The following is a 442,005-nucleotide window of genomic DNA, read 5'->3' as shown; positions in this document are numbered from 1 at the left end:
GCAATGGCGCGCATCGGCGGTACGGCCAATCAGTTCGGCTTGGCGGCGGAGGAAGCCGCAGCGCTTGCCGATGCCTTTATTGCTTTGGGCAAACCGCCCGAAGTGGCGGCTACCGCCATCAATGCACTGTTGCAAAAGCTGCAAACCGCGCAGACGCAAGGGGCAGGATTCCAAGATGCACTTAAAAGTATAGGTTTGAGTGCGGATGAGATGGCCGCCAATATCGCCGCCAATCCGCAACAGGCATTAACCGGCTTTTTGAGCAAGTTGCAGGATTTGGACAAACAGAGCCGCGCCCTGGTGCTGTCGAAACTGTTCGGCACGGAATACAGCGACGATATTGCCCTTTTGGTCGGCTCGCTCGGCGAGTATGAAAAGGCCTTGGCCTTGGTCGGTGATAAAAGCAAAGTGGCCGGTGCCATGCAGGAAGAGCTGGCTAACGTGATGGGTACGACGGAAGCCCAAATCAACCGTGCCAAAGCAGCATTTTCGGTGGCGGCGGCAGAAATCGGCAGCGCGCTGCTGCCCGCGATTACGACAGCCGCCGAAGCTGCCGCCTCTGTTGCGGGCGGCGTGGCTAAAGTTGCCCAAGAATTTCCTGTTCTCACCCAGTTGGCCGCGCTGTATGCCGGTGCACGTTTGGCGGTGCAAGCCTATGAAACCGCCGTGCGACTGACGGGCGGCTCGTCGGCGGCATCGTTTGCCAAACAACAGGTCAGCATTAACGGTGTGCGCACATCTTTACAGTCGGCTACACAGGCCGCGCGTGAATTGACGGTGCAGCTGACGGCGGCAAACGGAGCCGGCATGGGCAAGGTCAAAGGCTCGATTGCGACTTTGGGCGGTACGCTGAAATCGGTGGCAGCCAATGCAGGGGCATTGTGGGCAGCATTTGAGACAGGCCGCTCAATTGGAGACGGCCTTTACAAAAACAGCGAGATTGTGCGCAGCTTCGGAGATGAATTGGCGCGTATCCCGGCGATTATCGATTCGCTTTGGACAACGGGCGGGCTGGAAAAATACAACGAAAATTTCAAAACATCGGCTCAATCCGCCCGTGAATTGGCCGCAGCAGGGGAAGAGCTGGCCAAACAGAATGCGCTGAAAAAAGAAAAAGCCGAACAGGCCGCAGCCGCAGAAGCTGCCGCCATCAAAGCCCTGCAAGCCGAATACCGGCAATCGGCATCAGAAGCCGCCGCGCTGGAAACCACGCTCAATGCCTTGCGCGCCGGTGGCCGTGAAAACACCGCCATGTATGCCGAATTTGCCGTGCAGCTTGGAGTTGCCCGAGAAAAAATGGCTGCTTTGAAAGCCGAACTTGACGCTAAAAACGCCAAAATCAGTGTGGATACGGGCGATTTGGCACGCGCCACCGCCGCGCTGGAAGAATTGGGCTTGAGCACGCAGCAAGTTACCACCGGCATGAGCGATAACGCCAATAAAGCCTTGGACAGTTTCAGTCTGGCCGCACGGCAGTTCGGTAATGATGCCGACCAGATGGGGCGGCTGTTTCAGGCGGCCTTGTCCAAAATGGACAGCCCTGAGGCAGTGGAAGCACTTAAAGGCCGTCTGAACGAGGTCGGTAAAGAAGCAGGCCTGACCGCTGAAGAAATCGAAAAAATCGGCGATGCCGCCCCAAAAGCCGCCGGCAAAGTATCCGAAGCCTTCGCCAAAATCGGCGTGGATGTCGATTCCGTCACCACCGGCATCAGCAGCAAGGCCAAACAGGCGTTTGCGGATTTTCAGACGGCCTCGAAAACGGCGGCGCAGCACGGTATCGACGGTGCCAACCTGATCCGCGCGTCGTTCGAGCAGATGATGGGCAAGCTGGAAAGCCGCCAAGAATTTGAAGCATTCCGCGCCCAATTGGAGGCCAACGGCCAAACGGCCAAACTGACCCAAGACCAAATCGCGCGCCTTAATGAGGCGGCGGCAAAAGGTGCGGGTGCGGCCAAAACGGCTTATGACCAGCTTGGCGGCAGTATTAAGGCGGCCGGAGACCCTGCTACGCTTAACCAAATCGCGAAACAGGCGCAGGCGGCTTTTGAGAGCGGCTCAATCAGCGCGGCGCAATACGACCGAGTGATTGAACAGGTCAACGCGCGCGCGCAGGAATTGGCGCAAAACACGGCCAAAGGCGGCGACCAAGCCGTGCAGGCACACCAAAAAGCCGCCGAATCCGCGCGGCAGCGCGAATCCGCCGAACGCCGTGCGGCCAATGCCGTCGGGGAATCAGCCAAGGCAACAGAAAAAGCGTCGGCAGCCGTTACCGACTACGGCTACCGAATGAGCCAAACCCACGGCTATGTCAAGCTGACGACCGAGGAGATGGAAAAGCTTAACCGTGCATTTTCGGGCGTTAAATTCGGCGCGGCCGCTGATTTGGTAACAGCCCAAGTTAAAGATTGGACCGAAAAAATAGCCAACGCCAACGCGGCGATGGAGCGGTTAAACCAATCAACATCAGCCGGCATGGTCAATAATGCCGACCTACAGCGTGCCATCACTGCGACCAATGCGGCGGCGGACAAATTGGGCGAGGTCAAATTAAGCCGATTCCGCGCGGCCATTGAAGATGCCCGCGCCCGAATGCAGGCCTTAAGGCAAGAAGCCAGCGATGCTACCGCGTCTTTGCAGGCACAGCTTGACGAACTGAACGGCAATGCCGAAGCGACTTATGCGTATCAGCACCAAAAGCAGCTTGCTGATTTGCAGGCGAAATTGGCCGAGGCGCAACGGTTCCAGCAGGCCGAAGTGGCGGCGGAATATCAAAAGCAAATCAAGTTGCTCGAGCAGATTTACCAAAAACAAAAAAGCAACCGCCAAGCCGAGCGGGTGCAAGCCCAATCGGTTAGCACGCCCGTCTATTCAGGCGGCGGCAACAGCAATTCCGGTGCGAGTGCCGATGTGTTGCGCCAAATCGGCACAGGCGGGTCAATATCGACTTGGGCCGTCTGAGCAGCGTGCTCAAAGAGCGCGATCAGGCTGTGGTCGACAGTATGTTTAAGCAGCTTGAGGACGGTTTAAAGCGCAGTACCTGATTTCAGACTGCCGCCAAGCCGTAAAGTGCAGCCATGCCCCGCCCAATCAGGCGGGGCTTTTGTTTTAATCAGGTATTAACCACGAAAGGCCGTCTGAAATGGCAAACGATGTTTGGATTCTGAAACGCAACGATACCAATGAACGGATTGAGCTGCCGCAGGATATACGCTGGCGTGATGAGTTTGAGTGGTCGAAAGTGGCGCAAGCCGCGCCGCAGCGGACTTTGTCGGGCGGTTTGATTATCCAGCAAGGAGTCAAGCTCAACGGCAGACCGATTACGCTGTCCGGCTCGTGGGTATGGCACACACTGGGCACGGTGCGCCGGCTACGCGAATGGTCTGATACACCCGAACTGGAGATGACGCTTAGCCATTACGACGGACGCGAATTTAATGTCGTGTTCCGCCTGCACGATTCCGCGCTCGGCAATGTCGAGCCTGTACGTTATGCCACGCCTGAAGCGGGCAGCGAACGCTACACCGCCGAAATCTTATTAATGACTTTTTAAACAGGCTTTAAACCATGAATAAAACCACCCGCCTTACCCAGCAGGATTTGCAGATTTACCCGAGCCAGCGCATGACCGACACGCCGGACGGCGGCGGCCTGATGACGGGGACGCCCCTGACCGGTGCCGATAATGAGATTTTTCCGCCGGTGTCGGATGTTGACCGCACAATGGGCAGCTTTGACGCGCGTCTGCTCTACCCTGCCGTGTTGCGCAACGATGCCGAGCCGCTTTACGGCGGCCATTTCATCATCAGCGAGCCGCCGAAATCGCCGAATGTGTCGTTTTTGGCGTTTAAAGCGCGCAATTACGGCGAAGAGCGGCAGGACATCATGCCGCGCATCGAAGCCTACAGCGTGCCGACGGTCGAAAGCCGCATGACCATGATGGGGCGGCATTTGTCCGGCGTGCGCCTGATTCAGGCCTACCAGCGCGTCGAAGCCCCGCTGCCGAAGGTCGGCGAGCGTTATTGCCTTGAATTTACCGATACCCGAAATTCCGCCGCCGCGCGGCGTTACGAGTATTTCCGTATCCAGAATTTGGAGTCGGAAATCCGCACGTTTGAAATCCCGTTGCCAAACGGAGAAACCAAAGAAATCCGGCGTCGCGTGGTTAAAATGGAAATTACCAATCCGCTGGTCAACGATTATGAGGGCGTAAACTACCCGGTCGAGGGATATGCTAACGCCCCCGTTAAGATTTTGGAAACTCAGGTTGCCGATTCGGCCAGCTATTACGGTGTCAAACCCGTATCCGCGCCGCTGAAAAAAGGCGACGCCGCGCTGACCGTGTCCGGCATTTACGAAAAACTGGTGCCGACATCAACAGTTGAAACCGCCATCGCCGACCAATATCCGGTGCCGTCTGAAATGTGGATACCATCCGCGCCCGTGGGCGTGGTGTTTGCGGGATACCATAACGGCGGTAATCTGTATTTCCCGCAGCCGGTTTTGCCGGGCAGCATCGCATGGGGCAATTTTAAAGACAATGCTGCCGGCCTGCTTTCGGACGGCCGCAACAGCTACTCCGTCGATTACCATCGCGGTGTGATTGAAAACCTGCCGTCCGGCCGCTACACCATCAGCGGCCAATTCGGTGCCAAGTCGTCAGCCGCCCGTTACTCTACCTATGTCGAAGTCAAAGAGACCAACCAAGGCACAGCATGGGCACCGCTGCTCAAGCCGCTGCCCGCCCCGGGCGCATTGGCCGTGTCGTTTATGGCTTTGGGCGTGTGGTACACCCTGAAAGATTTTGGTGACGGTATTATCCGTGACGAGGCCAACACACAGGTCGGCACGGTGTCGTATGTGTCCGGCTCGGTGATTCTTAATCTGCCCGCCATGCCCGATGTCGGCAGTAAAATCGTATTCCAATGGGGCGGCGACGGTTTTCAGACCTTTGACGGCAAGGCCGCGGGGTCGGTGATGGTCGGCACGCCAAGCGGCGGCGACGGCGTGTACGACATCGGACAAGCCGTCAAGCCCGGCACCGTGCGCCTGAGTTGGACGGACGGTGGAGCCAAAACCGCCCGGGACAACGGCGCAGGCGGCATAACAGGTGACATCACCGGCACCATCGACTATGCGTCGGGTGTGATTAAAACGACCGTGGTGCGAGCGGGAAACATCGGCATCGCCCGCGAAGAGTACACGGCAGCAGATGCAAAAGGCGAAGCCCAATGGAAGAAGGGCAACTTGGTGTTAGACATCGGCCGTACCGCGCCGGGCAGTTTTATGGCGGTGTTGTCGGGGAGCCTAAATGTAAAGGTGATCTACATTAAATATCTGATTGACTCTTCCAGTCGCTTTCGTTTTCGTTATGGCGACCGCCGGATTGTCGAAAGTAACTATACCGCCAGGTCTTTTAATTTGGTGATTTCTGACAACGGCTCGGGTGGCCTGCTTTTGGACGGTAACCTGTTGAGTGGCGGCAGCATTGACTATTCAAGCGGCGCAGTAAGAATTCCGGCTGCATCGCTAGATTTGAAGGTGTATGATTCACGGCAAGGCTATGTGGATCCGGGTGAAGGTTTTTCCCGGGTCAGAATAAGTGAGATAGCCGACCGCGAAGTAAGGGTCACGCCCAACGGCAAAATCGTTTGGGTCAAAAAAGAATCTTCCGCCGCCGAGTCCAAATCGGGCAGCGTGCGCGGCTCTTTGGTGTTGGATGCGCTCAAAGGCGGCTATGCCAACGATACTGCGGTATTTGACACATGGCGGTTTTCAGACGGCAAAACCGACATCGTCGAGCGCGGCGGCGTGCTGTATAAAAATTGGGATACCGCATCCGGCAGCGGCCAGATGGTCGGCAACATGGATGATCACGGTAAAGTCGACTTGACCGATGATGCCGTTGACGGCGGCAGCCTCAAAATCACGGCAGGCATTGTAAAGCGGCCTGAAACACTCATGTACAGCTATTCCGGCCGCACGGATTCTGCTCCGGTCAAGCCGGAGAGCTTTACGGTGTATGCAGGTGATTCCGTGGCCAAATCCGATGCCGACGGCAATATTACCGGCGCATTCAACGGCACTATTGATTATGAGACAGGTTTCTACAGCGTCGAATCCGCCGACGGCTTTTATCCGTCGACCATGCGTTACAACGCCGTCACCCAAGACAATCTGCCCTTGGATTCATCGATTATCGGCATCGACTCAGTGCGGCTGCCGTCAGACGGGCGCGTGCCGATTTACCGCAAAGGCGACATGATTGTCATCGGCAGCCATCTCAAGCAGGATTTGGGCGGGTCGTTTACCGGCGGACAGCAAATCACGCTTAACCGCCAAAACATCGACCGCCTGTGTCTGCTGGACGCCGACGGCAAACACGTCCTGGCCGAAAAATACAGCATGGATTTAAAAACGGGCGAGCTGACTTTTTCCGAGCCGCTGGATTTGTCGCAATACGCCATGCCCCTGACCGCATCAATGGCATGGGAAGAAGAAAACCGCATCACCGGTGTGGATATTTCAGGCCGTCTGAAACTGCAATTCGCCCTGTCGCGCGATTACCCGCAGGAAAACACCTACGTTTCCAGCGCGCTCATCGGCGGCGATTTGCTGGTGCGCGCCACCGAGCCTTTCAGCCAGCGGGCGTGGGACAACGTATGGGCGGATGCTATGCGCGGCGAAGAGATTTTGGCCAAACTCAACGTCAAAGACTACCCGTTTAAACTGACCAGCAACGGCGCGGTTACCGAGCGTTGGCTGATACAGTTTACCGGCGAGAGCCAATACCGGCTCTACGGCGAGCAGTTGGGCTTGGTGTTGGCATCGGACACGCTGACCGGATTGGCACCCGCCAATCCGGCCACCGGCAAACCGTATTTCCGCCTGCCAGCCGCGGCATTCGGCGGCGGCTGGGAGCGCGGCAACTGCATCCGGTTCAACACATTCGGCACGCCGCTGCCCGTATGGGTATTGCGCAGCGTCCACCCCAGCCCCGACAAGCAGGCCGGGCGCGACGGTTTCACCGCCTGTCTGCGCGGCAATACGGTGGCCGGGTAAGGCCGTCTGAAAGCCGCAGGCTTCTGCGAAGCTGAAGACAAACTGCCGCCAAGCCGCAAAGTGCATCCGTGCAAGCCCCGGTTTCCGGGGCTTTTCTGCATAATGAGTGCATATGTTTTTTTAGGGATTCAACCATGTTTAATACTACCCGCACGCCCGTAAAATTATATAAGTGGGATGACCCGGGTGCGCCTCAGGTCAGCTATACCCAAGGCTCAATTAAAACCGTTTTAAAAGCGTGCTTGATTAGCGGTTACGGCGATGGAGACAACCGTAAAGAGCCGTTAGGGTGGAAAATCAGCTTTGAGGAGGATTATAAAGCTGTTTTCGCGCCGAAGGATGACGAGGCGGAAGGCTGGGCGCTGTCAGCGGATGATTCTTGGCGGGGCAATACCGGCAACCAGACCGACTCAGGAGCGCGTTGTCGGATTATTTTAAACCCGACATCAATTTCAAACGGTGAAATTGTCAATTCCGAGGCCTGGTGTGGTTTTAGTTATTCGTCATTTAAAGGTTCCGGTAAGTGGTGGCTTGTTGGCAATGGCAGAGCATTTGTTTTGGTTACCTCTGATTCATCGTCGTCTAGAGAATGCGGCTTTCTTTATTTTGGCTTATTCCCGTCGGTTGCTGATCGGCAGTCCGGTAATTTGTGTTTGGGTTTTGTGGGCGGGTTTGGGTCAGCTGCTTATACCGGCGGGAGTTTGCATATCCAATATGCGCGCAGCTATGACTATTTATCGGGGGCAGGAGGAAGGATAGTTTCTAAAGCTAACGGTTATTATTCTGTTAAATACCCTAACCCGGCTACCGGCGGGTTTTGTGCCGACGACTGCTATCTGTTGGAGACTGCCAACTCATTGAACATGCTTGCCGGCTCTTTACCCGGCTGTATGATGATTTTCGAGGATATGCCTACGTCAAACGAAGTGCCGTTTGGCAAGATTTTTAAGGATCTTGACGGCAGCGGTGACCAATACCTTTATTGCAGAGTTAATGGCCGGGGCATGCTGGTCAACCTTAATGCGTGGGAAATGTGATGGCCGACCTGTTTTTCCGCAGCCGCCCGGTATTTTATTACAGGCAATTGAGTTATCAAAACCATTTGTTGCAAAGTAACTGTTTTTTAAGGTCGGCACACCATAAATACGGCGGCAAGGGCTGCATCGCCGGCGAAGCAGACGGCATCGTCACCGTCGACGGCCAACCCGCGTCACGCCGCATCTACCTGTTTGCCCTACCCGCGATGGAATGCATCGCCGACACATGGAGCAAGCCTGACGGCAGTTACCGTTTTGACCGTCTCAACACCGATAAAGAGTACATGATGGTTGCGCGCGACTACAAAAAACAATACGAGCCGGTGAGCTACGACTACATTAAGCCGTATGTAGATTCAGACGGCTGAGAGGCCGTCTGAAATGTCCGACCCTAAAAAATACACCGCCAATGCCATACCGCTGCCGTTTGCGCAGCGGATTGACGGGCGGTCTGAAGCCAACCGCCTGCCGTTGCCTTTCAGACGGCCTTTGGGCTATGCCGGTGATGACACGCCGCCCCATGATACGGGGCAGCAGCCGGATAACCCTTTGCCGCAGCCCAAGCCTGACGACGGTTATGCGCGTGTGTCTCAAGGATGGGGATTTGTGCAGCACGCGGTCGGGTCGGCAGCGGTTTGCCGGGGTGCCGGTTATACCCATGCCGCTTTGCGGCTGCCTTTTCAGACGGCGTGGGATGCCGCGTCGGATGTGTCGGTGTGTTTAGAGCCGTTTACCGACGCTTTGGCCGATGTGCGCCGTGATACCGCCGCACATTACAGGCCGTCTGAAAAACTCGGCGGCTGCGGCCATGTGCAAACCGGCGGTATTGCCGATTTGAGACGCTGTGAGCAACCGCACACAAGCGGCAGCGCGGTTCGGGCAAACGGCAATCATGACGACACGTCGGCGGTTTCCGGCCTGTTTGTCGATACCTGCACGCAACCCCGTACCAGTGCGAGCGGTGCAGTGGGCTTGTGTTTGGATTCGGACTTGCACGCGGCGCAGGATTTGGCGGCCTGTCTGCACCCCCGATACCAACCGGCCTTAAGCGTGCCGTGCGAATACTACGAGATTCCGCTCGAGCCGGAACCGGACAACACCGAAAAGACCTATATCTGCGGCATCCGTCCGCCGTCCAACCGCATGGCATTGCGGTTTCAGCGGCGCAAAATCGCCCACGCCGCCCACGCCATACCGTTGCCGTTTGCCTGTTTTGACCAATCGGCCACCCCGATTTTAAAAGGCTACATCATGCAAAACACCGTTTCCGCCGCCGTTGACGGCCGGCCGCTCAATCTCTTGTCGGCTTCCTTTACCTGCGACACCGGCGGCTACTGCTGGCAGGGCAGCGTGACCCTGCCGCCTGATGATTTCGTGCGGCTCAATATCGACGGACGCGCCAAAGGCAGCCCGGCCTTAATCAGTTGCCGCATTAATGGCGATAATTTTGTTTTCATGGCCGAGGATTACAGCGACAACCGACAGTTCGGCCAAAAATCCTACACCGTTACCGGGCGCAGCCAAACGGCCCTGCTGGGCGACGACTACGCGGCAAAAGGCGACGGCACTTACCGCAACCCGATTTATGCGGCGCAAATCGCCAACGGGCAGCTTAAGTTCGGCAGCGTCAAGCTGGACGGCTGGGGCATCGCCGATTGGCTGATTCCTGCCGATGTGTATTCCGTGACGGACAAAACGCCGATGGCCGTGCTGCAGGAGCTGGCGGCCGCTGCAGGCGGTTTTGTCGAGAGTGACCGAGCCGAAGCCGTGGTACGGCTCAAACCGAAATGGCCTAAGGCTGCGTGGGAGATTGATTCTGCCGCCCCTGATGTCGCCGTGCCGTCCAGCGTGATTATCAAAATCAGCGGCCGGCGCAGCGTGTCGGAAAAAGCCAACGGCGTATTCGTTTGGGCAAACCATGACAAAGGTGTGGGCGGCGACATTTACCGCAGCGGCAGCGGCCGCGAGCCGCGCGCATCGGCTTTGAGCGGCGCGCTCTACACCGACCAAGCCGTGTTGACTGCCGCCGGTATCACCGCCTTGAGTGCCACGGGAATCCATAAAAAAGAGACGGTGACGCTGCCGGTATCCGACAAGTACGCCATCCCTTTGGCCGCGCTGGGGCAGATTTGGCAAATCCAAGAGCCGGTCGGCATGTGGCAAGGCGTGGTTACCGGCGTAACGCTGGACGTATCCGTTGCCGACGATGCGCCGGTGGTGACGCAAACCTTGAGCATAGACCGTTATTTGGACGATTAAACCGTTTCAGACGGCCTTTAAAGATTTTTGACGTATGAATAACTATCAAAGATTAAGCAGCATTTTAAGCCGTCAGCAGCAAGGCGTTGCCCAAATCACCGGCGACTTGGGTGGCGGCGCATGGGCGGCGCGCTCGCAGGGCGGCAGTAATTTGGTGCTGAGCGGTCAGGCGGCAATCGGCAATAAAGTGTTTTACGACATTAAGACCAACAAAATCTTGAGCCAAGCCCCGGATTTGCGGTTGATTGAGTTGGGAGTGTGACATGACAAAAAATCCCGAATTGAGGTTCAAGCGCGGCGAAACGGTGGAAATTACCGTTTTATTCGATATTTTGGATGATTACGGCATTTCGTCGCTGACAGGCGTGACCGCCGTTGCCCAATTGCGGCGCAAACACGGCGGTGATACCGTGGCGGATTTTGACGTATCCGTCTACCCCGAAACACCGCGCGTTTTACTGACTTTGACTGCCGGTGTCTGCGCCGCACTCGATGCCGGCCAATATGTGACCGATGTGATGTTCACCCGCCTTTCAGACGGCCTGACCCAATACAGCGGCGACATTGCCGTCAACATTATCAAGAGTACCAGCCATGCTGACTGATTTTAAAGTATACCGCGGCAACATCGAACATGCCGGCCATCGATACGATGACGATTTATACCGCGTGTGGCTCGCGCAGCCCGGCAACCGCGACAAGTCGTTTGACGATTTTACCGAGTGGCTCGCACAAAGCAAAAGCAGCCAAGAAGCCCCTGATTTCGTCGCCCGATTTATTCTTGCCCTCAACTGATTTAGGAAAAAAAATGAAACTGATTGACCGTATTAACCAGTTTATCGATGCCGCCGGAGCCGCCATTAAAGGCATCCGCACCGACATCGGCCAAAAAACCAACTTGCAAACCAGCGACAAAAACAGCTTGGTCGGGGCCATCAATGAGCTTAAAAGCATGGTTGACAACAATCAGGCCGGCGGCGCATTGATTGACGACGTATCGGCAGCATCAGCCACAACCGTATATTCCAGCCAAAAAACCGAGCAATTGATTGCCGCCGAAGGCCAAAACATCCGCAATCAAATCTTAGACGGCGCAGATACCGCTTACGATACGCTAAAAGAAATCGGTGATTACATTAAAGAAGACAAAAGCGGCGCGGCAACGATGGCCGAGCAAATCGGCAAACGTCTGCGCATCGATGAGGCGCAGGAATTGACGGCCGAGCAAAAAAACGCCGTCGAAACCACCCTTAACTTAGGCGATACCGATACCGACTTCGCCGCACGATTTAAGGCAGCCCTAAAATGACCTTGGAAGAGCGAATCGAAGCATTGTCTATAGCGGTGGCAGAAGAGTTAAACAGCCGCAAGGAGCAAGCCGCACCACTCAATATCCAAAGAGGACGTGTGGTGTTCAATGATGCCGTTCTGAAAAACGATTTATCAGGATGGACAGGCTTACTTAATGGCGCAATTGCCAATTCATCTGTTTATAACATCAGATTTAAAAAGCCTTTTAAAAAAGTGCCGGTAGTGACCCTTGCCCAGCAACGCACAGATACGCCAAGCTGGCGATTTATTGAGATAGTCACCGTGACCGAAGAGATGTTCAGCATCCGCTGCAACTACTGGGGCAATAACTTGATATTGCATTGGATGGCAATGGAAGAAGAGACGGCATAGCAGAAAATAGATTTACCAGAACGGAATTTAAATAATGTCATGTTCAACAGGTTCCCCCGCCCGAAAAAATCTCAAATGAAATGCGGTGTATGAATTGTAACAAGCTGCTGGCTAAAGGATGTGGCTGTGTACAAATCAAATGTCCGCGTTGCAAAACATTCAATCAATTTAAATAAGCCTTTGAGCTTTGTCTTCGAGTGCCGCGAGCACCGGAGATTAAAAAGTGACTAAAGTTTGGAATCAAGCCCCGATCCCTTTTGTTGGACAGAAACGGTTTTTTCTACAATTATTTAAAGAGTCTTTGAAACAAATTCCTGATGATGGTGCGGGGTGGGTGATTGTCGACGTATTCGGCGGCAGCGGCCTATTGGCACATACCGCCAAACGCAATAAACCCGCAGCGCGAGTCATCTATAATGACTTCGATGGGTATGCCGAAAGATTAAATAATATCCCTGATTACAACCGCCTATTGGCAGAGATTCAGGCACTTACAAAAGACGTGCCAAGAGAAGTGAGATTGCCGCAGGATGTGGAAGCGGCAGTAAAATCGGCCATCCGTAATTTCGACGGTGCAATTGATGTCAGGGTGTTATCATCATGGCTGCTTTTTAGTACCAAACAGGCAGTTGATATTGCGCAATTATTGGGCTGGGAATTTTATAACAAGGTGCGCAAAACCCCGTTTAATACGTGTGATGGTTATTTGGACGGGTTGGAAATTGTTTCTGAGGACTACGAAAATCTCATGCACCATTATCAGCATGGCGAGAATATCTTATTTGTACTTGATCCGCCTTATGTGGGCACGGAGCAATTTGCCTACAAGAACGAGAAATATTTCAATATGGTCGCATTTCTGAAGCTAATCCACCTGACACGTCCGCCTTTCATCTTATTCAGCAGCAATCGGAGTGAGATTTGTGAGTATCTTGACTATTTAAAAGAGTACGAACCGCAGGCTTGGAGTAAGTTTGCAGATGCACAAATACATAAGTTACCTGTCAAGATGGCTAAGGGGGTTTCTTATGAGGATAATATGGTGGTTAAATTTTAGATTTTGCGTTTTTTTGTCATGGATAAACTACAGGGAAGCTATGACAAAAAAACGCAAAACTATGACAAAACGCGCGCTACCTTACAGTTGCGTTAATTGTCAACAGACTTTAGTGTCCTGTTTTTATTTTAATTAACTATATTTGTATCGTTAGTTGAAAAACGAATGAATGATCAATCATAAAAAATGCCGTCTGAAAATTTTCAGACGGCCTCTTAATAAGCATTTATTCTTGTTCGGTGCCAACCACATCGGCAGGGCGTGGGGCGCGGGTATCATTGCTTTTTTCTTTATGCTTCAACACCGCCCGATCCAATTTATCCATTAATACGTCAATCGCGGCGTACATGTCTTGTTCTACCGCTTCGACGTGCAAATCTTTACCGGCCAAGTGCAAATCGGCTTCGGCTTTTTGATTCACTTTTTCAACCGACAGGGTAATGGTCACGGAAATCACATTGGCGGCATGGCGGTTGATGCGTTCCAATTTTTCAGACACATAGTTTTTAATCGCTTCGGTAACATCAAAATTCAGACCGGTAATTTTCGGGTTCATAATAAAACTCCTTCGGTGAGTAAATCCGCCAACGTGACGGGCATAAAAATCTTGTGTTCAGCCGATAAGCTTGCGCTTGTGCGCAGGCGGAATACCGAGTGACTCCCTGTATTTGGCGACAGTGCGGCGGGCAATTTCAACGCCTTGCTGTTTTAAGAGCTGCACCAAGGCTTCATCGGAATGAGGTTTGTGCGCGTTTTCGCTGTCAACCAATTGCTTGAGCATGGCTTTAACCGCACCTTGGCTGACGCCTTCGTTGTCGCTGTCGGTACTGATTGCTTGTGTGAAGAAATAGCGTAACGCAAATAAACCGCGTGGGCAAGCTAAATATTTTTGATTGGCGGCTCTTGAAATGGTTGATTCGGCCAGCTCCAATTCGGCGGCGGCATCTTTGAGCAGCATGGGTACCAAGCCGATTTCGCCGAAGATGAAAAAATCTTCTTGCCGCTCAACGATGTATTCGGCCAAGCGGATAACCGTGCTTTTGCGCAATTCCAAGCTGTCTATTTTTTGGCGCGCTTCTTGGAGCTTTTCTTTCCATTCGGGCGATGCGTCTCCGATGTCTTGCAGCAGCTCGGCATATTCGCGGTTGATTTGGATTTTAGGCCAAGCCGCTTCGTTGCCGCTGACTTTCCAGCCATCAGCCGTTTCTCTGACCCATACGTCGGGTTGAATGTAGGCGGTCGGCTCGGCAGAAGCGAAACCGTAGGCGGGGTAGGGGTTGAGTGATGCAATCAAATCCAAGGCCGTCTGAATGGATTCGGGCGTGGATTCGGGATACATTTTTTGGAAACGCTGAATATTTTGCTGGCGGTTTTTGCCCAGCTGTTCAAATGAGCTTTGTATCAGATGGCCGGCCAGTTGGCGTTCGGGTGAAGGGGCTGGCGCATCAGTTGCAGCATAAGGGATTCGGTAATGTCTGCGGCGGCGACACCCGGCGGGTCGAAGGTTTGCAGGATGTCGAGCGCGTTTTGCAAATCGTCTTCATCCAGCATCCAGTCCAGCGGCGTATGGTCGATGACTTCCGATAGGCTGTCGGAAAAGTAGCCTTGATCGTCAAGAAAATCAATCAGAATGTGGACGTGGGCGGCTTCGGTTTGGGAAAGAGGGTGTTCGCACACTTGTGCATGCAGATAAGCATTGAAATCTTCTTCTTCGGCGACATTGAGCCAAGCATCTTCGGCATCGTCGCCGCCGATTTGGTTGCTGCGCGGTAGGGCTGCGGAAAGGCTGTTGTTGAGCTCGGCATCGCTGAATTCATCAGATTCGGGGCGTTCGAGTAAGGGGTTTTCCTGCAGCCAGTCTTCTACTTCGCGCTCGATGTCTTGGTTGGACATCTGCAATACGCGCAAGGCTTGTTGCAGCCTTTGGTTGAGCTGCTGGGTTTGCTTGAGTTTTAAGCCGAAATTGGGATTCATAGGATAAGTAAGTTGCGTTTTTCGTTTATTTTTTTAGTGCCGGCCATGTTGCCGCGTGCGTTTACGGGGAAACATGAAAGGCCGTCTGAAATAAGTTACCACAAAATGAGCGTGGTTACTATTTTTCAGACGGCCTCTTTTCATATTTATCAATAAAAGGCGGGTTTCAGGGTATCAGTATTTGAAATTTTCGCCCAAATACACAGCACGTACTTTTTCGTCATTGACCAAGTCGTCCGGGTTGCCTGAAGCCAATACCGTGCCTTCGCTGATGATGTAGGCGCGGTCACAAATACTTAAGGTTTCGCGCACGTTGTGGTCGGTAATCAATACGCCGATGCCGCGCGATTTGAGGAATTCGATGATTTTTTGAATATCGATGACCGCCAAAGGATCGACACCGGCGAAGGGTTCGTCCAGCAGAATAAAACGCGGTTTCATTGCTAAGACGCGGGCGATTTCCACGCGGCGTCGTTCACCGCCCGATAACGATGGTGCCGGGTTGTGGCGAAGACGCTCGATGTTCAAATCGGCCAACAGTTTGTCGATTTCGCCGTCGATGCCGCTTTTGTCTTTCAGGCTGATTTCTAAAATGGCGCGGATGTTTTGTTCGACGGTCATTTTGCGGAAAATCGAGGCTTCTTGAGGCAGATAGCCTACGCCCAAGCGCGCACGTTCATGAATCGGCAGGTGGCGCAATTCTTGGCCGTCGAGCGTGACGCTGCCGCCATCGGCAGCAATCAGGCCGACAATCATGTAGAAGCTGGTGGTTTTGCCCGCGCCGTTGGGGCCGAGCAGGCCGACCACTTCGCCGCTTTCGATTTCCAGCGAAAAATCTTCCACAACTTGGCGTTTTTTGAAACTTTTTTGCAGGCCTTGGGCGACAAGGCGGCTGGCTGGTGCAGTCATAATCTGTTCTTTAAGCGGAATCAAGGTTGGATAGGCCGTCTGAAAGCTTGGTTTAACAAAAGGTTCAGACGGCCTCAGTTTATTGTTTGGTCGAAGTCGGCTGAATCACCACGCTCACGCGGCCGGATTTGGCCGGTGATTTCACACCGGCCTGTTTCGAGCCGCCGTGAATGGTATAGACTTCGGTGCGCATATTGTAGGTAATCACCGCGCCTTGGGCGACATCCCCACCGCGTTGCACTTTGGCATTGCCGGTAAGCGTCACCAAGCCGGTAGCCGAGGCGTATTCGACTTGGTTGCCTTGGCCGTTGACCGTGCCTTTGTTGCCGTCAAGCTGCTGGCTGAAATGCACGGGCGAGCCGTTGGCTTTCATCAATTGTTCGCCTTTGTCGTTACGCGAAACGGTAACGTTGGCGGCATTGATATTCAGCGTGCCTTGTTTGATGATGACGTTGCCGCTGAAGGTGGTAGTCTGTTTGGCTTGGTCGAGCGAGCCTTGATCGGCTTCGATCTGAATCGGTTGGCGGCTGTCGCTTTGCAGCGCGAAAGCAGGCGCACTGATCATCAGGGCGGACAATGCGGCGGCTTTAAAGATTTTTAGCATCATAAATCGTGGCTTTCACTTTTGATGGGAAATTGAGTAAACCTTTGGTGTGGTCGTAAGTCATGCCGACAGAAGAGCCGTGGGATTGACCGTAGGTAAATTCAACCGGATGCTCGGTTTGGGCAAACTGGATCCGGGTGTCGACATGAATAAATTCGGTTTTGACCGTGCCGGCAGGATGGGTGGCATCGGCCGGTTTGGTCAGCAATACTTCTTTTTGGAACACGGCAACACGCGTATCGGTGTTATATAGGCCTTCTTTGCCTTTCACTTGGTAAGCGGGCTTGCCTTGCTGATGTACGTCAAGCTTAGGGGAACGGAAATGCACGTCTTTGCTGTTGGGCAATTGGAACGCTTCGGTAGCGGTGAAATGCTCTTGCAAATTACCTTGCTCATCAAAACGTTTGCCTTCCATACCGCCCATCCAATATTGCGGCTCATCGGGATTGAGTTGTACTTCTTCCGTTTGAATCTCGCTGATACGGCCGAGCCAAGCCGACAGGCCGCCGAGCACGACAGCCAGAATCAAAGGAAAAGCGAGACCGTAGTGCCATCTTATTTTCATTTGATATACTCGTTCAAAGCAGGCTGCAACGTGCCTTGCGTCTGCATAATCAAATCGCATACTTCGCGCACCGCGCCTTTGCCGGCGGGGCGTCGGGTGATGTAGGCCGCATGTTCCCGTGTAAACCAATGCGCTTCGGGCACGGCTACCGGCAATCCGCAGCGTACCATCACCGGCAAATCAACCACATCGTCGCCGACAAATGCGCATTCGTGTTCCGCCACACCCGCTTGTTCCCGTAATTGCGCATAGGCCGCACGCTTATCGTGAATGCCTTTGAAATAATGGGCAATGCCCAATTGCTGCACGCGGATGCTGACCGATGGCGCATCGCGGCCGGTAATAATGGCCGTCTGAACGCCGCTGGCTGCCAGCATTTTGATGCCGTGGCCGTCTAGCGTGTGGAAAGATTTGATTTCTTCGCCGGTGTCGCGGATGTAGATATGGCCGTCGGTCAACACGCCGTCCACGTCTAAAATCAACAATTTAATGGCGGCGGCGCGCTGTTGCAATTCGGGGGATAAGCTCTGCATGGCGGGTTCCTTGTTCAGACGGCCTATTCTAGCATAAAGGCCGTCTGAAACGTTTCGGGTAGAATAAACGGTGCGTAAAGTTTTGCAGCCTTACACAATACGCGCCATCAGTAAATCATGCATATTGAGCGCGCCGGTTAACAGACCGTCTGAATCGGTGACTAAGAGGCCATTGACATGGTTTTCCTGCATGTGTTTCAAGGCTTCGGTAGCAAGTTTGTCGGCGGCGATGGTTTTCGGTTTGGTGTGCATGATGTCGTCGACGGTTAAGCCTTTGAAATCATCACGTTGTTGGAACAGGCGGCGCAAGTCGCCATCGGTAAACACGCCTTTCAGACGGCCTTCGTGATCGGTTACGGCCAACATGCCCAAGCCTTTTTCGCTCATGTGTACAATCGCGTCTTTGAGCAAGGTGCCGCATACCACTGCAGGCAGTTTGCCGCCGCCGTGCATGATGTCGGCCACGCGCAGCAACAGGCGTTTGCCCAAGCTGCCGGCCGGATGGCTGAGGGCGAAATCATCGGGCGTGAACGCGCGCGCTTTCAGCAACACAATCGCCAGCGCATCGCCCAGCGCCATCACGGCGGTGGTGCTGGAAGTCGGCGCCAAACCGAGCGGGCAGGCTTCTTTGGAAACCGAAGCCGTGATGTGGATGTCGGCATGGCGTGCCATGGTCGAAGTCGGGCGGGCGGTGATGCAGATTAAGGTCACGTTTTTGCGTTTCAAGGCCGGAATAATCGCCGCAATTTCATCGCTTTCGCCCGAGTTTGACACCGCCATCACCACGTCGCCATCGACAATCATGCCCAAATCGCCGTGTGCCGCTTCGGCGGGATGCACGAAAAAAGCCGGTGTGCCGGTGGAAGCCATGGTAGCAGCCATTTTGCGGGCGATGTGACCCGATTTACCCATGCCCATAATCACCACGCGGCCTTGGCAATGCAGCAAGGCCTCGGCGGCCTGAACAAAATGTTCGTCCAACTCATTGGCGATTTCGTGCAAGGCTTCCGCTTCGATATGCAGCACATCGCGCGCCCAAGGTAAGTAAGATTCGGTCGTTGTCATCATTATGTCCGTCAAAGTGTGATACTGTTCAAAGGCTGGAAATCAAGGTATAGTGAAAATCCATCGGTTTGACAATTTATCGTGATAGTGAATGGTCTTAAAGCCGGACGGCGTTGGCTTGCCTTACCTTACCGTACCAAATTGTATGGTCTGCGGTGCGTCCTTGTCCTGCACCATTCAGCCTCATTCACTATGCCAACAATATACAAGACTAAACCCGCTCAACAAAAAGGATTCAGAGATGACTATTTTATCGGACGTTAAAGCATTAGGCCAACAAATCTGGTTGGACAACTTATCCCGATCGCTGGTGCAAAGCGGCAAATTGGCCGAAATGGCCAAGCAAGGCGTGTGCGGCGTGACTTCCAATCCGGCGATTTTCCAAAAAGCCTTTGCCGGCGACGCGTTGTATGCCGATGAAGCAGCCGCTTTGAAAGCACAAGATTTGAGCCCGAAAGAGCGCTACGAGACCTTGGCAATTGCCGATGTTCAGGCGGCTTGCGATGTGTTGCTGGCCGAACACGAATCTACCGGCGGCAAAACCGGTTTCGTCAGCTTGGAAGTCGCGCCGGAATTGGCTAAAGATGCTGCCGGTACTGTGGCCGAAGTCAAACGCTTACACGATGCCATTGGCCGTAAAAACGTGATGATTAAAGTGCCGGCCACCGATGCCGGCGTTGAAGCGTTGGCACAATTGGTTTCAGACGGCCTGTCGATTAACCTGACCTTGCTGTTTTCCCGCGCGCAAACCCTGAAAGCCTATGCCGCTTATCAGCGCGGTATTGCCAAGCGTGTGGCTGCCGGTTTGCCTGTTGACCACATCCAAGTGGTGGCCAGCTTCTTTATTTCGCGCGTGGATGCTGCTTTGGATGCAACCTTACCAGAACATTTGAAAGGCAAAACCGCCATTGCCTTGGCCAAAGCCGCTTACCAAGATTGGGAACAGTTTTTCAGCAGTGCCGAATTTGCCGAATTGGCCGCCAAAGGTGCCAACCGCGTGCAATTATTGTGGGCCTCGACCGGCGTGAAAAATCCCGACTATCCGGATACCTTATATGTTGACAGCCTGATTGGAGCGCACACCGTCAATACCGTACCGGACGCCACGCTCAAAGCTTTTGTCGATCATGGTGTCGCCAAAGCCACGCTGACCGACAACACCGATGAAGCCTTGGCGCAACTGGCCGAAGCAGAAAAACTCGGCATCGATTTGGAAGCTTTGGCAACCCGTTTGCAGGAAGACGGCTTGAAGCAGTTTGAAGAAGCTTTTGATAAACTTTTGGCGCCGTTGGCTTAAAGTTTGATCAGAATAGATTGAGCCGTCTGAAAAAATAATTTTCAGACGGCCTGAGACCTTTGCAAAACCCTTGTTAAACCTCACACAAAGCAACCATAATTACCAAGTAATTCCAATACTTCCCAAACACCCTAAAATCCTCTAAATTCCCTTTAAGCCGGATTTAGAGGATTTTCTACATGGGCAGCTTCTTCAAACTGCCGAAACCATGGTTGGCAAGAACCTTAACTGCTTTCGCTTACTCAAAGTTCAGCTCATTACCGGCCGGCAACCCATTGCCGGTTATCCCGAACAGCAAAAAGGCCGCTATGCCCGTCATAACGGCGGCCGTCCCGCCTATTCATTGCTGTCCGTGTTTAAAGCCGTCTTAATCGGCCAATGGCACAGCCTGTCCGCCCCCGAACTCGAACACAGCCTCATTACCCGTACCGACTTTTACCTCTTCTGCGGTTTTGACGAACCCGACACCCCCGGCCACAGCACACTTTGCCGTTACCGCAACTGGCCGGTACAAAACAATCTACTTGCCTAATTACTGGATTTGATTAACCGACAATTAACCGGCAAAGGCTTAAAAGTCCAAAATGCCAAAGCAGCCGTCATTGACGCCGCCATTATCCAAACAGCCGGCGGCAAACAGCGGCGGGCGATTGAAACCGGTGAAAACGGTGTGGTTTCAGAAAACACCCCCGGCAAAGACAAAGCTGCCCGCCGGATAAAGAAGGACGGCAAGTTCAAACTCGGCTGCAAACAGCATACCCGTACCGGCCATGAAGGCTGTATCGAGAAACTGCACATCAGACCGGCCAACGAACATGAATGCAACCACTTTGAACCGTTGCTTCAAGAAATTGACGAAGGTACCAAGGTTTATGCCGACAAAGGATATGACAGCAAAGCCAATCGAGCCTTACTGCAACATAAAGGGCTTTCAGACGGCATTATGCGTAAGGCGCACCGGGGCCATCCGTTAACAGAGGACGATAAGGCAAGAAATAAGCAATTGTCGAAAACGCGCTATGGGTGGAACAAAGCTTTGGTACGTTGCACCGTAAATTCCGCTACCACCGTGCGGCATTATTTTGGTTTGTTGAAGGTGGCTGCGCAAAGTCATTTGAAGGCGGTTTGGTATCAACCTGCCGAAAGCGGCCAACAGGCTTGTGTGTCTGCTGCTGCGTGAAAAGGGGGAAATATGCCCGAAAATAGGGAATTATAGGTAATGATGGGATATTTGATGTTAAAAAAGCTTGCTTAGTAACCTAAGTAAGCTTTTTTGTGATGGGCAGGGTTTTGCAAAGGTCTCAGGCCGTCTGAATATTCAGACGGCCTCAATTGCTTCATCCGATTATTGACGGATACGGGCAGGGGTTTGTACCACTTCGCGGATAATCACTTCACGGACAGGCTCTTTTTCTTTAGATCCGCAACCTTCTGGATTAAAGAAGAATGATTGTGCATTTTTGTCTTTATCAAACAAAATTTTGTATTGGCATGTTTTGTGTTCGCCGTTTTCACGGTAGTTAAACAAGTAATCCCACTCGCGCACACCATACAAACCTTCTTGATGATGCGGGCGGCCAATCAGGTTGTAGATTTGGTCTTTGTTCATGCCGGCTTCGATTTGGCGCACATTGTCCCAATTCGGCCAAGAGCCGTCTTGAGTACCATTATGACGGAAAGTGGTCTTGGCAGGATCAGGCCATACCGGATTATCGGTGGTGCCTTCTTTAGTCACATTGCTCAAGTTACCGCAGGCAGCCAAAGCCAAAGCGGCGATTACAGGTAATGCAATTACTGATAATTTCATGATTTTTCCTTTATGTGTTCTGTTAACAAGCCGTCTGAAGCGACGGTCTCAGGTTTTACCATTGATAGCCTACGCTGCCGCCCCAGTTCACATCTTTCCGGGTGTTCACGCCGACACCGGCTTTGATAGACCATTTGTTGTTATCAGAATTACGCGCGTAACCGATGGCCAAGGCTTGTTGGTCACGGAAGCCGCCCACCGCCGCAGAAACCAAGCTTTTACCGGCTTCGTTAGGACGTTGAAGGAATGCCAGCGCAGTTGCACCTGCGATACCGGCACGCAAATCATCTTCCATATCGTCCATACGGTTATTAAGGTTATTGATAGCCAAAGCATTTCCATTAGAACGGCTAGCAACTTGGTACAACTGGCTACCATTAATCGCATCAGTACTGTCTGCCGTAATACGGCCTGCGGCAACGTTAGTGATCGTGCGCTCAGAACCTTCCGAGCCTACGCTTACGGTAGCAACTGGGGAAGTACCTGCAAAACCGCTGTAGGTCACACCATTAACAGTAGCCTCAGTTGTGCCAACTGCAGCCTCAGTAGTAGAAAGCGCACCCAAAGCTACTGATAAATCTTCTGTAGCAGAAGCGCCACGGCCTAAGGCAACCGAAGCACCGCCTGCAGCATTTGAACTCATACCAGAAGCCACACTGCCCAAACCAGCAGCATCGGCATTCGCGCCTGTAGCAACAGAAGAAATACCGCTAGCCTTTGCATTTGGACCAACCGCTACAGCTGCACCTGCACTTGCATTTGCCTTAGTACCCAAAGCAATCGCATTTCCGTTGGTGGCTGCCGACCCTAAACCTAAAGCTGTCGCACCAGTAGCACTTGCGTTAGCATTAACACCAACGGCTGTCGCTGAACCGCCGGTAGACAACGCTCCAGTACCCACTGCCGTCGCACCAATAGCACTTGCGCTCGACTTGGCACCCAATGAGATAGCATGGTAACCGTTTGCTTTAGCTTGCTCACCAAATGCCGTAGATGAAGTATCTGTTGACACAGCATTAGCACCAATAGCAATAGATGATCCGCCTTTAGCATTTGCGCTTGAACCAATGGCTAAGGCACTCAATCCTTCAGAAACCGTATTCACTCCGATTGCTACCGAATAATCACCAGAAACCGAGGCCGAATTATTTGTTACAGAACGAGGCTGGATATTGATATAGTTAGCCGCATCTGCTGCAGAGGCATTCGTTGAGAATACACCTGCTGCAGAGGCATTCGTTGAGAATACACCTGCTGCAAACAAAAGTGACACCAAATGCTTCATTTTAGTAGTGTGTTTCATAATTATCTCCCTGATAAAAACACTGAAAAAATACACCTAAATATATTTATTTAGAATATGCCATTGACAAATTCAGGTTTTTTTATCTAAAATAGATACTGAAAATCCCAATTTCAAAGATATATGAGGGTATATTAACTATAAAAATTAAATTAATTTAGCACAACATGCCTTCAAACTTAATTTTCATTCATTACTTATTATAGATAGTCTCCTTCAGTCATCTTTATTTTATTTTTAAATCAATAACTATATTGATTTAAAAATTATTAATTATTTACGCAATTATCCCCTAGGTGCCATCGTCACCCCCTTAACAAAAAAATTTTCTTTACTTGCCCGAAATATAACAAATATTGATGTATTGTATTAATATTAAACTAAATATTACTATTCAAATCAAATAAATCATACTATATTTTTAGATAAATTTATTAAATTAATACATTTATTCAATATGAACATTTATTTTATATAGATAAGTTCTCTCCAATCGATTCAATTTTCCATCTGCCACTCTCAAACCAAAGTCGTGAAACTGTTGCATTTTCGACACTTTTATATAAAGTTGACTGTGAATCAATGAGTTTTAATATTCCGGTAATTGCCATACCGTGCGATACAAGCAAGACTTTGCCATGAACAGGTGACTTTTGACACAAAATATCCACGCCTTGTTTTAAGCGGCCCATAAATTGGGCTTCATTTTCGGCCAAGCCTAAGGGGTCTAATTCGCTAACAGTTTCGGCCAGCATGTGATGCGTGCCGGTTCGGTAGGCTTCGAACCATGTTTCTATTGATGAGAAGCCTCGATGCTGTGCAATCAGGCCATGCACGTTTTGCACCAAGTCACCTTCAAAACCACCAAAACAATATTCACGTACTTCCTCAATCACACTCAAAGGCAAATCCGCTTGGCCTTTGGCTTCTAAAATGATTTTTGCGGTATCTGCCGCGCGGGGGCTGATGCTGCAAAATGCAGCATCAAAGTCGACCTTACCTTGTAATGCTCGCCCTAATGCGCGAGCGGCTTCTTTGCCTTCCGCCAGTAAGGGAGAATCACTCCAACCTTGCAAACGGCCGACTTTATTGAAAACGGTTTTGCCGTGACGCACCAAATATACTTCCAAAGCCATATTTTATCCTTTCATCCCGTTGCCTATTTTCAGAAGGGTTCTAGCCGTCTGAAATAAAAAAACCCTGCTTAATAAAGCAGGGTTTTATGATAAATCGTTTACGCGCCGTTTTTCAAAATTTTTCGAATAGCGGCCAGTTGACGGCGGCTGACGGCAAGCGGTTTTTCAACGTCGAGCACGCGGGCGCCCCATGTGGCATTGTTTTCATCTTCTTCATCATCCAAACGAATCAGACAATCCAAGGTATGGCGGAACACCAAGGCGTTTCGGTGAATACGGATGACTTTTTCCCCCAGCAATTCTTCCCAATACACCAAAGTTTTCGGTAGCTCGTAGCTTTGGCCGTCTCCGGTAAACAAAAATACGGTTTTGTGTTCGGCCAACAAATAGCGTACTTGCTGCCATGGGATTTCCACCATACGGTTGCGGTTGAATACTTTGAAATGGGTGAAATCGTCTGCTTTTTCCTGATATTTTTCGCTCACCCGCTCTAAAGCAGTTTGTAAGCGCGACATTTTAATCGGTTTGAGCAGATAATCCACCGCAGCCAACTCAAAGGCGCGCAAAGCATGCTCTTCATAAGCTGTGGTGAAAATCACTTCCGGCTGACGTTTGGCCACGCGTTTGATGCGTTCGACCAATTCCAAACCGGTGATTTCCGGCAAACCGATATCGGCGAATACAATGTCCGCTTCATGTACGCTCAACCAATCCAATGCAGGCTGCGCATGATGAAATATTTTCAGCAGCACAACATTGCATTCTTCTAACAAAACCCGTAAGCGCTCAGCGGCTAGCACTTCATCTTCTACAATAATAGCACTTGGCATATTCTGGCATTCTTTTTATTTTAATGGTTAACAATATTACAGACGGTCTGGCAATCAAGCCCGAAAGAATCTGAGTCTGAGTAGTAATGAAAAAATATACTTTTTTGATTACTACGATCCATGATTGAATAGCCCGGCGTAAGTCCCAACCATTCAAACCCAGTTTGGATTAACCCGCAATATTAAAGGATTTCAGTTTTAAAAACATATATTCTTCAAATTACTTACAAACTTTAATAAAAACGAAGTAACCAAAAGTCGGAATTGTCGCATATATGCCAACTCATTCGGTGCATATTGCTTGCTTCGGCACTCGGCTGATTTGCCAATGCAACACCGCCCAATCGAGCAAATCGCGCGGACGGTCGATTTGTGGCGCAGGTGGCAGATTCAGATAAGCCGAAACCTGCCGTAATAATAGTTCGGCTTGTGAGCCATCCAGCGCAGGCGCTAGCGTTTGCTTAGACCATTTCTGCCCCGATTGGTTCACCAAAAGCGGCAGATGCGCATAGCCCGGCCGACTAAACCCAAGAGAATATTGTAAAAAAATTTGTCTCGGCGTGGAAACCAGCAAATCCTGCCCACGCACAATATGGGTGATGCCCTGCTCGGCATCGTCAACCACCACCGCCAATTGATACGCCCAAAAACCATCTGCACGCAGCAGCACAAAATCGCCGATGTCACTCGCCAGATTCTGCGCATAATGCCCGACAAGCATATCGTCAAAGCCGATGATTCTGTCCGGCACACGAATACGCCACGCCGGCGGTTTGCCGTTTTCAGACGGCCTATGGTCAGCCACACGGCAGCGGCCGTTGTACACAAAACCATCCGCCCCATACTTGCAGCGGCCTGCCAATCCTTGCGGCTGCAATAACACGGATACACCAAGCCCTTGTCTTTCAGACGGCCTAAGGCATCTTCGTATAAATGATGGCGGCGGCTTTGGTAGGCGACTTCGCCGTCCCATTCAAAACCAAAGGCTTCCAGCGTGTGCAAAATATGGTCGGCGGCACCGGCCATCTCGCGCGGCGGATCCAAATCTTCCATGCGAACCAGCCACTTGCCGTTGTGCGCGCGGGCATCAGCATACGAAGCCAACGCAGTCAGCAGTGATCCGATGTGCAACAAACCCGTCGGACTGGGGGAAAAACGTCCTACATACATAACGCGAACCGTTCCATCTGATGATTGACCAAACCACTTTCAAGCCGAATATTTCAGACAGCCTCAAGCATGTTCAAAAGCCATATTATAAGTCAAGCAATGCTATAATGCCGTCTGAAAAAACTCTAAAGCACCCACCATGCAAGCCGATTTTAACCGCCCCATATTGGCCATCGACACCAGCACTTCCTATCTTTCGCTCGCCCTGCGCCACCGCGATCAAGCCCATGTGTATCATAAAGCGGTCGGCACCAAGCAATCCGAGTTGATTTTGCCGCAGATCGGCGCATTGTTTGCTAAAGCTGGCATAGGCGCAGCCGATTTGGGAGCCATTGTGTATGCACAAGGACCGGGCGCGTTCACCGGCTTGCGTATCGGCACCGGCGTGGCGCAAGGTTTGGCGGCTCCATTTACCACGCCCTTAATCGGAATACCGTGTTTGGATGCCGTGGCCTACCAGCGCCCCAACCAAGCTTGCGTGCTGGCGGCCACCGATGCGCGCATGGGTGAAGTGTTTTACGCTTGGTTCGACACCGTCAACCACCGCCGCTTGAGCGACTACCAAGTCGGCAAAGCCGCAGAAATCACTGCGCCCGACGGCATGACGTGCTCAGACGGTATCGGTAATGCGTTTGCATTAGCCGACAAACCGCCGTTCGACGGCGAAACCGATATGCCGACCGCCGCCGATTATCTGAACTTAGCCGCTACCGGCCGCTATCCGGCCACTGATGCGGCAGAGGCGGAATTGCTGTATGTACGCAATAAAATTGCCCTGACCGCAAAAGAGCAAGCCGAACGAAAAGGCCAAGCATGATTCGCCCGGCAACTTCAGCAGATTGTGCTACTTTGGCAAAAATTGATGCGGTGAGCAACCCGTCGCCATGGTCGGTCAAACAATTTGAATCAGCCATCGAAAGCCGCACGGAAACGGTTTTAGTGAGTGAAACCAACGGCTGTCTCAGCGGCTTTATCGCGTGGCAAAGTGTGTGCGACGAATCCGAATTGCATCTGGTTGCCACCGCGCCCGACTTCCGCCGCCAAGGCATTGCCGCCGCCTTATTGGCGCAATGGTTTCAGACGGCCTCAACGCAACACATCACGCGTTTGTTTTTGGAAGTGCGTGAAAGCAATGAAGCGGCGCAAATGCTTTACCGCAAATACGGTTTTGCCGAATGCGGCCGCCGCCGAGATTATTATTCCCTGCACGATGACCGCCGCGAAGATGCGGTGCTGATGGACAAGGCCGTCTGAAACGACAGCATATTTTGAAACGATTCCTATGTTAAGCAGCCGTTATTTACATTTGCACGAAGCACTGGGATTGGGGCCGATGTGGCTCAATCAGCAAGCGGCAGTCAGGCCGTCTGAAACAATCGGCGGCAACCTGCCTTCTGCGCCTAATACCCGACCACAAGCGGCTGCGCAACCGATTGCAGAAGCCGTACGCTCGCTCTCGCCTGCCGCCCATCATGCCCGCTTGGCTGCGGCGGCGTTGGTAAACGAAAAGAAAAATGCGCCGATAGTGCCATCTGCTGCCACATCCGCGCAACTGCGCACCCATGTAGAAAACCCTGCGGCTCAAGAAAACCAAATCCCGGATGCAGACGGCTTGCCCCCCTTGCAGATTGATGTCAAACCATCTGAAATCATGGTTGTCAGCATTTGCCCTTCTACGGAAGACAGCACAGCCAACCAGCTGTTTAGTGGCAGTGTAGGCGTGTTGCTCGACAATATGCTGGCAGCGATTGACTTACAGCCGCAACAAGCACACAAAACCTGCTGGGTCAAATCCGCCCCCATCAGCAATGCCAATCCGAGCGAGGCCCAAATCGAGGCCGCCGTCGACGAATTGGCGAAAGAACTGGCGCAATCGCAAGCTAAGGCTGTGTTGTTTCTGGGGCAGATTTTTGAACACGAAAACCAGCGCACACGCATGCAAGCCGTGTGTGGCAAGCGGCCTTATTTTGTGATTCCCCATCCTGCACGGCTATTGCGCCAGACCCACTTAAAAGCGCAGGCATGGGCAGAACTGAAAAAACTCAAACGCTTATTACACGCTTAAATAACAGTCGTTTAAAATAGAAATAAGACAAATCGACATCGACCGCCGTGTACACCCAGTACATAAGGTAGCCGGCAACGTTGTATCATTTTTTATTTTAATTTATTTTAAACGACCATATAAAAAGGCCGCCTGAACATTCAGACGGCCTTTTCTATCACCAAAACGCTTGTATTTGCGTATTCTTTTGTTTATTTGTTTGCGGCGTCAGCCATGTTTTGCGCCACGTTGGTCGCGCTCACAGTCAAACCTGACATACCGATTAATGAAGCGGCGGCCAATTTGATCAATTCTTTCATGTTTGTTTCCTTTCCTAGTGTCATCCTGTCGCATGTTTGAGTGACGGCAGGGAATCTTCTTTTCTTGTTGAGTGTTGTTTGTGGGGTTTATTACGGTGAAGCGGGTACATTTTCGTTCGTATGAATGTTTAAAATATCATTATTTTTTAGCAGCACTCGCCAAATTGCGGGCAACGATGGCAGCAGAAGCAGTCACACCGGCCATGCCGATTAAAGACGCAGCAGCTAAAGTCATCAAGTGTTTCATGTAATTTATTTCCTTAATTTGATTTAAATGTGTTGTTTAACAACATTTCGTACTTCGACAAAGCAGTACAGCTTGCCGACAGAACGAATCATACCGCTTTAATTGTTAGAATTATCAATTTTTTTGTAAATAAATAATCTTAAAATAACGATTTAAGTTAAATTTTGCAATTAAATATTTATTTTTGAAAATGACACCGATGTCTGCTTTAATGACACCGATGTCTTTATTACAGCACCGTTACAAACCGGATTTTGGATGGGAATTTATACTGCTTAAATCGTTGCATTTATGTATCACTTTTTGCGATAAAAATAATTTTCTATTTAATTTCAAAAATATAATCTTATAAAAATTACAATATAAATCGTGTAATTTAGCAAAAATCAATAACATTGATTGGCTTTTGCTAAGTATATAGTTAATCCAAGTAACACAATATTCTATTTATCGGATTAAAAATGGCGCATGATATTAAATTATAAAATAAAGCATTCTGTTATTATGAACAATGGCAAAATATCAGCAGAATTGCCTAAGCTTACCCAACCTCTAGAAATACACTTTGAGACCTTTGCAAAACCCTTGTTAAACCTCACACAAAGCAACCATAATTACCAAGTAATTCCAATACTTCCCAAACACCCTAAAATCCTCTAAATTCCCTTTAAGCCGGATTTAGAGGATTTTCTACATGGGCAGCTTCTTCAAACTGCCGAAACCATGGTTGGCAAGAACCTTAACTGCTTTCGCTTACTCAAAGTTCAGCTCATTACCGGCCGGCAACCCATTGCCGGTTATCCCGAACAGCAAAAAGGCCGCTATGCCCGTCATAACGGCGGCCGTCCCGCCTATTCATTGCTGTCCGTGTTTAAAGCCGTCTTAATCGGCCAATGGCACAGCCTGTCCGCCCCCGAACTCGAACACAGCCTCATTACCCGTACCGACTTTTACCTCTTCTGCGGTTTTGACGAACCCGACACCCCGGCCACAGCACACTTTGCCGTTACCGCAACTGGCCGGTACAAAACAATCTACTTGCCTAATTACTGGATTTGATTAACCGACAATTAACCGGCAAAGGCTTAAAAGTCCAAAATGCCAAAGCAGCCGTCATTGACGCCGCCATTATCCAAACAGCCGGCGGCAAACAGCGGCGGGCGATTGAAACCGGTGAAAACGGTGTGGTTTCAGAAAACACCCCCGGCAAAGACAAAGCTGCCCGCCGGATAAAGAAGGACGGCAAGTTCAAACTCGGCTGCAAACAGCATACCCGTACCGGCCATGAAGGCTGTATCGAGAAACTGCACATCAGACCGGCCAACGAACATGAATGCAACCACTTTGAACCGTTGCTTCAAGAAATTGACGAAGGTACCAAGGTTTATGCCGACAAAGGATATGACAGCAAAGCCAATCGAGCCTTACTGCAACATAAAGGGCTTTCAGACGGCATTATGCGTAAGGCGCACCGGGGCCATCCGTTAACAGAGGACGATAAGGCAAGAAATAAGCAATTGTCGAAAACGCGCTATGGGTGGAACAAAGCTTTGGTACGTTGCACCGTAAATTCCGCTACCACCGTGCGGCATTATTTTGGTTTGTTGAAGGTGGCTGCGCAAAGTCATTTGAAGGCGGTTTGGTATCAACCTGCCGAAAGCGGCCAACAGGCTTGTGTGTCTGCTGCTGCGTGAAAAGGGGGAAATATGCCCGAAAATAGGGAATTATAGGTAATGATGGGATATTTGATGTTAAAAAAGCTTGCTTAGTAACCTAAGTAAGCTTTTTTGTGATGGGCAGGGTTTTGCAAAGGTCTCGGCCTTATTTATCATTCATCAACATTAACAAACAGCCGTTTCCGACGATTCAGAAACGGCTGTTTCAATCTGGTAGGCACGATCGGATTCGAACCAACGACCCCCACCATGTCAAGGTGGTGCTCTAACCAACTGAGCTACGTGCCTGTGATGAAAAGTGAATTATAGGTGTGGCCGCTGATTTTGACAAGGCCGAGACCTTTGCAAAATCCCCATCTTCGGCACATTTTTTCGTTATGCGCTGCGCTAACTTCGAACTGTACTCAAATCCGGAGTTTTGCAAAGGTTTCAGACCGTTTGAACAGTTCAGACGGCCTCAAATCATTAATCATTGTCCTGCACAATATGCAGTGATTCCGGGCGGTTTTCAAAACGGTTGAGCAAATCGGTAAACAACACCGGCGATTGCGCGTGTTCGCGCATCAAGGCTTCTGCCCTTGCGCTTTGGCGGCTGCACACCGCGCGCAGGATAGCGTGGTGCTGCAAGTGGGCGTAGAGTAGGCGTTTTTTCTCGCGCGGCATTTCGCGCCGGTCGATGACCAGCGATTGAATCGATGAAAACGGCAGGCTTTCAATTTTCGCTAAAGCCATGCGAATCACCGGATTTTGCGAAGCCTCAATCACCGCGTCGTGAAACAATACATTGAATTTTTGATAGATTTCCACTTCTTCAATACTGAATACTTCACGCTCGAACACTGCATCCAATTCGGCCAAACCCTGCTCGAGCAGGGCAACGGTTTCAGACGGCATACCGTGTTCCGCCGCCTGACGTGCCGCCAGACCTTCCAATGTGCCGCGCACTTCCAACGCGTTCAGAAAATCGGCCGAGGTGATTTTACGGGCAGTATAGCCCCGTTTGGGCAAGCGTTCGACCAAGCCTTCCTGCTCCAGAATCTGCAAAGCCATGCGCACCGGCAAGCGCGACACGCCGAGTTTTTCCGCAGTCGGAATCTCGGTAATGCGCTCGCCCGGCTTGAGTTCGCCATCGGCAATCATCTCACGCAAACGCACCAGAACCTGATGGTTGTGTTCCATAATATTTCCTTTTTCAGACGGCCTGAGATGTAGAAAATCCCCATTTTTGGCATATTTCTTCGTTATACGCTGCTCGAAAGCTTGTTTATCTAAATGAATATGTCTGTGCTACTCTAACTTCGGACTGTACTTCAAATCCGAGGGGTAAAGGTCTCGGCCTGATTATCCGGCAGCAGCCATTGCAGCAAGCTTCGGCTGACGGTTTGCGGTGTTTCAAAAGGTGCCATATGGCCGGCTTGCGGGAATACGGCCAATTCGGCATGCGGTGCAATTTCCTGCATGGCGGTGTGCTGCGTGACCGGGCTCCACGCGTCGAGCTCGCCAACACCCAGCAACAACGGACAGCGGATTCCGCACAATACCGAAGCCGCATCAGGGCGGTGGATCAGCGCATGAATTTGCTTGGCAAAATCTTCAGGGGTAAAACGCAATACCATCTGCGCCAACGGCTGCATTATGTCAGGCTGCGTGCGGTGATCTTCGGCCAGCATCGGCATCAGCCAATGCTCAATTAAGTATGGCATGCCGTTTTCTTCGGCAGCTTTTACCAAGGCCGCGCGCGCCCATGGAATGTCCGGCGAGAATAAACGAATCCGAACCCTGCGCCAAAACGTGTTCTGCCATCGCAGTCAAATTGTCAAAGCCCTGAAAGCTGAACGTTTCTACATCAAAATAGGGTGCAAGGGCAGCGGCTGGGTTGCCAAACCGTAGCGTCACACAATAAGCCGCATAATAAATAGATTTTTTTCTTCATGATGAGTATCCATTAAATAGGCCGTCTGAAAGGCCGAAACGAAACGGTGATAAAACTGTTTCGTTTGCTGTTTTCAGACGGCCTGAGCGAGACGCAATTATATCAAACCGGCTTGAGTTTTCTTATTTTTAATACGGCCAAAATTGCCAAGGCAAATACCACCGCATTCAGGTAAAACAAGCCCACCGGCTGCCAACCGGCATCGAGAAGGATGCCGATAATCATCGGCGATACAATGCTGCCGGCACGGCCGAGTGTGATGGCCGTGCCGACACCGCGGGCGCGGTTGGCAGATTCGTACAGCGTCGGTGCCACGGCGTACAAACCGGCCACCGAGCCGTTGGCAAAGCTGCCGAGAAAAAACGCCAAGGCCATGGCCAAAGTGAGCTGCGACAGGCTTTGGGCGAAGGTAAGCGTCAGCAGTGCGGTGAGCAGCAGGAATACGGCATGCACGGTTTTGATGTTGAAACGTGTGCCCAAGAAGCCGATTAATACTGCGCCGAACATCGAGCCGATATCCATCCAAATGCCGGCGCTGATGCCTTGTTCGGCAGTCATGCCCGCACCGGTCAGCAGCTTCGGTGTCCAACTCAAAATGCAGTAAAACGCAAACATTACCAGGAAAAACGCCGCCCAAATCATCAGCGTCGGCATGGTTTTGCCCTCGCCAAACAGGCTGCCGAAGCCGGAAGGAGCTTGTCGGCTCAATTGAGGTTTGGGCGGTAAAGTCTCAAGGCGCGGCAAACTGAGCTTGGCAGTGAGTTTTTGCGCTTTGGCTAATGCGGCTTTGGGCTGTTGCGACAGCAGAAATTCCAATGATTCGGGCAGGCGCAGCAACACCACAAAAATGAAGGTGGTAGAAAGCAGGCCGCCGAACAGGAAAACCGATTGCCAGCCGTAAGTTTTGATTAGATACATCGACACCAAACCACCGCCGGTTGCGCCGATTCCGTAGCCCGCTGATTGCAGGCTGATGGTCAGGCTGCGCCATTTGGCAGATGAGAATTCGCTGGTTAACACGTTGCTGCTGGCTAAGATGCCGCCGATACCTAAGCCGGTGATAAAGCGCAAAATGCCCAGTTCTAAAGCGCAAAATGCCCAGTTCTAAAGCGGAAGTGCTGAAGCTGCTTAAGATTATGCCGACTGATACCACCACCAGCGACAATAAAATCGCCGGCTTGCGGCCGAATTTGTCGGCTTGCGGCGCCAGCGTAAGCGAGCCGGCGGCCATGCCGAATAAGCCTGAGCTGAGCAGGCCGATTTCCGAGCCCGACAGCCCCATTCTTTGGCAACCGCCGAGGCGGTAAATGCCATCACCAAGACATCAAAACCGTCGATGATGTTGAGACAGATGCAGATGGTAACCACCGACCATTGAAAAGCATTCATGGGCTTTTGATCGATTTGCTGCTTGAGTGTTGCGGTATTCATGGTTTCTCTCCGCAAGAAAATATTGTTTTTTTGTGTCGGATTCAAAGGCTTGTCACCGGTGAGTCCGATGAAAAAACAATAGCTAAATTGGATACAAAAATCAATGACTTTTTCATGATATTGCTTTTAAAATAATATTGATAAAATTAAGTCAATGATTTTATTTAATTTAAAAATTAAAATTTTAAATTAAATGTTAAGCCTAAAATTTTTTGGATACAATTTTGTTGACAGCTCTTGCACTTGTCGATTAAATTTTTCTCAACGAGAAACAGCAGGCCGTCTGAATATTTCAGACAGCCTGCCATAAACCAATAAAAACCACAAAACTCAAGAGACAAAGGAGCAACTCATGACCACCGCCCCTACTTTTATCCGCAATGCCTGGTATGTTGCCGCACGCAGCGAAGAAGTCGGCGATAAGCCGCTGGGTCGTACCATCTGCAATGAAAAAATCGTTTTGTTCCGCGGCAAAGACGGTATTGCCGCTGTGGAAGACTTTTGCCCGCACCGTGGCGCTCCGTTGTCGTTAGGCTTTGTGCGCGACGGCAATTTGGTGTGCGGCTATCACGGCTTGGCGCTTGACTGCAAAGGCAAACCGCAAGCCATGCCTATGCAGCGAGTACAAGGTTTCCCGTGTATCCGCGCATATGCCGTGGTTGAAAAATACGGTTTTATCTGGTTTTGGGCGGGCGAAAAAGAGAGCGCCGACGAATCATTGCTGCCTTATTTGGAATGGGCGGAAAGCGACGAATGGGCGTATGGCGGCCTGTATCACATCAAAGCCGATTACCGGCTGATGATCGATAACTTGATGGATTTGACTCATGAAACCTATGTTCACGCCAGCAGTATTGGTCAGAAAGAAATCGATGAAACCCCGCTGAAAACTACCGTAAAAGGCGATGTGGTGACGCTTGAGCGCAATATGGAAAACATTTACGCGCCGCGCCTTTCTGGCAATCGTGTATGCGTTCCAAAGGTTTGGACGAAACGCAATTGGTCGACCGATGGCAGCGCTGCCATTTCCATCTGCCGAGCAACGTGCACATCGAAGTGGGCGTGGCCAAAGCAGGGCACGGCGGTTATCATGCGCCGGAAGAGCGTAAAGTATCCAGCATTGTGGTCGATTTCATCACGCCCGAAACCGATAACTCGCATTGGTATTTCTTGGGGTATGGCGCGCCATTTCGATGTGCAAGACGAAGAAACCACGCGCCAAATCCGTGAAGGCCAAGGCAAGATTTTCAGTGAAGATTTGGAAATGCTGGAGAAACAGCAGCAAAACCTGAGCGGACAGCCCGAGCGCCGCTTATTGATGCTGAACATCGATTCCGGCGGCGTGCAAGCGCGTAAAATCATCGACAAAAAAATCCAAGCTGAACAAGCGGGCCAAACCAGCGGAGCCGAATCATGAAAGTGTATGTGGCCGAAGTGCGCAGTTACGGCAGCAAAGTCAAGCTGATAACCTTGAAGCCCGAAGCAGGTGGCAGCCTGCCGGATTACACCGCCGGCGCACACATCGACCTGAATCTCGGCAACGGCCTTGTCCGCCAGTATTCGCTTTGCCAATACCCGATGACGGATAACCAATACCGCATCGCTGTGTTGCGCGACGAAACCTCACGCGGCGGCTCGCAGTACATCCACGAGCAGATTCAAGTTGGCGATACGATCGAGATTAGCAAACCGCGCAACCTGTTCCCCTTGGCTGAAAACCAACAGCGCGCCTTGCTGTTTGCCGGCGGCATCGGTATTACGCCGCTGATGGCCATGTTTGATGCCTTGTTGCAACAGAGCATAGACGTGAAGCTGTATTACTTCTGCCGCGACGAAGCCGACGCTATTTTTGCCGAACGCCTGCAACAGGCCGACGTGGCCGACAAAGTCGAGCTGGTGTTCCAAAGCCCGCGTACCTCGCCCGAGCTGTTGCAACGCATGGTCGAAGCGCCGGCAGAAGGCCTGCATCTTTACACCTGTGGCCCATTAGGTTTTATGGACGCTGTGTTTCAGACGGTCTCAGAAAAAGGCTGGCCGTCTGAAAACCTGCACCGCGAATTATTCCAAGCCGCTCCTTTGGACGAATCGGCAAACCGCCCGTTTCAAATTCAGATCGCCAGCGACGGTGCAGTCATTGATGTCCCCGCCGACAAAAGCATCACACAAGTCTTGGAAGAAGCAGGCTATTTCGTGCCCGTTTCTTGTGAAGAAGGTATTTGTGGCACCTGCCTGACCAAGCTGATCGAAGGAAAAGCCCTACACCGCGACCAGTTCCTCACTGAAGAAGAACGCGCCGAAGGCAAAATCTTCACACCGTGTTGTTCCCGCGCGCGTTCGGAGCGCTTGGTTTTGGATTTGTGAGCGTATTGTGTTGAAGTAGTGGTCGGATGATAAAAGGCCGTCTGAAAGATTAATCTTTCAGACGGCCTTTTATCATCCGACCACTACCTTATTTTTTCAGACGGCCATGTAATTCCTGTACGCTGTACACACCCAAGTGATCGCGGCTTTTAGCGCCTTCGCTCATGGCTTCGCCACCGGCGATGGTGGTGTATTGCGGCACGCGTTGGGTCAGGGAGGTGCGGCGGATGCTGTGGCTGTCGGCAACCGATTGCGGATCGCTGGCCACGGTGTTCACCACCAAGGCGATTTCGCCGTTTTTGATGGCGTCAACGATGTGCGGACGGCCTTCCAGCACTTTGTTCACCACGCCGACTTCAATGCCTTGTTCTTTCAAGTAGGCTGCGGTGCCGCGTGTGGCGATGATTTCGTAGCCCAAGGCTTGGAAGTTTTCTGCGGTTTTGGTCAGCAGCGGTTTGTCTTCGTCGCGCACGGCCAAGAAGACTTTGCCGCTGTCCGGTAAGCGTTCGCCTGCGCCCTGCTGCGCTTTGTAGTAGGCTTCGCCGAAGCTCGCGCCCACGCCCATCACTTCGCCAGTTGAGCGCATTTCAGGGCCTAAGATGGTGTCCACACCGGGGAATTTGATGAAGGGGAAGACGGCTTCTTTGACGGCGTAGAAGTCGGGAATCACTTCTTTTTCAACACCTTGCTCTTTCAGCGAAATACCTGCCATGGCGCGCGCGCCGACTTTGGCGAGCGGCACGGAAGTGGCTTTGGAAACGAACGGCACGGTACGCGAGGCGCGCGGGTTCACTTCCAAGACGAACACCACGCCGTCCTGCACGGCGAACTGTACGTTCATCAGACCGACTACGTTCAGCGCGTAGGCCATGGCTTTGGTTTGGCGGCGGATTTCGTCTTGAATGTCTTGGCTCAACGAATAAGGCGGCAATGAGCAGCCTGAGTCGCCCGAATGGATGCCGGCCTGTTCAACGTGCTGCATGATGCCGCCGATGACGACATTGATGCCGTCTGAAACGCAGTCCACGTCTACTTCAATCGCGTTGTTCAGGAAGAAGTCGAGCAGTACGGGGCTGTCTTCGGAAACCTGTACGGCTTCGCGCATATAGGTTTTCAATTGTTCTTGGGTATGCACCACCTGCATGGCGCGGCCGCCCAATACGTAAGACGGGCGTACCACCAGCGGATAGCCGATTTCTTCCGCTAAAACAAGGGCTTCTTCTTCGTTGCGTGCGGTGCGGTTCGGCGGTTGGCGCAGGCCGAGCTCGTTGAGCACTTTTTGGAAGCGTTCGCGGTCTTCGGCGGCATCAATGCTGTCGGCGGATGTGCCGATGATGTTTACGCCGTTTTCCACCAAGGCATTGGCCAGTTTCAGCGGGGTTTGGCCGCCGTAATGCACAATCACGCCCCACGGGTTTTCTTTGCGCACGATTTCCAACACGTCTTCCAAAGTCAGCGGCTCAAAATACAGGCGGTCGGAAGTGTCAAAATCGGTGGAAACTGTTTCGGGGTTACAGTTGACCATGATGGTTTCAAAACCCGATTCGCGCAGCGACAGAGCGGCGTGTACGCAGCAGTAGTCAAACTCAATACCTTGGCCGATGCGGTTCGGGCCGCCGCCGAGAATCATCACTTTTTTGCGGCCACTCGGGCGCGCTTCGCATTCTTCTTCGTAAGTCGAATACAGGTAAGCGGTGTCGGTGGCAAATTCGGCCGCGCAGGTGTCGACACGTTTGTACACCGGATGCAGGTTCAAGGCATAGCGGTGTTCGCGCACTTCTTTTTCGCTGATGTTTAATAATTGCGCCAAGCGTTTGTCGGAGAAGCCTTTGCGTTTCAGACGGCGTAGGGCGGCGTAGTCCAAATCAGCCAAACGGCCGTCTGAAACTTTTTGCTCTTCTTGCACCAAGTTTTCGATTTGAGCCAAGAACCAAGGGTCGATGGCGCAGATTTCGTGGATTTCGGCGATGGTGAAACCGGCGCGGAAGGCATCGGCCACAAACAGCATACGTTCAGAGCCGGGATTTGCCAATTCGCGGCGGATTTCCGATTTGTCGGCCGAGCGCGGATTAAAACCGCACAAACCCGTTTCCAGGCCGCGCAAGGCTTTTTGGAACGATTCTTGAATGGTGCGCCCCATCGCCATCACTTCGCCTACGGATTTCATCTGCGTGGTCAGGCGGTCGTCGGCGGCGGGGAATTTTTCAAAGGCAAAGCGCGGGATTTTGGTAATCACATAGTCGATTGACGGCTCAAACGATGCAGGCGTGCGGCCGCCGGTGATGTCGTTTTGCAATTCGTCCAAAGTAAAGCCTACGGCCAATTTCGCCGCTACTTTGGCAATCGGGAAGCCGGTGGCCTTAGAAGCCAATGCAGACGAACGCGATACGCGCGGGTTCATCTCAATCACAATCATTTCGCCGTTTTTAGGATTGATGGCGAATTGAACGTTGGAGCCGCCGGTGTCCACGCCGATTTCGCGCAACACCGCCAAAGAGGCATTACGCATGATTTGGTATTCTTTGTCGGTCAGCGTTTGCGCAGGGGCAACGGTGATGGAGTCGCCGGTGTGCACGCCCATCGGGTCGAAGTTTTCAATCGAACAGATGATGATGCAGTTGTCGTTTTTGTCGCGCACCACTTCCATTTCGTACTCTTTCCAGCCGAGTACCGATTGCTCAATCAGCAGTTCATGCGTGGGCGAAGCGTCAAAACCGCGTTCGCAAATCGCCAGAAATTCGTCTTTATTGTAGGCAATGCCGCCACCCGAACCGCCCATGGTGAAAGACGGGCGGATTAGGGTGGGGAAGCCGACTTGTTCTTGCGCCGCAAGGGCTTCGTTCATGGTGTGGCAGACAAACGATTTCGGGCAATGCAAACCGATTTTCGCCATTGCTTCTTTAAAGCGGCCGCGGTCTTCGGCTTTGTCGATGGCATCTTCGGTTGCACCAATCAATTCGACATTGTATTTCGCCAGCACACCGTTGCGCGCCAAATCCAGCGCACAGTTCAGCGCCGTTTGGCCGCCCATGGTCGGCAATACCGCGTCAGGGCGCTCTTTGGCGATGATTTTTTCCACCGTCTGCCAAGTAATCGGCTCAATGTAGGTCACATCGGCCATATCGGGGTCGGTCATGATGGTGGCCGGATTCGAGTTCACCAGAATGACTTTATAGCCTTCTTCGCGCAAGGCTTTACAGGCTTGAGCGCCCGAATAGTCAAATTCGCAGGCTTGGCCGATGACAATCGGGCCGGCGCCGATGATTAAGATGGATTTTAGGTCGGTACGTTTGGGCATAGTGGGTCTTTCTTTTCTTAAGTTGATTTTTTATGTGGGTAATGTTTTTCAGGCTGCCTGAAAACAGGTTAGGACTAAAACGCGATTTATATACATGAACCGGTGGCGCAACCATACATCATGATGAATGGGAAAAATCCGATAATCAGCATATTGCCAACCGGTGCGGGCTGTTTATCTTTAACGTTGATTTGTATGGGTAACGGGTGGGATAGGGTATATTTGTTATCCAAAGGGGAAGTGCCACTAAAATAGCGTAAATCCAATACGTATCCATCTTTTGCATAAAAGCGGACATATATTTTATCAGGGGCTTCTTCTTGTGCTTGGTAGTGTTGATGCAAATCTGCTAATTCTTTGGGATTGAGCAATGATTTATTCAGGAAAATCCAATATTGAATTTCAGCTTTTGGAAAACCATATGCAGTGTTGTCTGTATATGCTTGCAGGGAGCTGCCTGTAATTTTTGATTGGTATTTTTGAGTAAAGGCCGCAAACTTTTCTTGTTCTGATTTTAATGCTTTATTTTGAAACATGAATTTTTTCCCCTGCCGGGTTTCAAGACTTATTGATCCTGATGATATTTCCGCTTTTTGTATCCACTCGGTATGGGTTTTCGTATTGATAGCTGTACAAGCACAAAGTATCAATGAGGGAATAAACGTAAAAAGGTACTTCATTACAGCAGCCTCCTTTATTTCATGAGTTGAGCGCAGGTTGGGTCATGACCCAACAATTTCTTCAATTCAAGGTTTCGTTGGGTTAGGCAAGCCAACCTACGGTGTTGCTGAAGTTTCAAAGGCCGTCTGAAAAAACATTGGATTTCTGCGTAGGTTGGGTCATGATCCAACAATTTCTTAAAATTCAACGGTCTTGTTGGGTTTGACAACCCAATCTACCTTTACTCCCCAAGATTTCCTTCAATTTCCGCGCCGTTGCCCCCAATCTTTCGGCAAGATCCCGTTTGCCACATACCGGTGAAACGACGAATACGGACAATCTGCAACGCGTGTTACATATCCGTGTTTGACGGATTGAAATGAATATAATCAATATGTGTATTCAAATCGCGCTCATCACGGATTTCGTGTTTTCAATAATGCCGCTGCCAAATACCGCGTTCGTTTTTGCGGAGGCGCGACGGGAGGCGGTTTCGGTTTTCGGCATGGCTTGCGGAAATCTGGCTTTGATTAAACGCAGCCTTACCGGGCAGCCGCTGTCGTTTTCAGGCAGCCTGACAATAAATGCAGGTGTTCGGGTAAAACGCATACGGCAATGATTTCAAAAGGATGCCGTTTTTTTAACCGCATGAAATGCCTGTCTTAATTCGTCAATATGCCGCACAAGCGTACCTTGTTTCGTGTCTTGCAGGGCAAGGGTGAAGAAACAGCCGCCTCTGGTAAAGGCGCGGCGGTATCGCATGGCGGTTCCTGTGTTTCATTTGCTTGGGTGTTTTGAATTTGAGATTCAATGCGCCACAAATCATTACTTTAAATTCAGCCCAATCATTTTTGTTGGGTTTGGCAACCCAACCTACGGTGTTGTCCTTGATATTCAAAAGCAAGGCCGTCTGAAATTTCAAACATCCAGCTTCAAATCCCCATCCTTAATCCAGCCTTTTTTGCGCATAAACGCGGCGATGATGAGCGTTAAAACCGCAGGTAGTACAAAATGCAGCAGCACAATTCCCAGCCAAACGGTCGGGGCGTTGCCCATGGCGTTGATGGTGCCGGCTTGGCCGACTAAGCCGCTGGTGCCCATACCCGCGCCGCCGGGGATGTTGCTCATTTGAAAGCCGACGGTGGCGACAGGGCCTAAAATTGCGCCGCTGAGTGTGGGCGGAATCCAAATCAGCGGGTTTTTCACGATATTCGGCATTTGCAGCATACTGGTGCCCAAGCCTTGGCTGAGTAAGCCAGACCAGCGGTTTTCTTTAAAACCCATCACGGCGAAACCGACCATTTGCGCGCAGCAGCCGACGGTGGCTGCGCCTGCCGCCAGGCCGCTGAGTGACAGGGAGATGGCAATGGCGGCGCTGGAAATGGGCAGGGTCAGAATCATGCCCATCAACACCGCGACAACCATGCCCATCAGCACAGGCTGCAATTCGACTGCCCACATAATCAGCGCGCCGGTTTGGGCCATGGCGGTGGCGATAAGGGGCCGACAAATTGGGAGGCGGCTATGCCGCTGATTAAGGTAGCGGCGGGGGTAGCGATGATGTCAACCGGTGTGGTTTTGCTCACCAGTTTGCCGGTTTCGGTGCCGATGGCAACTGCGATAAAGCAGCCGGCAGGCCCGCCCAGTGCCGCACCGGCCAAGCCGATGATGGTGCCGGAGAATAAGACCAGCGGCGGGGCTTTCAGGGCATAGGCCACACCCACGCCGATGGCCGCCCCATACCGGCTTGCGCTTGGCCGCCGATTTCAACCAGCCAAGGCAGGTTTGTCCAGCCGCCGACGGTTTTTAAAATCAGGCCGATAATCAGCGAGCCGAACAGGCCGAGCGCCATGAAGTTCAGCGCGTCAATACCGTAGCGGCGCAAGCTGAATTCGATGTCTTTTTGTGCGAGCAGGGATTTGATGTTCGTTTCTCCTCTTGATGAACATGCCGTCTGAAGCAATAGGGGCTTTTCAGACGGCCTTTGAATATGCGTGAAGCCGCCATCAGAATGGTTTTAATATTTATTTTGAGGTGGGGTTGTTATTTTTCAGACGGCCTTTTTTTATCCCATTTAGAGGCCGTCTGAACACGCAGCTTTACGCTTTAGCCGTTTTCAAGCTGTCGATAAATTTATCAAACAGATAAGCCACATCATGCGGGCCCGGGCCGGCTTCAGGGTGGCCTTGGAAGCTGAATGCCGCTTGGTCGGTCAATTCAATGCCTTGCAGCGAGCCGTCAAACAATGAGCGGTGGGTCACTTTCACATTTTCAGGCAGCGTGTCTGCGTCCACTTCGAAACCGTGGTTTTGGCTGGTGATCATCACGCGGCCGTTTTCCAGGTTTTGCACCGGATGGTTGGCGCCGTGGTGGCCGAACGGCATTTTGCGGGTTTTGCCACCCACTGCCAAGCCCAATAATTGGTGACCCAAGCAAATACCGAATACCGGTTTTTTACTGGTCAAAATCTCTTGGGTTGCTTTGATGGCGTAGTCGCAAGGCTCAGGGTCGCCCGGGCCGTTGGATAAGAACACGCCGTCGGGATTCATGGCCAACACATCTGCCGCAGGGGTTTGCGCCGGAACGACCGTCAGGCGGCAGCCGCGTTCAGCCAGCATGCGCAGGATATTGGTTTTCACGCCGAAATCATAAACAACCACATGGTAAGGCTGTTTTTCTGGGGTGGCAAAACCTTGACCCAGCTTCCATTCACCTTCCGTCCATTCGTAGGTTTCGGCACAGGTCACTTCTTTAGCCAAATCCTTCCCCACCATGCTGCCGAACGCAGCAATCAATTCTTGCGCTTTTTCTTCGGTGGCGTCCGTGCCGGTCAAGATTGCACCGGCTTGCGCACCTTTATCACGCAAAATGCGGGTCAGGCGGCGGGTATCGATGTCGGCGATGGCAACGGTTTGGTTGCGTACCAAATACTCTTGCAGGCTTTCGGCGGCACGGAAATTGCTGTGTAAAAGCGGCAGGTCGCGGATAATCAGGCCGGCGGCGTAAACGGTGCGGCTTTCCGTATCTTCGCCGTTCGCGCCCGTGTTGCCGATGTGCGGATAGGTGAGGGTAACGATTTGTTTGCAGTAAGACGGGTCGGTCAGGATTTCCTGATAGCCGGTCATGGAAGTGTTGAACACGACTTCGCCCGAAGTCGAACCGTGATAACCGATTGATGTGCCGCGGAAAACGCTGCCGTCGGCGAGAACCAAAAGTGCCGGAGTCGTCATGATGGATTCCTGTCTTGCTGAGATTGAAATGTTTGATATGAGGCCGTCTGAAAAGTTACGTCTTTTCAGACGGCCTTCGTTTTAGGACGGTATTTGCCCGCGCTGCAAGTTTAAATATGTTTTTTCAGACTGCCTGGACGAATAACCGTATATTCGCCGCCGTCAAAATGCGGTTAAAAAAAAACACGCTGCGCAATGGGGAACATGCGTTACGTGCTTTTTCAGGCATTTCCGTTTATGCCGTAGAAGCAATGTATTCTAAGCGAAAACGCCGTTGCGTTCAAGCCTAAAAAAGGGCGGATGACGGAAAAAAGGATAAACGGCCGTTTCGTTTCCCGCACACAAATGCCATGAAAATAATGAAAAGAATCAACGGAGCAAATTCTAATGTTTGCCCAACCCGAAAAAGCGGCAGGGTGGGTATTCATACCCACCACAATCCCTTTAAAAACCATCGGCTGCCATAAATCCAAAAATTGTGCGTGCAGCGGGTGTCCAGTCCAGCCCGCGGCATTTTGAGTTTTCAGACGGCCTTTGAAATTTTGGCAACGCCGCAGGTTGGGTTGCCAAACCCAACAAAACCGTGAAATTTAAGAAATCGCTGGGTCACGCCCCAACCTACGTAAAAATTCCACGTTTTCAGACGGCCTTTCAAATAGAACGTACGGTCACGTTTTGCTTGGGGTAAAGTTAACCATATCTGCTAGTCTGAAAAAGGCATGATTGTTTCATTTTTGTCATAAGTCAAGCCAAATCAACAGGAACACTCATGGGATGTAATTTAAATATGCTAAAATCAACGCATTTTCTAACAAAAACGATATTGTTAAAACTATCGTTCATAAGGCCGACACATTATGAAAACAAACGATAAACCGATTTTGATCAAGCAGCGTATCATCAGCCGCTGCGTATTGTCTGCATTGGCGTTGCTGGGTGCTGCGGATGCGGCGGCAAATAAGCAGTTTGCCGATGTGCCTTTGTATCTGCAGAACGAGAGAAAAAGCAGCAGCGTGGCCGTTAAGCCGAACGTGATGTTGCTGATTGACGATTCGGGCAGTATGAGGGAGCGGGTTCCGGATGCGGGGCGCAGCCGTTTGCAAGTTACCAAAAGCGCACTTAATGCCGTATTGGACAAATATACCGATTCGGTCAACTGGGGATTTCAAACGCTGAACAACTCGTCCGATATGAGCGGATATACCGATAATCACGAAACGGTCAAACAGCATGTCGGCCGTTTGGTGGCTAAAGGCGGTACGCCGACCACGCGCCGCTATTACGAGGTATCCAAGCTGATGCGCGGGCAAACGCAGTACCGTTGTCAGAAAAACTATATTGTCCTGATGTCCGACGGTGATGCCAACTTGAGTTGCGACTGGAATTCGCGGGTAAACCGCGCTCCGGATTTCGAATCTGACCGTGCGCTTTATGTGCCACATACCCCTTTCGCTTATCCGAAAGATGAGGATGATGAGGGTTATTTCGGGCTGCCGCAGGAGGCAGGATATTGTGCGCGTGATCAGGGAGGGCCTTATGATACTTTTTGGGATCAGAATAATGGTTTGCGCTTTTTCAGCCATAAATTGCTTGCCAAGGATTTTAAAACCTTGGGGTTGGATAAAGCCGGTAAAAGCTGGAATGGCGATGCCGCCGACCCTAAAGACAGCAGCGGCAAAAGCCGGTATGAAAAGCAGTTGATTGAAACCTTTACCGTCGGCTTCGGCAGCGGAATCAGTGAGCGCGGCAAGACGTACTTGGAGCACGGTGCGGCGACTTCTTTGAACGGGGGGTATTTTAATGCGACTGATTCAGATGGTTTGGTCAGCGCCTTCAGTAAAATCTTTGCCAACATTGAAGCCGACAATGCACCGGTTGCCATAGAGGGTGCCGGCAGCACTGCGCCCGCACTTACCAATCCCGGCCAGTCGACATCGGCAGGCGTGGTGGAGGTTGACAGCGGTACTTGGAGCAGCCGTCTGAAATTTTACCAAATCAATCCCAACGGCTCGGTCAATACCGCAGTATTCGGAGAACCTTCGTTTGGTAACCGCCAAACCATTCTGAACGACGGACAAAAAAATTATTTTATCGGCAGTCTCACGGATAAAGACAAAACCAATACCGATTTCGGTATCGGCGGCGGTACGCCGGCCGATCAGTTGGAGTGGAAAAAAGTACTGTTGGAATGGACGGCGCGACGCGGCGACGACAATAGTTTGAAAAATACCGCCATTGCCAATAACTACAGCCAGCCTTACCGCGTGCGCGAAACAGTGCGCCGGAATTTGGGCGATATTCTCGACAGTTCGCTGCATACCGTCGGCGATCAAGTCAACGGCCGTAACGAATTTTTGGTAACGGCGGCCAACGACGGCATGGTTCATCTTTTCCGCAGTCAAAATAGCAGCACGAATCCGTATGATTTGAAAATCAGCTATATTCCGGCGGGTATGGATCGCGACGACGATGCAGGCAATGCTACAACAATGGGCAAATACCTGAAAGATGTGGCGCATGAGAAATACGGAAAGGAAATTCCGCACCGCTATATGGTCAACGGCGGTATCGTCGTGCGCCGCACTGCCAAATCTTCCGACAGTAGCAAAACCGGCCAACGTTCTTTCCTGTTCGGCGCGATGGGTCAGGGCGGCCGTGGTGCATATGCGCTGAACATTGGCGGCGTGGATCGTTCTGATAATTCGAAGGTAGGCTTGGACGGTACTTCTGTTTTGTACAGCGTTCCGCTGTTTGAAACTGCAAAAGGTGCAGGCAATACATTGGGTTATACCGTCGGCACGCCGCAAATCGGCCGTATCTCGGTTGCGCGTCCGGACGGTGCTGTCAGTCTGACTGAAAATGTACGCTACGCAGGCTTTTTGTCCAGCGGCTACCGCGTAAAAGGCGAGGTTGAAGGCAAAACTAATGAAACCGCGCTGTATGTTTACGATATGTTGGGTCAGGAGGCCGACAGCGGCAAAACAGGCGGTACGGCGGCAGGTTCGTTGATCCGCAAAATCGAAGTTTCAGACGGCATAGGCGGCTTGTCCGCTCCAACTTTGGTCGATACCGACTTTGACGGCGTGGTTGATGCGGCCTATGCGGGCGATTACGGCGGCAATATGTACCGCTTTGATTTGCGCGGGGAAAAACCGGCCGATTGGAAAGTTGCACGCATTTATGCCGGCGATGCCAAGCAGCCGGTTACTGCCGCACCTGCCGTATCCCGCCGTTCCCGCAATAAATATGTAGTGATTTTCGGTACGGGAAGCGATATTTACCAAGATGACCGCAATAATACCGACCAACAGGCTGTTTACGGTATTTTTGACGATTTGAATGCCGAAGCTGTTGCTGCAAATTCTGCTGACTTGTTGTTGCAGACTTTAAGTTCCGGCAAGGTCAGCATTCCCGATCCTGAGGATAAAGCGAAAACGATCGAAACCGATGCCTATACCTTAAGCAGCAATAAGATGCCGGAAGGTAAAAAAGGCTGGAAAATTGATTTGTCCGCAGGCGGCGAGCGCGTAGTGGTCAAGCCGACAATGATTTTGCGTACCGCTGTAATTACGGCGCGAAAATATAAAACCGAGACTACTAAAGTCTCGAATAACGGGGATCCGTGTATTCCTGAAACGACAGAAACAGCTACGGCCAGCTCGACCATGCTTTTGGGCGTCAATGCCGAAACGGGCGGGCAGCCGGACAAGCGCAGCGGTTATGTACGGTTTATTAAAGATAATCAGGCCGGCAAGGATTATTCTTACGCAGGCTTGCGCCAGCCGGGCATTATCAGCTTCACGTTTATGGATTCGACCAAGCGGAATGATTCGCCTGTAACGCGTGACGGTGACAGCGGCGGTTCCGGTACCGATCAGCCGTTGAAAGCCGCGGATACTGAAGTGCCGAACAATAAATGTTTCAGCCGGGAAGCAGTCCGTGTGTTGTTGACGAATAAAGGAAGTAGCTTTGATGTCGACGGCCGAATCTGCGGTATCCGCCGTCTGTCATGGCGTGAAATCTTCTTCTAAATTAAAGTAGCAATAACTGAAAGGCCGTCTGAAAGGTTTGCAAAAATTTTTCAGACGGCTTTTTAATGTGATGAAGCGCTTATTGAAAATTGAGAGTGGTGGTTCAACCTTTAATCATGCAATTGAGCGGCGTGTAAGGTGTTTTCCAAAAGAGTGGCAATCGTCATAGGGCCGACGCCGCCGGGTACAGGGGTAATCATGGCTGCACGTTCTTTTGCGACATCAAATTCCACATCGCCGCACAAGCTGCCGTCTTCCAGACGGTTGATACCCACGTCAATTACTACGGCACCCGGTTTTACCCATTCGCCTTTGACAAAGTTCGGAATGCCCACGCCCACCACCAAAATATCGGCTTGTGCCACTTCGTCGGCCAGGTTTTCCGTTGCGCTGTGGCAGACGGTAACGGTTGCGCGTGCCAGCAGCAATTCCAAAGCCTGCGGTCTGCCGACGATGTTGGATGCACCGACAATCACGGCTTTTTTTCCTTTTGGATTAATGCGATAGGATTCAAGAAGCGTCATCACGCCTTTAGGAGTACACGGGCGCATCAGCGGCATTTTTACGGCTAAACGGCCGACGTTGTAAGGGTGGAAGCCGTCTACGTCTTTATGCGGCAAAATGCGCTCCAATACAGCTTGGCTGTCGATGTGTTTCGGCAAAGGCAGTTGCACCAAAATGCCGTCCACTTCAGGATTAGCGTTTAATTCGTCCACCAGTTTCAGTAATTGGTCTTGCGCGGCTTCGGCAGGTAATTCGTAAGATAAAGAAGCAATGCCTGATTTTTGACAGGCAGTTTTTTTGTTGCGCACATAAACCGCGCTGGCGGGGTCGTCGCCGACCAAAACTACGGCCAGACAAGGTGTACGCAAGCCGGCTGCTGTGCGTTGTCCGACTGCTTGGGCGACTGCCGCCAAGCGCTGTTGGGAAACTTCTTTACCGTTAATTAATTGAGCAGTCATGTTTACTCTCTCGTTGCCAGGGAAGGGATAAAATGGAAAATCGGGTAATTATCTCATTTTTAAGCCCCTTTTTGCATTATTTATCTTCAATTTTATGGTGATTATTTTTCAGACGGCCTGAATATTTACAGGAGGTAAAATAATGGTGACAGGAATTAAATTTTAAATAAAAATAATCAGATAAATGAAATTTTAAAAAAATGTTAACCGTAAAGGTTGACGTTATTTTCGAAAATCAGTATAGTCTGACACTTCCAGTCGGGGCGTAGCGCAGCCTGGTTAGCGCATCTGCTTTGGGAGCAGAGGGTCGTGAGTTCGAATCCCACCGCCCCGACCACACCAGTTTTCAGCACGTAACGGCATGAGCGCCCGTAGCTCAACCGGATAGAGCACCGACCTTCTAAGTCGGGGGTTACAGGTTCGATTCCTGTCGGGCGTGCCAAAAAGTTTACGGTGGCTATAGCTCAGTTGGTAGAGCCCCGGATTGTGATTCCGGTTGTCGTGGGTTCGAGCCCCATTAGCCACCCCATCTATATCGGGGCGTAGCGCAGCCTGGTTAGCGCATCTGCTTTGGGAGCAGAGGGTCGTGAGTTCGAATCCCACCGCCCCGACCAAAAATAAAAAAACCTGCCTTTAAAAGGCAGGTTTTTTTATTTGTCACATTAAATTCACAAAAGCACACGTAAAAGGCCGTCTGAAAGCTTTTCAGACGGCCTTTTGCTTTGCCTTTTCACGGCGCTTCGGTATTATAGCCTTAATCTGAATGAAACGATGGAATGCATTATGTCCGAATGGCCTTTACCTGATTTTGAGCAAAAAATCTGCCCGCCTGAGGCGCTTGTCGAACGCTTGGCTGCTTTGCCGCGCCCGCTGGTGTTTACCAACGGCTGTTTTGATATTTTGCACCGCGGCCATGTTACCTATTTAGCGCAGGCACGCGCAACCGGTGCGGCCATGATTTTGGCCTTAAACACTGATGGTTCCGTGCGCCGTCAAGGCAAGGGTGACGACCGCCCGATTAATCCTTTAGAAAATCGTGCGGCGGTAGCGGCAGCGTTGGCCAGCGTAGACGTGGTGACGTGGTTTGATGACGATATGCCGGCTGCTTTGATTGAGTTGGTTAAGCCGGATATTTTGGTTAAAGGCGGGGATTGGACGGTAGACAAAATCGTCGGTTCGCAAGAAACGTTGGCGCGTGGCGGCAAGGTGTATTCGATTCCGTTTTTGCACCAAACGTCCACCACGCAAACACTGGCGAAAATCCGTGCCGCAGAGGTAGCCGGTAAATGAGCAGCATGAAGCCTCAGCATTGGCAGGTATTGGCGGCGCTTTCAGACGGCTTGCGGCAGCATGTGTCGCAATTGAGCCGTTTGGCCGGTGTGAAGCCGCAACAACTCAACGGATTTTGGCAGCAAATGCCGCCGCATATTCGCGGTTTGTTGCGCCAACACGACGGGCAATGGCGACTGGTACGGCGTTTGGCGGTGTTTGAAGCCGAAGCTTTGCAACGTTTGGCACAGGTTTATGGTTTTCAGACGGCCTTAAAGCACGAATGCGTTTCCAGCAATGATGAAATATTGGCTTTGGCGCGCGAATCGGCACAAAAAGCACACAAAGCTTTGTGTGTGGCGCATTTTCAAAGTAAAGGACGCGGGCGTCAGGGGCGCAGTTGGCAGCATCGTTTGGGTGAATGCTTGATGTTCAGTTTCGGCTGGGCATTTGAGAAGCCGCAGCACGAATTAAGTGCGTTGGCCTTGGTTGCGGCGTTGGCCTGTCACCGTGCTTTGGCAAAATTAGGATTGAACACGGAAATCAAATGGCCGAATGATTTGGTGGTCGGGCGAGATAAGCTCGGCGGCATTCTCATCGAAACCGTGCGAAACGGCGGGCAAACGGTTGCAGTGGTCGGTATCGGTGTGAACTTTGTGTTGCCCAAAGAAGTAGAAAACGCCGCTTCGGTACAGGCTTTGTTTCAGACAGCCTCACAGCGCGGTGCGACGGTTAACCAATTGATGAGCGCCTTGCTGGCTGAATTAAACAGGGCGTTCGAAGCCTTTGCGCAAAGCGGTTTCAATACAATGTTGGGCGAATATCAGGCCGCTAACCGCGACCACAACCGTTCTGTCATATTGTTGCGGGACGGCGTGGCGGTGTATGAAGGTACGGTATCGGGTGTAAACGAGCAGGGCGCGTTGCGTTTGGCTACCGACACAGGTGAAAAAACCATCGTCAGTGGCGAAATCAGTTTGCGGCCGAATGATAATCCGCTGCCGCAAACCATTGTGCGCAACGAACGCTATCTGCTGCTTGACGGTGGCAACAGCCAACTGAAATGGGCATGGGTGGAAAACGGCGCGTTCAGCGAAGTGAGCCGCGCGCCTTACCGCGATTTGAGCCGCTTGGGTGAAGAATGGCGCGAGCGTTCAGACGGCCTGGTGAAAGTGGTGGGATGCGCAGTGTGTGGCGAAACCAAAAAAGCCTTGGTCGCGGAGCAATTGTCCCGGTCGATCGAATGGCTGCCGTCAATGGTGCAGGCCTTGGGTGTGCGCAATCATTACCGCAATCCGGCTGAACATGGTTCCGACCGTTGGTTCAATGCCTTGGGCAGCCGCCGTTTCAGTCAAAACGCCTGCGTGGTGGTAAGCTGCGGCACAGCAGTCACCACCGATGCGCTGACTGACGACAATCACTATCTCGGCGGCACGATTATGCCCGGCTTTCATCTCATGAAAGAAGCGATGGCGCTGAAAACCGCCAATCTCAACCGCCCTATCGGTAAGGTCTATCCTTTCCCGACGACCACATCCAATGCTTTGGCCAGCGGCATGATGGATGCGGTGTGCGGTGCACTGATAATGATGCACGGCCGTCTGAAACAAAAAGCCGGCTCGGAAAAAAAAGTTGACGTCATCATCACCGGTGGCGGTGCGGCCAAAGTAGTGCAGGCCTTACCGGAAGCTTTTGTTTTGGACAATACAGTCAAAATTGTAGATAATCTCGTCATTTACGGCTTACTCAACTGGATAGAACAAAAATGAAATGGTTATTCGCTGTGTTGGTCGCGCTTAATATCATCGTATTCGGGGAATGGTGGCGCACCGCATGACAGAAAAACAGCCTGAGGCAGCCAAGGCGCCGCTGGAAGGCGGAACACACGAATTGGCACGTCCGGCTTCTTTGGAGCCGCAACCTGTTGCGCCGTCTGAAAACAGCGCGCCGGAGTGGGTTAGCGTGCCGGAAAACAATGCCGATATTCCGGAGCCTGAATCGGAAGAAGCCATTGCCGCACGCAAACAAAAAGAGCGGGAAGAAAAGCTGGCTAAAGAGAAAAAGGCACGTGAAGAAAAAGCCAAGCGTGAAAAAGAAGCGCAGCAAAAAGGTGCAGATTCTCAACTGGCAATGCAGGCCAATGTCGAACAGGGTGATAACTCATCGCGTCAATGCGTTGCTACCGCCAGCGTTTCCATGGATGAAGACGATTATCATCGCATCAAAGGCCTGTTGACCCGTTGGCCGCATGCCGCCAGCCGCAGCGTGGAAAAACGTTCGGCCAAAAAAGGCGAAAATGCGGTGAATAAAACCTTCCGCGTGTTGCTGCCGTCCGACGGCGATGCCGTGACGCAGCTGGAAAACTTAAACAGCAAAGGCTTTACCGGTGTGGTGTACAACGGTGAAATCAGCGTCGGTGTGGCCCGCAGCCGTTCTTCTGCACAAATCCTGATTTCACGCTTGGCCGGTGCCGGTTTCGGTGGCGCGCGTATTTGGGAACAGGAAGAAAAAGGTAGCACACCTAACGGCACTTTGAGCGTCTCGCGCATGACCGTAACCTTTATGGCGGTTAACGAACGTGATGCACAAGATATCCGCAATGTGGTAGGGCGCTACGGTAATCTTAATGTGAGAGCCTGTCGTTAGTTAAATAATGCAAGGCCGTCTGAAAAATGTGTGAGGTTTTCAGACGGCTTGGGACTTTTGCAAAACTCCCTGAAAAGCCACGGCACCAAGAATCGACGTCATTCCCGCGCAGGCGGGAATCCATGTTTGAACATGGCAAACTATTGAATAAAATAAGTTTCTGAAATTTTAAGATGGATCCCGATTCCGCCTTTGCGGAAATGACGGCTGTTTAGTTTTTTATTGATGGTTCATGAGGTTTTGCGAAGGCTCCGGCCTTTTTATTTCATGTACTTATCAAACAGCAAACCCGTTGTCCAGACAACGGGTTTGCTGTTTTCGGTTTTGAGTATCTGATAAAGGGAACAGTCAATATGTCGTATACGCACACTCCGTAAAGACATCGGCAAGGGAGATTGGCCGACGAACAAAGTTTAAGGAAAAATTAATAAGGGTTCATTCTGTCGTTTAATGGCTCGGTGCAGGACGCTGCCGAGTGAGTTTTATTATACTATAATAATAACTATTATCAATAACAAAGTGTGTTTGCTAGGAAATTTTTTATTAAATAATTGAATTATATAGAAATAAAATTTTGTGTCTCAGATATTCAAACATAAAAACAGACATAGCAGCAAACAATCAACATGCCCAAGCCTGTGCAAATACCGTATAATTCCACACCACTCTTTTGATTAAACTTTTCTGAAAAGGCCGTCTGAAAACCATGCAGCAAACCTATTTTCAAGTACAACGTGATTTGCTTGAAGCCAATCAACTTTCACCAGAATTGTTGGCCAAAAGCCTGAGCCTAATCGGCGCGCATCATGTCGATTATGCCGATATTTACTGTCAGCGCACGGCCTATGAAAGCTGGCATTTGGAAGAAGGCATGGTGAAATCGGGCAGTTTTCAGATTGACCAAGGCGTTGGCGTGCGTGCCGTATCGGGCGATAAAACAGCCTTTGCCTATGCCGACAGTCTCAACATCGATTCGATTAACCGATCAGCCCAAGCCGTGCGCGTAATTGGGGCGGCGGGGAGCGGGCAAAGCATTAAAGTGCCTGGCGCGGTGTACGGCAAACCCGTCCATGCCGTGATTGACCCGATTGCCAGTTTGGATTCGGCAGCCAAAGTAGCTTTGTTGAACAAAGTCGAAGCCTTAGCCAAGGCTGCCGATCCGCGTATTGTGCAAGTGATGGCGGGTTTGACCTGCGAACACGACATGATTTATCTCGCGCGTTTAGACGGCAAACACGCCGCCGACATCCGCCCCATGGTGCGTCTGAATGTGAGCGTGATTGCTAAGCAGGGCGACCGTCGCGAGCAGGGCGGTTCGGGGGCGGCGGCCGTTACGATTTGGCTTGTTTTGATGAACAATTGGTGCAAAAGTTTGTTGATTCCGCCGTGAAACAAGCTCTGACCAATCTCGAATCGCGTCCTGCACCTGCCGGTGAAATGACCGTGGTTTTGGGCAACGGTTGGCCGGGCGTGTTGTTGCACGAAGCCGTCGGTCATGGCTTGGAAGGCGATTTTAACCGCAAAGAAACCAGCGTGTTTACCGGCCGCATCGGTGACCAAGTAGCAGCCAAAGGCGTAACCGTAGTTGACCAAGGCGACATTGCCGAGCGCCGAGGCTCGTTGAATATCGACGACGAAGGCAACGAAACCCGCCGCACCGTGTTGATCGAAGACGGTATTTTGGTCGGCTACATGCAAGACGAAACCAACGCGCGCCTGATGGGTGTACCGGCCACCGGCAACGGACGCCGTGAAAGTTACGCCTCCGCCCCTATGCCGCGCATGACCAACACCTTTATGGAAAACGGCGCCTACGACCCGCAAGAAATCATCGCATCGGTGGATAAAGGCATTTACGCTGTCAATTTCGGCGGCGGGCAAGTTGACATCACCAGCGGCAAATTCGTGTTTTCCGCATCCGAAGCGTGGTGGGTTGAAAACGGCAAGCTGCAATATCCGGTCAAAGGTGCGACCATCATCGGCAGCGGTTCGGAAGTGCTGAAACACGTTTCCATGGCCGGCAACGATACCGCGCTCGACAGCGGCGTGGGCGTGTGCGGCAAAGACGGCCAAAGCGTACCCGTCGGCGTAGGACAACCGACCTTGCGTATTGATGCGGGGCTGACCGTTGGGGAAGTGAAATTTAAGTGATAGGCCGTCTGAAATTAAACTTTTCAGACGGCCTTTATATTTACCAAAAAATACATTTTCAGACGGCTGGTAACGGTTTTTCTGTTACGATGAAGACACGTTGTAAAAAGTATTTTCATTCGAATAAGGAGAAAACCATGAGTACGGATACCCCAACCAATCAAGCCAGCACTTTCGATGTGTCTTCGGCTGCCGAAATGGAAGCCCTGGAGCGTGAATTGGTGATTGAAGATTCAGTAGACAGCGTGGTACGTTATGCCGAAGAACCGTTGTCTGACGAAGAAATCGAAGCGCGTAAATTGGATGAAGAAGAGATTGTGCCGGATTCCGGTCCGATCGGCGGCTTGGAAATCAAAGCCGACGAATAACCATCAAATGAAAACACCGGCCGTCTGAAACTGTTTCAGACGGCCTTTTCTTTGGGCTTCGTGTTAAAATGCCGTCTGAATGATTAGCCATTGAAGAAATAATAATGAATCAACAGATCCAACACGCATTAGGGCAGCTTAATCGGCTGATTTTGGGGAAAGAATTGGTTTTGCAGCAATTGATGGCCGCAGTTTTGGCAGGTGGGCATGTGCTGCTGGAAGATGTACCGGGCGTGGGCAAAACCACTTTGTCGCAAGGCGCGGCGACAGTATTGGGTTTGCGTTACCAACGCGTGCAGTTTACCAACGACATGCTGCCCTCGGATTTGCTGGGCGTGAATATTTTTCGTCCGAATGAAGACAGATTCGAGTTTCATCCGGGCCCGGTGTTTCATGAGTTTTTGCTGGCCGACGAAATCAACCGTGCATCACCGAAGCTGCAATCGGCTTTGTTGGAAGCGATGGAAGAGCGGCAGGTGTCGGTGGACGGCAAAACCTATACGCTGCCCAAGCCCTTTATTGTGATGGCCACGCAAAACCCGACTGAGCAGCTCGGCACGTTTCCATTGCCCGAATCGCAGCTCGACCGCTTTATGATGCGTTTGAGTATGGGCTACCCGGCCGCGGAAGCGGAAAAGCAGCTTTATTTTCAAGGCAGCAGTCGTAATTTGATGACGCAGTTGCAAGCAGTGTGCGACGCGCAGACTTTACAGCAATGGCAGCAGGCGGCGGCGAAGGTGCAGTTTTCGCCAGCAGCAGCGGATTATGTGTTCCGCTTGGTGCAGGCCACGCGCCAGTCCGGCCGTTTTGTGATGGGACTCAGCCCGCGCGCCGGTTTGGCGGTGGTGAATGCGGCCAAAGCGTGGGCATTTATGCAGGGCAGAAACCATGTGTTGCCTGACGACATTAAGGCGGTATGGGTGGCCGTGGCGAATCACCGCGTCAAACCGGTGCAGCAGGGTTTGACTTCTTCCCGAATCTTAAGCGATTTACTTAATCATGTGGCCGTCTGAACAGCACCCGCCGGTGCTGCCCGATGAAGCAGCGGCTTGGCGCAACCTGCGCATCCGTCCGACACGATTGGGGCTGGGCTTGGCGGTAATGGTGGCCTTGCTGTGGCTGGTGGGATTGAATTATCAGGCCAACTTGGCTTATGTGGCCGCGTTTTGGCTGTTTGGTTTTATTGTTATCGGCACGATGCAAAATGTGCAACAATTGCTCGGGTTGCGGTTGGTGTGGCTGATGCCGTCTGAAATCTTTGTCGGTGCCCCGACCGTGCTGACCTTACAGGTTGAAGGTAAAGTGCGCCGTCGTTGGCTGTGGGTGCAGGCAGATAATCAGGAGCGCCGGCAGGAATGGCGGGTTTCAGACGGCCAACCGAATGTGGAATTGCCACTGGAGGCGCATCTGCGTGGCTATGTGTTTCTGCCTGAGTGGCATATTACCAGCGCCGCGCCTTTCGGGATTTGCACGGTAGAAGCGGTGTGGCAGGGGCTGAGCGACAAAGTGGCTTTTCCCGCACCGGTGGCGCATGACGTGCCGTCTGCGTTTCATGCCGACGAAGTCCGCGAAGCCCGTGCCGTGTTTGCCCAAAGCAGCGACGATTTGTCGCATTTGCAGGTGCACGCCGACGGCACATCTTTGCAGCACGTCGCCTGGAAAGCCTATGCCAAAACCGGCCAACTGCTCGACAAACGTTTTGAAGCGCAAGACCAAAGCAGCAGCAGCCACATCATTTCCTACCGGGATTACCCGCAAGGGGCGAGCGTGGACGCATTGGCCGGCTGGTTGTGTTTCCGCGTATTGCAAGCCGAACGAAACGGCGCACGCTATGAATTGGAATTGCCCGATCAAAATATTGTGCCGCAAAAAGGGCAGCGAGAGATGAGTTTGACTGCGTTGGCGCTGTGGTAAATCACAAACTAAAAGGTCTCAGGTGTAGAAAACCCTAGCGTTGTTTACACTTTTGCTTTTTTGCTTGAAGATCCATTTTGGGATTTTTGAGTGTTGTCAAGAATGCCGAAAGGCACGGCAACGCCGCATGGTTCTTGATAATGCTCAACAATCCTAAAACAATCATTTAGGCAGAAAATAAAAGCTGTTTTGCATAAAAAGTGTAAACAACCCGACAATTTCCTACATCTCAGGCCGTCTGAAGTCAGTGAACTGCACCCCAAAAGTCGGACACCCCCGCCAACTTTAAAAGGTGCAGTTTTCTTATGTCCAAATATAACCTACACTTCAAATACCGAGCCGTACTCCATTACCACCAAGTGCACAGCCGACAGCGCACCGCAGAGCACTTCAACGTCTCACGCACCCACCTGCGCCGTTGGACAGCCGCCTGTCGGCAAGGCGGTATCGCCGCACGCCAACACCCACAGGCTGCCGCTATGAAGGCCAAACGCAAAAACCCGTTTATCGCCGACAAACCCGGCCACGAAAAACCCGGGCGGAACTGATTGAAGAGTGACGTTACATGAGGGCGGGGAACGACTGCCTAAAGCACATGAAAGCCCTCAACGAAAAGAACGCCGCCAAAGCTGCGAAACCGTTCAAACGTTGGGGGCGGAACACCCGCTGAAATATCTGCCGCACAGTGCCGGCATTCCCAAAAGCAGCTATATCGGCAAAGCCGGTCCCGATGCAGCGGCCAAAACCGCCGTGGGTGAAGTCTGTCACCGACGCAAAGGCCGCAAAATGGTGGCGCACATGTTGGATCAAGCATTTTGCCGGGATCTTTGCAAAACCCTGCCATAATCAAAAAGACTTACTTAGGTTGCTAAGTAAGTTTTTTCCAATATTAAATATTCTGTAGTTCTCTATCATTGCCTACTTTTCTAGATGATCGGCAATAGGGTGTCGGTCGATAATGAAGTGGATTTTAAGCAACGGGAACCGGTCAATATGTTTGGCAATCATGGTTTCGGCAGTTTGTTTGAAAAAGCTGCTCATGAAGAAAATCCTCTAAATTCGGCTTATAGGATTTAGAGGATTTTAGGGAGTTTGGGCAGTATGACGTTATTTGGTAACTATGGTTCTTCGTGTGAGTTTTAAGAAGGGTTTTGCATAGGTCTCGGGCCTTGTTTTTATTGCGATTCTTGGCTTGGATTATCCGGTAAATAGACATCAAAACGTGTGCTTTTGCCCGAATATTGATAGGCCGGTTTTTCGCTGTTGAGAAATCCGCCCAAGCGTGGGCGTTTGACCACGATGCGTTTTTTGGCCACGGCGCGGGCGGTATTGAGCAGGGCGGCTTCGTCTTGTGTGGTGCCGACTAAACCGTGGAAATAGGCCATTTCTTTTTTGACGGCAGCAGATTTTTGCCGTTCGGGATACATCGGGTCGAGATAAACCACATCAGGACGGCCGATTTCTTGCGCCAACTGTGGCATCAGCGTGGACATATCTACGAAATGCAGTGTGATGCGTTGTGCGATTTCAGCGGTGTTATGGTGTTGTAAGGCGCGGTTGAGCCCGTCGTGCAACAGGCAGGCAACGGCGGGATGCTGTTCGAAGGTGCGGATGGTTAAGCCCAAAGAAGCCAGCACAAAGCTGTCGCGCCCCAAGCCGCCGGTACCGTCCCAGACGGCGGGTTTGCTGGTGTGGTTCACTGCTTTGGCGATGAGTTCGCCTCCGCCTTTGGTGCGGCGGTATTGAGCGGCGCCGCCAACAAAATCGACTTGTACGCGGCCTTTTTCTCCGGCGCGGCACAGGCTGATGCCGTCTGAATCGGCGTAGAGATATTCGATGTTGTCGGGCAGTTGGCGGACGATGGTCAGGCCGAAGGTGTGTGCCAGCTCGCAGGCGGAAGCTTGGGCGGATTCGGCAAGGTAAATGCAAGTCATGTGTATCAGACGGCCTTTTTCATATAAAGACCGTCTGAAAGCTTTTCAGACGGCCTAAGGTGGATTTAGACGGCCTGATCAACATCAAGGCCGTCTGAATGTTAGTTAATGTTCAAACGCTCCATGCGGTAGCGCATTGAACGGAAGCTGATGCCCAACAGTTTGGCTGCCTGGGTTCGGTTGTAGCGGGTTTGCACCAAAGCGTTTTGGATGATGTCGCGCTCGATTTGGTCAAGATAATCTTGAATCTGCATGGTACGCGGGTCAAATGGCGGTAACGGTTCGTGATTTAATGGTGCTTCCGACACGGAATCGCTAATGTCTTTTAAAGAAAGACTGTGATGCCCGCGCGGCTCTTCATCGGCAGGGATGTTATGGATTTGCAAATCATCCAGTTGGATGATGGTGCCGATGGTGAGTGCCACGGCGCGCTCGAGAATATTTTCCAATTCGCGGAAGTTGCCCGGATAGCTGTAATGCAGCAGCGCTTCTTGCGCTTTGGAGCTGAGCTTGTAGGTTTGGTTGCCGTGGCGGTGTTTGTAGAGCAAATAGAGAATCAGCGCGCCCAAATCTTCACGCATTTCCCGCAACGGCGGCATATGCAGCGACACCACGTTCAAGCGGTAATACAAGTCTTGGCGGAACGCGCCGCTTTCAACCAGCGCTTCAAGGTTTTTATGGGTGGCGCAGACAATGCGCACGTCCACAAAAATTTCGCGGGCATCGCCAATACGGCGTACGGCTTTTTCCTGAATGGCCCGTAAGAGTTTTACCTGCATGGCCAAAGGCAGGTCGGCCACTTCGTCGAGAAAAAGTGTGCCGCCGTCGGCATGTTGGAAAAAGCCCAAGCGGTCTTGATCCGCGCCGGTAAAGCTGCCTTTTTTATAACCGAAAAATTCGCTTTCCATCAGGTTTTCGGGAATCGCACCGCAGTTTACCGCAATAAAGGGTTTGTCGGCACGATCAGACAATTCGTGTATGGTGCGTGCGGCCTGTTCCTTACCGGTACCTGATTCGCCGGCAATGTACACCGGCACTTCGCTGCGGGCAAGCCGACGGATTAAATGGCGCACTTCAACCATTTGCGGCGAAGTACCCAGTAGGCGCGGCATATCGGCTTCGCCGCCCAGTTGCGGTGCTTCTTCCAATAGCGTGGATTCAACGCTGGAAAAACGCTCTTTCATAGAACGCAGGCTGTCGGGCACGGAAATCGGCTTGTTCAAATCACGCGATACCGGTTTGGCAGCAGACTGTGCTTGGCGGGTGGTCATCGCAGCAGGCGGTTTATTCAAAGCGGCCGTCACAGGCGCAGGGGTAGGTTTAACCGGTTGCGGTGTAGGCGGTACTTCGGCATTGTCGGCTACCGTCACCGCCGATTTCACCAGCGAACGCAGTTGCGACAGGGTAATCGGTTTTTGCAGATAATCGAACGCACCCGCTTTCAGGGCTTCAACTGCCTGATCGGCATTTCCGTAGGCGGTAATCACGGCCACAGGCGTGTCAAGCATCAATTCGTCGATGTATTGCACTACTTCCAAACCCGAACCGTCGGGCATACGCATGTCGGTCAATACCAGCGAATAATCGTTGTTGTCGAGTTTGTCTTTGGCTTGTTCGACACCTTCTGCGGTCTCCACACGCAGTCCCATTTTCATCAGTGTCATTTCCATCAGGTCGCGGATGTCGGCTTCGTCATCGACAACTAAAACGGGATCTTGCAGCTTACTCATTGCTGTCCTTCGGTAAAATCAGTTCAAAACCGTTCATTTCAGGGTGATAGTGCAGCTGGCCCAAATTGGCATGCGCCAATTCGCGGGCAACGTATAAACCCAAACCGGTGCCTTGTTTTTCGGTGGTGTAAAACGGCTCGAACAAATGGTTGCGCACTTCCGGTGCGACGCCCTTGCCGTTGTCGGCTACCACAATAGAGATGTGCATGCGGCCACTCGGACGGATTAACACGGTGATGGCATTTTCGTCCTGGCGGCTGTGGCGCCAAGCGTTGTTACACAGGTTCCACATAATTTGCTGCAAATGCATGGGGTCGGACAAGACGGTTAAGTTGGAGCCTTCCATGTTCATGCGCAAACAGCCGATGGCGGCGGGATTGTTTAAAGTAAATTCCTGCTTGAAACCGAGCCAGAATTTCATCAGGTGAATCGGTTCGCGACTGATGTTGTCGCGCTTGTTGAGCAGGGAAATGTCTTCCAGCATTTTGTCGATGCGCTGGATATTGCTGTCGATGATGCCGTAGAGTTTGGCCTTTACCGGATCAATGTCTTCATCATCTTGCAGTAAATCGCTGGCGTGGCGAATGGCCGACATCGGGTTGCGGATTTCGTGCGCCAGATTGGCGGTGAGCTGACCCAATGACGTTAATTTGGTCGACATCGCTTCGGCCGCTACTTCACGCAAAGAGCGTACATACAGCATCAGCAATTCGGTTTGCTCCTGAATCAGGGGCACGGCACGAACATGCATGGCGTGTTGGAAAATGTGAATGTCGGTTTCAAAGGCTTTGTCGGGCTGGTATTGCCAACGCGACACCAATTCGCCGAACACAAATTCCTGCTGGTCGACCGCCAGGCTCGGGAAGTAGTTTTTGGCTTGTTTGTTGAACAGCCAAACGCGTTGGCCGGCATCAATCACAATCACTGCTTCTTGCACGCGGTTCAATACCAATCGATTCAAGCCACTGATACGCCGGTAGGCAAGTTGGTGTTTGCTGGCCGATTCGGTGGCTTGTTCAAGGTATTTGGCGGCAAACGCGGTCAACATGGCGACCAGATAGCCGGCACCAATCAATATGATACAGCTCAGGACGCTTTGGTTTTTCCATTCCGGCGGTGAGAAACGGATGCCGCCGTCTAAAAACAGCAAAATCACAAACAAAAGTGAGGCATAACCGGCATAAAGCATGGGGTAATGGCCGTAGCTCAGCAGGCAGGACGTAGCGATAAACGGCAGCACCAAAATGGCAAAGCCCGAATCAATTCCACCGGCGATATACACCAAAATAATCATCATGGAAATATCGACTACCGCACTGGCATTGGGTAAATCGAGCGATTGCCATTGCCAATCCGGTCGGAATACCGACAGCAAAATCAAAAAGGAATACAACGCGGCCCAGCTGTAAAATTCGATGGTCGGAAATGCCACGTTTTCCAAATTGATGCTGCTGTATGTCCCCAAGACTTGGAAAACCAGTAGCGACAACACGATTACTATCCGGGCCACATTAATCAGCCCGGGGATGCGTTCGCTTAAATTGTCCAATTCCTGATTACTGAATTTTGTCATGTTCAGTACACCTTAAGATACTGTTATTTTTATTAATCATTAGAATGAATGATTCGGCAGCCTGTCGTATGACTGCCGAATTTGCTGTTCCCAATCAATCAGGAACCGTCTGTGTTGCCCTAGAATATCACGATTTGGCATCAAGAGTGATGACATCGGACAAATTATGCCGGGATTATAGGGAACCTGAGCTGAATAATTGTTTCAGACGGCCTGAAAGCGGTAAAGGTTTGCCTTTTTTGCCGCGTTTGCCGCTGATGCCGGCAAGTAGGATGCGTTCTTTATGTGCCGCCCTGCGTCTGCCTTCGCTTTCAGCGTGGATTTCCGGCGTAGAGATGACGGCGATGTGGGCCAGTTGCTCTTTCTCTCCCAAGCTGATGAGTTGGAGGCCGCGGCCTTTAGCCATGACTTTGAGCTCGTTCAACGTAAAGGCCAAGGCTTTGCTTTCTTCCCATAAAGACGTTTGGCACTCGGTCACGGCCACCACTTTGCAATCCGGATTAATCAGCGACGAGGCATATACCGGCACCGGCGGCAATACTGTTTCGCCCGCTTCCACGCTCATCACCACTTTGCCCGCTTTCATGCGGCCGATCATATCGCCGAGTTTGGCGATAAAGCCGTAACCGCCGCTGTTGCTCAGCAGATAATGCTGATCCGGCAGACCGGTGAGCATGGCGACCACTTCGGCACCGTTTTGTACATCAACCAAAGAAGCCACCGGTACACCGTCGCCGCGTCCGCCCGGGATTTCCGATGCATCCAGCGTGTAGGTACGGCCTTGCGAATCAAGCACCACCACCGGCCACACGGTACGGCTTTCTAAGGTTTGTTTCAAACCGTCGCCTTCTTTGAACGTGGTTTGCGCCAAATCCAAATTGTGGCCGACACGGCTGCGTATCCAGCCTTTTTTCGACAAAATCAATGTCACCGGCTCATCAGCAGTAGTTTGCGTCAGCGTGGCACGGCCGGCTTCTTCAACCAGAGTGCGGCGTTCGTCACCGAATTGTTTCATATCGGTCTGCATTTCTTTGATGATGAGTTTTTTCTTTTCGTTTTCATCGCCGAGCAGCAGATTCAGACGGCCTTCTTCTTCGCGCAGTTCGGCCAGTTCTTTTTCTAACTTAAAGCCTTCCAAACGCGCCAGTTGGCGCAGTCGGATTTCGAGAATATCTTCCGCTTGGATTTCGCTCAAATCAAACGCCGCCATCAAATCGGCTTTCGGTTCGTCCGATTCGCGAATCACCCGAATCACTTCGTCAATGCTTAAGAAAACTTTCAGACGGCCTTCGAGAATGTGCAGGCGTTTTTCGACTTGGGTCAGGCGGAATTTCAGACGGCGTGTTACTGTCATCACGCGGAATTTCAACCATTCCTGCAGGATGGTTTTCAGGTTTTTTTGCGCAGGGCGGTTGTCCAAGCCCATCATCACCAAGTTGACCAACACATTGCCTTCTAAAGACGTTTGCGCCATCAGCGTGTTCATAAACGCCTCCGGTTCGAGGCGGCTGGATTTCGGCTCGAGCACCAAGCGTACGGGATGCTCGCCGTCGGATTCGTCGCGCACTTTTTCAATCAAATCCAGCATCAGCTTTTTGGTGTTGAGCTGGTCTTGGTTGAGCTGTTTTTTACCGGCTTTCGGTTTCGGATTGGTTTGCTCTTCGATTTCGGCAAGAATCTTGGCAGTGTTGGCATTAGGCGGCAACTCGGTCACAATCGCCCGCCATTGGCCGCGCGCCAGTTTTTCGATTTCATAACGCGCACGCACGCGCACGCTGCCTTTGCCGCTTTCGTAAATCTGCTGCAAATCGGCGGCAGGGGTGATGATTTGGCCGCCGCCGGCAAAGTCAGGCGCGGGAATGTAGCCCATCAAATCGGCGGTTTCCAGCGAAGGTTTCTTCAGCAGGGCAATCGCCGCTTTGGTGACTTCGGTGAGGTTGTGCGACGGGATTTCAGTCGCCATGCCCACGGCAATACCGCTGGCACCGTTGAGCAACACCATCGGCAATCGGGCAGGCAGGTGGACAGGTTCGTTGAATGCGCCGTCGTAGTTGGGGACAAAATCGACTGTACCTTGATTGATTTCGTTTAATAACAATTCTGCAATCGGTGTCAAACGCGCCTCGGTGTAACGCATGGCCGCCGCACCGTCACCGTCGCGGGAGCCGAAGTTGCCGATGCCGTCAATCAGCGGATAACGAAGCGTGAAATCCTGCGCCATGCGCACCATCGCTTCATACGCCGAGCTGTCGCCGTGCGGGTGGTATTTACCCAAAATCTCGCCGACCACGCGCGCCGATTTCACCGGTTTCGCCCCTGCGGTCAAACCCATGTCGCGCATGGCATAAAGAATGCGGCGCTGTACCGGCTTCTGGCCGTCTGAAACTTCCGGCAGCGCACGGCCTTTGACCACGCTCATGGCATATTCCAAATACGCGCGTTCGGCATATTGGCCGAGAATCAGATGGTCGGATTGGATAGGGGAAACAGGGATTTGCTCGTTCATGGTACGACTAAATAAGAGTGGAATTCAAGCACCGTATTGTAAAGCAAAACCACGTTTCTTGCTTAAGTTTGAAAAGGCCGAGACCTTTGCAAAATTCCCATCTTTGACACATTTCTTCGTTATGCGCCCGAAAGCCTGCCTGTCTAAGTGATATGTCTGTGTTTTCCGTGCTGCTCTAACTTTGAACTGCACTCAGATCCGGAGGTGTTGAAAAGGTTTCAGGCCGTTTGGAAGGGTAGTCGGTTTCAGACGGCCTGACTGAATATTGCCACGCAGTGATTACGGTTTTGTGATGTCTCCTAACTGCAGGATATGAACTGGTTTGCCCCAAAATTGCACTAGAGCCTGTTGACAATTGGCCGGCGAAGCAGTTTTTTGAGGCAAAAACCGCGTATGCAAAGCAAAAAGCGCAGCAAGGTTGGACACCTTGCGGGCATTTTTAACGCGGCAGACGGGGATTTTTGACCAAAAACACTGCCGTTGCGTTAATTGTCAACAGACCCTAGGCTTTTTCAATTACATCACACTACATTTCGATAAATGACAGCGCTCTATGGAGATTCGATTAAACGTTCAACGCGGATTTATTATGTGATCGGCCACCCGATTCCGCAGGTGAAATCACCGGATTTGGTTGCCTAATCCTTTCAAAAAAAGGTTTGAATGCGGTGTCCGTGCATGCAGCATCTGACCGGCCGGCCACATTTTTTTACGCGGTGAAAGCCATGCAAAATGCCGGCAGCTTGATGATTACTGTGCCGCACAAAATCACGTTTGCCGGTTTGTGTGGCGAATTATCCGACTAGGCGCGTTTCTTACACACCACCAACTGCGTGCACCATGAAGGCAGTAAATGGGCCGGCGATATGATTCGATGGTCGGGTACGGTAGAGGCTTTACAGCGCAACGGCACGCAACTGCAGGGTAAAAAAGCGATTTGTCCGGCATGGGGCGGGTACGGTCATTGCCCATACGATTATTGACGGCCGGTGTCAGAAAACCGGCCATTGTGGAAATGGGCACCGCCCGCCGAGACGGTTTGATTGAGCGTTTAACCAGCTTGGGCTTAGGCAGGTCTATACCGGAACCACCGACCCGAGCGGCTTCGATATTGTGGTCAGTAACCATGCCGATGGGTATGCGCGAAGGCGGCAAGCTGTTGTTTGACGGAGATTAAGATGGCGGCGGAGATGTTTGTCGGTGATGTGGTCGCGACACCGGCATTGGCTGCATGGATTGCCCGCGTGCAAAAAGTCGGCTGCCCAAACGTCCACCGGTATGGACATGTTTGAAAGAGTGCGCGATTCGATGGTGGATTTTTGCTGGCGAAATGATTTCAGACGGCCTTTGTATTGCACCAAACATGTAAAAATTTCCATAAATTTCAACAAATTCAACCTGATTTATTGTGTATCTGCATAATGATTTTTGTGGTGGCGCTGATTAAGATAGCATAAAACACCAAACCATAACGGAACACGACCATGAACACCACCGAACAAAAACCATTATTTATCAAAGTCCATCCCGATGATAATGTCGCCATTATCGTGAACAGCAACGGCTTGCCTGCGGGCACGCAGTTTTCAGACGGCCTCGCATTGGTTGAGCATGTGCCGCAAGGACATAAAGCGGCTTTGGTTGATATTCCGAAAGACGGCCAAATCGTACGCTATGGCGAAATCATCGGCTATGCAGTGGAAGATTTGCCGCGTGGGGCATGGATTGACGAATCGAAAGTGGCGCTGCCTAAAGCCCCGCCTTTGGATACCCTGCCGCTGGCGACCCGTCCTGTACCGAAATTAGCCCCGCTGGAAGGTTATACATTTGAAGGCTACCGCAATAAAGACGGCAGCGTCGGTACCAAAAATTTATTGGGCATTACCACCAGCGTGCATTGCGTGGCCGGTGTGGTCGGTTATGTGGTGAAACTGATTGAGCAGCATTTGTTGCCGAAATATCCGAAAGTTGACGGTGTGGTCGGTTTGAACCATTTATACGGCTGCGGCGTGGCGATTAATGCCCCGGCGGCAGTGGTGCCGATCCGTACGATTCACAACATCGCGCTAAACCCGAATTTTGGCGGCGAAATCATGGTCATCGGTTTGGGGTGCGAAAAGCTGCAACCTAACCGCCTGTTGGAACAAGCCGAGGGCACGATTCCGATTAAAGTCGACGGCGACAGCACCAGTGTCACCAGTTTGCAGGACGAGCAATTCGTCGGCTTCAAGGCCATGGTCGATTCGATTATGGCCACCGCAGAAAAACATTTGCAGAAACTGAATGCGCGCCAACGCGAAACCTGCCCGGCTTCCGATTTGGTGGTGGGCATGCAGTGCGGCGGCAGCGATGCATTCTCCGGTGTTACCGCTAACCCTGCGGTGGGCTATGCTTCCGATTTGCTGGTGCGTTGCGGCGCGACGGTGATGTTCTCCGAAGTGACCGAAGTGCGCGATGCGATTCACCTGCTCACACCGCGCGCGGCAGACGAACAGATCGGCCGCCGGCTGCTCGAAGAAATGAAGTGGTATGACGATTATCTCAATGCCGGACAAACCGACCGCAGCGCCAACCCCTCGCCGGGTAACAAAAAAGGCGGCTTGGCCAACGTGGTGGAAAAAGCTTTGGGTTCGATTGCCAAATCAGGCACTTCGGCGATTGTCGAAGTGTTGTCGCCCGGGCAACGCCCCACCAAAAAAGGCCTGATTTTCGCCGCCACCCCGGCCAGCGATTTTGTGTGCGGCACGCAGCAATTGGCTTCGGGCATCACCGTGCAGGTGTTCACCACCGGTCGCGGCACGCCTTACGGCTTGGCTGCCGTGCCGGTGATTAAAGTCGCCACGCGCACCGATTTGGCCGACCGCTGGTTTGACCTGACGGACATCAACGCCGGCCGCATTGCCACCGGTGAAGCTACCATCGAAGAAACCGGCTGGGAAATTTTCCACTACATTCTCGACATCGCCAGCGGCCGCAAGCAGACATGGTCCGACCAATGGGGTCTGCATAATGCGCTGTCGGTGTTTAACCCGGCACCGGTAACCTGATTTTCGCCCCTTCGTCTTCTCCGGATTCTTCTTGCGGAATAACTGTGTCTATGACATTTTTCACCAAGACTTAAGGCCGTCTGAATTTCAGACGGCCTCTTTCTATTGGAATGCTGCGCCGTCGGATGTAAGTCGAAATAAGGTTTTCCGCCGTCCGGTCCGGCGTTGTTGACAAAAGCTTGGCGCAACATTATAAGCATGGAAAAGGCAGCGTTTCTGCATCCGTCCGTTGTTAAAACCAAATAAGAAGAACATATATGTCTGCATTCGAAATCCATCCCATCAGTGAAACGGCTGTGTGCTGTGCTTTGCCGCCGCCCGCCTCTTTGGACAACCAGCGTCGTTTGTGGGCATTGGCCGGCATCCTGACCGATTGGCCGCAAGTGGCCGAAACCGTCACCGGCATGAACAATCTCACTGTGTTTGCCCGGCCCGATGCCGCACTTGAAGAATTGGCGGCGGAACTGTCGCGCGTTTGGCCACAGGCCGTGGCGGCGCAATACCAAGGCCGCCACGTCGACATCCCCGTGGTTTACGGCGGCGAATACGGTGTGGATTTGGCGGCAGTAGCGGCGTTTCACGGTGTCAGCGTGGCTGAAGTGGTACGCCGTCATACCGAGCCGGTTTACACGGTTTTCATGATGGGTTTCCAGCCCGGTTTCCCCTATTTGGGCGGTTTACCCGAACACCTGCATACTCCGCGCCATGCGGTGCCGCGTACGCAGGTTCCGGCCGGCTCGGTCGGCATCGGCGGCAGTCAGACCGGGGTGTATCCGTTTACCTCCCCCGGCGGCTGGCAGCTGATCGGCCACACCGACACACCGCTTTTTCAGACGGCCTCTTACCCGCCGACTCTGTTGCAGGCGGGTGATACCGTGCGTTTTGTGGCAGAAAGGATTGAACCGTGATTGATATTCAAGAAGTGGCCGCCTTGGCGCATATTCAGGATTTGGGGCGTTACGGACAGCGCCGTTTCGGTATCGGCCACGCCGGCGCGATGGATACGCAGGCATTGCAGGCGGGCAACATCCTGCTGGGCAATACGCCCGGTGCGGCGGCAATCGAAGTGGTGCTTGGCGGCTTGAGCGTGCGTTTTGGCCGCGATACGCCGTTTTGCATCACCGGTGCCGTTTATGAGGCCGAACTCGACGGCGAACCGGTCTACTCTTATTGGCGGCACACTGCCGAGGCGGGACAGACGCTGCGTCTGAAGCGGGCGGTACAGGGTATGTACGGTTATCTTTGCGTGGCCGGCGGTATTGACGTACCCGAAGTGATGGGTTCGCGCAGCACCGATTTAAAGGCTGCATTCGGCGGTTTGGAAGGTCGGGCGCTGCGTTCGGGCGATGCCTTGCCGCAAGGCACGGGGGAACATTATCTGAGCCGCATCGGCATTGCCCCGCTGTTTTCAGACGGCATCATCCACGCCTTGCCCTCATCAGAATACCATTTGTTCGACCGTGCTTCCCGCACGGCTTTTTGGGATACTTTGTGGCGGCTGCAAAGCGACAGCAACCGCATGGGCTACCGTTTTTCCGGTGCCGAACTGGGTTTGGCCGAGCCTGTGGAAATGCTGTCGCACGCCGTGACTGCCGGTACCGTGCAAGTGCCGCCGGGCGGACGGCCCATTGTGTTGGCCGCCGACTGTCAAACTACCGGCGGCTATCCGAAAATCGCCTGTGTGGCGGCCGCCGATTTGGGCAAGCTGGTGCAGACACGCTTCGGCAGCACGGTCAGGTTCCGTATGACCGACACGGCACATGCCCGGCGGCTGCAACGCAAAAACCAAGCCTATCTCAACCACATTAAAAGGATAGCCGATGAAAACCGTTGATTTGAATGCCGATTTAGCCGAAGGCTGCGGCATCGATCGCGATTTGATGCAGCGCGTCAGTTCCGCCAACATTGCTTGCGCTGTCCATGCCGGCGATGCGGTGGAAATGTACCGCGCCCTGACATGGGCAAAACAATACGGCGTGCGCATTGGCGCGCATCCCGCATTTCCTGACCGTGAAAACTTCGGCCGCCGCAACATGAATATGCCGTCTGAACACCTGCGCGCGCACCTGCTGTACCAACTCGGTTCGCTACAGGCTTTGTGTGATGCGGCAGGCGTAGCAATGAGCTACGTCAAGCCGCACGGTGCGCTCTACAACCAAGCCGCCGCCGATGAGCAACTGGCCTCCTTGATTGCCGGCACGGTGCGTGCCTTCAATCCCGAATTGAAACTGATGGCCTTGTCCGGCAGCCTGTTGCTGCAAGCCGGCGGGGCCGCAGGTCTGGGGGTGGTTTCCGAAGTGTTCGCCGACCGCCGCTATCTGGCCGACGGTTCGCTCGTGCCGCGCAGCCGCTCCGACGCTCAAGTCGGCAGCGACGGCGAAGCCGTAGCACAAGTGCTGCGCATGGTGGGGAAAGGCGAAGTGGAAAGCACGGACGGTACCATCGTAAAAGTGCGTGCTGACAGCATCTGCCTGCATGGCGACGGTACGCACGCGCTTGAGTTTGCCGATAAAATCCGTGCGGCTTTACAGGCAAAAGGAATAGGTATCAAGGCCGTCTGAACATTTATTCAATGGATTTTCAGACGAATTGTTTTTGCAAACGTGACAACAAAACAAAAGGAGAAACAGACATGTCTTCCGACAACCGCCGCAATGCAATGCTCGGTGCGGCCTTTTTAATGGCCACGTCCGCCATAGGCCCGGGCTTTCTCACCCAAACCGCCACCTTTACGCAGAGTCTGTCGGCCAGCTTCGGCTTTGTGATTTTGGTTTCGATTATGCTCGACATCGGTGCGCAATTGAACATTTGGCGGATTATCGCCGTGTCGGAACAGCGCGCGCAAGACATTGCCAACCGAGTGTTTCCCGGGGCGGGCTATTTTTTGGCCGCGCTGGTTGTGATGGGCGGCTTAGCTTTCAATATCGGCAACGTCGGCGGAGCGGGCTTGGGTTTGAACATTATCACGGGTTGGCCGGTGGAGACCGGCGCGGTAATCAGCGGCTTGATTGCCGTCGGGGTGTTTCTGTTCCGCGAGGCGGGCAAGGTGATGGACAGATTCGCTCAAGCCATGGGCTTCGTCATGATTGCGCTCACTCTGTATGTGGCCTGGAAAGCCTCGCCGCCGTTGGGCGAAGCGGCCGTGCGTACCTTTGTGCCGGAAAAACTCGATGCGGTGGCGGTTGTGACGCTGGTAGGCGGTACGGTTGGCGGCTATATCACCTTTGCAGGGGCGCACCGCCTGCTGGATGCGGGTATCAAAGGCAAAGAAGCCTTGCCGGAAGTCAACCGCAGCTCGATATCTGCGGTTTTGATCGCATCCGTCATGCGCGTGGTGCTGTTTCTCGCCGTGTTGGGCGTGGTGTCGCAAGGCGTTGCGCTCGATCCGAAAAATCCGGCGGCCACGCCGTTTGAACATGTCGCGGGCAATATCGGCCTGATGATTTTCGGTGTGGTGATTTGGGCGGCTTCGATTACTTCGGTAATAGGTGCGGCTTATACGTCGGTGTCGTTTATTTCCAGCTTCAGCCCTAAAATCGAACGCCATAAAAACAAGTGGATCATCACCTTTATCGCACTCTCCACTTTGGTGTTGGCAGCCATCGGCCGCCCGGCGCAGGTGCTGGTGTTCGTTGGTACGCTCAACGGGTTGGTTTTGCCGATTTCACTGGGTTTGATTTTGCTGGCGGCCTACCGCAAAGATATCATCGGCGATTACCGCCACCCGAAATGGATGACGGTATGCGGCTTGGCGGTAGTGGCTGCCATGGCAGTATTGGGCGGTATGACCTTGGTAAAATACATCGGCGGCTTATTGGCTTAAACGAAAATATTAACGTAAACAGGCTGTCTGAATTTCAGACGGCCTTCTTTTATTGGGGTATTGCTTGCAATGAAGCAGTTAATGTAGTTAATAATGAGAAGAAATATTTGAGGCAGTCTGAAAGCAAGCATAAGGTTTCAGACGGCCTCAAGCCATCTGCTCACTGATACCGTTTAGCGGCTTTTTTTACTTTGCGGAACCAGTGTTTTTGTGTGGATTTGTTGGCAGGTTCTCCCGCGTACAGCCAGTGTTCGTAACGCGCCAGCAACGATTCGACGGCAGGGTCATCCGCTTGGTTGCGGCGTAAAATCTCACGCAGTTCGGCGGGCGTGACGGCTAAAACCGTTTTATCGTCTTCGCCCAGAATGGCGCGTTTGAGCAGCATGAAACCGTCTTGCAGTTCGTCACGACGGCGGTTTTTCAGCCACCAGCGCAATAAAGGCAATAGTGCGAACGCAAGGGCAAGCGGCATGAACAGCAACAGGCTTTTCAAATTAAAGCCGCCCAAACCCAGCTTTTCAAACAGATTGTTTTGGCGGGTTTGATCGTAGTTCACCACCCATTGCTGGAAATAGAATTGGCCGGCATCGCGCCATTTGCCGAATACATGATCGCGCGGCAGTAATGATTGCTCGCTTTGCGGCAGCGCTTGGCTGATGCCTTGCTCGGTGCGCACGCTGGAGACGGCAGTGGTGGGATCGACGCGCAGCCACACTTGTTCGCTCGGCAGCCACACTTCCGTCCATGCGTGGGCATCTTTAGAGCGGATTTGCCAGAATCCGGCTTGCTCGTTGAATTCCGCCCCCAGATAGCCGGTGACAATCCTTGCCGGCAAACCGGCCGCCCGCATGATCACGGCGAAGCTTTGGGCGTAATGTTCGCAAAAACCTTGTTTGGTCTGGAATAAAAATTCATCGACCACATGCCCATTGCTTAACAAGGGAGGTTGCAGTGTGTAGCTGAAGCCTTGGCGGCGGAAATGATTCAGCGTGTTTCGGATAAATTCACGTTCGGTTAATGCGTTTTCGGCTAATTTTTTCGCGAGGTTTAAGGTTTGCAGGTTGCCGGCGGGTAAGCGGGTGTAGCGGCGGTATTCGGCTTCGTTTAAAACGTGCGGCAGGGTGTCGCTCAAAGCGGCTTGCAGGTGCAGGCGGCGCAAACCTTCGCGGCTGCGTTCGGCGCGCAAGGTGTTGCCTAAACGCTGTGCCAAACCTTGCGGCGGCGTGCCGACAGGGTGATCCAAGGCCGGTAAGGCGCCGTTTTGGTCGCGGATAATCATTTGGTAATCAATGCGCCGGCCATCTGAAACGTTTTGTGCACTGTCTTGGGCAAACCCCGGTACCGCCTGCCATGTGCGGCCGTTGAAGTCGTCCATAATGATGGCGCGCCAGTAAAGATTTTTCGGCTCGACAGTAAGGCCGTCTGAAAAAATCACGTTGGCCACCCATTCGTTGCTTTGCACCAAATTGCTGATGCTGCCCGGCTGCATGCTATCGGAAAGGCCGGTTGATGCCTGTTTGTCGCGTTTTTGCGGAATGCCCCATAAGGGCTCGTTCAAACGCGGCACGCTGACGAACAATACTGCTGTCAGCGGCAGAGTCAGCAACAATGCCATGCCGCTCCAACGCCACGATTCGCGCAGGTCCAAGCCGCACAACACGGCGAAACACGTGCTGACGGCAAACAAAGCGGCCAGCAGCCACAAGCCGACTGCCAAACTTTGGTTGAGCAGCACAGACGAGCCGATCAGAAACAGCATGGCCAGCAGTAACACATGCCAGTCGCGCCGTGAGGTGCTCTCAAAAGCCTTGAGCGTGACCATCAGCAGCAGGAAAGCGATGCCGCCTTCCCGCCCGAACACTGTGCCCAGTTGCGCCCACACCAAACCACCAGCCGCTGCCACCACCATAATCAGCAGCGGCGCAGGCAGTTTGCCGATGTTGAGATGCAGCAACACGCCGCGAAAAACAAGCAGGGCAATAAATAAAAGGGTAATGGTGGGAGGCAGGGAAAACATCATCGGCAGCGCGGCAAACAGCAAAGTGGCCAGAATCACAATGGCCGAGCGCGGTGGCGGCTGGAGCGACAGAAAAGCAGGTGCGGCAGGAAGCATGGTAATGTGTGGTGATGTTGTGATGATTTAGCGCGTTATTTTACCTGTGTTTTGCATTGCGTTGTCATGAAATAACAAGGCCGTCTGAAAACCACTTGCTGTGCAAGCTTTTCAGACGGCCTTTCAGTAGAGATTTGGCGAGCCAACGGTTTAGCGTTGCTTCAGTTGGAAAATGACTTTTTCGCTTTCACAGCAGAAGTTGAAGGTCATCATCAATTTGAAACCTTCTTCCACGCCGCCGATGTCGCTGATGATTTCGCAAGGATCGCTTTCAACCGAGCGCGCCAATTCGGTGTAATAGCCTTCCGCTTCGCGGGCGAGTTGTTCGGTTTCGTAAATTTGGACGATTTCAAAGCTGCAATCATTATTGTTAAAAACAGTGCCGACTTCTACAGAGCAATCCGGGCATTTGCCCACGCCATTTTCTTCGGTTTCAAAAGGTTTGGCTGATTTGTCCATGCTGATTCTCCTTTGTGGATTAGAAATTTCAGTATAAACCTGAAAAAGGCCGTCTGAAAGCGGTTCGGACGGCCTTTTCACTTTATTAACATTTATACGGAAAATTGATTAAAATATGATAAGAAACAAGTGCCAAACGGCTTTTATCATTCTAACGGTTGCGGCAAGGCCGTCTGAAAGATTCATGTTTGGTGAATCGGGCTGAACAAATCATCAACGTTTGCGCACAAATCAGCAAAACGGGGGCAAATTATGTTATAAATAAAGCTTCAAAATCCCCCTAAACAAATGGAGCAATAAGAATGGAATTGGTATTTATCCGCCACGGACAAAGCGAATGGAATGCGAAAAACCTGTTTACAGGCTGGCGCGACGTGAAATTGAGCGAGCAGGGTTTGGCCGAAGCCGCCGCTGCCGGTCAAAAGCTGAAAGAAAAAGGCTATGAATTCGACATCGCCTTCACTTCTGTGCTGACCCGCGCCATCAAAACCTGCAACATCGTGTTGGAAGAAAGCGACCAGCTGTTTGTGCCGCAAATTAAAACCTGGCGTTTGAACGAGCGCCACTACGGTCAATTGCAAGGTTTGGACAAAAAACAAACTGCTGAAAAATACGGCGACGAGCAAGTGCACATCTGGCGCCGCAGCTACGATATTTTGCCGCCATTGTTGGACAAAAACGACGAATTTTCCGCGCATAACGACCGCCGTTATGCGCACTTGCCGGCTGATGTGGTGCCGGACGGTGAAAACCTGAAAGTGACGCTGGAGCGCGTATTGCCGTTCTGGGAAGACCAAATCGCACCGGCCATTTTGAGCGGCAAACGCGTATTGGTGGCGGCACACGGCAACTCACTGCGCGCCTTGGCCAAGCACATCGAAGGTATTTCCGACGACGACATCATGGCTTTGGAAATCCCGACCGGTCAGCCGCTGGTGTATAAATTGGATGACAATTTGAAAGTGCTTGAGAAATTCTACCTGTAAGGGTTTTGAATTTGGCTGCCGGATGAACAGGCTGTCTGAAAACGATGATTTGGTTTTCAGACGGCCTGTTTTTATTGGAACTTGGTAGCGGATTCCCGGCCGGCTTTCTTCACGGTAATACCGGCCGCTTTTCCGTCAGATAACGCCAATAGCGCTGCGGCATCATTTGCCGGTGTTGGCGCAGGTTGATGCGTGAAGTGATGGTGGCGCTTTTGAAATAACGTTGCCACAACTTCTGATAATGCCGTTCGCGCTCGGATGGGACGGCGTGTTCGCCGGGAGTATCCAAATCTCGGATTTGATGCACTGCGGTTTTGTCGAAATACACGCCGTAGCCGCGACCGACATCGAAAATCAGCCATTGCTGGTCAGCGTAGCGGTTGCGGAAAAAACGCGTAATCAGCGGCAAGATATCAAATTGCGGCTCGATGCGGGCGATATAAATCGGTTCGGGTTCGCTCTGCACATGATATTCTTCAAAACGGACAAATGCTTCCATGTGGTGCTTTTCGCGCCCGACGGTTTTTACCCATTGCGCCCACTGCATCACGTCGGGATGGCCGTAATCGCTGAAAATGTTGGGGCGGTCGGGTTGCGCCAAGGCCAACCGGACGATGCGCAGGAAGGTGTCGGGCATGTCTTTGTCGTTGATGAGAAAACCGTAAAGCAGTGTTTGGATACCGCGTCTGCCCAATTGCCGCTGCAAACGCTCGAGCACACGCGCGGCATGTTCGGCGCAACTGGTCACCGATACGGTGTGGCCGAACAAATCGGTATCGTTGGGGTCGGCAGTGATGTGCACGCAATCGGGCGGATATTTGCCCGCATACACTGTAAACACCGCGCTGAGCAGGCCGTCGAAGCTGCCGTCGTAAAGTAAGGTGTATTGGTCGGGTGTGGTCATGATTTTATGCCGAAAGAGGCCGAGGCCTTTGCAAAATCCCTATTTTGGGCCGATTTCTTCGTTGTGCGCTGATGGAAAGCTTGCCTGTCTTCATGATATGTCTTTGCTTGCTGTGCTGCGGCAACTTTGAACGGCACGCACAGCCAGGGTTTTGCAAAGGTCTCAGGCCGTCTGAAAGCTTATGGCAAAGCAGTATATGGCTTTCAGACGGCCTGTTGTCGTTTATCCAAACAAATCCCCTTGCACCGCGTCGCTTTGCATGAATTTGGAACGCGTCTGCTGCAACAGTAAATTGGGCAGGTTCGGGCTGTCGATTAAGGAAGCGTAGCGGTTGGGTTCGGGCAAAGTGATGAAATAACGTGCGCGGTTGAGGGCAATGCCCATTTTCACCAACTGCGCCCATGTCAATATGCGGAAGCGGCGCGCCTGCACAATGCGTTTGGCCGATTTCACACCGATACCGGGTACGCGCAAAATCATTTCCAGCGGCGCATGCTGCAAGGCCACCGGGAAATAGGCACGGTGGCGCAGCGCCCATGCCAGTTTCGGATCGAAATTCAAATCGAGAAACGGCTGGTCGCGGTCAAGAATTTCATGCTCGGCAAAGCCGTAAAAGCGCATCAGCCAATCGGCCTGATACAGGCGGTTTTCCCGCCGCATCGGAACTTGCGCCGATAAAGGCGGCAGGCGGCTGTCTTCCAGCACCGGCACATAGCCCGAGTAATACACGCGTTTGAGGCCGTAGTTTTGATAAAACCGGCAGGCGGCGTGAATGATTTGGCGGTCGTTTTCACCGCTGGCACCAATGATAAGCTGCGTACTTTGCCCCGCCGGTGCGAATTTCGGTGTCGATTTGATGGTTTTGCGGCTATCGGCGGTAGCGGTGATTTCGTTTTTGACAAACAGCATGGGCCGGGTAATGTCGGTGTGTTTTTTCTCGGGGGCGAGCCGCCCCAAGCCTGAAACGGTGGGGATCTCCATGTTGATGCTCAAGCGGTCGGCATAGTGGCCGGCTTCCTGTAGCATTTCGTCGGAGGCTTTGGGAATGGCCTTGAGGTGGATATAGCCGTTGAATCGGTGTTCGGTACGCAGTTTTTTGGCAATACGCACCAAGCGTTCCATGGTGAAATCGGCGTTTTTGAAAATCCCCGAACTCAGAAAAAGCCCTTCGATATAATTGCGCCGGTAAAAACTGATGGTTAAATCAACCACTTCTTCAACCGTAAACGCGGCACGCGGCACGTCATTGCTGCGGCGCGACACGCAATAAGCGCAATCATAGATGCAATGGTTGGTCAGCAGGATTTTTAAAAGCGATACGCAGCGGCCATCTTCGGTAAAGCTGTGGCAAATTCCGGCGCGTGACGAGTTGCCCAAGCCGCCGTTGTTTTTGCGCGAACCTCCGCTGGATGAACAAGAAACATCATATTTGGCCGCGTCCGCCAAAATCGCCAGTTTGCGGTTGATTTTATCGTAATCCATATTAAAACTAAAAAAAATATTATTTTAGGATTATAAATTATAATTTTTAATTAGTCTTGTAAGATTTTCCTTAGTTGAAACAGATAAAAAAGGCCGTCTGAACAATGTGTTTCAGACGGCCTCACTATTGATATAGCCGCCTGTTATCAAAATAATGGGTATTGCCAGCTCCCTGATGTACTCGGCGTATCGGGCGGTCGCTTTCGCCTTGTCTTATTTCTATTTCAGACGGTTATATTATTAAAGCAGGAAAATCGTCGCTAAACCTAAGAAAATCAGGAAGCCGCCCGAGTCAGTGACGGCGGTAATCAGTACCGAGCTGCCGAGCGCCGGATCGCGGCCGGCTTTGTCGAGTACCACCGGAATCAACACGCCCACGGTGGCGGCCAAGAGCAGGTTTAAAGTCATGGCAGCGACCATCACCAAGCCTATGCCCAAACTGTCGTACAGTACCCAAGAAATCAAGCCCATGACGCTGCCCCACAACACGCCGTTGACCAAGGCCACGCCGACTTCTTTTTTCAGCAGTTTGCTCGCTTGAATACCGGTAATCTGGCCGACCGCCATCGCGCGCACAATCATGGTAATGGTTTGGTTGCCCGAGTTGCCGCCGATGCCGGCTACAATCGGCATTAAGGCGGCCAAAGCGACGATTTTTTCGATGCTGCCTTCAAACGCGCCAATCACGCGGCTGGCGAGAAAGGCGGTACACAGGTTGATGGCAAGCCACATCCAGCGGTTTTTCACCGAATCCAAAATCGGCGCAAACAAGTCTTCTTCTTCCTGCAAACCGGCCATGTTCAACATGTCGGCTTCGGATTCTTCACGGATGACGTCGACGATTTCGTCAATGGTGATACGGCCGATGAGCTTTTTGTTTTCATCAATTACGGGCGCAGTCACCAAGTCGTAGCGCTCGAACGCTTGCGCGGCTTCTTCAACGTTGTCGTCAGGACGGAAGCGCACCACATCGGTGGCCATCACGTTTTCCACCAATTCTTCCGGGTCGGCCACCAGCAGGCTGCGGATAGGCAGTACCCCTTTGAGAATATCGTTTTCATCGACCACGAAGATTTTGTCGGTATGGTCGGGCAGGCTTTCAAAACGGCGGAGGTAGCGCAGTACCACTTCACAAGCTACATCGGCGCGGATGCTCACCAGTTCGAAGTCCATAATAGCGCCGACTTGGTCGTCTTCATACGACATCGCCGCCTGAACCTGCGCGCGCTCTTCTTCGTCACGCGTTTGCAGGGCTTCATAAACCACTTGGTGCGGCAAATCGTCGGCCAGTTCGGCCAATTCGTCGGCATCCAAATCATCGATGGCGGCGAGCAGCTCGTCTTTATCCATCGATTCAATCAGGGTTTCGCGGACGGAATCGGATACTTCCAGCAAAACTTCGCCGTCGTCTTCCGGCGCAACCAACAGCCAAACAATGTTACGTTCGCGCTGCGGCAGCGATTCGAGTACGTCGGCAACGTCTGCAGGGTGCAATTCGCTCAGTAAGACGGTCAGTTCGGTGAGCTTGACGCGCAGGGCTTCGTCTTCAATCGGTGTGCCGGCTTCGATTTGCGGGAAGGCGGGTTCGAGAATTTCACACAGCGCGTGGATGTGGTCGAAATCGGCGGCAATGCGTCCGACATCGCTTTCGGCAGGCTCGGCGGCTTCGTGGATTTTGTGTTCTGGTTCGTGGCTCATAAATGCTCCGCCCGCCGTGCGGTGGAACATTCGGCGGGATTAATGGGGGCGTTGCGGATGGTGTCTTCAGTCAATAAACTACTGGGAAGATCCATGACGGGTAAGTCTGCGTGAGACAAGAGTGATAAACGGGGCGTATTCTACACTTTTTTGAGGAGGTTTACTATTCTTTACACCACAGGCCGTCTGAATATATTTAAGACGGCCTGAAACCTTTGCAAAACCTCATGAACCATCAAGAAAAAACAAAACAGCCGTCATTCCCGCGCAGGCGGGAATCCATCTCAACGTTTAGGAACCTTATTTTATTCAATAGCTTGCCATGCTCAAAAATGGATTCCCGCCTGCGCGGGAATGACGTCGGTTCTTGGTGCCGTGGCTTTTCAGGGAGTTTTGCAAAGGTCTCGGCCTGTGATTTTATTTCACCGAAATGACTGTTTGATGAAGGATTTTGATGGTGGTTAATCGTCTGCAATTCTATGATTTACTGCGGTGTAGGAAATTGTCGGGTTGTTTACACTTTTTATGCAAAACAGCTTTTATTTTCTGCCTAAATGATTGTTTTAGGATTGTTGAGCATTATCAAGAACCATGCGGCGTTGCCGTGCCTTTCGGCATTCTTGACAACACTCGAAAATCCCAAAATGGGTCTTCAAGCAAAAAAGCAAAAGTGTAAACAACGCTAGGGTTTTCTACGCACACACACAGGCCGTCTGAAACAAAATATTTCAGACGGCCTACCTGTTCAACATCAACCTATTTCATTTCCAATACGCTCAAGCCGGATAAATCGGCAAAGCTGCGGTCGCGCACAATTTGGCAGAAGTTGTCGACATAGCTTTTGTTTGCATCTTCTGTGCGCATGGCGGCGTACAGTTCGCTGCGCAGGCCGTCTGAAGTGATTTTGCATGAGGTGATGTAGCCTTTTTCCAAATACGGCATCACTGTCCAATAAGGCAGGGCGGCAATACCGCGGCGGCTGGCGACTAATTGGATGATGGCGATGGTGAGTTCGCTGTGACGGCGCGGCGGATTCACGCCTTTCGGGTTTAATACTTTTTTTACCAAATCCAACATGTCGTCTGGAACGGGATAGGTAATCAGCGTTTCGTCGGCAAAGTCTTCGGCTTCCCAAATATTTTTATGCGCCAGAGGGTGGTCTTTGGCGCAAATGCCGACCATTTCATAAGAAAACAGCGGGAAATAAGTGATGTCCGTTTGCGGCTCGGCTTCGGAAACAATCGCGACATCGGCACGGTGTTGCAGCAGTAAGCCGACCGGATCGACGTGGAAACCGGACACAATATCCAATTCGACTTGCGGCCATAACGGGCGAAATTCGCCCATTGCCGGCATCAGCCAGTCGAAACAGGTATGGCATTCCACCGCCACACGCAATTCGCCCGCTTCCCCTTCGATAATTTGAGCCAAATCGCGTTCGGCAGTGGCCACCTGCGGTAATAAATTGCGTGCCAGTTGCAGCAGACGTTCCCCTGCCGGTGTAAAGCGCAAGGGGTGGATTTGCGCTCGAACAAGGGGGTGCCGTAATAGTTTTCCAAAGCCCGGATTTGGTGCGACAAGGCCGATTGCGTCAGGAAAACGCGTTTGGCCGCCAAGGAAACGCTGCCGGTTTCTTCCAATGCCAGCAGGGTTTTTAAATGTCGCAGTTCAATAATGGAATCCATGAGTTTTCCGTTCAGACGGCCTGTGCTTGTGAAGCGTGAATATTAAAATAATTCATGTTGATGTGTAAACGATTAATAATCAGATGTGTGAATAAGAACGGTTATTTTATTTAGTGTAATGATAGAAAAACACGGGAGGTTTTCAGATAAAATGCGTTACATTTAAAAATGCGAGCAAAGGAAGACGATATGGCGACACGTCAGGAAGTATTGGATTGGTGCCGAGAAAATTTGCAAGTCAATCTGTTTAAAGACTATGCCCCAACGGTTTGCAGGTAGAGGGCGTGAAAAAGTCAACAAAATCGTAACATCGGTTACCGCCAGTAAAGCAGCGATTGATTTTGCCGTCGAACAAGGTGCGGATATGTTGCTGGTGCATCACGGCATGTTTTGGAAAAGCGAGCCGCTGACCATTACCGGCTGGAAAAAAGAGCGTATCGAAACATTATTGCAACACCAAATCAATATGGTTGGCTATCACCTGCCTTTGGATGCGCATCCAGAGTGGGGCAACAATGCGCAATTGGCGGCTTTATTGGATTGGGAATCGGATTACCAATGCGGTGATCAAAACCTATTAAATGTAGGCCGCCTGAAAACAGTGCAAACCTTGCAGCAACTTTCAGAGGGTATGGCCGATAAATTGCAGCGCCAGCCGGTTGTCGTGGGCGACATGAAGCGTGAAATCAAACGCATTGCCTGGTGTACCGGCGGTGCGCAAGGCTTTTTTCAGACGGCCATTGACGAAGGTGTCGATGCTTATGTCACCGGTGAAATTTCCGAAGCGCAATACCACTTGGCCAACGAATGCGGTGTAGCGTTTATCGGTGCAGGCCATCACGCGACTGAGCGTTACGGTGTGCAGGCGCTGGCTAAGGCGATTCAAGATGTATTTCAGGTAGAAATATATCGTTTCGACGAACAAAATCCTGCTTGAATATTGAGAAATATCACAAAATCTTTACCTTATTTTAAATAATGCTTTGAGTATTACAACAAACTAGGTAGAATTACACTGTTTAATGGCTCGGTATTCCCAAAATTCTTAGGACGACTGAATAATGGATAATCAAGAAATCAATAATGGCCGCCGCCGTTTCCTGACGCTCGCAACCTGCGGCGCAGGAGGGGTAGCTGCCTTAGGTGTGGCAACGCCTTTCGTAGCAAGCTTTTTCCCTTCGGAAAAAGCCAAAGCCGCCGGTGCTGCTATCGAAGTGGATGTCAGCAAAATCGAAGCTGGCCAAATGATGACTGCCGAATGGCAGGGCAAACCGATTTGGATTGTCAACCGCACAGAACAGCAGTTGAAAGACCTGAAAACGTTGGATGGCCAAATGGCCGACCCGAATTCAGATGCAGAACAACAGCCTGAATACGCGAAAAACGAAACCCGTTCGATTAAACCGAATATTTTGGTTGCCATCGGTATCTGTACCCACTTGGGCTGCTCTCCGACCTACCGCCCTGATATTGCGCCGGCTGATTTGGGTGCGGATTGGAAAGGCGGTTTCTTCTGCCCTTGCCACGGTTCGAAATTCGATATTGCAGGCCGTGTGTACAAAGGTGTTCCTGCACCGACCAACTTGGTGGTACCGCCTTATAAATATCTGAGCGATACAACCGTCTTGGTAGGCGAAGACTAATAATAAGGAACTGAAACTATGGCAAACCAAACCAATGACAAAGCAAAAGCATTGTTAGGCTGGGTAGACGCTCGCTTTCCGCTGACTAAAATGTGGAATGAGCATTTGGCTCAGTATTATGCTCCTAAAAACTTCAATTTCTGGTATTACTTCGGTTCGTTGGCCTTGTTGGTGCTGGTGATTCAAATCGTCAGCGGCATTTTTCTGACCATGAACTACAAACCGGACGGCAACTTGAATGCCTACCATCTGCCTGCGGCCTTTACCGCGGTAGAATACATTATGCGCGACGTATCTGGCGGCTGGATTATCCGCTACATGCACTCTACCGGCGCATCATTCTTCTTTATCGTCGTTTACCTGCATATGTTCCGTGGCTTGGTATACGGTTCGTACAAAAAACCGCGCGAATTGGTTTGGGTATTCGGATCACTGATTTTCTTGGCCTTGATGGCAGAAGCCTTTATGGGTTATCTGTTGCCTTGGGGACAGATGTCGTTCTGGGGGCGCAGGTAATTATCAATCTGTTTGCCGCTATTCCGGTCATCGGTCCTGACTTGTCTACTTGGATTCGCGGTGACTTTAACGTATCTGACGTAACATTGAACCGTTTCTTTGCCTTGCACGTGATTGCCGTACCCTTGGTATTGATCGGCTTGGTAGTGGCGCACGTGATTGCCTTGCACGAAGTGGGTTCAAACAACCCTGACGGCGTAGAAATCAAGAAACTGAAAGATGAAAACGGCGTACCTTTAGACGGTATTCCTTTCCATCCTTACTACACTGTGAAAGACATTTTGGGCGTAGTGGTATTCCTGATTGTATTCTGTGCCGTGATGTTCTTCGCACCTGAAGGCGGCGGTTACTTCTTGGAAAAACCAAACTTTGACGCAGCCAATCCGCTGAAAACACCTGCGCACATTGCACCGGTATGGTACTTCACACCGTTCTACGCGATTTTGCGAGCCGTACCATCATTCTTGGGTACACAGGTTTGGGGTGTGATTGCGATGGGTGCGGCCGTGGTATTGATTGCCCTGCTGCCTTGGTTGGATAAAGGCGAAGTGAAATCTATCCGCTACCGTGGTCCGTTATTCAAAATCGCCGTGGTATTGTTTGTGATTTCATTCATCGGCTTGGGTATTTTGGGTGCATTGGTAGCGACCGATACCCGTACTTTGGTGGCGCGTATCTTGTCGGTTGTTTATTTCGCCTTCTTCTTGGGCATGCCGTTCTACACCAAATTGGATAAAGACAAACCGGTTCCTGAACGCGTGACCATGAGCACGACCAAACAGAAAGTTATGTTCTTCGTTTACGTAGCGATTACCCTGATTGGCTCGTATCTGTTTGCAGTGAATATCTAATGAGGGCAGCGAAAATGAAACAAACACTTAAAAACTGGTTTGCTGCCTTATTGTTGGCAGTGCCGATGAGTGCGGCGATGGCTGCCGGCGATCAGGTTTACGAAAAAGTCGACATCGATTTACGTGACCAAGTGAGCCTGCAGCGCGGTGCGCAGATTTTCACCAACTACTGCTTGTCTTGCCACTCAGCGACCGGCATGCGTTTCAACCGTTTGAAAGACATCGGTTTGACTGATGATGAAATCAAGAAAAACCTGATGTTCACTACCGATAACGTAGGTGAGGTAATGTTGTCTGCCATGCAGCCGAAAGATGCGGAAAAATGGTTTGGCGCAGCACCACCGGATTTGACGCTGATTGCCCGCTCGCGTGGTGCAGATTACCTGTATGCCTATATGCGCGGCTTCTACAAAGATCCGACCCGTCCTAACGGCTGGAACAACACCGTATTCGACAAAGTCGGCATGCCGCATCCTTTGTGGGAACAACAAGGCGTAAAAGCGGTTGAGTTGGACGACAAAGGCCAACCGATTTGGGTTGAAAACGAGCATGGCGTGAAAGAACCGAAACTCTACTGGGAGTCTACCGGTTTGCATTCCCGTCGCTTGCCAAACGGTAAAGTCATCGAAAAAGAGTATGACGATTATGCCCGCGATTTGGTGAATTTCATGGTCTACATGGGTGAACCGGCGCAATTGCAACGCCACCGTACCGGCTATATCGTGATGATTTTCTTACTGGCAGTAATGTTGCCGTTGGCGTATTTCTTGAAGAAAGAATTCTGGAAAGACGTTCACTAAGAAGCATGCGGCAAAAAAGCAAGCCCTCCGGCTTGCTTTTTTTGTATTTACGGAATCATAAATTTTGAAAAATATTTAATAAAAATAAAGCATTAGATCTATTTCCTAGCTTTAGATTACGCAGTCGTATATAATCAAGCCATTAACTTTATATATAGGCCGTCTGAAAAGGCGGTACGGAATAGGAGCCAAACGCTATGATGACTTTATATTCAGGCATTACTTGCCCGTTTAGTCAGCGCTGCCGTTTCGTGTTGTACGAAAAAGGCATGGATTTTGAAATCAAAGACGTCGATATTTTTAACAAACCGGAAGATTTGGCGGTCATGAATCCGTATAACCAAGTACCGGTATTGGTCGAGCGTGATTTGATTTTGTATGAATCAAACATCATCAACGAATACATTGACGAGCGTTTTCCGCATCCGCAATTGATGCCGGGCGATCCAGTGATGCGTGGTCGTGGCCGTTTGGTTTTGCATCGTATGGAAAAAGAGCTGTTTAGCTTGGTTCAGACTTTGGAAAATGCTGACTCTACCAATAAAGAACAAGCTAAAGCACGTGAAGCCATCGGTAATGGTTTGACCTTGTTGGCACCGGCGTTCTCAAAAAACAAATACATTTTGGGCGATGAATTTTCGATGATTGATGTTGCTTTGTCACCGTTATTGTGGCGTTTGGATTATTATGACATCAAGTTGGGTAAAAGCGCTGCGCCACTTCTGAAATATGCCGAGCGTATTTTCCAGCGCGAAGCCTTTATTGAAGCCTTGACGCCGGCTGAAAAAGCCATGCGCCGTTGATTGCTGATCTTAAGGAGGGGAGATGACTGCCAGTACCAAACCTTATTTAATCCGTGCTTTATATGAATGGTGTTTGGATAACAACCAAACACCTCATATCGTTGCGTGGGTGAATGAACATACGCGTGTGCCGATGCAATATGTGCGCGAAAACGAAATTGTTTTAAACATCGGTCAAACTGCCAGCCATAATTTGAACATCGATAACGAATGGGTTAATTTCTCAGCCCGTTTCAGTGGTGTGGCGCACGATATTTGGATTCCGGTCGGGCATATTGTCAGTATTTTCGGTAGAGAAAGCGGTGAAGGTATGGGCTTTGAAGTTGAGCCTTATGCACCTGATGAAGCCAATAAAGCCAATAAAGCAGTAGAGCAGAAACCTGCTGTTGACGCCGGAGCAGAATCTAAACCGAAAAAAGGTTTGAAGTTGGTCAAATAAAAGTCTTCCTAAAAAAACGAAAAAGCCGTCTGAAGTTTCAGACGGCCTTTAAATAAGCAAAAGAGCAAGGTGTTTTAACCGCTGCTCTTTTTGTCTGTGTATCTTACAGATTACCCAAAATAATACGCAATACGCGACGTAACGGTTCGGCCGCACCCCACAATAATTGGTCGCCAACGGTAAATGCACTGATGTATTCGCCGCCCATGTCCAGTTTGCGGATACGGCCGACCGGTACGGTTAGTGTGCCGGTTACAGCGGCAGGGGTCAGATCGTTCATGCTGGCTTCTTTTTGATTCGGCACCACTTTCACCCAATCATTGGCTTCGGCTAAAATGCGTTCGATTTCTTCTACCGGTAAATCTTTTTTCAACTTCAGCGTAATGGCTTGGCTGTGGCAACGCATAGAGCCGATGCGCACGCACAGACCGTCGATTACGATGGGTTGCTCATTACCCAAAATCTTGTTGGTTTCCACGCTGCCTTTCCATTCTTCTTTGGATTGACCGTTGCCTAAGTCGGCATCAATCCACGGTATCAGGCTGCCGGCCAAAGGAACGCCGAAGTTGGCTTTCGGGTAGTCTTCGCTGCGCAGGAAGTCCGAAACTTTGCGGTCGATATCCAGAATGGCGCTGGAAGGATCGGCCAACTCATCGGCCACTTGCGCTTTGATGGCGCCCATGCCTTCAATCAATTCGCGCATGTTTTTTGCACCGGCACCGGAAGCGGCTTGGTAGGTCATGCTGGTGGCCCATTCGACTAAATCGTTTTGGAACAAGCCGCCCAATGCCATCAGCATCAGGGAAACGGTGCAGTTGCCGCCAATATAGTTTTTCACGCCGTTATTCAGGCCGTCATCAATGACTTTGCGGTTGACCGGATCTAAGACGATAATAGCATCATCGGCCATGCGCAAAGAAGAGGCTGCATCGATCCAGTAGCCGTTCCAGCCGTTATCGCGCAATGGTTGGAAAACCGCTTTGGTGTAATCACCGCCTTGGCAGGTTACAATGATGTCCATTTTGGCCAGTTCGGCCACATCATTGGCATTCAGCAGGGTTTTGGCTGCTTGGCCGAAATCAGGGGCGGTGCCGCCGGCGTTGGACGTTGTGAAGAAATACGCTTCAGGAATGTGGGCGAAATCGTTTTCTTCTTTCATGCGCTGCATCAATACTGAGCCTACCATGCCGCGCCAACCAACGAAACCTACTTTCATTCTGTGCTCCTTGAGGGAAATCGTTAACAAAATTCTGAAATGAGTAAAGTAAGTGTTTTAACGCCGTCTGAAAAAAATGTAAAGGTTTTTATTGAATTTTTTTTGCAAATGCGCAAATAATATGTGTTTGAATCTCATCAAAAGGTAAACGTATGAATGATATGAATTTGATGCTGTCTGAAATGACCGAGCCGCAATTTGAAGTGGATTTGGCGCCGCCGATGAAGCGGATAGGGGCGGTAATAATTAATAGCGTGTTAAATATTGCTGCATATATTCCACTGATTATTTCGGTATTGGCCGGCGAGAGCGGCTATTTGCAACGTGTCAGTGCGTCTAAAGAAATGACCTTGCCCGAAATCAACATGACTTGGCTGATGATTGGTATTGCCGTATTGGTAGTCTATGGTGCGGTACAGATTTATTTTATGAGTAAAGATGGCCAATCATTAGGCAAAAAAATGTTGGGTATTCGGGTGTTGAAAACCAATGGCAGCAATCCCGGCTTTTTCGGCACAGTATTTATGCGCGAAGTGGCCTATTACTTTTTATTGGGTTTGGCTGCGGGGGTTATCGCGTATGTCGCACAATCGATTACCGGTAATCCAGATATGTTTGATTTATTGAGTAATTTGATACAACTTGCTGCTTACGTGGCGTGTGTGGTGATGTTGTTTAAAGTGAAAAGCGATCGCCGCACCTTGCAGGATTATTTGGCCAATACAGTGGTGGTAGAATTGCCGAAGCGTTGAGCCATAAGGCCGTCTGAACGTTTCAGACGGCCTTATGACATGGGTGAGGATAAAATATGTTAGGCGCGGTCATTGGCGATATTGTCGGTTCGCCGTTTGAATTTAGTCCTTATAAACACACTGATTTTGAACTATTTGGTGTCGAAGCTGATTTTACTGATGATACAGTATGCACTGTGGCTGTTGCCGATTGGGTGAATCAAGGTTGTCCGGATAATTTGGCAGCCATTTTGCAAAGCTGGTGCCGTCGTTACCCTAATCCGAAAGGTGCATACGGCGGACAGTTTCATGAATGGATTTTCCAGGAAAACCTGCAGCCGTATGGTAGTTGGGATAATGGCTCGGCCATGCGCGTTTCGGCGGCGGGATGGGCATTTGATGATTTGGTAGGGGTTTTAATTATGCCGAACGCTCTGCCATTGTTACGCACAATCATCCTGAAGGTATTAAAGGTGCGCAAGCTGTGGCTGCGGCGATTTATTGGGCGAGAGAAGGGAGGGATAAGGCGTTTATTCGCACTCAGATTTGTGAGCGGTTTGGTTATGATTTGAATCGGACATGTGATAATATCCGTCCGAATTATCAGTTTGACGCAAGTTGCATGAACACTGGTGCCGGAAGCAGTGATTGCATTTTTGGATAGTGAAGGCTTTGAACATGCGCTGCGCTTGGTGGTGTCATTGGGTGGCGACAGCGATACTTTGGCTGCCATTACGGGCAGCATTGCTGAAGCGTATTATCAGCGGCTTCCATCGGAGATTGTTGAGAAAGCTTTGGTAAAATTACCGGATGAGATGAAAGAAGTATTATTCAAAATCAAGAAATAAAACCGCCCGAAGAGTCCTACTAACCTCTAATCAGATGAAAAAATTTTAATCAAACGGCCAATTAAAAAAGCTCTTGCATTAAGCAAGAGCTTTTTTTAAATCTGGTGGAGGTAAGCGGGATCGAACCGCTGACCTCTTGCATGCCATGCAAGCGCTCTACCAACTGAGCTATACCCCCTTGGGAAAACGAGTTGAAATCTGATTTCAACTCGTTCAAATATGGTGGCGAATCAGGGATTCGAACCCCGGACACAAGGATTATGATTCCTCTGCTCTAACCGACTGAGCTAATTCGCCGTTTCGTGAATTAGCTATTATATGTTTTTTTGAATAATTGACAAGGGTTAGTTATTAAAAATTTCCTTAAATATTGATTTTAAATGGTAAAAAAATATTTTGAATATCAAAAACCAAGTTTATAGGCCGTCTGAAAAGATTGTTCAGGCAGCCTGTGAGATTCTTTATAACTTATGACTGATGTCACCAAATTGAAAGCCTTGCCAGTCGATATCAATGTTTTTGCCAAAGGCAATTACTTTGAATAGCTCACCCATTTCGTGTTGATTGAGTAATTTTTGTACCGCCGCCGCTTCGCGCAAATAGGCCGCAGAACCGACATCGCCGGCAGCCGCCAATAAGTCGGTGATGCCCAGATTGAGCAAAAAATTTGCTTGTGTGGTGTAACCGATAAAATCCAGTTTGGCATCGGTGGCGGCTTGTGCGATGTCGGTAAAGTTGACGTGGGCGGTCAGGTCAGTCAGACCGATGTGGAAAAATGGGTCGTGAATGGTGTGGTGGCGGTAATGGCCGATGAGGGTGCCGTCGTTGCGTTGCGGATGGTAATACTGTTGCGCATCAAAGCCGTAGTCGATCCAAATCATTGCGCCACGTGCTAATTTTTGCGAAAGCGTAGCGATGAATGCATATTGCGCAGGATGTATTTCACTGGTGTAGCCTTCAATAGTGGGCATGTAGGCTTCGCTGGCTTGGATTAATGTTTGAGATGACAGGGGCTTGAAAGTTTGTATGAATTGCTGGTTTTCTATGCTGACGCCGACTTGGTGAAATGTACCTGCTTGGTAGTGAATGCGTTCGATCGGCATGGCATCGAGCACTTCATTCCCCAAAATGATGCCGTCGAAGGTATCGGGTAAAACGATAAGGTGGATAACTTTTGCGCTCAATTCAGGGTTAAGTTGCTGATCTAGCCAAGTGCGTTGGCGTTGTGCCAATTCGGCAGACAATTCAATGATGTAGTAGTGCTTTAGGTTGCCTGAAAGCTGTGTCAGCAGTTCAGCAGCCAACCGGCCTGTACCTGCACCAAATTCGTAAATGTTGCCGGCAGTTTGCGGTAAAAGTGCGTTGAGTTGGCGAGCAAGTGTCTGGGCAAATAGGGGGAAAGTGTCGGTGCAGTAATGAAATCGCCAGAACCACCAATCTTATGACTTCCTCCGGTGTAGTAGCCGAATTCGGGATGATAAAGCGCGAGTTCCATGAAACGGGAGAATGGCAACCAATTGTCATGGGCGATAATTTCGTGACGAATGTGTTGGCAGAGTTGCCGGCTTGACTGCTTCGCTTCGTCAGATGGCTGGGGATATGTGGCTTCATGACTGTTAGATAATGTAAAAATTCAGAATTTGCTGCGACATTATAGCTTGAATGAATAAGTCTCGAAATACCGGTTTTAAATACAATATCTTGTGTTTACTTTATATTTAAACACAAGATATTGTATTTTTTTGTAATTTGTGTGTGTGAGTAAGGGATTGGGGTAATGGTACTTTATCTTTATATCTTTGTATCTTAATGGATTTTTTTTGTAATGTAGCTCTATTTTTGAGCAGGAGCTGATTTGACCGAACTATGAAAATTTCTTATAGTGTAGGTTAGTGGGGCAAGGTGGGCAAAAATGTCAGAATTCCCCAAATTTTGATTAACCAGCGAGAGGGTGGTAGAAGCGTGTTTGGCGGTTCTCATGAATTGAGCATAGACAGTAAAGGGCGGTTGGCCATTCCGGCTAAATTCCGCGACCTTTTATCGCGCCAATACACGCCTTCACTGGTGGTAACGCTTGATTCCCGTCAAAAGTTGCTGCTCTATCCTGAAGCTGAGTGGGCACGTGTTTCGGCGCAATTGCTGGGCATGAAAGTGGCAGGCAATCCCGTTTTGCAGCGTTATCAGAATTTGTTGCTACATAATGCGGAAACGCTGGAATGGGACGGCTCTGGCCGTATTCTGATTTCTGCCAACTTGCGCAAACGTGTCGATTTCGATAAAGAAGTTACCTTAGTAGGCCGCGCCAACCGTTTGGAACTGTGGGGCCGCCACCATTGGGAAGAGGAGATCAATCAGGCTTTGGATATCGACCCTGATGAGTTAGCCTTCCAATTGAGTCAAACGGATTTGCAACTGTGAGTAAAGCTGAAGATTATCAACATATTACCGTGCTGCTGCATGAGGCCGTAGATGGTTTGAATATCCGTGAAGATGGCGTATACGTTGACGGTACGTTTGGTAGGGGAGGGCATTCCCGCCTGATTTTATCGAAGCTGGGTGCGGCAGGGCGCTTGGTGGTGTTTGATAAAGATCCACAAGCGATTGCAGTAGCCAATCAATTAGCCGATCAGGACAAACGGGTCAGCGTGGTGCATGATGGTTTTGCGACTTTTCAGACGGCATTGAATCAATTGGGTATAGAAAAGATTGACGGTGCTTTGTTTGACTTGGGTATTTCATCGCCGCAGATTGATGAGGGCGAACGCGGTTTTAGCTTTCGTTTCGATGCGCCTTTAGACATGCGTATGGATCCGACTCGCGGCATGTCGGCGGCAGAATGGCTGGCCGTGGCGAGTGAGCAAGAATTACATGAGGTGATAAAAAATTATGGTGAAGAGCGGTTTAGTCGCCAGATCGCGCGTGCCATTGTTGCAGCGCGGCAAGAAGCGCCCATCGATACAACCCGCAAGCTGGCGCAGCTCGTGGCGCAAAACGTCCATACTCACGAGCGCGGACAAGACCCCGCAACACGCACCTTCCAAGCAGTTCGCATCTTTATTAACCGTGAACTCGAAGAAGTAGAAGCCGTATTGCCGCAAGTGGTAGGCCGTCTGAGCGAAGGTGGCCGCTTGGCGGTGATTGCATTTCATTCCTTGGAAGACCGTATTGTGAAGCAGTTTATGAAAAAGCATTCACAACATGTGCCATTGCCGCGCTGGGCAGCAGTAAAAGAATCTGATTTGCCGCAACCGCCTTTGGTGTTGGTGGGTAAAGCCATCAAACCCGGCGAGACGGAAACATCGGCCAATCCGCGCGCCAGAAGCGCAGTATTGCGGCTGGCAGAGCGTACGGCAGGTAGTTTTACTGCCGAATAATCAATATACGGTTTGTCAGGCCGTCTGAAGGTCAGGTGCTCGGTTGAAATGAATAAATTAAACGCATTATTATTAGTGGCTGTTTTTGCGACGGGTATAGCGGTAGTTACCGTGCAAAATCAGTCGCGTCTACACTTTATTGCCTTGGATAAGGCGCAAAAGCAGCAAATCAAACTGGATCAAGACTATGCCCGCTTGAAATTGGAGCAGGCGCGTTTGGCCAATCATAAATTGATTAAAGTGGCTGCGGAAAAGCAGAACCTGCAGCCGCCGACTTCACGCAATACCGTGATGGTTGAGCGTCGTAAATAATAAACTTCTGCACTTTGAAATAATAAAACGATAGAAAACGTCCATGCGGTCATGTCGCGCAGGTATTCACCACGAGAAGTTTACAATGTTAATTAAGAATGAATATAAACCGCAGATGATTCACAAGCCGGTCAAGACTAAAAGAGCCATCACCAGTGATGTGCGTATTTGGACGGTCTTGGGGGTGATTGTCGGTGCATTTGCCATTTTGTTGGGGCGGGGGTGTATTTACAGACAACGCAACACGAATTCTTGAAAAGCCAGGGTGACCAACGTTTTGTGCGCACCCTGACACTGCCTGCATCGCGTGGCATGATCACCGACCGCAACGGCGCGACCTTGGCTTTAAGTGCGCCGACTGAATCTTTGTATGCGATACCATCAAGTATTGATGAACTGCCGAGTGCTGATCAAATGGCGCAATTGTCGGCTATTTTGGAGATGCCGGTTGAAACCATTCATGAGCGTTTAGGCCGTAAAGACCGTGATTTCGTGTATTTGAAACGACAATTGAGTCAAGAAACGGCAGATACCATCACCGCTTTGGGTATAAAGGGTTTGGGCTTTCAAAAAGAGTTGAAGCGCCATTATCCGATGGGTAATTTGTTTGCCCACGTCATCGGTTTCACCAATATCGACGGTAAAGGCCAGGAAGGTTTGGAATTGTCGCGTGAAGACAGCTTGCGCGGTGAGGCGGGTGCCAAAGTTGTATTGCGCGACAATAAAGGTAATATTGTTGATAGCTTGGATTCGCCACGCAACAGTGAGCCAAAAAATGGTCAGGACATGGTGTTGTCTTTGGATCAGCGTATCCAAACCTTGGCTTATGAAGAATTGAATAAAGCCGTGGCTTACCATCAGGCCAAAGCGGGTACTGTGGTGGTGTTGGACGCGCAAACCGGCGAGATTTTAGCCTTGGTCAACAGCCCGGCTTATGACCCGAACATACCGGGTAAGGCAAACAGCGAGCAGCGCCGTAACCGGGCGGTAACCGATATGATTGAGCCGGGCTCGGCCATGAAGCCGTTTACTATTGCTAAGGCTTTAGATGCGGGTAAAACCACACCTAATAAAGTATTCGATACCATGCCTTACCGTATTGGTAATGCAACTGTGCGCGATACCCATGTTTATCCGAAATTAGATGTGCGCGGCATCATGCAGAAATCTTCTAACGTCGGCACCAGTAAACTGTCGAAGATGTTTAAGCCGAAAGAAATGTATGATTTCTATCATGAATTGGGCGTAGGCGTGCGCATGTATTCGGGTTTTCCGGGTGAAACTGCCGGTTTGTTGCGCAGCTGGCGCAAATGGCAGCCGATTGAGCAAGCCACCATGTCTTTCGGTTATGGTTTGCAATTGAGCCTGTTGCAGCTGGCGCGCGCGTACACTACCTTGACCCACGACGGTATTTTGTTGCCGGTAAGTTTCGAAAAACAAGCTGTTGCGCCTAAAGGTAAACGCGTGATCAAGGCCGAAACCGCGCGACAAGTGCGCGAAATGATGGTATCGGTAACAGAAGAGGGGGGACCGGTACAGCCGGTGCAGTAGACGGTTTTGATGTCGGTGCCAAAACCGGTACGGCGCGTAAATTGGTCGGCGGCCGTTATGTCGACAACAAACACGTTGCCACCTTTATCGGTTTTGCTCCTGCTAAAAATCCGCGCGTGATTGTGGCGGTAACGGTGGATGAGCCGACCAAAAACGGTTATTACGGCGGTGTTGTGGCAGGTCCGGTATTTAAAGAAGTGATGGGCGGCAGCTTGAATATTTTAGGTGTATCGCCAACCAAACCACTGAGCGCATTGAAGCCGAAAGAAAAAGCATCCTCTTAATTTTTAAGTAGTAAAGAGAATATTATGTTCAGCGAGTTAATTCCATTGGCTGAAACCGACTTACCTGCTCTGCTGTGTGAAAACGCAGCAGGGCGTTTGTTGCATTCAGACAGCCGTCAAATCAAGGCCGGCGATATTTTTGTTGCCTGTCAAGGCGAATATACCGATGGACGCAGCTATATTCCGGCGGCCATTGCCAACGGCGCGGCATTCGTGTTTTGGGACGATGACGGCCGTTTTGTCTGGAATCCTGAGTGGTATGTACCCAATCAGGGTATTAAAGACTTGAAGCATCGCGCCGGCATTTTGGCGGCCGAAGTGTACGGCAACGTTTCAGACGGCTTCAGCGTATGGGGTGTAACCGGCACCAACGGAAAAACCTCCATTACCCAATGGCTGGCTCAAGCCGCTGATTTATTAGGTGAAAAATGTGCCATTATCGGTACGGTCGGCAACGGCTTTTGGGGCAAGCTTGAAGCAACCAGCCATACGACCCCCGATCCGGTAACCGTGCAAACCCTGTTGCATAAATTCAAACAACAAGGCGCTACTGTGGCAGCGATGGAAGTGTCCAGCCACGGATTAGACCAATTCCGTGTCAACGGTGTGCCGTTTAAGACGGCCATTTTCACCAATCTGACGCGCGACCATCTTGACTATCACGGCACCATGGAAGCGTACGGCGGCATCAAAGCCCGTCTTTTTTACTGGCATGGTTTGAAACACGCCGTGATTAATACCGATGATGAATACGGCGCTGCTTTGGTCGGCCGTCTGAAACAAGATAAGTCCGAATTGGCCGTATATGGTTATGGTTTTCATGCCGATGCCGATATCCGCATTGTTGAATTTCAAGCATCTTCAGACGGCATGACCGTGGTGTTTGATACGCCATGGGGCAAAGGCGAATGCAACGGCAGCTTGCTTGGCCGATTTAACGCGCAGAATTTAGCGGCATGTGTCGGATTATTATGCGCCAACGGTTATCCGCTGGATAAAGTATTGCAGGTCTTGGCACAAATCCGCCCAGCTACCGGCCGCATGGATTGTATCATGAACAGTGGTAAACCTTTGGTTGTGGTCGATTATGCACACACACCTGATGCACTGGAAAAAGCCTTGTCCACCTTGCAGGAAATCAAACCGAACGATGGCGCATTATGGTGCGTTTTCGGCTGCGGCGGCAACCGCGACCGCGGTAAACGCCCGTTGATGGGTGCGGCGGCGGTGGCAGGTGCGGATAAAGTGGTCGTGACCAGCGACAATCCGCGCATGGAGCAGCCGCAAGACATCATCAACGATATTTTGTCTGCAGTATGCCATCCTGAAAAAGTGGAGGTCGACCGTAAAGCGGCAATCGAATATACCGTAGTCCGTGCGGCGGCAAACGACATCATTTTAATTGCCGGAAAAGGCCATGAAACCTATCAGGATATACAGGGCGTGAAGCATCATTTTTCAGATTTTGAAATTGCTCAAGCTGCGTTGGCCAAGCGCTGATAAAGAAAGAATACACCGTGAAATACATCATCGGCCTGTACATAGTTGCCCTATCGGCATTGGCTGCCTGTGGCGAAAAAACGGCGGAGAAACCGGCTGCCCAAGCAGAAAATAGCAGCGGCGAAGTGTTTAAATTCAATAAAACCAGTCACAGCGTCAACCCGCAATACACTTTATACGGCTTGCGCCACTTGGTGATGAACAACCGCACCTATGCCAAAAAATACGCCAAAAAACACCCTGAACAATGGGCGGCAGGCGAAGAACATTTCCGTCGCGCTGAAAATGCCTTCCAAACCGACCAAGTAGAAGCAGCCGATGAAGCCTTCCGTTCGGCGATGGAGCAATATCAGGTGATTTTGAAAGCAGAAAAAGTCCAAGGTTGATTCAGACAGCCTTGATGATGCAATAGGCCGTCTGAATAAGAAAGAAAATTTATGCCCCACACACTTCAACGCGCTTTTTTGATGGGTGCTGCTTTCGTTTTATTATTTGGTTGCAGCAGCGGAAAATTGCCGCGCCCCCACGCCGAAATAGCTTATCTGCGCGCACAAACGCCGCCGACTACCGGCAGCTTGATGAATCCGATCAAAGGCCAACGCTTCAGCGATACATGGCAGGCCGCGCGCAGCCATGGCCGCCGACATGAAGGCGTGGACATTTTCGCTAAGAAAAATACCAAAATCCGAAGCACGACCGACGGGGTGGTGACCAAAATCGGTAAGAACAAACTCGGTGGCAAAGTCATCGGCATTCAAGGTCCCGGCGCGTGGCATTATTATGCCCACTTGAATAAGTTTGCCAACATCAAACTCAATCAGCGCGTGAAAGCAGGGCAAACCATCGGTTACGTCGGCGACACGGGCAACGCCAAAAGCACGCAGCCGCATCTGCATTACGGCGTTTATCTGCCAAGCGGTGCGATTAATCCTTATCCCTTGATTAATCAGAATAAGTAAGTAGAATTATCTGCCCTAAAAAATGCCCCGATAGATTCATTTACGTACAACACAGCCATTTTTTCAGACGGCCCAGGCTGTTTGATAAGCCGTCTGAAAAACAAAAGCAACTAAAGAAACCATGAAACCTTTAGATTCACACTTCATCTGCCAAGCCCTCAACCTGCCCATGCCGTCTGAAAATCAGCCGGTGCAGCGTATTGTGACCGACAGCCGCGATATTCAAAGCGGCGATGTGTTTTTTGCGCTTGCGGGCGAACATTTCGACGCGCATGATTTTGTCGGTGATGTGTTGGAACGTGGTGCGGTGGCAGTGGTGGTGTCACGTGAAGATTGCGTGTGGCTGGAAGGTGCATTGAAGGTAGAAGATACCTTGGCAGCCTTGCAAACTTTGGCCAAAGCGTGGCGTGATAACGTGGATCCGTTTGTGTTCGGCGTGACCGGCTCGAGCGGCAAAACCACGGTGAAAGAAATGTTGGCCGGTGTGTTGCGCCATCAGTTCGGTGATAAAGCCGTGTTGGCCACCGCAGGCAATTTCAACAACCACATCGGCTTACCGCTGACGCTGTTGAAATTAAATGAGAAACACCGCTATGCCGTGATTGAAATGGGCATGAACCATTTCGGCGAATTAGCGCTGTTGACCCGAATCGCCCAGCCCGATGTGGCGCTGGTAAACAATGCCTTGCGTGCGCACGTCGGTTGCGGTTTTGACGGCGTGGGGACATTGCCAAAGCCAAAAGCGAAATTTACGAAGGCTTGGCTTCAGACGGCCTCGCATTGATTCCGTGTGAAGGTGCCAATATCGATACCTTCAAAGCCGCCACAGGTCGTCTGAAAACGCAAACTTTCGGTGCGCAAAGCGGCGATGTACACGCCGAAAATATCGTGTTGAAACCTTTATCTTGCGAATTTGATTTGGTGTGCGGCGGCGAGCGTGCGGCGGTGGTGTTGCCGGTGCCGGGTAAACACAATGTCAGCAATGCTTGTGCGGCAGCCGCTTTGGCGCACGCAGCGGGTTTGAGCCTGCAACAGATTTCAGACGGCCTCAAACATTTCAGCAACATTAAAGGCCGCCTGCAAATCAAACAAGGCATTAAAGGCGCAACCCTGATTGACGATACCTACAACGCCAATCCCGACAGCATGAAAGCCGCGCTGGACGTATTAGCCGCCCTGCCTGCCCCACGCGTGTTTGTGATGGGCGATATGGGCGAGTTGGGCGAAGACAAAGCCGCCGCCATGCACGCCGAAGTTGGTGCGTATGCGCGTGACAAAGGCATTGAGTTTGCCTATTTTGTCGGCGACGACAGCGTGGAAGCAGCGGAAACCTTTGGTGCCGACGGCTTGTGGTTTGCCGCTAAAGACCCGCTGATTCAAGTGATGAGCCACGATTTGCCGCCAAACGCGCATGTGCTGGTGAAGGGCTCGCGCTTTATGAAAATGGAAGAAGTGGTGGGGGCTTTGCTGGTCGATGCTGTTTGAAAGGATAGATTGAAAAAAGCCATACAATTGTATGGCTTGGATTTAGAAATTTAAGATTTCATATTTTCAAACTTAATAACATCACGATTTTCTGAGAGTGTACGCAGATAGGCAACTTGGATGACAGCTGGAATGGTTACACGGTAGGCAGCACCGGCAATATCAACTGCAGTCCATAATCCTGTAATAATCCAACCTATTGGTCCGGTTAGAAGCGCAGCAGTTCGGGTAAGTGCGGCATTGCCGGCAAATGTCAATCCTCTGCCGATTAGTGTTTTTAATACGGCGTTTACGACAATTAAGGTTAATTGATAAGATTTGAAACCTCCAGCTTTAAAAATTGCAATTAGAATACCTGATAATTGGGATGGATTGACCAATGATACACTATCTAAGCCCAATTCTCTTCCGAGATTGGTAAGTTCTTCGGGGGATATTTTATCCAGAGCATCTTTCAGAATTTTCATTAAAAGGTTTTGTTCGATTTCTTTAGTTGGTGCGTATTTATTGTAATTAACTTTCATCTTGTTGCAGACATCACAAAGTATCTCTTTGTATTCTACGCCACGTCCGCCACGGAAGATATTTGCGAAAGTATTACCGCCGAATAATTGGATTTCTTCGGCAATTTCTTTCCAATATTTTTGATGATCAGGATAATAGCGTTTGTATTTTTCGTTGGCAGTCAAACTTTCCGTATAGCGGGTGCTGCCATCTTTGTCGTGAGTAAGAGAGTAAACAAGATCGTTTAATTCTTCTGATGAGCAAGAGCCCAAAAATTCCAAGTCGGGATCGTAGCGGTATGCCATAATGAATTTTCCGTGAGTGGTTTAAAGAGTCTGTATGTTAAGGATTAAGTAGAGTTGTTACCACAAACGGTTCGTTATATCCGGTTACCCAAAGAGAATGCCAAGTTACCTGAAAAGAGTTTTTATGAATGCAAGAGACCAATTAAGACAAAATATCCGCGATTTGCGGGAAGATAAGCATATGACCCAAGCTGTGATGGCGGAGAAGTTGGGAATGTCTGAACGGGTTATGCAAAAATTGAACGTGGCGAGTCAGGAGTTCGAATCGAACGTTTACAGCAAATTGCACAAGTGCTTGAAGTGAACATTGCAGATTTGATTCCGTTTGGCGATGAAGGTGTGATTGTATTCAATAACTCAAACGATAATTTCAGCAACTCCACTAATTTCAGTTTATCTTTGGGTAACCCAGCATTAGAAGCTGAAATATCAGGTTTGCGGAATATATTGGCGATGAAAAATGAGTTGCTTGATAGTCGAGAGCGTGAGATTGAGGCATTGAAACAACAGATTTTAACATTGGAAAAATTGGTCTCTGCTTTGGAAGAAGCATAGATTTTTGAAAGATTCTCAAGAAATTTATCCTTTTTTGAAATGTTGTCTGAAAAATTTTCAGACGACCGAGAATGATTAACCTTATAGGATGGCGATGCTATCCTGTTGACGATAAAAGAAATAAGGAAGTAAGAATGTTTTTATGGCTTGCCCATTTCAGCGATTGGTTTTCCGCGCTGAACGTTTTCCAATACACCACATTCCGTGCGGTGATGGCGGCATTGACCGCGCTGGTGTTTTCGCTGCTGCTCGGACCATGGGCAATCCGCAAGCTGACGGCATTGAAAGTCGGCCAAGCGGTCCGCACCGATGGTCCGCAAACGCACTTGGTAAAAAACGGTACGCCGACCATGGGCGGCTCGCTGATTCTGACCGCTATTGCCGTATCAACTTTGTTGTGGGGCAATTGGGGCAACCCGTATATCTGGATTTTGCTGGCGGTATTGCTGTCAACCGGTGCGCTTGGTTTCTACGACGACTGGCGCAAAGTGGTTTATAAAGACCCGAACGGTGTGTCGGCCAAATTTAAAATGGTGTGGCAATCGACCGTGGCTTTGTTGGCGGGTATTTTTTTGTTTTACGCGGCCGAGCTGCCATCGAGTACGGAATTTATTGTGCCGTTTTTTAAGCAAATCGCTTATCCTTTGGGCAGTATCGGTTTTGTGGTGCTGACTTATCTGGTGATTGTCGGTACTTCCAATGCGGTGAATCTGACCGATGGTTTGGATGGTTTGGCCGCGTTTCCGGTGGTGTTGGTGGCCGGCGGTTTGGCCATTTTTGCCTATGCCGGCGGCCACAGCGAATTTGCCCGCTATCTGCAATTGCCTTATGTGGCCGGAGCCAATGAAGTGGTGATATTCTGCGCCGCAATGTGCGGCGCGTGTTTGGGCTTTTTATGGTTTAACGCGTATCCGGCACAAGTTTTTATGGGCGACGTGGGTGCGTTAGCCTTAGGCGCGGCTTTGGGTACGGTGGCCGTGATTGTGCGCCAGGAAATCGTGTTGTTCATCATGGGCGGTTTGTTTGTGGTGGAGGCGATTTCGGTGATGCTGCAGGTCGGCTGGTATAAACGCACCAAAAAACGCATTTTCCTGATGGCGCCGATTCACCACCATTATGAACAAAAAGGCTGGAAAGAAACACAAGTGGTGGTGCGCTTTTGGATTATCACCATTGTGCTGGTGCTGATTGGTTTGAGCACCTTGAAAATCCGCTAATGGAAACAGGCCGTCTGAAACACGTTGATGTTCGGGCGGCTTTGGAGCAGCTATGTATCAAGCATTGGGCGGTAAACAAGGTGTGCGCGCCTTGACCGGCCGTTTTACGATTTAATGGAACTTGAGCCGAAATATCAAGCCTTGCGCGAGATACATGGTGACGACATGACTTTGGTTCGCGACAAGCTCTACGAATTTTTCAGCGGTTGGCTAGGCGGCCCGCCTTTGTTTGAACAAAAATACGGCCATCCGCAACTCCGTGCGCGCCACATGCCGTTTGCGGTAAAAAGCCAAGTGCGCGATGAATGGGTGGCCTGTTTTGCCCAAGCCTTGAGTGAATTGGCAATCGATAAAAAGCTGGCCGAACCTTTGCTGCTGCAAATCTATGCGATGGCCGATTGGATGCGCAATCGGCATGAAGCCGGTGTCGCGCCGCCGATGCCGCCCGGTGCCGGCAGTCAGGAAGACAGGCCGCATTGCAGGAAATGCTGCCGCGTTATGATGTAAACGGATTTTTTCAGACGGCCTGAATCCGCCTGAATACCCACAATGAAATCTATTGAATCGAACACAAAATGAATTGGCAAAATAAAAAAATATTGGTCGCAGGTTTGGGCGCCTCGGGCATTGCGATGATTGCGTTTTTGCGCCAAGCCGGTGCCGAAGTGGCGGTTTACGATGCGGCACTCAAGCCGGAGCGCGTGGCACAAATCGGCAAAATGTTTGACGGCTTGAAGTTTTACACAGGCCGTCTGAAAGATGCGCTGGCGGAAGATTTCGATACGCTGGCCATCAGCCCGGGTATCAGTGAGCGTCAGCCGGATATTGCCGAATTCAAAGCCAATGGCGGCCGCGTGCTGGGCGACATTGAAATATTGGCCGGCGTGTTGAACGAGCGCGGCGACAAAGTCATCGCCATCACCGGCAGCAACGGCAAAACCACCGTTACCAGCTTGGTTGGCTATTTGTGCATCAAATGCGGCTTAGACACCGTGATTGCGGGCAACATCGGTACACCGGTTTTGGAAGCTGAGTTGCAGCGCGAAGGTAAAAAAGCCGATGTATGGGTATTGGAATTATCCAGCTTCCAGTTGGAAAACACCGAAAACCTGCGTCCGAGTGCGGCGACGGTTTTAAACATTTCCGAAGACCATCTCGACCGCTACGACGATTTGCTCGATTACGCCCATGCCAAAGACAAAATTTTCCGTGGCGAAGGTGTGCAGGTATTGAATGCAGACGATGTGTTTTGCCGTGCCATGAAACGGGCCGGGTGTGAGGTGAAATGGTTTTCGATTGAATGCCCCGCCGATTATTGGCTGGAACGTGAAACAGGCCGTCTGAAACACGGCAGCGATGATTTGCTGACAACGGCCGATATTCCGCTGCAAGGCCTGCATAATGCGGCCAACGTGCTGGCGGCGGTGGCTTTGTGCGAAGCCATCGGTTTGCCGCGCGAAGCTTTATTGGGACACGTTAAAACCTTCCAAGGCTTGCCGCACCGTGTGGAAAAAATCGGTGAGAAAAACGGCGTGATGTTTATCGACGACAGCAAAGGCACCAATGTCGGTGCTACCGCCGCCGCGATTGCCGGTTTGCAAAATCCGCTGTGGGTGATTTTGGGCGGTATAGGCAAAGGACAGGATTTTTCACCGCTGAAAAATGTGTTGGCAGGCAAGGCCAAAGGCGTGCTGCTGATTGGTGAAGATGCACCGTTGATTCGCCGCGATTTGGCCGATTGCGGCGTGACGATGACCGATTGTGCCACTTTGCAAGAAGCGGTTCAGACGGCCTATGCCCGAGCCGAAGCGGGTGATGTGGTGTTGTTGAGCCCGGCTTGCGCCAGCTTTGATATGTTCACCGGCTACGCGCATCGGGCAGAAGTGTTTATTGAAGCGTTTCAGGCTTTGTAGGCCGTCTGAAAACGTCAAAACTGAAATAATGATTCATAAACAACGTAATCTTTGTTCAGACGGCCTGAATGTGTCAGGCCGTCTGAACGCTTTATTCAAGCTGTAATGACTGTTTCCTATCATGAATGTATCTAAAATTCTCGACCGCCAGATTGTCCGCAGCGGCCAAAAAATCGATGTTTCGTTGTTGTGGATGATTATCCTGATGACGGCATTCAGCCTGCTGATGATTTATTCGGCATCGATTGCGTATGCGGCGGCTGAAGGCGGAGATCAGTTTTCATTTTTGTACAAACAGGCCGGTTTTATCGTCTTGGGTGTGATTGTGTGCGGCGTCATTTCCCTTTTTAAGATGGCGGCTTGGAAAAAGTTTATGCCTTGGTATTTCGCCTTGTGCGGGATATTGCTGATTGTGGTATTGGGCGTGGGACGTGAGATTAACGGTGCTACACGTTGGATTCACATCGGTCCGGTTAATCTGCAACCGACCGAAATGTTCAAATTGGCGGCGGTTTTGTATTTGGCCAGTTTGTTCACGCGCAAGGCGGAGGTGTTGCAGAGTGTAAAAAAAATCATCAAACCGGGCTCGCTGTTGGTGGCCGGCCTGATTTTAATTATGGCGCAACCCGATTTCGGCTCTTTTGTGGTGATTATCGGCATCATTATGGGAATGCTGTTTTTGGCCGGTTTCCCGTGGAAATATTTTGCCATGATGGTGGTGATGGTATTGATCGGTATGGGTGCTTTGATTTTGGCCGCACCTTACCGTATGGCGCGGATGGCGGGCTTTCTGAACCCTTGGGAAGATCCGTTGGGCAAGGGCTATCAATTGACTCATTCCTTAATGGCGATTGCGCGTGGCGAATGGCTGGGTGTGGGCTTGGGTGCAAGTTTGGAAAAACGCTTTTACCTGCCTGAAGCGCATACCGACTTTATTTTTGCCGTGATTGGTGAAGAATTCGGCTTTCTCGGCATGTGTGTATTGGTGTTTTGTTATGGCTGGCTGGTGGTGCGCGCTTTTTCCATCGGCAAGCAGGCGCGGGATTTGGATTTGATTTTCAGCGCCTATGTGGCCAACGGCATCGGCATTTGGATCGGTATTCAGAGTTTCTTTAATATCGGTGTTAACATCGGTATTCTACCAACCAAGGGCTTAACCTTGCCGTTGATGTCTTACGGTGGTTCGGCTGTGGTGATTATGTTAGTCTGCATGACATTGTTGTTGCGGATTGATTATGAAAACCGCCAAAAAATGCGCGGTTATCAGATAGAAGGATAGAGTAATGGGCGGGAAGACATTTATGTTGATGGCCGGCGGTACCGGCGGCCATATTTTTCCGGCATTGGCTGTGGCGGATTCATTGCGCGTGCGCGGTCATCATGTGATTTGGCTGGGCAGCGAAGGCGCGATGGAAACGCGTATCGTGCCGCAATACGATATTTTGTTGGAAACCTTGGCGATTAAAGGTGTGCGTGGCAATGGTTTGAAACGCAAGCTGATCTTGCCGTTTACATTGTTTAAAACCGTTCGTTCGGCGCAGCGCATCATCAAAAAACACCGTGTCGCTTGCGTGATTGGGTTTGGCGGTTTTGTGACCTTTCCGGGCGGCGTCGCTGCCAAATTGTGTGGCGTGCCGATTGTGATTCACGAGCAAAATGCGGTGGCCGGCTTGTCCAACCGCCAATTGTCACGCTGGGCGAAACGCGTGCTGTATGCGTTCCCGAAAGCGTTTGAACACGAAAACGGTTTGGTCGGCAATCCCGTGCGTGCGGATATTGCCCGTTTGCCGACCCCTGCCGAACGCTTTGCTGATAGAGCAGGCCGTCTGAAAATATTGGTGATGGGTGGCAGCTTGGGTGCGGACATTTTGAACCAAACCTTGCCGAAAGCGCTGGCTTTGCTGCCTGAGCATCAGCGGCCGCAAATGTATCACCAGTCCGGCCGCAATAAATTGGGCAGCCTGCAGGCAGATTACGATGCCTTGGGTGTAGAAGCCGAATGTGTGGAATTTATTACCGACATGGTATCGGCTTATCGCGATGCCGATTTGGTAATTTGCCGCGCCGGCGCGCTGACGATTGCTGAACTGACCGCTGCCGGTGTCGGTGCGTTGTTGGTGCCGTATCCGCATGCGGTGGACGACCACCAAACCGCCAACGCCCGTTTTATGGTGCGTGCGCAAGCCGGTTTGTTGTTGCCGCAGCCGCAATTGACGCCGGAAAAGCTGGCCGAAGTGTTGAGTGGTTTAAAGCGTGGGCAATGTTTGCAATGGGCAGAGCAAGCCCGTACTTTGGCTCTGCCGCACAGTGCCGATGATGTGGCGCAGGCCGCGGTTGATGTGGTGGGATAAGTCGTTTAAACAGGCCGTCTGAAAAACGTGGGCAGTTTCAGACGGCCTGACATGCTATGTTAATCATCCTTTACAATAAAACGATAGCGCATAACGCAACAGCCCTTTAAAATAACGGTTTTACGTAAAAATCGACTTCGGGACAGAAATCATGATGAAAAATCGAGTAACCAATATTCACTTTGTCGGCATCGGCGGTGTCGGAATGTGCGGCATTGCTGAAGTTTTGCACAATTTGGGTTTCAAGGTTTCCGGTTCCGATCAGTCGAAAAACGCTACTACTGAGCATTTGTCGGCTTTGGGTATCCAAGTTTATCCCGGTCATACTGCCGAACACGTTAACGGTGCCGATGTGGTGGTGACCTCTACCGCCGTAAAAGCCGATAACCCTGAAGTGGTGGCGGCTAATGAGCAACATATTCCTGTGATTCCGCGTGCGCTCATGCTGGCGGAATTGATGCGTTTCCGCGACGGTATCGCCATTGCGGGTACCCACGGCAAAACCACCACCACCAGTCTGACTGCTTCGATTTTAGCTGCGGCTGGTTTGGATCCGACTTTCGTGATCGGCGGCAAACTTACTGCGGCCGGCTCGAATGCCCGTTTGGGGCAGGGCGAATATATCGTGGCCGAAGCGGACGAATCGGATGCGTCTTTTCTGCACTTGACGCCGATTATGTCGGTGGTCACCAACATTGACGAAGACCACATGGATACTTATGGCCACAGCGTGGAAAAGCTGCATCAGGCCTTTATTGACTTTATCCACCGCATGCCGTTTTACGGTAAAGCGTTTTTGTGTATCGACAGCGAATACGTGCGCGCGATTGTGCCGAAAGTAAGCAAACCGTTTGCCACTTACGGCTTGGATGATACTGCTGATATTTACGCCACCGATATTGAAAACGTCGGTGCACAAATGAAATTTACCGTGCATGTCAACATGAAAGGCCACGAGCAAGCGCCGTTTGAAGCGGTGTTGAATATGCCGGGCCGCCATAATGTATCGAACTCTTTGGCCGCCATCGGCGTGGCCTTGGAAGTGGGTGCTTCGGTTGAAGCAATCCAACAAGGTTTGCTCGGCTTTGCCGGCGTCGGCCGCCGCTTCCAGAAATATGGTGAAGTAGCGTTGCCTAAAGGCGGTAAAGCTTTGCTGGTGGATGATTACGGCCATCATCCGGTAGAAATGGCTGCCACGGTGGCTGCCGCGCGTGGTGCGTATCCCGATAAGCGTTTGGTGTTGGCATTCCAGCCGCATCGCTACACGCGTACCCGCGATTTGTTTGAAGATTTCACTAAGGTATTAAATACTGTTGATTCGCTGGTTTTGACCGAAGTTTATGCTGCCGGTGAGGAGCCGATTGCCGCGGCCGATTCGCGCGCCTTGGCGCGTGCCATTCGTGTATTGGGTAAACTGGAGCCGATTTATTGCGAAAACGTGGCTGAATTGCCGGAGATGTTGCTGAATGTGCTGCAAGATGGCGATGTGGTACTGACCATGGGGGCAGGCAGTATCAATAAAGTACCGCAAGCCATGTTGGATGCGACCAAACAATAATAACAATAATAATGGGAAAGGCCGTCTCAACAGAGTGGCCGTCTGAAAGATTAGAAAGACAAGCAGTATGCAGAATTTTGGCAAAGTAGCCGTGTTGATGGGCGGTTTTTCAACCGAACGCGACATTTCCTTAGACAGCGGTGCCGCTATTGTGGCCGCTTTGAAAAGCAAAGGTGTTAATGCACATGCGTTTGACCCGAAAGAAACCCCGTTGGTCGAATTGAAAACCCAAGGTTTTCAGACGGCCTTCAATATTTTACACGGCACTTACGGTGAAGACGGTGCGATTCAAGGCGCATTGGAATTGATGAATATGCCTTATACCGGCAGCGGCGTGGCCGCCTCAGCCATTGGCATGGATAAATACCGCTGCAAGCTGATTTGGCAAGCGTTAGGTTTACCTGTGCCGGAATTTGCCGTATTGCGTGATGACAGTGATTTCGATGCCGTTGAAAAAACCTTAGGCTTACCGATGTTTGTCAAACCGGCGGCGGAAGGCAGTAGCGTCGGTGTGGTAAAAGTGAAAGAAACAGGCCGTCTGAAAGCTGTTTATGAAGAATTGAAACACTTGCAGGGTGAGATTATTGCCGAGCGCTTTATCGGCGGCGGCGAGTATTCTTGTCCGGTATTGGGCAACCGCGGTTTGCCAAGCATACACATCATTCCGCAAACCGAGTTTTACGACTGGGAAGCCAAATATCAGCGCGATGATACCGTTTACCAATGCCCGTCCGATTTGAGCGAAAGCGATGAAGCTTTGATGCGCGAGCTGGCTGTACGCGGGGCGCAGGCGATTGGTGCGGAAGGCTGCGTGCGCGTTGACTTTCTGAAAGATAACGACGGTAAGCTGTATCTTTTGGAAATCAATACCCTGCCCGGTATGACCGGTCACAGTTTGGTACCAAAATCCGCCGCCCAAACCGGCTTGGATTTTGCCGATTTATGTCTTGAAATTTTGAAAACTGCTCATGTGGGATGATGCCGGCGCCTTGGGGCGGTTAACAAGATGGTTATGTGTGTTGGCGGCGCTGTTGCTCATCGGCACAGGCATGGCATGGGTGTATCATTCGAATCACTTTCCCATCAAGCAGGTCGCCATTGAAGGCAAGCTGACCCATATTGATGACAAAGATCTGCAAACCATTGCGCAAAAACACTTAGTCGGCAATATTTTCCGTGCCGATATGAATGCTGCGCAAGAAGCTTTTCAACAATTGCCTTGGGTGGATTCGGCTTTGGTGCGCCGTCGCTTGCCGGATACGGTTGAAATCCATCTGACCGAGCGCATCGCCATTGCGCAATGGAAAAAATCAGGTTTGGTCGATACCAAAGGCAATGTGTTCCAAGCCACCTTGGAACAGGATTTGCCGGTTTTCGAAGGCCAGCCTGGTACCGGTAAAGACATGGTCAAACATTACAATGAATTTACCGGCATTCTCGGTGCGCGCGATTTAAAAGTGCAAGAGCTGATTTATACACCTCGATCGGCTTGGTCGGTGGTGTTGGATAACGGGATTACCGTGCGCTTAGGGCGCGAGCATGAAATCAAACGTCTGCAGTTCTTTGCTGAAATTTGGCCAAGTCTGCTGCAAAAGCACAGCGACCGTTTGGCGTATGTCGATATGCGTTATAAAGACGGTTTTTCGGTGCGATACAAACAACCTTTGGATGAGCCGTCTGAATAATTAGGCTCAGTAAAAAATACAACATTAGCGAAATGAATGGGACTTTATGGAACAAGGCAAATACATCAGTGCATTAGATATCGGCACGTCAAAAGTGATTGCACTCATTGGGGAAGTGCAAGAAGACAATGAAATCCATATCGTCGGTTTGGGGCAAGCGCCATCACGCGGCTTGAAAGCCGGTATGGTGACCAACATCGATGCGACTGCACAAGCCATCAAACAAGCGGTAAATGAAGCTGAATTAATGGCGGATATCAAAATTTCCCATGTGACCACGGGCATTGCCGGCAACCACATCCGCAGCCTGAATTCGCAAGGCGTCGTGAAAATCAAAGACGGCGAAGTGACGCAGGCCGACATCGACCGTGCCATCGAAACTGCCAAAGCCATCAATATTCCGCCTGATCACAATATTTTACATACGGTGGTGCAGGAATACATCATCGACAACCAGCCGGGCGTAAAAGAGCCGATCGGTATGAGCGGCGTGCGTTTGGATACGCGCGTGCATATCATTACAGGTGCCAATACTGCTTTGCAAAATATCCAAAAATGCATTCAGCGTTGTGATTTGCAGATGGATCAAATCATGTTGCAGCCTTTGGCCAGCGGCCAAGCGGTGCTGACCGAAGATGAAAAAGACTTGGGCGTGTGTGTTATCGACATTGGCGGAGGTACGACCGACATCGCAGTTTATACCAATGGCGCCATCCGTCATACTGCCGTGATTCCGGTGGCAGGTGACCTGATTACCAAAGATTTGGCACAAGCTTTACGTACGCCGCACAGCGCGGCCGAATACATCAAAATTCATTACGGCGTTGCCATTCCGACCATGGAAGGTCTGGACGAAATGGTTGAAGTACCGAGCGTGGGCGACCGTTTGCCGCGCCAAATTTCACGCCGCGTATTGGCCAGCGTGATTGGCCCGCGTGTTGAAGAAATTTTGGAATTAACCTTAAATGAATTACGCCGTTCAGGCTTCCCTGAAGAAGTGTTAACTTCCGGCATCGTGTTGACCGGTGGTGCCTCTATGCTGACTGGCATTGTTGAATTGGCAGAAGAAATCTTCAATTTGCCGGCGCGTATCGGTGTGCCGCAAGAAATGGGTGGCGTATCAGAGCGTATCCGCAATCCACGCTATGCGACTGCTATCGGCCTGTTGCAAGCTGCGCGTGGCGAAGAAGACGGCAGCCTGGTAACCGGTGCGGTACAGGTTGGTGGCGATAGCGGTGAGAAGCTCAGCTTGTGGGCACGCTTCCAAAAATTCTTAAAGGATAATTTCTAACCTGCTACAACGGCTATCGTGTCACCAAGAATATTCAAACGGCCTAATCAGTCAGCATGATGGTTTAGGCCGTTTGAATGTAAACTGTATGTTTTTTGTTTAAAAAATGTAGATAATATTTATTTGTGGCAGTGACAAATGAGAAGTATTTTGCAAGTCATCGGCTACTTCTTATATAATATGCAGCAAGAGCTTATTTTTAACCGTCCTCACAGCAGGGCGCGGAGGAGTATTTGAATGGAATTTGTTTACGACGTAGCGGAATCAGCCGCAAGCCCTGCAGTTATTAAAGTGATTGGCTTAGGTGGAGGTGGCTGTAATGCCATCAACAACATGATTGAAAACACCATTCAAGGTGTGGAGTTCATCAGTGCCAATACCGATGCCCAATCATTGGGTAAAAACAATGCGGCCAAACGTATTCAATTGGGCACTAATCTGACTCGCGGTTTGGGCGCAGGTGCTAACCCTGAAATTGGTCGTGCTGCCGCTCAAGAAGAGCGTGAAGCGATCGAAGATGCTATTCGTGGCGCCAATATGTTGTTCATCACCACCGGTATGGGGGGCGGTACCGGTACTGGTGCAGCACCTGTTGTGGCAGAAATCGCCAAAGAAATGGGTATTCTGACTGTTGCCGTGGTAACCCGTCCGAGCAATTTTGAAGGTAATAAACGCGGTCATATCGCTCAAAACGGTTTGGAGCAATTGAAGAGTCAAGTGGATTCACTGATTGTGATTCCGAATGACAAATTGTTCACGGTATTGGGTGAAGATGCCACCATGCGTGATGCCTTTCGTACTGCAGACGATGTATTGCGTAACGCCGTTGCTGGCATCTCTGAAGTGGTCACCAACCCTGGTTTCATCAACGTCGACTTTGCCGACGTGAAGAACGTTATGGGCATTAAAGGTATGGCCATGATGGGGTCGGGCTTTGCCCAAGGGATTGACCGCGCGCGGTTGGCTACCGAGCAAGCGATTTCCAGCCCATTGTTGGATGGTGTAACCTTGGATGGCGCACGCGGCGTGTTGGTTAATGTGACCACTGCACCGGGTTGCTTGAAAATGTCTGAATACGGCGAAATCATGAAAGTCGTAAACAGTAATGCTCATCCGGATGCGGAATGTAAGTTTGGTACTGCTGAAGATGAAAATATGAGCGAAGATGCAATTCGTGTGACCATCATTGCAACCGGTTTGCAAGAGCACGGCCATCAAGTTGCACCGGTACGTGCTTCTTCACGCGTACAGCAAACCTTGGGTGGTCGCGAAGAATATGCACCGCAACAAGCGCAGCAATTACATAATATCGATGGTTTGGTGCGCTCAGGCCGTGGCACGCGCGGTATGAACCTGACTGCTGCCGATTTTGGTAATCAATCGGTTTTAGATGATTTTGAAATTCCGGCTATTTTGCGCCGTCAAAATTCTTCTGATAATTGATTGACTGAATTATTAAAAGCCTGCTTCAATAGCAGGCTTTTAATTTTGGGTAATTAGGCTAAAGCCGTCTGAACTTTATATTTCAGACGGATTCAATAGTTTGTTGAACTTATCGGATAAAACAGGGTTTATACCCAGTTTTCAGCCAGGCGGCTGGCTTCTTCCAATCTTGCTATAGTGCCGACATCTAGCCAAAGTCCGTTATGTTTTTGGCCGCTGATTTGTTGTTTAGCCATTGCTGAACGCAAAAGTGGCGCTAATTTGGCTGCTTGGTGGGCAGGGGTGTGTTGAAACAAATCAGGGTGATAAACGCCCATGCCACTGAAAGTTAAGCCTTGACCGTTATGAGGGGTAGGGGCAATCAGGCCGTCTGAAAGTAGCTTGAAGTCGCCACTTAGGTTGTGTGCCGGATTATTGACCAGCCACAAATGCGCCAGTTGTTGTTTTTGCGTCAAAGTTTGAGCCACAGAAGCGGCCGTTTGAAAATCAATGTCGGTTAATACGTCGCCGTTGATAACCAAAAACGGATCGTTGCCTAATAAAGGCAAGGCGGTGGCGATGCCGCCGGCAGTTTCTAGCCCGCCGGATAATTCCGGCGAATAGACAATGTTGACACCGTATTGCCACCATTACCTAGCGTTTTCTCGATTTGTTCTCCCAACCATGCATAGTTGATGACAATTTCTGTGATTCCGGCTTGTTTCAGACGGCGTAAATGCCAGCCGATAAGCGGCTCTTTGCCAACTTTTAACAGCGGTTTAGGGCAGGTGTCGGTGAAGGGGCGCATGCGCTCACCGCGACCGGCAGCCAGAATCATTGCTTTCATGTGTGTATCCCGAAATCTTGTGAAATATTTGAAATTGTATAGTCGATAGTACGCTTCGACAAGTTGGGATACGAATGTTTCATGCAGTTTATCGAGTTTAACTTCCGATAAGCATAAATTTCAGATGGCCTTTCCATCATCCTTTATAGTATCAGCATAAAAATACATTATGGGGTCTGCGTGATTTTAACCCATTCAGAAAGAATACAGATGAAGAAAACTGCACTTCTCTTACCTTTGTTATTGTCAGCGTGTTTTCCGGTAGTGATTCCAGTGGCAAATCCGTTGGATAAAGCACCTAATATTTATGGTGCATGGCGCTTGAGCGATGTTGGTGGCTATTCGCCAAATGACCCTAATGCGATTTTTACTATTAATAATAGTGATGACGGTTTTAGTGCTGTGTCGGAATGTGTCAAAGTATCGGGCCGATATGGTTTGGGCAGTAGCCATATGCTGACGTTTAACCAAATTCAAACAGATAACCAATGTGCTGAAAATGTGGCGGAGCGTAACTTGCCGCAAGTCTTGCATAATGTGCAAAGCTATCGTTTTAATTCGCGCCATTTGGAATTGTTGAATGAGCAGGGGCGCGTAGTGCTGGTAGGTAAGCGTTTGCGTACTGAGAAAGCCAAGGGTCAGGCAGATTTAGGCAACACATCTTATTTGCTGGATGCACGCCGTAATTAATATTCATTAGAAAAATGCTGTCTGAAAATAACGTTTCAGACAGCATCTTTCTATGCTAATGATTTGAATTGTCTTCGGAAATACAATAAAGCAGGCGAGTTCGTGTCGGCTATTTTGATTTCGTTGATACGGACATAAAAAATATAGTGCGTACCAATCTCGTGCTGCTCGATAACTTGACCGTGCAGATGAGCTAAAGCGCCTTCTACCTCGAGTTGGCCAGTTTGACCGCGATGCCAGATATGATATTCAAAGCGTTCTTCTGGTGAAAGATTGGTTATGCCGGCGAAATGCTCGGCAATATCTTGTTGGCCACCTGAAAGCGTGTTGATACATAAATCGCGGTTTTGCAATAAAATTGGAATGATGGCGGCTTCACGGTTGATACACAGCATAATGGTAGGCGGATCATCCGTTACTGATGTTACGGCAGTCATGGTAATGCCATAACGCCCGATGGCACCGTCTGTTGTAATGACATGCACACCTGCTGCTGCAGAAGCCATGGCATCACGAAACGGTTGCTTAAGTGTGTGTGTTGAATCAGTCATTCTGTGATAACTTTTTATTTTAAAGCCTGCTCGATTTCAGACAGTTCGGCCAGCAATTTTTGTAATGTGTCCAATTTTTCTTTAGTGTAAATAGCCTCAATGGCATCGTAGCGGTCATCCACTTGTGCGCCGATGGTTTGATAAAGCTTTTCTCCTTCTTGAGTCAGCTTCAGATAAACACGGCGCTGGTCGTTGGAAGGCTTCAGTCGTACGGCCAGGCCGGCTTTTTCCAAGCGGGTCAGAATGCCGGTCAAGCTGGGGCGCAAGATGCAGGCTTTATTGGCTAAATCTTGGAAGTCTAATGTGCCGTTTTCGGCCAATAGGCGGATAATACGCCATTGTTGGTCGGTTACATTGGCTTGGTTCAAAATCGGGCGAAATTGCGTCATCAAAGCTTCTCGAGCTTGGATCAAGGCAATATTAATTGATGCGTGTTTAGACTGGTTAGGCATGAGAAGTTCTCCGTTGTAACTAAGATTCAAATCATGGAAGCGTGGCAGAATAATAAGGGCTTACGCCAAGGTTATGGGCGGCCATTGTACAAATTTATATTGAAATAAACGGTCTACTGCTTCAGCCTTGATTGAATACGGTGTTAGTTTGTTTTGATGATAATAATGATAAGATTTTTGAGCTATCCTCTAAGCTTATATTAGTCTATTTTAGAAATAATCTCAATAGAATCATTAAGTATTAATTGTTAAGATAGTTTGTTTATTTTGAAAATACCAATGATTAATACATAATACCGTTTAATTTTTACAAGTCGATTTTATATTTAAAATAATCGGATTTCCTTGGATGTAAATATCAATATATCAGATTGCTGATAAGCACGCGTAGGCGCAGCCCCCGGTAGCTGCTGATACCCGTAGTGGCATGAAGCATTTGGCCGTTTTTCATCAAAACAAAGGTGGGGGTGACATTGATGTTCCATTGTTGGGTAATCAGGCCGTCTGAATCGTTGACGGTTGGGAAAGAGAGCTGATTTTGGTTGAGATATTCTTTTAATTCCGTATCATCGCCCGATTTTAAGGCAATGCTGATGACCGGAATATGGTTTTGATGGAGCTTTTCTACTGAGGAGGAAGTGTATTTACAAATGCCGCACCATGTTCCCCAGAAATACACAATCGCGACACGGTCTTGGCTGAAGTAGTTAAGCGAAGTTTGGTTCTGATTGACTGGAGCGAGATTCTGCTCAGTAAAGGAAACAGGTTGACTGGGTTTTCACCACCAATCAATGGCAACAGAAATAAGCGCAAAAATCAGTGCGGCCTGTAAAAAAGATTTGAAATAAGATAGAAGAGTGTGTTGCATAATTAGGAGTTTTATAGCAAGAAAAACAGGCCATTGGCGGGCCTGTTTTATCTTTGGCGTCAGTCAATCATCATTTTTTCACGATGCGTGTGTAGACAGCCAAAATAATAATCGCAAAGATAGTAGAGGCAATCCAGCCTGCGCCTTCGCCGACTTGATACCAACCCAAAGCTTCGCCGACCACGCCGGCCAAGGCCGCACCGGCAATACCCAAAATCGTGGTCATGATGAAACCTAATTTATCGTTGCCCGGATGCAAAAATTTAGCCAATACGCCAACGATAAAACCTACCAAAATTGTGCCTAACCAGCCCATAATATTCCTTTCATTATTTAATATTTAATATGTTCTTGCCGCCTGTTTTGATGTAGTGCGGATGGTTTCATCATACCGAGACGACGGGTTGAAGTCTTTTTTTATTGCATATCTTTTCAAAAATTAAGATATTTTGGAATATTATATAGCCGAACTTTATAAAAAAGTGAATAGGTATGCCGTCTGAAATGTTTAGTGTTCGGGCGGTAGAGATAATAAAAAAGCCCGGCAATAATTGTGCGGGCTTTTTTGAGGTAATATCTGAAAACAAATTAACGTTTTGAGAATTGTTTTGCGCGACGTGCTTTGCGCAAACCTGGTTTTTTACGTTCCACTTCTCGGGCATCGCGAGTTACAAAGCCAGCAGCAGAAAGAGCAGATTTCAAAGCAGCATCAAAGTCGATTAGAGCTCGGGTAATGCCGTGACGGATGGCACCAGATTGACCGGTTTCGCCGCCGCCGATAACATTAACTTTAATGTCGAATGATTCTGCATTTTCAGTCAGAACCAATGGCTGGCGAACCACCATGCGACTGGTTTCGCGAGCGAAAAATTCGTCAACAGGGCGGCCGTTAACGGTGATTTGACCGTTACCTTTGGTCAGAAATACACGAGCCACTGAACTTTTGCGGCGGCCTGTGCCGTAGTAGTATTTACCGTTCATGTCGTGTCCTTATTTCAATTTTAAAACTTTAGGTTGTTGTGCAGCATGGCCGTGTTCTTCGCCGGCATACACTTTCAATTTTTTGATCATAGCGTAACCCAAAGGACCTTTTGGCAACATGCCTTTTACAGCTTGTTCCAAGGCGCGACCCGGAAATTGCTCTTGCATCTGGCGGAATGAACGCTCATAGATACCGCCGGGGAAGCCTGAGTGACGGTAGTATTTTTTGTCTTCGAATTTAGCACCGGTCACGCGCAATTTGTCTGCATTGATGACGATGATGTAGTCACCGGTATCAACGTGAGGGGTGTATTCAGGTTTGTGTTTGCCACGCAGATGGTGTGCGACTTCGGCCGCAACGCGACCCAAAACTTTGTCTTGAGCGTCGATGACGAACCATTCGCGCTTCACCTCATGCGGTTTCGCTGAAAAGGTTTTCATAGTGGAAATCCAGATAGATATAGAAAGCTATGGATTTTAAATTCGATAATGTCTTTTGTCAATCGTATTGAGGCAGTATGAAAGTAATTGTTTTAATAAAACGGCAATAAAAGTTTTTTGATCAAAGTTTTGTTGCTTTTCCGCGATTAAATACGATATTGAAAAAGCCATACCGTCGAGGTATGTCGAGGTATGGCTTGATATGGGAATCCCCGCATATGCCGTTTCGGCTGAATCCGCTTGAACCTTATCTGACAAGGCGGCCACCTCGGGTAGTTTCGGGTTCATCTGTAAAAGACGATCGCGCTCACTACTGCTCCCGGCAACCTGAAGCGAACTTATTGGTTCAAAGGAATATATGCCTTCGCGTACACTGCAGGGAAAAGAAAATCAATTTTGCTCTAAGCGGGACAATGCTTTTTGGCAAGCATTGCTCATATCTGTTATTTTACGCTGAAATTCGCCGATTGCCAAATCATCTTTGAGGCTGACTTTCAGTAGGTCGTGTACAACATTTAAAGCGGCCATGACAATGATTTTGTCGGTGCCGACGATGCGGCCGCTTTCTTTAATGGCTTCGCTTTTTTTATTCAGCATTTCGACAGCTTGAATCAGGGTATCTTTTTCTTCGGTCGGTGTATTGATGGTCAGGTTGACATTCATGATGTCGAGATTGACTTGTTCGATGCTCATGTTTTGTCCTTAATATGAGGATTCTTCTTGTGGCAGACGGGCGAGCAGGCGGCGCACTTCTGCGGCGCCTTCTTCTAATGCTCTGCGGTATTGGTCTTTTTCGGCGGTAAGGCTGTCGATTTTGGCCTGTAAATCTTCTTTCAATTTACCCACTTGCACCAGCAAGGCTTCGCTCAATTCGTCAATTGCGGTTTCGTGTTCGCGTTTTTGTTGCTCTTGTTCCAGTTTGAGACGGTTGATTTCTTCGTGTAAACGGCGGTTTTCGCCAATCAGTGTTTCAAACTTTTGGGTAAGTTGGCAAACGTTGATTTCCAGTTGGTCAAGGGCTTGGTTCATGGGGCATCATTCGTAAGAAAAAACAATGGTGATAAGCATAGTGAGATGCTTGATTGCTGTCAATGAAAAGGCCGTCTGAAAGAGAGGAAATATTTCAGACGGCATTCTGGTTTACTTGTTATTCGAAACGCGCGCTGCGTTCCATCAAGCGTTCAACTACTTGTTGCGGCGTCATTTCCTGACGAATCAGTTGAAGCAGGGTTTGGGTAATAGGCATGTCGATTTGGTATTTGCAGGCGGTGTTGAACACTTCTTCGATGGTGCTGACACCCTCTGAAACGTGGCCGATTTCTTTGAGTACTTGGTGTAGCTCTTTGCCTTCGGCTAAACCTAAGCCGACGCGACGGTTGCGCGACAGGGCGCCGGTACATGTTAGAATCAAATCGCCGATTCCGGCCAAGCCCATCATGGTTTTGGGCTGCGCACCCATGGCAACGGCCAAACGGGTGATTTCCGCCAAACCGCGGGTCACTAAAGCAGCTCGGGCATTCAAACCGTATTCGAGGCCGTCTGAAAGGCCGGTCGCAATTGCCATCACGTTTTTTACTGCGCCACCGACCGCCACGCCAATCACATCGGTGCTGCCGTATAAGCGCATCACGTTGTTGTTTAACTGCTCAACCAGCGATTCAATCCATTCTTTGTTTTCAGAAGCAAGTACCACGGCGCAAGGCAATTGTTGTGCCAATTCCTGTGCGAAGCTGGGGCCGGACAATACGCCGAGTGTTTTGTTTTCCGGCAAGACTTCTTTCAATACTTGAAAGGTCAATAAGCCTGTGTCTTGCTCAAAGCCTTTGCACGCGGCTAAAACCGGAATATCTGCGGCGCCGTTGGCTTTTAATAATTCTGCACTGCTGCGCAAACCGGCAACGGAGGTCACAATCAATACCAATTCGGAATCTTTTAACGCATCGGCCAAGTCGGCGTGTGCGGTCAGACTTTCCGGGAATGGGAAGCCGGGCAGGCCGTGTTTGTTTTCGCGGTCGTTTTGTAAGGTTTCGATGTGTTGGGCATTGCGCGCCCACAGAGCGACTTCATTGCCGTGTTGGGCAAAGTGTAGCGCGAGTGCAGTGCCCCAAGAGCCTGCGCCCATAACAGTAATTTTCATAGAAGTTTCCCTAGTAAGATTTGCGCCTAACTTTAAAACAATCGGCCATCGGGCGCAAGTGATACGACGTGATTTGCGGTTAAATTCGGGCAATTCTTAGAAATGAATAAGAAGTTAAAATTTTAGCTATCCGATGTATTGGTTTTGGCTATGATGGTGTCAAAATTGATTTATCGCAAAAAGACGGCAGTCGAGTCTGATTATACTCTATACATAAATTAACCAAAGCAATGGCAATACGGCAGTAATCAAATGTAGGATTTTCATCAAATCTAACCATAGGGTTCGGCTGCTTTAGGTGAGCAGTGTTTTCCCTTTTTAATATATAAATATATAAATATATAAAGGAATACGCCATGAAATACCAAGCTTTCGGCAAAATCGCCCTCTATCTTGCAGTGCTGGCGGCATTGGCTGCCTGTGGTGACAAGCCTGCTGAGCAAGCGGCTGTGCCTACTGCTTCCGCGCCGGTTGCAGCGCCGGCAGCTTCAGAGCCTGATGCGGCACCGGCTTCTCAGGCTGCGTATGATAACAGCGGCGCATCGCAAGAAGATAAAGATTTGCTGCAACGTGCGCAAGGCATTTTCAAACCACTGCCAACGACTGAAGAAATGCAGAAGCTGCGTCCTTTTACGCCTGAACAAGTCGAACTTGGCCAATCATTATGGTATGAGCCTCGCTTGTCGAAAGGCAATACCGTAAGCTGCAACTCTTGCCACAACTTGGCTTCTGCCGGTGTGGACAATATGCCGACCAGCCAAGGTCACAAAGGCGGCTTCGGTGGCCGTAACTCGCCGACCGTGTTGAACGCGGCAACTTTAGACATGCAATTCTGGGACGGCCGTGCGGCTGATGTGGAAGAGCAAGCAGGCGGGCCGTTGCTGAACCCGGTGGAAATGGCGAACAGCAGCGAAGAAGCCGTTGTGGCCAAAATCGTAAACATTCCGGAATACCAGGCAGCGTTTAAAGCAGCCTTCCCTCAAGACGGCGCAATCAGCTTCAAAAACATCACCACCGCGATTGCTGCGTTTGAGCGCACTTTGCTGACACCGACCAAGTGGGACGAATATTTGAAAGGCAACATCAATGCCTTGAACGAACAAGAACGCAAAGGCCTGCGCTCGTTTATGGATAACGGTTGTATTGCGTGCCATGCCGGCGTGGGTTTGGGCGGTAATTCGTTTCAAAAATTCGGTTTGGTGCAAGGTCCTTATTGGAAATTCATTGAAGACCCGAACCACGACAAGGGTCGTGCCGATGTGACCAAAAACGAAGCCGACCAATATTTCTTCCGCGTACCGGGCTTGCGTAATGTGGCCAAAACTTATCCTTACTTCCACAACGGCAGCGTGTGGGAATTGGATAAAGCCGTTCAAATCATGGGGCAGGCGCAATTGGGTAAAGAATTGAAGAAGGAAGAGGTCGACAGCATCGTCGCATTCTTGCATACCTTGTCCGGCTCTGTTCCGGAAAAAGCACGCACTATGCCTGAATTGCCGTTGTCTAGCCCGACGGAATCCCACCCTGACAACAAATAATATGCAGTCAAACAAAGGCCGTCTGAACATTCAGACGGCCTTTGTTATTATGAATCAATTTTTATTGTACGCTGCGAACCAGCTTGGAAACATCATAGCCCTGTTGCTTGGCCGTTTCGATGTAGCTTTGTAAAGTGGCTTCGTCCAGCTTTGGTTCGCGTGACAATACCCACAGGTATTTGCGGTTGGGCGTGCCGACCAGCGCGGTTTGGTAATTGTCGTCTAAGCGCAAAATCCAGTAAGACGAGCGGGCAACCGGCACCCAGTTGATAGCCTTGGGTAAGAATGAAATACGCAATTTACTGCCGTTTTCATCCACTTTTTTCACTTCCGCATCGGCGCTGATCATGCTGCCGTCTTTTTTGCGACAGGAATTGGTGATTTTCACCACTTGTTTTTCGGTCAATCGGTATTGTGCCTTAACATCCGACACGCAACCGTCTTGGAAACGCATAGGCAGACGGACTTGTTCGTACCATGTGCCCATGTAGCGCGGAATATCCACTTGTGCGACGGTTTGCGGTTCGTTTTGTGGTTCGGCGGATTGGGCGGTGGCGGCAAGGATGCCTAACGATAAGGCAACAAATTTGGCAGGAAAACGCATATTCATCCTTTCGTGTGGGATTCAGACGGTGCAGCATAAGAATAAATAGGCCGAGACCTTTGCAAATCCCTATCTTTGACACATTTCTTCGTTATGCGCTGCCCGAAAGCTTGTCTATCTTCGTGATATGTCTGCGCTTTCTGTGCTGTTATAACTTCGAACTGCACTCAAACTTAGGGTTTTCTATATCTCAGGCCGTCTGAAAGATGAGGCTAATGTACCGCATGATTCAGCCTAATACAAACAATTCATGACCATGCGCTTTCAGCCAAGCTTGGGCGGCAGCAGTGTGCGGCGTATGGCGGTTGACCAATGCCCAAAATTTCGCGCTGTGGTCGGGGTGGGTCAGGTGGCAGAGTTCATGCACGCACACGTAATCGGCCACAAATTCCGGCACGCCGATCAGCCGCCAATTCAAGCGGATGCCGGTGCGGTGGCGGCACACGCCCCAGAAGGTTTTGGCGTTGCTCAAGGCGGTGGCGGCAGGGTGCACATCCATGGCGGCCGCGTGGCCGGCCAGGCGAGGCAACAGATATTCGGTGGCGCGTTGATGCAGGAAGCGGCGCAAATGGGTTTGCTGCTGCGGCCAGCTTTTTTCGGGCAGATAAATTTCAGACGGCCGCAAAGTGATGGTGGCGTGCGGCGTAGCGGTTAAGGCCGTCTGAACACCTTGATACCAAATCCATGCCGGTTTTTCCGAAGGGTTGGTAAGCGGACGGGCAGGCGTTTTGGCTAAAGTTTGGCGCAGTAAAGATTCGTTTTCCGACAGCCATTGTTGCAAACGCGCGGCGCTGAGAAACGGCGGAATATTGATGCTGACTGTTTGGCCGTCGATGGGGCGCAGGATGAGGTTTTCTTGGCACTGCGTTTTAAATCGATGTCGATTTCAAGGCCGTCTGAAAAAGTGTGGGTGAAGCGCGGCATGTTTCAGACGGCCTTTTGGGGTGCGAACGGACCCTGACCGGTGATTTCGGCTTGACGTGCTTCAATCCAGTTTTCGCATTCGGCCATTAGTTCGGCGTCGCTGCCACTGTCGTGCGCAATCGGTTTGCCGATGACGACGGTGATTTCGCCGGGATATTTCATAAATGAATCTTTCGGCCAGAATTCGCCGCTGTTGAGCGCGACCGGCACGATGTCCATTTCAAACATTTTCGCCATGCGTGCGCCGCCGAGCTTGTATTTGCCGTGCGTGCCGGGCGGCAGGCGCGTGCCTTCGGGAAAAATGGAAATCCAATAGCCTTCGTTTTTGCGCGCCAAACCCTGTTTCATCAATTGGTCGTTGGCTTCGCGGCGGTTGCTGCGGTCGATGCCGATGGTTTTGACCAGTTTCAAACCCCAGCCGAAAAACGGGATTTTAAACAGTTCGCGTTTGGCAACATAAACCTGCGGCGGAAAAATTTCCTGCAAAGCCAAGGTTTCCCAGCCGCTTTGGTGTTTGGAACAGATAATCGACGGCTTGGAAGGGATGTTTTCCGCGCCGATTAAGCGGTATTTCAGACCGATGATGTTTTTCAGCGACCAATTCAAAATCGATACCCAAACTTGCGCCATTTTGTGTGCGCCGCCGGGGATTGGTGCAGCCAAAAGCATAAAGGGAAACAATACAATCAGGCTGACGGACAGAATCAGCCAGTAAATCAGGTTTTTAATCAACAGCATAAATGATGCGCGCTTTCTTTTCAGACGGCCTTAAGCTTCGTCTGGTTTCAATTCTTCTTGCGTGATGTATTGTGCAAAAGCCAGCAGATTGTCGAAGATTTGCGTGTTTTCCGGCAATTCTTCTTCCTTCTCCTGCAAGGTTTTTTTGCCTTTGCCGGTCAATACCAAGGCTGATTTGCCGCCAACGGCATCCATGGCCTGCAAATCGCGCAGGCTGTCGCCCACTAACCAAGTGTCGGCAGCTTGGGCTTGGAAGCGGTTTAAAATGTCTTGAATCATGCCGGGCTTGGGTTTGCGGCAGTTGCAGTTGTCGTCGGCCAAATGCGTGCAGAACCAAATGCCGTCAATCACGCCGCCGGCCTGCAGCGCCAAGCGGTGCATTTTGGCGTGCATTTCGGTGAGGTCTTGCAGGGTGAAATATTTGCGGCCGATGCCTGATTGGTTGGTGGCTACGGCGACCGTGTAGCCTGCTTCGGTGAGAAAGGCGATGGCGTCCATGCTGCCTTCAATCGGAATCCATTCGTCAACGGATTTGACGAAGTCGTCGCGGTCTTGGTTAATCACGCCGTCGCGGTCGAGGATGATGAGTTTGTTGTGGGATGGCATAGTGTGGCTTTCAGACGGCCTTTTTCAATATGGCCGTGTCAGATTATTTTTTTTAAAGAATGCTTCCAGCGCTCAAAGGCTGCCTGAAAAACGGGCGCGAGCAAGGCGTAGTTTTCGGGCGTGTCGGCCACATGGTAGAAGCTGGGCAGTTGCGGCGTATCGAGCGTGGTGACGTAGTCTTCCATAAACGCGCCGTAGCCTTCGTCTTCATCGTCGTAATAAAACTCGGTAAAGCGTTGACCCAGTTCGGTAAAGTCTTGGGGCGTGAGCACGCTGCCCAAATGGTTGCGCACAAATACCGCACCGCTAAATGTGCCGTCCAGCATGGCGGCGAAGTCGGAGGCGGTTTCCGGCGCAGTCTGCCATACCGGATTCACCAGCCCTTGACCGGCCGCCCATTGGAAATACATGCCCATGTGGGTGGCGGCATGGTCGGGTGACAAATCGGCAGGGTAGTCTTCTCCGGTGTGGAATTGAAAGTGGTCGTACATGGAGGGCTTTCGTGTATTGATGCAGTCCGAACAAGGTTTCAGACGGCCTATTTTACCAGTAATCCGCCGCTTTTCGCACCGGTAATATGCAATTCAGGCCGTCTGAATAGGTTGGGGCTTACGCTGATTCCCGGCAGACAGCTTCTGCCGCACATAAGGCCGAAGACCATGCCCATTGGAAATTGTAGCCGCCGAGCCAGCCGGTGATGTCCATCACTTCGCCGATGAAATACAAGCCCGGCTGCAATTTGCTTTGCATGGTTTTCGGGTCGATTTCTTTCACATTCACTCCGCCGCGCGTGGCTTCGGCTTTTTTATGGCCGTCTGAACCGCTGGGTAGAAGCGTCCATTGGTTCAGGCTTTGGCCGAGTTTGACTAAGACGGCATTCGGTACATCCGCCCATTTGTGCGCGGCATACGGGGCGAACTCGGCGCGCCTCAGCCATGTTTCCAGTAAGCGTTCGGGCAGGGACGGGCAGAGTGATTTTAAGGCGGTGTTGAGCTGGATTTTTTGGCCGTTTTTGCCGGTGCACAATTCAGCGGCAAGGCCGGTGTCGGGTACCAGGTCGATGGCGATGGTTTGGCCGCTGTGCCAATAGCTGGAAATCTGCAAAATCGCCGGGCCGCTCAAGCCTTTGTGGCGGAACAGTAAATCTTCATCAAACGACACACGCGTTTTGCCGCTGCCCACGCTGATGCGCACCGGCAGGGCAATGCCGGAAAGCTGGTCGTAGCCGTGTTCCGCCCAATGCTCGAAACGCAGCGGCACTAAGGCTGCTTCGGGAGGTACGATGCTGTGACCGAATTGCTTGGCCAGTTCATAGCCAAAAGGCGACGCACCAATGGCAGGTACCGCCAAGCCGCCCGTAGCCACAATCAGATTGTGTGCCTGAAATTCGCCGTGGCCGGTGTGCAGTCGGAAACGCGGTGAATCAGCGGCAGAGGCCGTCTGAAGCAGGTTGACGGTTTCGACCGTGCAAGCCGTGTGCCATACCACTCGGCCTTGTTTGCATTCGTTTTGCAGCATGGTAATGATTTCCTGAGCGCTGCCGTCGCAAAAAAGCTGGCCTTTGTGTTTCTCGTGATAAGTGATGCCGTGTTTTTCCACCAAGACAATAAAATCGGCGGCATGAAACTGCGCCAAGGCATGCCGCACAAAGCGCGGCTTCTGTGATACATAATAGGCCGAACCATCGTGGCCGTTGAGATGGCGGTTGGTGAAATTGCAGCGGCCGCCGCCGGAAATGCGGATTTTTTCACCGATTTTGGCAGCATGGTCAATCAGCGCGACGCGGTGTCCGGTCTGACCAATGCGTGCAGCGGCCAACATGCCGGCTGCACCGGCACCGATGATGACGGTGTGGAAAGTCTGGGGCATGGTGTTATCGTTTCACAATATAAAAGAAAAGGCCGCCTTTCAGACGGCCTGATAATCAGCCTGTAAACACAGGTACAATACCCATTTGGCTTAAAATTTGCGCAGCAATGTTGATGAGGCCGAAGGCGAATACCCACACCATCAGCCACACGCCGCCGCCGATGCAGTAGCCTTTGCCCGCGCCGAATTTCCGGCGCGATTTGTAGAGCAGCATGGCCGGAATCAAAGCCGTCCATACCGTTGCGGCCAAGCCGACATAGCCGATGGCAGTCACAAAACCGGTTGGGAACAGTAAACAGCAAACCAGCGGCGGCAGGAAGGTGACGGCGGCGGTTTTGCTGCGGTCGGCGGCGTATTCTTTCCATTTGAACATATCGGCAATGTAGTCGAACAAGCCCAAAGTTACGCCCAAAAACGAGCTGGCAATTGCCATATACGCGAAGAACGACAACACTTTGTCCATACTGCCCGTCGGCACGAATTTCGACAGCGTTTCAATCAAAACCGAAACTTGGCCTTCCGCCGCAATCACGGGGGCGAATTCATTGCGCGGCAAATTGCCTTGGATCGCCAGCTGCCACAGCACATAAATTACTAAGGCAATCAGCGTGCCCGTTTTCAAGGCTTTGGCGACTTTGGGCGCATCGCCGTCGAAGTATTTCAACAGGCTGGACACATTACCGTGAAAGCCGAACGACGCCAAACACACCGGCAACGCAGCAGCGGCATAAATCCAATAGCTGGTGTGCGGTGCGGCTTGGGTGTCGAACAATACCGGCAGTTTGACTGTGGAAATCAGACCGCCGGTCGCCCAGATAAAGGTAATGACCATGCCGCCGATTAAAACGGTGGTGAGGCGGTCAACCAAGCGGGTGGATGCCCACACGCAACACGCCAACACGCCGAAAAACACCAATTGCCCCACCGGTAAAGCCACTTCGCTTCCGGTCAGGCTGCCCAAGCCTTGCGCGGTCAAATCGCCGCCGACAAAAATGTAGGCATAGGTTAAAAGATACAGCACAAACGCCACCGCCAAACCGTTTACCACGTTCCAGCCCTTGCCGAGCAAGTCTTTCACCATGGTGTCGAAACTCGCACCATGCGGGTAATGCGTGTTCACTTCCAAAATCATCAGGCCGCTGGAGAGCATGGAAAACCAAGTATAAAGCAGCACCAGCAGCGCGCCGGTAAACCACACGCCCGAGGTGGCGGTGGGGTTGGCAAACATACCGGCACCGATAATCGTACCGGCAATAATCATCGCGCCGCCGAAGAGCGACGGTTGTTTGGCAGACATAATTAACTTTCCGGAATGAGGTTTCATACGGCATGGCAAAGGGATTCAGGCCGTCTGAAAGTATGAATATTTGTAAAGGGCTTATTATGCCGTAAAGTGGTGGGAATGGAAATAAAAACGCCGTCTGAAAAACAGTCGCAAACAGTAGGGCGGTAGCTTACTTTTGATATGATTTTTTTTCCTAGATGATTCTAAAAATTTTTTTCATGTCCTTTCTTTTGTAAATGAATTTTAACGAATATATTCAGTCAGTAGATACTGAACCGGTTCTATTTATATTTTTTAATTCCAAGAATGGCATTGAAAGTTTTATCTATTCAAGAACTGAAATATGTATAAGGTGCTTTTGGTCCGGTTGGGGGCTGCCATTGGTGCGGTTGGTGGCAGCCGTTTTTTTACTAACTACATTAGCATGGTCCGCCGGAGCTAGCGCGGCTGCTACCGAAGGTTTCGTAGGTGTGGGATGGGGATTTAATGGCGCTTTGGCAGGAGGAATGGTAACTGGTGTTGCCTGGCGATATGGAAAATAAAGCGATTGGAATAAAAGTCTTTTTTTGTGTGGTATTTTTAGTCGTGTCTTATCTTATCAGACAGGAATTCATTGCACGGAATATAGCAGACGGTTCTTTTATTGTTGCATTATCCGCAATAATTTTTATTTGGTCTGTTCCTGTACATAAGGCTTTATTCAAATACGGCATCGCTTTTTTCTCGATTGCTTATATATGTTTATATTCAATATTATAGGAAAACCAAATCTTGGCTTGAGCTGCGGCCGGCATATGTCTGAATAGGTTGTAGCTTGATAATATCAAGGCCGTCTGAACGTTTGATTTTACTTTCAGACGGCCTTTGGATAAGCCTAAATCAGCTTCTGCCACTTCATTTCGTTTTTCACATACGCATAATAAACCGGTGCGACCACAATGCCGCCGATGCCGAATATGCGTTCGAACACAATCATCGCCACCAGCAATTCCCACGCGCCGGCTTCGATTTCCGAACCGATGATTTTGGCATTTAAAAAATATTCCAATTTGTGGATCACCACCAAAAATACCAATGAAGCGATGGCGACATAGAGCGAAATGCCCAAGCTCAAAATGATGATGATGGTGTTGGAAATCAGGTTGCCCGCCACCGGAATCAGCCCGACGATAAAGGCAATAATCAACACGGTCACCCGAAACGGCAGCTCGATATCGAAAAGCGGCAGAATCAGGTAAAGATACAGGCCGGTCAGGAAGGTATCGACCAAGGAAATTTTTGCCTGCGCGATGAACACGCGTTCGAAACTCAGTTCGAAATTGACGATGCGCTGCACCATTTCCCGCTTAAATGCCGGCATGCTGCGGCGTTGGCGGCGCATACGCAAACGGTGGTAGCTCAACATCACGCCGATGATGATGCCCAGCAGAATATGCACGAAAGAGGCAATGCTGTGGGTGCTGATGCGGGTCAGCGCGGCGCTGTATTCTTCGATCAGCCGAATGCCGTATTGCTTGATTTGTTCCAAATTATCGGGCAGCAGGTTCAATACAAACTCGGGCAAATTATCGCTGCTTTTGGTGTCGGCCAAAATCGCCGCCAGCTTATCCAGCATCACCGACACATTGCCGCCGTGTATCAAATGATAAACACCCATCGACAGCAAAAACAAAATCAGCGACACAATGCCGATGGTCAGCGTGGTGGAGAGCAGGTTGATGTTGTGCACACTCAACGAGCGGTCGAGCAGCGTATTGCGCGACAGCAAACGGCGGCGCAGCCACAAAATGATGCCGTTGGTTTTGGTGATGAACACATACGTCAGAATCACCGCAAACAACAACGGCAGCAAACGGAAATACAAAATGCCCCATAAGCTGGCCGCCATCATCAGGTAAGTGGCGTTGCGGTAAAGCGAGGTCGAAGGTGGGTGTAGGCTCATGGTGTGTGCAATTTTGAAGCGTAAGGTTAAGACGTATTATGCCGTAAAAGTGGGTGGATGGTGGGTGAAAAAAGCCGTCTGAACATACAGTTTCAGACGGCCTTTATGACCCTTCAATCTACCTTTAATCAAGCCGCATCCACATCAAAACCGCTGTGGCGCAGCAGGGCATCGATTTGCGGTTTGCGGCCGCGGAAGGCTTTGAACGATTCGGCTGCCGGGCGCGAGCCGCCGACGGCCAGAATTTCGCGCCAGAAGCGTTTGCCGGTGGCGCGCAGATCGTCGCTTTCTTCAAAGGCGGCGTAAGCATCCGCGCTCAACACTTCCGCCCATGCGTAGCTGTAATAACCGGCCGAGTAGCCGCCGGCAAAGATGTGACCGAAGCTCAAGGCGAAGCGGTTGTATTGCGGCGGGCGAATCACGGCGACTTCTTCGCGCACCTCGTCCAACACTTGCGCCCAGTTGTTCAGACGGCCTGCATCGGTTTCGCTGTAAATCAGCATATCAAACAGGGCGAATTCCATTTGGCGCACCATAAACAGGCCGCGTTGGAAGTTTTTGGCGGCGGCCATTTTGTCGAACAATTCGCGCGGCAGGGCAGCGCCGTTGTCTTCGTGGGCAGACATTTCGGCCAACACATCGTATTCCCACACGAAATTTTCCATAAACTGGCTCGGCAGCTCGACCGCATCCCATTCCACGCCGTTGATGCCGCTCACGCCCAATTCTTCTACTTGACTCAACAAATGATGCAGACCGTGGCCGGTTTCGTGGAACAGGGTCAGGATTTCATCGTGGCTCAAGCGCGGTTCTTTGCCGCCTGCCGGCGGGGTGAAGTTGCACACCAAATAAGCGGTCGGGGTTTGGATTTGGCCGGCCCGGCCGCCGTCCATAAAGCGGCGGCGGCCTTTGTAGTCGTTCATCCACGCGCCGCCGCGCTTGCCTTCGCGGGCGTATAAATCCATGTACACGCCGCCGATAATCGCGCCGCCGTTTTCCAATTCAAAATAGCGCACGTCAGGATGCCAAACCGGCACGCGTTTTTCGATGAAATTCACGCCGTATAAGCGGTTGATTTGGGCAAACAGGCCGTGCAGCACTTTGCTCACCGGGAAATATTGTTTCACTTCGGTTTCGCTGAAGGCATATTTGGCTTGGCGCAATTTTTCGCCCGCGTAGGTCAAATCCCACGGCTGCAGGTCGGCCAAACCCAATTCTTCGGCGGCAAAGGCGCGCACTTCGGCCAAGTCTTTTTCGGCAAACGGTTTGGCACGTTTGGCCAAATCGCGTAGAAAACCGGTCACTTGCGCCGGCGTGTCGGCCATTTTGGTGGTCAGCGACAATTCGGCATAGTTGGCAAAACCAAGCAGCTTGGCGGTTTGCAGGGCAATTTCCAAGGTGCGGTTGATGTTGGCGGTGTTGTCGAATTTGCCGTCGTTGCTCAATTCGCTGGCGCGGGTCACATAGGCGCGGTAGATTTGTTCGCGCAGCCCGCGGTTGTCGGCATACTGCATCACGGCCAGATAATGCGGCATTTGCAGGCCGACTTTGTAGCCGCTTTTGTCTTCCGCTTCGGCAGCGGCGGCAAACATGGCCTGCGCATCTTCCGGAACACCGGCCAGCGGCGCGGCATCGTCAAAATACAGGGCAAACGCATCGGTCGAATCCAAGACGTTTTGCGAGAATTGGGCGGACAATTGCGCGCCTTCGGTTTGCAGCGCGGCCAGTTCGACTTGTTGTTTGGCCGGCAATTCCGCACCGCTCAACACAAAATCACGCAAATCGTGCGCCAGCTTGGTTTGCTGCGCTTCGGTCAGGCGGTCGAATTCGGCAGAGGCTCTAATCGCTTTGAAACGCTCATATAATTCGATATCTTGGCCGATTTCGGTGAAAAATACCGTTACTTCCGGCATTAATTCGTTATACACCGCACGCAATTGAGGCGTATCGACCACCGAATTCAAATGCGCCACCACGCCCCAAATGCGGCCGACGCGCTCGGTGATGTCGGTGAGTGCTTCGACCGTGTTGCGCCAAGTGGTGTCGGGTTGGGCTTTGACCGCCGAAATCTGTCCGCGCGCTTCGGCGATGGCGGTTTGTATGGCCGGCTTGATGAGTTCGGTTTGAATTTGGTCGAATTTCGGCTCGTCGTCAAGAGATAATAAAACGTTGTCGGTCATGGGGCTTTCCTTTGTGTTTTCAGACGGCCTTGTTATTGGAGGCCGTCTGAACGAAAAAACGATAAACAATATATAGAGCCAATTTGGTTGAACTCAAGTTTAGCATTGAAAACAGTCAGGCCGTCTGAAAAAAATCAAACCACCCGATCGGGGGTTTGAGCATCAGCGGGCATTATGAATCGGCATGTAATAATTGATGCTGCACCCGTAAAAATTCGTCCAACACCGTTTGCTGAATTTCCAAACGCTTCGCCACCGGCGCGGCAAAACGCACAATGATGTTGTACACCTTGTCATCATGCGGCACGCGGGTCACGCGCGGCTCGGCGGCGGGCGTGATAAACAGCTTTTCCACCTGCACCGCTTCCAAATATTTGGAAATATCGGCAATGTAAGGTGCGCACAACGGCTCCAACACCGCTTTCAAACGCGACACCACCGCATCCGAATCCAAATGAATCGGCACGGGAATCTGCACCGTGTGAATTACATAGGGTCCCAACACATTGTCGCGACGCACATTATGATTGAGCAGCAGGCTGTTGGGGAATGAAATCGTGTCGCCCGAAAGCTGGCCGACCAAGGCATTGGGACCGATTTCCATCATCAGCGTATTCAACAAATTAATATCGACCACACGGCCGCGCAAGCCGTTGATTTCAATATAATCGCCCACCGAATATTGTTTGGTAATCGAGCGTAACACGCTGCCCGACAAACACATAATCAATTCTTTGGTGGCCACCACAATCGCCGCCGCCACCGCAAACATCGACAAAGCCACTGTCTGAATCTGTGTTGCCCAAATCATTGCCAAACCCAGCAACACCAAAATCAGCGTCAGATTGCGGCTCACGACCAACGCGCGGCGCTTGGTCTCAATCGACAAATCCGGATGGCTGCGGAAATGCGCGCCCAAAAGCAGCGTGCGCACCGCCAAGATGCCGATAATCATCAGCACCGATTCAATGATTTCATAGCTGGCCGGAATCTCTTGCAGCCAAAGTTTTACAGTATCCCACATCTTGCGTTTTCCGTTTCTAACGGTATGTCATGTATAAACACGCATTATAAAGGCCGTCTGAAAAAAATGCTTGTGCCGCCGGGATAAGAATGCTATACCATAACTGATATATCATAATAAAATTCGTTAAAATCAAAAGTTTATTGAATAAATTTTGAGAAAAACATAAGATAAACACATACCAATTCTGCCTGAAAAGGCATACCGTCTCATGGAGGAAACCATCATGACCTGCAAAATCCATCACGAACACAACCACGTTCACGGCCAAGACTGCGATCAAACACGATGACCACATTGACTACCTGCACGACGGTCATCTGCACCACGAACACGACGGCCATTACGATGAACACACTTTAGCCGTTGACGGCACCAATCCCGACGGCTGCCATCCGTCAGCGACTGCGGCGACCACGTTCACGGCGAAGGCTGCGGCCACGAAGCCGTGCCACACGGCGATCACGTCGACTACATCGTTAACGGCCGCCTGCATCACCAACACGGCGACCATTGCGACGACCACGGGCCTGTGGAAATCGTGAAATAAAAAACTGATAACTTATTGAAAATTTGATAGTAAAGGCCGTCTGAAAATTTTTCAGACGGCCTTTACTATCTGCCTCAAACGCATTCACGCGCCCGAATCATTCGTAATGGAACACAAATTCCTGCACCAAATCCGCACTCAAACTTTTCGCGACCGGACAAGTATGCGCCGCCGCTTCTAAAACCGCGCGGCTGCGTTCGTCTAAATCTGCGTTCAAATAAAAATCAACCGTGACCTTCGCCACACGGCGCGGATTGGCCGCCATTTCCTTGCCCACTTCCGCCCGCGCGCCGGCTAAGCCTACGCTCAAATCATCGGCTTTCATGCCCATAATCGTCAGCGCACAAGCGGCCAGCGAAGTGGCCAGCAAATCCGTCGGCGAAAACGCTTCGCCTTTGCCGTTGTTATCGGTTGGCGCATCGGTGGAAATCGTGTCGCCGCTTTGTAAGTGGGTTAAATCGTTGTGCAGGTTGCCGGTGTAGCGGACGGTGGAGATGTGGGGCATGATGGGGTTCCTTTTTATGCAAAGTGATGGGATAAGAAAGGCCGTCTGAAAATTATTTCAGACGGCCTTTATCATGTCAATTCAATCAGTTCGGGGCCAATTCAAACCACTTCCAATTTCGCAAATTTCGTATCCAATTCCTTCACGCCTTCTTTGCCGAAATTAATCGTCAGCCGCGCCGATTCGCCTTTATTGACCGCATCGATAATCACGCCGGTGCCGAATTTGGTGTGGCGCACGTTTTGGCCGATGCGGAAACCGGCGTATTCCTGCGGCAGCTTGTAGTCTTCGACAACTTTATTGCTGCGGGTACGCGGGGCATCGGTAAAGCTGTTGAAATTTTGTTTTTTCGCCGACAGGTAATGCAACACTTCGGGCGGGATTTCTTCGACGAAGCGCGACACGATGCCGAATTGGGTTTGGCCGTGCAGCATGCGTTGTTGTGCCATGGTGATGTAGAGGCGTTTGCGTGCGCGGGTGATGGCGACGTACATCAGGCGGCGTTCTTCTTCGAGGCCGCCGCGTTCGGCGAGGCTGAGTTCACTCGGGAAGCGGCCTTCTTCCATGCCGGTGAGGAAAACGGCGTTGAATTCCAAGCCTTTGGCGGCGTGGACGGTCATCAGCTGAATCGCGTCTTCGCCTTCGCCGGCTTGGTTTTCGCCTGATTCCAGCGCGGCGTTGCTGAGGAAAGACAATACCGCAAAGGCAGGGTGTTCGGCGGCGTTTTCCGGCAGGATTTCAAAATTGCTTTCTTCGGGCTTGAACGCGACGGCGGCATTGGCCAATTCGTCTAAGTTGTCCAAGCGGTCTTGGTGGTCGCCTTTTTGCGTTTTGTAGAATTCGACCAAGCCGCTGTCTTGAATCACGCTGACCATGATTTCGGCCAGCGACAATTGGCCGATTTGGTTGCGCAGGTTTTCAATCAGTTGGACGAATGCGGCGATTTTGGTGGCTTTGGCACCGGCATCGCAGGCCGCCTGCCACAGGGAAATGCCTTGCTCGCTAGCGGCCGTCTGAAGGTTTTCAATCGTGCGTGCGCCGATGCCGCGGGCGGGCACGTTAATTACGCGCAACAGGGCGTTGTCGTCATCGGGGTTGACCGCCAAGCGCAGGTAAGCCAGCGCGTGTTTGATTTCTTGACGCTCGTAAAAGCGCAGGCCTCCGTAGATTTTATACGGCACGCCGCTGCGGAACAGGGCTTGCTCGATGACGCGCGATTGGGCGTTGCTGCGGTAGAGTACGGCCATTTCCGACAGCGGCCAGCCTTCGCGTTGCAGTGATTTGGCTTCGTCGATGATGAACTGCGCTTCTTCAAAATCACTGGGCGCGGAAAGGTAGCGGATTTTGTCGCCCAACTCGGCGTCGGTGCGCAGGTTTTTGCCCAAACGCTCGTCGTTGTTTTCAATCACGGCATTGGCGGCAGCGAGAATATTGCCTACCGAGCGGTAGTTTTGCTCGAGCTTGATCGGCGCTTCGATGGCGAACTCTTTCATCAGCGCGGTCATGTTGCCGACATTGGCTCCGCGGAAACGGTAAATGCTTTGGTCGTCGTCGCCCACGGCAAACACCGCTGCCTGATTGCCCGCCATCAGCTTGAGCCACGCATATTGCAGCTTGTTGGTGTCTTGGAATTCGTCCACCAAAATATGGTTGAAACGGTTTTGATAATGCACGCGCAGCATTTCGTTACTTTTGAGCATTTCATAACTGCGCAACATGAGTTCGGCAAAATCGACGACGCCTTCACGCTGGCAGATGCGGTCGTATTCGGCATAGCATTCAATCATGCGCTGTGTGTGCGGATCCGGCGCTTGCAGGGCAGACGCGGGCAGGCCGTTTTCCTTTTGCGCATTGATAAATCCCTGCAGGCTGCGCGGCGCCATGATTTCTTCGGCGATGTTGAGCTGCTTCAGCATGCGTTTGATTAGGGCCAGTTGGTCGCTGCTGTCGAGAATCTGAAAAGCCGCCGGCAGGTTGGCGTCGCGGTGGTGCAGCCGTAAAAAGCGGTGGCACAAACCGTGAAACGTGCCCAGCCACATGGCGCGCACGTTCACCGGAATCATCGCGCCCAAGCGCGTCTGCATTTCTTTGGCGGCTTTGTTGGTAAACGTCACCGCCATAATGCTGTGCACACTGGCCTGACCGCTTTGCAACAGCCACGCAATGCGCGTCGTCAGCACACGCGTTTTGCCGCTGCCCGCGCCGGCCAACACCAAAGCCGATTGCAGCGGCCAAGTCACGGCGGCAAGCTGCTCGGGATTCAAGCCGCTTAACAAAGAAGAAGGGGATTCGCTGGGAAACATGATGAGGCCGTCTGAAAAAGATTTTGGAATGCGGTATTTTAATATAAAACGATGAAGAAGGCCGTCTGAAAACGTGGTTGCAAGTGTGTTTTAATCTTCAGACGGCCTGATGGTGTCTGCCTTGGATTGACAAATATAATGAAAACAGGCACGATAGGACTCAGATTTTTCAGGAGAAAACAGATGAAAAAGCTTGATCCGATTCTGTCTCAATTCGATACCAGCAGCAGGCCGATGATTATCATGCGTGGCTTTCCGATAAGGTGGAAAAAGGCTTGAGCAGCGAAACGTGGCATGAGCAGGAAGATGTATTGGCACGCGCTGCGCAACGACGTGCGGAATTGATGGCGAATCTGAAAAATGCAGGTTAAATGGTCGCAACAGGCAGAAGATGACTTAGACCAAATCGTCCGCTATATTTTTGAATTCAATCCGGTGGCCGCGTTTGAGTTGGAAGAACAAATTTTTAATGCCATGCGCACCCTTGCACAATTTCCCGATTCCGGCCGCTTGGGTCAGGTGTTTGGCACGAGAGAATGGGTGGTGCATCCGAATTATATGATTGTGTATAAAATTACCGAAACCGCAGTTTTGATTGCTGCGGTAGTGCATACCAAACAACGTTACCCATAATAAATGCCGTCTGAAAAAATTTTTTCAGACGGCATTTTAACCAATCAAGCCAAGCTCAATTATTCAAAGTCTTTCACTTCCAAATCAAACATACGCAGGGCGGTGCGCAGCATTTGGCAGCTGAAGCCCCATTCGTTATCGTACCATGCGAACACTTTCACCATGCTGCCGCCGACGACTTTGGTCAGGGTGGCGTCGAAGTTGCTGCCTTGGGTGGTGTGGTTGAAATCCATCGATACCAAAGGCAGGGTGTTGTAGCCCAATACGCCTTTCAGACGGCCTTGTTCCGAAGCGGCTTTCATCAATTCGTTGATTTCTTCCACGCTCGTTTCGCGGCCGGCTTGGAAGCTTAAGTCAACCAAGGATACGTTGACGGTCGGCACGCGGATGGCCAAGCCGTCGAGTTTGCCTTTCAGGTCAGGCAACACCAAGCCCACGGCTTTGGCGGCGCCGGTTTTGGTCGGAATCATGTTTTCCACACCGCTGCGGGCGCGGCGCAGGTCTTTGTGGCGCACGTCGGTCACGGTTTGGTCGTTGGTGAGGGCGTGGATGGTGGTCATCGCGCCTTTGACGATGCCGATGTTTTCATTCAATACTTTGGCCAAAGGTGCCAGGCAGTTGGTGGTGCAGGAAGCGTTGGAAACGACAGTCATGTCGGCAGTCAGCACATCATCGTTCACGCCGTAAACCACGGTGGCATCGACATCGGCTTCGCCCGGGGCGGAAATCAATACTTTTTTCGCACCGCTTTCCAAATGGACATTGGCTTTGGATTTGCTGGTGAACGCGCCGGTGCATTCCATTACCAAATCGACGTCCAAGTCTTTCCAAGGCAGCTCGGCCGGATTGCGGGTGGAGAAGTAAGGGATTTTGTGGCCGTTGATAATCAAATGAGTGGCATCGTGGCTGACATCGGCGTTGAAGCGGCCGTGTACGGTATCGAATTTGGTCAGGTGGGCGTTGGTTTCCAAGCTGCCGCTGGCGTTGACGGCGACGATTTCGAGCTGGTCTTGCAGGTTGTAATCGTAGATGGCGCGTAATACTTGACGGCCGATGCGGCCATAACCGTTAATGGCGACTTTAATGCCCATAGATTTGTCCTCTTGGTTGGGTCTGGGTTGGTGGAAAATGATTGGGCGGGATTATAGCAGAATATGTAGTGATATGTAATTAATATTTTATTGAATTGTGCAAAAGTGAAACATTTTGATTGTTGGCACTTGGTAAGTAAATGATAAAATTTTATGGCGTAAATTAAAAATATTCAGGATAATCTGCTTTTATTTTCAAATTGGCGCGATGATGTTTTAAAAAAAATCGGTTTGAGGCTGAAGATGGCGAAGGTGGGTAATGATGTATTTATTTTAAAATGATTTTTAAGGGCGATAATCACTACATTGAAGAACAAAAGTTCAAAGGCCGCTTGAAAGATATTGCGTTCAGACGGCCTGAGACCTCCGCAAAGCCTCGAAAAACACCAATAAAAACCCAAAAGGCCGTCATTCCCGCCTACGCGGAAATGACGGCGGTTTTGTATGTGCAAGCTTTTGAAGGCATTTTGCAAAGGTCTCGGCCTTTGAACACTTAGCTGCGGCGCAATAAAGCGTCAATCACGCTTTGGTTATTTAAGGTGCGTTGAAACATGGCTTTGAGTGGCATCACATCTTTATTGGCGACGACCAACACCATGCGCCCGCTGTCGGGGTTGTGCCAGGTGTCAAACCACAACCCGCAGGCATGCGCGGCCATCTGCACGGCGTGGACGGTAAATTCCGGCTTGAGTGCGCGTTGGAACAATACGGGATTACGGATGAAATAATCGCTTAAACGGTTTTTCGATAAGGCATAATCGGCACGGTCGCGGTCGATGGGTAAACGGGCAGGGGAAGTTGGTTGACAAGATTCGGATGCATGGCAGGATTCCGTGGAACATTTTAATTATCGTGAATAAAACGCGAAATATACTGCGTTGCCAATGCGCTTATATACTATTCGTACACCGCGCGCGTTGCCGCCTAGTCTCTTTTTATTTTAATTTACTATAAATTAATAAAGGTCTCAGCCTGAAGGTTAAGGTTGTTGCGCGCGCATTTGTTTGGCTTTGCGTTTGGCGGATTTTTTCGCTTCCTGCTCAGCTTTGTATTGGCGCAAATAAACCAGTGCGGCGGCTTTTTCTTCTTCGTTGCCGTATTTCATGTCGCGTTGGGCGCGGCGCAACACGGCGCGTTGTCTGGCTTCTTCGACTTGTTTGGCTTTGAAGTCTTCGTGGTTGTGTGCGGTGGTCAGTTGGGTTTGCTGCTCTTGCGCTCTGGCCATGGCTTTGGCGATTAAATCCATCGGGTCAAACGCCGGTTTGGCCGCAGCTTCAACCGGTTGCGCCGCTTCGGCAGCGGCTTGCAGCTTGGCTTTGGTTGCGGCTTCACGTTCGGCCAATTTGGCTTTGCGTTCGGCGGCATCGCGTGCTTTGCGCGCTTCGTGCCATTCAAAACGGTTTTTGGCGTGTTCCGCCGCGGCAAAGCGTGCCTCGCTTTCATATGCCGCGCGCGCCAAGGGGAGGAAGTCGCTTTTGACAGGCTGCATATAAATGCAATCGACCGGACACGGTGTCACGCACAGGCCGCAGCCGGTGCATTCGTCTTTGATGACGGTGTGCATCAATTTATGTGCGCCCATAATCGCATCGACCGGGCAGGCTCTGATGCAGGCAGTGCAGCCGATGCAGACGGCTTCATCAATCCATGCCAAAGCTTTGGGCTGGATTTTGGCCGGTGTCAGCGGCGGTTTGCCGAGCAGGTTGGCAATGTCGAGCATGACTGTTTCTCCGCCCGGTGCGCACAAATTGACCGGTGCCTCGTCGCGGGCAAGGGCTTCGGCATAAGGCAGGCAGCCTTCATAGCCGCACTCGCGGCATTGGGTTTGCGGCAACAAACGATTCAGACCTTGTGCTGTGGCAGTCATGGTGTTCAAATCAAATACAAAATCAAAAGGCGGTATTTTAGCAGAAAATCGGCGTTAAGAGCTTCTACGTATTGATTTTGTTATATAATTTGAGTCATTCTCATTTGAAAGCCCATATCCCGATATGCAGATTTGTCCGTGCCAATCGCAGCGCGCTTATGCCGATTGCTGCCAACCCTTTCATACGCAACAAACATTGCCCGCTACCGCCGAAGAACTGATGCGCTCGCGCTATAGCGCTTATACGCTGCAAAATATTGATTATATTGTGCAAACGACCGTGCCATCGCAGCAGGGATTATTGGATACCGCCGATATGCTGGCGTGGAGCCGCGAAACCGATTGGCAGGGGCTGGACGTGTTAAACCATGTGCCTAACATCGGTAAAAAACATGCGCAAGTTGAATTTATCGCACATTTTCAGGACGCAGGCGAAGCGCAGCATCACCATGAATTGTCGGCTTTTGTGAAGATTGACGGGCGCTGGTATTTCATCAATCCGACCGTGCCGCTGCCGACCATGAAGCAGCCGTGTATTTGTGGCTCGGATAAAAAATTTAAGGCTTGCTGCGGGCGGTTTTTTAAATAAAACAAGGCCGTCTGAAACAATATCGTTCAGACGGCCTTGATTGAGTTATCCGCATCAAAATCAAACGTGGTGCACCACCAATTTCTTCCCTTCGTAGTCCAATACGTCCACATCCATATCAAACAAATCCAGAATATTTTCCTTGGTGAACACATCGTTCGGCGTGCCTTGCAGCGCGACCCGGCCGTTTTTCATCGCCACCACATAATCCGCATAAGCCGCGGCTTGGTTGATGTCGTGCAACACCACAACGGTTGTGCGCCGGTGTTCGTGGGTCAGGTGTTGCAAAAGCTGCATCAGCGAGCGGGCGTGATACATGTCGAGATTGTTTAACGGCTCGTCGAGCAACACATAATCCGTGCTTTGGCAGAATACCATCGCAATCATCGCGCGCTGGCGCTGGCCGCCGGAGAGTTCGGTCAAATAGCGGTTGGCAAATGATTCCAATTGGAAGCGGTGCAATGCTTTTTCCACAATCGCTTTATCTTCTTCAGACGGCCTGCCCCGATGATACGGATAACGCCCGAATATCAGCAAATCACGCACGGTAATGCGGCTCATGATGCTGTTTTCCTGCGTCAGAATCGACAGGGTTTTGGCCAGCTCGGCCGTTGGTGTGGTAGTGATGTCTTGTCCGTTGTAACTGATTTTGCCCTGCGTCAGCGGCTGCAAACGCGCCATAAACGACAGCAGCGTCGATTTGCCCGCGCCGTTGGGGCCGATCAGCGCGGTAATGCCGCCTTGCGGAATATCAAGGGACACGTCGTTTAAGATAAGGTTGTTGCCGATTTTGTGGCTGACATTTTGGATTTTAATCATGGTGTTGAAGCATTAGGAGTTAGCGGTTGGCGGTTGAATCATCAGGCCGTCTGAAAAGCAGTTTGCGTGTTGATAATTAAATTTCTTCAATTTCAATGAATTGCGGGTCGTCGGCCAAGTCAATCAAAAAGGCTTTAACGCGCGCTTGCCACAGTTCACCGAAACGGCGGTGTTCTTCCGGTGTGGCGGTGCCACCGACGGCTTTGGGCAGCAGTGCACGCATTTCTTCAGCAAAAGGCGATAAATGACTGTTGAGGTGTACACTGACGGCCTGGCCGGTGTCTTTGCGCCGCAGCAATAAAGTTCCCTTGATGTCGGCGCCGAATTGCAGCAAATTACGGCGGGCAAAGCGGCCTTGCATACCAATGCCGCCGAATCCGGTTTCCGGTGCGGCACCGGTAAGCAGTTGTACGACGGCAGCAGTCACGCCGGTAGTGCCTTCGTTGCGCTGCCCCTGCATGGCAGCTTCCATGTCGCCGCGTTGCGGAATATCGTCGCCGTATAAGGCTTGTAATCCTTTCACGACCATCAGATATGCTCCGGCCACGGTCGGGCAGGAGTGACCGCACAGTTTTACCGCATCTTCATAGCGGTATTCGAGCAAGCCTTGTTCTGACGCACCGAGAAATTCGGCCAACGGGTCTTGAATCCGCAGTACAGGGCTTGTTGGAAAAAATCGGGAAAACGGTTTGCTTGCATGATGTTGCCTTTCATTTTGTCAGGCCGTCTGAAAAGGGAATCGGTTTCAGACAGCCTAAGAGAGGAAGTCAGTGCTTTTTCTTCAAAATCAAATATAAAAACACCAAGCCGCCGGCAAATTCGACCACCACGCTCAACACGGCCTGCATGCCCAAAAAATGCTCGAACAAGGTTTGGCCGCCGACCAGCAAAATGCCGGCTGTGCAAAACGTCATCGGCAGGCGCACGGCGTGTTTCATGTTAGGCGCAAAATGGTTGGCCAGCGCAACGACCAACAGGCCGAAGAAGCTGACGGGGCCGGCTACGGCGGTGGCGGTGGCAACCAGCGTGGCAATCCACAGCAGCAGCCAAAGGGTGTTGCGCGAATAGTTGATGCCCAAATTAATTGCTTGGTCACGCCCGAGCATGTAGACATCCAAACGGTGGCGTTCGCGCCAGATAAACACCACGCTGGCCAGCAGCACCACTGCGCCGATGGTAATCAGCTGCGGGTTGACGCTGTTGAACGAGGCAAAGGTGTAGGCTTGCGCCACGGCAAATTCTTCGGGGTCAATCATGCGCTGCAACAGCGAGGCCGCGCTGCGGAACAGAATGCCGAAAATCACGCCGATCAATATCATGCGCGTCAAATCGCGCCCACCCTGTTTCATCAAGGTGGCAAACAGCAGCACAGAGCCGCCCATCATGAGCACCAATTCCAGCGAAAACTTGCCCAATATCGGCAGCGAAGTGAAGCCGGCGCCGCCCAACACAAACACCAGCAGGGTTTGTAAAAACACATACAGCGCATCAAAACCAAGTATCGACGGCGTGAGAATCGGGTTGTTGGTCAGCGTTTGGAATAACAAGGTCGACACACCGATCGCATAAGCCACCAGCAACAAGACGGCCAGTTTGGTCAGGCGCAGGGGCAGGGCGAAATCCCAGTTGCCGTTGACGTTGTAGGTCAAAAACAGGGCGCAGCAGCCGATGAGCAGGGCAAAAGCCAGCCACAATGTTTTGGTATTGCTTGGGTGTGAAAGGGGAACAGTAGGCGTGTTCATTCAAATCAAAGTCGTCTAAATTCGTGGGGTTAATCGTCAATATGGGTTGAGGCCGTCTGAAAAGTCTCTTTTTACCATTCGGTAAATGCCAAATCCATCCATTTTGCCAGTGGAAAATGGGCGGCCAAATGCTGGCGCAAATAGCGGCGCGTGTCTTCTTTAATCAGTTGGTCGCCACATGGATAATGGTTGTAAACCACGGTATCCAAAGTGATGCCGCGCATATAGCAGGCGGCCAAACTCAGCAGCGTGTGGTTGATGCTGCCGAGCTTGGCGGAAGTCACCAATACCACCGGGTAACCTTGCCGGGCGATGTAATCCAGTGTGGTTGTGTCGTCACGATAAGGCACGGCCAAACCGCCCGCACCTTCGAGTAAGACATAATCATAATGCGCGGCCAATTGCTCGGTGGCGGCGGTGATGCGCGTATCGTCAATTTCCGTTTGTTCCAAAGCGGCGGCCAAATGCGGCGAACATGGATGCGCGAACACATAAGGGCAAGTGGTGCCGTCGAGGTCTTCGGGCAACCAAGCGATGCCTTGAATGCGGCGGTGTGTCTGCAAATCGACCGATAATCCTGTGCAGCCGGTTTGCATCATTTTTTGCGTAATCACGCGGTGGCCTTGTGCGGCCAATTGCTTGGCCAATACGCCGGTGGCCACGGTTTTACCGACATCGGTATCGATGCCGCTGATAAACAATACTTTTCCCATGATTTTCCTTTTGAGGCCGTGCGCGTTTGCCTTTCAGACGGCCTTGTTAGGGAGTGTAGTCAGAATGCTTGTGAAGCGGATTTTAACCAAAAATACCGCCGCAACGCGGTCAACTACTCCCTAATACGGCAGGCGGTTTATTTTTTGCGGGCGGCGATATAAAGCGGCGTGTAATCCAAACTGACTCGGCCATCAGGAAGGGCATGGTGCGCGCGGTATTGCGTTTCAAAATTCTGTAGGTGCTGTTTCGTCCACACAAAACCGGTATTGGTGGCGGTAACCCCGGTGTATTGCAGGTGGCGCAAGGCATCGCGCGGGGTATCGAAAGCCAGCGTAATCGTGTGCTGCTCAAGCGCCAGAATGTCGTAGTCGCGGTGCAACCAAGCTGCCCATTCTGCCGCCGCCGGATAATGCAGGCCTCTGCCGGTGAGCGCGCGGATGGGATGCAGATTGTCGGGCGTAAACGTGTTAAACAACAACAGGCCGTCTGAAACCAATCTTTGCGCCGCGTGCCGGACAAACACATCAGGCCGCGCCAGCCATTGCAGCGCGGAAGCGGAAGCAATAATGTCGTAGCCGCGGCCTAAATCGATGGCTTCGGCATCACCGAAACGGTATTCCGTTTCAGACGGCCTGTTGTATGGCCAATCCGGTGCGCAAGCGGCATCCAAATCGTTTAAAACCAGCTTTGCCTGCGGGAAACGCTGCGCCAACAGGCGGCTGAATAGGCCGGTGCCGCAGCCGATTTCCAGTATTTTGGCGACACGCTCGGACGCGTAAAGTGCCAGCCATTTATCCAGCTCGCCGTGAATGATTTTTTGCGCTTCGGCATGGCGGTCGTAATGCGGCGTGGCGGCGGCAAAACGCGCGGCGATACGTTGTTTGTCGGGCATCATGTTGCTTCGTTCCAACGCGGCCAATGCGTATATGGATAATGGCCGCCGTCAAATTCGATGACGGGGCAGCGCGATTGCCAGTAGGCCGATTGGTTGGCCGCCGGAATAATGCGGTCGCGCGCGCCTATCCATGCTTCGTGCCAAATCAATAAATCGGTGTGGTGGTCGGCTTGCACGGCCTGATGCAGAAAACTTAATTCGTCATGCAGGCTCTGTTGGCTGCGGTGGCCGTCAAGCCGGCGGTAGTGTGCCAGACTGTCGGCATCGGCGCACATGCGCTGTTCGAATTTGGCGCGGTTGCGTTCGTCGAAGCGGGCTAGGGTTTGGTCGAATACGGCGCAGGGAATGCCGAATTGGTCGTCGTAGGGAAAGCCTGTGCCGTTTACAGCCGCCGCCCAATCTACTTTCACGCCCTGCATGGCGCGTTCGGCAACCCAAACGCCCATCGACCATGCCAACACGCCGATGCGGCGGTAGCGGCTGAAGTCGAAATTTAAAACGGTGTCGCGGTAATCGCTGCACAACAACACATCGGCAGCGGGGGCCATGGCTTCCGCTACGCTGTCGGGCGTACCCCAGCCGGCGAAATAAACCAAAAGCGTGTCTGCATTCGGTTGGGAAATCAATCGGGTATGCATGGTGGTCGTGTTCTTTTCATGATGTTTCAGACGGCCTGTGATGATTTTAGGCAGCCGTTTTGTTTGGGATCTGCCGATCATTAATGCAACGGCGGTGTTTTTGGTCAAAAATCCGCATCTGCGGTGTTAACAATGCGCGCAAGGTGTTTAACCTTGCTACGCTTTTTGCCTTGCATACGCGGTTTTTGCCTCAAAAAACCGCTTCGTCGGTTAAATGTCGACAGCCCCTAGTACAAGACAATCTGTGGGCAGGGCATTGATGCACGACACCATACACCATCATCATGTCGGGCATAAATGCCCGACCTACGAAAATCATTTTTTGTCGTGTGCTGAAACAAGCTTGAACACCTTGTGCGCATTGTTAACGACGCAAACGGGGATTTCTGACCAAAACCGCTTCGTTGGTTAATTGTCAACAATCCCCAGCGTCTGGATAAACCCGTCTAATTCATCGTCGCTGATGTCGGCCGTGAGCGACAGCCGCACGCGCGCGCTGCCCGGCGGCACGGTCGGCGGACGAATCGGCAGACAGTAATAACCTTGTTTTTGCCATGCTTGCGCCTGTTTTACCGCTGCTCCGTTGCTGCCGAGTACGCAGGGAATAATGTGGCTGTTTGCCGCCGCCGGCATGGGCGACGGGTGATGCGCTGCCACGGCTTCACGCAGACGCCGGCTGATGCCGGCCAAACGCTCTCGGCGCGCCTTCATCCCGGGCAGCTGCCGGAATACAAAATGGGTCCACGCCATATTTACCGGCGGCAGGGCGGTGGAAAAAATCAAGGTGCGCATGTGGTTGGTCAGGTATTCTTTGATCAAACCGCTGCACACGGCAAACGCACCCACCGAAGCCAATGCCTTGCCGAATGTGCCGGTTAAGATGTCGATGTCGGCCACGCAGTCCTGCATTTCTGCCAAGCCCAAACCGGTTTCGCCGTATGCGCCGACGGCATGGGCTTCATCGACATAAAGCAATACATGGCCGTAGCGTTTTTTCAGGCGCACCAAATGCGGCAGGTCGGCTGTGTCGCCATCCATGCTGAACAGGCTTTCGGTCACGATGATGACGCAGCGGTAATCGGCGGCGCGTTGTTCGAGCAGGCGTTCAAGCTGGGCGTAATCATTGTGGCGGTAGCGCAGATAATCGGCGCCGCTTAAGCGAATGCCGTCAATCAGGCTGGCATGTACCCATTTATCGGCCAAAATCAGCGTTTTTTTGTCGGCCAGCGCAGGCAGAATGCCGACATTGGCATGATAGCCGCTGTTGAACAATAAAGCTGCTTCGCGCTGATAACGCGCCGCCAGCAATGCTTCCAGCTCCTGATAAATCGGAAAGCCGCCGGTCAGCAGCCGCGATGAAGACGACGACCACGGCAGATTGCGGCAGGCTTCGCTGTTTAAGAATTCATGCCGCAGGGCTTTGTCGTGTGCCAAACCGAGATAATCGTTAGACGATAAATTCAGCAGCTTGAGGCCGTCTGAAACAATATAGCGGCCTTGTTGCGGCAAATCGGGCAGACGGCGCAAACGGTCTTGGGCTTTTAATTCCTCTAGCGCGTGTTTAAAGTGTTGCACCGTATTCCTCCGCCAAAGCGGCCAGCAGGCCGTGGGTTAATTGAGCCAACTCGTCCGGCGTAATGATAAAAGGCGGCATCAGGTAAACCAGTTTGCCAAACGGACGCACCCAAATGCCGTGCGCCACCAGCCGCGCCTGCAAAGAAGCCATGTTGACCGGCGCCTTCATTTCAATCACCCGATGGCACCCAACACGCGCACTTCTGCCACGCATGCCCATTCGGCTGCAACCGCCAAATCCTGCCGCAATTGCGCTTCAATGCAGGCAATGCGCTCCTGCCACGGGCTTTCCAGCAGCATGGCAACCGATTCGGCAGCCACGGCGCAGGCCAGCGGGTTGGCCATAAAAGTTGGGCCGTGCATAAAGCAGCCCGCCGCGCCCGATGAAATGGCTTCGGCCACTTGGGCGGTGGTGATGGTGGCCGAAAGCGTGAGATAGCCGCCGGTGAGCGCTTTGCCCAAGCAGACAATATCGGGTACGGTGCCGGCGTGTTCCAGCGCAAACAGTTTGCCGGTGCGGCCAAAGCCGGTGGCGATTTCGTCAAACACCAGCAACACACCATGCGCCGAACACAATTCACGCGCTTGTTGCAGGTAAACCGGCGAATAAAAATACATGCCGCCCGCACCTTGTACAATCGGTTCCACAATCAGCGCAGCGATTTTGTGACCGTGTGTTGCCAACAGATGGCGCAAAGGTTCAATCGCTTCATCACACCACGGCTCGCCGAATTTGACGGCAGGTTGCGGCAGGAAATATTGCACCGGCAAGCTGCTGCCAAACAAACCGTGCATACCGGTGACCGGATCGCAAACCGACATCGCATGCCAAGTGTCGCCGTGATAGCCGACACGGATGGCGGCAAAACGGTTGCGCTCAGGCTGCCCGATGGCTTGCTGATATTGCAGCGCCATTTTCATCGCCACCTCAACCGCTACCGAGCCGCTGTCGGCATAAAAAACCTTGTTTAACGGCGGCGGCAGAATGCTTAATAATAATTCGGTCAGCCGCACTGCCGGCTCGTGGGTCAGGCCGCCAAACATGATGTGGCTCATTTGTTCCAATTGCGCTGTGGCAGCCGCATTCAAACGCGGGTGATTATAGCCGTGCAGCGCCGCCCACCACGAAGACATGCCGTCAACCAAGTGGCGGCCGTCTGAAAGGGTTATCATCACGCCGTCGGCACGCGCCACCGGGTAAACCGGAAGCGGTTCGGTCATGGACGTGTAAGGGTGCCAGATGTGGTGTTTGTCGATATGAAGCAGGTGATCGGTGTGCATATTTATTCGGTATTCTTTAATCTGGGGTCTGCCGACAATTGAGCAATGAAGCGGTTTTTTGAGGCAAAAAGCGCAGCAAGGTTGAACACCTTGCGCGCATTTTTAACGACGCAGATGCGGATTTTTGACCAAAAACACCGCTGTTGCGTTCATTGCCGACAGCCTTTAGGCTGTCTGAAAAGTTTCAGACGGCATGGGCAGGTTTTCTCAATAATAAACCTAAGAATAACACCGTACCGGCCACGCCGAAAACCACCGATACCGGAATCTCAAACGGAAACACCACCAAGCGGCCGATAATGTCGCACAGCAACACCAGAGACGCGCCCGTCAAGGCCACTGCCGGCAGGCTTTGCCGCAGCTTGTCGCCCATCAGGCGGCTGATGATATTGGGCACGACTAATCCGATAAACGGGATATTGCCCACCGTTACCACCACCAGCGAGGTAATCAGCGCGACGATAATCAAACCTGCCCACAAAATGGTATTGCGGTTTAAGCCCAAGTTCACGCTTACCGTTTCGCCCAAACCGATGATGGTGAGTTGGTCGGCAATCAGATAGGCAAACACCGCCAACGCGCCGGTGAGCCACAGCAATTCATAACGCCCCAGCAACACCCCCGAAAAATCGCCTTGCTGCCACACAGTCAGCATTTGCAGCATATCCGTTTCATAAGCGATAAATACCGCCACCGATTCAATCACGCCGCCGAAAATAATCCCCACCAGCGGCACCATCAATTGCGCGGTCGGCGGCAGTCGGCGGATGAGCGCCATAAACACCAACATCCCCACCATCGCCGCTACCGCCGCTGCCGACATTTTCACCAGCAATGCAGCGGAAGGCGCAAACAACGCCATCAGCAGCAAGCCTAAAGACGCACTCTGGCTCGCCCCCACCATCGACGGCTCGACAAAACGGTTGCGCATCAAAATCTGCATAATCATGCCCGCCACCGCCATCGACGCACCGGTCAACACAATCGCGAACGTGCGCGGCAAGCGGCTCACCCACATCAGCTGGATGCTGTCGGACATATCGAACAGATTGCGCCAGTCGAAACTGGCCACACCGACCGACAGGCTGATGAAAAACAGCACAATCAGGGTAAAGATGCTGGCTAGGTTTAAAGAAAGGGCGGTTTTGAACATGGGTTTCGTTTATTCATTAGAGTGCATTTTATTTTCAGACGGCCTTTGATCTGCAAAGGCCGTCTGAAAATAGAACGCCAAGGTAAAATATCGATACGATAAACGCGTTCAGACGGCCTTTGCAGATCAAAGGCCGTCTGAATAATCAAATACGCTTATTTTGCGGCATTGAATGCGTCGGTCAGCTGTTTGCTGGCGGTAAGCAATGATTGCGCGCCGCCGGCAGCCAGATAGGTTTCAGGCACCAAATACACCACTTGGCCTTTTTCCAGGCGTTGGTTTCGGCCACCAACGGGTTATCCAATACATCTTTCGCTGCCTGGCCTTGTTCGCCGATGGCCGCACCACGGTCTAACACAAATAACCAATCCGGATTTTTCTCTTTCAGGTATTCAAAGGTCACCGGCTGGCCGTGGCTGCCTTCTTTGATGGCGTCGTCTACCGCAGGCACGCCGATGTCTTGATGAATCCAGCCGCCCAGGCGTGAAGTCGGGCCGAAAGCAGACATTTTGCCGCCGTTCACAATAATCACTAAGCCTTTGCCTTTGCCTTCGGCTGCTTTTTTGGCTGCGTCAAAAGAAGCATCGATTTCGGCTTTCAGCGCGTCAGCTTCGGTTTGTTTGCCGAAAATTTGACCGAAGGCATCAATGCGCTCTTTCGCGCTTTCTTTCAGGTTGTCGGTTTCCGCAGTCATTTCGATGGTCGGCGCAATCGCATTCAACTGGTCGAAGGCTTTGGCGGTGCGGCTGCCGATGATGATCAATTGCGGTTTGTAGCTGTTTAAGGCTTCAAAGTCCGGCTCAAACAACGTGCCGGCAGGCTGGGTGTTTTTCAGGTAATCACCCAAGTACGGCAACAGGTTTTTGGTGCTTTCAATCGACATACCGGCTGGCACGCCTAATTTTTGCAGCGTATCGGCCATACCCAAATCGTACACGGCAACGCGCTTAGGATTTTGCGGCACTTGCACATCACCGCGTGCGGTTTTCACCGTCAGGTTTGCGCCTTCAGTTTGCGCAGCCGGTGCGGCAGCAGCCGCAGCGGCGGAAGTGCCTGAAGCGGCCGGAGCAGCCGGTTGGGCGGCTTCTTGTTTCGGGGAACATGCGCTTAAGGCCAGCGCGCAGCATACGGCCAAAGAAGTTAAACGGAACATTAAAAATCTCCAAAAAATAAAAATCTCCAAAAAATGAAAGTGTGATACGGCAAGATAGTGTTTGCAATGCAGTGATTTTACAAACCGTATCAATGATGAGAATGGTTTTCTTTTATTTTCGCATAGATTTGATGAATTTCCAAGTTTTGTTATGGGCATGCAACAAGACATGAAATTAGGCCGTCTGAAACATTTCAGACGGCCTGTTGCTTGTCATTGAAAATAATCGGACGCTAACCGCAGAAAAATTTGCACATCGGGGCTTGAATTTTGCGCCGATAACCTTATTTTTAGCTTCGCTGAAGCAGATATCTTTGTTTTATCTGTGAATTTTCAAAACAAACTTTTTATAACTTTTTTGGAGAATATTACATGACCATCCGTCCTTTACATGACCGCGTAGTGGTAAAACGCGTTGAAGCTGAAGAAAAAACCGCATCAGGCATTGTGTTGCCGGGTGCTGCGGCCGAAAAACCTGATATGGGTGAAGTGGTTGCCGTGGGTGCAGGCAAAGTAGGCCGCGACGGCCAACGCCGTGCTTTGGATGTGAAAGTCGGCGACAAAGTGATTTTCGGCAAATACAGCGGCCAAACCGTGAAGGCCGACGGCGAAGAGCTGTTGGTGATGCGAGAAGAAGACATTTTTGCAATTGTAGAATAATCCCATTTCATATTTAGGTCTTCTGACAAGGTTCAGACGGCCGCCAACCAGATAATTTATTGGAGCATATAAATGACAGCAAAAGACGTACAATTCGGTAGCGAAGTTCGCCAGAAAATGGTTAACGGTGTCAACACTTTAGCCAACGCCGTGCGTGTAACCTTAGGCCCTAAAGGCCGCAACGTGGTATTGGATCGCGCATTCGGCGGCCCGCACATCACCAAGGACGGCGTGACTGTCGCCAAAGAAATCGAATTGAAAGACAAATTCGAAAACATGGGCGCACAAATGGTGAAAGAAGTGGCTTCTAAAACCAACGATGTGGCTGGTGACGGTACCACTACCGCGACCGTATTGGCGCAAGCCATCGTGGCAGAAGGCATGAAATACGTTACCGCCGGTATGAACCCGACCGATCTGAAACGCGGTATCGATAAAGCAGTAGCCGCTTTGGTGGAGGAATTGAAAAACATCGCGAAACCTTGCGACACTTCTAAAGAAATTGCCCAAGTGGGTTCGATTTCGGCTAACTCTGACGAGCAAGTCGGCCAAATCATTGCCGAAGCGATGGAAAAAGTCGGTAAAGAAGGCGTGATTACCGTAGAAGACGGCAAATCGTTGGAAAACGAGTTGGATGTGGTTGAAGGTATGCAGTTCGACCGCGGCTATCTGTCACCATACTTCATCAACGATGCCGAAAAACAAATCGCCGCCTTGGATAATCCGTTTGTATTGTTGTTCGACAAAAAAATCAGCAACATCCGCGATTTGCTGCCTGTTTTGGAACAAATCGCCAAAACCAGCCGTCCGCTGCTGATCATTGCTGAAGACGTTGAAGGTGAAGCCTTGGCAACTTTGGTGGTGAACAACATCCGCGGCATCCTGAAAACCGTGGCCGTGAAAGCCCGGGCTTTGGCGACCGCCGCAAAGCCATGTTGCAAGACATCGCCATTTTGACCGGCGGCCAAGTGATTTCAGAAGAAGTAGGCTTGTCTTTGGAAAAAGCCACTTTGGAAGATTTGGGTCAAGCCAAACGCATTGAAATCGGCAAAGAAAACACCACCATTATTGATGGTTTCGGTGATGCCGCTCAAATCGAAGGCCGTGTGGCGGAAATCCGTCAACAAATAGAAGTGGCCACCAGCGACTACGACCGTGAAAAACTGCAAGAGCGCGTGGCCAAATTGGCCGGCGGCGTGGCGGTGATTAAAGTCGGTGCCGCAACCGAAGTGGAAATGAAAGAGAAGAAAGACCGCGTGGAAGACGCGCTGCATGCAACCCGTGCTGCGGTTGAAGAAGGTGTGGTAGCAGGCGGTGGTGTGGCCTTGCTGCGTGCCCGTTCGGCTTTGGAAAACCTGCACACCGGCAATGCCGACCAAGATGCAGGCGTACAAATCGTATTGCGCGCGATTGAGTCTCCGCTGCGTCAAATCGTGGCCAATGCCGGCGGCGAGCCAAGCGTGGTGGTAAACAAAGTGTTGGAAGGTCAAGGCAACTATGGCTACAACGCAGGCAGCGGCGAATACGGTGACATGATTGAGATGGGTGTGTTGGATCCGGCTAAAGTGACCCGTTCTGCATTGCAACATGCCGCATCGATTGCCGGTTTGATGCTGACTACTGACTGCATGATTGCCGAAATCCCTGAAGACAAACCTGCTATGCCTGATATGGGCGGCATGGGTGGTATGGGCGGCATGATGTAATAAGGCCGTCTCAACATTTCAGATTGTAAAAGGAAAATCCCACACGCTTTTGGTTGTGTGGGATTTTTTTGTGTGCATACAATAAGATTGAAATTTTTGTAAAACTTGTAACTTTTCAGAAATTTTAAGCCGCATTAGCTACACAAATCTGCCCAGCCGCCCTAGTACAGACGGGAACCCAGATATGGGTTCAGGATATTTGGCTATGGCAGTAATTTGAATGTCTAAACTCCCCCAACTGCGTAGAAATTATAAATAGTAGGGTTGCAAGCTATAAGTTTAGAGGCCGTCTGAAACGTTTCAGACGGCCTCTATCTATTTAAGAATCTTTAGTCTGCATAATGGCTTGCAATTGTTGGTTCAAGGTGTCGGCATCCATCCAGCCTGCTTGGATAAACAAAATCAGCAAAACCGAGCCGACGGCCAGCGTGCCGAGGAAATATAAAAGATAACCCAACATGATTTTCCAGCCCGAAACATTGCCCATTTTCATGAAGCCAATGGCTTGCGCCCCAAAGCTCCAGGCTTGGTAAAACAGTGCCAGCGTGGCCAGTTGAGGGACATAAAACAAAGCCAGCATAGGAATCGCTAAGGCTTCGGAAGCCAAAGTGAAACCCCATAAGGGCAAGCGTGGCGTGCCGCCGTAATAATGAATCACCGTACGCATGGCGCGGCTTAATACCAGCCATTTGACGATGGTGAGTAAAACCGCAAACACTATCGCGGCGGGTTCTTGGCCGAATAAAGGCGACATGCTGGCCGCATTGATGATACCCAGCAGTAACAACACGGCGGCGATTACCGGCAGCGTGTAGAGATATTCCATCGGCGATCGGTAGCGCAGGCGCAGAATATCCAGCATATCTTTTAAAAATTGGTAAAGCATGTGTGTGTTTTTTATCGAAAGGGCAAACTGCTATTGTAGCTTAAAAACAGGATACGCGACCATGATTCTGTTTTCAGACGGCTTGATAAAATAAATTCGCAGAAAATGCCGGAAATCACGGCAAAATCATGAAATTTTAATTCAATATAAAACATGAGTTTAGTTGTTTTATGAATATTTTTGTCAAATAAGGCTTGCGTGAAGGCGGTGTTTTTGGTTTAATAAACATCTCGCAACAAAAGACGAGAAGGCCAGATAGCTCAGTTGGTAGAGCAACGGATTGAAAATCCGTGTGTCGGCGGTTCGATCCGCCTCTGGCCACCAAAACCGCTCTAGCGGTTATTTTTTTATCTAAAAAATTTGAAAAGGCCGGAAATTATCCGGCCTTTTTGTACGTAGCAGTTCAAACATTATATCTGTTGTGAAATAGTTTCTAATTGTTGATACAATTTCAAAAGCAGGTTTGAGACTGGCTCAGCTTGTTTTATAATAACAAACGCATATTGAATAAAACAATAAACATAACATTAAACGTAAATAAATGACCCACTTCTGACCGGTAAAGGTAAAAGGGAAAACAAAAGGCCGCCGGAGGTTTTAGGGTATTCATAATTAAACACATAGCAAAGCTCAGGGATGATGCTTTGCTAAGAACGGATCAGGTCAAAATGAGTGTCGGATTACTGCGCGTATTGGTGCAAAGTCAAACGATTACGCCTACTCAGGCAGAACATTATCAAGCGGCGATTAAAGCGCATAAAGACATTATGTCGATGCTTTTTGATGATGGTGTGATTTCTCCCAAAGCCCTTGGTGAGCTGGTGGCGCGTGTGTTCAGCTATCCTTTACTGGATTTGCATCATTATCCGCGCAGTCATGTGTTGACGGATGTTTTGACTGAAGAGCAGATGGTGCAAAACCGATGTGTGCCGATTTTCCGCCGAGGCCGTAAGGTTTATTTGGCGGTGTCTGATCCGACCCAGATTCAAAATTTCCAAAAAATCGCTTTTTCTTTAGGTATTTCCGTTGATTTGGTGGTGGTGCCGCATGACCAGTTAAGTTCTTTGCTGGAATGGATTGGTCAACGCTCGACCACCATTTTGAAAGAAATCACCCAAGAGCAGGAATCTTCCCAACCATCGCAAGCGCTGTATATCGACAATGAAGAAGCGGAAGACGGCCCGATTCCGCGTTTTATTCATAAAACATTGTCTGATGCCTTGAATGCCGGCGCATCGGATATCCATTTTGAATTTTACGAACAAATGGCACGCGTGCGTTTCCGTGTTGATGGACAGTTGCGTGAAGTGGTACAGCCGCCAGTTGCCGTGCGCGGCCAGTTGGCATCGCGTATTAAAGTGATGGCGCGTTTGGATATCTCTGAAAAACGTGTACCGCAAGACGGCCGTATTCAGATTGCTTTTCATAAACATGGCCGTCCGATTGACTTCCGTGTGAGCACCTTGCCGACTTTGTTCGGTGAAAAAGTGGTAATGCGTATCCTGAATTCGGATGCCACTACATTGAATATCGACCAATTGGGCTTTGAGCCATTCCAAAAAGAAATGCTGCTTGAAGCTATTCATCGCCCTTACGGTATGGTGCTGGTGACCGGCCCTACCGGCTCGGGTAAAACTGTTTCGCTTTATACCTGTTTAAATATTCTAAATACCGAAGATGTGAATATTTCCACGGCAGAAGACCCTGCCGAGATCAACTTGCCGGGGATTAATCAGGTCAACGTCAATGACAAACAGGGTCTGACCTTTGCGGCCGCGCTGAAATCTTTCCTGCGTCAGGATCCGGATATCATTATGGTCGGTGAGATTCGTGACTTGGAAACTGCAGATATTGCGATTAAAGCGGCGCAAACCGGCCATATGGTGTTCTCGACATTGCATACCAATAATGCACCGGCAACTTTGTCGCGTATGTTGAATATGGGGGTGGCGCCATTTAATATCGCCAGCTCGGTGAGTTTGATTATGGCGCAGCGTTTGTTGCGTCGCTTGTGTCCAAACTGCAAAAAAGCGATTGAGCGCCCGCCGGTGCCGGCATTGAAAAAAGCCGGTTTTACCGATGAAGATTTGGCCAAAGATTGGCAAATGTACCGCCCTGTCGGTTGCGACAGTTGTCGTGGCAAGGGTTTCAAAGGTCGTGTCGGCGTGTATGAAGTAATGCCGATTACCGAAGAAATGCAGCGTGTCATTATGAATAACGGTACGGAAGTCGATATTCAAAACATGGCTTATCAAGAAGGTATGGTGGATTTGCGCCGTGCAGGTCTATTGAAAGTGATGCAGGGTTTAACTTCGTTGGAAGAAGTAACGGCTCACACCAATGACTAATTTTTAAGAATGGGAAAAGCAAGGGGAATTGTGTTTCTCATTTTTTCTCATATGAAATTAAGGGTAATTAAATTATGGCTCAAGAAGAGCAAAAAAAGGGCTTGTTCGCCCAAAAGAGCAAAGGTAAACGTTTTACATTTGAAGGTAAAAATACCAATACTGATCAAGTGGTTCGTGGTGAAGTGGTGGCGAAAGACGAAGAAGAAGCGCGTAAAAAGCTTCAGCGTCGCGGTATCCGCCCGTTGCGTATCAGTAAGGTGAAAGCAGTACGCAAGCGCCGCATTACGCAAGAAGACATCACCGTATTTACCCGTCAATTGGCGACCATGATGAAAGCCGGTCTGCCTTTGATGCAGGCTTTTGAAATCGTGGCGCGTGGCCATTCTAATCCTTCCATGACGCAGATGCTGATGCAAATCCGTGCCGATGTCGAGCAGGGGAGTGCATTAGGTAAAGCTTTTGCCAAACACCCTAAATATTTCGACCGTTTCTACTGTAATTTGGTGGCGGCAGGCGAAACCGGCGGTGTATTGGAAGGCTTGTTGGATAAATTGGCAGTATATAAAGAGAAAACGCAAGCCATTAAGAAAAAAGTCAAATCTGCACTTACCTATCCGATTTCGATTGTGGTGGTGGCTGTGGTGTTGATGTTTGTGATGATGATGTTTGTACTGCCTGCCTTTAAAGAAGTATACAGCGGCATGGGCGCGGAACTGCCGTGGCTGACCCAAGTTGTGATGAATATTTCCGACTTTTTTGTCGCGTACGGTTGGATCATGATTATCGTCCTGATTCTGATGATTTTCGGTCTTTACAAGCTGCGCCAAAAATCACCGGCTTTTCAAAAACGTGTTGATGCCATGTTGCTCAAGCTGCCAATTTTCGGTTCGATTGTGAAAAAGGCCACGATTGCACGCTGGTCGCGCACCACTTCCACCTTGTTTGCCGCGGGTGTGCCGCTGGTAGAAGTATTGGAGTCGGTGGCAGGTGCGTCCGGCAATATTCTTTACGAAGAAGCCACACAAGACATCCGTGCCAAAGTCACACAAGGTTTGTCGCTGACTTCCAGTATGCAGACAACCGAAATGTTCCCCAATATGGTGATTCAGATGGCCGCCATTGGTGAGGAATCAGGTTCTTTAGACGATATGTTGAACAAAGCGGCTGAGTTTTATGAAGACGAAGTCGACAATGCCGTTGCCCAATTATCGTCATTGATGGAGCCGATTATCATGGTGGTGTTGGGTTCGTTAATCGGTATATTACTGGTGGCCATGTACCTGCCTTTGTTCAACTTGGGCAACGTGGTGGGCTAAGATGTTGGAAATTTGGAATCAATTAGCACCATTTGTTCTACCTTTGACTGTGATTTTCGGTTTGTTGATCGGCAGTTTTTTGAATGTGGTCATTTACCGCGTTCCGGTAATGATGGAGCGGGGCTGGACGCAATTTGCTAAAGAACATTTAAATTTGCCGCTAACAGCCGAAGAAGAAGCACCGTTTACGTTGTCGAAACCGGATTCGCGCTGTCCGAAATGTCACGCACCGGTGAAGGCCTGGCAGAATATTCCGATTGTCAGTTATTTGCTGTTGGGCGGTAAATGCAGTTCGTGCAAAACACCCATCAGTATCCGTTATCCCTTAGTGGAATTGCTCACGGGCGTTTTATTCAGTGTGGTAGCGTGGCAATACGGCTGGTCGTGGTTGACGTTTGGCGGCTTGATTTTCACCGCTATGCTGATTGCACTGACCTTTATCGACTACGATACCCAATATCTGCCCGATTCTCTGACCTTGTCGCTGGTGTGGTTGGGCTTGCTGTATAACTTCAACGGCGCATTTACCACGCTGCAATCAGCGGTGCTGGGCGCGGTTTGCGGTTATATGAGTTTGTGGCTGCTGTGTTATGTCTATAAACTCTTAACCGGCAAAATCGGCATGGGTGGCGGCGACTTTAAATTATTGGCTGCACTGGGTGCATGGCTGGGTGTCGGGGTGTTGCCGGTATTGGTGTTTATGGCGGCCTTAATCGGCATTATCGTCGCGCTTTTATCACGTGTCGGCAAAGGGCAGCAATTTGCGTTCGGCCCAAGCTTGGCGGTGGCAGGATGGGTTATTTTCATTGCCAGTGAACCGATTCACCAATTGATTCAATGGTGGCTAATGAAATCAGGATTTTAAATGACGGTTTGGGTGGGATTGACAGGCGGTATCGGCAGTGGAAAGTCGCAAGCTGCCGCAGAATTCGTCGCGCTGTGTGTACCGCATATTGATGCTGATGCACTTAGCCGCAGCCTGACGGCAGATAATGGTAAAGTACTGCCTGCCATCCGTGAAACCATTGGTGAGCATGTATTTGAAAGTGAAGGTCGTCTGAATCGTGCTGCGTTGCGTGATGAAGTGTTCAGACGGTCTCAAACCAAAGCCATACTTGAAGCTTTGATATTTCCGCTGATATTGGCAGAAATCCGCCTGCAACAAGCGCAGTATCCGGATAAAATTTACGGTATCATCGATGTGCCGCTGTTGGTGGAAAAGCCGCCGTTTCTTGCTTTGGTGCAACGCGTGTTGGTAATAGATGTGGATGAAGCCACCCAAATCGAGCGTGTCAAACAGCGTAGCGGCTTGAGCGAAGATGAAATCCGCCGTATTATGGCTAGCCAAGCACCACGTCGCGAACGGTTGCTGCATGCTGATGATGTGGTTAAAAATGACGGCAGTCTGAACAATTTAGCTGAAAAAATCCAGCGTTTGCATCGTTATTATCTGCACACACTTAAGGCAGTCTGAATATGAATGAGCACATCACCATCGTTAAATGCCCGACCTGCCAAACGTCGGTTATTTGGAGCAGTGAAAGCAAATACCGTCCGTTTTGCAGCCGTCGTTGCAAGCTGATTGATTTAGGCGAGTGGGCAGAAGAGCGTTACAGTGTCGAAGCGGTTGAAGATGATAGTTTGTCGGATTTATTGAAATAAACGAATCAATAACATACCGAAGGTAACAAAGAGGTAACAAAGGCCGTCTGAAAGATAATCTTTCAGACGGCCTTTGTTATTCTAAAAATAAATTAACCCTTATTCAAAATCTGCTTGTTTTCGCCTTCGCGACGCAATTCTTTCGGTAGTACAAACACAATGCTTTCTTCGGTGCCTTCGCCTTCATGCACGGTGTCATGTCCCCAAGATTGGATGGTTTGCAAGACTTCCTGCACCAACACTTCCGGCGCCGATGCACCTGCTGTCACGCCGACTTTGGTTTTGCCGTTGAACCATTCTTTCTGCAGATAGCTGGCGTTGTCAACCATATATGCATCTACGCCGCGCACCGCCGCCACTTCGCGTAAACGGTTACTGTTCGATGAATTAGGCGAACCGACCACAATCACAATATCGCATTCGGCTGCCAAATCTTTCACCGCTTTTTGACGGTTGGTGGTGGCATAGCAAATATCTTCTTTGTGCGGGTTGCGGATGTTGGGGAAACGCGTATTCAGTGCTTCGATGATGTCTTTCGTTTCGTCCACCGATAAAGTCGTTTGACTTACATAAGCCAGCTTGTCGGGGTTGGCCACTTCCAGCAAGGCCACATCTTCGACCGTTTCGACCAGCAGCATTTTGCCGGGTGGCAGTTGCCCCATCGTACCTTCCACTTCGACATGGCCTTTGTGGCCGATCATGATGATTTGATAATCCTGCTCATCCAGCCGCGCCACTTCTTTATGCACTTTCGTAACCAGCGGGCAAGTGGCATCAAACACACGGAAACCGCGCGCAACCGCTTCGCCCTGCACGGCCTTCGAGACACCGTGCGCTGAATAAATCAGCGTGGCACCGGCCGGTACTTCCGATAATTCTTCAATAAAAATTGCGCCTTTGTCACGCAGGTTATCGACCACGAATTTATTATGCACGACTTCATGGCGCACATAAATCGGCGCGCCGTATTCTTCCAGCGCCCGCTCTACGATTTCAATAGCGCGGTCAACGCCGGCACAGAAGCCGCGCGGATTGGCCAGCATAATGGTTTTGTTTGTCATGTGTGTATTCCGAAAAATTCAGTTTCAGACGGCCTGATTCTCTGCCGCAGTATCCTTTTTATGTTTGCTTGAAAAGCCATCTAATATTAACAATACCGCGCCCACGCAGATAAAACTGTCGGCAATGTTAAACGCAGGATAATGCCAATCTTGCCAATAAAACAGTAGAAAATCAACCACATGGCCGTGAATCACACGGTCGATGGCGTTGCCGATTGCGCCGCCGATAATCATCGCCGCACCGATTTTTCCCCAGCGCGCAAAATCGTTTTTCACAATGCCGCGCCACAAGTAGCCGATGATGACCAGAGCCAGCGTTAAAAAGAAATATTTCTGCCAGCCCCCTGATCGGCCAAAAAGCTGAACGCCGCCCCCGGATTGAATACCAGTGTCCAATCGAAAAAATCGGGAATGATATTGAAGCGTTCCTGATAGCGGAAATTCGCCAGTGTCCAAAATTTACTGATTTGGTCCAGTATGATTGCCGCCAAAGCCAGCAGAAGATAAGGAATTTTAGAACTCATGTTTTCAGAAGGCCTGAAGTCGGTAAAAGAGAGTATTTTACCCGAAAGTAAAGCTAAGGTGGGCAAAATCAATGCGTCTGAAACAGGGAGGATGAAGCAAGAAAATGCGTAATCTGTAGGTTGGAAAATCCGTTTTGAGATAAATAAATATTTAAAATCCCAGTAAATTTGATTATGGAGCATCTTATGACTAATATTGTTGTCGTATAAGTAAAACAAAAATCAAAGAATGAGAAAAAAGTTCTTTATGAAATGTAAAAAATATTTCAAATTGTTTATTTTTTATGCATAACAATCAGCTTGGAAAATAAGTACGCTCACAGGCTAACCCTTTTTTAAAGATACCATTACAGGGAGTTTTCATGTTGAAAAATATCAGGATTAAAACCATTTTATTTACTGCTGTTAGTGCGGCGTTGTTGTCGGCTTGCGGTGGCGGCGGTAGCTCACCTAGTACGGAATTGGTAAATATGCCACCAGTGCGCGCAGCGTGATTGGCAAAGCTGCTGCGTTGAAGCCAGTAGAAGAGCTTACTGCTGCCGATGCCGAGGCAGTGGCTGCCGTTATTAACGCTTATAACAGCCTTTCTGATGCTTCTAAACAGCTGGTCGGTATAAGAGACTTTGGATAAGCTCAAAGCAGTGGCAGAAGCTGTGAAAACAGCGGCGGAAGGAAGTAAGTCTTCTGATGGAGCGGTGATTCAGGAAGCAGATGCGGCAGTAGATATATTAAAGAAGAAAATTTCAGCTTTACCCGACTCAGCCAAGGATGTCGACACTGCTGAGGAAGAGAAAGCCTTGACTGAAGCACAGCAAGCGTTCAATGCTTTGAATGAACAGCAGAAAACATTGATTACTACAGCTGAGAAGTCCAAACTCGACAAGCTGTCTGCGCAATTGGTAACCGACCATAGCCCGTTGGCTGCGCTCAACCTGCCGACTCCGCTGCACACCGATTTTATCGAATCAGCCGCAGCACAACAAAACAACCCGAACATTCAATTGCGTAAAATCGATGGTCAAAATGATTTTACGACCAATCAAGGCGGTTTGATTAGCTCTTTGGCGTCGAATGCCAATCAAGAAGTGAAGTTGGACGGAGTGGTGATTAATAACAGCACAGCTGCGGGTAACGCTACTACTGTTAATTTTACTACGCCATATTCAATGATTGCCAAGGCCTATTCCGGCGGTATTTCGAAATCTGACGTCAGTACACATGCCGGTTTGCCTAAAGGCAGTAAATTTGCTACCGGTACGGCAAGTTTCGATGCCTCAATTGAAGAAGCTTATCAAGCAATCGAATCAGCCAAAAAAGCACTGGAATCAGCAAAAGATGAGGCAGCACGTCAAGCAGCCCAAAAGGAAATTGCCAAATGGCAGCCGCTTTACGATGCTTACATGACAGCACGTCCCCAATTGGCTAACGGTGTGGAAAGTTCAGTTGATGGAATTGCCTACATCAAAAAAGATAAAAACGGTTTGGTGTTTGATAAAAAATTCGACGGTGTATATATTGTACAGTTCTCTGACGGTGCCCGTATTGTGATGCACGATCCGGCGGCGGCTGGTTGGACTTATCAAACTTTTGCGTATCACACCGACCCGAAAAATGGCGTGATTCATGGATATCAAACCTTAGGTGATGAAACCGTATTCGGCAGCCTGCCAGCCAACGGTACAGCAACGTATAACGGTTTGACTACTGCCTATTTGGTTGAAGGTGGAAAACAGCGTCAGTTAACTGCTGATGTCAAAGCTGTGGTTGATTTTGCTAAAAAAGGCGTACGTTTTGAAACCTTGAACTCTCAGGTTCACAGTCTGAATAACAGCGTACGTACCAGTACCGCTGCAGCTGGCTACAATATCAAAGGTACTGCTGCCTGGGGCAATGCTAACCACTTTGTAGGCAATGCAAAAACCACTAACGGCTTAAGCGGTGATTTAAACGGTAAATTCTACGGTGCCAATGCTGCTGAAATCGGCGGTACTTACGGCCTGAAGAATGCGGCCGATACCGAGCAGTTGATCGGTGGCTACGGTGCGAAGCGCCAATAACCTTTAAGCTGAAGACAGGCCGTCTGAAAAAGTTTCAGACGGCCTGTTTGTCTGAAGATGAGGTATACTTGGCGTAAATATATGGCAGTATTTGGGGAAGTGTTGGTTTAAATTATGAAAAAAACAATAATGTTGAGTTGGCTGCTGTTTCCTGCGGCGGGATTTGCGGCGGATGCGGTCAGGCCGTCTGAACCGCGGACGGAAGTGGAATTAAAAATCAATGTGGCAGAGCCGCAAACGCCGGAAATTCCTGTGCATGTGAAAGAAGCAGCCAAGCCGTCTGAAAAAGTATTGCAGGTCGATGAGGAAATATTATTGGCCAATACGGAATTGCTGGAGCGTGCAATGTATTCGGCGGTGGTGGCACAGAATATTGCCGGTATCAAGGCAGTGTTGCCGATTTATGAGAAGTGGCCGCAACACGATCAGCCTATGGCGCGTTATGCGCGCGGTTTGTTGGCGCAGGGCGAAGGTAAGGCGGGGGAAGCGGTGAGCGTGTACCGTGAATTTATTGCCGACAATCCGAATGCGCCGATGGTGCGCTTACAGTTGGCCAAAGCCTTGTTTGAAGATAAGCAGAACGAAGCGGCAGCCGATCAATTCGACCGTTTGCAGAGCGAAGACATGCCTGAAGCGGTGAAAAATGAAATCAAAGCCTACCGCAAGGCTTTGCGTGATCGCGATTCGTGGCAGTTTAATGCATCGCTGAACATTACCCGCGAGCAGAATATCAATCAGGCACCACGTCAACGCCGTTTGGGCGGGCAGTTGGGGAGGAGCAATGCGTCGCGGCCAGACAAATCCAACCTGATGACGATTGTTTCCGCGGATGGACATTCAATGCGCCGATTGATGCGGCCGCCGTCAATTATCAAGCCGGCACCGAAAAAAAATGGTCGCTGCCTAAAGGTTGGTATGCCACGGCCGGCGCGGATGTGTACGGTAAAGTTTATCCCAACCACACCACTTATAACGATTTAATAGGCCGGGTATCTGCCGGAATCGGTCATGCCGACCAGCGTACCGATGCGGGAGTGACGCCTTTTCTCGAGCGGCGTTTTTACGGCAACGACCCTTATACTTACACCGGCGGTGTGCGTCTGCATTGGAACCGCTGGCATACGCCGAAAATCCAAACCTTAACGGCGGCGGAATTTGGCCGTCTGAAAAATACCCGCCGTGCGGATTCGGATAACCAAAGCCGTTTGTTCAGCACCTCACTGGTGTATTATGCCAATGCCCGCCAATATTGGCTGGCAGGTGCGGATTGGTATCGCGAACGCAATAAAGATGATGAGTCGGAAAGCTTCAGCCGTTATGGCTTGCGTGTGGCATGGGGGCAGGAATGGCAGGGCGGTTTGTCGAGCCGTCTGCAACTGAATGCTGCCAAACGGAATTATGATGATGCAAGCTTTTTCAGCAATGGCGACAAACGGCAGGATAAGGAATTGGGTGCAACCTTGTCGCTGTGGCATCGTGGAGTGCATTTCAAAGGCATTACCCCTAGGCTGACGGTGTCGCATCACAAAAACCTGAGCAACGATAAATTCTACGAATACGGTAAAAGCCGTATGTTTATTGAATTGGGCAAGACGTTTTAATCGAAAGGCCGTCTGAAACAAATATTTTTCAGACGGCCTTTGGTTTATTTGCCGGTTAAATTAATTGTTTTAAATTAATTGTTGGCAGGCGTTAAGCGTAATACCGCTCTTCGCCTTTGCCATCGACATTATCGGCGCAGCGTTTGCACACGGTGGCATGGCCTGCTACGCTGCCGATGTCGTCAGTGTAGTGCCAGCAGCGTTCGCATTTTTCGCCGTTGCTGGCTTGGGCGGTCACGCTCAACTCGTCGGCTTTGTGCACGTTGGCTTTGGAAACCAGCAGGGCAAAGCGCAATTCTTCGCCCAAGGCTTTCAGATAGCCTGCCAATGTTTCCGGTGCGTGAATGTCGACTTCGGCTTGCAGTGAAGAACCGACGGTTTTGTCGGTACGCAGCGGCTCAATCGCAGCGGTGACGGCTTCGCGCACTTCGCGCACGGCCGCCCACTTTTTCACGATTTCGGCTTCGGCTTTTTCGTTAATCGGCGGGAATTCGTGCCATGTGTGGAACAAGACGCTGTCTTCTTCGCCGCCGCCGATGATGTCCCAAGCTTCTTCACCGGTGAAACACAATACCGGCGCAATCAGCAGCACCAGGCTGCGGGTGATGTGGTACAGGGCGGTTTGCGCGCTGCGGCGGGCGTGGCTGTCGGCTTGGGTGGTGTACAGGCGGTCTTTCAAAATATCCAAGTAGAACGCGCCCAAGTCTTCCGAGCAGAACGACACCATGTCTTTCACGGCAAAGTGGAAGGCATAGCGCGGGTAGTAATCGCCGGCCACGCGTTCTTGCAGTTGGCGCGCCAAAATCAGTGCATAGCGGTCAAGCTCGACCATTTGGTCTTGCGGTACGGTGTGTTCAAACGGGTTGAAATCCGACAAATTGGCAAACAGGAAGCTCAAAGTATTGCGGATGCGGCGGTAGCTTTCGGTCACGCGTTTGAGGATTTCTTTGGAAATCGCCAGTTCGCCTGAATAATCGGTGGAAGCAGCCCACAAGCGAAGAATGTCGGCGCCGAATTCGTTGTACACTTCTTGCGGCGCGACTACGTTGCCGATGGATTTCGACATCTTTCGGCCGTTTTGATCGACCACGAAACCGTGGGTCAGTAATTGCTTGTAAGGTGCACGACCCATGGCGGCGCAGCCGGTGAGCATAGACGATTGGAACCAGCCGCGGTGCTGGTCGTTGCCTTCCAGATACAAATCCGCCGGCCACGCCAATTCTTCGCGTTGTTTTAATACGGAATAGTGGGTTGAGCCTGAATCGAACCAGACATCCATCGTGTCGGTCAGTTTGTCGTATTGCCCGCAATCTTCCGCGCTCAGCAATTCGCTTTTATCCAGCGAAAACCAAGCTTCAATGCCTGTTGCTTCAATGCGTTGCGTCACTTGTTCCAGCAATTCGGCCGAATTCGGGTGCAATTCGCCGCTTTCTTTGTGCACAAAGAAAGTCATCGGTGTGCCCCAGTAGCGTTGTCGCGAAATCACCCAGTCCGGACGGCCTTCAATCATTGCCTGCAAACGCGCACGGCCCCATGACGGGAAAAATTCGGTGTCGTCCACCGCTTTCATGGCATTGCCGCGCAAGGTTTTGCCGTCGGCACCCGGTTTGTCCATGCCGATAAACCATTGGCCGGTGGCGCGGTAAATCAGCGGGGTTTTGTGGCGCCAGCAGTGGGCGTAGCTGTGTTCCAGCTTGGTGTTGCACAATAAACGGTTGTTTTCTTGCAGCCACTCGATAATCACCGGATTGGCTTCCCAGACGGTCAGCCCGGCCACACGCGGCACTTCGCCGATGTAGCGGCCTTCGCCGTTGACAGGGTTATACAGCTCGATGCCGTATTGGTTGCAGACGGTGTAGTCTTCCAAACCGTGGGCAGGGGCGGTGTGTACCAAGCCCGTGCCGGCATCGGTGGTCACGTGGGCGCCGTTGAGCATCAGAATGTCGCGGCCGATAAACGGATGATTCAAATGCAGGTTTTCCAAATGCGCGCCGGTGGTTTCGGCCACGACGGTTATGCCGTCTGAAAGGCCGTAGCGTTTCAGCGCGTCTTCCGCCAAATCTTTGGCCAAGACCAAATGGCCTTTGTCGGTGGCAATCAGTTGGTACACGACTTCTGCGCCGGCAGAAATCGCTTGGCTCGCCGGCAGCGTCCACGGAGTGGTGGTCCAAATCACGGCGAAGGCTTCGCCGTCAATACTGTTCACGCCGAAGGCTTTGGCCAATGCTGCGTTGTCTTTAAACAGATAAGCCACATCGATGGCAGGGGAAATTTTGTCTTTGTATTCTACTTCGGCTTCGGCCAATGATGAGCCGCAATCCAAACAGAATTGCACCGGTTTGGCACCGCGGTACAGATAACCGGCTTTGTAGATTTCACCCAAAGTGCGCACGGTGTCGGCTTCGGTTTGGAAATCCATGGTCAGGTAAGGATTGTCCCAATCACCCAATACGCCCAAGCGGATGAAGTCTTTTTTCTGGCGGGCGATTTGTTCGGCGGCATATTCGCGGCACAATTCGCGGAAACGTGCTTTAGGCATGTCTTTGCCGTGCAGTTTTTCCACCATCACTTCAATCGGCAGGCCGTGGCAGTCCCAGCCGGGCACATAAGGCGCATCGAAACCGGCTTGGGTCTTGCTGCGGATGATGATGTCTTTCAGAATTTTGTTGACGGCATGACCGATGTGGATGTCACCGTTGGCATACGGCGGGCCATCGTGCAGAACGAATTTCGGGCGACCTTTGGTTTTGTCGCGCAATTTTTGGTAGCGTTTTTGTTCGTACCAGCTTTTAAGCCATGCAGGTTCGCGTTTGGCCAGATTGCCGCGCATTGGGAACGGGCTTTCAAGCAGGTTGACGGTTTTGCTGTAATCGGTCATGTTTGTTCTCGGATTTATATGGTGTAATTGGGTTTCAGACGGCCTTTTGCTTGGTAGGCCGTCTGAAAAAATCGTAATGCGTTATTGTAGCGGAATTGTGTTGTTTTTATAAGGGGTTTGGTGTGGGTTGGGGGATATTTCCATGATTTTAAAAATTCGGTTTGCCGACAAAAAAAGGCCGTCTGAAAAACAGAAATGTTTTTCAGACGGCCTTTTTGATGACAATCACGGCTGCCAGTTTTTCGCCGCTTCCATGTCTTTTAAAATTTGTGTTTTTAGTGCGTCGATGTTATCGAATTTTTGTTCGTCGCGCAGTTTGTGCAAAAAGCGCACGTTTAAGCGTTGACCGTATAAACCGCCTTGGAAGTCAAATAAATGCACTTCCAGCTTCTGTGTTTTTTTGTCGGATACAGTCGGGTTGAAACCAAAGCTGGCTACCCGCGGCGGGTGCCGAAGCGGCCATCGGCTTCGACCACAAACACGCCGCTCAGCGCGTAGTGGTATGGCGGCAGCTGCACGTTAGCGGTGGGGGCGTTGATGGTGCGGCCGAGTTTTTTGCCGTGTTTGATTTTGCCGCCCAACACATAATCGTGCCCCAATAATTTGCGCGCGTAGGCCAAGCGGCCGTCTGAAAGGGCTTGGCGAACGGCGGTGCTGCTGGTGCGGATGTCTTCGACGATGACGGAAGGGGTGCGCTCGGTCTGCATGCCGCTTTGGGCTTGCAGCATTTCAAAGCCACCTTCGCGCCCGGCGCCGAAGCGGAAATCGTCGCCGATGAGCAGGTAGCGGGTATTGAGTTTGTCGCGCAGCAAATCGTCAATGAAGGTTTGCGCGGGCATGTCGGCGAAACTTTGGGTAAACGGCAACACCCACACGATGTCGACACATTCGGTTTGGCGCAATAAATCCAGCTTGGTGCGCAAAGGAGATATACGGTAAGGCTGAGGTTTGCTGAATTTTTTGGCAAAAAACTCTTTCGGCTGCGGCTCGAAAATCACCACGACAACCGGCAGGTTGAGAGTGTCGGCTTGGCGTTTGAGGGTTTGCAGAATGTGTTTGTGGCCGAGATGCACGCCGTCGAAGTTGCCGATGGTTACTGCTGCGCCTTGCGGACATTCGGGCGGGTGATGGCGGCCGAGGTGGATATTCATGGTGGTGGGTGTGTATTTGAATCAGGCGCTATTGTAAATGCAATCGGGCTTGGGATAAATGCTTCGGCATAAATATCGGGCGGCGGGATGTTTCAGACGAGAATGTATGAAACGGAGATGGCAATAGATTCGAGGCCGTCTGAAAGGTTTCAGACGTAGGGGCTTTGGCAAAACACCGGATTTGAGTGCGGTTTGAAGTGATAACAACACTGAAAGCGGAGACGGATTCATGTAAAGGCTGGGCTTTCGAGCAGCGCATAAGGAAGAATGTGGCATAGATGGAAATTTTGCAAAGCTCTCGGCCTGATGAATTAGTGCGTCCCCACTTTAACCTTAACCGGCCTAACTTGATAGCCAACTTGGCGCAGACGCACAATCAAGCCTTGTTCGCCGAACAAATGCGCAGCGCCGACGGCAATCAGGGTCGGTTTGTGCGGCAGGATTTCAATCAGCTTGGGCAGCCAGATTTGGTTGCGCCGGGTGAGTAATTTGCCGTAGATCAGTTCATGCCACAACGGATGGTCTCTGCGTGGCAAGAATCTTAATTGATGCGCGGATCGGCGATTTCCGCCCATACTTTTTTAGCGCGTTGGCGGCGGTAATCGTTTTCTAAGGTGATGATGTCGTTCAGAAAGGCTTGGCGGTGTTTTTCCAAAGCATCAAACGAGCGGATGATGGCATCTTCGGGCAGGTGGACGAAATAGCTGAGCTGCTCCGTACCTTCCAATGCAATCACCGGCTTATTGAGCTTTTGGGCGCGCTGAATCAGCAGATTGTCGATGCCGTATTCATAAGTATAACCCTTGGGATTGAAGGTGCTTTGGGTCAGCAGCCAAAACGCCCACGGTTTGATTTGGGAATCGGGGGAAAAGTCGGAGCGCTCTTGACCGGTGGCCAACATATTTTGCAACCGATGCATGCGTGCATTGCCCAAACTTAGTTTTAAAGGGCGGTTGTCGGCCATCATTTGCAGCATTTTTGAGGTGTCGGCAGCCGTCATGCTAGATTCGTCGCTTTCAACCACCAATTGCGACACGCGGTTGAGTGTGCGGCGGTGATCGGCAGGCAGGGCGGCGTTGAGTTTGCCGACGTGGATGGTGCCGAGCAGGTAGGAAACCGGCCGGCCGGGTTTGCTGATTTCATAAAGAAATGTATCGGCTTCGGGGACGCCTCTGGCTGAAGCGGCGGCGGCAAACAGCCACAACAATAAAAAGAAAAAATAACGCATGGAGTTGAGACGGCCTCTTTATCCAGAAATTAAATTATAGATAAGGCCGTCTGAAAGTAGATTCGTTCAGACGGCCTGAGATCTTTGTAAAATCCCCATCTTTGGCATATTTCTTCGTTGTGTGCCGCTCGAAAGCTTAGTCTTTAAATGATATGTCTGCACTTTCCTGTGCTGCGGTAACTTCGAACTGAACTCAAACCAATCGGGGGCTTGCAAAGGTCTCGATGTAACGAATGGTTTAAGTGCGGTTACCACCAAAACGGGTGGTAAAACGGACGGTACCGGCCCCAGTCGTCATAATAGTCGTGGTAATAGCGGGCTTCACGCAATTTTTGTTGCGCGATGTGGTTTTGCCAAGCCATTTTGTAGCAGGCTTGGAACATCGGGTCGGTGACTTTATCGATGTATTTCAAGCGGAATTCCTGCTGCTCTTTGCTGGAAAGTGCCGTAGGTTGTTCGACTTGTTCAAACTGCTTTTGCATCAATAATGCGGTGTCTTTATCGCACTGTGCGGCAAGTGTTATTTGCAGGTTTTGTTCGTAACGTTTTTGCGCAGCGGCACGTTCGGCTTTTTGCTCGGGCGTGGTGGCGCAGGCGGCAAGTGTGGAAATTGCGCCGAGAATCAATAAGCTGCGTATATTTTTCATTGCGATGCCCCCTGATTGAGTCGGTGAGGTTTGGTGAGGTTTAATGTACGCCATTTTGTTGTGGTTTAGCAAGCGGTAATATTGTTGCTTGGGATTCAGCTCAATGTGAGATGGGTCTGTTATGATGGTGTTTGCAGAATAAATATTCAGGGCGGTCAGGCCGTCTGAAAAAATAAGGAAATAGAATGGCATGACCATCATCAAGCGGCATCTGTTAGGAAAAAAGCACGCAACAAGCGATATGAACGCTTGCATACGGCACCTTTTTGGCAGGCTGATCGGCCGTATTTACGGGAGCAGCATATTTCAGACGAGCGGTTTCGTTGGTTGGGCTATGTGATGGCGCTGTTGGCCGGCGCAATCAATGCGGGTGGCTTTTTTGCGTTTGCCCGCTATACGTCGCATGTTACTGGCTCGCTTTCTTTGATGGCAGACATGGCCTATACGCGCGAATGGGGCGTGGTGCTGGTGGCGTTTATCAGCGTGATTTGTTTTGTGATGGGCGCGGCGCATTCGAGCTGGGTGATTTTATGGATGCAGCAAAAACGCTTTCGTGGTAGCTATGGTTTTTCTATGTGGCTGGAAGCAGTTTATTTTTTGATTTTCGGTTTGTTTGGCGCCACTGCTTTTCAGCTTGATCTCGGCTTTGGCCAGTTTGCCTTGCCATCTTTGGCGTTGTTTTTGCTCTGCTTTATTATGGGTATGCACAATACGGTGATTACTTTGCTCTCGGGCGGCGCAATTCGCTCAACGCACATGACCGGTTCGGCCACCGATTTGGGCATTGAATTATCCAAGGTCATGTATTATTCCAAGCAACATCATCCGCGCCTGCCGCATATTCGTGTCAATAAGCCGAAAATGTGGCTGCTTTCGGGCTTGATGGCTACTTTTATCTTGGGCGGTATTATCGGCGCATTGGGTTATCAGGCCATCGGCCATCATTTTGCTTTGCCTGTGGCGGCGGTATTGCTTGTGCTGGGCGCAGGATCGGTAGGTTATGATGTTAAGGTCAGATTGAAATTTATCTTGCTGCGCTGGTATCAGAAACATCGTGAAAATGTAAAGAAATAAGCCACAAGCAACCATCAACCTGTCTGGAAAGGCGATAAACGGTAGTGTGTCGGCGGAAAAACGTTAGCGCATGAACAGCTTTGTAATATCGGGTTAAACGTGCTTTTAAGCATTTGAAATGTTGGCTATGATAACCATGTCTAAAAGTTGGCTTGGCGAGAGTGCAAGCCGGCAAACTATTTCGGACAGCCTTAAAAAGGCACGTTTTTATCGAAAGGAAAACGAAAACCATGAAATTCTTGAAACCTTTGACACTGGCCATCGTTGCCGCTCCTTTGGCTTTGGCAGGCTGTGTGACCAATCCGACGACCGGTCAGCAAACCGCCAGCAAAACGGCCGTTTACGGCTTAGGTGGTGCTGCTGTGTGCGGTATCGTTGGTGCGTTGACCCACGGCAGCAAAGGCGCGCGTAACTCAGCCTTGGCCTGTGGCGCAGTCGGCGCAGGCGTAGGTGGCTACATGGATTACCAAGAGAAAAAACTGCGTGAAAGCTTGGCCAATACCAACGTGGAAGTAGAGCGCCAAGGCAACCAAATCAAATTGGTTATGCCCGAAAACGTCACCTTCGCAACCGGTAGCGCTGTCTTGAGCACTAACGCGCAAAACGCTCTGAACGCTGCGGCACAAACGCTGGTTCAATACCCAGACACCACGTTGACCATCAATGGCCATACCGATAACACCGGTTCTGATGCCATCAACGAGCCATTGTCTCGCAACCGTGCACAATCTGTGGCCACTTACCTGCAATCACGCGGCGTGAGCGGTTCGCGTTTGACCACCGCCGGTTACGGTTCACGTCAGCCAATCGCGTCTAATGCCACTGCCGAAGGCCGTGCGCAAAACCGCCGCGTAGAAGTGTTGATCACCCCTGATCAAAACGCCATCCGTGCTGCGCAACAACAAATGTAATTATTGTTTTTGTTATTGATTAAACAGGCCGTCTGAAACGTTTCAGACGGCCTGTTTGTTGTTTTCACATGGTCACCAAATGCCGTTAAAGTTTTTGTTTGCTTTCCAAAATGCCCATTTGGATTTTGAAGTCATCACCAATTCGCCGCCGTTTTCGCCATCGGTTGCAATCGTCAGCTGTTTCAGACGGCCTGATTGCAAGGCTTGCCACAAGGGTGAAAACCAGCGGTTTTCCCAATTTTGCAGAATTTCCTGATAGGCGAACACATCGCCGGTTTGCCCGGTCACGACCAAATTATCCAAGAAAATCAGGCTGTCTGAAACGGATAAACCGGATTCGTTGGCTGCATTCAAATACGCGTTGAAATCATCAGGCGCCTTGATGCGCTGGTGCGGGTAAAAGGCTGCCCACGGGCTGTCGCTGGCGAGTAAACCCGTATGCATGCTGATGCCGTGAATGTCTTGCCATAACCACAGGCCGTTGAGTGCGGGGCTGGTTGGCTTTGGCGCTGCTGGTTGAGTGGATGGTTGTGCAGCCACATTTGCATTTCGGTTTGCTTGTTGAGCCATTGCAGGGCATCGCGGCCTGTGGCTTGGTCGGTAGCGCCGATTTGTCCGCCAATATCCCATATCGGTGCCACATCCCAATCGCTTTCAGACGGCATGGTAATTAGCCATAAGTCCGGCCGCAATGGATGGAACTGCCAACTGTCTTCCCGATAAAAATCGCTCAATTCCCGGCAAAACTGTTCGGCTTCTTCGGCTTGAATGTTTAAATGCTCGCCGCTGATAACATTGACTTGGTGCATACCCATTTGCTGCCACAGCGGGCTGGCAAACGCTGCAGCCTGATTGGCCGGAATATTCAGCCTGCGCTTTGCCTGTGCCAATAAGCTGCCTTGCCACAGATGACGGCGGTAAAATTCAGACGGCGTTTGCGGCATTTTGTTCAGACGTCCGTATCGCAAGATTTGGTTAAATGCGTCAAGTTTTAGCGGCGGCAGCGTCTCATCGTTGCGACGGTTGAGTGCGGGAATGGCGAGCGTGAGTTTCATAAGGGTAGGGCGAAGCGAAAACGCTTATTTTACGCCATATTGAACTTGATTCAATGAAGCGTGGACTAATATTGGTTAAGGATGTTTCAGACGGCCTTTTGGTGCGGTAGATGGTTTTGTGCTACAATAAGCACGCGTAAAATTCAGCAAAATCAAGTGTCAATCTATCATTTGGGCCGGATAATCCTGCCTGTAAAGTCGATTTATCTTAATCCGCCGCAAGTCGTTTGGGGCCGTTTGAAATCGGCGGATTAAGATAAATCAGATTTCAAAACATGCAGCTTTAACAATAAATCATGCGGCTTCAACCGCAATAGAAATTAAGAAGGACTGGCGAGTGTCTGAACAAACGAAAAATTCTTTTTTCAGCCGGTTTTGGCGAAACAAGCCGGTGCGTTGGTCATTATTGGGTATGCTGCTGCCGGTTTCCGGTGTAATGACGGCCTATGCAGTGACCGAGCCTATGCCCAAAGCGGGCGGCTTTAAAGTTGAACGCGTATTGGAAGAATTACCGGCAGTTTACGTTGAAACCGGTAATTTTCACTCCAGCTACTGGGTACAAGAAGTGGTACAACAGGGCGATTCCCTGTCGGATGTATTAACCCGCATGGACGTACCGCAAACCGATATCAAAGCAATTATGGCAAAAAACAATGCCACACGCGACATGAAAAATCTGAAGGCCGATCAATCCGTGAATATCCGTGTAGATGCCGCGGGTCAAGTGACCGATGTGCAGTTTTTCATTGATGAAGAATTAGAGCGCAACTTGGTGGCTCTGGAAAAGGTCAAGGGTAAATGGCAGGCTTCTAACGAAGAAATCGACATGAGAACCATGCCGACTCTGCGTTCGATTACAATTCGCAGCTCTGCCATCGGCGATATGCTGCGCGCTGAAATTCCGTCAGATGTCTATCTGCAACTTCGCGAAATTTTTGCTGATACCGTCGATATGCAAACCTTGAAAGAAGGCGACGTTATCCGCTTGCTGTACAACAGTATGTATTTCCGCGGCCAACAAATGGGTGTGGGTGATATTTTGGCCGCTGAGATCGTGAAAAACGGCAAAACCTACCATGCTTATTACTACAGCCAAGGTAAAGACGACGAAGAGGGCGGCAGCTACTACGATCAAAACGGTAAATCGTTGCAGCAGAAAGAAGGCTTTAACATTCAGCCTGTTGAATATACCCGTATTTCTTCGCCTTACGGCTACCGAGTGCATCCGGTTTTACGCACTGTGCGCATGCATACAGGTATCGACTATGCCGCGCCAACTGGTACGCCGATTCGTGCTGCTGCAGATGGTACGATTACATTTAAAGGCTGGAAAGGTGGTTATGGTCACACAGTGATGGTTATGCATGCCAATGGTGTGGAAACCTTATATGGTCACATGAGTGCATTTTCACAACTGACCGGTAGCGTACGCGCCGGTGATATTATCGGCTATGTCGGCAGCAGCGGCCGCTCAACCGGCCCGCATCTGCACTATGAGGCGCGTGTCAACAGCCAGCCTGTGAGTCCGGCTACTGTGGCCTTGCCGACACCGAAACTGACACCGAATAACATGAGCGCGTTCCGCAAGCAGCAAAAAGCCGCCAATGCCACATTGGCAGCCGTGCGCGGTTTGCCGGTTTCTGTGGCGCAAATGGATTAAGGCCGTCTGAAGTGTCAAGCAAAAGCCCTGCATAAGCAGGGCTTTTTTGTGTTTATCAGAAATATGCCCTATATTTTGAGACGGCATTGGATTTTATTTTGGCGAACAACAGATGCGCGCTTGTCAAAAATCCGTTATAATTCATCTTTATCTCTTCGCGAAGCAAAACGTTTCGCGAATGCAACAATTAGGCGGTTTTATCCCTGTAAATCACGTTTTTTCAGAAAGCGACTTGAACAAACGCTGCTTTTCATGGTATAAATCGCGTTTTACTATTAGAAGTTTGGAGACTAACCATGGCACGAGTTTGCAAAGTGACCGGTAAGCGCCCGATGTCTGGCAATAACGTATCACACGCCAACAACAAAACCAAACGTCGTTTTTTGCCTAACTTGCAATCACGTCGTTTCTGGGTAGAAAGTGAAAACCGCTGGGTTCGCTTGCGCGTTTCTAACGCTGCATTGCGCACCATTGATAAAGTAGGCATTGATGTCGTATTGGCTGATTTGCGTGCTCGCGGCGAAGCTTAATTAACGAACGCTTATAATTAAGGATTACTGCAATGCGCGATAAAATCAAATTGGAATCTAGTGCTGGTACCGGTCACTTTTACACCACTACTAAAAACAAACGCACTATGCCTGGCAAACTGGAAATCAAAAAATTTGACCCGGTAGCCCGTAAACACGTTATCTACAAAGAAACTAAATTGAAATAATTAAGTTGCTTGTAGAAATAAAAGCCCTTGTGAAAGCAAGGGCTTTTTTATGTTGAATCAAGTTGCTTGGTCTGACATTGCAAGCTTAAACCTCAAATTGTTTAGGCGATTTGAGCGGATTTGGGGCAAACTAAACGATAGCGGCAACCGACATTAGGCATAATGACCGGCGCCCAGAATGCAGGGTTTGCGCGCACCTGTTGCATGGTGCGGATTGCTTGGTATGCGGTTTATCCAGCAAGCCGCCAGCCAACCGAAAGCAGCCGCTTCGACCCATTGTGGATCGAGATTCAGCTTGCTGGTACTGTGCAGGGCAATATTTTTACGGCTGGTTAAAGTTTCCAGGGTATCCATCAAAGCTTGGTTTTGCACGCCGCCACCGCAGACGTAAATGTTACTGGCATCAGGCGCTGCTTGGCAGATGGCGGTAAAGATGGTACAGGCGGTGTATTGGAGCAGGGTTTGTAACACGTCTTCCGGCTGTTCGCCGCCTTTCAGACGGCCCCGTAACCATTCTAGTGAAAATAATTCGCGGCCGGTGCTTTTCGGATAAGGCTGGGAAAATAAGGGTGGTTGAGCAGGGTAGTTAGTAATTCCGGCAATAATTTACCCTGCATTGCTTTTTCGCCGTTGCGGTCGTAAGGAAGCTGCCAAGTATGTTGCATCCATGCATCCATCAGCATATTACCGGGGCCCGTATCGAAGCCGAATACCGGTGTATCAGGCGGTAAAACGCTGATATTGGAAATGCCGCCGATGTTTAACACTACACGGGTTTCTCCCATATGGTGAAACAGTGCATGATGAAAGGCAGGCACCAAAGGCGCACCTTGTCCGCCAGCGGCTAAATCGCGGCTGCGAAAATCGCCGATGGTAAAAATGCCGGTGAGTTCGGCCAATAGCGGTAAATCGGCCAGCTGCACGCTGTAACCGTTTTCCGGTGAATGGCGCACGGTTTGACCGTGGCAGCCGATGGCGGTGATGTCTTCAGGCGTGAGATTTTGCTGGCGCAAGAGTTGCTTGACAGTATCGGCATACAGGCGGCTTAAGGTTTGAGAGAGCATGAAGCTGCGGTGTAACTCGTTGCTGCCGGTGTTTTGCAGCGCCAATAATTCTTGTCGCAGGCCGTCTGAAAAAGGAGTGAAGCTGTGATCGATGGCGGCTTGCCAGTTGGTGTCCTGCATGCGGATTAAAACGGCATCCGCACCGTCCATGCTGGTGCCGGACATGATGCCGATATAGAATTGGCTGCTCATGGAAATTTTATGGGGAAAACCACTATTTTAACGCGATTTGGTCAAGTTGGCTGGCTCAATGGGAATTTAGCGGATAAGCAGAAATAAATCTGCAACAATTTTGGCAAAACGGTTACAATGCAAGATTATGTTACAATATTGTAATCATACTGTAATATTTAACAGGCTCGCTTCCAATTTGTTTTAAAGGAATCCATCCATGGGTCAGACTCAACCGAGTGCGAACTTAAAACTGATTAATGCTTTATTTGCCGCTATGCTGGTAGGTGTGGCCGGCTATTTTATTTATTGGGGGTTGGGTTACACCCATCACAACCATACTACGCTGTTTGTTTTGGCGACCGTGTTCGGCATATTCATGGCATTTAACATCGGCGGTAACGACATTGCCAATTCATTTGGTACCAGTGTCGGCTCCGGTACCTTAACCATTCCGCAGGCCTTGATTATTGCGGCAGTGTTTGAAGTCAGCGGTGCGGTGATTGCCGGCGGTGAAGTGACCGATACCATCCGTAAGGGTATTGTCGATTTGGGTGCAATGGGTCTCGAGCCTATGCAGTTTGTCTATATCATGATGTCGGCCTTGCTGGCTGCGGCGTTGTGGTTGCTGTTTGCGTCGCATAAAGGATTGCCGGTATCAACCACGCACGCGATTATCGGCGGTATTGTCGGCAGTTCGCTGTGTTTGGCATTTATGTCGCATGTCGATGCCGGATCCTTGATTAAATGGGGCAAACTCGGTGAAATTGCCGTTTCATGGGTATTGTCACCGGTGTTGGGCGGGTTGGCTTCTTATATTGTGTTCTCGCAAATCAAAAAATATGTGTTGGATTACAACGCTTGGGCAGACGAGACACTCAAAGCGATTAAGCAGGAAAAGAAAGCCTATAAAGAGCAGTACCGCCTGTTTTTTGAAACCTTAGATGAAACGGGCAAAGTGGATTATGCTACCAAAATTTCCCGTGACGCAGAAATTTACAACGAGCCTGAATTTAATCCGGCTGAATTGCAATCGGATTATTACCGTGGCCTGTATGAAATCGATAACCGTAAAAACAGCGTCGATTCCTACAAAGCGCTGCATTCATGGGTGCCGTTTATTGCGTCTGTCGGCGGTATGATGATTTCGGCCATGCTGATTTTCAAAGGCTTGAAAAATCTGCATTTGGGCATGAGCAATGTCAACAGCTTCTTGACCATCTTTATGATTGGCGCGGCGATTTGGCTGGCGACATTCGTATTTGCCAAGAGCCTGAAGCGCAAAGACTTGGGTAAATCAACTTTCCAAATATTTTCATGGATGCAGGTGTTCACCGCGTGTGGCTTTGCCTTCAGTCACGGTGCCAATGATATTGCCAACGCCATTGGACCGTTTGCTGCGATTATGGACGTATTGCGTACCGGCGACATTAATACGCAAAACCCTGTGCCACCGATTGCGATGCTCACTTTCGGTATTGCTTTGATTGTCGGTTTGTGGTTCGTCGGCAAAGAGGTAATTAAAACCGTCGGCACCAGTTTGGCCGAAATGCATCCGGCTTCGGGCTTTGCCGCAGAATTATCGGCGGCTTCTGTGGTGATGGCGGCTTCATTAATGGGCTTGCCGGTATCGAGCACACATATTTTGGTCGGCGCGGTATTGGGCATTGGTTTGGTGAACCGCAATGCCAACTGGGCGTTGATGAAACCGATCGGCTTGGCTTGGGTGATTACTTTACCGGCTGCGGCCGCATTGTCGGTGGTGTGTTATCTGATTTTGCAAGCGGTGTTTTAAATAAAATAAACAAGGCCGTCTGAAAAGGAATACTTTCAGACGGCCTTTTTGTATGAGTTGGTTATCGATAATAATGAATGTTTTCTTAAGTCTCGGTTTAATTTTTAAAATACTGCCAAACCGGCCGGCAGCTTTCCGGCAATTCCGGGCAGGCGCCGAGTATGCCGCCGGAGAAATCGTTCAGACGGTGAAAGCCGCTGCCTGAGCTTGCCAGTAAGCCGTGGCGCTCGGCCAAGAGCGCATAGCTCAAGCGGTCGTTTTTATTACAATTGCCGCTGTGTACTTCTATGCCTGCACCGCCGAGCGATTTGAATTCGTCAAACACATTGCGCTTGGCCGTGGCCGACAAGTCGTAACGCATCGGATGCGCAATCACCGCCATGCCGCCCGCGCCGTTGATGGCGGCCACGCATTCGCCCAAATCCGCCCATTCGTGTTTGACCGAGCAGGGCTTGCCGTCGCCCAAATATTTGCTAAACGCCTGCTGCTTGTTGCGAACACGGCCTTCGTTGATGAGAAATTCGGCGATGTGGGTGCGGCTGGCCATTTCCGGATTGCTGACCAAGGCCATCGCGCCGTCAAATGCACCATGGATGCCTTTTTTTGCCAATTTGTCCGCAATCGCCTGCAAACGTTTCAGACGGCCTTGGCGCACAGTAGCCAATAAGTTTTGCAGTGTTTCATTGTGTTCGTCAAAGTCCAAGCCGACAATATGAATCGTGCGGCCGCTCCATGTGACCGACACTTCCACGCCGTTGACAAAACGCAGACCAAGCGCAGCCGCTTCGGCACGTGCTTCAGCCAAGCCGCCGGTGTGGTCGTGGTCGGTCAGCGACAGCAGCGTGCAACCGTTGGCATGGGCAAGGCGTACCACTTCGGTAGGCGTTAAGCGGCCGTCTGAAACGGTGGAATGGCAGTGAAGGTCTATCATGTGTGTATGTCGGGAAAAAGAGAAAGGCTCAGACGGCCTATCGGTCAGGCCGTCTGAAAAAACAGGCTTATCCGCCTTCGGATAAATTTAAGCTTTGCAGCTTTTTCTGCTGCGCATCGTAGCGTGCTTTTTCGTCCCGATAAATGGTTTGAATACACGCATCGCCACAATCGCTGCCGCAGCATTCCCAGCTTTCGGGGCGCACGGGATCATTGAGCAGCGGCTCACCCAACAGTGCTTCGGCTTTAGTCTTCAGGGTCGTATCCATCGGCAATGTCCAATACCGCACCGTTAAACTCAATCACTTCGCCGCCGCGGATTTTGGCGGTTTTGCGGGTTTCCACTTCGCCGTTGCGCAATACCGCACCTTCGGCGATAAAAGCTTTCGCTTGGCCGCCGCTCCCGGTCAAGCCGGCCAGCTTGAGTAGGTCGCATAAGGCGATGTATTCGTTGTCTTCGAGATAAACGGTGGCTTCCATGTTGATGTTCCTAAATTGAATGCGTTTATTGTATCACAGGCCGTCTGAAAATCTTTCAGACGGCCTGTGATGTTTCAAACCCTGCTACAATACCGCTTTAGTGTGACTTTTTTGCAAGATTTCCTATGATTCAACCGACCTACATCCCCCTGCGCGTGCATACCGAATTTTCGATTACCGACGGTATGGTGCGGATTAAAAAGCTGGTGTCCAAAGCGGCGGAATACGGTTTGCCGGCGCTGGGCGTGAGTGATTTGATGAACCAATTCGGTTTGGTGAAATTTTATAAAGCCTGCCGTGGTGCGGGTATCAAGCCGATTGGCGGGGCGGATGTATGGATTGAAAACCCCGAAGCGCCGGAAAAGCCGTTTCGAGCGATGTTGATTATCCGCAACGATGCCGGCTATCTACGTTTGAGCGAACTCTTGACCGCTGCATATGTCGGCAAAGACCGCAATGTCGGCCATGCCGAATTGCGCCAAAGCTGGCTGACCGAAGGCGACAACAGCGGCCTGATTTGCTTATCGGGTGCGCATTACGGCGAAGTGGGTGTGAATCTGTTAAACGGCCACCCCGAAGCAGCCAAAGCAGCGGCGCAAAAGTATGCGGCATGGTTTCCGAATGCATTTTATCTGGAATTGCAGCGTCTGCCGGAGCGCCCCGAATGGGAAACCGCCGTATCGGGCAGCGTGACGTTGGCGGAAGAGCTTGATTTGCCGGTGGTGGCGACGCACCCGACCCAATTCATGAGCCTCGAAGACTTTAATGCCCATGAAGCGCGCGTGTGCGTAGCGGGCGGCTGGGTGTTGAGCGACAAAAAACGCCCGCGCGAATTTTCGCCGAGCCAATATTTCATCGACCCGCAAGAAATGGCAGCACGTTTTGCCGATTTGCCCGAAGCGCTGGAAAACACGGTGGAAATTGCCAAACGCTGCAACCTGCACATTACGTTGGGTAAAAACTTCCTGCCTGATTTTCCCACGCCGGAAGGCATGAGCTTGGACGACTATTTAAGAGTGTTGTCCAACGAAGGTTTGCAAGAACGCATGATGCAGCTTTACCCCGATGAAGCCGAGCGGGCAGAAAAAATGCCGGAATATCAGGCGCGTTTGGATTTTGAGTTGGACATCATTATCCAGATGGGCTTCCCAGGCTATTTCCTGATTGTACAAGACTTCATCAACTGGGCAAAAAACAACGGCTGTCCGGTGGGGCCGGGCCGTGGTTCGGGCGCGGGTTCGCTGGTGGCGTATTCGCTGAAAATTACCGACCTTGATCCGCTGAAATATGCCTTGCTGTTTGAGCGTTTCTTGAACCCTGAGCGTGTATCGATGCCCGACTTCGACGTCGATTTCTGCCAAGCCAACCGTGGCCGCGTGATTGAATACGTGCGCGCGAAATATGGTGCGGAAGCGGTGAGTCAGATTGTTACGTTCGGCACCATGTCGTCCAAAGCCGTGATTCGCGATGTGGGGCGGGTGTTGGAATTGCCGTTTATGCTGTGCGACCGCCTGTCGAAACTGATTCCGCTGGAAGCCAACAAACCTTTGAGTTTGGATAAAGCAATGGAAGCTGAGCCGCAAATCGGCGAACTGATTGCGGCGGAAGAGGCGCAAGAGTTGATTGAGCTGGCGAAAAAGCTGGAAGACTTAACGCGCGGTTTGGGTATGCACGCGGGCGGCGTGCTGATTGCGCCGGGTAAAATTTCCGATTTCAGCCCCGTGTATCAAGCCGATGAATCGGCATCGCCCGTCTCTATGTACGACAAAGGCGACGTGGAAGACGTGGGCTTGGTGAAGTTCGACTTTTTGGGTTTGCGCAACTTGACCATCATCGAAATGGCGCAAAACAACATCAAAAACACCAGCGGCGACATTGTCGATGTCGGCACCATTCCGCTGGATGACCAAGCCGCCTATCAGATTTTCCGCGATGCCAATACCACTGCCGTGTTCCAGTTTGAGTCGACCGGCATGAAAAAAATGCTGAAAACGGCGCACACGACTAAGTTTGAAGAATTGATCGCCTTCGTGTCGCTCTACCGTCCGGGCCCGATGGACAACATTCCCGACTTTGTCGCGCGCATGAAAGGCGAGTCGTTTGAATACATTCACCCGATGCTGGCCGAAATTCTCGAGCCGACTTACGGCATTATGGTGTATCAAGAGCAGGTGATGCAGGCAGCGCAGATTATCGGCGGCTACTCGCTCGGCGGTGCCGACTTACTGCGCCGTGCGATGGGTAAGAAAAAACCGGAAGAAATGGTCAAACACCGCGAGATTTTCGCCGAGGGTGCCGCCAAACAAGGCATTTCGCGCGAAAAGTCCGACCAGATTTTCAACTACATGGAGAAATTTGCCGGCTACGGTTTCAACAAATCGCACGCCGCCGCCTACGCGCTGATTTCCTATCAAACCGCCTGGCTCAAAGCACATTATCCGGCCGAATTTATGGCTGCGACCATGTCGTCGGAATTGGACAACACCGATCAGCTCAAGCATTTTTATGACGACAGCCGTGCCAACGGTTTGACCTTCCTACCACCCGACATCAATGAATCGGATTACCGGTTCACGCCTTATCCCGACCGCAAAATCCGCTATGCCTTGGGCGCCATTAAAGGCACCGGTGAAGCGGCGGTGGAATCGATTATTGCCGCTCGGGAAGCGGGCGGTAAATTTACCGGTTTGCTCGATTTCTGCGAGCGTGTCGGCAAAGAACACATGAACCGCCGCACGATCGAAGCCTTAATCCGCGGCGGTGCGTTTGACAGCATCGACCCTAACCGTGCCATGTTGCTGGCCAACATCGATTTGGCGATGGGCAATGCCGACCAAAAAGCAGCCAATGCCAATCAGGGCGGTTTGTTCGACATGATGGACGATGCCATCGATCCGGTAAAATTGGCCGATGTGCCGATGTGGAGCGAATCAGAAAAGCTCGCCGAAGAAAAAACCGTGATCGGTTTTTATCTGTCCGGCCATCCGTTCGGCCCTTATGCCGAAGAAGTGCATCAAATCGCACCGGCGAAATTAGGCCGTCTGAAACCGCAAGACAGCGTGCGTTTGGCCGGATTCGTGACATCGGTGCGCACCATGATGGGCAAGCGCGGCAAATTGGCGTTTGTCACGCTGGAAGATTTGAGCGGCCAAATCGAAATCATGGTCAGCGGCCAAACCTTGGAACAATGCGCCGGATTGTTGAAAGCCGACCAAGTGTTGATTATCGAATCCAAAGTCAGCCGTGATGATTACGGCGTCGGCGACGGTTTGCGCATCATGGCCAATCAGGTGATGACGCTGCAAATGGCGCGCCAAAATTACGCCCGCGGCCTGAGCTTGGATTTGCGGCCTGAACACGATATCGCCAAGCTCGCTGCCATGCTTGCAGCCGCACGCCTGCCGGATACGCCGCATATTCCGCTTTCCCTGTCATACAGCAACGGCCAAGCTTCAGGCCGTCTGAAACTTCCGTCGAAATGGAGCATAACCGCCAGTGCCGCATTGTTTGAGGAATTGGAAAAACAGTTGGGCAACCGAGCCGTGAGTGTGAATTGGTAGATGATTGAACCGCAGAAAAACGATTTGAAAATCCAAGCAAGGCCGTCTGAAATTTTCAGACGGCTTTTTTTTATGGCTCCAAACCTCGATAAAGAAACAAATAAAAATAATTTGCAAAAAAAATAGCTGATGGTAAGGTTGCCTTACTGGAGAAAATTTGGTTAAATTTATGAAAAATATATATTTTATTCCATTCTGCATATTTCCGTTAGCAGCCTATGCCGACCTGCCATTAAACATCGAAGAAATCCTTACTGATAAAGGCAAGCTGAAGCTGGAAGCGTCTGTCGGCTATGTTAACAGTGAAAGCCGCCGAACCGAATTGGCCGCTCCCGTCTATATTCAAACCGGATTCAAACCGGCAGCGCAACGTTTATCCCCCGTACCCACCGAATTGCAGGAAAACGGCCGCAACAGCGGCCTGCTCACCGGCACCCTCGGCCTGCGCTACGGCCTGACCGGCAACACCGACTTATACGGCAGCGGCAGCTACATCTGGCGTGAGGAGCGCGGTTTTAAAGGTGAAACCGGAGAAAGCAGCAAAAGCCGCGACAGCAGGCTTTCCGACGTATCGCTCGGCATCAGCCACACCTTTTTGAAAGACGACAAAAATCCCGCCCTGATCGGTTTTATCGAAGGCACGGCCTACGAAAAATCACGCGGCAAAGCCGCATCAGGCAAATCATGGCTTATTGGTGCCACCACCTACAAAGCCATCGATCCCGTTGTGCTTTCCTTAACAGCCGCCTACCGCTTCAACGGCAGCAAAACCCTTTCAGACGGCCTCAAATACAAAGCAGGCAACTACTGGCTGATTAACCCCAATATAGCCTTTGCCGCCAACGACCGCATCAGCTTTACAGGCGGCATCCAATGGCTGGGCAAACAGCCCGACCGTTTGGACGGGCAAAAAGAATCCGCCAGAAACACATCCGCTTACGCCCAACTGGGTGCAGGCTACGGTTTTTCTAAAGCCACGTCGCTCAACGCATCCGCACGTTTCAATATCTCGGGGCAAAGCAGTTCCGAGTTGAAATTGGGCGTGCAGCATACGTTTTGACGGGGTGTTTTTTTAACCGCTGTAAACAAAGGAGTTGTAAAATGAAAAAACAGATTTCAGCTTTGATGATTCTATCTGTTATGGCTGTACCTGTAATGGCGCAGGAGGCGAATAAGCAGCCATTGAAATTGAACGTAGATGATAAAGTGCAGGCCTTATCGATTGAAAATCCGATGAAGTTTGAACATCAGGTTTTTGATGTGAAGCAAGATAAGCCTATGCAACTGGCCGAACTTTCTCAGAAAGAAATGAAGGAAACGGAGGGGCTTTGGCTCCTTGGGTAGCTGGTGGTGCCATAGGTGGTATTGTAGGCGGAGCAGGATATGCTTGGGGAGCCTATAAAGGAAACTATAAATGGGATAATGCTAAGTTTGCTGGTAATGTAGGTACTGGAGCAGTAATTGGAGCTTCATTTGGTACAGCAGGAGCTATTGCCAGTGGAGGAGCAAAATTTATCCCAAGCCTTACAAATGCCGGTGCAAATGTATGGCGGGCTAATAGTGCTATTGCCAATAACGGTGCTAATCGTGTTTGGCGCAGATAATCCAACTTTTTAAATTTAAAGAGGTGACGAACATTGTTCGCCACCCCTTATTTAGGGATACAACAATGTCTGATTTATTGGCAGCCATTTTAGGTCATCTGTCTGCAAAATATAGCCAAAAGAAAATAAGTAGATTTGCATTATCTTTTGCTGCCGCAGTTTTTTTCTTTTGCGGATACTTCGTTTTAGATATATTTAATGCCGTAAAAAACGGCAATGATATTGGCTTTGAATTTTTCACTACGTTGATAAGGGATTTAGTTTTATTTTCTACCGCATTGTTCCTGATTTGTTATGTTTTTTTATGGTGTGCCGAAAAAATAGAGAAGCAAATAAAAAAATAGCAAGTGTTTGAAGTGCAAACAGACAAGCCGTTGCAGTTGGCGGAATTGTCGAAGCAGGAGATGAAGGAGACGGAGGGAAAATTCATTCCACTCGGATTAGCAGTTGCAGGAGGTGGAGTATTTGCTGCATGGAAATATCATTATGATGTTTATAAAGCAACTGGAAGAATAGGGACTGCCGGAGGAGCTGCACGTGCCGCCGCAATAGGTAGTGGAACTGCTGCAATTGGTGGAGGTATGGGGGCTGCTGCGGGTGGGGGTATTGCAGGAGCTGTAGCGTGGACACCAGGTACTTTTGCTCTTAATCAAGGAGCTCAAAAAGCAAATACAACACATACTATTAATAATAGACGCTAATTTTACAATATTAATACCTACTTTTTCAATATTGGAAACAGTAGGTTAACTCTAAAAGTTAATTATTCAGTTATGCTTACTTTTATTTTATTTGGTGTCGTACCTATACTGGGTTGGATTTTCATGCTTTGTTTCAATTCCGGTAGGAATAATTTTAAAATAATAGGGGGGGCGGACTGATAATTTGTGTATCCTTATTGATAAAAACATATGATTTTTGGGCAGGTTTGTTTTTGATTTTGGCGTTTATTTGGAATATGTTTGCTTTGATTGTAGGAAAAAATAAAAAAATCAAGCCAAAGGAAGCTATTAAAGAGTTTTGGACTTATTTGAAATTTGATAAATCTTCTAAAGTGTGATAAATACGGCCTCCCGTGAGCAAAGGTAGGTTGGGGCGAGAATCGATATCATCCTAATCATTCAGGCAGACAAACCGTTGCAGTTGGCGGAATTGTCTCGGCAGGAGATGAAGGAGACCGAGGGGGGCTTGGGCACCTTTTGTGCTAGGTGCATTAATTGTGGGTAATATTAGTGCATGGAGCAATCACGGACTAAGCTGCTATCGTACCGGACAACCTGCTTCTACCCGTAGTACACTAGCAGCTGTAGGCGGGGGATGGTGGGTGGCGGATATACTAATGCTATGCTGCGCGGTGCAGGTATTTCAACCAAAGCTTTTGCTAAGGAAGCATGGAGAAATGGAAATGCAGTACCCAATATTGTTATTCGTACTAATGCGTTTGGATTAAATCAATCTTCAAGTGCGGCATTGGGTAAGCATAAAAGATAATTTATGGAAGATAACCTTCTTATTTATTTATTATCAGGGATATTTGGTGGTGAGTTAGCCAAATATATTGCTGAAAATAACCGAATTATAAAAATTTCTCCCATCTTGCTGTATGCTATATGCTTTTCATTGCTATACAGTATAGCTGCGGGTTTTTCTGCTATCGTATACTTATTGAAAGGATATGAGATTGGATGGAAAGGTATCGGTATTTTCAGTATGTCGGTCAGTTTTGTTATTAGTATTTGTATCTATTTTCTAGATAAGATTAGGAGTAGTAAAAAATAACAAAACGATGATAATCTATTGGTTAAGGTTGTCATGCTGACTATAGCAAAGGTAGGTTGGGCCTCGACCCAGCATTATCCTAATCATTTACGGTTTTTGTTAGGTTTGTTCCCAACCTACCTGCTGCCTTGCAATATCTTAGATTCGGAAAAGGCCGTCTGAAAATATTGGTTTGATTTTTCAGACGGCCTTGCTCAAAGGAAAATATGATGAAGCTCCGTCTTTTACTCTGTTTATACCTGCTTCTGCCGATGATCCATGCCGCGCCGATGCCGCATGAGAATCCTTTGGCTTACGGCAAAATCAAGGTACAGAGTTGGAAGGAAAAACGTGATTTCAATATCGTGAAGCAGGATTTGGATTTTTCCTGCGGCACGGCTTCGGTGGCCACGTTGTTGAACAATTTTTACGGGCAGAAGCTGACGGAAGAGGAAGTGCTTGAGAAAATGGACAAAACGCGCGAACGGGCTTCTTTTGAAGATATGCAGCGGATTTTACCTGAGGCGAAGGGCTACGCTTTGACGTTTGAGCAGTTGACGGCTTTGAAAATTCCGGTGATTGTGTATCTGAAATACCGTAAAGACGACCATTTTTCGGTATTGCGCGGTGTTTCTGATGATACGGTTTTGCTGGCTGATCCGTCATTGGGGCATGTTTCGATGAGCCGTGCGCAGTTTCTTGACGCATGGAAGACGCGGGAAGGCGATTTGTCGGGTAAGATTTTAGCCGTGTTGCCTAAGGGTGCAGAAATTCAAAGTAATGCGGCGTTTTTTACGCGTCAACCGAAGAGGCAGACTGAGTTTGCGGTAACACAAGTGAAAAGTAGTAGGGTAGATTAGATAGATAAGAGCATATAATAGGGCAAGGCCGTCTGAAAATGCAGATTTTCAGACGGCCTGTCTGTTTTTGATCTGAGTCAGGAAACGTTGGTTTGCTTGAAAAATTTCATTTTAATAAATATGCACTTATTGAAACAGAATATTTTGATTTCGGCATGGCGGTATGATTTGTGCTAAATTTATATCGAAATTTTGCTGGAAATTTTCTTAATCTGTTTACATTTTATCAATGGAAAGGTGACAAATGGACGGTTGGACTCAAACCCTCAACGCAGGGACGCTGTTGGGGATTGCGGCAGCGGCGATTTTGCTGATTTTGGTCATGATTGTGAAATTCCGCATTCATGCGTTGGTGACACTGGTGTGCGTCAGCCTGCTGACGGCGATTGCCACCGGTTTGCCGATGGGCAATATTGTTAATGATGTGTTGGTGAGAAACTTCGGCGGCACGCTCGGCGGCGTGGCTTTGCTGGTCGGCTTAGGTGCGATGCTCGGCCGCTTGGTGGAAACATCGGGTGGTGCGCAGTCGCTGGCTGATGCCTTGATTCGCATGTTTGGCGAAAAACGTGCGCCGTTTGCCTTGGGTGTGGCTTCGTTGATTTTCGGTTTCCCGATTTTCTTCGACGCGGGCTTGATGGTGATGCTGCCGATTGTATTTGCTACTGCACGCCGTATGAAAGCAACAGTTTTGCCGTATGCCATGGCATCGATTGGTGCGTTTTCGGTGATGCACGTTTTCCTGCCGCCGCATCCGGGGCCGATTGCCGCTTCTGAATTTTACGGCGCCAACATCGGCCATGTGCTGCTGGTCGGTTTGCCGGTTGCGGTGATTACTTGGTATTTCAGTGGTTATTTGTGGGGTCGGATTTTAGGCCGGAAGTTTAATGTGCCGGTGCCTGATTTCTTGAGTGGCGGCGCACAAGACAGCGACTCCCCGAAAGAGCCTGCCAAAGCTTCAACCGTGATCGGCATTATGCTGATTCCGATGTTGCTGATTTTTTTGAATACCGGATTGGCTGCCTTAATCAGTGAAAAAGTGGTCAGCGCCGATGAAGCTTGGGTACAAACATTGCGCATGATTGGTTCTACACCGATTGCCCTGTTGATTTCCGTATTGGTGGCTCTGTATGTTTTGGGTTGCAAGCGCGGTGAAAAAGCTACTGCTTTGGAAAAAACCATCGACGGTGCGTTGGGGCCGGTGTGCTCAGTGATTCTGATTACCGGCGCGGGCGGTATGTTCGGCGGCGTATTGCGTGCGTCGGGTATCGGTCAGGCTTTGGCCGACAGCATGGCTGATTTGGGCATTCCGGTGTTGCTGGGCTGCTTCTTGGTGGCATTGGCGTTGCGTATTGCGCAAGGTTCTGCTACCGTGGCTTTAACCACTGCCGCAGCTTTGATGGCACCCGCAGTGATGGCAGCCGGTTTCAGCGATTGGCAATTGGCTTGTGTGGTGTTGGCTACGGCTGCCGGTTCTGTCGGTTGCAGCCACTTTAACGATTCCGGTTTCTGGCTGGTTGGCCGCTTGTTGAATATGGACGTACCGACCACACTGAAAACATGGACAGTTAACCAAACCCTGATTGCTCTGATTGGTTTTGCTTTGTCGGCATTGGCCTTTACTATCGTTTAAGGAGAATGATATGACCGTACATTTTGTAATGATGGGCGTATGCGGCTGCGGTAAAACCACGGCGGCCTTGTCACTGCAAAAGCATTTGGGCGAATGTGCATATGCTGAAGGTGATGAATTTCACACCCAAGCCAACCGCGATAAAATGGGTGCGGGCATTCCGCTGACCGATGAAGACCGCTATCCTTGGCTGGGCAATCTGCGTGACTGGATGACGGCGCAGGCGCAAGCAGGCGCGGCGTATTCGATTGTGACGTGTTCTGCATTGAAAAAACAATACCGAGATATTTTGCGCGGTACAGAAGGTAAAGTGGCATTTATCCACCTGACTCCGCCGCAAGAAGTAAACCTTGAGCGAATGATGTCGCGCAAAGGCCATTACATGAAGGCTGATATGCTGGATTCGCAATTGGAAATTCTGGAAGAGCTTGAAGCCGATGAATACGGTGTGAAAATCGACAATCCGGGTTCCCCGGAGGCTGTAGAAGCCGATATCGTCGCTTGGGTAAAAGCAGAAGGTTTGTTGCCGAATGATTAAGCCTCATCAGGTATAGAGGTATCAGGCCGTCTGAAAGTTAAATTTCAGACGGCTTTTTTTATAATAATTTTTGACAAGTATTTCTATTTTATATTAATAATGGTAAAATTCACTTTACATTTTCAGCGTGATGCAATTGTTTGTGATCATGTTTGTTTGTATTCCCTTGTTCTACATTGCTGTATGTACAACATTAGGCCGTCTGAATGTATTCAGACGGCTTTTTTTATCGGCCGAACAGGCCAATGGGCTAAAACAGCTTTTGAGAATCCAGCAGCAGTGTCACCGGCCCGTCATTGCACAGTGTCGCCTGCATATGTGTTTGAAAACGGCCGGTTTCCACCGTCAAGCCGTGTCCGCGCAGATATTCGGCTGTGCGCTGATACAAAGCAGCGGCTTGGGCGGCATGGGCAGCATGCGAGAAAGAAGGGCGGCGGCCGCTGCGGGCATCGGCATATAAAGTGAATTGTGAGACCAACAATACCGAACCGCCGACATCTTTGAGTGACAAATTCAGCTTGCCGTTTTCATCTTCAAAAATACGCAGATTGCCGGCTTTATCGGCAATATAGCGGGCATCGGCTTCGGTATCGTCGTGGGTCACACCCAGCAAAATCATAAAGCCGTTGTCGATTTTGCCGCCGGTATCGCGGCTATTGTTTTCAATAATATCGACTTGGGCGTGGGTTACTTTTTGAATTACTGCGCGCATGATGTTCCTTTGAATAGGTTAGGCCTTTGTACAACGCCTTCAAAAGCCAGAGTACACAAAACCGACGTCATTCCCGTCCGCACGGGAATGACTGCTGTTTTGGTTTCGGAGTATTCATGAGATTTTGCAAAGTCTCGAGGCCGTCTGAAAACCGTATTATGGGATAATCTATTGACGCATGCAAAAGCCGTTCTATTATCAAAGATAAAAAACAGATGGATTGGATAGAAAAAAGCCGTCTGAAAAACTGAATTTCAGACGGCCTGTTCATGCCTTAATGCTTTATCAGCGGCTGATGCCGTTGGCTTTCAGCAAGTCGTCAATCTGACGGCGCACTTTCTGCTGTTTGGCCTGTTGCGCCAGTTGGTTGCGCACCAGCTCAAACGGCTGCGCTTCAGGATTGCGCTCGACTGCACCCAGTTTAAAGAGATAAAACTTATCCTGCAGTTTTACCGGATGAGGCGTCACGTCGCCACGACTCATGGGCTCGACAATTTCAGCCATTTGCGGTGGCAACTGCTGCGGCATGATGAATTCGTTGAACGCTTGTTCCGGATTCGGATAACGCTTCATCAAATCGTCAAACGACAAGCCTTTGCGCAGCAATTCCAACGCAGCGCGGGCTTCTTGCTCGCTGTTGAAACTCACTTGTTGCAGCTTAATCATGCGCGTTTGCTGTTCGTAGATTTTGTGCAAATCGTTGTCGTCAACAGTGGTGTTGCGCTCCAGATATTGCGCGTATTGTGTGGCGTAAAACTGGGCTTCCATGGTCTGGAATTGGTTTTGCACTTCAGGGTCTTTATCCAATCCCACTTTCAGGGCTTCGTTTTTCAATACTTCAAATGTCTGCAACTGACGCACCACATCCTTGCGGATGGCTGCACCGTTCGGTTTGGACGTTTGGTTCGGATGCTGGTCGGCTTGGCGCAACACTTCTTTCACCATGCTGTCGATGCGTGCGGCAGGAATTTCCGGTGCGTTGGCAATCGCGAAGCCGGCCACCGCTGCGGCAACAATGCCGGCCACCGCCGTTTGATATTTCATCATTTACTCCGTCGCTGAATTATTTGGCCGGTTTGATGTCGGCTTTTTGCAGCAGCGACTGCACTGAAGCATCAATGCGGGCAGCTTGCAAATCGCGACCGATGTCGTTTTTGGCCTGATCGTAAGTCGGCAGGGTAATGTTGCGGCGGTCGTTTACATAGAATACGCTGTAAATATTGCCGTTTTGCAAAGGTTTGGCGGTCACGCCGCCCTTTTTCAGGTCTTTCACCGCATGATACAAAGGCGGCGCAGATTGTTGCAGATCTTTCAGCGGTACATACATATTCGGAATGCCGCCGGTCTGTTTGGCTTGCTCATCAACCGAGTATTGTTTCAACACGCTGCTGAAGCTTTTTTGGCTTTCAAATCGGCGATGGCTTTTTCGGCATCAGTGCTGCTGTTGGTTGCGATTTCGCCTAATTGCACTTCTTGCGTGCCTTTATAGAATTTGCTGAAATCGTCGTAAGCGGCTTTAACGTCTTTTTCCTGCACCGGATTTTGTTTGGCCACATGAGCGGCGTAGGCTTGGCCTAGCAAGTCACTTTGAAATACCGCCCATTCGGTTTTGAAATTGGCTTTTTTGGAGGCGCCGCTTTTATCGGCGGCAGCACGCGCTTGTTGCAAGGCCTGTTTGTATTCTGCGCTTTGGTCTAGTTTCAAACGTTTGGCTTCTTGGCCGACCACGGTGGAAATCACTTGGCGTTCGGTCAGGTTTCGGCGCAGGGCGGGGGTATCTTGAATTTGTTTGTTTTCAGCGCGAATTGCTTTAACTTGCGCATCAATCATGCTGCTGTTGATGGCTTGGCCGTTGACAGTGACTAAGGTTTGCGCCAGCAGGCTGCCTGAAGCAAGGGCGAAAAATACAGCCGAAGTAACATAGGTTTTTTTCATAATTTTCTCAATTTGTTGTTGAATCAGTTGAAATATTCATCAGGAGTAACGGCTTTGATGCTCAAGGCATGAATCAGGCCGTCTGAAAATAAATCGTTTAATAAGGTTTTGACCATGCGCTGGCGGTTGAGACGGCTGACGTCGCGAAAGGCTTCGCTCACAATCACGACCGCATAATGCCCACCGCCTTTGTTGCCCGCATGGCCGATGTGGAGATGGCTTTCGTCTTCAAATTCAAAAAGCTGGTAATCCAAGCTTTTCAGACGGCCTTCGATTTCTGCCTGCATATCCATGATTACAGACCGAATACCGGTTTAAACGGCTTAATTAAAATTTCTTCGTACACGCCGGCATCGACATAAGGATCTTTTTCCGCCCATTCCTGCGCTACATCCAACGATTCGAATTGCGCAATAATCAGGCTGCCGGAAACGCGTTCCGGATTGTCCGGCAAAGGATTCGGGCCGGCGGTCAGCAAGCGGCCTTCGGCTTTTAAGGCTTCCAAGCGTTGCAAATGATCAGGGCGCGCCGCCATGCGGGCTTCGTGTACGCCGTCGGCATCGGTAGCCAATAACATGAAGTATTGCATAAATGTATCCTTTTGATAAATCGGTGTCGGCAAAGGCCGATACCGCAGATCGGGTTTCAGACGGCATGAGAGAAAAGGCCGTCTGAAAGTATTTATCTTATCACAGCTCAAGCGCTTGTATGATGGATTCTTATTTCATGATTCTTAAGATAACAATCAATCCTAACGAAAAATCATAGCCTATGATACAAGACCTGATTAGGTTTTTGCATCTTTTTCGCTATGGCTGGTACAGCGCTTTGCATTCAGATGCACGACATTTGTACATCTTAAAAATTCAAGTATTTCAGGTGAGCTATCCATCTAGTAAGCTAAGTAATTATTCCAATGTATTTGTAAAAAAGAAACGATAGTAGCTATAAAGTTGCAATTTTCCTGTCGATTTTTAATTTAATTTGATCAGATGACTTGGCAGATAGGTACTTTAGAATATATCATCACGAGATACACAGTTTAAGCACGGATTACGCAGCCGCGCTGCCATTTCAAACAGGGGATTAAGTTTTGAAAAAATACCATAAAATTAAATTAATCGCCGCTTCCGTGGCATTGATGACGTCAATTAGTGCCATGGCCGGATTGGGCGGTTTGAACGTCCATTCACATTTGGGCGAACCTTTCTCAGGCACCATCACCGTCACCGGAAATGAGGCTAAAGCTTTGCTCAACGGTGGTAAAGCTTCGATTTCCAACGGTAATCTGCGCGCCAGCATCCGCAAAACCGGTGGTGACAAAGCCGTGGTCAACATCCGCTCGTCTAAGCCGATTCAAGATCCCGTATTGATTTTTCAGGTCAGCGTCGGTTCGCAATCGCGCGAATATACCGCCATTATCGATCCGGCAGACTACAACGCCAAAACCGACAGCGCCGCCATCCGTGGGCACAAGAACAATCAGGTTGCCCGAGTAGAAGCTGCCCCGGCTGCTACTTCGTTTGATCGCCAAGCCGCCCACGAACGCATTAATCGTGCCATCGGCAGCAGCAATACGCCTGATACACGCAACGATAAACCGGTGCGCCGTGCCGACAGTAACGCCAAAGCTGCGAAGTCAAAACCGCAACAACAATACAGCGGTATCGTTTACGGCAAACGCCACTTGGTACGCCAAGGCGAAACTTTGACCGGTATTGCCAGCCGTGTTCGCCCGCAAGGCATGACCTTGGCGCAAACCGTTCAGGCTTTGGTAAACGCCAACCCGGATGTATTCATCAATAATAATGCCGACCGCATGTTGGCCGGTAAGGTATTGAGCATTCCGGACCGCGGTGAATTCCAAACCTATGCCAATCAAGCGGCTCCGGTAGCGAAGCCGGCGGAAACCCAACCGCCAGCAACAACACCAACAGAAGCGTCGGTAGAAACACCTGCCGTAACCACAACCACACCGGCGGTTACAGAACCCGAAGCGCAAGTTGCCGATCAAGCTGCTTCACAAGAAGAACCTGCCGTAACTGCTGCTTCTGAAGCGGCTGACAATGCAGCGGTCACCGCAGCCTCAGCGCCGGTTGCTGCAGAAGCCGGCGCAATCGAGCCTGCTGATCCGGTGGTAACCGAACCGCAGCACCACAAGAAGAAGCCGCAGATTCAAGTGATAACAGCTTATGGCGTTGGTTGCTGTTAGGCGGTGCGGCATTAATCGCTTTGTTCTTCTTGTCTAAATTGTTGGGTAAACGCAAGGTTGAACCTGCAGAAGAAGCCGTGCAGCCTGTGGTAAAAGAAGAGACGTTCACTCCTGAAGACAACGTTACCGAATACAAACCATTGCCTGAATCAGAACAGCCTGTTTCCAATACGGCTAAAACCATGGCGACTGCTGCCGGTGTAGGTGCAGCGGCAACTGCCGCGGCCGCTTATGTCGCCAAAAAACCGGATGACGAATTGGAAGTGGAAGACGATTTCGGCGACGATATCTTCTTTACTGAAGTGCAAGATGCTCCGGCTGCCAAACAAGGCGATGTCGATGTAGACTTAAATGATATCGACAATGCTCAAGCTGCGATTGTATCCGGCGCGGTAACGCTTGATGAGGAAACCGAAAAACGCCGTAATGCGGATTGGGATACCATTGAATCTACGGAAAGCGTTTATGAACCGGAACCTGAAAATCCCTACGCTTCCGTTGAGGATGTTGCGATTGAAAAACCAGCTACACCGGTTGCCAATGCTTTCGTTACCGAACAGTCGTCTGAACGCGAATCTTGGGACTTTGAAGTAGAAGAAGCCAAAACTGAAGTTAAAGAAGAATGGGATTTCTTTGCTGAAGATGCTAAGGCCAAAGCCGAATCAACAGACAGCAACCCGGCTGCCGTAGATTCTGCTGTTTTGGTTGCTGCCGATGCGAAAGCGCCGGCAGCGGAAACCGATAAAGCCGATGATGAAGCACCTTTGGAATCCGTTTGGCCGGAGGCGGAGCCGGAACCGGTGATTGATGCCACTTTCGAGCCAAGCCCTGAATTGCGTGATGAGGCAGTGGAAGCAGAAGTGGCGGCTGAGCCTGAATTATTCGATATTCAGCAAGCCGAAGCCTTGTCATTCCAAGATGCGGGTGATTTCAATACCGAAGCGGTGCAAGTGACTGAAGCTGATGAAACCATTGAATGGGACAGCATTGCTGTAGCCGAGACGGCTGACAGCAGCTCTCGTGAATCAGGCTTTATTTCAGAATCCGTCGGTATGACCGCGCCATTGGAAGCCAAATATGAATTGGCGAAAATGTATGTCGAAATCGGCGATCCTGAAGCGGCTCGCGAAACCTTGCAAGAATTGCTGGAAGAGTCGGATGGTGCGATTTTGGCCAAAGCCAAAACCATGCTGGAAGAATTAGGCGCATAAATCCCCATCATGACTTACGCCCAGAAAAAGATGCTGTTTTTCAGACGGCATCTTTTTTCTTTATTTTATATAGAATATATAAACCTACCAACCCGATCATCACATTGACTATGCTGGAAAATCCCAATAAGCAACGATGGGCATTAACCTTATCTTATGATGGCAGCCGTTTTTACGGTTGGCAAAAGCAGGCAGGCGAAGTGCCGACGGTTCAGACGGCCTTGGAGCGTGCCGTCAGTCTTCTCGCCGGAGAACCCATCTCCGTGATTGTTGCCGGGCGCACCGACACAGGTGTGCATGCGACCGCGCAAGTTGTGCATTTTGATACCGGTGCCCATCGGCCGCCGCAAGCATGGATAAGGGGCGTAAACGCTCATTTGCCGCAGGGCATTGCCGTATGGCACGCGCAGCCGGTGGCCGCGCATTTTCACGCCCGCTTTGATGCCTATGGCCGGCATTACCGCTATCTGTTGCAATCTGCGCCTGTGCGCTCGCCGCTGCTGGTCGGCAAGGCGGGTGGACGCATTTGGATTTGGATATCGAATTAATGCAGCAGGCAGCGAAATTATTGGAAGGTGAAAAAGACTTTTCCAGCTTCCGCGCTTCCATGTGTCAGGCTAAATCCCCCATTAAAACACTATATAGCGCCAATATTAGCGGCACGCCCGAATTACTCAAGCTGGATTTGCACGGCAATGCTTTTTTACATCACATGGTGCGCAACATCATGGGCGCATTAGTTTATGTCGGCAGTAAGAAGCTTAGTATTGAAGGTTTTGCAAGCTTAATAGAAGAAAAAAGCCGTCTGAAAGCGCCGCCTACCTTTATGCCCGACGGGCTGTATTTGACCGGTGTCGATTATCCGGATGAGTTTGACATACTTAAAGCAGATATACCGAGTTGGTTGTAAATACATCAATCTGGTTATGTAAACATTGTTTCCCAGTTGGAAAAGAAACCATGAAATAAGAATGACTATGGCTTTGCGTTAATTGGCAATAAGGAAGTCAAAGAATCTGTGTTGTAAAAATGCACAACAACTTTTATATGAATTAATAATTGATTTATAAGAAAATTTTTTTAATTTTTAGAGGTAAGTTTCAAATATTTTAGGCGAGGATAACGCAGTTGATGCCTATAAAGTTTGTTTTTTTAGAAGGGAACAATTATAGTGACACTCATGGAATCGCTGATTCCAGCGATAATGTAAGGCCTAAGTAGATGTTCGGTCTGCTTAAGTTAATTTTCATGATAGAAAAGGAATACAGCAATGAAAAAATCTCTGATTGCTCTGACTTTGGCAGCTTTGCCTGTTGCAGCTATGGCTGATGTGACTTTGTACGGTCAAATCAAAGCAGGTGTTGAAGTTGGTAAAACCAAAGTAAAAGAAACCGACGCTGCTGGTAAGGTAACCCGTAATGAAAGCCATACCGAAACTAAAATTACCGATTTCGGTTCTCGTATCGGTTTCAAAGGCCACGAGCCCTTGGCTGACAACCTGAATGCTATCTGGCAGTTGGAGCAAAGCGCTTCTGTAGCCGGTACTGATTCAGGCTGGGGTACCCGCGAATCATTCATCGGTTTGGAAGGCGGCTTCGGTAAAATCCGTGCCGGTAAATTGGATTCTTCTGTGAAAGACACTAGCGACGCATTGGATCCTTGGGAATACAGCAACCCGGCTTTGGGCTTGGGTATGTTTACCCGTGTTGACGAGCGTGCCGTATCCGTACGTTACGACACCCAGTATTCGGCGGTGTAAGCGCTAACGTTCAATACACTCTGCGCGATAATGAATCTACTGTCCGCGGTGTAGGTTTAACTAATGGTCGTGGTGATAATGCCGGTGATACTTCTACCTACTACGCCGGTTTGAACTATGAAAACGCCGGTTTCTTCGGTCAATATGCTTACGGCCTGAAAAAATCTGCTTACGTTGCTAATGGCGAAAGCAAATCCGGTCAAGTACACCGTGGTGTAATTGGTTACGATGCCAACAACCTGATGGCTGCTTTGGGCTACCAATACACCAATGGTTGGGATAGTGAGGGAAGCTACAAGGCTAAATTGGCAAATGATGACAGCTACAATGCTTCTACCGACTCTTCTGCCGGTGTGAAACAACACGAAGCTGCTGCTACTATCGGTTACCGTTTCGGTAACGTGACCCCACGCGTTTCTTACGCTCACGGTTTCAAAGCTAAAGCTAAAGACGGTAAGAAATTGAGCGGCACTCAATACAACCAAGTCATCGTTGGTGCCGACTACGACTTCTCTAAACGTACCAGCGCTTTGGTATCTGCAGGTTGGTTGCGCGCCGGTAAGAGCGACAACAAAACCGAAACTACTGCCGGTATGGTTGGTCTGCGTCACAAATTCTAATCTAAACCGGTTAGTTTGAAAGAAAAGAGTCTGCTTCGGCAGACTCTTTTTTATTGGTGGGTAAGTTGAAGGATATTTATGTTTACCACCTCCGTTATCAGCTGCGCAAGTGCGCTATGCTACTGCTAGCGTAGGGGGAATCCAGAACGCCAAATTACCGCAATAGCTCAATATTCCTGAAACCGATTGGCCTAGATTCCTATCTGCGCGGGGTCTTCTCTATATTCATGGTTTTTGTGGTGTAGAAAATCCTAGCGTTGTTTACACTTTTGCTTTTTTGCTTGAAGATCCATTTTGGGATTTTTGAGTGTTGTCAAGAATGCCGAAAGGCACGGCAACGCCGCATGGTTCTTGATAATGCCCAACAATCCTAAAATAATCATTTAGGCAGAAAATAAAAGCTGTTTTGCATAAAAAGTGTAAACAACCCGACAATTTCCTACATATTAGGCCGTCTGAAAAGATTTTTTTCAGACGGCCTGTCAGCTTGTTAACGCATTATTTGATGATTTGGTTCAATTCGCCTTTGGCGTATTTTTCCGCCATTTTTTCCAAAGAAACCGGTCTGATTTTATCGGCTTGGCCTTCACAGCCGAATGCCAGGTAGCGGTCGATGCAGACTTGTTTCATGGCTTCGACGGTTTTCGCCAAATATTTGCGCGGATCGAATTCTGCCGGATTTTCGGCCATAAAGCGGCGGATGGCGCCGGTTGAAGCCAAGCGCAAATCGGTGTCGATGTTGACTTTGCGCACGCCGTATTTGATGCCTTGCACAATTTCTTCAACCGGTACGCCGTAGGTTTCACCAATGTTGCCGCCGTGCCCGTTGATGACTTTCAACCACTCTTGCGGAACTGAGCTTGAGCCGTGCATCACAATGTGGGTGTTCGGTAGGGCTTCGTGGATTTCTTTAATGCGGTCAATGCGCAATACATCGCCGGTTGGCGGGCGGGTAAATTTGTATGCGCCGTGACTGGTGCCGACTGCAATCGCCAAAGCATCCACGCCGGTATCGCGCACGAAATTAACCGCGTCTTCCACGCCGGTGAGCATTTGGTCGTGGGTTAACTTACCAACTGCGCCTACGCCGTCTTCTTCGCCGGCTTCACCGGTTTCCAAGTTGCCCAATACGCCGATTTCGCCTTCAACCGATACGCCGCAAGCGTGGGCGAAGTTGACAACAGTGCGGGTCACGTCAACGTTGTATCCGTAAGTAGATGGTGTTTTGCCGTCTTCCATCAATGAGCCGTCCATCATCACGGATGAGAAACCCAATTGAATCGAGCGTTGGCACACGTCAGGCGAAGCGCCGTGGTCTTGGTGCATCACTACCGGAATATGCGGAAATTCTTCAACGGCGGCCAAAATCAAATGGCGTAAAAAAGGCGCGCCGGCATATTTGCGCGCACCTGCGCTGGCTTGAACGATGACCGGTGAATTCACTTGGTCGGCGGCTTCCATAATGGCGCGCATTTGTTCGAGGTTGTTGACGTTGAATGCAGGCAGGCCGTAGCTGTTTTCTGCGGCATGATCAAGCAATTGGCGCATGGATACAAGAGCCATAAGAATCTCCTAAAGGTAGTGTGGAAATGAACGGTAGGCAAATTATAATCGCTTTTTCCTTAAAAGACTACATAAGGCTACATTAGTTTCATATGTTAATAACATCCGTTTGAGATGAATTTAGATTCAGGCAAGCCATCGGTAAATATTTGCGATTAACGTAAGATGTTAGATAATAACAGTTTGATCAAGGCCGTCTGAAATTAAAAAGGAACCCTATGCCAAGAATCATTGTAGCTGCGCCTGATGATATTTTGTTTGCCACGCAGATGGCCGTGCAAATCGGCGATATTAATTATGGCCGGCATTTAGCCAATGATGCCGTGCTGCGGCTTTGCCATGAAACGCGTATGCGCTGGCTGAAGCAGCAGGACTGGAGCGAATTGGATGCGGGCGGTGCCGGGCTGATTATGGCCGATGCGGCGGTGCAGTATTTGGCGCAGGCGCATCACGGTGATGATTTACGCATCGACATGGGTGCGGCTGATGTGGGCAAAAGCGGTTTTACGCTGCTTTATCATTTGATTCGTGAGTCGGACGAAAAATCAATAGCCCGCGTACAAACGCGTATGGTGTGTTTCGATTACGCCGCGCAACGCGTCTGCCGCTTGCCGGAACCTTTAAAAGCAGTATTGGAGGCCGTCTGAATATGAAACAGACTCAATTTTTCGCGCAGCAAGATGCCTATTTGGCGGATTTGCAGCAGCAAGGCAAGTCGGCGCACACGCTTACTGCCTATCGGCGTGATTTGGCGCAATTGCATGATTTGCTGGCGGCAAGGCCGTCTGAAGACGGAGAGGTTGTGCGTGCGGATATGGTGGCGGCGTTAAAAAAACTGTCGCAGCAAAATTTGGGCGAACGCAGCTTGGCGCGCAAATTATCAGTGTGGCGGCAATATTGTGCGTGGCTGATGAAGCAGGGTTTGCTGGATAAAGACCCGGCTCATAATCTTAAAGCGCCCAAGCCGCCGCAACGGTTGCCCAAAGCCTTGCAGCAGGAACCGCTCAATCACTGGCTGGATAGTGATGATGACGATTCCGATTTGGCCGTGCGCGATCGCGCGGTGTTTGAATTGCTTTACGGCAGCGGCCTGCGGTTGAGTGAAGTGCATGGTTTGAATCTGGGCGATGTGCTGCTGGATGAAGGTTGGGTGAGTGTGACAGGCAAAGGCAACAAGCAGCGCCAAGTGCCGCTGGTGCAGAAAAGCCGCGAAGCCATTGCCGCTTATCTGCCTGTGCGCATTGCTGCTGATGATGAAACGGCTTTGTTTACCGGCAAAAACGGCAAACGTTTGGGACGGCGGCAGATTCAGAAGCGTTTGGCGCAATGGGCAGCCAAGCAGGTCAGCGGCCAACATTTGTCGCCGCACATGCTGCGTCACAGTTATGCCAGTCATTTGTTGCAAGCTTCGCGCGATATTCGGGCAGTGCAGGAATTGTTAGGGCACAGTAATCTTTCCACCACGCAGATTTATACCAAGCTGGATTTCGACCATTTGGCGCAAGTGTATGACGAAGCGCATCCGCGTGCGAAACGAAAAACGGAAAAATAAACCAAAGGCCGTCTGAAACGCGTTCAGACGGCCTTTGAATAATTGGAAATTATTTGGCAGGCATACAACCCTGCACCAACAAATGATCGACGATGCCTTCTTCGCCGATACCTTCAACCTTTTCATGGCGTATGAGGAAACCGTCGCTTTCCTGATAGAAATCGGTTTGCACAAAGTTGCCGATGGTCCAAGTTAATTCGCCGTTACTGAATGCGCTTAAATCTTCATCGCTCAATTCAGGGCTGTAAGGCGCGCTGATGTTTAAACCTTTGTGGCGGATTTGGGCGGTTGGTCCGGCATCGCTTTTGTAGTAGCGTACATCGATTTTTTGATTTTCTTCGCAAGTGTAGCTCTGCCATTTGGCTTGATTTTGCGCGCTTAACTCGCCGCCCAAGTGTGGAATGGTTGAAGAAGCGCTTATATCCGAAGCAGCCGCAGCGGAAGCCATGGAAGCGGCGGTGATTCCGGCGTATTCCACTGGTGATGCGGCTTGGGGTGCGGATGCGGCCGGCGGCGCGCCGGCCGGTTCGGAAGGGGAGCAGGCTGCCAAAGCCAGCAGCAGCGGCAGGGAGAATAAAGATTTTATTGCGGACATATCAAAAACTTATTCGGTAAATATTGCTGACAGTCTAGCATGAAGCGGCAAAACTTTCACGGCCTCAGGCAAAAGCGGCCGTTTTTCCCTTTTTCAGACGGCCTGTAAAATCAGGCTGATAAATCGGCTGAAGTCTTGCTATAATTCTTCATTACATCAATAAATCACCCCAAAATCACACCATGAGTCATACCCCATTATTAGACCTCATCGAACAGCCGCAACAATTGCGCGCGCTGGATAAAGGCCGGTTGCCGCAAGTGGCCGACGAATTGCGTACTTTTTTGCTGGAGTCGGTTGTCAGAACCGGCGGTCATTTTGCCAGCAATCTGGGGCAGTTGAATTGACGGTTGCGCTGCATTACGTATACCACACGCCTGATGACAAGTTGGTTTGGGATGTCGGCCATCAAAGCTATCCGCACAAAATCCTTACCGGCCGCCGCAACCGCATGCACACCATCCGCCAATACGGTGGCTTGGCCGGTTTCCCAAGCGCAGCGAATCAGAATACGATACCTTCGGCGTGGGGCATTCATCGACATCCATCGGCGCGGCACTCGGTATGGCAATTGCTGACAAGCTGCAAGGTTCGCACAACCGCAGCGTGGCGGTTATCGGCGATGGCGCAATGACTGCAGGGCAGGCATTTGAAGCCTTAAACTGCGCCGGTGATATGGACGTGGATTTGCTGGTGATTTTGAACGACAACGAAATGTCGATTTCGCCGAATGTCGGCGCATTACCGAAATACTTAGCCAGCAACGTGGTGCGCGATATGCACGGATTGTTCTCGACCATCAAGGCACAATCAAGCAAGGTTTTGGACAAATTACCGGGTGCGATGGAAATTGCGCAAAAAGTCGAACACAAGATCAAAAGCATGGCCAGCGAAGCTGACCATGTGAAGCAGTCGCTTTCTTTATTTGAAAATTTCGGTTTTGAATACACCGGTCCGGTAGACGGTCACGATGTGGAAAAATTGGTGGATGTATTGCAGGATTTGCGTGGCAGGAAAGGGCCGCAATTACTGCACGTGATTACCAAAAAAGGCAACGGTTACAAGCTTGCGGAAAACGATCCGGTGAAATACCACGCCGTATCTGCTAAGCCGCAAACGCAAGTGGCTGAAGCGAAACCGGCCGCTGCCAAGCCGACCTATACCGAAATTTTCGGTAAGTGGGTTTGCGACCAAGCAGCGGCCGATCAGCGTTTGGTGGCGATTACTCCGGCCATGCGCGAAGGCAGCGGCTTGGTGGAATTTGAGCAGCGTTTTCCCGAACGTTATTTTGATGTCGGTATCGCTGAGCAGCACGCCGTCACCTTTGCCGGCGGCTTGGCTTGCGAAGGCGTGAAGCCGGTGGTGGCGATTTACTCTACCTTCCTGCAGCGCGCGTACGACCAATTGGTACACGATGTCGCCCTGCAAAATCTGCCGGTGATGTTTGCTATCGACCGCGCCGGTGTAGTGGGTGCCGACGGGCCGACCCATGCCGGTTTGTATGATTTAAGCTTCTTGCGCTGCATTCCGAATATGGTGATTGCCGCACCGAGCGACGAAAACGAATGCCGCTTGCTGCTTTCAACCTGTTACGCATTGGATGCGCCGACCGCTGTGCGTTACCCGCGGGGCAGCGGTTGCGGCACCCCTGTTTCAGACGGCCTCGAAACCGTACCGGTGGGCAAAGGCGTGTTGCGCCGCGAAGGCAGACAAACCGCAATTATCGCCTTCGGCAGCATGGTGCAACCGGCTTTAACAGCCGCCGAAACCTTTGATGCCAGTGTGGCGGATATGCGTTTCGTCAAGCCGGTTGATGAAGCCTTGATTCTTGAATTGGCAAAATCGCACGATTACTTGGTAACCGTTGAAGAAAACGCCGAACAAGGCGGTGCCGGCAGCTTGGTGTTGGAAGTGTTGGCAAAACACAAAATCTGCAAGCCTGTGCTGGTGTTGGGTGTGGCCGATATAGTGACCGAGCACGGTGATCCTGCCAAGCTGCTTGACGATTTGGGCTTGAGTGCCGCTGCGATGGAAAAACGTATAGGCGAATGGTTGGCAGCATAATTTGCCGATAAGGAATAGTGCATAGTCGTTTCAAAATAGAAATAATACAAGGCGGCTCCCTTATGTACATAGTACATAAGGGAGCCGGCAACCCCGTATTATTTTTATTTTAAACGATTATATGAAAAAGGCCGTCTGAAAGATGATATTTCAGACGGCCTTTTTGTATGCGATGATTGTGTATTGTTTTTGCATAAACTTTTTTAAATCAGTAAGTTTGACATTTGTCAAAGCTAGATGGCATAGTCGGGCTATAATGGTTTGCAACACTCCCCAACTAAGAAGGAATGAAAAAATGGAAGTTTTTGCGGAACTCTTTAAATCGCCTGTGGGCATTTTATCGTTAATCACCTTAATTGTCGGTTTGTGTGATTGCAGCGTTTTTGTTTTTCCGGGTGAAAAAGCAGGCGGATAAGTCTGCGAAGCTGTAAGTGCAACAAAAGGAAACAAACCATTTATATCAAAGCAGAGGCCGTCTGAACGCATTTCAGACGGCCTCTGTCGCATTGATGTGCTTACAGCCACGATAACACTTCCACATCATCCCCAATATGCACGCGGCCTTGGTTGAGTGCGACCAGGTTAATGCCGAAAATCGCTTTGCGGGCAATGGCAAGGGTAGAAAGTGGCTCTTGCTGAGGGTGGCGGCGGCCTGAGATTAAATCCACCGTGGTCATTACGCAGCGGACGCAGGGTTTGAAATGCTCGAATTCCACTTCGCCGATGCGGATGCGATGCCATTGTTCTTCTTCAAACGTCTTGCCGCCATCGACCGTGAAATTCGGGCGGAAACGCGCCATTTCTACCGGTTCGTCAAGATAAGTATTCAATTCTGCCAAGGAAGCCGTATGGGTTAGCAGATAAGGCGCACCATCGGCAAAAGAAAGCGGCGTTTGCGAATGCGCCAAGAGGCGGCGGCTTTGTTCGCCCAACCAATGCAAGCGCGCTTCGGTGCCGATTTGTTTGCTCAACCAAGCATTGGCGGCATGGTCGGTGGTGAATGCGGTAAAGCGGTCTTTCCATACCGTGACGTCGCTTTGCTGATTCATATCCTGCACCGAAACCGTTTGGCGGCTGCCATCAGGCGCGGTAAGCATGAGGCCGTCTGAATCGGCTTCGGTTTGCCACAGCAGCATGGCCGGGTGCTTGCGTGCGGTGAGCATATTGCCGTCGGGTGCGGTGACGAGCCATTCACGGTCAAGCGGCAGGCCTTGCGGCGTGATGTCGGATTCGGTCAGCGCATTGCCGCCCATGGATTTGACGGGGTAGCGGTGGATGTCGGTTAAACGCATGGTGGATATTTCCTGAAGAATGTAAGGCCGAATAAAATGTTTGAGCTTTCTGTGCTTCTATAAGAGATCGTTGCAAAACTCTTTCGAAAGTCAGCGTAAACAAACCCGCCGTCATTCCCGCGCAGGCGGGAATCCATTTTTGAGTATAGCAAGCTATTGAATAAAATAGGTTTCTTAGTATGTTACGATGGATTCCCGCCTGCGCGGGAATGACGGCGGGTTTGTGTGTGCCAGATTCTGAAGGAGTTTTGCAAAAACCTCAGGCCGTCTGAAAGATAATCTTTCAGACGGCCTGTTGGGTTTTACAAACGTGTTACACTCAATACGCCTTTGACATCGGTCAGGCCGGCCAACACGCGCGGTAAGTCGTTGACTTGGCGGACTTCCAGCGTAAAGCGCATACTGGCTTCCAAGTCGCGGCTTTGCGTTTGCACGGCGGTGACGTTGAGTTTGTGGCGCGCCAAGGCATCGGACACATCACGCAACAGGCCGCCGCGGTCTTGCGCGCGGATTTCTATGTCCACGGCAAAGACTTGGCCTTCCTGCAAGGCCGCCCAGCCCGCGTTCAATACTTTATCCGGCGCTTGTTCGGCCAGATGTTGGAAGGACGGGCAGGTTTTGCGGTGCACTGAAATGCCGCGCTCGCGGGTAACAAAGCCGATGATGTCGTCGGGCGGGGCTGGTTTGCAGCACTTGGCCAGCGTGGTGAGCAGGCCGTCTTCGCCGTCGATAAGCACGCCGTTTTTACCGCCTTTTTTGATTTTCGATTGTTTGACGATGGTGGTTTCATCTACCGGCAGCGGCGGCGGTTCGTTCAGCGTGCCACAGGCCTTTTGAATCGCGCGCGGCGAGATTTCATCCTGACCGATGGCGGTGTATAAATCGTCGAGCTTTTTGAAGCCGAGTTTTTCCGATAAATCCTGCAGATTCGGCTTCGGATTGATTTTCACCAGCTGCTTGTCGAGCTGGGCGCGGCCGTCTTCTTTAATTGCATCGGCGTTTTGCTGGCGGATAAACGAGCGGATTTTGCTGATGGCTTTGCTTGATTTCACCCAGCCTTCATACAGCCAGTTGACCGACGGGTTGCCTTCTTTGGCGGTGATGATTTCCACGCGTTGGCCGTTTTCCAGAGCGGTGGAAAGCGGCACGATTTGGCCGTCGACTTTGGCGCCGCGGCAACGGTCGCCGATGCTGCTGTGCAGGGCATAGGCAAAGTCGATAGGGGTGGCGCCGGCAGGCAGCGACAACACTTTGCCGTGCGGCGTCAACACATAAATGGTGTCTTGGAACAATTCGGTTTTGAAGGCGGAAGCCAAGTCTTCCTTGCCGCTTTCGGCCATGTTTTCGCGCCAGTCGAGCAATTGGCGCAGCCAGGCGATTTTTTGTTCGTAAGCCGAATCGCCTTTGCCGCCTTCTTTATAGCGCCAGTGGGCGGCAACACCGAATTCGTTGAATTGGTGCATGTCGAAGGTGCGGATTTGCACTTCCACGCCCTTGTCTTCAGGGCCGACGATGACGGTGTGCAAACTCTTGTAGCCGTTGCCTTTCGGATTGGCGATGTAGTCGTCAAACTCGCCCGGAACCGGCTGCCACAAGCTGTGGACAATCCCCAGCGTGGTGTAACACTCAGGCACGGTATCGACCAAAATCCGCACGGCGCGGATGTCGTAAAGCCCGTCGAAACTGAGCTTTTTCTTGACCATTTTTTTGTAAATGGAATAGATGTGTTTCGGGCGGCCGGCCACTTCGAAATGCACGTTGTATTTGGTGAGTTCGCCACTCAAAATATTCAGGAAATTTTCAATGTATTCCAGCCGCTCGGTGCGCTTTTCGTCTAAAAGCTGCGCGATTTCGCGGTATTTTTCCGGCTCTTGGTGGCGGAAGCCCAAATCTTCCAATTGCCATTTGAGTTGCCACACGCCCAAGCGGTTGGCTAAGGGGCAAAAATATCCAAGGTTTCTTTGGCTAATGCGCGTTTTTCCGGTGAATCTTCCTGCGAACCGATGTATTGCATGGTGCGCGTACGCATGGCGAGCTTAATCAGCACCACGCGGATATCGGTGACCATCGCCAGCAGCATTTTGCGCATGGTTTCAGCCTGTTGCGCACGCTCTTCCGGTGTGGCCAAGCTGTCGACCTTGGCAAACTGGGTGAGCTTTTGTACTTCGTCAATGCCTTTGATCAGCTCGCACACGGTGGCGTTGCATTGCTCGGTGACGGTTTCCTGCCAATGGCCGCAATAGCTGGAAATATCGGCCAAAATGGCGGCGGCAACGGCATCGGCGAGCAAATCCATTTCGTTCACCATCTTCGCCGCCCCATCAGATTGCTCAACACAGGTTCGCCGCTGACGGTTAAGGCATCGTGCGGATAGTATTGCTCGGCCAGATTTAAGGCCGTCTGAAGCATTTGGGCATCGCGTTCTGATTGTTTGGCCAAATAGGGCGCAAACCAATCGCGGTATTGTTCGAGATTGGGCGCGATGTTGCTGGTGATGGAGATTCCGTTCATGGCGTAGTGGAAAATTCGGTTACGGAAACGTCATTGTAACAGGATTGGCGGATGTTAATAATAGCTATATTGGTGCTATTGATATACTAAACTTCCGGCCGAAGCAGGCCGTCTGAAAAGACGAATGCTTGTTTCAGACGGCCTGAAGTGATAAGGTAACCGTGTTTATTTTTGGAGCCTTATGATGAAACTTTATATTTACGATCATTGTCCGTTTTGTGTGCGTGCGCGTATGATTTTTGGTTTGCGCGGCTTGCCGTTGGAAACGGAAAATCTGATGAATGACGACGAAGCTACCCCCATCGGCATGATTGGTGCCAAACAAGTGCCGATTTTGCAGAAAGAAGACGGCTCGTTTATGGGCGAGAGCTTGGATATCGTGCGCTATGTGGATGAGCAGGCCGGTCAAGGCCGTCTGAAAGAAGACATCCGTCCCGAATTGCAGGCTTGGTTGGACAAAGTCGGCGAATACAACAATAAACTGGTGCAGCCGCGCACGGTGAAAATCGGCCTGCCGGAGTTTGCCACGCCGGAAGCCGTGAAATATTTCGTTGATAAAAAAGAGCAGAATATCGGTAATTTTGACACCAATTTCAACAAAACCGCGCAATACTTAGAGCGGATCAATACCGATTTGCCGGCGCTCGACGGCTTAATCAGTAACGAAGGCGCAGGCGTAAACGGTGAAGCGGCAATGGAGGATATTCTGCTGTTCCCGATTTTACGCAACCTAACCGTGACACGCGGCATCGAATGGCCGCAAAATGTGATGGATTACCTGATGCGCATGAGCGAAGCGGGTGGCGTGGATTTATATTTTGACCGCGCACTGTAAACGCTAAATGATCAAAGGCCGTCTGAATAAATAAGGCAGCGAAATCATCGATTTCTGCCAAACCTGTTCAGACGGCCTTTGTTTTCAAGTTGCTCTTAACGGCATTTCCAGGGAGTAAAAAAGCCGTTAGCTTGATTTAATGCTGCTTATTGTGCAGCAGAAGCAGGTGCATCAGCCGGAGCCTGTGGAGCTTGTTCACCGGCTTTTCGTTGGAAGCCTTTGTCTTTCATGCAGGCATCAAACGCGGCACGGTCAGCATTTTCACCGGCAGCTTGTTGGCATTGGGCAATGGCTTCTTCCACGCTGATTTGCGGAGCCGGATTTGGCGCTTCAGCAGTTTTATTGCTTGAACACGCGCTCAGCAGCAGCACAGCGGTCGCAACGGAGATAAATAAAGTCTTCATATTGTATATTCCTATATTTTATTGATGTTTACCGGAGTTTTCGGTAGTTGCAGAATCGAGTCTGTAAGGTCATTGAGTGGCAAGGATGGGATTTAGTTTCATTTGACGGTGTAAAGTTTACATCATTTAAAAAGCATAATCGTTAATGACAAAAATGAAATGCTCCATTGCTCAACAGCTTGCATTGTTAAATTCTCTAGCAATTATTCAAAAATCATGGCGAAAAACAAGCCGTAAAAATTAAAACCTACAATATACAATCAAAAATCAACAGTGAGATTGACGGTAAGAATGCCGCGTCAGTAAAATCACGGCTAAAGATTGGTTTGACCAATTTTACCGATTTGCACACGCCATACACAGAAAAAAATCATGACAAAATTAGTTCGTCCGCAAAAGGTCAGCGACCAAATATTGGCGGTTTTGGAAGAGCGCATTGCCGCCGGTGAATATCCCGAAGGCCAGAAGATTCCGCCCGAGCGCAGTTTGGCTGAAGAATTTAATGTTTCTCGCCCATCGGTGCGCGTGGCTTTAAATGTGTTGATTGCCAAAAATGTTTTGGAAGCGCGGCAGGGGGATGGTTATTATGTTTCTGCCAAGCCGCAGCAGGATTTTTTGGCTGATTGGCAGGCATTGTTGGGCAAGCACTCCAATTGGGAGCGCGATGTGTATGATTTCAGTTGCCACATCGAAGGCTGCATGGCGGCATTGGCGGCCATGCGTCGCACCGATACGGATTTGAAGCGCATTGAGTTTTGGTTGGCCAACTTTGAAACCGCCTGCCATGAAGGCAATCTGGACCATCAGGCCGAAGCGGATTATTCTTTTCACCAAACCATCGCCGATGCCGCACACAATATTTTGTTCAGCCATTTATCGGCCAGTTTGCTGAAAATGCTTTACGAACAAACCCGCAGCGACATCATTCATGCCGACCATGAGTATAACCCGCGCCCGACCTTAATCGCGCATCACCGTGCCTTGTATGAAGCCATCAAGGCAGGCGATGCGCAACAAGCTGCCGAAATTGCACGCCGACATTTGGATTTTGTGTCCGAACACATTAGAGAAGGACGTGAATACCAAAGCCGCCGCGAACACGCCGGTACTTTGGCGCAGCATGATTTGGATAGAGTCAAAGATTGGTGATTTGATAAAAAGGCCGTCTGAAAACAGGGTAATCTATAGATTGACACTGTTTCAGACGGCCTGATTGATGATAAGCTGCTTAACGGCAATGCTTAGTCGTCGTCATCGCGTCTGTCGCGACGACGGTTAGAGCGGCTATCGTCGTCATCTTCGTAACGGCGCTCACGTTCATTGCGGCTGCCGCGGCGGTCGCCATCTTCATCGTCTTCATAGCAGCTGTTGCGGCCGCGGCCGTTGTAATAATCGTTGTCGCTGTAATCGGTGACATCGGCTTCGCGGTTGCGGTGATAAGAATACGCCGCACCGGCCAAACCGCCTGCTGCTGCGCCGATTAACGCGCCTTTTTTTGTTTTTACCGACCATGCCACCGGCGACGGCGCCCGCAGCTGCGCCGATAGCAGTAGATTTTACCGTGCTGGTGCGTTTGGTTTGCTCGGCGTGGCTGATGGCCGGCATCATCAATGCAGTGCTGGCCAAAGTGGCGGGCAACATGTTTTTCATGTTCATCTCAATTCCTTTGGTAAGGGATTTTCCTTAAAAAATAGTAGGTTAAGGAAAAAGGTAATTTAGCACGAAATCGGTTACACGGTGCAATAATTGCGATAGAATCCGCTTATCGCGATTGGTTGTGATATGAACGATGGAGCGGTTTGTTCAGACAGCCTGTTGATTGGGATTTGTCGCCGATTCGGGTGGGAGCAGGGCGTGTTTTGTGGCATAATTCATCTTCTAATTTTTTAGCCGCAGACATTTCGCGTTGCGGTTTCAATCTATTATCCTGATTCCTTTTTTCAGACAGCCTAACGGATAGGCCGTCTGAAACAGAAAGATACGTCTATGAATCCATTTGCAACTTTAGGCTTGGGCAACGAAATCGTTTCTGCCTTAAGCCAGCAAGGCTATGAAAACCCGACACCGATTCAGGCGGCCGCCATTCCAAAAGCTTTGGCAGGTCACGATTTGTTGGCCGCCGCGCAAACCGGTACCGGCAAAACCGCTGCCTTTATGCTGCCGAGCTTGGAACGTTTGAAACGTTATGCAACCGCCAGTACTTCGCCGGCCATGCATCCGGTGCGCATGCTGGTGTTGACGCCGACGCGCGAATTGGCTGACCAAATCGACCAAAATGTAACGGGTTATATTAAAAATCTGCCGTTGCGCCATACCGTGTTGTTCGGGGGGTCAACATGGATAAGCAAACCGCCGAACTGCGCGCCGGCTGTGAGATTGTGGTGGCCACTGTCGGCCGCCTGCTTGATCATGTGAAGCAGAAAAATATTAATCTGAACAAAGTCGAAATCGTGGTGTTGGATGAAGCCGACCGCATGTTGGATATGGGCTTCATCGACGACATCCGCAAAATCATGCAGATGCTGCCCAAGCAGCGTCAGACTTTGCTGTTTTCAGCCACTTTTTCGCCGCCGATTCGCAAATTGGCGCAAGACTTTATGAATGCGCCTGAATTGGTAGAAGTGGCTGCGCAAAACACCACAAATGCCAATGTCGAGCAGCACATCATCGCGGTGGACGGCATACAGAAGCGCAATCTGTTGGAGCGTTTGATTGTTGATTTGAACATGAACCAAGTCATCGTATTCTGTAAAACCAAACAAAGCGTGGATCAAGTAACCCGCGATTTGGTGCGCCGTAATATTGCGGCACAGTCGATTCACGGTGATAAGTCGCAGCAAACCCGTTTGGAAACGCTGAATGCATTTAAAGAAGGCAGCCTGCGCGTGTTGGTGGCGACTGATGTGGCCGCGCGCGGTTTGGATATTGCCGAATTGCCGTTTGTGATTAATTACGAGCTGCCGACGCAGGCGGAAGATTATGTGCATCGTATCGGCCGTACCGGTCGCGCCGGTGCCGGCGGTGTGGCGATTTCCTTGATGGATAAAACCGAGCAGAAAATGTTTGAAGCCATTAAGGCCTTAATCGGCAATGATTTGCCGGTGGAGCGCATTGAAGGTTTCGAACCGGGATGGTGGGGTAGCAACGAGGTCGCCCAAACCGAACGCAGGCCGTCTGAAACCCGCAGCCGGGACGATGGACGAAACGAACGCAGCTCGCGCAGTGAACGGTATCAGCGCAACGCCCGCAGCGATCGTGCCGAAAAAACGCGTACCGACAGAAACGATCCCGGTGCGGCATGCGGCAGAATCGCCGGGCGCCGCCGCAGCCGTTTCGAACGCCAACCGTGCGCACTGCTGCAACCGGATTATGGCGCACAACCGAAATAAAAAGCGGCCGCCTGCCTGAGAACGGGGTGTTTTGATGATAAAGGCCGTTTGAAAGCACACACTTTCAGACGGCCTTTTTATTGGCGGTAGAATCCGTTAAATCAAATCCGGTAACAATACCTTGTGGATGTAAACTGAACTGCATTACCGGAAAATGAACGGGAGTCGGAAATCTTGAAAAGGGTTTCAGCCTTATTTCAACAAAATGGCGGGCTGGTAGCCGCGCGCAGCTTCCGAACCGTCAAACGGCACCACGACACCATCATCATAAGTAATGTATACCCGATATTTCACGACGGTGTCGGGCGTGGCCGGATTTTTTGCAATAAAGGGAAACGCGGTATATTCGCCCGCTTCCATGCGGCCGGTGTAAACCACTTTTTCAATATCCCCATCTGTATTTTTCGTAACAGTATGGCGCCAGTTGGGCATCGGGTGGATAAAAAGCATCTTCACCCGCTTGGAACCAGCATCTCTACCTTGGTTACCGCTTTACCGCGGTTGGTCGGCACGTTAAGGCGGAAATGGTCGGATTTACCCGACATGCTGTCCACACCATTGGCGAAATTTCTCACGGTCACATGGGCTTGGGCGACAGATGCCAACCCCAGCAACAAAATCAATGCGGCAGTTGTTTTTTCATACGGACTCCTTGCTACTACTACGGTTATGGGGTGACACGGTGTTTTATATTTTATATCACGGCAGCAGGATAACATGTCCTTAAGTTCCAATCAATTAGGGATATTTGGAAGAAGGGTTTGTCCTGACAAAGGGTTTTGAAAAACCGGATTCCGCCATTGCCGGATACCTGCTCCGACAGTCCGGCATAGCATATCGGTTAAAGTGCGAATCTGTAAAGATTCGCACTTTTTCAGACGGCCTTATTTCTTGTCGTCTTTCACTTCTTCAAAGTCGGCATCAACGACATCGTCGTCTTTCTTAGACGAACCGTCTTGAGCTGCGCCTTCGCCAGCCTGTGCTTCGGCTTGCGCTTGGGCGTAAACCATTTCGCCCAGTTTTTGGCTGGCTGCGCCCAAGGCTTCGGCTTTGGCGTCGATGTCGGCTTTGTCTTCGCCTTTCACAGCTTCTTCAGCGGCTTTCAAAGCTTCTTCGATTTTGGCTTTTTCGTCGGCATCCAGTTTGTCACCGTAGTCGGCCAAAGATTTTTTCACTGAGTGAATCAGGGCTTCGGCTTGGTTGCGTGAAGCGACCAATTCGGTCAGTTTTTTATCTTCTTCCGCGTTGGCTTCCGCGTCTTTCACCATGCGTTCGATTTCTTCTTCGCTCAAGCCCGAAGAACCTTGAATGGTGATGTTGGCCGCTTTGCCGGTGCCTTTGTCTTTGGCGGAAACGTGCAGGATACCGTTGGCGTCAATGTCGAAAGTCACTTCGATTTGCGGCATACCGCGTGGTGCCGGAGCGATGTCGCCCAAGTTGAACTGACCCAGTGATTTATTGGCAGAAGCACGCTCGCGTTCGCCTTGCAACACATGAATGGTTACGGCCGATTGGTTGTCTTCGGCGGTAGAGAAAGTTTGTGATGCTTTGGTCGGAATGGTGGTGTTTTTCTGAATCAGCTTGGTCATCACGCCACCCATGGTTTCGATACCCAAAGACAGCGGAGTCACGTCAAGCAGCAACACGTCGCTGCGGCCGCCGCCCAATACTTCGCCTTGAATCGCAGCGCCCACAGCCACGGCTTCGTCAGGGTTCACGTCTTTGCGAGGGGCTTTGCCGAAGAATTTTTCCACTTCTTCCTGCACTTTAGGCATACGGGTTTGACCGCCCACCAAGATTACGTCGTCGATTTGGCTTGTGCTCAAGCCTGCATCTTTCAAGGCAATGCGGCAAGGTTCGATAGAACGCTTGATAAGGTCTTCCACCAAAGATTCGAATTTGGCGCGGCTCAGTTTCAATACCAAGTGTTTCGGACCGCTCGCATCCATGGTGATGTAAGGCAGGTTGATTTCGGTTTGCTGGCCGCTCGATAATTCGATTTTGGCTTTTTCGGCAGCTTCTTTCACACGCTGCATGGCCATCGGATCACCTTTCAAATCAATGCCTTGTTCTTTTTTGAACTCGTCAATGATAAAGTCGATGATGCGTTGGTCGAAGTCTTCGCCGCCCAAGAAGGTATCGCCGTTGGTGGCCAATACTTCAAACTGTTTGTCGCCGTCTACATCGGCAATCTCGATAATCGAGATATCGAAAGTACCGCCGCCCAAGTCGTAAACCGCGATTTTGCGGTCACCGCCGGATACTTTGTCCATACCGAAGGCCAATGCGGCTGCGGTCGGCTCATTGATGATGCGTTTTACATCCAAACCGGCGATGCGGCCGGCATCTTTGGTGGCTTGGCGTTGGCTGTCGTTGAAGTAAGCCGGAACGGTAATCACCGCTTCAGTTACTTTTTCGCCCAAATAAGCTTCGGCGGCTTCTTTCATTTTACGCAATACTTCGGCCGAAACTTGCGGTGGCGACAATTCTTTGCCTTGCGCTTTTACCCATGCGTCGCCGTTGGCAGATTTGATGATTTCAAACGGCATGGTTTCGATGTCGCGTTGTACTTCTTTGTCTTCAAATTTGTGGCCGATTAAGCGTTTGGCCGCATAGATGGTGTTTTTTGCATTGGTGACGGCTTGGCGTTTGGCCGGTGCGCCGACCAATACTTCGTTGCCGTCGAGGTAGGCGGCCACTGAAGGGGTGGTACGTGCGCCTTCGGCGTTTTCAATGACTTTTGTTTGGCCGTTTTCAGAGATGGCCACGCAAGAGTTGGTTGTACCTAAGTCGATACCGATTACTTTTGCCATAGTGTGATAGCTCCTGGTAAAAAATTAAATTACTGATTAATGAATTTATTGAACTTGTTGTTGAGTTGGCTTGTAGATAAGGGTGTTCAATTTTTTTTCAAGGCTTGAGATGAAATTTTTTTATGATTTAATTCAAGTGCTTGATTTATTTATCCACAGGCTGTTTAGGGTGTTGGTTTGTTTTTTCAGACGGCCTTGTTATCCGAATCTTGTTCCGATGGTTCGGAATGATTTTCCGAAAGCGGCGGATTGTTTACCGGTATGGAATAAGGCCGTCTGAAAATTTTATGCTTGATAAACAGCATCAAGCGGTGCTTTCAATCTTCTTTTTTTGCCACCACAACCATGGCCGGACGCAACACGCGTTCAGACAATGAATAACCTTTTTTCATCACATTGACGATGGTGTTGGGCTCTTGCTCGCTCACCACGGTTTGCACGGCTTGGTGTTGGTGCGGGTCGAGTTTGTCGCCCACAGCAGGGTTGATTTCTTTGATTTGGGTGGCATCGAATGCTTTTTGCAATTCGTTCAAGGTCATTTGCACGCCCATTTTCAAGGCTTCGAAATTACCGCTTTGGTCCAGCAAAGCCATTTCCAGATAATCTTTTACCGGCAGCATTTCAGCGGCGAATTTTTGACCGGCAAATTTATGGGTCGCGGCGATTTCTTCCTGATGACGGCGACGCAGGTTTTGCTCATTGGCCAAACCGCGCAATTGTTCGTCTTTGAGCTGGCCTTCCAATTCTTCAATGCGCGCCTGCAGATCTTCAATGGCCGGCTCAGGCGCTGCTTCGGCTTCAGCGGATTCGGTTTCAGCAACGGCCTCAGCTGCGTGCGCTTCTTGAGTTTCTACTTTTTCTTCTTCGGTGTTTGGGTTTTGTTCAGTCATGTCCGACATCCTTCGTTCAACGGGAAATAGTTTAATAAACCGCATATAAGGCCGTCTGAAAAAATTTCAAGCCAAATAAACTTTAAATCTCTAAGAGAACTTTTGGTTATAAACTTATCTGTTAATCGGCTATGATAAACTCAATGAAAACGGTAAGATAACAGTTTTATCAGTTTCAGACGGCCTTTACCATCATGAAAAAAACCACATCTGCCCCTCCGAAAAAAGACCATCTCAATACCCGCAGTTTCGATTTGTGGAATGCGATTCTTGAAGAAACCGCCGCCGCCGCCAACGCCGAGCCGATGCTGGCCAGTTTCCTGCACCAAACCGTGTTGCGCCACGATTCGCTTGATGCCGTGTTGGCATTTCATTTATCGAGCAAACTCGGCAGTCCGATTATGGATGTGCGCGCGTTGAACGAAATCTGCCTGCAAGCGTTTGCCGATGATTGCTGCATTATCGACAGCATGAAACAAGATTTGCAGGCCATTTACGAGCGCGACCCGGCTTGTGACGAATATTCGCTGCCGCTGCTTTATTTCAAAGGGTTCCACGCCATTCAGGCGCACCGCATCAACCATTGGCTGTATAACAACGGCCGCAAAACCTTGTCTTATTTCCTGCAAAACCGTATGTCGGAAGTGTTCGGCGTCGATATCCACCCTGCCGCACGTTTCGGCCACGGCCTGATGCTTGACCATGCCACCGGTTTCGTGGCCGGTGAAACCGCCGTTTTGGGCAACAATATTTCCATCCTGCACGGTGTGACCTTGGGCGGCTCGGGCAAAGAATGCGGCGACCGTCACCCGAAAGTTTCAGACGGCGTGATGATAGGCGCGAACGCTTCGATTTTGGGCAATATCCGCATCGGCGAAAACGCCAAAATCGGCGCCGGCAGCGTCGTGGTAGCCGATGTGCCGTCGTCGATTACCGTGGTCGGCGTGCCGGCCAAACCAATCGGCCGCTCGTCTAAAGTGCCGTCGCAAGACATGAATCAGTATATTGAATTGTCGGGTGCGGATTTTGTGATTTGACGGAATAAATACAGCCTTTAAAAATACAATTTTCTTTGTAAGGCAAACTTAACGCATGCTTAAAAAGATGAAACAGCCTAAATCAGATGCCGCAAAACTCTGTCGGGTCGTGGATGAGATTCTTTGGCGGATGTGGGATCCGCTGGAAATCAATGATGAAGAAAATTGCCGCGATGAATATCAAAGCTATGCGTATGTGCTGACAGGTATGCTTGGGCGTGGCGCAGATAAACATGAAATTGCGCAATATTTGGCGCAATTGCAAAGCGAGGCGATGGGTTTAAGCGGTATGGACAAACGCCGCACCGAGCAGACGGCACAGGAAATTTGTACCGCTTATGGGCAGTTGAGGTAATTTTGAATGATGAAAAAATGCCGTCTGAAAACAAGTATTTTCAGACGGCATTTTCTATAGGGTTTATTCAATCGGCGGTTGCGGTGCCCCGGCCGGACGTTTGTAGCGGTTGTACATAAACAGATACTGCGTTGGGAAACGTTGAATCCAATACTCCATGTTTTGATTGATGATACGTGCATCGTGGGCTTTGTCGCCGTTGAGTTCGTCTTGCAGAGGTTCGATGTGCAGCGCAAATCCTTGGCCATCGGGCAGGCGTTCGCCGACGAAAAACAGCGCTTTCACGCCTTTGACTTGGGCGAGTTTGCCCGCTAGTGTCATGGTATAAGCCGGACGGCCGAAGAAATCGACCCACACGCCGTCGCCGCCTTCTTCGGGCGCGGGTACATGGTCGGGCAATACGATGGTGGCTTCACCGGCGCGCAGGGCTTTGATAACCTGCTTTACGCCTTGGATGTTGGTCGGCGCGGTTTTGCCCTTGCCGCGCACACGTCCGGCCTGCATGACGGCATCGACGGCTTTGAATTTAGGCGGTTTGTACATGGCGGTCAGCGGAAAAGGCAATTGCTGGCTGATGTAGCGGCCGGCCAAATCATAGCTGCCGATGTGCGGTGTGATGAAGAGCAAGCCCTGCTGATTATCCAAGGCCGTCTGAACGTGTTCCCAGCCGTTAATTTGTTTGAACAGCGTTTCAATCTCTTCAGGCCGTCTGAAAAAAGCCACGGGCAGTTCCAAACCGCCTTTGGCTGTTTCGCGGAACACGGTTTGAATCATCTTATTATCGGGCTGCAAACCGGCTTGGCGCATATTGGCGCGCACGCGCTGCCGGTCTTCCTTGAGAAAATAAAATGCCACACTGCCCGAAACGTTGCCCAGTGTGTGCAACAGCGGCATCGGCAGCGCGGCAAAGCATTTGAATAACAGAATAACGAGGGTTTGCATGGGCGTAAATGTCCAGTCAATTGTGAGAGTGTGATTATAGTATAATGGCAGGGCGTTTCTATCACTTTAAATTTAAGTATTTTTAAGAAACAAGGGAAAACTGGGTGATTGTTTTATTATTTCTCATTTTAGGGCCTTTTATAGGTTTAATCGGTTTGGTATGGTTTGACGGGGCATGGAGTGGGCTGGACGCGGAAATATTGCTACTGGCTTGGTTGCTGGGCGCGGTTCCCGCCGGGCTGTGCGGCTGGGTTGTCCGAATCGCTAAATTAACACGAGGTTGGATGGGCAGTGTTGCGGCGGCATTTATCGGCGCGGCCTGCGGTGCATTATTTGGGACGGTACTGTTCAGAGACTTGGAAGCGGGCATTGTCTTCGGCAGCTGCGGCGCATTTTCCGCACTGGTGCTGTCGGTATTTCTGCCGCCTGAAAAGAGGAAGGATACTTGATAAAACCGCTCGGTTTTGCTACAATCCCAGCTGCATTAAGAGTTGGGAATTCCATGCCAACCTGCTTTTCGAAAAGAAAAGTAAGGTGGACGGTCGCAAGGCCGATGTGGCTCGCCAGAGCAATCCGAACCCGCTTAATGCGGGAATTTTTTTGTCTGTTGCAAAAGAATTTCGTGCATTTAAATAAGTAAATAAGAAAAATTCTTATTTGTATAGTGGGGTTGGGCAAAAACTGCTATGATTTTTGCCGTTTGATTATGTAAGTAAATAGGCCGTCTGAAAACCTAACGGCTTATTTAAAAAAAGAAAGAATGAGTAATGAGCGAATTTTTGTTTACTTCTGAATCTGTATCCGAAGGCCATCCGACAAAGTGGCCGACCAAATTTCCGATGCGGTTTTGGATGCGATTTTAGCGCAAGACCCGACCGCACGTGTGGCGGCGGAAACCTTGGTGGCTACCGATTTGTGCGTGCTGGCCGGCGAAATCACCACCACCGCCGAGATTGATTACGAACAAGTGGCGCGCGACACCGTAAAACGCATCGGCTACAACAATCCCGAGTGGGGCTTTGCCGCCGATACCTTTAAATTGGTGTTGAACTACGGCGAACAATCACCCGACATCGCCCAAGGTGTCAACGAAGGCGAGGGCATTGATTTGAACCAAGGCGCGGGCGACCAAGGCCTGATGTTCGGCTATGCCTGCGACGAAACCCGACATTGATGCCGTTTGCCATCTACTACAGCCACCGCCTGATGCAGCGTCAAAGCGAATTGCGCAAAGACGGCCGCCTGCCGTGGTTGCGCCCTGATGCCAAAGCGCAATTAACCTGTGTTTACGACAGCGAAACCGGCAAAGTAAAGCGCATCGATACCGTGGTATTGTCGACCCAACACGATCCGGAAATCAGCCACGAAGAGTTGGCCAAAGCTGTGATTGAACACATCATCAAGCCGGTGTTGCCGTCTGAAATGCTGACCGGCCAAACCAAATACCTGATTAACCCGACCGGTAACTTCGTGATTGGCGGCCCGCAAGGCGACTGCGGTTTGACCGGCCGTAAAATCATCGTCGATACCTACGGCGGTGCCGCACCGCACGGCGGCGGCGCGTTCTCCGGCAAAGACCCGTCTAAAGTTGACCGTTCTGCCGCTTATGCCACCCGCTATGTGGCGAAAAACATTGTGGCCGCCGGTTTGGCGACACAATGCCAAATCCAAGTGTCTTACGCCATCGGCGTGGCCGAGCCGACTTCGATTTCGATCGATACCTTCGGCACCGGCAAAATCAGTGAAGCCGATTTGATTAAATTGGTGCGCGAACACTTTGACCTGCGCCCGAAAGGCATTGTGCAAATGTTGGACTTGCTGCACCCGCGTTACAGCAAAACCGCCGCCTACGGTCACTTCGGCCGCGAAGAGCCTGAGTTTACTTGGGAGCGCACCGACAAGGCGCAAGCATTGAGAGCCGCTGCCGGTCTTTAATGATGAAAGAACCAAAGGCCGTCTGAAACTTATGTTTTCAGACGGCCTTTTCTCTTATACAATAGCTGCATTATTTTTCTATGAATAAAGGACACAGCCATGTTCGGTAAAAACCTGTTTGAAGAAGTGACCTCGAAATTGAGCGAAACCATTGCCAACAGTCCGGCTAAAGATGTTGAGAAAAACGTCAAAGCCATGTTGGGCAGCGCGTTTAACCGCATGGATTTGGTGACCCGTGAAGAATTTGATATCCAGCAGCAAGTGTTGATTAAAACCCGCACCAAATTGGTGGAGCTGGAAGCGCGTCTGGTCAAGCTGGAAGCAGCGCAAAATCCTGCGGCCGAAGAAAACATGGTTGAATCTGCCGCCAAAGTGGAAGCAGCCGTTGAATCGGTAACCAAAGCAGACAGCGCCGAATAAGGCCGTCAATCATGTCGCTCGCTTTGGTTTACAGTCGCGCCCTAAGTGGCATGAATGCGCCGTTGGTCGAGGTGGAAGCCCATCTTGCCAACGGTTTGCCGCATTTCAATATTGTCGGGCTGCCGGATACCGAAGTGAAGGAAAGCCGTGACCGTGTGCGGGCGGCGATTATCCAAAGCGGCTTTGATTTTCCGGCAAAAAAAATCACCGTCAATCTGGCGCCGGCCGATTTGCCCAAAGAATCCGGCCGGTTTGATTTGCCCATTGCCATCGGCATTTTAGCCGCGTCAGGTCAGATTTCGATGGAGAAACTGGCGCAATACGAATTTGCCGGCGAGCTGGCCTTGTCGGGTATATTGCGGCCTGTGCGCGGCGCATTGGCAATGGCGTGGCAGGGTATGCAGGCAGGGCGGGCTTTTGTGCTGCCATTAGAAAATGCCCGGCAAGCCGCCGTGATGAAAGGCATCACGGTTTACGGTGCGCAATCGCTGGGCGAAGTGGCGGCGCATTTAAATGCCGTCGAGCCTTTGGCGCAAACCGAATGCCCGAATCTCGACAGGCCGTCTCAACATACAAACTTGCCTGATTTAAGTGATGTAAAAGGGCAACATACCGCGCGTTTGGCTCTGGAAATTGCGGCGGCAGGAGGACACAGTTTATTGATGATGGGGCCGCCGGGTACGGGTAAATCGATGTTGTCGCAGCGCTTGCCCGGTATTTTGCCGCCACTGACTGAAGACGAACTGGTCGAAGTATGGGCCTTGCGCTCATTGTTGCCCAATCATCAGCAAGAACTCAGCCACGAGCGGCCGTTTCGGTCGCCCCATCACAGTGCCAGCTCGGCGGCGATGGTCGGCGGCGGTTCGGATCCGCGGCCGGGCGAGATTTCTTTGGCGCACCACGGCGTATTGTTTCTCGACGAATTCCCCGAGTTTGACCGCAAAGTGTTGGAAGTGTTGCGCGAGCCGTTGGAAAACGGTGAAATCCACATTTCCCGTGCGGCGCGGCAGGCGGTCTATCCGGCCAAATTCCAATTGGTGGCGGCGATGAACCCGTGTCCGTGCGGCTATCTCGGTCACCCGAGCAAACCCTGCCGCTGCACGCCCGAGAGCATCGCGCGTTACCGCAGCAAAATTTCAGGGCCGCTGTTTGACCGCATTGATTTAACCATTGAAGTGCCGAGCCTGCCTGCCGCAGAATTGATGCAGCAGCAAGCGGGCGAACCCAGTGCCGATGTGTTACAGCGGGTGTTGGCGGCGCGCGACAGACAATATGCGCGCCAAGGTAAAGTGAATGCCGCCTTGAGCGTGACCGAATTAGACAGCGCGGCCAATATCGAACAGGAAGCGCGCGATGCCTTAGGTGCGATGCTGGAAAAATTATCACTTTCGGCACGCAGTTTCCACCGCATCATACGCGTAGCGCGCACCTTGGCCGATTTGGCCGGCGATAAGGCCGTCGGCCGCAGCCATGTGCTGAAAGCCATCAGCTTCCGCAGGGCGTTGTAATTCCAACACCATTCAGAATAATAAATCCCAGTAGCCCGTTTTTCAGACGGCCTGCTGATAAATGGAGAGGCTGTTAAGTGGCCTGCGCACGGCACATTATGTCGATATTTTGATTTTGCCGAATATAAGAGTTGTTGATAAAATGTCCTATCTGAATAGAGGACGGCGGTTCAGAGTGGTGTTCATACTTTGAGGCCGTCTGAAAAATAAAGGTACGTTATGAAAAAACAGACACAACATGGTAAAGGTATTGCCGGTTTTATTTCAGGGCTGCTGCTCGCGACTGCTGTGATTGTCGGCATTTTGTTTTTCTTAAACAAAGGCAATCAAAACCAATTCAAAGAACTGGCTCAGCCGGAGCAAACTTCCGAGCCTGAAGTTTTGCAGCCGCAAGCGCTGCCTAAGCCGGTGGAAAAACCTGCTTCAGAAGCAGAGCCGGCTGCCCCTGTTGAGCCGGATACCAAAGCCGGCGAAGCGGATACCGCCGCTTCAGAAGCGCAAGATACGCCGTCTGAAACCGAGCAGCCTAAGGCCGATGAAAACAAACCTGCCACCCCTGCGGCGGTGCCTGTGCCAATGCCGAAAGCCACTGTTGGACCTAAAGTCACGACAGATGCCGAAGATGACCGCGATGCCGCCGAACGTGCCGCTCAAGAGCGCGAAGAGCGTGCTGCCGCAGAGAAAAAAGCCGTTGAAGCCAAACGCAAAGCCGAATTGGCACAAAAACGTGCGGAAAAAGCCAAAGCGGATAAAGCTGCCGCTGATAAAAAAGCCGCAGCCGAATTGACTGCCCAACAAAAAGCCCGAGCCGAGCGCAAACTGGCCGAGAAAAAGGCCGCAGAGAAAAAAGCAGCAGAGAAAAAAGCAGCAGAGAAAAAAGCAGCAGAGAAACAGCCTGCCAAGCCAACTCCGGAGCAAATCTTAAACAGCGGCAGCATTGAAAAAGCGCGCAAAGCTGCAGGTGAAGAAGCGAAGAAATCAAGCAAAGCTGTAGGCGAAGAAGCGAAAAAATCAAGCAAAGCTGCCGACAGCAAAGCCAATGCAAGCCCGAAATCTTCGGATAAAAAAGTGATTGTACAAATGGGTTCATATGCCGACCGTGCTTTTGCCGATGCGCAACGTGCCAAATTGGCCATGATGGGCGTGCAGTCCAGTGTGGTAGAAGGATCGGCCAACGGTAAGAAAGTGTACCGCCTGCAAAGCGGTGTGTTGGCACAAGATGCAGCCCAGCGCGTGCAGCAAACCTTGAAGAAAAACGGCATAAGCAGCTTTACCCGTTCGGTTCAATAAGGAATGATGATGAAAATGAAATTATTCTCGGCATTGATGGCCTTGTCTTTGGCCGGTATGGCGCAAGCCGCTACCGAAGGCAAGGATTACCAAGTGCTGGCCAAACCGATTCCGCAGGTTCAGACAGATAAGGTGGAAGTGTTGGAATTTTTCGGTTACTTCTGCGTGCATTGCTACCATTTGGATCCGGTGTTGTTGAAGCACAGCCAATCCTTTGCCAAAGACACATACTTGCGTACCGAGCATGTAGTTTGGCAGCCGGAAATGTTCGGCATGGCACGCGTGGCCGCTGCGGTGAACAGTTCCGGTTTGAAGTACCAAGCCAATCCGGCTGTGTTCAAAGCGGTATATGAGCAAAAAATCAACCTGGCCGACAGTGCAACTTTCAAACAATGGGCTGCGGCGCAAAAAGGTTTTGACGGTAAAAAATTGGTTGCCGCCTATGATTCAGCAGCCAATCAAGCTCAAGCCAGAAAAATGCAAGGTTTGACCGAAACCTACCGTATCGAAAGCACGCCGATGGTGATTGTCGGCGGCAAATATGAAGTGTTGTTCAACGGCGATTATCAAAACGGCATGAGAACCATTGATGAATTGGTTGCCAAAGTGCGCAGTGAGCGCGGTTTGAAGTAGGCAGGCAGCCGTGTAAAAAGTAAAGGGCGGCCTTGGCCAAATCCGCCAATCATTGAGATAGCTACCGATTATCATGAATAACAAACAGGCAGTCTGAAAAGGCTGCCTGTATTTTCATTCCAAATTATAATGCTTGTCGGAAATGGTTTCAGAGGACATGAAACCATTTGACGTGAATATTGTCGTAAGCAATATTTGATGAATGAAGCAGCTTAATGTTTTGATTGATAAACAGGCCGAGACCTTTGTAAAATACTTCATTGGAGCGTATTTCTTCGTTATGCGCCCCTCTAAAGCTTGTCTATCTGTATGATATGTTTGTGCTTTCTACGCTGCTTGCTTTGAACCGCACTCAAATTTGGAGTTTTGCAAGTGTAGAAAAACGTCGGTTGTTTACACTTTTTATGCCAAACGGCTTTTATTTTTGCCTGAATGATTGTTTTAGGATTTTTGAGCATTATTAAGAACCATGCGGCTTTGCCTTCGGAATCTTTGACAACACTCAAAAATCCCAAGATGGGTCTTCAGGCAAAAAAGAAAAAGTGGAAACAACGCTAGGATTTTCTACACCCCAGGCCGTCTGAAAGAGGTTTAATGGATATTATATTGTTGTTGAAAGCCCTGATTTTGGGCGTTGTTGAAGGATTGACCGAATTTTTACCGATTTCGAGCACGGGACACTTGATTGTGGTCGGCGATTTACTGAATTTCCACAGCAACGGCAAAGTGTTTGAAATCGCCATCCAATTAGGCGCGGTATTGGCGGTGGTTTTTGAGTATCGCCAACGTTTTGGCAGGGTAATCCGCGGTATCGGCAGGGAACGCGCGGCGAACCGTTTTGTGTTGAATTTGGCAGTGGCGTTTGTGCCGGCAGCGGTGGTGGGTTTGTTGTTTAGCAAACAGATTAAGCTTTATTTGTTTAACCCGATTACTGTGGCCACCATGCTGGTGTTGGGCGGCTTTTTTATTTTGTGGGTGGAGAAACGCCAACAAAGCCGTGCACCGAAGGTGGTGAATGTTGATGATATACGCCCGATTGATGCTTTTGTGGTCGGTTGTGTGCAGATTTGTGCTTTAGTGCCGGGAACGTCGCGCTCGGGCAGTACCATCATGGGTGGTATGCTGTGGGGATTGGAGCGCAAGGTAGCGACTGAGTTTTCATTCTTCTTGGCCGTGCCGATGATGATTGCGGCAACTTCTTACGATATTTTGAAACATTATAAACTGTTTACCCTGCAAGACATCGGTTTGATTGCAGTCGGTTTCATCGCTGCATTTTTCGCCGGTTTGCTGGCGGTGAAAGCTTTGCTGAAATTTTTGGCAACAAAAAATTATGTGCCGTTTGCCTATTACCGTATTGTTTTCGGCGGCTTGATTCTGCTGACTTGGGCGATGGGTTGGGTGCAGTGGACTGAATAAATCAGTTTGAAAAAAGGCCGTCTGAATATTCAGACGGCCTTTTTATAATCATTCAATTAATCATTCAATAATTTCGGTAAACACAATCGGTTTGCCGCGACGGGTAAGGGTAGCAAAACCTTCCTGAACATGCCAGCGGGTGGAAAGGTTGCTGTATTCTACGCCCTTTGCCCACGATTGGATTTGCTTCAGGCTTTCCACCGTGTTGCCTTGGCGCAGTTCTACCGTCATCGGGCTGTTGCTGTTGATGTAAATGGCGGTAATGCGTTGACCGTCGGCGGCTTCGTAGTTGACGGAATACGTTTCGGCTTCGGCCACAACCGGTATCGGTGCGGAAGGGCGTACAGCTTTATGTGAACCGCAGGCGGCGCAAAGGGAAATCAAGAACAAAATGGCGGCGTGTCGAATCATGGTGTGTGTTTAGTAATGATGATGGGGAATTTCGCCATCTAGATGATAGCGGATACTACAATAGGGGCATTCAATGTCGCTGTTGGACTGAATCGGCAGGAATACACGCGGGTGGCCGTTCCACGTTTCGTATTTGGGACCCGCGCAATGCAGCGGCAAATCTTGCGGTGTGATGTGGATAATGGGATTATCGGTTGTTTGTGGCATGATGATTCCTTGGCAGTTTGCTGTTTATTGTACGACAGAAGCACGGTTTTGTGCACAAGCTTTGTGGGTTTGGATTCGGCAAATAAAAGGCCGTCTGAAATTATCTTGCTTTCAGACGACCCCTACATTCATGGCTTAATCATTAGCACACTTCAACCAACCAGCCGTGTTTGTCTTCAGCCAAACCGTATTGGATGTCGGTGATGGCTTTGCGGATGGCGGTGCCGCGCGCTTGGCTTTGCACGTTGATTTCTTTGCCGTTAATCACAAATGAAGTCACCGGCGAAATCACGGCGGCGGTGCCGGTGAGAATGGCTTCGGCGCCGTTTTTAATCATGGTTTGCAATTCGTCAACGGTGAAGTTGCGTTCGGTTACTGTGTAGCCCAAGTCTTTGGCTACGGTCAATACGGAATCACGGGTGACACCGTGTAGGAATTCGTCGGTCAGCGGTTTGGTCACCAATTCGTCGCCGTTGATAACGATGAAGTTGGATGCGCCGGTTTCCTGTACGTCACCGTTCGGGCAGAACAAGACTTGCGCCGCACCGTGTTCTTCTTTCGCTTTCAGCACCCAAGGCATGGCCGAAGCATAATTACCGCCGCATTTCACGCGGCCCATGTGCGGCGCGCAGCGGATGTGTTCGGTTTCTACCAAAATTTTCACCGGCGAACCCATTTTGAAGTAGTCGCCCACAGGAGAAGCCAAGATATACAGCAGTGCAGTTTGCGATGGTGCGCCGGCTTTGCCGATAATCGGGTCGGTGCCGATTAAGGTCGGGCGCAGGTATAAGGCAGCAGGTGCGTCGGGGATTTCATCAGCGGCACGTTTTACCAGTTCAATCAAAGCGTCTAAATAGGTTTCGGTTTCCGGTTTCGGTAAATGCAGGATTTCCGCGCTTTGCTGCATGCGGGCGATGTTGGCAGTCGGGCGGAACATCACGATTTTACCGTCGGCCTGACGGAAGGCTTTCAAACCTTCGAAGCATTCGCTGCCGTAGTGCAGGGCATGCGCGCCGGCCGGAATGGTCAAATCATTTGAAGGCTGCCATTTGACCGGCTGCCATTGGTTGTCTGTAAATTCGATTACCGGCATTTCGGCGTGAAATACGCTGCCGAATACGGCTGGAACGGGTCTGCTCATGATATGGCCTTTCTTATTCTTAAATGATCTGGATTCGATAGATTAAAAGCTAAACAATACGCCTGTCGATATGGTTTTGGCAAGTGGAAAAAAACGGATTTTTAACGTAATTTTTCAGGCTTAAATACGGCAGAAGCCGAGCAGACGGGCAATGCATGGAAAACAGTTTGCTAAATTGTCAGCAATTAGTGATTACCAAAGGCCGTCTGAAAATGATGGCGGCGAATCTTTCTGCGTTGTACCGTTCTATCCTAAACGAAATAAATCGTTTAAACTTACACAGGATTATTTTCAGACGGCCTCATCAGCTTAGGCCGCATGCACGGAGAATTGAATGAAAGTTGTTTACCTGATTGTTAAAATTTTGATTTTGCTGGTGTTCTTGCTGCTGGCCGTGAGCAATACCCAAGTGGTGTCGTTTTTCTACCTGCCGGGGCAGCACGTAGAAGTACCGTTGATTGTGGTGTTGTTCGGCGCATTTGTGGTCGGCATTGTGTTCGGTATGTTTGCGCTGTTCGGCCGTTTGCTCGGATTGCGCAGTGAAGCCAACCGCCTGCGTGCCGAAGTGAAAAAACACGGCCGCATGACCGAGCAAGACATTCAGAAAGCCACGCCTACTGTGCCGGCGGCGACAACGGCATCTACCCCAATCAATCTGATGCAGAAATAAATAAGGATGCTCATGGATAACGAATTATGGGTCATCTTGCTGCCGATTATCCTGTTGCCGGTGTTTTTCGCGATGGGGTGGTTTGCCGCGCGGGTGGACATGAAAACGGTGTTGAAACAGGCCAAAAGCATTCCGACCGGTTTCTATAAAAGCTTGGACGCGCTGGTTGACCGCAATAATGGCCGCGCCGCCCGCGAACTGGCCGAAGTGGTGGATCAGCAGCCTCAATCTTACGATTTGAACCTGACCTTGGGCAAACTCTACCGCCAGCGCGGCGAGAACGACAAGGCCATCAATATGCACCAAGCCTTGCTCGAGTCGCCTGATACCGTCAATGAGAAGCGCGAACGCGTGTTGTTTGAATTGGCGCAAAACTACCAAAGCGCCGGTTTGGTCGACCGTGCCGAGCAAATCTTCATCGGCTTGCTCGAGGGCGGCATGGCGCGGGAAGCCCGCCATCGTCTGATGAGCATTTACCAACAAGACCGCGATTGGGCAAAAGCCATCGAAATGGCACAATTATTGAGCCACAACGAGCAGACTTATCAATTCGAGATTGCGCAGTTTTATTGTGAAATCGCCCACGGTGCGCTGTTTAAATCCAATTTCGACGTGGCGCGCTACAACGTGCAAAAAGCCTTGGAAGCCAATAAAAAATGTACCCGTGCCAACATGATTTTGGGCGACATCGAAGTCAAACAGGGCAACTTTTCCGCTGCGGTTGAAGCCTATGGCGCGATTGAGCAGCAAAACCACTCTTACCTGAGCATGGTCGGCGAGAAAATGTATGATGCCTATGCCGCCCAAGGCAAGCAAGAGGAAGGCTTGAACCGCTTAATCGGCTACATGAAAACTTTTCCTGATCTGGATTTGATTAACGTTATCTACGAAAAAGCCTTGCTGCTCAAAGGCGAAGCGGAAGCAGCCGCATTGGCTGTGGAATTGGTGCGTCAAAAACCGGATTTAAACGGCGTGTACCGTTTGCTCGGTTTGAAGCTGAGCGACATGCCGGCGGAATGGAAAGGTGATGCCGATATGATGCGCGCCGTTGTCGGCCGCCAACTGCAAAAAAGTGTGATGTACCGCTGCCGTAATTGCCATTTCAAATCGCAGGTGTTTTTCTGGCATTGTCCGGCGTGTAACAAATGGGAAACTTTCGCGCCCAACCGTATTGAAGTGTAAGTGCTTGAATTGTGAAGGCCGTCTGAAAAAATATTTTTCAGACGGCCTTTTTTATGTAGATCGTGATTATACGGCCACCGCCGCTTTAATATGCGGATGCGGATCGTAATCCACCAATTCAAAATCTTCAAAGGTGAAGGCAAACAAATCTTTCACATCCGGGTTGATTTTCATGGTCGGGAGCGGACGCGTGTCGCGGCTCAATTGCAGTTCGGCCTGTTCAAAGTGGTTGCGGTAAAGGTGGGCATCGCCGAAAGTATGGATAAATTCGCCCGCTTCCAAACCGCACACTTGCGCCACCATCATGGTCAGCAGGGCATAGCTGGCGATGTTGAATGGCACGCCCAAGAAAATATCGGCGCTGCGTTGGTAGAGCTGGCAGGAAAGTTTGCCGTCGGCCACATAAAATTGAAACAGCGCATGGCATGGCGGTAAGGCCATTTCGTCCACCAAAGCCGGATTCCATGCGGAAACGATTAAACGGCGGCTGTCGGGATTTTTTTTGATTTGTTCCACCACATTGGCGATTTGGTCGATGTGACGGCCATCGGGAGCCGGCCAACTTCGCCATTGGTAGCCGTAAACCGGGCCTAAATCGCCGTTTTCATCGGCCCATTCGTCCCAAATCGACACATTATTGTCTTTCAGGTATTTGATGTTGGTGTCGCCTTTGAGAAACCACAGCAATTCATGAATGATGGAGCGCAAGTGCAGCTTTTTGGTGGTCAAAAGCGGAAAACCTTGGCTTAAATCGAAGCGCATTTGGTGGCCGAACACAGAGCGTGTGCCTGTGCCGGTGCGGTCGGCTTTGTCGGTGCCCTGTTCGAGAACACGGCGCATAAGGTCGTGATAGGCTTTCATAAGAATTCCTTATATTTGAATGGCTGTCATTTTAGCATTTCAGACGGCCTGATGCATGGGAATTGAATTGGCTGGTTGAATAGCCGCTTAAATGAGATTAAATCACAACCAAAATACATCAAATTGTTGACAAAATTTTGCATTGTATCAAATTTGATGGAAATTTACACAATAAATTTTAGAAATAGAGTTTTTTAATTTTAGTCTGTAATTCCATTTTATATATAAATATAAATAAATAATGCTAATTAATTTTTATTATTCAAAATTAAATTTTTTTAAATAAAAATCCATTTAAAATAATGTCAACAATTTTACAAAAAAATACTTGGCAGCAAAAAAAAATAAGGTTATATTTCATTCCACAAATTTCCTACTTTGGGATGAATTACCATCCGATCATTTTTTTGGAGTGTATCATGACCGATTTAAATGCCTTGTTCGAAAAACTGAAAAAGAACAACCCCAACCAAGAGCCGTTTCACCAAGCTGTAGAAGAAGTGTTTGAAAGCTTGAAACCTTTTTTGAAAGACAATCCTAAATACACCCAGCAAAACCTGTTGGAGCGCATTGTCGAGCCTGAGCGTGTGATTATGTTCCGCGTGACTTGGGTGGACGATAAAGGCGAAGTGCAGGTAAATCGCGGCTACCGCATTCAAATGAGCTCTGCCATCGGCCCTTACAAAGGCGGCTTGCGTTTCCACCCGACTGTTGACTTGGGTGTGTTGAAATTCTTGGCCTTCGAGCAAGTATTTAAAAATGCTTTGACCACCTTGCCGATGGGCGGTGGTAAAGGTGGTTCCGACTTTGACCCTAAAGGCAAATCTGACGCGGAAGTGATGCGCTTCTGCCAAGCCTTCATGACCGAACTCTACCGCCATATCGGCCCGAATACCGACGTACCGGCCGGCGACATCGGTGTGGGTGGTCGCGAAATCGGCTTCTTGTACGGACAATATAAAAAAATCCGCAACGAATTCACTTCTGTGCTGACCGGTAAAGGTTTAACTTGGGGCGGAAGCTTGATTCGTCCTGAAGCTACCGGCTACGGCTGCGTGTATTTCGCACAATTCATGTTGGAAACCAAACAAGACAGCATGAAAGGCAAACGCGTGCTGATTTCCGGTTCGGGCAACGTGGCGCAATATGCTGCTGAAAAATCAATTCAATTGGGCGCTAAAGTGCTGACTGTTTCTGACTCTAACGGTTTTGTTCAATTTGCCGACAGCGGTATGACTGAAGCGCAATTGGCTGCGTTGGTCGAATTGAAAGAAGTACGCCGCGAGCGTTTGTCTGTGTACGCCAAAGAACAAGGCTTGCAATACTTTGAAGACCAAAAACCTTGGGGTGTGGCTGCCGATGTGGCTCTGCCTTGCGCGACCCAAAACGAATTGGACGAAGAAGCAGCCAAAACCTTGCTGGCCAACGGTTGTAAAGTGGTTGCCGAAGGTGCCAACATGCCATCGACTTTGGGCGCAGTAAAACAATTCTTGGATGCGAAAATCCTGTACGCACCGGGCAAAGCATCCAATGCCGGCGGTGTGGCAACTTCAGGTTTGGAAATGAGCCAAAACGCCATCCGCTTGTGCTGGACTCGCGAAGAAGTGGACAAAAACCTGTTCAACATCATGAAAGACATCCATGAGAACTGTGTGAAATACGGTACCCGTGAAGACGGCAGCGTAAACTACGTTGACGGTGCGAATATTGCCGGTTTCGTTAAAGTGGCTGACGCGATGTTGGCGCAAGGTATCTAATCTTTTGGTGATGTAAAATCCGAAAATATATCAAAGGCCGTCTGAAATTTCATACGGCCTTTATTGTTTGGTACCGTGTTGATAAATTTAATCTCCGATAACGGCAAATTTGTCCCAATTGGCCTGTACATAAGCCACCGTTGCGGCCATGTCTTCATCGGCGGTTTCGTAATATTCGCCGTCGAGCTCTTCAAAATCGGCAAACTTGGCACGGATGTTGTCTAACGGTGTATCCGCTTCGGCCAGTTGCTCGATGTCTGCGCCGTATTTTTCATATAAGGCTTCGGCCTTGTCTAAAATTTTCGGGGTCGGCTTAATCCGCCAGCGGCGCAGGCTGTCGGCCACGGGATTGTGAAAAATATATTCGCCGTAACCTGCTGCAATCAGTTGCGCGAAGCCGCCTTCCTGCACTTGGCTGTCGAGATAGCAGTAAGCCACCAGTGTGTGCTGTTCGTCGTTTAACGAAGCCATTTCTTCATCGCCGTTTTGTGCGGTATGGTCGAGATAGGCTGCGCTCAAGGTATAGAGAAACTCGGCAGGGTCGTTGGGGTTGAGTTCGTCACGTTGGAATAAAGTGGTCATATCAGGCCGTCTGAAAAATGGGAATGAACATTATAAGGAAACGGGCAGGGCTGGGAAAGATGGGTAATGATTCAGACGGCCTCATTTATCCGCACCCGCAAATGTGTTATCGTGAAGCCATCATAATAAAGGAAACCATGATGCACACACTTCCCCTGAAAGCGGCGTGTTTTGCCACGCTGCCCAACACGTTTTACAGCACCATCAAGCCCGAGCCGCTGAATCAGCCGTATTGGATTGCGGTCAACGAAACCTTGCTTCAAGAATTGAATATGCCGTCTGAAAGTTTTCAGACGGCCTCAAACCTTGCTTATCTTTCCGGCAGCGCGACGGAATATCAGCCGCAACCCATTGCAACGGTTTACAGCGGCCATCAATTCGGCGGTTACACCCGCGCTTGGGCGATGGGCGTGCATTGTTGCTGGGTGAAACGCCGGATGAGCATGGCAAAGCGTGGGAATGGCAGCTGAAAGGGGCGGGCAAAACGCCGTATTCGCGTTTTGCCGACGGCAGGGCGGTGTTGCGCTCGAGCGTACGCGAGTATTTGTGTTCCGAAGCCATGCATGGCCTGAAAATTCCGACCACACGTGCCTTGGCTTTAGTGGGTAGCGATGATGGGGTATATCGTGAAACGATGGAAACCGCTGCCGTGGTCACCCGCATTGCCCCGAGCTTTATCCGCTTCGGCCACTTCGAATATTTTTTCTACACCGGCCGCGAAGCCGAGCTGAAAACGTTGGCCGATTTTGTGATTGCGCATTATTACTCCGAATGCCGTGAAGCCGAAAATCCTTATCTGGCTATGCTGCAAACGGTGGCCGGGCGAACCGCCGAAACCGTTGCCGCATGGCAGAGCGTCGGCTTTTGCCACGGCGTGATGAATACCGACAACATGTCGATACTCGGCCTGACCATTGATTACGGCCCATTCGGTTTTATGGAAGGCTACGACCGCCGCCACGTCTGCAACCATTCCGACCACGAAGGCCGTTACGCCTATCATGCCCAACCCTACATCGCGCATTGGAACTTGGCGGCTTTGGCCAATTGTTTTGAATCTTTGGTGCCGGAAAAAGAACTCAACGATTTATTGGAACAATGGCCGGACACTTTTCAGACGGCCTATCTCAAACGCATGCGCCCGAAACTCGGTTTGCTGACTGAGCAGGCAGACGATGCGGAATTGATTGCCGATATGTTTGCCGCGTTGCAAGACAAAAAAGTCGATTTCACTTTGTTTTTCAGAAAATTAAGCGAAGTCAGCAATGTGCATGATGATGCGTTGCCGTCTGAATTAATGGCCTTGTTTGGCGAGCATAATTCGCAATTGTTTGTACGCTGGGCCGGCCGTTACCGCCAACGCCTGCGTGCCGAGAATAGCGGCCATACCGAACGCAAGCAGCGCATGAATCAGGCCAATCCGCTGTATGTGTTGCGCAATTATCTGGCGCAACAAGCCATCGAATTGGCGCAGCGAGGTGATTATCGCGAAATCGAACGCCTGCGCCGCTGTTTGGCCAACCCGTTTGACGCGCGGCCGGAGTTTGCCGATTTCGCCCAACCAGCACCGGAATGGGCGGAAGGGATTGCGGTGAGTTGTTCGAGTTAAAGTGAAAGGCCGAGACCTTTGCAAAACCTCATGAAGCACCAATAAAAATCAAAACAGCCGTCATTCCCACCCAGGCGGCAATCTATTTTTGAGCATGGCAAACTATTGAATAAAATAAGTTTCTGAAATTTTAAGGCGGATTACCGCGTGTAGAAAATCCTAATGGTGTTTACACTTTTGCTTTTTTTTGCTTGAAGACCCATTTGGGGATTGTTGAATGTTGCCAAGAATGCCGAAAGGCACGGCAACGCCGCATGGTTCTTGATAATGCTCAACAATCCTAAAACAATCATTTAGGCAGAAAATAAAAGCTGTTTTGCATAAAAAGTGTAAACAACCCGACAATTTCCTACATCTCAGGCCGTCTGAAACAGAATTTTGTTTCAGACGGCCTTTTCATTCAATCGCTTATCAAGCCGGTTCGGCCATTTGCAGCGCTTGTTGGATGTCTACCGACACAATTCTCGATACGCCTTTTTCCTGCATGGTCACACCGACGAGCTGCTCGGCCATTTCCATGGTCAGGCGGTTGTGCGAGATGTAGAGGAATTGGGTTTGCGCCGACATTTCTTTCACCAAATTACAGAAACGCGAGGTGTTGGCATCATCGAGCGGCGCATCCACTTCGTCGAGCAGGCAGAACGGCGCAGGGTTGAGGCTGAACAGGGCAAACACCAAGCTCATGGCGGTGAGGGCTTTTTCGCCGCCGGAGAGCAGATGGATGGTGCTGTTTTTCTTGCCGGGCGGGCGCGCCATGATCGACACGCCGGCGGTAAGCAGGTCGTCGCCAATCATTTTCAGCACCGCTTCGCCGCCGCCGAACAGAGTCGGGAAGAAGGTTTGTACTTTTTCGTTGACCGCGTCGAAGGTTTCTTTGAAACGCGCTTTGGTTTTGTTGTCGATTTGGCCGATGGCTTCTTCGAGCAGGTCAATCGCAGCCTGTACGTCTTCGCTTTGGCTGCGGTAATAATCGTCGCGTTCGCGCGCTTCTTCCAATTCCTGCAGGGCGGCGAGGTTGACCGCGCCCAAGGCTTCGATTTGTTGCGTGAGGCTGCCGATTTGGTTGTTCAACACGTTCAGACGGCCTGCTTCTTTGGCCAAAGTTTCCAATTGCGCCAAATCGGCGTTGCGTTCGGTCAGGTTTTGATGGAAGCGCTTGGCGTTAATCAAGGCTTCTTGCTGTTGGAGCAAAGCAGTTTGCGTGGCTGCTTGAAGCTGCGGCAATTTGGCCTGCAAGGTTTGCTGGCGGGCATATTGTTCGCGGCCTTGCGCTTGGGTTTGGTTCAAGGTTTCCTGCAGCACGGCGTATTCTTCGTCGAGTGTCTGCACAGCTTCGATTAATTCTTCGAGCTTGATGTGCTGCTCGTCATCCTGCATTTCGGTTTCGTAAGCCAGCATCAATTCCTGCTGGCGTGCCTGTAAATCCAAGGTTTGTTCGTCTAAACGCGTAAGCTGCTGTTGCAGGTTGTGTTTTTGCTGTTGCAGTTTGTGCGCGGCCACTTCGGCCAAGCCGTAGCGGCGGTTGGCTTCGAGCAGGGCAAGTTGCGCCTGTTTCAGACGGCCTTGCCGGGTTTGGCGGTCGGCAGAAAATTTGTGTTGCTGGTGTTCCAATTCGGTAATGGCTTCGAGCAGGGCGGCGATGTCGTCTTCAAGCCCCTCTGAAGACTGGATCAGAATGGTTTGTTCTTCTTCAAGCTGCGCCAATTCCTGCGTGATGTGTTCGCGACGGATTTGGCCTTGGTTGGTACGTGCCAATAATTCGGCGGCATGCTGCTGGGCTTGGTGGTATTGCTGGGTGTGCTGTTTTTGCTGCCGGGTCAGGTTTTTGTGATGGTTTTCAGCGGCTTGCAACGCAGCTTGTGCTTGGTTGCGGGTTTGTTCGGCAGCGGACAGTTGCGGCGAGAGTTGGCTAAGTTCGGTAGTGAGTTTGTCCAAGCGGGCTTTCTGCGCAATCAGGTTTTCCTGCTGAGGTTCGGCGTAAAGCAACACGCTGACTTTATCAACCTGATGGCCTTCCGGTGTGAGCCAGATTTGTTGGCCGCTCAAATCGCTTTGGTGGGTAAGGGCGTAATCCAAATTCGGCGCGCACAATACGCCGTCGAGCCAATGGTATAAGGCCGTCTGAAAAGGCGCTTGGGCTTGGATTTGGTTCAACAAGGCTTGTGCGGGCAGCGATTTCTTCAGGCCTCCGGTGAGTTTGTCGCTCAACCATGCAGCCTGATTAGGGGGCAGGGGGAAGGCGGATTAAAGGAGTCGGGTACGGCACGCGCTTGCAAACGTTCGGCCAGTACCACGCTTAAAGCATGCTGCCAGTCGTCCGGTGCGCTGATGTGTTGCCACAGCTGCGGCGCGTTGTCGTGTGCGGTGGCTTGCCAAAAATCGGCGGCCTCCTGCGTTTGCACCAATAATTGCGACAAAGCCTGCTGCTGAGCTTGCAGGGTAATGTGTTGCCGCTGTAGGGTTTGGAAATGATTTGAGGCCGTCTGAAAAGCGTCGCGCAGGGCGGTTAATTGTTCTTCGGCGGCAAAGATTTGTTCTTCGTAATGTTCTTGTTGGCTTTGTAGCAAGGAGGAGCGCTCTTGCGCGGCAGCGGTTTCGATGTCGTCGGGTAGATTTAGGGCGTGGCTTTCCTGTTTCAGACGGCCTTTGCGTGCCTCATGCTGCTGCACAGTTTCTTTGGCGTGGGCAAGTTGTTGCTGCTTCAAAGCCAATTCGCGTTTGATACGGCCGGTTTCGTCTTGCTGGGTCTGATAGGCGGCATTGAGTGCGGCTTGGGCTTCTTCCAATTCGGGCAGTTGGGTTTCGTGTTCGGCCACCTGCATGGCGAGTTCGGCCAGCTCAATTTGTTTTTCTTCGTTTTGAATATCGGTGTCTTCAAGTTGGGCGTGGATTTGTTGCTGCTCTTGGTGAATACGCTGCAGTTGCGCCTGTGCCGCTTGGCGGTCGCGCTCAATGCGTTGGCTCAAGTTGCGTTGGTGGCGCATTTGTTCTTCCAAGCGGGCAATCTGCTCGCGCAACACACCGCGGCGGGTGCTCAATTCATGCACGCTTTGCTGCTGAGCCTGTTCGGCAGCTTGCAGGGTGTGTACTTCATCCATCAGCGTTTGGATTTGCGTGGCGGTTTCGTCCTGTTGCGCTTGCAGCGATTGATGTTGCGCGGTAGCTTTGTCGGCGGTGGCCAGTGCTTGCTGCCACTGAGTGTAGTCGAGCAAATCCTGCTGTCGGTTAAGTTGGGCGGTGAGGGTTTTGTAGCGCTCGGCGGTTTCAGCCTGTTTCTCCAACTTTTCAACCTGACGCCCCAACTCGTTTTGCAAGTCGCTCAAGCGCTGCAAATGTTCGCGCGTATCTTTCAGACGGCCTTCGGTTTCTTTACGGCGCTCTTTATATTTAGATACCCCCGCCGCTTCTTCTATATAAGCACGCAATTCTTCCGGCCGCGCTTCAATAATGCGCGAAATCATGCCTTGTTCAATCACTGCATAACCGCGCGCGCCCACGCCGGTACCTAAGAATAAATCGGTAATGTCGCGGCGGCGAACGGCTTGGTTGTTGATGTAGTAGGTAGAATCGCCTTGGCGGGTAAGCTGGCGTTTGATACTGACTTCCGCATATTGTCCCCAAGCGCCTTGCAGGGTGTGGTCACTGTTGTCAAACACCAATTCTACCGAAGCGCGAGGTGCAGGACGTCGGGTGGCGGCTCCGTTGAAAATCACGTCTTGCATACTCTCGCCCCGCAATTGTTTGGCAGAAGCTTCGCCCAATACCCAGCGCACAGCATCAATGACATTCGATTTGCCGCAACCGTTGGGACCAATCACGGCAACCAGTTGCCCCGGTACGTGAATGGTGGTCGGGTCGGTGAAAGATTTGAAGCCGGAAAGTTTGATATGAGTAAGGCGCATGAGTTTCTTAGAAAACGGGTAAAAGCAAAGGCGGTATTTTAACGGAAATCAACCAAAATTTTGCAGGTTTTGATTAATTAAATGCTCTGAAAATGAAATGGGTTTTATCAGATTTTATATTTGGCGGGGAAGGTGTTGTTTAAACGCCGCAACTTCGGTGAATGAGGGCAGACAACGTATAGTCCATTCACATTAAAAAATAATAAATATCATAAAATCATAAATTTATTATATCTTTAGGATTGGTTGGATTGTTAAATAATGTTGTCAAAATGACGATGACGAGCTGCTATTAACTACCTGTTGTCTGATTAATCTACCGTTAATATTCAATAGAAATATTACTTCGGTTAAAGCGTATATTATATGCTGTAAGGGTTAGTATCGGGCAAGTAGCAGATATTTTTTATGACTATCAAATAATTTAAGCACTGTGTTGGCGATCTGCGTGTGTGTGCTTTGGAAAAATTTAAACTATTATAATCAAATAAATAGGAGCTTAAAATGTTGAAATTTCGTAGCTTGTTATGGGGTTTGTTGCCGGTGACCGTGTTGGTTGGTTGCGCGCACCAACAAAAAGAAACGTGGGTGGATACAACAGAAACCGTTTACAGCACTGATGTGCCGGAAGGGCGCTCTTCGGTGGTGTTCTATCGCCAAGCCAATGCGCTGCAAGGTGCTACTGTAAATATTTACGTGAATGGTGAATACTCAGGGTCTTTGCAGCCTAATGCTTACCGTCAAGAATTGATTTGTGCGCAAAACCAAAAATTCTTTGCTGATTTTACCCGTCAAGATTCAGCATATTATAAAAAAGCCAATTCAGGCGATTACTACAATCTGCCCGAATCTACGGTCTCTTTCTTTAAAGTTGTCGATAACGGCAACGGTCAACCTGTTTTACAAAGTGTGACGCCTGAACAAGCCGAAGCAGAAATGAAAGGTGTAAAACGTCAAAATCATACCTTATCTCGTGTTGTTAGTCCTGCTAAATGTGCGCAGGTGCTGAAAAAATACAATTTAGAAGCGTCGGCTCTGTTTAAGTTTGACCGCTCCGACTACAAAGATATGTTGGAAAAAGGTAAGCAGGAAATTGCCGCCGTATCCGCAGGCATCCGTGAGAACAAAGCCAAAGTGAACAGCATTGAAGTCATCGGCCATACCGATCCGGAAGGTAAACCGGCTTATAACCAAAACTTGTCTGTTCGTCGTGCCGAGACTGTAAAACGTGCATTAGGCGAAAGTGGTTTGGATACTAACCTGATTTCTGCTCAAGGTCGTGGCGCACAAGAATTGCTGATCAACGACTGTCGCAAACGTTTCCCTACAAACGCCAAGGCTCGTAAGGAATGTGACCAACCTAACCGTCGTGTAGAAATCATTCTGCACGGTGAGAAATAATTAACAATAAAAGGTACTTAAAATGTCTAAAAACATTACGTTAAAAATCAATAACGCTAAAGAAACCGTCGAAACCGTTCAATTTCAGACGGCCTCTGGTGAAGTATTGCGCATTCCTGCTCAATCCAAGGTGAACTACCAGTTTATCGATGAGGCGACTCAATTTGGTCCTGAAAACATCATGACCAAACGTGTCGGCGATAACTTGGAAGTAGCTTTTGAAGGCTCTGATATCAGCAATCCCGACTTGATTATTGAAGGCTACTATTCAAGTGAAATTGATGCTTCTAAGAGCAGCCTGTTGATTGGTCAACACGAAAACGGCGGTATGTATCCATACGTTCCGGAGAGTGCCGAACCTGCTGATGCCGTTACTATGCTGGCTGAAGAGGTTGAAGCAGGTCAAGCTTTGGGTGGCGAAATCATCAATAGCCTGTGGGCGCCAAATCCTTTGTGGTTGTTGGCATTGTTGCCGTTGGGTGCGGCAGCTGCTGCATTGGCTAAAAATGATGACGATGATAAAGACAATAAAGCGTTTATCACCGTTGATGCGCCTAATGACCCTTCTAATACTAAGCCTACTATTACCGGTACCGTTGATGATGTGGAGCCGGGCCAAGTTGTTACTTTGACCATTATTGATTCTAAGGGCGACACTCAAATTGTGACTACCACAGTGCAGGAAGGCGGTACTTATTCGGTTGAAGTGCCGAATGAATTGCCTGATGGTCCATATCGTGTTGAAGCTGTTGTAGCGGATAAAGCCGGTAATGTTGCCAAAGCAAACGACTCAAGCGTAATCGACTCAGTTGTATTGTTAACTGTAGATGCACCGGATGAAGTGTCAAATGACAACACACCTTTAATTATCGGCACTTCCGATGCCATCGGCCAAATTGTTACTTTGACAATTACGGATTCTGAAGGTGTTACGCATACCTTGACTGTGCCGGTAAACGAAGAAGGCAAATATTTCATCGAGGTACCTGATGAATTGCCTGATGGTAAATACACTGTTGAAGCAACAGTATCTAATACTACTGGTAAAACAGCTACTGCAACAGATGAAGGTGCAATTGATACAACTGTGTTGATTACAGTTGACGCACCGGATTTAACCAATGACAACACACCTTTGATTACCGGTACCACGACCGATGCAGAAGAAGGTCAAGTGGTGACCCTGACCGTGACCGATGCCAACGGCTCAACCCAAGTGGTGACCACTACGGTGAAAGCGGATGGTAGCTATGAGGTAGAAGTGCCGTCTGAATTGCCTAGTGGTACATACTCTGTTGAAGCAACGGTTACTGATAAAGTTGGTAATGTTGCGACTGCAAAAGATGATGGTAATACCATCGACACGACTGCACCGGTGATTACCGTAGACGTACCGGAGACCGGTAACGACACGACCCCGACCCTTACCGGCAGCACCGATGCGCCGACAGGCACTGTTGTTACCGTAACCGTGACCGATGGCAACGGCGAGACCCAAGTGGTGACCACTACCGTGAAAGACGACGGCAGCTTTGAGGTAGAAGTACCGAACGAATTGCCGGAAGGCCCGGTTAAAGTGACAGCCGAAGTAGAAGATCCGGCCGGCAACAAAGGCACGGCGACCGACGAAGGCACCATCGACACGACTGCACCGGCGATTACCGTCGATGCGCCGGACAACAGCAACGACAACACCCCGACCCTTACCGGCAGCACCGATGCACCGGCAGGTTCGGTAGTGACCCTGACCGTGACCGATGCCAACGGCGCAACCCAAGTGGTGACCACCACCGTGAAAGCGGGCGGCACTTACGAAGCGGACGTACCGGCAGAATTGGCGGACGGTAGCTACACAGTGTCAGCGGAAGTGGCCGATGCCGCCGGTAACAAAGCCACGGCGGCCGACACCGGTTCAGTAGACACCACTGCTGCGATTAGCGTAGACGCACCGGATTTGAGCAATGACAACACACCTTTGATTACCGGTACCACGACCGATGTCGAAGCAGGCCAAGTGGTGACATTGACCGTGACCGATGGCAACGGCGAGACCCAAGTGGTGACCACTACGGTGAAAGCGGACGGCACTTACGAAGCAGAAGTACCGAACGCATTGCCGGACGGTAGCTACACAGTCGATGCCAAAGTGACCGACAAAGCCGGTAACGCGGCCGAAGCCAGTGACGACAACGGCGGCAAAGGCAACGTCATCGACACGACTGCACCGGTGATTACCGTAGACGTACCGGAGACCGGTAACGACACGACCCCGACCCTTACCGGCAGCACCGATGCACCGGCAGGTTCGGTAGTGACCCTGACTGTGACCGATGCCAACGGCGAAACCCAAGTGGTAACCACCACCGTGAAAGCGGACGGCACTTACGAAACAGACGTACCGAACGCATTGCCGGAAGGCGAAGTGAGCGTTGTGGCCGAAGTAGAAGACCCGGCCGGCAACAAAGGTACGGCGACCGACAAAGGCACCATCGACACGACTGCACCGGTGATTACCGTAGACGTACCGGAGACCGGTAACGACACGACCCCGACCCTTACCGGCAGCACCGATGCGCCGACAGGCACTGTTGTTACCGTAACCGTGACCGATGGCAACGGCGAGACCCAAGTGGTGACCACTACCGTGAAAGACGACGGCAGCTTTGAGGTAGAAGTACCGAACGAATTGCCGGAAGGCCCGGTTAAAGTGACAGCCGAAGTAGAAGATCCGGCCGGCAACAAAGGCACGGCGACCGACGAAGGCACCATCGACACGACTGCACCGGCGATTACCGTCGATGCGCCGGACAACAGCAACGACAACACCCCGACCCTTACCGGCAGCACCGATGCACCGGCAGGTTCGGTAGTGACCCTGACCGTGACCGATGCCAACGGCGCAACCCAAGTGGTGACCACCACCGTGAAAGCGGGCGGCACTTACGAAGCGGACGTACCGGCAGAATTGGCGGACGGTAGCTACACAGTGTCAGCGGAAGTGGCCGATGCCGCCGGTAACAAAGCCACGGCGGCCGACACCGGTTCAGTAGACACCACTGCTGCGATTAGCGTAGACGCACCGGATTTGAGCAATGACAACACACCTTTGATTACCGGTACCACGACCGATGTCGAAGCAGGCCAAGTGGTGACATTGACCGTGACCGATGGCAACGGCGAGACCCAAGTGGTGACCACTACGGTGAAAGCGGACGGCACTTACGAAGCAGAAGTACCGAACGCATTGCCGGACGGTAGCTACACAGTCGATGCCAAAGTGACCGACAAAGCCGGTAACGCGGCCGAAGCCAGTGACGACAACGGCGGCAAAGGCAACGTCATCGACACGACTGCACCGGTGATTACCGTAGACGTACCGGAGACCGGTAACGACACGACCCCGACCCTTACCGGCAGCACCGATGCACCGGCAGGTTCGGTAGTGACCCTGACTGTGACCGATGCCAACGGCGAAACCCAAGTGGTGACCACCACCGTGAAAGCGGACGGCACTTACGAAACAGACGTACCGAACGCATTGCCGGAAGGCGAAGTGAGCGTTGTGGCCGAAGTAGAAGACCCGGCCGGCAACAAAGGTACGGCGACCGACAAAGGCACCATCGACACGACTGCACCGGTGATTACCGTAGACGTACCGGAGACCGGTAACGACACGACCCGACCCTTACCGGCAGCACCGATGCGCCGACAGGCACTGTTGTTACCGTAACCGTGACCGATGGCAACGGCGAGACCCAAGTGGTGACCACTACGTGAAAGACGACGGCAGCTTTGAGGTAGAAGTACCGAACGAATTGCCGGAAGGCCCGGTTAAAGTGACAGCCGAAGTAGAAGATCCGGCCGGCAACAAAGGCACGGCGACCGACGAAGGCACCATCGACACGACTGCACCGGCGATTACCGTCGATGCGCCGGACAACAGCAACGACAACACCCCGACCCTTACCGGCAGCACCGATGCACCGGCAGGTTCGGTAGTGACCCTGACCGTGACCGATGCCAACGGCGCAACCCAAGTGGTGACCACCACCGTGAAAGCGGGCGGCACTTACGAAGCGGACGTACCGGCAGAATTGGCGGACGGTAGCTACACAGTGTCAGCGGAAGTGGCCGATGCCGCCGGTAACAAAGCCACGGCGGCCGACACCGGTTCAGTAGACACCACTGCTGCGATTAGCGTAGACGCACCGGATTTGAGCAATGACAACACACCTTTGATTACCGGTACCACGACCGATGTCGAAGCAGGCCAAGTGGTGACATTGACCGTGACCGATGGCAACGGCGAGACCCAAGTGGTGACCACTACGGTGAAAGCGGACGGCACTTACGAAGCAGAAGTACCGAACGCATTGCCGGACGGTAGCTACACAGTCGATGCCAAAGTGACCGACAAAGCCGGTAACGCGGCCGAAGCCAGTGACGACAACGGCGGCAAAGGCAACGTCATCGACACGACTGCACCGGTGATTACCGTAGACGTACCGGAGACCGGTAACGACACGACCCCGACCCTTACCGGCAGCACCGATGCACCGGCAGGTTCGGTAGTGACCCTGACTGTGACCGATGCCAACGGCGAAACCCAAGTGGTAACCACCACCGTGAAAGCGGACGGCACTTACGAAACAGACGTACCGAACGCATTGCCGGAAGGCGAAGTGAGCGTTGTGGCCGAAGTAGAAGACCCGGCCGGCAACAAAGGTACGGCGACCGACAAAGGCACCATCGACACGACTGCACCGGTGATTACCGTAGACGTACCGGAGACCGGTAACGACACGACCCCGACCCTTACCGGCAGCACCGATGCGCCGACAGGCACTGTTGTTACCGTAACCGTGACCGATGGCAACGGCGAGACCCAAGTGGTGACCACTACCGTGAAAGACGACGGCAGCTTTGAGGTAGAAGTACCGAACGAATTGCCGGAAGGCCCGGTTAAAGTGACAGCCGAAGTAGAAGATCCGGCCGGCAACAAAGGCACGGCGACCGACGAAGGCACCATCGACACGACTGCACCGGTGATTACCGTAGACGTACCGGAGACCGGTAACGACACGACCCCGACCCTTACCGGCAGCACCGATGCACCGGCAGGTTCGGTAGTGACCCTGACTGTGACCGATGCCAACGGCGAAACCCAAGTGGTGACCACCACCGTGAAAGCGGACGGCACTTACGAAGCGACGTACCGAACGCATTGCCGGAAGGCGAAGTGAGCGTTGTGGCCGAAGTAGAAGACCCGGCCGGCAACAAAGGTACGGCGACCGACAAAGGCACCATCGACACGACTGCACCGGTGATTACCGTAGACGTACCGGAGACCGGTAACGACACGACCCCGACCCTTACCGGCAGCACCGATGCGCCGACAGGCACTGTTGTTACCGTAACCGTGACCGATGGCAACGGCGAGACCCAAGTGGTGACCACTACGGTGAAAGACGACGGCAGCTTTGAGGTAGAAGTACCGAACGAATTGCCGGAAGGCCCGGTTAAAGTGACAGCCGAAGTAGAAGATCCGGCCGGCAACAAAGGCACGGCGACCGACGAAGGCACCATCGACACGACTGCACCGGCGATTACCGTCGATGCGCCGGACAACAGCAACGACAACACCCCGACCCTTACCGGCAGCACCGATGCACCGGCAGGTTCGGTAGTGACCCTGACCGTGACCGATGCCAACGGCGCAACCCAAGTGGTGACCACCACCGTGAAAGCGGGCGGCACTTACGAAGCGGACGTACCGGCAGAATTGGCGGACGGTAGCTACACAGTGTCAGCGGAAGTGGCCGATGCCGCCGGTAACAAAGCCACGGCGGCCGACACCGGTTCAGTAGACACCACTGCTGCGATTAGCGTAGACGCACCGGATTTGAGCAATGACAACACACCTTTGATTACCGGTACCACGACCGATGTCGAAGCAGGCCAAGTGGTGACATTGACCGTGACCGATGGCAACGGCGAGACCCAAGTGGTGACCACTACGGTGAAAGCGGACGGCACTTACGAAGCAGAAGTACCGAACGCATTGCCGGACGGTAGCTACACAGTCGATGCCAAAGTGACCGACAAAGCCGGTAACGCGGCCGAAGCCAGTGACGACAACGGCGGCAAAGGCAACGTCATCGACACGACTGCACCGGTGATTACCGTAGACGTACCGGAGACCGGTAACGACACGACCCCGACCCTTACCGGCAGCACCGATGCACCGGCAGGTTCGGTAGTGACCCTGACTGTGACCGATGCCAACGGCGAAACCCAAGTGGTAACCACCACCGTGAAAGCGGACGGCACTTACGAAACAGACGTACCGAACGCATTGCCGGAAGGCGAAGTGAGCGTTGTGGCCGAAGTAGAAGACCCGGCCGGCAACAAAGGTACGGCGACCGACAAAGGCACCATCGACACGACTGCACCGGTGATTACCGTAGACGTACCGGAGACCGGTAACGACACGACCCCGACCCTTACCGGCAGCACCGATGCGCCGACAGGCACTGTTGTTACCGTAACCGTGACCGATGGCAACGGCGAGACCCAAGTGGTGACCACTACCGTGAAAGACGACGGCAGCTTTGAGGTAGAAGTACCGAACGAATTGCCGGAAGGCCCGGTTAAAGTGACAGCCGAAGTAGAAGATCCGGCCGGCAACAAAGGCACGGCGACCGACGAAGGCACCATCGACACGACTGCACCGGCGATTACCGTCGATGCGCCGGACAACAGCAACGACAACACCCGACCCTTACCGGCAGCACCGATGCACCGGCAGGTTCGGTAGTGACCCTGACCGTGACCGATGCCAACGGCGCAACCCAAGTGGTGACCACCACCGTGAAAGCGGGCGGCACTTACGAAGCGGACGTACCGGCAGAATTGGCGGACGGTAGCTACACAGTGTCAGCGGAAGTGGCCGATGCCGCCGGTAACAAAGCCACGGCGGCCGACACCGGTTCAGTAGACACCACTGCTGCGATTAGCGTAGACGCACCGGATTTGAGCAATGACAACACACCTTTGATTACCGGTACCACGACCGATGTCGAAGCAGGCCAAGTGGTGACATTGACCGTGACCGATGGCAACGGCGAGACCCAAGTGGTGACCACTACGGTGAAAGCGGACGGCACTTACGAAGCAGAAGTACCGAACGCATTGCCGGACGGTAGCTACACAGTCGATGCCAAAGTGACCGACAAAGCCGGTAACGCGGCCGAAGCCAGTGACGACAACGGCGGCAAAGGCAACGTCATCGACACGACTGCACCGGTGATTACCGTAGACGTACCGGAGACCGGTAACGACACGACCCCGACCCTTACCGGCAGCACCGATGCACCGGCAGGTTCGGTAGTGACCCTGACTGTGACCGATGCCAACGGCGAAACCCAAGTGGTAACCACCACCGTGAAAGCGGACGGCACTTACGAAACAGACGTACCGAACGCATTGCCGGAAGGCGAAGTGAGCGTTGTGGCCGAAGTAGAAGACCCGGCCGGCAACAAAGGTACGGCGACCGACAAAGGCACCATCGACACGACTGCACCGGTGATTACCGTAGACGTACCGGAGACCGGTAACGACACGACCCGACCCTTACCGGCAGCACCGATGCGCCGACAGGCACTGTTGTTACCGTAACCGTGACCGATGGCAACGGCGAGACCCAAGTGGTGACCACTACCGTGAAAGACGACGGCAGCTTTGAGGTAGAAGTACCGAACGAATTGCCGGAAGGCCCGGTTAAAGTGACAGCCGAAGTAGAAGATCCGGCCGGCAACAAAGGCACGGCGACCGACGAAGGCACCATCGACACGACTGCACCGGCGATTACCGTCGATGCGCCGGACAACAGCAACGACAACACCCCGACCCTTACCGCAGCACCGATGCACCGGCAGGTTCGGTAGTGACCCTGACCGTGACCGATGCCAACGGCGCAACCCAAGTGGTGACCACCACCGTGAAAGCGGGCGGCACTTACGAAGCGGACGTACCGGCAGAATTGGCGGACGGTAGCTACACAGTGTCAGCGGAAGTGGCCGATGCCGCCGGTAACAAAGCCACGGCGGCCGACACCGGTTCAGTAGACACCACTGCTGCGATTAGCGTAGACGCACCGGATTTGAGCAATGACAACACACCTTTGATTACCGGTACCACGACCGATGTCGAAGCAGGCCAAGTGGTGACATTGACCGTGACCGATGGCAACGGCGAGACCCAAGTGGTGACCACTACGGTGAAAGCGGACGGCACTTACGAAGCAGAAGTACCGAACGCATTGCCGGACGGTAGCTACACAGTCGATGCCAAAGTGACCGACAAAGCCGGTAACGCGGCCGAAGCCAGTGACGACAACGGCGGCAAAGGCAACGTCATCGACACGACTGCACCGGTGATTACCGTAGACGTACCGGAGACCGGTAACGACACGACCCCGACCCTTACCGGCAGCACCGATGCACCGGCAGGTTCGGTAGTGACCCTGACTGTGACCGATGCCAACGGCGAAACCCAAGTGGTGACCACCACCGTGAAAGCGGACGGCACTTACGAAACAGACGTACCGAACGCATTGCCGGAAGGCGAAGTGAGCGTTGTGGCCGAAGTAGAAGACCCGGCCGGCAACAAAGGTACGGCGACCGACAAAGGCACCATCGACACGACTGCACCGGTGATTACCGTAGACGTACCGGAGACCGGTAACGACACGACCCCGACCCTTACCGCAGCACCGATGCGCCGACAGGCACTGTTGTTACCGTAACCGTGACCGATGGCAACGGCGAGACCCAAGTGGTGACCACTACGGTGAAAGACGACGGCAGCTTTGAGGTAGAAGTACCGAACGAATTGCCGGAAGGCCCGGTTAAAGTGACAGCCGAAGTAGAAGATCCGGCCGGCAACAAAGGCACGGCGACCGACGAAGGCACCATCGACACGACTGCACCGGTGATTACCGTAGACGTACCGGAGACCGGTAACGACACGACCCCGACCCTTACCGGCAGCACCGATGCACCGGCAGGTTCGGTAGTGACCCTGACTGTGACCGATGCCAACGGCGAAACCCAAGTGGTGACCACCACCGTGAAAGCGGACGGCACTTACGAAACAGACGTACCGAACGCATTGCCGGAAGGCGAAGTGAGCGTTGTGGCCGAAGTAGAAGACCGGCCGGCAACAAAGGTACGGCGACCGACAAAGGCACCATCGACACGACTGCACCGGTGATTACCGTAGACGTACCGGAGACCGGTAACGACACGACCCCGACCCTTACCGGCAGCACCGATGCGCCGACAGGCACTGTTGTTACCGTAACCGTGACCGATGGCAACGGCGAGACCCAAGTGGTGACCACTACGGTGAAAGACGACGGCAGCTTTGAGGTAGAAGTACCGAACGAATTGCCGGAAGGCCCGGTTAAAGTGACAGCCGAAGTAGAAGATCCGGCCGGCAACAAAGGCACGGCGACCGACGAAGGCACCATCGACACGACTGCACCGGCGATTACCGTCGATGCGCCGGACAACAGCAACGACAACACCCCGACCCTTACCGGCAGCACCGATGCACCGGCAGGTTCGGTAGTGACCCTGACCGTGACCGATGCCAACGGCGCAACCCAAGTGGTGACCACCACCGTGAAAGCGGGCGGCACTTACGAAGCGGACGTACCGGCAGAATTGGCGGACGGTAGCTACACAGTGTCAGCGGAAGTGGCCGATGCCGCCGGTAACAAAGCCACGGCGGCCGACACCGGTTCAGTAGACACCACTGCTGCGATTAGCGTAGACGCACCGGATTTGAGCAATGACAACACACCTTTGATTACCGGTACCACGACCGATGTCGAAGCAGGCCAAGTGGTGACATTGACCGTGACCGATGGCAACGGCGAGACCCAAGTGGTGACCACTACGGTGAAAGCGGACGGCACTTACGAAGCAGAAGTACCGAACGCATTGCCGGACGGTAGCTACACAGTCGATGCCAAAGTGACCGACAAAGCCGGTAACGCGGCCGAAGCCAGTGACGACAACGGCGGCAAAGGCAACGTCATCGACACGACTGCACCGGTGATTACCGTAGACGTACCGGAGACCGGTAACGACACGACCCCGACCCTTACCGGCAGCACCGATGCACCGGCAGGTTCGGTAGTGACCCTGACTGTGACCGATGCCAACGGCGAAACCCAAGTGGTGACCACCACCGTGAAAGCGGACGGCACTTACGAAACAGACGTACCGAACGCATTGCCGGAAGGCGAAGTGAGCGTTGTGGCCGAAGTAGAAGACCCGGCCGGCAACAAAGGTACGGCGACCGACAAAGGCACCATCGACACGACTGCACCGGTGATTACCGTAGACGTACCGGAGACCGGTAACGACACGACCCCGACCCTTACCGGCAGCACCGATGCGCCGACAGGCACTGTTGTTACCGTAACCGTGACCGATGGCAACGGCGAGACCCAAGTGGTGACCACTACCGTGAAAGACGACGGCAGCTTTGAGGTAGAAGTACCGAACGAATTGCCGGAAGGCCCGGTTAAAGTGACAGCCGAAGTAGAAGATCCGGCCGGCAACAAAGGCACGGCGACCGACGAAGGCACCATCGACACGACTGCACCGGCGATTACCGTCGATGCGCCGGACAACAGCAACGACAACACCCCGACCCTTACCGGCAGCACCGATGCACCGGCAGGTTCGGTAGTGACCCTGACCGTGACCGATGCCAACGGCGCAACCCAAGTGGTGACCACCACCGTGAAAGCGGGCGGCACTTACGAAGCGGACGTACCGGCAGAATTGGCGGACGGTAGCTACACAGTGTCAGCGGAAGTGGCCGATGCCGCCGGTAACAAAGCCACGGCGGCCGACACCGGTTCAGTAGACACCACTGCTGCGATTAGCGTAGACGCACCGGATTTGAGCAATGACAACACACCTTTGATTACCGGTACCACGACCGATGTCGAAGCAGGCCAAGTGGTGACATTGACCGTGACCGATGGCAACGGCGAGACCCAAGTGGTGACCACTACGGTGAAAGCGGACGGCACTTACGAAGCAGAAGTACCGAACGCATTGCCGGACGGTAGCTACACAGTCGATGCCAAAGTGACCGACAAAGCCGGTAACGCGGCCGAAGCCAGTGACGACAACGGCGGCAAAGGCAACGTGATTGATACGGCGGTACCAGCAGTAGCTGCTGAAGATAAGGCTGTTAAAGAAGCTTCTGGTACAGTTGTAAACGGTGTAATTAAAGTATCAGACGCTTTGGTTGCGAGTATTACGGTAGCAGGTAAAGATGTCACAGCTGCTACTGTAGGCAGCCCTGTGACCGTAACGACCAAGCTGGGTACTTTGGTGATTACCGGTTACAATGCAGCTAAAGGTGAAGTTTCTTACCGTTATACTGAAAACGGTAAAGCAAAAGACCACAGTGCCGGCGATGACTCCGTGAAAGACAGTTTCGTGGTTGTTGTACGTGATAAGGCAGGTAATACCGCGATGGACAGTTTGGATATCCAGATTACCGATACTGCCCCGGTAGCAGTAAATGACGCTAACAGCATTGCCGAATCTGGTACGGATGTAAGCGGCAATGTGTTGGATAACGATACCTTGGGAGCAGATAGCCCGGTATCCGTAGTTGCAGGAAATACTGTCGGCCAATATGGTTCGCTGACTCTGGATGCAAACGGTAAATATACTTACACATTGAATACCGGCAATGCAGCGGTAAAAGCCTTAAACAGCGGTGAATCGTTGCAAGAGACTTTCACGTACACGGTGACTGATGCAGATGGAGACAAATCTGCTGCAACGCTGACGATTAATATTAATGGTCAAGATTCCGATAAAGCAATAATTGGAAACAATGATTCAAATAATATTCGTGGGGTACGGTAACGATGTGTTGATTGGCGATACTGGTGGTTATGAGATTATTATCAAGCCCGGTCATGATTACAATGTGGCGGTTATCTTGGATACTTCCAACAGTATGGCGCAGTATCGAACCGATAAGGGTGAATCCTACATTGAGATTGCACGTAAATCCCTTTTGAAGTTGGCAAAAGACTTTGCGAATCACGATGGCAAACTGAATGTAACATTCTTTGCTTTTGGAACGACTGCGACGCAAAAAGTAACCATTTCCCAGCTTACGGAAGCTAATGTTGATAAATTAGTAAACGCTATCTATGGTGTGAAAGCCAGCGGTTTGACTAACTATGACGACGTATTCCGTGATGCGACCTCTTGGTTCAAAGGTGTATCAGGCAATGGCTATAAAAACGTTACTTACTTTTTGACTGACGGAGAACCGACTACACATGGTAATACGGGTTTTGGCAATGTTTACAAAGGCTATGTAAACCAAGGTTCGGTAACAGAAGCGTTGAAGAGCTTTAAAGGCTTGTCGGCCGTTTCGGATGTTCATGCGGTGGGTTTCTCTAAAGGTATCCAGAAAAACATGTTGAACTTCTTCGATAATACAGTTGCACAAGGCAATAAAGTTACCGAACAAGATTTAAGTTTGCATAAACATAGCGGCCGCGTTATTTACCAAGGTGCTGCAGGTGAATCGCAAGTGGTTTCGACTCCGGAAGAGCTTGATGCCGCATTGGAAAGCGGTACAACCGAACGCGTGGTAAACAAAATATCCGGAGACACCTTAAGAGGTGGAGATGGCGACGATGTCATTTTTGGCGACAGCTTGAATACCGATTACCTGAGTTGGACCAACGGTATTACCGGTATCCAATATACCGAAGGTACACACGACGGCATGGGAGCGCGCGCATTGACCGAATACATCAAGTGGACGGAAAACGGCGGCGGCGATGCGACTGAACAGCAAATCGGTGATTATGTCCGCAAGAACTGGACCGAACTGTTGGATGACCGTATCGACGGCGGTAACGATACCTTGATTGGCGGTTCGGGTAATGACATCTTGTTCGGCGGTGCCGGTAATGATACTTTGACCGGTGGCGTGGGTGCGGATAAATTCGTATTCTTGGCCAACGGCAACAGTGGCCGTGATGTCATTACTGACTTCCAGGCAGGCAAAGATAAAGTCGTATTTGCCGACTTGGTTAGTCCGCAGCAGTTAGAAAACGCTGTTTGGGATGATGCAAACCACGTCTTGAGCTTTACCGGTGTGGCAAAAGATGGTCAAACTTACCAAAACAGCATTACCTTCCAAGGTTTGTCTGCCGGTGAGACACTGGAATCTGTGCTGCAAAACCACATTGAAACCCTGGGCTAATCACATAGCCTGTCAAGAAAGCCCTGCTGAAAAGCAGGGCTTTTTTTATCCGGATGATTTCGGCCATGAAGTAGAGATCCACAAAAGGTTTCAGACGGCCTTGAAATCAAACCATGGGTTTATCAATAAATCTTTTTATTTTTTGAAATAAAACAGAGAATTGTAGGCTGAAAACTTTGCAAAACCTCATAAACCACCAACAAACGGCACAACGGCCATCATTCCTGCGCAGATGGAAATCCATCTTTGAGAATGGCAAGCTATTGAATAAAATAAGTTTCTGAAATTTTAAGATGGATTCCCACCTACGCGGGGATGACGTCGATTCTTTGTGCAGTGGCTTTCAGGGCGTTTTGCAAAAATCTCAGACTATTTGCTGATTAAAGCCGGATAAAATCATCAAGGCCGTTTGAAGCGTAATTTGTTTTCAGACGGCCTTTTATTTTATTTGCTTTATTTAAACCACTTGCTCAATGCCGGAATGCGCGACAACAGCACAAAATCCAACACTGCAATCAGCAAAATGGCAATGATGGCGGTCGGGAAGAGCAGTGCCACCAGTAGAAGCGGAAAAGCCATTGCCCACCACACCGGTAATTCTGCCTTGTTTGACGGCGGATTCAAACCGACGGCGTGACTCGGGCGGCGTTTCCACCACATCACAAAACCGCTGACACACATTAAAATTACCGCCAAACAAAACGCCACATTGGCCGCCACGCTCCACCAGCCCAGTGTGCCCATGTGCAGCGCGATGCTGACTGCCATGAATTTGCCGAACGCGTTGTAGTCATCGTAGCGGATATCGGCCAACTGTTTGCCGCTGTATTGGTCGAGATGCACGGTGCGGTCGATAAAAGGGCTGTTGGCATCGTAGCTCATCGAATCTTGCGACAGTGTCCACACGCCTGTTTCGCCTTGCGGCAGATTCAATTGATAGCGGCCTTGAAAACCGATTTCGCGTGCGTAGCGGTCAACGGTTTCCAATGTCATCGGTTCGTCAGGGTTAATCCCGTCTTTGCCTAAAGTTGTGCCTGATTGCGGCATGGGCGTCAGCTCCAATACCCACGGCACTTCTTTGGTTTTGCCGTCATTCAATAATTGGCCGTAGGTGACGACATCCGATTCGGGATTGGGAGGAACGCCCCATTTGCCGGCCGGGAACTGGCTCCAAGCCTGTACTGCCTTGCCGCCCCAAATGCCTGCCCATGCGATGCCGGATAAGCAGAACAACAACAAAATCAGCGAAATCCATGCACCGACTGCACCGTGAATCTCGCGCCAAGCAGAGCGGCCGGAAGTGATATTCGGCAGCAGCATATTTTTCAGACTGCCTTGTTTGCGCCACCATAAATAAACGCCGGTTATGATCAGCAAAATAGTTAACGATGCTGCGGTTTCCAATAAATAATCGCCAAACGTACCGAGCAAAATATCGCTGTGGATTTCGTCCATCAAATGATACCAATCCTGATTGCGCGGAAATACTTTGGCCACCTGTGCTGTGTAAGGATCAATCGCCACTATCATCGCCTTGCCATCATCGTTGACGCGGAACACCGCCGCCATATCGTCGGCACGAGGCGCAATGTATTGCACCACTGAAGCGGTTTCCGACTGTAAGGCTCTGCGCGCCGCTTCAGCTTGTACCGATAAAGGTTGTACCACGGCTTGGGGGTGACATGAATCCGTTCGCCGTCGCGGCCGCTGATGTTGGCGAACAACAGCATGGCCAAGCCCGTGGCCGCCAGTAAAATTAAAAAAGGCGCGACAAAAAAGCCTGCGTAAAAATGCCAACGCCACACAGTCAGATAACGGCGGTTGGCCTGTTGCGCCTTATCCGGCGCGGTAGAGGAAGGGGTCATGTGGTTTTCCGTTGTATTGAAAACAGGCTATTATAGCGATGGCTCGGTTTGCCATAAATACAGTTGCTGTAAAAATGCGACCGAATCTGATATAAGACAAGGTTATCAGTTAATGTGGCTATATTTTGTTGAATTTATAGCGGATTTAATTACTTCGATACAAGGCAGCAAGCCGAAGACAGTGCAAGTAGTACGGCAAGACGCAGCAACGCCGTGGCGAAAGTTAAGTTAATCCGCTATAGAATATACATTCTTATTTTTAAACAAGGTTTATCACGATTGATATTTCATCTTTTATCCGTCAGGCCGTCTGAAAATAAACCCTCAATCATCGTTCAGACGGCCTATAATCCATCATCATCTTTTGTCTGCTTGAGCCTGCCATGTTTTACCTTTATCAATCCAACCGTCTTGAATCGCTCGCCGCTTTGTTCAGCCGCATTCAGCAGCTTCAACCTTTGAAACATGCGCTGGCGGCGGAAGAAATTATCGTGCAAAGCCAAGGTATGCGCCGTTATTTGAGCAGTTATTTAGCGAAAGAATTGGGCGTGGCGGCCAATCTCAAATTCAGTCTGCCGGCCGGTTTGACGTGGCGCTTGATGCGCGAACTGATTCCCGACGTACCCGCGCTCAGCCCGTTTTCGCCTGAAGTGATGCGGTGGCGGTTGCTGGCATTGTTCCGCAGCGAAGCGTTTCAGACGGCCTCAGAATTTGCAACCGTACGCGACAAACTGCAAAGCTATTTAAGCAGCGGCGAATCGGCGGATTACCATTTGGCCGGACAATTGGCCGATATTTTCGACCAATATTTGGTGTACCGCCCGCAATGGATTGATACGTGGCAGGAAGGCAAATTGCTGGAATTGGGTGAAGACGAAATCTGGCAGGCGCAATTGTGGCGTTTTCTTGACGACGGCAGACAAGCTGCGCCGCACCGCGTGGCCTTGTGGGAAACCTTGCTAGCCAATTTATCGCCGCAAAACCTGCCGGAGCGGTTTTTCGTGTTCGGCATTTCTACCATGGCGCCGATGTATTTGCAGCTTTTGCAGGCCATTTCCGAGCATTGCGATGTGATTGTGTTCGCGCTCAACCCGAGCGAGCAGCATTGGGGCAATGTGATAGAAGCGGCGCAGATTTTGAAAAGCGGCGATGATGTTGATTTGAGCCAAACCGGCCATCCGCTGCTGGCTTCATTGGGCAAACAGGGACGCGATTTCTTTGATTTTTTATCGGAAATCGACATGGAAACGCCGGTATACGAAACCGGAGACAGCGGCGAAGCGACTTTGCTGCACCGCCTGCAAAACGATATTCAAACGCTGTCGCTGCCGTCTGAAAATGCTGCCGGGCAGGGTGATGCACTGCTTTCAGACGGCTCGATCCGTGTGGTGTCGGCGCACAGCCCTTTGCGCGAACTGCAAATTTTGAAAGACCAACTGCTGCATATTCTGCACGAACATCCCGACTGGCAGCCGCACGACATCGCCGTGTTGACCCGAATATCGAGCCCTACAGCCCGTTTGTCGAAGCCGTGTTCGGTCGCGCGGCAGACGGCACACAGGCCTTGCCGTATTCGATTTCCGATGTAAAACTCAGCCGCCGCCAACCGCTTTTTATGCGCTGGAACAGGTGTTGGACTTATTGGAAAGCCGCTTTGAAGTAGATAAAGTGTTGCTGCTGCTTGACAGCCGGTTAGTGCAAAAACGCTTTGAAATAAGCGAAGACGATTTGCCGCTGTTGCACGACACCATCGCCGAACTCAACGTGCATTGGGGTTTGGATGGAAAAATGCGCGGCGCAGCGGATAATTTGTTTACCTGGCAGCAGGCATTGTCGCGCTTGGTGCTGGGCTGGATGCTGCCTGCAGGCGGCGACGGCATGTGGCAAAACGTCAGTGCGTGGCACGGCGATGTCAATCAGTTGGCCGTCTTCAGCCGCTTTACCGCTTTTATGCAGACCTTGGCCGACACCGCAAAAACATGGCAAACCGACGCCGCGGCAGAAGAATGGATTGAACGCGTGCGCCAATTGCGCGACGGTTTGTTTGCTTTGAGTGATGATGACCAATACGCCGCACAGCAATTCGAGCAAGCCTTAGTGAAATGGCAGGAAGAAATTGAATTATCAGGCTTTTCAGACGGCCTATTGCCGCAGCACACGGTTATCCGCCACATCAGCCGTTTTTTGAGCAGCGAAAGCCAAGCCGGATTTTTGCGTGGCGGCATTACCTTCTGCAGCATGGTACCGATGCGCAGCCTGCCGTTTAAGGTGTTGTGTTTATTGGGTCTGAACGACGGTGATTTCCCGCGCAACACCAAGCTGACCGTGTTCGACCTGATTGCCAAACACCCGAAAAAAGGCGACCGCGCCCGCCGCGATGATGACCGCTATCTGTTTCTCGAAGCCATCATCAGCGCGCGCGACATTCTGTATTTGTCGTATGTCGGCCGCAGCATTGTCAACGATGACGAGCTGGCGCCGTCGGCCTTGTTGAGCGAACTCATCGACACCGTCGCCGAAATGACCGGAAAGCGCAGCAAAGATTTGCTGGCAGACTGGGTGTGCCAACATCCGCTGCAAGCCTTTTCCACGCGCTATTTCCAACCGCAAGAAGCAGGCCAGCTCATCAGCACGCGCCGCGATTATGCCCAAGCCTTAAATGAAGCGGCATACAGGCCGTCTGAAAAAATGATGCCGTTTTTCAATCAGCCTTTGGGCAACGAAGCCGAACCGCCGAGCATCGTCACGCAAACCGAATTCATCGGCTTTTGGAAAAATCCGGTCAAAGCCTGGCTGCGCCAAACCTTGGGCTGGCGCGAACCATATCGCGATGAAGCATGGGAATCGGCCGAGCCGTTCGAGCCGGAGCAGGGCGAAAAAATCGCCGATGCGTATATGGAAGCGCGCCGACAGCGGCAGGATTTTGCCGCAGTGGAAATCAAGCTCAATGCCGAGAGCCTGTTGCCTACCGGTGAATTGGGCAGCTTGTGGCAGCAACGTTTCCAAGGCGCCGCCAAACAGCTCGACCAAGATTTGCTCGAAAGCCCGAAAGTGCCGCCAGTGGCCTGCGAATTGTCGTTTAACCGGCAAATCTTAAGCGGCAGCCTGAATCATGTGTATCAATGCGGCCAAATCATGTTCCGCAACAAAAAACTCAACGCGCCTGATCGTATTGCCTTGCTGCTGGAGCATGTGTTGTTCAATGCGGTGAGGCCGTCTGAAAGCGAAAGCGGGCTGACCTATTTTGTGTCGAACGACGAAACCGTGACCTATCCCGAAATCGACCGCCAAACCGCCCGCGGCATTCTGCAAACATGGCTCGAATACTACAACATCGGCCAACACCGCCCCTTGCCGTTTTTTGCCAGAACCAGCTTGGCTGCTGCCGATGCCTATCTTAAAAAACAAGAATGGGAAGCCGCACAATCCGCTGCCATCGGCGCATATTTCGGCAACAAAATGAATACAGGGCAGAGCAGTTACACCGAGGTGGCTTTGGTGTTCGGTCATGACGAAGAATCACCGTTGGAGACGCCGTTGTTCCAAAACCTGATTATTGAGATGTTGGTGCCGTTGCTGGCTGCGGTTTCAACATTGAAAGAAGCGTAAGCAGGCATGAGGCCGTCTGAAAGGTGAAATCGGTTTTCAGACGGCCTGTGAACTTCGGAAATCTTATGAATCAATAAGCAACCAAAACGGCCGTCATTCCCGCGCAGGCGGGAATCCATTTTGGCATTTAAGAAGCTTATTTTTATTCAATAGTTTGTTATGCCCAACAGCGGATTCCCGCCTGCGCGGGAATGACGGCTCGTTTTGTATGCTGGCTCTTAAAGGCATTTTGCAAAGGTCTCGACCTTTCTTAATGTAAAGGCAATTGGAAAAACTGCTTAAAAATTGTACAATCACAGCCCTTTCAAACACAGCGATAACCATGCAAATCGGCGCATATCCCATCGATACCCCCATCGCACTCGCTCCCATGGCAGGCATTACCGACAAGCCTTTCCGCCGTTTGTGCCGTGAATTTGGCGCAGGTTGGGCGGTGTGCGAAATGATCACCAGCGATCCCGGGTTGCGCCGCACCAAAAAAACTTTACGCCGCAGCGATTTTTCCGATGAAAACGGCACGGTGGCGGTGCAGATTCTCGGCAATGTGCCGCAAGTGATGGCCGAAGCCGCGCGTTATAATGTCGGGCTTGGCGCGCAAGTGATTGACATCAATATGGGTTGTCCGGCCAAGACAGTGTGCAATGTGTTGGCGGGCAGCGCTTTACTGCAAGACGAAAAGCTGGTGGCCGAGATTTTGCACGCCGTAGTTCAGGCGGTAAATGTGCCTGTCACCCTGAAAACGCGTTTGGGCTGGCACGACGACCATCAAAACCTGCTTACCGTCGCCAAAATCGCCGAAGATGCCGGCATCGCCGCGCTGGCGGTACACGGCCGCACGCGCACGCAGATGTATCGGGGCGAAGCGCGTTACGAATTGATTGCCGAAGCCAAAAGCTGCCTGAAGATACCGCTGTGGGTCAACGGCGACATCACTACGCCGCAAAAAGCCGCCGAAGTGTTGCAGCAAACCGGTGCCGACGGTGTGATGATTGGCCGCGGCGCACAAGGCCAGCCGTGGCTGTTTCGCGATTTGAAACATTTTGCCGAAAACGGCACGCTGCCCGAAGCACTGCCGCTGAAGCAATGCAGCGATACCGTGCTCGCCCATGTCCGCGCCATGCACGAATTTTACGGCGAACAAAGCGGCTTGAGAATCGCGCGCAAACACATCGGCTGGTATCTCGACCCCATGCCTGAAGGCATCGAAACCCGCCGCGAAATCAACTGCTTGGATTCTGCGGCAGAGCAATATGACGCGCTGGCGGCTTATCTGGATACATTGTCCGAAAAGACCGATACATGGGCGTGTGCTTACCGTTGATTGTTGTGGTGCGGATCCGAATGGCGGAAACGTAAAGCACCGCCCTGTCCCAGCCTTCTCACGCCGGACGGCGGAGATAGATTCGCTAGATTCGGCGATGGTGGATGAATGAACGGTTCGATTAAGTAATCAATCTGATTGGGGCTGTCTGAAAGATTCTGTTTAAATAAAATTTTTCAAACGGCCAAACAGCACCTTATCCATCCTAAGCAACCCGTCCCTCTCCAGTTTGGCAGGAGAAGGCCGGGGAGGGCGGTTCGATAAACAACGACAAACCACCAATGCCGTCTGAAACATCAAACACGCAATAAGGACAATCATGGATTTTTGGCAAGGATTTTGGCTCATCACCGGTGTACATATTTTGGCCTGCATGTCGCCCGGCCCCGATTTTGTGTTGGTGTCGCAACAATCCTTAAGCCGTGGCCGTGCGGCAGGTTTGCTCACGGCTTTGGGCATTGCGCTGGGCTTTGGCGTACACATCGTTTATTCGGTGCTGGGCTTGGTGACTGTGGTGGCGCAATCGGCTACTTTGCTGACCATGATTAAAATTATCGGCGGCCTGTATCTGATTTATATCGGTTACAAAGGGCTGACGGCCAAAGCGGCGGGCGAAGTGGCCGAAATCCGTGCCGAAAAAATGACGGCCGAACCGGCTTTGAACATCATTTGGCGCGGCGTGTTGTGTAATGTGCTGAACCCGAAAGCGGTGGTGTATATGCTGTCGCTGTTTACCGTGGTGTTGTCGCCGACCACGCCGCTGTGGCAGATGGCGGTTTACGGCGCATGGATGACGCTGATGCTGTTTGTCTGGTTCGGTTTGGTGGCCTTCATGCTGCCGGCCCGGCAGTCAACCGCCGTTTCCGGCATTTCGGCCATTGGATAGACCGCGTGTGCGGCGGAGCATTGGCCTTATTGGGGATTAAAGTGATGAGCGGCCAGTAATTTGAAGCCGTCTGAAAACAATGTGAAAAGAAAAGAGCAAACGATGAAAACGCAAACAGTCGATATCGCGCAATGTGTCGCGCAGAATTTAAAACAGTATTTCAAGGACTTAGCCGGTGAAACGCCGGTGGGCGTGTACGATATGGTGCTGCACCAAGTGGAAAAACCCATGCTCGAATGCGTGATGGACGAATGCAACGGCAACCAATCCAAAGCCGCCGCCATGCTGGGTTTGAACCGCAATACCTTGCGCAAAAAATTATTACAGCATGGTTTGCTGGATGATTAAAACCATAAAACAGGCCGTCTGAAAACGATTATTGCGTTTTCAGACGGCCTGTCTGCTATAGAGATAGGAAAACTAAATGAGCATCACCATCCGCCCCATGCAGGAACAAGACATCGAACAAGTGTGGTCGCTTATGCGCGATTTGGCCGTGTTTGAGCACTATATCGACAGCTTTGCCATCACGCCGCAAATCGTGAAAGAGCGTGGGTTCGACAAACAACCGCCCGATTTTTACTGCTTGGTTGCCGATTCATACGGCCTGATTGGCGGCATGTTGGTGTATTACTTTTTAAACTACACCGCGCAAAACCAACCGGCGGTGCACATCAAAGAATTATACGTCGCCGAAAATTTCCGCAACCAAAAAATCGGTGAAAAGCTGATGCACGCTTTATATGCCGAAGCGAAGGTCAAAGGCTGCGGCCAAATCAAATGGACCGTCGCCGCGTGGAACGATGCCGGACAACGTTTCTACCAACGCTTAGGCGCGGCTGAAGACAAAGAATGGCTGAATTATGCGTGGAAAGTCGAGTAATCAACAGGCCGTCTGAACCATGATTTTTCAAATTTTCGCTTTATTCATGTGGGGCAGCTCGTTTATTGCGGCCAAATATGCTTATGTGATGCTTGACCCTGCCTTGATGGTACAGGTTCGCTTGCTGATTGCAGGGCTGATTGTGCTGCCGACGGCGCGGCGTTATTTGGGTAGGATTCCGCGCGCGCAATGGAAGCCGTTGTTGTGGCTGTCGTTTGCCAATTATGTCTTGGTGTTGATGTTGCAGTTTATCGGTTTGAAATACACATCGGCCGCCAGCGCGGTAACGATTATCGGCTTGGAGCCGATTCTGATGGTGTTTGTCGGCCACTTCTTTTTTAACGACAAAGCCAAATGGTATCACTGGGTATGTGGCGTGGCGGCATTTTTAGGGGTATCGGTCATGATTGCCGGTGGCGCGGAAGAAGGTGGCGAAATCAGTGTGTCCGGTTGCCTGCTGGTATTTTTGGCCGGCTTGGTGTTTGCGCTGATTATGCGGCCGACTCAGAAGCTGATTGCCGAAATCGGTGCGCCGGCGTATACCTCGGTATCGCTTTTGTCGGCAGCGGTATTGTGTTTGCCGTTTTCTTTGTTGTTGACGGAGAGTTTTACCGTTCAGTGGATTATGCCGGCTGCTTTGGCGGTGGTTTATCTTGGTGTGGGCTGCAGTTGGTTTGCTTATTGGTTGTGGAACAAAGGCATGAACCGCGTGCCGGCCAATATTTCCGGGGTCTTAATTTCGATGGAACCGGTGCTGGGCTTGCTGATGGCTGTGTTGCTGCTGGGAGAAAGGGTTTCGGCCGTGTCGGCATGGGGCATGGTGATAATTCTGGTTTCGGCATTTGCGGTGGTGGCTTTGCCGCGTTGGTTGAAAACATAATATCAGGCCGTCTGAAAATATGCTGTTCAGACGGCCTTTTGTGTGTTGTCTGTAGCAGATTGTTTACAATTTCTACAAAAAACAGTGCTGCAATCATGCAAAAAAAACGTAAAATAGGCGATAATACAGCTTTTCCGATTTGCGCCGTTGCACCGCATTTCAGACGGCCTCTTCAATTAAAATCCAACTCAAAAAGGAATCCGAATGGCAACCGTAAAACGTGCCCTCATCAGCCTGTCCGACAAAACCGGCGCGGTTGAATTTGCCCAAACCTTAACCCGGCTGGGCGTGGAAATTTTGTCCACTGGCGGTACTGCCAAATTATTGGCAGACGCCGGTGTTCCCGTTATTGAAGTGGCCGATTACACCGGCTTTCCCGAAATGCTCGACGGCCGCGTGAAAACGCTGCATCCGAAAATCCACGGCGGTATTTTGGGCCGTCGCGATTTGCCTGAGCATGTCGCCAAAATGGAAGAACACGGCATCGGCAACATCGATTTGGTGTGCGTGAATCTGTATCCTTTTGCCGCCACCATCGCCAAGCCGAATTGCACGCTGGAAGATGCGATTGAAAACATCGACATCGGTGGCCCGACTATGGTGCGTTCTGCCGCGAAAAACTGGAAACACGTGGCCATCGTTACCGATACCGCCGACTTTGCCGACATCGCTGCCGAATTGGAAAACAACGGCGGCGCATTGAGCGACAAAACCCGTTTCAACCTGTCGCGCAAAGCCTTCAGCCACACCGCGCAATACGACGGCATGATTTCCAATTACCTGACCGCCTTGGCCGACGACAAATTGAGAGGCGAGCCGGAAGCGGGCGATTTCCCGAGCCAGTTCAACCAAAGCTGGATTAAGGTGCAAGACATGCGCTACGGCGAAAATCCGCACCAAAAAGCCGCGTTCTACCGCGACCTTTATCCGGCTGCCGGCAGCTTGAGCGCCTACCGCCAATTGCAGGGCAAAGAATTGTCGTACAATAACATCGCCGATTCCGATGCCGCCTGGGAAGCCGTGAAATCCTTCGAACAACCGGCCTGCGTGATTGTGAAACACGCCAATCCGTGCGGCGTCGCCGTGGCCGCCAACACCTTGGATGCCTACCGCCTGGCCTATGCCACCGATACCACCAGCGCGTTTGGCGGCATCATCGCCTTCAACCGCGAAGTGGACGGCGCAACGGCGAAACAAATCACCGACAACCAATTTATGGAAGTGTTGATGGCGCCTGCATTTACCGATGAAGCCTTGGAAATCGTTGCTGCCAAGAAAAACGTGCGCGTGTTGGAAGTGCCGTTGGAAGAAGGTGCGAACCAATTTGAGCTGAAACGTGTGGGCGGCGGCTTGTTGATGCAAACGCCCGACATCCACAAACTCACTGCCGCCGATTTGAAAGTCGTGACCAAACGCCAACCGACCGAGCAGGAGCTCAACGATTTGCTGTTTGTTTGGAACGTGGCCAAATTCGTAAAATCGAATGCCATCGTGTTCGGCAAAGGCGGCCAAACCTACGGCATCGGCGCCGGCCAAATGAGCCGCGTGGATTCTACCCGCATCGCCGCCCGTAAGGCTCAAGATGCAGGCTTCGATTTGAACGGCGCGTGCGCCGCATCCGACGCCTTCTTCCCGTTCCGCGACGGTGTGGACGTGATCGCCGAGCAAGGCATCAAAGCGATTATCCAGCCCGGCGGCTCGATGCGCGATGAAGAAGTGTTCGCCGCAGCCGACGAACACGGCATAGCCATGGTGATTACCGGCGTGCGCCATTTCCGACATTAATGTGATGTGAAGCCAAACAAGGCCGTCTGAAAGCGATTAGGTTTCAGACGGCCTTTTAATATGTTTTCATGAAATTAAAAATGCTAATTCGGAGGTAAAGCCGGAAGCGGGGTGCATTTCGGCGAGATTGGTGCCGACGGTTTGAATCACCTCTTTGCCGATAAACCATAGGCCGACAATCAGGGCGATACCGAAGGTGAGCATGGCTACCGCAGGCACAGGCGATTCGGAACCGATTTCGCCGGTACGCAATACGTCCATAATGGCGGCAAACGGGCCGACGGCGTTGGCGATGTCGTTTGCGCCGTGGCTGAAGGCGAAGCCGGCGGCAGTAAACACCTGCATCCATGAGAACATCAAGAACGTGGATTTGCCTAGATCTTTGCGTTTCAAGGTTTTGGCGTAGATGAAGGCCGCCATCCATACTGCGGCGCCAATCATGCCGATCGTCAAGAAGTTGCCGACAGTGCCGATACCTAAATGCAGGTTTTTCAAACCTTTGAAAATCAACATGGACGCAATCATCATGGCGCCGATGGAAGCAATCAGCGATCCCGGGATTGTAGGGCTTTGTAGGTGCCGATGCTGTTTTTTCGGCTGTCGATTCGTACAAACCTTTATAATAGGCCGATTCCAGCTCTTTTGGGTCTAACTCGGGGTCTTCGTAAATCTGCACGTCGCGCGTCATTGCCGAAGCCGCTTCGATTTTGTCGTGTTCGCTTAAGTTTTCAAAGGTTTGGCGGTGCTGCTCTTTGTAGGCTTTTTTCTCCTGTTTGATTTGTTTCAGGCGTTCGTCGGCGGCGGCATTGTAGTCGAGAACGTGTTTTTTGATTTGGGCAAACAGCAGATAGGAAACAAGGCCGCCCAACACCGGCGACAATACCCAAGAAATGGCAATTTGTGCCAAACGGTCCCATTGCAGCAGCGAGAAGGCATCCGGGCCGCTGCCCAAGAAACACAAACACAAACCACTACCGACGATACCGCCGATAATCAAGTGTGTGGCCGATACCGGCCAGCCTTTTTTGGTGGCGAACAGCAGCCACAAAGCCGAAGCAAGCAGTGCGGACATCATAATATACACAAACTGCATAGGCTCAAGATCCATCGCCTTCAAATCGATGATGCCCTTGCGGATGGTCGAAGTCACTTCGCCACCGGCAATCACCGCGCCGCTGACTTCAAAAACCGCTGCCACCAATAAAGCTTGCGTGATGGTCAGCGTACCGGCGCCGACCGATGTGCCGAACGAGTTGGCTGCGTCATTGCCGCCGATGTTGAAGGCCATAAATACGCCGAACAAAGTCGCCGGCAGAAACAGTATGGTGTGGTTGCCGTTGGTGTAGCCCATGCCCCATACGATAAAGTAGCCGACCGCACCGATTAATAATGCGGCAAATATGGCATTGATTTTTTTAACATTAGCCTCGAAAGGAGCTGGCCCATGATTTTTCCTTATAATAAGTTTGGAAGCTGTGAAATTTCTGCTACTTTAGCGTGGTTTTGTGACAGTTATGTGACAATGTTAAATTTCGTTGGATATAATGGCTTTGCGCAATAAAATTTTGATCGGAATACAGATTCTTATGAAAAAAATGATGACCGTAATCGCGTTGGCTTTTGTACTGTCCGCGTGCAGCCAACCGCGCACCGGCGGCTTTTTTGGTGCGTCCAATAATGGTGCGGCCGGCGGGGTAACGCAGTCTTTTCGCTGGTAAGGAATGATTTTAAAGGCCGTCTGAAATGTGTTTGATTGGATAAAACACATTTCAGACGGCCTTTCTGCTTTTGCGCTTTGGATAAATGATAAAAGCGATACTAGGCTGTTTTGCGACAGCTTTTTGGCATAGTTTGCGAATATTCATGAAACTTTACAATTTGCTTAAAAGTTTCTGATTTTTATTTGGCATTAAATACCAATAAATCAAAAAATCGAAGTTTAAATTTACGATAAAATCCAATTTTTCGTAATTTTAAACAGGCCGTATGAAAAAGACGGGTAACAAAATGGCACAAAATCAAACACACACTTCGACATCAACCTGGCAAAGCCGCATGAGCGCGTTGGGGCCGGGTATCATGATGGCTTCGGCAGCCATCGGCGGTTCGCATTTGATTGCGTCCACACAGGCCGGGGCGTTGTATGGCTGGCAGTTGGCCTTAATCATCATCTTGACCAACTTGCTGAAATATCCGTTTTTCCGTTTCAGCGCACACTACACCATGGACACAGGCAAGAGCTTGGTGCAGGGCTATGCCGAGAAAAGCCGCTTTTATTTATGGGTATTTGCGCTGCTGTGTTTCGTTTCCGCAACCATCAGCACCGGAGCGGTAGCAGTGGTGACGGCGGCAATTATCAAAATGGCTTTGCCGAACCTCGGTTTGGAAACGGGCGTGATTGCTGCCTTGATTATGCTTTCCTGCCTGCTGATTTTGGTGAGCGGCCAATACCGTGCGCTTGACCGCGTATCCAAAGCGATTGTCGCCAGCTTAGCGGTGGCCACCGTCATTGCGGCCGGTATTGCCATGTCGCGCGGCATGCAGATGCAGCCTGACTTTATTGAGCCGACTCCGTGGACGCTCGCAGGTTTGGGTTTCATCATCGCCTTGATGGGCTGGATGCCGGCGCCGATTGAGATTTCCGCGATTAACTCGTTATGGGTAACGGAAAAACAAAAAATCGAACCTTCCAGCTACCGCGACGGCATTTTCGACTTCAACGTCGGCTTCTATACCAGTGCGGCGCTGGCGGTGGTGTTTCTGGTGTTGGGTGCGTATGTGCAATACGGCAACGGAGAAGCCGTGCAAATGGCCGGCGGCAAATACATCGGCCAGTTGATCAATATGTATGCCGTGACCATCGGCGAATGGGCGCATCCGCTGGTGGCGTTCATTGCGTTTGCCTGTATGTACGGCACTACCATCACCGTGATTGACGGTTACGCGCGCGCCATGTCCGAATCGGTGCGCCTGATCCGCCACAAAGAAAGCGTGCGCAAAGGCGAATTGTTCGGCTGGTATCTGTGGGTCGCCGGCACCGGATTGGCGCTGATTTTGTGGTTCAACAGCGCGATGGCGGAATTGCTGAAATTCGCCATGATTTCCGCTTTCTTGGCCGCGCCCGTGTTCGCATGGTTGAACTACCGCCTGGTCAAAGCCGACAAAAAACACAAACTCTCCAAAGGCATGGAAGCCTTGGCGGTTGCCGGTTTGATTTACTTGGTGGGTTTTGCCGTGTTGTTCCTGCTCAATTTGGGTGGATTCTTAGCTTAAGTTGATTGAATGATACAAAGGCCGTCTGAAATATTTCAGACAGCCTTTTATTTCTTTAAAAGAAAAATAGCATTAATTCAATCATTATTGATAAACAAATAGGCAAACATTATATTATCTTCATCTAAACTTGATTGAGCCTATCCCATGAGATTACCGGTTTTATTTTTAGGTCACGGCAGCCCGATGAATGCCATTGAAAACACGCCGTATTCGCAAGCGTGGGCGACGCTGGGTGAAAAGTAAAACAGCAATACGGCGATGAAATCAAGGCTGTTTTGGCCGTTTCTGCCCATTGGTGTACCGATGGCACAGCGATTACCGCAATGGAACAACCGCGCACCATTCACGATTTCGGCGGCTTTCCGCAAGCCTTGTTTGACATGCAGTATCCGGCGGCAGGCAGTAGGGAAACGGTAGAAAAAGTGCGTGCCGCTTTGGCTGAGGAGAATGTGGTTGCTGATGAGCATTGGGGCTTGGATCACGGCACTTGGGGCGTACTGTGCCATCTGTTTCCCAAGGCCGATATTCCCGTGGTGCAATTGAGCCTGAATATGCATCTTGATTTTGCCGGCCATTTTGCATTGGGGCAAAAGCTGTCAGTTTTGCGCAAACAGGGTGTGTTGGTTGTGGCCAGCGGCAACATTGTGCACAACTTGCGCCTGATGCCAGCCAAGCAGCCGCACGCAGCCGGTGCCGCCGTATGATTGGGCGGTTAGCATCAAAGATTGGGTTAACGCGCGTGTGCGGGAAAACGACACCGCCACGCTGACCAATGAATCCGCCTATCCGCCCGAAATGCAGCTTGCCGCACCGTCGCCCGGCCATTACTGGCCGCTGCTGTATGCAATCGGCGCGGCCGATGGTGGCAAAGCAATGCTGTTTAATGATGACATTGTCGGCAGGTCATTGAGCATGACCTCGGTGATTTGGCATTGAATAGGACAAACTTTGCATGCCGTCTGAAAGATTCTCAACTTGTCCAAGTATTTGGGACGCAGTTCAATTTTTGGTTGTGATTTGCGGTTTATCAATACCGCATGGGCTGCGCTCGGTTACAATGTCTCAATCGTTGGGTTGCATACCGGCGATTTCTTCATGATGGCGGGCAAACCATTCGCCGACGACTTTATTCACTTCCTCAATGCCTTGTTTTTTCAAACTGGAGAATAATTGAATGCTGATGTGTTGGCGTTCCATGTAAGGTTTGAGTGATTTTTTCACTTCGCTCAGTGTTTTGATTTGGTCATTTTTGGAAAGTTTGTCGGCTTTTGACAACAGAATATGCACCGGCCGGCCGGTAATATGGAAAAAGTCCAACATTTGGATATCCAGGGCTTTTAACGGGTGTCGGGTGTCCATAATCAGCACCAATCCAATGAGTTGGCGGCGTGTCTGTAAATAGTCGCCCAAGAGTTTGACCCAGTGTGCACGGATGGCTTCCGGCACTTGTGCATAACCGTAGCCGGGCAGGTCAACCATAAAATTACCGTTGGCCAGTTCGAAGAAATTGATGTGTTGCGTGCGGCCGGGGGTTTTGGAAACGTAAGCCAAGCGCACATGATTGGTGAGCGTGTTAATCGCGCTGGATTTGCCCGCATTACTGCGTCCGACAAAGGCGATTTCGGCCGGTGTGTCGGGCAAATCTTTTAAATGGTTAATAGTGGTGAAGAATTTTGCGTTTTGGAAGAGATTCATAGTAGTAATTTAATGTAAATTTAGTATAGAATACCATGTTTATAGAATCATCGGTTTGAATCCGGTAAAAATATATCCGGTATTATGAGTATAAAAAAGGCATTGTTTCGCTACGCAATGCTGTAATCAGGAGCACTCCATGAAACGATTCACTTTATTGGCTTTAGCCCTGGCGGCAGGTGCGGTAACTGCTGCACCCAAAGCCGATGTGGCAAAAGGCAAAGAAATTGCAAACAACGTTTGTGCGGCATGTCATGCTGCCGACGGTAACAGCGGTATTGCCATGTATCCGAAAGTATCTGCCCAACACGAGGCTTATATTTTCCAACAAACGATGGACATTAAAGAAGGCAAACGTACCCACGGCTCTGCTGCGGCGATGAAGCCTTTAGTAATGGGTTTGTCTGAACAAGACATCCGCGATGTGTCTGCTTTCTATGCCAAACAGCAAGCCAAACCGGGTGAAACCAATCCGAAAGAAAATGCGGAATTGGGTGCGAAAATTTTCCGTGGCGGTATTGCGGATAAGAAAGTACCGGCCTGTATGTCATGCCATGGACCAAGTGGTGCAGGTATGCTGGGGGGTGGCGCTGACATTATTGCCTATCCGCGTATTGGCGGTCAGCACAAAGCCTATATCGTGGCACAAATGCAGGCTTACCAAACCGGTCAGCGTGAAAACGCCATGATGCAGGATATTGCCAAACGCATGTCGGCCGAAGAATTAGAAGCAGTAGGTAACTTCATTCAAGGTCTGCATTAATCTTCACGATTAACCAGTTGCATAATAAGGCCGTCTGAAAGGATTTGATTTCAGACGGCCTTAAGCACATACGGTAATAAATCATTTAAAATAATTATTGATATTTTCTGATTAATTGAATCAGATGGTTTGTATGGTATTTTTAAAGTTGTTGTATAGAATCTACATTTTATGAGCACTACTTCCAAACCCGTTCCGTTTATCCGCCGGCCATGGTTTGCTTTTTTAAGCTCCATGCGCTTTGCCGTTGCCCTGTTGAGCTTGTTGGGTGTGGCTTCGATTATCGGTACGGTATTGCAGCAGAATCAGCCGCAAGTGAACTATGTGGTGAAATTCGGCCCGTTTTGGTCGCAAATTTTCGCTTTCTTGGGTCTGTACGATGTGTATGCGTCGGTTTGGTTTGTCATCATCATGTTGTTTTTGGTGATTTCGACCAGCTTGTGTCTGATTCGCAATGTACCGCCGTTTTTACGAGAGATTAAATCCTTCCGTGAAAATGCCAAAGAAAAATCACTGGCGGCTATGCGCCACTCTACTGAGCTGCCGCAGAAGCTTTCACCGGAAGTGGCGCAGCGTTATTTGGAAGTGCAGGGGTTTTCCACCAAAACCGTGCAGCGTGATGACGGTTCGGTTTTGGTGGCCGCCAAAAAAGGCGCGATGAATAAATGGGGTTATATTTTCGCCCATATTGCGCTGATTGTGATCTGTATCGGTGGCTTGATTGACAGTAATTTATTGCTTAAAGTAGGTATGCTCACCGGCCGCATTGTGCCGGACAACAACGCTATGTATGCCAAAGACTTCAAGCCTGAAAGCGTGTTGGGTAAGGCCAATCCGTCTTTCCGCGGCAATGTCAATATCAACGAAGGGCAGAGTGCCGACGTGGTGTTTGTCAATGCCGACAACGGTATGCTGGTGCAGGATTTGCCGTTTGAAGTGAAGCTGAAAAAATTCCACATCGATTTCTACGATACCGGCATGCCGAAAGATTTTGCGAGTGATTTGGAAGTTACCGACAAAGCCACCGGTGAGAAAATCGAACAAACCATCCGTGTGAACCATCCGCTGACTTTGCATGGTATCACTATTTACCAAGCCAGCTTTTCCGACGGCGGTTCGGATTTGAAATTCAAAGCGTGGAGTTTGAGCGACCCGAGCCGTCAATCGATTGAGCTGAAAGCCACGTCTATGCGTGATTTTCCGTTTAACATCGGCGATACCTCATACCGCTTGGAATTCGATCAGTTTACGGCGATGAACGTTGAAGACATGAGCAAGCCGTCTGAAAAAGCGGATGCCGGTTTGCAGGGCGCGATTAACGATGTGCGTGCCGTGTCTCAGGAAAACAAAAAATTCACCAACATCGGCCCGTCGATTATCTACCGCTTGCGCGACAGCGCCGGGCAGGCCGTGGAATACAAAAACTACATGCTGCCGATTAAGCAGGAAGAAGACTATTTCTTCATTACCGGCACACGTGCAGGCTTGGCGCAACAATACCGCTGGCTGCGTATCCCGATGGATAAAAGCGGTAAAATCGATACCTTTATGGCTTTGCGCGAATTGCTGAAAGACGAAGGCGCACGCAATAAAGTGGTGCAACAGGCTACACTTGGTGCGCCGCCTGAAATCAGTGAGCAGTTCAAACAGGCAGCGACCAATACTTTGAGTATTTTCGCGCAAGGCGGCTATTTGGCCTTGGATGAGTTTGTGACGAAAAATATTCCAAAAGAGCAGCAGGAAAAAATGCAGGGCTATTTTTATCAAATGCTGTTTGGCGTGATGAATGCCGCAGTCGATGAAACCCTGAAAAAATATCATTTACCCGCTTGGCCGCAAGATGATGATCGTAATCGTTTTGTGCTGCACAGCATGGATGCCTACACCGGCCTGACCGAATATCCGGCACCGATGCTGCTGCAACTGGACAGCTATACCGAAGTGCGATCATCAGGCTTGCAGATGACGCGTTCACCGGGTGCATCATTGGTGTATTTGGGCTCGGTTTTGCTGGTGTTGGGCACGATTTTCATGTTCTATATCCGTGAAAAACGCGCATGGCTGCTGTTTTCAGACGGCCGCATCCGCTTTGCCATGTCGTCCAGCCGCAACGAGCGCGATTTACAAAAAGAATTTCCGCAACACACCCAGCGTTTGCAACAGCTGGCGAAGGATTTAAACCATGACCACACAAAATAAAGCCGTGCCCGAGCATGAGCTTTTAACACACAAATCATTTATGCGCAGTCTGAATGCCTTGGATTGGAGCTTTGCTTTAGCCATTGCCGCCATTGCTTATTTTGCGCAAACCCACGTCGGTCACCACATGGATATTTACGAAATGGTGATTTTGTGGACAAGCGCAGGCATTGCCGTTTTCCTGGGCTGGTTTTTCAAACCGATGCGCTGGTATATCGTGCTGTGCCTCGCTTTGGCTTATGCAGCGGTGAATTTGTACGCGGGCGACATCAAGCATTCGGACGGCTTCTTGCTGAAATATTTCCTGAGCAGCCAATTGGCGATTATGTGGCAATGCGCGTTTGTGTTTTTTGCGTTGTTTGCCTACATTGCCGGTACGATTATTGCCAACCGCCGACATCAGGAAACCAATACCTTGCTCGGTATGGGTACGGTATTCGGCTGGATTTCTGCGGTTGCAGGCTTTACCGGTTTGCTTGTGCGTTGGCATGAAAGCTATTTGCTGCGTCCTGATGCCGGGCATATTCCGGTTTCCAACCTTTATGAGGTGTTTATTTTGTTCTTGGTGATTACCGGGCTGATGTATGTGTATTACGAAGGCCGTTTTGCCCTGCAGAAGCTGGGCGGATTCGTCTATACCTTTATGGCGGTAGTGGTGTGTTTTGTGTTGTGGTACAGCATTTCGCGTGAAGCGCACACCATTCAGCCTTTGGTTCCGGCTTTGCAGTCTTGGTGGATGAAAATTCACGTTCCGGCCAACTTTATCGGTTACGGCGCATTCTGTATCTCCGCGATGCTGGGTGTGGCGGAACTGTGGGCGTTGCGCAGCGGAGGGAAAGGCAAAAAATCATGGCTGCCTGCTTCGCAAGTGATTGAAGAAGTGATGTATAAGGCGATTGCCGTCGGTTTCCTGTTTTTCACCATTGCCACCATTCTTGGTGCCTTGTGGGCGGCGGATGCATGGGGCCGCTACTGGAGCTGGGATCCGAAAGAGACATGGGCGTTTATTGTGTGGTTGAACTACGCGGTTTGGCTGCATTTGCGCTTGGTGGCTGGTTGGCGAGGCCGCGTATTGGCATGGTGGGCGATTATCGGCTTGTTTGTGACCGCCTTTGCCTTTATCGGCGTGAACATGTTCTTGAGCGGATTACACTCTTACGGCACGTTGTAAATCTCATCGTAAAGGCCGCCTGAAACGTTGCAGTCCACGGCTTTTTAATCTATAGCGGATTTAATTACTTCGATACCAGGCAGCAAGCCGCAGACAGTACAAGTAGTACGGCAAGGTGCAGCAACGCCGTAGCGAAAGTTAAGCTAATCCGCTCTAGTCAAAACATAAAACCGAAACATTAAAAAAAGAAGGCCGTCTGTTGTTCAGACGGCCTTTTGTCTTTCAAGCGGATTAAATCCAATCAGTTTTTATTAATCAGTTTTTATTCAAGTCCAAATCGGCTTTGTATTCGATACGGCCATGGTCTTTATCTTCAATCGATACGTCCAATTCTTGGTTACCGCGTTTGAATTTCAAATCCGCATCGTCACGTTTGATTTCAGATTCGACCACTTTGAAGCCTTTGTCTTCAGCATGGGCAATCACTTTTTTAGCCAATGCAGGAATCGACGTATTCTGTGAAGACAGCTCGGCTTCGTATTCAAATTCGCCATTGCCTTGGCGGTCGGCTTTGATGGTTTTTGCGCCGGCCGGTTTGTAGATTTCAGACGGCACAGGTGCGGCAAAGGCGCTGGCGGAAAACAGAGCCAAAATACCGGTCAACATCAAAGATTTGGTTTTATTCATGATAGATTCCTTTTCTTCAAGTATAAATTGGAATGTGGCGGATTGTAGCCCTGCCTCGAAAAAATCGGCAAGCAGTTAAACCAGTTTTTACCTTGCCGAATTTTCTTACCACTTGACTTACGACTCTTTGCAAAACCTGCGGAAACTTACGCAAATTGCTGCGCATAAACTATCTGAAATCTTCTTAAAGCCTCAGATTATGAGCATAGTCTTCGTCAATCTATGCAGCAAACAAGATTAAAATCGGCTAAAATACAGTATTATTTTTTCAGACGGCCTTAAAAGCGATGTTGGTATTGGGAATTGAATCTTCTTGTGATGAAACCGGTGTTGCCTTGTATGACACCGAGCGCGGTTTGCTGGCGCATCATCTGCACACACAAATGGCCATGCATGCCGAATACGGCGGGGTAGTGCCTGAATTGGCCAGTCGCGACCATATTCGACGCGTGGTGCCGCTCACCGAAGGGGCATTGCAGGAAGCAGGCGTAAGCTATGGCGACATTGATGCCGTGGCCTTCACCCAAGGGCCCGGTTTGGGCGGGGCGTTGCTGGCCGGTTCCAGCTATGCGAATGCTCTGGCTTTTGCGCTGAATAAGCCGGTGATTCCGGTGCACCATTTGGAAGGACACTTATTGTCACCGCTGCTGGCAGATGAAAAACCGGAATTTCCGTTTGTCGCCTTATTGGTATCGGGCGGGCACACGCAGTTTATGGCAGTGCGCGGTATCGGTGATTACACTTTGCTGGGAGAAAGCGTTGATGACGCGGCAGGCGAAGCATTTGATAAAACTGCCAAACTGTTGGGCTTGCCGTATCCGGGCGGGGAAAAATTGTCGGAGTTGGCCAAATTGGGCACCCCTGATGCGTTTACCTTCCCGCGGCCGATGCGGCATTCGCACGATTTGCAGATGAGTTTCTCCGGCTTGAAAACCGCGGTATTAACTGCGGTGGAAAAGGTCCGCACGCAAACCGGTAGCGATGAGATTCCCGAGCAAACACGCAACGACATTTGCCGCGCGTTTCAAGATGCGGTGGTGGATGTGTTAATCGCCAAATCAAAAAAAGCCTTGTTGGATACGGGTTTCCGCACGTTGGTGGTGGCCGGCGGAGTAGGGGCGAACTGGAAGCTGCGCGATGAATTCAGCCGGTTGAGTGTGACCATGCCGTCTGAAAAAGGTAAACCGAAGCCCAAAGAAGAAGCGGTAAGCGTGTTTTTCCCGCCGATGGCTTATTGCACCGATAACGGCGCGATGATTGCCTTTGCCGGAGCCATGCGTTTGCAGGATAGGCAACAGGCTGCCGGTTTTAATGTGAAACCGCGCTGGCCGCTGTCGGATATTGTAAAGGCATAATGCGCATCTGATTTAATGAAGAAGGCCGAGGCCTTGGCAGAATCCCCATCTTTGGCACATTTCTTCGTTATGCGCCCCAAAGCTTGTCTGTCTTTGTGATATGCCTGCGCTTTCTGTGCTCTAACTTCGGACTACGCGCAAATCTGAGGTTTTGCAAAAGTCTCGGGCCGTCTGAAGATGAATATTACCTTCAGACGGCCTTTGATGTATCCAAACCAATTTACTTTTGGTTTTTTTCAATAATTTCTTTAAGCTGCGGCATCGGGCTGTAACCGCTTTGCGTGCGGCCGTTCGGGAACACGATGGTTGGTGTGCCGGTAAAACCCAGTTGCTCGCCCAAAGACATGGTTTCGGCAACCGGATTGTCGCAGGCTTTGGTGGCAGGCGGGGTTTTGCCTTCGCGCATCCATTCCGTCCACGCCTTGGTTGCGTTTGGTTGGCACCAGATGTTTTCGGCTTTGCGCTGCGCATCAGGATGCAGGCTGGCTATCGGCATCATGAAGTTGTAAATCGTGATGTCGGTCATTTTGGCAAATTCGTGTTCCAGGCGTTTGCAGAACGGGCAATCCGGATCGCTGAACACGGCCACTTTTAATTTGCCGTTGCCGCGCACTTCTTTAACCGCTTTATCCAAAGGCAGGCTGTCGAAATCGAGCTTGTTTAATTCCGCCTTGCGCTCGTCGGTCAGGCTCTCGCGCGAGTTTACATCAATCATATCGCCAACCAGCATGTAATCGCCTTCGGCATCGGTGTAGATAATCTGATTGCCGCTGACGACCACTTCATACAGGCCTTGAATCGGGGTTTCCCCCACGCTCATCACTTTCAAATCCTGCGCTTCATATACTTTTTCCAGCTTGGTTTTCAGTGATCCGGCCACGCTTTTGTCGGCGGCTTTCGGTGCGGTAGCAGAAGCGACTGCGGCAGGAGCGGAAACCGCGCCTTTATTGGTCACGGTGGTTTGGCCGCAAGCCATCAAAGGCAGCATAGCTAGGGGAAGTAAGGTATTGATTAATTTTAATTTCATGTTGTTCTGAATGAGAATGTAAAAAACGCATTGTAACAAAAGTCGGTGCGCTATGCAGATAAGTTTATTGCTGTATCGCTTGCTGATAAAATAGCTTTTTTCAGGCCGTCTGAACCATCAGGCGAAAAACAATGACAAATAGCTGATTTGAATTATGATTTATCATCATATTGCCCTTAATGTGCCGCTTTCGGACGGCCTGCTGACTTATGCGTATCACGAAGCCTTGCCGGCGGGTACGCGCGTGGTGGTGCCGTTTCGCAACAAACTGCAAGCCGGCATGGTGTGGGCAAATGATATCACGCCGGATATTGATGTGCTTAAGATTCAAAACATTCAGACGGCCTTCACCGACGAAATGCCACTGCCGCAGGATTGGCGCGCGCTGTTGGCCTTTACCGCGCGTTATTACCATTATCCGCTGGGGCAGGCTGTGTTCACTGCGTTGCCGCAAGGTTTGAAGGAAGCTAAGCCCGCGGTTATGCCTGAGCCGCCGCTGGTTTACCGCTTAAACGAATGCGGTAGAAAGCAAACGCCGCCGCCTGAGCGCTTCCATAAAAAATATGCCCTTTGGCATGCTTTGTGTTCAGACGGCCTAACCTTGCCTGATTTGAAAAAAATCCACACCCAAGCAGAAAAATTGTTAGACGAATGGGCGCAGCAAGACTGGATAGACACGTTTCATGCTGCCGCATCAAGCTTGATGCCGTCTGAACACATATTAAACGCCGAGCAGCAACACGCGTCGCAGCAGATTCAGACGGCCTTTGGGCAATTTCAACCGTTTTTGCTCTACGGTATTACCGGCAGCGGCAAAACCGAAGTGTATTTCGACGCGATAGCCCAAGTGTTGGCGCAGGGCAAGCAGGTGTTGTTTTTGCTGCCCGAAATCAATTTGACGCCGCAGCTTTTGAAACGCGTGCAAAACCGGTTTGCCGATGTGCCGACCGCCGTGTTACACAGCCAGACCGCCGCCGGAAAGCGCACGCAGGATTATCTGCGCGCGATGTCGGGACAGGCGAAATTGGTCATCGGCACGCGGCTGGCAGTATTTACCCCGATGAGTGAACTTGGCCTGATTGTGGTGGATGAAGAACATGATTCGTCGTTTAAACAAGACAACGAACTGCGCTACCATGCCCGTGATTTGGCGGTGTGGCGGGCGAAGCAGGCGGATTGTCCGATTGTGTTGGGCAGCGCGACGCCGAGTCTGGAAAGCTGGCACAAAGCCCAAAGCGGCGCTTATCAGTTGCTTGAATTGACCGAACGGGCCCACACTGCCGCGCAGCTGCCGCAAGTGGAGGTTTTAAATGTAGGCCGTCTGAAACTCGATAACGGCTTTTCGCCGCAAGCCTTGAAATTGCTGCAGCAAAATTTTGCAGCGGGCGGTATGTCGTTGGTGTATCTCAACCGTCGCGGCTTTTCACCGGCCTTGTTTTGCGGCGATTGCGGCCATACCTTCGGCTGCCCGAATTGTTCGGCCAAGATGGTGCTGCACCAGCGCGCCCGGCAATTGCGCTGCCACCATTGCGACCACCGCGAGCCGGTGCCTTACAAATGCCCCGATTGCGGCAATCAGGATTTGACCGCCGTCGGTCACGGCACACAGCGCGTGGAAGAAACGCTGCGAAGTTTCCTGCCGCAAGCCAAAGTGGTGCGCGTGGATCGCGATAGCACGTCACACAAAGACGATTGGTCGGATTTGTACCAACGCATTGCCGCTGATGATGTGGATATTCTGGTCGGCACGCAAATGCTGGCCAAAGGCCACGATTTCGCGCAGCTGAATCTGGTGATTGTGTTGAACGCCGACGGCAGCTTATACAGCTCTGATTTCCGCGCGCCCGAACGTTTGTTTGCCGAGCTTATGCAGGTGTCCGGCCGTTCGGGGCGTGCCGACAAAGCAGGACAGGTGCTGATACAGACGCAATTGCCCGACCATGCCGTATTTGCCGCCGTGAAAGTGCAGGATTACCGCCATTTTGCCGCCAACGAATTGAGCGAGCGCGAAATGTTTGCCATGCCGCCATTCGGTTTTCAGACGGCCATCCGCGCCGACGCGCCGAATGTGGCTCAGGCAATGGATTTTTTGAATGAGATGAAAGCCGTGGTTCAGCCCTTGTTGCAAGAAAACGTGACCCAATTCGGCCCCGCCCCCATGCTGATGGTGCGGCTGGCCGAACGCGAACGGGCGCAACTTTTTTTGGAATCGGCATCGCGCAAGGATTTGCATCATGCGGTGAGCTTGTGGGTGCAGGTGTTGCAGCAAAACCGCGACCGCAAAATCCGCTGGAGCGTGGATGTGGATGTGCAGGATATGTGAAATATGTTAGATAAAACAAGGCCGTCTGAATATTCAGACGGCCTAAAACCTTTGCAAACCTCAGATTTGAGTACAGTTCGAGGTGAGAGCGGCGCAGAAAGTGCAGACATACCATAAAGATAGGCAAGCTTTCGAGCAGCGGATAACAAAGAAATGTGCCAAATCCGGGGTTTTGCAACGGTCTCAGCCTTGTTTTATCTACCCAACCAGCTTCAAATCATCGGCGACCACACGCTTTCTTCTTTTAAAAGCGTGTCGACCGCTTCGGCGGTGCTGATAAAAACATTGCCGGAGAGGCTTTTCATCATCACTGAGTGCTGCAGCTTGTCTACCAACGGGCCTTTGATATCGGCAAAATGCAGCGAAATGTGCTGCTTTTGCAAATCGTAATTGAGCGAGAGCAGCATTTCCTGCGCGGTTAAGTCGATATCGTTTACGGCGGAAAGCATTAAAATCAAATGCTTGCAGCCGGGGTGCGTGGCTAGGCTGCGTTCCAAATAATGACGGATTGGTTGGGCGTTGCCGTAAAACATACTTTCGTCGATACGCACAATCAGCAGGCTGCTGTATTGCGTCGTGGCATAGCGCTTGATGCTGCGAAAGTGGCCGTCTGCCGCTTGGCCGACAATGGTTAAATGAGGATGGCTTGATTTCCAAATCAAGCCGGCAAACGACACTAAAATACCCAACACCAAACCGATATTCAAACCAAACAGCAATACGCCGAAGCAGGCCGTCAGAAAGGCGGCAACATCGGTTTTATCGCTGCGGGCGGCGCGCTTGAGTGTGTTCCAATCCATCATGCTGAGAATCGCCACCATGATGTTGGCCGCCAATACGGCATAGGGCAGGGGTTCGAGATAGTCGGTCAGCAGCAATAAAAAGGCCGCCATCACGCCGACCGAAATGATGCCGGCCAACGGCGTTTGCGCACCTGCATCGACATTGACCGCCGTACGCGAGAAACCGCCGACCACGGGAAAGCTTTGGAAAAATGCGCCGATGATGTTAGCCCATCCCAAGCCTTTGAATTCCTGATTGGTGTCGAAGGCTTCCTGCCGCTTGCGCGCGCAAGTGGCGGCCACGGAGTTGCTGGATACAAAGGTAATCAGCGCAATCAAGGCGGCAGTGGGCAGCAGCTGAATGGCTTGGTTTAACACATCATTCAGGCCGCCTGAAAACGGCAACGTGAAATGCGGCAGCTTGGCCGGCACATACTCAATCACAGCAATGCCGCGCTGTTGAAAATCGAACACTAAGCTGAATGCCACCGCCGCCATCATGATAATTAAGGGTAACAGACGCACGATAAATTGGGCAGTTTTCGGGGTAAGCCAATGCGATAACCAGCGGTTGAGGTAATAGCGGTTAACAAAAAACAGGCCGAACGCCAGCGCACCGACCAGCAGCGTCGGAAAATGCAGCGTGTGAATGCGGTTGATAAATGTTAAAGCGTAATCGATGATGGTGCTGCCGGAAAGGTTAACACCGATTAAAAATTTGATTTGGCTGATAAAAATCAGTATCGATGCGCCGGTCACAAAACCCGCAGTCACTCCTTGGCTGATAAAGCGGGTAATCCAACCTAAGCGAAACAGCGAAGCCAGCCACAACAATGCGCCCATCAGCAAAGCCAAAAAGCCGGCCAACAGCGCATATTGTTCTGGCGGCAAATGCGGGTGGTTTTGCAGAGCATGGGCAGTCATGATGGCGGTCACGGCCACAGGCCCCACGGCATTCACGTTGCTTGCCCCAATCCACGCATACACCAACACCGGCACAATCGAGCTGTATAAGCCATACACAGGCGGCAAGCTTGCCAGTGCGGCATAACCCAAGCTTTGCGGAATCACGATGATGCCGACGATCAAACCGGCCGTGATGTCTTGGTTCAGACAGCCGCGATTGTAGCGGCGTAGCCAAAGCGGCAGTGGAAAGGGTCGGATCATGGTAAATGAGAATCGGATTAACGGTATGGTTTACAATGGTTTTCTTGATTATAAAACGATTTGGGCCGATGCCGAAATTTCGGGCTCGGGTAAGGAAAAGGCCGTCTGAAAACAATATTTCGTCTTCAGATATAGGATGGAGTATGCCGTGAGATGCCTCATATCCGCAGAAAGTATAGTCGTTTAAAATAAAAACAACACAGCGTTGCCGGCTCCCTTAATGTATTAGGCGCACACGGCAGCCTTTATCGCCTTGTCTTATTTCTATTTTAACGGCTGCATACATGAATTTCAGACGGCCTTGTTTTATAATAACGGGTTAACGCTATTTTTGAAGTCTTCTATGAAATTCCCCCGGTCTCTCGCCATATTTATGCTCGCCACCTTCTCTTTACCCGCAATGGCCTTAAACTTCGGCAAAATCCGTGCCGATGAAATCTCGGTGTATGTGCAGGATTTGGACACAGGTAAAGTGCAGATTGACTACCGTTCAGACGTATCGGTGAATCCGGCTTCTACCATGAAACTGGTGACCGCATTTGCCGCATTTCAAGCCTTGGGCAAGGATTACCGTTGGACAACCCACTTCAAAAGCGCGGCACCTGTTGTCGGCGATACGCTCAACGGCGATATTTATTGGGAAGGCAGTGGAGATCCGGTGCTCGATCAAGACGGCCTGATTGCTTTGCAGCAGCAGTTGCGCGATCGCGGAATCCGCAATATTGCCGGACAATTGGTGCTCGACCGCAGCCTGTGGGGCGACATCAGAAACAGCAAGGAATTTGCCGCCGACGAAGCGGAAACCTACATGACACCGCCCGATCCCAACCGCTTGGCCTATAAAGTGGTGGCGGTGAAGGGCGAGCGCAATCCTTTGGGCGATATTGTGTGGACGACCAATCCGCCGCTGCCCAATATCAAGCTCGACAACCAAACCACCATTATCCCTTCTGCCGCCGAGTGCAAATCCATAAACCGTTACATGAGCGGCCGCTACAGCGGCGGCGCATTGATTATCAGCGGCAATGTGCCGGAAACCTGCTTGAGCGAGACTTTGTATGTCAACATGCTCACGTCGCAAGATTTTGCCTACCGCAGTTTCATCAATCAATGGCGCGCTGCCGGCGGCACGATTTCAGACGGCCTTAAGGTCGCTGCTACGCCGCCTGAAGCCAAGACGTTAGCCAGCTTGAAATCCAAGCCTTTGAGCGAGATTCTGGCGGATATGAACAAGTTTTCCAATAATCTGATTGCGCGTTCGGTGTTTTTAAAACTGGGGCAAGACAAAGATTTACACGAAGCTTTACATCGTGCGGATTCGGCGGTGAAGCTGGAATTGGGCATGGCCGGTGTCGATACCACCAATTTGGTGTTGGAAAACGGCTCGGGTTTGTCGCGCAAAGAACGCGTCACGGCGAAAATGATGGGGCAATTATTGGAACAAGCCTATTTCAGTCGCTATAAAGAAGAATTTATCAATACCTTGCCGATTGCCGGTGTCGACGGCACGCTGAAAACACGTTTGAAACAAGCCGGCGACAACCTGCGCTTGAAAACCGGTACGCTGAAAAACGTGCGTGCATTGGCAGGCTATTGGCTGGGTGAGCAGCCCAAAGTCGTGGTGGTGGTGATCAACAGCCCGAATTCGGATGCTTATGTGAAAGACATGGACAGGCTGGTGTCGGAAATCGTCTTGCCCGGCGGTAAAAGCTGGGTCGCATTAGGTACGACTTGCGAAGCGCGGCAAGATGTTTGATTCGGTTGAACACATCTCAACAGGCCGTCTGAAACGATTTCGTTTCAGACGGCCTTCTCTTTTTTAGGGGCTGTACTAGATAACTAGGGAAATCTAATTTCAGGTTAGAATAATCCCTATGAGAAGAAGCCGTTTAAGTCAGTACAAGCAAAACAAACTGATTGAACTGTTTATTGCGGGTGTTACTGCCCGTACTGCAGCTCAATTAGCCGGTGTTAATAAAAACACGGCAGCCTATTGCTTTCATCGTTTGCGCGTACTGATTTTCCATAACAGCCCGCATCCGGAAATGTCTGATGGCGGAGTAGAAGTTGATGAAACCTGTTTTGGCGGACAGCGCAAAGGCAAACGTAGTCGCGGTGCAGCCGGCAAAGTCGCTGTATTCGGGCTTCTGAAGCGCAACGGCAAGGTTTGCACCGTTGCCGTGCCCAATACACAAACTGCCACTTTATTGCCGGTAATACGTGAGCAAGTAAAGCCTGACAGTATTGTTTACACTGATTGTTACAAAAGCTATGACGTACTTGATGTGAGTGAGTTTAGCCACTTTCGCATCAATCACAGCACTCACTTTGCTGATCGGCAAAATCACATCAACGGAATTGAGAACTTTTGGAATCAGGCAAAACGCCGCTTACGTAAGTTTAACGGCATTCCCAAAGAACATTTTGAGCTGTATTTGAAGGAATGTGAATGGCGGTTTAACCACAGTGAAATAAAAGTTCAGATTTCTATTTTAAAACAATTAGTAAAGCAGAATTTATTCTAGTTATCTAGTACAGCCCCCTTTTTTATGTTGGTATAAAAATTCAAATTTAAGCATGATTCTGTTGTTGAATTACTTTTTATTTCAAGAGATTAGCCGGAAATAAGGAAGATATTCCACGGTTGGAAACCAAAATAAAACCGGCTGGTTTTTTTGATAACTATTTGTTTTATTTGTAAAAAATAATTGTATTTTATTCGGTTATCAAAAAAATTATGGCCTGTTGCTTTGCAAGTCACGGAAATTACGGTATGCTGAAACCAAATATTTACAAATCTTGATGTAATTTAAACATATCTGATTGTAAATCAAATCAATTTGTCTTGATGGCGTATGATAAGCGCATAAAAGCCAAATTGTTGTTTTTTAATATAATATAAGAAAAATCTCAGATCTGAATCTGCTTATCAAAAGTAAGTTTACTAAAAATGAGGAGCGATAACATGAATCCCATGTATATCACGTTTGGTTTATACCTTGTGGCGGTGCTGCTGATCGGCTTGGCCGCTTATTTTTCTACCCGCAACTTCGACGATTATATTCTCGGCGGCCGCAGCTTAGGCCCTTATGTGACGGCGATGTCGGCCGGCGCCTCTGATATGTCGGGTTGGTTGCTGATGGGTTTGCCGGGTGCGATTTACGCGGTCGGTTTGAGCGAGGCTTGGATTGCCATCGGTCTGACCATTGGCGCATGGTTGAACTGGCTGTTTGTGTCCGGCCGTTTGCGTGTGCACACCGAATACGCCAACAATGCCTTGACCCTGCCGGATTATTTCTTCCACCGCTTCGGCGCCAAAGGCCAAGCAATGAAAGTGATTTCCGCGATTATTATTCTGTTTTTCTTCACCATTTACTGCGCTTCAGGCGTGGTGGCCGGTGCGCGTTTGTTCCAAAGTCTGTTTGAAGGCATGAGCTACGGCACTGCCATTTGGTTAGGTGCCGGCGCGACCATTGCCTATACCTTTATCGGCGGCTTCTTGGCGGTGAGTTGGACGGACACCGTGCAAGCAACCCTGATGCTGTTCGCCCTGATTCTGACGCCGGTGATGGTCTATTTGAGCTTAGGCGGCGCAGCAGAAATGAGCGCGGCAGTGCAAGCCGTAGCCGCGACTACCGGCCAAGAATACAGCAGCCTGTTTGCCGGAACTACCTTCTTGGGTATTATCTCCACTGCGGCATGGGGCTTGGGTTATTTCGGCCAGCCGCACATTTTGGCGCGCTTTATGGCGGCTGAAAACGTGCAATCGCTGAAAAGCGCCCGCCGTATCGGCATGACATGGATGATAGTCTGCTTAGCTGGTGCCGTCGCCGTCGGCTATTTCGGTATCGCTTACTTCGGCGGCCACCCGGAACAAGTCGGTGCGATGGAAGGCAACAACGAACGCGTATTTATCGCCTTGGCAACATTATTGTTCAACCCATGGATAGCCGGCGTGATTTTGAGCGCGATTCTGGCGGCGGTGATGTCGACCTTGTCTTGCCAATTACTGGTGTGTTCAAGCGCGATTACCGAAGACTTCTACAAAGGCTTCCTGCGCCCTGATGCCACGCAGCAGGAGTTGGTATGGGTCGGCCGCATCATGGTGTTGGCCGTGGCGGTGATTGCCATTCTGATTGCCGGCAATCCGGAAAGCAAAGTTTTGGGCTTGGTATCTTACGCATGGGCCGGCTTTGGTGCCGCATTCGGTCCGGTGGTGATTTTATCTGTATTCTGGAAACGCATGACCGCCAACGGTGCATTATGGGGCATGATTGCCGGTGCACTGGTTTGCGTGGCATGGGCGGAATGGGCGAACCCCGCGCTCAAAGCCGCCGGCATGGCGACCATGTACGAAATCGTACCGGGCTTTATCGCCTGCTGGCTGGTGACCTGCACCGTGTCACTGATGGACAAAGAGCTTAGCCGAGAAATCATTGAAAAATTTGAAAAAGCTGATGCAGATTACCGCGCAGCAAACTGATTGGGATAAGTGAAAGAGGCCGTCTGAAAATAAGATGAACCGTCCCCCAATACTTGGACAAGTTAAGAATCTTTCTCAAACAGCCTTTTCAAGCCGGGTTCTGTAGCCGACAGGACTCAGCTTTTTTAAGTTTAAACTATCCGTTCATGATTGTAGTAATGTATGTAATCATCTATGACCACTGTCAGCTCCGCCACCGACAGCGCACCTTCCTGATAGAAACCCTCCGTTTTCAGTGTACCGAAGAAACGCTCCATCGGCGCATTGTCCCGGCGTGCCTTTGCGCGACATACTTTGCACCATCCCTTTCTCAGCCAATTTCGTTCGATAAGCCTCGGTGCGGCAAAGCACACCTTGGCCGGAATGCAGCAGCGGCGTTTGGCCTTTCAGACGGCCGAATGCTTGGTCCAACATTTGCGCCACCATTTCACCGTTTGCTCTGCGGCCTAAAGAATAGGCCGCAATCTCCCGGTTAAACACATCGGAGACCTTTGCAAAACCGCCATCTGCAGCGCATTTCTGCGTTGTGCGCTGCCCGCTCGCCTGCCTATCGTGTGATATGTCTGCACCCGCTGCGCTGCTGCGCCTTGAACTGAATCCGCATCCGGCGGTTTTGCAAAGGCCTCATCCAATATCGGCGATAAGTACAGCTTCCCGTTTGTGCATTTGAACTCCGCCACATCGGTCAGCCATTTGCCTGCCGGTTTGCCGGCAGTAAACTCACGATTGAGAATACTGTCCGAAGCCTCTCCTATTGCTTGCGGACGGTAGGCTTTTTTACTGCGGACTTTGGCTTTCAGTCCCAACAAACCCATAATGCGCCGCACTTTCTTTTTGTTCCGCGACAATACGGCGGCAATCCGCCGATGACCGTAACGGCCTTTGTGCCGGCGACAGACTTCACCCACGGCGGTTTTGGCCGCTGCATCGGGACCGGCTTTGCCGATATGGTAATGAAAGCTGCTTTTGGGAATGCCGGCACTGTGCGGCAGATATTTCAGCGGGTGTTCCGCCCCCAACGTTTGAACGGTTTCGCAGCTTTGGCGGCGTTCTTTTCGTTGAGGGCTTTCATGTGCTTTAGGTAGCCGTTCCCCGCCCTCATGTAACGCCACTCTTCAATCAGTTCCGCCCGGTTTTTTTTCGTGGCCGGGTTTGTCGGCGATAAACGGGTTTTTGCGTTTGGCCTGTCTGGTCTTCATAAACGTAGCCTGCGGGTGTTGGCGTGCGGCGATACCGCCTTGCCGACAGGCGGCTGTCCAACGGCGCAGGTGGGTGCGTGAGACGTTGAAGTGCTCTGCGGTGCGCTGTCGGCTGTGCACTTGGTGGTAATGGAGTACGGCTCGGTATTTGAAGTGTAGGTTATATTTGGACATAAGAAAACTGCACCTTTTAAAGTTGGCGGGGGTGTCCGACTTTTGGGGTGCAGTTCAAAAAGTTTCAGACGGTTTTGTTAGGCAAATCATTGTTTAGCAAGACACGCCGACTGCGCGTGCTAGTGCCAAACCTTCTTCAACGCTCATATAAATGGCGGTATGCGGTTTGTCAGAGCGGACAATATCGCCTTGTCGGAACATGACTAATTCATTCACGGCCAATTGGTGCCAGGTTTCATCGCGTGTTAGCGGCAGGGTGGCGATAACGGCCACTTTATCGTTGGGGGTGGTCACTTCGGCAAAATCAACCATCACATCATTATCTAATAAGCGGGCTTGGCCGAACGGCGCTTTGCGCACGATGTAGTGCAACAAAGTGCTGGCATGCGCAAACAGGCAATCGCCGTTGGACATCATAAAATTAAACAGGCCGTAGGTGCGAATCTCGTGAGTTAATTCGCTGATGGCGGCAAATAAAGTTGCTTCATCGGGCTTTTCGCTAAATTGCTGACGTAAGTGGTTGAGGATATAGCAAAAGGATCGTTCTGAATCAGTGCAGCCGACCGCACGATAAAAATTGCCTTGTTCAGGTGCAAAATCAATCAGGTGGCCGTTGTGCGCAAACAGCCAATATTCGCCCCACATCTCACGCATAAAAGGATGTGTATTGGCAAGAGAGGTTTGGCCTTGGGATGCTTTGCGGATATGCGCGATGACATTTTCCGATTTAATGGGGTAATCGCGCACCAAATCGGCTACAGGAGAATTGGCACTAGGTTTGTCGTCGTGAAACAGGCGGATGCCTTTGCCTTCGAAAAAGCCGATGCCAAAGCCGTCTGCATGGTGGTCGGTGATGCCGCCACGCCGTCTGAAACCTTCAAATGAAAACGTGATGTCGGTAGGGGTGTTGCAGTTCATGCCGAGCAGTTGGCACATGGACATAGCCTTTATGAATATAGAGGGAAGACATGGGATTATGGTATATCAGACCAGGGATTTCAATAGCTTTATAATGCTATGATTAGCGTGAATCGGAATATGGTTTGAAACCTTTGCAAAATCTCCATGTTTGGCACGTCCTTCGTTACGTGCTTTTAAAAGCTCGCCTATCTTCATGATATATTTTAAATTTCTATGTTAGGCTGACTTCGGACTGCAATCAAATTTGGGGATTTCGTGCGGGCCTCGGCTTAAGGCCGTCTGAAAGATTGGCAAAATGAGGTTTGTTTGCATAATCTTTCAGACGGCCTTGTTTATGATTCAATATCTTTTACAAATACGGTTGTAATGTGCGTTCAAGAATAGTCATATCGGTGATTTCGGTAATGTTAGCCTCGCCTAGGCGGTTTAAACCGATGAAACGCATTATGCCGCTGCTGATTTTTTTGTCGTGGCTCATGTGTTCAATCCATTTTTCAAACGCAAACTTCGGGGGGCAGCAGGCAGTTTGGCGGTTTCCAGCAAAGCGGCTATGCGTTGTGTGTCGGCAGCGGTGGTCTTGCCCAGTTGCTCTGATAAGCGCGCGGCTAAGACCGTGCCGGCGGCGACGGCTTCACCGTGCAGCCAAACGCCGTAACCCATTTCAGCTTCGATGACATGGCCGAAGGTGTGGCCTAGATTTAACCATGCGCGGATGCCTTGCTCGGTTTCGTCTTGTGCCACGATGTCGGCTTTCATTTTGCAGCAATGGTAAACCGCTTGCGCCAGTTTTTCCGGATGTTGCGCCATTAAATCGGGCATATTTTGTTCTAACCAAGTAAAGAAATCGGCATCGCCTAGCGCACCATATTTCACTACTTCGGCCATACCGGCAGACAATTCGCGCTGTGGTAAAGTTTGTAGCGTGCTTAAATCGGCGAGTACGGCTTGTGGCTGGTAGAACGCGCCAATCATGTTTTTACCCAAGGGTGATTGATGGCTGTTTTGCCGCCGACGGAAGAATCCACTTGGCTTAACAGCGTGGTCGGCACTTGGATAAACGGTGCGCCGCGTTGGTAAGTCGCCGCGGCAAAACCAACCATATCGCCGATTACCCCACCGCCCAATGCGATTAAAGTGGTTTTGCGCTCGGCACGGTTTTGCATCAAACCATCGAAAATCAGGTTTAAGGTTTGCCAGTTTTTATGTTCTTCGCCATCGGGAAGAATAATGCTGAAATGGGCGATGCCAAGTTTGTCTAAGGCCGTCTGAAAGCTTTTCAAATACAGCGGAGCAATGGTTTCATTGGTGATGATGGCGGTTTTTTTGGTCAAATAAGGCTGCAACAATTCATCGGCTTGGGCGAACAGGTTTTGGCCGATGAAAATCGGATATTGATGCGAAGGGGTTTGAACGCTTAGGGTGTGCATGATGATTCCTACGGTGTGTCGGTTGACGGGAAAGGCCGTCTGAAAGCACGAAAGGATTTCTGTTTTCAGACGGCCTTTCCCGTAATAATGTTTAAAATAAAAAATGATACAGCATTGTTAGCACTTATGTATGAGTTGTACACGACGGTCGCTGTTGCTTTGTCTTATTTCTATTTTAAAACGACTAGAATTGCAATCTGTGTTAGCCGGCTTGCAGGGCATTGAGTAGGCGGTTGAGCGTTTTTTGATAATGCTCTGATTCGATCACCAGATGTGCGGTTTCACGATAGATGCTGTCGCGGATGTCGTATAACTCTTGCAGCTTGGCCAGCGGGTCTTCAACTTGCAACAAAGGGCGGTTGGTGTCGTAGCGGGTACGTTCCAACAGAATTTCCGGGCGGGTATGCAGATAAACGACGGTGCCGTGTTCTCTTAAACATTTGCGGTTTTCTTCGCGTAAGGGGGCGCCACCGCCGGTAGATAATACAATATTTTCCAGCGCGCACAATTTTTTAAGCATATTGCTTTCGCGATCACGAAAACCTTGTTCGCCTTCCATTTCAAAAATGGTCGGAATAGATACGCCGGAAGCCACGCAAATTTCATGGTCGCTGTCGTAAAAAGGGCGGTTGAGCATTTGGGCGGTGTGTTTTCCCAAAGTGGTTTTGCCGGCGCCCATCAGCCCGATAAAAATTAAGTTGCCGTTGATTTTTTCCATAATAGCGGCATTCTATACGAAATTGGCAGGAAAATGTTTTATTCTGAATATTTTCCTTTTTTACGCAATAAAATATTAAAACGGGCATACATTTCAGAATATGTATGCCCGTTTGGTAGGATTAGTAGCGCAAGTTGTTTCCTATGCTATCCATAATGCGCGGTGTGATGAATATCAGCAATTCGCGGCGCTTTTCATTGCGTGCGCGCGATTTGAACAAGTTGCCCACTACCGGAATATCGCCAAGCAGAGGTACTTTGTTGACCGTATTGGAATTTTCTTCCTCGTAAATACCACCCACAATCAAGGTGCCGCCATCTTCCACCATAGCTTGGGTGTTCAGGCTCTTGGTGCTGATACACATGGTGCTCAATGAATCTACGGTACAGTTTTGCGGTGTGTCTTTATTGATTTTCACCGTCATGATGATTTGGCCGTCAGGCGTGATATTTGGCGTTACCGTCAAGCCCAACACCGCTTTTTTGAACGATACCGAAGTGGCGCCGCTCGAAGTCGCTTCTTGGTAAGGAATTTCCGTACCCGATTCGATGGCCGCTTCTTTACGGTCTTGTGTCAGCACGCGCGGATTGGAAATGGTTTTGCTCTTGTTTTGGCCTTCCGCTGCGGCCAATTCCAAGCCCAATGCGCCAGAGGCAAACGAGCGAACCAAGGCAATTGACGTGGTTGCCGCATTAGTGGTTGGCAGGCTGATGTTTGGGCTTATTTCTAAAGCATTACCAGTATTATTCACAGCATTTGACCAGCTTGAGCCCCAAGTATTGCCTTTCACGCCGAGATTGCGGCCTTTCACGTCGTTATAGCCGAATTTCACACCCAAATCGCGTGAGAAGCCTTCATCTGCTTCTACGATTCGTGCTTCAACCATGACTTGGCGTGTCGGAACGTCCAGTTCGTTAATCAGTTTGCGGAATTTCTCAATCACACTGTGATTATCTGTAACAATCAAGGTGTTGGTAGCAGGGTCAATCAAGGCGCTGCCGCGGTTGCTCAGCAATGTATTGCGGCTGTTGCTGCCACTGCTGCTGCCGTTCTCGTCAATACGCAAAATCTTGCGGAATTCTTCAACGTTTTTGTATTTCAATTGGAAGGTTTGCGACAACAATGGGCCTAATTCGGCAATCTCTTTTTCTGCTTGTAAGAATGCTTTGTCTTTAGCCAGTAATTCATCACGCGGAGCAATATTGATGATATTGCCTTGGCGGCGCATGTCTAAGTTACGTGCCTGCATCACCAAATCTAATGCCTGATCCCAAGGTACGTCTTTTAACGACAAAGTCATTTTGCCGTTAACCGTATCGCTGGCTACGATGTTTACGCCTGACTCTTTAGACAAAATCTGCAAAATAGTGCGGACTTCTACGTCTTGGAAATCCAAAGAAATTTTACGGCCGTTGAAAGATTTGTTGGCATTGTTGTGTAAGCCACGGCTTTCGGTTGTCGCAGCTTTAGGCACGATTTCAAAGGTATGGCGGCCGGCAGCAGATTGGGTGCTGATGTCCCAATTGCCTTTGGTGCGGATAATCAATTGTGTCGCATTGCCGATGCGTTTTAAAGTCACGTTTTGCACCGGCGTATTGAAGTCGCCTACATCTAAATTGCGCTGCGCTTGAGTTGGCAGGGGGTGATTTTTTAAGGTAATGACTACACGGTCACGTTCTTGTTTCATATCAGGGCTGCCTGAGAAGGTAGGGGCTGATAATTCTACGACACCTGAGTTGCGCGAACCTTTGCGAAAGTCAACATTGGCACTGGTAGCGACTTGGCTGGCTTGAGAGGAACGCGTGGCGGCGGAGTCGGTGCGGGAGCAGGAGCAGAATGGGTGCTTGCTGGAGTAGCCACATTTTGATCGGAGGCTTCGCTGACATAAACCCATACTTCGTCACCACGGATTTCGGTATTATATTGACCCGTTTTGTTCAACCCCAACAAAATGCGTGCACGGTTATTATTCTGAGCCGCGGTAATTTGGCTCAATAAAGGGTCTGAATATTCCAATACCGGTTGTGACAATTGAATGTTGGTATTGGCAAAATCCAAGGCGATGCGTGCAGGTGTAGAAGTCACAAAACCGGTAGGGCTGGTAATGTCGCGATCAAAACGGATTTTGATGATTTTTTGGTTGTCAGGCAAAGTCGATACGTTGATATCGGTGATATTGCCGGCAAAGGCCGTCTGAACAGCCATTGCCATGCTCAGAGCAGCAAAGAGTTTTGTCATACGATTGATTTTCATAATAGTGAGACCCCTTAATTTAATTTGTAACAAGCGCAGCATTTTCGCCGACAGGTGCAGATTGTTGTGCTGTAGGTGTAACGGTTTGCGGCAGGTTGCTGCTGTCCGGCTGACTGCTTAAAGGCAATTCGGCTGTGCGGTAAATCCAGTTGCCGTAGCTGTCTTCAACCATTTCGGTAATGATGATTTTATCTTCGGTAATCTTTTGGATTTTACCGTAATTTTGCCCAATGTAATTACCCGGTACGACAGTGTAAACATGATTTTCGGCTTGGATGAAGCCGGAAATACGGTTGTCACTACGCAAGCTGCCAACATAACGGAGGTTTTCTAAGCTGAAAGCTTCTAAAGTCTCTTTGGTACGGCGCAGGTTAGGTGCATTACTGCCGGTTCTTGCAGTCAAATTCTGTAGGCGTCGATAATCGAATGCGTTCGGACCAGAATAGCTTGGCGGAATATACGCTTTAGGCGGCGTTACAGTCGGTTCTTCAAAAGGAATAATGTGTTTCTTGGCATCTGCGCGGGTTTGTGTCATCCATTGACTTAAATCATCATAAGTCGGGGTGCATGCCGCAATGCTAAAAACGCCTAGGAGTAAGATAGTATTTTTCATGATTTCCCTATATTACTTTTTCTATTCTTGTGGTTTGCCGGAGTCGCCGTTTTGCTTGGCTTCTTCGGCTGCTTGTTGTTCGGCAGCAACTTCTTCAGCAGGTCGCGCTTTATAAGTAGTGGCCGTTGCACTCAGTGTGAGTACATCACCTTTGCCATCTTTGCTGTTTTTGTCTTCCGTTGATTGTGTGATTTTCAAGGATTCCAAAGTAATAATGCGTGAAAGCTCGCCGACACCACGGGTAAATTGGCTGATTTGGTTGTATTTGCCGGTAATGGCAATTTCATAAGGCAGCTTTTCAATGGGGCCGTCGGGTACCGGTGGTTGCGGCAACACGCTGTCTAAGCGCAAACCGTTGGTCGAACCGGCCTGATGCAATTCTTGAATTAAGGTTGGAATCTCAGCATCGGTCGGTAATTGTTTGAGCAATACATTAAATGCAGAGCGAATTGATGTTAATTCGGCTTGCAGATTGTTCAGACTGGCAGCTTCAATACTTTTCTTGGTGTAAGTTTCTTTGAGCTTAACTTCGGTTTCTTCGTGTTGCGCCAATGTTTCCAATTGACCTTTGAATAAGGCAAAGTAGCCAATGACCAAAATTGCTAAAATCGACAATGCCGCCAAAACCAACTTAGCAGGTGCGCTAAGCAAGTAAAGGCTTTGAACATCAATATCTTTTAATTTCTTTGCAGTAGCCATTTATTTTACCTCCTGTGCAGGTGTCGTCTGAAGCATAGCTTCCGAAGCGGTAAGATTGGCCACAGGAGCAGTGTTTTGAGTCAGTAAGACACGCAGAGTAAATTCTTGATAATTTTCTACTTTTTTGATGCTTAACAATTCAGGTTGAGAAAATACGCCTGTGCTTGGCAATGCACGCATAAATACGGCGATTTTGTTGTCGCTGATGGCACGCCCGGTTACCTTGTATGTAGTCGGATTCTCAGCTTCTAAAGCAGTCAGGTAGGTATTGTCAGGTGTCAAAACATTCAGCGTATCAATAATGTATGCCGCTTGTGAGCGTTTTTCCTGCAATTCTTCAACCTTGATTTTTTTGGCTAAGAAATTTTCTTTTTCTGCCTGCAACTTTTTAATTTCGCCCAAGTCGTCATCCAACTTTTTAATTTCCGACTCAAGGAATGCATTGCGGCCTTGTTGGCTGTCGATGGCACCATTAATGCTCAGATAAGTTAATGCCGATAGGCCTAGACCAATCAGCAAAGCAGTCAGCATTAATATTTTGAACTGTTGCTTTTTACGTTGTTTAATTTCTTCCCGATAAGGAAGAAGGTTAATTTTAATAAGTTCAATCATATTACAATCCCCTTAAAGCTAATCCGAAAGCCATGGTTAACGATGGCGCATCTATTTGTAGTTGTGGTAAATCTATTTTGCTGCTTCGCTCAGTGTAGGTTACTGGATGAACACATTGAGTCGGCGTATTGGTTTGCGAGAAAATGCTTTCGGCCAAGCCGTTTTGCTGAGAGGGCGCACCTGTGAGCAAAATGTGTTTGACATTTGAGAAAGTTTCCGTGTTTTGTGTGGTGTAGTAAAACTGCAAAACTCGTTGTACTTCTTGTGCGACCTGCACGTTAAAGCGATCGGCAATTTGGGTTTGGTAATCTGACGGCCGGGTTGCCGCTACCATCATTTGGCCCGCTTTTTCTTCGGTGACTTGATAAGTACGTTGGATTAATTGGTTTAATTGTTCTGTACTGACCGGCGTTTCTTGCTTGTAGAGAATTTGACCGTTTTGCATAATCAACGCATACATTTGCGTGGCATAGATGCCGAATACAGCGATTTTCTCATTGGTCAATTCAGGTGCATGATGATTGATCCAGTAGGCATAAGCATTGCGCTGGGCCAATAAATCTAAATCCATCGCATACAAATCCATGCCCGCGTTCTCAAACATCTCAATGCGCGGTTCGATGTCGTCTTTGCGAGAAGCCACCATCAGTACATGCTGGCCGGCAGGGGAAACAGAAGTACCGGTCACTTGGTAATCGTAATTCATCTCTTCAACCGGGCCGATTTGAGAAACTTCAGATTCGGCAAAATCTTCCAAATCTAAATCGGTGTGTTTCGGATTGTAGATAACTTGTTCTACGGTTGCGGTGCTTTGCGGAATGGCGGCAACGAAATTTTTGCAAGAGGTACGCAGTTGGGTATAACTATGTTGCAAATAAGTAACAAGTTGTTCGTAGTCTTGAATTTTGTTACCTTTGACAATATTCTTAGGCAGTTTGGTAATAACGTATTTTTCCAACTGAATTTGGTTTAAACTACGTCCTGACAGCTGAACCATCTTAATGGCATGTTGGCTGATGTCGATGCCGATAGCAGTACGGTTGTTTAACCCGCTTGGTGATTTATTAGTTTTTGTAGTTGTATTTTTAGTGCTTTTTGATAAGCGCATAATATGACTTCCCTGTATCATTACGAAGTGAGTAACAGTTTCGATATCCGTGAGGGATTCTTTTCTTTGCACACCGGTAACTGTGTTTTATAGAAACGGTTAGCTATTTTACTTTATTTAATGCCTTTGATGGCAAAATATTAATTGGTCATGATTAAAAAGATTATAACTACTTGTATTGGGTTGCTCCTCGGATTAGTCCTTTTTGGTATTGGGTTGATTGCAATAGCAATTTTGGTCACTTATCCAAAACTCCCTTCGCTGGATACTTTACAACACTACCAACCGAAAATGCCGCTTACTGTTTATTCTTCAGACGGCGAAGTAATTGGTTTATATGGTGAAGAGCGCCGTGAGTTTACAAGAATTGAAAATTTCCCGAAAGTTCTTAAAGATGCCGTAGTGGCGGCAGAAGACAAGCGCTTTTATGAACATTGGGGCGTGGATGTAATCGGTGTTGCCCGTGCTGTTGTGGGTAATGTGGTGGCGGGTGGTGTTCAATCCGGTGCCAGTACCATCACGCAGCAGGTTGCCAAAAATTTCTATTTGAGTAGCGAGCGCACATTTACCCGTAAATTCAATGAGGCATTACTGGCCTATAAAATTGAACAATCCTTGAGTAAAGATCAGATTTTGGAGCTGTATTTCAACCAAATTTACTTAGGCCAACGTTCCTATGGCTTTACTTCGGCAGCACAAATTTATTTCAACAAAAGTGTGAAAGATTTGTCTTTGGCTGAAGCGACTATGTTGGCTGGTTTGCCTAAAGCGCCTTCTGCTTATAATCCGATTGTAAATCCTGAGCGTGCCAAAATCCGTCAGACTTATATTTTGAACAATATGGCCGAAGAGGGCATGATTACCACGCAACAGCGTGATAAAGCATTGAAAGAAGAGCTGCATTATGAGCGGTTTGTGCAAAAAATCGATCAAAATGCGCTGTATGTGGCGGAAATGGTGCGTCAAGAGTTGTACGAAAAATACGGTGAAGATGCTTATACCCAAGGTTTTAAAGTGTACACCACAGTTAGCACCGATCATCAAAAAGCAGCAACCGCTGCGCTGCGTCGTACTTTGCGTAACTTTGATCGCGGTAGCAGCTATCGTGGTGCGGAAAATTTTATCGATTTATCCAAAGTTGATGATGTAGAAGACGCAGTCAGCCAGCATCTTTCAACACTTTATACTGTAGACGGTATGGTGCCGGCGGTCGTGTTGGAAACGGCTAAGAGAAGTATTCAGGTTCAATTGCCGAGCGGTCGTAAAGTGACGCTGAATAGCAATGCATTAGGCTTTGCCGCACGCGCAGTAGAGAATAAAAAAATGGGTGATGACCGCATTCGGCGTGGCTCGATTATCCGCTTGAAGGGTAGTGGCGACAATTGGCGTGTAGTTCAAGAACCATTGCTGCAAGGTGCGCTGGTGTCGTTGGATGCGAAAACCGGTGCGGTACGCGCTTTGGTGGGGGCTATGACTATCACAGCAAAACATTCAACCGAGCGACCCAAGCCATGCGTCAACCGGGTTCAACGTTTAAACCATTCGTATATTCGGCGGCTTTGGCAAAAGGTATGACTGCTTCGACTCAAATCAACGATGCGCCGATTTCTTTGCCGGGTAAGGGGACTAACGGTACGGTGTGGACGCCTAAAAATTCAGACGGCCGCTACTCGGGTTACATCACGTTGCGTCAAGCGTTGACTGCTTCGAAAAATATGGTGTCTATCCGTATTTTGATGTCGATTGGTGTGAACTATGCCCAACAGTATATTCAGCGTTTTGGCTTTAAGCCGTCTGAAATTCCACCTACGCTGTCGATGGCTTTGGGTACCGGTGAAACCACGCCGCTGCGCATGGCTGAAGGCTATGCTGTATTTGCCAATGGTGGGTACCGCGTATCGGCGCATGTGATTGATAAGATTTACGACAGCCAAGGCCGTTTGCGTGCGCAGATGCAGCCGTTGGTAGCCGGAGAAAATGCGCCGCAGGCAATTGATCCGCGTAATGCATACATCATGTATAAAATCATGCAGGATGTTGTGCGTTCCGGTACGGCGCGCAGTGCAAATACCTTGGGTCGTTCAGATATTGCCGGCAAAACCGGTACCACCAACGACAACAAAGATGCATGGTTTATCGGCTTTAATCCAAGCGTGGTCACCGCAGTGTATATCGGTTTCGATAAACCGAAAAGTATGGGTAAGGCCGGTTATGGTGGTACGATTGCGGTGCCGGTATGGGTTGAATACATGCGCTTTGCTCTGAAAGGCACTAAAATTGTCGGTATGAAAGTGCCGGAAGGTACAGTCACCAAAGACGGTGAGTACTATATGAAAGAGCGTCAGGTGACCAACACTGATTTGTCGTTGGATAACAGCGGCAGCGTGCCACGCAGTAATGCCGCGCCGCGCCGATCTTCTCCTGCGACCACGACCAATCGTGAGGGTACGTCGCGCCTTTCAGGCAATGAAGCGCCGCGTTCGGCTCCGGCAGAAACACCGTTGCCACCAACCAATACCAATAACGGTGATGGCAGTAAACAATTGGATTCATTGTTCTAATGATGTTAACAGGCCGTCTGAAAGCTTATGAACTGTCCCCCAAGTCTTGGACAAATTAAAAATCTTTCTTAAACAGCCTTTTCAAGCTGGGTTCTGTAAGCCGCAGGACTCAGCTTTTTTAAATTCAAACTAATCCGTTCATGATTGTAGTAATGTATGTAATCATCTATAACTCCAGTCAATTCCGCAACCGATAACGCTCCTTCCTGATAGAAGCTCTCTTCTTTTAATGTACCGAAGAAACGCGCCATCGGCGCATTGTCCCAGCGTATCTTTACGCGACATGCTTTGCACCATTCCTTTCTCAGCCGGTTTCGCCCATAAGCCTCGGTGCGGTAAAGCACACCTTAGTCGGGGAATGCAACAGCGGCGTTTGGCCTTTCAGACGGCCTACGACCTTTGTGTATTTTTCGATTGCCAATATATCAACCTGCTTTATATAATCCAAAAAATAATAAATACACAATAGCAGAAGAAATATGGATTTAAATCAAGCATTTGAATTGCTGAAGACGCACGACGGCATCACCGTCGGCGCAGACTGGTTTCAAGGCCGCTCTTTATTCGGCGGCGTAACGGCGGCTTTGATGCTGGCCAAATTGCAGCATATTTTGGATAAACCGCGCCGCTTGCGTTCACTGACGGTCAATTTTATCGGTCCGGTCAATGCCGCCGAAACCGTGCATTTGGATGCGCGCGTGTTGCGGGTGGGCAAATCGGTGGTGCAGGGAGAGGTGCATTTGACACAGGACGGTGAAGTGTTGGCAGTGTTGTTGGCCAGTTTTGGTGAGGCACGCCAATCGAAAGCGGTTCAGACGGCCTCAAAGCCTGCACCGGCATGGCAGCCGCCGCAGAATTTACCGACCCAGACTGATTTGGGTGGTTTGGAATCGGCTTTTCTGTATTATTTGGATTTACGATGGTCAGAAGGGGCGCAGGCGTTTAGCGGGGCGGAACGTGCTTCGTTTGGCGCTTATACGCGTTTTCAAAACCAACAGGGCGATTTTACCTTGGCGCACTTGGTGGCATTGGCCGACGGTTTTCCGCCTACACCTGCCGTTTTGATTGACGGCATCGCACCGATGAGCAGCCTGACTTGGACGCTGGAATTGCTGCATGAACCGCAAAATATTATGATGGATGATTTCTGGCAATACGAAGTGCACACCGATTATGCGGCGGAAGGCTATGGCCACACTGAAGCGCGGATGAGGGACAAAAGCGGTGTGTTGACGCTCATCAGCCGCCAGACGGTGACAGTGTTTGCTTAAAACTGAAACTTTTGCAAAATCTTTATCTTTGGCACATTTCTTCGTTATGCGCTGCCCGAAAGCTTGCCTATCTAGGTATATGTCTGCGCTTTCTATGTTTGCTTACTTCGAACTGTACTCAAATCTGAAGTTTTGCAAAGGTCTCGGGCCATCTGAAGGGCTAAACGACGATAATGTTATGTGTAATGTAATTGAGGAACAGGCCGTCTGAAATGTTTTCAGACGGCCACTTTATATCAATTTACATGATAATAAAATGGTTAAAAATAAAACATTTTTCAACTCATTTTATGAGTTTATAAAAATTAAATTATTTAAAATCATAAGTTTAATATAATTTTTGGGCAGGTTTGTGTAAATTCTGTTTGCGAGGCTTGAAATGTCAATTTAGTTGATATTATACTCAAACCATGTTCAAACAAGCACCCGAATCATATAGAGAAGAGAAACCATGTCATACGAAAACCGCTGGCAGACTGTGAAAGTGGCCGTAGAAAACCAAATTGCGTGGGTATCGTTCTAACCGCCCCGACAAACGCAATGCCATGAGCCCGACGCTCAACCGCGAAATGGGCGATGTATTGGAGGTGTTGGAGCAGGATGCCGATGTCGGCGTGGTGGTGATTACCGGTGATGGCAGTGCGTGGACGGCGGGCATGGATTTGAAAGAGTATTTCCGTGAAACCGACGGCCTGCCTGAAATCGCACAAGAAAAAGCCCGCCGCGAAGCGTGCAAATGGCAATGGCAGATGCTGCGTTTTTACAATAAACCGACCATTGCGATGGTCAACGGTTGGTGTTTCGGCGGCGCATTCTCGCCGTTGGTAGCTTGTGATTTGGCGATTGCTGCCGATGAAGCCGTGTTCGGTTTGTCGGAAATCAACTGGGGCATTCCGCCGGGTAATTTGGTGAGCAAAGCCATGGCGGATACCGTCCGCCACCGTCAATCGCTGTATTATATCAAATAAACTTATTTATCGATACACGCCTGAAACAGCCAATCCACATCCGCCATTCTCAGCCGATTCCCAACACCTTTAATCCAAGCCCGCTTTTTCTCTATCTGATTCAGATCGGGACTATAGGGCGGAAGCCATAACACGGTATGGCCTTTCTCCTTCAGAAGCGCTAAAGCATTCCCCTTATGAAACGCCGCATTATCCATCACCGCCACACTGTTTTGCGGCAGCTCCGGAATCAAAACCCGCTCCGACCAAGCATCAAATATCCGGCGGTCAATACTGCAATCAAACAGCCCGACGGCAAACAGTTTGCCGTGAAATAACGCTCCAACGGCATTGGTCTGATGATGCCCCTGCCAATCATGAAGCGCATAACAACGCCGGCTTTTTAGCGCATAAGCGTAAGGCCGGTAACAGGATTTTCCGAATTTGCTCCCATCTGAACAAACAACCGGACGGTTACGGCGGATGTAGCGGTGCAGTAACTTCAGGAAGTTTTTTCTGAGCCTTCTGCCGGCTTTCGGGTGGCGGTTGGTCTTTTTTTTGCAGCTGATGCCGTATCGCTTTAATGCTTTGTGTATGGCGGTATGGGAACAGCCAAAGCGTTGCGCTCTTTCACAGCAATAGGCATCAGGATAACGCCCGACATCTTCGAGCAGTGCCTGGGCGCTGATTTTGCGGGTTTTCCGTTGCTTTGGAGGGGCCTGGGGAGCCGGAGGGCGTCTCCAAAGTGTGATGGTGGAGAATGGCGGTGCCGGATTCTTTTGCGGTTCTGCGAATCGTCCATCCTTGACGGAGTTTTTTGAGTACGGGTTGTTTGAAGTCTTCTGAATAGGCCATGGGGAATTGTATCGGAGAATATGTTTATTTGCTATATGTATTGCGGCGTACCGGCCGGCGGCATCATCACTTCGCTGGTGGCGATTTCGATGACCAAGCAATTCGGCTGGGAATCGATTTTCTACGTCGGCGGTTTCGCGCCGCTGCTGTTGGTGCCGATTATTTGGATGTGGTTGCCGGAATCGAAAGCCTATCTGCAAAGCAAACTCGAAGCCGAGCAGCGCAGCTTTTCCATCAGCCATATTTTGTTCGGCGAAGGGCGTATTTTCGGCACGCTGCAATTGTGGGTGAGCTTTTTCTGTACGCTGATTGTGCTGTATGTGTTGCTCAATTGGCTGCCGACGCTGTTTGCCAACCAAAATTTCAGCCGCGAAGAAATCAACTATGTGCAAATCGGCTTTAACGTCGGCGGCGTCATCGGCACGCTGGTGTTGGGTCTGTTTTTGGACAAGCTCAATATTAAAGCCGTGGTGATGTTGATTTATGCCGGCATGCCGACCGCGCTGTATGCGCTCTCGTACGGCAGCGAATTGGGCAGCATCATCGCCGCGACTTTGGCTTGCGGTATGTTCATCATCGGCGGACAAGGCACGCTCTACGCATTGGCCGGTATGTTTTATCCGGCTGCCATCCGCGGCACGGGCGTGGGTGCCGCGGTGGCAGTCGGCCGTGCCGGTTCGTTTGCCGGTCCGATTTTGGCAGGCTTGATTTTGGGCGCGGGACAATCCGGACCGGCCGTGATCAGCGCCGCCATTCCGGTGATTGGCGTGGCCTTTGTCAGCGCGCTTGTCTTGGTGTTGCGCTTTAAGAAAACACAAGATACCAAAGCTTAATCACCCTGCCTGTTTTCAGACGGCCTTCGGCATAGAAAGGCCGTCTGAAAAGCAGTAACATACGGGCTTTGAAACACAGGATTCCGGAGTCACGGCTATGAAGAATGAATATTGGGAAGACACCGCCGGCCAACCGACCGTCAGCTACAACATCGGCCGCCTTGACCGCCTAGTCAACCAGCAGTTGAGCGAAGCTTTAAAACCATTGGGCGTGAGCTTGCCGCAATTTACCATGCTGTCGAATCTTCAGCGGCGCGGTGCCACGGCCAACGCCGCGCTGGCCGCACGCTCTTTCATTTCGCCTCAGGCTGCCAATCAGATTGTGAATACCATGGTGCAACACAATTGGGTGACCAAGCGTAACGATCCGAATCACGGCCGCATGGTGCTGATTGAATTGACCGACACCGGCCGCGAGGTGTTCGCCCGCTGCATGAAAGAAGCAGAGGCGTTTGAAGCCAAAATGCTGCATGGGCTGACACCCGAAAGCGTGATTATGCTCAAAGCCACGGTGCAGCGGCTGTTGGATAATTTGCGCGGCGGCTAATGCGGGCCGAGACCTTTGCAAAACTGATGAATCATTAATAAAAACCAAAACCGCCGCCATTCCCGCGTAGGTGGGAATCCATCTCAGCATTTAAGAAACCTGTTTTATTCAATAGTTTGTCATGCCCGGAAACGGATTCCCGCCTACGCGGGAATGACGGCGGTTTTATATGTACCGGCTTTAAAAGGAGTTTTACAAAGCCCTCAGGCCGTCTGAAAGCTAAGTTTATTTTCAGACGGCCTCGATAAAAAATACAGAGAAAATCAATAAAGGAGAAACGATGTTAGGCACAATCATCGCAATAGTTTGTTTGGCCGCATTGGCCTTTTTCAGCGCACCGTTGTGGCTGTGGGTCGCTGTGGGCGTGTTCGGTTTGCTCACGGGCGTGTTCGCATGGTGGTTTGCATTGCCGTGGCTGGCGGTGTGTGCGCTGTCGGGTGTGGCATCGCTGCGGATGAAATTTGTCAGCCGTCCGGCATTTAAGCTTTTTAAAAACATTTTGCCGCCATTGTCGGCCACCGAGCAGGCAGCCATTGATGCAGGCACGGTGTGGTGGGACGCGGAAATTTTCAACGGCAAACCGGATTGGCGCAAATTATCCGGCTTTCGCGACCCGGAATTAACCGAAGAAGAACAATCCTTTATCGATAATGAAACCGAAATCCTGTGCCAAATGCTCAATGATTGGCGCTTTATCCATCACGATAAAGATTTGCCGCCGGAAGTGTGGCAATATGTGAAAGATCAGGGCTTTATCGCCATGATTATCGACAAAAAATACGGCGGCAAACAATTCTCGCATTACGCCCATGCCAAAGTAGAGAACAAAATCGCCAGCCGCCGCCCGGCCGCCGCTTATATGATTATGCTGCCCAATTTTTTAGGGCCTGCCGAACTGATTCAGCACTACGGCACCGACGAGCAGAAAGACTACTACCTGCCGCGCTTGGCGAAGGGCATCGATATGCCGTGTTTTGCTCTGACCGGCCCGTGGGCAGGTTCGGACGCGGGCGCGATTCCGGATACCGGTTTCGTGTGTTACGGCAGCTATACCGATCCGCGCGGCGGCTCGCATCATGAAAACGTATTGGGTGTGCGCGTGAGCTTTGAAAAACGCTGGATTACCATGGCGCCGATTGCGACTGTGATTGGTTTGGCCTTCAAATTGCGTGATCCCGAAGGCTTGCTCGGCGGTAAAGAAGACATCGGCATCACCTGCGCATTGTTGCCGACCGTGATGGAAGGTTTGCATCACCAATGCCGCCATTACCCGAATGAAACGCCGTTTTGGAACGGGCCGGTGTGGGGCAAAGACATTTTCTTCCCGTTGGAATGGATTATCGGCGGCCGTGATTACGCCGGTCAGGGCTGGCGTATGTTGATGGAATGTTTGTCTGTCGGCCGCTGCATTTCGCTGCCGCCGCAATCGGTGGGCAACGCCAAACACGCGGCATGGACAACTTCCGCATGGGCCGGCATCCGCCGGCAATTCGGTTTACCGATCGGTAAATTCGAAGGAGTGGCCGACGCGCTGGCACTCATCGGCGGCCACACTTACCAAATGGAAGCCACGCAAGATCTGGCTTTGACCGGCTTGGATTTGGGTGAGAACCCATCGGTCATTTCGGCGATGGTGAAATTCAATAATACCGAACGCCTGCGCAAAGTGATGAATGATGCCATGGATATTCACGGCGGACGCGCCGTGGTCGGCGGGCCGCGCAACTATCTGGCTTCGATGTACAACGCCGTGCCGATCGGCATCACGGCGGAAGGCGCCAACATTTTGGCCCGCTGCCTGATGATTTCGGGCAGGGCGCATTCCGCTGCCATCATCATGTGTTGACCAAAATCAACGCGTTGCAAAAAGACGATGTGAACGCGTTTGGCCGGGCATTCCAACAACACTTAGGCCAAAGCGCATCCAATGCTGCCCGCAGCTTTGTGTTCGGCCTTACCCACGGCGGCGGCTACGCACCGAAAAGCCCGTTGGCTTTTGCCTACAAACGGCTCAACCGTTTGAGCGCGGCGTTTGCCTTTGCGGCTGATGTCGCCATGTTGAGCTTGGGCGGTGATTTGAAACGCCGTGAGAGCCTTTCCGGCCGCCTGGCAGATGCGTTTTCCAATCTCTACATCGCTTCGGCCTGTTTAAACGCTTTGAGCGCGAAGGCAGCCGTGAAGCCGATTTGCCCATTGCCGAATACGCCGTACGCTTGGCCTTGTATGAAGCAGAACAAGCCTTGTCCGGCTTGGTGCAAAACCTGCCGAACCGCTGCGCCGCTTTGCTCTTACACGTAGTGATGTTCCCATTGGGTAAGCGAGAAAGCGCACCGAAAGACAAGCTGGTGCATCAAGTGGCTGCCGATATGCAGCAACACGGCGAAACACTCGAGCGCTTGACCCGCTTCCGTTTCCATCCGCAAGGCGACGTTGAAAAGGCCGATGAGCCTTTGGCCGTGTTGAAACCGGCGATGGAAGCGGTGCGCCAAACGTCCAAGCTGGAACAAGCTTTGCGTAAAGCCGAAGCCAAAGGCCGGCTCACCGCCGAAAAGCCGTCTGCAAAAATCAGCGAGGCGGTAGAAAAAGGCTTGATTCCCGCCGAACAAGACGACCAAGTCCGCGAAGCCCGCTGCTTGGTGAAAATCGCGATTACGGTGGACGGCTTCGATATGGATTTGAACGAAGCCAATCCGAAACCGTTTGAATTTAGGATGTTTTAATCGGTGATAATTATCGAAGGCCGTCTGAAAATATGTTTTCAGACGGCCTTTGTTGGCTCAAGACACTTGAATTCAAGCCGTCTTAAACCCATATTAACAATTGTTTTTTTTCGATTGTGAAGGCCGGTTGCCATGAGCAAAACCGTACATTATTTAAAAGACTATGCCGTGCCGGCGTTTTCGGTTCGCAAAACCGATTTGCATTTCGACATCAACGAACACGACACGCGCGTTAAATCGCGTTTGATTATCGAGCCTTTGGCGGTAGATGCGCCGTTGGTGTTGGACGGTTCGGCGGAATTGCTGTCGTTTGAAATTGACGGTGAAGCGGTGGATTATGTGCTGGCCGATGACAAGCTGACCGTGGTGCAAATGCCGTCTGAAAGCTTTGTGGTGGAGGTGGAAACGCGCATTGTGCCGTCTGAAAACAAATCGCTGATGGGCTTGTATGCCAGCGGCGGCAATCTGTTCACCCAATGCGAGCCGGAGGGGTTCCGCAAGATTACCTTTTATCCTGACCGTCCGGATGTGATGTCGAAATTCACCACCACCATCGTGGCGGATAAAAAACGCTATCCGGTGTTGCTGTCCAACGGCAATAAGGTCGACAGCGGCATGTATTCAGACGGCCGCCATTGGGTGAAATGGATTGATCCTTTTGCCAAGCCGAGCTATCTGTTTGCGCTGGTAGCCGGCGATTTGGCCTTGACTGCCGACACGTTTACCACCCAAAGCGGCCGGGAAGTGGCGATTGAGTTTTACACTACGGAGGCGGATAAAGGTAAAGTATCCTTCGCGGTGGAAGCGTTGAAAAACTCAATGGCGTGGGACGAAACGCGCTTCGGCTTGGAATACGACTTGGATATCTACATGGTCGTGGCTGTGGGCGATTTCAATATGGGCGCGATGGAAAACAAGGGCTTGAATATCTTTAACACCAAATATGTGCTGGCTGACAGCCGCACTGCCACCGACACTGATTTTGAAGGCATTGAAGCCGTTATCGGCCATGAATATTTCCACAACTGGACGGGTAACCGCGTAACTTGCCGCGATTGGTTCCAATTGTCGCTCAAAGAAGGCTTGACCGTGTTCCGCGACCAAGAGTTTTCCGGCGACCGTGCCAGCCGTGCCGTGCGCCGAATTGACAATGTGCGTATGCTGCGCCAACACCAATTCCCCGAAGATGCCGGCCCGACCGCGCATCCGGTGCGCCCGGCCAGTTATGAGGAAATGAATAATTTCTACACCATGACCGTGTATGAAAAAGGCGCGGAAGTGGTGCGCATGTATCACACGCTGCTGGGCGAAGAGGGCTTCCAAAAAGGTATGGAGCTCTATTTCAAACGCCACGACGGCCAAGCCGTGACCTGCGATGATTTCCGCCATGCAATGGCCGATGCCAATGAAATCAACCTCGACCAATTTGCCTTGTGGTACAGCCAAGCCGGTACGCCGACTTTAGACATCACAGGCCGTCTGAACAACAATGATTTTGTGTTGCACATCAAACAAAGCATTCCGGCCACACCCGATATGCCGGCTGCCGAGAAAAAGCCGATGATGATGCCGGTAAAAGTCGGTTTGCTCAACCAACACGGCGAGGCGGTTGAATTTGAGTATCAGGGCGGGCGCGTGAGTGAAGCGGTGTTGCTGTTGACCGAGGCGGAGCAGGAATTTGTGTTGGGCGGTGTGAACGAAGCCGTGGTACCCTCATTGCTGCGCGGTTTCTCAGCGCCGGTGCATCTGAATTATCCGTATCGCGATGCCGACTTGGCCTTACTGTTGGCACACGATTCCGACGAATTCAGCCGTTGGGAAGCCGCGCAAACGCTGTATTCACGCGCTGTTGCCGTCAATTTGGCGGCGATTCGGTCGGGCGGGGCTTTGCCGCAACATACGGGTTTGATTGAGGCGGTGAAACAGGTGTTGACCAATCCCGATTTGGATGCCGCGTTTAAAGCCGTGTTGCTGCATATGCCGTCTGAAAGTGAATTGTGGGATGGTGACGACAACATTAACCCGTTGCATTACCACCAGGCGCGCGAAGCTTTGCTGAATGCGCTGGCCGAAGCCTGTATCAACGAGTTGGTTGAAACGCGCGAATGGGCGTTGGCGCAAGAAGCCGAAAGCGGCGTTGAAGCACCGTATGAATATCATCCGGAATTGGCCGGTGTGCGTGCGCTGCTGGCGGCAGTTCGCCTGTTGGCCATCCGGGTCGAGCGTCACCTAACCATACAAGTGGGCAATTACGAATGCGGACAGCGTGCCGGTCACGAAGCATCTACCTGCGCACGTTTGCAATATTACATCACACGCTACGAGCAGCTTTCGCCGAATATGACCCATGAAATCAGTGTGTTGAATACGGTAAACCATTTGGAATACGAAGGCCGCAACACCTTGCTCGACCGCTTTGCCGAACGTTACGCCGATGACGCGCTGGTGATGGACAAATACTTTATCCTGATTGGCGCCAGCCACCGCAGCGATACGTTGGCGCAAGTTCAGACGGCCTTAAACCACCCGAAATTCAGCTTGGAAAACCCGAATAAAGCACGCTCATTGCTGGGCAGTTTCAGCCGCAATGTACCGCATTTCCATGCGGAAAACGGCAGCGGTTACGTATTCGTAGCGGATAAAGTGATGGAAATCGACCGCTTCAATCCGCAAGTGGCCGCGCGTTTGGTACAGGCGTTCAATATCTGCCGCAAACTCGAACCTCACCGCCGCACTTTAATGACTGCACAATTGCAACGTATTCAAGCGCAGGATGATTTATCGAAAGACGTGGGCGAGATTGTGGGCAAGATTTTGGCTTGATAGGTTGAAATAAAGAAAAGGCCGTCTGAAAGATTATCTTTCAGACGGCCTGTTGATTTTAAATGTTATTCAGCCAATTCGGTTTGCTCGTGCGACATGATTTCTTGTCCTACGTCTTCCATCAGGCTTAAGTAACGTTCGTAGTTTTTCAGAATGTCGGCAATCAGCTCCTCGCGGCTCATGTATTGCACATCGTAGCCGGTTCGGCCGTCTGAAAAATAAGTAACGGGTGCGTAAGTGATGTTGTTACGAATATGCGGCAGGTTGCTTTCTTGTACCAGCTGCTCGGCAATGTCGTAACGCACGGATTTGATGCCGTATACGAAATTGCGCATGGTCGATTTTTCAATTACCAATTCAATCGACGGCTCTTCATCGTTAAGTGCTTCGGTGTTGACTTGGACAGTCAGGCCGTAGCCTTTGTTCATTTCCATACTCAGTTCACGCATGGCCGGCAGGGCGGTGTATTTCATGAAGCTGTGAATATCCGATTTTTGAGATTGGTTGAGCATGGTTTGCAAACGCTCTTTCCAACGCTCGCCTGTCCAGTAGCTGCTGGTCGGGGTAACCACGGCGTTAAAGTATTTTTGGTCGGCTTCCAAGGCTTTCCACAAGCTGAAGGCCATCAGAATCATCAAAAATGCAAACGGCAAGGCAGTAATCAGGGTCATGGTTTGTAACACGCTCATGCCGCCTGAGTTGAGTAGGGCAATGGCAATCGCCGACATCAAAATCCCCCACATAATGGCCTGCCATTTTGGTGAAGCCATGCTTTTATCGCGTGATGCAATGCTGTTCAACACATAAATGCCGGAGTCGGCAGAGGTAATGAAGAACAAAGAAATGACAATCAAGGCGACGATGCTGCTCAATGTTGGCAACGGTAGGTAATCTAAGAAGGCAAACAGCAATTTTTCCGGTGAGGAAGTCAGGCCGGCCAAAGCACCGTTGGCCACGTTGGTATCCAGCCAGATTGCGCTGTTACCAAAGATGGTAAACCACAACACGCAATACAAGCTTGGAATTACCAATACGCCGAAAATAAATTCGCGAATGGTGCGTCCGCGTGAAATGCGGGCGATAAACAGGCCGACAAACGGTGCCCATGAACACCACCATGCCCAGTAAAGCACGGTCCAGCCGTTGAACCAAGCAGTATTATTGGTTTCGTATACATAGGTTTTGAAGCTCAGCTCGACCAAATTACTCAGATAGTTGCCCAAGTTGTTACTGAATGCGCCCAATAAGTGCAAAGTAGGGCCGGTAAACAATACGAACAACATCAACAGTGCGGCTAATATCAAATTGGATTCGCTCAGAATTTTTACACCTTTACCCACGCCTGAAACGGCTGAAGCCACGGCCAGCGTCATCACTGTGATAATTATGATGACTTGCATGCTGAAGCTGTTTTCCGATACCCAGCCGATTTGCTGTAAACCGGAACCTAATTGAACGGCACCAAAACCCAAAGTAGTAATAATACCGAACAGCGTAGCAATCAGCGCCATCACTTCAATGGCATCGCCCAAGCGGCCATTGATTTTGTCTTTTAAAATCGGATAAAAGCAAGAGCGCAAGGCCAATGGCAATTTATAGCGGAAGCCAAAGTAGGCCAGTGCCAAAGCAATTACGCCATAAATCGCCCAAGCATGAATGCCCCAGTGGAAGAAGGTGTGCAGCATGGCGGATTCTGCTTGGCCATTACTGATGGGGTCGGCATAGTGTGACAAAGGTTCTGCTACACCGAAAAACATCAAACCAACACCCATACCCGCAGCAAACAGCATAGACAGCCACGACATGAATGAAAATTCAGGCTCTTCTTCGTCGGTGCCCAGTTTGATGCTGCCAAGGTTACTGATGGCAAGGAAGATTAGAAAAAACAGAAAAATCGAAAAGGTTAAAATATAAAACCAGCTAAAGTGCTGGAAAATGCCTTCTTTCAGAAAATTGAGCGTATTTTGCATGCCCGCCGGAAAAGCGAGTGTGCCGATCAGTAATAGAACAACAAAAATTAATGTGGTGACAATCACGATCGGATTGAAAGAGGATTTATTGTGGATGAGCGAGTGAAAACTCATTAACTTCTCCATATCAGTATCGCATCAGGAACAGCGATGGAAATTTCAGACGGCTTTCTGTAAACAGAAAAAGCGAGAGTAAGAAACAACTTAACCAAAGCAGTTAAATTGCTTTTTTGAGAAAATAATTAACAATTATAACAAATTAACGGTTTTCTGTAAAATTGCCAACAATTGGGCCGGATTTTTTGAGATATTTTATGCTTTTGGTTATTGGTTCTAAGTCGAAGAATTCTTAAAAAGTAAGGTGTGAAATTTTGGAAAAATATAGGATTTCGATTTTTCTAAATCGACTATAGCGGATTAACTTTCGCTACGGCGTTGCTGCGCCTTGCCGTACTACTTGTACCGTCTTCGACTTGCTGCCTGGTATCGAAACCGCTATATATATCTTTTTAAAACTCAGGGGAAGTTAGAGATGGAATAGGATGAAGCAGGCAATAAAAAACCCGCTTATGAAAAGCGGGTTCAAATCGGGTAAATTAACCTTTGCGGGCAGGCAATTTTTCTTTAATACGGGCTGCTTTACCAGTCAGGCCACGCAAGTAGTACAGTTTCGCGCGGCGAACGTCACCACGGCGTTTCACTTCGATTTTTTCAACGTTTGGAGAGTACAGTTGGAAAGTACGCTCAACGCCTTCGCCGCTAGAGATTTTGCGTACGATGAAGTTGCTGTTCAGGCCACGGTTACGACGGGCGATTACCACGCCTTCGTAAGCCTGCAGACGGCTACGGGTACCCTCTACCACACGTACAGATACGACTACGGTGTCGCCCGGTGCAAATTCAGGGATTTCTTTGTTCAAACGAGCGATTTCTTCTTGCTCTAATTGTTGAATCAGGTTCATTGTTTTTCCTAGATTATGATTGGATTTCCCGTTGCTCTGCCAAGATTTCTTGTAAGAGGCGGGTTTCCTTTGGGATTAAACTGCGCTTTTCCAGAAGATCCGGTCTGCGCGCTAAAGTGCGTTGCAGCGATTGTTTCAACCGCCACTCGGCAATCAATCCATGGTTGCCCGAACGTAAAACATCCGGTACGGTCATACCTTGAAATTCTAAAGGTTTGGTGTAATGCGGGCAGTCTAACAGGCCGTCTGAAAAGGAATCTTGCTCGGCAGACTGAATATCGCCCAATACGCCGGGTATCAATCTTAATACCGCGTCCATCAGCATCATCGCCGGCAATTCTCCACCGGAAACGACGAAATCGCCCATGCTGATTTCTTCGTCAACGCTGTGCTGCAGCAAGCGTTCGTCAATGCCTTCATAGCGGCCACACAATAAAATAAGGCTCTCCGCTTGCGCTAATTCAACTGATTTTTGATGGTTGAACAATGTGCCCTGCGGACTAAGGTAAATGACTTTGCTGTTACCAGTGGTGTTTTTTTTCGCTTCATCAATCGCGGCTTGCAACGGAGGCGCCTGCATAATCATGCCGGGGCCGCCGCCGAAAGGGCGGTCATCGATGTAGCCGAGTTTGTTGTCGGAAAATTGGCGCGGATTAATGGCTTTAAATTGCCAAAAATTCTGCTTTCTTGCCCGTCCGGTCACGCCGTATTCGGTAATACTGTCGAACATTTCCGGAAACAGGGTGATGCTTTGAATCAACATCAGTAATCCAAGCCCCAGTCAACATTGATGGTTTGCTGCTCGGTATCCACTTTTTCAATGTATTGCGACACAAACGGAATCAGCTTTTGACCGTATTCGCCATGAATCACCAACACATCGTTGGCACCGGTTTCCATCAGATTTTTGACAGTACCTAACGTCAAGCCTTCTTGGTTGATAACGGTCATGCCCACTAAATCTGCCCAATAGAATTCGTCTTCTTCGGCAGGGGCAAATTCGGAGCGGGGAATTTCAATGGTATAGCCGCGCAGCAAAAAAGCTTGGTCGCGGTCATTGATACCTTCGAATTTTACCTGTAATTCATCGCCGACAACTTTGCCGGCTTCGACGGAGACGGTTAGTATGTCGCCGTCTTTGCGTAACTGCCATTGTGGGTAGTCAAGCAGACTGTCGGTATACTCGGTGTTGGCGGCGATTTTAAGCCAGCCTTTAATGCCGAATATGCCTTTAATGTAGCCCATGGCTACCCATTGTTGCATGTCTGTCATGGCAATATACGGTTGATTAAGCAGCAGCTTTTTGCTCTTTAACCAACTTGGCAACGGCTTCGCTCACTTGTGCACCTTGACCGATCCAGTGGTTCAGGCGGTCAGTAGCCAAGCGTAGGCGTTCTTGTTTTTCGTTGGCAACCGGGTTGTAGAAGCCAACGCGCTCAATGAAGCGGCCGTCGCGACGGTTGCGCGAATCAGCAACTACGATGTTGTAGAAAGGGCGGTGTTTAGAGCCACTGCGAGCCAAACGGATAACTACCATTTTTGAGTCCTTTTGATAAATTCGGAGATATAGAAACTGTTTATTTTAGGTCAGTTTGTGGTGTTTAGGCAAGTGTTTATTGCCTAAACTTCTCCTTGCTTTTTTCTTCGGCCGATAAAAGGTTGAGTTTGGCTTGGTAAAGATTTTTGTCCTGCTCTGATTCCATCAGGCTAAAGCCTGATTTTTCGGCCAATTTCAGCATGGCGGTGTTTTCTTTTAAGATTGTCGCGCTCATGCTTTGGTAGCCTTGTTGTGTTGCTAATCGGATAATCAGTTGCATCATTTTATGAGCCAAACCGCTGCCGCGCATGTCTTCGGAAAGAGTAATGCCGAATTCGCACTCATCGCGGGTCAGGCGGCTGAAGCGGCTGACGGCGACAATCAGGCCGTCTGAATTTTTGGCAATCCATGCGCCTTCGCTGTGGTAATCGAGCTTGCTGAAACGGGCAAGTGTGGGCTGAGGCAGTTCGTTGGTGCGGGTCATGAAGCGGGTGTAGCGCGATTGGGGTGAGAGTCGGCGGATAAATTGCTGTTTGGCTTCGGCATCTTCAGGTTCAAACGGGCGAACCGATACGGTTTGTCCGTTTTTCAGACGAATTTCGCTCGGATAATCCGTCGGATAAGGGGCGAGCACGTTTTCTACCGGTTTGGGTTTGCCGGTGTTGTTTTTTTGATGCCAAAATTCAGCCGCCGCTTCGCTGGTGGTGCGGATAAATTCACTGGCACGGGCATTACTGTAGCGCAGAAATTCGGCAGCAGCCTGCATGCGGTGGTTGAAACCATCGGCAGTCGGTTGGCTTGGTTGTTCAATGGTTTTTTCAGACGGCTTACTGTTTTTATGAGATGGAGACGTAGGTAGTGCGGGCCATCTGACATCGGTGCTGATTTGATTGCTGCTGATATTCAGAATAATTTCACCATTAACATTAAACAGTTCGGGATTCTGCACTAGGGTATTCATGCTGTGGACAAACTGTTCGATGGCATCTTGATAACGGTTTAAATCGGCAAAACGCAAAAGACGTGCGGTATCGAGCGTGGTAAATGGCGGCAATATGGCGATGGTGCGGTTTAAGTCGGCAGCACTGATGATGGTGCCGTATTGTGGATGCCGTCTGAATGTCAATTTAACCAACGGATAAGTGTTGCCATTTTGATAAGTAGGTAGGTGAAGCGCGGCCGCCAAGCGTTTGGAATTGTCTTTTGCGGCGGTAACGGCTTGGCTGTCAATGTTTTTAAGACGGCCTGATTTTGCCGGTGCGATTTCGTGCTGCACTTGCTGTAAACGGGCGGCGATATTGCGTAAATATAAGGTTTGCAAGGCTTGTTCGGGGGTGGGGAAATGTAGTAGGCCGTCTGAAACATGACTACTGACAAGTAAAGGCTTGCCGGTTTGTTTGGTCAGATGATTCAGCATTTTGGCGATGGCGGTTTCATTTTGGTCGGCGCTCGGCGCAATCACAGCGAGCAGGGATTGGGTATGGTTTTGCTGCAATTGCTGCGCAGCCATGCTGCGGTAATGTGCGGCGGTGGGCATGCTGCCCAGATAACCATTTTGCAGATTGGATTTTTCAGACGGCAGAGTTAATTGGATGCCCATTTCTGCGGCAATCGGCTGCAGCCAGCCAATCGGTGTGTTGCCCAGCGCGGTGAGCTGGTTACTCGGCTTGATGTCGGACAAACGGGCGCGTAGCGCGGCAGACAGTTCGTTATGGTTGAGCGTCAGTAAGAAATTGCAATGGCGGCTTAGGCTTTCGAGGATCGCGCGTTCGGTATCGTCCACGGCATGAGTGCAGTGGACAATCATCGGCGTATGGCGGGTAAAGTGACGGATGGCGCTGAACAATTTGCGCTGGTTTTCGGCAGGATTGTGATGCACCACGGCGATACGCGTGTGGCGGTTGTGGCCGAAGCGGTTGATCCAGTCGGCGGCAGATGTGGGACTAAGGTCGTAATTCAGGCTGATGTGACGCGAAACGCCTTGCTGCATGCGGCGCAGCATGACATCAATTTCACTGCTCACTGAAGCTTGGCCGGTCAGCAGCGCGACATGGCCGGCCGGAAAATCAGGCAAAACGCCGGTATTCAGCCCTTGAGTGGGCAATTGAATGCCGGCAGGACTGCACACGCTGATGTTTAATTCCTGACCGTGATGCTTTTGAATCGCTTGGCGGGCGGTTTGCCAATCTTCTTCGCTGAGGCTTTCCCAATCTTGAATCAAAATCAGGTGGTGAAGCTGCTTTTTACGGCAGGCTTTAAACAGTGTTTCGTAGCTGTCGGGCGGGGTGACGGCAATCACCAAATCGGCTTGGCTGTCGATTTTGTTTAAATTCGGGTAGGCAGGCAAACCGGCCACGGTTTTGTGGCGCAAATTTACCGGCGTGATGTCACCTTGGAATGAAGAACCGAGAAGTGCGGTTAGGATGCGTTCGCCCAAAGTATGCGGACGTTCGCTCGCGCCAACCAAGATAATGTGTTGCGGCATGAAAAAATAGCCGGGCATGGGCTGTGTATTCATGGTGCTTCTTTCGTTCGGAATGATTGCTTTAATGAAAAAGGCCGTCTGAAAACACAGGTATTTTCAGACGGCCTTGATGAGTCATACCGCCGCAGCGTTTTTTTCTTTTTCGCCGGAAGGTTTGCTTTTCGGGAAAATGAACCGCATGTTCAAGCCGTTGGGTTTGACATTTTCAGCGATGATTTTACCGTTGTGTTGCTCGACAATGTGTTTGGCCAAAGCCAAGCCTAGACCGGTGCCCGGTTTGCTGGCGCTGGAGTCGGCGCGGTAAAATGCGGTGAAAATATGCGGCAATTGCATTTCATCTACGCCGGGACCGTTGTCGGTAATATCCACAATCCAGTTTTTACTGTCTTGGCCGATGTGGACTTTGATGTCGCTGCCTTCAGGGCTGTAATTCATGGCATTGCGAATCACGTTGTCAAACGCGCGGTATAAATAGCTTTCATTGGCCGAAACAGCGGCGGTTTCGGGTATTTTCCCCTGAATCTGCAAGGTTACCGACTGATGGTTTTGTTGCGCCACGCTTTGGCTGTCGTCGACCAGGTTGCTTAAGAATGGTATCAGCTTCAGGTTTTCCTTTTCCAGCGGCATGTTCGACGTTTCCAAGCGAGACAAAGTGAGCAGCTCGCCCACTAAGGCATCCATGCGCGTTAATTCGCCTTCCAGGCGTTTCAGATATTGATCCTGCTTTTGCGGCTGTGCTTGAATGAGGCCGACAATCGCCTGCATACGCGCCAATGGCGAACGCATTTCGTGGGAAACGTGGTGCAGCAGGTGGCGCTCTTTGGCAACCAGCTTTTGCAGTTTTTCCGCCATTTTGTCGAATTGCTGTGCCAAGTGCGACAATTCGTCGTCACGGTCGTCAACCTGTTGCGAAATACGGGTTTCCAAATCGCCGTTGGCCACACGATTCATGCCCTTGCCTAAAATACGGATAGGCTTGGTGATGTTGGCTGCCAAAATGTAAGCGGTGAGCAAACCGACCAAAATGATGAAGGAAAGGATAATAAATTCGTGCCAAATCGGCGGTAACGGCAAGCCGGGAATAAATAACGGGCTTGGCAGACGTTGCGCCTGTTGGTTTTCCCAACCGCGCACGAAGAAGAGATATTCTTCGCCGAAGCGGTCGTACTCGATGTGTGCCAAATCTGATTTTGGATTGTTGATGGCGAAGGCGCGGGCGCGTTCAATCATTTTGGCATCGATGTCGCGGTCGAGAATATCGCGTTTGTTGTCACCGAGAATGACAAAAACGCCATTGGAAACCGGGCTGTCTTCCCATTCTGCCAAAATCTCGCGCGCACCGATGTCTCCGCGTGAACGGAACGCGGAGACGATACTGTTCATCAACGTCGTTTCTATGCCGCGGCGTTGGTTAAACTGGTTTTCGGCCAAGGTGTTTTGCATCAGCCAAAATGAAAAACTCGCCACAAAGATTGCGCAGATAATGACTGCGCAAAATGTGGCGAATATGCGTTGAAACAGTTTCATGGGACTGAATCTTAGTTTTTAACAAACAAGTAGCCCAAACCACGCACAGTTTGAATCAGCGATGCATCCCCCAATTTGTGGCGGATGCTTGAAATATGCACGTCGATACTGCGGTCGAATTTGGCCAGTTTGCGGTCTAAAGCTTCTACAGATAAAGTTTCTTTGCTCACCACTTGACCGGCATGGCGCATCAACACTTCCAACAGGTTGAATTCGGTGCTGGTCAATTCCAAAGGTGTGTCTTTGATGGAGGCTTGGCGTTTGGCCGGATAAAGAACCACATCGCTCACGGCAATGCTGTTTGGCGTGTTGCTTTGCTCGGCATTGTTTTGTGCGCGGCGCAGAATGGCATTGATGCGTGCCAACAATTCACGTGGAGTGCAAGGTTTCGGCACATAATCGTCTGCACCCATTTCCAAACCAATGATGCGGTCGATGTCGTCCCCCTTGGCAGTCAACATAATCACCGGTACGGTGCTTTGGGTGCGGACGTTTTTCAAAACATCCAAGCCGTTCATTTTCGGCATCATGGAATCCAATACGACCACATCGTATTGACCCGATAAGATTTCTTGTACGCCTGCTTCTCCATCGGGAACGCTGTGTACGTTCAGGCCTTCGGCGGTCAGATATTCGGTTAACAGTTCGGTCAATAAAGCGTCGTCATCTACCAATAGTACGCGGCTCATGAGAATTCCTTTTCGGTGGTTGTATGCGCTGCCTTTATTTGGTTATTAACAAAAGCAGTGAATCAAGAATAGCACTTATCTTAACACGCATTGCATTAATGTTGATAGCTTCTTTTTCTATGCTTTTGCGCTTTTTTGCAATGAATGTAAAGGCCTTTACATTTCAGACGGCCTATTGGAAATAATAGGCCGTCTGAAATGGGGAAATGCCGATTATCTTGCTTTGCTGCAAGGTTTGGCGGTACTGTGTTTGGGGTCTGCTTGAAAGGTTTGGCAGGCCGATAAAAGTGCCGGCAGCAATGGCTCGAATGCTTGGTGTGCACGGATTTTGCTTTCGTAAAACGGCATCATGTACGGAAAGTAATAATACATGGCCTGCATCCATTGTTCGCCTGTTTGGGTTTCGCCTTTGCGGTAGCGGTAAAGGCCGACTTGATGGGCATTGGCGTAAGGGCGGTAGGTCAGGGCATTCAGTGCGGCTTGCTCCGCCCAAGGCTGAATCACCGGGTCGGTCGGATCGGCGCGGCGGGTCAGGCTCAATTCAGCGTAGTAGCGCAGCATCGGTTGTTGCTCGGCAATACGTTGGAGCCCAGCGATTTTACGGCCGGCTTCAGTCGCGGCTTCGGTTTTCGGTAGGCGACTGTAATCAACCAAATCGGTGTAAGCCCAGCCCAGATTCAAGATGCCGCCAATCATTAAAATGGCCGTTAAGCCGCCCACATAATTGCGGCGTTTGGCTGTGACAGGTCTGTCTGAAATATCTTGATAACGCGCAGGCGACAGCGAAATCATCAGGCCGAACGGCACCAGAAAATAAATATACCAAAGCGGGTATTCCAGCATGCTGTGACACAGGGATACCGTCATCAAAGCCAGGAGCAACAATGAAGCAGCGTGATACGGACGAACCAGCATGCGCCAAACGGCTGCCAGTAAGCCCAATGCCGCCAGCAAGGTTCCGATGAGGCCGACTTCGGCCAAGAGTTGCATGATGATATTGTGTGAATGAGTGAATAAAACGCCGAGGATATTGTTGCCGTAGTGTTTGAGTTCGGCATGCACTAAGAAGCCTTGTAAAGCATAACTATTCCAACCATGACCAAGCCAGGGTGCAGATTGGAACGCAATCCAAGCCTTGCGCCATTCGATTTCACGGGCAGAACCTTCAAAGCCGCTGTTGCCTGAGCGTTCGATTGCTGTTTCGTAATTGGCGTTGCTGAAGAATTCGAGCAACATGCCCATGGAAAATTGGAACAATACCACACAGGCGAGTGCAAATGCGATAATGCCGAGCAAGCGGTTGGCTTCGCGCCCGGCTGCTACACGCCAAAACGGCAGCAATATGCCCACGCCGATGACATAAGCGAGAATGGTGCGTGAGTTGACCAAACCGAGAATGCCGGTGAGCAATATTACCAACGCCACGCCCAGCCAGTTCGGCATTTTGCGCATTGCCCACAAATAAGCCGCGCACAACACGCCCCACATCAGATAATGGCCGAGATGGTTGCGTTGGCCGAGTTGGCCGCTGACATTGTTGCCGCCACCATAAGCCAAAATGCCTTTGAACATTTCTGCGCCTGCCCAGCCTTTAAACTGCATAAACGCGATGGTTGCCTGAATCAATGCGCCGAACAAAAGTGACCATGCGAACACGGTAACAATGTGTTCTTGTCCGTATTCCGCCACCCATCCGCGCACCGCCCATGCGGCCAAGGCCAGAATCACAAACGTCCACACTACCATGTCGTTCATGCCGGGATAGGTTAAATCCAGTACACGCGCTTGCAGCCACCAAAAGGCGGCCAATACCAAAAAAGCCACGCCGGCGGTAGGAAGGCGCACATTGAGCAAACCGTAGCATGCTGTCGCCAATACGAACACCACCGCACCCAACAGCGAAGCGGCTTCCAGATAAAAACTGGATAAAGGTCCGACACGGTAAAGTGATACAAACGGCGCAATGCCGATCCACAAAAACGCCAGCCACACCGGCAGCAGGCGGGTATGCCACTCACTGCGCAGGCCGTCTGAAAAACGCTGATACATCAAGCCACCACCTTTCGTTGCGCCTCTTTAATAAAAAGCAGGCAGCTGATAAAAAACACCACGCAGCATGCTGCTGCCAAGGCCGCGCATACGCGACTGGCCGGTACGGCATCAAAAATCCGCATAAATGCTTCGGCAAAATAAATCAAAATCAGCATGCAGCTGTATTGATAAGTATAAACTTTACCTTTCAAAACGCCGGTCAGCGGCAAACATAAGGGCAGGGTTTTTAAGGCCAGCCACGAGCCGCCCGGGCGCAGCGGCGCAATCCATAATTCCCAAGCAATGCAGATGATAATCAGCGCAATCAAGCTGATGGAAGCGGTGTAATAAGACCAATGTTTCGCAGAATTTTTCATGTCTCTATCACTTTAAAACAGCAGGCAATCTGTCATCAACCTGCCATCAGACCGTAAAAGGCCGTCTGAAAGTTCCGTGGTTTGCTTTCAGGCGGCCTATCAATCAACATTAACGATCCCTCAAACTTGGGCAGGTGGTTGCGCTTCGTCGTCTGAGCTTTCGCGTCCAATCGGTTTGGTAAAACGGCTGAACCAAATACCCGCTTCATACAGAATAATCAGCGGTATGGCGAGCAGAATCTGCGAAATCACATCAGGCGGCGTGATGATGGCGGCAATCACAAACGCGCCGACAATCACATAAGGGCGCGCGAGTTTGAGTTGCACCGTATCGACAATGCCCATGCGCGCCGATAAGACCACCACCACCGGCACCTCAAACGTGGTGCCGAAAGCCACAAACATGCCGAGAATAAACGATAAATATTTGTCGATGTCGGTCGCCATATTGACGCCGGCAGGCGTCACGCTGGCCAGAAATTGGAAAATCACCGGAAACACCAAGTAATAGGCAAAGGCCATGCCGACAAAAAACAGGATAAAGCTCGACAACACCAAGGGCGTAATCAAACGTTTTTCATTTTGATACAGTGCCGGTGCGACAAATGCCCAAACCTGGTACAGCGTATGCGGCAGCGATACCAAAAAAGCCGCCATCAAGGTAACTTTCACCGGCACGAAAAACGGTGCAATCACATCAGTAGCAATCATACTGGTGTCTTTAGGTAAGCTGGCCATCAGCGGCTGAGCGACAAACGAATACAGGGTTTGCGAAAACGGCATCAGCGCTAAAAAACAGACCAACAGGCCGATGATGATCCACATCAGGCGGCGGCGCAGCTCAAGCAGGTGCTCGATTAAAGGCTGGGTCGTAGGTTCGGATGGTTGGATGGGCGTATCAGACACCGTTTACTCACTTTTTACGGACACGAAGTTTCGGTTTGGCTCGGAATTTCGGACGCATATCGCGTTTACGCTGCATGCTCTGCTTGCGCAGAGTGGCGGTGTGCATGCCAAGGGAATAGGTAGGCGTGGTTTCGACATAGCTGACTTCCGGCGCTTGATATGACGTGTTGGCCGAAGTCAGGTAATCGCGCCATAATTGTTCGGCATCATATGCTTCGTCGTTTTGCACGGCTTGCGCAATGTCAGTTGCAGGAGGGGCAATCGGCTGGCCGTTTTCGTCCAGAATCTCGACCGATCCGGCGTTTGGATTTGCTTTGTCATCTTTAATTTCGGGCAGCAAAATGCCGTTTTCATCAACTTTGAAATCGTTAGGTACACGTTGTTCAGGCAGTCGCTCCCAAGGCTTGAGGCCGTCTGAAATGCTATTCAGACTGCTTTGGGCTTCGTTGCCGACTTCCTTTATTTCATTGCGTAATTGATCCGCTGCCGATTCAAATTCCTGCTTGGCCTTGCGCAGCTCTTCCAGCTCGACTTGCACGCTGAGTTCTTGCTTGACGTTGCTGACCAAACGCTGCAGTTTGCCGACCAATTGGCCGGCCGTGCGCGCAGCTTTGGGCAGACGTTCTGGCCCCAGCACAATCAGCGCAATGACGCCGATCAGCAGGAGTTCGCTTAAACCGAAATCAAACATGGATTAGACTTTGTCTTCTTCTTTTTTGTGTTCGATGACTTCGTCTTTGGTGGCTTTTTCGTCGCCTTCGTTCAGGCCTTTTTTAAAGTCGTGCACCGCGCCGCCCAAGTCTTTGCCGACATTGCGTAATTTTTTAGTGCCAAACACCAAAACCACGATGACCAATACGATGATCCAGTGCCAGATAGAAAAGCTGCCCATGGTAAATTCCTTTGATTTTTTAAATGGTTAAATTCGGTAGTGTCGATAATCAGGCCGGTGTGCCCATGATGTGGATGTGCAGGTGGAACACTTCCTGTCCGCCGTCTTTGCCGGTGTTGATTAAGGTTTTGAAGCCGTTGGTCAAGCCCGCTTCTTGTGCGATTTGCGGCACTTTCAGCATCATTTTGCCCAGTAGCGTTTCATGCTCGGCTTGGGCATGTGCCAACGAGTCGAAATGCACTTTGGGAATCAGCAGCAGATGCACGGGGGCCGACGGGTTGATGTCTTTGAAGCACAACATATCGGCATCTTCATAGACGCTGGCGGAGGGGATTTGCTTATCCACGATTTTACAGAAAATGCAGTCGCTCACGGTGTCACTCCAATATGGCCGCCTGGGCTTTCAGACGGCATGAAATCGAATAGGGCTGATTGTAATACAGTTTCAGTGGTCTGTGCGAGCGGCTTTTTCCACCAATCCCGACAAACCTTGACGGCGCGCAAGTTCGGCAATCACATCTTCGACACGCAAACCGTGGTGCGCCAGCAAAACCATGCTGTGAAACCACAAATCGGCGGTTTCGTAAATCAAGTGTTCCGCTTCGCCGTCTTTCGAGGCCATCAACACTTCGCCTGCTTCTTCGATGACTTTTTTCAGGATTTTTCTTCGCCTTTGTGCAAAAGCTGGGCGACATAAGATTCTTCCGGGTTTTGCCCTTTGCGCGAGTCAATCACACTTTGAATTTCGCTTAATACATTATTGCTCATAAGGATTCCGTTTGCTGGGAAAAGGGGGCTGTCTGAATTTTTTCAGACGGCCTGAAAAGCTTCAAGCGTCTGTGGCATGAGATTAAGCATGTCCGCGGCCGTAAATCTCGTTTTCATCTTTTAATACGTCATCAACGGTTTGCCATTGAACGCCGTCCCATTTTTGGTAGAAACAGCTTTCGCGGCCGGTATGGCAGGCAATGCCGCCGTGTTGTTCAATCAGCATCACAATCGCATCGCCGTCGCAATCCAAACGCAGCTCGTGTACTTTTTGCGTATGGCCGGATTCTTCGCCCTTCATCCATTGTTTTTGACGGCTGCGGCTGTAATAGTGGGCAAAACCGGTTTCGGCGGTTTTGGCGACCGCTTCGGCATTCATCCACGCCACCATCAACACGCGGCCGCTTTGCCAATCTTGCGCGATGGCGCACACCAAGCCTTTTTTATCGAATTTGACGGCGGAAAGTAGGGTTACAGTGTTCATGTCGGAATGTCCTGACAGGCCGTCTGAAAGTGGATAGTAGTCGTTTCGAATAAAATCATCCGGCGTGGTCAGTTTCCTTATGTACCGGGTGTACACGGCGGTCGCTGTCGCCTTGTCTTATTTCTATTTGAAACGGCCATAAGTTTTCAGACGGCCTGAAAAATTATTTCAAAAAGGCAGACACTACGGCGGCCAAGGTCATGGCAAACAGGATTTTGCGCAGGGTTTCGGGTTGCAGCTTGATGGCGGTTTTCACACCCAAACGTGCGCCTAAGGCACTGGATAAGGCCAGCACCAAACCCACGTCCCACATCACTTGGCCGCGTGCCACGAAAATTACCAGGGCCACGGCGGTGAAGCCCAAAGTGCAGCAGACTTTTAACGCATTGGCGCGTACCAAATCGTATTTCAGCAAACCGGCCAGTGCGGGCAGCAGCAAAAAGCCTGCCGCTGCTTGCACAAAGCCGCCATACATGCCGACTAGAAACAAAGCGTAACGCGAATTGGGCTTGTCGGCAACCCGAATCGGCTGCGTACCCGGCTCGTGCAGCAGCAGGCCGGGTTTGAACGCTACGACCGCCGCTACGCCAAGCATGGTCAGCAATAACAGGGGCTTTAACACATCCACGGGCGCAAAAGAAGCAAACAATGCACCGGCCACGCCGCCGAACATCATCGGTACCATAATGCCGCGCAAATCTTGGGTAGGCAGCTTGCCCGCTTTATGGAAGCCGCAGGTGCCGGAGACGGATTGCAGCAACACGCCAACGCGGTTGGTACCGTTGGCGACATCGGCCGGCACACCGAATACCATCAACACCGGCAAAATCAGGTTTGAACCACCGCCCGCCATCATATTGATGATGCCGGCGATAATGCCTAAAAAGCCGATGAGCAGATATTGCCCTAAGGTAAAATCGAGTTCCATAAGCGTGGTGTGTGTTTTAGGTTTCAGACGGCATGGAATAAAGGATTAAATGTTTACTTTAGTGAGAGCGCATTCAAACGGCTTGTCGGCAATATATCAGCAGGCCGTCTGAAATGATTACAACCGCACTTCAATCCCTGCTGCCTGCATGGCCAGTTTGGCTTCGTGAATGCTGACTTCGCCGAAGTGGAAAATACTTGCTGCCAACACGGCATCGGCTTTGCCTTCTTTCACGCCGTCGATTAAGTGTTGCATATTGCCCACCCCGCCGGAAGCGATTACGGGGATATCGACTGCTTCGGAAATGGCGCGGTTCAGCGGCAGGTTGAAGCCGATTTTGGTGCCGTCCCTATCCATGCTGGTAAGCAGGATTTCGCCGGCGCCGCGTTTCTGCATTTCCACCGCCCATTCTACTGCGTCCAGACCGGTTGGTTTGCGGCCGCCGTGGGTGAAAATTTCCCAGCGTGTGTTTTCAGGATTGACCGCTTTGGCATCGATGGCCACCACAATCGCTTGCGAGCCGAAAAAGCCGCTGGCTTCGTTGACCAAATCAGGATTGGTCACGGCGGCGGTGTTGATGCTGGCTTTGTCGGCACCGGCATTGAGCAGGCGGCGCACATCGGCCACTGAGCGCACGCCGCCGCCGACGGTGAGCGGAATGAATACTTGCGATGCCACTTCTTCAATCACATGCAAAATGGTGTCGCGGTTGTCGGAAGAAGCGGTGATGTCGAGAAAGGTCAGCTCGTCGGCACCTTCGTCGTTATAGCGTTTGGCGACGTCAATCGGGTTGCCTGCATCGCGCAGGCCGAGAAAGTTGACGCCTTTGACCACGCGACCGTTATCTACGTCTAAACAGGGGATAATGCGTTTTGCCAATGCCATTGAAAGGATTTCCATCAATAAAAAGCGGTTGCGGTGTGTGCAACAGGTTTGAGGCCGTCTGAAAGAGTCAGGCGGCCTAGGTCTAACTCAGCCAGCCGCTGACCCAGTCGGGCAGATATTGCAGCAATTGAAAATAACCGATGCCCGCAGCGGCGGCCATGAGCATGGTGCTCATAAAGCTGGTGCTGAAACGGTTGACGATGATGAAAACAACGGCGATATACACCCATAATGCGCCGTTGAGCGCCACCCAATGACCGTCAATTTCCGGTATGGCAAAAGCGGTCAGTTGGCGCATGATGACGGCCAAAATGGTAAACCACAGACTTTCGGTCAGCGGATAAATGTCGCGGTCGGCAGACCAAATCAACCAAAAGCCTAAGACGAATGCTTCCAGCATGTGTAACCCCTTAATGATTGAATAAAACCGCTTTGCCTGTTGGTTTTATATCGTGGCAAAGCAATCAAGCGTGGTAGGGCGCAGTAAAATGAAACGCAGGCGCACCCTATAAAATATGGTTTGAAACAGATTAGGCCAACGAATCGGCCAGCTTTTGTGCTTCGGCAAAATCAATGCTGCCTTCGTAAATTGCACGGCCGGTAATCGCACCGGCCACGCCGCTTTTTTCGACCGCGCACAGGGCGCGGATGTCGTTCAAATCGGTCAGGCCGCCGGAGGCAATCACGGGAATCTTAATCGATTCGGCCAGCTTGACGGTGGCATCAATGTTCACGCCGCTCATCATGCCGTCGCGGCCGATGTCGGTGTAGATGATGCTGTTGACACCGTCGTCTTCAAATTGTTTGGCCAAATCAATGACATGATGTTCGGTCACGGTTGCCCAGCCGTCAATCGCCACCATACCTTCTTTGGCATCCAAGCCGACGATGATTTGGCCGGGAAAGGCTTTGCAGGCTTCGCGCACGAACTCGGGTTTTTCACGGCAGCGGTGCCGATGATGACGTCGGTCAGACCCAAATCCAGATATTTTTCGATGGTGGCCAAATCACGGATGCCGCCGCCCAATTGCACGGGAATGTGTTGCGCCACGGCGGCCAGGATTTCTTTAATCGCAGGGAAGTTCTTCGGTTCGCCCGCAAATGCGCCGTTCAAATCCACCAAATGCAGACGGCGCGCGCCTTGCTTGAACCAGTGTTCGGCAGTTTGCGCCGGCGTATCGGAAAATACGGTTGCCTGATCCATCAAGCCTTGCTTCAGACGCACGCATTGACCGTCTTTTAAATCGATTGCAGGGATAAGTAACATAATTTTTCCAAAGTAGGTTTCAGACGGCCTGATGATAGGCTTTCTGAAAAACAGAATCATGATGTGCAAATCATTTTACACAATTTAGCGAATTTTAGCACGATTCAGGCGTCTTCGATACGCTTTGTTTCGTGCCGGATCTTTATGGCTGCCAGTTTAAGAAATTGCGCAACAGCAGCAAGCCGCCGTCATGGCTTTTTTCGGTGTGGAATTGGGTGGCAAACACATTATCTTGGCCGACAATGCAGGCAAATTCTTCCGGATATTCGCTGGTACCCAATACGATGTCGCTGTTTTGCGGCGCGAAGTAGTAGCTGTGTACAAAGTAAAAGCGCGTGTTTTGCGCGATGTCGGCAAACAGCGGATGGCTTTGGGTTTGGCGCACCGCATTCCAGCCCATGTGCGGCACTTTCAATTTGCCGCCGTTGGCATCGTGGCGGTTGGCGGCAAAGCGCTTCACGTCACCGGCAAACCAGCCCAAACCGGCGGTGTCGCCTTCTTCACTGTGGTTGAACAATAATTGTGCGCCGACGCAAATGCCGAAGAACGGCTTGTTTTTCAGGCTGTCTGAAACCGCTTCGCCCAAGCCGCTTTGCTGCAACGCGCCCATGCAGTCGGGCATGGCACCTTGGCCGGGGAAAATGATTTTGTCGGCGGCAAACACTTCGTCCGGCTTGTCGGTCAGAAAAATATCGGCCTGCAAGCCGGCCAATTTTTGCGCGGCCTGTACGGATTTCAGCACCGAGTGCAAATTACCCATGCCGTAATCGACAACAGCTACTTTCATGTTGATCCTTTTAATGTGCAAATCATTGTAGTGGACGGTATTGTAACAAAAAATCCGCGTGCTTTTGTTGACAATTTAAAACAAACTAACAAAAGGCCGTCTGAAAGGGGAAATTATTTCAGACGGCCTATTTTGTTATCATTTGCGGTTGGATAACACCAACCCGCAGGCAATCAGTACAATGCCGATGAGATGGTAAGCGTGCAGCTTTTCGCTTAAAAATAACACCGCCAGCAACACGCCGAAGGCCGGAATCAAATGCACCGACAAACCCGTGCGTACCGGCCCGACTTTTTCCACCGCCATTGTATAAAGCAGATAAGCCGCCACCGAGGGCAGCAAGCCGACATAGGCTAAGGCGAGCAAGGCGGCAGGGCTGAACACAATCTCTGCGCCTGAAGCCGTTTCCCACAGCCACAATGGCATTAAAGCGACTAAGCCGATGATGATTTGCACCGCCATCAAGCCTATGCGGTTGATTTCGGCGGGCAGCGTTTTCATCCACAAGGTATAAAGCGCCCAGCAAATCATTGCCGCAAACACAATCAAATCACCCGAATTAAACTGCATGGCCAATAAGTTGTCCCATTCCCCATGAAGAATAATGCTCAATACGCCCGACATCGACAGCACCAAGCCGCCAATCTGCGCCGGCAGCAGCGTCTGGCGGTAAAACAACACACCGAAAAACATAATCAGCACCGGAATGCAGGAATTGAGCAGCAGCGCATTGGTGGTGGTCGTGTGGTGCAAGCCCATATAAACCAAGGTGTTGAACGACGCCACTCCCGCCAGCGATACCGCCACGATTTTGGCTGGATATTGTTTGTATAAAGGCAAATCGCGGCGCATGTGTTGCCACGCAAAAGGCAGAATCACCGCCAGCGCAATTGCCCAGCGGCCAAACGACAAATTTAAAGGGGAATATCGCCACGCACCGCACGTCCGACCACGAAATTGCCCGCCCAAAACAGCGGCGGCAACACCAACAGCGGCACCGTCGACCAAAAAGAAGCATTCGGTTTCATCACAAGCGGCCAAAGAAAAAAGACAGCAGATTTTAACACAGGCCGTCTGAAAGGTTCAGACGGCCTGTGAACTGTGCAAACCCCGGATTTGAATACAGTTCTCAGTTAGAGCCACGCAGAAAGCGCAGGCATTATCTTGATAGTCAAAATTTCGAGAAGCACATAACGAAGAATTGTGCAAAAGGCGGAGATTTTGAAAAAGCCTCAGCCTTAGCGCATATTTATGGCAGCCATGATTTTATTCAATTATAAAAAGATACACGTGTGAATGCTGATTCGGTAAGCGTTTGCCTTATCCACCTGCTTGAAAATAAACTTTATTCATCAAGGCCGTCTGAAAAAGCATTGATAATTTTTCAGACAGCCTTATCTGCTTATATATATCGAAACAACCACACCCAATCAGGAACGATTATGCTCAAACTCTCCATGCTCAACCTTGTGCCTTTGCGCGAAGGCCAAACCCCAAAACAGGCTATCCAATCGATGGTGACGCTGGCGCAGACCGCCGAGCGTTTGGGTTATGAACGCTATTGGATTGCCGAACACCACAATATGCCCAATTTGCTCAGTTCCGCTACACAATTGCTGGTCGGTCATACTTTGGCCAACACGCAGACCATCCGCGTCGGCACCGGCGGCGTGATGCTGCCCAACCACAGCCCGCTGGCCGTGGCTGAGCAATACGGCACTTTGGCCACCATATACGGCGACCGCATCGATTTAGGTGTCGGCCGTGCGCCGGGCACCGATCCGCGCACCGCCTTGGCCTTGCGCCGCAACGCGCAAGACGTGTCGATGAATTTTCCGCACGACATCCAAACCATCCAACGCTATTTCGGCAGCGCAGACGAGCAGGGTTACGTCAAAGCCTATTTGGCGATGGATAAAAACGTGCCTCTTTATATTCTCGGCTCCAGCACCGAAAGCGCCTATCTCGCCACCGGACTCGGTATGCCGTATGTGTTCGCCGGCCACTTTGCCCCACGCATGATGGAAATGGCGGTGCAAATCTACCGCAACGGCTTCAAGCCGTCAAAATATCTCGACAAACCCGAAGTCATCATCTGCGTCAACATCATCGTTGCCGATACCGACGAGGAAGCGCATTTGCTGCACACCTCGCAACAACAGCAGTTTTTAGGCGTGGTCAGCGGCCAAATGAAACCGCTGCAACCGCCGGTAGCCGATATGTCGGCCGTGTGGAGCGACGACCAAGAATTTGCCGTGAAACAAATGCTGGGCGAAGACATCATCGGCAGCAAAGAGAGCGTGCGCAAACAACTGCTCAACCTGCAAGCGCGCGTCCAAGCCGATGAGATTATGGCTTTGAACTATATTTACGACGAAGCCAAACAGGCCGAATCGTTTGAAATGCTGAAAGAAATTGCCGATACGCTGTAAACTGTTGGTTGATAAAACAGGCCGTCTGAAACATCACTTTCAGACGGCCTGTTCATGCCAAACCATGGCGTTATTGCCGTAGGTACGGCTAAGCTTTGCCCAAGCAAAGCGTAACCGTGCGCACGCTTGCCGGGCTTGGCGCATGGTTACTTTAATCATTAACAGAATCATTAACAGACTACCGTACGGTTACGCCGCTTGGGGCGGCTGGCCGTATCTGCGGGTCTGGCTTTGGTCTATCACATCGGCAATATTTCGGCGCAATGAATAGGGGCGCGGTGCGGCACAGCCCAAGCGTATCAAAATTACAGGCGATGTATTAAGCGACAGGGCTTGTGCCATATTTTGTGCGACAGTGCGTTCTTCACAGGGCTGGTTGAGATAGCAATGGGCGAGGCCGTGTGCGGTGGCGGCAAGCAGGAAGCGTTGCAGGGTGCGCCCTAAGTTGATCCAATGCGTGACAGTTTGCTGTTCCAGAGTAAACAGGGCGAAATGGGAGGCTCGGTTTATTTGCCGTTGGCAAGACTTGTGCTGCGGTATTTCGCGCATGGCAAACGACATGGCGGTTTCGGCTATCCAACGCGGCACATTCGGCGCACCAAAGGCAGCGTAACTCAATCCGTCCCGTGTTTGGTCTTGGTGTTTTTTATTGTAGCGCAACCATGTTTTCAGCTCTTGTTTGAAGGCAGGGTTTCGCATTTGCAAGGTATTGGCCTGTAAGATGTATAGCAAATAAACTTATTTATCGATACACGCCTGAAACAGCCAATCCACATCCGCCATTCTCAGCCGATTCCCAACACCTTTAATCCAAGCCCGCTTTTTCTCTATCTGATTCAGATCGGGACTATAGGGCGGAAGCCATAACACGGTATGGCCTTTCTCCTTCAGAAGCGCTAAAGCATTCCCCTTATGAAACGCCGCATTATCCATCACCGCCACACTGTTTTGCGGCAGCTCCGGAATCAAAACCCGCTCCGACCAAGCATCAAATATCCGGCGGTCAATACTGCAATCAAACAGCCCGACGGCAAACAGTTTGCCGTGAAATAACGCTCCAACGGCATTGGTCTGATGATGCCCCTGCCAATCATGAAGCGCATAACAACGCCGGCTTTTTGGCGCATAAGCGTAAGGCCGGTAACAGGATTTTCCGAATTTGCTCCCATCTGAACAAACAACCGGACGGTTACGGCGGATGTAGCGGTGCAGTAACTTCAGGAAGTTTTTTCTGAGCCTTCTGCCGGCTTTCGGGTGGCGGTTGGTCTTTTTTTTGCAGCTGATGCCGTATCGCTTTAATGCTTTGTGTATGGCGGTATGGGAACAGCCAAAGCGTTGCGCTCTTTCACAGCAATAGGCATCAGGATAACGCCCGACATCTTCGAGCAGTGCCTGGGCGCTGATTTTGCGGGTTTTCCGTTGCTTTGGAGGGGCCTGGGGAGCCGGAGGGCGTCTCCAAAGTGTGATGGTGGAGAATGGCGGTGCCGGATTCTTTTGCGGTTCTGCGAATCGTCCATCCTTGACGGAGTTTTTTGAGTACGGGTTGTTTGAAGTCTTCTGAACAGGCCATGGGGGAATTGTATCGGAGAATATGTTTATTTGCTATATTTGGTTAAAAGAGATTTTTTTAATCTTTATTACAGTCGGACAAGCCGATGCCGTTACAAAACTGCCGGATGTGGATGCAGTTCAAGGCGTAGCAGCGCAGCGAGTGCAGACATATCACACGATAGGCATGCGAGCGAGCAGCATACAACGCAGAAATGCTCAAGCCGTCTGAAATTTTCAGACGGCTTGTTAGTAGGTTAGAGATTGATTCTAACTTATAAATTACTTATTTCCACACCAATAAAGCATGGTTACGTTTGCCACGGCGCAGAATCGTATATTTACCAAAGCGCTTGTGTTCATCGGTCAGCAGATAAGCATCATCCGGTTTTTCCGCAGCGTGGTTCGGATTGTTCGGTTCAGTTACGGCTGCTCCATTGATCACAACTGCTTTACTGTTCACAAAGCCACGCGCTTCTTTATTTGATTGCGCCAAGCCGCTGCTTACCAAGGCTTCCACCACATTGACGTTGCCGGACACCTCAAACGCAGGGAGACCATCAAGGGCGAGTTGCTCAAAATCGGCTTCGGTCAGGTTGCTTTGATCTTCGGCAAACAGGCTGGCAGAAATGCGTTGTGCCGCTTCCAAAGCCGCTTCACCGTGAATCAGGCGGGTCATTTCTTCGGCCAAAATGCGCTGCGCTTCAGGCTTGGTGCCGCTGGCTTTGTCTTTTGCTTCGATTTCGTCAATCTGTTCGATGGTTAGGAACGTGAAATATTTCAAGAACTTATAAACATCGGCATCGGCTACTTTCAGCCAGAATTGGTAAAACTGGTAAGGCGAGGTTTTCTTCGCATCCAGCCACACCGCGCCGCCTTCGGTTTTACCGAATTTGGTACCGTCTGATTTGGTGACCAGCGGTAGGGTCAGGCCAAACACTTGTTTTTGATGCAGGCGGCGGGTGAGGTCGATGCCGTTGGTGATGTTGCCCCATTGGTCGGAGCCGCCGATTTGCAGTAATGCGCCGTGGCGTTGGTTCAATTCGGCGAAATCGTAGCTTTGCAGTAAGGTGTAGGCAAATTCGGTAAACGAAATACCCACATCATCACGGTCGATACGCTGCTTCACCGATTCTTTTGCCAACATCGCATTTACCGAGAAATGCTTACCGATGTCGCGCAGGAAATCCAAGCAGTTCATTTGGCCGAACCAATCGGCATTATTGGCCATTACCGCAGCATTATCGCCTTCAAAGCTCAAAAACGGTTTCAACTGATTGCGGATGCTGTCCACCCAGCCGGCCACAGTGTCGGCAGAATTCAAGCTGCGCTCTACTGCTTTAAAGCTCGGGTCGCCAATCATACCGGTGGCCCCGCCAACCAAAGCAATCGGCGTATGATCGGCCTGTTGGAACCGGCGCAATGCCAACACGGGCAGCAGATGACCGATGTGCAAGCTGTCGGCAGTCGGGTCGAAACCGCAATATAAAGCGATTTTTTGTTCGTTCAACAAAGCTTCTAAAGCTTCAATATCAGTAGTTTGCGCGATCAAACCGCGCGCTTGTAAGTCTTTTAATAAGCTCATATTGGTTCCATTATGTTTTCAGACGGCCTTTATTTAATAAGGCCGTCTGAACGTTGCAAGCATTTATCGGTTACACATTGAATAAGAAATGCATCACATCGCCGTCTTTTACGATATATTCCTTGCCTTCTACACGCATTTTGCCGGCTTCTTTGGCTTTGGCTTCGCCGCCTAAGGCTACGAAATCTTCATAGGCAATCACTTGGGCGCGGATGAAGCCGCGTTCGAAGTCGGTATGAATCACGCCGGCGGCTTGCGGGGCGGTGTCGCCTTTGTGGATGGTCCATGCGCGGACTTCTTTGACGCCGGCGGTAAAGTAGGTTTGCAGGCCGAGCAGATCGTAGCCGGCGCGAATCAGGCGGTTCAAGCCCGGTTCTTCCAAGCCCATTTCTGCGAGGAATTCGGCTTTCTCGTCGTCTTCCAATTCGGCGATTTCGCTTTCCATGGCAGCGCATACGGCTACAACCGGTGCGTTTTCTTTGGCAGCCAATTCTTTAAGGCGGTCGAGGTGTGGGTTGTTTTCAAAACCGTCTTCGGCGACGTTGCCGACATACATGGCGGGTTTGGCGGTGAGCAGGAGCAGCGGGCGCAACATGGCCAATTCTTCGGTATCCAAGCCGAATGAGCGAACCGGCTTGCCTTCATCTAAATGCGGTAGTAATTTTTTGCACAAATCGACCAATTTTTGTGCATCTTTGTCGCCGCTGCGGGCGCGTTTTTCTTCGCGGACAATGGCTTTTTCCACGCTGGCTAAGTCGGCCAAAGCCAATTCGGTGCCGATGGTTTCGATGTCGGCAATCGGATCGATTTTACCGGCAACGTGGACGATGTTTTCATCATCAAAACAGCGCACCACATTTACGATGGCATCAGTTTCGCGGATGTTGGCCAAAAATTGGTTACCCAAGCCTTCGCCTTTGCTGGCACCGGCCACCAAACCTGCGATATCGACAAATTCCACAATGGCAGGCTGCATTTTTTGCGGATTGACGATTTTCGCCAATTCGGCCATGCGCGGGTCAGGTACTTCGACAATGCCGACATTCGGTTCGATGGTGCAGAAAGGGTAGTTGGCCGCTTCAATGCCCGATTGGGTTAAGGCGTTGAACAGAGTGGATTTGCCGACATTGGGCAGGCCGACGATGCCGCATTTTAAACTCATGTTTTTTCCTGATATTTGCTAAAATTTTTAAACGGGCAATTATAGCATAATTCGTTGTTAGGGTTAGATGACAAGACCGTCTGAAAAAGGTGTGTTGCTTTTCAGACGGTTTCGAATGGTGTATTGCGTGAATGAAATCTTGGCTAAATCATTTAGGCCGAGTCCTTTGCAAAGCTCCTTTAAAAGCCAGCACACATAAAACCGACGTCATTCCCGCGCAGGCGGGAATCCATTTTTTAATATGGCAAGCTATTGAATAAAATGGTTCTTGAATTCTGAGATGGATTCCCGCCTGCGCGGGAATGACGGCAGTTTTAGTTTTTATTAATGATTGATCAGTTTTGCAAAGGTCTCAGGCCGTCTGAAAACAGATTCTTTCAGACGGCCTCGTACTTATTTAAAAATCAAAATCAGCAGCAGGGCAATGGCAATCAAGCCGAGCCACAGGCTTTGCCGTTGCTGCACTTTAATCAAATGCAGATAAGCGTCGCGCATTTCCTGCTGGCGGGTTTCATCTACCAGTGCATTGAGTTTGCGTGGCAGGCTCGGCAGGATTTGCGCCCAGTCCGGGGCTTCGGTTTTGAGCTGGTTAAGAAAGGCTTTGGGGCCGATTTGTTCGTTCATCCATTTGGTAAGAAACGGTTTGGCTGTGGCCCATAAATCCAAATCAGGGTCGAGTTGGCGGCCTAAGCCTTCGATGTTGAGCAGCGTTTTTTGCAGCAAAACCAGTTGTGGCTGGATTTCGACATTAAAGCGGCGGCTTACTTCAAATAAGCGCATCAGTACCAAGCCGAATGAAAGCTGCGAAATTGGTTTGTTGAAAATCGGTTCGCACACGCTGCGCACCGCAGATTCAAGCTCTTCCGCGCGCGTATCGGCCGGCACCCAACCTGATTCGATATGGGCGGTGGCGACGCGGTGGTAATCGCGGTTGAAAAAAGCGAGGAAGTTAATCGCCAAATAGCGTTTGTCGTAATCGGTCAGGCTGCCGATAATGCCGAAGTCAAGCGCGATGTAGCGGTTGTCATCGGCGACTAAAATATTGCCCGGATGCATGTCGGCATGGAAAAAACCATCGCGGAACACCTGGGTGAAGAAGATTTCCACACCGTAATCGGCCAGTTTTTTTAAGTCGATTCCTTTAGCTTTGAGCGTGGCGATGTCGGAAACCGGTGTGCCTTCCATCCATTCAATGGTCAGTACGTCGCGGCAGCAGTAATCGTAAAATACTTTGGGAATAATCAGCATGTCGCTGCCGGCAAAATTGCGGCCGAGCTGGCTGGCATTGGCCGCTTCGCGCATTAAATCTAATTCGTCATGCAGGTATTTGTCGAATTCGGCGACTACTTCGCGCGGCTTGAGGCGTTTGCCGTCGGCAAATAAGCGTTCCAACCAGCCTGCGCCCAAGCGCATCAGCGCCAAATCCTGTTCGATAACCGGCAGGATATTCGGGCGCAACACCTTTACTGCCACTTCTTCGCCGCTGTGCAGACGTGCTTTGTGTACTTGGGCAATCGATGCGCTGGCAACCGGCTCGATTTCAAACTCGGCATACATTTTTTCAATCGATTGGCCTAAGGCTTTTTCGATTTGGCGGCGTGACAATTGAGCGTCAAACGGTGGCACACGGTCTTGTAGTTTCGCCAGTTCAATAGCGTATTCATAAGGAATCAAATCGGGGCGGGTAGATAAGACTTGGCCGAATTTGATGAAAATCGGACCGAGACTTTCTAAAGCCAAGCGTAAGCGCACGGGCAAGGTTTGATCTTGGTATTCGCCTGATTGTGGCAGCTGGCCGATTAAATTGCGCAACCAATCTTGCTGGATATAATTGATAAATAAATCGTACAGTCTGTAAAGATAGAGGGTACGAAAGATGGTTTTAATGCGTTTGAGCCATTTCATGGTGGGCATTCGGTTGCACTGAAGATGGACGAATTATAAATCATTGCAAGGCGTTGCGCCAAAGCATTCTATTAGGCATGAATAGGTAAACCATACAAAAAGGCCGTCTGAAACGAATATGTTCAGGCGGCCTTTTAAATTAAGAAATTTACAGGAATTTAGCGGCAAAGTAACCGGCTGCAACCAATAAAATCATCAGAATGAAGGCAACTATGCCGATTAAGATGTTTTTGCGTTTGGCGGCGATAGCAATCAGGGTGCGATTTTCCCCCAATTCTTCACGCAGCTTTTCTTCCAATTCCGCACGGATTTGCTTGCGCAGGATTTTTTCTTCACGTTCGCGCTCTTGTTTGAGTTTGTGGGCAATCTCGGTTTGCTTTTTGTGTTCAAAGGCCAGCTTTTCTTGCCATTCAATGCGTTTGCGGTCAATAACTTGGGGCGTGGCACTGGAGAATTGAAAATCACAAACCACGCAATGAGGCTTGTCCGGATCTTCAATAATGGTCATACACACCGGGCATTGGCTGATTTCTGCCGGTGCACCTTCTTCTGACTCAGAATTGAGAGAGCTTGGCGCCAGTTCTAAAGAATGGCGGACGATGACATCTAAGCCCAAGTAATTGAAATAATGTTGGGCATTTTCGCGTTCTTCTTGCGTGCAGTTTTCAGCAATAATAGCTTGTGGGCGCTCTGCCAATGCTTGCACCAAATCTTCTGCTTCGTTTCCCGGCAGATTATCATACAAACAAGCATTAATCCGCTCGCGATCGACATTGGGCGGATAAGAAACATATACGTCGTAAAGCTTAGCTTTTTGGTTCATCAGTATCCCATTTGTACAATTGATAAAACGGCTTATGTAGTTTTTAGTGTGCGGTTTATCAGGAGATTTTCTATTGTTAGAAAAAGTATAAATCTTATAAAGTTGCCTGTCTTCTGCAACAGATAAAGGGTAATTTCTAGGGTTAAAATAGCCTAGTGTAATAAAACTAAAAAATCAGGTCTGTAAACGGTGATTGTCCAATTAGTATTATTGTTCAATAATGGATAATATATTAGTCAATTATTTTATATATATCATAAATCACACAAAACGGATACTTATTTAAACAAAATACCATGAAAAGGCCGTCTGAATCATTCAGACGGCTTTTTGTTGGAAAGCGTTTCTAGGCGATAGCCCAACCTAACCTTGGGTGATTGGTTGAAATATCAGGTCTTAATATATCAATCTATCTGAAGCGGCCTACCCATTAAACCGAGAATGATGAACCGCAGCCACAAGTGGTTTCGGCATTAGGATTGCGAATCACGAATTGGGAACCATGCAGGCTTTCAGTATAGTCGATTTCGGCACCGATCAGGTATTGGTAGCTCATAGGGTCGACCAGGAAAGTCAGGCCGTTTTTTTCGATTTCAAAATCGTCATCATTTTTGATTTCATCGAAGGTAAAGCCGTATTGGAAACCGGAGCATCCGCCGCCGTTTACAAAAACACGCAATTTGAGTTCTGGGTTGCTTTCTTCCGCGATAAGATCCGCCACTTTGGTGCAGCAGCTATCGGTGAATAGAATAGGGCTTTCATCTGACATGATGTGATTCCTTTTATATTATATGAATGTTATGTGTATTGTCGCGCAATCTGCTCACTAAGGCAAGTTGGGACAATGACTTAAAATTCAATAGCCGCCATAAAAATCAGATATTGCGCCCAAACCATTCCACACGGCCGATAATGGCGATGTCGTCACCCAGATGGTTCAAATCAATTTCAAAGGTCGGATAGGCTTCGTTGGCAGAAATGACGTTCACAATACCGCCCGGCATTAACTGCAAACGTTTGACCAATAGATTTTCATTGAGTCGTAACACATACAGTCCGTCGCGTGGCGTGGTTTCGCTGTGGTTAATCAGAATCGAATCACCATCGTTGAGCACACCTTCCATCGAATCGCCTTTAACGGAGATGACGGATAAATTTTTGGTGTCGCGGGTGACGTAGTTTTCAATCCAATAGCGGCGGAAAGCCATAGTGAAGACAGGTTTTTCATCCCCCACCAATTGGCCATGGCCTGCGGCGGCTTGAATGTCGTAACGTGGCACAAACACAAATTCTTCAACATCAACGGGATTGCCGAGCGTATCGTAAGCGGTGGTATTGGGTGTGGCTTGGTCGGGAAAAGGGTCGCCTTCGCCGGTCAGCAGCCAATCAATACTGCAACCTTTCAATTGTTTGATTTTTTTAAGGTTTCTGATTTCGGTAAGCCGCCTTCATTCCAAATTCGGCTAAATCCCGCAATAGTCATATCAATATCGGCAGCAATTTTTGCTTGCTTGGCTTCGCCTTTCCATAAAAAGGCCAGTCTGTCTTTAAAGGTATCCATGTTATTCCTTAGATGAAAGTGTGATTTTGGATACACACTGGTTGATTGTTTTATATTTTACTTCATTTTTTGGAATAATGTAAGAAAAAAATTAGTTAAACTAAGAAAAATTATTGCATTATTTATTTTTTCTTAGTATTATGTCGGAAAGTAAAGATTAACTAAAGTTCCTTTCCATATTTTTGAGTTTGTCTCTGTGTTTATTCTGTCATATGCTTTGTGTATGGTGTATGAAGAGGGGCTTCAAGTTAATCTGATTGATTTCAAAAGAATGGGATTATTTTTAATCATTTTAATTAAAGGAATCAAAATGACAGGCTATCGTAAAAATACTTGGTTGGCAGTAATGGCTTTGGCTTTAGGCTTGATAGCGTTTCCTGTCAGCTACTCGGAAGCGCAATCTCCTAATGTGTCGCTTTCCGCATTAGAGTGTGAGCAGTTGAGCCATTTGGTTTTGGAGAATATGAATGTCAAGCAGCGCAAATTTGCGCGCGAATGTGACATCGTTGAAGCATCGCATGATTGGGAGCAGCAATATGGCGGTCTCAATGAGCAAGAATTCGTAGCAGGTGTGGTTTACGAATAAATCAATTGAGATCGAAAACAATACACAGTAGAAACCCGCAGTAAGGCCTGAGGCCGTCTGAAATATGCAGCATTTCAGATGGCCTCAGGTTTGTTTTCAAATCTTTACTTGAAACTTAAGGTAATAATGGCGCAGCTTGCAAGCCTAAGCGTTCGTCAAAACCAAACATAATATTCATATTTTGAACAGCTTGTCCGGCAGCGCCTTTAACCAGATTATCAATCACCGACAACACCACCCAAAGCCGGCTTTGCGGTGCTTGCTGCACGCTTAGGCGGCAGATGTTGGCACCGCGTACGCTGCGGGTTTCTGGCGTGCTACCCGGCTTCATCACATCCACAAAAGGACTGTCTTGATAGAAGTCGCTCAAGATTTCGTATGGATTGATGTTGTCATTCAAGTGCAGGTAAACGGTGGCATGCATGCCGCGAATCATCGGGGTTAAGTGTGGGACGAACACGAAACCTTCGGCCACATCGGCTTGTAAGCTATTGATGGTTTGCTTGATTTCCGGTAAGTGACGGTGCCCACCGATACCGTAGGCTTTAAAGTTATCGCCGGCTTCGCACAATAACGAACTGACATTGCCTTTGCGGCCGGCGCCGGAAACGCCGGATTTACAGTCGGCAATGAGTGGCATATTGGTTTTCAGATGGCCTTGTCGTAATAATGGCAACAACGGCAGGGACACACAGGTCGGGTAGCAGCCGGGATTGGCCACAATTTGCGCCTGGGTAATGGCTTCACAGTTCATTTCACATAAACCATAAACGGCCTGCGGCACAATATCGGGGCAAGCGTGTGTCATGCCATACCATTGTTCCCATGTTGGAATGTCTTGAATGCGGAAATCGGCAGATAAATCGATAATGCGCACATTTTTGGCCAATAATTCCGGTGCTTCTTTCATGGCAACACCGTTTGGAGTGGCAAAAAAGACCATATCGCATTGTTCAAGGCCGGCTACGTCAGGAGTTTGGAAAACCAAATCATATATGCCGCGCAGGCTTGGGAAATAATCGGCAATCGCTATGCCGGCTTCGCCCCGGCTGGTGACGGCGGTTACTTCAACATTGGGGTGCGTGGTCAGTAGACGCAATAATTCAACGCCGGTATAACCTGTTGCGCCGACGATGCCGACTTTGATTTTAGCGTTCATCTGTATCTCCAAATAAGGATAAATTCAACAGTGGGTTAGTTTAAGGCTTGGAAGGCCGTCTGAAAAGGGTAAGCAATCATAAATTATTCGGCGCAGTGAATCATCTGCATAGTAAATAACAAAGGCCGTTTGAAAAAGATAAACAAAAGTTTCTTTTTCAGGCGGCCTTAATGTTCATTAAAATATTAAAACAGCAATTCGGTTGGCTCGGCATCCGCCGGAATTTCCTGTGTCGGATAAGCAGGTGCAGGAACATAGTTTGAGGCAGGTACAGGCACGTTTGCTTCAGAAGCCGCTGCATTGCTTGGTGCAACCGGTTGAGTAGTTTGCGGTGTCGCCGGGGTCGGGATAACCGGTTTTACAGTATCATCACCGGCATCGATTTCGATTTCCGAACCTGATGGCAATACATCGTCTTTAACCGGAGCAGGTTTCGGCATTGCTTTCGGTTTGCTGTAAGCAGATGAGCCGGCCGTCCAAGCCAGAGATTTTAGCGGGACTTTGAGTTTCACGCCTTTGACACAAGTTAAACAGTTGGCTTGACCGGTGCGGTTCTTCAAAATCGCATCAACGCGTTTGGTGTTGATGTTTTTGCCATGAGCTTTTGTCCATGCCTCAATGCTTTTTTTCAATGCGGCTGTATCAAGGTTTTTCTTGCCGTATGGGTCGCGGTAAGCGGCAAGCCACAGATTTTTATTGGCATCTTCATTTAAAGTCGCCATTTGGTAGATTACGTGAGCCGGTGAGCCGGTAGAGATGGTTTTGGCAAACTCTAAGGCATCGGGCGATTTCATGCGCACGCAACCATGGCTGCGTACCCCGGTACGCTAGACGGTACATTAGTACCGTGAATGCCTAAGCCTAATTTCGGATCGCCAAGTCGGACAAATACTGGCCCTAAAGGATTTTTTGGACCTGGCGGAATCGTTTTCACATTGTCACCACGTTCTTTTTGAATTGATTTTGGAATGTGCCACGTGGGATTAAAAGCTTTGACGCCGATTTTGTGTTCGCCCAAATTCGTTTGGGTCATGGCTTTACCAACTGCAACAGGATAAGCTTTAGTCAGTTTGCCGTTGGTGTATAAAAACAGGCGTTGTTGCGGAATATTGATGAAAACGTGTTGGCCTTCGGTTGCCGGTGCGACATCAGGCAGCGGGGTGTTGGCAAATGCCGTGGTGGTCAGTGTCAGTGCAAATAAACTTAAGCTGATTTTTTTCATGTATTTGTCTGTGTTTTAACAAAGGGTTAAAAGATGATTGTGGAAAATCATACCTTAATATAGTGGTAACTGTGCGAAAATATGCCTTTTCGGTAAGTAATAACTGGTAAACGGTTATTTAAAATCAATATTTGAGTTATGATGAATAGATGGTGAAGGGGAGTGTGTGAAGAATGTGGCGGACGTTTTTTCTTTGGATTACGAAGGGCGCGGGGTGGCGCGTGTAAACGGAAAAGCGGTTTTTATCAAAGGTGCCATGCCGTCTGAAACCGTTAGCTACCGCATAAGTAAATCTAAAAAACAATTCGACGAAGCGGAAATTAAATCTGTCTTAAAGCCATCCGGTGAACGTGTTAAACCAAAGTGTCGCTATTTTGATACATGTGGCGGTTGCGTATTGCAACATATCGAGCCGAATGCACAGGTCGCATTTAAGCAGCGAATTTTAGAAGAGCAATTGGCGCGCATCGGTAAAGTGTTCCCGGAGCAAATTCTGCCGCCGATTTATGCGGCATCTTGGCGCTACCGTGATCGAGCCAGATTGAGTGTCGCCATTGATGCGTCAGGCGAAGTCAAGCTCGGCTTTCAGGCCAAGCGCAGTCATGATGTGGTGGATATTGCTTCTTGCGAGGTGTTGCCACAACACATTTCCGCGCAGATTCCTTCGGTAAAAATGTTGCTGCAAAAATTAGTAAATTCGGGAGAGGAAATCAAATTTGTCGAGTTTTACCACAGTAAAAAATTAACCGTATTGAATCTGTGTTTTTATCAAAGGCCGTCTGAAAAAACAGAGCACCAATTAAGAAAGTGGTTTGGTACGTCTTTAAAAGAAAAAAACGAAACTTGGCAGCTGTGGCTGCAATACGGTAAAGAATCGGCAAAGGCTTTTTATCCAATCCATCATCTTGATTTGTCTTTGTTTTATGATTTGCCTGAGTATGATTTGACTATGCCTTATCGGCCGGGCGACTTTACTCAAATTAATGCCGATTTAAATGCACTGATGATTAGTCGCGCCATCCGGTTGCTGAATATCCGTTCAGGCGAAAGAATTGCCGATTTGTTCTGCGGGTTAGGCAACTTCAGCTTACCTATGGCAAAATGTGGCGCACGTGTAGTCGGTATTGAAGGCGCAGATTATTTGGTTGATCGTGCACGGCAAAATGCCATCGCAAACGGCTGTACACAACAGGTTGAATTTCAAACGGCAGACTTATTTGAAACAGATGAAGCAACAGTAGCCTCGTGGGGCAATTCGATAAGATGTTGCTCGACCCGCCTCGTAGTGGCGCTTATGCTGTCGTCAAATCGCTACATTTACCATATTTGCCCAATTGTATCGTTTATGTGTCTTGTAATCCTGCTACATTCGCGCGCGATGCTGCTGTTTTGATTGGGAAAGGCTATGTTTTTAAGTCAGCCGGCGTGATGAACATGTTTCCACAAACTGCTCATGTCGAATCCATAGGTGTGTTTGAGCGGTGAACCGATAGAATAAGGCTGTCTGTAAAATGGTTTTTAATGTAATTATCTGATGAATCATGCTATCATAATTAATCTAGGGATAACATGATTCGATAGCATAAATAAATGAGTGTCGAACATATTAATACATTGGCAGTATGATTGCGCATTCGCGCATCATCGGGAGGTGTTCTTGAATTATTCGCTTTTAATCATCTTGCTGGCGCTTTTGTTGCTGGTCTTGTTGTTCGTGCGCTATAAACAAGGCGGTGCGACAGCAAAAAAACCGGGCAAAGCGACTAAAGCATCAAGACAAAATAATCATCAAAATCAGGCTGACGAAGCTTCTGATGGCGCAGAGTGGATGGATAAAGTCAATCAGTCCGTTTCCAGTGCCGACAACCAAGATTGGGAGTGGGGCATGGAAGGCGGCAGCGGCGCATCTACGGCTTCCGTATCCGCTCAGGAAGTTGATCCATTAACCGAATATCAAGTTTATAAGCAATTCGGCTACGAAAGCAAAGCCGCCGAATCACTCGCCAGCTATCTCAATGGTTTGCCTGACGGCGCACCTGAAAAATTAGTTCATGAATTGGTTGGCTTAAATCTGCGTATCAGTAATATCGATAAATTAGCCGAAACCTTAGAAAATCATGGTGCTGCTTTGCCGGAAGACAGTTTGGCTGAATATGTGAAACTGGGTTTGATGGCTGAGCCTACTCATTTGCGTCTACGCGTATTGGCGGAGAGCAAACTGGGCTGGAACATACAGGAAGTTGCCCGACAAATTGGTGAAAACAACGGTCTGGATGACAACATCGTAACCAACCCTGTTCTCACCATCGATTCCGCCAATCCGCAAGTTGCTAATGGCCTCTCTAAGCGCGCACCAATTGTTTTGGGTAAAAAGGAATTTGGCGACATTACGCCTGAAGAGATGAATGCGGTAATCGGCTTTGTTAAGCCGGAGCAAAGTGCCAAGATTCTGAAAGATAAAGTTAATTATGAAACAGCAGTAGAACAATACAACCGCGCGATTCACCATTCTGCTAAACCTGCAAGTCTGATTATCGATGCCTTGAAGTTGGACTATCAAAACGAAGAAGTCGGTCAGTTTGCCAAGCATTTGTGGAAGCTTTACTACTCTTTGGGGCAATATGGCCGCCAAGTTAAAGAACGCATGTTGGGTTGGGGCTATAGTCTCGGCTACCATGAGCTCTTTGACGACCTTGAACGCAGTCCGAGTGAGCAGCAAGTGCGGGAGATCGGCTTATCACGTGGTTATTTGCAACCCACTGCCTTACAAATAAAAGCCAAATACCGGGATTTGGTGCAAAAAGATTCTTCTGTCATCAGCGCGAACAATTCGCCTGCCGATGAGGCATTGAAAGAAGTGGAATCCTTGCTGATGTATGGTCAGCTCGATCAAGCCATTGGTACTTTAGAGCAGGCAGTATTGCAATATCCGAAAGAATCTCAGCTTTATGTGATGCTGTTTGACCTTTATGAGCGTGCCGAAGATTGGGCGCGCCTGGAACAATTCTTACGTTTATTGCGCGAACGCGTCGTCAGCTTGCCGGAAGAAGTAGTTTTGGCCATGAGCCGCTTGCTGCAACGTGTCAACCAACATTCTAAAAAATAAAATAACCCAAGAGAGTACCAATAATGGACAATCTGTTACCTAAAATTAAAACCATACGCATTATGCTGCTAGAAGTGGGGGAGCAGCAAGAGGCTGTATTCCGTATGGCTTTTAAAATGCACAATACGACGAATTACGAAATTGTCACGCCGGACTCAGCCGATAAACCGGATTTGATTTTGGTTGATACCGATTCACAACAAGGGATAGAAGCGTGGAAGGCAGCAACAGCAGCCTATTCTCAAACACCGGTGGCCATGTTCTCTTCATCTGAACCGACCGTTACTACACCGTATCTGCCCAAACCAATCAAATTTGATACCTTATTCCCTATTTTGCGCAGCTTGGCGCAAGGCGGACAGATTTTTACCGTTTCAGACGGTGTGACTTCCGGTCAGGAAGCAGGGCAAACCCAAGCCGATGGTACACGCAAAGCAACTATTCGCCGTTTTAATCCGCAAAAAGGTTTGCTGGGGCCTTGAAATTTGCCAGTCAAGGCCATCAAGATATTGCCGTTTTGCATGAAGGCAAACCGGTATTGATTGTTTTTCCCAATATTCAGCGTGTTTTATTGACCGTTAATGCTACTGAGTTGGAAAAATTATGTAAAGATGATAATCTTGCCGTAGTATGTAAGGCTGTGCCGGATAATCCGCAATGGAAAGAAAAGGCTAAAGTTACGATTATGTCGTGCTTGTGGCAAATGGCAATTTGGACTGCACAAGGCCGTCTGATTTATCCGATGACACCGCAAACCGTCTTTACTTTGAAGCGTTGGCCGAATTTAACCCGGTTGGCACATGTGCCTGAATCCATGCGGTTGTCAGCCTTTCTAACCAAAACATCGGTTAACTTGAATATTTTGTATAAAGTTATGCCTTTAGAAATGCTGGATATTTTGAATTATTTGGCCGCGACATCAGTAACAGGTTTCTTAGCGACCGACACAGAATATATTCAGGCAGCGCCGGCTAATTTGACTGATCGTGTTAATGTCAGCAGCGATGTGCCGGACAGCAAAATGGCTAAGGAGGCCGAAAAAGTGGCCGGTCCGTCTGAAGAGCAGCCGCGTGGTTTGTTGCAGCGTCTGATGCGTAAATTGCTTGGTAAACGATAATAAAAAGGACAAGTCAATGAAAGAAAATAAAATTATCTTTACCGGTCCGGTAGGTGTAGGTAAAACAACAGCCATTTCAGCATTATCCGATGAACCGCCGATTCAAACCGATGCTTCCGCTTCCGACATGACTTTGGTGCGCAAAGGCTATACCACTGTTGCCATGGATTATGGTGTAATTCATTTGGATGAAGAAACCAAAGTGCACTTATATGGTACACCGGGTCAAGAACGCTTCAATTTCATGTGGGAAATTCTCAGTCAAGGCAGTATGGGTTTGGTATTGCTTCTGGATAATACCCGCACTAATCCATTGAAAGACTTGCAATTTTTTTGGAAGCTTTCCGTGAATTACTGAAAACCGCTCCCTTGGTGGTCGGTGTGACCAAAATGGATATCCGTTCCCTGCCGGGAGTGGATGTATATCAAAAATACTTGGCTCAAAATAATTTTAATGTACCGGTTTTTGAGATTGATGCCCGTCGTGAAGACGATGTAAAGCAGCTGGTGACAGCGATGTTATTCTCAATTGATCCGGGTTTAGAGGTATAAGATGGAATCGACACTTTCTCTGCAGTCAAATTTGTACCCCAAAATTACGCCGGCAGGTGCCTATTATGCTGTTTCCAACGAAACCCCGAGCGCCAGTCGTACATTGCTCTACGGTTTATTGCGGGCAGAGCCTACTGAAACCATCAGCAGCCAAAGAGTGCTGGCTTGGGCCGATACCAGCGACATCAACACAGCACTGAATTTGCTGTATCGTTTGCAACGCTTGGAATTCTTATATGGCGACGAGCAAATGAGTACAGACGATGTTAATCTAACTGATGAGCAATTGCCGCAACTATTAGAGCAATTGTCTAATTCCGGCAAAGCATTGTTGGCTGATGAAAACGGGCTTTATTTTGCCAATGCAGGCTTTCATCACGAGGCGGCTGAAGAATTGGGCTTATTGGCGAGCGAAGTAGCAAAAGTTGAAGACAATCACCGCTTATTGATCCGTAACAATCTGCACATCAATAACAGCGCATGGGGTATTTGCGACCCATCAGGCCAAAGCGAATTGACCTTTTTTCCACTTTACATCGGACAAACCAAACTGATTTTGGTTATCGGTGGTATGCCTGATTTAAATAAAGAAGCCTTTGTTACCATGGTTAAAGTGTTATATCACCGATACGGCAGTCGCTAATCCGACCTGATATAACCCACTACATTTTGAATGGAATAAAATATGCAACAATTATTAATCTCCGTATTGAGCGATTTGAATAACACCTCTACCGATATTGTCGCTTCTGCCGTGATTTCTCCCGATGGCTTGCCGATTGCAACATTACTGCCAAATCATTTAAATGCCGACCGCGTCGGTGCAATGTCAGCCACCTTATTGGCTTTGGGCAACCGCTCCGTACAAGAATTGGCTTGTGGTGAGCTTGATCAAGTGATGGTAAAGGTAAAAACGGCTATATTTTATTAAGCCAAGCCGGTAACAATGCCGTATTGGCTCTGATGGCCAAAGAAAGTGGGAAATTAGGTTTGATTTTGCTCGATGCCAAACGCGCTGCCAAACATATTGCTGAAATTTTATAATGCAGAGACATTGGATTATCACAAAATTAAAATAATAGGTTGACAGATTAATTATTGTTGAATACAATCAAATTTTTATTCCCTGATAGCTCAGTCGGTAGAGCGACGGACTGTTAATCCGCAGGTCCCTGGTTCGAGCCCAGGTCGGGGAGCCAAATTTTAAAAGACCACTTTATGAGTGGTCTTTTTTTTATAGGTAAATTCTACTTAATTGATGGTGGAATGTCATGCATTTATATAATAGTTGAAAACAAATAGCGAAATATATAATATGCCGTCTGAAAATCATTTCCCGATTTTGATAAAACAACACTCACTTAAAACACATTATATACAATGATGACCGATATAATTCCCTCGGTATCCCGACTTAAATTTGCACTTAAAAATGCAGGTTGGCATTTATTAATCAGCCTTTTTGTCGCAGGTGCAGCAGCACTATTGGTTTTTAAAATCTGGTATCCGCATCCTTATGAAGAGTTAACAGGTGGTTTAGCGTTATATAAATTGGTTGTTATCGTTGATGTGATATGCGGTCCTTTAATTAACCTTGGTATTGGCCAGCCCGAAAAAATCTACTAAAGAGCGCGTAATCGATTTTAGCTTAATCGGGTGCTATCTAATTGGCCGCATTACTGTATGGGATTTACAGCGTTTCTCAAGCACGTCCGGTGGTGGCTGCTTTTGAGCAAGACAGAATCATGGTGGTTACGGCTGCTGAAATTGATGATGAGCAGCTACCCAATGTGCCGGAAGGTTTGCAGCAATTATCATAGTTTGGTGTAAAGCGTGTGGGCCTGCGTGAGCCTGTGGATATGGAAGAAGCCAACCAAAGTTTATCCATGTCTTTACAAGGGATTGAGCCAAGTATGCGGCCGAATTGGTGGCTTGAAGATGATGAGAAAGAACGTGCGAAAATCCGTGCCAAGATGAAACCCCTATCCGTATTGGCACAAGCGCGGGGCTTGAGTGAAGCAGAGATTCTTTCGAGCGCATCAGTGAAATCCGATGAGCAGCTGTATTACTTACCGTTTACCAGTAGTCTGAATAAAGATTGGATTGTTTTGCTTGACCAACATGCAGATTTTGCAGCGTATGCGCCTATAGACGGATTTATCGTGAACCGCTGATGTTATGCAAATATATTATTTAATCGGCATATTAGATATTCATTTAAAATTTAACTAAATTTATCACTCAGTAAGCTAAAATCAGAATAAATGCCTAATTTTTTTCTAGCCGTTTTGGATAGGGAAATAAAGTCATTAAAAACAGTAGGATAAAAATTAATAATGAATGCGGTATTCCGTTCGTTTTAAATTGAAACCGATTATCCAAATATTTAATATATTATCAATATTGGGTTGGAAAGTGACAAAAAACGGCAGGTGACAAAAAACGGCTAAAATAAAAATGACGAATATCCATGAAAATTGACAAAAAATGTCATATTGAAATTTTCAACTCCGCTTTAAGAACAGATATTTTAGGCCGTCTGAAACTAGGAATGGATAGAATAATTATATAAAACAACAGCTTTTGATAAAATATGCGAAAATTTCAAGATTTATTGAAAACTGGCACGCCCATTGCTTGATTGATTATATCCGGCAAAGTTGAAGCGTAACGGATACCGAGCCGGAAGCTGTATATTCCTTCTTCTTTATGGTTTTACTCATATGCAGTAAACAAAAGTGCCAAGCGCATTACGGATTTTTAAAATATAATATACAACCAATTATTCACAAATTTTTTAACTGGAGTTAATTAAATGAAAAGCATGCAAAAAGGTTTTACCCTGATTGAATTAATGATCGTAGTTGCAATTATCGGTATTTTGGCGGCGATTGCGTTACCTATGTATCAAAACTACATCGCTCGTTCACAAGTTTCACGTGTAATGGGTGAATCTGGTAACCTGAAAACAGTTGCTGAGACTTGTATTTTGGATGGTAAGTTGACTGTTGGCGACCAAAATGGTAACTGTAAAATTGGTGCAACTGGATCTAACTTGTTAGCTGGTGCTGCGCAAAGTGGTGAAACCTTAGCAACTGGTACAGGTGTGCCTCAGGTAACTTTACAAGATACTGGTGCAGCCACAATTGTAGCTACTTTTGGTAACAATGCAGCAGCTGACTTACAAGATGATACACTAACTTGGACACGTACTACCGATGGTACTTGGTCTTGTACAACTAATACTGATGAAAAATATGTACCATCAGGTTGTGCTGTAGTAGCAGCTAACGCAGCTAACCCTTAATTGTAACCATTTTGTAATCTTGAAAAGCGTATCATAGAAATATGGTACGCTTTTATAATTATTAAGTTGATAAAGGTTTAAAAGATGCATAAAAACCATATAGCAGGTGGGTTTACATTAGTTGAATTGATGATCGTATTGGTTATTATAGGGGTGTTATCAGCATTTGCGTTACCAATTTATCAAAATTATGTTGGAAAAGCTCAATTAGCGCGTGTTGTACATGAATTATCAAGCACCAAAGCATCTATTGAGACCATTTTGTCTAATGGTGGTTTTCCTACTGTAGATGCTGCGCAAAATGGCACTCCATACTCTGATAATGGAGGTATTTATGAATACATAGGAATTCAAGGTGATAATCCTGTCTCTAATATTATTAGTTTAGCTACTATTAAATCTGCTGATGGCAGTTTTGGCGGAATTGAAGCAGTCATTGGCGGTGATGTTAGCGCGATATTAACAGGTACAACAGTTGAATTATTACGTAATCCTTCAGGTCTTTGGAGCTGTCAAATTACAATGTCAAATAAAGTTGACAAAAGTGATTTTAGTATTAGTGGCTGCAAAATTGTTGATTAGATACTAAATCAGTTGAAATGTTATTTAAATATATTTATGAATGAATTCATGTAATTTTATTTTAAATGAATTAAAACCAATCTAGAGTATTAGATATTCATAAGATAGCAAAAGGCCGTCTGAATTTTCAGACGGCCTTTTGCTATTATCTATTGTGCAAATTATTCAAATCCCTAACCGGTCAACTGCTTAGTAATCAGCTTCTTAATCGGTGGGAAATTATTGCTGGCGCGCAATACCAAGCCGCGTAGGATTTTGGCCGGGGCGGTTTCGTTGGTGAAAAGTTTCAGCAGCATATTGGTGCCGTGGTAAATCGGGTGGGCGTGCAGCATGTGTTTGCTGTTGTATTTTTCCAGCAGGGTGCTTGAGCCGATGTCTTGACCGCGTTGTTCGGCTTCTAAAATCAGTTTGGCCAAAATATCGGCGCTGGATAGGCCTAAGTTGAAACCGTGCGCGGTAACGGGATGCATGCCGACGGCGGCATCGCCGATAAGGGCGCTGCGTTTGCCGTAGAAGCGTTGGGCAATCATGCCGACCAGTGGGTAATTATGGAATGTGCTGACCACTTCCATATCGCCCAAGCGGCCTTTTAATTGAGTTTTGACCATCGCGGCCAGCTCTTCGTTGCTTAAGGCTTTGATGGAATCGGTTTTATCGGCATCGACGGTGATAACGGTATTGGTGATGTGTTCTTCCAGCGGCAGCAGGGCAATGGTGCGGCCATAGTGGAAGCATTCGTAGGCGGTGTGGCCGTTGGAAAGCGTGTGTTTCATACGGCCGACAAACATGGTGCGGCTGTAATCGTGCATGTCGGATGAAATGCCCAATTGGCGGCGGGTTTGTGAGAAGCGGCTGTCGGCGGCCAAAAGCAGGCATGCGGTCAGGATGCCGCCGTTTTCGAGGATGACTTGCGCTTCTTGATCGGATACTTTGACATCTTTAACGTTGGTGTCGGTCAGAATAGTGACATTATCGAGTGTGGCGACCACTTCATACGCGGCTTTGCGGATATTGTGGTTGGAAACCAAGTAGCCTAAGCAGTCGGCCGGTTCGCCGCGTGCTTGGGTGGGTTGTGGAAAATGGAGTTGGTAATCGGATTGGCCGTTTAATACTTTGGCATCGCGTAATGGGTAAATTTCGTCTGCGGGAATTCGTTCCCACATGCCTAGGCGTTGCATGATTTCGCGGGAAAGGTGGGTGAGTGCGATTTCCCGGCCGTCGTATGGCGGATTTTGCAACACAGCCAGCGGGCTGCGTTCGATAAGGGTCACTTTTAAACCGCTGCCTGCCAGTTCTGCGGCAAAGCTGAGGCCTGCCGGGCCTGCGCCGACGACGAGAATATCGCTGTGTAAGCTCATGGAGGTATCCTTTATTGTAATGGCTGTGGATTATTTTCAGACGGCCTTAAGCACTGTGTGCCGGCAGTTGATGGGTAATCCGGAATGATTGGCAAATTATAGCAAAATTGCTTATAGAATAAAGCAAAGATTCATTCGGTATGCAAGCTTTTACGTGGGCTTTAATGTATATCAAGTGTCCACATTAAGACAGGGAAAAGGCGTGGGAATGTCTGATTTGGCAGGGGAGGGTTAATAAAAATTAACGTGGGGATAAGCATGGGGATAAGAAAAAACCGCTTCTTAGCATAAGAAGCGGTTTGATTTGGGTGGGTTACTCTTCAGAACCGGTGTAAGGACGGACGCTTACAGTTTTGCGGTTTAACGCGCCTTTGGTTTTGAACTCTACGTAACCGTCAACTTTAGCGAACAAAGTGTGGTCTTTGCCCATGCCTACGTTGTCGCCGGCGTGGAATTTAGTGCCGCGTTGACGGACGATGATAGAGCCTGCCGGAATCAGTTCGCTGCCGTAGGCTTTCACGCCCAAGCGTTTGGCTTCCGAATCGCGACCGTTGCGGGTGCTGCCGCCTGCTTTTTTACTTGCCATGTTGAATACTCCTTAGCTTGTGTTAAATCAGGCGATTGCCACGATTTCGATTTGGGTGAAATTTTGGCGGTGGCCTTGGCGTTTTTGGTAGTGTTTGCGACGGCGCATTTTGAAAATGCGGACTTTTTCGCCACGACCGTGAGCCACTACTTTGGCTGTTACTTTTGCGTCTTCGATAAAAGGAGCGCCTACTTTTACAGACTCGCCGTCAGCAATCATCAAAACTTCGTTCAGTTCGATTTGGCTGTCGAGTTCGGCTGGTATCTGTTCTACTTTCAATTTTTCGCCAACGGTAACTTTGTATTGTTTACCGCCGGTTTTTACGACCGCGTACATACTCAACTCCATGAGAATTTATGGTTAAATCATTCGCACCCTATGTGCGAAACCTTGAATTTTATGCATATTTTGCTGTTTTGTCAAAGTTTATTTCTGTTGTGATGAAAATGCCGCCTGAAAGGTGTATAAAACGGTCTTTGCTGCTATAATCGCGCGCTGGATATGATATTTTTATGCAACACTCTCTTTTAATTTTCTAGAAATTCCGGTTATGCTCGAAAATCTGCCTTATTTCCAACGTCATCTGTCTGATGATTTAGCCAAAGTCAATGTTGTGATTAATCAAGCTGTTCAGTCGGATGTGGCGCTGATTTCCCAAATCGGTACCTATATCATCAGCGCCGGCGGCAAGCGACTGCGCCCGATTATCACCATTTTGGCGGGAAAGGCCGTGGGCTATGATGATGAGAAGCTGTATTCACTGGCGGCGATGGTGGAATTTATTCATACATCGACGTTGCTGCATGATGATGTGGTAGACGAGAGTGATTTGCGCCGTGGCCGCAAAACCGCGAATAATCTGTTTGGCAATGCGGCGGCGGTATTGGTGGGTGACTTTTTATATACCCGTGCATTTCAGTTGATGGTCGGCTCGGGCAGTATGAAGATTTTGGAAGTGATGGCAGACGCGACCAATATCATTGCAGAAGGCGAAGTGATGCAGCTGATGAATATCGGCAATACCGATATTGCCGAGACTGAATATGTGCAGGTCATTCAGTACAAAACCGCCAAGCTGTTTGAAGCCGCTGCGCAAGTCGGTGCCATTTTAGGCAAGGCTGCGCCGGAGCAAGAGCAGGCGTTGAAAGATTACGGCATGTATGTCGGTACGGCATTCCAAATTATCGATGATGTATTGGATTATTCGGGTGAAACTGAAGAAATCGGCAAAAACGTCGGCGATGATTTGGCTGAGGGTAAACCGACCTTGCCGCTGATTTATCTGATGCGCAATGGCTCGGAGCAGGCGGCGAACGATGTGCGCCATGCTTTGGAAAATGCCGATCGCAGCTATTTTGAGAAAATCCATCATCATGTGGTCAACTCAGACGCTTTGCCGTATTCGGTAAACGAAGCGCGTAAAGCGGTTGAAAAAGCGATTGCGTGTTTGAATGTCTTGCCGCAAAGTGAGGTTACCGAAGCCATGCGTCAGCTTGCCGAAGAATCTTTGGCACGCGTGTCTTAAAGAGCGTGACATGAATTTCAGTTTTATCCCGCTTTTCTTGGTGGCGCTGATTTTGCTGGGCGTGTTGAGCAACAATAATTCGATTACGATTTCCGCGATTGTTTTATTATTGATGCAACAAACGGCCTTGGCAAAATACATTCCATTTGCGGAAAAATATGGTTTGAGTGTCGGTATTATTTTTCTGACCATTGGTGTGTTGAGTCCTTTGGTTTCGGGTAAAGTGCAGCTGCCTAATCTGGCGGCCTTTTTAAATGTCAAAATGCTGGCCGCGGTGGCTGTCGGTATTTTTGTGGCATGGATTGCCGGGCATGGTGTGCCGTTGATGAGCAGCCAGCCGATTTTGGTAACCGGCTTGTTAATCGGTACTATCGCCGGCGTGGCTTTTTTGGGCGGTATTCCCGTTGGTCCGCTGATTGCCGCAGGTATATTGTCGTTTATTGCCGGAAAAGTTTAACGCGCTCGCCATAGTTCAACGGATAGAACGTATGCCTCCTAAGCGTAAAATACAGGTTCGATTCCTGTTGGCGAGGCCAATAATATCAATGCCGTCTGAAAAGTTTCAGACGGCATTGTTGTTTTAAAAATAAAAATAAAAGAGGCCGTCTGAAATTTTCAGACGGCCTAACTTTATTCTTGTGCCACCAGTGTAGCGGAGCTATCGGCATGGTTTGCTTGCAAGGTGGTGAGTTTCTTGGTGAGGAAGTTCAGAATTACGCCATAAGCAGGCAGGAAAAACAGAGTGCAGATGGCGAGTTTGAATAAGTAATCAATAAAGGCGATGTCCGGCCAATGCTGTGCCATAAAGGCATCGCTGCTGGCATAAAAGGCGACGCCGAAGAAAACCAATGTATCTAAGGCATTGCCGATTAAGGTTGATGCAGTTGGTGCAGCCCACCATGATTTCAGACGGCGTAAGCGGTTGAATACAAAAATATCCATCATTTGACCGAGCGCATAGGCGGCAAAGCTGGCAAGGGCGATTCGGCCAACGAAGGTGTCGAATGTGGCCAACGATGCCCAGCCTGTCCAACTGCCTTGGCTGAATAAAACGGAAAATACATAAGAGAGCAATAAGGCAGGGAACATCACCCGAAAAATAATCCGTCTTGCTAAGTGAGACCCGAAAATACGCACGGTCAAGTCGGTGGCCAAAAAGATAAACGGAAAACTGAGCGCCCCCCAAGTGGAGTGCACGCCAAAAATTTCAAAGGGAAATTGCACCAGATAATTGCTGGAAGCGATGATAAGAATATGGAATAAAACGAGCCAAAACAGGGCTTTTTTCTGTTGGGCTTGGGTAAATTGATACATGAGATTCTTTCGGAAACGGCTTTCAGACGGCCTGTTGCAATCATGAGACCGTCTGAAAGAATTATTGGATTTTTTAAATAGATTTAGTGGGCGTCGTGCTCAAACAGGCGCTTGCGTGCCAAGCTTTCGAACTCAGTACCGGTTTTGCCGTAGTTGGCAAAAGGATGAATGGCAATGCCGCCGCGTGGCGTGAAGTCGCCATAGACTTCGATGTATTTCGGATCCATCAGTGCAATCAGGTCTTTCATGACGGTGTTGACGCAGTCTTCATGAAAATCCCCGTGATTACGGAAGCTGAATAAATAAAGTTTCAGTGATTTGCTTTCCACCATTTTGATGTGCGGAATATAGCGGATATAGATGGTGGCGAAATCCGGCTGGCCGGTCATCGGGCACAGACTAGTGAATTCCGGGCAGATGAATTTAACAAAATAATCATTGCCGGGGTGTTTGTTTTCGAATGCTTCCAGAATATTGGGATTGTATTCGGTGGGATATTGGGTATGCTGGTTGCCCAATAGGGAAATACCGTTTAATTCTTCGGTGTTGCGGGACATTTTTGTTGTTTCCTTAGTTTTTTAATGTGGGAGGTTTTCGAACCACGTAATCACTGATTTTAATATAAAAATTTCTATGCGTGTGGGAATTTAATTTCAGATCGGCAAGAGAAAGTGATGAAATAGTCTCACCTTGAATGAACTAATGTACCGCTTGCACTTCTAAACTAGAGTGTTTATATGACAATTATATTTCTTAAGGAATAGTGCGTTGACGTAATAGTCATGAATTTAAAATAAGATGGTCGGTTATTATCGCAGCTAATCATATTTAATATGCATAATGCAACCCGTTTGTAATTTGCGTAAACCGATTATCAGATTTTCATTAGAAAAATAATCAGCTGAATTAATATAGTGTTGAAAAGTAAGTATCTGGTATATTAAGGTAAATGAATATGTCATGATTCATTCTGCTTTATTCGAAACAAATTTAGCCATCTGAATAAGAGAACATACAATGAGTTTTTCACAAGTCGAATTAGTTAATGCGTTGCGCTTGTTGTCAGGCCGACTGCCTGAATTTTCCGAGCATCAAACTCAAGCAGGAAGATTGCTGCGCGTTGTAACCGAGCGTTTAAGCAGCCATTTGAACGAGAGCTTGAAAGTTTTCGGCATCAACGAAAATTTATGGTTTGCCATGATGGCGATTTATGTCAGCCCGAATAGCGAAATTTTGCCTTCGCGTTTGAGCGATTTGATGGATTTGACACGCACCAGTGCAACCCGTCTGTCGGATGAAATGGTAGAACGCGGTTGGGTAGAACGCCATATCAATCAGCAAGACCGTCGTCAGATTGTGTTAAAATTAACTACTGAAGGTGAGTCGTTTATTCAAAAAGTTTGGCCGCAGATTTCAAGCAAAAGCGGTGATGCTTGGCAGGATTACACCAATGATGATTATGTGCAGCTGCAATATCTGCTGACCAAACTGTTAAACCGTTTGGATGGTTGATGTGTCACGCTGGCGGCTGCAAAACATGATAATGGAGTCGTTCATGAAATTCCGAATCGCCAAGACAGGCATGTGTCTCATCGCAGCAGCAACGCTGGCCGCATGTGCCCAATTTGGCAAGCAAGCACCGTTGGAGAACCCAACGGTGCATTCTTTATCGCAGGGCAATTCAGTACTCGGCCAAAATGCTTGGTGGCTGAAATTGCAGGATAAAAAACTCAATATCCTGATTGCGCGCGCCATTCAAACATCGCCTGATTTGCGCGTGGCAAAAGCCCGTTTTGAGCAGGCTCAAGCTCAGTTGGGCATAACCGGTGCTGCCGATAAAACGCAATTGGGTTTGGTGGGTAATGGCCTTGCCATGTATGCTGCACCGAAACCGTCTTCAACGCACAGTAAAACAGACAATCAATTGTTGTCGGCCAATGTGGCGGTGCAAGGTAGTTGGACATTTGATTTTTGGGGTAAAAACCGCGAGCAACTAGCTTCGATTTTAGGTCAGCGCCAGGCCATATTATATGAAGCGCACCAAGCGCGTATTGCCTTAGCACATGCGGTAGCAGCGCAATATTTTACCTGGCAGGCATTGGCTGAACAACAGGCATTGATTGAACAGCGCATGGCCTTGTCCGATAAAATGCTGCTATTGGTCAAACGTCGGATTGATGCCAAATTGATGCCGTCTGAATCGGTTTACCCGATTGAAATGGCGCAGCAAAAATTGGAGTTGGAAAAGCTGGCTCTCGCGCAGCAACAGCTTAAAGTGCGTCACAGCTTGGCTGCGTTAACCGGTACAACGCCGATGGGTTTGGTAGTTTCTGCGCCGGAAAAGCTGGCCAATGCACCTGTGCTGCCGGTGGGTAAATTGCATGCCGATTTATTGGCGGCGCGTCCGGATGTGGCGGCGCAAAAAGCCGTGTTAAGCGCGCGCTTGCATAAAGTGAAAGCAACTGAAGCTGAGTTTTATCCGAATATTGAATTGAAATTGTTGGCTGGTTTGGGGCATATTGACGCGTTTAATGTGGTGCGGAATAAAGCGTCGGGCATGTTGGGCGTGGTGCCTGCGCTGAACCTGCCGATTTTTACTTCTGGTGCTTTGCAATCCCGTTTGGCGGGAAAACGTGCGCAATACAATGAGCAAGTGGCTGTGTATGATCGAGCGGTTTTAAACGCTATGCGCGCCTCGGCCGATGCCATTGCTGATTACCAAAGTTTGCAAGCGCAAAAGCCGGTATGGGAGAAAATGCTGAAAACTTCGGATAAATCAGTACGCGCCGCGCAGGAGCGTGTCAAGGCAGGTTTGGAAAACGGTTTGTCGGTATTGAAGCAACAAGACGAAGCTGTTCAGTTAAGAATGAATCAGGTGCAGCAACAGGCGCAATTGTTGACGGCATGGAGTAATGTGCATATGCAATTGGGTGGTGGCTTTAAAGTCAGTAAATAAAACGAGAAACACAATTGATTGGTTTTTCTTTTCAGACGGCTGAGTTTTAACTTCAGGCCGTCTGAATATTTTTAGCAACATGAAGCGGGTTGGTATTAATCGGTATTTTGTTTTGTCTTTGATTTTTTGGATACGCAATTGTTGGTTTAATCTATGCGTATTGGAAGCTGTAGCAGCAAGGCATGGATGAACCGGCTTTGCTTAATTTTATACACAAGACGCTTATTTGCGCATCGCTATAGAATGTTTGGCTAAGGGTGTGGCTTTTATATACTCACGCTATTGTCGCTTTGATTTTAAAGCTTTGAATTTTCAGCCAAACGTTACGCTTTGCCCTTGGCTTTAATTTTTGACTGTATCGCTGATGCTGACAAGCACTTTATTTGACATGTGCATTATCGGCTTTTTTCCGATTATGCGGCTGCGATGACGACAAACTGTGAAGTGGGCAGTGAAATTCAAGCAATTCAGTATTCTTTTTGGTGGGGGCTTGGCTTTTGTTAATGGCTTTCTTCAAGAATTATTGTTTATGGGTTGGCATTTGCCGCTGTAAGACAACATTCGTCCGTCGCAATTGGTTACATTTATGCTGACATACTTATTTGGCTATCGTTGGTTTAGAGTTTTGTTGTTGTTTTTTTATTGAGAGATGCTGCCTGAAATTTTCGGACGACATATTAATATGGGCGGCTAATATTAGATATTGCTTTGAGATAGAATCTTGATAATGGTCGATCAGTTTATAACAGGTATGCCTGGTGCACTTATGGTTATAGGGTAAGGATATATTCACTTATTGGCTGCTGAGCGTAAATAATTTGTAGGAAAATCACTTGATTGAATATGCATGCAAATATAGAATGCCCCCAATCTGTTTGCTTTTTATTCTTTATGATATAAATGATGGTCAGGTAATAATAAATAATTGTTATTTAAAAAATTAAAGATAAATGACCCAATTTCGAAATCGGATAAGTACACACTCATGGATCAGCAAGACAATCAACAAACGCCCAAGCTTCCTCCAAAGGAATCTTTATTTAATGTAAATAACCATCGCACGCGCAATCTGACGATTTTGACCTTATTCGTAATTGTTTTGGCGCTGGGTGCCGCATTGGTTTATTTCTTGATGTTGCAAAAAGAAGAGGCTACAGATGATGCTTATGTCGCCGGTCATTTAGTACAAATTACACCGCAAGTGAACGGCACTGTGCGTAAAGTGATGTTTGATGATACTGATGTAGTCAAAAGAGGTGATGTACTGGTTTCGTTGGATGACACCGATTTTCAGTTGGACTACGACCGCGCGCAAAATGAATTAATCCAGGCAATTCGTCAAAACAAGCAACAGACTGCAAATAATTCTCAAGTAAAGGCAGAAGTTTTGTTACGCAAGGCTGAATTAGCAAAAGCTCAATCAGATTTGGGTCGGCGCGAAGCATTGGCTGGAACAGATGCAATCTCAGGGGAAGAACTAAGCCATGCGCGGGCCGCAGTGGTTCAGGCGCAAGCGGCATTAAAGGCTGTGGAAGCCCAAGAGGCAGCTGCACAAGCGGTGCTGGGTAACAATATTCCATTACGCCAGCAACCTGCTGTTCAGACGGCCGTCAGCCATATTAAAGATGCATGGTTGAATCTGCAGCGCACGCAAATCCGTTCACCTATGGCCGGACAAATCGCCAAGCGAAATATTCAAGTAGGGCAACGTATTCAGCAGGGGGCGGCATTGATGGCAGTGGTTCCGTTGCATAATTTGTGGGTTGAAGCTAATTTTAAAGAATCGCAATTGCGTAAAATGAAAATCGGCCAGCCGGTGCAGATGGTGACTGATTTGTATGGTGATAAAGTTGTTTATCACGGCAAGGTCATGGGTCTGTCTGCCGGTACAGGCAACGCATTTGCATTACAGTCTACACAAATTTCGGCTGACAGTTGGACAAAAAAAGCACAACGTGTACCGGTGCGGATCAGCTTAGATGAAAAAGAATTGGCTGCCAATCCATTAAGAGTAGGGTTGTTGATGACTGTAACGGTTGATATTTCTTCTGCAGGCACGGGTAAAAATATGGCGGCTACTGCGGAGAGAAATGCTACCTTACCGGAAGCAGACAGCGTAGATTGGACAGCCGCAGACGCCTTGATTGAGCAGATTTTTGAAAAATACGCGAAGTAAGACATCAGATGGTTTTTGCTGTGTAAAGGCCGTCTGAAAAATGAACTGCACCTTTGAAAGTTGGACAATTCCTCCAGCTTTCAAAGGTGCAATTCAATTCTTTCAGATGCCTTTAAAATTAATCATTTAAATTCAGCAATAAGTCGCGGAAAGCGTTTGGATCTTTAATAAAAGTCATTTCACCGGATTGTGGGAAGTGGAAATCCAATAAGCGCGATACCCAAAAGCGGATGCAAGCTGCGCGTTGTGCCGTCGGAAAGTAAGCGCGTTCTTCATCAGATATTGGTCGAATGCTTTCATAGCCTTTAATAAATGCATCGCGCAAAGGTGTATCCAAGTGATTGTCAGCTGTTCGCGCCCAATCGTTTACTGCAATCGCTAAATCATACATGAAATTACCGGTGCAGGCGTAATAAAAGTCGATAAAGCCGGCAACGTGTTCGCCATCCAGCAAAACATTGTCTTTAAACAAATCTGCATGAATAATACCAGAAGGTAGGTGATGGCCTAGGTTTCCATCTAAAAATGCAATTTCCTTTTGCAATAATCGTGCATCTTCATCGTTCAAAACCGGTAAAAGCTGGGAGCAAGCTTCACGCCACCAACGATCGTAACGAGAATTTTCCATGGTCAATGGGAAATCTTGCCCGGCTAAATGCATCTTCGCTAACATCGTACCAGTATTAAAGCATTGGGCTTCTGTGGCCCAGCTGGTGTCGGAGCCTTTTAAGCAAGTCACTAAACAAGCCGGTTTACCGACTAAAGTGGAATCTAATTTGCCGTCTTTACGAATAATCGGTGCCGGACAGGCGACACCGTTATTGCTCAAATGTAAATTCAATTGCAAGAAAAAAGGTAATTCTTCTTGCTTCAGCACTTCAAATACGGTTAATACGTATCGCCCAGTTGTAGTTGTTAAAAAGTAATTACTGTTGGTAATCCCTTGAGCAATACCCTGCAAAGAAACGAAGTCACCTAAATTATATTGAGTGAGAAACGCGCGCATCTCATCATCTGAAACACTCGTATAGACCGACATAATCAAAAGCCTGATAGATAAAAAGATAAAAGTAGCCTGAATCATATCAAAAAATCCCTGTAAAAGTATCAAGGTTGTCTGAAATCTATGGCTACTGATATAAATATGTCGTAAAAAAGACAAGTGAATGCTGTTTGAAAAATTTGATTTCAGACGGCCTATGTTGATTGAGTGGCTGCTGTTTGGTATGGGGTTTTGAGATTTTTGTAATTTAGTAAGGATTAAATCTGATTGTAAAACAGCGGGTTGATGATTTTGTCAGGGGATGGTGTTGGATTTGGGTTGACGGGTTCGGTGGAGGGGGTATAGTTCGGTCTTCGCTGCTGACGCGGTGGCGAAACGAACTGATAATTATAGCACGGTTGATTTGATTTTTCGATGGATTTTGAAAAAAGAGTTGACGAGTGGTTTTAGTGGTGTAATAATTCGGTTCTTGCTCTTTAACAAACAGATTACCGATAAGTGTGAGTGCGGCAAGCCTCACACTGCGACAAAAACAGACAAGATGTAGATTTTCTATTCTTTGTCGGTTTCTTTGAAGCAGACCAGAAGTTATAAAGTTAGAGATTAAACATAAGAGTTTGATCCTGGCTCAGATTGAACGCTGGCGGCATGCTTTACACATGCAAGTCGGACGGCAGCACAGAGAAGCTTGCTTCTTGGGTGGCGAGTGGCGAACGGGTGAGTAATATATCGGAACGTACCGAGTAGTGGGGGATAACTAATCGAAAGATTAGCTAATACCGCATATTCTCTAAGGAGGAAAGCCGGGGACCTTCGGGCCTGGCGCTATTTGAGCGGCCGATATCTGATTAGCTGGTTGGTGGGGTAAAGGCCTACCAAGGCGACGATCAGTAGCGGGTCTGAGAGGATGATCCGCCACACTGGGACTGAGACACGGCCCAGACTCCTACGGGAGGCAGCAGTGGGGAATTTTGGACAATGGGCGCAAGCCTGATCCAGCCATGCCGCGTGTCTGAAGAAGGCCTTCGGGTTGTAAAGGACTTTTGTCAGGGAAGAAAAGGCAGTTGCTAATATCAGCTGCTGATGACGGTACCTGAAGAATAAGCACCGGCTAACTACGTGCCAGCAGCCGCGGTAATACGTAGGGTGCGAGCGTTAATCGGAATTACTGGGCGTAAAGCGAGCGCAGACGGTTAGTTAAGCAAGATGTGAAATCCCCGGGCTCAACCTGGGAACTGCGTTTTGAACTGGCTGGCTAGAGTGTGTCAGAGGGGGGTAGAATTCCACGTGTAGCAGTGAAATGCGTAGAGATGTGGAGGAATACCGATGGCGAAGGCAGCCCCCTGGGATAACACTGACGTTCATGCTCGAAAGCGTGGGTAGCAAACAGGATTAGATACCCTGGTAGTCCACGCCCTAAACGATGTCAATTAGCTGTTGGGCAACTTGATTGCTTAGTAGCGTAGCTAACGCGTGAAATTGACCGCCTGGGGAGTACGGTCGCAAGATTAAAACTCAAAGGAATTGACGGGGACCCGCACAAGCGGTGGATGATGTGGATTAATTCGATGCAACGCGAAGAACCTTACCTGGTCTTGACATGTACGGAATCCTCCAGAGACGGAGGAGTGCCTTCGGGAGCCGTAACACAGGTGCTGCATGGCTGTCGTCAGCTCGTGTCGTGAGATGTTGGGTTAAGTCCCGCAACGAGCGCAACCCTTGTCATTAGTTGCCATCATTTGGTTGGGCACTCTAATGAGACTGCCGGTGACAAGCCGGAGGAAGGTGGGGATGACGTCAAGTCCTCATGGCCCTTATGACCAGGGCTTCACACGTCATACAATGGTCGGTACAGAGGGTAGCCAAGCCGCGAGGTGGAGCCAATCTCACAAAACCGATCGTAGTCCGGATTGCACTCTGCAACTCGAGTGCATGAAGTCGGAATCGCTAGTAATCGCAGGTCAGCATACTGCGGTGAATACGTTCCCGGGTCTTGTACACACCGCCCGTCACACCATGGGAGTGGGGGATACCAGAAGTAGATAGGGTAACCGTAAGGAGCCCGTTTACCACGGTATGCTTCATGACTGGGGTGAAGTCGTAACAAGGTAGCCGTAGGGGAACCTGCGGCTGGATCACCTCCTTTCTAGAGAAAAGAAGAGGTTTTTCGCATTCACACTTATCGGTAAACTGTAGAAGATGCAAAAGATATTGAGAAATCAAAAAAAGAACAGTTTAAAAGCTGAACTTAAACCGATTTCAAAATAACGACCTTGGGTTTGTAGCTCAGCTGGTTAGAGCACACGCTTGATAAGCGTGGGGTCGGAGGTTCAAGTCCTCCCAGACCCACCACAACTCATACTGGGGGCATAGCTCAGTTGGTAGAGCACCTGCTTTGCAAGCAGGGGGTCATCGGTTCGATCCCGTTTGCCTCCACCAAAAACTTTGCAAATCAAAGTCAGTTGGCAGAAGTTAATATAAAAAAGCGCGTAGCGCTGATTTTTTGTTTAACGACTGAAGAAGCTTGACTGCAAAAAGAAGGCTGATATAATGGCCAGCTCATTTTGATTTGCGAAGACAATAGCAATATTGGAAAGCATCGATCTTTAACAAATTGGAAAGCCGAAATCAACAAACAAAGACAAAGTTGATTTACTTTGACAGTTAGCTATTTGCAAATAGCTGGTTGTGACAAAGAAGTAAATCACAGGATTTGGGTGATGATTGTATCGACTTAGCCCTGAAACACAAAAGGCAGGGTTAAGACACAACAAAGCAGTAAGCTTTATCAAAGTAAAAACATCTAGTTCCACTACTCGTCAACGGTAGTGCGGATTAAGTCAAAGAGGTTCTTGAAATGATAGAGTCAAGTGAATAAGTGCATCAGGTGGATGCCTTGGCGATGATAGGCGACGAAGGACGTGTAAGCCTGCGAAAAGCGTGGGGGAGCTGGCAATAAAGCTTTGATCCCGCGATGTCCGAATGGGGAAACCCACTGCATACTGTGCAGTATCCTAAGCTGAATACATAGGCTTAGAGAAGCGAACCCGGAGAACTGAACCATCTAAGTACCCGGAGGAAAAGAAATCAACCGAGATTCCGCAAGTAGTGGCGAGCGAACGCGGAGGAGCCTGTACATGATAATTGTTGAGATAGAAGAACAAGCTGGGAAGCTTGACCATAGTGGGTGATAGTCCCGTATTCGAAATCTGATCAATGGTACTAAGCGTACGACAAGTAGGGCGGGACACGAGAAATCCTGTCTGAATATGGGGGACCATCCTCCAAGGCTAAATACTCATCATCGACCGATAGTGAACCAGTACCGTGAGGGAAAGGCGAAAAGAACCCCGGGAGGGGAGTGAAATAGAACCTGAAACCTGATGCATACAAACAGTGGGAGCGGACGTGTTCCGTGACTGCGTACCTTTTGTATAATGGGTCAACGACTTACGTTCAGTAGCGAGCTTAACCGGATAGGGGAGGCGTAGGGAAACCGAGTCTTAATAGGGCGACTAGTTGCTGGGCGTAGACCCGAAACCGAGTGATCTATCCATGGCCAGGATGAAGGTGCGGTAACACGCACTGGAGGTCCGAACCCACGCATGTTGCAAAATGCGGGGATGAGCTGTGGATAGGGGTGAAAGGCTAAACAAACTCGGAGATAGCTGGTTCTCCCCGAAAACTATTTAGGTAGTGCCTTGAGAATGAGACTGATGGGGGTAAAGCACTGTTATGGCTAGGGGTTATTGCAACTTACCAACCCATGGCAAACTAAGAATACCATCAAGTTGCTCCTCGGGAGACAGACAGCGGGTGCTAACGTCCGTTGTCAAGAGGGAAACAACCCAGACCGCCAGCTAAGGTCCCAAATGATAGATTAAGTGGTAAACGAAGTGGGAAGGCCCAGACAGCCAGGATGTTGGCTTAGAAGCAGCCATCATTTAAAGAAAGCGTAATAGCTCACTGGTCGAGTCGTCCTGCGCGGAAGATGTAACGGGGCTCAAATCTATAACCGAAGCTGCGGATACGTGTTTACACGTATGGTAGGGGAGCGTTCTGTAGGCCGAAGAAGGTGCATTGAGAAGTGTGCTGGAGGTATCAGAAGTGCGAATGTTGACATGAGTAGCGATAAAGCGGGTGAAAAGCCCGCTCGCCGAAAGCCCAAGGTTTCCTACGCAACGTTCATCGGCGTAGGGTGAGTCGGCTCCTAAGGCGAGGCAGAAATGCGTAGTCGATGGGAAACAGGTTAATATTCCTGTACTTTGATTCAATGCGATGTGGGGACGGAGAAGGTTAGGTTAGCAAACTGTTGGAATAGTTTGTTTAAGCCGGTAGGTGGAAGACTTAGGCAAATCCGGGTCTTCTTAACACCGAGAAGTGATGACGAGGCACCAAGGTGCTGAAGTAACCGATACCACGCTTCCAGGAAAAGCCACTAAGCTTCAGTTGAATCAGAACCGTACCGCAAACCGACACAGGTGGGCAGGATGAGAATTCTAAGGCGCTTGAGAGAACTCAGGAGAAGGAACTCGGCAAATTGATACCGTAACTTCGGGAGAAGGTATGCCCTTCGATGTTAAGCCCTTGCGGTGTAAGCATTGGAGGGTCGCAGAGAATCGGTGGCTGCGACTGTTTATTAAAAACACAGCACTCTGCTAACACGAAAGTGGACGTATAGGGTGTGACGCCTGCCCGGTGCTGGAAGGTTAATTGAAGATGTGCAAGCATCGGATCGAAGCCCCAGTAAACGGCGGCCGTAACTATAACGGTCCTAAGGTAGCGAAATTCCTTGTCGGGTAAGTTCCGACCCGCACGAATGGCGTAACGATGGCCACACTGTCTCCTCCTGAGACTCAGCGAAGTTGAAGTGGTTGTGAAGATGCAATCTACCCGCTGCTAGACGGAAAGACCCCGTGAACCTTTACTGTAGCTTTGCATTGGACTTTGAAGTCACTTGTGTAGGATAGGTGGGAGGCTTAGAAGCAGAGACGCCAGTTTCTGTGGAGCCGTCCTTGAAATACCACCCTGGTGACTTTGAGGTTCTAACCCAGACCCGTAATCCGGGTCGGGGACCGTGCATGGTAGGCAGTTTGACTGGGGCGGTCTCCTCCCAAAGAGTAACGGAGGAGTTCGAAGGTTACCTAGGTCCGGTCGGAAATCGGACTGATAGTGCAATGGCAAAAGGTAGCTTAACTGCGAGACCGACAAGTCGAGCAGGTGCGAAAGCAGGACATAGTGATCCGGTGGTTCTGTATGGAAGGGCCATCGCTCAACGGATAAAAGGTACTCCGGGGATAACAGGCTGATTCCGCCCAAGAGTTCATATCGACGGCGGAGTTTGGCACCTCGATGTCGGCTCATCACATCCTGGGGCTGTAGTCGGTCCCAAGGGTATGGCTGTTCGCCATTTAAAGTGGTACGTGAGCTGGGTTTAAAACGTCGTGAGACAGTTTGGTCCCTATCTGCAGTGGGCGTTGGAAGTTTGACGGGGGCTGCTCCTAGTACGAGAGGACCGGAGTGGACGAACCTCTGGTGTACCGGTTGTCACGCCAGTGGCATAGCCGGGTAGCTAAGTTCGGAAGAGATAAGCGCTGAAAGCATCTAAGCGCGAAACTCGCCTGAAGATGAGACTTCCCTGAGGATTTAATCCTCCTAAAGAGTCGTTCGAGACCAGGACGTTGATAGGTCGGGTGTGGAAGCGCAGTAATGCGTGAAGCTAACCGATACTAATTGCTCGTGAGGCTTGACTCTATCATTTGAAGGATTTCAAATGATAAAAGCTTACTGATGATTCAGTCATCACCAAAAGTTGATTAAAGAATAAATAAGTGCAGGAGACTGCATAACGGCTTACCGATTTGTACAGTTTAAGTTTGGCGGCCATAGCGAGTTGGTCCCACGCCTTCCCATCCCGAACAGGACCGTGAAACGACTCAGCGCCGATGATAGTGTGGTTCTTCCATGTGAAAGTAGGTCACTGCCAAACACCCATTCCGAAGCCTCTGACTCTGTCAGGGGCTTCTTTACGCCCGGCAAGTATGCAGCCAAAGTGTGGTGATGATGAAACAATTCTGAAACGGTCAGCAGATAAAGTTTGCGTTATTGATATTGAGTAAATATAATTTACGGTATTATCAACATATTCAGGAGAAAACGCATGAATCCGATGAAGAAAATCATCTTCTACGCACTGACCACTTTAGTTGCTTCCGTCTCTGCTGCCGCGGTGAACGTCAACACCGCTTCCGAGAGTGAACTGACCGCACTGCCGGGAGTAGGTCCGGCCAAAGCCAAAGCGATTGTAGAATACCGCAAACAGCATGGTAACTTTAAGACCTTGGACGAACTGAAAAACGTCAAAGGTATTGGGGAAGGCATCTTCTCGAAACTGAAGAATGAAGCCACTGTTGCTGCGCCTGCTAAGAAAACTGCGCAGACTGCGGTGAAAAAGTAGGGTTGTGGCTGATGGTAAGGGCATAGAGCAGGTGGGGAGCGGCCGTCTGAAACACACGTGTTTCAGATGGCCTTTTGCTTTGGTATATATTAGGTTAATTTTTAGATAAAACCTAGACCGAGATCTTTGCAAAATCCTAACCAAAATCAAAAAAGCTTACTTAGGTTGCCAAGTAAGCTTTTTTTCGATAGCTTTTTCAACTTTCGCCAAACGTTTTATGCCCTATTTGGCTTGTTTGAAACGGTTGTTGGTGCTGTTTTGCGGAGCAACGTACCAAAGCTTTGTTCCACCCATAGCGCGTTTTCGACAATTGCTTATTTCTTGCCTTATCGTCCTCTGTTAACGGATGGCCCCGGTGCGCCTTACGCATAATGCCGTCTGAAAGCCCTTTATGTTGCAGTAAGGCTCGATTGGCTTTGCTGTCATATCCTTTGTCGGCATAAACCTTGGTACCTTCGTCAATTTCTTGAAGCAACGGTTCAAAGTGGTTGCATTCATGTTCGTTGGCCGGTCTGATGTGCAGTTTCTCGATACAGCCTTCATGGCCGGTACGGGTATGCTGTTTGCAGCCGAGTTTGAACTTGCCGTCCTTCTTTATCCGGCGGGCAGCTTTGTCTTTGCCGGGGGTGTTTTCTGAAACCACACCGTTTTCACCGGTTTCAATCGCCCGCCGCTGTTTGCCGCCGGCTGTTTGGATAATGGCGGCGTCAATGACGGCTGCTTTGGCATTTTGGGCTTTTAAGCCTTTGCCGGTTAATTGTCGGTTAATCAAATCCAGTAATTAGGCAAGTAGATTGTTTTGTACCGGCCAGTTGCGGTAACGGCAAAGTGTGCTGTGGCCGGGGGTGTCGGGTTCGTCAAAACCGCAGAAGAGGTAAAAGTCGGTACGGGTAATGAGGCTGTGTTCGAGTTCGGGGCGGACAGGCTGTGCCATTGGCCGATTAAGACGGCTTTAAACACGGACAGCAATGAATAGGCGGGACGGCCGCCGTTATGACGGGCATAGCGGCCTTTTTGCTGTTCGGGATAACCGGCAATGGGTTGCCGGCCGGTAATGAGCTGAACTTTGAGTAAGCGAAAGCAGTTAAGGTTCTTGCCAACCATGGTTTCGGCAGTTTGAAGAAGCTGCCCATGAAGAAAATCCTCTAAATCCGGCTTAAAGGGAATTTAGAGGGTTTTAGGGTGTTTGGGGAGTATTGGAATACTTGGTAACTATGGTTACTTTGTATGAGGTTTAACAAAGGTTTTGCAAAAGTCTCAGGCTGAGACCTTTGTAAAACTCCCTGAAAAGCCACAGCACAAAGAGTTGACGTCATTCCCGCGCAGGTAGGAATCCATTTTTGAGCATGGCAACCTATTGAATAAAATAAGTTTCTGAGATTTTAAGATGGATTCCCATTCCCGCCTTTGCGGAAATGACGGCAGTTTTGGTTTTGGGGCTGTACTAGACAACTAGAATAAATTCTGCTTTACTAATTGTTTTAAAATAGAAATTTGAACTTTTATTTCAATGTGGTTAAAATGCCATTCACATTCCTTCAAATACAGCCCAAAATGTTCTTTGGGAATGCCGTTAAACTTACGTAAGTGGCGTTTTGCCTGATTCCAAAAGTTCTCAATTCCGTTGATGTGATTTTGCCGATCAGCAAAGTGTGTACTGTGATTGATGCGAAAGTGGCTAAACTCACTCACATCAAGTACGTCATAGCTTTTGTAACAATCAGTGTAAACAATACTGTCAGGCTTTACTTGCTCACGTATTACCGGCAATAAAGTGGCAGTTTGTGTATTTGGGCACAGCAACGGTGTAAACCTAAACCTTGCCGTTGCGCTTCAGAAGCCCGAATACAGCGACTTTGCCGGCTGCACCGCAACCGCGTTTGCCTTTGCGCTGTCCGCCAAAACAGCTTTCATCAACTTCTACTCCGCCATCAAACATTTCCGGATGCGGGCTGTTATGGAAAATCAGTACGCGCAAACGATGAAAGCAATAGGCTGCCGTGTTTTTATTAACACCGGCTAATTGAGCTGCAGTACGGGCAGTAACACCCGCAATAAACAGTTCAATCAGTTTGTTTTGCTTGTACTGACTTAAACGGCTTCTTCTCATAGGGGTTATTCTAACCTGAAATTAGATTTCCCTGGTTATCTAGTACAGCCCCTTGGTTTTTATTGGTGGTTCATGAGGTTTTGCAAAGGTCTCAGGCAGTATTCCCTACCGTTTGCCATTGTTTGCCTGTTTCTAGGCCAACGGTAAGGCGGAGCGCGCTGTCTGAATGCTGATCGATATGTGGCACGATAAGGGACAGTTTGAGACTTCGGAACACCGTCAAAAAAAGCTGTGCCGTTTTATTGATCATTACAATACTGTTAAACCACATAGTGGTCTTAAAGGGGGCCTTTTGAAATGTTGTAGACCTGTTTTCCCTACGTATAGCAAATAAACTTATTTATCGATACACGCCTGAAACAGCCAATCCACATCCGCCATTCTCAGCCGATTCCCAACACCTTTAATCCAAGCCCGCTTTTTCTCTATCTGATTCAGATCGGGACTATAGGGCGGAAGCCATAACACGGTATGGCCTTTCTCCTTCAGAAGCGCTAAAGCATTCCCTTATGAAACGCCGCATTATCCATCACCGCCACACTGTTTTGCGGCAGCTCCGGAATCAAAACCCGCTCCGACCAAGCATCAAATATCCGGCGGTCAATACTGCAATCAAACAGCCCGACGGCAAACAGTTTGCCGTGAAATAACGCTCCAACGGCATTGGTCTGATGATGCCCTGCCAATCATGAAGCGCATAACAACGCCGGCTTTTTGGCGCATAAGCGTAAGGCCGGTAACAGGATTTTCCGAATTTGCTCCCATCTGAACAAACAACCGGACGGTTACGGCGGATGTAGCGGTGCAGTAACTTCAGGAAGTTTTTTCTGAGCCTTCTGCCGGCTTTCGGGTGGCGGTTGGTCTTTTTTTTGCAGCTGATGCCGTATCGCTTTAATGCTTTGTGTATGGCGGTATGGGAACAGCCAAAGCGTTGCGCTCTTTCACAGCAATAGGCATCAGGATAACGCCCGACATCTTCGAGCAGTGCCTGGGCGCTGATTTTGCGGGTTTTCCGTTGCTTTGGAGGGGCCTGGGGAGCCGGAGGGCGTCTCCAAAGTGTGATGGTGGAGAATGGCGGTGCCGGATTCTTTTGCGGCTCTGCGAATCGTCCATCCTTGACGGAGTTTTTTGAGTACGGGTTGTTTGAAGTCTTCTGAATAGGCCATGGGGGAATTGTATCGGAGAATATGTTTATTTGCTATATTGTGTAAACACGCGGTTACTTCTAATATCTCAGGGTTATTTTTATCGGATGAAAACTATCTTAATGATCTTTTTTTTTAAAGATTGCAAATAGGTGAAGTATGCTGATCAGTATTGCTGCTTGAGGATTTTGAAAACTAATATAGAATAAAATTTCAAATAATAATAAAAATTAAAAAATTATATAACCAAATGGATTAAAAAATTAGTCTTTTGATATAAAATTTCAATATATTTATTTTACTACTTGTTTAATTCATGTAAAGAAGGTAATCTATACGGCAGTTAGTGAATAATAGAATAGAAAGTTTAACCTAATGAATCAACCACGCCAAACAGATGATGTCCGAATTAAAGCAGTAGCCGAATTATTGCCGCCAATTGTCCACTTATATGAATTGCCGATTAGCGAACAAGCTGCTGAATTGGTTCATCAAACCCGTCAAGAAATTACCGATTTAGTGCATAGTAAAGACAACCGGTTATTGGTGATTATCGGCCCTTGCTCGATTCATGATACCAAAGCAGCCTTGGAGTACGCTGAGCGTTTGTTACCGCTGCGTAAAAAATATGAAAAAGAATTATTGATTGTGATGCGTGTGTACTTTGAGAAACCGCGCACTACAGTCGGTTGGAAGGGTTTGATTAACGATCCTTATTTAAACGGTACTTTCGATATTAACTATGGCTTGCGTCAAGCGCGCAGCTTATTGTTAACCTTGAACAATATGGGCATGCCGGCGTCGACCGAATTTCTCGACATGATTACGCCGCAATACTATGCCGACTTGATTTCATGGGGTGCAATTGGTGCACGTACCACAGAAAGCCAGGTTCATCGCGAATTGTCGAGTGGCTTGTCTTGTCCGGTTGGTTTTAAAAACGGTACAGATGGTAATTTAAAAATCGCCATTGATGCCATCGGTGCAGCGAGTCATCCTCATCATTTCTTGTCTGTAACGAAAACCGGTCATTCCGCTATCGTGCATACTGCCGGTAATCCGGATTGCCATGTGATTTTACGTGGCGGTAAAGAACCGAATTATAGCAACGAACACGTTAAAGCAGCTGCCGAACAGTTAATCCAAGCCGGTCAAACGCCAAAGGTGATGATTGATTTCAGCCATGCGAACAGCCGTAAAGACTACAAACGTCAAATGGAAGTGGCACAAGATGTTGCCCAGCAATTGCGTGATGGTGAAAACAACATTATGGGTGTGATGGTAGAGAGCCACTTGATGGAAGGTCGTCAGGATAAGCCGGAGAACTACGGTCAAAGCATTACCGATGCCTGCATCGGTTGGGACAGTACCGAAGAATTATTGGCATTATTGGCAGAAGCCAACCGCTCTCGGGTATAATTAATTATCTGAACCCATATGGAATATTTCAGACGGCCTGAGCAATATGCAGAGGCCGTCTGAAACATTTGCACATTATGAATATGAAAAAGATTATGAATATGAAAAAGAAACTCACTCCCCAACTACAAAAAGTCCAGAAACAGCTCGACATCATTTCTAGCGCATTTAAGAAAAACATGGCTGCTGGAAATTATGCCCAAGCAGCGGCGGAAGCCATGCGTGCACACAAGCTGATTCCTGCTTCCGTTACCCCTTGAGCGATGCTGCCACGGCCGCTGTTAAAGGTGGTTTGTTTCAAGATGCGATTGCGTATGCGAAAAAAGCCATTCAACGTAATGCGGAACACATCAATTCCTATGATGCCTTGTCTCATGCTTACGGTGGTTTGGAAGACTGGGACAACGCAGCTATTTATGGCTTAAAGGCACTGCAATTGCGTGATCAGAAAATCGCCACGCAAACTGTGCCTGAACTGCCGATGATAACGCCGAGAGCTGATGGCAAAAGAGTTATTTCGTTTTCATTGTTTGGCAATAGCTCAGCTTATATTGAACCGGCGGTGTTGAATACCGAATTGGCTGCCGAAATCTATCCGGGTTGGGTGTGTCGGTTTTACGTTGATAACAGCGTACCTGAATCCGTACGCCAACGCATGATGCAAAACGGTGCCGAGATTATTGAAGTGAGTAGGGAGCAAGCCCAATGGCCGGGTACTTTATGGCGCTTTCTTGCCATTGATGATCCGGAAGTCTCTTACGTGATTTTCCGCGATGCCGATTCGGTGATTTCGCAGCGTGAAGCACAAGCCGTTGCAGAATGGGTGAAGAGCGGTAAGCTGTTCCACACCATTCGAGATGCGGGTACGCATACTGAATTAATTTTGGCAGGATTGTGGGGCGCAGTAGGACAGGCCGTTCCTGATATGGCGGGGAAAATCCAAAACTATTTGCAGAAGCCGTTGGAATCGCGCCATTTTGCCGATCAATTCTTCCTGCGTGACCATATTTGGGCGTATGTTCGCCAAAGTGTGCATGGGCATGACCGTATTTTTGGTTTTCATGGTGCGCAAACATTCAGTGATACAGAAATGCAGGATTTTAGAAACAACCATATCGGCTGCGACGAAGGTAGTTCGTATTTTGAAGCATCGTACCCCTTGTCCGACGGTAGCGCCGTAATATGGAAGCTATACAGCAAAGTCTCACCTAAGCTGCAAGCTGACGGCAGCATACAAACCCTGTCGCAAGAGCGTTTGGTTTGTGCTTATGAAACTACCGTGCAAAACGGTAAAATTAGTGGCTATGTGCCACGCCGCTATAGCAAAGGCTTTGCACAAGGTTTGTCGCGCATGATTGTTGTGCCGGTCGATGCGAAAGCATAGGTTTATATGTAAACCAGTGTCCAAAAGCCGTTTGGAAAATACCAACCATTCAGACGGCTTAAGAAATATTTTCAGTAAAACTTTGCCACGATGGTTTCAAACTGATAAACTATCCAAATCATTATTTTGATAGAGGCATACACATTCCATGAAAGACGCAGAGCAGGATAGTTCGATATTACGTCCTTCATGTATGTGCCGTATTTGAAGCAGCCGGATGAGTCATATGCATCGGGCTGCTTTCTCACATTTAAAGGAATAGAAAAATCATGGATTTCAGTTGGTTAGCCGACCCGCATACATGGATAGGCTTTGCAACGCTTTTAGTACTCGAAGTAGTTTTGGGTATTGATAACCTAGTGTTCGTGGCGATTTTGGCCAATAAAGTCAAACCCGCATTGCGCGATAAAGCGCGTATAACCGGCTTAGGTTTGGCTGTGGTGATGCGCGTCATCATGCTGGCTTTTATGGCGCACATCATTACCCTGACCGAACCGCTGTTTCACGTTGCCGGCTGGCCGGTGTCGGGTAAAGACATGATTATGCTCGCCGGTGGCTTGTTTTTGCTTTACAAAGCAACCACCGAATTACATGAGCGTTTGGAAGGCCACAATCATTTTGCCATTGCGGAAACACAAAAGAGACACGCTGCTTTCGGTGCGGTCGTGACGCAAATTTTGGTACTGGATGCAGTGTTTTCCATCGATTCGGTGATTACCGCCGTGGCCATGGTGGATCACATTGTGGTGGCGATGGCGGCTGTAGTTGTGGCGATGACCGTGATGATTATCGCCAGCAAACCGCTGACTGAATTTGTTGATAAACACCCGACAGTGGTGATGCTCTGCTTAGGCTTCCTGCTGATGATCGGTTTCAGCCTGATTGCCGAAGCCTTCCATTTCCACATTCCTAAAGGCTATCTGTATGCCGCCATCGGCTTTTCGATTCTGATTGAGGTGTTTAACCAAGTTTCGCAGAAAAACAGCCGCAAAAACGACTACATCAGCAGCTCATGGCGCAAGCGCACTGCCGAAAACGTACTGGGTATGATGGGCATCCGCGAAACGATTCTGGCGAAAAATGGCGATGAAGCAGAAGACAGCAGCCATTTCGAAGAAAACGAAAAATCCATGATTCGCAGTGTGTTGACGCTGGCCGAACGTCCGATTCAAGGGGTAATGATTCCACGCCGTGAAATCGAGCGCTTGGATATTTCGCAAAGCAAAGAAGAGCAGTGCGAACAACTGCAAAACACACCATACAGCCGTTTGCTGGTGGTAGGCAAAGCCGGCGTGGATGAGCCTTTGGGCTATATTAATAAAAAAGATTTGCTGACCCAATTATTACAAGGCGGCGAACTGAATATTCAGACAGCCTTGCGTCAGCCGCTGATTTTGCCGGAAACCACCACTGCTCTTAATGCGATTGAATTGTTCCGCCAAAGCAGCGCTGATTACGCTTTAGTAGTCGATGAGTTCGGTGCGGTGTTGGGGATGGTGACGATGAAAGATATGCTGGAAACCATTGCCGGTGAATTCCCTGAAGAATTTGAGCGCGAAGAAGAGCCGATGATGCAGGCCAATGCCGACGAAAGTCTGACCGTAGATGGCGCATTGGAGTATGTTGATTTGGCGCCGCAACTGGGCTTGCCGCCGCAAGGTGAAGATGCGGACTACCACACCGTCGCCGGTTTGATTATGGAAGAACTGGAAAACCTGCCTAATGTCGGGGATTTTGCCGATTTTCATGGTTGGCGTTTTGAAGTGATTGAAAAAGAAGGTCAGCGCATTGATCGCGTGAAAATTACCCGATTGCCGGAAGAGGAGTAATCGCTTATTTAGAGAGGCCGTCTGAATCATGAAGGTTCAGACGGCCTGAGACTTTTGCAAAATCCTCCATCTTTGGCACATTTCTTCGTTATGCGCTGCTCTCACTTCGAACTGTATTCGAATCTGGGGTTTGCAAAGGTATCGGCCTTTTATAGGCTAAAGCTTTAGATTAAAACAATATCATACTGCTCTTGCGTATAAGCTGTTTCCACAGCCAGAGAGATCGGTTTGCCGATAAAATCAATCAGCATAGCCAGTGATTGCGATTCCTCGTCGAGAAACAAATCAATCACATTTGGCGCAGCGAGAATGCGGAATTCCTTGGCATCAAAGCGGCGCGCCTCACGCACGATTTCCCGCTGGATTTCGTAGCACACGGTTTGTGGTGTTTTCAGACGGCCTCGGCCTTGGCAGGAAGGGCAAGGTTCGCACAAAATTTGATTCAGGTTTTCACGCGAGCGTTTGCGTGTGAGTTCGACCAAGCCTAAGCTGGTAAAACCGTTGAGGGTGACGCGGGTGCGGTCGAAACTCAAGGCTTTGGCCAATTCCTGTAACACGGCTTCGCGGTGTTCTGCTTTGGCCATGTCGATGAAATCGATGATGATGATGCCGCCCAAATTGCGCAGGCGAAGCTCACGGGCAATGGTGTGACAGGCTTCGAGATTGGTACGGAAGATGGTTTCATCGAAATTGCGCGCGCCGACAAAGCCGCCGGTATTCACGTCGATGGTGGTCATCGCTTCGGTCGATTCGATAATCAGATAGCTGCCGAAATTCAGGTTTACGCGCGGTTGTAGCGAGCGGTTGATTTCCTGCTCGATGTTGTGGGTTTCAAACAGCGGACGGTCGCCTTTGAACAATTCCAATTTATCCACCGCACCTTGCACATACAATTGTGCGAACTCATTCATGCGGCGGAAATTTTCGGTGGAATCGACCAGAATTTTTTGCGTATCCAGGCTGAACATATCGCGCAACACACGCAAGTTGAGCGACAAATCTTGGTAAAGCAGGGTTTCGGGCGGCTGAGTTTTCGATTGATGCTGAATATGTTCCCACACCTTGGTCAGATAATGGATATCGGCCTGCAATTGCTCGTCGGTGGCATTTTCGGCGTTGGTGCGGATAATGTAGCCGTGGCACGCGCTTTCAGGCAGCAAATTCAGCAAACGTTCGCGCAGGATGGTGCGCTCGGCATCGTCTTCAATGCGTTGCGAGATGCCGATGTGTTCTTCCTGCGGCAGATGCACCAAAAAACGGCCGGCCAGCGAAATCTGCGTCGAAAGGCGCGCCCCTTTGGTGTTGATCGGGTCTTTGATGACCTGCACCAAAATGGTTTGCCCTTCAAACAGCATATGCTCAATGCGCTGCGTTTCATCGGGATTGCGCCGCTGCTCCAATACATCGACAATGTGCAGAAAGGCTGCGCGTTCCAAACCGATGTCGATAAAAGCGCTTTGCATACCCGGCAAGACACGGCGCACCACGCCCAAGTAGATGTTGCCGACCAAGCTGTGGCCGGTGTTGCGCTCGATGTGCAGCTCGCAAATGTTGTTTTCTTCCAAAACCGCCACGCGCGTTTCCTGCGGCGTGATGTTGACCAAGACGGTTTCGGGCGGACGAATGGTGTCCTTAGGAATCGGAATACCTGCTAACATTTTGAATTTCCAGCAATATAAAAAATACTTTTGCAATCTGCCCGCTGAGGGCAAACAGATTGCAAAAGTAGCTTTGCCTTGCCTTGGTAATGATACTTCAAAAGCCGTTTGCCTGCCATGACTATGATGGCTTTAAAACTGCCCGATAGGCCGAGACCTTTGCAAACCCCAAGACTTTTGCAAAACCCCATGAACCACCAATAAAAAAACCAAACAGCCGCCATTAGCTTCGCAAATCCGCTGCGCGGGGGAAGCGCAGCGGATTTGCGAAGCTAATGACGTCGATTTTTTGTGCAGTGGCTTTTCAGGCAGTTTTGCAAAGGCCTCGGGCCGTCTGAAAGTGTAGCAGCAAACATCGCCAACTTTCTGCACGACCGCTTATCTGAATTTACCATCGATTTACACGCCCACTTGTAAAATACGCCTTATGCCCATATAGTGTTCAAAAGCATTCAAGAAAGCGCATTATGCAACCGTCACCATGTACACCGGCGCGTTTTGCCCGTATTGCACCATGGCAAAAAAGCTTTTGGCCGCCGTGGGCGTGACCGAAATCAAAGAAATCCGCGTGGAGTGGATAAAAATCCGGCCGATTTTGCCGAAATGCAACAATTGAGCGGTCAGTGCAGCATTCCGCAAATTTTTATAGGCGACACACATGTCGGCGGTTTTACCGATTTATACCGCTTGCAACGGCAAGGCGAATTAATTGAATTACTCAACCCATAACCCTAAACAGATAGGAAAACAAAATGGCAGAAGAATTGCAACCTGTATTCAGTATTGAGCGTTTGTATGTAAAAGATTTGTCTTTGGAAGTGCCTAACGCACCACAAATCTTCTTGGAACAAGGCGATCCTGAAGTCGATATGCGCGTGTCAACCGCCAGCCAAAAGTTGGAAGAAGGCATTTACACCGTTGATGTCACCGTGACCGTTACCGCCAAACTGAACGCAGAGCGCACCATGTTCCTGAACGAAGTGACCCAAAGCGGCATTTTCCGTTTGGAAAACATTCCGGAAGAAGACACCCAATTGCTGTTGGGCGTGGCTTGTCCGAACATCTTGTTCCCATACGCACGCGAAGCGATTTCTTCAACCGTGACCCGCGCCGGCTTCCCACCGGTATTGTTGGCACCAATCAACTTTGAAGCGATGTACCAACAACAGCAAGAAGGCAATGTTTAATTTGCAGCCTTGATGTTTTATCAAAAGGCCGTCTGAATTTCAGACGGCTTTTTTTCCGTTAAAATACGGCAAACCACGATTGCTTTGAATATAGTCACCATGATGACCCCGAAACTCAAAAACAGCTTAAAGTCACCGATACCACCGCCAAAAAACTCGACAAGCTCCATTTGAATAGCGCGTGGGATTTGGCGCTGCATTTACCTTTGCGCTATGAAGATGAAACCCACATCATGCCAATTGCCGATGCGCCGGTAGGCGTGCCGTGTCAGGTAGAAGGAGAAGTGGTGCATCAGGAAGTCGCTTTCAAGCCGCGCAAGCAATTGGTGGTGCAGATTGCCGATGGTTCCGGCAGCGTGTTGCATTTACGCTTCATCCATTTTTACGCCAGCCACCAAAAGCAGATGGCAGTGGGCAAACGCATTCGCGCGGTGGGCGAAATCAAGCGCGGTTTTTACGGCGATGAAATGATTCACCCGAAAATCCGCGATGCCGACAGTACCGGTTTGGCCGAAAGCCTTACCCCGATTTATCCGACTGTGAACGGTTTAAACCAGCCGACCCTGCGCCGCATTGTTCAGACGGCCTTAGACAGCATCCCGCTGCACGACACCTTGCCCAATGATTTGTTGTGCCGTCTGAAACTGCCGCACTTAGCCGAAAGCCTGCGTCTGCTGCACTCGCCGCTGCCAAGCTTCACCATCCATCAGCTTTCAGACGGCACTTTGCCCGCATGGCAGCGGCTGAAATTTGACGAACTGTTGGCGCAACAATTGTCCATGCGGTTGGCGCGGCAAAAACGCATCAGCGGCGCGGCGGCTCCGTTAAACGGTGACGGCAGCTTGGTACAAAAGCTGCTCGATTCGTTGCCGTTTACTTTGACTCAAGCGCAGCAGCGCGTGGTGGGTGAAATCAAGCAAGACTTGACTGAAACTTTTCCCATGCACCGCCTGCTGCAAGGCGATGTCGGCAGCGGTAAAACCATTGTTGCCGCATTGTCCGCGCTCACCGCCATTGAAGCCGGTGCGCAAGTAGCCGTGATGGCGCCGACCGAAATTTTGGCCGAACAACACTTTATCAAGTTCAAACAATGGTTTGAGCCGCTGGGTTTGACCGTGGCTTGGCTTTCCGGCAGCCAGCGCAAAAAAGAAAAAGACAGCAACAAAACCGCCATTTCAGACGGCCTTGCCCAAATTGCCGTCGGCACACATGCGCTGTTTCAAGACGATGTCGCCTTCCACAATCTCGGCTTTGTGATTGTCGATGAGCAACACCGCTTCGGCGTGGCGCAACGTTTGGCCTTAAAGAACAAAGGCAACGACGTGCATCAGCTGATGATGTCGGCCACGCCGATTCCGCGCACATTGGCAATGAGTTTTTTCGCCGATTTGGACGTATCGGTCATCGACGAATTGCCGCCCAACCGCACGCCGATTAAAACGCGGCTGGTCAACAGCGTGCGCCGCGCCGAAGTCGAAGGGCTGGTGTTGGGCACTTGCCAAAAAGGGCAGCAGGCTTATTGGGTGTGTCCGCTGATTGAAGAGAGCGAAACGCTGCAACTGCAAACCGCCGCCGATACCCTTGCCGAGCTTCAGACGGCCTTACCCGAGCTCAACATCGGCTTGGTACACGGCCGCATGAAACCTGCCGAGAAAGCCGGAGTGATGGCCGAATTTATCGCAGGCCGTCTGAATGTGTTGGTGGCGACGACCGTGATTGAAGTCGGTGTCGATGTACCCAATGCCAGCCTGATGGTGATTGAACACGCCGAACGCATGGGCTTGGCGCAATTGCACCAGCTGCGCGGCCGTGTGGGGCGTGGCGCCGCCGCCAGCGCCTGCGTGCTGCTGTTTACCGAGCCATTAAGCGAACTGGCCAAAGCGCGCCTGAAAGTGATTTACGAACACACCGACGGCTTTGAAATCGCCCGCCAAGACTTAAATATCCGCGGCCCCGGCGAATTCTTAGGCGCACGTCAAAGCGGCGTACCGATGCTGCGGTTTGCCAATTTGGAAGAAGATTTGCACCTGCTCGAACAAGCCCGCGAAATTGCGCCGAAACTGATTGCCGAACGACCGGATACTGTGCAGGCGCACTTGGATCGGTGGTTGAGCAGTCGGGAAGGGTACTTGGGGGTGTGATTTAAGGCCGTCTGAAACGCAATATTTTTCAGACGGCCTGTGTTTACGGTACAATCCAATCACATTATTTATGCCGTCTGAAAAAGGAGAAAAAATCATGAAACCGGAAAATACATTATGCATCGTGGTCGATATTCAGGAGCGTTTGCTGCCTGCGTTGCACGATGCGGAGTCGATGGTTGAGCGCAGCCGCGTAGTGATTCAGGGCTTGCAGGCTTTGGACGTGCCGTTGGTGGCGACGGAGCAGTATCCGAAAGGCTTGGGTAAAACCGTGCCGGCGGTGCAGCTTTTGTTGGGCGATGGGGCGGCGGTGTTTGAGAAAACGCGTTTTTCGGCGGTGATTGCCGAAGTGGAAGCCGTGTTGAATGAGCAGAAGGTTGAAAACGTGATTTTGCTCGGTGCCGAAGCGCATGTGTGTATGTTGCAAACGGTGTTGGATTTGCGCGCGAAGGGTTTGGCGGTGTATGTGCCGTTTGATTGCACCACTTCGCGCAATCCGGCCAATAAAGACAATGCGTTGCAGCAAATGCGTGATGCCGGTGCGGTGGTGAGCAACAGCGAAAGCGTGTTGTTCCAATTATTGGGCGATGCGAAGCATCCGGCGTTTAAAACCGTATCGAAACTGATTCAGTAAAGGCCGTCTGAAATGCAATATGTGGTTGCCGAAGCGGTGCAGGGCGATTTGCCTTCCATTGTCGCTATTTACAACAGCACGATTGAGCCGCGCCAATCGACGGCGGATTTGCAGCCGGTGACGGTAGCCGGGCGCCAGGCGTGGTTTGATGCGCATGGCGGCAAAAGGCCGTTGCTGGTGTTGCGTGATGTGCGCAATGAGATTGTGGCGTGGGGCAGCTTCAGCGATTATTATCCGCGCCAAGCCTACCACATCAGCGCGGAAATCAGCATATATGTACGGCAGGAAGCGCGCGGTGTCGGCGTGGGTAAAGTATTGCTGCGCTACATGCTGGAGCGTGCGCCGTCGTTGGGCATCCGCAATGTGTTGGCGGTGATTTTCGGCCACAATCACGCCAGTATCCGTTTGTTCCGTTCGTTTGGTTTTGAAGAATGGGGGCGTTTGCCGCAGGTGTGTGATTTGGAAACGCAGTTGGCGGATATTGTGATTTTAGGTAAGAAAATTTTGGATTGATTGTATAGTAGTTGAAAATAAAAACAATACAGCGTTACCGGCTCCCTTGTGTACCGGGTATATACGGCGGTCGTCGCCTTGCCTTATTTCTATTTTAAACAACTATAAATCAAAAGGCCGTCTGAATTTCAGACGGCCTTTTGATTTTAGCGGCGTAAAATCGCCGAATCGACATATTTTTGCACGCCTGTGGCAATCGCTTGGGCACAGCGGATGCGGAAAGATGAATCGGCCAGCAGTTTTTCTTCAGTCGGATTGGACAGGAAGGCCGTTTCCACCAGAATAGACGGAATATCCGGCGCGCGCAAGACGGCGAAGTTGGCTTCGTCCACGCGGCCTTTGTGCAGTTGGTTGATCTTACCCAATTCAGTCAACACCGATTGGCCGATCTTGCGGCTGTCGCGCATGGTGGCGGTTTGCGCCATATCCAGTAGGGCATTATCTACATGGCGGTTGCCGCTGGTGCGCACACCACCGATGGCATCGGCGTTATTTTGCGTTTGCGCCAAGAATTTAGCCGCAGCGCTGCTGGCACCGCGTGGGTTGAGAATATACACGCCGGTACCGCGGGCGGTCGGGCTGGTAAACGAGTCGGCGTGTATCGAGACGAATAAATCGGCTCTACGCGCACGCGCTTTGGCCACGCGCACGCCGAGAGGGATAAACACGTCTTCGTCGCGCGTCATGTACACAGTGTAGCCCATGGCTTCCAGCCGTTTTTTGACTTCGCGCGAGATAGACAACACAACGTTTTTCTCTTGCAAACCGCCCTACTGACCGCGCCGGAGTCTTCACCGCCGTGGCCGGGATCGATTACCACAACCGGACGGCGGCCTCTGCTGCTCGAAGGCGGCGGATTGCTGGTGGTGCGGGACAGATGCGGCGCACCGGAAGTCGGACTACCGTTGAGCAAGGCCATCATCGGGTCGTTGACATCCACACCGTACGGATAAAGGTCGATTACTAAGCGGTGTTTGAACCCACCCACCGGCGCCAGCACAAAGACTTGCGGATGCACGCTTTGCTTCAAATCAATCACGATGCGCACGGTGTTCGGCGTGTTTTGGCCGACTCGGATGCTGCGGATAAAAGGATCGTCGGCCAACACTTTTTTAGAAATACCCTGTAAAACGGTATTGATGCTGGCATTTTGAATATCCACGACCAGCCGGTTGGGGTTGTCGAGCAAGAAATGCTGAAACCGCAATACCGCCGATGCTTCAATCGTCACACGCGTGTAGGAGAGTGCCGGCCAGATACGGGCGGCCACAAATTGAACGGGCTTGGCGGTTTTACCAAGTGCGGCGGAAATCGGTGTCAGTGTAAAAAACAAACCCGCCGCTTGGCGGACCATTTGTCGTCGTGTCAGTTTAACCATGTTTCCAAACTTTTTCGGCCGTGAGCGGTGTGGGCGGTGAACACTACTGTTCTGCCGTGTTCTGCGTGATTTAATGAAAGGGTGATGTCTGCGGCGGGTGTAAATTCGCCGCCTTGCTGCGGCCATTCGATCAGGCAAACATTTTGGCCGTCGAATAAATCGTCTAAGCCGGCATCTTCCCATTCTTCGGGTGTGCTGAAGCGGTAGAGATCGAAATGATGCAGCGTGAAACCGGCGAGCGGGTAGGATTCGACAATGGCATAAGTCGGGCTTTTTACCGCGCCCTGATGCCCCAAGCCGCGCAACAAACCGCGTGTAAACGTAGTTTTGCCGGCGCCCAAGCCACCTTGCAGATAAACCACCAACGGTGCACTCAGCGATTTAGCCCAGCTTGCGCCCAACGCCAAAGTCGCTTCTTCGTCGGCGAGAAAACGGCTCACGCTCGCACCATCAGTCATAAAATTCGGCCTTGTTATTGTGATATAAAGTATAAATTATGCTGGAAACTCGCCGATTTGCAAACCTTACAAATGATAAATTTAGATAAAGTTGGCGTAAAAGCCAAGTAGAGAGGCAGGGTTGATTCAAAAATACAGGTGGGCTGCTTTCAGACGGCCTGGATTTACGGATAAAATATCAGCCGAAACGGCTATTAAAATGCCGTCTGAAAGCGTGTACAATAACCGCCATATCGACTTTTAAACCCAACCAATCATGAGTATCAGAAAACAACGCCCCATCGGAGTATTTGATTCCGGCGTCGGCGGCCTGACCAATGTCCGCGCATTGATGGAGCGGCTGCCGATGGAAAACATCGTCTATTTCGGTGATACCGCCCGCGTGCCCTACGGCACCAAATCACGCGCCACTATCGAAACCTTTTCTCTGCAAATCGTTGATTTTTTATTGGAACACGATGTCAAAGCCTTGGTCATTGCCTGCAACACCATTGCGGCGACCGCCGGCATGAAAATCCGCCAAAAAGCCGGGAACATGCCCGTATTGGACGTGATTTCCGCCGGTGCCGAAGCCGCGCTGGCGACTACGCGCAACAATAAAATCGGCATCATCGCCACCAATACCACCGTCAACAGCAATGCCTATGCCCGCGCCATTCACGCGCAAAATGCCGATACCTTGGTGCGCACCCAGGCTTCGCCTTTGCTGGTGCCGCTGGTGGAAGAAGGGTGGCTTGAGCATGAAGTCACCCGTCTGACCGTGCGCGAATATTTGAAACCCCTGCTGGTGGACGACATCGATACGCTGGTGTTGGGATGCACCCACTTTCCGCTGCTCAAGCCGCTCATCAGTCAGGAAGCACCAAACGTGACTCTGGTCGATTCGGCCATCACTACTGCCGAAGCCACCGCCAAAGCCTTAACCGAAGCCGGATTGCTCAATACCGACAATCCTGCACCGGATTACCGCTTTTATGTCAGCGACATTCCGCTGCGTTTCCGAACCATCGGCGAGCGTTTCTTGGGTCGAAGCATGGAGCAGATTGAAATGGTAACGTTAGGCTAACCTAAGAAGATGATAATGGTTTCAGGCCGTTTGGAAATAGTTTTTCAAACGGCCTTGATGCTTTACCGCTTAGCGATCCATATACAGAAACTGAATATGACGCTCATATTGATTCAAAATATCGATAATCGCCTGCTCTTTGGTGTAGCCGAGAATATCGTAATCCTGACTGCCTTCAATTAAAAAGACTTCGGCGCGGTAGTATTTTCATGCTCTTGGCTGGAGGCCAGATTGCCTGCTTGGCCGAGCGCGAAAATCGGTTTTTCCGCTTCAATCAGTTCCACCCGATAGATAAAGTCGCGTTGCTCGGGATAGCGCACGGCGATTTGATGTACCAAACCGCCGTTTTCGGTGGTGAGCTCGACTTCAAGGCGCTGTTTTTCCAATTCAACCGCCACTTCCGCCATGGCTTGTTCCAGCGTGTGGGTCATGAAATGTTTGGCCGTCTGAAAATCAGGGAAGCTGGCCAAACGGCTTAAGCGGTTACGCCAATTCAAGCCGTTGTCGAGCACCAAGGCGCGGTCGACTTGACCGGCTTTGCGCTTCATGCCTTCTTGACGCAGGCTTATCCACATCGAAATCATGTACAGCACCAAAATCAGCGAGAAGGGCAAGCCGGCCACCACCGATACCGATTGCAGCGACGCAAAGCCACCGGCAAACAGTAAGCCCAGCGTTACCAAGCCCGTGCCGGCAGCCCAGAATAAGCGCAGCCACACCGGCGCATCGGCGGTTGACGCCAAATCGCGCGAACTCAAATTCGCCAACACTAATGCGCCCGAGTCGGCAGAAGTGACAAAGAAAATCAAACCGATAATCACGCCCAGGGTCGACCACAAGCCCGCCAGCGGATAATGTTCAAACAGCAAAAACATGCCCATCGCCGGATTTTCGACTGCGGTTTTGGCCAAATCGGCGGCTTGGCCGCTGTTGACCAAATCGATGGCGCTGTTGCCGAAAATAGAAAACCACGCAAAGATAAAGCCCAACGGGATAAACATCACGCCGAACACAAATTCGCGCAGCGTGCGGCCGCGTGAAATGCGCGCGATAAACAGGCCGACAAAAGGCGCCCATGCCACCCACCATGCCAGAAGAAAATCGTCCAAGCCGATTTCCATTCCGCACCAGATTCGCCTTCGTAAGCATACACGCGGAAGGTTTGGTCCATGATGGTTTGGAAATAGCTGCCGATATTGTCGACCAAACCGTTAAATAAAAACACCGTCGGCCCCATCACCAACAGCGCAATCAACAAGCCTGTCGCGCCCAGCATGTTGATTTCGGAAAGACGGCGCACGCCTTTGTCCACGCCCGACATGGCCGATAAAGCCGCTGCCGCGACCACGATCAAGATGATGGCCGTCTGAACCGTTTTGCTGGTGTCGATGCCGAATACATGGTTCAAACCGGCATTGGCCTGCAACACGCCGATACCCAAGCTGGTGGCAATGCCGAGCAGGGTGCACACCACGCCGAAAATATCGACCGTGTTGCCGAGCCAGCCGTTCACGCGTTTTTGTCCGAAAATCGGCAGTAAGGCGCTGCGCAAGGCCAGCGGCATGTTTTTACGGTAGGCGAAATAGGCCAAGGCCATGCCGATCAGCGCGTAAATGCCCCAACCGTGCAAGCCCCAGTGCAAAAAGGTTTGCGCCAAGGCCGCACGCGCCGCTTCAGGTGTGCCGCCCTCGCCGATATTGGGCGCAAGGTAGTGGGTGAGCGGTTCGGATACGCCGAAAAACAGCAAATCAATACCGATACCGGCAGAAAACAACATTGCCGCCCATGCCAAAAACGGAAAAGCGGGTTTGTCTTGGTCTTGCCCGAGTTTGATGTCGCCGTAGCGCGATACGCCGACAAACAGCGAAAACATGCCGTAAGCCGCCACCACCAGCATGTAATACCAGCCGAAATGGTCGGATACCCACTTGAGCGCGCCGCCGAGCACGGTTTCACTAACGGAAGGGAACAAAATGGTGAACAAAATCAGCGCCACCGTAATCACAGACGATGCCAGAAATACGGTTTTATTCACCGCCAGCTTGGCACCGCCGGAAAACGCGGGATTCTGCATAGGCTTTCTCCTTATTGATGATTGATTATTATCGGGATAAGACCGTCTGGAAAGCATTCAGGTTTCCGACGGCCTGAATAAGAAACTCAATCGGGAAACTCTTCGCCTGGTCGATATTGGCAGATTACATCGGCTTGCTTCGGGGAATATCAAACCGGCTGCGGTAGCCAACACAATCAACACCGCTTATTGGTGGTTGATGAGGTTTTGCACAGGTTCGGCCTAAGATAAAGATATCAGGCCGTCTGAAAACCAGTTAAGGCTGCTTATTGCTTTCACTGTTTTGCTGGCGCATTTCTTCATAAATCGCCTGCTGCGCCAATACCGAGCCTTCCGGCGCCTGCGAAGTATCGCCCTCTTCCCACGGCGCGTTATCCGGCACGGTTTCGATGTGAATGGTGCTGAGCGAATAATCCGGTTGGTAGTGCAAATCGTATTTAGCCGCTTTGATGGTGGCCAACATGATTAAACTCATGATGACCAGCAAAGGCGCACCGGCAAAAATCGAGGCCGTCTGAAGGGTGGACAAGTCGCCGATAAACATCAACACCGCCGGCATGAAGCATAAAGTAAATGCCCAGAACAAGCGGTTCCAGCGGTGCGGTTCGTCGTTGACTTCATGCTGCACCACCGAGGAGAGAATGTAGGAAATGCTGTCGAAGGTGGTGGCGGTGAAGATAACCGCCAATACGGTAAACACCGCAATCACCAATTTGGCCATCGGCAAAGTGTTCAATACGGCAAAAATGGCGGCGGTGGCGCCTTGCTCGTTCAACACGGCCACCACATCAAGCGCGCCGCTCAATTGCAGATACATGCCGTAGTTGCCCAAGATGATGAAAAAAACCGAACAGCCGAGCGAGCCGAAGAAAATCGAGCCGGCCGCCATTTGACGGATGGTGCGGCCTTTGGAAATTTTGGCGATAAACAAACCGATGGTTGGGGCAAACACCAGCCACCATGCCCAATAGAACACCGTCCAATCCTGCGGAAAGCCTGTTTTTTGGAAGCCGTGGCCGGAAAATTCGCCGAATGCTTCCGTCCACGTCATCATCTTAATCATATTGGTGAGCGAGCGGCCGATGCTTTCCAAGCCGGTATTGAGCATAAACACCGTCGGCCCCGTGACCAATACAAACAGCAAAAACGCGACCGCCATATAGAAATTGATGTTGGATAAAAACTGGATACCGCCGCGCAAACCCTGATAGGCGCTGTAGGCAAAAATCAAAGTAGTCACCAGCAACACCACCAATTGCATGGTGATGTCTTTCGGCGTGGCGAACAGTTCGTGCAGGCCTTCGGTAATCATCGGCGAGGCCAGACCGAGCGAAGTCGCGCCGCCGCCAATCATGCCGAACACAAAGAAAATATCCACCAGCTTGCCCCAGTTGCTCTTGGCAAATTTCTCGCCGAAAAGCGGCATCAGGCTTTGGCTGACTTTCAAAATCGGCGAATGGCGCACATGGGCGAAATAGGCAATCGACACGGCGGGCACCAAATAAATCGCCCAAGCCACCGGCCCCCAGTGGAACATGCCGTAAGTGGCCGCCCAGCGCACGGCTTCCGGCGATTTGGGCTCAATGCCGAAAGGCGGGCCTTGGTAGTAGTAAACCCATTCCAAAATGCCCCAATACATAATGCTCGCGCCGATACCGCCGCAAAACATCATCGCCGCCCATGAGCCGGTTTTGAACTCGATGTCGTCTTCGGGTTTGCCCAATTTGATGTTGCCGATGTCGGATGAACAGATATACACCACAAACAAAATCGACAATACGCCAAAAGCCAAATAAGCACCGCTGAGTTTGTTGGTGACAAATTGTTTGGTCGCGGCGACCCATGCCGCACCTTGCTCGGGAACAAAACCAAAGGCAGGGTCACGGCAAACAGAATCAGCAGCGTGCCGAAAAAGGTAAATTTATCAATGCGGGTATCGGGTGTGGCCGAAGTTTTTTGGCGGAAATATTGATCGGTATTGAACATACCCAAATGGCGCGAATGCGTCATTTTGACCGGTTTGTATTTGATTTCGGGGCGGGAATCTTTATTCATGGGATGACTTTCTTATTGTTATGTCACGATACGATAAATGAGCATGTGTTTTCAGACGGCCTGATAGATAAAAAAAGGCCGTCTGAAAAACCGTTAGCCGCGTTTGGCTTCGCCGCGCACAGGCGCGCCGTCGGCCACATAATAGGCTGCGTCCGATTTCGGCAGCTTGCGGCCGCGCATGGCATCGGCGATTTTCTCGCCGATCATGATGGTGGTGGCGTTGAGGTTGCCGGTAATGATGTCGGGCATAATCGATGCATCGACTACGCGCAAACCTTCTACGCCGTGAACGCGGCCTTGCGAATCGACCACGGCATCGTTGCCTTCGCCCATGGCGCAGGTGCAGGAAGGGTGGTAGGCAGTTTCGGCGTGGTTGCGCACATATTCGTCGATTTGGGCATCGGTCTGCACGTCCGCCCCCGGGGTGATAGCTGCGCCGCGGTAAGGGTCGAGCGCGGGCTGATTCATGATTTCGCGTGTGATGCGGATGGCGGCGCGGAATTCTTCCCAGTCTTGTTCGTGGTTCATGTAGTTGAACAGAATGCTCGGATGCTCGGCCGGATTACGCGATTTGAGCTTGATGCGGCCGCGGCTGAGCGAGCGCATTGAGCCGACGTGGGCTTGAAAGCTGTGCGATTTGCTGGCGTTGCGGCCGTCGTAGCGCACGGCAATCGGCAGAAAGTGATATTGGATGTTCGGCCACTCGAATTTTTCGTGGCTGCGGATAAAGCCGCCGCCTTCAAAGTGGTTGGTCGCGCCCAAACCGGTGCCGTTGAACAGCCATTCCGCGCCGATGGCGGGTTTGTTCCACCAATGGGTTGCCGGAGCGATGGAGACGGGCTGGGTGCATTCGTATTGCATGTAGAGTTCGAGATGGTCTTGCAGGTTGTTGCCCACGCCGGGCAAATCCAAGATTTCACTCACGCCTGCTTCAGCCAGCCATGCGCCGGGACCGATGCCGCTGCGTTGCAGGATTTGAGGTGAGGCAATCGCACCGGCCGACACAATCACTTCTTGCCGCGCTTCCACGGTTTTCAGACGGCCTTGATGCTCGAAACGCACACCGCGCGCGCGTTTGCCGTCAAACAGCACTACATCGGTTAATGCGCCGGTGAGAATGGTTAAGCGTTCGCGGTGTTTGGCCATGTCGAGATAACCGCGTGAGGTGGACGAACGGCGGCCTTCGGGATTGACAAACCTGTCCATCGGGCCGAAGCCTTCTTGCTGGTAGCCGTTTAAATCGTCGGTACGCGGATAGCCTGCGTCTGCGCCTGCCTGAATCATGGCTTCAAATAAGGGATTGGCATCTTTTTTGGCAGTGGTCACGTGGATCGGGCCGTTGCCGCCGTGGTAATCGTTTTCACCGGCATCGCGGTGTTCCGATTTTTTGAAATAGGGCAGGCAGTCGAGATAGGACCAGTCGGCCAAGCCGTCTTTTTTCGCCCAATGGTCGAAATCGAGCGCGTTGCCACGGATGTAGCACATGCCGTTAATCAGTGATGAGCCGCCCAAGCCTTTGCCGCGGCCGCAGTCCATCACGCGGTTGTTCATGCAGGGTTCGGGATCAGTTTTGTAGCCCCAGTTGTAGGTGGTGCCTTGCAGCGGCATGGCCAATGCGGCGGGCATTTGGGTGCGGAAATCCAAGCGGAAATCGGGCAGGCCGGCTTCCAAAAGCAAAACGGAAACGTTTTCGTCTTCGGTCAAACGCGCCGCCAACACCGCGCCGGCGCTGCCTGCACCTATGATGATGTAGTCGTAAGCGGATTTTAAAGTCGGGTTGGGATGAATCATTTTTATATTCCTTTCTTGCTATCGGCTTGACGGAAAATACGCTTGAGGCCGTCTGAAACGCGTTACTCGCTTTGATTGTTTTGACCGCTGTGGTTCCGGTCGCGATCCAGTGTTTCGATGCAGTCGCGCATCCATTGCCACGCCAGCGTTTGCTGGTCGCCGTAGGCATCCCACAGCGCGTCTTCGCTCAACACGCTGTATTCGCCCTGCGTAGTCAGATCGGGCTGCCAGCCCTGTTCTTCGGCTTCCAGACAATCGCGGTATTCCCCGCCGAAATAAAACGCCGACAGCTCGCGCATAATCGCGTCGCCGCGCCGCCAGTCTTTGCGCGCAGCTTCAAGCCGGGGCAGAAGCTGCGTCCATTCGCGGTAGAGGGCTTGAATTTCGTCAAGACGTTGTTGGGTTGGTTGGCTCATGTGGTTTTCCTTTTTAAAGAATGAAAATGGTTTTCAGACGGCCTTAAAACACTGATTGAAACCCGCCCAAATCCACCAAGACAGATTTGGTTTGGGTGTAGTGCATCAAGGTTTGAACGCCGTTCTCGCGGCCGATGCCCGATTGTTTGCAGCCGCCCGCCGGCATTTGTGCCGGTGATTCGCCCCATGCGTTTATCCAGCAGATACCGGCTTGCAGGCGGCCAATCAAGCGGTGGGCACGTTTGATGTCGTTGGACACCACGCCCGCGGCCAAGCCGTAATCGGTATGGTTGGCGCGCTCGACGGCTTCGTCTTCGGTTTCATAAACCAAAATGCTCATCACCGGGCCGAAAATTTCATCGCGGCAGATGGCCATGTCGTCGGAGCAATCGGTGAACACGGTCGGCGCAACATAAGCACCATTAGCTAAACCTTCATTTTTCAGACGACCGCCGCCGGTGAGCAGCGTGGCGCCTTCCTGTTTGCCGCGTTCGATGTAGCCCAATACTTTTTCCATGTGCGGAAAGCTGGCCAAAGGGCCGAAATTGGTCGCTTCGTCGAGCGGGTCGCCGATACGGATTCGATTCACGCGCTCGATGATTTTTTGTTCAAACTCGGCTTTCAAGGTTTTCGGCACAAACACGCGCGTGCCGTTGGTGCAGACTTGGCCGGAACTGTAGAAATTCGCCATCATGGCAATGTCGGCGGCGGTATTCAAATCCGCATCGTCGCAGATAACCAGCGGCGATTTGCCGCCCAGTTCCATGGTTACGTCTTTCAGGCTGCTTTCGGCGGCTTGCGCCATCACTTTTTTGCCGGTCGGCACGCCGCCGGTAAAGGAAATTTTGGCAATGTTCGGATGGCTGCTTAAGGCAGCGCCGACACGTCCGCCGCCTTGCACCACGTTAAACACACCGTCGGGCAAACCCGCTTCGGTGAAAATTTCCGCCAGCCTGATGGCGCCGGTGGGCGTGGTTTCGCTCGGTTTGAACACCATCGCATTCCCCGCTGCCAAAGCAGGGGCGGCTTTCCACATCGCAATTTGAATCGGGTAATTCCACGCGCCGATACCGCCGACCACACCCAAAGGCTCTTGGCGCGTGTAGGCAAACGCATTCTCGCGCAACGGAATCTGGCGGCCTTCAATGGCCTGCGCCAAACCGGCATAATATTCAATCACATCGGCGCCTGTTACCACATCGACATACAGCGTTTCCGACAAAGGCTTGCCGGTGTCCAGCGTTTCGATACGTGCAAGCTCGTCATTGCGTGCACGCAAAATCTCCACCGCTTTGAGCAGAATGCGGCTGCGCTCCACCGCCGTCATTGCCGCCCAAACTTTCTGGCCTCCGATGGCCGTCTGAACCGCGCGTTCGATTTCAGCATCATCGCTCTCCTGCACGCGGGCAAGGATTTCACCGTTGGCCGGATTGATGTTGTCGAAGGTGTCGGCATTCGGATTCGGTGCGGCGTGGGCGCCGTTGATGTAAGCGGTAAGCATTTGCATGGTCAACTCCTTCACGGTAATCAGTTTTGATTTTGGTAAAAATTCTCAACTACTTTTACCATAACATAATTTCAACATTATTCAAAATCCGCCCGAAAGCAGGGCTTTGCTTGAAAAGTATTCATAAAAATCAAAGAGTCATTTTAAACTAAACAGCTTTTCAGACGGCCTGATTGCGTTTAAAACCTTACGAAAAGCCGATTTTCGGTTAGAATCAGGAAGTCTGAAATTTCTGTTTCAGACGGCCTGTCTTTACATCAAGGCCGTCTGAAAAAAGTAACCATTAAGCGAGAACATTTATGAGCCAATACGTTTATTCCATGCTGCGCGTGAGCAAAGTGGTGCCGCCGCAGAAAACCATTATCAAAGATATTTCCTTGTCGTTTTTCCCCGGCGCCAAAATCGGCTTGTTGGGTTTGAACGGCGCGGGCAAATCCACCGTGTTGCGGATTATGGCGGGTGTGGACAAAGAATTCGAAGGCGAAGCCGTGCCGATGAGCGGCATCAAAATCGGCTATCTGCCGCAAGAGCCTGAGTTAGACCCTGAAAAAACCGTACGCGAAGAAGTGGAAAGCGGTTTGGGCGAAGTAGTGGCAGCGCAGAAACGTTTGGAAGAAGTGTATGCCGCCTATGCCGACCCCGATGCTGATTTTGATGCCTTGGCGGAAGAACAAGGTCGTTTGGAAGCCATTATTGCGGCAGGTTCGTCTAGCGGTGGCGGTGCAGAGCATGAATTGGAAATTGCTGCCGATGCGTTGCGTCTGCCTGATTGGGATACCAAAATCGGCGTGTTATCGGGCGGTGAAAAACGCCGCGTGGCATTATGCAAACTGTTGTTGTCTAAGCCCGATATGTTGTTATTAGACGAGCCGACCAACCACTTGGACGCGGAATCGGTGGAATGGTTGGAGCAGTTTTTGGTGCGCTTCCCCGGCACCGTGGTCGCCGTAACGCACGACCGCTATTTCCTTGACAACGCTGCCGAATGGATTTTGGAGCTTGACCGCGGCCACGGTATTCCGTGGAAAGGTAATTACTCTTCGTGGCTGGAGCAGAAAGAGCAGCGTTTGGCCAATGAAGCGAAAACCGAAGCCGCCCGCATCAAAGCCATGAAGCAGGAATTGGAATGGGTGCGCCAAAATGCCAAGGGCCGTCAAGCCAAATCCAAAGCACGTCTGGCGCGCTTTGAAGAAATGAGCAATTACGAATATCAAAAACGCAACGAAACGCAGGAAATCTTTATCCCCGTGGCCGAGCGTTTGGGCAACGAAGTAATTGAATTCTTGAACGTTTCCAAATCCTTCGGCGACAAAGTGCTGATTGATGATTTGAGCTTCAAAGTGCCGGCAGGCGCGATTGTCGGCATTATCGGCCCCAACGGCGCGGGTAAATCCACTTTGTTTAAAATGATTGCCGGCAAAGAGCAACCCGACAGTGGCGAAGTGAAAATCGGCCAAACCGTGAAAATGAGCCTGATCGACCAAAGCCGCGACGGTTTGCAAAACGACAAAACCGTGTTCGACAACATCGCCGAAGGGCGCGATATTCTGCAAGTGGGCCAATTTGAAATCCCTGCGCGCGCCTACCTTGGCCGCTTCAATTTCAAAGGCAGCGACCAAAGCAAAATCGCCGGCAACCTCTCCGGCGGCGAACGCGGCCGCCTGCACTTGGCCAAAACCCTGTTGAGCGGCGGCAACGTCTTGCTGCTGGACGAACCGTCAAACGACCTCGATATCGAAACCCTGCGCGCCCTCGAAGACGCTTTGCTCGAATTTGCCGGCAGCGTAATGGTGATTTCGCACGACCGCTGGTTCCTCGACCGCATCGCCACCCACATTCTCGCCGCCGAAGGTGACAGTAAATGGGTGTTCTTCGACGGCAACTACCAAGAGTATGAAGCCGACAAAAAACGCCGCTTGGGCGAAGAAGGCGCGAAACCGAAACGGATTAAGTATAAACCGGTAACGCGTTGATTTGAATGAGTAATAAAAAGGCCGTCTGAAAAAATAGTTTTCAGGCGGCCTTTTCCTTTAAAATAATGCTTCGGCATATTCATCACAACGGGGCGACATGAAAAACAAATCAATCAAACAATCAGCCAAGCCGGATTTGAAGGCGGGTTTAATGAAGTTTTGGCGGCGTATCAGCGGCAGGATTTTCAGGCGGCCTTGGAGAAGGCTCGGGGGTTGTTGAAGTTTTATCCGCAGCAGGATGCCGTGTTGAATATGGCGGGGGTGATTTTGGCGCAGTCCAACCGCGAAGAAGAAGCGGTGGCGATGTGGCAGAAGATTCCGGAAGCGAAGAAAAGCCATTCGGTGTTAAATAATTTGGGCAATGCCTGCCGCCGTCTGAAAAAATGGGATTTGGCGGAGCAATACTTGCGCAAGGCCTTGAAATTGAAGCCGGATCATGCCGAGGCGCATTGGAATTTGATGTTGGCGCTCAATGATGCGGGACGCAATGCGGAGGGTTTGCAGGCGGCGAAGGCGCTTTTGGCGTTGAAACCGAATGATGCGAATGGTTTGGAATATGCGGCGATGTTGGCGTTTAATGCGCAGAATTTTGCCGAGGCCGATACGTTTCAGACGGCCTTGTTGGCGCAGCAGCCGGAGCGTGCGGATATTTGGTTGAGCAATGCGTGGGCGAGACGCCGTCTGAAACGTTATGCGCCGGCGGAGGCAAGTTACCTGAAAGCCTTGGCGCTGGACGGGCAGAATTACGATGCTTGGTACGGTTTGGCGAAAATGCGCCATTTTCAGCAGAAATATGAAGAAGCGTGCGAAGCTTTGGCGCGGGCGGTGGCGTTGCGGCCGGACAGCATTGAGGCACAAAGCGATTTGGCCTTGAACCGCCTGTATATTTTGGGGCAGGCCGAACAGGGTGCGGCGGAGGGTTTCCGCTTGGGCGATTTGTATGCGGCGCAGGCGGACAATGTGCGCGTGTATGAAATTCGGCCGAAAGACAGGCTGCACATCGGGCTGGTGTCGTCGGATTTGCGCCATCATCCGGTGGGCATGTTTGCGCAGGGGTTGTTGTGTTCTGAAGCGGCCAAGCAGTTTGATTGGACGGCCTATGCCAATTCGCCGGTTTTTGACGCTTTGAGCGAAACCATCCGTCCGGCTTTTCAGGCTTGGCACAAGATTGACGATTGGTCGGATGAGCAGGTGATGGCACAAATCGCTTCAGACGGCATTGATATTTTGATTGATTTAAACGGCCACACCGCCGGCCACCGCATGGGCGTGTTTGCTGCGCAAGCCGCGCCGGTGCAGGCCGCTTGGTTGGGCTATTTCGCCACCACGGGCTTGCCGACCATGCAGGCACTGATTGCCGATGGGTATTGTGTGCCGGAAGGCGAAGAAAAGCTCTACCGCGAAAAAGTGTACCGCCTGCCGCACACGCGTTTGAATATGCGCGTGCCCGAATTGGATATTGCGGTGAACGAATTGCCCGCCCTGAGCAACGGCTACATCACGTTTGGCTGCTTCCAAAATCTGACCAAGCTGAATGATAACGTGTTGAAAACATGGGCGGTGTTGGCGAAAAAATACCCAAGCGCGCATTGGCGTTTTCAGACGGCACGCTTAACCGAAGGCAGTGATGAGCAAGTTGCGTTCAAGCAAAAATTACTTGATTTGGGTTTTTCAGACGGCGTATTGCATTTTCACGGCATGAGTGGCTACGAAGATTATTTGGCCGCGCATCATGAAGTGGATATGGTGTTGGACAGTTTTCCGTTTCCGGGCGGCACGACCACGGTGGATGCACTGTGGATGGGTGTGCCGACGTTAACCTTGGCTTTGGAAGGGATGTTGTCGCGCCAAGGGCAGCAGCTTTTGTCGGCGGCGGGTTTGCCGGATTGGGTGTGTTCGCGCCTTGATGAGTATTTGATGAAAGCGTTTTACTGGGCGGATTCGGCGCGTTGGGCCGAACTCGATACCTTGCGCCAAAACTTGCGTGCGCAGGTGTTGGCAAGTCCGCTGTATGAGGCGGAAACCTTTGCCCGCGATTGGTGCGATACGGTAAAAACAATATGGCAGGATGCGTGTGAAAATAGATAGTAGATAAGAAGAGGCCGTCTGAAACTTTCAGACGGCCTTTGATGTGTTTCAACGGAGTTTTGTTGTGAAGCGTAAAGGAAAAATCAAACTGTTTTCTTGCGCAGTGAAGGATGGTTTTGCAAGTTATCTAAAAGGATATCAAGCATGCGCGGGGCGACAAGGTGCAGCTCGAAATTATGCGGCGCGGACAGCCATTGCTGAATCAGGCCGTCGATGCTGCATTTGACGAACACCGTAGCAAATTCGATATCCAGATTTTCATCTAAAGCGTGCTGCTCAACGCATTCGGCCAAAACCATATTGAGCTTGTGGTTCCATAAGGTTTGGTATTTGGCCACCAGCGAAATGATGGCTTCGTTTTGCTCGGTGTGTTCGCATTTGAGAAACAGAATATTGTAAAACTTATTATGCAGGCTGTTGTTTTCCAAACGCTCGAAAAATTTCATCAAGGACAGGCGGAAATTGAGCCAGCTGTCTTTGTTGGTGCTTTCCAAATCCTGTACCAAACAATTTTCAATGTCGTCTGAAATGCGTTGGAATAAGCCGTCGAACAAATCTTCTTTGTTTTTAAAATGCCAATATAAAGCACCACGGGTCACACCGGCGGTTTGGGCGATTTCGTTGAGTGAAGTGCGGGCCACCCCTTTTTTGTAAAACGTCTCCAAAGCGGCCAACATTAAATATTCTTTGGTCTTCAAGGCCTCGATTTTGGTTTTTCTCATTTTGTGTTCAAATCTTTATGTAAAAAATTCCGTGTATTATAAAAAATAATTTCATAACATGCAATAATGTATGTATAATGACGCCCGTAACACAGCTTATATAATCAATGTTTTAGTTAAAAAATTGATGTTCTCTTGCCTGCCTTACCGGTTCAAACGTGTAAGCAGGCAGTTAGTGTTTATAGGTTGTGTGTAATAAATTTACAGGAACAATCAAGACGATAGGAAAAGTAATGAATCTTCATGCTTCTCAAATGCTGCGTGTGGCAGCAATTGCCGCTGCAACCGCCTTGGCTTTGTCGGCCTGCGGAAAAGGCGGTGATGCGCAAAAACAAGCCGGTCAAAATGCCCAAGCCCAACAAGAAGCCCGTGCGCCTGAAGTGGGTGTGGTGACGGTGTACCCGCAAACAGTTTCCCTGACCACGGAATTGCCGGGCCGCTTAGAATCCCTCCGCACCGCGCAAGTACGCGCGCAAGTGGGCGGTATTATTGAGAAACGTTTGTTCCAAGAGGGCAGCTATGTACGCGCCGGCCAACCGTTGTATCAAATCGACAGCGCCACTTACGAAGCCAACTTGGAAAGCGCACGCGCGCAATTGGCCACTGCTCAAGCAGCGTTGGCCAAAGCCAATGCCGATTTGGCACGTTACAAACCGTTGGTTGAAGCGGATGCCATCAGCCGCCAAGAGTATGATGCGGCTGTTACGGCCAAGCGTTCGGCCGAAGCCAACGTGAAAGCGGCACAAGCATCGATTAAATCAGCCGGTATTAATGTTCGCCGCAGCCGCATTACCGCACCGATTTCAGGTTTTATCGGCCAGTCTAATGTTTCCGAGGGTACGTTGGTGAGTGCAGGCGATACCACTGTATTGGCCACGATTCAGCAAACTAACCCGATGTATGTGAATGTGACCCAATCGGCCACCGATATCATGAAGCTGCGTCAAGATATTGCCGAAGGTAAATTACAAACTGTCAACGGCGGCATCCAAGTTGGCATTAAATTTGAAAACGGTACCATGTACAACCAAACCGGCCGTTTGTTGTTTGCCGATCCGACTGTGAATGAGTCTACCGGCCAAGTGACTTTGCGTGCGGCGATTCCGAATGAAGACAATATTTTGCTGCCGGGTCTGTATGTGCGCGTGTTGATGAATCAGGCTGATGTGGCCAATGCCTTTGTGGTGCCGCAACAAGCGGTGACCCGTGGCGATAAAGACACTGTAATGATTGTGAATGCCCAAGGCGGTATGGAGCCGCGCGTGGTGACTGTAGCGCAACAGCAGGGTGCATATTGGATCATTACCGAAGGCTTGAAAGAAGGCGACAAAGTGATTGTCGACGGTACCATGATTGCCGGTATGACCGGTGCGAAAAAAGTAACGCCGAAAGAATGGACGCCGCCTGCCGAAGCCGGTCAAGCGCAGCAGGCTTCACAAGCTGGGACTTCAGAGCCGCAAGCCGCTTCTGCACCAGCACCGGCAGCGCAACCGCAAGAAACCGCTGCTGCTTCCGAAGCTAAGAAGTAAGGATGCACTAAATGTCTAAGTTTTTTATTGACCGCCCCATTTTTGCATGGGTGATTGCGATTTTTATCATCGCAGCGGGTATTCTCGGCATTCAAAACCTGCCGATTTCGCAATATCCTTCCGTGGCCGCGCCGACCATTACCATGACCGCTACCTATCCGGGTGCCTCGGCACAGGTAATGGAAGACAGCGTATTGGCCGTGATTGAACGTAATATGTATGGCGTCGAAGGGCTGGATTACATGACGACTTCCGCCGACTCGAGTGGTACGGGTTCGGTGAGTTTGACCTTTACGCCGGAAACCGACGAGGATTTGGCGCAAGTTGATGTGCAGAACAAATTGTCGGAAGTGTTGTCAATGCTGCCTTCGACCGTGCAGCAATACGGTGTAACGGTATCGAAAGCGCAATCCAACTTCCTGATGGTGGTGATGCTGTCGTCTGAAGTACAGTCTGTCGAAGAGATGAACGACTATGCGCAGCGCAACATCGTGCCTGAGTTGCAACGTATCGACGGTGTCGGCCAAGTGCGTTTGTTCGGCGCGCAACGTGCGATGCGTATCTGGGTGGATCCGGGCAGGCTGCAAAACTATAACTTATCGTTTGCCGATATTTCCAGCGCATTGCAAGCGCAGAATATTCAAATTTCTGCCGGTTCGATTGGCGCACTGCCTGCTGCACAAGGCCAAACCATGGCCGCAACCATAACCGCACAAGGGCAATTGAGTACGGCTGAAGAGTTCGGCAATATTATTTTGCGTTCGGATACCAGCGGTGCCAACGTGTATCTGAAAGACGTGGCCAAAGTAACTTTGGGTATGCAGGATTATTCGACCTCTGCACGCCTGAACGGCCAACCAACCACCGGTATGGCGGTAATGCTGTCCAATAGCGGTAACGCGATGGCTACGGCGACAGCGGTGAAGGCGCGCATGGAGACACTGCAACGCTTCTTCCCGGAAGGCATGAGCTGGAAAGCACCTTACGATACTTCGACTTTCGTTGAATTATCGATTGAAAAAGTGATTCACACCTTGCTTGAAGCGATTGTGCTGGTGTTTTTGGTGATGTATTTGTTCCTGCAAAACATCCGCTATACGCTGATTCCGACCATTGTGGTGCCGATTTCGTTGTTGGGTGCGTTTGCCTTTATTTCCTACATGGGCATGTCGATTAACGTATTGACCATGTTTGCGATGGTATTGGTCATCGGTATTGTGGTCGATGATGCGATTGTGGTGGTGGAAAACGTCGAGCGTATTATGGCGACGGAAGGCTTGCCGCCGAAACAGGCTACCAAAAAAGCAATGGGTCAGATTACCGGTGCGGTAATCGGTATTACTGCGGTATTGATTTCGGTATTTGTTCCGTTGGCGATGTTCAGCGGTGCGACCGGTAATATTTACCGTCAATTTGCCATTACCATGGCGGCGGCAATTGCATTCTCGGCTTTCTTGGCGCTGACGCTGACACCGGCCTTGTGTGCCACCATGCTGAAACCGATTCCGAAAGGCCATCACGAAGAGAAAAAAGGCTTCTTCGGGTGGTTTAACCGCAAGTTTGATGCCGGTACGCACCGTTATACCGGTGTGGTGGGTAAGGTATTGAATAAAGCAGGCCGCATGATGGTGATTTATGTCTTGCTGGCTGCAGTGGGTGTGTTCTTCTTTGCGCGTCTGCCGACTTCGTTCCTGCCGTCTGAAGACCAGGGCACGATTATGTTGAACGTGCAATTACCTGCCGGTGCGACTAAAGAGCGTACCGATGCCACGTTGGCGTATGTGAACCAACTGGCCAAATCCATGCCTGAAGTGCGTGATGTGATTGCTGTATCGGGTTTCAGTTTCTCGGGTTCGGGCCAAAACATGGCGATGGGCTTCATTATTCTGAAGGATTGGGCGGAACGTACCGAGCCGGGTAGTGGCGCGGCGGCTGTGGCCGGCAAAATGACCGGTGCAATGATGGGTACGATTAAAGACGGTTTTGGTTTGGCGATTGTGCCGCCGGCCATTATGGAGTTGGGTACCGGCTCGGGCCTGACCATTTACCTGCAAGACCGCAACAGCTCGGGCCACGAAGCATTGTTGGCCAAGCGTAATGAATTGCTGCAAAAAATGCGTCAAAGCCCGATTTTTGATGCCAGCACCGTCCGTTCGAATGGTTTGGAAGATGCGCCGCAGCTGAAAATCGACATCAACCGCCAAGCAGCGGCAGCGCAAGGTATCAGCTTTGCCAGCATTCAAAGCCTGTTGTCTAATGCTTTGGGTTCGTCTTATGTCAACGATTTCCCGAATAAAGGCCGTCTGCAACGTGTGATGGTTCAGGCTGATGCCCCTGCCCGTATGCAACCTGCCGATATTCTGAACATGACCGTAGTGAACAATTCCGGTGTGGCGGTTCCGCTTTCCAGTATTGCCACGGTTTCTTGGCAAAACGGTATGGAACAAAGCGTGCGCTTTAACGGCTATCCGGCCATGGAAGTGACCGGCACACCGGCTACCGGCTATTCTTCGGGTGAAGCCATGGCTGCCGTGCAGCAGATGGTGGACGAAATGGAAGGCGGCTACAGCTTAGAGTGGGGCGGTCAGTCCCGCGAGGAAGCCAAAGGCGGCTCGCAAACCATGATTCTGTATGCATTCTCGATTGCAGCGGTATTCTTGGTGTTGGCAGCACTGTATGAAAGCTGGTCGATTCCGTTGGCCGTGATTTTGGTGATGCCTTTGGGCTTGGTCGGTGCGGCAGTGGGGGCGACAGGCCGTAATATGTTTGAGGGCTTGTTCGGTGCGCCGCCGGCTTATCTGAACGACATTTACTTCCAAGTCGGTTTCGTAACCGTGATGGGTTTGAGTGCGAAAAATGCGATTTTGATTATTGAGTTTGCCAAAGATTTGCAGGCTCAAGGCAAGAGCGCGTTGGACGCGGCATTGGAAGCTGCCCGCCTGCGTTTCCGTCCGATTTTGATGACCTCGTTTGCGTTTATTCTGGGTGTGGTTCCGCTGTATATTGCCAGCGGCGCCAGCTCGGCCAGCCAACGTGCCATCGGTACGACGGTATTCTGGGGTATGTTGATCGGTACGATTCTGTCGGTATTCTTGGTGCCGCTGTTTTATGTGGTGGTGCGTAAATTCTTCAAAGAAACCGCACACGAGCATGAAATTGCCGTTCAACACGCTGCTGAAGCAGGTGTGGCAGTTGAGAAAATCACACCATCTGACACTGATAAGCACTAATCGAAGCTAACAGGCCGTCCGAAAAAGACTTTGTTTTTCAGACGGCCTTAAGGATTTATTATGAAAAATACAACCATCAAACCTGTGTTGAGCGCAGTGGCTGCTGCGGTGCTGTTATCAGCGTGTTCGCTGATGCCCAAATACGAGCAGCCGTCTGTGGCCGTTGCCGACACCTTCAAATACGATACGGCCGAACCGGGTATTCAGGCCGCTTCACTGGGTTGGCAGGATTATTTCGCCGACCCGCGCCTGCACCGATTAATCGAAATTGCATTGGAGCGCAACACCGACTTGCGTCAAGCTGTTTTGAATGCGGAAATCTACCGCAAACAATACATGATTGCGCGTAATGATTTGTTGCCGAGCATTGACGGCAGCGGCAGCGCAACCCGTTCACGTACTGCGCGCGATATGAGCGGTACCGGTTCGTCATACGTCCGTGAAGCCTATACCGTGGGCTTGGGCGTGGCTTCTTACGAAATCGATTTGTTCGGCCGTGTGCGCAGCACCAGCGAAGCCGCTTTGCAAGGTTATTTCAACAGCGCCGCCACCCGCGATGCCACGCATTTGACTTTGGTTTCCAGCATTGCCAAAGCCTATTTCAACGAACGCTACGCCGAAGAATCCATGGCTTTGGCGCAACGCGTGTTGAAAACGCGAGAAGTGACTTACGATTTGTCGAAATTACGCCACCGGGCCGGTGTGATTTCCGCCGTAGACTTGCGCCAACAAGAAGCCTTGATTGAATCGGCCAAAGCCGACTACGCTTCTGCCGTACAAGCGCGCGAACAAGCACGCAACGCTTTGGCTTTATTGATTAACCAGCCTTTGCCGGAAGACTTGCCGAAAGGCTTGCCATTGAACCGTCAGTTTAAAATTGACCGTCTGCCGGCCGGTTTGAGCTCAGAAGTATTGCTGAACCGCCCTGACGTGCGTGCAGCGGAATTTGCGCTGAAACAAGCCAACGCCAACATCGGCGCGGCGCGTGCAGCGTTTTACCCGCGCATCAGCCTGACCGGTTCGTTAGGCACCGGCTCTACCGAATTGGACGGCTTGTTTAAAGGTCCTAACCGGATGTGGTCATTCGGCCCGTCAATCAGTATTCCGATTTTCAACTGGGGCACCAACAAAGCCAATCTCGACGTAGCCAAATTACGCCAACAAGCCCAAGTGGCCGCGTATGAAAATGCTGTGCAATCCGCCTTCCAAGACGTATCCAACGCCTTGGTGACGCGCCAACAGCTTGACCAACGCTACACCGCGTTAATCAAGCAAAGCCGCTCATATGGCGACTACCTGCGCCTAGTCAACCTGCGCTACAAACACGGTGTATCCAGCGCCTTAGATTTGCTTGATGCCGAGCGCAGCAGCTATGGTGCCGATACGCAAGTATTGGCCACCCAGCTGACCCGCTTGGAAAATCTGGCGGATTTGTACAAAGTATTGGGCGGCGGTTTGAAACGCTTTACCAACGATTCGGTTGAAACCAGTAATTAAGGTTCGAATCATGAAAAAAAGGCCGTCTGAAAACAATTTTGTTTTCAGACGGCCTTTAAACATTTGAATTTTTGAATAAATTTATATAAGTGTTTTGTCGGTTTGAGCAAGGATAATGTGGTTTTTATACGACAATAATTTGATATTATATTGTTTGTGGCGTATCCGGTGAATTTTAACGATGTGGGATATTTTGTGATAATTTAATTTTAAGTAAGTTTATAAAAATCATTATCTTAATCGTTATTTAATTCTTGCGTAGAGAAGGTGAATACTTTCTTTAGATTAAGGATGGTGATGTTGTTGGATTATTCTAATATCAATTAATGGGTGTTAATTTAAATATAAGTATTAGTAATCATTATTATCTTCTGGAAATTTCGGTAAAATAGTGCTAAGATTCTTTCCTGTTGGCAGAATGAATTTAGTCAAGGAGATAATTAATGAAAGATTTTAGGAAGTTACCATTGGCTTCGGCGGTGATGTGTGCATTGGTGGTGTTGCCTGTGTCGGCTGAAACCGAAGTGCAGAATGCAGTTGATTTGGATACGGTTGTGGTTAAAGGCGACCGTCAGGGCATGAAGGTTAAAACCAATGTTGTGACCACCAAGAAAAAAGACGAAAGTGTTGAGACTGATTTACGCGGTCTGTTTAAGGATGAACCTGCAATCAGTATCGGCGCAGGTAACGGTACTTCCCAATATCTCTATATCCGCGGCATGGGGCAGAACTCGGTGGACGTGAAAGTGGACAACGGCTACGCCGACAGTCAGTTCCTCTACCACCAAGGCCGCCATATGCTCGACCCTGCTTTGGTAAAAATTGTCTCCGTGCAAAAAGGGGCGGGCAGCGCATCGGCTGGTATCGGACAAACCAACGGTGCGGTGGTTGCCAAAACTTTAGATGCGGAAGACTTGCTGAAAAACAGCAGTAATCCGAATTTCGGCGCACGTCTGAATGCAGGCTACAACAGCAACGACGGTCATAATTACGGTGCGGCCGTATTCGGCAAGGCGGGGGGGTGTTCGATTACCTGATTGCCGGCAACCGCGTCAATGAAGATGAATACAAAGGTGGCAAAGGTTATACCAACGGTTACAATGGTTCAGACCGTGTGCCTTACAGCAAATTGGACAAAACAGGATACTTGGGCAAAATCGGCCTGAACATCAATGAAGACCACCGTGTTGCTTTAAATCACCGTTACGAACAGCATAAAGGCGAGCGATTGGTTCGTGAAGAATTTTCAGTAGGCGGTCGTTTGTCTTTAGATCGTCAAGCACCGGCTATGCGTAAAATGACAGTTAACCATACCAACTTGGAATGGACAGGTAAAAACTTAGGTTTTGCCCAATCTGCCAACGCAAATATTTACCGTTTGGAACAAGGCCGTTGGTCTGCTGATGACAGTGGTAATGGTTATGCGGGTGGCCGACAAAATACTGGTGCGACCAAAACCAAACTCGATACTATCGGCGCAAACGTCAATTTTGACTCTCGTGTGCATGATAAGGTAATATTGAAATACGGTGTGAATTTCCGCAATCAGGAAGTGAAGCCGAATCGGGTTTTCCTCTCGGGCGTACGGAACCAGGAGAAACAGGATATCGGTATGTACGGCGAAGCCATTGCCGATATCAAAGACGTTACCCTGACTGCGGGTCTGCGCTATGATTATTTCAACTTTAAAGCCATGGATGGCAAGAAAATCAGCGACGGCGCAGTCAATCCGAGTGTGGGCGTGATTTGGCAGGCCATGCCGAACCTGAGTTTCAGTGCCAGCCACAACTACGCGACCCGCAGTCCGCGTATGCATGATGCGTTGTTGTCGCACGGTACGCGCGGCGTGGTATCGATTGCAGACGGTACCAAAGCCGAGCAAGCACGCAATACCGAAATCGGTTTCAACTACAACGACAGTACCTTCGGCTTGGAAGGCAGTTACTTCTGGCAAAATATCAAAGATGCTTTGGGTACGACTACCGGCCGCAACAACCATTTGTGTACCGGTGCCAATCTCCAATGCTTTTCAGAAATTGTTAATGCAGGCCGCGTGAAAAACAAAGGCTATGAGTTGGGCGCATCTTACCGCTACGAAGGTTTGACCGCGCGTTTGGGTGTAGCACATGCCAAGCCGCGTTTCTATGGCGAAGGCTTGAGCGCAAACGGCGAATATGCCGCTGCAATCGGCCGTACTTGGACGGCATCATTGGGTTACCGTTTTAACAAACCGAATTTGGAAGTGGCCGTACACCGACGTCAGGTTGAGAAAGTCAAAGCCAAAGATAATTTCTTCCTAAGCAATAATACGGTTAAAGCAGCGGATAAAGGTAAAGCTTCTTATGGCGTAACCGATATTACTGCCAACTGGAAACCGTTGGACAACGACAAAATGAACGTGAATTTTGCCGTAAACAACATTACCAATAAAAACTACGTTCCGCACGCCCAGCGCAGCGATTTGCCAGGCACAGGGCGCGAATACCGTATCGGTATGAATTACACATTTTAAAAGCAGTATGCAAAATGCCCGATTTATGTCGGGCATTTTTTTATGAGATGAATAATTATGAGATGAATAAATTGTTAAGTGAAATTCTTTAAACGGTGCTTAAACTTAACGAGGCCGTCTGAAAATCATATTGGACATCAACCAAGTTTCACGATGTAGAAAATTCTAAATCAATCCTTAATGATTAAAAATATCAACGCTTAATCGCCAAAGTCAGCACACCGGCAGTGACCAAGCCCAAGCCCACCCATTCCTGCGTGCTTGGACGTTCGTCCAAAAACACCACCGCCATCAGCGCGACCAATACCAAGCTGAATTTATCCACTGGCGCGACTTGCGAAGCATTGCCCATTTGCAGGGCTTTGAAATAGGCCAGCCACGATGCGCCGGTGGCGAGGCCGGAGAAAATCAGGAATGTCCAGTTGCGCCCGGTAAAGCTTTCCACACCTTGCCATTTGCCGGTGTAGGTGAGAAACAAGGCCAGCGCGGCGATGATAACCAGCGTGCGGATAAAGGTGGCAAAATCCGAATCAATCCCTTGCAAACCGGCTTTGGCAAAAATAGCGGTCAGTGCGGCGAAAAATGCCGAAGCCAGTGCCCAATAAAACCAAGTAGCACCCATATAAAAATCCCTTTTTTAAAATAAAAACAAACAGATATTTCAAACGGCCTGATGAGCAGTTTCAGGCCGTCTGAAAACAAAAAAAGTTTCTTGATTTGAAAAAATGCGGTTCATTCTCAAAAACGTTATAATGGCATGATACACCCAATTCCATCTATTTGTGAGGAGAACACATGAGTTTCAAAACCGATGCCGAAATTGCCCAAGCCGCGGCCATGCAGCCGATTGCCGACATTGCAGCCAAACTTGGCATCACCCATGAAAAGCTGGAGCCATACGGCCATTACAAAGCCAAGATCAATCCTGATGAAGCATTTGCGTTGCCGGAAAAACAAGGCCGTCTGATTTTGGTGACCGCCATCAACCCGACTCCCGCCGGCGAGGGTAAAACAACCGTGACCATCGGTTTGGCCGACGCGTTGAACTATATCGGCAAACAGGCCGTGATTGCGTTGCGTGAACCGTCTTTAGGCCCGGTATTCGGCGTGAAAGGCGGCGCGGCGGGTGGCGGTTATTCGCAAGTGTTGCCGATGGAAGACATCAATCTGCACTTTACCGGCGATTTCCATGCCATCGGCGCGGCCAACAATCTGCTGGCGGCCATGTTGGACAACCATATTTATCAAGGCAACGAGCTAAACATCGACCCGAAACGCGTGCTGTGGCGCCGTGTGGTTGACATGAACGACCGCCAACTGCGCAACATTATCGATGGTCTGGGCAAGAGCGTTGACGGTGTGATGCGCCCTGACGGCTTCGACATTACCGTTGCTTCCGAAGTGATGGCCGTGTTCTGCCTGGCCAAAGACATCAGCGATTTGAAAAACCGCTTGGGCAATATTTTGGTGGCCTACACCAAAGACGGCAGCCCGGTTTACGCCAAAGATTTGAAGGCACACGGCGCGATGGCGGCCTTGTTGAAAGATGCGATTAAACCGAATTTGGTACAAACCATCGCCGGCACGCCTGCATTTGTCCACGGCGGCCCGTTTGCCAACATCGCCCACGGCTGCAACACCGTATTGGCGACCCGTTTGGCGAAACACTTGGGCGATTATGCCGTGACCGAAGCAGGTTTCGGTGCCGATTTGGGCGCGGAAAAATTCTGCGACATCAAATGCCGCTTGGCCGAATTGCAACCTGATGCCGCCGTGGTGGTCGCCACCGTGCGCGCGTTGAAATACAACGGCGGTGTGGAACGCGTCAACTTGGGCGAAGAAAACTTAGACGCATTGGCCAAAGGCTTGCCAAACTTATTGAAACACATCAGCAACTTGAAAAACGTATTCGGCCTGCCGGTGGTGGTGGCGATCAACCGTTTTGTGTCCGATACCGATGCCGAATTAAAACTGATTCAAGACGAATGCGCCAAACAGGGCGTGGAAGTGTCGTTGGCCGAAGTGTGGGCGAAAGGCGGCGAAGGTGGCGCGGATTTGGCGCAAAAAGTGGTCAACGCCATTGAAACCCAGCCGAACAACTTCCAATTCGCCTACGCAACCGACCTGCCGATTAAAGACAAAATCCGCACCATCGCGCAAAAAATCTACGGCGCAGCCGATGTTGAATTCAGCGGCGAAGCCAACGCCGAAATCGCCTCACTGGAAAAACTCGGCTTGGGCAAATTACCAATCTGCATGGCAAAAACCCAATATTCATTGAGCGACAACGCCAAATTATTGGGCAAACCCGAAGGCTTCACTATCAGCGTGCGCGGCATCACTGTTTCCGCCGGTGCAGGCTTCATCGTTGCCCTGTGCGGGAACATGATGAAAATGCCGGGCTTGCCGAAAGTACCGGCTGCCGAGAAAATCGATGTCGATGAAAATGGCGTGATTCACGGTTTGTTCTGATGGTAGGCAGGTAAAAAGCCGTCTGAAAGTATGTATGATTTCAGACGGCCTTTCTTCAATGGTATGATGAAATCACTTATAATAACGGCAATTCAATACAAAAGGCCGTCTGAAATGACTCAAAACGCAAACAATCTCTGTTGGCTCGACATGGAAATGACCGGCCTCTATCCCGAAACCGACAAAATCATCGAAGTGGCGATGATTATCACCGACCAAGATTTGAATGTGTTGGCGCAGTCGGAAGTGTATGCCATTCATCAAAGCGATGAGGTGTTGAACGCGATGGACGAATGGAACACGGCGACACACGGCCGCACAGGTTTGATCCAACGGGTGCGCGAGTCAAGCTACACCGAAGCGGAAGTTGAGCAGAAATTACTCGATTTTATGGCCGAATGGATTCCGGAAAAAGCCACGCCGATGTGCGGCAACACCATTCATCAAGACCGCCGTTTTATGGTGAAATACATGCCGCGCTTGGAAGCATATTTCCATTACCGCAATCTTGATGTGTCTACTTTGAAAGAGCTGGCCAAACGTTGGCATCCGACTATGGCCAAAGGCGTGGTAAAACACGGTTCGCACCAGGCTTTGGATGATATTTTGGAAAGCATTGAAGAAATGCGTTATTACCGCGAGCATTTTTTGAAATTGCCGCAATAGTTTGAACAGGCCGTCTGAATGTTTCAGTTTCAGACGGCCTTTTATCATTCAGACATCAAACTGCGCTACAATCGTTACACTATTGATAAAATGATTGCCTATGACCTACCGATACCGCCAAACCTTACCCGATACGCCGCTGGATATTGTCGGCGATGTGCACGGTGAATTTACCGCACTGCAAAACCTGTTGCGCCATTTAGGCTACGATTCAGAAGGCCGCCATCCCGGTGGGCGCAGGCTGGTGTTTGTCGGCGATTTGTGTGACCGCGGGCCGGACAGCCCGGCGGTGTTGAAATGGGTAAAACGCGCGCAAGAGCAAGGCCTGGCCTATGTGGCGCTCGGTAATCACGAATTGAATCTTTTGGTGGATGATCGCAAAGACGGTTCAGGCTGGCTTTTTGATTCACGCGCGGAAAAAGACGGAGTCAACTATGCGCCGTGGCGGCGTGCCGATGAAGCGGAAAAAAACGAGTTCACCGCATGGCTGGCCGAGCAACCGATTATTTGCGAACGCGCCGATATCCGCATCATTCATGCTGCGTGGTTGCCGGAAATGTTCCCACGTTTGGACGACGCACAGGCGCGTGGCGAAGATTTGGTCACGCAATACCACCGTTTTGACCAAGAATTGAAACAGCAGCTTCAGACGGCCTCATGGTATGAAGATTACCGCTACGAACAGCAGCATTATGCGGAATTGGCGGAAAATCCCGACCAGGCGCCACCGCCGATGCCGGCTACTGCACAATATGATTTTGCCCGTGGTAAAGCGCACCCTTTGCGTGCCTTGACCAGCGGCGTGGAAAAATTGGTGTCGGAATTGTTTTATGCCGGAGGGCGTTGGCGCGGTACCGGCCGCTGCCCGTGGTGGGAAGATTATCGGGAAGACGTGCCGGTGGTCATCGGCCATTATTGGCGCACTTGGCAGCCGGATCCGAACACCGTTGCCGCCGAACGTAATCTTCTACCTACGCAACCGACGGCATGGCACGGCGCGAAAAACAACGTGTTTTGCGTGGATTTCTCTATCGGCGCCAGTTGGCGCGTGCGCAAGTTTCCCGAAAAATATCCGCCGCAGCAATTCCGCTTGGCGGCGCTGTGTTGGCCGGAGCGGACTTTGATGTTTGATGATGGGGAAGTGGTGGCGACGGATAAATAGCCGCTTTTATCTGTTGGCTGATTGAATGTTTGATTAAGTGAAAAAATGCGTCGATGAATGGATGTAGGCCGTCTGAAAAATGATTTTCAGACGGCCTGAGATGTAGGAAATTGTCGGGTTGTTTACACTTTTTATGCAAAACAGCTTTTATTTTCTGCCTAAATGATTGTTTTAGGATTGTTGAGCATTATCAAGAACCATGCGGCGTTGCCGTGCCTTTCGGCATTCTTGACAACACTCGAAAATCCCAAAATGGGTCTTCAAGCAAAAAAGCAAAAGTGTAAACAACGCTAGGATTTTCTACACCTGAGACCTTTGCAAAACCTCATAAACCACCAATAAAAACCCAAACAGCCGTCATTCCCGCCTGTGCGCGAATGACGTCGATTCTTTGTGCAGTGGCTTTTCAGGCAGTTTTGCAAAGGTCACGGCCTGATGTTTGCTAATCATCATGTTAAGATGATTCTATTGTGGCATATCACGATTGAGAAACCAACGGCTAAGCGGCCAATCAACACTATCAAGCAGGTTTTTGGTTATCAGACCCAGCTCCGTATCGCCTTCAATTTGTAATTTGCGTTTGAAAAATAATGTATCCGGGTCTTCCTCACGCATAATCATGCGCATAAAATCAACACCATTGGCGGCCAAACGTAAATCGGGCGCTCCCTCAAAAGCGTCTGCAATAAATTTTTCTTCATTGGCACCAAATCGGATTTTCACACCGGCATCCAATACATCGATTTCAAACTTTCTTCCGGCAAAAAGGCTCATATCGGCCGGCAGCAGTTCTTTAGCCAGCATGGCGTTTAAGGCGGTGACCAATATAACGCGGGGCGGCTTGGCGGGTAACTTGCCTACCAATTTTCCCAGCCATTGCGGCAAGATGATTTCAGGCAGCACCATAATATTTCTCCTTCACGGCTTCAATTCCCGGCTGGCCAAACCAATATCCATCGACCAAAGTTCCGGTTGATAAACGTTTCAATTCGGGCAGAGCCTCGTTTAAAGACAATATGCCGTCTGTAACGTCACGATGAATTTGAACAATCTCTGCCATACCGGTTATTTGCGGCGACAAACGCAGTATGTCTATACCGATGGCCGCCATGTCTTGATGGTGCGGCAATAGGTTCTGGCAGCAGTAAGACATGGTCTGAATCCCATTAATGGTTAAAAAAGGCTGGCCTTCACGGGTATTCATGGTCATGCCGTGATCGTAATCCAAGCAGCGGAATTCGCAGCTGTCTTTATTCAGATTGTAATGGCGGGCAGTAAAACAGCGGGATGAATAGGCCAGCGGCATTTTCCCCCATGCGAATACTTCGGTTTCAATACCGTTTGTTGCAGAAGTAATCGCAGCCAATTTTTCCCGACTCAATTCTGCAGGAGCCAACCAGCGGTATGCGCCTAAATTTTTAAATAATGTCAGGGTAGTGTCGTTATAGATATTGAGGCTGGCGCCGGCTACAAACGGTATGCCGTGTTCGCGAACCAGTTTGACAGCACCCATATCGTTGGCTTCAATTTTAAATTTTCCTTGCCCGGCAATTTTGCGCAAGCGTTTTAAATCGGATTCACTTTCCAGTAAAACCTGTGAAGATAAAATAATTTCTTTACCGCTGTCTGCCAAGTCTTCTGCCAAGCCGAACCAGTCCGAAAAGCGCATTTTTTGTCGGCGCGAACACACGACTTCTCCAAGATAAATGGTATCGAGCGGGGCATCCAGCATGGTTGTATAAAACTCCAGCAGAGTTTCTTTTTGCCAGAAAAACAATACAGGGCCTAATGATAATTTTAATTTGCTCATACGGTTTATCCTATTTCCACGGACGGCTATATGCCCCTAAAGTTGTTTGGCTGCCTTCAGAGACTTTACCCAAAGCATTGCTCCAAGCAGGTTGGATACGGAAATGTTTCTTATCGGCTGCCGCCGCATCCAAAGCTTGCCGCATGGCTTTCGTCACTTGTGCCGTGTACATCGGACTGCGTTGGCGGCCTTCAATTTTGACGGCACTGACGCCGATATCGATTAATTGCGGCAACATTTCCAGTACATTCAGACTGGTCGGTTCTTCTAATGCGTAATAGGTTTCATCATTCACTTCAAAGCGGCCTTTGCACAAAGTCGGGTAGCCGGCCGGTTCGTTCGGATTGAATTGATCAATCAATATATGGTTTAAACGCACATCCATGCGGTCTGGTTTTTGTTCCCAGCGAACCGATTTCGCCGGAGAACACACTCCCTGCATATTGGGCGATTCGCCGGTAGCATAGCTGGATAAAATACAGCGGCCTTCAACCATCACACACAGGCTGCCAAAACCGAATACCTCGATTTCGACATCGGTATGTTCGATAACATGTTTTACCTGATCAATTGTCAAAACACGGGGCAAAACGACTCGGCGGATGTCAAACAAATCTTTCATCAGGTTGATGGCTTCGTAATTGGTCGCGGAGCCTTGGACAGACATATGCAACCGTAAATCAGGATATTTATCGGCGGCATAAGCCATCAGTGCCGGGTCGGCAACAATAACGGCATCAGTTCTCAGTTGTACCGCCGTATCGATGGCTTTTTGCCACTGTTCGGATTGCCCGGCTTGAGCAAAGGTATTGATGGCCATTAATACCTGCCGCCCGCGCTCATGAGCATAGGAAACCCCTTGCATTGCAGATTTCATATCAAAATTCAAGCCCGGAAAATTTCGAGCATTCGTGGCATTTTTGAGTCCCATATAAACGGTGTCTGCGCCATTATCAATCGCTGTTTTTAAGGCAGGTAAATTGCCAGCCGGGCAGACCAGTTCCGGAATTTTCTGCATATTGTGCTCCTTGCTCATTGTCGTAACTTTGGTTTGAAATCAATATCTGGTATGACAGGGCGGATTTTATGTATAAAAAGCACAATATGTTCTGATTTAAATCAAGCTGATTTTTTTGGTTTTGGCTGTTTGTTCATGTTGGATTAAAGAAGGGACGAATATTTAAATATGTTTTCAATAGGTTACGAAAATTAGAAAAACGTTGTGCTGAAAGAAATTGGCTATTATATTTATAAATTTTTACAATAATAGTATCTTGTTTGGGTTGGATTTGAATAAAAGGCCGTCTGAAAAATCATTTTCAGACGGCCTTTCGTTTACCCAATCAATTAGTTACAAATCAAACACCGCCGTCACCGGCGCATGGTCGCTCGGGCGCTCTTGCCCGCGGGCGGCCAAGTCGACTGCTACGTCTTGCAACACGGCAGACAAGGCCGGGGAAATCAGCAGGTGGTCGATGCGTAAGCCTAAGCCGCGTTGGAACATGGCGCCGCGGTAGTCGAACCATGTGTAAAACGCACCTTCGGGATGGATTTGGCGCAGACTGTCGGTTAAGTCTAAGTTGAGCAGGTTTTGGAACCATTGACGCTCGATGCTTGAGCAATGGATTTTTTCATGCCATTTTTCCGGATCGTAGCAGTCGGCATCGGCCGGGGCGATGTTGAAATCCCCGAGCAAAACCAATTTTTCATGGCGGGCCAGTTCGTCGCGCACAAATTCGTTGAGCGCGGCAAACCATTGTTCTTTATATTGGAATTTCGGGCTGTCGAGGGCTTCGCCGTTGACGCAGTAAACATTAATCACGCGCACGCCGTTGATAGTGGCGGCAATCACGCGCCGTTGCGGGTCGTCGGGCAGGTTGGGCAGACCGGTGTGGACATCCTGCGGTTCGGTGCGGCTGATAATCGCCACGCCGTTGTAGGTTTTTTGGCCGCTCCAAACGGTATGCCAACCCATCATTTGCAGCGCGGCGACGGGGTATTTGTCTTGGTCGAGTTTCAGTTCTTGCAAGGCCAAGACATCGGGTTGGTGTTCGGCCAGCCAGTTTTGTACTTGCGGCAGGCGTACGTTGAGGGAATTGACATTCCAGGTCGTGATTTTCATGGGGATTCCGTGTGTGGATAATAGGCCGTCTGAAAGATTTGGCCGAAAAAACAGCGCGGTGGGCTGATAAACCGCGCTATTTTAGCATTGATTTTGGTGGGATTTAAACTCAGGCAGAGACCTTTGCAAAACCTCATAAATCACCCATAAAAACCAAAACAACCGTTATTTCAGCATAGGCGTAAGTCCATTTTTGAGCATGGAAAACTATTGAATAAAATAAGTTTCTGAAATTTTAAGATGGATTCCCGCCTGCGCGGGAATGACGTCGGTTCTTTGTGCAGTGGCTTTTCAGGAAATTTTGCAAAGGTCTCAGGCAGCTTGTTGGCCGGTTTGTTTCAGGCTTTTGAGCGTGTGCAAAATCACGGCGGCTTCATCGGAAATCAAGCGGTATTCAAGCACGCGGTGGTAGCGGGTGAATTCGACCAAGCCTTCGCTACGCAGTTTGGCTAAATGATTGGACACGGTGGTGGCATGTTGGCCGGTGGCGGCGCATAGTTCATTGACATTGCGATCGCCTTCGAGCAAGAGAAACAGAATACTCATGCGCTCGGGCTGGGCGATGAGTTTTAATAGGGTTGAGAGACGTTGGTTTTCCATGGTTGTGCTTTGTGTCCGGTGGAGTGGATGTGGCTGTAAAAGGTGAAAAGATAGTCATTCTTTTTTCGGTTATTTTGATGCCGAACCGCCTGTTTTGATTGAGTTTAACATCAAAATTGTGCTTTCCGATTTGCTGAGTTTAAAATATCGTAAAGAATTGTTAATAATAGAATTAAAGGCCGTCTGAAATATTTCAGACGGCCTTGGCGTGGATTCAACGCTTATTTTCGGGCAAAACCTTGTTTGTGCAAAAACGGCAGAATTTCAGGGCGGATTCCGCCTTTGAGCGATTCGGTCATTTGCTCGGCCCAGTCGGTGTCCATTTTGCTGCGTTCTTGATAATAAGCGCGGGTAAGGGCGCGGTAATCGGCCAGTACTTGGCTGTCAATCGGCTGATAGTGGTTTTCGGAAACCATGGCTTCCAGCGGCAAACGCGGACGCAGCATCGGGTCTTGTGCCGGATGGCCGAGCGCCATGCCGAACATCGGTACAACGTATTTCGGCAGCTTCAAGATTTCGGCGGTGCGGTTGATGTCGTTGCGGATGTAGCCCAGATACACGCCGCCCAAGCCCAGTGATTCGGCCGCCAGCATCACGTTTTGTGCGATGATGCCGCAATCGACGGCACCGATTAATACCATTTCCGTCCAATCCAGTTGTGATTCAGGGCGAAGGATTGGTGTTTGGCGAAGTCGAAACAGAAAATCAGCAGTTCGGCGCAGGTGTCGATGCTACTTAAAGCGCGGCCGATGTCTCGGATTTGTGTGCGCACTTCGGGGTCGGTCACGCGGATGATGTGGGTGCTTTGGAAAAAGTTGGAGGTCGAACCGGCACGGCCTGCGTTCAAAATGGCGGTGAGTTGTTCGCTGCTGATGGGCTCATCGGTAAACTTGCGGATAGATCGGTGTGCTAAGGCAGTTTCGATGACGGGTTTGCTGGGTAAAGTCATAATTTTCCTTTCTATTTGATTAGGTGTGCTGAGGCCGTCTGAAAGGGGGATGATGATTTTCAGACGGCCTTGGTGTGGTGTTTTCCGGATGGGTTGGTGAAAATGTAAAAAGTTACTGTTAACCGGTTTACGCCAATTTCAATGCCAGTTCGGCCAAACGTTTGCCTTGTGCAAAAGCCAATTCGTTTTCATCGGCGCTTAATGCCGCGTTGCCGTTGTGTCCGGTGACATGCGAGGCACCGTAGGGCGTGCCGCCGCTTTGGGTGTGGCTGAGGGCGGTTTCGCTGTACGGAATGCCGCTGATGACCATGCCGTGATGCAGAAGCGGCAGCATCATGGTGAGCAGGGTGGATTCTTGGCCGCCGTGCAGGGAGCTGCTGCTGGTGAACACGGTGGCCGGTTTACCGGATAATTCTGCCCCCAGCCATTGCGGAATCGTGCCGTCGATAAAGTATTTCATGGCGGCGGCCATGTTGCCGAAACGGGTAGGGCTGCCCAATGCCAAGCCGGCGCAGTTTTTCAAATCATCGGCGGTGGCGTAAGGGGCGCCGCTGTCGGGGATGTCGCTTTCTACCGCTTCGCACACGGTGGAAACTTTCGGCACGGTACGCAACACGGCTTCGCAGCCGGCCACGCTTTCGATGCCGCGGGCGATTTGGCGGGCGAGGTTGAGCGTGCTGCCGTTTTGGCTGTAGAACAAAACTAAAATGTTGAGGGAAGTTGGGTTCATGGCGTAATTCCGTTACAATGGCTTAATCAAACTGCTTTTCAGACGGCCTAAAGGGAAGGCCGTCTGAAAAATCATCATCATACAATACATTAAGGAAAAGAGTATGCCGTTTTTAAAATGGTGGCAAGGCTTGTTGGAAAATAAAGTGGTCGGATTTTTGATGTTTGTGTTTGACCGCTTTAATAATGAACGCGTGCCGCAAGTGGCATCGAGTCTGACTTTTACCACGCTGTTGGCCTTGGTGCCGGTATTGACGGTGATGCTGGTGGTGGTGTCGGCTTTTCCGGTATTTGACCAGTGGACGGCATCTTTTGTCGGATTTATCAACCGCATGATCGTGCCGCAGGGTGCGGATGTGGTGTTCGAATACCTGAATCAGTTTAAAGACAAGGCCAGCAAACTGACCGCCATTGGCAGCGTGATGTTGTTTGTGACCTCTCTGATGTTGGTGCAAACCATCGACAGCGCGTTCAACCGTATTTGGAATGTGCATACCCAGCGTCCGTTGGTGCGCCAATTTTTGGTGTATTGGGCATTATTGACGTTTGGCCCCTTGTCGCTGGGTGTCAGTTTGTCGCTGATTGTCGGCGCGGTAAACGGCTTGGGCTTGGAATACATTTCGCCGGTATTGGCCGAAGCGGTCAGATTTTTGATGTCTTTGTTCTTCAGCACAGCCTTGCTGTGCGCGCTTTACCGCTTTGTGCCGCACCGCTTTGTGCCGGCCAAACACGCTTTAATCGGTGCGGTGGTGACAGCGTTTGCTTTGCAGATTGCACGCTATATTTTTGCGTGGTATATGAGTAATTTTGACGGCTATAAATCGATTTACGGCGCGTTTGCGGCGATTCCGTTTTTCTTAGTGTGGTTGAATCTGCTCTGGTCGATGGTATTGGCCGGTGCGGTGTTGACGTCTTCGTTGTCGTATTGGCGCGATAATGCTTTTCGCCGCAATTTCGATTCCTCCGGCCGTTTTGATGATGTGTTGAAAATTTTGTTGTTGCTCGATGCGGCGCAGCAAGAAGGCAAAGCCATGCCGGTGCAGGAATTGCGTGCGCATATCAATATGGGCTATGACGAATTGGGTGAGCTTTTGGAAAAGCTGGCACGACACGGCTATGTCTATGCGGGCAAGCAGGGCTGGGTGTTGAAAACCAGTGCGGATAAAATCGATTTGGCCGAATTGTTTAAGATTTTTGTGTACAGCCCGTCGTATATGAAGAAAGACAAAGTTAACGCTGCGGTCGATCAAATCATGCAGCCTTGCGTGAAAACCATGAACATGACTTTGGCCGAATTCCGCGTGCACACGGATAATCACGATAAATCCGTTGCCGCCTTAAAGAAAATTTTTGACGATATTTAATATTCAGGCCGTCTGAAAATATTTTCTTTTCAGACGGCCTTCACGACTTCTCACTTAAATCCGCCATGAAAATCACCGCTTTTGTCTCACTCATGCTTGCCACGTCTTCAGCGTTTGCCGCCCACGGTTTGGGTTTGGGGCAGCCGCCTAAATATCCACCGCATTTCAAAGCCTTTGATTATGTGAACCTGAATGCGCCCAAAGGCGGGACGTTTACGTTGCCGGTGCAGGGCGGATTTGACACGCTCAATCCGTTTACGCTCAAGGGCGACCATGAAGCGGGCGTGGCCACCTTGACGCTGGATACGCTGATGGAAAAAAGCTTGGATGAGCCGTTTGCCATGTATGGCTTGTTGGCAGAAGACGTCAGCTTGGCTTCAGACGGCCTGTCGGTCACGTTTAAGCTCAATCCGAAAGCACGTTTTCACAACGGTGAGCCAGTATTGGCCAAAGACGTGGCCGCTTCGTTCAACACCTTGACACAAGACAAAGCGGCCGCGCCGATGTATAGATTTTATTGGAGCGATGTCGCCAAAGTGGAAACGCCTGCCGCGCGTACGGTGGTGTTCCGATTCAAGAAGAAAAACGCCGAATTACACATGATTTTGGGCGAACTGCCGGTGTTTTCACACAAAAGCTATCCGCAAGGTTTGGCGGCTGCGGCCAACACTATGCCCATCGGCTCCGGCCCTTACCGTTTTTCCCGCGCCGACAGCGGCCGCCTGAGCGAATACCGGCGTGATAAAAATTATTGGGCAAAGGATTTGCCGGTACGTAAAGGGCGGTACAACTTCGATACCGTGCGCTTCCGATATTTTAAAGATGACAGCGTGCGCATCGAAGGCATTAAGGGAGGGCGGTATGATTTTGTGCAGGAAAACATCGCCCGCAATTGGGCGCGCGCCTATCCTGACGATATATTGAAAAAGCGCGGCTTGAGCAAACATGAGTGGCAACACGGCAATACCGCCGGTATGCAGGGCTTTGTGATGAACCAGCGCCGCAAGCCTTTTGACGATGTTTTGGTGCGCCAAGCGATGGTGGAGAGTTTTGATTTTGAAAACACCAATACCAAGCTCTTTTACGGCACTTATCGGCGCAGCAACAGCTTTTTCACCAACAGCGCCATGGCAGCGACGGGCAAACCAAGCGGCGCGGAATTGGCATTGTTGAATACGGTGAAAACGCAGTTGCCGCAGGCGGTGTTTACGCAAAATGTGCCGCAGCCGCCGGTGGTGAATCCGCAAATCGGTGTCCGTCCGCAGCTTTTGAAAGCGCGAACCTTGCTGCTGAAAGCGGGTTACCGTTATCAAAACGGCAAGCTGGTGGACAAACAGGGCAGGCCGCTGGTGTTTGAATTTTTAAGCCCGAGCAAAACCTATGAGCGTGTGACCGCCAAATGGCAGCGTGACTTGGCCAAAATCGGCGTGGGCATGAACATACGCATCGCCGACCCGGCTGTGTTTCAAAAGCGCATGAATGCATTTGACTACGACATGACGATTGTGGTGTACGCCAACAGTGAAAGTCCGGGCAACGAGCAGTTTAATTACTTCGGTTGTGAAGCAGCCAAAACCGAAGGCAGCCGCAACTGGGCGGGCGTGTGTGACCCGGCGGTGGATGCGTTGCTGAAACGCTTTGAAAATTTCAGCAGCCGTGAAGAATTGATCGTCTCTGCCCGTGCTTTGGACCGGGTATTGCGCCATCAATATATTGTTGTGCCCAATTGGTTCAGCGACCGTTATCGCGTGGTTTACCTCAATAATCTGGGTATTCCGAGTACCTTGCCGAAATATTACAGTCCGCTTGATTGGGCGCTCAGTTCTGCATGGATAAAGCCGTAAGGTGATTGGAGCCTGCTGATAAGAGGCAAAAAATACTGATGGGCGGTTATTTTCTATTGTAAATAATATCATTTGGTTTATAATAATGGGAAAAAATGCAGCATGAATAAGTGCTGCTTAAACCAATAAATATTATTACGTGGAAAATGCAATGAATGCTTCTTTTAATCTTTCAGACGGCCTGTTTGTTTATCTTCTATGGTGGGCGATACCGGTGGTTTTGTTGGTCGTTTTAGCGAAAACCCGTTGGTCGAGAAATTTTACCGCGCGTTTTTCCGTGAATGTGCGTGCCAAATGCTTATTGGATCCCAGAACTTATCACGCTTTTCCTAATTTGGATGTGTACTGTGGTGGCGAGCATGAGCAAATTGATTGCGTATATGTGTCGCGTTTCGGTATTTTTGTGGTCAATACACCGAATCAGCAGGGAAGGATCGAGGGTGACGACGGCAGCGGTATGTGGACGAGCAAGTTGCATAAGAATCAAGCCAAATTTGAAAATCCATTGTTGAAAAATCAGCAATATATTCAGGTATTGTCGGATCAATTGTCGGTGTCGCAGAAAATGTTTTATTCGGTGGTGGTGTTTCCGAAGTATTGCTATTTTCAAACCATGATGCCGGATAATGTGTTGGACATCAGCGATTTTAAAGAATTTGTCGCGCAATATGATGAAGTGGTATTTACGGATGAAGAAATTGTCGAGATTCGCGCAGCATTGGAAACCAGTGAATTTGATGTGGTGTTTAAACGCATAGGCTTGAGTGCTTAAGCAAGAGAATGAGTGAACGATGAAAGGCCGTCTGAAAGTTTATCTTTCAGACGGCCTTTTGATTGAATCCATTAACGCTTCACGCCGCTTAAACGTGCCCAGCCTTCATCGATTTCGGTAGGTTCGATGTCGAACCATTGACCGTAAATTTCGCTTAATTCTTCTATTTGTTCGTCTAACAAGCCCGATAAAATAATGCGTCCGCCCGGTTTGGTGCGGTCGGCCAGCATTTCGCCGAGCATACGCAAAGGGTTGGCCAAAATGTTGGCGACAACTACATCAAACTGACCTTCAGGCACGCTATCCGGCAGATAGAATTGCGCTTGCACATTGTTTTGGCCGGCATTGGCTTTGCTGGCGCGAATGGCTTGTTCGTCAATATCCACACCCACCGCCGAACCTGCGCCCAATTTCAATGCGGCAATCGCTAAAATGCCCGAGCCGCAGCCGTAATCCAATACGCTTTCGCCGCCTTTTAATTGTGCATCCAGCCATTGCAGGCACAGACGGGTGGTCGGATGGCTGCCGGTACGAAGGCCAAGCCGGGGTCGAGCTGCAGGTTGACGGCGTTTTCATCGGGGCATCGTGCCAGGAAGGGGTAATCCACAGCCTGTCGGAAATCTGAATCGGGTCGAATTGGGCTTGGGTTAAGCGCACCCAGTCTTGGTCTTCCAAGATTTCAGTGGTGTAGTTTAGGTCGTTCAAACCACAGGCTTTTGTGGCGGTTTCGACCACCGCAGCAGCATCGTCGTTTTCGCCAAACAGGACAATCACTTTGCTTTGCTGCCAGATTTGTTCGGTTGGCATACCCGGTTCGCCGAAAATGGCCTGTTCGTTTTCGGTACCGGCGTAGGCATCTTCTATGGCGGCGGAAAGCGCGCCGTGTTCCATTAAGGCATCCGCCAACGGCTCGGCAATGGTGTCTTTAACGGCAAGGGTAATTTGTTGGTATGGCATAATAGGTCTTTATCGGGGATAGGCCGTCTGAAACAGGAAACAACTCTCCAGGCGGTCATGAATAAAATGGGTTTATTGTAACGGATTCAGCCGGATTGAAAAAGGCCGTCTGAACGGTAGGGCAGCTTCCCTTTGTTTCAGACGGCCTTGGTGTTGATCCGCTTACTTCTCAGCCAATTTGGCTTTGCGTTGCTCCAACCATTTTTCCAAATAGTGAATGCTCACACCGCCTTGAGCAAAGCCTTCGTCTTTGAACAAATCGCGGTGCAAAGGGGTATTGGTTTTGATGCCGGTCACAGCCAATTCGGCCAACGCCACGCGCATTTTCGCCATCGCCTGCGCGCGGTCTTTGCCAACCACGCAGATTTTACCGATCAGGCTGTCGTAAAACGGCGGGATGCGGTAACCTTGGTAAATGTGGCTGTCGACGCGGATACCAAACCCGCCCGGCAAATGGCAACTTTCAATCAAACCCGGGCTTGGAATGAAATTGTATGGGTCTTCGGCGTTGATGCGGCACTCAAAGGCGTGGCCTTCGATTTGGATGTCGTCTTGGGTGTATTGCAACGGCAGGCCGCTGGCGATGCGGATTTGCTCTTGCACGATGTCCACGCCGGTAATCAGCTCGGTCACAGGGTGTTCGACCTGAACGCGGGTATTCATTTCGATAAAGAAGAATTCACCGTCTTCATACAAAAATTCAAACGTGCCAGCGCCACGATAACCAATGCGTTTACAGGCATCAGCACAGGCTTGGCCGATTTTGGCACGCTCTTCCGGTGTGATGCCAGGTGCAGGTGCTTCTTCGATGACTTTTTGGTGGCGGCGTTGCAAAGAGCAATCGCGCTCGGCTAAATAAATCGCATTGCCTTGTTCATCGGCCAATACTTGAATCTCAACGTGGCGCGGACGTTGCAGGTAACGCTCCATATACACCATCGGATTGCCGAATGCGGCACCGGCTTCGGTTTTGGTCATTTCCACCGAGCGAATCAGGTCTTCTCTTTTTTCGACCACGCGCATACCGCGACCGCCGCCGCCGCCCGATGCTTTGATAATTACCGGGAAACCGACTTTATCGGCGATTTTCAGGATTTCTTCGTCATCATCAGGCAGAGCGCCGTCCGAGCCCGGCACGCAAGGCACACCGGCTTCAATCATGGCGTGTTTGGCAGAAACTTTATCACCCATCAGGCGGATGGTGTCGGCTTTGGGGCCGATAAAGGTAAAGCCGGATTGCTCAACTTGTTCGGCAAAATTGGCATTTTCAGCCAAGAAGCCGTAGCCGGGATGAATGCCGTCGGCGCCGGTTACTTCGGCAGCAGCAATCAGCGCGGGAATATTCAGGTAGCTTTGTGCGGAATTGGCAGGGCCAATGCATACCGATTCGTCGGCCAATTTGACGTGCAGGCTGTCTTTGTCAGCTTCGGAATGCACGGCGACGGTGGCAATGCCCATTTCGCGGCAGGCACGCAGCACGCGCAAGGCGATTTCACCGCGGTTGGCGATTAATACTTTGTTCAACATAATGATTTTCCTGTGTTTTTCAGGCGGAATTTTCAACAAGGAGGCCGTCTGAAAATGTTTATGCTTCAAATGTTCCGTAAAGTTTCAGACGGCCTATGTTTATCAGGCCGTCTGAAAGCGGATTATTCGATGATAAACAACGGTTCGCCAAATTCCACAGGAGTGGCGTTTTCTACCAGAATTTCTTTGACCACGCCCGATTTCTCGGCTTCGATTTCGTTCATCAGTTTCATGGCTTCGATGATGCACAGGGTATCACCGGCTTTTACGCTTTGGCCGACTTCGACAAACGGTTTAGCGTTCGGGCCGGGGGCGCGGTAGAAAGTGCCGACCATCGGTGATTTTTGGGCATCAGCCAAGTTGCGTACAGATGCTTCTGCGGCAGGTGCGGCAGCGGTAGCCGGAGCAGCGGTCACGGCGGTAGGAGCGGCAACCGGAGCTGGGGCATAAACAGGTGCCGGAGCGGCGGTGGCACGGGTAATACGGACTTTTTCTTCGCCTTCGGTGACTTCGATTTCGGCGATACCGGATTCTTCAACTAAATCAATCAGTTTTTTCAGTTTGCGCAAATCCATTTTGGTTCCTTACTTATTTAGAGACGGTCTGTTGCAGAGCCGTGTTACGTTACATGGTGATGTTGAATCAGATTGTGTTTGCCCGTTATTCACATTAAGACAACGAACAAATGAGATAGTGTATGTGCCAGCCGTAGCCGGAATTTAATCAAGCTATTTTCCCGAAGTCACAGCAAAATGTCTAGCAAAATATCGAAAAACCGCTCATTTGGGCGTTAAATGGTCAGATTGGAAAGTGGGAACGAGATGATTTTGTTAATAAGAGTATATATTCTAATCAGTTGGTTTTATAAGAAAACAGGCCGTCTGAAAAGAGGAAATATGCGTATAATAACGGCTGTTTTGGATTGTGAAAAAAATCATGGATATTGCTGATTTTGACTTTGAACTACCTGAAAAATTAATCGCGCAACGCCCGCCTGAAGTTCGCGGCAGCAGCCGTTTGCTGGCGGCTTTGCCCGAGAAGCCGATAACCGATGCGTATTTTGTCGATTTGCCGGATTATGTCGGACGCGGCGATGTATTGGTATTCAACAATACCAAAGTGATTAAAGCGCGTTTGTTCGGCCAAAAAGCCAGCGGCGGCAAAATAGAAGCCTTGATCGAGCGAGTGTTAGACGAACATACCGCCTTGGCACATGTGCGTTCGTCAAAATCGCCCAAGCCGGGGACGGAATTGATTTTTGAAGGCGGTATTAAAGCGGTGATGGTTGAGCGGCAGGAAGAGTTGTTCTGTTTGCGTTTTGATGGCGCGCAAACGGTTTACGAGTTATTAGAGCAAAGCGGCCATTTACCCTTGCCGCCTTATATTGAGCGCACGGCGGATGATAAGGATGACAGCCGCTATCAAACGGTTTACGCCAAGCATCAGGGTGCGGTAGCCGCGCCGACAGCAGGCTTGCATTTTACCGATGAATTGCTGGCGGCTTTAAGAGCCAAAGGCGTGGAAATGGCGGAAGTGACCCTGCATGTGGGAGCCGGCACGTTCCAGCCGGTGCGTGTAGACAATATTGCCGATCATAAAATGCACAGTGAATGGTTTGATGTGCCGTCTGAAACGGTAGCGGCGATTGAAGCGGCTAAAGCACGCGGTAACCGGGTGTGGTCGGTCGGTACTACCTCGATGCGGGCGCTGGAATCGGCAGCGCGTGAAACAGGCCGTCTGAAAGCCGGACAGGGCGATACCGATATTTTCATTACGCCGGGCTATCGTTTCAATGTGGTTGACCGCTTGATTACCAATTTCCATTTGCCGAAATCAACGTTGTTGATGTTGGTCAGTGCATTGTCGGGTATGCAGCATATCCGTGAGGTGTACCAACATGCGGTTGAGCAGGAATACCGTTTTTTCAGCTATGGTGATGCGATGATTTTAGGGCGCGTTGAACAACGGAAGACTAATTGAATCACAATAAAAAGGCTGTCTGAACGTTTCAGACGGCCTCTGATCTTGTGTCAGCAGTTATTTTTTTGCTTTAGCGTTGTTGCTATAGTTGGCATAAGCATAATAATCATAGCTGCTGTTGTCTTCACGTTTCATGCCGTTCAAGATCACGCCTTTGATTTGAACATTGCTTTGCTTCAAGCGGTCGGCGCTGAGGTCCAATTCTTTGGCAGTGGTGTTGCCATAGCGTGCCACCATCAGGGTGGTGCCGGCATGTTGCCCCACAATCGAAGCATCGGTCACGGCCAACACCGGTGGGGTATCGATGATGATGTAATCAAAATGTGCTTGAGCATAAGCCAGCAATTCATTGAAACGGTTGTCTAACAACAATTCAGACGGATTACTTGGGTAGCCGCCATTGCCGATAATGCTTAAGTTTTCAATGGTCGTGGTTTGCACTGCTTGGGCAGGCGATGCTTGGCCGGACAGGATATGGGTCAAACCAAACTCTGAATCGGTACCGAAGGCTTGCTGCAAATAGCCTTTGCGCATATCAGCGTCAATCACCAGTACTTTTTTGCCGGATTGAGCCATGACCACAGCCAAGTTGGCCGAAATAAACGATTTGCCGGCTTCCGGGGCGGCACCGGTAATCATCAGCACGTTGTTTTTGGCTTCCAACATGGAGAAGTAAATATTGGTACGTAAAGCGCGTACAGCTTCAACGGCTACGTCGGTGCTGTCTTCATTGGCCAATAGGTAAGCAGGTTGATTGGCAAGTGATTTAAATTTACTTTTTAATTTGTCACGCTTCTGTTGGATAGGCGAATGTGGCACCAGCGCCGTCACTTCCATATCCAAATCTTCAATTTCTTCCGAAGAAGTAATGCCGTTGCGCAAACCGCCGCGCAGTAGAATCCACAATGCGGCCAAGGTACCTGCGCCCAACGCGCTCAATAAGGTAATCACTGTTTTGCGTGGTGCGATCGGTGTTTCCGGCGGATAGGCATGATCAACCACGCGTACATTGCCTTGGGCGCTGGCACGCATGATGTTCAACTCTTGCTGTTTGCTCAGCAATTGCACATAAGTCGCTTGATTGGTTTCTACATCGCGGGTCAGGCGGATCACTTCTTGTTGCGTGTTGGGCAGGTTGGCAATTTGCTGATTGATTTTGTTTTTGGCGTTTTCCAAGACCGATAATTTATCCAGCACGGCTTTGTAAGAAGGGTGTTCAGGTGTGTAGAGTTCGGCCAAACCGGCTTCTTCGGTACGCAGCATGGTAATTTGGGTTTCAATGCTGGTCAGGCTTTCTAACGCACCTTTGGATTCTAACGGAATATCCAAAGAGCCTGAACGTTCACGATAGGTATTGAGTTTGTTTTCCGCATCTTGCAGGGTTTCTTTCAGACGCGGTAATTCTTCACTGATAAAGGCTAAACCGCTGGAAGCCACTTGAATATCGCGCTCACGGTTTTGTTCGACATAATTATCCGCAATGCTGTTTAAGATAAGGCTGGTTTTTTTCGGATCAGTGCCGGTATAGGTCAGATTGATAATCGGACTGCTTTTCCCTTTGCTGGAAACGCCCAGTTTGGTTTTAATGTGGGTGATGGCATTGGGTCTCGAAAATTTGGTCAGTAAGAACTCTTGACCCGGATTGGCCAAAATCTGATCGATTTTCAACACGGTTTCATTATTGATGCGTACCGGCACACCGACACGACCTTCAACAGCGCGTTCATCCGGCAGGGTCAAAATAAATGATTTATTGTCGCGTACGGCTAGTTTAATCGGCTGATTCAACCATTCTTCTTGAGCTGTAAACGTGCTGACTTTCAGTTCAGGCTTGAGATCGTTGCTTAGGTTGTAAATCAAAGAGCCGAAAATAGGGAAGAATTTAGGGGTAATTTGTTGATCTAATTGTAAATCGTCAACTGTTTTACCCAATACCAAACGCGATTGAATCAGCTCCAATTCCGCTTCAGAAGGCAATGGTTCATTAGAAAAAATGCTGTTGATTTCAGTCAGAATCTGGTTTTGTTTGGTTTCGATTTCCAGCATGGCATCGGCTCGATAAACCGGCGTAGAGACCATACTGAATAGCGCACCCAATACACCGCCGGCCAAAACGGCCAGTGCGATTTTGTACCTATTCGACCAAAGTTTGTGTATGTGACGATTAATATCGATTTCGTCGTTATTGCTAGGTGCTGATGTTGTTGGTTTCGTCATCAGTAAACTTTCTCTTTAAAACTTAAAAGTAATCTTAATTTATGGCTGGTGAATATTCATCTACCCCAAAGTCATAAAGGGTTATGCTGAGAGTTGCTCAGCTTGTGCGCCCAGCTTTGCGCCGCTTCTTCAAGTTGCTGATAAACGGCTTCAAACATTTCCGGACTTTGGCGAAAAGGGTCGGGAACTGTTTTTTTATTTAACCATTGGGCAAACAAAATAGTTTTGCTGCGGGCAGAGGGGTGAATATTGGCCACCTTGTCGATTTGCTCTGGCTCCATCACCAAAATCAAATCGGCTTTATCACACATCTCAACCGTTAATTGCCGCGCAGTATGGCCGGCAACAACCACACCGTGTTTCAGTGCGGTTTTGATGGCTTGAAAGTCGGCATCTTTTCCGGTCAGTGCCTGAATACCTGCCGAACTGATCTGATGTTTGGGCAGTTTTTTCTGCAAAATGCGTTCGGCAGTCGGCGAGCGGCAGATATTTCCATGACAAACAATTAAAATATTTTGAAACATAGGCAGTTATCGGTAATATCTAATCGTTAGTTACCAAATGTATTATCCAAAGAATTGACGTTGCTGATGGAATTGGTAATCAAAGAAACCACACGATTCCAGCGGGCAACCGGTGCGGCAGTTACATAAATCACGTCTTCGGCACGCAGTTTGAATTCGCTACCGACAGCGTAGGCAGTCGCATCACGCAAATTCAGCTGATACACATGAATCGGTTTTTCCAAATCACTTGGCGCACGACGAATTACGAAGACACCGGTGGCATCAGCGTAGTTTTGGTTCATGCCACCAACATCACCCAAGGCTTGGGTCAGGTTTAGTCCATGGTTGCCGATAGGCAGCGCTGCTTGACGGCCGACTTCACCCATTACATATACTTTGCTGTTGCTGTTGTTCGGTACGTAAATAATATCGCCGTTACTCAGCATATGGTTTTGCGACATATCGCCGTACTGCAACATGTTTTGCAGCGAAATAGTACGGTCAACACCGTTATGCGTCCATTTGATGTTTTGCGTATCAGCATTAGAAGCTACGCCGCCGGCTTGGTTAACCGCATCTAAAATGGTCATTGGGATATTGGTAATGGGCAGTTGGCCTGCTTGATTAACGGCTCCGGCAATGGATATGCGTTGGGAACGGAATTCGGTCACGTTAATCACGACTTGCGGGTTTTTCAGATAACGGCGCAAACGTGAAGTTAAGATATTTTGCAGTTCGTTAATGGTTTTGCCCTTAGCATGGATATTGCCGATTAAAGGATAAGAAATATAACCGCGTTCGTCTACCCATGCGCCTCGGCTGACCTGATGGTCTTGCGGGCTGCTCTGTTGTACCGGTGAATTTAAATCCGCATGCGCCCACACCATAATATTCAATACATCGCCGTTACCGACACGGTATTGGTAGTTGGATTTTTGTTGGGCTAAGGTATGGTTGGTCTGGGCGGTAACGACGGGTTCGCGCATACGCTCAATTAGATTGAGCGTAATAGGGAAGACTGCTACCCGATTGTCTAAATTGATGTCGGCTGCGGTTTCATTTTCACTGTAAATAATGGTTTTGTTTTTGGTTTTTAGTGAAGACCCCGGGATGACAGTTGTGCTGCTGCAGCCGCCGGCAAAAATGAGAAATGATAAGCTGATTAAAGTAAGCTTTTTCATATGTCTGGATGTCCTTGTAAATCTTAAGAATTGTAGATGTCGTCTGAAATAAGCGGCAGTGGTTTAGTAGGTTCAGGCGGCCTCTTGATGTCGTTGCCAAACCAAGTCGCAAATGTCGTCTTTAGGGTTGAAGCCGGTCGGGGCTTCCAATAGTAATGAACGAAGCGTGGCTTGATCCATGTGTCGGCATGCAGACTCCATGCGCGTGAGTATGTCAGATAATTCAGTCCATGACAGCATTACTTCATTGGCGGTCATGATGCGGGGATGAGTGGTTTTTTGTACTTCATCGCCGATGAGAAGTTCTTCATACAGTTTCTCGCCCGGGCGTAAACCGGTGATTTTGATTTCAATATCACCTTCGGGATGTAAGGTATCTTTAATCTTCAGGCCGCTGAGATTAATCATTTGTTTGGCAAGGTCGATGATTTTGACTGATTCGCCCATGTCCAATACAAACACATCACCGCCTTTGCCCATTGCACCGGCCTGAATAACCAGTTGTGCCGCTTCCGGGATGGTCATGAAGTAGCGGGTAATGTCTTGGTGGGTAAGGGTGATCGGACCGCCAGATGCGATTTGTTTTTCAAACACGGGTACAACCGAACCGGACGAACCCAGTACATTACCAAAACGCACCATGCAGAAACGGGTGTGTTGGTCAGGCTCGGCAGCCAAAGCTTGCAAACAAAGTTCGGCCATGCGTTTGCTGGCGCCCATGGTATTGGTCGGGCGAACGGCTTTATCGGTTGAAATCAAAACGAAGGTATCGACATTGGCTTCAACCGCAGCTTGCGCGCAGAAGAGGGTACCGAAAATATTGTTTTGAATGCCTTCGATGGTATTGAATTCAACCATCGGTACATGTTTGTATGCCGCAGCGTGGTAAACGGTGTCGACCTGGTAAGCACGCATGATGCTCAAGAGACGCTCTTTGTTTTGCACCGAGCCCAATAGTGGCAATATCTCAATTTGGCTGCCGGCTTCGGCTTGCGCTTCACGCAATTCTTTGTCGATGCTGTATAAAGAAAATTCAGACAATTCAAACAACAGCAATTTAGCCGGGCGGCAGCGCAAGATTTGTCGGCACAGTTCAGAACCAATCGAACCACCGGCACCGGTCACCATCACGATTTTGTCGGTGATGTCCGCACGCATAAGCTCGGAACGCGGCTCGACAGGATCTCGACCCAACAAATCGACTACCGAGATTTTTTTCAAAGAGCTGACGTTGATTTTGCCGTCAACCAAGTCTTTCATACCCGGAATGGTCAAAACTTCACATTTGTATTTTTCCAAATGCGCAATAATCGTTTTGCGCTCTTGCTGTGTCGAGCTTGGAATCGCCAGCAAGATTTTTTCGACGCCATAGCGGTCGATTAAGCTTTGAATTTGATTCGGTGCATAAACAGTTAAGTCATAAATCACGCTGCGTTGAATGCTTTTATCGTCATCGACAAAGGCCACGGCATGGTATTCGCGTACTTGCTTGATGGCTTCTAATAATTGACGGCCAGAGCGGCCTGCGCCATAAATAATGACCGGTGTCATTTGTTTGGCGTGGCTGTCGGACAAAATGGCACGCAAAATCATGCGCGAGCTGGTGATTAACACTACCAAAAACAAGAAATAAACCAGTGGCAGCGAGAAGGTTAAACGCTGTTCAAACATCAGGATGCTGAAGAAAAATACAACAGCGGAGATAACAGTACCAATTACGGCGGATGTTAATACACGGGTGCTGACATAGCGGGTAACCGCGCGGTAAAGCCCCAAACGCACAAAAACAGCAATACTGGCCGCCGCTGTCACGATGAAAGCCAGCCAGTTGGTCATGCTCAGCCATTCATCGGAATATTGGGATTTCAAGCTTTGGGCAAACCAAAAGGCAATAAAAATCATCGCCACATCATGAATGACAAAAAATGTCTTTTTCATGTTGCGGGGCAAAGCTAATAAGGTTTCCAAATTCATTTTTGGTATTTTCTAAATAATGGCAAAACTGTCGTCAAATGATTTTTCAGACGGCCTTGAAGCGTAGGAGGCCGTCTGAAAACCAAGATGTTTACGCAGTTGCTTCTGTCAAAACTTCTTCAATATTTTGGCAGCAGAAAGCCATTTCTTCTGCGGTCAAAGTAGGGTGTACCAAGAACATCAGGCTGGTTTTACCCAGTTCAACGGCATTTTTCAAACGCTCTTTCGGGCGCCATGGCGTGCCTTCAAAGGCTTTTTCTAAATACACTTCCGAGCAGCTGCCTTGATAAGCCGGTACTTTGCGTGCGTTCAATTCATTCACGATGCGGTCGCGCGTCCAGCCTTCTTTCAAGTTTTCCGGTTTAACGAAAACATAATATTTATACTGCGCATGTTCGATGTAATCAGCGATTTCAACCAAACGTATGCTGCTGAATTTACGGAATGATTGTGTTAGTTGTTCGGCATTGGCTTGGCGTTTGGCCGTCCAATCCGGCATGCGTTTGATTTGAATGCGGCCGATGACGGCTTGTATTTCCATCATACGCCAGTTGGTGCCGAAGCTTTCATGCAGCCAGCGGAAACCCGGAGCATGCTCACGGTGGTACACGGCATCGTAGCTTTTGCCGTGGTCTTTGTATGACCACATTTTGTTCCACAAGTCTTTATCGTTGGTGGTAACCATGCCGCCTTCGCCGCCGGTAGTCATGATTTTGTCTTGGCAGAACGACCATGCGCCGACATGACCGATAGAGCCGACGGATTTGCCTTTGTATTTGGAACCGTGTGCTTGTGCGCAGTCTTCAAGCACCCACAATTTGTGTTCTTCTGCCAACGCCATGATGCCATCCATTTCGGCAGGCATACCGGCCAAATGCACCACAATAATCGCCTTGGTATTCGGGGTCAGCGCCGCTTTAATGGTTTCGGCGCTGATGTTTTGGCTGTTTAAATCAACATCGGCAAACACCGGATTGGCACCGGCAGTGACGATTGATGAGGCGGAAGCCAAGAAGGTGCGTGAGGTCACAATGACATCATCACCCGCACCAATGCCCATGGCTTTGAGTGCAACATCCAATGCTAATGTACCATTAGACAATGCAATGGCATATTCAGTTCCAATATATTGGGCAAATTCTTTTTCAAATTCGCGACATTCGGTGCCGGTCCAATAATTGACTTTGTTTGACAGCAGTACGCGTGATACTGCATCCGCTTCTTCTTGGGTGAAGCTGGGCCACGGAGAGAGAGATGTATTAAGCATTTGCTTTTCCTGCAAAAAGGCTGGTTGAATTTCTTAAATAAAAAGTGCCGGATTAAATGCCGAAGTGTTTTCTTAAATCGGTTAAAGACTCAATCCAAAGATGCGGGTGGTATGCGACATCAAAATCGCCAGATTCATGCTGATGAATATTATGTTCAGAACCTTTCAGCCCAATTGTGAGCCAGCCCATTGCTTTAGGGGTAACAAAGTCTTTTTTAATATTGTCGCCAACATAAATAAATTGATGATTTTTACCATATTTGTTTCGCAGATAAACAAAGCGTTCAGGATGGGGCTTTTCTGATTGAAAAGATTCCGAAATCAGAATATCTGCAAATAAATCCATAATACCCAGAGCTGCTAATTTAAGGCGCTGGGTAATGCTGCGTCCGTCCGTAATCAAGGCGGTTGCGGCAAAATTTTGGGTGATGTCCTTAAGGGATTTGTAATCCATATAAGGTTGGATAACCGGTTTATGTAATCGGTATTGCCATAATAAAGTCTGCTTTTCCGAATCATTCAGACGGCATTGGGTGCAGATTACATCCAGCCAGTCTTTATTCTTGTGATCAATGGCAGATTTTAAAGAATGCAGGTCATATTCAGGATAAAGCGCAGCAATAGTTTGAATCACGGATTGAATACCGGATACCTTATAGTCGTATTCTGAATATAAGGTATCATCCAAATCAAACACCAATACGGCATTCCGAGTATCATTGATTTTCATGAACCAGTACCTTGGCATCATAGCGCAACATCATCAGATTATTTTCCCATTGGTCGAAAAAGGAAATTTCCTGGCCCATTAAATATTCTTGAATCAGCCAACCCGGATAGTTACCGCCTGCAGCATAGGTCAAGGGGAAACCGCCGCCAAAGCGCGGATTGATTTCGACGCTGTAAAATTCTTCGGTTTGGTCGTTGTAGAAAAATTGGGCGGTAATGCAGCCGCGAGCACCTTCCAATACCGCCATTTTTTCAACCAATACATTATATAAATGATTGCGGCGGGTAATCCCTTTACTGACTTCGCCTGTACGCACTTCTAAACGTTCGCGCGGAATCACACATTTCAGACGGCCTTGATTGTCGTAATACATGTCAACGGTAAATTCTTTGAATTCATTAACGATATCGATGAGTTGGCAGAACATTAATTTAGGGTCAGCCATCATCTCATCAGAAATATCCGCTTGCGTATCAACACGTTTGGCGCCGATGGCGCGGCTGCCGTCATAAGGTTTGACGAAGCATGGCAGGGTTAAGTTATTCCGGTCGTAAATTTTTGGAGATTGAATGCCGTATTGTGCAAACAAATAGGCAGTTTTGCGTTTGTCGCGGCATAAGGTAATCAGCGCGCTGTCCGAAACAATGATGTGGATGCCGGCTTCTTCAAAACGGGTACGGGCATCAGCCAATTTTTGCAATTCGGTATCGATGGTTGGAATAATTAGGCCGATGTTATGATCAACGGCCAGTTGGTAAATGCTGTCGATGTAACCGTCGGCTTTGATGGCAGGCACAACAAATGAGCCGTCTGAAACATGACAGGCCGATGACATGTGAGGGAACATGTCCGTTGTGAATACTTTGATACCTTCAAATTTATCGGCTTCGGTTTTAAAGTCTTGAACCAGCTCAACACGGCGGCCGGCAGATAAAATCAGTACATTATTTTTTTTCATTGGTGTCATTTCCTGTGAAAAACGGCATAGTGGCTTCTCCATCAGCGGAAATGCCCTCTTTGATAAATACTTTTTTGACAGTTAAAAATAAGATTTTGATGTCCAACCAAAGGCTGAAATTGTCGATATACCAAATATCGCGGGCAAATTTCTCATCCCATGACAATGCATTGCGGCCATTCACCTGAGCCCAGCCGGTAACGCCCGGCTTCATTTCATGGCGACGGTTTTGAAAGTCGTTGTATAAGGGCAAATAGCTCATCAGCAACGGACGCGGACCAACCAAGCTCATGTCACCTTTTAAGACATTCCAAAGTTCGGGTAGTTCATCAAGGCTGGCGGCACGCAATTTGCGTCCGAACGGGGTGAGCCGTTCGCTGTCAGGAAGGGGGTTGCCGTTGGCATCAATGGCATCACGCATCGAGCGAAATTTAATCATTTTGAACGGCTTACCGTTTTCACCCGGACGCTCTTGGGTGAAAAATACCGGCGAGCCCAAATTTTTCTTGATGAGATAAATCAAAATCAAGAATACCGGTGACAAAATAATCAAACCGGCCGCCGAAGCAATAATGTCGAATAGGCGTTTAATCAGTTTATTCATGACCTAATCTTTCAATAAGGTGGACAATTCTTTGATAAGAAACATCACGCTTAAAGCGGCGGATGATTTCTTTGGATTGCACAGGATCATTTTTATGGTTGAGCATGGCTTTGGCTGCTCGTACAAAGTCTTCTACATTGCCGGATTGGTAATTGATGTGTGGGACTAGTTTTAAGGTTTCGGCAACTTCCGGATGAACTTGGCTGTTTAAAATCGGTTTTTGCAGTGCCAAGTAGTCTGAGAGTTTATTGGTAATCGAAGCTGCCGAGTGGGCATGAATCGGATTTACCGCTATATCGCAACCTTTGGCCACCGACATCATCTCTACATAGGGAATATATCCATAAAATTGAATCGATTCACCCGCATATTTTTTTAACTTTTCTAAATCCGGCCCGCCTCCCATGACATGAAGTTTCACATTCAGACCGTCGGCTAATAATTGCTGCATCCCTTTGCAGACAGTTTCCATGTCGTAACTGAAGCTGAGCGTACCCAAGTAAAAAAAACGGGTTGCCGGCGTGGTGAATACTTTCCGTGGGGCCGTTGCCATCTTGTCAAAATCGGCACCGATAAATACTACTTCTCCCGGTGCTTGAGGATTGGCTTCATGTGCACGCGTTAAGTAAGATTCGGATACTGCTACCAAGCCGTCAGCATAGGCATAAGCTTCATTTGCCCGAGCCGAAAAGGGAAATTTTTGATGTTGGACTTTTTTCATAAAAGGGATGACCGCCGAGAAAGACTCCGGCCAAACATCCTGCACATCAATAATCATTTTATAGCCCAGCTTCTGCTTAAATCTTCCTAGGACCAGATTGGTGGCAATCAAGGGGTATGCTGAATACACTAAATCTATCTCGCCGGCCTGTCGTTGAGAGAGCCAGTCTTCCAAATTTTGGACAAAAACATGATGGCTTTTTAAGCGTGCTATAGAAACATTTTTCTGATAACCGCTTTCTTGTAAAAGCATAACGTTCAGACGGCCTTTTGAAGCAGATTCGGCATCTTCGGGCCGTCTGAAAGATTTGTCGTAATGTTTAAAGTTGCTGGTAACCAGCAATACATTATGTTTTTGCGATAATAATTCTGCTAAATACCAAAAACGGTTGAAGTGCGGTTCGCCGGGTAAAGAGCAATAAGGTGCAACAATGGTAATGTTCATCGTTCAGACGGCCTTACATGTTATATGCAGCCATAGTGGTGCGGTAAATTTCATCATCAGAACATAGGCGGATAACATGTTGATGTAATGCTTTGCCCATTTCATCACGCAATTGGCGGCTCTCCACTAATTTAGTTACCGCTTCGATAAATTGTTCATCGTTGCCAAACGGAATACAGTAGCCGGTTTTACCGGTAATCACCATTTCAGAAATCCCGGCCATATCGTAAGTTACGACAGGAGTATCGTATAAACCGGATTCCAAAATATTGTTACCGACACCGGCACCATGATCGCCTATGCAATGCGGGGTATTGACCAAGATATCGATCTCTTTAAAATAACCGGTCAAATCGCGGACGCCGCCTAAGAAAGTAACTTTATCGTCAATATCCAAACGTTTGGCTTGTGCTTTCAAGTTTTCCATCTCTTCACCGATACCCGCTACGTTCAGGCGAACCGGCAAGCCGCGGTCAATCATTTTTTTGAAGATATCCAACATCAAATGCACAGCGCGAACGGTATCCAAGCGTGATAATGTACCCAGCATGACATAATCTTTGTTGCTTTTCTCGGGAACATAATCTACTTTGTGCAAGGCGTTATAAGTATAGGTCACACGGTTGGCAGGAAAACCATGACGAATCAGTTTTTCTTGTTCGTGCTTACAGTTTCCGATGATATAAATACCTAATTTATCAAATAATTTTGCAATCTTAGGGTAGGTTTGCGGATCTAAACCGCGGGCATGGTAAAACACTTTGGTTTTAGGCGAAGCAATTTTGGCCGTAACAGCACAAGCAGGTACGATACGCGCCATTTGGCAGTGAATGACATCAGGTTGCTCTCGCTTTAACATTTTCATATAGGCAAACATGGCTTTAATGTAGCCTTTTTTACCACCCTGATAGAAATCAATGTGATGCCATTTGATACCCAAATCTTGAGCTTCTTTAATTAAAGGGCCGTCTGAAGAGACCAGAATCACTTGATGACCACGTGCATTTAATAAACGACCTAAACGGAACGTGGCATTTTCAGTACCGCCCAAACCATCCATATTGGAAGTTAAAATAATTTTTTTCATCATAAACATTTTTGAGTTTGAAATTTGGATTTACTGTGTAACAGCGTACTTTTTGTAAATTGGCAAGGTGCTGTATATAAAAATTATAAAACACGGAAACCAAATAAACGGCATCCTGAAAATAGTAGAAGGGATAAAGCCCGCCAATAAAAATAAGACCATCGCTACTAAGGCAATGAATTTCTGCTTAGCATTAAAATTACCGCTTGAAGCAGTCTGCAGCATATACGTCACAACATATGCAATAAAACCTAATAAAGAAATGATGCCAAATCCTAAATAGAGTTCAATAATAAAGCTGTGCGGGTTTTCAAAGCCTAAGCTACCGCTTAAATGACCACCAAAATATTCCCCAAAATTCTTCGGTCCGTATCCGTATAGTAAGAATGGAGGGTTATTCCAAAAATAATTATAAATTTCTTGCCTATATCCGACTGAGTTGTCGCTATCCAGGTCAAATAAGAACAGATACAAACGCGAAGAAATATTTTCTAAAAACACATTACCATTTAAAGATAAGAGAAAATTACCAATCCATTCTTTCGGAATCATCGATAAAACGATACCGCTGATTAAGATCATCAATGTTGTTAGCAAGACATTGTTGCGATAGATAAGATTAAGTAAGAACAGAATGATGTAACAAAGTGTTGCTGTTCGAGAAGCACTGGCAAAAATAATTGCCCCTAAAGCTAAAAAAAGTACCCAGCCTATTCTTTTGTCTTTTTTACTTGCATTGGTGGTAAAAAAAACCAATATGGCAGGTGAGAAACACAGTGCAGCCGTGCCTAAGTTATTCGGATTAAAGAAAAATCCTTTAATAATCCTGAATCTACTGCTAAGATTTCATTTGATTGTACAAATTGAAAACCGGTCGCGATTTCAATTGCAGGAGGTATCACCATACAGCCGGCGAAAAAAATCAATACCCTACGGATAAAACGAAGAGGCTCCTCATGTCTGCTGATGATTAAATACAATAAGTAAAACAAACTCGGTAACGACAGAAAAAACAGGGTATCCATAAATTGAATTCGTGAAAGAGACGAAATTAATAAATGCAAACTGCCCCAATAAGCCATAATAAATACTGCCAATAAGGCGTAGAATGTCTTTTCCGCAATATTTTTCAGCTCAAAAGCCAAAATAAATGGCATGACCAAACTGATCAGAACTGTTAACGGGTTATCAATGCGGGGAATGCCAACTCTATATGATAGGGTTGGCCCTAACATATACGAGAAAATCATCAGGTAAAAAAGAATGATATAAATTTTTTGTTTTTTGATTTTCACAGTAAGTCCTACAAGACAGATTTCAGGCAAGATTTGCCATTATCCGGAAATTTTCCCTAATGTTGTTTAATTCTTTCCCAGGCGTGTTTTAATCATACTGACTGATTCAAGAATTTGTTTTTTATGAAAAATTGTCAATAATATTAAACAGGCTAACCACAATAATGAGAAAATATAATAATTGCTTTTTGTACCAAAATAAGTATAGCTAATACACATTAACAAACATAAAGTGGCATTTGAATATAATTTCATACGCGGCAATTTTTGCCATAGTTTTGACGAAAGCTCTGTTTTAATCATAAAGAAAATAGAGAATGAAATGGCACTTGCAATGGCAGCACCTCTTGCGCCAAGAAAAGGGACAAGGAATTTCAAGAGCGATAGATTTATAGTCAAGCAGACAAAATTAATCACAGTAATAAGCCATGTTTTTTTAATGACATTCAAGCCGATTCCGCTGACTTCAGTTAATGTATAGAAGAGCGGGAACAATAAGCTTGAAAGTAAAATAAATTGAACAGGCTCATATTTTGACGGCAAAATCCATGTCACCACAGGTGAAAAAATACCTACGAGACAGATAATGGCGCTGATTAAAGCCGTCATCGATACCGCCACTTGACTGACTTTATCTAAATTCTCATTCTCTTTGACCCATTTAAATACCATGGGTGCCCAAATTGTAGAAAAATGCTTTGGAAAATGAGAGCGATGGCACCAAAATTTACTGCCATCGAATAAATGCCTAATTGCTCTAAACTGGCCATTTCTTTCAGCACAAAACGGTCTGCAGATGTAAATCCCCAATAGGCTAGGTTGCCGAATGCCAAAGGCAGGCCATATTGTAAAGCTTGATTGGACAAATCTTTTGAGAAAGAAGATGTAATCGCTGATTTCAGTTCGTCTTTCGATTGATAAGCCAATATCATCACAGTCACGATTTGTGCTGCAGTATAAGAAAAGATTAAGCTTAACGTGTTTTTAGGTAAACCGAATGCAACAAGTATCAAAACAAAGACAAGAATAAAAAATTTCGGTATCAGTTGGCTGATGGAAAAGGCAAAGGCTTTTTCCTGCATTCTCAAAATCAAAGATAGGAAGCGGGAAAATAAAGCAGTAGTCAAAAAAAGCAAAAATAGGCCGCCTAACACACCATCGTTTAAATCGAACACCAATACAGAAGGCCAAGCCGGGTTCCATAAGGCGATAGCAATGGAAGCAAGCATGACCAATAAAAACGGTAAAGCCGACAAAGATTTAAATAAGCTGGCTTTGTTCTCAACTTCGTAATAATTTCGGATGTAGGCGTGATCCAAACCTAATCCCAACACCAAAATAATGAGGCTGGATACCGTTTGCAGAAATACAATGCGGCCAATGTCTTCCGCTGGGAAATACCAAGAAATCAGTGGTAGGGAAATCAAACCAAAAGCCGCGCTACCGATAGGGCCGAGTGCATAACCTAAAATTTTACGTGCATTCATATATATGTTTCAGACGGCCTATAGGGGGGACAAGTGGGCGTTTAGGCAATGTTGAGAGCAGCCGACATTTATTGATATTGTTAAAAGGGCTTTCCTGGCATATCTGGAAGACAAATACGCCAAGAAAGCCGACTGACTTGGGTAGCCAGCCAACTTGTCACGATTATGCTTTAATAACTTTGGGATTGTTCACCGGGAATTTGCCGCGGGTATCCACGATTAATTTCGCATGCTCGGTAATCATGGCATAATCAAATTTATCGTGATCGGTTGTCAAGACCACGCAATCGAATTGAGCAATATTCTCAGGGGTTAAAGTCTCGCTCTTCAAATCGAAGTAGTGATGGCCCGGAATATGTGGGAATTCAGGTACGTGTGGGTCAGAGTAAGAAACCTTGGCGCCCAATTTTGCCAAACGGTCCATGACTTCTACTGATGGGCTTTCACGCATGTCATCCACGTTTTTCTTGTAGGCAATACCCAAAATCAGGATTTTGCTGTCTTTGATTGAGCGGTTGTGCTCATTCAATCCCAGGCTTACTTTTTCGATGACATAGTCAGGCATGTATGAGTTTACTTCGCCGGCCAGTTCGATAAAGCGGGTGTTCACGCCGTATTCGCGTGCTTTCCAAGTCAAGTAGAATGGGTCAATCGGGATGCAGTGGCCGCCCAAGCCCGGACCTGGATAGTAAGCAACGAAGCCGAAAGGTTTGGTCGCAGCGGCAGCAATGACTTCATGAATGTCGATGTCCATTTTGTCGGCGACAATTTTCATTTCGTTTACCAAGCCGATGTTAACGGCACGGTGAATGTTTTCCAAAAGTTTGGTCAATTCAGCGGCTTTGGTTGAGCTCACAGGCACGACTTTATCAATCGCCGGTTCATACAGGGCTTTGCCGACTTCCAAACAAGCTGGAGTATGGCCGCCGATCACTTTAGGAATAGTGCGGGTTTCGAAGTTGGGGTTACCCGGGTCTTCACGTTCCGGAGAGTAAACCAAGAATACGTTTTCACCGACTTTCAATCCGCCTTCTTCTACGCGTGGCAGCAGCTCTTCTTCAGTGGTTCCGGGGTAGGTGGTTGATTCTAAAGATAATACTTGACCTTCGCGCAAGTAAGGTTTGACTGCGTCGGTGGTGTCGATCACATAGCTCATGTCCGGTTCGCGGTATTTGTTCAGTGGAGTCGGCACGCATAAGATAACGGCTTCGACTTCGCCAATGCGTGAGAAATCAGTAGTTGCTTCAAACAAAGATTGGCTGGCGGCTGCAATTTTTTCAGAAGGGATATGCTCGATGTAGCTTTCACCTTTGTTCAATTTGCTGACTTTGGTTTCATCAATATCGAACCCCAATACTTGGTAACCGATATCGACATAACGCAGCATCAGCGGCAAGCCAACATAACCCAAACCGACAATACCGATTTTGGCGGTTTTGTCGGCAAACTTTTGAATAGTAATATTTTTCATGATTTTTCTCATGTAATTGATAGGAAATTCATCTTGCATGGCATTTGAACAGGCTGTTCAATCATGTCTGTGATTGCGACTTCAGTACGTTTCAGCAGAAGCCAAGAGGCAAATTGGTTTCTGAGAATTCTGTAATGGGGATAGTGGGCACAATCATAAGTGTTTGTAAGAGTTGTCTCAAACTAAAAAGTTTTACCGTGAGAAAATACGGTTATTCGGTAGCGTTGTTATGGTTAAGAAATATTATTAATATGCTTATCGATAGTATATTATTTTAAATATATGAAAAATAAAGTTTTATTTTTATTTTTCAATATGTCATGAAAGTAACAAACACAAAATGATCGTTTGATTCAGTAAGGATTATAGCGCTATATTTACTTTATTTAACATTCATTAGTCATTAAAAAAGCATACTATGAATATAAATTATTTCAATTTTATTTGAATTGGCGATAAAAAAAGCAAAATAAAAGCACACTCATCAAAAGTGTGCTTTTTTACGGTTTAGCTAAATCGTGGCAGAGCGGATTAATGTCCATTTAATATCCGTATCCAGTATTTCAACCGATTGGCTTTGCCATCGTGGCGGGTGCTGCAAAATATCAGGACATTCATCAAAATCAAACAGCATTTTACCCGGATTACCTAAGATTTTAGGCGATTGGTACAACACGATTTCGTCCACCAAATTTGCTTTCAAAAAAGCGGTATTGAGCGTGGGGCCAGCTTCAATCATTAATTCGCCAATGCCTTTTCCGGCCAATATTGTCAAAAGTTGCTTTAAATCGATACGTTGGCCAATGCTTTCAGACGGTCTGACAATATCGATATGCGGATAAGCCAAATAAGGCTGCCAACGCGCTTGGTCATCAGCCAAAGTAACAATCAAGGTAGGACTTTGACCGTCTGAAACCAGGTGGCTGTCTAAAGGGGTGCGTAATTGGCTGTCTAAGAGCACGCGTATGGGTTGGCGAAGGGTAGGGAAGGTGCGGACATTCAAGCGGGGATTGTCTGCCAGTACCGTACCGATGCCGGTAAGTATGGCGCAGCTTTCAGCACGCATTTGCTGCACATCGTTTCTTGCAGTTTCTCCGGTAATCCATTGGCTTTGGCCGTCTGAAAGCGCAGTTTTGCCGTCAAGGCTGGTGGCGCATTTGAGCCGAATATAAGGGCGGTTGCGCTCGATGCGCGACAAAAAACCACGGTTTAATTCACGTGCTTCGTGTTCCAATAAGCCACTCTCGGTTTGAATGCCTGCTGCGGACAGCATAGCCAAACCTTTGCCGGCCACTAAAGGATTGGGGTCGGCCATCGCGGCGACCACACGCTTGACACCACTTTCAATCAAGGCTTTGGCGCAAGGAGGGGTGCGGCCATAATGGCTGCAGGGTTCGAGCGTGACATAAGCGGTTGCCCCTTTTGCCATGGTACCGGCCTGACGCAGGGCATGTACTTCGGCATGTGGTTCGCCTGCTTTGAGGTGATAGCCTTGGCCGACAATCTGCCCGCCGTGTGCAACCACGCAACCGACGCGGGGATTGGGGGAAGTGGAAAAACGCCCCAGCCGGGCAAGGGCAAGGGCGTTTTGCATCATCCGGATATCGGTATCGCTAAACATTTCAGACGGCCTTTATTTGATTAAATTGACGTTTTTTAAGACGAAAGCCAGTTGCTCGGCAGAGGCCGTAGCCGAACTGGCGCATACGGTATAAATATTGGTTTCGTGAATGGCAATGCAGTTTTCAGAGAGTGTGTTGCCGTCTTCAGTAGTTTGGCTGAAACGGTAATTCATGCGGTTGTCGGTGGCAATGCCAACGCGCATATTATCCATGTCTTTGGCGGATTGGAGGGTTTCTTTTAAATGCGTGAAATAGGTTTTGGCATCGGTTTTTGCTTTGCCCAAATTGGCGGCATAGAGCGTGATGCCGGATGTGTTGTCGCGCTGTAGTAAGGTCAGCTCGTCAGCGGAAATGCCTTCAGGGCGTAAATTTTGATCTTTAATCACATCGGTAAATTGAGCATTTTCAATCACGATGCGGATTTTACTGTCTTTGCTGTTCAGCTCTTGCACGGTGTTTTCTTTGGCCATCGGCGCAGATGCGGTGGAGGCGGCCGAAGCGATTGGCTCAGAAGCAGTTGCTTGGGCAGACGCTTCTCTGGCTTTATTGCATGCACTCAGCAATAGTAATATAGGGATAGACAGTAAAATTTTTTTATTCATGTTCATTGCTCATTGTCTAAGCATGGCCATAGTTTCAGACGGTCTTATTCGGTTTGTTGGGATTGCGGCAGGGTGGCAATCGCTTGGGTGAATTCCGAAACATCATTAAAACTCTTATAAACCGAAGCGAAGCGCACATACGCTACTTGATCAATTTTAGCCAATTCTTCCATCGCCATTTCGCCAACCAGTTGTGACGGCACCTCTTTTTTACCCAATTGATACAGGCGCTGCTCAATCAGGGTAACGGTTTCGTCGATTTTTTCCGGAGAAACAGGGCGTTTGTGCAGGGCGCGGGCAAGGCTGGTGTGGAGTTTATGCGGGTTAAAATTAACGCGGCTGCCGTTGGTTTTCAACACTTGCGGCATACGCATTTCAACTGTTTCAAAGGTGCTGAAACGCTGTCTGCAAGACACGCAACGGCGGCGGCGGCGGATGCTGTTGGTTTCTTCCAGCAGGCGCGAGTCGGTAACCTGTGTGTTGGCATGTTGGCAAAACGGACATTTCATATGCAGCTAAATCGTTTGTTTGTAAATGGATATTATAACTGATAGGCGCATATCCGTATAGCGGAAAAGCATAGCAAAGGCCGTCTGAAAATAAGATGAACCGTCCCCAATACTTGGACAAGTTAAGAATCTTTCTCAAACAGCCTTTTCAAGCCGGGTTCTGTAGCCGACAGGACTCAGCTTTTTTAAGTTTAAACTATCCGTTCATGATTGTAGTAATGTATGTAATCATCTATGACCACTGTCAGCTCCGCCACCGACAGCGCACCTTCCTGATAGAAACCCTCCGTTTTCAGTGTACCGAAGAAACGCTCCATCGGCGCATTGTCCCGGCGTGCCTTTGCGCGACATACTTTGCACCATCCCTTTCTCAGCCAATTTCGTTCGATAAGCCTCGGTGCGGCAAAGCACACCTTGGCCGGAATGCAGCAGCGGCGTTTGGCCTTTCAGACGGCCGAATGCTTGGTCCAACATTTGCGCCACCATTTCACCGTTTGCTCTGCGGCCTAAAGAATAGGCCGCAATCTCCCGGTTAAACACATCGGAGACCTTTGCAAAACCGCCATCTGCAGCGCATTTCTGCGTTGTGCGCTGCCCGCTCGCCTGCCTATCGTGTGATATGTCTGCACCCGCTGCGCTGCTGCGCCTTGAACTGAATCCGCATCCGGCGGTTTTGCAAAGGCCTCATCCAATATCGGCGATAAGTACAGCTTCCCGTTTGTGCATTTGAACTCCGCCACATCGGTCAGCCATTTGCCTGCCGGTTTGCCGGCAGTAAACTCACGATTGAGAATACTGTCCGAAGCCTCTCCTATTGCTTGCGGACGGTAGGCTTTTTTACTGCGGACTTTGGCTTTCAGTCCCAACAAACCCATAATGCGCCGCACTTTCTTTTTGTTCCGCGACAATACGGCGGCAATCCGCCGATGACCGTAACGGCCTTTGTGCCGGCGACAGACTTCACCCACGGCGGTTTTGGCCGCTGCATCGGGACCGGCTTTGCCGATATGGTAATGAAAGCTGCTTTTGGGAATGCCGGCACTGTGCGGCAGATATTTCAGCGGGTGTTCCGCCCCCAACGTTTGAACGGTTTCGCAGCTTTGGCGGCGTTCTTTTCGTTGAGGGCTTTCATGTGCTTTAGGTAGCCGTTCCCCGCCCTCATGTAACGCCACTCTTCAATCAGTTCCGCCCGGTTTTTTTTCGTGGCCGGGTTTGTCGGCGATAAACGGGTTTTTGCGTTTGGCCTGTCTGGTCTTCATAAACGTAGCCTGCGGGTGTTGGCGTGCGGCGATACCGCCTTGCCGACAGGCGGCTGTCCAACGGCGCAGGTGGGTGCGTGAGACGTTGAAGTGCTCTGCGGTGCGCTGTCGGCTGTGCACTTGGTGGTAATGGAGTACGGCTCGGTATTTGAAGTGTAGGTTATATTTGGACATAAGAAAACTGCACCTTTTAAAGTTGGCGGGGGTGTCCGACTTTTGGGGTGCAGTTCAGGGATTTTCAGACGGCCTCTTTATCCATGTTTTAGATTTTATTGATTTGTTATATTTGTGATGAAAATTACTTAATAAACAGTTACAATCATTTGGCATACTGAAGATTTTAATATTCAAAAAGAAGAAAGGGAATAGGCAACCGCACCCGTGCGTGAATTTGATCTGGCCACACGATCAGTTGAAACACATTTGGTTGAAGCTGCTGAAACTGCACAGGCATTGGTTGCCAAACCGGATTTTTTAAATCAGGACAACTGCTTGGGCTAATGCACGATTTCGGTAAAATTCGCCGGCATTTTAGAAATCAAAGCAGCAATGGGCGTAAATCGTGATACGGGTGTGGAAGATACGTTTCCGAACGGCCGGAAAATCGACCATTCAACTGCCGGCGCGCAGTGGACGTGGTCGTCTGAAAAACTCGGAACAGTAAACGGTGTCGGGGAGTTTATCGGGCAGATACCGCCCCTGTGCGTTGTTTCGCCATGGCGCAGGACTGGTTGACCGTTTGAGTTCCGAAAGCAAGACTGTTTGAGTGAAGCGTGTGCTATTGAATTTCAACATTTTTCGGGTAATTTTTTATTAGATGTGGAGTTTAACATGGTGCAAATCTGTAACGGCAAAACTATCTATCACGCCCATTCGGCTGAAAATCTTCCCGAATCCCAATGGCAAACCTTAAGCAGCCATCTTTCCCGAGTCGGCGAGATGGCGGCGGGGTTTGCCGGTTTTTTTGGTGCGGAAGAAACCGCCCGCCATACTGGCCTGTTGCACGACTTGGGTAAATACACGCCTGAATTTGCTGCACGCTTGCGTGGCGGAAAATCGGTTGACCACGCCACCGCAGGCGCGAAAATTGCGGTAGAACGGTTCAGCGACAAGGCAGGCAAGCTGATGGCCTTCTGCATTGCCGGCCACCATGCCGGTTTGGCCAACGGCGATGGCGATGGCGATAACCGCCGCACTTTGACGCAACGTCTTGCCTTGTCTTTCGGTACAGACATTCCCGATCTTGCTCCCGTTTGGCAGCAGGAAATCGCCCTGCCGGAAAAGCTGCCCGCACCACCCTTGAAGGCCGACGCCCATCACAAATGGTTTTCCTATGCTTTCTTCACCCGAATGCTGTA

The 442,005-nt window shown here is 49.9% G+C and carries 353 protein-coding genes, 12 tRNA genes, 3 rRNA genes, 1 other RNA gene, 72 pseudogenes and 2 riboswitches (1 of these 443 running past the window's edge); of the genes and pseudogenes, 219 read left to right on the top strand and 222 right to left on the bottom strand.

The genetic code is table 11. The annotated features are described in order from the left end of the window. The first annotated feature begins 3 nt into the window (after positions 1-3). The 13 genes from CGZ65_RS12580 (at position 4) to CGZ65_RS12520 (ending at position 13,095) form a co-directional block, all read left to right on the top strand. Positions 4-2,958 (top strand): phage tail tape measure protein, encoded by a 2,955-nt coding sequence (locus CGZ65_RS12580; RefSeq protein ID WP_096296045.1) that lies wholly within the window; start codon positions 4-6, stop codon positions 2,956-2,958. Positions 2,959-3,139: 181 nt separating this feature from the next. Continuing rightward, entirely contained in the window at positions 3,140-3,550 is a 411-nt protein-coding gene (locus tag CGZ65_RS12575) for a hypothetical protein (RefSeq protein WP_096294368.1), read from the top strand. Between the two features lie 14 nt (positions 3,551-3,564). Beyond that, complete coding sequence (locus CGZ65_RS12570) at positions 3,565-7,059, top strand: hypothetical protein (RefSeq protein WP_096294369.1); 3,495 nt, start codon at positions 3,565-3,567, stop codon at positions 7,057-7,059. A 134-nt stretch (positions 7,060-7,193) separates the two neighbouring features. Continuing rightward, positions 7,194-8,096, top strand: a complete 903-nt coding sequence (locus CGZ65_RS12565) for a hypothetical protein (protein ID WP_096294370.1) — start codon at positions 7,194-7,196, stop codon at positions 8,094-8,096. Further along, positions 8,096-8,464: a hypothetical protein gene (locus tag CGZ65_RS12560; RefSeq protein ID WP_096294371.1), complete on the top strand. Its 369-nt coding sequence runs from the start codon at positions 8,096-8,098 to the stop codon at positions 8,462-8,464. Before CGZ65_RS12565 ends, CGZ65_RS12560 begins: the two co-directional genes overlap by 1 nt. Positions 8,465-8,477: 13 nt before the next feature. Next, positions 8,478-10,355 carry a hypothetical protein gene (locus CGZ65_RS12555; RefSeq protein WP_096294372.1) on the top strand — a complete coding sequence of 626 codons (1,878 nt, stop codon included), beginning with the start codon at positions 8,478-8,480 and terminating at the stop codon, positions 10,353-10,355. Between the two features lie 34 nt (positions 10,356-10,389). After that, complete coding sequence (locus CGZ65_RS12550) at positions 10,390-10,617, top strand: hypothetical protein (RefSeq protein WP_096294373.1); 228 nt, start codon at positions 10,390-10,392, stop codon at positions 10,615-10,617. 1 nt (position 10,618) lies between these two features. Continuing rightward, positions 10,619-10,960 carry a hypothetical protein gene (locus tag CGZ65_RS12545; protein ID WP_096294374.1) on the top strand — a complete coding sequence of 114 codons (342 nt, stop codon included), beginning with the start codon at positions 10,619-10,621 and terminating at the stop codon, positions 10,958-10,960. After that, on the top strand, positions 10,950-11,150 hold the full coding sequence (locus CGZ65_RS12540; protein WP_096294375.1) for a hypothetical protein: 201 nt from the start codon (positions 10,950-10,952) through the stop codon (positions 11,148-11,150). The genes CGZ65_RS12545 and CGZ65_RS12540 overlap by 11 nt, the downstream gene beginning before the upstream one ends. 13 nt (positions 11,151-11,163) lie before the next feature. Further along, on the top strand, positions 11,164-11,664 hold the full coding sequence (locus tag CGZ65_RS12535; RefSeq protein WP_096294376.1) for a hypothetical protein: 501 nt from the start codon (positions 11,164-11,166) through the stop codon (positions 11,662-11,664). Next, complete coding sequence (locus CGZ65_RS12530; RefSeq protein ID WP_096294377.1) at positions 11,661-12,038, top strand: H-type lectin domain-containing protein; 378 nt, start codon at positions 11,661-11,663, stop codon at positions 12,036-12,038. Before CGZ65_RS12535 ends, CGZ65_RS12530 begins: the two co-directional genes overlap by 4 nt. 80 nt (positions 12,039-12,118) lie before the next feature. Beyond that, a complete protein-coding gene (locus CGZ65_RS12525) occupies positions 12,119-12,214 on the top strand; it encodes a Com family DNA-binding transcriptional regulator (protein ID WP_096294378.1) in 96 nt (31 codons plus the stop codon). Positions 12,215-12,261: 47 nt separating this feature from the next. After that, a complete protein-coding gene (locus CGZ65_RS12520; protein WP_096294379.1) occupies positions 12,262-13,095 on the top strand; it encodes a DNA adenine methylase in 834 nt (277 codons plus the stop codon). 226 nt (positions 13,096-13,321) lie between these two features. On the opposite strand, the gene hpf is transcribed toward CGZ65_RS12520, so the two are convergent. From hpf to CGZ65_RS12485, 7 genes and pseudogenes are all read right to left on the bottom strand, one after another. Then, on the bottom strand, positions 13,322-13,651 hold the full coding sequence (hpf, locus tag CGZ65_RS12515; protein WP_096296044.1) for a ribosome hibernation-promoting factor, HPF/YfiA family: 330 nt from the start codon (positions 13,649-13,651) through the stop codon (positions 13,322-13,324). A gap of 57 nt (positions 13,652-13,708) precedes the next feature. Next, a pseudogene (gene rpoN, locus CGZ65_RS14980) lies at positions 13,709-15,069 on the bottom strand (RNA polymerase factor sigma-54). Positions 15,070-15,243: 174 nt separating this feature from the next. Next, positions 15,244-15,978, bottom strand: coding sequence for an LPS export ABC transporter ATP-binding protein (gene lptB / locus CGZ65_RS12505; protein WP_096296200.1), 735 nt, complete (start codon positions 15,976-15,978; stop codon positions 15,244-15,246). A 79-nt stretch (positions 15,979-16,057) separates the two neighbouring features. After that, positions 16,058-16,585 (bottom strand): lipopolysaccharide transport periplasmic protein LptA, encoded by a 528-nt coding sequence (lptA, locus tag CGZ65_RS12500; RefSeq protein ID WP_096296043.1) that lies wholly within the window; start codon positions 16,583-16,585, stop codon positions 16,058-16,060. Then, positions 16,566-17,147, bottom strand: a complete 582-nt coding sequence (gene lptC / locus CGZ65_RS12495) for an LPS export ABC transporter periplasmic protein LptC (RefSeq protein WP_096296042.1) — start codon at positions 17,145-17,147, stop codon at positions 16,566-16,568. The genes lptA and lptC overlap by 20 nt, the downstream gene beginning before the upstream one ends. After that, positions 17,144-17,680 (bottom strand): KdsC family phosphatase, encoded by a 537-nt coding sequence (locus CGZ65_RS12490; RefSeq protein ID WP_096296041.1) that lies wholly within the window; start codon positions 17,678-17,680, stop codon positions 17,144-17,146. The genes lptC and CGZ65_RS12490 overlap by 4 nt, the downstream gene beginning before the upstream one ends. Positions 17,681-17,770: 90 nt before the next feature. Further along, positions 17,771-18,745: a KpsF/GutQ family sugar-phosphate isomerase gene (locus CGZ65_RS12485; RefSeq protein WP_096296040.1), complete on the bottom strand. Its 975-nt coding sequence runs from the start codon at positions 18,743-18,745 to the stop codon at positions 17,771-17,773. A 241-nt stretch (positions 18,746-18,986) separates the two neighbouring features. Between CGZ65_RS12485 and tal the strand changes: the two genes are divergently transcribed. Next, positions 18,987-20,042, top strand: a complete 1,056-nt coding sequence (gene tal, locus CGZ65_RS12480; RefSeq protein WP_096296039.1) for a transaldolase — start codon at positions 18,987-18,989, stop codon at positions 20,040-20,042. A 208-nt stretch (positions 20,043-20,250) separates the two neighbouring features. Then, positions 20,251-21,262 (top strand): annotated as a pseudogene (locus tag CGZ65_RS12475) (IS5 family transposase). Positions 21,263-21,387: 125 nt separating this feature from the next. Here the strand turns inward: CGZ65_RS12475 and CGZ65_RS12470 are convergent. The 5 genes and pseudogenes from CGZ65_RS12470 to gluQRS form a co-directional block, all read right to left on the bottom strand. Further along, positions 21,388-21,849: an outer membrane protein assembly factor BamE gene (locus CGZ65_RS12470; protein WP_096296038.1), complete on the bottom strand. Its 462-nt coding sequence runs from the start codon at positions 21,847-21,849 to the stop codon at positions 21,388-21,390. Between the two features lie 55 nt (positions 21,850-21,904). Continuing rightward, complete coding sequence (locus CGZ65_RS12465) at positions 21,905-23,152, bottom strand: YadA family autotransporter adhesin (RefSeq protein ID WP_232507459.1); 1,248 nt, start codon at positions 23,150-23,152, stop codon at positions 21,905-21,907. A gap of 470 nt (positions 23,153-23,622) precedes the next feature. Next, positions 23,623-24,288: a histidine phosphatase family protein gene (locus tag CGZ65_RS12460; protein ID WP_096296037.1), complete on the bottom strand. Its 666-nt coding sequence runs from the start codon at positions 24,286-24,288 to the stop codon at positions 23,623-23,625. A 98-nt stretch (positions 24,289-24,386) separates the two neighbouring features. Next, complete coding sequence (locus CGZ65_RS12455) at positions 24,387-25,118, bottom strand: LytR/AlgR family response regulator transcription factor (protein ID WP_096296036.1); 732 nt, start codon at positions 25,116-25,118, stop codon at positions 24,387-24,389. Between the two features lie 283 nt (positions 25,119-25,401). After that, positions 25,402-26,288 (bottom strand): annotated as a pseudogene (gene gluQRS, locus CGZ65_RS12450) (tRNA glutamyl-Q(34) synthetase GluQRS). Between the two features lie 139 nt (positions 26,289-26,427). Between gluQRS and tsaB the strand changes: the two are divergent. The 4 genes and pseudogenes from tsaB to CGZ65_RS12430 all read left to right on the top strand — a co-directional run bounded on the left by tsaB (position 26,428) and on the right by CGZ65_RS12430 (position 30,633). Further along, positions 26,428-27,105, top strand: a complete 678-nt coding sequence (tsaB, locus tag CGZ65_RS12445) for a tRNA (adenosine(37)-N6)-threonylcarbamoyltransferase complex dimerization subunit type 1 TsaB (protein ID WP_096296035.1) — start codon at positions 26,428-26,430, stop codon at positions 27,103-27,105. After that, entirely contained in the window at positions 27,102-27,542 is a 441-nt protein-coding gene (gene rimI, locus CGZ65_RS12440; RefSeq protein ID WP_096296034.1) for a ribosomal protein S18-alanine N-acetyltransferase, read from the top strand. The genes tsaB and rimI overlap by 4 nt, the downstream gene beginning before the upstream one ends. A gap of 28 nt (positions 27,543-27,570) precedes the next feature. After that, positions 27,571-28,353: a uracil-DNA glycosylase family protein gene (locus tag CGZ65_RS12435; RefSeq protein ID WP_096296033.1), complete on the top strand. Its 783-nt coding sequence runs from the start codon at positions 27,571-27,573 to the stop codon at positions 28,351-28,353. Positions 28,354-29,622: 1,269 nt separating this feature from the next. Then, positions 29,623-30,633: pseudogene (locus tag CGZ65_RS12430) on the top strand (IS5 family transposase). Between the two features lie 153 nt (positions 30,634-30,786). Here CGZ65_RS12430 and CGZ65_RS12425 read toward each other — a convergent pair. The 5 genes and pseudogenes from CGZ65_RS12425 to CGZ65_RS15315 all read right to left on the bottom strand — a co-directional run. Then, positions 30,787-30,863 (bottom strand) — tRNA-Val (locus CGZ65_RS12425). 177 nt (positions 30,864-31,040) lie between these two features. Beyond that, on the bottom strand, positions 31,041-31,754 hold the full coding sequence (locus CGZ65_RS12420; RefSeq protein ID WP_096296032.1) for a GntR family transcriptional regulator: 714 nt from the start codon (positions 31,752-31,754) through the stop codon (positions 31,041-31,043). Positions 31,755-31,885: 131 nt separating this feature from the next. After that, a complete protein-coding gene (locus tag CGZ65_RS13530; RefSeq protein WP_198345300.1) occupies positions 31,886-32,278 on the bottom strand; it encodes an alpha/beta fold hydrolase in 393 nt (130 codons plus the stop codon). Positions 32,279-32,610: 332 nt separating this feature from the next. Further along, a complete protein-coding gene (locus CGZ65_RS12410) occupies positions 32,611-33,579 on the bottom strand; it encodes an MFS transporter (RefSeq protein WP_198345299.1) in 969 nt (322 codons plus the stop codon). A gap of 88 nt (positions 33,580-33,667) precedes the next feature. Continuing rightward, positions 33,668-33,739, bottom strand: a pseudogene (locus tag CGZ65_RS15315) (hypothetical protein); the annotation flags it as partial. Between the two features lie 552 nt (positions 33,740-34,291). Here CGZ65_RS15315 and CGZ65_RS12405 point away from each other — a divergent pair. Further along, positions 34,292-35,356: an aromatic ring-hydroxylating oxygenase subunit alpha gene (locus CGZ65_RS12405; RefSeq protein WP_232507458.1), complete on the top strand. Its 1,065-nt coding sequence runs from the start codon at positions 34,292-34,294 to the stop codon at positions 35,354-35,356. Then, positions 35,353-36,300 carry a PDR/VanB family oxidoreductase gene (locus CGZ65_RS12400; RefSeq protein WP_096296031.1) on the top strand — a complete coding sequence of 316 codons (948 nt, stop codon included), beginning with the start codon at positions 35,353-35,355 and terminating at the stop codon, positions 36,298-36,300. Before CGZ65_RS12405 ends, CGZ65_RS12400 begins: the two co-directional genes overlap by 4 nt. Before the next feature lie 88 nt (positions 36,301-36,388). Here CGZ65_RS12400 and carB read toward each other — a convergent pair whose 3' ends face one another. From carB to carA, 6 genes and pseudogenes are all read right to left on the bottom strand, one after another. After that, positions 36,389-39,598: a carbamoyl-phosphate synthase large subunit gene (carB, locus tag CGZ65_RS12395; RefSeq protein WP_096296030.1), complete on the bottom strand. Its 3,210-nt coding sequence runs from the start codon at positions 39,596-39,598 to the stop codon at positions 36,389-36,391. A gap of 86 nt (positions 39,599-39,684) precedes the next feature. Further along, positions 39,685-40,278: a hypothetical protein gene (locus tag CGZ65_RS12390; protein WP_096296029.1), complete on the bottom strand. Its 594-nt coding sequence runs from the start codon at positions 40,276-40,278 to the stop codon at positions 39,685-39,687. 382 nt (positions 40,279-40,660) lie between these two features. Beyond that, entirely contained in the window at positions 40,661-40,867 is a 207-nt protein-coding gene (locus CGZ65_RS14475; protein ID WP_232507457.1) for a hypothetical protein, read from the bottom strand. A gap of 309 nt (positions 40,868-41,176) precedes the next feature. Continuing rightward, positions 41,177-41,976: pseudogene (locus tag CGZ65_RS12380) on the bottom strand (PTS transporter subunit IIC). Further along, positions 41,961-42,221, bottom strand: a complete 261-nt coding sequence (locus CGZ65_RS14470) for a hypothetical protein (protein WP_232507456.1) — start codon at positions 42,219-42,221, stop codon at positions 41,961-41,963. Before CGZ65_RS14470 ends, CGZ65_RS12380 begins: the two are co-directional and overlap by 16 nt. Before the next feature lie 136 nt (positions 42,222-42,357). Then, positions 42,358-43,488 carry a glutamine-hydrolyzing carbamoyl-phosphate synthase small subunit gene (gene carA, locus CGZ65_RS12375; protein ID WP_096296028.1) on the bottom strand — a complete coding sequence of 377 codons (1,131 nt, stop codon included), beginning with the start codon at positions 43,486-43,488 and terminating at the stop codon, positions 42,358-42,360. An 857-nt stretch (positions 43,489-44,345) separates the two neighbouring features. On the opposite strand from carA, the gene pilC reads away from it, so the two are divergent. After that, positions 44,346-47,519, top strand: coding sequence for a PilC family type IV pilus tip adhesin (gene pilC / locus CGZ65_RS12370; RefSeq protein ID WP_096296027.1), 3,174 nt, complete (start codon positions 44,346-44,348; stop codon positions 47,517-47,519). A gap of 110 nt (positions 47,520-47,629) precedes the next feature. Here pilC and folD read toward each other — a convergent pair whose 3' ends face one another. Beyond that, a complete protein-coding gene (gene folD / locus CGZ65_RS12365) occupies positions 47,630-48,481 on the bottom strand; it encodes a bifunctional methylenetetrahydrofolate dehydrogenase/methenyltetrahydrofolate cyclohydrolase FolD (protein ID WP_096296026.1) in 852 nt (283 codons plus the stop codon). A 259-nt stretch (positions 48,482-48,740) separates the two neighbouring features. Between folD and CGZ65_RS12360 the strand changes: the two genes are divergently transcribed. From CGZ65_RS12360 to CGZ65_RS12300, 13 genes and pseudogenes are all read left to right on the top strand, one after another. Beyond that, positions 48,741-48,818 (top strand) — tRNA-Pro (locus CGZ65_RS12360). Positions 48,819-48,846: 28 nt separating this feature from the next. Beyond that, positions 48,847-48,923, top strand: a tRNA-Arg gene (locus tag CGZ65_RS12355). 11 nt (positions 48,924-48,934) lie between these two features. Continuing rightward, positions 48,935-49,010: transfer RNA gene (locus tag CGZ65_RS12350), tRNA-His, on the top strand. Between the two features lie 7 nt (positions 49,011-49,017). Next, positions 49,018-49,095, top strand: a tRNA-Pro gene (locus CGZ65_RS12345). Between the two features lie 169 nt (positions 49,096-49,264). Continuing rightward, on the top strand, positions 49,265-49,771 hold the full coding sequence (locus CGZ65_RS12340) for an adenylyltransferase/cytidyltransferase family protein (protein WP_096296198.1): 507 nt from the start codon (positions 49,265-49,267) through the stop codon (positions 49,769-49,771). Beyond that, on the top strand, positions 49,768-51,519 hold the full coding sequence (locus CGZ65_RS12335; RefSeq protein WP_096296025.1) for a bifunctional biotin--[acetyl-CoA-carboxylase] ligase/type III pantothenate kinase: 1,752 nt from the start codon (positions 49,768-49,770) through the stop codon (positions 51,517-51,519). Before CGZ65_RS12340 ends, CGZ65_RS12335 begins: the two co-directional genes overlap by 4 nt. Then, a pseudogene (locus tag CGZ65_RS12330) lies at positions 51,516-52,396 on the top strand (cell division protein). Before CGZ65_RS12335 ends, CGZ65_RS12330 begins: the two are co-directional and overlap by 4 nt. 706 nt (positions 52,397-53,102) lie before the next feature. Continuing rightward, positions 53,103-54,547: pseudogene (gene tldD, locus CGZ65_RS12325) on the top strand (metalloprotease TldD). A 137-nt stretch (positions 54,548-54,684) separates the two neighbouring features. Further along, entirely contained in the window at positions 54,685-54,915 is a 231-nt protein-coding gene (locus CGZ65_RS12320) for a hypothetical protein (protein WP_096296024.1), read from the top strand. A 104-nt stretch (positions 54,916-55,019) separates the two neighbouring features. Beyond that, positions 55,020-55,928, top strand: a complete 909-nt coding sequence (locus CGZ65_RS12315; RefSeq protein ID WP_096296023.1) for an AAA family ATPase — start codon at positions 55,020-55,022, stop codon at positions 55,926-55,928. Further along, on the top strand, positions 55,915-56,829 hold the full coding sequence (locus CGZ65_RS12310) for a DUF58 domain-containing protein (RefSeq protein ID WP_096296022.1): 915 nt from the start codon (positions 55,915-55,917) through the stop codon (positions 56,827-56,829). The genes CGZ65_RS12315 and CGZ65_RS12310 overlap by 14 nt, the downstream gene beginning before the upstream one ends. 305 nt (positions 56,830-57,134) lie before the next feature. Then, entirely contained in the window at positions 57,135-57,377 is a 243-nt protein-coding gene (locus CGZ65_RS12305) for a helix-turn-helix domain-containing protein (protein WP_232507454.1), read from the top strand. A 7-nt stretch (positions 57,378-57,384) separates the two neighbouring features. Beyond that, positions 57,385-57,675 carry a hypothetical protein gene (locus CGZ65_RS12300; protein ID WP_096296021.1) on the top strand — a complete coding sequence of 97 codons (291 nt, stop codon included), beginning with the start codon at positions 57,385-57,387 and terminating at the stop codon, positions 57,673-57,675. A 75-nt stretch (positions 57,676-57,750) separates the two neighbouring features. Here the strand turns inward: CGZ65_RS12300 and CGZ65_RS14815 are convergent. The 5 genes and pseudogenes from CGZ65_RS14815 to parC all read right to left on the bottom strand — a co-directional run. Further along, positions 57,751-57,870: pseudogene (locus CGZ65_RS14815) on the bottom strand (IS5/IS1182 family transposase); the annotation flags it as partial. A 134-nt stretch (positions 57,871-58,004) separates the two neighbouring features. Further along, positions 58,005-58,763 carry a class I SAM-dependent methyltransferase gene (locus tag CGZ65_RS12295; protein WP_096296020.1) on the bottom strand — a complete coding sequence of 253 codons (759 nt, stop codon included), beginning with the start codon at positions 58,761-58,763 and terminating at the stop codon, positions 58,005-58,007. A 101-nt stretch (positions 58,764-58,864) separates the two neighbouring features. Further along, on the bottom strand, positions 58,865-60,493 hold the full coding sequence (locus CGZ65_RS12290) for a sigma-54-dependent transcriptional regulator (RefSeq protein WP_096296019.1): 1,629 nt from the start codon (positions 60,491-60,493) through the stop codon (positions 58,865-58,867). Then, positions 60,486-62,066, bottom strand: a complete 1,581-nt coding sequence (locus tag CGZ65_RS12285; protein WP_096296018.1) for an ATP-binding protein — start codon at positions 62,064-62,066, stop codon at positions 60,486-60,488. Before CGZ65_RS12285 ends, CGZ65_RS12290 begins: the two co-directional genes overlap by 8 nt. A 175-nt stretch (positions 62,067-62,241) precedes the next feature. Then, on the bottom strand, positions 62,242-64,572 hold the full coding sequence (gene parC, locus CGZ65_RS12280) for a DNA topoisomerase IV subunit A (RefSeq protein WP_096296017.1): 2,331 nt from the start codon (positions 64,570-64,572) through the stop codon (positions 62,242-62,244). Between the two features lie 674 nt (positions 64,573-65,246). Between parC and CGZ65_RS14810 the strand changes: the two genes are divergently transcribed. The 7 genes from CGZ65_RS14810 (at position 65,247) to CGZ65_RS12245 (ending at position 71,442) form a co-directional block, all read left to right on the top strand. Beyond that, complete coding sequence (locus CGZ65_RS14810) at positions 65,247-65,378, top strand: hypothetical protein (RefSeq protein ID WP_255419094.1); 132 nt, start codon at positions 65,247-65,249, stop codon at positions 65,376-65,378. 158 nt (positions 65,379-65,536) lie between these two features. Next, positions 65,537-65,749 (top strand): hypothetical protein, encoded by a 213-nt coding sequence (locus CGZ65_RS12270; protein ID WP_158608739.1) that lies wholly within the window; start codon positions 65,537-65,539, stop codon positions 65,747-65,749. A 307-nt stretch (positions 65,750-66,056) separates the two neighbouring features. Further along, a complete protein-coding gene (garD, locus tag CGZ65_RS12265; RefSeq protein WP_096296014.1) occupies positions 66,057-67,619 on the top strand; it encodes a galactarate dehydratase in 1,563 nt (520 codons plus the stop codon). Between the two features lie 257 nt (positions 67,620-67,876). Beyond that, positions 67,877-68,527 carry a 5-oxoprolinase subunit PxpB gene (gene pxpB, locus CGZ65_RS12260; protein WP_096296013.1) on the top strand — a complete coding sequence of 217 codons (651 nt, stop codon included), beginning with the start codon at positions 67,877-67,879 and terminating at the stop codon, positions 68,525-68,527. Next, complete coding sequence (locus tag CGZ65_RS12255) at positions 68,524-69,453, top strand: 5-oxoprolinase subunit C family protein (RefSeq protein ID WP_096296012.1); 930 nt, start codon at positions 68,524-68,526, stop codon at positions 69,451-69,453. The genes pxpB and CGZ65_RS12255 overlap by 4 nt, the downstream gene beginning before the upstream one ends. Beyond that, complete coding sequence (gene pxpA, locus CGZ65_RS12250; protein WP_096296011.1) at positions 69,440-70,180, top strand: 5-oxoprolinase subunit PxpA; 741 nt, start codon at positions 69,440-69,442, stop codon at positions 70,178-70,180. The genes CGZ65_RS12255 and pxpA overlap by 14 nt, the downstream gene beginning before the upstream one ends. Positions 70,181-70,251: 71 nt before the next feature. Next, positions 70,252-71,442, top strand: a complete 1,191-nt coding sequence (locus CGZ65_RS12245) for an NRAMP family divalent metal transporter (protein ID WP_096296197.1) — start codon at positions 70,252-70,254, stop codon at positions 71,440-71,442. Positions 71,443-71,602: 160 nt separating this feature from the next. On the opposite strand, the gene CGZ65_RS12240 is transcribed toward CGZ65_RS12245, so the two are convergent. Both CGZ65_RS12240 and CGZ65_RS12235 read right to left on the bottom strand, forming a co-directional pair. Then, on the bottom strand, positions 71,603-73,555 hold the full coding sequence (locus tag CGZ65_RS12240) for a transglutaminase TgpA family protein (protein WP_198345297.1): 1,953 nt from the start codon (positions 73,553-73,555) through the stop codon (positions 71,603-71,605). Positions 73,556-73,705: 150 nt separating this feature from the next. Beyond that, positions 73,706-74,014 (bottom strand): YfcZ/YiiS family protein, encoded by a 309-nt coding sequence (locus tag CGZ65_RS12235; RefSeq protein ID WP_096296009.1) that lies wholly within the window; start codon positions 74,012-74,014, stop codon positions 73,706-73,708. Positions 74,015-74,316: 302 nt separating this feature from the next. Here CGZ65_RS12235 and CGZ65_RS12230 point away from each other — a divergent pair, with 302 nt between their 5' ends. Next, positions 74,317-75,000, top strand: a complete 684-nt coding sequence (locus CGZ65_RS12230; protein ID WP_096296008.1) for a 2,3-diphosphoglycerate-dependent phosphoglycerate mutase — start codon at positions 74,317-74,319, stop codon at positions 74,998-75,000. 109 nt (positions 75,001-75,109) lie between these two features. Here the strand turns inward: CGZ65_RS12230 and CGZ65_RS12225 are convergent, their stop codons facing one another. The 4 genes and pseudogenes from CGZ65_RS12225 to CGZ65_RS12210 form a co-directional block, all read right to left on the bottom strand. Beyond that, positions 75,110-75,904 (bottom strand): TIGR03915 family putative DNA repair protein, encoded by a 795-nt coding sequence (locus CGZ65_RS12225; protein ID WP_096296007.1) that lies wholly within the window; start codon positions 75,902-75,904, stop codon positions 75,110-75,112. A gap of 222 nt (positions 75,905-76,126) precedes the next feature. After that, the gene (locus CGZ65_RS12220; RefSeq protein WP_096296006.1) at positions 76,127-77,386 is read right to left on the bottom strand and encodes a putative DNA modification/repair radical SAM protein; all 1,260 of its coding nucleotides are present in this window, start codon (positions 77,384-77,386) and stop codon (positions 76,127-76,129) included. A gap of 240 nt (positions 77,387-77,626) precedes the next feature. Further along, positions 77,627-79,084 (bottom strand): magnesium transporter, encoded by a 1,458-nt coding sequence (gene mgtE / locus CGZ65_RS12215; RefSeq protein ID WP_096296196.1) that lies wholly within the window; start codon positions 79,082-79,084, stop codon positions 77,627-77,629. Positions 79,085-79,840: 756 nt separating this feature from the next. Then, a pseudogene (locus CGZ65_RS12210) lies at positions 79,841-80,769 on the bottom strand (LysR family transcriptional regulator). A gap of 189 nt (positions 80,770-80,958) precedes the next feature. On the opposite strand from CGZ65_RS12210, the pseudogene CGZ65_RS12205 reads away from it, so the two are divergent. The 6 genes and pseudogenes from CGZ65_RS12205 to CGZ65_RS12180 all read left to right on the top strand — a co-directional run bounded on the left by CGZ65_RS12205 (position 80,959) and on the right by CGZ65_RS12180 (position 85,821). Next, positions 80,959-81,706: pseudogene (locus CGZ65_RS12205) on the top strand (Nif3-like dinuclear metal center hexameric protein). A 124-nt stretch (positions 81,707-81,830) separates the two neighbouring features. Then, positions 81,831-82,412: a ubiquinol-cytochrome c reductase iron-sulfur subunit gene (gene petA / locus CGZ65_RS12200; RefSeq protein ID WP_096296005.1), complete on the top strand. Its 582-nt coding sequence runs from the start codon at positions 81,831-81,833 to the stop codon at positions 82,410-82,412. Positions 82,413-82,430: 18 nt separating this feature from the next. Continuing rightward, a pseudogene (locus CGZ65_RS12195) lies at positions 82,431-83,779 on the top strand (cytochrome b). 14 nt (positions 83,780-83,793) lie between these two features. Continuing rightward, the gene (locus tag CGZ65_RS12190) at positions 83,794-84,579 is read left to right on the top strand and encodes a cytochrome c1 (protein ID WP_198345296.1); all 786 of its coding nucleotides are present in this window, start codon (positions 83,794-83,796) and stop codon (positions 84,577-84,579) included. A 197-nt stretch (positions 84,580-84,776) separates the two neighbouring features. Further along, complete coding sequence (locus CGZ65_RS12185) at positions 84,777-85,382, top strand: glutathione S-transferase N-terminal domain-containing protein (protein ID WP_096296003.1); 606 nt, start codon at positions 84,777-84,779, stop codon at positions 85,380-85,382. A 22-nt stretch (positions 85,383-85,404) separates the two neighbouring features. Continuing rightward, complete coding sequence (locus tag CGZ65_RS12180) at positions 85,405-85,821, top strand: ClpXP protease specificity-enhancing factor (RefSeq protein WP_096296002.1); 417 nt, start codon at positions 85,405-85,407, stop codon at positions 85,819-85,821. 103 nt (positions 85,822-85,924) lie between these two features. Here CGZ65_RS12180 and asd read toward each other — a convergent pair whose 3' ends face one another. Then, positions 85,925-87,037: an aspartate-semialdehyde dehydrogenase gene (gene asd / locus CGZ65_RS12175; RefSeq protein ID WP_096296001.1), complete on the bottom strand. Its 1,113-nt coding sequence runs from the start codon at positions 87,035-87,037 to the stop codon at positions 85,925-85,927. Positions 87,038-87,189: 152 nt separating this feature from the next. Here asd and CGZ65_RS12170 point away from each other — a divergent pair, with 152 nt between their 5' ends. From CGZ65_RS12170 to CGZ65_RS14970, 4 genes and pseudogenes are all read left to right on the top strand, one after another. Next, a complete protein-coding gene (locus CGZ65_RS12170) occupies positions 87,190-87,789 on the top strand; it encodes an RDD family protein (protein ID WP_096296000.1) in 600 nt (199 codons plus the stop codon). A gap of 56 nt (positions 87,790-87,845) precedes the next feature. Beyond that, positions 87,846-88,157 (top strand): annotated as a pseudogene (locus CGZ65_RS15310) (ADP-ribosylglycohydrolase family protein); the annotation flags it as partial. 50 nt (positions 88,158-88,207) lie between these two features. After that, positions 88,208-88,432, top strand: coding sequence for a hypothetical protein (locus CGZ65_RS15305; RefSeq protein ID WP_415906989.1), 225 nt, complete (start codon positions 88,208-88,210; stop codon positions 88,430-88,432). Beyond that, positions 88,413-88,616: an ADP-ribosylglycohydrolase family protein gene (locus CGZ65_RS14970; protein ID WP_332457924.1), complete on the top strand. Its 204-nt coding sequence runs from the start codon at positions 88,413-88,415 to the stop codon at positions 88,614-88,616. Before CGZ65_RS15305 ends, CGZ65_RS14970 begins: the two co-directional genes overlap by 20 nt. Before the next feature lie 102 nt (positions 88,617-88,718). Here the strand turns inward: CGZ65_RS14970 and CGZ65_RS12160 are convergent. The 4 genes from CGZ65_RS12160 to CGZ65_RS15300 all read right to left on the bottom strand — a co-directional run bounded on the left by CGZ65_RS12160 (position 88,719) and on the right by CGZ65_RS15300 (position 90,129). Continuing rightward, positions 88,719-88,794: transfer RNA gene (locus tag CGZ65_RS12160), tRNA-Ala, on the bottom strand. Positions 88,795-88,836: 42 nt separating this feature from the next. Next, positions 88,837-88,913: transfer RNA gene (locus tag CGZ65_RS12155), tRNA-Met, on the bottom strand. Between the two features lie 164 nt (positions 88,914-89,077). Further along, positions 89,078-89,950, bottom strand: coding sequence for a class I SAM-dependent methyltransferase (locus CGZ65_RS12150; RefSeq protein WP_415906988.1), 873 nt, complete (start codon positions 89,948-89,950; stop codon positions 89,078-89,080). Next, on the bottom strand, positions 89,902-90,129 hold the full coding sequence (locus CGZ65_RS15300) for a hypothetical protein (protein ID WP_415906956.1): 228 nt from the start codon (positions 90,127-90,129) through the stop codon (positions 89,902-89,904). The genes CGZ65_RS12150 and CGZ65_RS15300 overlap by 49 nt, the downstream gene beginning before the upstream one ends. Positions 90,130-90,578: 449 nt before the next feature. Between CGZ65_RS15300 and mraZ the strand changes: the two genes are divergently transcribed. From mraZ to CGZ65_RS12110, 8 genes and pseudogenes are all read left to right on the top strand, one after another. Further along, complete coding sequence (mraZ, locus tag CGZ65_RS12145; RefSeq protein ID WP_096295999.1) at positions 90,579-91,034, top strand: division/cell wall cluster transcriptional repressor MraZ; 456 nt, start codon at positions 90,579-90,581, stop codon at positions 91,032-91,034. Next, a complete protein-coding gene (gene rsmH, locus CGZ65_RS12140) occupies positions 91,031-91,990 on the top strand; it encodes a 16S rRNA (cytosine(1402)-N(4))-methyltransferase RsmH (protein WP_096295998.1) in 960 nt (319 codons plus the stop codon). The genes mraZ and rsmH overlap by 4 nt, the downstream gene beginning before the upstream one ends. Positions 91,991-92,038: 48 nt before the next feature. Next, on the top strand, positions 92,039-92,302 hold the full coding sequence (gene ftsL / locus CGZ65_RS12135) for a cell division protein FtsL (protein WP_096295997.1): 264 nt from the start codon (positions 92,039-92,041) through the stop codon (positions 92,300-92,302). 85 nt (positions 92,303-92,387) lie between these two features. Continuing rightward, positions 92,388-94,137: pseudogene (gene penA, locus CGZ65_RS12130) on the top strand (peptidoglycan D,D-transpeptidase PBP2). Between the two features lie 24 nt (positions 94,138-94,161). Continuing rightward, positions 94,162-95,637: a UDP-N-acetylmuramoyl-L-alanyl-D-glutamate--2,6-diaminopimelate ligase gene (locus CGZ65_RS12125; RefSeq protein ID WP_096295996.1), complete on the top strand. Its 1,476-nt coding sequence runs from the start codon at positions 94,162-94,164 to the stop codon at positions 95,635-95,637. 17 nt (positions 95,638-95,654) lie between these two features. Further along, positions 95,655-96,023, top strand: coding sequence for a hypothetical protein (locus CGZ65_RS12120; RefSeq protein WP_096295995.1), 369 nt, complete (start codon positions 95,655-95,657; stop codon positions 96,021-96,023). 51 nt (positions 96,024-96,074) lie between these two features. Next, positions 96,075-96,596 (top strand): M23 family metallopeptidase, encoded by a 522-nt coding sequence (locus CGZ65_RS12115; protein ID WP_096295994.1) that lies wholly within the window; start codon positions 96,075-96,077, stop codon positions 96,594-96,596. A gap of 121 nt (positions 96,597-96,717) precedes the next feature. Beyond that, a pseudogene (locus CGZ65_RS12110) lies at positions 96,718-98,081 on the top strand (UDP-N-acetylmuramoyl-tripeptide--D-alanyl-D-alanine ligase). 50 nt (positions 98,082-98,131) lie between these two features. Here CGZ65_RS12110 and CGZ65_RS12105 read toward each other — a convergent pair. Further along, positions 98,132-98,890 carry a YaaW family protein gene (locus CGZ65_RS12105; RefSeq protein WP_096295993.1) on the bottom strand — a complete coding sequence of 253 codons (759 nt, stop codon included), beginning with the start codon at positions 98,888-98,890 and terminating at the stop codon, positions 98,132-98,134. Between the two features lie 291 nt (positions 98,891-99,181). Between CGZ65_RS12105 and CGZ65_RS12095 the strand changes: the two genes are divergently transcribed. The 11 genes and pseudogenes from CGZ65_RS12095 to ftsZ all read left to right on the top strand — a co-directional run bounded on the left by CGZ65_RS12095 (position 99,182) and on the right by ftsZ (position 110,903). Beyond that, a complete protein-coding gene (locus CGZ65_RS12095) occupies positions 99,182-99,445 on the top strand; it encodes a hypothetical protein (RefSeq protein WP_096295991.1) in 264 nt (87 codons plus the stop codon). 134 nt (positions 99,446-99,579) lie between these two features. Beyond that, positions 99,580-100,662 (top strand): phospho-N-acetylmuramoyl-pentapeptide-transferase, encoded by a 1,083-nt coding sequence (mraY, locus tag CGZ65_RS12090; RefSeq protein ID WP_096295990.1) that lies wholly within the window; start codon positions 99,580-99,582, stop codon positions 100,660-100,662. 52 nt (positions 100,663-100,714) lie between these two features. After that, positions 100,715-101,192 (top strand): annotated as a pseudogene (locus CGZ65_RS12085) (group II truncated hemoglobin). 45 nt (positions 101,193-101,237) lie between these two features. Beyond that, on the top strand, positions 101,238-102,575 hold the full coding sequence (murD, locus tag CGZ65_RS12080) for a UDP-N-acetylmuramoyl-L-alanine--D-glutamate ligase (protein ID WP_096295989.1): 1,338 nt from the start codon (positions 101,238-101,240) through the stop codon (positions 102,573-102,575). 121 nt (positions 102,576-102,696) lie between these two features. Further along, complete coding sequence (ftsW, locus tag CGZ65_RS12075; RefSeq protein WP_198345295.1) at positions 102,697-103,854, top strand: putative lipid II flippase FtsW; 1,158 nt, start codon at positions 102,697-102,699, stop codon at positions 103,852-103,854. Between the two features lie 4 nt (positions 103,855-103,858). Beyond that, positions 103,859-104,926 (top strand): undecaprenyldiphospho-muramoylpentapeptide beta-N-acetylglucosaminyltransferase, encoded by a 1,068-nt coding sequence (murG, locus tag CGZ65_RS12070; protein ID WP_096295987.1) that lies wholly within the window; start codon positions 103,859-103,861, stop codon positions 104,924-104,926. A gap of 151 nt (positions 104,927-105,077) precedes the next feature. Further along, a complete protein-coding gene (gene murC / locus CGZ65_RS12065; protein ID WP_198345294.1) occupies positions 105,078-106,484 on the top strand; it encodes a UDP-N-acetylmuramate--L-alanine ligase in 1,407 nt (468 codons plus the stop codon). 67 nt (positions 106,485-106,551) lie between these two features. Beyond that, on the top strand, positions 106,552-107,463 hold the full coding sequence (locus CGZ65_RS12060; RefSeq protein ID WP_096295985.1) for a D-alanine--D-alanine ligase: 912 nt from the start codon (positions 106,552-106,554) through the stop codon (positions 107,461-107,463). Continuing rightward, positions 107,453-108,169 carry a cell division protein FtsQ/DivIB gene (locus CGZ65_RS12055; protein WP_096295984.1) on the top strand — a complete coding sequence of 239 codons (717 nt, stop codon included), beginning with the start codon at positions 107,453-107,455 and terminating at the stop codon, positions 108,167-108,169. The genes CGZ65_RS12060 and CGZ65_RS12055 overlap by 11 nt, the downstream gene beginning before the upstream one ends. 46 nt (positions 108,170-108,215) lie before the next feature. Further along, a complete protein-coding gene (gene ftsA, locus CGZ65_RS12050; protein WP_096295983.1) occupies positions 108,216-109,460 on the top strand; it encodes a cell division protein FtsA in 1,245 nt (414 codons plus the stop codon). A 237-nt stretch (positions 109,461-109,697) separates the two neighbouring features. Then, positions 109,698-110,903, top strand: coding sequence for a cell division protein FtsZ (ftsZ, locus tag CGZ65_RS12045; protein WP_096295982.1), 1,206 nt, complete (start codon positions 109,698-109,700; stop codon positions 110,901-110,903). Positions 110,904-111,031: 128 nt separating this feature from the next. On the opposite strand, the pseudogene murU reads toward ftsZ, so the two are convergent. After that, a pseudogene (gene murU / locus CGZ65_RS12040) lies at positions 111,032-111,729 on the bottom strand (N-acetylmuramate alpha-1-phosphate uridylyltransferase MurU). 210 nt (positions 111,730-111,939) lie between these two features. Between murU and CGZ65_RS12035 the strand changes: the two are divergent. Beyond that, positions 111,940-112,419 (top strand): META domain-containing protein, encoded by a 480-nt coding sequence (locus tag CGZ65_RS12035; protein ID WP_096295981.1) that lies wholly within the window; start codon positions 111,940-111,942, stop codon positions 112,417-112,419. Between the two features lie 50 nt (positions 112,420-112,469). Here CGZ65_RS12035 and hpaC read toward each other — a convergent pair whose 3' ends face one another. From hpaC to CGZ65_RS11985, 10 genes and pseudogenes are all read right to left on the bottom strand, one after another. Continuing rightward, positions 112,470-112,970 carry a 4-hydroxyphenylacetate 3-monooxygenase, reductase component gene (gene hpaC / locus CGZ65_RS12030; protein WP_096295980.1) on the bottom strand — a complete coding sequence of 167 codons (501 nt, stop codon included), beginning with the start codon at positions 112,968-112,970 and terminating at the stop codon, positions 112,470-112,472. Positions 112,971-112,984: 14 nt separating this feature from the next. Continuing rightward, positions 112,985-113,422, bottom strand: coding sequence for a homoprotocatechuate degradation operon regulator HpaR (hpaR, locus tag CGZ65_RS12025; RefSeq protein ID WP_096295979.1), 438 nt, complete (start codon positions 113,420-113,422; stop codon positions 112,985-112,987). A 358-nt stretch (positions 113,423-113,780) separates the two neighbouring features. Continuing rightward, positions 113,781-114,149, bottom strand: a pseudogene (locus CGZ65_RS14465) (protein disulfide oxidoreductase); the annotation flags it as partial. A 211-nt stretch (positions 114,150-114,360) separates the two neighbouring features. Further along, positions 114,361-114,606 carry a GlsB/YeaQ/YmgE family stress response membrane protein gene (locus CGZ65_RS12015; RefSeq protein WP_096295978.1) on the bottom strand — a complete coding sequence of 82 codons (246 nt, stop codon included), beginning with the start codon at positions 114,604-114,606 and terminating at the stop codon, positions 114,361-114,363. A gap of 272 nt (positions 114,607-114,878) precedes the next feature. Then, positions 114,879-115,271: a 30S ribosomal protein S9 gene (gene rpsI, locus CGZ65_RS12010; RefSeq protein WP_096295977.1), complete on the bottom strand. Its 393-nt coding sequence runs from the start codon at positions 115,269-115,271 to the stop codon at positions 114,879-114,881. Positions 115,272-115,280: 9 nt separating this feature from the next. Next, positions 115,281-115,712 carry a 50S ribosomal protein L13 gene (gene rplM / locus CGZ65_RS12005; RefSeq protein WP_096295976.1) on the bottom strand — a complete coding sequence of 144 codons (432 nt, stop codon included), beginning with the start codon at positions 115,710-115,712 and terminating at the stop codon, positions 115,281-115,283. Between the two features lie 205 nt (positions 115,713-115,917). Further along, positions 115,918-116,097: non-coding RNA, 6S RNA (gene ssrS / locus CGZ65_RS12000), on the bottom strand. Between the two features lie 5 nt (positions 116,098-116,102). Next, positions 116,103-116,405 carry a cell division protein ZapA gene (locus CGZ65_RS11995; RefSeq protein ID WP_096295975.1) on the bottom strand — a complete coding sequence of 101 codons (303 nt, stop codon included), beginning with the start codon at positions 116,403-116,405 and terminating at the stop codon, positions 116,103-116,105. Between the two features lie 9 nt (positions 116,406-116,414). Continuing rightward, entirely contained in the window at positions 116,415-116,741 is a 327-nt protein-coding gene (locus CGZ65_RS11990) for a hypothetical protein (protein WP_096295974.1), read from the bottom strand. 118 nt (positions 116,742-116,859) lie between these two features. Continuing rightward, the gene (locus tag CGZ65_RS11985; RefSeq protein ID WP_096295973.1) at positions 116,860-117,849 is read right to left on the bottom strand and encodes an NAD(P)H-dependent glycerol-3-phosphate dehydrogenase; all 990 of its coding nucleotides are present in this window, start codon (positions 117,847-117,849) and stop codon (positions 116,860-116,862) included. Positions 117,850-118,205: 356 nt separating this feature from the next. Here CGZ65_RS11985 and CGZ65_RS11980 point away from each other — a divergent pair, with 356 nt between their 5' ends. Then, positions 118,206-119,387 (top strand): cytochrome-c peroxidase, encoded by a 1,182-nt coding sequence (locus CGZ65_RS11980; protein WP_096295972.1) that lies wholly within the window; start codon positions 118,206-118,208, stop codon positions 119,385-119,387. Positions 119,388-119,448: 61 nt separating this feature from the next. Here the strand turns inward: CGZ65_RS11980 and CGZ65_RS11975 are convergent, their stop codons facing one another. The 10 genes and pseudogenes from CGZ65_RS11975 to CGZ65_RS11925 form a co-directional block, all read right to left on the bottom strand. Then, on the bottom strand, positions 119,449-119,991 hold the full coding sequence (locus CGZ65_RS11975) for a lipocalin family protein (RefSeq protein ID WP_157742790.1): 543 nt from the start codon (positions 119,989-119,991) through the stop codon (positions 119,449-119,451). 229 nt (positions 119,992-120,220) lie between these two features. Beyond that, positions 120,221-120,915 (bottom strand): annotated as a pseudogene (locus CGZ65_RS11970) (M48 family metallopeptidase). Between the two features lie 3 nt (positions 120,916-120,918). Continuing rightward, positions 120,919-121,653 carry a lysophospholipid acyltransferase family protein gene (locus tag CGZ65_RS11965; RefSeq protein WP_096295970.1) on the bottom strand — a complete coding sequence of 245 codons (735 nt, stop codon included), beginning with the start codon at positions 121,651-121,653 and terminating at the stop codon, positions 120,919-120,921. A 30-nt stretch (positions 121,654-121,683) separates the two neighbouring features. Beyond that, positions 121,684-122,259, bottom strand: coding sequence for a D-glycero-beta-D-manno-heptose 1,7-bisphosphate 7-phosphatase (gmhB, locus tag CGZ65_RS11960; protein ID WP_096295969.1), 576 nt, complete (start codon positions 122,257-122,259; stop codon positions 121,684-121,686). A 38-nt stretch (positions 122,260-122,297) separates the two neighbouring features. Further along, positions 122,298-122,750 (bottom strand): DUF7832 domain-containing protein, encoded by a 453-nt coding sequence (locus CGZ65_RS11955; protein ID WP_096295968.1) that lies wholly within the window; start codon positions 122,748-122,750, stop codon positions 122,298-122,300. 118 nt (positions 122,751-122,868) lie between these two features. Continuing rightward, positions 122,869-124,128, bottom strand: coding sequence for a BaiN/RdsA family NAD(P)/FAD-dependent oxidoreductase (locus CGZ65_RS11950; protein ID WP_096295967.1), 1,260 nt, complete (start codon positions 124,126-124,128; stop codon positions 122,869-122,871). A 55-nt stretch (positions 124,129-124,183) separates the two neighbouring features. Next, on the bottom strand, positions 124,184-125,425 hold the full coding sequence (locus CGZ65_RS11945; RefSeq protein ID WP_096295966.1) for an aromatic amino acid transporter: 1,242 nt from the start codon (positions 125,423-125,425) through the stop codon (positions 124,184-124,186). Positions 125,426-126,287: 862 nt separating this feature from the next. After that, positions 126,288-127,355: an AI-2E family transporter gene (locus CGZ65_RS11935; RefSeq protein ID WP_198345293.1), complete on the bottom strand. Its 1,068-nt coding sequence runs from the start codon at positions 127,353-127,355 to the stop codon at positions 126,288-126,290. A gap of 128 nt (positions 127,356-127,483) precedes the next feature. Continuing rightward, on the bottom strand, positions 127,484-129,535 hold the full coding sequence (locus CGZ65_RS11930; RefSeq protein WP_096295964.1) for a M3 family metallopeptidase: 2,052 nt from the start codon (positions 129,533-129,535) through the stop codon (positions 127,484-127,486). Positions 129,536-129,707: 172 nt separating this feature from the next. After that, entirely contained in the window at positions 129,708-130,559 is an 852-nt protein-coding gene (locus CGZ65_RS11925) for a mechanosensitive ion channel family protein (protein ID WP_096295963.1), read from the bottom strand. A gap of 226 nt (positions 130,560-130,785) precedes the next feature. Between CGZ65_RS11925 and CGZ65_RS14965 the strand changes: the two are divergent. Further along, positions 130,786-131,109: pseudogene (locus tag CGZ65_RS14965) on the top strand (hypothetical protein). Positions 131,110-131,206: 97 nt separating this feature from the next. On the opposite strand, the gene CGZ65_RS11915 reads toward CGZ65_RS14965, so the two are convergent. Continuing rightward, the gene (locus CGZ65_RS11915; protein ID WP_096295962.1) at positions 131,207-131,614 is read right to left on the bottom strand and encodes an OsmC family protein; all 408 of its coding nucleotides are present in this window, start codon (positions 131,612-131,614) and stop codon (positions 131,207-131,209) included. Between the two features lie 101 nt (positions 131,615-131,715). Beyond that, positions 131,716-133,917 (bottom strand): UvrD-helicase domain-containing protein, encoded by a 2,202-nt coding sequence (locus tag CGZ65_RS11910; protein WP_096295961.1) that lies wholly within the window; start codon positions 133,915-133,917, stop codon positions 131,716-131,718. Positions 133,918-134,277: 360 nt separating this feature from the next. Between CGZ65_RS11910 and CGZ65_RS11905 the strand changes: the two genes are divergently transcribed. Continuing rightward, on the top strand, positions 134,278-134,550 hold the full coding sequence (locus tag CGZ65_RS11905) for a type II toxin-antitoxin system RelE/ParE family toxin (RefSeq protein ID WP_096295960.1): 273 nt from the start codon (positions 134,278-134,280) through the stop codon (positions 134,548-134,550). A 59-nt stretch (positions 134,551-134,609) separates the two neighbouring features. Here CGZ65_RS11905 and gap read toward each other — a convergent pair whose 3' ends face one another. From gap to CGZ65_RS11885, 4 genes are all read right to left on the bottom strand, one after another. Next, positions 134,610-135,641 (bottom strand): type I glyceraldehyde-3-phosphate dehydrogenase, encoded by a 1,032-nt coding sequence (gene gap / locus CGZ65_RS11900; protein ID WP_096295959.1) that lies wholly within the window; start codon positions 135,639-135,641, stop codon positions 134,610-134,612. 173 nt (positions 135,642-135,814) lie between these two features. After that, positions 135,815-136,114, bottom strand: coding sequence for a hypothetical protein (locus tag CGZ65_RS11895; protein ID WP_096295958.1), 300 nt, complete (start codon positions 136,112-136,114; stop codon positions 135,815-135,817). Positions 136,115-136,134: 20 nt separating this feature from the next. After that, positions 136,135-136,347, bottom strand: a complete 213-nt coding sequence (locus tag CGZ65_RS11890; protein WP_096295957.1) for a hypothetical protein — start codon at positions 136,345-136,347, stop codon at positions 136,135-136,137. 273 nt (positions 136,348-136,620) lie between these two features. Next, a complete protein-coding gene (locus tag CGZ65_RS11885) occupies positions 136,621-137,508 on the bottom strand; it encodes an RnfABCDGE type electron transport complex subunit B (protein WP_096295956.1) in 888 nt (295 codons plus the stop codon). A gap of 124 nt (positions 137,509-137,632) precedes the next feature. Here CGZ65_RS11885 and CGZ65_RS11880 point away from each other — a divergent pair, with 124 nt between their 5' ends. Then, positions 137,633-138,097, top strand: a complete 465-nt coding sequence (locus CGZ65_RS11880; RefSeq protein ID WP_096295955.1) for a YchJ family protein — start codon at positions 137,633-137,635, stop codon at positions 138,095-138,097. Positions 138,098-138,157: 60 nt separating this feature from the next. Here CGZ65_RS11880 and CGZ65_RS11875 read toward each other — a convergent pair whose 3' ends face one another. From CGZ65_RS11875 to CGZ65_RS11830, 10 genes and pseudogenes are all read right to left on the bottom strand, one after another. Next, positions 138,158-138,916: an iron ABC transporter ATP-binding protein gene (locus tag CGZ65_RS11875; protein ID WP_096295954.1), complete on the bottom strand. Its 759-nt coding sequence runs from the start codon at positions 138,914-138,916 to the stop codon at positions 138,158-138,160. A 76-nt stretch (positions 138,917-138,992) separates the two neighbouring features. Further along, positions 138,993-139,553 (bottom strand): FmdE family protein, encoded by a 561-nt coding sequence (locus CGZ65_RS11870; protein ID WP_332457922.1) that lies wholly within the window; start codon positions 139,551-139,553, stop codon positions 138,993-138,995. Between the two features lie 130 nt (positions 139,554-139,683). Next, on the bottom strand, positions 139,684-140,658 hold the full coding sequence (locus CGZ65_RS11865) for an iron chelate uptake ABC transporter family permease subunit (protein WP_096295952.1): 975 nt from the start codon (positions 140,656-140,658) through the stop codon (positions 139,684-139,686). Between the two features lie 71 nt (positions 140,659-140,729). Next, positions 140,730-141,371 (bottom strand): dethiobiotin synthase, encoded by a 642-nt coding sequence (bioD, locus tag CGZ65_RS11860; protein WP_096295951.1) that lies wholly within the window; start codon positions 141,369-141,371, stop codon positions 140,730-140,732. A gap of 137 nt (positions 141,372-141,508) precedes the next feature. After that, entirely contained in the window at positions 141,509-142,267 is a 759-nt protein-coding gene (locus CGZ65_RS11855) for a methyltransferase domain-containing protein (protein WP_096295950.1), read from the bottom strand. Continuing rightward, entirely contained in the window at positions 142,264-143,013 is a 750-nt protein-coding gene (locus CGZ65_RS11850) for a DUF452 family protein (protein WP_232507453.1), read from the bottom strand. The genes CGZ65_RS11855 and CGZ65_RS11850 overlap by 4 nt, the downstream gene beginning before the upstream one ends. A 300-nt stretch (positions 143,014-143,313) precedes the next feature. After that, entirely contained in the window at positions 143,314-144,480 is a 1,167-nt protein-coding gene (locus CGZ65_RS11845) for an aminotransferase class I/II-fold pyridoxal phosphate-dependent enzyme (protein ID WP_096295949.1), read from the bottom strand. Continuing rightward, positions 144,467-145,761 (bottom strand): annotated as a pseudogene (gene bioA / locus CGZ65_RS11840) (adenosylmethionine--8-amino-7-oxononanoate transaminase). The gene CGZ65_RS11845 and the pseudogene bioA overlap by 14 nt, the downstream one beginning before the upstream one ends. A gap of 184 nt (positions 145,762-145,945) precedes the next feature. After that, positions 145,946-146,914, bottom strand: coding sequence for an ABC transporter permease (locus tag CGZ65_RS11835; RefSeq protein WP_096295948.1), 969 nt, complete (start codon positions 146,912-146,914; stop codon positions 145,946-145,948). A 155-nt stretch (positions 146,915-147,069) separates the two neighbouring features. After that, positions 147,070-148,067, bottom strand: a pseudogene (locus CGZ65_RS11830) (siderophore ABC transporter substrate-binding protein). 372 nt (positions 148,068-148,439) lie between these two features. Here CGZ65_RS11830 and groES point away from each other — a divergent pair. Beyond that, positions 148,440-148,727 carry a co-chaperone GroES gene (gene groES / locus CGZ65_RS11825; protein ID WP_095501906.1) on the top strand — a complete coding sequence of 96 codons (288 nt, stop codon included), beginning with the start codon at positions 148,440-148,442 and terminating at the stop codon, positions 148,725-148,727. A gap of 72 nt (positions 148,728-148,799) precedes the next feature. After that, positions 148,800-150,433 (top strand): annotated as a pseudogene (groL, locus tag CGZ65_RS11820) (chaperonin GroEL). Positions 150,434-150,752: 319 nt separating this feature from the next. On the opposite strand, the gene CGZ65_RS11815 reads toward groL, so the two are convergent. Beyond that, positions 150,753-151,319: a hypothetical protein gene (locus CGZ65_RS11815; protein ID WP_096295947.1), complete on the bottom strand. Its 567-nt coding sequence runs from the start codon at positions 151,317-151,319 to the stop codon at positions 150,753-150,755. A gap of 249 nt (positions 151,320-151,568) precedes the next feature. Here CGZ65_RS11815 and CGZ65_RS11810 point away from each other — a divergent pair. From CGZ65_RS11810 to yacG, 6 genes are all read left to right on the top strand, one after another. Further along, positions 151,569-151,643 (top strand) — tRNA-Phe (locus CGZ65_RS11810). Between the two features lie 344 nt (positions 151,644-151,987). Beyond that, positions 151,988-153,667 carry a type IV-A pilus assembly ATPase PilB gene (pilB, locus tag CGZ65_RS11805; RefSeq protein WP_096295946.1) on the top strand — a complete coding sequence of 560 codons (1,680 nt, stop codon included), beginning with the start codon at positions 151,988-151,990 and terminating at the stop codon, positions 153,665-153,667. Positions 153,668-153,741: 74 nt separating this feature from the next. After that, positions 153,742-154,983, top strand: coding sequence for a type II secretion system F family protein (locus CGZ65_RS11800; protein WP_096295945.1), 1,242 nt, complete (start codon positions 153,742-153,744; stop codon positions 154,981-154,983). A gap of 1 nt (position 154,984) precedes the next feature. Then, positions 154,985-155,848, top strand: coding sequence for a prepilin peptidase (locus tag CGZ65_RS11795; protein WP_096295944.1), 864 nt, complete (start codon positions 154,985-154,987; stop codon positions 155,846-155,848). After that, positions 155,849-156,457 carry a dephospho-CoA kinase gene (gene coaE / locus CGZ65_RS11790; protein WP_096295943.1) on the top strand — a complete coding sequence of 203 codons (609 nt, stop codon included), beginning with the start codon at positions 155,849-155,851 and terminating at the stop codon, positions 156,455-156,457. Positions 156,458-156,459: 2 nt separating this feature from the next. Then, positions 156,460-156,645 carry a DNA gyrase inhibitor YacG gene (gene yacG / locus CGZ65_RS11785; protein WP_096295942.1) on the top strand — a complete coding sequence of 62 codons (186 nt, stop codon included), beginning with the start codon at positions 156,460-156,462 and terminating at the stop codon, positions 156,643-156,645. A 92-nt stretch (positions 156,646-156,737) separates the two neighbouring features. On the opposite strand, the gene ispH is transcribed toward yacG, so the two are convergent. The 3 genes and pseudogenes from ispH to CGZ65_RS13040 form a co-directional block, all read right to left on the bottom strand. After that, positions 156,738-157,706: a 4-hydroxy-3-methylbut-2-enyl diphosphate reductase gene (gene ispH / locus CGZ65_RS11780; protein ID WP_096295941.1), complete on the bottom strand. Its 969-nt coding sequence runs from the start codon at positions 157,704-157,706 to the stop codon at positions 156,738-156,740. Between the two features lie 24 nt (positions 157,707-157,730). After that, positions 157,731-158,230 (bottom strand): annotated as a pseudogene (gene lspA, locus CGZ65_RS11775) (signal peptidase II). A 295-nt stretch (positions 158,231-158,525) separates the two neighbouring features. Next, on the bottom strand, positions 158,526-158,867 hold the full coding sequence (locus CGZ65_RS13040) for a hypothetical protein (RefSeq protein WP_123803569.1): 342 nt from the start codon (positions 158,865-158,867) through the stop codon (positions 158,526-158,528). Here CGZ65_RS13040 and CGZ65_RS14455 point away from each other — a divergent pair. After that, on the top strand, positions 158,854-160,287 hold the full coding sequence (locus CGZ65_RS14455; RefSeq protein WP_232507452.1) for a transferrin-binding protein-like solute binding protein: 1,434 nt from the start codon (positions 158,854-158,856) through the stop codon (positions 160,285-160,287). The two genes, CGZ65_RS13040 and CGZ65_RS14455, sit on opposite strands and share 14 nt — an antisense overlap. 114 nt (positions 160,288-160,401) lie before the next feature. Next, positions 160,402-161,888: pseudogene (locus CGZ65_RS11765) on the top strand (surface lipoprotein assembly modifier). 91 nt (positions 161,889-161,979) lie between these two features. Here the strand turns inward: CGZ65_RS11765 and ileS are convergent. The 5 genes and pseudogenes from ileS to CGZ65_RS11740 form a co-directional block, all read right to left on the bottom strand. Next, complete coding sequence (gene ileS, locus CGZ65_RS11760) at positions 161,980-164,766, bottom strand: isoleucine--tRNA ligase (protein WP_096295940.1); 2,787 nt, start codon at positions 164,764-164,766, stop codon at positions 161,980-161,982. Between the two features lie 225 nt (positions 164,767-164,991). Further along, positions 164,992-165,917 (bottom strand): annotated as a pseudogene (gene ribF, locus CGZ65_RS11755) (bifunctional riboflavin kinase/FAD synthetase). Between the two features lie 311 nt (positions 165,918-166,228). Continuing rightward, positions 166,229-166,432 (bottom strand): TraB/GumN family protein, encoded by a 204-nt coding sequence (locus CGZ65_RS14805; protein WP_269768611.1) that lies wholly within the window; start codon positions 166,430-166,432, stop codon positions 166,229-166,231. Positions 166,433-166,458: 26 nt separating this feature from the next. Continuing rightward, positions 166,459-167,145, bottom strand: a complete 687-nt coding sequence (locus CGZ65_RS11745) for a TraB/GumN family protein (RefSeq protein WP_096295938.1) — start codon at positions 167,143-167,145, stop codon at positions 166,459-166,461. Between the two features lie 248 nt (positions 167,146-167,393). Continuing rightward, entirely contained in the window at positions 167,394-167,792 is a 399-nt protein-coding gene (locus tag CGZ65_RS11740; protein WP_096296192.1) for a hypothetical protein, read from the bottom strand. Positions 167,793-168,041: 249 nt separating this feature from the next. Here CGZ65_RS11740 and CGZ65_RS11735 point away from each other — a divergent pair, with 249 nt between their 5' ends. Beyond that, complete coding sequence (locus CGZ65_RS11735; RefSeq protein ID WP_232507451.1) at positions 168,042-168,866, top strand: YoaK family protein; 825 nt, start codon at positions 168,042-168,044, stop codon at positions 168,864-168,866. A 230-nt stretch (positions 168,867-169,096) separates the two neighbouring features. Then, positions 169,097-169,777, top strand: a complete 681-nt coding sequence (locus CGZ65_RS11730; RefSeq protein ID WP_096295937.1) for a YiaD family glycine zipper/OmpA-like lipoprotein — start codon at positions 169,097-169,099, stop codon at positions 169,775-169,777. Positions 169,778-169,849: 72 nt separating this feature from the next. Here the strand turns inward: CGZ65_RS11730 and CGZ65_RS14450 are convergent, their stop codons facing one another. Then, positions 169,850-170,131: a hypothetical protein gene (locus CGZ65_RS14450; RefSeq protein WP_232507450.1), complete on the bottom strand. Its 282-nt coding sequence runs from the start codon at positions 170,129-170,131 to the stop codon at positions 169,850-169,852. Beyond that, entirely contained in the window at positions 170,128-170,832 is a 705-nt protein-coding gene (locus tag CGZ65_RS11725) for a hypothetical protein (protein ID WP_232507449.1), read from the bottom strand. Before CGZ65_RS11725 ends, CGZ65_RS14450 begins: the two co-directional genes overlap by 4 nt. Positions 170,833-171,244: 412 nt before the next feature. On the opposite strand from CGZ65_RS11725, the gene CGZ65_RS11720 reads away from it, so the two are divergent. The 3 genes from CGZ65_RS11720 (at position 171,245) to rpmG (ending at position 173,210) form a co-directional block, all read left to right on the top strand. Continuing rightward, entirely contained in the window at positions 171,245-172,492 is a 1,248-nt protein-coding gene (locus CGZ65_RS11720; RefSeq protein WP_232507611.1) for a M23 family metallopeptidase, read from the top strand. Between the two features lie 296 nt (positions 172,493-172,788). Then, entirely contained in the window at positions 172,789-173,022 is a 234-nt protein-coding gene (gene rpmB / locus CGZ65_RS11715; protein ID WP_002216391.1) for a 50S ribosomal protein L28, read from the top strand. A 32-nt stretch (positions 173,023-173,054) separates the two neighbouring features. Beyond that, positions 173,055-173,210 (top strand): 50S ribosomal protein L33, encoded by a 156-nt coding sequence (gene rpmG / locus CGZ65_RS11710; protein WP_003684373.1) that lies wholly within the window; start codon positions 173,055-173,057, stop codon positions 173,208-173,210. Positions 173,211-173,363: 153 nt separating this feature from the next. On the opposite strand, the pseudogene CGZ65_RS11705 reads toward rpmG, so the two are convergent. Continuing rightward, positions 173,364-174,466: pseudogene (locus CGZ65_RS11705) on the bottom strand (anhydro-N-acetylmuramic acid kinase). 199 nt (positions 174,467-174,665) lie between these two features. On the opposite strand from CGZ65_RS11705, the gene CGZ65_RS11700 reads away from it, so the two are divergent. Beyond that, the gene (locus CGZ65_RS11700) at positions 174,666-176,240 is read left to right on the top strand and encodes an inorganic phosphate transporter (RefSeq protein ID WP_096295936.1); all 1,575 of its coding nucleotides are present in this window, start codon (positions 174,666-174,668) and stop codon (positions 176,238-176,240) included. Positions 176,241-176,337: 97 nt separating this feature from the next. On the opposite strand, the gene CGZ65_RS11695 is transcribed toward CGZ65_RS11700, so the two are convergent. From CGZ65_RS11695 to CGZ65_RS11685, 3 genes are all read right to left on the bottom strand, one after another. Continuing rightward, on the bottom strand, positions 176,338-177,171 hold the full coding sequence (locus tag CGZ65_RS11695) for a PHP domain-containing protein (protein ID WP_096295935.1): 834 nt from the start codon (positions 177,169-177,171) through the stop codon (positions 176,338-176,340). Between the two features lie 67 nt (positions 177,172-177,238). Continuing rightward, a complete protein-coding gene (locus tag CGZ65_RS11690; protein ID WP_096295934.1) occupies positions 177,239-177,439 on the bottom strand; it encodes an oxidoreductase-like domain-containing protein in 201 nt (66 codons plus the stop codon). Continuing rightward, positions 177,417-177,650, bottom strand: coding sequence for an RNA-binding S4 domain-containing protein (locus CGZ65_RS11685; protein WP_096295933.1), 234 nt, complete (start codon positions 177,648-177,650; stop codon positions 177,417-177,419). The genes CGZ65_RS11690 and CGZ65_RS11685 overlap by 23 nt, the downstream gene beginning before the upstream one ends. Positions 177,651-177,775: 125 nt before the next feature. Here CGZ65_RS11685 and dnaE point away from each other — a divergent pair, with 125 nt between their 5' ends. The 11 genes from dnaE (at position 177,776) to CGZ65_RS11635 (ending at position 187,600) form a co-directional block, all read left to right on the top strand. Continuing rightward, positions 177,776-181,210, top strand: coding sequence for a DNA polymerase III subunit alpha (gene dnaE, locus CGZ65_RS11680; protein ID WP_096295932.1), 3,435 nt, complete (start codon positions 177,776-177,778; stop codon positions 181,208-181,210). A 169-nt stretch (positions 181,211-181,379) separates the two neighbouring features. Then, complete coding sequence (locus CGZ65_RS11675) at positions 181,380-182,270, top strand: meta-pathway of phenol degradation family protein (protein ID WP_096296189.1); 891 nt, start codon at positions 181,380-181,382, stop codon at positions 182,268-182,270. A 41-nt stretch (positions 182,271-182,311) separates the two neighbouring features. Then, complete coding sequence (locus tag CGZ65_RS11670) at positions 182,312-182,554, top strand: hypothetical protein (protein WP_096295931.1); 243 nt, start codon at positions 182,312-182,314, stop codon at positions 182,552-182,554. After that, positions 182,539-182,814 (top strand): hypothetical protein, encoded by a 276-nt coding sequence (locus CGZ65_RS11665; RefSeq protein WP_096295930.1) that lies wholly within the window; start codon positions 182,539-182,541, stop codon positions 182,812-182,814. Before CGZ65_RS11670 ends, CGZ65_RS11665 begins: the two co-directional genes overlap by 16 nt. A gap of 65 nt (positions 182,815-182,879) precedes the next feature. Then, entirely contained in the window at positions 182,880-183,158 is a 279-nt protein-coding gene (locus CGZ65_RS11660) for a hypothetical protein (protein ID WP_123803555.1), read from the top strand. A 3-nt stretch (positions 183,159-183,161) separates the two neighbouring features. Continuing rightward, a complete protein-coding gene (locus CGZ65_RS11655; protein ID WP_157742789.1) occupies positions 183,162-183,515 on the top strand; it encodes a hypothetical protein in 354 nt (117 codons plus the stop codon). 616 nt (positions 183,516-184,131) lie between these two features. After that, positions 184,132-184,305 (top strand): hypothetical protein, encoded by a 174-nt coding sequence (locus tag CGZ65_RS13035; protein ID WP_157742788.1) that lies wholly within the window; start codon positions 184,132-184,134, stop codon positions 184,303-184,305. 3 nt (positions 184,306-184,308) lie between these two features. Continuing rightward, entirely contained in the window at positions 184,309-184,593 is a 285-nt protein-coding gene (locus CGZ65_RS11650) for a hypothetical protein (protein ID WP_096295927.1), read from the top strand. Positions 184,594-184,844: 251 nt separating this feature from the next. Continuing rightward, positions 184,845-185,432, top strand: coding sequence for a C39 family peptidase (locus CGZ65_RS11645; protein ID WP_232507610.1), 588 nt, complete (start codon positions 184,845-184,847; stop codon positions 185,430-185,432). 244 nt (positions 185,433-185,676) lie between these two features. Beyond that, positions 185,677-187,062, top strand: a complete 1,386-nt coding sequence (locus CGZ65_RS11640; RefSeq protein WP_096295925.1) for a GntP family permease — start codon at positions 185,677-185,679, stop codon at positions 187,060-187,062. 10 nt (positions 187,063-187,072) lie between these two features. Next, on the top strand, positions 187,073-187,600 hold the full coding sequence (locus CGZ65_RS11635; protein WP_096295924.1) for a gluconokinase, GntK/IdnK-type: 528 nt from the start codon (positions 187,073-187,075) through the stop codon (positions 187,598-187,600). 250 nt (positions 187,601-187,850) lie between these two features. On the opposite strand, the gene dtd is transcribed toward CGZ65_RS11635, so the two are convergent. The 5 genes and pseudogenes from dtd to CGZ65_RS11610 form a co-directional block, all read right to left on the bottom strand. Then, positions 187,851-188,312 (bottom strand): D-aminoacyl-tRNA deacylase, encoded by a 462-nt coding sequence (gene dtd, locus CGZ65_RS11630; RefSeq protein ID WP_096295923.1) that lies wholly within the window; start codon positions 188,310-188,312, stop codon positions 187,851-187,853. 285 nt (positions 188,313-188,597) lie between these two features. Beyond that, entirely contained in the window at positions 188,598-189,356 is a 759-nt protein-coding gene (locus CGZ65_RS11625) for a peptidyl-prolyl cis-trans isomerase (RefSeq protein WP_096295922.1), read from the bottom strand. 19 nt (positions 189,357-189,375) lie between these two features. Continuing rightward, a pseudogene (locus tag CGZ65_RS11620) lies at positions 189,376-190,247 on the bottom strand (peptidylprolyl isomerase). 23 nt (positions 190,248-190,270) lie between these two features. Further along, complete coding sequence (locus CGZ65_RS11615) at positions 190,271-190,540, bottom strand: BolA family protein (protein ID WP_096295921.1); 270 nt, start codon at positions 190,538-190,540, stop codon at positions 190,271-190,273. Positions 190,541-190,542: 2 nt separating this feature from the next. Continuing rightward, the gene (locus CGZ65_RS11610; RefSeq protein WP_096295920.1) at positions 190,543-190,836 is read right to left on the bottom strand and encodes a YciI family protein; all 294 of its coding nucleotides are present in this window, start codon (positions 190,834-190,836) and stop codon (positions 190,543-190,545) included. Positions 190,837-191,340: 504 nt separating this feature from the next. Here CGZ65_RS11610 and CGZ65_RS14445 point away from each other — a divergent pair. From CGZ65_RS14445 to porB, 4 genes and pseudogenes are all read left to right on the top strand, one after another. After that, positions 191,341-192,459 carry a type IV pilus assembly protein FimV gene (locus tag CGZ65_RS14445; protein WP_232507448.1) on the top strand — a complete coding sequence of 373 codons (1,119 nt, stop codon included), beginning with the start codon at positions 191,341-191,343 and terminating at the stop codon, positions 192,457-192,459. Continuing rightward, positions 192,450-193,670 carry a FimV C-terminal domain-containing protein gene (locus CGZ65_RS14440; RefSeq protein ID WP_232507447.1) on the top strand — a complete coding sequence of 407 codons (1,221 nt, stop codon included), beginning with the start codon at positions 192,450-192,452 and terminating at the stop codon, positions 193,668-193,670. The genes CGZ65_RS14445 and CGZ65_RS14440 overlap by 10 nt, the downstream gene beginning before the upstream one ends. A gap of 113 nt (positions 193,671-193,783) precedes the next feature. Next, a pseudogene (truA, locus tag CGZ65_RS11600) lies at positions 193,784-194,580 on the top strand (tRNA pseudouridine(38-40) synthase TruA). A 360-nt stretch (positions 194,581-194,940) separates the two neighbouring features. Then, positions 194,941-196,049: pseudogene (gene porB, locus CGZ65_RS11595) on the top strand (trimeric porin PorB). Positions 196,050-196,547: 498 nt separating this feature from the next. On the opposite strand, the gene fba reads toward porB, so the two are convergent. Continuing rightward, complete coding sequence (fba, locus tag CGZ65_RS11590) at positions 196,548-197,612, bottom strand: class II fructose-bisphosphate aldolase (protein ID WP_096295919.1); 1,065 nt, start codon at positions 197,610-197,612, stop codon at positions 196,548-196,550. A gap of 218 nt (positions 197,613-197,830) precedes the next feature. Between fba and CGZ65_RS11585 the strand changes: the two genes are divergently transcribed. Both CGZ65_RS11585 and xerC read left to right on the top strand, forming a co-directional pair. Further along, the gene (locus tag CGZ65_RS11585; protein ID WP_096295918.1) at positions 197,831-198,259 is read left to right on the top strand and encodes an acyl-CoA thioesterase; all 429 of its coding nucleotides are present in this window, start codon (positions 197,831-197,833) and stop codon (positions 198,257-198,259) included. A gap of 2 nt (positions 198,260-198,261) precedes the next feature. Next, positions 198,262-199,164, top strand: a complete 903-nt coding sequence (gene xerC, locus CGZ65_RS11580) for a tyrosine recombinase XerC (RefSeq protein ID WP_096295917.1) — start codon at positions 198,262-198,264, stop codon at positions 199,162-199,164. Between the two features lie 49 nt (positions 199,165-199,213). Here the strand turns inward: xerC and CGZ65_RS13520 are convergent, their stop codons facing one another. Further along, positions 199,214-199,759 carry a hypothetical protein gene (locus CGZ65_RS13520; protein WP_198345292.1) on the bottom strand — a complete coding sequence of 182 codons (546 nt, stop codon included), beginning with the start codon at positions 199,757-199,759 and terminating at the stop codon, positions 199,214-199,216. Between the two features lie 182 nt (positions 199,760-199,941). On the opposite strand from CGZ65_RS13520, the pseudogene dxs reads away from it, so the two are divergent. Continuing rightward, a pseudogene (gene dxs / locus CGZ65_RS11565) lies at positions 199,942-201,823 on the top strand (1-deoxy-D-xylulose-5-phosphate synthase). Positions 201,824-201,973: 150 nt separating this feature from the next. Here dxs and CGZ65_RS13025 read toward each other — a convergent pair. The 3 genes and pseudogenes from CGZ65_RS13025 to CGZ65_RS11555 all read right to left on the bottom strand — a co-directional run bounded on the left by CGZ65_RS13025 (position 201,974) and on the right by CGZ65_RS11555 (position 205,626). Continuing rightward, positions 201,974-202,309, bottom strand: a complete 336-nt coding sequence (locus CGZ65_RS13025; protein WP_123803536.1) for a hypothetical protein — start codon at positions 202,307-202,309, stop codon at positions 201,974-201,976. A gap of 29 nt (positions 202,310-202,338) precedes the next feature. Next, positions 202,339-203,115: an MOSC domain-containing protein gene (locus CGZ65_RS11560; RefSeq protein WP_096295914.1), complete on the bottom strand. Its 777-nt coding sequence runs from the start codon at positions 203,113-203,115 to the stop codon at positions 202,339-202,341. Between the two features lie 302 nt (positions 203,116-203,417). Then, positions 203,418-205,626, bottom strand: a pseudogene (locus CGZ65_RS11555) (RelA/SpoT family protein). 184 nt (positions 205,627-205,810) lie between these two features. Here CGZ65_RS11555 and CGZ65_RS11550 point away from each other — a divergent pair. After that, a complete protein-coding gene (locus CGZ65_RS11550) occupies positions 205,811-206,461 on the top strand; it encodes a GrxB family glutaredoxin (protein ID WP_096295913.1) in 651 nt (216 codons plus the stop codon). Between the two features lie 146 nt (positions 206,462-206,607). Here CGZ65_RS11550 and CGZ65_RS11545 read toward each other — a convergent pair whose 3' ends face one another. Next, the gene (locus tag CGZ65_RS11545) at positions 206,608-206,865 is read right to left on the bottom strand and encodes a hypothetical protein (RefSeq protein ID WP_096295912.1); all 258 of its coding nucleotides are present in this window, start codon (positions 206,863-206,865) and stop codon (positions 206,608-206,610) included. A gap of 372 nt (positions 206,866-207,237) precedes the next feature. On the opposite strand from CGZ65_RS11545, the gene CGZ65_RS11540 reads away from it, so the two are divergent. Next, entirely contained in the window at positions 207,238-208,014 is a 777-nt protein-coding gene (locus CGZ65_RS11540) for a FadR/GntR family transcriptional regulator (protein ID WP_096295911.1), read from the top strand. A 92-nt stretch (positions 208,015-208,106) separates the two neighbouring features. On the opposite strand, the gene CGZ65_RS14435 is transcribed toward CGZ65_RS11540, so the two are convergent. Continuing rightward, complete coding sequence (locus tag CGZ65_RS14435; protein WP_096295910.1) at positions 208,107-208,382, bottom strand: hypothetical protein; 276 nt, start codon at positions 208,380-208,382, stop codon at positions 208,107-208,109. Between CGZ65_RS14435 and CGZ65_RS14430 the strand changes: the two genes are divergently transcribed. The 3 genes and pseudogenes from CGZ65_RS14430 (at position 208,361) to CGZ65_RS15290 (ending at position 210,254) form a co-directional block, all read left to right on the top strand. After that, positions 208,361-208,552, top strand: a complete 192-nt coding sequence (locus tag CGZ65_RS14430) for a hypothetical protein (RefSeq protein ID WP_232507446.1) — start codon at positions 208,361-208,363, stop codon at positions 208,550-208,552. The genes CGZ65_RS14435 and CGZ65_RS14430 overlap by 22 nt on opposite strands. Before the next feature lie 299 nt (positions 208,553-208,851). Continuing rightward, positions 208,852-209,384: pseudogene (locus CGZ65_RS15295) on the top strand (DEAD/DEAH box helicase); the annotation flags it as partial. Continuing rightward, a complete protein-coding gene (locus CGZ65_RS15290; RefSeq protein ID WP_415906987.1) occupies positions 209,379-210,254 on the top strand; it encodes a helicase-related protein in 876 nt (291 codons plus the stop codon). The pseudogene CGZ65_RS15295 and the gene CGZ65_RS15290, both read left to right, overlap by 6 nt. 192 nt (positions 210,255-210,446) lie before the next feature. Here CGZ65_RS15290 and CGZ65_RS13515 read toward each other — a convergent pair whose 3' ends face one another. The 4 genes from CGZ65_RS13515 to grpE all read right to left on the bottom strand — a co-directional run bounded on the left by CGZ65_RS13515 (position 210,447) and on the right by grpE (position 213,966). After that, a complete protein-coding gene (locus tag CGZ65_RS13515) occupies positions 210,447-210,704 on the bottom strand; it encodes a hypothetical protein (RefSeq protein WP_198345291.1) in 258 nt (85 codons plus the stop codon). 2 nt (positions 210,705-210,706) lie between these two features. Further along, positions 210,707-210,877, bottom strand: coding sequence for a hypothetical protein (locus tag CGZ65_RS13510; protein WP_198345290.1), 171 nt, complete (start codon positions 210,875-210,877; stop codon positions 210,707-210,709). Positions 210,878-211,138: 261 nt separating this feature from the next. Further along, entirely contained in the window at positions 211,139-213,067 is a 1,929-nt protein-coding gene (gene dnaK, locus CGZ65_RS11520; RefSeq protein ID WP_096295909.1) for a molecular chaperone DnaK, read from the bottom strand. 317 nt (positions 213,068-213,384) lie between these two features. Next, on the bottom strand, positions 213,385-213,966 hold the full coding sequence (gene grpE, locus CGZ65_RS11515) for a nucleotide exchange factor GrpE (RefSeq protein ID WP_096295908.1): 582 nt from the start codon (positions 213,964-213,966) through the stop codon (positions 213,385-213,387). Positions 213,967-214,151: 185 nt separating this feature from the next. On the opposite strand from grpE, the gene cysE reads away from it, so the two are divergent. Further along, positions 214,152-214,994, top strand: coding sequence for a serine O-acetyltransferase (gene cysE / locus CGZ65_RS11510; RefSeq protein ID WP_096295907.1), 843 nt, complete (start codon positions 214,152-214,154; stop codon positions 214,992-214,994). Positions 214,995-215,049: 55 nt separating this feature from the next. Further along, positions 215,050-215,349 carry a hypothetical protein gene (locus tag CGZ65_RS11505; RefSeq protein ID WP_123803529.1) on the top strand — a complete coding sequence of 100 codons (300 nt, stop codon included), beginning with the start codon at positions 215,050-215,052 and terminating at the stop codon, positions 215,347-215,349. A 63-nt stretch (positions 215,350-215,412) separates the two neighbouring features. Here CGZ65_RS11505 and CGZ65_RS11500 read toward each other — a convergent pair whose 3' ends face one another. Then, on the bottom strand, positions 215,413-216,291 hold the full coding sequence (locus CGZ65_RS11500; RefSeq protein ID WP_096295905.1) for a lysophospholipid acyltransferase family protein: 879 nt from the start codon (positions 216,289-216,291) through the stop codon (positions 215,413-215,415). Between the two features lie 104 nt (positions 216,292-216,395). Here CGZ65_RS11500 and CGZ65_RS11495 point away from each other — a divergent pair, with 104 nt between their 5' ends. From CGZ65_RS11495 to CGZ65_RS11460, 7 genes and pseudogenes are all read left to right on the top strand, one after another. After that, the gene (locus CGZ65_RS11495; RefSeq protein ID WP_096295904.1) at positions 216,396-216,740 is read left to right on the top strand and encodes a hypothetical protein; all 345 of its coding nucleotides are present in this window, start codon (positions 216,396-216,398) and stop codon (positions 216,738-216,740) included. A 27-nt stretch (positions 216,741-216,767) separates the two neighbouring features. Next, positions 216,768-216,878: riboswitch (SAM-I-IV-variant riboswitch) on the top strand. Positions 216,879-217,058: 180 nt separating this feature from the next. Further along, positions 217,059-218,226, top strand: a pseudogene (gene metK / locus CGZ65_RS11485) (methionine adenosyltransferase). A gap of 99 nt (positions 218,227-218,325) precedes the next feature. Then, the gene (locus CGZ65_RS11480; RefSeq protein WP_096295902.1) at positions 218,326-218,646 is read left to right on the top strand and encodes an accessory factor UbiK family protein; all 321 of its coding nucleotides are present in this window, start codon (positions 218,326-218,328) and stop codon (positions 218,644-218,646) included. A gap of 11 nt (positions 218,647-218,657) precedes the next feature. After that, positions 218,658-220,154, top strand: a complete 1,497-nt coding sequence (locus CGZ65_RS11475; RefSeq protein ID WP_096295901.1) for a YifB family Mg chelatase-like AAA ATPase — start codon at positions 218,658-218,660, stop codon at positions 220,152-220,154. Positions 220,155-220,373: 219 nt separating this feature from the next. Continuing rightward, positions 220,374-221,444 carry an SPOR domain-containing protein gene (locus tag CGZ65_RS11470; protein ID WP_096295900.1) on the top strand — a complete coding sequence of 357 codons (1,071 nt, stop codon included), beginning with the start codon at positions 220,374-220,376 and terminating at the stop codon, positions 221,442-221,444. A gap of 9 nt (positions 221,445-221,453) precedes the next feature. After that, positions 221,454-222,077 (top strand): thiol:disulfide interchange protein DsbA/DsbL, encoded by a 624-nt coding sequence (locus tag CGZ65_RS11465; protein WP_378595461.1) that lies wholly within the window; start codon positions 221,454-221,456, stop codon positions 222,075-222,077. Positions 222,078-222,671: 594 nt separating this feature from the next. Next, positions 222,672-223,496 carry an undecaprenyl-diphosphate phosphatase gene (locus CGZ65_RS11460; protein WP_096295898.1) on the top strand — a complete coding sequence of 275 codons (825 nt, stop codon included), beginning with the start codon at positions 222,672-222,674 and terminating at the stop codon, positions 223,494-223,496. Positions 223,497-223,556: 60 nt separating this feature from the next. On the opposite strand, the gene CGZ65_RS11455 is transcribed toward CGZ65_RS11460, so the two are convergent. From CGZ65_RS11455 to ilvE, 3 genes are all read right to left on the bottom strand, one after another. Further along, on the bottom strand, positions 223,557-223,904 hold the full coding sequence (locus CGZ65_RS11455) for a hypothetical protein (RefSeq protein WP_096296188.1): 348 nt from the start codon (positions 223,902-223,904) through the stop codon (positions 223,557-223,559). 12 nt (positions 223,905-223,916) lie between these two features. Continuing rightward, the gene (locus tag CGZ65_RS11450) at positions 223,917-224,114 is read right to left on the bottom strand and encodes a zinc-finger domain-containing protein (protein ID WP_096295897.1); all 198 of its coding nucleotides are present in this window, start codon (positions 224,112-224,114) and stop codon (positions 223,917-223,919) included. A gap of 142 nt (positions 224,115-224,256) precedes the next feature. Then, positions 224,257-225,255 (bottom strand): branched-chain-amino-acid transaminase, encoded by a 999-nt coding sequence (gene ilvE, locus CGZ65_RS11445; RefSeq protein WP_096295896.1) that lies wholly within the window; start codon positions 225,253-225,255, stop codon positions 224,257-224,259. A 334-nt stretch (positions 225,256-225,589) separates the two neighbouring features. Here ilvE and CGZ65_RS11440 point away from each other — a divergent pair, with 334 nt between their 5' ends. Together CGZ65_RS11440 and lapB are read left to right on the top strand one after the other, a co-directional pair. After that, on the top strand, positions 225,590-225,925 hold the full coding sequence (locus CGZ65_RS11440) for a LapA family protein (protein WP_096295895.1): 336 nt from the start codon (positions 225,590-225,592) through the stop codon (positions 225,923-225,925). 12 nt (positions 225,926-225,937) lie between these two features. Then, positions 225,938-227,107 carry a lipopolysaccharide assembly protein LapB gene (lapB, locus tag CGZ65_RS11435; protein WP_096295894.1) on the top strand — a complete coding sequence of 390 codons (1,170 nt, stop codon included), beginning with the start codon at positions 225,938-225,940 and terminating at the stop codon, positions 227,105-227,107. 66 nt (positions 227,108-227,173) lie between these two features. Here the strand turns inward: lapB and CGZ65_RS11430 are convergent, their stop codons facing one another. Beyond that, positions 227,174-227,968: a thymidylate synthase gene (locus CGZ65_RS11430; RefSeq protein ID WP_096295893.1), complete on the bottom strand. Its 795-nt coding sequence runs from the start codon at positions 227,966-227,968 to the stop codon at positions 227,174-227,176. Between the two features lie 419 nt (positions 227,969-228,387). Here CGZ65_RS11430 and gdhA point away from each other — a divergent pair, with 419 nt between their 5' ends. Next, entirely contained in the window at positions 228,388-229,725 is a 1,338-nt protein-coding gene (gdhA, locus tag CGZ65_RS11425) for an NADP-specific glutamate dehydrogenase (RefSeq protein ID WP_096296187.1), read from the top strand. An 87-nt stretch (positions 229,726-229,812) separates the two neighbouring features. On the opposite strand, the gene CGZ65_RS11420 is transcribed toward gdhA, so the two are convergent. Then, positions 229,813-230,307: a DMP19 family protein gene (locus tag CGZ65_RS11420; protein WP_096295892.1), complete on the bottom strand. Its 495-nt coding sequence runs from the start codon at positions 230,305-230,307 to the stop codon at positions 229,813-229,815. A 140-nt stretch (positions 230,308-230,447) separates the two neighbouring features. Between CGZ65_RS11420 and CGZ65_RS11415 the strand changes: the two are divergent. Then, positions 230,448-231,916: pseudogene (locus CGZ65_RS11415) on the top strand (protein adenylyltransferase SelO). 411 nt (positions 231,917-232,327) lie between these two features. Here CGZ65_RS11415 and smc read toward each other — a convergent pair. Next, positions 232,328-235,818, bottom strand: a pseudogene (gene smc, locus CGZ65_RS14425) (chromosome segregation protein SMC). Positions 235,819-236,322: 504 nt separating this feature from the next. Between smc and CGZ65_RS11405 the strand changes: the two are divergent. The 11 genes and pseudogenes from CGZ65_RS11405 (at position 236,323) to CGZ65_RS11355 (ending at position 250,548) form a co-directional block, all read left to right on the top strand. Then, positions 236,323-237,219, top strand: a complete 897-nt coding sequence (locus tag CGZ65_RS11405) for an OmpA family protein (protein ID WP_096295891.1) — start codon at positions 236,323-236,325, stop codon at positions 237,217-237,219. A 22-nt stretch (positions 237,220-237,241) separates the two neighbouring features. Beyond that, positions 237,242-240,949, top strand: a complete 3,708-nt coding sequence (locus CGZ65_RS11400) for an Ig-like domain-containing protein (protein ID WP_096295890.1) — start codon at positions 237,242-237,244, stop codon at positions 240,947-240,949. A 43-nt stretch (positions 240,950-240,992) separates the two neighbouring features. Continuing rightward, entirely contained in the window at positions 240,993-242,462 is a 1,470-nt protein-coding gene (locus CGZ65_RS11395) for an Ig-like domain-containing protein (protein WP_096295889.1), read from the top strand. After that, a complete protein-coding gene (locus CGZ65_RS11390) occupies positions 242,459-244,036 on the top strand; it encodes an Ig-like domain-containing protein (RefSeq protein WP_198345288.1) in 1,578 nt (525 codons plus the stop codon). The genes CGZ65_RS11395 and CGZ65_RS11390 overlap by 4 nt, the downstream gene beginning before the upstream one ends. Further along, positions 244,033-244,161 (top strand): annotated as a pseudogene (locus CGZ65_RS14420) (hypothetical protein); the annotation flags it as partial. The gene CGZ65_RS11390 and the pseudogene CGZ65_RS14420, both read left to right, overlap by 4 nt. Continuing rightward, a complete protein-coding gene (locus CGZ65_RS11385) occupies positions 244,153-244,896 on the top strand; it encodes an Ig-like domain-containing protein (protein ID WP_332457945.1) in 744 nt (247 codons plus the stop codon). The pseudogene CGZ65_RS14420 and the gene CGZ65_RS11385, both read left to right, overlap by 9 nt. Before the next feature lie 2 nt (positions 244,897-244,898). Further along, positions 244,899-245,165: an Ig-like domain-containing protein gene (locus CGZ65_RS11380; RefSeq protein ID WP_096295886.1), complete on the top strand. Its 267-nt coding sequence runs from the start codon at positions 244,899-244,901 to the stop codon at positions 245,163-245,165. Then, entirely contained in the window at positions 245,165-246,025 is an 861-nt protein-coding gene (locus CGZ65_RS11375) for an Ig-like domain-containing protein (protein ID WP_096295885.1), read from the top strand. Before CGZ65_RS11380 ends, CGZ65_RS11375 begins: the two co-directional genes overlap by 1 nt. 2 nt (positions 246,026-246,027) lie before the next feature. Continuing rightward, complete coding sequence (locus CGZ65_RS11370) at positions 246,028-246,492, top strand: Ig-like domain-containing protein (RefSeq protein WP_096295884.1); 465 nt, start codon at positions 246,028-246,030, stop codon at positions 246,490-246,492. After that, entirely contained in the window at positions 246,489-249,185 is a 2,697-nt protein-coding gene (locus CGZ65_RS13015; protein ID WP_157742785.1) for a beta strand repeat-containing protein, read from the top strand. The genes CGZ65_RS11370 and CGZ65_RS13015 overlap by 4 nt, the downstream gene beginning before the upstream one ends. Next, positions 249,154-250,548 carry a VWA domain-containing protein gene (locus tag CGZ65_RS11355; RefSeq protein WP_157742784.1) on the top strand — a complete coding sequence of 465 codons (1,395 nt, stop codon included), beginning with the start codon at positions 249,154-249,156 and terminating at the stop codon, positions 250,546-250,548. The genes CGZ65_RS13015 and CGZ65_RS11355 overlap by 32 nt, the downstream gene beginning before the upstream one ends. Before the next feature lie 453 nt (positions 250,549-251,001). On the opposite strand, the pseudogene CGZ65_RS11350 reads toward CGZ65_RS11355, so the two are convergent. Continuing rightward, a pseudogene (locus CGZ65_RS11350) lies at positions 251,002-252,413 on the bottom strand (PepSY-associated TM helix domain-containing protein). 383 nt (positions 252,414-252,796) lie between these two features. On the opposite strand from CGZ65_RS11350, the pseudogene recC reads away from it, so the two are divergent. The 7 genes and pseudogenes from recC (at position 252,797) to purH (ending at position 261,777) form a co-directional block, all read left to right on the top strand. Continuing rightward, positions 252,797-256,022 (top strand): annotated as a pseudogene (gene recC / locus CGZ65_RS11345) (exodeoxyribonuclease V subunit gamma). Between the two features lie 322 nt (positions 256,023-256,344). After that, positions 256,345-257,343, top strand: a complete 999-nt coding sequence (gene dusB, locus CGZ65_RS11340; protein WP_096295883.1) for a tRNA dihydrouridine synthase DusB — start codon at positions 256,345-256,347, stop codon at positions 257,341-257,343. 319 nt (positions 257,344-257,662) lie between these two features. Continuing rightward, positions 257,663-258,229 carry a LysE family translocator gene (locus tag CGZ65_RS11335; protein ID WP_232507444.1) on the top strand — a complete coding sequence of 189 codons (567 nt, stop codon included), beginning with the start codon at positions 257,663-257,665 and terminating at the stop codon, positions 258,227-258,229. A gap of 102 nt (positions 258,230-258,331) precedes the next feature. Beyond that, the gene (locus CGZ65_RS11330; RefSeq protein WP_096296186.1) at positions 258,332-258,577 is read left to right on the top strand and encodes a Fis family transcriptional regulator; all 246 of its coding nucleotides are present in this window, start codon (positions 258,332-258,334) and stop codon (positions 258,575-258,577) included. 76 nt (positions 258,578-258,653) lie between these two features. Next, positions 258,654-259,112 (top strand): GNAT family N-acetyltransferase, encoded by a 459-nt coding sequence (locus tag CGZ65_RS11325; protein WP_096295882.1) that lies wholly within the window; start codon positions 258,654-258,656, stop codon positions 259,110-259,112. Positions 259,113-259,131: 19 nt separating this feature from the next. Beyond that, on the top strand, positions 259,132-259,992 hold the full coding sequence (locus tag CGZ65_RS11320) for a DMT family transporter (protein WP_096295881.1): 861 nt from the start codon (positions 259,132-259,134) through the stop codon (positions 259,990-259,992). Between the two features lie 204 nt (positions 259,993-260,196). Beyond that, positions 260,197-261,777, top strand: a complete 1,581-nt coding sequence (gene purH, locus CGZ65_RS11315; protein WP_096295880.1) for a bifunctional phosphoribosylaminoimidazolecarboxamide formyltransferase/IMP cyclohydrolase — start codon at positions 260,197-260,199, stop codon at positions 261,775-261,777. An 81-nt stretch (positions 261,778-261,858) separates the two neighbouring features. Here purH and CGZ65_RS11310 read toward each other — a convergent pair. Then, positions 261,859-263,236 (bottom strand): annotated as a pseudogene (locus CGZ65_RS11310) (inorganic phosphate transporter); the annotation flags it as partial. A gap of 127 nt (positions 263,237-263,363) precedes the next feature. On the opposite strand from CGZ65_RS11310, the gene CGZ65_RS14800 reads away from it, so the two are divergent. The 4 genes from CGZ65_RS14800 (at position 263,364) to CGZ65_RS13490 (ending at position 265,989) form a co-directional block, all read left to right on the top strand. Further along, positions 263,364-263,495: a hypothetical protein gene (locus tag CGZ65_RS14800; RefSeq protein WP_255419157.1), complete on the top strand. Its 132-nt coding sequence runs from the start codon at positions 263,364-263,366 to the stop codon at positions 263,493-263,495. Between the two features lie 289 nt (positions 263,496-263,784). Next, complete coding sequence (locus CGZ65_RS11300; RefSeq protein ID WP_096296175.1) at positions 263,785-265,050, top strand: Nramp family divalent metal transporter; 1,266 nt, start codon at positions 263,785-263,787, stop codon at positions 265,048-265,050. Positions 265,051-265,328: 278 nt separating this feature from the next. After that, positions 265,329-265,757 (top strand): DODA-type extradiol aromatic ring-opening family dioxygenase, encoded by a 429-nt coding sequence (locus CGZ65_RS13495; protein ID WP_198345287.1) that lies wholly within the window; start codon positions 265,329-265,331, stop codon positions 265,755-265,757. Then, positions 265,744-265,989, top strand: coding sequence for a class III extradiol ring-cleavage dioxygenase family protein (locus CGZ65_RS13490; protein WP_198345286.1), 246 nt, complete (start codon positions 265,744-265,746; stop codon positions 265,987-265,989). The genes CGZ65_RS13495 and CGZ65_RS13490 overlap by 14 nt, the downstream gene beginning before the upstream one ends. A 126-nt stretch (positions 265,990-266,115) precedes the next feature. Here CGZ65_RS13490 and yihA read toward each other — a convergent pair whose 3' ends face one another. Next, the gene (yihA, locus tag CGZ65_RS11290) at positions 266,116-266,748 is read right to left on the bottom strand and encodes a ribosome biogenesis GTP-binding protein YihA/YsxC (RefSeq protein ID WP_096295878.1); all 633 of its coding nucleotides are present in this window, start codon (positions 266,746-266,748) and stop codon (positions 266,116-266,118) included. A gap of 139 nt (positions 266,749-266,887) precedes the next feature. On the opposite strand from yihA, the gene CGZ65_RS11285 reads away from it, so the two are divergent. The 3 genes from CGZ65_RS11285 to ccsB all read left to right on the top strand — a co-directional run bounded on the left by CGZ65_RS11285 (position 266,888) and on the right by ccsB (position 270,881). Next, the gene (locus CGZ65_RS11285) at positions 266,888-267,511 is read left to right on the top strand and encodes a c-type cytochrome (protein ID WP_096295877.1); all 624 of its coding nucleotides are present in this window, start codon (positions 266,888-266,890) and stop codon (positions 267,509-267,511) included. A gap of 234 nt (positions 267,512-267,745) precedes the next feature. Then, positions 267,746-269,710, top strand: coding sequence for a cytochrome c biogenesis protein ResB (locus CGZ65_RS11280; RefSeq protein ID WP_232507606.1), 1,965 nt, complete (start codon positions 267,746-267,748; stop codon positions 269,708-269,710). After that, positions 269,694-270,881, top strand: coding sequence for a c-type cytochrome biogenesis protein CcsB (gene ccsB / locus CGZ65_RS11275; RefSeq protein ID WP_096295875.1), 1,188 nt, complete (start codon positions 269,694-269,696; stop codon positions 270,879-270,881). Before CGZ65_RS11280 ends, ccsB begins: the two co-directional genes overlap by 17 nt. Positions 270,882-271,136: 255 nt before the next feature. On the opposite strand, the gene CGZ65_RS11270 is transcribed toward ccsB, so the two are convergent. Then, the gene (locus CGZ65_RS11270; protein ID WP_096295874.1) at positions 271,137-271,508 is read right to left on the bottom strand and encodes a hypothetical protein; all 372 of its coding nucleotides are present in this window, start codon (positions 271,506-271,508) and stop codon (positions 271,137-271,139) included. A 287-nt stretch (positions 271,509-271,795) separates the two neighbouring features. Here CGZ65_RS11270 and tsaD point away from each other — a divergent pair, with 287 nt between their 5' ends. Continuing rightward, entirely contained in the window at positions 271,796-272,863 is a 1,068-nt protein-coding gene (tsaD, locus tag CGZ65_RS11265) for a tRNA (adenosine(37)-N6)-threonylcarbamoyltransferase complex transferase subunit TsaD (RefSeq protein WP_096295873.1), read from the top strand. A 220-nt stretch (positions 272,864-273,083) separates the two neighbouring features. Here the strand turns inward: tsaD and CGZ65_RS11260 are convergent, their stop codons facing one another. Beyond that, positions 273,084-273,890, bottom strand: coding sequence for a DsbC family protein (locus CGZ65_RS11260; protein WP_096295872.1), 807 nt, complete (start codon positions 273,888-273,890; stop codon positions 273,084-273,086). A 154-nt stretch (positions 273,891-274,044) separates the two neighbouring features. On the opposite strand from CGZ65_RS11260, the gene CGZ65_RS11255 reads away from it, so the two are divergent. Beyond that, the gene (locus CGZ65_RS11255) at positions 274,045-276,213 is read left to right on the top strand and encodes a primosomal protein N' (protein WP_096295871.1); all 2,169 of its coding nucleotides are present in this window, start codon (positions 274,045-274,047) and stop codon (positions 276,211-276,213) included. Positions 276,214-276,425: 212 nt separating this feature from the next. Here CGZ65_RS11255 and CGZ65_RS11250 read toward each other — a convergent pair whose 3' ends face one another. Further along, positions 276,426-278,162 carry a SulP family inorganic anion transporter gene (locus CGZ65_RS11250; protein WP_096295870.1) on the bottom strand — a complete coding sequence of 579 codons (1,737 nt, stop codon included), beginning with the start codon at positions 278,160-278,162 and terminating at the stop codon, positions 276,426-276,428. Between the two features lie 373 nt (positions 278,163-278,535). On the opposite strand from CGZ65_RS11250, the gene dacB reads away from it, so the two are divergent. The 3 genes from dacB to putP all read left to right on the top strand — a co-directional run bounded on the left by dacB (position 278,536) and on the right by putP (position 282,645). Beyond that, complete coding sequence (gene dacB, locus CGZ65_RS11245; protein WP_378595829.1) at positions 278,536-279,918, top strand: D-alanyl-D-alanine carboxypeptidase/D-alanyl-D-alanine endopeptidase; 1,383 nt, start codon at positions 278,536-278,538, stop codon at positions 279,916-279,918. 118 nt (positions 279,919-280,036) lie between these two features. Then, positions 280,037-280,687: an IS1595 family transposase gene (locus CGZ65_RS11240; RefSeq protein WP_096295868.1), complete on the top strand. Its 651-nt coding sequence runs from the start codon at positions 280,037-280,039 to the stop codon at positions 280,685-280,687. Positions 280,688-281,127: 440 nt separating this feature from the next. Beyond that, positions 281,128-282,645, top strand: a complete 1,518-nt coding sequence (putP, locus tag CGZ65_RS11235; protein ID WP_096295867.1) for a sodium/proline symporter PutP — start codon at positions 281,128-281,130, stop codon at positions 282,643-282,645. Positions 282,646-282,776: 131 nt separating this feature from the next. Here the strand turns inward: putP and CGZ65_RS15285 are convergent, their stop codons facing one another. Next, positions 282,777-282,902, bottom strand: coding sequence for an IS3 family transposase (locus CGZ65_RS15285; RefSeq protein ID WP_157742778.1), 126 nt, complete (start codon positions 282,900-282,902; stop codon positions 282,777-282,779). 73 nt (positions 282,903-282,975) lie between these two features. Further along, positions 282,976-283,125, bottom strand: a pseudogene (locus CGZ65_RS15280) (hypothetical protein); the annotation flags it as partial. An 11-nt stretch (positions 283,126-283,136) separates the two neighbouring features. Between CGZ65_RS15280 and CGZ65_RS14405 the strand changes: the two are divergent. After that, positions 283,137-283,315, top strand: a pseudogene (locus tag CGZ65_RS14405) (lipoprotein signal peptidase). A 115-nt stretch (positions 283,316-283,430) separates the two neighbouring features. On the opposite strand, the pseudogene CGZ65_RS14795 reads toward CGZ65_RS14405, so the two are convergent. From CGZ65_RS14795 to pilM, 10 genes and pseudogenes are all read right to left on the bottom strand, one after another. Then, a pseudogene (locus CGZ65_RS14795) lies at positions 283,431-283,553 on the bottom strand (IS3 family transposase); the annotation flags it as partial. A 207-nt stretch (positions 283,554-283,760) separates the two neighbouring features. Then, a complete protein-coding gene (locus tag CGZ65_RS11220; RefSeq protein WP_232507432.1) occupies positions 283,761-284,018 on the bottom strand; it encodes a helix-turn-helix domain-containing protein in 258 nt (85 codons plus the stop codon). A gap of 93 nt (positions 284,019-284,111) precedes the next feature. After that, positions 284,112-284,954, bottom strand: a complete 843-nt coding sequence (locus CGZ65_RS11215; RefSeq protein ID WP_096295866.1) for a class II glutamine amidotransferase — start codon at positions 284,952-284,954, stop codon at positions 284,112-284,114. 334 nt (positions 284,955-285,288) lie between these two features. Continuing rightward, positions 285,289-286,366, bottom strand: a pseudogene (gene aroB, locus CGZ65_RS11210) (3-dehydroquinate synthase). Between the two features lie 202 nt (positions 286,367-286,568). Then, the gene (locus tag CGZ65_RS11205; protein WP_096295865.1) at positions 286,569-287,084 is read right to left on the bottom strand and encodes a shikimate kinase; all 516 of its coding nucleotides are present in this window, start codon (positions 287,082-287,084) and stop codon (positions 286,569-286,571) included. Positions 287,085-287,205: 121 nt separating this feature from the next. Then, positions 287,206-289,337, bottom strand: a pseudogene (pilQ, locus tag CGZ65_RS11200) (type IV pilus secretin PilQ). Between the two features lie 19 nt (positions 289,338-289,356). Beyond that, entirely contained in the window at positions 289,357-289,950 is a 594-nt protein-coding gene (locus CGZ65_RS11195) for a pilus assembly protein PilP (RefSeq protein ID WP_096295864.1), read from the bottom strand. Positions 289,951-289,971: 21 nt separating this feature from the next. Beyond that, the gene (locus tag CGZ65_RS11190; RefSeq protein ID WP_096295863.1) at positions 289,972-290,649 is read right to left on the bottom strand and encodes a type IV pilus inner membrane component PilO; all 678 of its coding nucleotides are present in this window, start codon (positions 290,647-290,649) and stop codon (positions 289,972-289,974) included. Continuing rightward, positions 290,650-291,261, bottom strand: coding sequence for a PilN domain-containing protein (locus CGZ65_RS11185; protein ID WP_096295862.1), 612 nt, complete (start codon positions 291,259-291,261; stop codon positions 290,650-290,652). 1 nt (position 291,262) lies between these two features. Then, positions 291,263-292,369 (bottom strand): type IV pilus assembly protein PilM, encoded by a 1,107-nt coding sequence (gene pilM / locus CGZ65_RS11180; protein ID WP_198345285.1) that lies wholly within the window; start codon positions 292,367-292,369, stop codon positions 291,263-291,265. Positions 292,370-292,519: 150 nt separating this feature from the next. Here pilM and CGZ65_RS11175 point away from each other — a divergent pair. After that, a pseudogene (locus tag CGZ65_RS11175) lies at positions 292,520-294,930 on the top strand (penicillin-binding protein 1A). A gap of 68 nt (positions 294,931-294,998) precedes the next feature. Here CGZ65_RS11175 and CGZ65_RS11170 read toward each other — a convergent pair. Then, positions 294,999-295,230, bottom strand: a pseudogene (locus CGZ65_RS11170) (IS3 family transposase); the annotation flags it as partial. A gap of 179 nt (positions 295,231-295,409) precedes the next feature. Between CGZ65_RS11170 and CGZ65_RS11165 the strand changes: the two are divergent. Both CGZ65_RS11165 and CGZ65_RS11160 read left to right on the top strand, forming a co-directional pair. Beyond that, a complete protein-coding gene (locus CGZ65_RS11165; RefSeq protein ID WP_096295859.1) occupies positions 295,410-296,201 on the top strand; it encodes an acyl-CoA thioesterase in 792 nt (263 codons plus the stop codon). 503 nt (positions 296,202-296,704) lie between these two features. Continuing rightward, positions 296,705-297,169 carry a p-hydroxycinnamoyl CoA hydratase/lyase gene (locus CGZ65_RS11160; protein WP_232507443.1) on the top strand — a complete coding sequence of 155 codons (465 nt, stop codon included), beginning with the start codon at positions 296,705-296,707 and terminating at the stop codon, positions 297,167-297,169. Between the two features lie 2 nt (positions 297,170-297,171). Here CGZ65_RS11160 and CGZ65_RS12995 read toward each other — a convergent pair whose 3' ends face one another. Next, on the bottom strand, positions 297,172-298,104 hold the full coding sequence (locus tag CGZ65_RS12995) for a transposase (RefSeq protein WP_157742783.1): 933 nt from the start codon (positions 298,102-298,104) through the stop codon (positions 297,172-297,174). On the opposite strand from CGZ65_RS12995, the gene CGZ65_RS11150 reads away from it, so the two are divergent. From CGZ65_RS11150 to pepN, 5 genes and pseudogenes are all read left to right on the top strand, one after another. Beyond that, a complete protein-coding gene (locus CGZ65_RS11150; RefSeq protein ID WP_096295858.1) occupies positions 298,024-298,836 on the top strand; it encodes an MFS transporter in 813 nt (270 codons plus the stop codon). The genes CGZ65_RS12995 and CGZ65_RS11150 overlap by 81 nt on opposite strands. Before the next feature lie 97 nt (positions 298,837-298,933). After that, complete coding sequence (locus CGZ65_RS11145; RefSeq protein WP_096295857.1) at positions 298,934-299,383, top strand: MarR family winged helix-turn-helix transcriptional regulator; 450 nt, start codon at positions 298,934-298,936, stop codon at positions 299,381-299,383. Positions 299,384-299,663: 280 nt separating this feature from the next. Beyond that, positions 299,664-301,229, top strand: a complete 1,566-nt coding sequence (locus CGZ65_RS14395) for an acyl-CoA dehydrogenase (protein WP_232507442.1) — start codon at positions 299,664-299,666, stop codon at positions 301,227-301,229. Beyond that, a pseudogene (locus CGZ65_RS15275) lies at positions 301,223-302,103 on the top strand (DUF1974 domain-containing protein). The gene CGZ65_RS14395 and the pseudogene CGZ65_RS15275 overlap by 7 nt, the downstream one beginning before the upstream one ends. A 132-nt stretch (positions 302,104-302,235) precedes the next feature. Next, complete coding sequence (gene pepN, locus CGZ65_RS11135) at positions 302,236-304,926, top strand: aminopeptidase N (protein ID WP_096295856.1); 2,691 nt, start codon at positions 302,236-302,238, stop codon at positions 304,924-304,926. A 65-nt stretch (positions 304,927-304,991) separates the two neighbouring features. Here pepN and CGZ65_RS11130 read toward each other — a convergent pair whose 3' ends face one another. From CGZ65_RS11130 to CGZ65_RS11025, 22 genes and pseudogenes are all read right to left on the bottom strand, one after another. Then, positions 304,992-307,010 carry a BCCT family transporter gene (locus CGZ65_RS11130; protein WP_096295855.1) on the bottom strand — a complete coding sequence of 673 codons (2,019 nt, stop codon included), beginning with the start codon at positions 307,008-307,010 and terminating at the stop codon, positions 304,992-304,994. Between the two features lie 482 nt (positions 307,011-307,492). After that, entirely contained in the window at positions 307,493-307,858 is a 366-nt protein-coding gene (gene rplS / locus CGZ65_RS11125; RefSeq protein WP_095503711.1) for a 50S ribosomal protein L19, read from the bottom strand. Between the two features lie 13 nt (positions 307,859-307,871). Further along, positions 307,872-308,621, bottom strand: a complete 750-nt coding sequence (gene trmD, locus CGZ65_RS11120; protein WP_096295854.1) for a tRNA (guanosine(37)-N1)-methyltransferase TrmD — start codon at positions 308,619-308,621, stop codon at positions 307,872-307,874. Next, entirely contained in the window at positions 308,621-309,130 is a 510-nt protein-coding gene (gene rimM / locus CGZ65_RS11115) for a ribosome maturation factor RimM (protein WP_096295853.1), read from the bottom strand. The genes trmD and rimM overlap by 1 nt, the downstream gene beginning before the upstream one ends. Before the next feature lie 16 nt (positions 309,131-309,146). Further along, on the bottom strand, positions 309,147-309,395 hold the full coding sequence (gene rpsP, locus CGZ65_RS11110) for a 30S ribosomal protein S16 (protein ID WP_096295852.1): 249 nt from the start codon (positions 309,393-309,395) through the stop codon (positions 309,147-309,149). A 76-nt stretch (positions 309,396-309,471) separates the two neighbouring features. Further along, positions 309,472-311,913 (bottom strand): bifunctional acetate--CoA ligase family protein/GNAT family N-acetyltransferase, encoded by a 2,442-nt coding sequence (locus tag CGZ65_RS11105; RefSeq protein ID WP_096295851.1) that lies wholly within the window; start codon positions 311,911-311,913, stop codon positions 309,472-309,474. A gap of 81 nt (positions 311,914-311,994) precedes the next feature. Then, entirely contained in the window at positions 311,995-313,407 is a 1,413-nt protein-coding gene (locus CGZ65_RS11100) for a HAMP domain-containing sensor histidine kinase (RefSeq protein ID WP_096295850.1), read from the bottom strand. Between the two features lie 11 nt (positions 313,408-313,418). Then, positions 313,419-314,096 carry a two-component system response regulator MisR gene (gene misR, locus CGZ65_RS11095; RefSeq protein ID WP_096295849.1) on the bottom strand — a complete coding sequence of 226 codons (678 nt, stop codon included), beginning with the start codon at positions 314,094-314,096 and terminating at the stop codon, positions 313,419-313,421. A gap of 213 nt (positions 314,097-314,309) precedes the next feature. Further along, positions 314,310-316,145 (bottom strand): PglL family O-oligosaccharyltransferase, encoded by a 1,836-nt coding sequence (locus tag CGZ65_RS11090; protein WP_096295848.1) that lies wholly within the window; start codon positions 316,143-316,145, stop codon positions 314,310-314,312. Then, the gene (locus tag CGZ65_RS11085) at positions 316,145-316,504 is read right to left on the bottom strand and encodes a DUF2069 domain-containing protein (RefSeq protein ID WP_096295847.1); all 360 of its coding nucleotides are present in this window, start codon (positions 316,502-316,504) and stop codon (positions 316,145-316,147) included. The genes CGZ65_RS11090 and CGZ65_RS11085 overlap by 1 nt, the downstream gene beginning before the upstream one ends. Positions 316,505-316,624: 120 nt before the next feature. Further along, the gene (gene tatC, locus CGZ65_RS11080; RefSeq protein ID WP_096295846.1) at positions 316,625-317,410 is read right to left on the bottom strand and encodes a twin-arginine translocase subunit TatC; all 786 of its coding nucleotides are present in this window, start codon (positions 317,408-317,410) and stop codon (positions 316,625-316,627) included. A gap of 7 nt (positions 317,411-317,417) precedes the next feature. Beyond that, the gene (gene tatB / locus CGZ65_RS11075) at positions 317,418-318,101 is read right to left on the bottom strand and encodes a Sec-independent protein translocase protein TatB (protein WP_096295845.1); all 684 of its coding nucleotides are present in this window, start codon (positions 318,099-318,101) and stop codon (positions 317,418-317,420) included. Between the two features lie 3 nt (positions 318,102-318,104). Next, a complete protein-coding gene (gene tatA, locus CGZ65_RS11070) occupies positions 318,105-318,302 on the bottom strand; it encodes a Sec-independent protein translocase subunit TatA (RefSeq protein ID WP_096295844.1) in 198 nt (65 codons plus the stop codon). A 49-nt stretch (positions 318,303-318,351) separates the two neighbouring features. After that, positions 318,352-318,675 carry a histidine triad nucleotide-binding protein gene (locus CGZ65_RS11065; RefSeq protein WP_096295843.1) on the bottom strand — a complete coding sequence of 108 codons (324 nt, stop codon included), beginning with the start codon at positions 318,673-318,675 and terminating at the stop codon, positions 318,352-318,354. A 72-nt stretch (positions 318,676-318,747) separates the two neighbouring features. After that, positions 318,748-319,070, bottom strand: a pseudogene (locus CGZ65_RS11060) (phosphoribosyl-ATP diphosphatase). Between the two features lie 82 nt (positions 319,071-319,152). After that, the gene (hisI, locus tag CGZ65_RS11055) at positions 319,153-319,554 is read right to left on the bottom strand and encodes a phosphoribosyl-AMP cyclohydrolase (RefSeq protein ID WP_096295842.1); all 402 of its coding nucleotides are present in this window, start codon (positions 319,552-319,554) and stop codon (positions 319,153-319,155) included. Positions 319,555-319,717: 163 nt separating this feature from the next. After that, entirely contained in the window at positions 319,718-320,482 is a 765-nt protein-coding gene (locus CGZ65_RS11050; protein ID WP_096295841.1) for a sulfite exporter TauE/SafE family protein, read from the bottom strand. A 117-nt stretch (positions 320,483-320,599) separates the two neighbouring features. Then, complete coding sequence (gene hisF / locus CGZ65_RS11045; RefSeq protein WP_096295840.1) at positions 320,600-321,367, bottom strand: imidazole glycerol phosphate synthase subunit HisF; 768 nt, start codon at positions 321,365-321,367, stop codon at positions 320,600-320,602. Between the two features lie 82 nt (positions 321,368-321,449). Beyond that, a complete protein-coding gene (locus CGZ65_RS11040) occupies positions 321,450-321,767 on the bottom strand; it encodes a multidrug transporter MatE (protein ID WP_096295839.1) in 318 nt (105 codons plus the stop codon). 130 nt (positions 321,768-321,897) lie between these two features. After that, positions 321,898-322,634, bottom strand: a pseudogene (hisA, locus tag CGZ65_RS11035) (1-(5-phosphoribosyl)-5-[(5-phosphoribosylamino)methylideneamino]imidazole-4-carboxamide isomerase). Between the two features lie 142 nt (positions 322,635-322,776). Beyond that, positions 322,777-323,421: an imidazole glycerol phosphate synthase subunit HisH gene (hisH, locus tag CGZ65_RS11030; RefSeq protein WP_096295838.1), complete on the bottom strand. Its 645-nt coding sequence runs from the start codon at positions 323,419-323,421 to the stop codon at positions 322,777-322,779. Positions 323,422-323,559: 138 nt separating this feature from the next. After that, entirely contained in the window at positions 323,560-324,333 is a 774-nt protein-coding gene (locus CGZ65_RS11025; RefSeq protein WP_232507439.1) for a DMT family transporter, read from the bottom strand. A 530-nt stretch (positions 324,334-324,863) separates the two neighbouring features. Between CGZ65_RS11025 and CGZ65_RS11020 the strand changes: the two genes are divergently transcribed. Next, positions 324,864-325,853, top strand: a complete 990-nt coding sequence (locus CGZ65_RS11020) for an LLM class flavin-dependent oxidoreductase (RefSeq protein WP_096295837.1) — start codon at positions 324,864-324,866, stop codon at positions 325,851-325,853. A 189-nt stretch (positions 325,854-326,042) separates the two neighbouring features. Here CGZ65_RS11020 and CGZ65_RS11015 read toward each other — a convergent pair whose 3' ends face one another. The 9 genes and pseudogenes from CGZ65_RS11015 to CGZ65_RS10970 form a co-directional block, all read right to left on the bottom strand. Further along, a complete protein-coding gene (locus CGZ65_RS11015) occupies positions 326,043-326,552 on the bottom strand; it encodes a nitroreductase family protein (protein WP_157742782.1) in 510 nt (169 codons plus the stop codon). Positions 326,553-326,591: 39 nt separating this feature from the next. Further along, on the bottom strand, positions 326,592-327,320 hold the full coding sequence (locus CGZ65_RS15270) for a transposase (RefSeq protein WP_415906986.1): 729 nt from the start codon (positions 327,318-327,320) through the stop codon (positions 326,592-326,594). Between the two features lie 194 nt (positions 327,321-327,514). After that, positions 327,515-327,642: pseudogene (locus tag CGZ65_RS15265) on the bottom strand (lipoprotein signal peptidase). Between the two features lie 45 nt (positions 327,643-327,687). Further along, a complete protein-coding gene (gene tyrS, locus CGZ65_RS10995) occupies positions 327,688-328,986 on the bottom strand; it encodes a tyrosine--tRNA ligase (protein WP_096295833.1) in 1,299 nt (432 codons plus the stop codon). A gap of 70 nt (positions 328,987-329,056) precedes the next feature. Then, complete coding sequence (gene ychF / locus CGZ65_RS10990) at positions 329,057-330,148, bottom strand: redox-regulated ATPase YchF (protein ID WP_096295832.1); 1,092 nt, start codon at positions 330,146-330,148, stop codon at positions 329,057-329,059. A 393-nt stretch (positions 330,149-330,541) separates the two neighbouring features. Next, positions 330,542-332,053 (bottom strand): ubiquinone biosynthesis regulatory protein kinase UbiB, encoded by a 1,512-nt coding sequence (gene ubiB / locus CGZ65_RS10985; protein ID WP_096295831.1) that lies wholly within the window; start codon positions 332,051-332,053, stop codon positions 330,542-330,544. Positions 332,054-332,201: 148 nt separating this feature from the next. Further along, positions 332,202-332,876 carry a hypothetical protein gene (locus CGZ65_RS10980; RefSeq protein WP_096295830.1) on the bottom strand — a complete coding sequence of 225 codons (675 nt, stop codon included), beginning with the start codon at positions 332,874-332,876 and terminating at the stop codon, positions 332,202-332,204. A 430-nt stretch (positions 332,877-333,306) separates the two neighbouring features. Beyond that, positions 333,307-333,645 (bottom strand): iron-sulfur cluster insertion protein ErpA, encoded by a 339-nt coding sequence (erpA, locus tag CGZ65_RS10975; RefSeq protein ID WP_096295829.1) that lies wholly within the window; start codon positions 333,643-333,645, stop codon positions 333,307-333,309. A 106-nt stretch (positions 333,646-333,751) separates the two neighbouring features. Further along, a pseudogene (locus CGZ65_RS10970) lies at positions 333,752-334,437 on the bottom strand (S24 family peptidase). Positions 334,438-334,747: 310 nt separating this feature from the next. Here CGZ65_RS10970 and CGZ65_RS10965 point away from each other — a divergent pair. After that, positions 334,748-335,023, top strand: a complete 276-nt coding sequence (locus tag CGZ65_RS10965) for a hypothetical protein (RefSeq protein WP_096295828.1) — start codon at positions 334,748-334,750, stop codon at positions 335,021-335,023. Positions 335,024-335,138: 115 nt separating this feature from the next. Here CGZ65_RS10965 and argC read toward each other — a convergent pair whose 3' ends face one another. Together argC and CGZ65_RS10955 are read right to left on the bottom strand one after the other, a co-directional pair. Beyond that, positions 335,139-336,182, bottom strand: a complete 1,044-nt coding sequence (argC, locus tag CGZ65_RS10960; protein ID WP_096295827.1) for an N-acetyl-gamma-glutamyl-phosphate reductase — start codon at positions 336,180-336,182, stop codon at positions 335,139-335,141. A 185-nt stretch (positions 336,183-336,367) separates the two neighbouring features. Beyond that, positions 336,368-337,404: pseudogene (locus CGZ65_RS10955) on the bottom strand (L,D-transpeptidase). 145 nt (positions 337,405-337,549) lie between these two features. Between CGZ65_RS10955 and rlmD the strand changes: the two are divergent. The 10 genes and pseudogenes from rlmD (at position 337,550) to CGZ65_RS10905 (ending at position 346,068) form a co-directional block, all read left to right on the top strand. Further along, positions 337,550-338,889: pseudogene (gene rlmD / locus CGZ65_RS10950) on the top strand (23S rRNA (uracil(1939)-C(5))-methyltransferase RlmD). A 166-nt stretch (positions 338,890-339,055) separates the two neighbouring features. Then, complete coding sequence (locus tag CGZ65_RS10945; RefSeq protein ID WP_096295826.1) at positions 339,056-340,510, top strand: 23S rRNA methyltransferase; 1,455 nt, start codon at positions 339,056-339,058, stop codon at positions 340,508-340,510. 23 nt (positions 340,511-340,533) lie between these two features. Next, positions 340,534-341,627, top strand: a pseudogene (locus tag CGZ65_RS10940) (response regulator). Positions 341,628-341,643: 16 nt separating this feature from the next. Then, positions 341,644-342,179, top strand: a pseudogene (locus tag CGZ65_RS10935) (GTP-binding protein). A gap of 1 nt (position 342,180) precedes the next feature. After that, positions 342,181-342,822, top strand: a complete 642-nt coding sequence (locus CGZ65_RS10930) for a peptidase M23 (protein WP_096295825.1) — start codon at positions 342,181-342,183, stop codon at positions 342,820-342,822. 42 nt (positions 342,823-342,864) lie between these two features. Beyond that, positions 342,865-343,223: pseudogene (locus CGZ65_RS10925) on the top strand (roadblock/LC7 domain-containing protein). Between the two features lie 79 nt (positions 343,224-343,302). After that, positions 343,303-343,378 (top strand) — tRNA-Asn (locus CGZ65_RS10920). A 184-nt stretch (positions 343,379-343,562) separates the two neighbouring features. Beyond that, a pseudogene (locus CGZ65_RS10915) lies at positions 343,563-344,353 on the top strand (fimb protein). Positions 344,354-344,994: 641 nt separating this feature from the next. Then, positions 344,995-345,486 carry a pilin gene (locus CGZ65_RS10910; protein ID WP_096295824.1) on the top strand — a complete coding sequence of 164 codons (492 nt, stop codon included), beginning with the start codon at positions 344,995-344,997 and terminating at the stop codon, positions 345,484-345,486. An 84-nt stretch (positions 345,487-345,570) separates the two neighbouring features. Then, positions 345,571-346,068 (top strand): pilin, encoded by a 498-nt coding sequence (locus CGZ65_RS10905; protein WP_096295823.1) that lies wholly within the window; start codon positions 345,571-345,573, stop codon positions 346,066-346,068. A 173-nt stretch (positions 346,069-346,241) separates the two neighbouring features. Here the strand turns inward: CGZ65_RS10905 and ubiM are convergent, their stop codons facing one another. The 3 genes from ubiM to rplU form a co-directional block, all read right to left on the bottom strand. Then, entirely contained in the window at positions 346,242-347,426 is a 1,185-nt protein-coding gene (gene ubiM, locus CGZ65_RS10900) for a 5-demethoxyubiquinol-8 5-hydroxylase UbiM (protein WP_096295822.1), read from the bottom strand. A 313-nt stretch (positions 347,427-347,739) separates the two neighbouring features. Continuing rightward, entirely contained in the window at positions 347,740-348,012 is a 273-nt protein-coding gene (gene rpmA / locus CGZ65_RS10895) for a 50S ribosomal protein L27 (protein ID WP_096295821.1), read from the bottom strand. A gap of 27 nt (positions 348,013-348,039) precedes the next feature. After that, entirely contained in the window at positions 348,040-348,348 is a 309-nt protein-coding gene (rplU, locus tag CGZ65_RS10890; protein ID WP_096295820.1) for a 50S ribosomal protein L21, read from the bottom strand. A gap of 214 nt (positions 348,349-348,562) precedes the next feature. On the opposite strand from rplU, the gene CGZ65_RS10885 reads away from it, so the two are divergent. The 3 genes from CGZ65_RS10885 to CGZ65_RS10875 all read left to right on the top strand — a co-directional run bounded on the left by CGZ65_RS10885 (position 348,563) and on the right by CGZ65_RS10875 (position 350,073). After that, positions 348,563-349,537, top strand: coding sequence for a polyprenyl synthetase family protein (locus CGZ65_RS10885; RefSeq protein ID WP_096295819.1), 975 nt, complete (start codon positions 348,563-348,565; stop codon positions 349,535-349,537). Positions 349,538-349,547: 10 nt separating this feature from the next. Then, positions 349,548-349,994 carry a DUF441 domain-containing protein gene (locus tag CGZ65_RS10880; protein ID WP_096295818.1) on the top strand — a complete coding sequence of 149 codons (447 nt, stop codon included), beginning with the start codon at positions 349,548-349,550 and terminating at the stop codon, positions 349,992-349,994. 4 nt (positions 349,995-349,998) lie between these two features. Continuing rightward, a tRNA-Arg gene (locus CGZ65_RS10875) sits at positions 349,999-350,073 on the top strand. Positions 350,074-350,167: 94 nt separating this feature from the next. On the opposite strand, the gene CGZ65_RS10870 is transcribed toward CGZ65_RS10875, so the two are convergent. Together CGZ65_RS10870 and queF are read right to left on the bottom strand one after the other, a co-directional pair. Beyond that, positions 350,168-350,851 carry a 7-cyano-7-deazaguanine/7-aminomethyl-7-deazaguanine transporter gene (locus CGZ65_RS10870; RefSeq protein WP_096295817.1) on the bottom strand — a complete coding sequence of 228 codons (684 nt, stop codon included), beginning with the start codon at positions 350,849-350,851 and terminating at the stop codon, positions 350,168-350,170. 83 nt (positions 350,852-350,934) lie between these two features. Next, on the bottom strand, positions 350,935-351,408 hold the full coding sequence (queF, locus tag CGZ65_RS10865) for a preQ(1) synthase (protein WP_096295816.1): 474 nt from the start codon (positions 351,406-351,408) through the stop codon (positions 350,935-350,937). Positions 351,409-351,415: 7 nt separating this feature from the next. Further along, a riboswitch (PreQ1 riboswitch) is annotated at positions 351,416-351,460 on the bottom strand. 408 nt (positions 351,461-351,868) lie between these two features. On the opposite strand from queF, the gene CGZ65_RS10860 reads away from it, so the two are divergent. The 3 genes from CGZ65_RS10860 (at position 351,869) to CGZ65_RS10850 (ending at position 355,983) form a co-directional block, all read left to right on the top strand. After that, positions 351,869-352,363, top strand: coding sequence for a MarR family transcriptional regulator (locus CGZ65_RS10860; protein WP_096295815.1), 495 nt, complete (start codon positions 351,869-351,871; stop codon positions 352,361-352,363). 43 nt (positions 352,364-352,406) lie between these two features. After that, the gene (locus CGZ65_RS10855; protein WP_096295814.1) at positions 352,407-353,807 is read left to right on the top strand and encodes an efflux transporter outer membrane subunit; all 1,401 of its coding nucleotides are present in this window, start codon (positions 352,407-352,409) and stop codon (positions 353,805-353,807) included. Between the two features lie 985 nt (positions 353,808-354,792). Then, the gene (locus tag CGZ65_RS10850) at positions 354,793-355,983 is read left to right on the top strand and encodes an efflux RND transporter periplasmic adaptor subunit (protein ID WP_096295813.1); all 1,191 of its coding nucleotides are present in this window, start codon (positions 354,793-354,795) and stop codon (positions 355,981-355,983) included. Positions 355,984-356,101: 118 nt separating this feature from the next. Here CGZ65_RS10850 and thrB read toward each other — a convergent pair whose 3' ends face one another. Next, positions 356,102-357,022 (bottom strand): homoserine kinase, encoded by a 921-nt coding sequence (gene thrB, locus CGZ65_RS10845; protein ID WP_096295812.1) that lies wholly within the window; start codon positions 357,020-357,022, stop codon positions 356,102-356,104. Positions 357,023-357,591: 569 nt separating this feature from the next. On the opposite strand from thrB, the gene CGZ65_RS10840 reads away from it, so the two are divergent. From CGZ65_RS10840 to CGZ65_RS10815, 6 genes are all read left to right on the top strand, one after another. Further along, positions 357,592-359,132 (top strand): 16S ribosomal RNA (locus CGZ65_RS10840). 129 nt (positions 359,133-359,261) lie between these two features. Continuing rightward, positions 359,262-359,338 (top strand) — tRNA-Ile (locus CGZ65_RS10835). 11 nt (positions 359,339-359,349) lie between these two features. Continuing rightward, a tRNA-Ala gene (locus CGZ65_RS10830) sits at positions 359,350-359,425 on the top strand. Between the two features lie 425 nt (positions 359,426-359,850). Then, positions 359,851-362,740: ribosomal RNA gene (locus CGZ65_RS10825) — 23S ribosomal RNA — on the top strand. A 121-nt stretch (positions 362,741-362,861) separates the two neighbouring features. Further along, positions 362,862-362,975 (top strand): 5S ribosomal RNA (rrf, locus tag CGZ65_RS10820). Together the 16S, 23S and 5S rRNA genes with 2 tRNA genes alongside form the textbook arrangement of a ribosomal RNA operon. A 180-nt stretch (positions 362,976-363,155) precedes the next feature. After that, complete coding sequence (locus CGZ65_RS10815) at positions 363,156-363,443, top strand: ComEA family DNA-binding protein (RefSeq protein ID WP_096296184.1); 288 nt, start codon at positions 363,156-363,158, stop codon at positions 363,441-363,443. Between the two features lie 257 nt (positions 363,444-363,700). Here CGZ65_RS10815 and CGZ65_RS14365 read toward each other — a convergent pair. Together CGZ65_RS14365 and CGZ65_RS10805 are read right to left on the bottom strand one after the other, a co-directional pair. Continuing rightward, a pseudogene (locus CGZ65_RS14365) lies at positions 363,701-364,547 on the bottom strand (IS5 family transposase); the annotation flags it as partial. A 348-nt stretch (positions 364,548-364,895) separates the two neighbouring features. Next, positions 364,896-365,553, bottom strand: a pseudogene (locus CGZ65_RS10805) (IS1595 family transposase). 166 nt (positions 365,554-365,719) lie between these two features. Between CGZ65_RS10805 and CGZ65_RS15260 the strand changes: the two are divergent. Beyond that, entirely contained in the window at positions 365,720-365,887 is a 168-nt protein-coding gene (locus CGZ65_RS15260) for an integrase core domain-containing protein (RefSeq protein ID WP_415906955.1), read from the top strand. 2 nt (positions 365,888-365,889) lie between these two features. On the opposite strand, the gene CGZ65_RS15255 is transcribed toward CGZ65_RS15260, so the two are convergent. From CGZ65_RS15255 to CGZ65_RS15250, 3 genes and pseudogenes are all read right to left on the bottom strand, one after another. Next, complete coding sequence (locus CGZ65_RS15255) at positions 365,890-366,042, bottom strand: transposase (protein WP_415906985.1); 153 nt, start codon at positions 366,040-366,042, stop codon at positions 365,890-365,892. 5 nt (positions 366,043-366,047) lie between these two features. After that, entirely contained in the window at positions 366,048-366,239 is a 192-nt protein-coding gene (locus CGZ65_RS14360) for a hypothetical protein (RefSeq protein ID WP_096295811.1), read from the bottom strand. Between the two features lie 167 nt (positions 366,240-366,406). Beyond that, positions 366,407-366,616: pseudogene (locus tag CGZ65_RS15250) on the bottom strand (IS630 transposase-related protein); the annotation flags it as partial. A 457-nt stretch (positions 366,617-367,073) separates the two neighbouring features. Between CGZ65_RS15250 and aroG the strand changes: the two are divergent. The 4 genes from aroG (at position 367,074) to CGZ65_RS10775 (ending at position 371,330) form a co-directional block, all read left to right on the top strand. Continuing rightward, on the top strand, positions 367,074-368,117 hold the full coding sequence (gene aroG / locus CGZ65_RS10785) for a 3-deoxy-7-phosphoheptulonate synthase AroG (protein ID WP_096295810.1): 1,044 nt from the start codon (positions 367,074-367,076) through the stop codon (positions 368,115-368,117). 101 nt (positions 368,118-368,218) lie between these two features. Continuing rightward, positions 368,219-368,377, top strand: a complete 159-nt coding sequence (locus CGZ65_RS14355) for a hypothetical protein (protein WP_232507438.1) — start codon at positions 368,219-368,221, stop codon at positions 368,375-368,377. Beyond that, positions 368,374-369,501, top strand: coding sequence for a tetratricopeptide repeat protein (locus CGZ65_RS10780; RefSeq protein ID WP_232507437.1), 1,128 nt, complete (start codon positions 368,374-368,376; stop codon positions 369,499-369,501). The genes CGZ65_RS14355 and CGZ65_RS10780 overlap by 4 nt, the downstream gene beginning before the upstream one ends. A gap of 269 nt (positions 369,502-369,770) precedes the next feature. Beyond that, complete coding sequence (locus tag CGZ65_RS10775; RefSeq protein WP_096295809.1) at positions 369,771-371,330, top strand: TerC family protein; 1,560 nt, start codon at positions 369,771-369,773, stop codon at positions 371,328-371,330. Positions 371,331-371,494: 164 nt separating this feature from the next. Here CGZ65_RS10775 and rng read toward each other — a convergent pair whose 3' ends face one another. Next, the gene (gene rng, locus CGZ65_RS10770; protein ID WP_096296182.1) at positions 371,495-372,988 is read right to left on the bottom strand and encodes a ribonuclease G; all 1,494 of its coding nucleotides are present in this window, start codon (positions 372,986-372,988) and stop codon (positions 371,495-371,497) included. A 291-nt stretch (positions 372,989-373,279) separates the two neighbouring features. On the opposite strand from rng, the gene CGZ65_RS14790 reads away from it, so the two are divergent. From CGZ65_RS14790 to CGZ65_RS10745, 6 genes and pseudogenes are all read left to right on the top strand, one after another. After that, positions 373,280-373,405 carry a hypothetical protein gene (locus tag CGZ65_RS14790; RefSeq protein WP_255419120.1) on the top strand — a complete coding sequence of 42 codons (126 nt, stop codon included), beginning with the start codon at positions 373,280-373,282 and terminating at the stop codon, positions 373,403-373,405. 64 nt (positions 373,406-373,469) lie between these two features. Further along, positions 373,470-373,717: pseudogene (grxC, locus tag CGZ65_RS10765) on the top strand (glutaredoxin 3). Positions 373,718-373,740: 23 nt separating this feature from the next. Beyond that, positions 373,741-374,175 carry a protein-export chaperone SecB gene (gene secB / locus CGZ65_RS10760; RefSeq protein WP_096295808.1) on the top strand — a complete coding sequence of 145 codons (435 nt, stop codon included), beginning with the start codon at positions 373,741-373,743 and terminating at the stop codon, positions 374,173-374,175. A 107-nt stretch (positions 374,176-374,282) separates the two neighbouring features. Then, positions 374,283-376,316 (top strand): annotated as a pseudogene (gene recG, locus CGZ65_RS10755) (ATP-dependent DNA helicase RecG); the annotation flags it as partial. 97 nt (positions 376,317-376,413) lie between these two features. Further along, entirely contained in the window at positions 376,414-376,950 is a 537-nt protein-coding gene (locus CGZ65_RS10750) for an isochorismatase family protein (protein ID WP_096296181.1), read from the top strand. Positions 376,951-376,962: 12 nt separating this feature from the next. Then, a complete protein-coding gene (locus CGZ65_RS10745) occupies positions 376,963-377,463 on the top strand; it encodes a GNAT family N-acetyltransferase (protein WP_096295807.1) in 501 nt (166 codons plus the stop codon). A gap of 146 nt (positions 377,464-377,609) precedes the next feature. Here CGZ65_RS10745 and CGZ65_RS10740 read toward each other — a convergent pair. Together CGZ65_RS10740 and tsaE are read right to left on the bottom strand one after the other, a co-directional pair. Continuing rightward, positions 377,610-378,841: pseudogene (locus CGZ65_RS10740) on the bottom strand (N-acetylmuramoyl-L-alanine amidase). Beyond that, positions 378,829-379,299 carry a tRNA (adenosine(37)-N6)-threonylcarbamoyltransferase complex ATPase subunit type 1 TsaE gene (gene tsaE, locus CGZ65_RS10735; RefSeq protein WP_096295806.1) on the bottom strand — a complete coding sequence of 157 codons (471 nt, stop codon included), beginning with the start codon at positions 379,297-379,299 and terminating at the stop codon, positions 378,829-378,831. The pseudogene CGZ65_RS10740 and the gene tsaE overlap by 13 nt, the downstream one beginning before the upstream one ends. Positions 379,300-379,555: 256 nt before the next feature. Here tsaE and murI point away from each other — a divergent pair, with 256 nt between their 5' ends. After that, entirely contained in the window at positions 379,556-380,365 is an 810-nt protein-coding gene (gene murI, locus CGZ65_RS10730) for a glutamate racemase (protein ID WP_378595530.1), read from the top strand. A 179-nt stretch (positions 380,366-380,544) separates the two neighbouring features. Here murI and CGZ65_RS14350 read toward each other — a convergent pair. The 5 genes and pseudogenes from CGZ65_RS14350 to betB all read right to left on the bottom strand — a co-directional run bounded on the left by CGZ65_RS14350 (position 380,545) and on the right by betB (position 388,208). Then, a pseudogene (locus tag CGZ65_RS14350) lies at positions 380,545-382,439 on the bottom strand (BCCT family transporter). Between the two features lie 256 nt (positions 382,440-382,695). After that, positions 382,696-384,360, bottom strand: a complete 1,665-nt coding sequence (locus CGZ65_RS10720) for a BCCT family transporter (protein WP_232507601.1) — start codon at positions 384,358-384,360, stop codon at positions 382,696-382,698. 227 nt (positions 384,361-384,587) lie between these two features. Beyond that, positions 384,588-386,285: a choline dehydrogenase gene (betA, locus tag CGZ65_RS10715; protein ID WP_096295804.1), complete on the bottom strand. Its 1,698-nt coding sequence runs from the start codon at positions 386,283-386,285 to the stop codon at positions 384,588-384,590. 62 nt (positions 386,286-386,347) lie between these two features. Then, positions 386,348-386,701: a DUF4298 domain-containing protein gene (locus CGZ65_RS10710; RefSeq protein ID WP_096295803.1), complete on the bottom strand. Its 354-nt coding sequence runs from the start codon at positions 386,699-386,701 to the stop codon at positions 386,348-386,350. A 43-nt stretch (positions 386,702-386,744) separates the two neighbouring features. Then, complete coding sequence (gene betB, locus CGZ65_RS10705; RefSeq protein WP_096295802.1) at positions 386,745-388,208, bottom strand: betaine-aldehyde dehydrogenase; 1,464 nt, start codon at positions 388,206-388,208, stop codon at positions 386,745-386,747. Positions 388,209-388,507: 299 nt separating this feature from the next. Between betB and ettA the strand changes: the two genes are divergently transcribed. Both ettA and CGZ65_RS10695 read left to right on the top strand, forming a co-directional pair. Further along, complete coding sequence (gene ettA, locus CGZ65_RS10700) at positions 388,508-390,181, top strand: energy-dependent translational throttle protein EttA (protein WP_096295801.1); 1,674 nt, start codon at positions 388,508-388,510, stop codon at positions 390,179-390,181. A gap of 159 nt (positions 390,182-390,340) precedes the next feature. Continuing rightward, positions 390,341-392,269: an O-linked N-acetylglucosamine transferase, SPINDLY family protein gene (locus tag CGZ65_RS10695; protein ID WP_332457919.1), complete on the top strand. Its 1,929-nt coding sequence runs from the start codon at positions 390,341-390,343 to the stop codon at positions 392,267-392,269. Positions 392,270-392,352: 83 nt separating this feature from the next. Here CGZ65_RS10695 and mtrR read toward each other — a convergent pair whose 3' ends face one another. After that, positions 392,353-392,991 (bottom strand): multidrug efflux system transcriptional repressor MtrR, encoded by a 639-nt coding sequence (gene mtrR / locus CGZ65_RS10690; RefSeq protein ID WP_096295799.1) that lies wholly within the window; start codon positions 392,989-392,991, stop codon positions 392,353-392,355. Between the two features lie 233 nt (positions 392,992-393,224). On the opposite strand from mtrR, the gene CGZ65_RS10685 reads away from it, so the two are divergent. The 4 genes and pseudogenes from CGZ65_RS10685 (at position 393,225) to CGZ65_RS10670 (ending at position 401,759) form a co-directional block, all read left to right on the top strand. Next, positions 393,225-394,520 (top strand): efflux RND transporter periplasmic adaptor subunit, encoded by a 1,296-nt coding sequence (locus CGZ65_RS10685; protein ID WP_096295798.1) that lies wholly within the window; start codon positions 393,225-393,227, stop codon positions 394,518-394,520. Between the two features lie 11 nt (positions 394,521-394,531). Beyond that, positions 394,532-397,750: an efflux RND transporter permease subunit gene (locus tag CGZ65_RS10680; RefSeq protein WP_096295797.1), complete on the top strand. Its 3,219-nt coding sequence runs from the start codon at positions 394,532-394,534 to the stop codon at positions 397,748-397,750. A gap of 60 nt (positions 397,751-397,810) precedes the next feature. Continuing rightward, positions 397,811-399,247, top strand: a complete 1,437-nt coding sequence (locus CGZ65_RS10675) for an efflux transporter outer membrane subunit (RefSeq protein WP_096295796.1) — start codon at positions 397,811-397,813, stop codon at positions 399,245-399,247. Between the two features lie 482 nt (positions 399,248-399,729). Continuing rightward, positions 399,730-401,759: pseudogene (locus CGZ65_RS10670) on the top strand (TonB-dependent receptor domain-containing protein). 193 nt (positions 401,760-401,952) lie between these two features. Here the strand turns inward: CGZ65_RS10670 and CGZ65_RS10665 are convergent. Continuing rightward, positions 401,953-402,381 (bottom strand): EamA family transporter, encoded by a 429-nt coding sequence (locus CGZ65_RS10665; RefSeq protein WP_096295795.1) that lies wholly within the window; start codon positions 402,379-402,381, stop codon positions 401,953-401,955. Positions 402,382-402,554: 173 nt separating this feature from the next. Here CGZ65_RS10665 and CGZ65_RS10660 point away from each other — a divergent pair, with 173 nt between their 5' ends. The 3 genes from CGZ65_RS10660 to CGZ65_RS10650 all read left to right on the top strand — a co-directional run bounded on the left by CGZ65_RS10660 (position 402,555) and on the right by CGZ65_RS10650 (position 406,059). After that, entirely contained in the window at positions 402,555-404,231 is a 1,677-nt protein-coding gene (locus tag CGZ65_RS10660) for a formate--tetrahydrofolate ligase (RefSeq protein ID WP_096295794.1), read from the top strand. Positions 404,232-404,345: 114 nt separating this feature from the next. Continuing rightward, positions 404,346-404,897 carry an oligoribonuclease gene (gene orn, locus CGZ65_RS10655; protein WP_096295793.1) on the top strand — a complete coding sequence of 184 codons (552 nt, stop codon included), beginning with the start codon at positions 404,346-404,348 and terminating at the stop codon, positions 404,895-404,897. Positions 404,898-404,997: 100 nt separating this feature from the next. Then, positions 404,998-406,059, top strand: a complete 1,062-nt coding sequence (locus CGZ65_RS10650) for a metallophosphoesterase (RefSeq protein WP_096295792.1) — start codon at positions 404,998-405,000, stop codon at positions 406,057-406,059. Between the two features lie 465 nt (positions 406,060-406,524). On the opposite strand, the gene ubiT is transcribed toward CGZ65_RS10650, so the two are convergent. The 8 genes from ubiT to wrbA form a co-directional block, all read right to left on the bottom strand. Beyond that, on the bottom strand, positions 406,525-406,965 hold the full coding sequence (ubiT, locus tag CGZ65_RS10645) for a ubiquinone anaerobic biosynthesis accessory factor UbiT (RefSeq protein ID WP_096295791.1): 441 nt from the start codon (positions 406,963-406,965) through the stop codon (positions 406,525-406,527). Next, the gene (locus tag CGZ65_RS10640; protein ID WP_096295790.1) at positions 406,952-407,869 is read right to left on the bottom strand and encodes a U32 family peptidase; all 918 of its coding nucleotides are present in this window, start codon (positions 407,867-407,869) and stop codon (positions 406,952-406,954) included. Before CGZ65_RS10640 ends, ubiT begins: the two co-directional genes overlap by 14 nt. Before the next feature lie 10 nt (positions 407,870-407,879). Beyond that, entirely contained in the window at positions 407,880-408,887 is a 1,008-nt protein-coding gene (gene ubiU, locus CGZ65_RS10635; RefSeq protein ID WP_096295789.1) for a ubiquinone anaerobic biosynthesis protein UbiU, read from the bottom strand. A 333-nt stretch (positions 408,888-409,220) separates the two neighbouring features. Beyond that, positions 409,221-409,991, bottom strand: coding sequence for an exodeoxyribonuclease III (xth, locus tag CGZ65_RS10630; RefSeq protein WP_096295788.1), 771 nt, complete (start codon positions 409,989-409,991; stop codon positions 409,221-409,223). A 312-nt stretch (positions 409,992-410,303) separates the two neighbouring features. Then, positions 410,304-410,591 (bottom strand): ArsR/SmtB family transcription factor, encoded by a 288-nt coding sequence (locus tag CGZ65_RS10625; RefSeq protein ID WP_096295787.1) that lies wholly within the window; start codon positions 410,589-410,591, stop codon positions 410,304-410,306. A 221-nt stretch (positions 410,592-410,812) separates the two neighbouring features. Next, positions 410,813-411,232 carry a nitroreductase family protein gene (locus tag CGZ65_RS14960; RefSeq protein ID WP_332457918.1) on the bottom strand — a complete coding sequence of 140 codons (420 nt, stop codon included), beginning with the start codon at positions 411,230-411,232 and terminating at the stop codon, positions 410,813-410,815. Then, positions 411,223-411,540: a nitroreductase family protein gene (locus tag CGZ65_RS14955; protein WP_332457917.1), complete on the bottom strand. Its 318-nt coding sequence runs from the start codon at positions 411,538-411,540 to the stop codon at positions 411,223-411,225. The genes CGZ65_RS14960 and CGZ65_RS14955 overlap by 10 nt, the downstream gene beginning before the upstream one ends. Before the next feature lie 127 nt (positions 411,541-411,667). Beyond that, a complete protein-coding gene (gene wrbA / locus CGZ65_RS10615; protein WP_096295786.1) occupies positions 411,668-412,270 on the bottom strand; it encodes an NAD(P)H:quinone oxidoreductase in 603 nt (200 codons plus the stop codon). Positions 412,271-412,373: 103 nt separating this feature from the next. Between wrbA and CGZ65_RS10610 the strand changes: the two genes are divergently transcribed. From CGZ65_RS10610 to CGZ65_RS10600, 3 genes are all read left to right on the top strand, one after another. After that, positions 412,374-413,633, top strand: a complete 1,260-nt coding sequence (locus tag CGZ65_RS10610) for a YihY family inner membrane protein (RefSeq protein WP_096295785.1) — start codon at positions 412,374-412,376, stop codon at positions 413,631-413,633. Positions 413,634-413,698: 65 nt separating this feature from the next. Continuing rightward, positions 413,699-415,477 carry an extracellular solute-binding protein gene (locus CGZ65_RS10605; protein WP_096295784.1) on the top strand — a complete coding sequence of 593 codons (1,779 nt, stop codon included), beginning with the start codon at positions 413,699-413,701 and terminating at the stop codon, positions 415,475-415,477. Positions 415,478-415,628: 151 nt separating this feature from the next. Next, a complete protein-coding gene (locus CGZ65_RS10600; RefSeq protein ID WP_096295783.1) occupies positions 415,629-416,249 on the top strand; it encodes a nuclease-related domain-containing protein in 621 nt (206 codons plus the stop codon). Positions 416,250-416,320: 71 nt separating this feature from the next. Here CGZ65_RS10600 and prmA read toward each other — a convergent pair. From prmA to accB, 3 genes and pseudogenes are all read right to left on the bottom strand, one after another. Further along, positions 416,321-417,206, bottom strand: a pseudogene (gene prmA / locus CGZ65_RS10595) (50S ribosomal protein L11 methyltransferase). Positions 417,207-417,368: 162 nt separating this feature from the next. Then, complete coding sequence (accC, locus tag CGZ65_RS10590) at positions 417,369-418,733, bottom strand: acetyl-CoA carboxylase biotin carboxylase subunit (RefSeq protein ID WP_096296180.1); 1,365 nt, start codon at positions 418,731-418,733, stop codon at positions 417,369-417,371. Positions 418,734-418,855: 122 nt separating this feature from the next. Further along, a complete protein-coding gene (gene accB / locus CGZ65_RS10585; RefSeq protein WP_096295782.1) occupies positions 418,856-419,308 on the bottom strand; it encodes an acetyl-CoA carboxylase biotin carboxyl carrier protein in 453 nt (150 codons plus the stop codon). Between the two features lie 361 nt (positions 419,309-419,669). Between accB and queA the strand changes: the two genes are divergently transcribed. Then, entirely contained in the window at positions 419,670-420,713 is a 1,044-nt protein-coding gene (gene queA, locus CGZ65_RS10580; RefSeq protein ID WP_096296179.1) for a tRNA preQ1(34) S-adenosylmethionine ribosyltransferase-isomerase QueA, read from the top strand. A 57-nt stretch (positions 420,714-420,770) separates the two neighbouring features. On the opposite strand, the gene CGZ65_RS10575 is transcribed toward queA, so the two are convergent. From CGZ65_RS10575 to CGZ65_RS15235, 19 genes and pseudogenes are all read right to left on the bottom strand, one after another. Continuing rightward, entirely contained in the window at positions 420,771-422,930 is a 2,160-nt protein-coding gene (locus CGZ65_RS10575) for a polysaccharide biosynthesis tyrosine autokinase (protein ID WP_096295781.1), read from the bottom strand. 71 nt (positions 422,931-423,001) lie between these two features. Next, complete coding sequence (locus CGZ65_RS10570) at positions 423,002-423,454, bottom strand: low molecular weight protein-tyrosine-phosphatase (protein ID WP_096295780.1); 453 nt, start codon at positions 423,452-423,454, stop codon at positions 423,002-423,004. A gap of 26 nt (positions 423,455-423,480) precedes the next feature. After that, entirely contained in the window at positions 423,481-424,617 is a 1,137-nt protein-coding gene (locus CGZ65_RS10565; RefSeq protein ID WP_096295779.1) for a polysaccharide export protein, read from the bottom strand. Positions 424,618-424,689: 72 nt separating this feature from the next. Beyond that, positions 424,690-426,591, bottom strand: coding sequence for a polysaccharide biosynthesis protein (locus CGZ65_RS10560; RefSeq protein ID WP_096295778.1), 1,902 nt, complete (start codon positions 426,589-426,591; stop codon positions 424,690-424,692). Between the two features lie 91 nt (positions 426,592-426,682). Continuing rightward, entirely contained in the window at positions 426,683-427,858 is a 1,176-nt protein-coding gene (locus tag CGZ65_RS10555) for a DegT/DnrJ/EryC1/StrS family aminotransferase (RefSeq protein ID WP_096295777.1), read from the bottom strand. A gap of 52 nt (positions 427,859-427,910) precedes the next feature. After that, a complete protein-coding gene (locus CGZ65_RS10550) occupies positions 427,911-428,588 on the bottom strand; it encodes an HAD family hydrolase (protein WP_096295776.1) in 678 nt (225 codons plus the stop codon). Further along, on the bottom strand, positions 428,575-429,546 hold the full coding sequence (locus tag CGZ65_RS10545) for an ATP-grasp domain-containing protein (RefSeq protein WP_096295775.1): 972 nt from the start codon (positions 429,544-429,546) through the stop codon (positions 428,575-428,577). The genes CGZ65_RS10550 and CGZ65_RS10545 overlap by 14 nt, the downstream gene beginning before the upstream one ends. Continuing rightward, positions 429,533-430,150 carry a sugar transferase gene (locus CGZ65_RS10540; RefSeq protein ID WP_096295774.1) on the bottom strand — a complete coding sequence of 206 codons (618 nt, stop codon included), beginning with the start codon at positions 430,148-430,150 and terminating at the stop codon, positions 429,533-429,535. The genes CGZ65_RS10545 and CGZ65_RS10540 overlap by 14 nt, the downstream gene beginning before the upstream one ends. Continuing rightward, the gene (locus tag CGZ65_RS10535; protein WP_096295773.1) at positions 430,143-431,315 is read right to left on the bottom strand and encodes a glycosyltransferase; all 1,173 of its coding nucleotides are present in this window, start codon (positions 431,313-431,315) and stop codon (positions 430,143-430,145) included. Before CGZ65_RS10535 ends, CGZ65_RS10540 begins: the two co-directional genes overlap by 8 nt. Before the next feature lie 13 nt (positions 431,316-431,328). Further along, the gene (locus CGZ65_RS10530) at positions 431,329-432,402 is read right to left on the bottom strand and encodes a glycosyltransferase family 4 protein (protein ID WP_096296178.1); all 1,074 of its coding nucleotides are present in this window, start codon (positions 432,400-432,402) and stop codon (positions 431,329-431,331) included. Positions 432,403-432,432: 30 nt separating this feature from the next. Beyond that, positions 432,433-433,158: an O-antigen ligase family protein gene (locus tag CGZ65_RS14345; protein WP_232507436.1), complete on the bottom strand. Its 726-nt coding sequence runs from the start codon at positions 433,156-433,158 to the stop codon at positions 432,433-432,435. Positions 433,159-433,190: 32 nt separating this feature from the next. After that, positions 433,191-433,697, bottom strand: a complete 507-nt coding sequence (locus CGZ65_RS14340) for a hypothetical protein (RefSeq protein ID WP_232507435.1) — start codon at positions 433,695-433,697, stop codon at positions 433,191-433,193. 66 nt (positions 433,698-433,763) lie between these two features. Further along, a pseudogene (locus CGZ65_RS15245) lies at positions 433,764-435,184 on the bottom strand (lipopolysaccharide biosynthesis protein). A 163-nt stretch (positions 435,185-435,347) separates the two neighbouring features. Beyond that, positions 435,348-436,655 (bottom strand): nucleotide sugar dehydrogenase, encoded by a 1,308-nt coding sequence (locus CGZ65_RS10515; RefSeq protein WP_096296177.1) that lies wholly within the window; start codon positions 436,653-436,655, stop codon positions 435,348-435,350. Between the two features lie 511 nt (positions 436,656-437,166). Then, entirely contained in the window at positions 437,167-438,276 is a 1,110-nt protein-coding gene (gene ribD, locus CGZ65_RS10510; protein WP_096295772.1) for a bifunctional diaminohydroxyphosphoribosylaminopyrimidine deaminase/5-amino-6-(5-phosphoribosylamino)uracil reductase RibD, read from the bottom strand. Between the two features lie 12 nt (positions 438,277-438,288). Further along, positions 438,289-438,879 (bottom strand): cytochrome C, encoded by a 591-nt coding sequence (locus tag CGZ65_RS10505; RefSeq protein ID WP_096295771.1) that lies wholly within the window; start codon positions 438,877-438,879, stop codon positions 438,289-438,291. Between the two features lie 44 nt (positions 438,880-438,923). Beyond that, on the bottom strand, positions 438,924-439,388 hold the full coding sequence (gene nrdR / locus CGZ65_RS10500) for a transcriptional regulator NrdR (RefSeq protein ID WP_096295770.1): 465 nt from the start codon (positions 439,386-439,388) through the stop codon (positions 438,924-438,926). Positions 439,389-439,523: 135 nt separating this feature from the next. Further along, positions 439,524-439,778: pseudogene (locus CGZ65_RS15380) on the bottom strand (IS3 family transposase); the annotation flags it as partial. Continuing rightward, positions 439,779-439,928: pseudogene (locus CGZ65_RS15235) on the bottom strand (hypothetical protein); the annotation flags it as partial. Positions 439,929-439,939: 11 nt separating this feature from the next. On the opposite strand from CGZ65_RS15235, the pseudogene CGZ65_RS14320 reads away from it, so the two are divergent. Continuing rightward, positions 439,940-440,118: pseudogene (locus CGZ65_RS14320) on the top strand (lipoprotein signal peptidase). Between the two features lie 115 nt (positions 440,119-440,233). Here the strand turns inward: CGZ65_RS14320 and CGZ65_RS14785 are convergent. Together CGZ65_RS14785 and CGZ65_RS10485 are read right to left on the bottom strand one after the other, a co-directional pair. Then, positions 440,234-440,356: pseudogene (locus CGZ65_RS14785) on the bottom strand (IS3 family transposase); the annotation flags it as partial. A 207-nt stretch (positions 440,357-440,563) separates the two neighbouring features. Next, complete coding sequence (locus CGZ65_RS10485; RefSeq protein WP_232507432.1) at positions 440,564-440,821, bottom strand: helix-turn-helix domain-containing protein; 258 nt, start codon at positions 440,819-440,821, stop codon at positions 440,564-440,566. 657 nt (positions 440,822-441,478) lie between these two features. Here CGZ65_RS10485 and CGZ65_RS10480 point away from each other — a divergent pair. Continuing rightward, a protein-coding gene (locus tag CGZ65_RS10480; RefSeq protein ID WP_096296176.1) for a CRISPR-associated helicase/endonuclease Cas3 crosses the window boundary here: on the top strand, positions 441,479-442,005 show its start. Its footprint extends 1,759 nt past the window's final position; 527 of the gene's 2,286 nt are visible here — the first part of the coding sequence; its start codon is at positions 441,479-441,481; its stop codon lies beyond the right edge, outside the window.

The sequence above is a fragment of the Neisseria weixii genome (assembly GCF_002327085.1).
Taxonomy (GTDB): Bacteria; Pseudomonadota; Gammaproteobacteria; order Burkholderiales; family Neisseriaceae; genus Neisseria; species Neisseria weixii.
The sequence above is the reverse complement of the archived record's forward strand: the minus strand, read 5'-3'. Positions and strand labels throughout refer to the sequence as shown.

Coding starts and splice junctions, on each gene's coding strand:
- CGZ65_RS11720 (WP_232507611.1), top strand. CDS start 171,245: ATGCTGCTGCCGGTTTCCGGTGTAATGACGGCCTATGCAGTGACCGAG.
- putP (WP_096295867.1), top strand. CDS start 281,128: ATGAATCCCATGTATATCACGTTTGGTTTATACCTTGTGGCGGTGCTG.
- rimI (WP_096296034.1), top strand. CDS start 27,102: ATGATTCGCCCGGCAACTTCAGCAGATTGTGCTACTTTGGCAAAAATT.
- CGZ65_RS12105 (WP_096295993.1), bottom strand. CDS start 98,890: ATGGCATACCGCTACGATCCCGACTTGGAATTTTTGGGCTCTTGCTCA.
- CGZ65_RS14955 (WP_332457917.1), bottom strand. CDS start 411,540: ATGACTTTACCCAGCAAACCCGTCATCGAAACTGCCTTAGCACACCGA.
- tatB (WP_096295845.1), bottom strand. CDS start 318,101: ATGTTTGATTTCGGTTTAAGCGAACTCCTGCTGATCGGCGTCATTGCG.
- murD (WP_096295989.1), top strand. CDS start 101,238: ATGAATTGGCAAAATAAAAAAATATTGGTCGCAGGTTTGGGCGCCTCG.
- CGZ65_RS12535 (WP_096294376.1), top strand. CDS start 11,164: ATGAAACTGATTGACCGTATTAACCAGTTTATCGATGCCGCCGGAGCC.
- ribD (WP_096295772.1), bottom strand. CDS start 438,276: ATGTTTAGCGATACCGATATCCGGATGATGCAAAACGCCCTTGCCCTT.
- CGZ65_RS12290 (WP_096296019.1), bottom strand. CDS start 60,493: ATGAGTAAGCTGCAAGATCCCGTTTTAGTTGTCGATGACGAAGCCGAC.
- CGZ65_RS11855 (WP_096295950.1), bottom strand. CDS start 142,267: ATGATGCCCGACAAACAACGTATCGCCGCGCGTTTTGCCGCCGCCACG.
- gmhB (WP_096295969.1), bottom strand. CDS start 122,259: ATGCCATCCCACAACAAACTCATCATCCTCGACCGCGACGGCGTGATT.
- CGZ65_RS10685 (WP_096295798.1), top strand. CDS start 393,225: ATGAATCTTCATGCTTCTCAAATGCTGCGTGTGGCAGCAATTGCCGCT.
- CGZ65_RS11955 (WP_096295968.1), bottom strand. CDS start 122,750: ATGTACGACCACTTTCAATTCCACACCGGAGAAGACTACCCTGCCGAT.
- rimM (WP_096295853.1), bottom strand. CDS start 309,130: ATGACAGACATGCAACAATGGGTAGCCATGGGCTACATTAAAGGCATA.
- CGZ65_RS12305 (WP_232507454.1), top strand. CDS start 57,135: ATGTCCAAATATAACCTACACTTCAAATACCGAGCCGTACTCCATTAC.
- CGZ65_RS11615 (WP_096295921.1), bottom strand. CDS start 190,540: ATGGATATGCAGGCAGAAATCGAAGGCCGTCTGAAAAGCTTGGATTAC.
- CGZ65_RS11625 (WP_096295922.1), bottom strand. CDS start 189,356: ATGAAATATCAAACGGCGGTGGCCGGCATTGTTGCCGCAGCGGTGGCC.
- CGZ65_RS12320 (WP_096296024.1), top strand. CDS start 54,685: ATGAGTACGGATACCCCAACCAATCAAGCCAGCACTTTCGATGTGTCT.
- CGZ65_RS10650 (WP_096295792.1), top strand. CDS start 404,998: ATGACCTACCGATACCGCCAAACCTTACCCGATACGCCGCTGGATATT.
- ychF (WP_096295832.1), bottom strand. CDS start 330,148: ATGAGTTTAAAATGCGGCATCGTCGGCCTGCCCAATGTCGGCAAATCC.
- CGZ65_RS12190 (WP_198345296.1), top strand. CDS start 83,794: ATGAAACAAACACTTAAAAACTGGTTTGCTGCCTTATTGTTGGCAGTG.
- CGZ65_RS11995 (WP_096295975.1), bottom strand. CDS start 116,405: ATGAGCATCGAACAAGTCAATCTCGACATCATGAATGTCAACCTGACC.
- yacG (WP_096295942.1), top strand. CDS start 156,460: ATGAATGAGCACATCACCATCGTTAAATGCCCGACCTGCCAAACGTCG.
- pilC (WP_096296027.1), top strand. CDS start 44,346: ATGAAAACAAACGATAAACCGATTTTGATCAAGCAGCGTATCATCAGC.
- CGZ65_RS10860 (WP_096295815.1), top strand. CDS start 351,869: ATGAGTTTTTCACAAGTCGAATTAGTTAATGCGTTGCGCTTGTTGTCA.
- CGZ65_RS11325 (WP_096295882.1), top strand. CDS start 258,654: ATGAGCATCACCATCCGCCCCATGCAGGAACAAGACATCGAACAAGTG.
- CGZ65_RS12015 (WP_096295978.1), bottom strand. CDS start 114,606: ATGGGCTGGTTAGGCACAATTTTGGTAGGTTTTATCGTTGGCGTATTG.
- ettA (WP_096295801.1), top strand. CDS start 388,508: ATGAGCCAATACGTTTATTCCATGCTGCGCGTGAGCAAAGTGGTGCCG.
- ubiM (WP_096295822.1), bottom strand. CDS start 347,426: ATGAGCTTACACAGCGATATTCTCGTCGTCGGCGCAGGCCCGGCAGGC.
- CGZ65_RS12470 (WP_096296038.1), bottom strand. CDS start 21,849: ATGAAATTATCAGTAATTGCATTACCTGTAATCGCCGCTTTGGCTTTG.
- CGZ65_RS11450 (WP_096295897.1), bottom strand. CDS start 224,114: ATGCCACAAACAACCGATAATCCCATTATCCACATCACACCGCAAGAT.
- CGZ65_RS14475 (WP_232507457.1), bottom strand. CDS start 40,867: ATGCGTTTTACCCGAACACCTGCATTTATTGTCAGGCTGCCTGAAAAC.
- ubiU (WP_096295789.1), bottom strand. CDS start 408,887: ATGCAGAAAATTCCGGAACTGGTCTGCCCGGCTGGCAATTTACCTGCC.
- orn (WP_096295793.1), top strand. CDS start 404,346: ATGACTCAAAACGCAAACAATCTCTGTTGGCTCGACATGGAAATGACC.
- carA (WP_096296028.1), bottom strand. CDS start 43,488: ATGACGACTCCGGCACTTTTGGTTCTCGCCGACGGCAGCGTTTTCCGC.
- dacB (WP_378595829.1), top strand. CDS start 278,536: ATGCTCGCCACCTTCTCTTTACCCGCAATGGCCTTAAACTTCGGCAAA.
- mtrR (WP_096295799.1), bottom strand. CDS start 392,991: ATGAGAAAAACCAAAATCGAGGCCTTGAAGACCAAAGAATATTTAATG.
- CGZ65_RS12170 (WP_096296000.1), top strand. CDS start 87,190: ATGAATGATATGAATTTGATGCTGTCTGAAATGACCGAGCCGCAATTT.
- CGZ65_RS12460 (WP_096296037.1), bottom strand. CDS start 24,288: ATGGCTTTGGAAGTATATTTGGTGCGTCACGGCAAAACCGTTTTCAAT.
- CGZ65_RS11320 (WP_096295881.1), top strand. CDS start 259,132: ATGATTTTTCAAATTTTCGCTTTATTCATGTGGGGCAGCTCGTTTATT.
- CGZ65_RS10980 (WP_096295830.1), bottom strand. CDS start 332,876: ATGAACCAAAAAGCTAAGCTTTACGACGTATATGTTTCTTATCCGCCC.
- tyrS (WP_096295833.1), bottom strand. CDS start 328,986: ATGAGCTTATTAAAAGACTTACAAGCGCGCGGTTTGATCGCGCAAACT.
- grpE (WP_096295908.1), bottom strand. CDS start 213,966: ATGTCGGACATGACTGAACAAAACCCAAACACCGAAGAAGAAAAAGTA.
- murC (WP_198345294.1), top strand. CDS start 105,078: ATGATGAAAAATCGAGTAACCAATATTCACTTTGTCGGCATCGGCGGT.
- CGZ65_RS12545 (WP_096294374.1), top strand. CDS start 10,619: ATGACAAAAAATCCCGAATTGAGGTTCAAGCGCGGCGAAACGGTGGAA.
- CGZ65_RS11240 (WP_096295868.1), top strand. CDS start 280,037: ATGAGAAGAAGCCGTTTAAGTCAGTACAAGCAAAACAAACTGATTGAA.
- yihA (WP_096295878.1), bottom strand. CDS start 266,748: ATGAATCTCTTCCAAAACGCAAAATTCTTCACCACTATTAACCATTTA.
- CGZ65_RS11610 (WP_096295920.1), bottom strand. CDS start 190,836: ATGCAATACTTCATGTTATTGGCTACCGATGCCGACGGCGTACACGAA.
- CGZ65_RS11020 (WP_096295837.1), top strand. CDS start 324,864: ATGCTCAAACTCTCCATGCTCAACCTTGTGCCTTTGCGCGAAGGCCAA.
- CGZ65_RS10530 (WP_096296178.1), bottom strand. CDS start 432,402: ATGAAAAAAATTATTTTAACTTCCAATATGGATGGTTTGGGCGGTACT.
- CGZ65_RS12180 (WP_096296002.1), top strand. CDS start 85,405: ATGACTGCCAGTACCAAACCTTATTTAATCCGTGCTTTATATGAATGG.
- trmD (WP_096295854.1), bottom strand. CDS start 308,621: ATGTTGATTCAAAGCATCACCCTGTTTCCGGAAATGTTCGACAGTATT.
- CGZ65_RS11215 (WP_096295866.1), bottom strand. CDS start 284,954: ATGTGCCAACTGCTCGGCATGAACTGCAACACCCCTACCGACATCACG.
- CGZ65_RS10570 (WP_096295780.1), bottom strand. CDS start 423,454: ATGTTTCAAAATATTTTAATTGTTTGTCATGGAAATATCTGCCGCTCG.
- CGZ65_RS12400 (WP_096296031.1), top strand. CDS start 35,353: ATGAAAGTGTATGTGGCCGAAGTGCGCAGTTACGGCAGCAAAGTCAAG.
- CGZ65_RS12490 (WP_096296041.1), bottom strand. CDS start 17,680: ATGCAGAGCTTATCCCCCGAATTGCAACAGCGCGCCGCCGCCATTAAA.
- CGZ65_RS12575 (WP_096294368.1), top strand. CDS start 3,140: ATGGCAAACGATGTTTGGATTCTGAAACGCAACGATACCAATGAACGG.
- asd (WP_096296001.1), bottom strand. CDS start 87,037: ATGAAAGTAGGTTTCGTTGGTTGGCGCGGCATGGTAGGCTCAGTATTG.
- xerC (WP_096295917.1), top strand. CDS start 198,262: ATGAAACAGACTCAATTTTTCGCGCAGCAAGATGCCTATTTGGCGGAT.
- CGZ65_RS12405 (WP_232507458.1), top strand. CDS start 34,292: ATGACCACCGCCCCTACTTTTATCCGCAATGCCTGGTATGTTGCCGCA.
- CGZ65_RS10965 (WP_096295828.1), top strand. CDS start 334,748: ATGACAGGCTATCGTAAAAATACTTGGTTGGCAGTAATGGCTTTGGCT.
- CGZ65_RS11700 (WP_096295936.1), top strand. CDS start 174,666: ATGGGTCAGACTCAACCGAGTGCGAACTTAAAACTGATTAATGCTTTA.
- CGZ65_RS11905 (WP_096295960.1), top strand. CDS start 134,278: ATGCAGGTTAAATGGTCGCAACAGGCAGAAGATGACTTAGACCAAATC.
- xth (WP_096295788.1), bottom strand. CDS start 409,991: ATGAAAATCACGACCTGGAATGTCAATTCCCTCAACGTACGCCTGCCG.
- ccsB (WP_096295875.1), top strand. CDS start 269,694: ATGACCACACAAAATAAAGCCGTGCCCGAGCATGAGCTTTTAACACAC.
- garD (WP_096296014.1), top strand. CDS start 66,057: ATGAACACCACCGAACAAAAACCATTATTTATCAAAGTCCATCCCGAT.
- CGZ65_RS10535 (WP_096295773.1), bottom strand. CDS start 431,315: ATGAACATTACCATTGTTGCACCTTATTGCTCTTTACCCGGCGAACCG.
- CGZ65_RS11865 (WP_096295952.1), bottom strand. CDS start 140,658: ATGAACACGCCTACTGTTCCCCTTTCACACCCAAGCAATACCAAAACA.
- CGZ65_RS12340 (WP_096296198.1), top strand. CDS start 49,265: ATGTCCGAATGGCCTTTACCTGATTTTGAGCAAAAAATCTGCCCGCCT.
- CGZ65_RS15290 (WP_415906987.1), top strand. CDS start 209,379: ATGCAGATGCTGCCCAAGCAGCGTCAGACTTTGCTGTTTTCAGCCACT.
- CGZ65_RS11875 (WP_096295954.1), bottom strand. CDS start 138,916: ATGATTAAAATCCAAAATGTCAGCCACAAAATCGGCAACAACCTTATC.
- CGZ65_RS12465 (WP_232507459.1), bottom strand. CDS start 23,152: ATGAAACACACTACTAAAATGAAGCATTTGGTGTCACTTTTGTTTGCA.
- CGZ65_RS11270 (WP_096295874.1), bottom strand. CDS start 271,508: ATGAATAAAACCAAATCTTTGATGTTGACCGGTATTTTGGCTCTGTTT.
- tatA (WP_096295844.1), bottom strand. CDS start 318,302: ATGGGCAGCTTTTCTATCTGGCACTGGATCATCGTATTGGTCATCGTG.
- CGZ65_RS11260 (WP_096295872.1), bottom strand. CDS start 273,890: ATGAAATTAAAATTAATCAATACCTTACTTCCCCTAGCTATGCTGCCT.
- CGZ65_RS10680 (WP_096295797.1), top strand. CDS start 394,532: ATGTCTAAGTTTTTTATTGACCGCCCCATTTTTGCATGGGTGATTGCG.
- hpf (WP_096296044.1), bottom strand. CDS start 13,651: ATGAACCCGAAAATTACCGGTCTGAATTTTGATGTTACCGAAGCGATT.
- CGZ65_RS12455 (WP_096296036.1), bottom strand. CDS start 25,118: ATGCCAAGTGCTATTATTGTAGAAGATGAAGTGCTAGCCGCTGAGCGC.
- CGZ65_RS12555 (WP_096294372.1), top strand. CDS start 8,478: ATGTCCGACCCTAAAAAATACACCGCCAATGCCATACCGCTGCCGTTT.
- accC (WP_096296180.1), bottom strand. CDS start 418,733: ATGTTGAACAAAGTATTAATCGCCAACCGCGGTGAAATCGCCTTGCGC.
- groES (WP_095501906.1), top strand. CDS start 148,440: ATGACCATCCGTCCTTTACATGACCGCGTAGTGGTAAAACGCGTTGAA.
- CGZ65_RS14355 (WP_232507438.1), top strand. CDS start 368,219: ATGAAAAAGAAACTCACTCCCCAACTACAAAAAGTCCAGAAACAGCTC.
- carB (WP_096296030.1), bottom strand. CDS start 39,598: ATGCCCAAACGTACCGACCTAAAATCCATCTTAATCATCGGCGCCGGC.
- parC (WP_096296017.1), bottom strand. CDS start 64,572: ATGAACGAGCAAATCCCTGTTTCCCCTATCCAATCCGACCATCTGATT.
- CGZ65_RS11500 (WP_096295905.1), bottom strand. CDS start 216,291: ATGCAAACCCTCGTTATTCTGTTATTCAAATGCTTTGCCGCGCTGCCG.
- CGZ65_RS11835 (WP_096295948.1), bottom strand. CDS start 146,914: ATGTTCAAAACCGCCCTTTCTTTAAACCTAGCCAGCATCTTTACCCTG.
- CGZ65_RS11460 (WP_096295898.1), top strand. CDS start 222,672: ATGGATATTATATTGTTGTTGAAAGCCCTGATTTTGGGCGTTGTTGAA.
- pxpB (WP_096296013.1), top strand. CDS start 67,877: ATGTCTGCATTCGAAATCCATCCCATCAGTGAAACGGCTGTGTGCTGT.
- murI (WP_378595530.1), top strand. CDS start 379,556: ATGAGTATCAGAAAACAACGCCCCATCGGAGTATTTGATTCCGGCGTC.
- CGZ65_RS11150 (WP_096295858.1), top strand. CDS start 298,024: ATGTTTATTTGCTATATGTATTGCGGCGTACCGGCCGGCGGCATCATC.
- hpaC (WP_096295980.1), bottom strand. CDS start 112,970: ATGACTGATTCAACACACACACTTAAGCAACCGTTTCGTGATGCCATG.
- tsaE (WP_096295806.1), bottom strand. CDS start 379,299: ATGACTGATGGTGCGAGCGTGAGCCGTTTTCTCGCCGACGAAGAAGCG.
- CGZ65_RS11885 (WP_096295956.1), bottom strand. CDS start 137,508: ATGACTGCCACAGCACAAGGTCTGAATCGTTTGTTGCCGCAAACCCAA.
- CGZ65_RS10905 (WP_096295823.1), top strand. CDS start 345,571: ATGCATAAAAACCATATAGCAGGTGGGTTTACATTAGTTGAATTGATG.
- CGZ65_RS11745 (WP_096295938.1), bottom strand. CDS start 167,145: ATGCGTTATTTTTTCTTTTTATTGTTGTGGCTGTTTGCCGCCGCCGCT.
- CGZ65_RS11100 (WP_096295850.1), bottom strand. CDS start 313,407: ATGAAACTGTTTCAACGCATATTCGCCACATTTTGCGCAGTCATTATC.
- thrB (WP_096295812.1), bottom strand. CDS start 357,022: ATGTCGGTCTATACGAGTGTTTCAGATGATGAGATGCGCGCGTTTCTC.
- CGZ65_RS11475 (WP_096295901.1), top strand. CDS start 218,658: ATGTCGCTCGCTTTGGTTTACAGTCGCGCCCTAAGTGGCATGAATGCG.
- queA (WP_096296179.1), top strand. CDS start 419,670: ATGGATATTGCTGATTTTGACTTTGAACTACCTGAAAAATTAATCGCG.
- erpA (WP_096295829.1), bottom strand. CDS start 333,645: ATGTCAGATGAAAGCCCTATTCTATTCACCGATAGCTGCTGCACCAAA.
- rpmB (WP_002216391.1), top strand. CDS start 172,789: ATGGCACGAGTTTGCAAAGTGACCGGTAAGCGCCCGATGTCTGGCAAT.
- CGZ65_RS12220 (WP_096296006.1), bottom strand. CDS start 77,386: ATGGATTACGATAAAATCAACCGCAAACTGGCGATTTTGGCGGACGCG.
- lapB (WP_096295894.1), top strand. CDS start 225,938: ATGGATAACGAATTATGGGTCATCTTGCTGCCGATTATCCTGTTGCCG.
- CGZ65_RS11800 (WP_096295945.1), top strand. CDS start 153,742: ATGGCTCAAGAAGAGCAAAAAAAGGGCTTGTTCGCCCAAAAGAGCAAA.
- CGZ65_RS10540 (WP_096295774.1), bottom strand. CDS start 430,150: ATGAATAAACTGATTAAACGCCTATTCGACATTATTGCTTCGGCGGCC.
- CGZ65_RS11670 (WP_096295931.1), top strand. CDS start 182,312: ATGAAAAAACAGATTTCAGCTTTGATGATTCTATCTGTTATGGCTGTA.
- CGZ65_RS12295 (WP_096296020.1), bottom strand. CDS start 58,763: ATGACTTGCATTTACCTTGCCGAATCCGCCCAAGCTTCCGCCTGCGAG.
- lptB (WP_096296200.1), bottom strand. CDS start 15,978: ATGACTGCACCAGCCAGCCGCCTTGTCGCCCAAGGCCTGCAAAAAAGT.
- CGZ65_RS10850 (WP_096295813.1), top strand. CDS start 354,793: ATGGATCAGCAAGACAATCAACAAACGCCCAAGCTTCCTCCAAAGGAA.
- CGZ65_RS11040 (WP_096295839.1), bottom strand. CDS start 321,767: ATGCTGGAAGCATTCGTCTTAGGCTTTTGGTTGATTTGGTCTGCCGAC.
- ileS (WP_096295940.1), bottom strand. CDS start 164,766: ATGACCGATTACAGCAAAACCGTCAACCTGCTTGAAAGCCCGTTCCCA.
- CGZ65_RS11480 (WP_096295902.1), top strand. CDS start 218,326: ATGTTCGGTAAAAACCTGTTTGAAGAAGTGACCTCGAAATTGAGCGAA.
- CGZ65_RS11505 (WP_123803529.1), top strand. CDS start 215,050: ATGCTTAAAAAGATGAAACAGCCTAAATCAGATGCCGCAAAACTCTGT.
- CGZ65_RS11915 (WP_096295962.1), bottom strand. CDS start 131,614: ATGCCCCACATCTCCACCGTCCGCTACACCGGCAACCTGCACAACGAT.
- CGZ65_RS11695 (WP_096295935.1), bottom strand. CDS start 177,171: ATGATAGACCTTCACTGCCATTCCACCGTTTCAGACGGCCGCTTAACG.
- rplU (WP_096295820.1), bottom strand. CDS start 348,348: ATGTACGCGGTCGTAAAAACCGGCGGTAAACAATACAAAGTTACCGTT.
- CGZ65_RS11935 (WP_198345293.1), bottom strand. CDS start 127,355: ATGAGCCTACACCCACCTTCGACCTCGCTTTACCGCAACGCCACTTAC.
- CGZ65_RS10575 (WP_096295781.1), bottom strand. CDS start 422,930: ATGACGAAACCAACAACATCAGCACCTAGCAATAACGACGAAATCGAT.
- pilM (WP_198345285.1), bottom strand. CDS start 292,369: ATGCGCTTATCAAAAAGCACTAAAAATACAACTACAAAAACTAATAAA.
- CGZ65_RS11640 (WP_096295925.1), top strand. CDS start 185,677: ATGGACGGTTGGACTCAAACCCTCAACGCAGGGACGCTGTTGGGGATT.
- argC (WP_096295827.1), bottom strand. CDS start 336,182: ATGAACGCTAAAATCAAAGTCGGCATCGTCGGCGCAACAGGTTATACC.
- CGZ65_RS12565 (WP_096294370.1), top strand. CDS start 7,194: ATGTTTAATACTACCCGCACGCCCGTAAAATTATATAAGTGGGATGAC.
- rplS (WP_095503711.1), bottom strand. CDS start 307,858: ATGAACCTGATTCAACAATTAGAGCAAGAAGAAATCGCTCGTTTGAAC.
- CGZ65_RS12240 (WP_198345297.1), bottom strand. CDS start 73,555: ATGCTTCCTGCCGCACCTGCTTTTCTGTCGCTCCAGCCGCCACCGCGC.
- CGZ65_RS12525 (WP_096294378.1), top strand. CDS start 12,119: ATGCGGTGTATGAATTGTAACAAGCTGCTGGCTAAAGGATGTGGCTGT.
- CGZ65_RS11250 (WP_096295870.1), bottom strand. CDS start 278,162: ATGATCCGACCCTTTCCACTGCCGCTTTGGCTACGCCGCTACAATCGC.
- CGZ65_RS10565 (WP_096295779.1), bottom strand. CDS start 424,617: ATGAAAAAGCTTACTTTAATCAGCTTATCATTTCTCATTTTTGCCGGC.
- tal (WP_096296039.1), top strand. CDS start 18,987: ATGACTATTTTATCGGACGTTAAAGCATTAGGCCAACAAATCTGGTTG.
- rpsP (WP_096295852.1), bottom strand. CDS start 309,395: ATGGTAGTTATCCGTTTGGCTCGCAGTGGCTCTAAACACCGCCCTTTC.
- CGZ65_RS11550 (WP_096295913.1), top strand. CDS start 205,811: ATGAAACTTTATATTTACGATCATTGTCCGTTTTGTGTGCGTGCGCGT.
- CGZ65_RS10505 (WP_096295771.1), bottom strand. CDS start 438,879: ATGAATAAAAAAATTTTACTGTCTATCCCTATATTACTATTGCTGAGT.
- CGZ65_RS10880 (WP_096295818.1), top strand. CDS start 349,548: ATGAATTTCAGTTTTATCCCGCTTTTCTTGGTGGCGCTGATTTTGCTG.
- CGZ65_RS11985 (WP_096295973.1), bottom strand. CDS start 117,849: ATGAAAATTACTGTTATGGGCGCAGGCTCTTGGGGCACTGCACTCGCG.
- CGZ65_RS11015 (WP_157742782.1), bottom strand. CDS start 326,552: ATGCGAAACCCTGCCTTCAAACAAGAGCTGAAAACATGGTTGCGCTAC.
- CGZ65_RS11685 (WP_096295933.1), bottom strand. CDS start 177,650: ATGGAAGCCACCGTTTATCTCGAAGACAACGAATACATCGCCTTATGC.
- CGZ65_RS13035 (WP_157742788.1), top strand. CDS start 184,132: ATGGTGGGTGGCGGATATACTAATGCTATGCTGCGCGGTGCAGGTATT.
- CGZ65_RS11050 (WP_096295841.1), bottom strand. CDS start 320,482: ATGGAACTCGATTTTACCTTAGGGCAATATCTGCTCATCGGCTTTTTA.
- hisI (WP_096295842.1), bottom strand. CDS start 319,554: ATGAACACTGTAACCCTACTTTCCGCCGTCAAATTCGATAAAAAAGGC.
- CGZ65_RS11690 (WP_096295934.1), bottom strand. CDS start 177,439: ATGGATACGACCCTGAAGACTAAAGCCGAAGCACTGTTGGGTGAGCCG.
- CGZ65_RS11220 (WP_232507432.1), bottom strand. CDS start 284,018: ATGTCCAAATATAACCTACACTTCAAATACCGAGCCGTACTCCATTAC.
- CGZ65_RS12530 (WP_096294377.1), top strand. CDS start 11,661: ATGACCTTGGAAGAGCGAATCGAAGCATTGTCTATAGCGGTGGCAGAA.
- CGZ65_RS11675 (WP_096296189.1), top strand. CDS start 181,380: ATGAAAAATATATATTTTATTCCATTCTGCATATTTCCGTTAGCAGCC.
- CGZ65_RS10855 (WP_096295814.1), top strand. CDS start 352,407: ATGAAATTCCGAATCGCCAAGACAGGCATGTGTCTCATCGCAGCAGCA.
- CGZ65_RS11430 (WP_096295893.1), bottom strand. CDS start 227,968: ATGAAAGCCTATCACGACCTTATGCGCCGTGTTCTCGAACAGGGCACC.
- CGZ65_RS10625 (WP_096295787.1), bottom strand. CDS start 410,591: ATGGAAAACCAACGTCTCTCAACCCTATTAAAACTCATCGCCCAGCCC.
- CGZ65_RS14800 (WP_255419157.1), top strand. CDS start 263,364: ATGAAAAAAATGATGACCGTAATCGCGTTGGCTTTTGTACTGTCCGCG.
- rpmA (WP_096295821.1), bottom strand. CDS start 348,012: ATGGCAAGTAAAAAAGCAGGCGGCAGCACCCGCAACGGTCGCGATTCG.
- CGZ65_RS10610 (WP_096295785.1), top strand. CDS start 412,374: ATGCCGTTTTTAAAATGGTGGCAAGGCTTGTTGGAAAATAAAGTGGTC.
- CGZ65_RS10485 (WP_232507432.1), bottom strand. CDS start 440,821: ATGTCCAAATATAACCTACACTTCAAATACCGAGCCGTACTCCATTAC.
- CGZ65_RS11400 (WP_096295890.1), top strand. CDS start 237,242: ATGTCTAAAAACATTACGTTAAAAATCAATAACGCTAAAGAAACCGTC.
- CGZ65_RS12580 (WP_096296045.1), top strand. CDS start 4: ATGGCGCGCATCGGCGGTACGGCCAATCAGTTCGGCTTGGCGGCGGAG.
- CGZ65_RS11925 (WP_096295963.1), bottom strand. CDS start 130,559: ATGTGGGATACTGTAAAACTTTGGCTGCAAGAGATTCCGGCCAGCTAT.
- ftsL (WP_096295997.1), top strand. CDS start 92,039: ATGAATAAATTAAACGCATTATTATTAGTGGCTGTTTTTGCGACGGGT.
- CGZ65_RS11440 (WP_096295895.1), top strand. CDS start 225,590: ATGAAAGTTGTTTACCTGATTGTTAAAATTTTGATTTTGCTGGTGTTC.
- ubiB (WP_096295831.1), bottom strand. CDS start 332,053: ATGAAATGGCTCAAACGCATTAAAACCATCTTTCGTACCCTCTATCTT.
- dnaK (WP_096295909.1), bottom strand. CDS start 213,067: ATGGCAAAAGTAATCGGTATCGACTTAGGTACAACCAACTCTTGCGTG.
- CGZ65_RS11330 (WP_096296186.1), top strand. CDS start 258,332: ATGAAAACGCAAACAGTCGATATCGCGCAATGTGTCGCGCAGAATTTA.
- CGZ65_RS11185 (WP_096295862.1), bottom strand. CDS start 291,261: ATGATTGAACTTATTAAAATTAACCTTCTTCCTTATCGGGAAGAAATT.
- CGZ65_RS10710 (WP_096295803.1), bottom strand. CDS start 386,701: ATGAGCCAACCAACCCAACAACGTCTTGACGAAATTCAAGCCCTCTAC.
- CGZ65_RS12550 (WP_096294373.1), top strand. CDS start 10,390: ATGAATAACTATCAAAGATTAAGCAGCATTTTAAGCCGTCAGCAGCAA.
- CGZ65_RS10870 (WP_096295817.1), bottom strand. CDS start 350,851: ATGTATCAATTTACCCAAGCCCAACAGAAAAAAGCCCTGTTTTGGCTC.
- CGZ65_RS11130 (WP_096295855.1), bottom strand. CDS start 307,010: ATGAGTTTTCACTCGCTCATCCACAATAAATCCTCTTTCAATCCGATC.
- ftsA (WP_096295983.1), top strand. CDS start 108,216: ATGGAACAAGGCAAATACATCAGTGCATTAGATATCGGCACGTCAAAA.
- CGZ65_RS13530 (WP_198345300.1), bottom strand. CDS start 32,278: ATGCCATACTTAATTGAGCATTGGCTGATGCCGATGCTGGCCGAAGAT.
- CGZ65_RS12225 (WP_096296007.1), bottom strand. CDS start 75,904: ATGACCACACCCGACCAATACACCTTACTTTACGACGGCAGCTTCGAC.
- tsaD (WP_096295873.1), top strand. CDS start 271,796: ATGTTGGTATTGGGAATTGAATCTTCTTGTGATGAAACCGGTGTTGCC.
- CGZ65_RS10660 (WP_096295794.1), top strand. CDS start 402,555: ATGAGTTTCAAAACCGATGCCGAAATTGCCCAAGCCGCGGCCATGCAG.
- CGZ65_RS10550 (WP_096295776.1), bottom strand. CDS start 428,588: ATGAAAATCAATGATACTCGGAATGCCGTATTGGTGTTTGATTTGGAT.
- CGZ65_RS12285 (WP_096296018.1), bottom strand. CDS start 62,066: ATGACAAAATTCAGTAATCAGGAATTGGACAATTTAAGCGAACGCATC.
- CGZ65_RS13515 (WP_198345291.1), bottom strand. CDS start 210,704: ATGCTTTTTATCCACCCGATGCCCAACTGGCGCCATACTGTTACGAAA.
- CGZ65_RS10930 (WP_096295825.1), top strand. CDS start 342,181: ATGGAATCGACACTTTCTCTGCAGTCAAATTTGTACCCCAAAATTACG.
- CGZ65_RS12485 (WP_096296040.1), bottom strand. CDS start 18,745: ATGACAACGACCGAATCTTACTTACCTTGGGCGCGCGATGTGCTGCAT.
- CGZ65_RS11470 (WP_096295900.1), top strand. CDS start 220,374: ATGAAAAAACAGACACAACATGGTAAAGGTATTGCCGGTTTTATTTCA.
- wrbA (WP_096295786.1), bottom strand. CDS start 412,270: ATGAACCCAACTTCCCTCAACATTTTAGTTTTGTTCTACAGCCAAAAC.
- CGZ65_RS10605 (WP_096295784.1), top strand. CDS start 413,699: ATGAAAATCACCGCTTTTGTCTCACTCATGCTTGCCACGTCTTCAGCG.
- folD (WP_096296026.1), bottom strand. CDS start 48,481: ATGACTGCTCAATTAATTAACGGTAAAGAAGTTTCCCAACAGCGCTTG.
- CGZ65_RS11205 (WP_096295865.1), bottom strand. CDS start 287,084: ATGGAAAAAATCAACGGCAACTTAATTTTTATCGGGCTGATGGGCGCC.
- CGZ65_RS11280 (WP_232507606.1), top strand. CDS start 267,746: ATGCGCTTTGCCGTTGCCCTGTTGAGCTTGTTGGGTGTGGCTTCGATT.
- CGZ65_RS11145 (WP_096295857.1), top strand. CDS start 298,934: ATGAAGAATGAATATTGGGAAGACACCGCCGGCCAACCGACCGTCAGC.
- ubiT (WP_096295791.1), bottom strand. CDS start 406,965: ATGGTGCTGCCTGAAATCATCTTGCCGCAATGGCTGGGAAAATTGGTA.
- CGZ65_RS12245 (WP_096296197.1), top strand. CDS start 70,252: ATGTCTTCCGACAACCGCCGCAATGCAATGCTCGGTGCGGCCTTTTTA.
- betA (WP_096295804.1), bottom strand. CDS start 386,285: ATGATTCATCCCAACCCGACTTTAAAATCCGCTTACGACTACATCATC.
- CGZ65_RS10885 (WP_096295819.1), top strand. CDS start 348,563: ATGCTCGAAAATCTGCCTTATTTCCAACGTCATCTGTCTGATGATTTA.
- murG (WP_096295987.1), top strand. CDS start 103,859: ATGGGCGGGAAGACATTTATGTTGATGGCCGGCGGTACCGGCGGCCAT.
- ftsW (WP_198345295.1), top strand. CDS start 102,697: ATGAATGTATCTAAAATTCTCGACCGCCAGATTGTCCGCAGCGGCCAA.
- CGZ65_RS11540 (WP_096295911.1), top strand. CDS start 207,238: ATGACAAAATTAGTTCGTCCGCAAAAGGTCAGCGACCAAATATTGGCG.
- CGZ65_RS12060 (WP_096295985.1), top strand. CDS start 106,552: ATGCAGAATTTTGGCAAAGTAGCCGTGTTGATGGGCGGTTTTTCAACC.
- tsaB (WP_096296035.1), top strand. CDS start 26,428: ATGCAAGCCGATTTTAACCGCCCCATATTGGCCATCGACACCAGCACT.
- CGZ65_RS12235 (WP_096296009.1), bottom strand. CDS start 74,014: ATGGACAAATCAGCCAAACCTTTTGAAACCGAAGAAAATGGCGTGGGC.
- CGZ65_RS11420 (WP_096295892.1), bottom strand. CDS start 230,307: ATGACCACTTTATTCCAACGTGACGAACTCAACCCCAACGACCCTGCC.
- CGZ65_RS11815 (WP_096295947.1), bottom strand. CDS start 151,319: ATGCTTTACCAATTTTTAAAAGATATGCTGGATATTCTGCGCCTGCGC.
- CGZ65_RS11090 (WP_096295848.1), bottom strand. CDS start 316,145: ATGTATCAGCGTTTTTCAGACGGCCTGCGCAGTGAGTGGCATACCCGC.
- CGZ65_RS11930 (WP_096295964.1), bottom strand. CDS start 129,535: ATGACCGACAACGTTTTATTATCTCTTGACGACGAGCCGAAATTCGAC.
- CGZ65_RS12540 (WP_096294375.1), top strand. CDS start 10,950: ATGCTGACTGATTTTAAAGTATACCGCGGCAACATCGAACATGCCGGC.
- CGZ65_RS12435 (WP_096296033.1), top strand. CDS start 27,571: ATGTTAAGCAGCCGTTATTTACATTTGCACGAAGCACTGGGATTGGGG.
- CGZ65_RS10515 (WP_096296177.1), bottom strand. CDS start 436,655: ATGAAAAATATTACTATTCAAAAGTTTGCCGACAAAACCGCCAAAATC.
- CGZ65_RS10665 (WP_096295795.1), bottom strand. CDS start 402,381: ATGGGTGCTACTTGGTTTTATTGGGCACTGGCTTCGGCATTTTTCGCC.
- mgtE (WP_096296196.1), bottom strand. CDS start 79,084: ATGAGCCACGAACCAGAACACAAAATCCACGAAGCCGCCGAGCCTGCC.
- CGZ65_RS13025 (WP_123803536.1), bottom strand. CDS start 202,309: ATGCGTTCAGACGGCCTCTGCTTTGATATAAATGGTTTGTTTCCTTTT.
- CGZ65_RS11190 (WP_096295863.1), bottom strand. CDS start 290,649: ATGGCTACTGCAAAGAAATTAAAAGATATTGATGTTCAAAGCCTTTAC.
- purH (WP_096295880.1), top strand. CDS start 260,197: ATGGCAACCGTAAAACGTGCCCTCATCAGCCTGTCCGACAAAACCGGC.
- CGZ65_RS12035 (WP_096295981.1), top strand. CDS start 111,940: ATGAAGAAAACTGCACTTCTCTTACCTTTGTTATTGTCAGCGTGTTTT.
- gap (WP_096295959.1), bottom strand. CDS start 135,641: ATGGGCATTAAAGTCGCCATTAACGGTTATGGCCGCATCGGCCGTCAA.
- CGZ65_RS11740 (WP_096296192.1), bottom strand. CDS start 167,792: ATGAAAAATATACGCAGCTTATTGATTCTCGGCGCAATTTCCACACTT.
- queF (WP_096295816.1), bottom strand. CDS start 351,408: ATGTCCCGCAACACCGAAGAATTAAACGGTATTTCCCTATTGGGCAAC.
- CGZ65_RS15285 (WP_157742778.1), bottom strand. CDS start 282,902: ATGGAGCGTTTCTTCGGTACACTGAAAACGGAGGGTTTCTATCAGGAA.
- CGZ65_RS12185 (WP_096296003.1), top strand. CDS start 84,777: ATGATGACTTTATATTCAGGCATTACTTGCCCGTTTAGTCAGCGCTGC.
- CGZ65_RS11165 (WP_096295859.1), top strand. CDS start 295,410: ATGGATTTAAATCAAGCATTTGAATTGCTGAAGACGCACGACGGCATC.
- rng (WP_096296182.1), bottom strand. CDS start 372,988: ATGTTAGCAGGTATTCCGATTCCTAAGGACACCATTCGTCCGCCCGAA.
- CGZ65_RS14960 (WP_332457918.1), bottom strand. CDS start 411,232: ATGGTATTAATCGGTGCCGTCGATTGCGGCATCATCGCACAAAACGTG.
- CGZ65_RS11405 (WP_096295891.1), top strand. CDS start 236,323: ATGTTGAAATTTCGTAGCTTGTTATGGGGTTTGTTGCCGGTGACCGTG.
- rpsI (WP_096295977.1), bottom strand. CDS start 115,271: ATGAACGGTAAATACTACTACGGCACAGGCCGCCGCAAAAGTTCAGTG.
- CGZ65_RS11880 (WP_096295955.1), top strand. CDS start 137,633: ATGCAGATTTGTCCGTGCCAATCGCAGCGCGCTTATGCCGATTGCTGC.
- CGZ65_RS10640 (WP_096295790.1), bottom strand. CDS start 407,869: ATGAGCAAATTAAAATTATCATTAGGCCCTGTATTGTTTTTCTGGCAA.
- pilB (WP_096295946.1), top strand. CDS start 151,988: ATGAGTGTCGGATTACTGCGCGTATTGGTGCAAAGTCAAACGATTACG.
- CGZ65_RS11660 (WP_123803555.1), top strand. CDS start 182,880: ATGTCTGATTTATTGGCAGCCATTTTAGGTCATCTGTCTGCAAAATAT.
- CGZ65_RS11560 (WP_096295914.1), bottom strand. CDS start 203,115: ATGCGTTTAACCGACATCCACCGCTACCCCGTCAAATCCATGGGCGGC.
- CGZ65_RS11085 (WP_096295847.1), bottom strand. CDS start 316,504: ATGAAAAATTCTGCGAAACATTGGTCTTATTACACCGCTTCCATCAGC.
- CGZ65_RS11335 (WP_232507444.1), top strand. CDS start 257,663: ATGGATTTTTGGCAAGGATTTTGGCTCATCACCGGTGTACATATTTTG.
- fba (WP_096295919.1), bottom strand. CDS start 197,612: ATGGCTCTTGTATCCATGCGCCAATTGCTTGATCATGCCGCAGAAAAC.
- CGZ65_RS11585 (WP_096295918.1), top strand. CDS start 197,831: ATGCCAAGAATCATTGTAGCTGCGCCTGATGATATTTTGTTTGCCACG.
- hpaR (WP_096295979.1), bottom strand. CDS start 113,422: ATGCCTAACCAGTCTAAACACGCATCAATTAATATTGCCTTGATCCAA.
- CGZ65_RS10775 (WP_096295809.1), top strand. CDS start 369,771: ATGGATTTCAGTTGGTTAGCCGACCCGCATACATGGATAGGCTTTGCA.
- CGZ65_RS11980 (WP_096295972.1), top strand. CDS start 118,206: ATGAAATACCAAGCTTTCGGCAAAATCGCCCTCTATCTTGCAGTGCTG.
- CGZ65_RS11650 (WP_096295927.1), top strand. CDS start 184,309: ATGGAAGATAACCTTCTTATTTATTTATTATCAGGGATATTTGGTGGT.
- rplM (WP_096295976.1), bottom strand. CDS start 115,712: ATGAAAACCTTTTCAGCGAAACCGCATGAGGTGAAGCGCGAATGGTTC.
- CGZ65_RS10555 (WP_096295777.1), bottom strand. CDS start 427,858: ATGCTTAATACATCTCTCTCTCCGTGGCCCAGCTTCACCCAAGAAGAA.
- ftsZ (WP_096295982.1), top strand. CDS start 109,698: ATGGAATTTGTTTACGACGTAGCGGAATCAGCCGCAAGCCCTGCAGTT.
- CGZ65_RS11635 (WP_096295924.1), top strand. CDS start 187,073: ATGACCGTACATTTTGTAATGATGGGCGTATGCGGCTGCGGTAAAACC.
- CGZ65_RS11965 (WP_096295970.1), bottom strand. CDS start 121,653: ATGCTGTTGATTAAAAACCTGATTTACTGGCTGATTCTGTCCGTCAGC.
- lptA (WP_096296043.1), bottom strand. CDS start 16,585: ATGATGCTAAAAATCTTTAAAGCCGCCGCATTGTCCGCCCTGATGATC.
- CGZ65_RS11990 (WP_096295974.1), bottom strand. CDS start 116,741: ATGAACCAAGCCCTTGACCAACTGGAAATCAACGTTTGCCAACTTACC.
- CGZ65_RS11545 (WP_096295912.1), bottom strand. CDS start 206,865: ATGAAGACTTTATTTATCTCCGTTGCGACCGCTGTGCTGCTGCTGAGC.
- CGZ65_RS11945 (WP_096295966.1), bottom strand. CDS start 125,425: ATGTCTGCCAAACAACCGTCGCTCTTCGGCGGCGCGATGATTATTGCC.
- accB (WP_096295782.1), bottom strand. CDS start 419,308: ATGGATTTGCGCAAACTGAAAAAACTGATTGATTTAGTTGAAGAATCC.
- CGZ65_RS12315 (WP_096296023.1), top strand. CDS start 55,020: ATGAATCAACAGATCCAACACGCATTAGGGCAGCTTAATCGGCTGATT.
- bioD (WP_096295951.1), bottom strand. CDS start 141,371: ATGGGAAAAGTATTGTTTATCAGCGGCATCGATACCGATGTCGGTAAA.
- CGZ65_RS12420 (WP_096296032.1), bottom strand. CDS start 31,754: ATGGAACACAACCATCAGGTTCTGGTGCGTTTGCGTGAGATGATTGCC.
- ilvE (WP_096295896.1), bottom strand. CDS start 225,255: ATGAGCAGACCCGTTCCAGCCGTATTCGGCAGCGTATTTCACGCCGAA.
- CGZ65_RS10750 (WP_096296181.1), top strand. CDS start 376,414: ATGAAACCGGAAAATACATTATGCATCGTGGTCGATATTCAGGAGCGT.
- CGZ65_RS11255 (WP_096295871.1), top strand. CDS start 274,045: ATGATTTATCATCATATTGCCCTTAATGTGCCGCTTTCGGACGGCCTG.
- misR (WP_096295849.1), bottom strand. CDS start 314,096: ATGAGCCGCGTACTATTGGTAGATGACGACGCTTTATTGACCGAACTG.
- CGZ65_RS11910 (WP_096295961.1), bottom strand. CDS start 133,917: ATGTTTCCCAGCGAATCCCCTTCTTCTTTGTTAAGCGGCTTGAATCCC.
- CGZ65_RS10745 (WP_096295807.1), top strand. CDS start 376,963: ATGCAATATGTGGTTGCCGAAGCGGTGCAGGGCGATTTGCCTTCCATT.
- gdhA (WP_096296187.1), top strand. CDS start 228,388: ATGACCGATTTAAATGCCTTGTTCGAAAAACTGAAAAAGAACAACCCC.
- CGZ65_RS12560 (WP_096294371.1), top strand. CDS start 8,096: ATGGCCGACCTGTTTTTCCGCAGCCGCCCGGTATTTTATTACAGGCAA.
- CGZ65_RS11300 (WP_096296175.1), top strand. CDS start 263,785: ATGGCACAAAATCAAACACACACTTCGACATCAACCTGGCAAAGCCGC.
- dtd (WP_096295923.1), bottom strand. CDS start 188,312: ATGCGCGCAGTAATTCAAAAAGTAACCCACGCCCAAGTCGATATTATT.
- CGZ65_RS11730 (WP_096295937.1), top strand. CDS start 169,097: ATGAAATTCTTGAAACCTTTGACACTGGCCATCGTTGCCGCTCCTTTG.
- CGZ65_RS12230 (WP_096296008.1), top strand. CDS start 74,317: ATGGAATTGGTATTTATCCGCCACGGACAAAGCGAATGGAATGCGAAA.
- CGZ65_RS10545 (WP_096295775.1), bottom strand. CDS start 429,546: ATGAAAAAAAATAATGTACTGATTTTATCTGCCGGCCGCCGTGTTGAG.
- ispH (WP_096295941.1), bottom strand. CDS start 157,706: ATGACAAACAAAACCATTATGCTGGCCAATCCGCGCGGCTTCTGTGCC.
- CGZ65_RS11725 (WP_232507449.1), bottom strand. CDS start 170,832: ATGAAACTCACGCTCGCCATTCCCGCACTCAACCGTCGCAACGATGAG.
- hisH (WP_096295838.1), bottom strand. CDS start 323,421: ATGAAAGTAGCTGTTGTCGATTACGGCATGGGTAATTTGCACTCGGTG.
- CGZ65_RS11975 (WP_157742790.1), bottom strand. CDS start 119,991: ATGCGTTTTCCTGCCAAATTTGTTGCCTTATCGTTAGGCATCCTTGCC.
- CGZ65_RS12335 (WP_096296025.1), top strand. CDS start 49,768: ATGAGCAGCATGAAGCCTCAGCATTGGCAGGTATTGGCGGCGCTTTCA.
- CGZ65_RS11950 (WP_096295967.1), bottom strand. CDS start 124,128: ATGCCCCAGACTTTCCACACCGTCATCATCGGTGCCGGTGCAGCCGGC.
- betB (WP_096295802.1), bottom strand. CDS start 388,208: ATGCAAATGCTTACCGCTTACATCAACGGCGCCCACGCCGCACCGAAT.
- dusB (WP_096295883.1), top strand. CDS start 256,345: ATGCAAATCGGCGCATATCCCATCGATACCCCCATCGCACTCGCTCCC.
- CGZ65_RS14395 (WP_232507442.1), top strand. CDS start 299,664: ATGTTAGGCACAATCATCGCAATAGTTTGTTTGGCCGCATTGGCCTTT.
- CGZ65_RS12310 (WP_096296022.1), top strand. CDS start 55,915: ATGTGGCCGTCTGAACAGCACCCGCCGGTGCTGCCCGATGAAGCAGCG.
- pxpA (WP_096296011.1), top strand. CDS start 69,440: ATGAAAACCGTTGATTTGAATGCCGATTTAGCCGAAGGCTGCGGCATC.
- CGZ65_RS12115 (WP_096295994.1), top strand. CDS start 96,075: ATGCCCCACACACTTCAACGCGCTTTTTTGATGGGTGCTGCTTTCGTT.
- CGZ65_RS10560 (WP_096295778.1), bottom strand. CDS start 426,591: ATGAATTTGGAAACCTTATTAGCTTTGCCCCGCAACATGAAAAAGACA.
- mraY (WP_096295990.1), top strand. CDS start 99,580: ATGTTTTTATGGCTTGCCCATTTCAGCGATTGGTTTTCCGCGCTGAAC.
- CGZ65_RS11465 (WP_378595461.1), top strand. CDS start 221,454: ATGAAAATGAAATTATTCTCGGCATTGATGGCCTTGTCTTTGGCCGGT.
- nrdR (WP_096295770.1), bottom strand. CDS start 439,388: ATGAAATGTCCGTTTTGCCAACATGCCAACACACAGGTTACCGACTCG.
- aroG (WP_096295810.1), top strand. CDS start 367,074: ATGAATCAACCACGCCAAACAGATGATGTCCGAATTAAAGCAGTAGCC.
- CGZ65_RS10675 (WP_096295796.1), top strand. CDS start 397,811: ATGAAAAATACAACCATCAAACCTGTGTTGAGCGCAGTGGCTGCTGCG.
- CGZ65_RS12390 (WP_096296029.1), bottom strand. CDS start 40,278: ATGAAGTACCTTTTTACGTTTATTCCCTCATTGATACTTTGTGCTTGT.
- CGZ65_RS12570 (WP_096294369.1), top strand. CDS start 3,565: ATGAATAAAACCACCCGCCTTACCCAGCAGGATTTGCAGATTTACCCG.
- CGZ65_RS11105 (WP_096295851.1), bottom strand. CDS start 311,913: ATGAATACACAGCCCATGCCCGGCTATTTTTTCATGCCGCAACACATT.
- petA (WP_096296005.1), top strand. CDS start 81,831: ATGGATAATCAAGAAATCAATAATGGCCGCCGCCGTTTCCTGACGCTC.
- secB (WP_096295808.1), top strand. CDS start 373,741: ATGGCAGAAGAATTGCAACCTGTATTCAGTATTGAGCGTTTGTATGTA.
- CGZ65_RS11795 (WP_096295944.1), top strand. CDS start 154,985: ATGTTGGAAATTTGGAATCAATTAGCACCATTTGTTCTACCTTTGACT.
- CGZ65_RS13520 (WP_198345292.1), bottom strand. CDS start 199,759: ATGTCCGCAATAAAATCTTTATTCTCCCTGCCGCTGCTGCTGGCTTTG.
- hisF (WP_096295840.1), bottom strand. CDS start 321,367: ATGGCATTGGCAAAACGCATTATCCCCTGTTTAGACGTAGATAACGGT.
- coaE (WP_096295943.1), top strand. CDS start 155,849: ATGACGGTTTGGGTGGGATTGACAGGCGGTATCGGCAGTGGAAAGTCG.
- dnaE (WP_096295932.1), top strand. CDS start 177,776: ATGATTCAACCGACCTACATCCCCCTGCGCGTGCATACCGAATTTTCG.
- lptC (WP_096296042.1), bottom strand. CDS start 17,147: ATGAAAATAAGATGGCACTACGGTCTCGCTTTTCCTTTGATTCTGGCT.
- cysE (WP_096295907.1), top strand. CDS start 214,152: ATGAAAAAAACCACATCTGCCCCTCCGAAAAAAGACCATCTCAATACC.
- CGZ65_RS11355 (WP_157742784.1), top strand. CDS start 249,154: ATGATTCAAATAATATTCGTGGGGTACGGTAACGATGTGTTGATTGGC.
- CGZ65_RS15260 (WP_415906955.1), top strand. CDS start 365,720: ATGCTGATCGATATGTGGCACGATAAGGGACAGTTTGAGACTTCGGAA.
- CGZ65_RS11285 (WP_096295877.1), top strand. CDS start 266,888: ATGAAACGATTCACTTTATTGGCTTTAGCCCTGGCGGCAGGTGCGGTA.
- CGZ65_RS10815 (WP_096296184.1), top strand. CDS start 363,156: ATGAAGAAAATCATCTTCTACGCACTGACCACTTTAGTTGCTTCCGTC.
- CGZ65_RS12055 (WP_096295984.1), top strand. CDS start 107,453: ATGTGGGATGATGCCGGCGCCTTGGGGCGGTTAACAAGATGGTTATGT.
- rpmG (WP_003684373.1), top strand. CDS start 173,055: ATGCGCGATAAAATCAAATTGGAATCTAGTGCTGGTACCGGTCACTTT.
- CGZ65_RS10910 (WP_096295824.1), top strand. CDS start 344,995: ATGAAAAGCATGCAAAAAGGTTTTACCCTGATTGAATTAATGATCGTA.
- pepN (WP_096295856.1), top strand. CDS start 302,236: ATGAGCAAAACCGTACATTATTTAAAAGACTATGCCGTGCCGGCGTTT.
- CGZ65_RS12125 (WP_096295996.1), top strand. CDS start 94,162: ATGTTCAGCGAGTTAATTCCATTGGCTGAAACCGACTTACCTGCTCTG.
- CGZ65_RS10600 (WP_096295783.1), top strand. CDS start 415,629: ATGAATGCTTCTTTTAATCTTTCAGACGGCCTGTTTGTTTATCTTCTA.
- CGZ65_RS11195 (WP_096295864.1), bottom strand. CDS start 289,950: ATGAAAAATACTATCTTACTCCTAGGCGTTTTTAGCATTGCGGCATGC.
- CGZ65_RS11645 (WP_232507610.1), top strand. CDS start 184,845: ATGATCCATGCCGCGCCGATGCCGCATGAGAATCCTTTGGCTTACGGC.